This window comes from Mycobacterium kiyosense, assembly GCA_021654635.1.
Lineage (GTDB): Bacteria > Actinomycetota > Actinomycetes > Mycobacteriales > Mycobacteriaceae > Mycobacterium > Mycobacterium kiyosense.
In genome coordinates, this window is record AP025179.1 from 3,339,829 (window position 1) to 3,801,201 (window position 461,373).

Annotated in this window: 356 protein-coding genes, 1 tRNA gene, 58 pseudogenes and 1 riboswitch (2 of these 416 cut by a window edge); of the genes and pseudogenes, 151 read left to right on the forward strand and 264 right to left on the reverse strand. The window is 67.7% G+C overall.

Features of this window, described 5'->3' with window-relative positions:
* Positions 1-8: the beginning of an excinuclease ABC subunit UvrA gene (gene uvrA, locus L6444_RS15660; protein WP_236975211.1), read on the reverse strand. The gene continues 2,905 nt to the left of window position 1, outside the view; only the first 8 of its 2,913 coding nucleotides appear in the window; it begins with the start codon at positions 6-8; its stop codon lies off the left edge, out of view.
* Positions 9-150: 142 nt separating this feature from the next.
* Here uvrA and L6444_RS15665 point away from each other — a divergent pair, with 142 nt between their 5' ends.
* From L6444_RS15665 to L6444_RS15675, 3 genes are all read left to right on the forward strand, one after another.
* Positions 151-828, forward strand: a complete 678-nt coding sequence (locus tag L6444_RS15665) for an MBL fold metallo-hydrolase (protein ID WP_236975213.1) — start codon at positions 151-153, stop codon at positions 826-828.
* A gap of 148 nt (positions 829-976) precedes the next feature.
* Positions 977-1,294, forward strand: coding sequence for a hypothetical protein (locus tag L6444_RS15670; RefSeq protein WP_236975215.1), 318 nt, complete (start codon positions 977-979; stop codon positions 1,292-1,294).
* Positions 1,291-2,322, forward strand: a complete 1,032-nt coding sequence (locus L6444_RS15675) for a tyrosine-type recombinase/integrase (RefSeq protein WP_236975217.1) — start codon at positions 1,291-1,293, stop codon at positions 2,320-2,322. Before L6444_RS15670 ends, L6444_RS15675 begins: the two co-directional genes overlap by 4 nt.
* Here L6444_RS15675 and L6444_RS15680 read toward each other — a convergent pair.
* Positions 2,317-2,856 carry a hypothetical protein gene (locus L6444_RS15680; protein WP_236975218.1) on the reverse strand — a complete coding sequence of 180 codons (540 nt, stop codon included), beginning with the start codon at positions 2,854-2,856 and terminating at the stop codon, positions 2,317-2,319. The genes L6444_RS15675 and L6444_RS15680 overlap by 6 nt on opposite strands.
* A gap of 122 nt (positions 2,857-2,978) precedes the next feature.
* On the opposite strand from L6444_RS15680, the gene L6444_RS15685 reads away from it, so the two are divergent.
* Positions 2,979-3,251, forward strand: a complete 273-nt coding sequence (locus L6444_RS15685) for a hypothetical protein (RefSeq protein ID WP_236975221.1) — start codon at positions 2,979-2,981, stop codon at positions 3,249-3,251.
* Here L6444_RS15685 and L6444_RS15690 read toward each other — a convergent pair.
* The 13 genes from L6444_RS15690 to L6444_RS15745 all read right to left on the reverse strand — a co-directional run bounded on the left by L6444_RS15690 (position 3,248) and on the right by L6444_RS15745 (position 10,497).
* Positions 3,248-3,793: a hypothetical protein gene (locus L6444_RS15690; protein ID WP_236975223.1), complete on the reverse strand. Its 546-nt coding sequence runs from the start codon at positions 3,791-3,793 to the stop codon at positions 3,248-3,250. The genes L6444_RS15685 and L6444_RS15690 overlap by 4 nt on opposite strands.
* Positions 3,790-4,041: a hypothetical protein gene (locus tag L6444_RS15695; protein WP_236975227.1), complete on the reverse strand. Its 252-nt coding sequence runs from the start codon at positions 4,039-4,041 to the stop codon at positions 3,790-3,792. The genes L6444_RS15690 and L6444_RS15695 overlap by 4 nt, the downstream gene beginning before the upstream one ends.
* A gap of 14 nt (positions 4,042-4,055) precedes the next feature.
* Positions 4,056-5,186 (reverse strand): phage major capsid protein, encoded by a 1,131-nt coding sequence (locus L6444_RS15700; RefSeq protein ID WP_236975229.1) that lies wholly within the window; start codon positions 5,184-5,186, stop codon positions 4,056-4,058.
* 312 nt (positions 5,187-5,498) lie between these two features.
* Positions 5,499-5,777, reverse strand: coding sequence for a hypothetical protein (locus tag L6444_RS15705; protein WP_236975231.1), 279 nt, complete (start codon positions 5,775-5,777; stop codon positions 5,499-5,501).
* A 17-nt stretch (positions 5,778-5,794) separates the two neighbouring features.
* Positions 5,795-6,286 (reverse strand): phage terminase small subunit P27 family, encoded by a 492-nt coding sequence (locus tag L6444_RS15710; RefSeq protein ID WP_236975233.1) that lies wholly within the window; start codon positions 6,284-6,286, stop codon positions 5,795-5,797.
* 255 nt (positions 6,287-6,541) lie between these two features.
* A complete protein-coding gene (locus tag L6444_RS15715; protein WP_236975241.1) occupies positions 6,542-6,754 on the reverse strand; it encodes a hypothetical protein in 213 nt (70 codons plus the stop codon).
* Complete coding sequence (locus L6444_RS15720) at positions 6,751-6,927, reverse strand: zinc finger domain-containing protein (RefSeq protein ID WP_236975243.1); 177 nt, start codon at positions 6,925-6,927, stop codon at positions 6,751-6,753. Before L6444_RS15720 ends, L6444_RS15715 begins: the two co-directional genes overlap by 4 nt.
* Positions 6,924-7,046 carry a hypothetical protein gene (locus L6444_RS30160; RefSeq protein ID WP_255730577.1) on the reverse strand — a complete coding sequence of 41 codons (123 nt, stop codon included), beginning with the start codon at positions 7,044-7,046 and terminating at the stop codon, positions 6,924-6,926. The genes L6444_RS15720 and L6444_RS30160 overlap by 4 nt, the downstream gene beginning before the upstream one ends.
* Positions 7,043-8,011, reverse strand: coding sequence for a hypothetical protein (locus L6444_RS15725; protein ID WP_236975245.1), 969 nt, complete (start codon positions 8,009-8,011; stop codon positions 7,043-7,045). The genes L6444_RS30160 and L6444_RS15725 overlap by 4 nt, the downstream gene beginning before the upstream one ends.
* A gap of 20 nt (positions 8,012-8,031) precedes the next feature.
* Positions 8,032-8,370: a hypothetical protein gene (locus L6444_RS15730; RefSeq protein WP_236975247.1), complete on the reverse strand. Its 339-nt coding sequence runs from the start codon at positions 8,368-8,370 to the stop codon at positions 8,032-8,034.
* A complete protein-coding gene (locus L6444_RS15735; protein WP_236975249.1) occupies positions 8,367-8,582 on the reverse strand; it encodes a hypothetical protein in 216 nt (71 codons plus the stop codon). The genes L6444_RS15730 and L6444_RS15735 overlap by 4 nt, the downstream gene beginning before the upstream one ends.
* Positions 8,583-8,710: 128 nt before the next feature.
* Complete coding sequence (locus L6444_RS15740) at positions 8,711-9,064, reverse strand: hypothetical protein (RefSeq protein WP_236975251.1); 354 nt, start codon at positions 9,062-9,064, stop codon at positions 8,711-8,713.
* Positions 9,061-10,497, reverse strand: coding sequence for a recombinase family protein (locus L6444_RS15745; RefSeq protein ID WP_236975254.1), 1,437 nt, complete (start codon positions 10,495-10,497; stop codon positions 9,061-9,063). The genes L6444_RS15740 and L6444_RS15745 overlap by 4 nt, the downstream gene beginning before the upstream one ends.
* Positions 10,498-10,512: 15 nt before the next feature.
* Between L6444_RS15745 and L6444_RS15750 the strand changes: the two are divergent.
* Positions 10,513-10,698, forward strand: a pseudogene (locus L6444_RS15750) (MBL fold metallo-hydrolase); the annotation flags it as partial.
* Between the two features lie 5 nt (positions 10,699-10,703).
* On the opposite strand, the gene L6444_RS15755 reads toward L6444_RS15750, so the two are convergent.
* On the reverse strand, positions 10,704-11,144 hold the full coding sequence (locus L6444_RS15755) for a universal stress protein (RefSeq protein ID WP_236975256.1): 441 nt from the start codon (positions 11,142-11,144) through the stop codon (positions 10,704-10,706).
* A gap of 181 nt (positions 11,145-11,325) precedes the next feature.
* Here L6444_RS15755 and L6444_RS15760 point away from each other — a divergent pair, with 181 nt between their 5' ends.
* Positions 11,326-12,894: a mannosyltransferase gene (locus L6444_RS15760; RefSeq protein WP_236975258.1), complete on the forward strand. Its 1,569-nt coding sequence runs from the start codon at positions 11,326-11,328 to the stop codon at positions 12,892-12,894.
* Here the strand turns inward: L6444_RS15760 and L6444_RS15765 are convergent.
* The 3 genes and pseudogenes from L6444_RS15765 to uvrB form a co-directional block, all read right to left on the reverse strand.
* Positions 12,868-14,286, reverse strand: coding sequence for an MFS transporter (locus L6444_RS15765; protein ID WP_236975260.1), 1,419 nt, complete (start codon positions 14,284-14,286; stop codon positions 12,868-12,870). The two genes, L6444_RS15760 and L6444_RS15765, sit on opposite strands and share 27 nt — an antisense overlap.
* Positions 14,287-14,310: 24 nt before the next feature.
* Positions 14,311-15,721: pseudogene (locus L6444_RS15770) on the reverse strand (MFS transporter).
* Positions 15,718-17,876 (reverse strand): annotated as a pseudogene (gene uvrB / locus L6444_RS15775) (excinuclease ABC subunit UvrB). Before uvrB ends, L6444_RS15770 begins: the two co-directional pseudogenes overlap by 4 nt.
* A gap of 288 nt (positions 17,877-18,164) precedes the next feature.
* Here uvrB and L6444_RS15780 point away from each other — a divergent pair.
* From L6444_RS15780 to L6444_RS15790, 3 genes and pseudogenes are all read left to right on the forward strand, one after another.
* Positions 18,165-19,614: pseudogene (locus L6444_RS15780) on the forward strand (DUF3375 domain-containing protein).
* Positions 19,611-20,306, forward strand: coding sequence for a DUF4194 domain-containing protein (locus tag L6444_RS15785; RefSeq protein WP_236975262.1), 696 nt, complete (start codon positions 19,611-19,613; stop codon positions 20,304-20,306). The pseudogene L6444_RS15780 and the gene L6444_RS15785 overlap by 4 nt, the downstream one beginning before the upstream one ends.
* Positions 20,296-23,661: pseudogene (locus L6444_RS15790) on the forward strand (ATP-binding protein). Before L6444_RS15785 ends, L6444_RS15790 begins: the two are co-directional and overlap by 11 nt.
* 13 nt (positions 23,662-23,674) lie before the next feature.
* Here the strand turns inward: L6444_RS15790 and L6444_RS30655 are convergent.
* Positions 23,675-25,686: pseudogene (locus L6444_RS30655) on the reverse strand (serine/threonine-protein kinase).
* Between the two features lie 159 nt (positions 25,687-25,845).
* Between L6444_RS30655 and L6444_RS15805 the strand changes: the two are divergent.
* Both L6444_RS15805 and L6444_RS15810 read left to right on the forward strand, forming a co-directional pair.
* Positions 25,846-28,478: pseudogene (locus L6444_RS15805) on the forward strand (ATP-binding cassette domain-containing protein).
* A 75-nt stretch (positions 28,479-28,553) separates the two neighbouring features.
* On the forward strand, positions 28,554-29,009 hold the full coding sequence (locus tag L6444_RS15810) for a ribonuclease FAU-1 family protein (RefSeq protein WP_236975282.1): 456 nt from the start codon (positions 28,554-28,556) through the stop codon (positions 29,007-29,009).
* Positions 29,010-29,027: 18 nt separating this feature from the next.
* Here the strand turns inward: L6444_RS15810 and L6444_RS15815 are convergent, their stop codons facing one another.
* On the reverse strand, positions 29,028-29,507 hold the full coding sequence (locus tag L6444_RS15815; RefSeq protein WP_236975285.1) for a hypothetical protein: 480 nt from the start codon (positions 29,505-29,507) through the stop codon (positions 29,028-29,030).
* 53 nt (positions 29,508-29,560) lie between these two features.
* Here L6444_RS15815 and L6444_RS15820 point away from each other — a divergent pair, with 53 nt between their 5' ends.
* On the forward strand, positions 29,561-30,253 hold the full coding sequence (locus tag L6444_RS15820) for a TetR/AcrR family transcriptional regulator (protein WP_370653128.1): 693 nt from the start codon (positions 29,561-29,563) through the stop codon (positions 30,251-30,253).
* Here the strand turns inward: L6444_RS15820 and L6444_RS15825 are convergent.
* From L6444_RS15825 to L6444_RS15835, 3 genes are all read right to left on the reverse strand, one after another.
* The gene (locus L6444_RS15825) at positions 30,217-30,630 is read right to left on the reverse strand and encodes a hypothetical protein (RefSeq protein WP_236975290.1); all 414 of its coding nucleotides are present in this window, start codon (positions 30,628-30,630) and stop codon (positions 30,217-30,219) included. The two genes, L6444_RS15820 and L6444_RS15825, sit on opposite strands and share 37 nt — an antisense overlap.
* Complete coding sequence (locus L6444_RS15830) at positions 30,627-31,187, reverse strand: hypothetical protein (protein ID WP_236975292.1); 561 nt, start codon at positions 31,185-31,187, stop codon at positions 30,627-30,629. The genes L6444_RS15825 and L6444_RS15830 overlap by 4 nt, the downstream gene beginning before the upstream one ends.
* Positions 31,188-31,251: 64 nt before the next feature.
* Positions 31,252-31,407: a DUF6131 family protein gene (locus L6444_RS15835; protein WP_236975295.1), complete on the reverse strand. Its 156-nt coding sequence runs from the start codon at positions 31,405-31,407 to the stop codon at positions 31,252-31,254.
* A gap of 116 nt (positions 31,408-31,523) precedes the next feature.
* Here L6444_RS15835 and L6444_RS15840 point away from each other — a divergent pair, with 116 nt between their 5' ends.
* Positions 31,524-32,189: a response regulator transcription factor gene (locus L6444_RS15840; RefSeq protein ID WP_236975297.1), complete on the forward strand. Its 666-nt coding sequence runs from the start codon at positions 31,524-31,526 to the stop codon at positions 32,187-32,189.
* A gap of 9 nt (positions 32,190-32,198) precedes the next feature.
* Here the strand turns inward: L6444_RS15840 and L6444_RS15845 are convergent, their stop codons facing one another.
* The 4 genes from L6444_RS15845 to polA all read right to left on the reverse strand — a co-directional run bounded on the left by L6444_RS15845 (position 32,199) and on the right by polA (position 38,720).
* Positions 32,199-33,173 (reverse strand): DUF2889 domain-containing protein, encoded by a 975-nt coding sequence (locus L6444_RS15845; RefSeq protein WP_236975299.1) that lies wholly within the window; start codon positions 33,171-33,173, stop codon positions 32,199-32,201.
* Positions 33,174-33,195: 22 nt separating this feature from the next.
* Positions 33,196-34,410, reverse strand: a complete 1,215-nt coding sequence (gene coaE, locus L6444_RS15850) for a dephospho-CoA kinase (protein ID WP_236975309.1) — start codon at positions 34,408-34,410, stop codon at positions 33,196-33,198.
* Positions 34,411-34,419: 9 nt separating this feature from the next.
* Positions 34,420-35,865, reverse strand: a complete 1,446-nt coding sequence (gene rpsA / locus L6444_RS15855) for a 30S ribosomal protein S1 (protein ID WP_236975311.1) — start codon at positions 35,863-35,865, stop codon at positions 34,420-34,422.
* 131 nt (positions 35,866-35,996) lie between these two features.
* Positions 35,997-38,720, reverse strand: a complete 2,724-nt coding sequence (polA, locus tag L6444_RS15860; RefSeq protein ID WP_370653127.1) for a DNA polymerase I — start codon at positions 38,718-38,720, stop codon at positions 35,997-35,999.
* Positions 38,721-38,801: 81 nt separating this feature from the next.
* On the opposite strand from polA, the gene L6444_RS15865 reads away from it, so the two are divergent.
* On the forward strand, positions 38,802-39,245 hold the full coding sequence (locus L6444_RS15865) for a Zn-ribbon domain-containing OB-fold protein (RefSeq protein ID WP_236975314.1): 444 nt from the start codon (positions 38,802-38,804) through the stop codon (positions 39,243-39,245).
* Positions 39,242-40,444, forward strand: a complete 1,203-nt coding sequence (locus L6444_RS15870) for a lipid-transfer protein (protein ID WP_236975316.1) — start codon at positions 39,242-39,244, stop codon at positions 40,442-40,444. The genes L6444_RS15865 and L6444_RS15870 overlap by 4 nt, the downstream gene beginning before the upstream one ends.
* Before the next feature lie 107 nt (positions 40,445-40,551).
* Here the strand turns inward: L6444_RS15870 and L6444_RS15875 are convergent.
* Positions 40,552-41,170: pseudogene (locus L6444_RS15875) on the reverse strand (ANTAR domain-containing response regulator).
* Between the two features lie 82 nt (positions 41,171-41,252).
* Between L6444_RS15875 and L6444_RS15880 the strand changes: the two are divergent.
* Positions 41,253-41,329 (forward strand) — tRNA-Leu (locus L6444_RS15880).
* 103 nt (positions 41,330-41,432) lie between these two features.
* Here L6444_RS15880 and L6444_RS31150 read toward each other — a convergent pair.
* The 3 genes from L6444_RS31150 to L6444_RS15885 all read right to left on the reverse strand — a co-directional run bounded on the left by L6444_RS31150 (position 41,433) and on the right by L6444_RS15885 (position 43,937).
* Positions 41,433-41,552 carry a PE family protein gene (locus L6444_RS31150; protein WP_459561242.1) on the reverse strand — a complete coding sequence of 40 codons (120 nt, stop codon included), beginning with the start codon at positions 41,550-41,552 and terminating at the stop codon, positions 41,433-41,435.
* A complete protein-coding gene (locus tag L6444_RS31155; RefSeq protein WP_459561243.1) occupies positions 41,549-41,905 on the reverse strand; it encodes a hypothetical protein in 357 nt (118 codons plus the stop codon). The genes L6444_RS31150 and L6444_RS31155 overlap by 4 nt, the downstream gene beginning before the upstream one ends.
* 217 nt (positions 41,906-42,122) lie before the next feature.
* Positions 42,123-43,937 (reverse strand): PE family protein, encoded by a 1,815-nt coding sequence (locus L6444_RS15885; RefSeq protein ID WP_459561244.1) that lies wholly within the window; start codon positions 43,935-43,937, stop codon positions 42,123-42,125.
* Between the two features lie 209 nt (positions 43,938-44,146).
* Here L6444_RS15885 and L6444_RS15890 point away from each other — a divergent pair, with 209 nt between their 5' ends.
* The 6 genes from L6444_RS15890 to cydC all read left to right on the forward strand — a co-directional run bounded on the left by L6444_RS15890 (position 44,147) and on the right by cydC (position 52,021).
* On the forward strand, positions 44,147-45,478 hold the full coding sequence (locus L6444_RS15890) for an adenylate/guanylate cyclase domain-containing protein (protein WP_236975326.1): 1,332 nt from the start codon (positions 44,147-44,149) through the stop codon (positions 45,476-45,478).
* Positions 45,479-45,509: 31 nt separating this feature from the next.
* Entirely contained in the window at positions 45,510-46,100 is a 591-nt protein-coding gene (locus tag L6444_RS15895; protein WP_236975328.1) for an HdeD family acid-resistance protein, read from the forward strand.
* Between the two features lie 84 nt (positions 46,101-46,184).
* Positions 46,185-47,642, forward strand: a complete 1,458-nt coding sequence (locus tag L6444_RS15900; protein ID WP_236975330.1) for a cytochrome ubiquinol oxidase subunit I — start codon at positions 46,185-46,187, stop codon at positions 47,640-47,642.
* A gap of 20 nt (positions 47,643-47,662) precedes the next feature.
* The gene (cydB, locus tag L6444_RS15905; protein WP_236975332.1) at positions 47,663-48,703 is read left to right on the forward strand and encodes a cytochrome d ubiquinol oxidase subunit II; all 1,041 of its coding nucleotides are present in this window, start codon (positions 47,663-47,665) and stop codon (positions 48,701-48,703) included.
* A gap of 56 nt (positions 48,704-48,759) precedes the next feature.
* The gene (gene cydD, locus L6444_RS15910) at positions 48,760-50,379 is read left to right on the forward strand and encodes a thiol reductant ABC exporter subunit CydD (protein WP_255731306.1); all 1,620 of its coding nucleotides are present in this window, start codon (positions 48,760-48,762) and stop codon (positions 50,377-50,379) included.
* Positions 50,366-52,021 (forward strand): thiol reductant ABC exporter subunit CydC, encoded by a 1,656-nt coding sequence (cydC, locus tag L6444_RS15915; protein ID WP_236975341.1) that lies wholly within the window; start codon positions 50,366-50,368, stop codon positions 52,019-52,021. Before cydD ends, cydC begins: the two co-directional genes overlap by 14 nt.
* On the opposite strand, the gene L6444_RS15920 is transcribed toward cydC, so the two are convergent.
* Positions 51,996-53,384, reverse strand: coding sequence for a bifunctional lysylphosphatidylglycerol flippase/synthetase MprF (locus tag L6444_RS15920; protein ID WP_236975349.1), 1,389 nt, complete (start codon positions 53,382-53,384; stop codon positions 51,996-51,998). The genes cydC and L6444_RS15920 overlap by 26 nt on opposite strands.
* A 112-nt stretch (positions 53,385-53,496) precedes the next feature.
* Between L6444_RS15920 and L6444_RS15925 the strand changes: the two genes are divergently transcribed.
* A complete protein-coding gene (locus L6444_RS15925) occupies positions 53,497-53,982 on the forward strand; it encodes an MTB12 family secreted protein (RefSeq protein WP_236975351.1) in 486 nt (161 codons plus the stop codon).
* Here the strand turns inward: L6444_RS15925 and L6444_RS15930 are convergent.
* From L6444_RS15930 to L6444_RS15975, 10 genes and pseudogenes are all read right to left on the reverse strand, one after another.
* Complete coding sequence (locus L6444_RS15930; protein ID WP_236975353.1) at positions 53,979-56,756, reverse strand: TIR domain-containing protein; 2,778 nt, start codon at positions 56,754-56,756, stop codon at positions 53,979-53,981. The two genes, L6444_RS15925 and L6444_RS15930, sit on opposite strands and share 4 nt — an antisense overlap.
* 3 nt (positions 56,757-56,759) lie before the next feature.
* Entirely contained in the window at positions 56,760-57,635 is an 876-nt protein-coding gene (locus tag L6444_RS15935; RefSeq protein WP_236975356.1) for an acyl-CoA thioesterase II, read from the reverse strand.
* On the reverse strand, positions 57,636-59,054 hold the full coding sequence (gene pyk, locus L6444_RS15940; RefSeq protein WP_236975358.1) for a pyruvate kinase: 1,419 nt from the start codon (positions 59,052-59,054) through the stop codon (positions 57,636-57,638).
* A gap of 106 nt (positions 59,055-59,160) precedes the next feature.
* Positions 59,161-59,514, reverse strand: a complete 354-nt coding sequence (locus L6444_RS15945; protein ID WP_236984176.1) for a DUF2752 domain-containing protein — start codon at positions 59,512-59,514, stop codon at positions 59,161-59,163.
* 1,212 nt (positions 59,515-60,726) lie between these two features.
* Positions 60,727-61,745, reverse strand: a pseudogene (gene lgt, locus L6444_RS15950) (prolipoprotein diacylglyceryl transferase); the annotation flags it as partial.
* Positions 61,742-62,554, reverse strand: coding sequence for a tryptophan synthase subunit alpha (trpA, locus tag L6444_RS15955; protein ID WP_236975360.1), 813 nt, complete (start codon positions 62,552-62,554; stop codon positions 61,742-61,744). The pseudogene lgt and the gene trpA, both read right to left, overlap by 4 nt.
* On the reverse strand, positions 62,551-63,804 hold the full coding sequence (trpB, locus tag L6444_RS15960; RefSeq protein WP_236975362.1) for a tryptophan synthase subunit beta: 1,254 nt from the start codon (positions 63,802-63,804) through the stop codon (positions 62,551-62,553). The genes trpA and trpB overlap by 4 nt, the downstream gene beginning before the upstream one ends.
* 35 nt (positions 63,805-63,839) lie before the next feature.
* Positions 63,840-64,659 (reverse strand): annotated as a pseudogene (gene trpC, locus L6444_RS15965) (indole-3-glycerol phosphate synthase TrpC).
* An 89-nt stretch (positions 64,660-64,748) separates the two neighbouring features.
* Positions 64,749-65,399 (reverse strand): TIGR02234 family membrane protein, encoded by a 651-nt coding sequence (locus L6444_RS15970; protein WP_236975364.1) that lies wholly within the window; start codon positions 65,397-65,399, stop codon positions 64,749-64,751.
* On the reverse strand, positions 65,392-66,939 hold the full coding sequence (locus L6444_RS15975) for an anthranilate synthase component I (protein ID WP_236984179.1): 1,548 nt from the start codon (positions 66,937-66,939) through the stop codon (positions 65,392-65,394). Before L6444_RS15975 ends, L6444_RS15970 begins: the two co-directional genes overlap by 8 nt.
* Positions 66,940-67,068: 129 nt before the next feature.
* On the opposite strand from L6444_RS15975, the gene L6444_RS15980 reads away from it, so the two are divergent.
* A complete protein-coding gene (locus L6444_RS15980) occupies positions 67,069-67,524 on the forward strand; it encodes a peroxiredoxin (RefSeq protein WP_236975366.1) in 456 nt (151 codons plus the stop codon).
* Between the two features lie 13 nt (positions 67,525-67,537).
* On the opposite strand, the gene L6444_RS15985 is transcribed toward L6444_RS15980, so the two are convergent.
* On the reverse strand, positions 67,538-68,626 hold the full coding sequence (locus L6444_RS15985) for a calcium:cation antiporter (RefSeq protein ID WP_236975374.1): 1,089 nt from the start codon (positions 68,624-68,626) through the stop codon (positions 67,538-67,540).
* Positions 68,627-68,922: 296 nt separating this feature from the next.
* Between L6444_RS15985 and L6444_RS15990 the strand changes: the two genes are divergently transcribed.
* Positions 68,923-70,431 carry a serine/threonine-protein kinase gene (locus L6444_RS15990; RefSeq protein ID WP_236975382.1) on the forward strand — a complete coding sequence of 503 codons (1,509 nt, stop codon included), beginning with the start codon at positions 68,923-68,925 and terminating at the stop codon, positions 70,429-70,431.
* Here the strand turns inward: L6444_RS15990 and hisI are convergent.
* From hisI to hisD, 8 genes are read right to left on the reverse strand one after another with little or no spacing between them, the layout of a single operon-like run.
* Positions 70,428-70,787: a phosphoribosyl-AMP cyclohydrolase gene (gene hisI / locus L6444_RS15995; RefSeq protein ID WP_236975390.1), complete on the reverse strand. Its 360-nt coding sequence runs from the start codon at positions 70,785-70,787 to the stop codon at positions 70,428-70,430. The genes L6444_RS15990 and hisI overlap by 4 nt on opposite strands.
* Positions 70,784-71,572, reverse strand: coding sequence for an imidazole glycerol phosphate synthase subunit HisF (gene hisF / locus L6444_RS16000; RefSeq protein ID WP_236975398.1), 789 nt, complete (start codon positions 71,570-71,572; stop codon positions 70,784-70,786). Before hisF ends, hisI begins: the two co-directional genes overlap by 4 nt.
* Positions 71,572-72,384: an inositol monophosphatase family protein gene (locus L6444_RS16005; RefSeq protein WP_236975400.1), complete on the reverse strand. Its 813-nt coding sequence runs from the start codon at positions 72,382-72,384 to the stop codon at positions 71,572-71,574. The genes hisF and L6444_RS16005 overlap by 1 nt, the downstream gene beginning before the upstream one ends.
* Positions 72,385-72,398: 14 nt before the next feature.
* Entirely contained in the window at positions 72,399-73,133 is a 735-nt protein-coding gene (gene priA / locus L6444_RS16010; RefSeq protein WP_236975402.1) for a bifunctional 1-(5-phosphoribosyl)-5-((5-phosphoribosylamino)methylideneamino)imidazole-4-carboxamide isomerase/phosphoribosylanthranilate isomerase PriA, read from the reverse strand.
* A 2-nt stretch (positions 73,134-73,135) separates the two neighbouring features.
* Positions 73,136-73,756, reverse strand: coding sequence for an imidazole glycerol phosphate synthase subunit HisH (hisH, locus tag L6444_RS16015; protein ID WP_236975404.1), 621 nt, complete (start codon positions 73,754-73,756; stop codon positions 73,136-73,138).
* Positions 73,753-74,373, reverse strand: a complete 621-nt coding sequence (gene hisB / locus L6444_RS16020; RefSeq protein ID WP_236975406.1) for an imidazoleglycerol-phosphate dehydratase HisB — start codon at positions 74,371-74,373, stop codon at positions 73,753-73,755. Before hisB ends, hisH begins: the two co-directional genes overlap by 4 nt.
* Positions 74,374-74,380: 7 nt before the next feature.
* Positions 74,381-75,523 carry a histidinol-phosphate transaminase gene (locus L6444_RS16025; RefSeq protein ID WP_236975408.1) on the reverse strand — a complete coding sequence of 381 codons (1,143 nt, stop codon included), beginning with the start codon at positions 75,521-75,523 and terminating at the stop codon, positions 74,381-74,383.
* A complete protein-coding gene (gene hisD / locus L6444_RS16030) occupies positions 75,520-76,830 on the reverse strand; it encodes a histidinol dehydrogenase (protein ID WP_236984180.1) in 1,311 nt (436 codons plus the stop codon). Before hisD ends, L6444_RS16025 begins: the two co-directional genes overlap by 4 nt.
* Positions 76,831-76,919: 89 nt before the next feature.
* Here hisD and L6444_RS16035 point away from each other — a divergent pair, with 89 nt between their 5' ends.
* Positions 76,920-77,333, forward strand: coding sequence for a nitroreductase family deazaflavin-dependent oxidoreductase (locus L6444_RS16035; RefSeq protein WP_236975417.1), 414 nt, complete (start codon positions 76,920-76,922; stop codon positions 77,331-77,333).
* Positions 77,334-77,516: 183 nt separating this feature from the next.
* Here L6444_RS16035 and nadC read toward each other — a convergent pair whose 3' ends face one another.
* From nadC to nadA, 3 genes and pseudogenes are all read right to left on the reverse strand, one after another.
* A complete protein-coding gene (nadC, locus tag L6444_RS16040) occupies positions 77,517-78,374 on the reverse strand; it encodes a carboxylating nicotinate-nucleotide diphosphorylase (RefSeq protein ID WP_236975420.1) in 858 nt (285 codons plus the stop codon).
* Positions 78,374-79,961, reverse strand: a pseudogene (locus L6444_RS16045) (L-aspartate oxidase). The gene nadC and the pseudogene L6444_RS16045 overlap by 1 nt, the downstream one beginning before the upstream one ends.
* Positions 79,958-81,063: pseudogene (gene nadA / locus L6444_RS16050) on the reverse strand (quinolinate synthase NadA). Before nadA ends, L6444_RS16045 begins: the two co-directional pseudogenes overlap by 4 nt.
* Before the next feature lie 46 nt (positions 81,064-81,109).
* Between nadA and L6444_RS16055 the strand changes: the two are divergent.
* Complete coding sequence (locus tag L6444_RS16055) at positions 81,110-81,814, forward strand: NUDIX hydrolase (RefSeq protein WP_236975422.1); 705 nt, start codon at positions 81,110-81,112, stop codon at positions 81,812-81,814.
* 192 nt (positions 81,815-82,006) lie between these two features.
* Positions 82,007-83,356 carry a lipase family protein gene (locus L6444_RS16060; RefSeq protein WP_236984182.1) on the forward strand — a complete coding sequence of 450 codons (1,350 nt, stop codon included), beginning with the start codon at positions 82,007-82,009 and terminating at the stop codon, positions 83,354-83,356.
* Here L6444_RS16060 and L6444_RS16065 read toward each other — a convergent pair.
* The 3 genes and pseudogenes from L6444_RS16065 to bioB all read right to left on the reverse strand — a co-directional run bounded on the left by L6444_RS16065 (position 83,351) and on the right by bioB (position 85,366).
* A pseudogene (locus tag L6444_RS16065) lies at positions 83,351-84,018 on the reverse strand (DUF2567 domain-containing protein). The gene L6444_RS16060 and the pseudogene L6444_RS16065 overlap by 6 nt on opposite strands.
* A 71-nt stretch (positions 84,019-84,089) precedes the next feature.
* Positions 84,090-84,317: a biotin synthase auxiliary protein BsaP gene (gene bsaP, locus L6444_RS16070; RefSeq protein ID WP_236975424.1), complete on the reverse strand. Its 228-nt coding sequence runs from the start codon at positions 84,315-84,317 to the stop codon at positions 84,090-84,092.
* Positions 84,317-85,366 (reverse strand): biotin synthase BioB, encoded by a 1,050-nt coding sequence (bioB, locus tag L6444_RS16075; protein WP_236975426.1) that lies wholly within the window; start codon positions 85,364-85,366, stop codon positions 84,317-84,319. Before bioB ends, bsaP begins: the two co-directional genes overlap by 1 nt.
* Before the next feature lie 102 nt (positions 85,367-85,468).
* On the opposite strand from bioB, the gene L6444_RS16080 reads away from it, so the two are divergent.
* The 6 genes and pseudogenes from L6444_RS16080 to L6444_RS16105 all read left to right on the forward strand — a co-directional run bounded on the left by L6444_RS16080 (position 85,469) and on the right by L6444_RS16105 (position 92,880).
* Entirely contained in the window at positions 85,469-85,690 is a 222-nt protein-coding gene (locus tag L6444_RS16080; RefSeq protein ID WP_236984639.1) for a hypothetical protein, read from the forward strand.
* A gap of 143 nt (positions 85,691-85,833) precedes the next feature.
* A complete protein-coding gene (locus L6444_RS16085; RefSeq protein ID WP_370653171.1) occupies positions 85,834-87,615 on the forward strand; it encodes a hypothetical protein in 1,782 nt (593 codons plus the stop codon).
* 3 nt (positions 87,616-87,618) lie between these two features.
* On the forward strand, positions 87,619-87,981 hold the full coding sequence (locus L6444_RS16090; protein WP_236975428.1) for a hypothetical protein: 363 nt from the start codon (positions 87,619-87,621) through the stop codon (positions 87,979-87,981).
* Positions 87,982-88,037: 56 nt separating this feature from the next.
* Positions 88,038-89,288 (forward strand): hypothetical protein, encoded by a 1,251-nt coding sequence (locus tag L6444_RS16095; RefSeq protein ID WP_236984186.1) that lies wholly within the window; start codon positions 88,038-88,040, stop codon positions 89,286-89,288.
* A 30-nt stretch (positions 89,289-89,318) separates the two neighbouring features.
* Positions 89,319-91,490 carry an adenylate/guanylate cyclase domain-containing protein gene (locus L6444_RS16100; RefSeq protein WP_370653126.1) on the forward strand — a complete coding sequence of 724 codons (2,172 nt, stop codon included), beginning with the start codon at positions 89,319-89,321 and terminating at the stop codon, positions 91,488-91,490.
* A pseudogene (locus L6444_RS16105) lies at positions 91,487-92,880 on the forward strand (mechanosensitive ion channel domain-containing protein). The gene L6444_RS16100 and the pseudogene L6444_RS16105 overlap by 4 nt, the downstream one beginning before the upstream one ends.
* Positions 92,881-93,011: 131 nt before the next feature.
* Here the strand turns inward: L6444_RS16105 and L6444_RS16110 are convergent.
* From L6444_RS16110 to L6444_RS16125, 4 genes and pseudogenes are all read right to left on the reverse strand, one after another.
* Entirely contained in the window at positions 93,012-93,527 is a 516-nt protein-coding gene (locus tag L6444_RS16110; protein ID WP_236975432.1) for a 2'-5' RNA ligase family protein, read from the reverse strand.
* Positions 93,527-94,194: pseudogene (bioD, locus tag L6444_RS16115) on the reverse strand (dethiobiotin synthase). The gene L6444_RS16110 and the pseudogene bioD overlap by 1 nt, the downstream one beginning before the upstream one ends.
* Positions 94,191-95,333 (reverse strand): 8-amino-7-oxononanoate synthase, encoded by a 1,143-nt coding sequence (locus L6444_RS16120; RefSeq protein WP_236975434.1) that lies wholly within the window; start codon positions 95,331-95,333, stop codon positions 94,191-94,193. The pseudogene bioD and the gene L6444_RS16120 overlap by 4 nt, the downstream one beginning before the upstream one ends.
* A 6-nt stretch (positions 95,334-95,339) precedes the next feature.
* Positions 95,340-96,642 (reverse strand): annotated as a pseudogene (locus L6444_RS16125) (adenosylmethionine--8-amino-7-oxononanoate transaminase).
* Positions 96,643-96,838: 196 nt separating this feature from the next.
* On the opposite strand from L6444_RS16125, the gene L6444_RS16130 reads away from it, so the two are divergent.
* The 6 genes and pseudogenes from L6444_RS16130 to treZ all read left to right on the forward strand — a co-directional run bounded on the left by L6444_RS16130 (position 96,839) and on the right by treZ (position 107,145).
* Positions 96,839-97,297 (forward strand): hypothetical protein, encoded by a 459-nt coding sequence (locus tag L6444_RS16130; protein ID WP_236975436.1) that lies wholly within the window; start codon positions 96,839-96,841, stop codon positions 97,295-97,297.
* Between the two features lie 321 nt (positions 97,298-97,618).
* Positions 97,619-98,299, forward strand: a pseudogene (gene ripD / locus L6444_RS16135) (NlpC/P60 family peptidoglycan-binding protein RipD); the annotation flags it as partial.
* A gap of 348 nt (positions 98,300-98,647) precedes the next feature.
* Positions 98,648-100,804, forward strand: coding sequence for an acyltransferase family protein (locus L6444_RS16140; RefSeq protein WP_236984188.1), 2,157 nt, complete (start codon positions 98,648-98,650; stop codon positions 100,802-100,804).
* Positions 100,805-100,928: 124 nt separating this feature from the next.
* Positions 100,929-103,124: a glycogen debranching protein GlgX gene (gene glgX / locus L6444_RS16145; protein WP_236975444.1), complete on the forward strand. Its 2,196-nt coding sequence runs from the start codon at positions 100,929-100,931 to the stop codon at positions 103,122-103,124.
* Between the two features lie 3 nt (positions 103,125-103,127).
* Positions 103,128-105,428 (forward strand): malto-oligosyltrehalose synthase, encoded by a 2,301-nt coding sequence (treY, locus tag L6444_RS16150; RefSeq protein ID WP_236975451.1) that lies wholly within the window; start codon positions 103,128-103,130, stop codon positions 105,426-105,428.
* On the forward strand, positions 105,421-107,145 hold the full coding sequence (gene treZ, locus L6444_RS16155; protein WP_236975460.1) for a malto-oligosyltrehalose trehalohydrolase: 1,725 nt from the start codon (positions 105,421-105,423) through the stop codon (positions 107,143-107,145). Before treY ends, treZ begins: the two co-directional genes overlap by 8 nt.
* Before the next feature lie 107 nt (positions 107,146-107,252).
* Here the strand turns inward: treZ and L6444_RS16160 are convergent, their stop codons facing one another.
* From L6444_RS16160 to yaaA, 4 genes are all read right to left on the reverse strand, one after another.
* Positions 107,253-107,840 (reverse strand): hypothetical protein, encoded by a 588-nt coding sequence (locus L6444_RS16160; protein WP_236975462.1) that lies wholly within the window; start codon positions 107,838-107,840, stop codon positions 107,253-107,255.
* A gap of 148 nt (positions 107,841-107,988) precedes the next feature.
* Positions 107,989-108,393: a type II toxin-antitoxin system VapC family toxin gene (gene vapC / locus L6444_RS16165; RefSeq protein WP_236975464.1), complete on the reverse strand. Its 405-nt coding sequence runs from the start codon at positions 108,391-108,393 to the stop codon at positions 107,989-107,991.
* Complete coding sequence (locus tag L6444_RS16170) at positions 108,390-108,602, reverse strand: type II toxin-antitoxin system VapB family antitoxin (protein ID WP_236975466.1); 213 nt, start codon at positions 108,600-108,602, stop codon at positions 108,390-108,392. The genes vapC and L6444_RS16170 overlap by 4 nt, the downstream gene beginning before the upstream one ends.
* Before the next feature lie 29 nt (positions 108,603-108,631).
* The gene (gene yaaA, locus L6444_RS16175; RefSeq protein ID WP_236975468.1) at positions 108,632-109,381 is read right to left on the reverse strand and encodes a peroxide stress protein YaaA; all 750 of its coding nucleotides are present in this window, start codon (positions 109,379-109,381) and stop codon (positions 108,632-108,634) included.
* Between the two features lie 76 nt (positions 109,382-109,457).
* Here yaaA and L6444_RS16180 point away from each other — a divergent pair, with 76 nt between their 5' ends.
* On the forward strand, positions 109,458-109,733 hold the full coding sequence (locus L6444_RS16180; protein ID WP_236975470.1) for a DUF4190 domain-containing protein: 276 nt from the start codon (positions 109,458-109,460) through the stop codon (positions 109,731-109,733).
* Position 109,734: 1 nt separating this feature from the next.
* On the opposite strand, the gene L6444_RS16185 is transcribed toward L6444_RS16180, so the two are convergent.
* Positions 109,735-111,060, reverse strand: coding sequence for an aminotransferase class I/II-fold pyridoxal phosphate-dependent enzyme (locus L6444_RS16185; RefSeq protein ID WP_236975478.1), 1,326 nt, complete (start codon positions 111,058-111,060; stop codon positions 109,735-109,737).
* A gap of 40 nt (positions 111,061-111,100) precedes the next feature.
* On the opposite strand from L6444_RS16185, the gene L6444_RS16190 reads away from it, so the two are divergent.
* Positions 111,101-111,736, forward strand: a complete 636-nt coding sequence (locus L6444_RS16190) for a pyridoxamine 5'-phosphate oxidase family protein (protein ID WP_236975480.1) — start codon at positions 111,101-111,103, stop codon at positions 111,734-111,736.
* A gap of 16 nt (positions 111,737-111,752) precedes the next feature.
* On the opposite strand, the pseudogene ilvA reads toward L6444_RS16190, so the two are convergent.
* A pseudogene (gene ilvA, locus L6444_RS16195) lies at positions 111,753-112,983 on the reverse strand (threonine ammonia-lyase).
* On the opposite strand from ilvA, the gene L6444_RS16200 reads away from it, so the two are divergent.
* Positions 112,883-113,098 (forward strand): hypothetical protein, encoded by a 216-nt coding sequence (locus tag L6444_RS16200; RefSeq protein WP_236984641.1) that lies wholly within the window; start codon positions 112,883-112,885, stop codon positions 113,096-113,098. The pseudogene ilvA and the gene L6444_RS16200 overlap by 101 nt on opposite strands.
* Here L6444_RS16200 and L6444_RS16205 read toward each other — a convergent pair.
* The 3 genes from L6444_RS16205 to L6444_RS16215 form a co-directional block, all read right to left on the reverse strand.
* Positions 113,073-113,333 carry a hypothetical protein gene (locus tag L6444_RS16205; protein ID WP_236975483.1) on the reverse strand — a complete coding sequence of 87 codons (261 nt, stop codon included), beginning with the start codon at positions 113,331-113,333 and terminating at the stop codon, positions 113,073-113,075. The genes L6444_RS16200 and L6444_RS16205 overlap by 26 nt on opposite strands.
* Positions 113,334-113,410: 77 nt before the next feature.
* Positions 113,411-113,848 carry a nitroreductase family deazaflavin-dependent oxidoreductase gene (locus tag L6444_RS16210; RefSeq protein ID WP_236975485.1) on the reverse strand — a complete coding sequence of 146 codons (438 nt, stop codon included), beginning with the start codon at positions 113,846-113,848 and terminating at the stop codon, positions 113,411-113,413.
* Positions 113,849-113,875: 27 nt separating this feature from the next.
* Positions 113,876-115,750 (reverse strand): lysophospholipid acyltransferase, encoded by a 1,875-nt coding sequence (locus L6444_RS16215; protein WP_236975487.1) that lies wholly within the window; start codon positions 115,748-115,750, stop codon positions 113,876-113,878.
* A gap of 157 nt (positions 115,751-115,907) precedes the next feature.
* Between L6444_RS16215 and L6444_RS16220 the strand changes: the two genes are divergently transcribed.
* Positions 115,908-116,741: a class I SAM-dependent methyltransferase gene (locus L6444_RS16220; RefSeq protein WP_236975489.1), complete on the forward strand. Its 834-nt coding sequence runs from the start codon at positions 115,908-115,910 to the stop codon at positions 116,739-116,741.
* 316 nt (positions 116,742-117,057) lie between these two features.
* Here the strand turns inward: L6444_RS16220 and dnaE are convergent, their stop codons facing one another.
* Together dnaE and L6444_RS16230 are read right to left on the reverse strand one after the other, a co-directional pair.
* Positions 117,058-120,597, reverse strand: a complete 3,540-nt coding sequence (dnaE, locus tag L6444_RS16225; protein ID WP_236975491.1) for a DNA polymerase III subunit alpha — start codon at positions 120,595-120,597, stop codon at positions 117,058-117,060.
* Positions 120,598-120,820: 223 nt separating this feature from the next.
* Positions 120,821-121,252 (reverse strand): type II toxin-antitoxin system Rv0910 family toxin, encoded by a 432-nt coding sequence (locus L6444_RS16230; RefSeq protein WP_236975493.1) that lies wholly within the window; start codon positions 121,250-121,252, stop codon positions 120,821-120,823.
* Between the two features lie 58 nt (positions 121,253-121,310).
* Between L6444_RS16230 and L6444_RS31160 the strand changes: the two are divergent.
* The 6 genes and pseudogenes from L6444_RS31160 to L6444_RS16260 all read left to right on the forward strand — a co-directional run.
* A pseudogene (locus tag L6444_RS31160) lies at positions 121,311-122,138 on the forward strand (serine/threonine-protein kinase); the annotation flags it as partial.
* A 421-nt stretch (positions 122,139-122,559) separates the two neighbouring features.
* Positions 122,560-123,159 carry an NHL repeat-containing protein gene (locus L6444_RS31165; protein ID WP_236975495.1) on the forward strand — a complete coding sequence of 200 codons (600 nt, stop codon included), beginning with the start codon at positions 122,560-122,562 and terminating at the stop codon, positions 123,157-123,159.
* On the forward strand, positions 123,156-125,018 hold the full coding sequence (locus tag L6444_RS30665; RefSeq protein ID WP_289624887.1) for a serine/threonine-protein kinase: 1,863 nt from the start codon (positions 123,156-123,158) through the stop codon (positions 125,016-125,018). The genes L6444_RS31165 and L6444_RS30665 overlap by 4 nt, the downstream gene beginning before the upstream one ends.
* Positions 125,018-126,697 carry a hypothetical protein gene (locus L6444_RS16250; RefSeq protein ID WP_236975497.1) on the forward strand — a complete coding sequence of 560 codons (1,680 nt, stop codon included), beginning with the start codon at positions 125,018-125,020 and terminating at the stop codon, positions 126,695-126,697. Before L6444_RS30665 ends, L6444_RS16250 begins: the two co-directional genes overlap by 1 nt.
* 57 nt (positions 126,698-126,754) lie before the next feature.
* Positions 126,755-127,492 (forward strand): hypothetical protein, encoded by a 738-nt coding sequence (locus L6444_RS16255; RefSeq protein ID WP_236975499.1) that lies wholly within the window; start codon positions 126,755-126,757, stop codon positions 127,490-127,492.
* Complete coding sequence (locus L6444_RS16260) at positions 127,489-129,294, forward strand: coiled-coil domain-containing protein (RefSeq protein WP_236975507.1); 1,806 nt, start codon at positions 127,489-127,491, stop codon at positions 129,292-129,294. Before L6444_RS16255 ends, L6444_RS16260 begins: the two co-directional genes overlap by 4 nt.
* On the opposite strand, the gene L6444_RS16265 is transcribed toward L6444_RS16260, so the two are convergent.
* Together L6444_RS16265 and L6444_RS16270 are read right to left on the reverse strand one after the other, a co-directional pair.
* On the reverse strand, positions 129,291-130,094 hold the full coding sequence (locus L6444_RS16265) for an SDR family NAD(P)-dependent oxidoreductase (protein WP_236975509.1): 804 nt from the start codon (positions 130,092-130,094) through the stop codon (positions 129,291-129,293). The two genes, L6444_RS16260 and L6444_RS16265, sit on opposite strands and share 4 nt — an antisense overlap.
* A gap of 4 nt (positions 130,095-130,098) precedes the next feature.
* Positions 130,099-131,117, reverse strand: a pseudogene (locus tag L6444_RS16270) (SDR family NAD(P)-dependent oxidoreductase).
* A gap of 181 nt (positions 131,118-131,298) precedes the next feature.
* Here L6444_RS16270 and L6444_RS16275 point away from each other — a divergent pair.
* The 3 genes and pseudogenes from L6444_RS16275 to L6444_RS16285 all read left to right on the forward strand — a co-directional run bounded on the left by L6444_RS16275 (position 131,299) and on the right by L6444_RS16285 (position 133,667).
* Positions 131,299-131,934, forward strand: coding sequence for an MliC family protein (locus L6444_RS16275; protein ID WP_236975518.1), 636 nt, complete (start codon positions 131,299-131,301; stop codon positions 131,932-131,934).
* Between the two features lie 201 nt (positions 131,935-132,135).
* Positions 132,136-132,894, forward strand: a complete 759-nt coding sequence (locus L6444_RS16280) for a class I SAM-dependent methyltransferase (protein WP_236975520.1) — start codon at positions 132,136-132,138, stop codon at positions 132,892-132,894.
* Positions 132,891-133,667 (forward strand): annotated as a pseudogene (locus L6444_RS16285) (class I SAM-dependent methyltransferase). Before L6444_RS16280 ends, L6444_RS16285 begins: the two are co-directional and overlap by 4 nt.
* Here L6444_RS16285 and L6444_RS16290 read toward each other — a convergent pair.
* Positions 133,650-134,576 carry an RluA family pseudouridine synthase gene (locus L6444_RS16290; protein ID WP_236975522.1) on the reverse strand — a complete coding sequence of 309 codons (927 nt, stop codon included), beginning with the start codon at positions 134,574-134,576 and terminating at the stop codon, positions 133,650-133,652. The pseudogene L6444_RS16285 and the gene L6444_RS16290 sit on opposite strands and share 18 nt — an antisense overlap.
* A complete protein-coding gene (lspA, locus tag L6444_RS16295) occupies positions 134,576-135,235 on the reverse strand; it encodes a signal peptidase II (RefSeq protein WP_236975524.1) in 660 nt (219 codons plus the stop codon). Before lspA ends, L6444_RS16290 begins: the two co-directional genes overlap by 1 nt.
* Before the next feature lie 59 nt (positions 135,236-135,294).
* Here lspA and L6444_RS16300 point away from each other — a divergent pair, with 59 nt between their 5' ends.
* A complete protein-coding gene (locus tag L6444_RS16300) occupies positions 135,295-136,233 on the forward strand; it encodes an asparaginase (protein WP_236975526.1) in 939 nt (312 codons plus the stop codon).
* Here the strand turns inward: L6444_RS16300 and L6444_RS16305 are convergent.
* Positions 136,198-137,610, reverse strand: coding sequence for a DNA polymerase IV (locus tag L6444_RS16305; RefSeq protein ID WP_444980229.1), 1,413 nt, complete (start codon positions 137,608-137,610; stop codon positions 136,198-136,200). The two genes, L6444_RS16300 and L6444_RS16305, sit on opposite strands and share 36 nt — an antisense overlap.
* Before the next feature lie 39 nt (positions 137,611-137,649).
* A complete protein-coding gene (locus tag L6444_RS16310) occupies positions 137,650-138,603 on the reverse strand; it encodes a dTDP-glucose 4,6-dehydratase (RefSeq protein WP_236975528.1) in 954 nt (317 codons plus the stop codon).
* Positions 138,604-138,726: 123 nt separating this feature from the next.
* Here L6444_RS16310 and L6444_RS16315 point away from each other — a divergent pair, with 123 nt between their 5' ends.
* Positions 138,727-139,692, forward strand: coding sequence for a hypothetical protein (locus tag L6444_RS16315; RefSeq protein WP_236975530.1), 966 nt, complete (start codon positions 138,727-138,729; stop codon positions 139,690-139,692).
* Here L6444_RS16315 and L6444_RS16320 read toward each other — a convergent pair.
* The 5 genes and pseudogenes from L6444_RS16320 to L6444_RS16345 all read right to left on the reverse strand — a co-directional run bounded on the left by L6444_RS16320 (position 139,682) and on the right by L6444_RS16345 (position 147,218).
* Positions 139,682-140,895, reverse strand: a pseudogene (locus L6444_RS16320) (peptidoglycan DD-metalloendopeptidase family protein). The gene L6444_RS16315 and the pseudogene L6444_RS16320 overlap by 11 nt on opposite strands.
* A gap of 70 nt (positions 140,896-140,965) precedes the next feature.
* Positions 140,966-144,112 (reverse strand): isoleucine--tRNA ligase, encoded by a 3,147-nt coding sequence (ileS, locus tag L6444_RS16330; RefSeq protein WP_236975542.1) that lies wholly within the window; start codon positions 144,110-144,112, stop codon positions 140,966-140,968.
* A gap of 304 nt (positions 144,113-144,416) precedes the next feature.
* A complete protein-coding gene (locus L6444_RS16335; RefSeq protein WP_236975544.1) occupies positions 144,417-144,650 on the reverse strand; it encodes an Rv1535 family protein in 234 nt (77 codons plus the stop codon).
* 279 nt (positions 144,651-144,929) lie between these two features.
* A riboswitch (M-box (ykoK) riboswitch) is annotated at positions 144,930-145,100 on the reverse strand.
* A gap of 164 nt (positions 145,101-145,264) precedes the next feature.
* Positions 145,265-146,383, reverse strand: coding sequence for an NAD(P)H-dependent flavin oxidoreductase (locus L6444_RS16340; RefSeq protein ID WP_236975547.1), 1,119 nt, complete (start codon positions 146,381-146,383; stop codon positions 145,265-145,267).
* Between the two features lie 238 nt (positions 146,384-146,621).
* Positions 146,622-147,218 carry a carboxymuconolactone decarboxylase family protein gene (locus tag L6444_RS16345; protein ID WP_236975549.1) on the reverse strand — a complete coding sequence of 199 codons (597 nt, stop codon included), beginning with the start codon at positions 147,216-147,218 and terminating at the stop codon, positions 146,622-146,624.
* Between the two features lie 72 nt (positions 147,219-147,290).
* Between L6444_RS16345 and L6444_RS16350 the strand changes: the two genes are divergently transcribed.
* Complete coding sequence (locus L6444_RS16350) at positions 147,291-147,659, forward strand: SpoIIAA family protein (RefSeq protein WP_236975551.1); 369 nt, start codon at positions 147,291-147,293, stop codon at positions 147,657-147,659.
* Between the two features lie 4 nt (positions 147,660-147,663).
* On the opposite strand, the pseudogene L6444_RS16355 reads toward L6444_RS16350, so the two are convergent.
* Positions 147,664-149,419, reverse strand: a pseudogene (locus tag L6444_RS16355) (AMP-binding protein).
* A gap of 180 nt (positions 149,420-149,599) precedes the next feature.
* On the opposite strand from L6444_RS16355, the gene L6444_RS16360 reads away from it, so the two are divergent.
* The 5 genes and pseudogenes from L6444_RS16360 to L6444_RS16380 all read left to right on the forward strand — a co-directional run bounded on the left by L6444_RS16360 (position 149,600) and on the right by L6444_RS16380 (position 166,373).
* The gene (locus L6444_RS16360; RefSeq protein WP_236975553.1) at positions 149,600-149,830 is read left to right on the forward strand and encodes a hypothetical protein; all 231 of its coding nucleotides are present in this window, start codon (positions 149,600-149,602) and stop codon (positions 149,828-149,830) included.
* 610 nt (positions 149,831-150,440) lie between these two features.
* On the forward strand, positions 150,441-156,728 hold the full coding sequence (gene pks2, locus L6444_RS16365; protein ID WP_255730601.1) for a sulfolipid-1 biosynthesis phthioceranic/hydroxyphthioceranic acid synthase: 6,288 nt from the start codon (positions 150,441-150,443) through the stop codon (positions 156,726-156,728).
* 94 nt (positions 156,729-156,822) lie between these two features.
* The gene (locus L6444_RS16370; RefSeq protein WP_236975557.1) at positions 156,823-158,229 is read left to right on the forward strand and encodes a condensation domain-containing protein; all 1,407 of its coding nucleotides are present in this window, start codon (positions 156,823-156,825) and stop codon (positions 158,227-158,229) included.
* Between the two features lie 648 nt (positions 158,230-158,877).
* A pseudogene (gene pks2 / locus L6444_RS16375) lies at positions 158,878-165,120 on the forward strand (sulfolipid-1 biosynthesis phthioceranic/hydroxyphthioceranic acid synthase).
* Positions 165,121-165,126: 6 nt separating this feature from the next.
* Positions 165,127-166,373: pseudogene (locus L6444_RS16380) on the forward strand (glycosyltransferase).
* A gap of 27 nt (positions 166,374-166,400) precedes the next feature.
* Here L6444_RS16380 and L6444_RS16385 read toward each other — a convergent pair.
* Positions 166,401-167,186: a phthiotriol/phenolphthiotriol dimycocerosates methyltransferase gene (locus L6444_RS16385; protein ID WP_370653124.1), complete on the reverse strand. Its 786-nt coding sequence runs from the start codon at positions 167,184-167,186 to the stop codon at positions 166,401-166,403.
* A gap of 365 nt (positions 167,187-167,551) precedes the next feature.
* Between L6444_RS16385 and L6444_RS31170 the strand changes: the two genes are divergently transcribed.
* From L6444_RS31170 to L6444_RS16395, 3 genes are all read left to right on the forward strand, one after another.
* A complete protein-coding gene (locus L6444_RS31170) occupies positions 167,552-169,291 on the forward strand; it encodes an MMPL family transporter (RefSeq protein WP_459561288.1) in 1,740 nt (579 codons plus the stop codon).
* A 360-nt stretch (positions 169,292-169,651) separates the two neighbouring features.
* Complete coding sequence (locus L6444_RS31175) at positions 169,652-171,034, forward strand: MMPL family transporter (RefSeq protein WP_459561245.1); 1,383 nt, start codon at positions 169,652-169,654, stop codon at positions 171,032-171,034.
* Between the two features lie 88 nt (positions 171,035-171,122).
* Positions 171,123-173,408 (forward strand): acyltransferase family protein, encoded by a 2,286-nt coding sequence (locus tag L6444_RS16395; RefSeq protein ID WP_236975599.1) that lies wholly within the window; start codon positions 171,123-171,125, stop codon positions 173,406-173,408.
* A gap of 19 nt (positions 173,409-173,427) precedes the next feature.
* On the opposite strand, the gene L6444_RS16400 is transcribed toward L6444_RS16395, so the two are convergent.
* Positions 173,428-175,185, reverse strand: a complete 1,758-nt coding sequence (locus L6444_RS16400; RefSeq protein ID WP_236975601.1) for an AMP-binding protein — start codon at positions 175,183-175,185, stop codon at positions 173,428-173,430.
* Between the two features lie 251 nt (positions 175,186-175,436).
* Between L6444_RS16400 and L6444_RS16405 the strand changes: the two genes are divergently transcribed.
* From L6444_RS16405 to L6444_RS16440, 8 genes and pseudogenes are all read left to right on the forward strand, one after another.
* Positions 175,437-176,198 (forward strand): GAP family protein, encoded by a 762-nt coding sequence (locus tag L6444_RS16405; RefSeq protein ID WP_236975603.1) that lies wholly within the window; start codon positions 175,437-175,439, stop codon positions 176,196-176,198.
* A 127-nt stretch (positions 176,199-176,325) separates the two neighbouring features.
* Positions 176,326-177,291, forward strand: a complete 966-nt coding sequence (locus tag L6444_RS16410; RefSeq protein WP_255730605.1) for a glycosyltransferase family 2 protein — start codon at positions 176,326-176,328, stop codon at positions 177,289-177,291.
* Positions 177,292-178,103: 812 nt separating this feature from the next.
* On the forward strand, positions 178,104-178,658 hold the full coding sequence (locus L6444_RS16415) for a hypothetical protein (protein WP_236975605.1): 555 nt from the start codon (positions 178,104-178,106) through the stop codon (positions 178,656-178,658).
* Between the two features lie 196 nt (positions 178,659-178,854).
* The gene (gmd, locus tag L6444_RS16420; RefSeq protein ID WP_236975615.1) at positions 178,855-179,877 is read left to right on the forward strand and encodes a GDP-mannose 4,6-dehydratase; all 1,023 of its coding nucleotides are present in this window, start codon (positions 178,855-178,857) and stop codon (positions 179,875-179,877) included.
* Entirely contained in the window at positions 179,874-180,842 is a 969-nt protein-coding gene (locus L6444_RS16425; RefSeq protein ID WP_236975617.1) for a GDP-L-fucose synthase family protein, read from the forward strand. The genes gmd and L6444_RS16425 overlap by 4 nt, the downstream gene beginning before the upstream one ends.
* 53 nt (positions 180,843-180,895) lie before the next feature.
* Complete coding sequence (locus tag L6444_RS16430; RefSeq protein ID WP_236984193.1) at positions 180,896-181,597, forward strand: FkbM family methyltransferase; 702 nt, start codon at positions 180,896-180,898, stop codon at positions 181,595-181,597.
* A 56-nt stretch (positions 181,598-181,653) separates the two neighbouring features.
* Positions 181,654-182,332, forward strand: a pseudogene (locus L6444_RS16435) (glycosyltransferase family 2 protein).
* A gap of 21 nt (positions 182,333-182,353) precedes the next feature.
* Positions 182,354-183,277, forward strand: a complete 924-nt coding sequence (locus tag L6444_RS16440; protein ID WP_236975620.1) for an NAD-dependent epimerase/dehydratase family protein — start codon at positions 182,354-182,356, stop codon at positions 183,275-183,277.
* Positions 183,278-183,295: 18 nt separating this feature from the next.
* Here the strand turns inward: L6444_RS16440 and L6444_RS16445 are convergent, their stop codons facing one another.
* The 5 genes from L6444_RS16445 to rfbF all read right to left on the reverse strand — a co-directional run bounded on the left by L6444_RS16445 (position 183,296) and on the right by rfbF (position 189,038).
* Positions 183,296-183,961: a methyltransferase domain-containing protein gene (locus L6444_RS16445; RefSeq protein ID WP_236975622.1), complete on the reverse strand. Its 666-nt coding sequence runs from the start codon at positions 183,959-183,961 to the stop codon at positions 183,296-183,298.
* Positions 183,962-184,357: 396 nt separating this feature from the next.
* Positions 184,358-185,386: an N-acetylneuraminate synthase family protein gene (locus L6444_RS16450; protein WP_236975633.1), complete on the reverse strand. Its 1,029-nt coding sequence runs from the start codon at positions 185,384-185,386 to the stop codon at positions 184,358-184,360.
* 102 nt (positions 185,387-185,488) lie between these two features.
* Entirely contained in the window at positions 185,489-187,324 is a 1,836-nt protein-coding gene (locus L6444_RS16455; RefSeq protein WP_238305841.1) for a thiamine pyrophosphate-binding protein, read from the reverse strand.
* Positions 187,321-188,253 carry a glycosyltransferase family 2 protein gene (locus L6444_RS16460; RefSeq protein ID WP_236975637.1) on the reverse strand — a complete coding sequence of 311 codons (933 nt, stop codon included), beginning with the start codon at positions 188,251-188,253 and terminating at the stop codon, positions 187,321-187,323. Before L6444_RS16460 ends, L6444_RS16455 begins: the two co-directional genes overlap by 4 nt.
* Positions 188,254-188,261: 8 nt before the next feature.
* Entirely contained in the window at positions 188,262-189,038 is a 777-nt protein-coding gene (gene rfbF, locus L6444_RS16465) for a glucose-1-phosphate cytidylyltransferase (protein ID WP_236975640.1), read from the reverse strand.
* A 153-nt stretch (positions 189,039-189,191) separates the two neighbouring features.
* On the opposite strand from rfbF, the gene rfbH reads away from it, so the two are divergent.
* The 6 genes from rfbH (at position 189,192) to L6444_RS16490 (ending at position 193,467) form a co-directional block, all read left to right on the forward strand.
* Positions 189,192-190,559: a lipopolysaccharide biosynthesis protein RfbH gene (rfbH, locus tag L6444_RS16470; protein ID WP_255731307.1), complete on the forward strand. Its 1,368-nt coding sequence runs from the start codon at positions 189,192-189,194 to the stop codon at positions 190,557-190,559.
* A 2-nt stretch (positions 190,560-190,561) separates the two neighbouring features.
* Complete coding sequence (locus tag L6444_RS30165) at positions 190,562-190,996, forward strand: GDP-mannose 4,6-dehydratase (protein ID WP_255730609.1); 435 nt, start codon at positions 190,562-190,564, stop codon at positions 190,994-190,996.
* The gene (locus tag L6444_RS16475) at positions 190,917-191,579 is read left to right on the forward strand and encodes a GDP-mannose 4,6-dehydratase (protein WP_255730610.1); all 663 of its coding nucleotides are present in this window, start codon (positions 190,917-190,919) and stop codon (positions 191,577-191,579) included. Before L6444_RS30165 ends, L6444_RS16475 begins: the two co-directional genes overlap by 80 nt.
* Positions 191,580-191,659: 80 nt before the next feature.
* Complete coding sequence (locus L6444_RS16480; RefSeq protein WP_236975644.1) at positions 191,660-192,067, forward strand: GtrA family protein; 408 nt, start codon at positions 191,660-191,662, stop codon at positions 192,065-192,067.
* Between the two features lie 19 nt (positions 192,068-192,086).
* Positions 192,087-192,863, forward strand: coding sequence for a hypothetical protein (locus L6444_RS16485; protein ID WP_236975646.1), 777 nt, complete (start codon positions 192,087-192,089; stop codon positions 192,861-192,863).
* On the forward strand, positions 192,844-193,467 hold the full coding sequence (locus tag L6444_RS16490) for a hypothetical protein (RefSeq protein ID WP_236975656.1): 624 nt from the start codon (positions 192,844-192,846) through the stop codon (positions 193,465-193,467). Before L6444_RS16485 ends, L6444_RS16490 begins: the two co-directional genes overlap by 20 nt.
* Positions 193,468-193,570: 103 nt before the next feature.
* Here L6444_RS16490 and L6444_RS30170 read toward each other — a convergent pair whose 3' ends face one another.
* The 6 genes from L6444_RS30170 to L6444_RS16515 all read right to left on the reverse strand — a co-directional run bounded on the left by L6444_RS30170 (position 193,571) and on the right by L6444_RS16515 (position 198,370).
* Positions 193,571-194,023 (reverse strand): SDR family NAD(P)-dependent oxidoreductase, encoded by a 453-nt coding sequence (locus L6444_RS30170; protein WP_255730612.1) that lies wholly within the window; start codon positions 194,021-194,023, stop codon positions 193,571-193,573.
* Complete coding sequence (locus L6444_RS30175; protein WP_255730613.1) at positions 194,010-194,324, reverse strand: SDR family oxidoreductase; 315 nt, start codon at positions 194,322-194,324, stop codon at positions 194,010-194,012. The genes L6444_RS30170 and L6444_RS30175 overlap by 14 nt, the downstream gene beginning before the upstream one ends.
* A gap of 8 nt (positions 194,325-194,332) precedes the next feature.
* Positions 194,333-195,112 carry an SDR family oxidoreductase gene (locus tag L6444_RS16500; RefSeq protein WP_236975658.1) on the reverse strand — a complete coding sequence of 260 codons (780 nt, stop codon included), beginning with the start codon at positions 195,110-195,112 and terminating at the stop codon, positions 194,333-194,335.
* 183 nt (positions 195,113-195,295) lie between these two features.
* Positions 195,296-196,180, reverse strand: coding sequence for a hypothetical protein (locus L6444_RS16505; RefSeq protein ID WP_236975660.1), 885 nt, complete (start codon positions 196,178-196,180; stop codon positions 195,296-195,298).
* The gene (locus L6444_RS16510; protein WP_236975662.1) at positions 196,177-197,079 is read right to left on the reverse strand and encodes a hypothetical protein; all 903 of its coding nucleotides are present in this window, start codon (positions 197,077-197,079) and stop codon (positions 196,177-196,179) included. The genes L6444_RS16505 and L6444_RS16510 overlap by 4 nt, the downstream gene beginning before the upstream one ends.
* Positions 197,076-198,370, reverse strand: a protein-coding gene (locus L6444_RS16515) for an IS3 family transposase (protein WP_236975664.1) whose coding sequence is annotated in 2 segments (ribosomal slippage) — positions 197,076-198,097 and positions 198,097-198,370 — 1,296 coding nt in all. Because the reading frame shifts where the segments join, the coding sequence is not laid out codon by codon here. The genes L6444_RS16510 and L6444_RS16515 overlap by 4 nt, the downstream gene beginning before the upstream one ends.
* 172 nt (positions 198,371-198,542) lie before the next feature.
* Here L6444_RS16515 and L6444_RS16520 point away from each other — a divergent pair.
* A protein-coding gene (locus tag L6444_RS16520; protein WP_142283724.1) for an IS3 family transposase occupies positions 198,543-199,705 on the forward strand; the annotation gives its coding sequence in 2 pieces (ribosomal slippage) (positions 198,543-198,827 and positions 198,830-199,705; 1,161 coding nt in all).
* A gap of 356 nt (positions 199,706-200,061) precedes the next feature.
* Here the strand turns inward: L6444_RS16520 and L6444_RS16525 are convergent.
* The 6 genes and pseudogenes from L6444_RS16525 to mutA all read right to left on the reverse strand — a co-directional run bounded on the left by L6444_RS16525 (position 200,062) and on the right by mutA (position 210,116).
* On the reverse strand, positions 200,062-200,838 hold the full coding sequence (locus L6444_RS16525; protein WP_236975666.1) for a hypothetical protein: 777 nt from the start codon (positions 200,836-200,838) through the stop codon (positions 200,062-200,064).
* Between the two features lie 745 nt (positions 200,839-201,583).
* On the reverse strand, positions 201,584-203,254 hold the full coding sequence (locus L6444_RS16530; protein WP_236975668.1) for a hypothetical protein: 1,671 nt from the start codon (positions 203,252-203,254) through the stop codon (positions 201,584-201,586).
* A 317-nt stretch (positions 203,255-203,571) separates the two neighbouring features.
* Positions 203,572-204,858 carry an esterase/beta-lactamase LipL gene (gene lipL / locus L6444_RS16535; protein WP_236975671.1) on the reverse strand — a complete coding sequence of 429 codons (1,287 nt, stop codon included), beginning with the start codon at positions 204,856-204,858 and terminating at the stop codon, positions 203,572-203,574.
* A gap of 52 nt (positions 204,859-204,910) precedes the next feature.
* Positions 204,911-205,891 (reverse strand): annotated as a pseudogene (meaB, locus tag L6444_RS16540) (methylmalonyl Co-A mutase-associated GTPase MeaB).
* Between the two features lie 111 nt (positions 205,892-206,002).
* Entirely contained in the window at positions 206,003-208,255 is a 2,253-nt protein-coding gene (gene scpA, locus L6444_RS16545; protein ID WP_236975678.1) for a methylmalonyl-CoA mutase, read from the reverse strand.
* Position 208,256: 1 nt separating this feature from the next.
* Positions 208,257-210,116: a methylmalonyl-CoA mutase small subunit gene (gene mutA, locus L6444_RS16550; protein ID WP_236975680.1), complete on the reverse strand. Its 1,860-nt coding sequence runs from the start codon at positions 210,114-210,116 to the stop codon at positions 208,257-208,259.
* Positions 210,117-210,285: 169 nt separating this feature from the next.
* On the opposite strand from mutA, the gene L6444_RS16555 reads away from it, so the two are divergent.
* Positions 210,286-211,038, forward strand: a complete 753-nt coding sequence (locus L6444_RS16555; RefSeq protein WP_236975682.1) for a TVP38/TMEM64 family protein — start codon at positions 210,286-210,288, stop codon at positions 211,036-211,038.
* 32 nt (positions 211,039-211,070) lie between these two features.
* Positions 211,071-211,970: a S1 family peptidase gene (locus tag L6444_RS16560; RefSeq protein ID WP_236975684.1), complete on the forward strand. Its 900-nt coding sequence runs from the start codon at positions 211,071-211,073 to the stop codon at positions 211,968-211,970.
* 39 nt (positions 211,971-212,009) lie between these two features.
* Here the strand turns inward: L6444_RS16560 and L6444_RS16565 are convergent.
* From L6444_RS16565 to L6444_RS16575, 3 genes and pseudogenes are all read right to left on the reverse strand, one after another.
* Positions 212,010-213,496: pseudogene (locus tag L6444_RS16565) on the reverse strand (sensor histidine kinase).
* A complete protein-coding gene (locus L6444_RS16570; RefSeq protein WP_370653123.1) occupies positions 213,490-214,218 on the reverse strand; it encodes a response regulator transcription factor in 729 nt (242 codons plus the stop codon). The pseudogene L6444_RS16565 and the gene L6444_RS16570 overlap by 7 nt, the downstream one beginning before the upstream one ends.
* Before the next feature lie 117 nt (positions 214,219-214,335).
* Positions 214,336-214,674 carry a hypothetical protein gene (locus L6444_RS16575; RefSeq protein ID WP_236975701.1) on the reverse strand — a complete coding sequence of 113 codons (339 nt, stop codon included), beginning with the start codon at positions 214,672-214,674 and terminating at the stop codon, positions 214,336-214,338.
* Positions 214,675-214,753: 79 nt separating this feature from the next.
* Here L6444_RS16575 and L6444_RS16580 point away from each other — a divergent pair, with 79 nt between their 5' ends.
* The gene (locus tag L6444_RS16580; protein ID WP_236975703.1) at positions 214,754-214,894 is read left to right on the forward strand and encodes a hypothetical protein; all 141 of its coding nucleotides are present in this window, start codon (positions 214,754-214,756) and stop codon (positions 214,892-214,894) included.
* A 27-nt stretch (positions 214,895-214,921) separates the two neighbouring features.
* Here the strand turns inward: L6444_RS16580 and L6444_RS16585 are convergent, their stop codons facing one another.
* The 3 genes and pseudogenes from L6444_RS16585 to L6444_RS16595 all read right to left on the reverse strand — a co-directional run bounded on the left by L6444_RS16585 (position 214,922) and on the right by L6444_RS16595 (position 216,879).
* The gene (locus L6444_RS16585) at positions 214,922-215,287 is read right to left on the reverse strand and encodes a DoxX family protein (RefSeq protein WP_236975705.1); all 366 of its coding nucleotides are present in this window, start codon (positions 215,285-215,287) and stop codon (positions 214,922-214,924) included.
* 9 nt (positions 215,288-215,296) lie between these two features.
* Positions 215,297-216,430: pseudogene (locus L6444_RS16590) on the reverse strand (SPFH domain-containing protein).
* A 14-nt stretch (positions 216,431-216,444) separates the two neighbouring features.
* The gene (locus tag L6444_RS16595; protein WP_236975707.1) at positions 216,445-216,879 is read right to left on the reverse strand and encodes an NfeD family protein; all 435 of its coding nucleotides are present in this window, start codon (positions 216,877-216,879) and stop codon (positions 216,445-216,447) included.
* A gap of 67 nt (positions 216,880-216,946) precedes the next feature.
* On the opposite strand from L6444_RS16595, the gene L6444_RS16600 reads away from it, so the two are divergent.
* Complete coding sequence (locus L6444_RS16600) at positions 216,947-217,855, forward strand: hypothetical protein (RefSeq protein ID WP_236975709.1); 909 nt, start codon at positions 216,947-216,949, stop codon at positions 217,853-217,855.
* 57 nt (positions 217,856-217,912) lie between these two features.
* Here the strand turns inward: L6444_RS16600 and L6444_RS16605 are convergent, their stop codons facing one another.
* The 9 genes and pseudogenes from L6444_RS16605 to L6444_RS16645 form a co-directional block, all read right to left on the reverse strand.
* Entirely contained in the window at positions 217,913-218,917 is a 1,005-nt protein-coding gene (locus L6444_RS16605; RefSeq protein WP_236975711.1) for a ferrochelatase, read from the reverse strand.
* Positions 218,918-218,923: 6 nt separating this feature from the next.
* Complete coding sequence (gene inhA, locus L6444_RS16610; protein WP_236975720.1) at positions 218,924-219,733, reverse strand: NADH-dependent enoyl-ACP reductase InhA; 810 nt, start codon at positions 219,731-219,733, stop codon at positions 218,924-218,926.
* A gap of 23 nt (positions 219,734-219,756) precedes the next feature.
* Positions 219,757-220,501, reverse strand: a pseudogene (fabG1, locus tag L6444_RS16615) (3-oxoacyl-ACP reductase FabG1).
* A 78-nt stretch (positions 220,502-220,579) separates the two neighbouring features.
* Positions 220,580-221,587 (reverse strand): VWA domain-containing protein, encoded by a 1,008-nt coding sequence (locus L6444_RS16620; RefSeq protein ID WP_236975722.1) that lies wholly within the window; start codon positions 221,585-221,587, stop codon positions 220,580-220,582.
* Between the two features lie 28 nt (positions 221,588-221,615).
* Entirely contained in the window at positions 221,616-222,527 is a 912-nt protein-coding gene (locus L6444_RS16625; protein ID WP_236984194.1) for a DUF58 domain-containing protein, read from the reverse strand.
* A gap of 50 nt (positions 222,528-222,577) precedes the next feature.
* On the reverse strand, positions 222,578-223,696 hold the full coding sequence (gene moxR1 / locus L6444_RS16630) for a chaperone MoxR1 (protein WP_236975724.1): 1,119 nt from the start codon (positions 223,694-223,696) through the stop codon (positions 222,578-222,580).
* Positions 223,697-223,848: 152 nt separating this feature from the next.
* Positions 223,849-224,565 carry an NlpC/P60 family peptidoglycan endopeptidase RipB gene (gene ripB / locus L6444_RS16635; RefSeq protein ID WP_236975731.1) on the reverse strand — a complete coding sequence of 239 codons (717 nt, stop codon included), beginning with the start codon at positions 224,563-224,565 and terminating at the stop codon, positions 223,849-223,851.
* A 9-nt stretch (positions 224,566-224,574) separates the two neighbouring features.
* Complete coding sequence (gene ripA, locus L6444_RS16640; protein WP_236975739.1) at positions 224,575-226,002, reverse strand: NlpC/P60 family peptidoglycan endopeptidase RipA; 1,428 nt, start codon at positions 226,000-226,002, stop codon at positions 224,575-224,577.
* Between the two features lie 242 nt (positions 226,003-226,244).
* On the reverse strand, positions 226,245-226,814 hold the full coding sequence (locus L6444_RS16645; protein ID WP_236975741.1) for an Rv1476 family membrane protein: 570 nt from the start codon (positions 226,812-226,814) through the stop codon (positions 226,245-226,247).
* A 975-nt stretch (positions 226,815-227,789) separates the two neighbouring features.
* Between L6444_RS16645 and L6444_RS16650 the strand changes: the two genes are divergently transcribed.
* On the forward strand, positions 227,790-230,609 hold the full coding sequence (locus L6444_RS16650) for an aconitate hydratase (RefSeq protein WP_236975743.1): 2,820 nt from the start codon (positions 227,790-227,792) through the stop codon (positions 230,607-230,609).
* 27 nt (positions 230,610-230,636) lie between these two features.
* Positions 230,637-231,218, forward strand: a complete 582-nt coding sequence (locus L6444_RS16655; RefSeq protein ID WP_236975745.1) for a TetR/AcrR family transcriptional regulator — start codon at positions 230,637-230,639, stop codon at positions 231,216-231,218.
* A 56-nt stretch (positions 231,219-231,274) separates the two neighbouring features.
* Here the strand turns inward: L6444_RS16655 and L6444_RS16660 are convergent, their stop codons facing one another.
* From L6444_RS16660 to L6444_RS16685, 6 genes and pseudogenes are all read right to left on the reverse strand, one after another.
* On the reverse strand, positions 231,275-231,478 hold the full coding sequence (locus tag L6444_RS16660; protein WP_236975747.1) for a helix-turn-helix domain-containing protein: 204 nt from the start codon (positions 231,476-231,478) through the stop codon (positions 231,275-231,277).
* 62 nt (positions 231,479-231,540) lie between these two features.
* A complete protein-coding gene (locus L6444_RS16665; RefSeq protein ID WP_236975749.1) occupies positions 231,541-233,169 on the reverse strand; it encodes an ABC-F family ATP-binding cassette domain-containing protein in 1,629 nt (542 codons plus the stop codon).
* Positions 233,170-233,185: 16 nt separating this feature from the next.
* Complete coding sequence (locus L6444_RS16670) at positions 233,186-234,016, reverse strand: enoyl-CoA hydratase (protein WP_236984195.1); 831 nt, start codon at positions 234,014-234,016, stop codon at positions 233,186-233,188.
* A 126-nt stretch (positions 234,017-234,142) separates the two neighbouring features.
* Positions 234,143-234,487, reverse strand: a complete 345-nt coding sequence (trxA, locus tag L6444_RS16675; protein WP_236975752.1) for a thioredoxin — start codon at positions 234,485-234,487, stop codon at positions 234,143-234,145.
* Between the two features lie 41 nt (positions 234,488-234,528).
* On the reverse strand, positions 234,529-234,882 hold the full coding sequence (locus tag L6444_RS16680) for a thioredoxin family protein (RefSeq protein WP_236975772.1): 354 nt from the start codon (positions 234,880-234,882) through the stop codon (positions 234,529-234,531).
* A 17-nt stretch (positions 234,883-234,899) separates the two neighbouring features.
* Positions 234,900-236,886: pseudogene (locus tag L6444_RS16685) on the reverse strand (heavy metal translocating P-type ATPase).
* Positions 236,887-237,169: 283 nt separating this feature from the next.
* On the opposite strand from L6444_RS16685, the gene L6444_RS16690 reads away from it, so the two are divergent.
* The 3 genes from L6444_RS16690 to L6444_RS16700 all read left to right on the forward strand — a co-directional run bounded on the left by L6444_RS16690 (position 237,170) and on the right by L6444_RS16700 (position 240,898).
* Complete coding sequence (locus L6444_RS16690; protein WP_236975774.1) at positions 237,170-238,132, forward strand: PE family protein; 963 nt, start codon at positions 237,170-237,172, stop codon at positions 238,130-238,132.
* Positions 238,133-238,230: 98 nt separating this feature from the next.
* Entirely contained in the window at positions 238,231-240,060 is a 1,830-nt protein-coding gene (locus tag L6444_RS16695) for an acyl-CoA dehydrogenase (protein WP_236975776.1), read from the forward strand.
* Positions 240,061-240,298: 238 nt separating this feature from the next.
* Positions 240,299-240,898 (forward strand): DUF5666 domain-containing protein, encoded by a 600-nt coding sequence (locus tag L6444_RS16700; RefSeq protein WP_236975784.1) that lies wholly within the window; start codon positions 240,299-240,301, stop codon positions 240,896-240,898.
* 9 nt (positions 240,899-240,907) lie between these two features.
* Here the strand turns inward: L6444_RS16700 and L6444_RS16705 are convergent, their stop codons facing one another.
* The 7 genes and pseudogenes from L6444_RS16705 to L6444_RS16735 form a co-directional block, all read right to left on the reverse strand.
* On the reverse strand, positions 240,908-241,276 hold the full coding sequence (locus L6444_RS16705) for a metal-sulfur cluster assembly factor (protein ID WP_236975792.1): 369 nt from the start codon (positions 241,274-241,276) through the stop codon (positions 240,908-240,910).
* Positions 241,251-241,740 (reverse strand): annotated as a pseudogene (sufU, locus tag L6444_RS16710) (Fe-S cluster assembly sulfur transfer protein SufU). Before sufU ends, L6444_RS16705 begins: the two are co-directional and overlap by 26 nt.
* Positions 241,737-242,972 (reverse strand): cysteine desulfurase, encoded by a 1,236-nt coding sequence (locus L6444_RS16715; RefSeq protein ID WP_236975793.1) that lies wholly within the window; start codon positions 242,970-242,972, stop codon positions 241,737-241,739. Before L6444_RS16715 ends, sufU begins: the two are co-directional and overlap by 4 nt.
* A 2-nt stretch (positions 242,973-242,974) precedes the next feature.
* Positions 242,975-243,745, reverse strand: a complete 771-nt coding sequence (gene sufC / locus L6444_RS16720) for a Fe-S cluster assembly ATPase SufC (RefSeq protein WP_236975795.1) — start codon at positions 243,743-243,745, stop codon at positions 242,975-242,977.
* Positions 243,742-244,896: a Fe-S cluster assembly protein SufD gene (gene sufD, locus L6444_RS16725; protein ID WP_236975809.1), complete on the reverse strand. Its 1,155-nt coding sequence runs from the start codon at positions 244,894-244,896 to the stop codon at positions 243,742-243,744. Before sufD ends, sufC begins: the two co-directional genes overlap by 4 nt.
* Entirely contained in the window at positions 244,893-247,403 is a 2,511-nt protein-coding gene (sufB, locus tag L6444_RS16730) for an intein-containing Fe-S cluster assembly protein SufB (protein WP_236975817.1), read from the reverse strand. Before sufB ends, sufD begins: the two co-directional genes overlap by 4 nt.
* Positions 247,400-248,260 (reverse strand): helix-turn-helix transcriptional regulator, encoded by an 861-nt coding sequence (locus L6444_RS16735; protein ID WP_236984196.1) that lies wholly within the window; start codon positions 248,258-248,260, stop codon positions 247,400-247,402. Before L6444_RS16735 ends, sufB begins: the two co-directional genes overlap by 4 nt.
* On the opposite strand from L6444_RS16735, the gene mptB reads away from it, so the two are divergent.
* Genes mptB through L6444_RS16750 form a run of 3 tightly spaced genes read left to right on the forward strand, consistent with a single transcriptional unit; the run spans position 248,254 to position 251,662 of the window.
* A complete protein-coding gene (gene mptB / locus L6444_RS16740) occupies positions 248,254-249,954 on the forward strand; it encodes a polyprenol phosphomannose-dependent alpha 1,6 mannosyltransferase MptB (protein WP_236975819.1) in 1,701 nt (566 codons plus the stop codon). The genes L6444_RS16735 and mptB overlap by 7 nt on opposite strands.
* Positions 249,951-250,892: an ABC transporter ATP-binding protein gene (locus L6444_RS16745; RefSeq protein ID WP_236975828.1), complete on the forward strand. Its 942-nt coding sequence runs from the start codon at positions 249,951-249,953 to the stop codon at positions 250,890-250,892. Before mptB ends, L6444_RS16745 begins: the two co-directional genes overlap by 4 nt.
* Positions 250,889-251,662, forward strand: a complete 774-nt coding sequence (locus L6444_RS16750) for an ABC transporter permease (RefSeq protein ID WP_236975829.1) — start codon at positions 250,889-250,891, stop codon at positions 251,660-251,662. Before L6444_RS16745 ends, L6444_RS16750 begins: the two co-directional genes overlap by 4 nt.
* A gap of 129 nt (positions 251,663-251,791) precedes the next feature.
* Here the strand turns inward: L6444_RS16750 and L6444_RS16755 are convergent, their stop codons facing one another.
* Entirely contained in the window at positions 251,792-252,646 is an 855-nt protein-coding gene (locus L6444_RS16755; RefSeq protein ID WP_236975832.1) for an endonuclease domain-containing protein, read from the reverse strand.
* A 209-nt stretch (positions 252,647-252,855) separates the two neighbouring features.
* On the opposite strand from L6444_RS16755, the pseudogene L6444_RS16760 reads away from it, so the two are divergent.
* Positions 252,856-253,793 (forward strand): annotated as a pseudogene (locus L6444_RS16760) (COX15/CtaA family protein).
* Here the strand turns inward: L6444_RS16760 and L6444_RS16765 are convergent.
* Positions 253,743-254,561 carry a hypothetical protein gene (locus L6444_RS16765; RefSeq protein ID WP_236975834.1) on the reverse strand — a complete coding sequence of 273 codons (819 nt, stop codon included), beginning with the start codon at positions 254,559-254,561 and terminating at the stop codon, positions 253,743-253,745. The pseudogene L6444_RS16760 and the gene L6444_RS16765 sit on opposite strands and share 51 nt — an antisense overlap.
* A 19-nt stretch (positions 254,562-254,580) precedes the next feature.
* Between L6444_RS16765 and L6444_RS16770 the strand changes: the two genes are divergently transcribed.
* Complete coding sequence (locus L6444_RS16770) at positions 254,581-255,555, forward strand: quinone oxidoreductase family protein (RefSeq protein WP_236975836.1); 975 nt, start codon at positions 254,581-254,583, stop codon at positions 255,553-255,555.
* On the opposite strand, the pseudogene L6444_RS30680 reads toward L6444_RS16770, so the two are convergent.
* The 4 genes and pseudogenes from L6444_RS30680 to L6444_RS16795 all read right to left on the reverse strand — a co-directional run bounded on the left by L6444_RS30680 (position 255,552) and on the right by L6444_RS16795 (position 259,380).
* Positions 255,552-257,091: pseudogene (locus tag L6444_RS30680) on the reverse strand (PPE family protein). The gene L6444_RS16770 and the pseudogene L6444_RS30680 sit on opposite strands and share 4 nt — an antisense overlap.
* 258 nt (positions 257,092-257,349) lie before the next feature.
* Positions 257,350-257,985, reverse strand: coding sequence for a zeta toxin family protein (locus L6444_RS16785; RefSeq protein ID WP_236975853.1), 636 nt, complete (start codon positions 257,983-257,985; stop codon positions 257,350-257,352).
* Positions 257,982-258,338, reverse strand: a complete 357-nt coding sequence (locus L6444_RS16790) for a type II toxin-antitoxin system prevent-host-death family antitoxin (RefSeq protein ID WP_236975868.1) — start codon at positions 258,336-258,338, stop codon at positions 257,982-257,984. The genes L6444_RS16785 and L6444_RS16790 overlap by 4 nt, the downstream gene beginning before the upstream one ends.
* 82 nt (positions 258,339-258,420) lie before the next feature.
* Complete coding sequence (locus tag L6444_RS16795; RefSeq protein ID WP_255730616.1) at positions 258,421-259,380, reverse strand: heme o synthase; 960 nt, start codon at positions 259,378-259,380, stop codon at positions 258,421-258,423.
* Between the two features lie 298 nt (positions 259,381-259,678).
* On the opposite strand from L6444_RS16795, the gene tkt reads away from it, so the two are divergent.
* From tkt to L6444_RS16825, 6 genes are all read left to right on the forward strand, one after another.
* Positions 259,679-261,772: a transketolase gene (gene tkt, locus L6444_RS16800; RefSeq protein WP_236975870.1), complete on the forward strand. Its 2,094-nt coding sequence runs from the start codon at positions 259,679-259,681 to the stop codon at positions 261,770-261,772.
* A 15-nt stretch (positions 261,773-261,787) separates the two neighbouring features.
* Positions 261,788-262,906, forward strand: coding sequence for a transaldolase (gene tal, locus L6444_RS16805; RefSeq protein WP_236975872.1), 1,119 nt, complete (start codon positions 261,788-261,790; stop codon positions 262,904-262,906).
* Positions 262,903-264,459 carry a glucose-6-phosphate dehydrogenase gene (gene zwf / locus L6444_RS16810; RefSeq protein ID WP_236975874.1) on the forward strand — a complete coding sequence of 519 codons (1,557 nt, stop codon included), beginning with the start codon at positions 262,903-262,905 and terminating at the stop codon, positions 264,457-264,459. Before tal ends, zwf begins: the two co-directional genes overlap by 4 nt.
* Before the next feature lie 155 nt (positions 264,460-264,614).
* Positions 264,615-265,526: a glucose-6-phosphate dehydrogenase assembly protein OpcA gene (gene opcA, locus L6444_RS16815; RefSeq protein WP_236975875.1), complete on the forward strand. Its 912-nt coding sequence runs from the start codon at positions 264,615-264,617 to the stop codon at positions 265,524-265,526.
* Entirely contained in the window at positions 265,523-266,266 is a 744-nt protein-coding gene (gene pgl, locus L6444_RS16820; RefSeq protein WP_236975882.1) for a 6-phosphogluconolactonase, read from the forward strand. Before opcA ends, pgl begins: the two co-directional genes overlap by 4 nt.
* Positions 266,267-266,325: 59 nt before the next feature.
* Complete coding sequence (locus tag L6444_RS16825) at positions 266,326-266,718, forward strand: ATPase (protein WP_236975884.1); 393 nt, start codon at positions 266,326-266,328, stop codon at positions 266,716-266,718.
* Between the two features lie 24 nt (positions 266,719-266,742).
* On the opposite strand, the gene L6444_RS16830 is transcribed toward L6444_RS16825, so the two are convergent.
* Positions 266,743-268,704, reverse strand: coding sequence for a flavin-containing monooxygenase (locus L6444_RS16830; protein ID WP_236975891.1), 1,962 nt, complete (start codon positions 268,702-268,704; stop codon positions 266,743-266,745).
* A gap of 105 nt (positions 268,705-268,809) precedes the next feature.
* Here L6444_RS16830 and L6444_RS16835 point away from each other — a divergent pair, with 105 nt between their 5' ends.
* A complete protein-coding gene (locus tag L6444_RS16835) occupies positions 268,810-269,475 on the forward strand; it encodes a TetR/AcrR family transcriptional regulator (RefSeq protein WP_236975893.1) in 666 nt (221 codons plus the stop codon).
* A gap of 11 nt (positions 269,476-269,486) precedes the next feature.
* Positions 269,487-270,279, forward strand: a pseudogene (locus tag L6444_RS16840) (PIG-L deacetylase family protein).
* Here L6444_RS16840 and L6444_RS16845 read toward each other — a convergent pair.
* Together L6444_RS16845 and ppc are read right to left on the reverse strand one after the other, a co-directional pair.
* A complete protein-coding gene (locus L6444_RS16845) occupies positions 270,265-271,137 on the reverse strand; it encodes a DUF1206 domain-containing protein (RefSeq protein ID WP_236975897.1) in 873 nt (290 codons plus the stop codon). The pseudogene L6444_RS16840 and the gene L6444_RS16845 sit on opposite strands and share 15 nt — an antisense overlap.
* Positions 271,138-271,169: 32 nt before the next feature.
* Entirely contained in the window at positions 271,170-273,977 is a 2,808-nt protein-coding gene (gene ppc / locus L6444_RS16850; protein ID WP_236975899.1) for a phosphoenolpyruvate carboxylase, read from the reverse strand.
* A gap of 69 nt (positions 273,978-274,046) precedes the next feature.
* Between ppc and secG the strand changes: the two genes are divergently transcribed.
* On the forward strand, positions 274,047-274,280 hold the full coding sequence (gene secG / locus L6444_RS16855; RefSeq protein ID WP_180918294.1) for a preprotein translocase subunit SecG: 234 nt from the start codon (positions 274,047-274,049) through the stop codon (positions 274,278-274,280).
* A 7-nt stretch (positions 274,281-274,287) separates the two neighbouring features.
* Entirely contained in the window at positions 274,288-274,860 is a 573-nt protein-coding gene (locus L6444_RS16860; RefSeq protein ID WP_236975901.1) for a hypothetical protein, read from the forward strand.
* A 104-nt stretch (positions 274,861-274,964) separates the two neighbouring features.
* On the opposite strand, the gene L6444_RS30685 is transcribed toward L6444_RS16860, so the two are convergent.
* Entirely contained in the window at positions 274,965-275,171 is a 207-nt protein-coding gene (locus L6444_RS30685) for a hypothetical protein (protein ID WP_459551858.1), read from the reverse strand.
* Between the two features lie 94 nt (positions 275,172-275,265).
* On the opposite strand from L6444_RS30685, the gene L6444_RS30690 reads away from it, so the two are divergent.
* Positions 275,266-275,586: a hypothetical protein gene (locus tag L6444_RS30690; RefSeq protein ID WP_459551859.1), complete on the forward strand. Its 321-nt coding sequence runs from the start codon at positions 275,266-275,268 to the stop codon at positions 275,584-275,586.
* A 67-nt stretch (positions 275,587-275,653) separates the two neighbouring features.
* Here the strand turns inward: L6444_RS30690 and tpiA are convergent, their stop codons facing one another.
* The 3 genes from tpiA to gap are packed head-to-tail and all read right to left on the reverse strand — an operon-like array spanning position 275,654 to position 278,699.
* Positions 275,654-276,439, reverse strand: coding sequence for a triose-phosphate isomerase (gene tpiA / locus L6444_RS16870; RefSeq protein ID WP_236975903.1), 786 nt, complete (start codon positions 276,437-276,439; stop codon positions 275,654-275,656).
* Positions 276,436-277,674, reverse strand: coding sequence for a phosphoglycerate kinase (locus tag L6444_RS16875; RefSeq protein WP_236975911.1), 1,239 nt, complete (start codon positions 277,672-277,674; stop codon positions 276,436-276,438). Before L6444_RS16875 ends, tpiA begins: the two co-directional genes overlap by 4 nt.
* Before the next feature lie 2 nt (positions 277,675-277,676).
* On the reverse strand, positions 277,677-278,699 hold the full coding sequence (gene gap / locus L6444_RS16880; protein ID WP_236975925.1) for a type I glyceraldehyde-3-phosphate dehydrogenase: 1,023 nt from the start codon (positions 278,697-278,699) through the stop codon (positions 277,677-277,679).
* 375 nt (positions 278,700-279,074) lie between these two features.
* Between gap and L6444_RS31180 the strand changes: the two are divergent.
* Positions 279,075-279,344 (forward strand): annotated as a pseudogene (locus L6444_RS31180) (hypothetical protein); the annotation flags it as partial.
* Between the two features lie 114 nt (positions 279,345-279,458).
* A pseudogene (locus L6444_RS31185) lies at positions 279,459-279,998 on the forward strand (hypothetical protein); the annotation flags it as partial.
* 756 nt (positions 279,999-280,754) lie between these two features.
* On the opposite strand, the gene L6444_RS16890 reads toward L6444_RS31185, so the two are convergent.
* The 6 genes and pseudogenes from L6444_RS16890 to L6444_RS16915 all read right to left on the reverse strand — a co-directional run bounded on the left by L6444_RS16890 (position 280,755) and on the right by L6444_RS16915 (position 286,864).
* The gene (locus L6444_RS16890; protein ID WP_236975929.1) at positions 280,755-282,173 is read right to left on the reverse strand and encodes a phytoene desaturase family protein; all 1,419 of its coding nucleotides are present in this window, start codon (positions 282,171-282,173) and stop codon (positions 280,755-280,757) included.
* Positions 282,170-282,436 (reverse strand): annotated as a pseudogene (locus L6444_RS16895) (DUF3556 domain-containing protein); the annotation flags it as partial. The pseudogene L6444_RS16895 and the gene L6444_RS16890, both read right to left, overlap by 4 nt.
* Before the next feature lie 297 nt (positions 282,437-282,733).
* Entirely contained in the window at positions 282,734-283,147 is a 414-nt protein-coding gene (locus tag L6444_RS16900; RefSeq protein ID WP_236975932.1) for a hypothetical protein, read from the reverse strand.
* Positions 283,148-283,202: 55 nt separating this feature from the next.
* A complete protein-coding gene (locus L6444_RS16905; protein ID WP_236975934.1) occupies positions 283,203-284,465 on the reverse strand; it encodes a PucR family transcriptional regulator in 1,263 nt (420 codons plus the stop codon).
* Between the two features lie 97 nt (positions 284,466-284,562).
* The gene (locus L6444_RS16910; RefSeq protein ID WP_236975936.1) at positions 284,563-286,074 is read right to left on the reverse strand and encodes a WS/DGAT/MGAT family O-acyltransferase; all 1,512 of its coding nucleotides are present in this window, start codon (positions 286,072-286,074) and stop codon (positions 284,563-284,565) included.
* Positions 286,075-286,099: 25 nt separating this feature from the next.
* On the reverse strand, positions 286,100-286,864 hold the full coding sequence (locus tag L6444_RS16915; RefSeq protein WP_236975938.1) for an SDR family NAD(P)-dependent oxidoreductase: 765 nt from the start codon (positions 286,862-286,864) through the stop codon (positions 286,100-286,102).
* Between the two features lie 150 nt (positions 286,865-287,014).
* On the opposite strand from L6444_RS16915, the gene L6444_RS16920 reads away from it, so the two are divergent.
* From L6444_RS16920 to L6444_RS16935, 4 genes are all read left to right on the forward strand, one after another.
* Positions 287,015-287,599, forward strand: a complete 585-nt coding sequence (locus L6444_RS16920) for a QsdR family transcriptional regulator (protein WP_236975940.1) — start codon at positions 287,015-287,017, stop codon at positions 287,597-287,599.
* Between the two features lie 101 nt (positions 287,600-287,700).
* The gene (locus L6444_RS16925; RefSeq protein WP_236984198.1) at positions 287,701-288,456 is read left to right on the forward strand and encodes a 1-acyl-sn-glycerol-3-phosphate acyltransferase; all 756 of its coding nucleotides are present in this window, start codon (positions 287,701-287,703) and stop codon (positions 288,454-288,456) included.
* A 3-nt stretch (positions 288,457-288,459) separates the two neighbouring features.
* Complete coding sequence (gene fadD12, locus L6444_RS16930) at positions 288,460-290,085, forward strand: acyl-CoA ligase FadD12 (RefSeq protein WP_236975948.1); 1,626 nt, start codon at positions 288,460-288,462, stop codon at positions 290,083-290,085.
* Positions 290,082-291,362: an alpha/beta hydrolase gene (locus L6444_RS16935; protein WP_236975956.1), complete on the forward strand. Its 1,281-nt coding sequence runs from the start codon at positions 290,082-290,084 to the stop codon at positions 291,360-291,362. Before fadD12 ends, L6444_RS16935 begins: the two co-directional genes overlap by 4 nt.
* Before the next feature lie 4 nt (positions 291,363-291,366).
* On the opposite strand, the gene L6444_RS16940 is transcribed toward L6444_RS16935, so the two are convergent.
* The 9 genes and pseudogenes from L6444_RS16940 to L6444_RS16980 form a co-directional block, all read right to left on the reverse strand.
* Positions 291,367-292,749, reverse strand: coding sequence for a WS/DGAT/MGAT family O-acyltransferase (locus L6444_RS16940; RefSeq protein ID WP_236975958.1), 1,383 nt, complete (start codon positions 292,747-292,749; stop codon positions 291,367-291,369).
* A 94-nt stretch (positions 292,750-292,843) separates the two neighbouring features.
* Positions 292,844-293,821 carry a DNA-binding protein WhiA gene (gene whiA, locus L6444_RS16945; RefSeq protein WP_236975966.1) on the reverse strand — a complete coding sequence of 326 codons (978 nt, stop codon included), beginning with the start codon at positions 293,819-293,821 and terminating at the stop codon, positions 292,844-292,846.
* Positions 293,818-294,868: pseudogene (gene yvcK / locus L6444_RS16950) on the reverse strand (uridine diphosphate-N-acetylglucosamine-binding protein YvcK). Before yvcK ends, whiA begins: the two are co-directional and overlap by 4 nt.
* Positions 294,865-295,752, reverse strand: coding sequence for an RNase adapter RapZ (rapZ, locus tag L6444_RS16955; protein ID WP_236975974.1), 888 nt, complete (start codon positions 295,750-295,752; stop codon positions 294,865-294,867). The pseudogene yvcK and the gene rapZ overlap by 4 nt, the downstream one beginning before the upstream one ends.
* Positions 295,749-297,694: pseudogene (gene uvrC, locus L6444_RS16960) on the reverse strand (excinuclease ABC subunit UvrC). Before uvrC ends, rapZ begins: the two are co-directional and overlap by 4 nt.
* Before the next feature lie 376 nt (positions 297,695-298,070).
* Positions 298,071-298,541, reverse strand: a complete 471-nt coding sequence (locus tag L6444_RS16965; protein ID WP_236975976.1) for a PH domain-containing protein — start codon at positions 298,539-298,541, stop codon at positions 298,071-298,073.
* Positions 298,538-299,020, reverse strand: a complete 483-nt coding sequence (ribH, locus tag L6444_RS16970; RefSeq protein ID WP_236975978.1) for a 6,7-dimethyl-8-ribityllumazine synthase — start codon at positions 299,018-299,020, stop codon at positions 298,538-298,540. The genes L6444_RS16965 and ribH overlap by 4 nt, the downstream gene beginning before the upstream one ends.
* A gap of 13 nt (positions 299,021-299,033) precedes the next feature.
* Positions 299,034-300,311, reverse strand: coding sequence for a bifunctional 3,4-dihydroxy-2-butanone-4-phosphate synthase/GTP cyclohydrolase II (locus L6444_RS16975; RefSeq protein ID WP_236975980.1), 1,278 nt, complete (start codon positions 300,309-300,311; stop codon positions 299,034-299,036).
* 90 nt (positions 300,312-300,401) lie between these two features.
* A complete protein-coding gene (locus L6444_RS16980; protein WP_236975982.1) occupies positions 300,402-301,022 on the reverse strand; it encodes a riboflavin synthase in 621 nt (206 codons plus the stop codon).
* Positions 301,023-301,106: 84 nt separating this feature from the next.
* On the opposite strand from L6444_RS16980, the gene L6444_RS16985 reads away from it, so the two are divergent.
* On the forward strand, positions 301,107-301,814 hold the full coding sequence (locus tag L6444_RS16985; RefSeq protein ID WP_236975990.1) for an LppX_LprAFG lipoprotein: 708 nt from the start codon (positions 301,107-301,109) through the stop codon (positions 301,812-301,814).
* 5 nt (positions 301,815-301,819) lie between these two features.
* Positions 301,820-303,406: an MFS transporter gene (locus L6444_RS16990; protein WP_236984199.1), complete on the forward strand. Its 1,587-nt coding sequence runs from the start codon at positions 301,820-301,822 to the stop codon at positions 303,404-303,406.
* Here the strand turns inward: L6444_RS16990 and ribD are convergent.
* From ribD to fmt, 4 genes and pseudogenes are all read right to left on the reverse strand, one after another.
* Positions 303,387-304,418, reverse strand: a complete 1,032-nt coding sequence (gene ribD / locus L6444_RS16995; RefSeq protein ID WP_236975992.1) for a bifunctional diaminohydroxyphosphoribosylaminopyrimidine deaminase/5-amino-6-(5-phosphoribosylamino)uracil reductase RibD — start codon at positions 304,416-304,418, stop codon at positions 303,387-303,389. The two genes, L6444_RS16990 and ribD, sit on opposite strands and share 20 nt — an antisense overlap.
* Entirely contained in the window at positions 304,415-305,122 is a 708-nt protein-coding gene (rpe, locus tag L6444_RS17000; RefSeq protein ID WP_236976001.1) for a ribulose-phosphate 3-epimerase, read from the reverse strand. Before rpe ends, ribD begins: the two co-directional genes overlap by 4 nt.
* A gap of 1 nt (position 305,123) precedes the next feature.
* Positions 305,124-306,563 (reverse strand): RsmB/NOP family class I SAM-dependent RNA methyltransferase, encoded by a 1,440-nt coding sequence (locus L6444_RS17005; RefSeq protein WP_236976004.1) that lies wholly within the window; start codon positions 306,561-306,563, stop codon positions 305,124-305,126.
* A pseudogene (gene fmt, locus L6444_RS17010) lies at positions 306,560-307,494 on the reverse strand (methionyl-tRNA formyltransferase). The gene L6444_RS17005 and the pseudogene fmt overlap by 4 nt, the downstream one beginning before the upstream one ends.
* A gap of 165 nt (positions 307,495-307,659) precedes the next feature.
* On the opposite strand from fmt, the gene L6444_RS17015 reads away from it, so the two are divergent.
* A complete protein-coding gene (locus L6444_RS17015; protein WP_236976006.1) occupies positions 307,660-308,484 on the forward strand; it encodes a class I SAM-dependent methyltransferase in 825 nt (274 codons plus the stop codon).
* A 20-nt stretch (positions 308,485-308,504) separates the two neighbouring features.
* On the opposite strand, the gene L6444_RS17020 is transcribed toward L6444_RS17015, so the two are convergent.
* The 3 genes from L6444_RS17020 to L6444_RS17030 all read right to left on the reverse strand — a co-directional run bounded on the left by L6444_RS17020 (position 308,505) and on the right by L6444_RS17030 (position 311,908).
* Entirely contained in the window at positions 308,505-308,993 is a 489-nt protein-coding gene (locus L6444_RS17020; RefSeq protein WP_236984200.1) for a MarR family winged helix-turn-helix transcriptional regulator, read from the reverse strand.
* Positions 308,994-309,141: 148 nt separating this feature from the next.
* The gene (locus L6444_RS17025) at positions 309,142-311,085 is read right to left on the reverse strand and encodes a primosomal protein N' (protein ID WP_236984202.1); all 1,944 of its coding nucleotides are present in this window, start codon (positions 311,083-311,085) and stop codon (positions 309,142-309,144) included.
* 58 nt (positions 311,086-311,143) lie between these two features.
* A complete protein-coding gene (locus tag L6444_RS17030) occupies positions 311,144-311,908 on the reverse strand; it encodes a lysoplasmalogenase (protein WP_236976008.1) in 765 nt (254 codons plus the stop codon).
* On the opposite strand from L6444_RS17030, the gene L6444_RS17035 reads away from it, so the two are divergent.
* The 4 genes and pseudogenes from L6444_RS17035 to L6444_RS17050 all read left to right on the forward strand — a co-directional run bounded on the left by L6444_RS17035 (position 311,907) and on the right by L6444_RS17050 (position 316,718).
* Entirely contained in the window at positions 311,907-312,863 is a 957-nt protein-coding gene (locus L6444_RS17035) for an alpha/beta hydrolase (protein WP_236976010.1), read from the forward strand. The two genes, L6444_RS17030 and L6444_RS17035, sit on opposite strands and share 2 nt — an antisense overlap.
* Before the next feature lie 25 nt (positions 312,864-312,888).
* The gene (locus L6444_RS17040; RefSeq protein WP_236976019.1) at positions 312,889-313,851 is read left to right on the forward strand and encodes an alpha/beta hydrolase; all 963 of its coding nucleotides are present in this window, start codon (positions 312,889-312,891) and stop codon (positions 313,849-313,851) included.
* 123 nt (positions 313,852-313,974) lie between these two features.
* A pseudogene (locus L6444_RS17045) lies at positions 313,975-315,202 on the forward strand (PE family protein).
* Between the two features lie 19 nt (positions 315,203-315,221).
* Positions 315,222-316,718 (forward strand): flavin-containing monooxygenase, encoded by a 1,497-nt coding sequence (locus L6444_RS17050; RefSeq protein WP_236976028.1) that lies wholly within the window; start codon positions 315,222-315,224, stop codon positions 316,716-316,718.
* On the opposite strand, the gene L6444_RS17055 is transcribed toward L6444_RS17050, so the two are convergent.
* Positions 316,719-318,371 carry a GMC oxidoreductase gene (locus L6444_RS17055; RefSeq protein WP_236976030.1) on the reverse strand — a complete coding sequence of 551 codons (1,653 nt, stop codon included), beginning with the start codon at positions 318,369-318,371 and terminating at the stop codon, positions 316,719-316,721.
* 219 nt (positions 318,372-318,590) lie between these two features.
* On the opposite strand from L6444_RS17055, the gene L6444_RS17060 reads away from it, so the two are divergent.
* Together L6444_RS17060 and L6444_RS17065 are read left to right on the forward strand one after the other, a co-directional pair.
* Positions 318,591-319,637 (forward strand): alkane 1-monooxygenase, encoded by a 1,047-nt coding sequence (locus L6444_RS17060; RefSeq protein WP_370653122.1) that lies wholly within the window; start codon positions 318,591-318,593, stop codon positions 319,635-319,637.
* Between the two features lie 24 nt (positions 319,638-319,661).
* The gene (locus L6444_RS17065) at positions 319,662-320,225 is read left to right on the forward strand and encodes a pyridoxamine 5'-phosphate oxidase family protein (protein ID WP_236976032.1); all 564 of its coding nucleotides are present in this window, start codon (positions 319,662-319,664) and stop codon (positions 320,223-320,225) included.
* A gap of 10 nt (positions 320,226-320,235) precedes the next feature.
* Here the strand turns inward: L6444_RS17065 and metK are convergent, their stop codons facing one another.
* The 12 genes and pseudogenes from metK to pyrR form a co-directional block, all read right to left on the reverse strand.
* Positions 320,236-321,447, reverse strand: coding sequence for a methionine adenosyltransferase (metK, locus tag L6444_RS17070; RefSeq protein WP_236976034.1), 1,212 nt, complete (start codon positions 321,445-321,447; stop codon positions 320,236-320,238).
* 133 nt (positions 321,448-321,580) lie between these two features.
* Entirely contained in the window at positions 321,581-322,834 is a 1,254-nt protein-coding gene (coaBC, locus tag L6444_RS17075) for a bifunctional phosphopantothenoylcysteine decarboxylase/phosphopantothenate--cysteine ligase CoaBC (protein ID WP_236976036.1), read from the reverse strand.
* A gap of 14 nt (positions 322,835-322,848) precedes the next feature.
* Positions 322,849-323,181 carry a DNA-directed RNA polymerase subunit omega gene (gene rpoZ, locus L6444_RS17080; RefSeq protein ID WP_236976038.1) on the reverse strand — a complete coding sequence of 111 codons (333 nt, stop codon included), beginning with the start codon at positions 323,179-323,181 and terminating at the stop codon, positions 322,849-322,851.
* Positions 323,182-323,271: 90 nt separating this feature from the next.
* Positions 323,272-323,865 carry a guanylate kinase gene (gene gmk, locus L6444_RS17085; protein ID WP_236976040.1) on the reverse strand — a complete coding sequence of 198 codons (594 nt, stop codon included), beginning with the start codon at positions 323,863-323,865 and terminating at the stop codon, positions 323,272-323,274.
* 44 nt (positions 323,866-323,909) lie between these two features.
* Positions 323,910-324,224 (reverse strand): integration host factor, actinobacterial type, encoded by a 315-nt coding sequence (gene mihF / locus L6444_RS17090; RefSeq protein WP_007171927.1) that lies wholly within the window; start codon positions 324,222-324,224, stop codon positions 323,910-323,912.
* 428 nt (positions 324,225-324,652) lie between these two features.
* The gene (pyrF, locus tag L6444_RS17095) at positions 324,653-325,483 is read right to left on the reverse strand and encodes an orotidine-5'-phosphate decarboxylase (RefSeq protein WP_236976043.1); all 831 of its coding nucleotides are present in this window, start codon (positions 325,481-325,483) and stop codon (positions 324,653-324,655) included.
* Positions 325,480-328,834 (reverse strand): annotated as a pseudogene (carB, locus tag L6444_RS17100) (carbamoyl-phosphate synthase large subunit). Before carB ends, pyrF begins: the two are co-directional and overlap by 4 nt.
* Positions 328,835-328,919: 85 nt before the next feature.
* Positions 328,920-330,038 carry a glutamine-hydrolyzing carbamoyl-phosphate synthase small subunit gene (gene carA / locus L6444_RS17105; RefSeq protein WP_236976045.1) on the reverse strand — a complete coding sequence of 373 codons (1,119 nt, stop codon included), beginning with the start codon at positions 330,036-330,038 and terminating at the stop codon, positions 328,920-328,922.
* A gap of 94 nt (positions 330,039-330,132) precedes the next feature.
* Positions 330,133-330,630 (reverse strand): PH-like domain-containing protein, encoded by a 498-nt coding sequence (locus L6444_RS17110; RefSeq protein WP_236976047.1) that lies wholly within the window; start codon positions 330,628-330,630, stop codon positions 330,133-330,135.
* The gene (locus tag L6444_RS17115) at positions 330,627-331,931 is read right to left on the reverse strand and encodes a dihydroorotase (protein WP_236976049.1); all 1,305 of its coding nucleotides are present in this window, start codon (positions 331,929-331,931) and stop codon (positions 330,627-330,629) included. The genes L6444_RS17110 and L6444_RS17115 overlap by 4 nt, the downstream gene beginning before the upstream one ends.
* Positions 331,928-332,890 (reverse strand): aspartate carbamoyltransferase catalytic subunit, encoded by a 963-nt coding sequence (locus tag L6444_RS17120; protein ID WP_236976052.1) that lies wholly within the window; start codon positions 332,888-332,890, stop codon positions 331,928-331,930. Before L6444_RS17120 ends, L6444_RS17115 begins: the two co-directional genes overlap by 4 nt.
* A 106-nt stretch (positions 332,891-332,996) precedes the next feature.
* Complete coding sequence (pyrR, locus tag L6444_RS17125; RefSeq protein WP_236976053.1) at positions 332,997-333,551, reverse strand: bifunctional pyr operon transcriptional regulator/uracil phosphoribosyltransferase PyrR; 555 nt, start codon at positions 333,549-333,551, stop codon at positions 332,997-332,999.
* A 441-nt stretch (positions 333,552-333,992) separates the two neighbouring features.
* Here pyrR and L6444_RS17130 point away from each other — a divergent pair, with 441 nt between their 5' ends.
* A complete protein-coding gene (locus L6444_RS17130; RefSeq protein ID WP_236976055.1) occupies positions 333,993-336,971 on the forward strand; it encodes a hypothetical protein in 2,979 nt (992 codons plus the stop codon).
* A gap of 19 nt (positions 336,972-336,990) precedes the next feature.
* Here L6444_RS17130 and L6444_RS17135 read toward each other — a convergent pair whose 3' ends face one another.
* The 6 genes and pseudogenes from L6444_RS17135 to L6444_RS17160 form a co-directional block, all read right to left on the reverse strand.
* Complete coding sequence (locus tag L6444_RS17135) at positions 336,991-337,416, reverse strand: cellulose-binding domain-containing protein (RefSeq protein ID WP_236976057.1); 426 nt, start codon at positions 337,414-337,416, stop codon at positions 336,991-336,993.
* A gap of 222 nt (positions 337,417-337,638) precedes the next feature.
* Positions 337,639-339,009 (reverse strand): HNH endonuclease signature motif containing protein, encoded by a 1,371-nt coding sequence (locus tag L6444_RS17140; protein WP_236976059.1) that lies wholly within the window; start codon positions 339,007-339,009, stop codon positions 337,639-337,641.
* Between the two features lie 136 nt (positions 339,010-339,145).
* A pseudogene (locus L6444_RS17145) lies at positions 339,146-340,128 on the reverse strand (sulfotransferase domain-containing protein).
* Entirely contained in the window at positions 340,125-341,312 is a 1,188-nt protein-coding gene (locus L6444_RS17150; RefSeq protein ID WP_236976061.1) for a type III polyketide synthase, read from the reverse strand. Before L6444_RS17150 ends, L6444_RS17145 begins: the two are co-directional and overlap by 4 nt.
* A complete protein-coding gene (locus L6444_RS17155; RefSeq protein WP_236976062.1) occupies positions 341,309-342,784 on the reverse strand; it encodes a cytochrome b5 domain-containing protein in 1,476 nt (491 codons plus the stop codon). The genes L6444_RS17150 and L6444_RS17155 overlap by 4 nt, the downstream gene beginning before the upstream one ends.
* Positions 342,785-343,016: 232 nt before the next feature.
* On the reverse strand, positions 343,017-343,592 hold the full coding sequence (locus L6444_RS17160) for an LppX_LprAFG lipoprotein (RefSeq protein ID WP_289624952.1): 576 nt from the start codon (positions 343,590-343,592) through the stop codon (positions 343,017-343,019).
* 22 nt (positions 343,593-343,614) lie between these two features.
* On the opposite strand from L6444_RS17160, the gene L6444_RS30695 reads away from it, so the two are divergent.
* A complete protein-coding gene (locus L6444_RS30695; RefSeq protein ID WP_289624953.1) occupies positions 343,615-343,899 on the forward strand; it encodes a hypothetical protein in 285 nt (94 codons plus the stop codon).
* 344 nt (positions 343,900-344,243) lie between these two features.
* Positions 344,244-345,449 carry a serine hydrolase domain-containing protein gene (locus L6444_RS17165; RefSeq protein ID WP_236976070.1) on the forward strand — a complete coding sequence of 402 codons (1,206 nt, stop codon included), beginning with the start codon at positions 344,244-344,246 and terminating at the stop codon, positions 345,447-345,449.
* A 51-nt stretch (positions 345,450-345,500) separates the two neighbouring features.
* Here the strand turns inward: L6444_RS17165 and L6444_RS17170 are convergent.
* From L6444_RS17170 to L6444_RS17210, 9 genes and pseudogenes are all read right to left on the reverse strand, one after another.
* Positions 345,501-348,193, reverse strand: a pseudogene (locus L6444_RS17170) (fumarate reductase/succinate dehydrogenase flavoprotein subunit).
* Positions 348,190-348,942, reverse strand: a complete 753-nt coding sequence (locus L6444_RS17175) for an ABC transporter ATP-binding protein (protein ID WP_236976072.1) — start codon at positions 348,940-348,942, stop codon at positions 348,190-348,192. Before L6444_RS17175 ends, L6444_RS17170 begins: the two are co-directional and overlap by 4 nt.
* Positions 348,939-349,793: an ABC transporter permease gene (locus L6444_RS17180; protein WP_236976074.1), complete on the reverse strand. Its 855-nt coding sequence runs from the start codon at positions 349,791-349,793 to the stop codon at positions 348,939-348,941. The genes L6444_RS17175 and L6444_RS17180 overlap by 4 nt, the downstream gene beginning before the upstream one ends.
* Complete coding sequence (locus L6444_RS17185; RefSeq protein WP_236976080.1) at positions 349,790-351,175, reverse strand: ABC transporter substrate-binding protein; 1,386 nt, start codon at positions 351,173-351,175, stop codon at positions 349,790-349,792. Before L6444_RS17185 ends, L6444_RS17180 begins: the two co-directional genes overlap by 4 nt.
* A gap of 8 nt (positions 351,176-351,183) precedes the next feature.
* Positions 351,184-351,414 carry a 4Fe-4S dicluster domain-containing protein gene (locus L6444_RS17190; protein WP_236976082.1) on the reverse strand — a complete coding sequence of 77 codons (231 nt, stop codon included), beginning with the start codon at positions 351,412-351,414 and terminating at the stop codon, positions 351,184-351,186.
* Positions 351,411-352,148, reverse strand: coding sequence for a GntR family transcriptional regulator (locus tag L6444_RS17195; protein ID WP_236976084.1), 738 nt, complete (start codon positions 352,146-352,148; stop codon positions 351,411-351,413). The genes L6444_RS17190 and L6444_RS17195 overlap by 4 nt, the downstream gene beginning before the upstream one ends.
* A 307-nt stretch (positions 352,149-352,455) precedes the next feature.
* Positions 352,456-355,278, reverse strand: a complete 2,823-nt coding sequence (locus L6444_RS17200) for an aminotransferase class I/II-fold pyridoxal phosphate-dependent enzyme (RefSeq protein WP_370653121.1) — start codon at positions 355,276-355,278, stop codon at positions 352,456-352,458.
* A gap of 122 nt (positions 355,279-355,400) precedes the next feature.
* Complete coding sequence (locus L6444_RS17205; protein ID WP_236976086.1) at positions 355,401-355,832, reverse strand: GreA/GreB family elongation factor; 432 nt, start codon at positions 355,830-355,832, stop codon at positions 355,401-355,403.
* Between the two features lie 106 nt (positions 355,833-355,938).
* Positions 355,939-356,997 (reverse strand): NAD(P)/FAD-dependent oxidoreductase, encoded by a 1,059-nt coding sequence (locus L6444_RS17210; protein WP_236976088.1) that lies wholly within the window; start codon positions 356,995-356,997, stop codon positions 355,939-355,941.
* 1,958 nt (positions 356,998-358,955) lie between these two features.
* On the opposite strand from L6444_RS17210, the gene L6444_RS17215 reads away from it, so the two are divergent.
* Together L6444_RS17215 and L6444_RS17220 are read left to right on the forward strand one after the other, a co-directional pair.
* The gene (locus L6444_RS17215; RefSeq protein ID WP_236976090.1) at positions 358,956-359,213 is read left to right on the forward strand and encodes a hypothetical protein; all 258 of its coding nucleotides are present in this window, start codon (positions 358,956-358,958) and stop codon (positions 359,211-359,213) included.
* Positions 359,214-359,313: 100 nt separating this feature from the next.
* Positions 359,314-359,511, forward strand: coding sequence for a type 2 periplasmic-binding domain-containing protein (locus L6444_RS17220; protein WP_236976092.1), 198 nt, complete (start codon positions 359,314-359,316; stop codon positions 359,509-359,511).
* A gap of 2,353 nt (positions 359,512-361,864) precedes the next feature.
* Here L6444_RS17220 and L6444_RS17225 read toward each other — a convergent pair.
* From L6444_RS17225 to L6444_RS17270, 9 genes and pseudogenes are all read right to left on the reverse strand, one after another.
* A complete protein-coding gene (locus L6444_RS17225) occupies positions 361,865-362,032 on the reverse strand; it encodes a hypothetical protein (RefSeq protein ID WP_236976094.1) in 168 nt (55 codons plus the stop codon).
* A gap of 385 nt (positions 362,033-362,417) precedes the next feature.
* A pseudogene (locus tag L6444_RS17230) lies at positions 362,418-362,684 on the reverse strand (FAD-dependent oxidoreductase); the annotation flags it as partial.
* A 124-nt stretch (positions 362,685-362,808) separates the two neighbouring features.
* The gene (locus L6444_RS17235; protein WP_236976096.1) at positions 362,809-363,246 is read right to left on the reverse strand and encodes an Rv1733c family protein; all 438 of its coding nucleotides are present in this window, start codon (positions 363,244-363,246) and stop codon (positions 362,809-362,811) included.
* An 85-nt stretch (positions 363,247-363,331) separates the two neighbouring features.
* A complete protein-coding gene (locus tag L6444_RS17240; protein WP_236976098.1) occupies positions 363,332-364,846 on the reverse strand; it encodes a PucR family transcriptional regulator in 1,515 nt (504 codons plus the stop codon).
* Between the two features lie 19 nt (positions 364,847-364,865).
* Positions 364,866-365,267, reverse strand: a complete 402-nt coding sequence (locus L6444_RS17245; RefSeq protein WP_236976099.1) for an antitermination protein NusB — start codon at positions 365,265-365,267, stop codon at positions 364,866-364,868.
* Positions 365,264-365,773, reverse strand: a complete 510-nt coding sequence (nusB, locus tag L6444_RS17250; protein WP_236976100.1) for a transcription antitermination factor NusB — start codon at positions 365,771-365,773, stop codon at positions 365,264-365,266. The genes L6444_RS17245 and nusB overlap by 4 nt, the downstream gene beginning before the upstream one ends.
* 2 nt (positions 365,774-365,775) lie before the next feature.
* Positions 365,776-366,339 carry an elongation factor P gene (gene efp / locus L6444_RS17255; RefSeq protein ID WP_236976101.1) on the reverse strand — a complete coding sequence of 188 codons (564 nt, stop codon included), beginning with the start codon at positions 366,337-366,339 and terminating at the stop codon, positions 365,776-365,778.
* A gap of 251 nt (positions 366,340-366,590) precedes the next feature.
* Positions 366,591-367,887, reverse strand: a pseudogene (locus tag L6444_RS17265) (PE family protein).
* Positions 367,888-368,110: 223 nt separating this feature from the next.
* Positions 368,111-369,235 (reverse strand): M24 family metallopeptidase, encoded by a 1,125-nt coding sequence (locus tag L6444_RS17270; RefSeq protein ID WP_236976105.1) that lies wholly within the window; start codon positions 369,233-369,235, stop codon positions 368,111-368,113.
* Between the two features lie 33 nt (positions 369,236-369,268).
* Here L6444_RS17270 and L6444_RS17275 point away from each other — a divergent pair, with 33 nt between their 5' ends.
* On the forward strand, positions 369,269-370,072 hold the full coding sequence (locus L6444_RS17275; protein ID WP_236976107.1) for a B-4DMT family transporter: 804 nt from the start codon (positions 369,269-369,271) through the stop codon (positions 370,070-370,072).
* Between the two features lie 119 nt (positions 370,073-370,191).
* Here the strand turns inward: L6444_RS17275 and L6444_RS17280 are convergent, their stop codons facing one another.
* The 11 genes and pseudogenes from L6444_RS17280 to L6444_RS17330 form a co-directional block, all read right to left on the reverse strand.
* Complete coding sequence (locus L6444_RS17280) at positions 370,192-370,839, reverse strand: hypothetical protein (RefSeq protein ID WP_236976109.1); 648 nt, start codon at positions 370,837-370,839, stop codon at positions 370,192-370,194.
* A 150-nt stretch (positions 370,840-370,989) separates the two neighbouring features.
* Positions 370,990-371,421, reverse strand: a complete 432-nt coding sequence (gene aroQ, locus L6444_RS17285) for a type II 3-dehydroquinate dehydratase (protein ID WP_236976111.1) — start codon at positions 371,419-371,421, stop codon at positions 370,990-370,992.
* Complete coding sequence (gene aroB / locus L6444_RS17290; protein WP_236976113.1) at positions 371,418-372,506, reverse strand: 3-dehydroquinate synthase; 1,089 nt, start codon at positions 372,504-372,506, stop codon at positions 371,418-371,420. The genes aroQ and aroB overlap by 4 nt, the downstream gene beginning before the upstream one ends.
* Positions 372,503-373,027, reverse strand: a complete 525-nt coding sequence (locus L6444_RS17295) for a shikimate kinase (RefSeq protein WP_236976115.1) — start codon at positions 373,025-373,027, stop codon at positions 372,503-372,505. Before L6444_RS17295 ends, aroB begins: the two co-directional genes overlap by 4 nt.
* Positions 373,028-373,032: 5 nt before the next feature.
* Positions 373,033-374,241, reverse strand: coding sequence for a chorismate synthase (aroC, locus tag L6444_RS17300; protein ID WP_236976121.1), 1,209 nt, complete (start codon positions 374,239-374,241; stop codon positions 373,033-373,035).
* Positions 374,242-374,324: 83 nt separating this feature from the next.
* A pseudogene (locus L6444_RS17305) lies at positions 374,325-374,754 on the reverse strand (prepilin peptidase).
* Positions 374,755-374,765: 11 nt separating this feature from the next.
* Complete coding sequence (locus L6444_RS17310; RefSeq protein WP_236984206.1) at positions 374,766-375,563, reverse strand: shikimate dehydrogenase; 798 nt, start codon at positions 375,561-375,563, stop codon at positions 374,766-374,768.
* Between the two features lie 55 nt (positions 375,564-375,618).
* On the reverse strand, positions 375,619-376,872 hold the full coding sequence (gene mltG / locus L6444_RS17315; RefSeq protein WP_236976123.1) for an endolytic transglycosylase MltG: 1,254 nt from the start codon (positions 376,870-376,872) through the stop codon (positions 375,619-375,621).
* Positions 376,865-377,344, reverse strand: coding sequence for a Holliday junction resolvase RuvX (ruvX, locus tag L6444_RS17320; protein WP_236976125.1), 480 nt, complete (start codon positions 377,342-377,344; stop codon positions 376,865-376,867). Before ruvX ends, mltG begins: the two co-directional genes overlap by 8 nt.
* Positions 377,345-380,050, reverse strand: coding sequence for an alanine--tRNA ligase (alaS, locus tag L6444_RS17325; RefSeq protein ID WP_236976127.1), 2,706 nt, complete (start codon positions 380,048-380,050; stop codon positions 377,345-377,347).
* Between the two features lie 95 nt (positions 380,051-380,145).
* Entirely contained in the window at positions 380,146-380,535 is a 390-nt protein-coding gene (locus L6444_RS17330; protein WP_236984208.1) for a secondary thiamine-phosphate synthase enzyme YjbQ, read from the reverse strand.
* A 132-nt stretch (positions 380,536-380,667) separates the two neighbouring features.
* Between L6444_RS17330 and L6444_RS17335 the strand changes: the two genes are divergently transcribed.
* The gene (locus tag L6444_RS17335) at positions 380,668-381,288 is read left to right on the forward strand and encodes a hypothetical protein (protein ID WP_236976129.1); all 621 of its coding nucleotides are present in this window, start codon (positions 380,668-380,670) and stop codon (positions 381,286-381,288) included.
* A 128-nt stretch (positions 381,289-381,416) separates the two neighbouring features.
* Here the strand turns inward: L6444_RS17335 and L6444_RS17340 are convergent, their stop codons facing one another.
* Positions 381,417-382,793, reverse strand: a complete 1,377-nt coding sequence (locus L6444_RS17340) for a replication-associated recombination protein A (protein ID WP_370653120.1) — start codon at positions 382,791-382,793, stop codon at positions 381,417-381,419.
* Between the two features lie 141 nt (positions 382,794-382,934).
* On the opposite strand from L6444_RS17340, the pseudogene L6444_RS31190 reads away from it, so the two are divergent.
* From L6444_RS31190 to L6444_RS17360, 3 genes and pseudogenes are all read left to right on the forward strand, one after another.
* Positions 382,935-383,997 (forward strand): annotated as a pseudogene (locus L6444_RS31190) (DUF2189 domain-containing protein).
* Positions 383,998-384,127: 130 nt separating this feature from the next.
* Positions 384,128-387,463: a transglutaminase family protein gene (locus L6444_RS17355; RefSeq protein WP_236976133.1), complete on the forward strand. Its 3,336-nt coding sequence runs from the start codon at positions 384,128-384,130 to the stop codon at positions 387,461-387,463.
* A gap of 49 nt (positions 387,464-387,512) precedes the next feature.
* Positions 387,513-390,209 (forward strand): circularly permuted type 2 ATP-grasp protein, encoded by a 2,697-nt coding sequence (locus tag L6444_RS17360; protein ID WP_370653119.1) that lies wholly within the window; start codon positions 387,513-387,515, stop codon positions 390,207-390,209.
* On the opposite strand, the gene L6444_RS17365 is transcribed toward L6444_RS17360, so the two are convergent.
* A complete protein-coding gene (locus tag L6444_RS17365) occupies positions 390,210-391,241 on the reverse strand; it encodes a zinc-binding metallopeptidase family protein (protein WP_236976135.1) in 1,032 nt (343 codons plus the stop codon).
* Entirely contained in the window at positions 391,234-392,166 is a 933-nt protein-coding gene (locus L6444_RS17370; RefSeq protein ID WP_236984215.1) for a transglutaminase family protein, read from the reverse strand. The genes L6444_RS17365 and L6444_RS17370 overlap by 8 nt, the downstream gene beginning before the upstream one ends.
* Before the next feature lie 147 nt (positions 392,167-392,313).
* On the opposite strand from L6444_RS17370, the gene L6444_RS17375 reads away from it, so the two are divergent.
* Positions 392,314-393,525, forward strand: a complete 1,212-nt coding sequence (locus tag L6444_RS17375) for a lipase family alpha/beta hydrolase (RefSeq protein WP_236976137.1) — start codon at positions 392,314-392,316, stop codon at positions 393,523-393,525.
* A 20-nt stretch (positions 393,526-393,545) separates the two neighbouring features.
* Positions 393,546-393,935 (forward strand): MmcQ/YjbR family DNA-binding protein, encoded by a 390-nt coding sequence (locus L6444_RS17380; RefSeq protein ID WP_236976139.1) that lies wholly within the window; start codon positions 393,546-393,548, stop codon positions 393,933-393,935.
* Here L6444_RS17380 and L6444_RS17385 read toward each other — a convergent pair.
* From L6444_RS17385 to aspS, 3 genes are all read right to left on the reverse strand, one after another.
* Positions 393,907-394,965 carry an FUSC family protein gene (locus L6444_RS17385; protein ID WP_236976141.1) on the reverse strand — a complete coding sequence of 353 codons (1,059 nt, stop codon included), beginning with the start codon at positions 394,963-394,965 and terminating at the stop codon, positions 393,907-393,909. The two genes, L6444_RS17380 and L6444_RS17385, sit on opposite strands and share 29 nt — an antisense overlap.
* A gap of 79 nt (positions 394,966-395,044) precedes the next feature.
* Positions 395,045-395,491, reverse strand: a complete 447-nt coding sequence (locus L6444_RS17390; RefSeq protein ID WP_236976146.1) for a nitroreductase family deazaflavin-dependent oxidoreductase — start codon at positions 395,489-395,491, stop codon at positions 395,045-395,047.
* Positions 395,488-397,263: an aspartate--tRNA ligase gene (gene aspS, locus L6444_RS17395; RefSeq protein WP_236976147.1), complete on the reverse strand. Its 1,776-nt coding sequence runs from the start codon at positions 397,261-397,263 to the stop codon at positions 395,488-395,490. Before aspS ends, L6444_RS17390 begins: the two co-directional genes overlap by 4 nt.
* 73 nt (positions 397,264-397,336) lie before the next feature.
* Between aspS and L6444_RS17400 the strand changes: the two genes are divergently transcribed.
* Together L6444_RS17400 and L6444_RS17405 are read left to right on the forward strand one after the other, a co-directional pair.
* Positions 397,337-398,236, forward strand: coding sequence for an oxidoreductase (locus tag L6444_RS17400; RefSeq protein ID WP_236984217.1), 900 nt, complete (start codon positions 397,337-397,339; stop codon positions 398,234-398,236).
* 10 nt (positions 398,237-398,246) lie between these two features.
* Positions 398,247-398,750: an SRPBCC family protein gene (locus L6444_RS17405; RefSeq protein WP_236976148.1), complete on the forward strand. Its 504-nt coding sequence runs from the start codon at positions 398,247-398,249 to the stop codon at positions 398,748-398,750.
* A gap of 21 nt (positions 398,751-398,771) precedes the next feature.
* Here the strand turns inward: L6444_RS17405 and L6444_RS17410 are convergent, their stop codons facing one another.
* The 4 genes from L6444_RS17410 to L6444_RS17425 form a co-directional block, all read right to left on the reverse strand.
* Positions 398,772-399,881, reverse strand: coding sequence for a spirocyclase AveC family protein (locus L6444_RS17410; RefSeq protein WP_236976150.1), 1,110 nt, complete (start codon positions 399,879-399,881; stop codon positions 398,772-398,774).
* Between the two features lie 32 nt (positions 399,882-399,913).
* Positions 399,914-400,678, reverse strand: a complete 765-nt coding sequence (locus L6444_RS17415; RefSeq protein ID WP_236976152.1) for an SDR family NAD(P)-dependent oxidoreductase — start codon at positions 400,676-400,678, stop codon at positions 399,914-399,916.
* Positions 400,675-401,844, reverse strand: coding sequence for an LLM class flavin-dependent oxidoreductase (locus tag L6444_RS17420; protein ID WP_236976154.1), 1,170 nt, complete (start codon positions 401,842-401,844; stop codon positions 400,675-400,677). Before L6444_RS17420 ends, L6444_RS17415 begins: the two co-directional genes overlap by 4 nt.
* A 482-nt stretch (positions 401,845-402,326) precedes the next feature.
* The gene (locus tag L6444_RS17425; protein ID WP_236976156.1) at positions 402,327-402,902 is read right to left on the reverse strand and encodes a TetR/AcrR family transcriptional regulator; all 576 of its coding nucleotides are present in this window, start codon (positions 402,900-402,902) and stop codon (positions 402,327-402,329) included.
* Between the two features lie 109 nt (positions 402,903-403,011).
* Between L6444_RS17425 and L6444_RS17430 the strand changes: the two genes are divergently transcribed.
* Positions 403,012-403,476 carry an SRPBCC family protein gene (locus L6444_RS17430; protein ID WP_236976159.1) on the forward strand — a complete coding sequence of 155 codons (465 nt, stop codon included), beginning with the start codon at positions 403,012-403,014 and terminating at the stop codon, positions 403,474-403,476.
* A gap of 103 nt (positions 403,477-403,579) precedes the next feature.
* On the forward strand, positions 403,580-404,464 hold the full coding sequence (gene ypfJ, locus L6444_RS17435) for a KPN_02809 family neutral zinc metallopeptidase (protein ID WP_236976161.1): 885 nt from the start codon (positions 403,580-403,582) through the stop codon (positions 404,462-404,464).
* Between the two features lie 148 nt (positions 404,465-404,612).
* Here ypfJ and L6444_RS17440 read toward each other — a convergent pair whose 3' ends face one another.
* Positions 404,613-405,056, reverse strand: a complete 444-nt coding sequence (locus tag L6444_RS17440) for a hypothetical protein (protein WP_236976163.1) — start codon at positions 405,054-405,056, stop codon at positions 404,613-404,615.
* 63 nt (positions 405,057-405,119) lie between these two features.
* Between L6444_RS17440 and L6444_RS17445 the strand changes: the two are divergent.
* Positions 405,120-406,687, forward strand: a pseudogene (locus tag L6444_RS17445) (purple acid phosphatase family protein).
* On the opposite strand, the gene L6444_RS17450 reads toward L6444_RS17445, so the two are convergent.
* The 3 genes from L6444_RS17450 to L6444_RS17460 form a co-directional block, all read right to left on the reverse strand.
* Positions 406,684-407,724 carry an Rv2578c family radical SAM protein gene (locus L6444_RS17450; RefSeq protein WP_236976167.1) on the reverse strand — a complete coding sequence of 347 codons (1,041 nt, stop codon included), beginning with the start codon at positions 407,722-407,724 and terminating at the stop codon, positions 406,684-406,686. The pseudogene L6444_RS17445 and the gene L6444_RS17450 overlap by 4 nt on opposite strands.
* 258 nt (positions 407,725-407,982) lie before the next feature.
* A complete protein-coding gene (hisS, locus tag L6444_RS17455; protein WP_236976169.1) occupies positions 407,983-409,242 on the reverse strand; it encodes a histidine--tRNA ligase in 1,260 nt (419 codons plus the stop codon).
* Positions 409,239-409,901 carry an MBL fold metallo-hydrolase gene (locus L6444_RS17460; protein WP_236976171.1) on the reverse strand — a complete coding sequence of 221 codons (663 nt, stop codon included), beginning with the start codon at positions 409,899-409,901 and terminating at the stop codon, positions 409,239-409,241. The genes hisS and L6444_RS17460 overlap by 4 nt, the downstream gene beginning before the upstream one ends.
* Positions 409,902-409,945: 44 nt before the next feature.
* On the opposite strand from L6444_RS17460, the gene L6444_RS17465 reads away from it, so the two are divergent.
* Together L6444_RS17465 and L6444_RS17470 are read left to right on the forward strand one after the other, a co-directional pair.
* Positions 409,946-410,851, forward strand: a complete 906-nt coding sequence (locus L6444_RS17465) for a peptidylprolyl isomerase (protein ID WP_236976174.1) — start codon at positions 409,946-409,948, stop codon at positions 410,849-410,851.
* Positions 410,852-410,883: 32 nt separating this feature from the next.
* Complete coding sequence (locus tag L6444_RS17470; RefSeq protein WP_370653118.1) at positions 410,884-412,014, forward strand: serine/threonine-protein kinase; 1,131 nt, start codon at positions 410,884-410,886, stop codon at positions 412,012-412,014.
* Between the two features lie 15 nt (positions 412,015-412,029).
* Here the strand turns inward: L6444_RS17470 and L6444_RS17475 are convergent, their stop codons facing one another.
* The 6 genes and pseudogenes from L6444_RS17475 to yajC all read right to left on the reverse strand — a co-directional run bounded on the left by L6444_RS17475 (position 412,030) and on the right by yajC (position 420,286).
* The gene (locus L6444_RS17475) at positions 412,030-414,390 is read right to left on the reverse strand and encodes a RelA/SpoT family protein (RefSeq protein ID WP_236976175.1); all 2,361 of its coding nucleotides are present in this window, start codon (positions 414,388-414,390) and stop codon (positions 412,030-412,032) included.
* 109 nt (positions 414,391-414,499) lie between these two features.
* Complete coding sequence (locus L6444_RS17480) at positions 414,500-415,006, reverse strand: adenine phosphoribosyltransferase (RefSeq protein WP_370653169.1); 507 nt, start codon at positions 415,004-415,006, stop codon at positions 414,500-414,502.
* A gap of 29 nt (positions 415,007-415,035) precedes the next feature.
* Positions 415,036-416,687 (reverse strand): annotated as a pseudogene (locus L6444_RS17485) (ABC transporter substrate-binding protein).
* A 4-nt stretch (positions 416,688-416,691) separates the two neighbouring features.
* Positions 416,692-418,053 (reverse strand): protein translocase subunit SecF, encoded by a 1,362-nt coding sequence (gene secF, locus L6444_RS17490; RefSeq protein ID WP_236976178.1) that lies wholly within the window; start codon positions 418,051-418,053, stop codon positions 416,692-416,694.
* Positions 418,054-418,056: 3 nt separating this feature from the next.
* A pseudogene (secD, locus tag L6444_RS17495) lies at positions 418,057-419,842 on the reverse strand (protein translocase subunit SecD).
* A 105-nt stretch (positions 419,843-419,947) separates the two neighbouring features.
* The gene (yajC, locus tag L6444_RS17500) at positions 419,948-420,286 is read right to left on the reverse strand and encodes a preprotein translocase subunit YajC (RefSeq protein WP_236976179.1); all 339 of its coding nucleotides are present in this window, start codon (positions 420,284-420,286) and stop codon (positions 419,948-419,950) included.
* A 158-nt stretch (positions 420,287-420,444) separates the two neighbouring features.
* Here yajC and gabT point away from each other — a divergent pair.
* Positions 420,445-421,786: pseudogene (gene gabT, locus L6444_RS17505) on the forward strand (4-aminobutyrate--2-oxoglutarate transaminase).
* Positions 421,787-421,938: 152 nt separating this feature from the next.
* Complete coding sequence (gene car / locus L6444_RS17510) at positions 421,939-425,445, forward strand: carboxylic acid reductase (protein ID WP_236976180.1); 3,507 nt, start codon at positions 421,939-421,941, stop codon at positions 425,443-425,445.
* A gap of 57 nt (positions 425,446-425,502) precedes the next feature.
* On the opposite strand, the gene L6444_RS17515 is transcribed toward car, so the two are convergent.
* The 4 genes and pseudogenes from L6444_RS17515 to ruvC all read right to left on the reverse strand — a co-directional run bounded on the left by L6444_RS17515 (position 425,503) and on the right by ruvC (position 428,405).
* Positions 425,503-426,159, reverse strand: coding sequence for a hypothetical protein (locus L6444_RS17515; protein ID WP_236976181.1), 657 nt, complete (start codon positions 426,157-426,159; stop codon positions 425,503-425,505).
* 62 nt (positions 426,160-426,221) lie between these two features.
* A pseudogene (gene ruvB / locus L6444_RS17520) lies at positions 426,222-427,267 on the reverse strand (Holliday junction branch migration DNA helicase RuvB).
* Complete coding sequence (ruvA, locus tag L6444_RS17525) at positions 427,264-427,854, reverse strand: Holliday junction branch migration protein RuvA (protein ID WP_236976182.1); 591 nt, start codon at positions 427,852-427,854, stop codon at positions 427,264-427,266. Before ruvA ends, ruvB begins: the two are co-directional and overlap by 4 nt.
* A complete protein-coding gene (gene ruvC, locus L6444_RS17530; RefSeq protein WP_236976183.1) occupies positions 427,851-428,405 on the reverse strand; it encodes a crossover junction endodeoxyribonuclease RuvC in 555 nt (184 codons plus the stop codon). Before ruvC ends, ruvA begins: the two co-directional genes overlap by 4 nt.
* A 100-nt stretch (positions 428,406-428,505) precedes the next feature.
* Here ruvC and L6444_RS17535 point away from each other — a divergent pair, with 100 nt between their 5' ends.
* On the forward strand, positions 428,506-429,006 hold the full coding sequence (locus L6444_RS17535) for a DUF2617 family protein (RefSeq protein WP_236976184.1): 501 nt from the start codon (positions 428,506-428,508) through the stop codon (positions 429,004-429,006).
* A 2-nt stretch (positions 429,007-429,008) separates the two neighbouring features.
* On the opposite strand, the gene L6444_RS17540 is transcribed toward L6444_RS17535, so the two are convergent.
* Entirely contained in the window at positions 429,009-429,764 is a 756-nt protein-coding gene (locus L6444_RS17540; RefSeq protein ID WP_236976185.1) for a YebC/PmpR family DNA-binding transcriptional regulator, read from the reverse strand.
* Between the two features lie 44 nt (positions 429,765-429,808).
* Positions 429,809-430,417, reverse strand: a complete 609-nt coding sequence (locus L6444_RS17545) for a TetR/AcrR family transcriptional regulator (protein ID WP_236976186.1) — start codon at positions 430,415-430,417, stop codon at positions 429,809-429,811.
* A 214-nt stretch (positions 430,418-430,631) separates the two neighbouring features.
* Between L6444_RS17545 and L6444_RS17550 the strand changes: the two genes are divergently transcribed.
* Complete coding sequence (locus tag L6444_RS17550; RefSeq protein ID WP_236976188.1) at positions 430,632-431,591, forward strand: FAD-dependent monooxygenase; 960 nt, start codon at positions 430,632-430,634, stop codon at positions 431,589-431,591.
* A 45-nt stretch (positions 431,592-431,636) separates the two neighbouring features.
* Positions 431,637-431,843 carry a hypothetical protein gene (locus L6444_RS17555; RefSeq protein ID WP_236976190.1) on the forward strand — a complete coding sequence of 69 codons (207 nt, stop codon included), beginning with the start codon at positions 431,637-431,639 and terminating at the stop codon, positions 431,841-431,843.
* On the opposite strand, the gene pdxT is transcribed toward L6444_RS17555, so the two are convergent.
* From pdxT to pdxS, 3 genes are read right to left on the reverse strand one after another with little or no spacing between them, the layout of a single operon-like run.
* Positions 431,840-432,436 carry a pyridoxal 5'-phosphate synthase glutaminase subunit PdxT gene (gene pdxT, locus L6444_RS17560; protein WP_236976192.1) on the reverse strand — a complete coding sequence of 199 codons (597 nt, stop codon included), beginning with the start codon at positions 432,434-432,436 and terminating at the stop codon, positions 431,840-431,842. The two genes, L6444_RS17555 and pdxT, sit on opposite strands and share 4 nt — an antisense overlap.
* Positions 432,433-433,278: an acyl-CoA thioesterase II gene (gene tesB, locus L6444_RS17565; protein ID WP_236976194.1), complete on the reverse strand. Its 846-nt coding sequence runs from the start codon at positions 433,276-433,278 to the stop codon at positions 432,433-432,435. The genes pdxT and tesB overlap by 4 nt, the downstream gene beginning before the upstream one ends.
* A gap of 9 nt (positions 433,279-433,287) precedes the next feature.
* On the reverse strand, positions 433,288-434,190 hold the full coding sequence (pdxS, locus tag L6444_RS17570) for a pyridoxal 5'-phosphate synthase lyase subunit PdxS (RefSeq protein WP_255730644.1): 903 nt from the start codon (positions 434,188-434,190) through the stop codon (positions 433,288-433,290).
* A 131-nt stretch (positions 434,191-434,321) separates the two neighbouring features.
* Here pdxS and L6444_RS17575 point away from each other — a divergent pair, with 131 nt between their 5' ends.
* Both L6444_RS17575 and L6444_RS31195 read left to right on the forward strand, forming a co-directional pair.
* Entirely contained in the window at positions 434,322-435,992 is a 1,671-nt protein-coding gene (locus tag L6444_RS17575; protein WP_236984221.1) for a PE-PPE domain-containing protein, read from the forward strand.
* A 129-nt stretch (positions 435,993-436,121) separates the two neighbouring features.
* Positions 436,122-437,045, forward strand: a pseudogene (locus tag L6444_RS31195) (DUF222 domain-containing protein); the annotation flags it as partial.
* A 588-nt stretch (positions 437,046-437,633) separates the two neighbouring features.
* Here the strand turns inward: L6444_RS31195 and L6444_RS17585 are convergent.
* The 6 genes from L6444_RS17585 to thrS are packed head-to-tail and all read right to left on the reverse strand — an operon-like array spanning position 437,634 to position 443,967.
* Complete coding sequence (locus L6444_RS17585; protein WP_236976195.1) at positions 437,634-438,659, reverse strand: NUDIX hydrolase; 1,026 nt, start codon at positions 438,657-438,659, stop codon at positions 437,634-437,636.
* Positions 438,659-439,783, reverse strand: coding sequence for a glycosyltransferase family 4 protein (locus L6444_RS17590; RefSeq protein WP_236976197.1), 1,125 nt, complete (start codon positions 439,781-439,783; stop codon positions 438,659-438,661). The genes L6444_RS17585 and L6444_RS17590 overlap by 1 nt, the downstream gene beginning before the upstream one ends.
* Entirely contained in the window at positions 439,783-440,721 is a 939-nt protein-coding gene (locus L6444_RS17595; RefSeq protein WP_236976199.1) for a phosphatidylinositol mannoside acyltransferase, read from the reverse strand. Before L6444_RS17595 ends, L6444_RS17590 begins: the two co-directional genes overlap by 1 nt.
* 11 nt (positions 440,722-440,732) lie before the next feature.
* Entirely contained in the window at positions 440,733-441,386 is a 654-nt protein-coding gene (pgsA, locus tag L6444_RS17600) for a phosphatidylinositol phosphate synthase (protein WP_236976201.1), read from the reverse strand.
* Positions 441,383-441,934 carry an ATP adenylyltransferase gene (locus L6444_RS17605; protein ID WP_370653116.1) on the reverse strand — a complete coding sequence of 184 codons (552 nt, stop codon included), beginning with the start codon at positions 441,932-441,934 and terminating at the stop codon, positions 441,383-441,385. Before L6444_RS17605 ends, pgsA begins: the two co-directional genes overlap by 4 nt.
* 2 nt (positions 441,935-441,936) lie before the next feature.
* Positions 441,937-443,967: a threonine--tRNA ligase gene (gene thrS, locus L6444_RS17610; RefSeq protein WP_236976206.1), complete on the reverse strand. Its 2,031-nt coding sequence runs from the start codon at positions 443,965-443,967 to the stop codon at positions 441,937-441,939.
* Between the two features lie 228 nt (positions 443,968-444,195).
* On the opposite strand from thrS, the gene L6444_RS30700 reads away from it, so the two are divergent.
* Entirely contained in the window at positions 444,196-446,802 is a 2,607-nt protein-coding gene (locus L6444_RS30700; protein ID WP_289624928.1) for a helix-turn-helix transcriptional regulator, read from the forward strand.
* Here L6444_RS30700 and L6444_RS31200 read toward each other — a convergent pair.
* From L6444_RS31200 to L6444_RS17645, 4 genes and pseudogenes are all read right to left on the reverse strand, one after another.
* Positions 446,799-446,975 (reverse strand): hypothetical protein, encoded by a 177-nt coding sequence (locus L6444_RS31200; RefSeq protein WP_236984643.1) that lies wholly within the window; start codon positions 446,973-446,975, stop codon positions 446,799-446,801. The two genes, L6444_RS30700 and L6444_RS31200, sit on opposite strands and share 4 nt — an antisense overlap.
* Positions 446,976-447,328: 353 nt before the next feature.
* Positions 447,329-448,633, reverse strand: a pseudogene (locus L6444_RS30705) (PE family protein); the annotation flags it as partial.
* A gap of 215 nt (positions 448,634-448,848) precedes the next feature.
* Positions 448,849-449,471, reverse strand: a pseudogene (locus L6444_RS17640) (PaaI family thioesterase).
* Between the two features lie 41 nt (positions 449,472-449,512).
* Positions 449,513-450,370: an aldo/keto reductase gene (locus L6444_RS17645; RefSeq protein ID WP_236976208.1), complete on the reverse strand. Its 858-nt coding sequence runs from the start codon at positions 450,368-450,370 to the stop codon at positions 449,513-449,515.
* Between the two features lie 32 nt (positions 450,371-450,402).
* On the opposite strand from L6444_RS17645, the gene L6444_RS17650 reads away from it, so the two are divergent.
* Entirely contained in the window at positions 450,403-450,906 is a 504-nt protein-coding gene (locus L6444_RS17650; protein WP_236976209.1) for a DUF1990 family protein, read from the forward strand.
* Between the two features lie 3 nt (positions 450,907-450,909).
* On the opposite strand, the gene L6444_RS17655 is transcribed toward L6444_RS17650, so the two are convergent.
* The 6 genes and pseudogenes from L6444_RS17655 to fdxA form a co-directional block, all read right to left on the reverse strand.
* Positions 450,910-452,154 carry an alpha/beta hydrolase family protein gene (locus tag L6444_RS17655; protein WP_236976210.1) on the reverse strand — a complete coding sequence of 415 codons (1,245 nt, stop codon included), beginning with the start codon at positions 452,152-452,154 and terminating at the stop codon, positions 450,910-450,912.
* 101 nt (positions 452,155-452,255) lie between these two features.
* Positions 452,256-453,128 (reverse strand): NAD(P)H-dependent flavin oxidoreductase, encoded by an 873-nt coding sequence (locus L6444_RS17660; protein WP_236976212.1) that lies wholly within the window; start codon positions 453,126-453,128, stop codon positions 452,256-452,258.
* A 6-nt stretch (positions 453,129-453,134) separates the two neighbouring features.
* Positions 453,135-453,482: a cupin domain-containing protein gene (locus L6444_RS17665; RefSeq protein WP_236976214.1), complete on the reverse strand. Its 348-nt coding sequence runs from the start codon at positions 453,480-453,482 to the stop codon at positions 453,135-453,137.
* Between the two features lie 12 nt (positions 453,483-453,494).
* Positions 453,495-453,920 carry a hypothetical protein gene (locus L6444_RS17670; protein ID WP_236976216.1) on the reverse strand — a complete coding sequence of 142 codons (426 nt, stop codon included), beginning with the start codon at positions 453,918-453,920 and terminating at the stop codon, positions 453,495-453,497.
* On the reverse strand, positions 453,917-454,576 hold the full coding sequence (locus tag L6444_RS17675) for a helix-turn-helix transcriptional regulator (protein ID WP_236984225.1): 660 nt from the start codon (positions 454,574-454,576) through the stop codon (positions 453,917-453,919). The genes L6444_RS17670 and L6444_RS17675 overlap by 4 nt, the downstream gene beginning before the upstream one ends.
* 12 nt (positions 454,577-454,588) lie before the next feature.
* Positions 454,589-454,932 (reverse strand): annotated as a pseudogene (gene fdxA, locus L6444_RS17680) (ferredoxin); the annotation flags it as partial.
* A gap of 103 nt (positions 454,933-455,035) precedes the next feature.
* Here fdxA and L6444_RS17685 point away from each other — a divergent pair.
* Together L6444_RS17685 and L6444_RS17690 are read left to right on the forward strand one after the other, a co-directional pair.
* Positions 455,036-455,248: a hypothetical protein gene (locus L6444_RS17685; protein ID WP_236976218.1), complete on the forward strand. Its 213-nt coding sequence runs from the start codon at positions 455,036-455,038 to the stop codon at positions 455,246-455,248.
* The gene (locus L6444_RS17690; protein ID WP_236976220.1) at positions 455,248-456,048 is read left to right on the forward strand and encodes a class I SAM-dependent methyltransferase; all 801 of its coding nucleotides are present in this window, start codon (positions 455,248-455,250) and stop codon (positions 456,046-456,048) included. Before L6444_RS17685 ends, L6444_RS17690 begins: the two co-directional genes overlap by 1 nt.
* On the opposite strand, the gene L6444_RS17695 is transcribed toward L6444_RS17690, so the two are convergent.
* Together L6444_RS17695 and L6444_RS17700 are read right to left on the reverse strand one after the other, a co-directional pair.
* Positions 456,010-457,167 carry a site-2 protease family protein gene (locus tag L6444_RS17695; RefSeq protein ID WP_236976222.1) on the reverse strand — a complete coding sequence of 386 codons (1,158 nt, stop codon included), beginning with the start codon at positions 457,165-457,167 and terminating at the stop codon, positions 456,010-456,012. The two genes, L6444_RS17690 and L6444_RS17695, sit on opposite strands and share 39 nt — an antisense overlap.
* Before the next feature lie 2 nt (positions 457,168-457,169).
* Positions 457,170-457,718: an SRPBCC family protein gene (locus L6444_RS17700; protein ID WP_236984226.1), complete on the reverse strand. Its 549-nt coding sequence runs from the start codon at positions 457,716-457,718 to the stop codon at positions 457,170-457,172.
* A gap of 205 nt (positions 457,719-457,923) precedes the next feature.
* Here L6444_RS17700 and L6444_RS17705 point away from each other — a divergent pair, with 205 nt between their 5' ends.
* Together L6444_RS17705 and L6444_RS17710 are read left to right on the forward strand one after the other, a co-directional pair.
* A complete protein-coding gene (locus L6444_RS17705; RefSeq protein WP_236976225.1) occupies positions 457,924-459,039 on the forward strand; it encodes an Rv2629 family ribosome hibernation factor in 1,116 nt (371 codons plus the stop codon).
* Positions 459,040-459,236: 197 nt separating this feature from the next.
* Positions 459,237-459,818, forward strand: coding sequence for a phosphoribosyltransferase (locus L6444_RS17710; RefSeq protein WP_236976227.1), 582 nt, complete (start codon positions 459,237-459,239; stop codon positions 459,816-459,818).
* Here the strand turns inward: L6444_RS17710 and L6444_RS17715 are convergent.
* Entirely contained in the window at positions 459,805-460,287 is a 483-nt protein-coding gene (locus L6444_RS17715) for a hemerythrin domain-containing protein (RefSeq protein ID WP_236976231.1), read from the reverse strand. The genes L6444_RS17710 and L6444_RS17715 overlap by 14 nt on opposite strands.
* Before the next feature lie 129 nt (positions 460,288-460,416).
* Positions 460,417-461,373, reverse strand: partial view of a lyase family protein gene (locus L6444_RS17720; RefSeq protein ID WP_236976233.1) — the 3' portion only. The gene runs 255 nt beyond the window's last position; the window shows 957 of its 1,212 coding nt (coding positions 256-1,212); the start codon falls outside the window, past its right edge; it ends in the stop codon at positions 460,417-460,419.

The following is a 461,373-nucleotide window of genomic DNA, read 5'->3' on the forward strand; positions in this document are numbered from 1 at the left end:
TCGGCCACGCTGTCCCTTTCAGCTGAAACTCGTAGAGCCCTGCCGTGACGAACAGCTCACAGCGCAGGCCGCAATCCATGCTAGGTGCAGCCACCGACAAGCCTCGTCCGGCCGCTGCCGGCCCGCGCCTGACCAAGTAGCGTGACCAGCATGATCACTGTTTCCGACTCCTACACCGGACACGTCGACCCGGGCACCGCCGCCCAGCGCACGCTGCCCGGCGCGACGATCCTGAAGGCCTCGGTCGGCCCGATGGACAACAACGCCTACCTGGTGACCTGTTCCGCGACCGGAGACACACTGCTCATCGACGCCGCTAACGACGCCGACGCGCTGATCGACCTGATCCGCCGGCACGCCCCCAAGCTGGCGTTGATCGTGACCAGCCACCAGCACTTCGACCACTGGCAGGCCCTGGAGGCGGTCGCCGCCGCCACCGGAGCACCCACGGCGGCGCACAAGATCGACGCGGAGCCACTACCGGTCCGACCGGACCGTTTGCTGGCCAACGGCGACACGATCCAGATCGGTGAGCTCACCTTCGACGTCATCCACCTGCGCGGGCACACTCCGGGATCGGTGGCACTGGCCCTGGACGGGCCCGCTACCGGCGGCGTCACCCAGCTGTTCACCGGCGACTGCCTGTTCCCGGGCGGTCCTGGGCGTACAACACGCCCGGAAGAATTCGAGTCGCTCATCGGAGACCTGGAAACCAGAGTTTTCGACCGCTACGACGACGCCACGGTGATCTACCCCGGCCACGGCGACGACACCACACTCGGCGTCGAGCGACCGCACGTAGCGGAGTGGCGCGAACGCGGCTGGTGAAGCGCGGCACTCTCGATACTGCGCTCGCCCGAGCGCCACGTCCGTCTACGCGGCCGACTGTCCAACGCGCTACAGCCCTGTAGCGCAATGATTAAGCGTTCAAATTGCCTATTTACCAACGTAATTCGGTGCAATAGGCTCCTCGGCCATGAGCCGCGACAATGACCTGAGCAATGCTTCTTGCCCGCCGATCCCTGCCGGTGCGGTCGCCGGTGACTGGGATATCTGGCACGACATCACAGGCCGCAGCTGCCCGCAGGACTGCTACCGGCCGCTGACGTGGTCGCAGCACGACGTCGGCGAGGTCAGCGTGACTGTCGCCGGCGCGCAGTACGGCAACGGCGAACTGTTCCGGTACGTGTTGCTCCGCCCCGACACCGGCGACGCCGAACTCACGGCACCGCAGGCCCGTCGACTGGCGGCTGCGCTGCTCGATGCGGCCGACTCACTCGACGCTCTGACATGACGGCGACCGAGGCCAGTCGGGCGCGGATCGCGCGCCGCCAAGCCGCAGCGCTGCAGGTGCAGATGGCGCGGCGCGGCAATGTGTTCGAGCTGCGCGATGCCGGCGGCCCTGTGATCGCCGGCCGGTTGGAGACCATCGAGGCGTACCTGGTCGAGCGGTACCGCGGCGGCCGGCCGGGGCCGGCGCCGGCCCGCATCCCGGCGGCGTGGCGGCAACCCGTCGCCGACTACTGCCTGCACCTGGCGGCGGCAGGCCAGAGCGCGCGCACGGTCGACGCACGCCGACACGCCGTGTCGCGCATTGCCCGCGGCGTGGGCCGGCCACCCGCTGAGGTGACCGGGCAGCTGCTCGTCGAATGGTTCGGCGGGCAGCAGTGGAAACCGGAGACGCGGCGGTTCTACCGGGCTGCGGCGCGTGAGTTTTTCCGCTGGGCACACCGGGCCGGCCGCGTGCCGGCCAACATCGGTGACGAGCTGCCGGCGGTGCGGATACCGCCGGCGGTGCCGCGGCCGGTGCCTGATGATGCCTGGCAGCAAGCCATTTCGGCCGCGGATGCGCGTGTCACGTTGATGATGCGGCTCGCGGCCGAGGCCGGCCTGCGGCGCGCCGAGGTCGCCCAGGTCCACACCAGCGACCTGGTCGACGGCGTCGGCGGGCCGCAGCTCGTCGTACACGGCAAGGGCGGCAAGACCAGGGTCGTGCCGATCAGCGACTCGCTGGCCGCGGTGCTGCGGGCCGGTGCCGCCGGCCACACCCCGTATCTGCCGGCCGTCGGTTGGCTGTTCCCGGCGTGGCCGGCCGGCGGGCACCTCACGGCCGAGCACGTCGGCAAGCTGGTCGCCGACGCGTTGCCGGCCGGCTGGTCGATGCACAAGCTGCGGCACCGCTTCGCCACCCGCGCCTATCGCGGCAGCCGTAACCTGCGCGCCGTCCAGGTGCTCCTCGGCCACACCTCGATAGCCACCACCGAGCGGTACACCGCCGTCGACGACGACGAGATACGCGCTGCGGCGCTTGCCGCGCTATAGCTTCGGCGGCCTTGTGCCTCGCCACTGTTGCGGCGGCTGATCGGACAGGTCGTCGCGACGGTGCCACGTCACATCTATCCGGTCGGCTTCACCGCCGAACGGGGCAATCATGAACCGCGCGGAGCTGCGGCCGTCGACACGGTCGAACACGGGATCACCTGCAACGCCCCCACCTGAAATCTTTACGCCAAACTTGGCGGTGTCGGTGACATTCCAGAGGTCGTACTGGTCACCTTGTGCGTGCCTCAACTCCCAGGGAACGCCCTCGGCGCGCTCAGCATGTTCTTCAGCCATCCGGTTCTGCGCCTCGAGGGCCTCGGCCGACCGCTGGGCCGCCGCTGCGGCCTGGCGCTGCCAGGCCGCAGCTTCTTCGGCCGCCTTGGTTGCTCGTGCGGCGTTCTGTTCGGCTTTGGCCTCGTGAAGTTGCGCCGCGTCCTTTGCTTTTGTGGCGCGTCTGGCCTGAATCACTGCCACCGCGGCCGAGATGGCCGGTGCTACCAAAGCGGCCAGCGCGATCCAAGTCGGCACCTGCACGTTGCAGAGCGTAGTGCGCGGCACCGACACACGTAGCGCGTTAGCCGCACATTTGTGTGGACACGCTGAGTCCCGCTGTCGCGCTCTTGGTCCGCGTGGCGAGCGACGGGATACTGGTCAGCGTGAGTGAGTCGGGTGGAACCCAGGCAGCGGAACGCTGGCTTGATCAGATGGACGCTGACGACCCGACGATTCGGGTGTACGACGTCCAGGCCATCAGTGCGGCAGCCGGCCAGCTGCGCGACGCGGTCGCGGATGCGTTGGCCCGCGGCGTGCCGGCCCACGTGATCAGCCTGTCGATGGAGCTGCTCGAAGATGACCTCAGCGTGCTGTTGCGGACAGGCGAGACGATTCCCGCGCGGCAGCTGCGGGACGAGCTGGGCCTCGGCGACTAGGCCGGCGCAGTTCCTCCCAGCGCGAGAGCGCAGGCGATGACCTGGTCGGCCAGGACGGCCCGCTGGGCCGGTGTGGCGGTGTAGATGCGGGCGGCCAGACCGAGCAGCTCGGCCGCCGGCTCAGCGCCGCCGCCAACGGTCGGCGGCCCGGTGGGCAGCGTGAACACCCCGCCGAGCACCTCGCGCACCAGCTGGCCGGCGTCGTCGATGGTGTCGGTATATTCCAGCTTCGCCTCACGCAGAACACGTTGCGCGACAAGGGTTCTCACGTATTCTCCGAGCGGGGTCGTTGACCACATGCCGCGGATGCGGAGGTTGTTCTTGCGGTCGAGCAGCGGCGTTCCTTCGCCGACGACCTGGCTTTCGCCGTGCCGTACAACGGTGATTGGCACCCGCTCGGGGAACGGTTGCCGCCACTGGCTCGGCCCGAGGATCACCCCGCCGGGCTCGCGGTGGCCGCCGGCGATGATGATGTCGAACGCGGCCTCGCCGCGCAGCTGCCTGCAGACGCCGCGGCGCGTCGCGCTGGCCGGCGCGGTCACTCGTCGACAGGGGCGCCGTCGCCGGCCGGTGGGACCGGCCTGCCGTCCTCGTCGACCACCGGCGTGCCCGCCTCCGACACCGCCTGAGGTACCCAGCCGGCTTTGCGCTTGCGGCCGCCGACCTCGTCGACCCATCCCGAGGCCAGCCACAGCTCCCCGACGTGGTCGGGCACCTCGGCGGTCTTGCCGGGCCGGTGGATCGCGCCGTCGTGGCAGACCTGAAACGGTTGCAGCACCTTGACTTTCACCGCAGACGCTCCTGTCAGCTCGTCGGTAGGCCGGTAATGGACAGCAGCGCCGCCGGCCGCTCGACGGCCAGCGCCAGGCGCTCCTCGCCGACGAACCGCACCAGGTTGTGCGTGAAGTCGTCGTTGGCGCTGCCGGTGCGCAGCGACAGGCCCTCACGCAGCAGGACGCGGCCGAACTTGCTGCTGTCGATGAGCAGTCCGGTGCCGGCGGCCTGCACCGTGGTGACGAGCACCTCGACACCCCACAGCGAGCTCGCGGCGCCCTGGGTGGGATCGGGTGCGACCAGGTAGCGGTTCTGGCTGTCCTTCTCGCGGCGCATCGCCGACCAGGTGAGCGGGTTGAGCACCAGCAGGTCCGGCTCAGCCAGCGCCGCCCCGGTGCGCAGCGCCGCAATGCTCATCTCCACCGCGTCCAGCGTCGTGACGCCAGTCGCGTCCGCACTGTGGTCGTGCGTCAGGATTCCCGAGGTGTGCAGCAATCCGGTGAGGTGCCCGGTCGTGCCAGCGCCGCCCAACAGCTCGGCGTTCTCGACGTCGATGATCTGCCGGAACAGCTCGGCCTGCACATAGCCGGTCCACGAGTCCCAGTCCGAAATCGCCTCGTACGTGGTGGCGGTGTGCGCGGCGATTTTCTGCGCGGTCGCGGTCATCTGCTGCGTGTTGAGCACCAGCTCGGGCTTGAGCCCGCCCTCGGCGACCACGGCCGCGGCGCCGGTCGTGCTGTTGTGCCTGATGTACTCGACCGACGGCGCGCTGATCGCCTGCACCGGCAGCCGGTCCAAAATCCGGTTCTCGTGCACCGGCCCCAAGACATTGGGCACCAGCTGCGCCGGCAGCAGCGAGTCAGGAGACGAGAACGCCTTGACTTGCAGCGACTGCCGCGACACCACGGCCTCATACAGCGCGCGCGACGACTCCTCGTCCAGGCCGAGCGGCGCCACCTGGCGTCCGGTCACCTGCTTGCCGACCACGGCGCCCTCGGCGGCTGCATAGCCGGCGTTGCGCCACTGCCGGGCACGCTGGGCGGTCGCGTCTTGGGCCGCGCGGGCCTCGGCGTCGTCCATGAACGCCGAAAACTCGGCATCGGTGATCTGCCCGGCCCGGTATGCGGCCGCCTTGGTCTTGACTTCCTCTGCGAGATTCATCGCAAGATGCCTCCGAAATATTGTGCGCGGCAACGTATTCCGCGCAGCATGAATGAGGGGGTGCCCGAAACGGGCGATTTCGGCGGCGGCGACGTCGCTGAGCGGCGGTCGATCCGGTTCCGGCGGCGGTCGATTTCTCGGCGGCGGGCGAACCTTCACGGCGGCGGGTCAGCTCGGTGGCGGGCTCCTCACCGCGGGTACCCGACGGATCATCTCGGTCAGTCAGCGCCCACGGCTGCCCCCAGAATGACACGAATGAGATTTAGGGTGCAACCACCCTCGGCGGCGCGTGTTCGTCGCCGAGGGCCGCACTCAGCCCGATTCCGGCCCATCGGGATCGCCCGGCGGCGACGCATCTGCGATGGCCGCGTCCAGTTGCACCTCCACCAACTCCGCGCGCGCAATCAACCACGCAGGGCCGGTGTCGTCGACAGACCACAGTCCCACCGTCGCCACAGCCAGCCGGTACAGCGCCATCTCCTCGACCGTGTCGGCGTTCGCGCAAATAGCGGTGACCTGGTGCGCCATCGCCAACTCGTCGGAGCCAATGCCATCCTTCGCGCGCATCCGCGACACGAACTCCTCGCACAACCGGCGATCCTCGGCCCTCAATTCAGCAGCCTTTCGGGACCGAGCACGGGACGGCCCTGGCCGGCCCCGCCGGGCATGACGCCCTCGACCAGGCCGGCGCGGTCAGCCGGTGTCAACCCGAAACGAGCCGCCAGCGCCATGAGCTGCTTGAGCGCATCGTTACGCGCCGCCCAGTACACCGACTTGATCGGCTGCCCCTGGCTGCCTGCCCCGGTGTAGCCGTCCTGGCGAACCTTCGCCTCCAACGCCCGATAGTGCGCCACCGTCCGACAGAACGCCTCGAACAGCGTCAAGTCCCAGACTGCCAACACCTGCTTGTCGACCAAGTCGGGCGCCAGCTCACGCCACACCTTCGCCGCGGCGGCTCCCAGACCACGCGGCGGCTTCGTCAAGTCGACACCGTCAGCAGGTGGCGACGGAATCGGCTCGTCGCGGTTCAAGTCCCGCTCCCGACTGCCCGCCAGCAGCTTGAGCCGGTTCGGAGTGGCCTTGCGGCCAGTTCTCGCCATAATCAATACCTTTCGGTCGTTTCGGCCCGACAATCGGCCTGGAAAATCGGAATTTGTTGGGTCCACGCCCACGGGGCCTTGACAAAGCGGTCGCGTCACAGGCGTCACGGCGATTGGACCTTCCCGCCGGGCGGCGGGGGCCGGCGGCCGCCCGGCGCAGCGGGCGCGGGGGCGGTCGAACAGATCGTGTCGGCCGCGGCAGCGGGCGCCGGGCAGCGCGGGGATGGGCACGCCGAGGACCAGGGCGGCGGATGGTCATGGCAGGAACCTGGCGAGGTGGCGGCCGCGGGGGGCGGCGGACTCGAGTTCGACGGGGACGACGGTGTGCACACCGATGCAGTGTGGCCCGCAGGGCGGCAGCTCGGCCGCGGCCTGGTGGGCCAGCTCGAGGCTGTCCCAGTAGGTCCACTCTGCGGTCAGTGTGCCGGTGCTCGGGTGCTCGCGGTGGCAGACCAGGACGGCGGTCATGTTGTGAGCCTTGTGAAGTGGACGATGCGGCCGCCGGGCAGCGGGCCGGTGTTACCGGCGAGGTTGTGGCAGTGCTGGCCGGGTTGGGCGTGGCACAGTTCGCAGCGGCGGCGCAGCGCGGCGGCGACCAGGGCGCTGACCGGGTTGGTGAGGTGTTCGCGTAGGTGGCTCATGGTGTCCGAATCCCGTTGAGCGAGTGCAGGTCTGCGTAGGTTCGCGGGTCGTCGGTGGCGGCGTGGTCCCATTCGGTCAGCTCGGCGACGGCGGCCCGCCATTCGGTGTCGTCGATCATCGGGTTTGTCCTTGGAGTTGGCGTGCGTAGGCGAGTTGCTCATCGGTGAGTTCGCCCTCGATTGCTGGGTGGCTGCCACCGTCGCAGTGACAGACGCGGATGACGCGGCCTGGTTTGCCGTCGTTGTTGAGCACGATTCCGCGGTCTCGGCACCTGTTGCACAAATAGCGCGGCGCGGCGGCCGGCCCTGGCGGTTGCTCCGTGTCATCCGAGTCCATCCGTGCAATCAGGCGCTCGGCGACGAGCAGGTTGCCGAGGGCCTTGGCTTCGGTCTTGCCGATTGGTGGCGGGTGCAACACGTCCCAGATTGCGCCGTATCGCTTTTCCCAGCGCGTGTAGTTGTGCCGAGCATCGCGGCATGGACCGCAGCTGAGTTCTGTGCCGGCAGGCATGTGCCTCGAGCAGTAGCGGGGCGGCTCGGCCGGAATGCTCGACAGGTCGGCGGGTACGCCGCTGATGCGCTGCAGTTGTTTGCCGGTTTGCTCGATCGCCTTGGTGGGCTCGTCGACGAGCTCGGCGTCGACGGTGGGCGCTTCTCCCCCTTCTTCTGTTACTTCTCCAAGGTCTCTATAAGTAGTGCATCTGTCGGATTCGACAGGGGGGTGTGTCGATTTCGACAGACCATCGTACGAATTCGGCACATGGTCTGCCGGATTCGTATTGTGGCAGCTCGCAGGTTTGTCGGATTCGTATTCTGTCTGGTCAGAGGCGATTTTGTAAGATCGGCGTCGGTCCTCGCGCGGCGGGTGTTCTGCGACCTCGATTGAGTTTGCTAGACGCTCCAAGGCGCGCCGAATTGCGCTGCCGCTCAATCCGACTTCGCTGCCGAATTCGGAATAGGACACGCGCCACCAACGCACGCCGGCCACCGTCACGCGCCCAGGTCCGTTGGACTCACACCGATACCGAATGTGGGCCAGCACTAAGGCTGCCGCTGCGCCGTAACGCTCGACCTCGTCCGGCATGACCCTGACGAACGGCGGTCTCACGTTGCGGCCTTCGCGGTGTGCAGCCCGCACGCCAGGCCAGGTTCCTTGACGCGCTGACGGCAGGGTTGGCCAGCCGAAGTGGGTCGCCCGCAGCGCAGACTGTCACCCCAGATGCGCTCGCGCATGGTGGCCGGCAGCCGCCCAAGCCCCTCGTGTGGCTGCGATGGGTCTCCGTGTTGCGCGCGCCCCCCGGCGAGGGCGGTCTTGCTTACCAGCCACAGCACCTCGTCGCCGGCGTTGGTCACACAGACGGCGGCCAGATAGTCGGGTGCGCCGACGTCGCACAGGCAAGCTGAGCGTTCGTAGTCGATCAGGCTGCCGGGCCGGTCGCTCACGCTGCGCCGCCGCGCAGAATCGCGGCGATGCGCTCGCGCTGCTCGGCGGTCAGCGGCGGCGCCTGGGCGACGACCCTCGCGACGTGCTCGGCCAGTTGGTGGGCACGGAGCGCCCGGCGGGCCTCGACCAGCTCCGGGTCGTCGGGCTTACGGTCGCGGGACAGCGCACCGATGCGAGCGCGATAATGTGCGGTTTCCGATGACAAAGCCATCGCCAGGGCCTCCAAGAGCGCGAGAGATTAACCCTCGCGCTGGCAAGGCTGTCACCGAGCGACATCCGGCCCTTGTTGGCGCTCACCGACGCTGTTACGGGGCGCCCGACGTACCGGTCGTTGGCGCTTCACAGGCTAGCAGCGAGATTCTTAAGACTGATGGAGGTTTGGCCGTGCGCCGCCCACGTGTCGAGGAATGCCGCTAGCGACTCGTACCTCGCGGGCGTCGTCTGGCCGTGGCATTCAAACAGCATTCGGTACCGGACGTTGCTCGCGTCGCTCGGCGTGAGCAGATCGGAGCCTGGTTCGATTTCCACTGTGCGACCGTCGATTTCGCGCAGAGCTTGCAGAGAAATGCATCGCCGCCCGTTTTCGGGTGGCACTGGCCGCCATCCCCTGGTGTCGCAGATCAGCGCCCCGAGCTCGTAAGTGCCGCGGGAGTGCACGGCGTCGTCGCAGAAAACGCGGATGCGGTCGATCATCGGTCCCACTCGAATCTGACGCTGCTGGGGTCGAAACCTGGACCGGGCCGGGTGCGGTCGATAATCACGCGCAGTCGCAGCGCCTGCAATATGGCGCGGCGCTGGGATACGGCCATCTCGTCCCATCGTTCTCGAGCTCGCGGGCCGGCCAGCGGTTGCACCGCGCTGATGTCCAGCGAGACGACGGACTCGGCGCGGCGCCGTTCGGCCTCATCGAGCTCGGGCTGCAGGCGCGCGGTGATTCGGCGTAGCTGGTCGGCGCTGATGGCGCCCTCGGCGAACGCGTCGGCCGCTTCGCTCAGACGTTGATTCAGCTCGCGGGCACGGTCGGACCACCGCCGCGCCTCCGCATCATCGCCGAGTAGCCAGTCCAGTGCGTCAGGCTGAGCCAGGCGCGCGATGACGACCTCCCTGACGACCTCGTCGACCGACGGCTCGGAGCGGCCGACGCAGCCCTTATTGCTGTCGCAGATGTACAAATCGAGCGGCTTGCCGCGCTGCCCGCGGCGCGTGACGGCACGCAGCTTCTCTCCACACACCCCGCACTCGCCTATCCCCCAGCTGAGCAGATGCCGGCGGGCGCCGGGGCGGGCGGTGCCGTTGACTCGGCGCCCGGGCTCGGTGAGCAGCGCAACGACTTTCTCGTGCTTGGCGCGGTCAACAATCGGCGGCCAGCAGCCGTCGAAACGTTCCTCATCGGGAAGGCCGCGATGGTGAACACGTTGCGCAATATTCGATTCTCGGATGGCGAGCTTCTTGACCGACGTCTTACCCCACCGCGCCGAGTTGGGCGCCGGCTCGCCGCGCTGGTTGAGCGACTCGGTGATGCCGCGGAGGGTGTCACCAGCGAGCAGACGGTCGACGACCTCACGGACAACACCGGCCTGTTGCGGGTGTTCGACCCAGGTGGCGTCAGCCCCGCGGCCCCTCTTCTGCCACCCGTAGCCGAGGTCGCTGGATGGCCGGCCTGAGCGGGCACGTCGCGCGGCCGCGGCTGTGACGCGCTCGGACTTGATTTCAGATTCCCAGGTTGCCAACGCCCCTTGAATGTCGACCCAGGAGCGGCCGGCCGCCGTTGATAGGTCGTAGTCGCCGCCCTGGGCCTCGGACACGTTGACCCTGCACGCGTGGAATGAGTCGATGAACTCGGCGCGCTCACCTCGGTTCCGGGTCATGCGGGTGAGCTGGTAGACGATGACACGGTCGATCTGCCGGTCACGCGCCAGCCGCAAAACTTTCTGGTAGCCGGGCCGTTCGGCGCCACGAAACGCGCTGATGTCGTTGTCGGTGTGCTCGGCCACGATCCGATAACCCCGTGCTGAGGCGAAGGTGCGGGCATGGTCGAGCTGGGCTGTGACGCCAACCGCCTGGCCGCTGGTGTCTTGGCTGATGCGCGCGTAGAGCGCGACGCGCTCGCCGACCGAAGTATTCACAATTAAGAGCCTACGGTATTCCCCGGCGGCGTCGGCAAGACCTGGCAACCCGGTGACTTCGAGCAGCTGCTCGACGACGTGTCCAGCCGGGTGTTCGACGTGTACGACGACGCCACCGTGATCTACCCCGGCCACGGCGACGACACCGTGCTGGGCGCCGAACGCCCACACCTGGCCGAATGGCGTGAGCGCGGCTGGTAGGCCGGCTACGTGGTGTGCACGATCAGCACGTCGACCTTCGCCTTACGCGAGACGTTGGCCGGCACCGATCCCAGCAGCCGTCCCGCGATCGTGCTCAAGCCGACGTTGCCGACCACCAGCAGGTCCGCCTTCTCCGACTCGGCCAGCTGCACCAACGCATCCACCGGGGCGCCTTCGATCGCGCGCTCCTCGACGTTCTTCGCGCCGGCGATGTGCGCCCGTTCCTTGGCCGTGTGCAGGATGTCGTAGATCGGACCGGTGCCCGTCACCTTGTAGCTCTCGCCCTTGAGGGCGTCGACCGCGCGGGCGTCCTCCTGCTGGGGCAGGTACGCCGACGCGATGATCAACTTGGCGTCGCTTCCGGCGAGTTTGGCCGCCCTCTCGACCGCGCGCAGCGACGAATCCGAGCCGTCAGTACCTACGACAACGGTTTGATAGGCGCTCATTTACCCTCCCAGGTGTCGGTTTCTCAGCCAACCCAAGACAGTATCGCGTTGCTGGACCGTGGTGGGAGAGATTTGCGGCGTGGCAGCCCTCACGGTCGTGTCCGCCGCATTGCGCAGCTCACGTCGCCGGGCCGCTCAACTGCACTGTTCGGCAAAGCTCCACTTAAGGTGGTAGGCGATCATGTCTACCCCTGTCGTCGAAGATCCCGTGGCTGACGGCGCCGAATCGGCGTCGTCGGCAACTTCGCGCGGCAGGTTGCTGGACCCGTGGGCGATAGCCGCGCTGACCGCGGTCGTCAGCGGCGCCTGGGCCGCGCGACCGTCGCTGTGGTACGACGAAGGCGCGACGATCTCGGCGTCGGCCAGCCGCACGCTGCCCGAGTTGTGGAAGTTGCTGAGCCACATCGACGCCGTCCACGGCTTCTACTACCTGCTGATGCACGGCTGGTTCGCGATCTTCCCCCCGACCGAATTCTGGTCACGAGCACCCAGCGCGCTGGCGGTGGGGGCAGCCGCCGCAGGCGTGGTGGTGTTCGCGAAGCAGTTCGCGGGGCGGACGACGGCACTGTGCGCGGGCGTCGTCTTCGCGATCCTGCCCAGGGTGACATGGGCGGGCATCGAGGCCCGCTCCTACGCGCTGTCGGTCGCCGCCGCGGTCTGGCTGACCGTGCTGTTCGTCGCCGCGGTGCGACGTAATCGGGCCCGGATGTGGGTGTCCTACGCGCTGGCGTTGATGCTCACCATTCTGGTCAGCATCAACACGGTGCTGCTGGTGCCGGTGTACGCGGCGATCCTGCCCGCGGTGGCCCCGGGCAAGCCGCGTAAGCGGCCGGCCATCTGGTTTGCGGTGGCGTCGGCCGTCGCGCTCGGAGCGATGACGCCTTTCCTGCTGTTCGCCCACAACCAGGTCTTTCAGGTCGGCTGGATCGCGGGGCTGCACCGCAACCTGTTCCTCGACGTCGTGCACCGGCAGTTCTTCGACCACAGCATCGCCTTCGCCATCCTCGCCGGTGTCCTGGTGGTCGTCGCGGCTGGCCTCCGGCTGGCCGGGCGCGCCAGGGCCGAGGCCGGCACCGGCCGGTTGCTGCTGATCAGTGTGCTGTGGGTGGTCATCCCGACCGGCACCGTGCTGATCTACTCGGCGCTCAGCGAACCGATCTACTACCCGCGATACCTGATCTTCACCGCCCCCGCCGCGGCGGTGATCCTGGCAATCTGCATCGTCGCCATCGCCCGCACCCGGTGGCAGGTGGCCGCCCTGCTGGTAGCCATGGCCGTGGCCGCGTTTCCGGGCTACTACTTCATCCAGCGTGGGCCGTACGCCAAGGAGGGGTGGGACTACAGCCAAGTGGCGGACGTCATCAGCGCCCACGCCGCACCCGGCGACTGTCTGTTGCTGGACAACACGGTGCCCTGGCTGCCCGGGCCGATCCGCGCCCTGGTGGCCACCCGGCCGGCCGCCTTCCACTCCCTGATCGACATCGAACGGGGCGCCTACGGACCCAAGGCCGGCACGTTGTGGGACGGCCACGTCGCGGTCTGGCTGACGACCGCCAAGATCAACAAATGCTCCACCCTGTGGACCATCACCAACCACGACCCTTCGCAGCCCGATCACCAAGTGGGACAGTCACTTCCGCCGGGAGCGTTCGGGCGCTCACCGGCCTATCAGTTCCCGGGCCATCTGGGTTTTCACATCGTCGAGCGGTGGCAGTTCCACTATTCACAGGTCGTCAAGTCGACCCGGTGAGCGTCGGTCGCGGTGGGTTGCCTGATAGGAGCTGAGGAATCCGAGGGCGGCCAGTGCGGTGAACACCGCGAACAGCCAGCGCGCCGACGTCACCTCGCCGCCGGGTGCGGTGTTGACGACGACGCCCGCCAGTCCGGCGCCGAACGCCCCGGAACTCAGCTGGACGATGTTGATCGCCGCGGCCGCCGCGCTGCTTTCGGCCGGGTCGTCGACGGCGGTCATCGCCCGGACCGCCAGATGAGGCCACCCCATTCCGATGCCCGCACCGGTGATCAGCAGGGCCAGCGCCCACAGCAGCACGAACGACAGCGAGGCGTAAGGACGCTGCGTTACCGCACCCAGCGCCAGGCCGGACGCCATCACCAGCGGAGCCACCGCGACCACATGCCCGATCACCTGCCGGTTGGTCAGCGACGCGCTGACCACCTCGGCGAGGGTCCACCCGGTGGCGAGCGCGGCCCCCAGAAACCCGGATTCCACCGGACTCAGGTCGGCCAGCTTCTGCCCGAAGAACGGCACATAGGTGTTGGCCATCGCCGCCACCATCTGCACGGCCATGGTCAGGTAAATCCACTTCAGCGGCCCGGAACCAAACACGCTGCGCGGCAACACCGCGACGTGCATCCGCCAGTCCACGATCACGAAGACCACCACCAGCAGCGCGGCGGCGGCCAGCAGCCCGAAGGTCTGAATCCGGTATTGCGGCAGCTCCGCGACGCTGACGGCCAGCGCAGCCGCCCCGATCAGCAGCAGCGACCAGACCGGCACCGGGTGGGCGATCGGCTTCTCGCCGCCGATATGCCCAGCCGGCAGCACTTTCCGCACCAGCAGCGCCATCAGTGCGGCGGCGAACGCGATCGACACGAACGCCCACTGCCACAAGTCCAGCTGGGCGAAGATCCCTCCGGTTGTGGGTCCGACCAGCGTCGCGACCCCCCACATCGTGGAGACCAGCGCCGAGCCGCGGGTCCACAGCTGGCGCGGCAGCGCGGAGTTGATCAGCGCATACCCCAGACCGGCCAGCAGGCCGCCCGCGAGGCCTTGCAGCATGCGTCCGGCGACCAGGATCTGCATGTTCGGCGCCAGTGCCGAGACCAGGCTCGACAACGCGAAGACGGTGAGCCCCATCAGATATGACGATCGTGCTCCGACCCGCACCAGCATCGGGTTCACCGTGGTCGCCGCGACCACCGAGCCGACCAGATAGAGCGTGGTCGCCCAGGCGAACAGGCGTTCACCGCCGATGTCCGCGACGATGCTCGGGAGCATGCTGACGGTGAGGAACTCGTTGGTGGCGTAGAGTCCGACGCCGCCGGCCAGCACGGTGCAGGTGCCCAGATGCCGACCGAACAGCTCACGCCAACTGCCGGTCTCACTGACCGTCTCCGTCACGCTCCTACCGTAAGAGGTGCGGTGTTAACGCAGTGACCGCCGATCCCGGCGAGTCGCCCGATACGCCGCCAGCACACCGACCGCGGCCAGCACCGTGAACACCGCGTACAACCAGCGGGCTTGAATCACCGCGTCGCCCGGAGCGGTGTTCACGACCACGCCGGCGATCCCGGCGCCGAAGGCTCCGGAGATCAGCTGCACGGTGTTGATCGCGGCGGCGGCCGCGCTGCTCTCGGCCGGGTCGTCGACGGACTCCATGGCCCGCACCGACATGTGTGGCCAAGCCATGCCGATGCCGATGCCGGCGATCACCAGAGCCAGCGCCCACAGCCCGACCAGGCTCGGCGAAGCGTCCGCGCTCTGCGTCAGGGCGCCCACCGCCAGCCCGGTCCCCATCAACAGCGGCGCGACCAGCACGACGTATCCGATGACACGTCGGTTGTGCAGCGACGCGCTGACGACCTCGCTGACCGTCCATCCGACAGCCAGCGAGGCGCCCAGGAAGCCGGCGCCGACCGGTGACAGGTGTCCCAGCCGCTGCCCGAACAGCGGCACGTACGTGTCGACCATCACCGCCATCATGAGCATCGCCATGGTCAGGTAGATCCACTTCAACGGACCGGAGCCGAACACGCTGGGCGGCAGCACCTTTGCCTGCTTCCGGCGATCGACCGCTATGAATGCCGCGACCAGCAGCAGCCCGAGGAACACCAGGCCGGCGATGGCGGCGGCGTTGCGCGGTAGTTGTGCGACGCTGACCGCCAGCGCGGCGGCCCCGATCACCAGCAGCGACCACACCGGCACCTGGCGGGTGGAGTGCTCCCCCGCCGCGACGGCCCGCTCGGCGCCCAGCACCGCGGTCACCAGGGCCGCCATCAAAACGCTCAGCACCGTCATCGTCCCGAAAGCCCAGCGCCACAGGCCGTACTGCGCGAAGACCCCGCCGATCGCGGGGCCCACCACCGTGGCGACCCCCCCCACATCGCCGAGACCAGCGCGGACCCGCGGGTCCACAGCTCGCGCGGCAGTTCGGCGTTGATCAGCGCGTAGCCGAGTCCGGCCAGCAGGCCCCCGGCGACTCCCCCTGCAAGGTGCGGCCCGCGATCAGCACCTGCATGGTCGGGGCGACCGCGCATACCAGGCTGGCCACCCCGAACACGGACAGTCCCAGCAGAAATGACACGCGGGCTCCGAACTGCCGCAATGTCGCGTTGACGGTGGTGGCCGCGGCCACGGAGCCGACCAGATACAGCGTGACCACCCAGGCGTAGAGGCGGCTGCCGCCGATCTCGGCGATGGCGCTGGGGAGCAGGCTGACGGTGAGGAACTCGTTGGTGGCGTACATCGCGACGCCGCCGGCCAGCACGGTGCAGGTACCCAGATGGTGACCCAGCAGGTCACGCCAGCTGCCGGTCGCGCGCGCTGTCTGCGTCACTTGAGGCCGGCGGCGTCCATACCCCGCAACTCCTTCTTGAGGTCCGCGATCTCGTCGCGGAACCTGGCCGCCAGCTCGAACTGCAGGTCCCGCGCGGCGGCCATCATCTGCGCGGTGAGGTCCTTGATCAGATCGGCCAGCTCGGCGCGCGGCATCGAGGAGGTGTCGCGTCCCTCGATGACGCCCGCACTGACGGCACGACCCGGCTCGCCCTGGGCCCGCCGACCGCGCGAGGAGTTGCGCCCCGATCCGCCGACGCCGACTTCGGTGTCGTCGGCCTCGCGGTAGACCTGGTCGAGGATGTCGGCGATCTTCTTGCGCAGCGGCTGCGGGTCGATGCCGTGCGCCTCGTTGTAGGCAATCTGTTTGGCCCGCCGCCGCTCGGTCTCGTCGATCGCCTCGTTCATGGAGTCGGTGAGCTTATCGGCGTACATGTGGACTTCGCCGGAGACGTTGCGGGCGGCGCGGCCGATGGTCTGGATCAGGCTGCGGGTGGATCGCAGGAAGCCTTCCTTGTCGGCGTCCAGGATCGCCACCAGGGACACCTCGGGCAGGTCGAGGCCCTCACGCAGCAGGTTGATGCCCACCAGCACGTCGTAGTCGCCGAGCCGCAGCTGTCGGAGCAACTCGACCCGGCGCAAGGTGTCGACCTCGGAGTGCAGATAGCGCACCCGGATGCCCATCTCCAGCAGATAGTCGGTGAGGTCTTCGGCCATTTTCTTGGTCAGTGTGGTCACCAGGACGCGCTCGTCCGCCTCGGCGCGTTTGCGGATCTCGCCGATGAGGTCGTCGATCTGGCCCTTGGTCGGCTTGACCACCACCTTCGGGTCGACCAGCCCGGTCGGGCGGATGACCTGTTCGACGAACTCCCCCGCCGGTCTGGCTGAGTTCGTATGGTCCGGGAAGTGGCCGACAGATACACCGTCTGCCCGATCCGGTCGGCGAACTCCTCCCAGGTCAGCGGCCGGTTGTCGACCGCCGACGGCAGCCGGAACCCGTATTCGACCAGGTTGCGCTTGCGCGACATGTCGCCCTCGTACATGCCGCCGATCTGCGGCACGGTGACGTGCGACTCGTCGATGACGAGCAGAAAATCGTCCGGGAAGTAGTCCAGCAGGGTGGCCGGCGCCGAGCCCGCGGGCCGGCCGTCGATGTGCCGCGAGTAGTTCTCGATGCCCGAGCAGAATCCGACCTGGCGCATCATCTCGATGTCGTAATTGGTGCGCATCCGTAGCCGCTGCGCCTCCAGCAGCTTGCCCTGACCTTCCAGCTCGGCCAAGCGTTCGGCCAGTTCCTGCTCGATGGTGGAGATCGCCTGCGCCATCCGCTCCGGGCCGGCGACGTAGTGGGTGGCGGGAAAGATGCGCAGCGAGTCGACCTGGCGCACCACGTCCCCGGTCAGCGGGTGCAGGTAGTACAGCGCCTCGATCTCGTCGCCGAAGAACTCGATCCGGACGGCCAACTCTTCGTAGGAGGGGATGATCTCCACCGTGTCGCCGCGTACCCGGAAGGAGCCGCGGGTGAAGGAGAGGTCGTTACGGGTGTACTGCACGTCGACCAGCAGCCGCAGCAGCGCGTCCCGGGGCACTTCGTTTCCGACCTGCAGTTCCACCGAGCGGTCCAGGTAGGACTGCGGGGTGCCCAGGCCGTAGATGCAGGACACCGAGGCGACCACCACCACGTCGCGCCGGGACAGCAGCGACGAGGTCGCGGAATGTCTGAGGCGCTCCACATCGTCGTTGATGGAGCTGTCCTTTTCGATGTAGGTGTCCGTCTGCGCGATATAGGCTTCCGGCTGGTAGTAGTCGTAATACGACACGAAGTACTCGACTGCGTTGTGCGGCAACATCTCCCGCAGTTCATTGGCCAGCTGTGCGGCCAGCGTCTTGTTCGGCGCCATCACCAGGGTGGGCCGTTGCAGGCGTTCGATCAGCCAGGCCGTCGTCGCCGACTTGCCGGTGCCGGTGGCGCCGAGCAGCACGACGTCCCGCTCCCCGGCTTTGATGCGCCGCTCCAGTTCGTCGATGGCCGCCGGCTGGTCACCGGCGGGCTGGTGCGGGCTGACCACCTCGAATTTGGCGCCGGTGCGGACGACCTCGTCGACGGCGCGGTATTCGGAGTGCGCGACTACTGGGTGTTCGGTGGCGAAAGCCATGTCTGCCAGGGTAGTCAACGGGACCGACAAGTCCTCGGCGCGAGCGGCCCCGAAGGCCGGCGAACGGTGCGCCCCGACCATCCCTCTGAGGACGCTCGCGCAGGCAGGGACGAAATCCAACCGGCACATCAGCCACAGTGTGCACACCAGCAACATGCATCTCTCATTTCACGGAAAGGCCCTGGCAGAGCGCCATTTTCAGCCGACACGGCTCCGCGGCGCACCGGACTTGTCGGCCCGGTGGCCTATGTTGGGCGTCCGGACGAACGACAAGAGCAAGGGACGACGGTGGACGACTACGCGGGCCTGTCGGCGACAGACCTTCTCGCGCTCAACCGCGACCTGCAGGGCTCTCGGGCGGTCCGGCTGCTGGCCACGCTCAACCTGGGCCTCTACGCGACGCTGATGGAACGCCACCTCAGCGACACCGCCGTCCCGGAGACCGAGCTCGTGGTGCGGCTGGAACGCGATCTCGCCGAGCTGGGCGAGCCCCAGTCCGGGCTCGCGCTGATCAAATCCTGGGCCGGCCAGGGCTGGCTGCACCGCGTCGTGGACAGCCGGGCCGGCCACGAACAGAACCTCTGCTATCTCACCCAGGACACCCGCCGCGCGCTGGACTTCCTGCGCGGCATGCGTCGTCAGGACACCATCGCCACCGGGGGCTCGATCACCGGGCTTCGCCGCCCGGCTCAAGCAGGTCGCCCTGCGGGTGGACAGCGACCCGGCCCGCATCCGCAAGCAGATCGAGGCCGAGATCGACGCCCTGCACCAGCAACTCGACCAGCTCGACGCGGGCCAACGCCCGGCACCGGACGTGACCGACTGCTACGACGAAGCGCGCGCGATCGCCTTGCAGATGGAACGGTTGATCACCGACATCGGCCAGTACGGTGCCATGATCGAGCAGGCCACCGCCGCCCTGGACGAACCCATCGACAGCAACGTGGAATACCGCGACCGGCAGCGCCAGATGTATTCCGACTACCAGGCCGCCTGGGACTCCCGAGGCCGTGACTCGCACCGCGCCTTCCTGCGCATGGTCAACGACCCCGACCAGCGTGCCGAATTCGAGGCCGACGTGGCCGCCGTCGCCGACGCGCTGCCCGCCCTCGACCCGGATCTGCGCAAGATCATGACCGGCTTCTTCGAACTCGTCGGCCACCAGATCGACGAGGTGGAGCGCATTCAGCAGCGCTGCGCCCAGCGCGTCAAGCGGTTCACCGCATTCGGCACCATGGAGCAGCGCCGCGGCGTGGCCCGTCAGCTCAACCAGGCCATCGGCGCGGCCCGTGCGCTGCTCAAGACTTCGCTGACCGACTCCCGCCTCGACATCGACGTCCCGCTGGCCCGGCACGCCATCAGTTCGGTCGGCGCACTGAGCTTCAAGATCGGCGACCTGTCCAGGCCCAAACCCGCTGAGGCCGCCACCGGCGAGGTCGACCTGACCACCTTCGCTGCCCTCACCACGCAGGTCGACGCACCCGCCATGGCGGACGCCCTCAACGACAGCCTGCGCAAGGGACCCGTCAGCCTGCCGGACGCCGTCGCGATGCTGGACACCGCCTACCTCGGTCACGTCATCGTTTTGTGGTCCTGGGCGCTCAAGCAACCCCAAGACGGCACCGTCGGGTCGACCGCCGTCCGGTTTCGCTCCCTGGCCGGCCCCGACCGTGAAATCGAGCTTCCCCGTTTGACTTTCACCGAACCGATCACCACTCTCGCGGGAGCCGGCACGTGACCATTGAGACCGATATCGACTTCTCGTCGCTGCCGCAGGTCGATCAGGCGGCGACTCCGCCGGTGGGGCGCAGGCCGCGTTTCGAGGGCGACGTCTCCGAGCTGCCCGACCGCGCGTGCTGGGCGCTGCAGCACCTGCTCACCCGCCGCTACATCAGCGCCGAGGCCGACGCCGACATCTACAGCTGGGTCGTCGAGTACCGCGCCCAGCTGTCGGTCCGGCTCTCCGAACTCGACCTGCAACTGCGCATCACCGACGGAACGGAGATCGCGTTCATCGAACAGGCCCGCTACGAATCAGCCAGGGGCATCAAGCTTTTGCGCCGCGAACCGCTGGGCACCTACGACTCGATCCTGGCGCTGCACCTGGCCCAGATGATGCGCGCATCCGGCGGGCAGGCCGTGTTGATCAGCCGCGAAGAAATGCACGGCCTGTTCTCCGGGGTGCTCAACGACACCGATCGCGACGCGGTCACGTTCGCCGCCCGCATCGACGGCGCCATCGCCCGGTTGACCGGTTTGGAGATCCTGCGCCGAAGCCGTGACGACGACGACAGTTACACGATCAGCCCGGTGATCACCGCCATCATGACCGCCTCCGTCATCACGGAGTTGCAGCAGCAATTCGAGCAGTTGCTCAGTGGCGGCATTCCGCAGGAGACGGACGACGAAGCCGAGCCCGATGACGACTGAACAATTCCACCTGTCCCGGCTGCAGATCATCAACTGGGGCGTCTTCGACGGCTACCACAGCATCCCGTTCAGCAGCGGCGGTGCGCTCATCGCCGGAGCATCGGGAAGCGGTAAATCCTCACTGCTGGATGCGATTTCGCTTGGCTTCCTGCCGTTCAACCGGCGCAACTTCAACGCCTCCGGCGACCACACCGCCGCGGGGTCCAGCGCCGGACGCCGCACCGTCGACAAGTATGTGCGCGGAGCCTGGGGTCAGCGCAGTGACGGCGGCACCAGCCGGGTGATGTACCTGCGCGGCGACGGAACCGCGTGGTCGGCGGTCGCGGTCACTTACACCGGTGAGTCGGGCCGCACCGTCACCGGCCTGGTGCTCAAGTGGCTGACCGGCGACTCCCGCAGCGACTCGTCGAGTCGCTTCGTGTTGGGCGACGGCGACCTCGACATCTAGGAGATCTGCAATCGATGGGCGGCCAACCGCTTCGATGTCGGCGTGTTCAAGGAGGCTTGGCGGTTCTCCACCAAGGTCGAGTCGCAGTATCTGGCGCAGCTGTACGCCACCATCGGCATCCGGGCCTCCGATGCGGCCCAACAGTTGCTCGGCAAGGCGAAGTCACTGAAAAGCGTTGGCGGACTTGAGCAATTCGTCCGCGACTTCATGCTCGACGAACCCGACAGCCTGGCCCGGCTACCCGAAGCACTCAAGCAGATCGACCCGCTGGTGGAGGCTCGGGAGCTGCTCGCGGTCGCCCAGCGCAAGCGGCGCATCCTGGGCGACATCGAGCAGGTGCAGCAGCGCTACGCCGCCGAGTCGTCGGACCTGGGCATCATCGACCTGGTTGATGCGCCGATGGTGCGCGCGTTCAGCGACCACGTCCGGCTGGCGCAGTGCCCGGCTCAGATCGCCGCCCTGGACAGCACCATCGACCAGCTGGAGAACGAGTACGAGGATGTCACCCGGTCATTGAATCTGGCCAAGGCCGAAGCAGATTCGCTCAACGCCCAGATCAGCGGGTCCAGCGCGAACATCGCCCCGCTGCAGTCGCAGGTCACCGCCGCCGAGGCCGAAGCCGAGCAGGTCAGCCGTCGCCGCGCCGCATACGAAGACCTGCTGTCCGCCCAGGACATCGAGATCCCGGACACGGCCGACGAATTCTGGAACTTGCGCGAGCAACTGCTGACCGAGGCCACCGAGATGCTGGCCAAGGTGGAACGGAACCGGGAGACCTCCACCGACGCCGAGTACGCGCAGAAATCGGCCCGCATCGCCCGCGACGAGGCCGCCAAGGAACTGCGCCGCGTCGAACACGTCGTCTCCGCGCTGCCGGAGTTCGCGCTGGCGATGCGCGACCAGATCTGCGCCGCGGTGCGGGCCGACCCGGCCGATCTGCCCTACATCGCCGAACTGCTGGACCTGCACCCCGACCAGACCCGGTGGCGGCTGGCGGTGGAGAAGGTGCTGCGCGGCACCGGACTTCGGCTGCTGGTGCCCGACCAGCACTGGGCGGCGGTGTTGCGGTTCGTCAACGAGACCGACCTGCGCGGCCGCCTTCAGCTGCATCATGTCCGGACCAAGTTCCTGCGTGCCGCGCCTGCAGATTTGGACCCGAAAACGTTGGCGGGCAAGCTGTTCGCCGTCGACCCCGGCCACCCGTGCGCGGCCGAGGCCGTCGACGTCATCGCCGCCGCCGGCGACCACGTCTGCGTCGAGAGCCCAGACGTCTTCGCCCGTTTCCGCCGCGCGGTCACCGACACCGGCTTGTACAAGGACTCCGATCGGCTGGCGATCAAGGACGACCGGCGCCCGATCAAGCCGTCCGAATACCTCTACCAGGGCGACGTGTCGGCCAAGATCAATGCGCTGACGCTGGAACTTGCCGCCGCCGAAGAAACCTACCGGCAGGCCCGCCACACCGCCGATGCCATCGCCGCCCAGCGCCAGCGGTGGCGGGACCGCGCGGTGGCCTGCAAGGCGATCTGTGAGCAGTTCCCGCAGTGGAGTCACATCGACACCGATACCGCCGACGGGCACGCCGAGCGCCTGCGCCAGCAGTACGAGTTGCTGCTGTCCGATCACCCCGATCTGGACGCCCTCAATGCCCGTGCCGACGAATGCTGGTCGCAGATACAGAGATTGATGACGCGGCGCGGGGCGATCCAGATGCGCCGCGACAGCCTGGACGAGCGGCGCACCCGGCTGCTGGACCTGCAGGACCGGTTGGCGCCGGCGTTCGTCTCCGAACCACTGACCGAATTGCTGCACCGCTACGCCGCCGCGATCCCGGTAGCGCTGGAACTGCTGGATCCCGAGCCGCACCGGGAGGCGTTGTTCGCGGCCATCAAGAAAGACCGCGAACAGCTGCGCGAGAGCCGCCGCCGCTCCTACGACGAATTGGCCCGCATCCTCAACACCTTCGACACCTCGTTCCCCGACGCCATCCCGAATGACAGCGACAACTTCGACGAACGGGTACACGACTACGTCGCGCTGTGCCGGCACATCGACGAGCGCGAACTGCCCGACGCCTACGAGCGGATGCTGCGACTGGTCACCGAGCAGGCCCCGGATGCGATCCTGACGCTGCACCGGGTCGCTCAGCAGGAGACGCGGCGCATCAGCGAGCAGATCGACCGGGTGAACACCGGTTTGGGCGCGGTGGAGTTCAACCGCGGCACCCGGTTGACGCTGCGGGCGACCCCGCGGCAGCTGCCAGCCGTCGACGAACTCACCGAGATCGTGCGCGCCATCTCACGGCGCATCGCCGAGGTCGGGCTCGGCGACAAGCAGGCGATCCTCGACCAGTACGCCGACATCCTGCGTCTGCGCAACCGGTTGGCCTCCACCGCGCCCGAGGACAGGGCGTGGACCCGCGACGCCCTGGACGTGCGCAACCGGTTCACCTTCGACTGCGCGGAATGGGACGTCAGCAGCGACGAACTGATTCGCACGCACAGCAACGCCGGCGACAACTCCGGCGGCGAGCAGGAGAAGCTGATGGCGTTCTGCCTGGCCGGCGCGCTGAGCTTCAACCTGGCCAGCCCCGAAAGCACGGATAACAGGCCGGTTTTCGCCCAGTTGATGCTCGACGAGGCGTTCTCCAAGTCCGACCCGCAGTTCGCTCAGCAGGCTTTGCAGGCGTTCCGCAAGTTCGGGTTCCAGCTGGTGATCGTCGCGACCGTGCAGAACGCCACCACCATCCAGCCGTATATCGACAGCGTGGTGATGGTGTCCAAGACCGAGGCCACCGGCCGCAACAACCGTCCGGTCGCCTCGGTGGCCACCAGGACGATCTCGGAGTTCACCGCGTTGCGCCAAGAGATGCGCGCCGCGAACAAGCGAGTCCCCGCCGGAGTGTGACGCGAAAAAAGCGTCAGCGATGCCGGGTCCACATCCGGCTCACCGGATCACACTCGATCAGGTAGCCGTCGCTGGAAGCCGACATCGCGAACACCGGGATGTCCGGCCGGTCGCAGGTGCTGCCGGCGGAGTGCACTCCGGTGGTGATCGGCGCCTTGTCCCAGGTGCTGCCCTCGCAGACCACCTGTTCGTTGCTGGTCTGGTCGTAGGCCAGCTTGTCCGCGTCGGTGCAGGCACCGCCGAGCACGGGCGGGGTGGGCCGGGACGCCGGCGCGAGCGCCGCGCTGACCGCCTGCGCGGGGTCGCTCAGCGTCACCTCCGGCGGCACGTCGCCCACCCGGGTGGCCACCACCGGAACCCGCGCCACCGCCCCTGCGCACCGCACTCGTTGCTGCCGACGGTTTCGGTCTGCACGCCGCGCAGCGTCCCGTCTGCCTGCGGTGCCAGCGAGAACGCCACCGTCTCCTGCTGGGTGGCCGGTGCCGGAGCGTTCGGCTCGTGGCACGCGACCTGCTGCTGCGCCGGGGCGCCCTGCCAATAGCCGGCCACGAACCGCAGCGTGTCGCTCGAGCCGCCGTCGGTGGTGTCGGCGACCTGGTGGGAGCTCTGGTCGAGCTGGACACCGGTAGCCGCGCAGCCGTTGGTGGTGCAGACGGAATGGAAGGCCCACCACGTGGTGGTGGGGAGGCCGTTGTGACGCATCGGTGTGCCGTTGGTGGTGCGCTTGGAGCGGTCGAAATCCAGCCGGTAGGTGCCGTCCAGGACCTTGCCGGGGGGCGCCGAGACCGGGGCGGCGGGCGCGGGAGCGGCCGCCTGGGCGGCGGGTCGGGCCGCCAACGTGGGATCGATGAGGTCGGGTTGGAAGCTGTACAGCGCCGACCAAGTGGCCGCGATCGCAATCAGGACCGCGCACGTCAGCGCGGCCGCCATCCGGGTGCGCGGCGAGATGCGGCGGGCGCGCGCGGGAGTGGCGTCACCGGCGGCGGTGTCTTCGGGCAGCGGGTTGCCCACCGCGGCGGCGACGGCGGCGGCGAAGGATCGGCATCGATCGAACCGTTCCTCGGGCGCTTTGGCCAGTGCCCGGTCGAATATGTCGTCCAGACAAGCCAATTCGGGACGGTAGTCGCTGATCTGGGGCGGGTCCTCGTGCAAATGCTGGCTGATGACCGCGACCGGGTTGGGGTTGCGGAACGGCGGGGTGCCGGTGAGCAGGTGAAAAGCCGTGGCGGCCAACGCATATTGGTCTGCGCGCCGGTCGATGTTGGAGCCCGCCAACTGCTCGGGGGCGGCATAGGCGACGGTGCCGACCGCGACGTTGGTTTGGGTGATCCCGTTGACGTCGGCGAGGTGACGGGCAACACCGAAGTCGGCCAACAGGATTCGCCGCTCCCCGTCTTCGGGATGGGTGAGCAGGATGTTGGCGGGTTTGACGTCGCGGTGCAACAGCCCGCGGTCGTGGGCGTAGTCGAGCGCCCCCGCGACGGCGGTGAGGATGGCGCAGACGTCTTCGGCCGGCAGGCCGTCGGGGTGAGACTCTCGTACCAGCCGGGCAGCGTCGGTGCCTTCGACATAGTCCATCGAAATCCAGAGCTGGCCGTTGAACTCGCCGCGATCGTGCACACCGACGATGTGCGGGTGCCACAGCGTGGCGGCGAGATCGGCTTCCCGGTTGAACCTCTCGCGGAACTCGCTGTCCGCGGTGATCGCCTCGGCCAGCACCTTGATCACATCCCGGCGCGGCAACCGGGGGTGCAATGCCAGATAGACCTCGGCCATTCCGCCGGCACCCAGCTGCCGCAGGATGGTGTAGCCGGCGAACTGCGCGCCGCGGTCCATGGCGGTGCGCGATCCCGGCGCGGGGTGATCGGCGGGTCTCGGCGGTGGGACCGCCGGCGGGACGCGGCGCAGCAGCTTGACGGTGGTGGCGGGCAGCGACTGGACACCTGCGCGCAGAGCTTGACGCGAGTTGCCCAGCAGTCGCCGGCCGGCGTTGAGACGCCGGGTGCCGCCAGACCGATCTTCCATGCCGTTTCGTCCCTCCTCCCCCTCGAATGATGCCCGAGTTGACGTGTTGCATGTCCCGATCCGAGCTGTGCAGTTGCTATGAGAGGCAGCGTTGCAGACATAGGAACCGCACAGCAACTGACTCTCATCGAGCAACCCCGCTGGCGCGCCGATACTGGTGTGGTGAATCGACCCGTCCCGCCAGCCCTGACCATTCGATACGACGGCTCCCAACGCTCTTTCGCCCCGGGTTACGAGATTGTCGTCGGCCGCGACCTGCACGCCGACCTGCGCATTCCCGATCCGCGGATCTCCCGGGCGCATCTGATCCTGCGCTTCGAGCAGGGGCGTTGGCTGGCGATCGACAACGGCTCGCTGAACGGGACGTACGTCGCCGGGTACCGGATGCCGGTGGTGGACGTGCACGACGGCCAGAGCATCAACATCGGCAATCCCGCCGGGCCGCGGCTGACGTTCGAACTCGGCGGGCAGCGCGCCCAGCCGGTTCGCCCGCGCAACGGCTTCGCCAGCGCCGGGCCGGTGCACGACAGCGGGCCGCCCACGCTGACCTGGGCGGTCACGCCGCCACCGCCACCCCGCCGTCACCTCCGCCGATGCCGCCGGCGCGGCCACCGCAGCCCGCCCCACCGGCCCGGAGCAACGGGCGACCCGTGCGTCCCACCCCGCCGCAGCAACCGCGCCCCGCGCCCCGGCCGCCGTCACCGCCGTCACCGCCGCCGCCGCATGAACAGATCACCACCGTCAACCTCGACCGGCCCGCCGCCGAGGTCACCCATATCGATCACAAGTCGGCCGACGTGTCCGGCCTGGCCACCCGGATGGTCAAGATCCTGGCGCCACGCTCGCAGCGGGGCTCGGAGCCGGCGAAATCGACCGGCGTCATCTCCATCGGACGCGCCAACGACAACGACATCGTCGTCTCCGACGTGCTGGCCAGCCGCCAGCACGCCACCCTGCGGCTCACCCCGCTGGGCACCGAGATCCAGGACCGCAGTGTCAACGGCACGTTCGTCAACGGCACCCGGGTGGGGTCGGCGATCCTGGCCGAGGGTGACGTGGTCACCATCGGCAACGTCGACCTGGTATTCAGCGACGGCACCCTGCTACCCAGCAGCGAAACCGCCACCCGCACCGGCGGGCTGGAGGTGCGCAACGTCGACTACACCGTCGACAACGGCAAGCAACTGCTGGACGGCATCTCGCTGGTCGCGCGGCCGGGCACGCTGACCGCGGTGATCGGCGGATCGGGCGCCGGCAAGAGCACCCTGGCCAGGCTGATCGCCGGTTACGCCCGCCCGACGTCCGGGTCGGTGACCTTCGAAGGCCACGACATCCACGCCGAGTACGCGTCGCTGCGCAGCCGGATCGGGATGGTGCCGCAGGACGACGTGGTGCACCGGCAGCTCACCGTGAACCAGGCGCTGGGCTACGCGGCCGAACTTCGGTTGCCGCCGGACACCAGCAAATCCGACCGCGCCCGCGTGGTCAGTCAGGTGCTCAAAGAACTCGATCTGACCAAGCACGCCGACACCCGGGTGGACAAGCTCTCCGGCGGGCAGCGCAAACGGGCGTCGGTGGCCCTCGAGCTGCTCACCGGCCCGTCGCTGCTGATCCTGGACGAGCCGACCTCAGGCTTGGACCCCGCCCTCGACCACCAGGTCATGACCATGCTGCGCTCGCTCGCCGACGCCGGCCGGGTGGTGATCGTGGTGACGCACATGCTGTCCTACCTGGACATCTGCGACCAGTTGCTGCTGGTCGCGCCGGGCGGAAAGACGGCGTACTGCGGTCCGCCCGACCAGATCGGTTCGGCGATGGGCACCACCAACTGGGCCAAGATCTTCACCCAGGTGGGCGCCGACCCCGACGAGGCCAACCGCCGCTTCCTGGCGCAGAGCCAGGCGACCAAGCGTCCCGCCGAGGACGCCGAGCCCGCCGAGCTGGGCAAGCCGACGCACACCAGCCTGCGCCGCCAGATCTCGACGATCGCGCGACGCCAGGTGCGCCTGGTGGTCGCCGACCGGGCCTACTTCGTGTTCCTGGCCCTGCTGCCGTTCGTGCTCGGCACGTTGTCACTGACGGTGCCCGGGTCCAACGGATTCCGGGTGGTCGCCGAACACGCCGGGACGCCCGACGAGTCGGCGCAGATCCTCAACCTGCTGCTGTTGGCGGCCGCGTTCATGGGCACCGCGCTGACCATCCGCGACCTGGTCGGCGAGCGGGCGATCTTCCAGCGCGAGCAGGCGGTGGGTTTGTCGACGACGGCGTATCTGCTGGCCAAGACGGCGGTGTTCTGCGTGTTCGCGGTGCTGCAGGCGGCGGTCGCGACCACCATCGTGATCGTGGGCAAGAGCGGCCCGACCCGCGGCGGGCTGGTGCTGGGCCACGGGAACGTGGCGGCGACGATCGAGCTGTTCCTCACCGTGGCTGCGACGTGCGTGGCCTCGGCGATTCTGGGGCTGGCGATCTCGGCGCTGGTGCGCTCCAACGAGCAGATCATGCCGCTGTTCGTGGTGTCGATCATGGCGCAGCTGGTGCTGTGCGGCGGCATGGTCCCGGTGACCAACCGGATCGTGCTGGAGCAGTTGTCCACGGTGGTGCCGGCGCGCTGGGGCTACGCCGCGGCCGCCGCCACGGTCGACGTGCGCAATCTGGTCCCGGGCTCGCTGATCCCCAAGGACCGGTTCTGGCAGCACACGTCGAAGATCTGGCTGCTCGACATGGGTATGCTCGCCGCGTTGTCGGTGTTCTACGCCTGCTTCGTGCGATGGAAGATCCGGCTGCGCCGGTAGGCTGACCGCATCCATCCACCCAAGCACGAGACATTCGACCTGGCCGCCCGCACCAACACCGACCCCAAGGGCATCGTGCGGGCGGTCGACGAGTACGCGGTGCATCCGTGGGGGCTGTATCTGGCCCGACCCACTCCCGGCCGCGCCCAGTTCCACTATCTGGAATCCTGGCTACTGCCGTCGATGGGGTTGCGCGCCACCGTTTTTCACTTCAACCCGGGCCACGAACGCGACCACGACTACTACCTCGACGTCGGCGAGTACACGCCCGGCGACACGGTGTGGCGTTCGGAGGACCACTACCTCGACCTCGAGGTGCGCACCGGCCGCGGCGTGGAACTCGCCGACGTCGACGAGCTGCTCGAAGCCCTGCGGCAGGGCCTGTTGTCGCCCGACGTGGCCGAGGTGGCGGTACGGCGGGCAGTGGCGGCCGTCGAGGGGCTGGCCGGCCACGGCTATGACCTGACGGCATGGCTGGCGGCCGGCGGCATCCAGCTCACCTGGCGAGGCGCCGACCATAATTTGCGGTGACAACCCGGGGCGCGCAAGTTAGCGGTTGCCGGCGCATGCCGTTTCCGCCGGCAGCAGGTGTCGTCGCACAAGTTTGCGCCAGCGCCGTTGCCGGTAGCGGTAGATCCCGCCGGCCAGTGCGGCGACGATGCCGGTGAGCACACCGGCATCGATGTCGACGGTGTCGCTGTACCGGCACCGGTCGGCCTCGAGCGGTTCGACATGCAGGGTGTGGTTCCACGTCTTCAGCACGCCGCCGTGTTCGTGGGTCCGGATCGTTGCGGCCTTCTGGTCCACGTCGACGACCTCGATGGTGTGCCGGTAGGCGGGAACGACGTGGAACGCCATCAGCCAGCCGGTGCCGCTCTCGCCCAGCCGCAGCGCCTCGGTACGTCCGGCCAGCGCGGGGAAGCCGAACAACCCCTTGCAGACGTAGAGGAAGGTGGCCGGTGAGAGCATCGCCGCCCACACCCGCTCGGCGCTGGTGGGCAGGATAGTTTCAACGTGCACGGTACGCATTCCGACTCCTCGGGCAACAGTTAGGTCCCTGATTTTGCTGGTGTCGGGGTGGAATGACTACTCGCTTTTTGCCCTGCAACACCGGGAGGTCCAGGATCGCCCCGACTGACCGTTTTCGGCAGCGTAAGCAGCCTCGGCAGGTGCGAGCCGCCCAGACCCGGCAACGCATCCTGGACGCGGCGGCTCAGGTTTTCGCCGAATACGGGTATTCGGCCGGCACCACCAACCGCATCGCCGAACGGGCCGGGATGTCCATCGGCTCGCTGTACCAGTACTTCCCCAACAAGGACGCGGTGCTACGTGCCCTGATGGATGAACACCTGCAGGCCGGGACCGAGTTGCTCGGCAACCGGCTGTCAGAGGGGCTACCGGAAGGGCTCGAGGATACGCTGCGGCTGTTCGTGCGGGCCGTCATCGACAACCACCGGGACAACCCGCGCCTGCACCGCGTGCTGTTCGAGGAGGCGCCGCGGGCGCCCGAGTTCCTGGACCGCTTGCACGAACTGGAGCGGTTCAGCGTGGATATGGCTGCCCAGTTGCTGGCCCGACACCACGGGACCCGAGCTGACCGGCTCACTGCCCAGATCGTGGTGGTGACCATCGAATCCCTGGTGCACCGGCTGGTCACCTCCGGCGAGAACGTCGACTTTCAGCACGCCGAGGACGAGATCGTCCTGCTGCTGACCGGATATCTGAGGGCCCCGACTGATCAGACCGCAAGCAGGCGTTCGAAGAATTCGCGGTAGTGCATCAGCGCCAGCCGCAGGTCCTCGGTGGAAGCCTGCTGCCCGCGGGCCCATTGCTCCTCCAAACGCGTACGCGCAGTTGCGAATTGGGATGTCAACTGGTCCACCAGATCCGAGACCAGGACATCGGCCTTCTGCACGCAGTCCTTGGGATCGTCGACGAAAGCGGCCTGCACCGCGGCCCAGCGCCCGCGAAGCTCGGCGAGATCGTCCTCGGCGAACAGCATTTCGGTGGTTGCGGACTCGTGCGACTCCGCCGGCGCGGATTCGTGTTTGTGCCGCGCGGGCTCTGCCGACTCGGTCGCCGGCGGTTGTGTTGCGACGTCCGGGTTTTGGGGTTCGTCATAGGTGGTGGTCGGTTGTTCTTGGGTGGTCATGCGCTTGCCTCCTTGGAAGTGGTCTCGAGCAGTTTCTCGAACAGCGCGCGGTAGTGCACGAACGCTTCCCGTTGCCGTTCGGTGTCGACATCGCCGCGCTGCTGGGCCAGGTGAATGCTGTGTGCGGCCCGATAGTCCTCGACGATCTGGGGGTGATCCACCGAGATGTCAGCGGCTCGCTGCTCGAAATCGTCTACGGGATAACCCCGTTGCCGCATCACCTCGGTGACCAGCCGGTCGGCGACGCCGACCGCGGTCGCCGGGTTGTCGACGAACCCGGTCTGCACCTGTTGCCAGCGGGTGGTGAAGTCCGTCAGCGCCGAAGGGGTCAACGCGACGATGTCGAGCTTCTTGCGATTGCGCTCCCGGGCGGTGAGCTCCTGCTCGGCGGCGCGGTGGTCACCGGTTTGCGACACCAGTCGCTCGTACTCGCTGCCGTAATGCCGTTTCAGACGTTCGGTCCTTCTGCGGCTGCTCGCCATGAACGCCGCCGCTACCAGGACTGCGACCACGACGACGGCCAGTAATGCAATCAGAATCCATTGCCAGAGAGCCATTTTCTGCTCCTCTCGTACTCATGTCGAATAACCGGCATGAAACGGATGCAAACGTGCGTTGGCGTCAGAAGTAATGCCGACGTCCGCCGACCGCGCGTCCGGTGGAGCCGAGCACGGCCAGAATCGCACCGATGACCACCAGGATGATTCCCAGCGTCCACAGGATGTTGATCTTGAGCAGAAATCCGGCGATCAGCAGGATGATTCCGAGAACGATCATGACGAGCCCTCCCTTTCAGCGATGTTGCCGGTCGGGTCGGTTTGCCCCGACGCTGATTCCAGCGAACGCCCTTTGCGGGGCGAGAACTACACCCCTAGGGAGGTAATCTGCGCGATATGCCGCCTTCCGGTGAGCCGATCACGGTCGCCCTCGTCGACGACTACGACGTCGTCGTCAAAGGTGTTGCCAACATGCTGGACCCGTACCGCGACCGCGTGGTGATCGCGGAACTCGACTCCACGATGCCGGTCAAGGACGCCGTCGACATCGTGCTGTACGACTCCTTCGCCCAGCCCGAATCCGATCACGAGGAGATCGGCGTGTTGGTCGCCAACCCACGCGCGCGCCGAGTTGTGGTGTACACGTGGAACTTTCACCCCGATCTGGTCGACAGCGCTCAGCGCCAGGGTGCGCACGGCTACCTGTCGAAGACCCTGCCGGCCAGTGAACTGGTGGCCGCACTGGAAGCGGTGCACTGCGGCGATTTGATCATCAGCGACGTGGCGAAGCGGGCGCGCAGCGCGCCCGGGCTGGACTGGCCGGGCCGCGGCGAAGGCCTCAGCGACCGTGAGGCCGAGATCCTGGCGCTGATCACCCAGGGCAAGAGCAACGCCGACGTCGCGCGGCTGACCTACCTGAGCCCCAACACCGTGAAGTCCTACATCCGCACTATCTACCGCAAGATCGGGGTGGGTAGCCGCACCCAGGCGGTGTTGTGGGGCGTCGAGCACGGGTTCACACCCGACCATCACCGGATCGAGCATTGGCGCGGCGGTCCCTGACCACCGTCGTCAGCGGATCGGCAGATTCAGCAGGGCATCCAAATCGGCGATGGCCCGCAGTGTGTCGTTCAGATGCGTGCAGGTGCTGGTGCCGACGAATTCGACACGGACGCGGTCCCGCAACTCCGTCAGCGTCATGCCCGCGATGCGCGCCGCGCTTTCGACGGCACCGGGGCATTCCTGCCACGGCAGCACCCGCACGTCGGCCCGCGCCGAGAGGACCGTGCGGGTCGACTCCTGCAGCGTTCCGGTCACCGTGTACTCGTGCACGATGGTCTCGACGAGGTCGTCGTCGGTGTGCGAATCGCGAAAGTGTGCGTCGAACTCGACCACGCCGTCGCCCACCGGCCAGGTGTCCAGACGTCGGAGTCTGCGCATCCCGCGCGCTCGCAGCGGCTCGGCTTCGTGCAGTCCGGCCAGTGCCGGCGCCACCGGGCCGCGACCGGTCGGAATCACATCGTGTTGCCGGGCGTAGCCGACCACGGACGCCTCCGGCGCGAAACCCGCGCAGATCCCGGTCATCCGGTCTGCCACACCCGGCGGCATCTTCTGCTCGATGCCCAGGCTGATCGCGGTGTGCTGGATGCCATATCCGGACACCAGCGCCGCGCCCACCCAGTCGTCCAGCAGCAGATGCAGCAGGCTGGCTTTGCGCACCTCGTCGGGCAGCAGTTCACCGAGCTTCGCCCGGAAGCCCCGGCTGACGCGCTGCCCCCGCAGCGCATCGAGTCGGGCGTCCGGCGGCGTGGGCTCGATGTCGTCGACGACGAAATCGACCAGCCGTGCCCGGATCTGGACTTGACCGACTACCGCGATGCCGTCCTCGGTACCTACCGCGTCGCGCCCCCGGAGTTCGGCGAAGGATTCTCCCGGTCCGCCCGGGTGGGTGTCGATGGTGCTGGTGCGCCGCATCCGGCCCGGCGTCAGCGGGGGCGTCAGGTCGACGGGCCGCCGCGGCCCCAGGATGTCGGTGACGAACGGCATGAAAAAAAGGTACTCGGACCGCTCAGGGCTTCCAGCCGGTGGTGTCGGCCCACTCCCAGGCCCGGCGGTAGGCGTCGAGGAACCACGGTTCTTTGGCGGTGACGTACCGGATGATGTCACCGCCGCCGCCGGCGTCGGCCGCGCGCTTGACTTCCAGATAGTCCGCCCGCACCGCGGGGTTGGCTTTGAGCCAGTCCACGAACAGCAGCGCGAATTGCTGATTCGGCCGTCCGGCGACCCGGATGTGCACGTTGGTCGGACGTCCTGGATCGGCGGAGGCGTGAATACGCTTGTGCCACAACGTTGGATCGTCGCTATGATCGAAGTCCGCGACGGTGCTGCGGGCATCGGTCTTGGCGGCGTCCTGGGTGATGTGCTCGAGACGGGGGTAGCCCGCGGCCAGCAGCGGCTCGACGAGTTCGTCTGCGATGTCCAGTGATTCGACGGTGATCTGGATGTCGATGACGTCCTTCGCGTCGAGGTCCGGCACCGCGGTGGAGCCGATGTGGTCTACCCGCAATGCCCGATGGCCGCACGTAGTCTTGAGCCGGTTGAGGATTCGCGATGCCTGCTCGGGCCAACTCGGGTCGGCCGGGACCAGCCGGGCCTGCGCCCGCGCCGGCTGACGCTCGGCCAGATTGTGCGCGAACGGCAGAATCCGGTTGTGCCACACGTCTTTTGCCCGCTCGATCAACTCCCCCGGGCTGCCGGAGTTGTCCAGCCAGATGTCGGCGACGGCACGACGCTGCTCGTCGGTGGCCTGCGCGGCGATCCGGGCGCGGGCGTCGTCCTCGGTCATGCCGCGTTGCTCGATCAGCCGTCGCAGGCGCAGCTCGACGTCGGCGTGCACGATGACCACCAGCGGGAACAGCGGGGCCATCCCCGATTCCACCAGCAGCGGGATGTCTTCCACCACCACGGAGTCCTGGGCAACCGCGTCGATGATCTCGGACCGGCGCTTGGCGACCAGGGGATGCACGATGCCGTTGAGCTTCTTGCGCTCTTCCTCATCGGCAAAAGCCTTGGCCGCCAACGCCGGCCGGTCCAGCGCACCATCGGGCAGCAGGATGTCCTCGCCGAAGGCGTCGACCAGTGCGGCCAGTCCTTCGGTGCCCGGCTCGACGACCTCGCGGGCGATGACATCACCGTCGACGATGATGCCACCGCACTCCGAGAACGTCTTGGACAGCGCCGATTTGCCGGCGCCGATGCCGCCGGTCAGCCCGATGCGCAGCATCCGAGCGTATTACGCGCTGCCGGCGAGCTTCTCGCGCAGAGCAGCCAGCTGCGCGTCGCTGGCCAGCGACCCGCCCGCGGACTTCTCCGAGGAGCTGCTGCTCGACGAGCTGCTGCCGCCACTGCTGTGGTCGGCTGCCTCCGCGGCGGCGAACTTCTCCATCTGCGCGGTGTGCATCTTGTGCCGCCGCTCGGCCTCGGCGTAGCGGGCCTCCCACTCGTTGCGCTGGGCGTCGAAACCTTCGATCCACTCGTTGGTTTCGGCGTCGAAGCCCTCGGGGAAGATGTAGTTGCCCTGCTCGTCGTAGCTGTCGGCCATGCCGTACTTGGCGGGGTCGAACTCCTCGGTGTAGTCCTCGTTGGCCTGCTTGAGCGACAACGAGATTCGGCGCCGCTCCAGGTCGATGTCGATGACCTTGACCATCGCGTCGTCGCCGACGGCGACCACCTGGTCGGGCACCTCGACGTGGCGCTCGGCCAGCTCCGAGATGTGCACCAGGCCCTCGATGCCCTCCTCGACACGCACGAACGCGCCGAACGGCACCAGCTTGGTGACCTTGCCCGGCACGATCTGACCGATCGCGTGGGTGCGGGCGAAGTGGCGCCACGGGTCTTCCTGAGTCGCCTTCAGCGACAACGAAACCCGCTCGCGGTCCATGTCGACGTCGAGCACCTCGACGGTGACCTCGTCGCCGACGCTGACCACCTCGGACGGGTGGTCGATGTGCTTCCAGGACAGCTCCGAGACGTGCACCAGGCCGTCCACCCCGCCCAAGTCGACGAAGGCGCCGAAGTTGACGATGGAGGAGACCACACCCTTGCGGATGGTGCCCTTCTGCAGCTGGTTGAGGAATTCGCTGCGTACCTCGGACTGGGTCTGCTCCAGCCAGGCGCGCCGGGACAGCACCACGTTGTTGCGGTTCTTGTCCAGCTCGATGATCTTGGCTTCGATCTCCTTGCCGATGTACGGCTGCAGGTCGCGCACCCGGCGCATCTCGACCAGCGAGGCGGGCAGGAAGCCGCGCAACCCGATGTCGAGGATCAGGCCACCCTTGACCACCTCGATGACGGTGCCCTTGACGGCCTCGTCCTTCTCCTTGAGCTCCTCGATGGTGCCCCAGGCGCGCTCGTACTGCGCGCGCTTCTTGGACAGGATCAGCCGGCCCTCTTTGTCCTCTTTGGTGAGAACCAGGGCCTCGACCTCGTCACCGACGGAAACGACCTCGTTGGGGTCGACGTCGTGCTTGATGGAGAGCTCGCGGGCGGGGATGACCCCTTCGGTCTTGTAGCCGATGTCGAGGAGCACCTCGTCCCGGTCCACTTTGACGATGGTTCCCTCCACGATGTCGCCATCGTTGAAGTACTTGATCGTTTTGTCTATTGCGGCAAGAAAATCCTCGCTGGTGCCAATGTCGTTGATGGCTACTTGCGGCGAGGTGACGGTGGGACTCGGCATATTGTTGGGTTGCTCCGGACAGGATTGATCGCAGGGACAATTTGGGTTTACCTGTCGAGGCTACTCGACTGCGTACACGCAGGCCAAACTCGGTCCCGCTGTGGATGAGCGACTTGCTTCCGCGGGGTGACTCAGTGTGCCGCCGAATCCCAGCTGTGACCGTAGCCGACCGACACCTCCAGCGGCACGTCCAGCGGGTACGCGCCACCCATCCTCTCGCGCACCAGCTGCTCCACCTGCTCGCGCTCCCCCGGCGCGATTTCAAGCAGCAGCTCGTCATGGACCTGCAACAACATGCGCGACTTGAGCTGCGCTTCCTTGATCGCCTTGTCGACCTCGATCATCGCAACCTTGATGATGTCGGCGGCGCTGCCCTGGATCGGCGCGTTGAGCGCGGCCCGTTCGGCGGCCTCGCGCACCTGGCGGTTGCTGCTGTCCAGTTCGGGCAGGTAGCGCCGCCGGCCCAGGACGGTCGAGGTGTAGCCGTCCTTGCGGGCCTGCTCCACCACGGCCAGCAGGTAGTCGCGTACCCCGCCGAACCGGGCGAAGTACTGGTCCATCTGTTCTTTGGCCTCTTCGGTGGAGATCTTGAGCTGGGCCGACAAGCCGTAGGCGCTCAACCCGTAGGCCAGGCCGTACGACATCGCCTTGACCCGGCGCCGCAATTCGGCGTTGACCTCGTCGATCGGAACGCCGAAGGCGCGTGAGGCGACGAACGAGTGCAGGTCCTCGCCGGTGTTGAACGCTTCGATCAGCCCCTCGTCACGGGACAGGTGGGCCATGATCCGCATCTCGATCTGGCTGTAGTCGGCCGTCATCAACTCGGTGTAACCGCCGGAGCCGACGACGAACGCGTTGCGGATCTGGCGGCCGGCGTCGGTGCGGATCGGGATGTTCTGCAGGTTCGGTTCGGTGGAGGAAAGGCGGCCGGTGGCGGCGATCGTCTGATTGAACGTGGTGTGGATGCGGCCGTCGGCGGCCACCGAGTTGAGCAGCCCGTCGACGGTGACCTTGAGCCGGGTGACATCGCGGTGGGTCAGCAGATGCTGCAGAAACGGGTGCCCGGTCTTGTCGAAGAGCGACTGCAGGGCGTCCGCGTCGGTGGTGTAGCCGGTCTTGGTGCGCTTGGTCTTGGGCATGCCCAGCTCGTCGAACAGCACCACCTGCAGCTGCTTGGGCGAGCCCAGGTTGATCTGCTTGCCGATCACGGCGTAGGCGGCTTCGGCGGCGTCCCGGATCTCGTCGGCGAACTGGCTCTGCAGTTCGGTCAGCAGGCGCAGGTCGACGGCGATGCCGACGGCTTCCATGCCGGCCAGTACCTGCTGCACCGGAAGTTCCATCTCACCCAGCAGCGCGGTGGAATCGATGCGGTCCAGTTCGGCGTCCAGGGCGTCGGCCAGATCGATGACGGCGCGGGCCCGCAGGATGGCGGTCTGCACGGCCTGCTCGTCGGTGCCTTCCTCGTCATCGAGCAGCGAAAGTTGTTGTTGCTCAGCAGTTTCCGCGCGCAGCTCGCGGCGAAGGTAGCGCAGCGAGAGGTCGTCGAGGGTGAAGCTGCGCTGCCCGGGCCGCACCAGGTAGGCGGCCAGCGCGGTGTCGGAGGTGACACCGGCCAGCGTCCAGCCCCGGCCGGCCAGGTCGTGAATCGCCAGCTTCGCCTCGTGCAGCGCCTTGGGCCTGCCGGGGTCGGCAAGCCACTGCGCCAGGGCGGCGTCGTCCTGCGGCGTCAGCGTGGCGGTGTCCAGGTAGGCGCCTTCGCCGTCGGCCGCGGCGATGGCCAGGGCTGTCGCATCGCCGCCGTGCGGCAGGTGCGTGCCCACCACCGTCAGTCCGGCGCGCCGCCCGTCGCCGACGTGCTCGTCCAGCCACTGCTTCACCGAGCCGGGCTGCAGCGCCCCGCCGCGCACGTCGAATCCCTCGTCGACCTCGGGCTCGACCGCGGCGAGGGTGTCGAACAGGCGGTCCCGCAGGACGCGGAACTCGAGGTCGTCGAACAGCCGGTGGATGTGGTCACGGTCCCAGGGCTGCAGCCGCAGCGTGTCGGGCGTCTGCGCCAGCGGCACGTCCTTGACCAGCTCGGTGAGGTCCCTGTTCAGCACGACGTTGGCGACGTGCGCCCGCAGTGCATCGCCGACCTTGCCGCGCACCGTGTCGACGTTGTCGACCAGCGACTGCAGTGAGCCGTACTCGATGATCCACTTCGAGGCGGTTTTCTCCCCCACCCCGGGAATGCCGGGCAGGTTGTCGCTGGGGTCGCCGCGCAGCGCGGCGAAGTCGGGGTATTGCCGTGGGGTGAGCCCGTATTTCTCGACGACGGCTTCCGGGGTGAAGCGGGTGAGTTCGCTGACGCCTTTGCGTGGGTAGAGCACGGTGACGTCGTCGCTGACCAGCTGCAGGGAGTCGCGGTCGCCGGTGACCACCAGCACTCGGTAGCCCTCGTTCTCGGCCTGGGTGGCCAGGGTGGCGATGATGTCGTCGGCCTCGAATCCCGGTTCGGCCAGCACGGTGATGCCCAGCGCGTTGAGCACTTCCTTGGTGATGTCGATCTGGCCGTGGAACTCGTCGGGCGTCGAGGAGCGGTTGGCCTTGTATTCGGGGTAGCGCTCGGAGCGAAACGTCTGGCGCGAGACGTCGAAGGCCGCGGCGATGTGGGTCGGCGCCTCGTCGCGCAGCAGGTTGATCAGCATGGCGGTGAAGCCGTAGACGGCGTTGGTGGTCAGGCCGCCTCGGGTCTTGAAGTTCTCCGCGGGCAACGCGTAAAACGCCCGGAACGCCAGCGAATTGCCGTCCAGGAGCATCAGGGTCGGCTTGGCTTGATCCTGGGTGGTGGCAGTCACGAGACTCACTCTAGGCATCGGGTCCGACGCGCCCCGGTGTCCCCGGCGCCTCCTGGTGTCCCGTGGTGTCCCCAAACAAGCGCTTGGTAGTCTTGCCGGGTGCCCGAGCTCACCAGCCAGCAACCCGCGATCGAGGGATGGTTCGCCACCGACGACGACGGAACCACCCATCTGATCGGCAGTAAATGCCCGCAGTGCGGGACTTTCGTGTTCCCGCCGCGGGAGAACAACTGCCCCAATCCGGCCTGCGACAGCGACACTTTGGAGTCGGTCGCCCTGTCCAGGCGCGGAAAGCTGTGGAGCTACACCGAGAACCGCTACCCGCCGCCGGCGCCCTACCCGGCGCCCGCCGAGTTCGAACCGTTCGCGATCGCGGCGGTGGAACTGGCCGACGAGGGCATCATCGTGCTCGGCAAGGTGGTCGAGGGCACGCTGGCGGCCGACCTGAAGGTCGGCATGGAGATGGAGCTGACGACGATGCCGCTGTTCACCGGCGACGACGGCGTGGAGCGGATCGTCTACGCGTGGAAGGTCTCGGCATGAGCACTCCTGAGCCGCTCTACATCCTCGGCGCCGGCATGCACCCCTGGGGCAAATGGGGCCGCGACTTCACCGAATACGGAGTGGTGGCCGCCCGTGCCGCGCTGGCCGAGGCCGGGCTGGACTGGCGGCAGATTCAGCTGGTCGCCGGCGCCGACACCATCCGCAACGGCTATCCGGGCTTCATCGCGGGGTCGACGTTCGCGCAGAAGCTGGGCTGGAACGGGGTGCCGGTGTCGTCGTCGTATGCGGCGTGCGCGTCCGGTTCGCAGGCCCTGCAGAGCGCCCGCGCCCACATCCTGGCCGGATTCTGCGATGTCGCGCTGGTGATCGGCGCCGACACCACGCCGAAGGGGGCGTTCGCGCCGGTCGGCGGCGAGCGCAAGAACGATCCCGACTGGCAGCGTTTCCATCTCATCGGCGCGATGAACCCGGTCTACTTCGCCCTGCTGGCGCGGCGCCGGATGGACCTGTACGGCGCGACGTCGGAGGACTTCGCGCAGGTGAAGGTGAAAAACTCCCGGCACGGGTTGCAGAACCCGAATGCCCGCTACCGCAAGGAATCCTCGGTGGAGGACGTGCTGGCCAGCCCGGTGGTGTCCGACCCGTTGCGTCAGCTGGACATCTGCGCCACCTCCGACGGCGCGGCCGCCCTGATCGTGGCCAGCGCGGACTTCGCCCGCAAGCACCTCGGCTCGCTGGACGGTGTTCCGTCCGTGCGTGCGGTCAGCACGGTGACGCCGCGATACCCGCAGCATCTGCCCGAATTACCGGATATCGCAACGGATTCCACCGCGGTGGTGCCCGGACCCGAGCGGGTGTTCAAGGACCAGATCCTGGACGCCGCGTACGCCGAGGCCGGCATCGGGCCCGAGGACGTCAGCCTGGCCGAGGTGTACGACCTGTCGACTGCTTTGGAACTCGACTGGTATGAGCACCTGGGGTTGTGCGGTCGCGGCGAGGCCGAGGCGCTGTTGCGCTCCGGGGCAACGGCTTTGGGTGGCCGCGTTCCGGTGAACCCGTCTGGCGGTCTGGCCTGCTTCGGTGAGGCCATTCCCGCACAGGCGATTGCGCAGGTGTGCGAGCTGACCTGGCAGCTGCGGGGACAGGCGACGGGCCGGCAGGTGGAAGGCGCGAAGGTGGGCGTCACCGCGAACCAGGGGCTGTTCGGGCACGGGTCGTCGGTGATCGTCGCCCGCTAGGGGCTTTCGCGCCGTTTCTGTTGCCTCGAGCGGCCCCAAATGTACGGTCGCAGTGGGCTTTTGCCGTACATATCAGGACGCTCGACGCGCAAGGGGCGCGTCCAAGGTCAAGCGTCCTTGGGCGTATCGAGGGTTTCCAGTACCACCTCGGCGACACGCTTCATCGACGTCCGGCGGTCCATGGCGGCGCGCTGAATCCACTTGAACGCCTCGGGCTCGGTCATGCCCTGCTTCACCTGCAGCAGGCCCTTGGCGCGTTCGATCAGCTTGCGGGTCTCCAGCCGGTCCGACAACGTCGCCACTTCTTTTTTCCAGGGCGGTGATCTCACTGAACCGGCTCATCGCCAGTTCGATCGCCGGGATCAGGTCGCTGGCAGTGAACGGTTTGACCAGGTACGCCATTGCCCCGGCGTCCCGCGCCCGCTCGACGAGGTCGCGCTGGCTGAAGGCGGTCAGCACCACGATCGGCGCGATGCGCTTGCTCGCGATCTCCGAGGCCGCGTCGATACCGTCGCGGCGCGGCATCTTCACATCCATGATCACCAGATCGGGCTGGTGTTGTTCGGCCAACTCCACGGCTTCCTGGCCGTCGCCGGCCTCACCGACGATCTCGTAACCCTCCTCACGCAGCATCTCAGCCAAGTCCATGCGGATCAGCGCTTCGTCTTCGGCGATCAGGACCCGCCGCGTCGGAGCGGCGGCGGCATCGGAGGTGGGGTCCGTCATGACGGATATTCTGTCGTGACGCCTGTGACGGGGAACCCGGGGGGTTCCTCTATGGTGTACTCCGGACCGAAACCGGTTAGCAGCCCTCGTATCCCAACTGGCAGAGGAAACGGATTCAAAACCCGTACAGTGTGAGTTCGAATCTCACCGAGGGCACCAGAGATCCCGCTATCAAGACCGAGCCGTCAATGCTTGTATTCGGGGCATGTGGGAGATCTCGCCGACGTACCTGGCCGACGTACCTGGCGCCGGCGGATCGGCGCTAGATGGCCAACCCGTTGAGCCCATTGACCCCCAGCAGGCCGCCGCTACCACCGTCACCCGGAGTCCCCGGCGTGCCGCCGGTTCCAGCGTTGCCGCCGTTGCCGCCGATGCCGATCACCAAGGCGTTGCCTCCCGCTGCACCGTTGCCGGCGTTGGTCGCGCCCGCGCCGCCGGCGCCACCCGCTCCCCGTTGCCCACCAACGGACCTGCCGCGCCGCCGACCCCGCCCTGCCCGCCGACCTGAGTCACGCTAAATCCGCCCAGACCACCGGTCCCGCCATCGCCGAGCAGCGCAACGTTACCGCCCGCTCCGCCCGCGCCGCCGGCATTGTGCTCGCTCACTCCTCCATCGCCTCCGGCCCCGCCGACGCCGAACACTGCGCCCCCGCTACCACCGCTGCCGCCGGTGCCGCCGATTCCGTTGAAGCCGATTCCGCCGTCTCCACCGACGCCGCCGGCACCGAACAACAAGCCGCCGGTGCCACCATTGCCTCCCGCGACACCAGCGTTGTCGTAGCCGAGCCCGCCGGCCCCTCCGGCGCCACCGTTTCCGGCGAGCAGCCCGGCGTTGCCGCCGCCGCCCCGACACCGCCCGCGGCCTCGCCGAATCCGCCGGAACCTCCGTCGCCGCCGCCGCCACTCAGCAAGCCGGCCGCCCCGCCGGACCCGCCCGCGCCCCCGACACCGCTCAGACCGAAGCCGAGCCCCCGACACCGCCGGCCCCGCCGCCGCTCAGCAAGCCGCCGGCCCCGCCCGCGCCGCCGGCACCGCCGACCCCACTACCGGAGAACGCGAAGCCACCCGGGCCGCCGGATCCGCCATCGCCCAGCAGCGCCCCACCGGCGCCCCCAGCGCCACCGGCGCCGCCGTTGCCCGCGGTCGGAGCTCCCCCTCCGATACCGCCGGCACCGCCGGTGCCCAGCACCCCGGCAGCACCGCCGACGCCGCCCGGGTGGCCGGCCGTACCGGATCCACCGGCCCCACCGTCGCCGAGCAGCAGGCCTCCCGGCGAGCCGGTCAATCCCGATCCCGGCGCCGCGTTGGCGCCATTGCCGATGAGCGGGCGCCCCAGCACCGCTTCGGTCGGCACGTTGAGGGCGGTGAACAGCGGCTGTAGCGGACTGGCGATGCCGCTCGCCCCGGCGCCGCCGTTCGCTGAGACGCCGTAACCGGCCTCACCGCCGTTGCCGGCCACGCCGATCAAGAAAGCTCTTCCGCCGGTGCCGCCGGTGCCGCCGTGGCCGGGGCTCCACCCACCGGTCCCGCCGGAACCGCCGTCGCCCAGCAGCAGACCGCCCTGGCCCCCAGCGCCACCGGTCGCGCCCGCTATCTGGCCGGATCCGCCCGATCCACCGATCCCACCGAAACCGAGCAACAGGGCATTGCCGCCGGCACCCCCGCACCGCCGATATTGCTGCCGAAGCCCCCGCGCCGCCCGAACCGCCGTTGGACCACAGCAGGCCGGCGTTACCGCCGTACCCACCTGCGCCGCCGAGTCCGTCTTCGGCGGACCCGCCCGCCCACCACCGCCGCCGGCGCCGAACAGCAGTCCTGCGTTGCCGCCCGCGCCTCCCGCACCACCGTTATCCCCAGTTCCGGCCGCGTGTCCGCCCGTGCCGCCGGCCCCACCGGGACCGGCGAGCAGACCGGCGTTGCCGCCGGCACCGCCCGCACCGCCCGCACCCGCATCGCCGTATCCGCCGGCCCCGCCGTGGCCGCCGCCGGCACCGATCAGCCCGCCGAGCAGCCCGCCGGCCCCACCCGCACCGCCGGCACCGCCGTTGACACCGCCGAAGCCGCCGGCGCCGCCGAGGCCCCCCGCGCCGAACAGTCCACCGGCACCACCGATCCCACCGGCTCCTCCTGTTCCGGAAGCGGAAGCCCCTCCGGCACCGCCCACGCCGCCGGTGCCGGCCAGCAGACCACCCGCACCGCCCGCACCACCGGCGCCGGCGGTACCCGATGCCACCTTGCCGCCGGCACCGCCTGCCCCGCCGGTACCGAGCAGCCCGGCCGCGCCACCGGCGCCACCGTTATGACCCGGCGCTCCGGACCCGCCGGACCCACCATTGCCGATCAAGATGCCTCCGGCAGCGCCGTTCTGCCCGGTGCCCGGAGTGCCGTTGGCGCCGTTGCCGATCAGCGGACGACCCAACAGGAGCTCAGTGGGCGCATTGATCACCCCGAACACCGCCTGGCTCAAGAATTGCAGCGGATTCGAACCGGCAGCCTCGGCGGCGGCGTACGCACCTCCGCCGGCGCTGAGCAACTGCGCGAATTGCTCGTGATACGCGAAGGCCTGCCCACTGAGCGCTTGAAAGTCCTGGCCATGCCCCTCGAAAAGCGCCGCAATCAACGTCGATACCTCATCCTGGGCGGCCGACAGAATCGCCGTGGTCGGCCCGAGCGCGGCCGCGGTGGCCCCCTGCAAACCCGAAGCCAGTCCGACCAGATCGGTCCCGGCCGCGGAGACCACGTCCGGAGCCGCGAATACGAACGACATAGCGGCGCCCTCCCGTCAGCGCGCCCCACCAAGAGGCGCCTACTGGGCAGTTTGGACCCGCGCGGCAGACCGAATAAATCGGGAGAATTCTCTATTTATCGGTCTGCCGCGACCATCAGCCCGGAATACCGGCACAACCCCTGGTCGTTGCGGTCAAGGTACGCGGCAACACCGCTCGCTAATCTCGGCCAACGGTTAGGCTTTACCCCATGGGCGCAAAAAAGTGCGCTGCCCTCAAAGCTGGCAACGACGACCCGGTTCGCCGGCCCGACTGCGTCGCCGCGGTCCGAGCCCAAACCAAAGACCTGCGGCAGCACTACGCGGACGCCGCTGCCCGCCGGGCGCGCATTCTCGACATCGCTGCCTGGATGGCCGTCCTGGTGAGCGGGAGCTTCGTTGCCGTCCAGCTGCTCACCGGCTCGTGGTTGTGGCAGGTCATCTCGATCAATATCGCCGCGGCGCTGGTCTTTGCGTTCGTTCCGATGCTGCACCGCTTCGGCGAACTGGTGGCACCGCTGACCTTTATCTTCGCCGCCTACGCCACCGTGCTGGCCAGCTGCTGGGACGTGGGAACCGGTTCGGGCGCCCAGCTGTTCTTCATCGTCGGGTCATGTCTGGCCGTATTGCTGCTGGGTATCGAGCACATCGTGCTGGCCAGTTTCCTGGCGGCGCTCGGCGCCGGGCTGGTGATCATGTCCGAGTTCGTGATCCCGCGCAGCACCGGCCTGCAGCCGGATTGGGCGCAGTCCACGGGTTTTGTCGTCACCACCATTTCGGCGTGCGTGATGGTGGTCGCCACGGTTTACTTCGCGTTGCGCGACACCGCCCGGGCCGAGGCGGTCATGGAGGAACAGTACGAGCGCTCCGAGGCACTGCTGGCCAACATGTTGCCGGCCAGCATCGCCGAACGGCTCAAGGAACCCGAGCGGCGCGTCATCGCCGACAAGTACGACGAGGCCTCGGTGCTGTTCGCCGACATCGTCGGCTTCACCGAACGTGCCAGCAGCACCCCACCCGCCGACCTGGTCCGTTTCCTGGACCGCCTGTATAGCGCGTTCGACGCGCTGGTGGACAAGTACGAGCTGGAGAAGATCAAGGTCAGCGGCGACTCCTACATGGTCGTCAGCGGGGTTCCGCGCCCGCGGCCCGACCACGTGCACGCCTTAGCCGATTTCGCTCTCGACATGGCCGACGCCGCAGCCGCGCTCAAGGATCCGCACGGACGAGCGGTTCCACTACGGGTGGGACTGGCCACCGGTCCCGTCGTAGCCGGGGTGGTCGGCTCCCGCCGGTTCTTCTACGACGTCTGGGGCGACGCGGTCAACGTCGCATCCCGGATGGAGTCCACCGATTCGGTCGGGCAGATCCAGGTGCCCGACGAGGTCTACGAGCGGCTGAAGGACGATTTCGAACTGCGCGAACGCGGCTACATCGACGTCAAGGGCAAAGGCGTGATGCGCACCTGGTACCTGATGGGCCGCAAGCCGGTCGAGGAACCGGACAGTCTGCCGGCCGAAGACCTCCGTGTCGCACCCGTCTGAGGTCAAAAGACCCCTACCCCGGCTCCGCCACATGCGTCACACTGGCTGCATGGAAACTAGTCCCGCAACATTGTCGCCGCCTAGTCTGCTCCCCCACCTCTGGAAATCCACCCTGGTATCCGGGATCTTGTCGCTCGCGCTCGGCGCCGCCGTGGCGGCCTGGCCGGGTCAAACGGTCCTGGTGGCCGCCATCTTCTTCGGCGCCTACCTGCTGGTCACCGGCGCTGCCCAGGTCGTCTTCGCGTTCAGTCTGCACGTGTCGGCGGGCAGCCGGATTCTGCTGTTCATCAGCGGTGCCGCATCACTGATTCTGGCGGTGCTGGCGTTCCGTCACTTCGGCAACGCCGTGCTGTTGCTGGCGATCTGGATCGGGGTCGGGTTCATCTTCCGCGGTGTGGCCACCACGGTCTCGGCCATCAGCGATCCCGAACTTCCCGGTCGGGGCTGGGCGATCTTCATCGGCCTGATCAGCCTGTTGGCGGGGATCGTCGTGATGGCTTCCCCCTTCCAATCGATCATCACCCTGGCGTATGTGGTCGGCATCTGGCTCATCGTCATCGGTGTCTTCGAAATCGTGTCGTCGTTCGGCATCCGGAAGGCGTCCAAAAACCTCACCGGCTGATCAGCACGCCCATCGAGTTGGCGTCGGCCAGAACCGATTACTACACTCCGTCGTAGATTGTCCCGCAGCCCCGGGAGCTGACAGATGAACGTTGTTGATCTATCGCGCTGGCAGTTCGGTATCACCACCGTCTACCACTTCATTTTCGTGCCGCTCACCATCGGCCTGGCTCCACTGCTCGCCATCATGCAGACGGCCTGGGTGGTCACCGACAACGTCGCCTGGTACCGGCTGACGAAGTTCTTCGGGAAGCTGTTCCTGATCAATTTCGCCATCGGGGTGGCCACCGGCATCGTGCAGGAGTTCCAGTTCGGGATGAACTGGAGCGAGTATTCGAGGTTCGTCGGCGACGTGTTCGGCGCGCCGCTGGCGATGGAGGGCCTGCTGGCCTTCTTCTTCGAGTCGACCTTCATCGGATTGTGGATCTTCGGCTGGAGCCGACTGCCGAAACTGGTTCACCTGGCCTGCATTTGGATCGTCGCGATCTCGGTGAACGTTTCGGCGTATTTCATCATCACCGCGAACTCGTTCATGCAGCATCCGGTGGGCGTGCACTACAACCCGCAGACCCACCGGGCCGAACTGAACGACATCCTGGCGTTGCTCACCAACAACACCGGCCTGACGGCGTTCGGCCACACGGTCACCGGCGCGCTGCTGACCGCGGGCACGTTCGTGGCTGCCGTCAGCGCCTGGTGGCTGGTGCGGTCACAGACCGACACCGTCGACCCGGGCACTCGGGCGATGTATCGCCCGGCGACCGTACTGGGCTGCTGGGTGGTGCTCCTCGCCACGGTCGGGTTGTTCTTCAGCGGCGATCACCAGGGCAAGCTGATGTTCCGGCAGCAGCCGATGAAGATGGCGTCGGCGGAGTCGCTGTGCGACACCCAGGTCGATCCGGACTTCTCCATCCTGACGGTCGGGCGACAGAACAACTGTGATGCGCTCACCCGTGTCATCGAGGTGCCGTACGTGCTGCCGTTCCTGGCCGAGGGCAAGTTCGACGGCGTCACGTTGCAGGGTGTGCGCGACATCCAGCGGGACTACAACCAGCGCTTCGGCCCAAATGACTACCGCCCCAACCTGTTTGTCACCTACTGGTCCTTCCGCGCGATGATCGGACTGCTGGCCATTCCGGTGTTGTTCGCGTTGACCGCACTGTGGCTGACCCGCGGCGGACGGATCCCGAACCAGCGCTGGTTCGCCTGGTTTGCGCTGCTGGCGATCCCGGCACCGTTCCTGGCCAACAGTGCCGGCTGGGTGTTCACCGAGATGGGCCGCCAGCCGTGGATCGTCGCCCCGAACCCGACCGGCGACCCGAACGTCCACCTCACCGTCGCGGCCGGGGTGTCGCATCACGGGTCCGGGGTGGTGATCACCTCGCTGGTGACGTTCACGCTGGTCTACGCCGTGCTCGCGGTGGTGTGGTTCTGGCTGCTCAAGCGCTACATCGCGGAGGGGCCGCTGGAACACGACGCCGAACCGGCCGCGCCTCCTGCCGAGCAGGAAGACGACGTGGCACCCCTGTCGTTCGCCTACTAGACGCCGAAAGGAGCTGACCGGTGAAACTCCAAGAGTTGTGGTTCGGCCTCATCACGACACTGTTCCTCGGCTTTTTCATCCTCGAGGGCTTCGACTTCGGCGTGGGCATGCTGATGGAACCGTTCGCTCGGGTCAGCAAGGGCGATCGGGAAGCGCATCGGCGCGCGGCACTCAACACCATCGGGCCGGTGTGGGACGCCAACGAAGTCTGGCTGATCACCGCGGGCGCGGCCATGTTCGCGGCCTTCCCCGGCTGGTATGCCACCGTGTTCTCCACGCTCTATCTGCCGCTGCTGGCGATCCTGTTCGGCATGATCGTGCGCGTGGTGTCCATCGAGTGGCGCGGCAAGGTCGACGACACGAAATGGCGGGGCTGGGCCGACTTCGGCATTGCCGCCGGCTCCTGGCTTCCTGCAATCCTCTGGGGCACAGCGTTTTCCATTCTGGTGCGCGGGCTCCCGGTGGGCCCCGACGGACAGGTGGACCTCTCGATCGGTGACGTGCTCAACCCCTACACTCTGCTGGGTGGTCTGGCCACCGCCGGATTGTTCTTGTTCTACGGTTCGGTGTTCGTCTCGCTGAAGACGGCCGACTCCATCCGCGACGACGCCCACCGATTCGGCCGCATCTTGGCGCTGCCGGTAACGGTGTTGGTTGCCGCGTTCGGGATCTGGACGCAGCTGGCGCACGGCAAGGACTGGACCTGGGCGGTGCTGGGGGTGGCGGTGCTGGCCCAGGTGGCGGCGGTGCTGTTGGTGTGGCGACGCGCCTCCGATGGGTGGGCGTTCGTGTGCACGCTGCTGGTGGTTGCCAGCGTGGTGGTGCTGCTGTTCGGCTCGCTCTACCCCAACCTGGTTCCGTCCACGCTGAACAGTCAGTGGAACGTGACGATCTACAACGCGTCGTCCACCGATTACACCCTCAAGATCATGACCTGGGTGACCGCGATCATGACGCCGCTGACGGTGGTGTACCAGGCCTGGACGTATTGGGTATTCCGGCAACGCATCTCGGCTGACCGGATACCTGCGTCGATCGGTTTGACCAGGCGTCCGTCCTGACCGGTAGGAGTGCACGGGGTCCGGTGGACCCCCGGCTGTGGCGGGCGTCCACCGCATTGCGCCGCTACCTGGCCGCCAGTGTGCTCTGCGGCGTGGTGATCTCGGGCTGCGCCATCGCGGCGGCGATCGTCCTGGGCGGCCTGGTGGCGCGGGTCGCTACCGACCCCGCCGCGCGGGAGTTGCGCGAATGGTCGGCATCGCTGTCGATTCTGTCGGCACTGTGGGTTATCCGCACGCTGGCGCACTGGCTACAGGCCCGGCTGGGACAGCGGGGCGCCAGCGCGGTGATCGCCGACCTGAGCGGGCAAGTGTTGACGGCGGTGACGGCCCGACCACCCGATCAGCTTGCCGCAGAACGAGACTCGGCCGCCACGGTGGTCACCCGCGGCCTCGACGGCCTGCGCCCGTACTTCACCGGCTATCTGCCGACGTTGCTGCTGGCCGCGATCCTCACCCCGGCCACCGTCGCGGTGATCGCCTGCTACGACCTGAAGTCGATGGTCATTGTGGTGATCACGCTGCCACTGATACCGGTATTCATGGTGTTGATCGGATTGGCCACCGCCGACCGTGCCGCCGCCGCCCTGCAAGCCATGACCACCTTGCAGGCGAGGTTGCTGGATCTGATCGCCGGCATACCGACGCTGCGGGCGCTGGGGCGGGCGTCGGGACCTGAGCGCCGCATCGCCGAACTCAGTGCGGCGCATCGTCGTTCGACGATGTCCACCTTGCGGATCGCGTTCCTGTCGGCGCTCGTCCTCGAATTGCTGGCCACCCTGGGCGTGGCTCTGGTGGCGGTCAGCATCGGGCTTCGCCTGGTGTTCGGGGAGATGAGTCTGGCCGTCGGCTTGACCGTGTTGCTGCTGGCGCCGGACGTGTATTGGCCGCTGCGCCGCATCGGGGTGGAGTTTCACGCCGCGCAGGACGGACGAGCCGCGGCAGACAAGGCATTTGCGCTCATCGGCGCGCCCGCGGCGCCGCCGCGAGCGCCGGGTAGCCGGACTGTCAGCGCACGCGGGGCACAGATCCGCCTGGAGCACCTCAGCGTCACGTCCCGGGCGGGTCGCGCCCCCGACGATCTGACCGCCGTCGTCGAACCGGGCGCGGTGACGGTGTTCACCGGCCCTAACGGTGCGGGCAAAAGCACCGCGCTGCAGGTGATTGCGGGCCTGACGGCGCCCACGTCGGGCCGTGTCACCGTGGGGGGCGTCGACATCGCCGAACTGGCGTCCGAGCCGTGGTGGGAGCAGTTGTCCTGGCTGCCGCAACGCCCGGTGCTGGTGCCGGGGACGGTGCGCGACAACCTGACGCTGCTGGGTCCGCTGGACGATCTTGAGAGTGCTTGCACGGCTTCGGGATTCGACGCGGTGTTACCGGAGTTGCCACGCGGTCTGGACACCGTGCTGGGTCGCGACGGTGTGGGTTTGTCGCTCGGGCAGCGGCAACGGCTGGGTTTGGCGCGAACGCTCGGCGCTGCGGCGCCGGTGCTGTTGCTGGACGAACCCACCGCGCATCTGGACGCCGCCACCGAGGACCGAGTGCTGCGAGCCGTCGTCGCGCGGGCCCGCGCCGGCGCGACCGTGGTGGTCGTCGGGCATCGCGAGCGGGTCCTGGCGATCGGGGATCGGGTCGTCGAGGTGGTCGCCGGAAGCGAGGCGCGTCATGCGCCGGTCTGATCCGCTCGTGGCGGCGCTGGAGCTGTTGCGGCCCCGGCTGCCGAGGGTGTTGGCCGCTGTGACGTTCGGGGCGCTGTCGCTGGGCAGCGCGCTGGCCCTGGCTGGGGTGTCGGCGTGGCTGATCACCCGCGCCGCGCAGCTGCCCCCGGTGTTGGACCTGTCGATCGCGGTCGTGCTGGTGCGCACGTTCGCGATTTCGCGCGGCGTGCTGCGCTATTGCGAGCGACTGGCCAGCCACGACACCGCGCTGCGGGCGGCCGGCGCGGCCCGCTCCGAAATCTATCGCCGGCTGGCCACCGGGCCGGCCGCGCTGGCAGTCCGGTTGCACAGCGGCGAGTTGGTGGCCCGCGTCGGCGCCGATGTCGACGCGTTGGCCGACGTGCTGGTGCGCGCCCTGGTGCCGATGGGTGTCGCGGCGGTGCTGATGGTGGCGGCCGTCGGCGTCGTCGGGTGCATTTCGCCCTCGGCCGCGATCGTGCTGGCGGTCTGCCTGCTGGTGGCCGGCGTGGTCGCTCCCGCGCTGGCCGGCCGGGCCGCCGAACGGCAGGAAGCCGTTGCCCGCGAGCAGCATTCCGAACGGGACACCTCTGCCATGCTCGCGCTTGAACACGCGCCCGAACTCCGGGTCGCCGGTGCGCTGCCCGGCCTGATCGCCGAATCCCAACAACGGCAACGATCCTGGGGTGCAGCCCTGGACGCGGCCGCTCGGCCGGCGGCGATCGCCGAGGCGCTGCCCACCGCGGCCGTCGGGGTCAGTGTGCTCGGGGCGGTGGTGGCCGCGATCGGGATGGGGTCCTCGGTGGCCCCGACGACGCTGGCCGTGCTGATGTTGTTGCCGCTCTCGGCGTTCGAAGCGACCACCGCCCTGCCGGCGGCCGCGGTGCAGCTGACCCGGTCGCGGATCTCGGCGCGTCGGCTGCAGGAGCTGGCTCCCCGGCTGGACAACCCCGACGAAACCTCGGCGGTCGCACTGCCGCGACCGTCGGGCCGGCTGTCCGCGGATGTGCGTTGCGGTCACCCGGGAACGCCGGGAATCCGGTGCGCGGTCGACGTGGTGCCGGGGGCGCGGCTGGCGGTCACCGGCGCCAGCGGCTCCGGTAAGACCACGCTGCTGATGACGCTGGCCGGTCTGCTGCCGCCCCTGCAGGGACGGGTGACGTTGAACGGCGTCGACGTGCACAGCATCCGCGAAGCTGAATTACGCAGTGCGATAGTCTTTTTCGCCGAAGACGCGCACCTGTTCACCACCACGGTCCGGGATAACCTGCTGGTCGCTCGTGGTGACTGCACCGACGAGGAGCTGACGGCGGCATTGACAGCCGTCGGCCTGGGCGATTGGCTGGCCGGGCTGCCCGAGGGCCTGTCCACGGTGTTGGTCGGCGGCGCGCAAGCGGTTTCGGCGGGGCAGCGCCGACGGCTGCTGCTGGCGCGGGCGCTGCTGTCCCCCGCGCGGATCCTGCTGCTCGACGAACCCACCGAGCACCTGGACCGGAACGACGCCGAGGACCTACTGCGCGGGCTGTTGGCTGCCGACGGCGCCCTGCTGCCCGCCGCCCGGACCGTGGTGGTCGCCACCCATCATCTGCCCCGCGACATCGACTGCGAGAAATTGGACCTCACAAGCGGCGTCGACGCGGCATGAACTCCAGCGACAGCAACACGACCAGCAGCGGAACCAGCTGAGTCAGCGAAATCAGGACATAGCGGCGCGCATCCATGGCGTGGTACTTCTGCAGGTACCGGTACAACGACTCCAGGGAGATGAGCGGGTCCAGGATGTGGACGAGTCGGTAGCACACCCGCAGCAAGCCGCGCGGGTGCTCGCCGAACAGCTCCGGGAACGCCGCGAACGCCAGCGACAACCGTTGCGCCCCTGCCTTTCTCGCCGCTGCGATCATGTCGACGGTGAGCCGCTCGTCGATGCCGTTGGGCGCGTCGCGGCGGCGCCAGGGCACGTCGAGGGAGATGTCGCTGCCCGAGCCCGCGGTGGTGAAACGGTCGAAACCCTGCACGCGGCCCGCCGCATCCCGCGCAATGATCAACTGCACGCCGGGATAGCGGCCCTCGAGCACGCCGTCGAGGCTCATACAAAAGCCGCGGTCGGTGTGGGCGCCCTTGGGCGAGGCCCGTAGCATCTCGGCGAGTTCCGCGCGTTGGGCGTCGGTGAGCGACTGTTCGTCGACGACCTCGGTGGTGATGCCGCGGTTGTGCGTGTGCCGGACGGCTTGGCGCAGGTTGCGGAATCTGCGGCCGGACATCTCGAAATCTTCGACGTCGATGACCACGTCACGCCCGAACGGCACCGCCGTCAGGGACTGGCCGATCGTGTCGGCATCACGCCAGAGGCTCAGGCTGCGATCGCTGCAGGCCAGCACGGCGATGCGCCAGCCGCGGCTATGGCATAGTGCGGCGAAATCGGCGACCAGCGCCGGGAATCGCTCTTCGGCGCCGATCGGATCGCCGCTGACCACGGCGAAGCCCAGTCGCGTCCGGTACGCCAGTGCCGCGGTGCCAGTCTCGTCGAAGAGATAGCACTTGCCCGTCTGCATGGCGAACGGCGCCAACGGATCTTGCTTCGTGGCTTCGATAAGTGCCCACACCTTCGGCAGCTCGTCGGGCCGCGGGCGCGCGGCCGTCGGCCACATCAGGACCAGCCCGGAGCTCGCGATCAGCACCCCACCCGGGAGCGCGAATCCCAGCAGATGGGCGAACAAGCCGCCCAGCAGCACTGACGTCGCGGCAACCGCATGCATGACGGTGACCGGACGGCCGAGGAAGATGCCGCGCGCGATCAACGCGACCGCGGCCAGCACGGTCAGCGACCACGCCAGCCGTCCCCCGAACTGGCCGTCCCGGTGGTTTCCGGTGAGCACGACGACCAGCCAGACCGACGCACAGACCAGAGCCGCCGCGCCGATACAGCGCAGAGCTAGCGAATCGACTTGGACCACAACGCGTTCGCGCGCCCGAATGCGCTTGGTCAGTCCCACCGACGGCACCCTCACCCCGTCTCCTCCAAGCCGCGCCCTACCCGCAAACGTTACGCCTGATCCGGGCGAATTTGCGGCTGGCCGGGTCTAACATCAGCACCGAATGGTGTTGAGAGGACAGCGGACGATGACGAAACTCCTGGCCACCGCGGCGACGATGGCCGCTCTCGCCGGAGCGCTCTACCTCGTGCCCACCGACACGGTGGCCACCCGGACACAGTTCCTCGACTTCGCTTCGCCGCTGCCCCTCGATCCCAGCCCAGCCTTGCCCGCGGCCGCCGACCTGCTGGCGTTGCTCAACGCGCTACAGGACCCGAACGTATCGTTCGTCGACAAGAGCCACCTGGTCGAGGGCGGTATCAGTCCGGTCGAGGCGCACCTCGCCGATGCCCGGATGAAACAGGCCGTCGCACACGGCGAACTGCCGCTGACGGCCGCCGTGGCCAATATCCAGCCGGCCGGCCCCGACCAGGCTTCGGCGGATGTCACGATCTCGGGCCCGAAACTGACCCCGGTGACCCAGAAGCTGACGTTCATCAAGCAGGGCGACTGGAAGATCACCCGGGCCTCCGCGGTGTCCCTGCTCGAGGAATCGGGCGCCGCCAGAAGCTAACCGGGCGAGATCGGCAGCCCCGGGCACACCGTGCGGTAACCGATGTCGGGTGACACCCAGTCGCGCCATTGTTGCCGGCTCATGTTGGCGGTGATCTTGTCGCACAACAGCTCTGGCCACGCCGTCGGAGCAGGCCACAACCGCAGCGTCCGGTCCTGGCTGCTCGAGACCACGCGGTGACCATCGGGACTGAACGCTACGCCGGTGAGCACCTCGTCGTGCCCGGTGAGCGGGACACCGAGCGGCTCACCGGTGCCGGCAGCCCAGAACCGCAGCGTGTTGTCGGCGCTGCCGGACACGATGTACGCGCCGTCGTGGCTGTACGCGACGGAGCGCACCACCGCGGAGTGCCCGGTCAGCGGTTCGCCCACGGGCGCACCGGTGGTCGCGTCCCAGAGGCGCAGCGTGGTGTCCCAGCTGGCGCTGACGATGCGCTGCCCGTCGGGGCTGTAGGCGAGGTCGCGAACCGCCCGGGTGTGCCCGGTCAAGGGCGCGCCGACCGGCGCGCCGGTGGTCGCGTCCCACAGCCGCAGCGTGGTGTCCCAGCTTCCCGAGGCGATGCGGCGGCCGTCCGGACTGAACGCGACGCACTCGACGAAACCGGTGTGCCCGGTCAGTGGCGCGCTGATGGGCGCGCCGGTGGCGGCGTTCCACAGTCGCAGTGTCATGTCGGCGCTGCCGGAAACGATCCGCTGCCCGTCCGGACTGAACGCGACGCTGGTCACCCCGCTGGTGTGCCCCTGCAGCGGGCCGCCGATCGGGGCACCGGTCAGGGCGTCCCACAACCGCACCGTGTTGTCGCTGGCACCGGAGACGATGCGGCGCCCGTCGGGGCTGAACGCCACGCTGTTGACCTGGTTGGTGTGCCCGGTCAGCGGGGCGCCGATCGCGGCGCCGGTCACGGCGTCCCACAGCCGCACCGTGTTGTCGCCACCGCCGGAGACGATGCGGTGCCCGTCGGGGCTGAACGCCACACTTTGGACCGGCGCGGTGTGCCCGGTGAGCACCCTGCTCAGGGCCGCGTCGGGGTCCCATACCCGCAGCATGTCGTCGGCGCCGCCGGAGACGATGCGTCGCCCACCCGGCCCGAACGCGACACTGGCCACCTGGCCGGTGTGCCCAACCAGCGGTACACCGACCGGCGCGCCGGTGGTCGCGTCCCACAGCCGCAGCGTCTTGTCGGCGCTGCCGGAGACGATCCGCTGCCCGTCCGGGCTGTACGCCACGCTGGTCACCTGGTCGGTGTGGCCGGTCAGCGGCGCCCCGATCGGTGCACCGGTGCGGGCGTCCCACAGCCGCAAGGTGTTGTCCCAGCTACCGGAGACCACGCGTAGTCCGTCGGGACTGAACGCCACGCTGGACACGTCGTCGGTGTGCCCGGTCAACGGCCCGCCGACCGGCGTTCCGGTCCGCGCATCCCACAACCGCACCGTGTTGTCGGTGCTCGCCGAGACGACGCGTCCACCGTCGGAACTGAAATCCACATCGGTCACCTGACCGGTGTGTCCGGTCATCGGCGCCCCGATCGGGGAGGCGGTGGCGATATCCCAGATCCGCAGCGTCTTGTCCCAGCTGCCGGACACGATGCGCGCCCCGTCCGGGCTGAACACCACCGCCGACACCGCATCCGTGTGCCCGGTGAACGGGGCACCGATCGGGACCCCGGTTGCGGCATCCCATAGCCGCACCACGTCGTCGCGCCCGCCGGAGACGATGCGGGTTCCGTCCGGGCTGAACGCCACGCTGGACACCGGCTCGGTGTGGCCGACCAGCGGGCCACCGATCGGCGCGCCGGTTTCGGCGTCCCACAACCGCAACGCCTTGTCGCTGGCCGAGACGATGCGTCGCCCGTCCGGACTCAATGCCGTGACCCCCAACGATGCCTCGGCCAACGGGAACATCTTGACGGTGCTGCGCCGCACCGCCAGCGTGTTCAGCAAAGTCCCTACATCGGTGCCCGGCGCGATCGCCGGGGCCGCCAAGATCTGCTGGATGGCGCGCACGTCGCCACCCGGCTGAATGCCGGCGAGCATCGCCGCGCCCTGCGACGCCAACTTCACCGCGACTGCCTGATCGCGCTGGCGCAGCGCTTGCTGCCGTTGATGGACGGCCTCGCGTTGCTGCACTACCGCGAACAGCGCCGCTACCACCGCCACCACCGTCAGCACCACCAGCGCGGCGACGGCAGCCGCGCGCAGCCGGCGTGAGCGGCGGCGCTCCCGCAGATCGTCGCTGGCCAACTGGTCTTTGGGCAGACCATGGATCGGGGCGGCCAGCGCGGTGATCTTCTCCCGCAGCGCGGGTGCTTGCGCATCCCACGGCGCATCACCGCTGACGTCGACGAAGAACGGCTCCGCCGGCAGCGCTCCCGGCTCGGCAAGTACCGGCGGCGCCGCGTCCGACGACTCGGGATCGAATCGCTGGTGCACCGAGTCCCACTGCAGCCGTCCGCCGGCGAGCACCAGCAGCAACCGCTCGCGGCCGGCGCCGGTCGGTGAGTGGTCGAGCCAGTAGCTGATTTCGCGGTTGACCCAATACGATTCGGCCGCCCCCGGCGACAGCACCGCAACCAGGTAATGGGACCGGTCGAGCGCCTCGGTGATCTTGCCCCACAGATCGGGGCTGACGGTCAGGTCGGTGTCGTCGCGGAACACCCGCAGCGCACGCAGCTGGCCCACCCGCCGCCCGATCCGGTGCAGACCCTGCTGGATACCGGCGGCGGCTTGGCGATCGCGACGCGTATACGACAGAAAAGCATCGTAATCCCGTTGCACCGCTTACCTTTTCGCGGTGGGAAAGTATTTCAATACGCCCTCTTGGGCAACCGTGGCGACGACCTGACCGGAACGGTCGAAGAAATGCCCGGTGCCCAGTCCGCGGGAATCGGCGGCCACCGGCGACGACGTCGAGTACAGCACCCAGTCGTTGTAGTCGACCTGCCGGTGAAACCACACCGTGTGGTTGGCCGACGCCGCGAAGATCCGGTCGTAGCCCCAGGACAGTCCGAGGGTGGTGATCACCGAGTCCAGCACGGTGGTGTCCGATGAGTACAGCATGGTGGCCGTGTGCAGCGTCGGGTCGTCGGGCAGCCTGCCCTTGGCCTTGATCCAGACCCGGTTGTGACCCAGCCGGTCCCCCTTGTCGCGCATCACCCAGGCAGGGTCGTTGGTGTAGCGCCACTCGACCGGTTGCAGCGCGTTGACGAAATGCGGGACGGTCTCCTCATAGCCCCGCAGCAGCTCGCCGATCGTCGGCAACCCCTCCGGGTCGGGGACCTGTGGGGGTTCGACGCTGTGCTCGAGTCCGCGGCCACCGGACATGTAGGAGATCATCGCGGTGGACAGCAGCACGCCGTCCTGAACCGCATCGACGCGCCGGTTGGCGAAGCGCCGCTCGTCGCGCAACCGGACCACCTGGAATTCGATGTCCTTGGCGGTGTCGCCGCCGTTGACGAAATGCACGGACACCGCGCCGGGCGGCAGGTCGCGGGCCAGGGTGCGGGTGCTCGCCACGAAGGACTGCGCCACCAGCAGTCCACCGAAGGTCCGCATCGGGTTCTTGCTGGGGTGGGATCCGACGAACCGGTCGTCGGTGACGCGATCGAGGTCCAGAACCGCCAGCAGTTCGTCGAAGTCGGACAACCCGTCAGGCAACTAGACGTCGTCCTCGCCGATGCGGTGCACGTGGATCAAGTTGGTCGAGCCCACTGTTCCCGGCGGCGCGCCGGCGACGATGACGACCAGGTCACCGCGCTTGTAGCGGCCCAGTTCCAGCAGCGACTTGTCGACCTCGCGGATCATGCCGTCGGTCGACTTCATGTGCGGGACGATGAACGTCTCCGTTCCCCAGGTCATCGCCAGCTGGCTGCGCACCTCGGGCAAGTCAGTGAAGGCCAGTAGCGGCAGCGGGGTGTGCAGGCGGGCCAGTCGCCGCACGGTGTCACCGGATTGCGTGAACGCCACCAGCGCTTTGGCGTCCAGGCGCTCGCCGATGTCGCGGGCGGCGTAGGAGATGACGCCGCGCTTGGTGCGCGGTACGTGGGTCAGCGGCGGCGCGGCGGTCGAGTTCTGCTCGACCGCGCACACGATCCGCGACATCGTCTGGACCGCCTGCAACGGGTACTTACCCACCGAGGTCTCACCGGACAGCATCAGCGCGTCGGCGCCGTCGAGCACGGCGTTGGCGACGTCGGAGGCTTCGGCCCGGGTGGGGCGCGAATTCTCGATCATCGAGTCCAGCATCTGGGTCGCCACGATCACCGGCTTGGCGTTTTCCCGCGCCATCTGGATGGCCCGCTTCTGTACCAGGGGCACTTCTTCCAGCGGCAACTCGACGCCCAGGTCGCCGCGCGCCACCATGACGGCGTCGAAGGCCAGCACGATGGCCTCGAGGTTGTCGATGGCTTCGGGTTTCTCCAGCTTGGCGATCACCGGCACCCGGCGGCCGACCTTGTCCATCACCTCGTGGACCAGCTCGACGTCGGAGGGTGAGCGCACGAAGGACAGGGCCACCAGGTCGACGCCGAGCTTCAAGGCGAAGGTGAGATCGTCGATGTCTTTTTTCGACAGCGGGGGCGCCGACACGTTCATGCCGGGCAGCGAGATCCCCTTGTTGTTGCTGACCGGGCCGCCTTCGACGACTCTGCAGACCACATCGTCGTCCTCGACGCGCTCGACGATCAGGCCGACCTTGCCGTCGTCGACGAGCACCCGGTCGCCGGCTACGGCGTCCTTGGCCAGCCTCTTGTAGGTGGTGGAGACCCGGTCGTGGGTGCCTTCGCAGTCCGCGACGGTGATGCGGACCGTTTCGCCGTCGGCCCAATAGGTGGGACCGGAGGCGAAGCGACCCAACCGGATCTTCGGGCCTTGCAGGTCACAGAGAATGCCGACCGCCCTACCGGTGGCGTCCGAGGCTTTCCGGACCCGCTCGTAGGAGGCCTCGTGGTCGCTGTAGTCGCCGTGGCTGAAGTTCATGCGGGCGACGTCCATTCCCGCTTCGACCAACGCCTTGAGCAGATCAACCTGCTGCGTGGCGGGCCCGAGAGTGCAGACGATCTTTCCGCGTCTAGTCACGACGCCAAAGCATAGTCGCGCTCGATGTCCTAGGTGTGTCTCGTGGGTGCGACGCGCGTAACGCCGTCGCGTCGCGGGCCGGCTCTGGTCACCCGGTTCTCGCCGGTCAGTCGCTGAGAACCGTTGGGACCCAAGGGAAGCCGGGCATGTTGCGCACCACCGTCCACGCGGCGGACAAGACTAAGACGGTGACCAGAGTGGCAACCGGCAGCCACGACTTCGCGCGGTAGCGCCGTAGCAGGATCCACGCCGCCAGCAACGGGAGGGTGATCAACAGGAAAACGTTGTCGTGAACGCTTGCCGCGAAGTGCCCGTGCAGCAGGTCGTGGGTCATTCGCAGACCCCCGCAGGCCGGGCAGTTCCAGCCGGTGAGCCATTTGAAGGGGCATTGCGGGTAGAGCGAGTCCGGGTTGTGCGGGTCGGCGAACCCGATGTAGGCGAGGGCGCCGGTCAGCAGCATCGCCGATCCGGCGGCGGCGAGGCGATTCCGGGTCCGGCTGGGCTGGTCGCCGGTCTGTGCCGGCCGCGTCTCAGTCGGGGGCCACGGCTGGTCGATCACCGGTTCAGGATGCCAGATCGGAGACGACGCGCGGGACCGTCGATTGCGATTGCTCTCGGCGGGCGCATATTCAGCCGACGGACCGGGCCGCCATCGGGAGAACGCCGATCGATTTACAAATGCGATAGCGCCGGCGATATCACTTTCCGAAAAAGAGAAACGACTCCAGGCCCGGGTTCAGCCGCGCCGCCGACGGAACCTCCATCGCTTGCGGTCTTCTCCGTCGGAGTTACCGTGCGTTTCCGCTGGCGGTGGACTGGTCTGGGCGTCGTCGGCCGGCACCTCGAGGTTCTCCGGCGCGGCTTCCGCTGCTTCGGTGTTCGCCTCCGCGGGCTCGGCCTCGGGAAGTGCGGTCTGGGGAAGTGCGGTCTGGGTTTCCTCCGTCAGCGATTCGGCTTGCGGCTCTTGGGTTTCAGCGTCTTCGGCTGCTGCATCGACCGCTTCGTCAGCCGACTCGCTCTCGGACTGTTCGGTATCGGCTATTTCGGCCACCGCGTCGGCAGCCCCGGTGACCTCCGGCTCGGCGGCATCGGCTGCATCGGCTGCTTCTGCCTGTGTTGCCGACGCGGGCGGGAGGTCAGCCTCCGCCTCTGCGTGGGCCTCTGGCTCAGCCTCGGCCTCTGCGTCGGCCTCTGACTCTCGCTCAGCCTCAGCCTCAGCCTCGCCCTCTGGTTCTGGCTCTGGCGCGACCTCTGACTCGTCCTCTGACTCGGCCTCCGGCGCCGCCTCGGCTACTGCGGGCTCGACGGTCGTCTCCGGTTCGGCCTCGCCCTCCTCGACGTCGGCATCCGCCGTCGCGAACTCAGCCTCGCCCGCCTCGGTGTCGCCCTCGGCAGAACCGTCGGCAGTCTCAACCTCATTCGCGGATTCGGCCTCTGCCAACTCAGGCTCGGCTACCGCCGCCGCAGCCTCAGGCTCTGCCTCTGCCTCTACCTCTGGCTCCGCTTCTGCCTCTGCCTCTGCCTCCCCCTCGGCGACCTCTGGCTCCGCGACCGCCTCGGTTACCGGCTCGACCGCCTCGACGTCCGCCTGCTCCGACTCCGACGCGGCCGCTGCAGCCGCCGCCTTCTCCAGCACCACGGGCGTACCGGCCTCGGCCTCGTCGGTGGGCTCCTCGACGGCCTGCGCATCCGCGGCAACCGGTTCCGCGTCACCGCCACCCCCAGCACCGGCAGCAACCGCCGAACCCGCCGCGACGGCCGCAAGCTCCTCAGCCTCTTCCGACTCCTCTTCCGACTCCTCGTCGGCGAAGCGGCTGCGCAGCGTGTCCGGATCCGTGCGGTCCTTCGGCGCCAGAATCATGTACACCACGGCGCCGAGGAACACGAAAGTCGATGTGAACGTATTGATCCGGATGCCGGCGATGTGAGTGGCCGTGTCGTCGCGCAGCAACTCGACACCGAACCGTCCCACGCAGTACAGCGCCACGTAGGCCGCGAACAGCCGTCCGTGGTCGAACACGAACCGACGGTCCAGGTAAAGCAGAACAGCGAATACCAGCAGATTCCACAGCAATTCGTAAAGGGAACGTCGGCTGCACGATGGCGAACACCTGGCCCGTCGACACGCCGTCGAGGGAATGCTCGCTCAGAATGCCCGACGGGTCACGACGGTAGAAGATCTCCAGACCCCACGGCATGGTGGTCTCGCGCCCGTACAACTCCTGGTTGAAGTAGTTGCCGAGCCGGCCGATCGCCTGCGCCAGCACCACCCCGGGAGCCGCCGCGTCGAGGAACGCCGGCAGCGGAACACCGTTGCGCCGACAACCGATCCAGGCGCCGACCACGCCGAGGGCAACCGCACCCCAGATGCCCAGCCCGCCATCCCAAATACGCAGCGCCGCACTGGTTCCGGCGCCGCCGGGACCCCCAATACGTCCGCCAGTCCGTGGCCAGGTGATACAAGCGGCCACCGACCAGACCGAACGGCACCATCCACAGCGCGATGTCGTAGACCAAACCGCGCTCACCGCCGCGAGCCACCCACCGCCGGTCGCCGATCACCAACGCGATCAGGATCCCGGTGATGATGAAAAACGCGTACGCGCGAATCGGCAACGGCCCCAAGTGCCAGACCCCGCGCGGCGGACTCGGAAACGATGCGAGCCACACCTGCGAGGCAGCCAGAGTCATGCCGACACCCTCTGGCGCACACCGGCTGCGAGTTCCCCGGTCAGCGCGCGCAGCCGCGGCAACCCCTCACCCAACGCCGACACCAGCGCGGACCCCACGATCACACCGTCGGCATAGCTGCCGATCTGCGCAGCCTGCTGAGCAGAGCGCACCCCCAAGCCGACCCCAACGGGTATGTCCGACACCGCCTTCACCCTCCCCACCAGTTCGGGCGCGGCCTGTGACACCACATCACGCGCCCCGGTCACCCCCATCGTCGACGCCGCGTAGACGAATCCGCGCGACGCCTCGACGGTGGCCGCCAGTCGCTCGGCCGTCGACGACGGAGCCACCAGAAAGATGCGATCCAAGCCGTGCTGGTCGGAGGCCGCGAACCAGGCCTGCGCCTCGTCGGGAATCAGGTCGGGAGTGATCAGCCCCTGGCCCCCGGCCGCGGCAAGATCCCTTGCGAACGCGTCAACCCCGTAGCGCAGCACCGGATTCCAGTAGGTCATCACCACGGCGTGCCCACCGGCAGCACTGATCGCCTCGACGGCGGCCAGCGTGTCCCGAACCCGGACTCCCCCGCTGAGCGCCTGCTCGGTGGCCCGTTGGATTGTCGGGCCGTCCATCCCCGGATCCGAATAGGGCACGCCGACTTCGATGATGTCGCAACCGGATTCGACCAAAGCGATCATCGCCTGCACCGAGGACGACACGTCCGGATAGCCAGTCGGCAGATAACCGATCAGCGCCGCCCGCCCCTCGCCGTGGCACGTGTCGAACACCGGCTTCAGCCTGCTGGCCCCGCTCTGCTGCACCGTCATCACTTGTCCAGCAAGCCGAACCATTTCGCGGCCGTCTCCACGTCCTTATCGCCGCGGCCGGACAAATTCACCACAATGACGGCCCCCCTGCCCAATTCGGCACCCAGCTTCAGGGCGCCGGCCACCGCGTGCGCGGACTCGATGGCCGGGATGATGCCTTCGGAGCGGCTCAGCAGGCCGAACGCGTCCATCGCCTCGGTGTCGGTGATCGGTTCGTACTGGACGCGTCCGATGTCTTTGAGCCACGCGTGCTCGGGTCCCACCCCGGGGTAGTCCAAACCCGCTGAGATCGAGTGCGATTCGATGGTCTGGCCGTCTTCGTCCTGCAACAGATACGAGTAGGAACCCTGAAACGCCCCGGGTGAGCCGCCGGCGAACGTCGCGGCGTGCCGCCCGGTCTCGACGCCGTCGCCGGCGGCTTCGTAACCCACCAACTTCACGCCGGGGTCGTCCAGAAAAGCGTGGAAGATGCCGATCGCGTTGGACCCACCGCCGACGCAGGCCACCACCGCGTCGGGCAACCGGCCGATCTGCTGTTGGATCTGTGCCCGCGCCTCCAACCCGATGATGCGCTGGAAATCGCGCACCATGGTCGGGAACGGGTGCGGGCCGGCGGCGGTGCCGAAGCAGTAATAAGTGTTGTCGGCGTTGGTGACCCAATCCCGGAAGGCCTCGTTGATGGCGTCTTTGAGGGTCCTCGACCCGGTCTGGACGGATACCACCTCGGCGCCGAGCAAGCGCATCCGCGCCACGTTGAGCGCCTGGCGCGCGGTGTCGACCGCACCCATATAGATGACGCACTCCAGGCCAAACAGCGCGCACGCGGTGGCGGTGGCCACCCCGTGCTGGCCCGCACCGGTCTCGGCGATCACCCGGGTCTTACCCATCCGGCGGGCCAGCAGCGCCTGGCCCAGCACATTGTTGATCTTGTGAGAACCGGTGTGGTTCAAGTCTTCTCGCTTGAGGAAGATCCGCGCCGACCCGGCGTACCCGCCCAGTCGAGTCGTCTCGTACAGCGGCGACGGCCGACCTGCGTAGTTGGCTTGCAACCTGTCCAAGGTATCCAGGAAATCCTGGTCGACGCGCTCCTTTTCGTAGGCGACGGTGACCTCCTCGATCACCGCCATCAGCGCCTCGGGAACATAGCGGCCACCGTAGCTGCCGAAATGCCCACCCTGGTCAGGGTCGTGGTGGGTGCGCTCGACGACGGCGGCGCTGGTGCGCGGAAGGTCCGGGTTGGAAAGATCTGCCATCACAAGTACTCAGCGCGCGTGCGGCACATCAAGAGTTAGCGAGCCGGTTTCGGACAGGACGGATGGGTGCCGGCGGTGACCAGATCCGCGACCGCAGCGCGCGGGTCACCGCTTTTTGACCAGACCCTCGCCGACCAGAACGGCGTCGGCCCCCGCGCCGGCATAGGCCAGCAGGTCACCGGTGTGGCGCACACCGGATTCGGCGATCCGGATCACCTTGCTGGGCAGCCCCGGAGCGATGCGCGCGAAGCAGTCCCGATCGACCTCCAGCGTCGCCAGATCGCGGGCGTTGACCCCGATCACGTTGGCCCCGGCTTTGAGCGCGCGGTCGGCTTCTTCTTCGGTGTGGACTTCGACGAGCGCGGTCATGCCCAATGATTCGGTGCGATCGAGCATCGACACCAGCGCCGACTGGTCCAGCGCGGCGACGATCAGCAGCAGCATGTCCGCGCCGTGCGCACGAGCCTCGTGAATCTGGTAGGGCTGCACCACAAAGTCTTTGCGCAACACCGGGATCGACACCGCGGCGCGCACCGCGTCGAGGTCGTCCAGTGAGCCCTGGAACCGTCGTTCCTCGGTGAGCACACTGATGATCCGGGCGCCGCCGTCCTCGTAGGCGCGGGCCAGTTTGGCGGGGTCGGAGATGGGCGCCAGCGCACCCTTCGACGGGCTGGCGCGCTTGACCTCGGCGATCACGCCGATGCCGGGTTCGCGCAGCGCCGCCATGACATCCAGCGGTGGCGGCGCGGCGGCTGCGGCCGCCTTGATTTCGGACAGGCTCACGCGGGCTTCGCGCGCGGCAACGTCGGCGCGGACTCCCTCGAGGATGGAGTCAAGCACGGATGCCGGACTCATGCCTGCCGTGTTCCTTTCCCGTGACCCAACGCTCGCCAGCCAGTTTCGCCGACGTGCAAGAAGGGTAGCGACCGTCGGGACAGGGTCCGTCACCGCCCCTCGGTGTCTGGTTCGGCCGACCCTTCGGTAGGGTCGCGACCCGCGTCGAGGGCATCCCAGATTGTGCGCTGGGACAGCTTGGGTTCACCCGGCCGGGCCTCGTCGCGGGCAATCGACCGGCGCGCACCGGGCGCCAGATACTTGCTGCTGCTCGAGCGCGCCGGGCCGGCGGCCGAGGCGGCGCGCATCAACAACGTCGCGGCCACCAGCGTGCACACCGCTGCCACCACCGTGATGGACGCACCGGTGTACTGGCGCCCGCTGCCCACCAGCGTCGCCACCGGAACGTGCGCAAGGTCCGCGCCACGGGCGGCCACGTCCGGCACCGCCCACAGACTGACGCCCAGATAGCCGACGGCGAAGCTCGACACCGCCAATAGCACCGCCAGCGCACGCAGCTGCCAGCCACGCACGGCCAGGACGGCGACCGCGGCGGCCAGACTCACCATCGCCAGGGGCAGCAGCGCCGTCGACCAGGACGCGCCGGACAGCGCCACGTCCTTGGGCTGGCCCAGCCCGTCGAAGGAGCGGATGGTCACCCACGTCAGCCGGGACGCCGCCCACAACGCGCCGGCGCCGGCGACCAACAGCAGTTGGGCCAGCCGCACGGTCAGCCGGTCGCGGCGCGCGGAGTCAGCCACTGCCCACGTCGGGGGTCGTCAGCGTCTGGGCGGCCGCGATCGCGTTGAGCACCGCCCGCGCCTTGTTCCTGGCCTCGTTGTACTCGTAGGGGCCGTTCGAATCGGCGACCACGCCGCCGCCGGCCTGCACATAAGCGGTGCCGTCGCGCATCAGCGCGGTACGGATCGCGATCGCGAAGTCGGCGTTGCCGGCGAAGTCCAGGTAACCCACCACGCCGCCGTAGAGCCCGCGGCGCGTCTTCTCGACCTCCTCGATCAGCTCCATGGCGCGCACCTTGGGCGCTCCCGACAGCGTGCCGGCCGGGAAACAGGCGGTCACCGCGTCCAGCGCGGTCCGGCCCTCGGCCAGCAGACCCGTCACGGTGGACACCAGGTGCATGACGTGGCTGTAGCGCTCGATGTGGCTGTAGTCCTCGACGCGCACGGTGCCCGGGGTGCAGACCCGGCCCAGATCGTTGCGGCCCAGATCGACCAGCATCAGGTGCTCGGCCAGTTCCTTGTCGTCGGCCAGCAGTTCCTTTTCCAGCAGGACGTCCTCCTCGTCGGTCTGCCCGCGCCAGCGGGTTCCGGCGATCGGATGCGTCGTGGCCCGCCCGTCCTGCACGGTCACCAACGCCTCCGGGCTCGATCCGACGATCGAAAAGTCCACTGCCCCATCACTATCGGGGATCTGCAGCAGATACATGTAAGGGCTGGGGTTGGTCACCCGCAGCATCCGGTACACGTCGATCGGGTCGACGTCGGTGTCCATCTCGAAGCGCTGCGAGGGCACCACCTGAAACGCTTCGCCGGCCGCGATCTGCTCGACCAGGTAGTCGACGATCTTGCCGTATTCCTCGACCGTGCGCTGCGCGCGATACCGCGGCTCGGGCTTGCTGAAGGTGGACACCGTCGAGGGCAGCGGCTGCCCGAGCGCCGCGGTCATCACGTCCAGTCGCGCAACCGCGTCGTCGTAGGCCCAGTCGACCCGCTCGTCGGTGCCGTTCCAGTTGACCGCGTTGGCGATCAGCGTGATGGTGCCCTCGTGGTGGTCGACCGCGGCGAGGTCGGTGGCCAGCAGCAACAGCATGTCCGGTAGCCGCAGATCGTCGGCGGCCAGTTCGGGCAGGCGCTCCAGGCGGCGCACCATGTCGTAGGCGAAGAAGCCGACCATGCCTCCCGACAGCGGCGGCAGCCCCGGGCGGGACTCCTGGGGAGCAGCGGTCGCCAGCACCGACAGCGTGGCGCGCAGCGCGTCCAGGGGGTCGCCGCCGGTGGGCGCGTCCTTGGGGGCGGCACCCAGCCACACGGCGTGCCCGTCCCGCACCGTCAGCGCGGTCGGCGCTCCGGCGCCGATGAACGACCACCGTGACCACGAACGGCCGTTCTCGGCCGATTCGAGCAGGAAGGTACCGGGCCGGTTGGCGGCGAGCTTGCGATAGGCCGAAAGCGGAGTTTCGCTGTCGGCCAAGACTTTGCGGGTGACCGGGACCACCCGGTGCTCTGCCGCCAGCACGCGGAAATCCTCCCGCGTTGTCGTGGCTGCAAGGTTGGGGTGCACCGACACATCCTCGCAGACGGCCCGCCATGAGGTGCTCACGAGCGCAACCCGGGCGTGATTTCGGCGCCGATTCTCCGCGGCATGGTCACCCTCGCGGTGGCTCGGCGCGGCTGGCGTAGCGTGACGGCCATGAAAACTGGCGACACCGTGGCCGACTTCGAGCTTCCCGACCAGACGGGCACCCCGCGCAAACTCAGCGACCTGCTCGCCGACGGTCCCGTGGTGCTGTTCTTCTACCCGGCGGCCATGACCCCGGGCTGCACGAAGGAGGCCTGCCACTTCCGCGACCTGGCCGCCGAGTTCGCCGCCGTGGGCGCCAACCGGGTCGGTATCAGCACCGACGCGGTGCACAAGCAGGCGCAGTTCGCCGACGCCCAGAAGTTCGACTACCCGCTGCTGTCGGACGCCGACGGCGCGGTGGCCACCCAGTTCGGCGTCAAGCGCGGCCTGCTGGGCAAGCTGATGCCGGTCAAGCGCACCACGTTCGTCATCGACCAAGACCGCAAAGTGCTCGACGTGATCGCCAGCGAGTTCAGCATGGACACCCACGCCGACAAAGCGCTGCAGACACTGCGCAACCGCTGACCCGCAGGGGCCGCTACGGGCTCATCGCCAGGAAGAAGCACGCCGCCAGCAGCACCAGATGCACCTCGCCCTGCAGTCGGGTCGCCCTACCGGGCACCACGGTCAGGGTGCTGACCACGACCGTCAGCGCCAGCAACACCAGTTGGGTGGCGCCCAGCCCCAGGATCAGCGGCCCGCGAATCCAGATCGAGGCCAGCGCGATGGTGGGGATGGTGAGCCCGATGCTGGCCATCGCCGACCCGTAGGCCAGGTTGAGGCCGATCTGCATGCGGCCCCGCTGTGCCGCGCGCACCGCGGCGAGCGTCTCGGGCAGCAGCACCAGCGTCGCGATCACCACCCCGACGAAGGAATGCGGGAAGCCGGCGGCGGCCACCATGCGTTCGATGATCGGGGACTCCACTTTCGCCAGACCCACCACCGCCACCAGCGCCACCAGCAGCAAACCGAGGCTGATCAGCGTCTCGGAGTTGCTGGGCGGGTCGGCGTGACTGTCGTCGTCGGGATCGTCGGCGCCCTGCTGTTCGACCGGCAGGAAGAAGTCGCGGTGCCGCACCGTCTGGGTGAAGACGAACATCAGGTACAGGGCCAGGGAAGCGACGGCGGCGAACACCAGCTCGCCCGGGGAGAACTGCGGACCGGGGTGGCTGGTGGTGAACGTGGGCAGCACCAGACCCAGCGTCGCCAGCGTCGCGATGGTGGCCAGCGCCGAGCCGCTGCCCTCGGCGTTGAAGTGCGTCACCCCGTAACGACGGGACCCGACCAGCAATGCCAAACCGGCGATCCCGTTGGTGGTGATCATGACCGCGGAGAACACCGTGTCGCGGGCCAGGGTGGCGGCCTTGTCGCCGCCGGAGGTCATCAGGGTGACGATCAGCGCGACCTCGATGACGGTCACCGCGACGGCGAGCACCAGCGAGCCCAGCGGCTCCCCGACCCGGTGCGCGACCACCTCGGCGTGATGGACGGCGGCCAGCACGGCGCCGGCCAGCAACACCGCTTCGATCCCCCCGACCAGAGGCCCGATGTCCTCACCCCAGGTGAACACCAGCGAAACGACCGCTATCACCGGGGCCAGCAGATTCCAGGACACTCGTGTCAGCACCGTCGACCCTTTCCTCGCCGTCGTCATCAAACCGGTTGCCGCACAGCAGGATTGTGCCACGGCACGCAGCCGGCGGGTGGGCAACCACCTGGACGCCCAGCGTTCACGTGCGAGAAACCAATTTCCCAATCACATTCAGCCAGAACTGATTTCGCTCTACGGCTACATCCAGAATGGTGGATCGCAGCCGGCCAGGCGGACCCCGCCGGCGAAACTCTCAGCTTTGCAAGTGTAGCAGCGCGGTTAGCTGGCCCGCCCGAGCGCCGACCAGCGACCACCGCCAGTAGCATGCTCACATGCCGACAAGCGAGAGCCAGGACGACGGCTTGCGGGCTGGCGAACTGTTCGCCGGTTACACCATCATCCGGCGCTTGGGTGTCGGCGGCATGGGCGAGGTCTACCTGGCCCAGCACCCGCGGCTACCGCGGCGCGACGCGCTGAAGATTCTGCCCGCCGAACTCACCGTCAATCAGGAGTACCGCCAGCGCTTCAACCGCGAAGCCGAACTGGCCGGCGCCCTCTACCACGAGCACATCGTCGGCATCCACGACCGCGGCGAGTACCACGGGCAGCTGTGGCTGTCGATGGACTACGTGGAAGGAACCGACGCCGCCAGATTGATCCAGGACCATTACCCGTCCGGAATGCCGCTGCCCGACGTCGTGCAGATCGTCGCCGCGGTCGCCGACGCGCTGGACTACGCGCACTCCCGTGGCCTGCTGCACCGCGATGTCAAACCGGCCAACATCCTGTTGGGTGACGCCGGCCCGCGACGACGCATCGTGCTGGCCGATTTCGGCGTCGCCCGCGAGCTCGACCAGACCAGCGGACTGACCGCCACCAACATGACGATGGGCACCACCGCCTACTGCGCGCCCGAGCAGCTGCTGGGCTCGGCCCTCGACGGACGGGTCGACCAGTACGCGCTCGCGTGTACCACCTATCAGCTACTGACCGGGGTGGCGCCTTTCGACCACTCCAGCCCCGCGGCGATCGTCACCCAGCACCTGTCCGCACCGCCGCCGTTGCTCAGCGGACGGCGGCCCGACCTGGCCCACCTCGACACGGTCATGGCCCGGGCGCTGGCCAAGGACCCGTCTGCGCGGTTCGCCTCGTGTACGGAATTCGCGGCCGCCTTGGCCGCCCCGCCCGGACTGGTCGCGGGCCCGCCGTTGGTTCCCCCATTGGCCCTGGCCGGGCCGACTCAGGTCATCCCGGCGCCACCGCCGGCGCCCCGTGGCGGGCACGCGACATTGATCGCGACCCTGGCGGCCATCGCGCTGGTGGGCGTTGCGGTGATTCTCGGGGTCGTGGTGATGAGCACCAGGACCGAGAACCGGGCCGCCTCGAGTCAGCCGAGCAGCTCCACCTCGCGGTCTGCCGAACCGCCCAGCAGCAGTGCCACGCCCGCGTCACCACCCCAGCCACGGTTGACCGCCCACCTCACCGATGACGCGCGCGTACTCAAACCCGCCGAGCACGACGCGGTCGAAGCGGCCCTCGACAAACTCCTCCAGCGACGCGGCATCCGGCTCTGGGTGGTGTACATCAAGAACTTCGGCCGGCTCGACCCGGCCCGGTGGGCCGACCGCGAAATCGCCGACAACGGGCTCGGCGACAACGACGCCCTACTCGGAATCGCCACCGACAGCCGCACCTTCATCTTCCAGGTGGCCACCGCGATCACCGCGAACCGGCCCATCGACGTCGAAGAAATCGGCCACGAACACATCGCCCCGGCAGTCGCGAAACGCGAGTGGGTCAAGGCCGCCCTAGCCGCCACCAACGGCCTGGACGTGGATTAGTCACGCTGAGCTTCGGCGTCGTCGAGCAGCACCGCGGCGTCGAAGCAGCTGTGGTCGCCGGTGTGGCAGGCGCCGCCGACCTGGTCGACGCTCAACAGCACGGTGTCGCCGTCGCAATCCAGGCGCACCGAGTGCACGTGCTGGGTGTGCCCGGACGTCGCACCCTTGATCCACTGCTCGCCGCGGGACCGCGAAAAATACGTGGCTTCACGCGTTTCCAGCGTTCGGGCCAGCGCGTCGTCGTCCATCCAGGCCACCATCAACACGTCGCCGGTGCCGTGCTCCTGCACCACGGCGGCGATCAACCCGTCGGCGTTGCGCTTCAGCCGCGCCGCGATGCGCGGGTCCAGGCTCATCGCACCGTGATCCCCTCGGCCGCCATCGCGGCCTTCACCTGCCCGATGGTCAGCTCCCGGAAGTGAAAGACGCTGGCCGCCAACACCGCATCGGCACCGGAGTCGACCGCGGGCGCGAAGTGTTCGACGGCTCCCGCCCCGCCGCTGGCGATCACCGGCACCGTCACCGCCGCGCGCACCGCCCGCAGCATCGGCAGGTCGAAGCCGGCCTTGGTGCCGTCGGCGTCCATCGAATTGAGCAGGATCTCCCCCACCCCCAACCCCGCGCCGCGCGCCGCCCACTGGACCGCGTCGATGCCGGTGCCGCGCCGGCCGCCGTGGGTGGTGACCTCCCAGCCCGACGGCGTCGGTTCCGAACCGGCCGGGACCGTGCGCGCGTCGACCGACAGCACGATGCACTGCGAGCCGAATTGCCGTGCCATCTCGGCCAACAGGTCCGGGCGTGCGATCGCGGCGGTGTTCACCGAGACTTTGTCGGCGCCCGCGCGCAGCAGCACGTCGACGTCGGCCACCGTGCGCACCCCGCCGCCCACCGTCAGCGGGATGAAAACCTGCTCCGCGGTGCGGCGCACCACGTCGAGCATGGTGGCGCGACCCGAGGCGGAGGCGGTGACATCCAGGAAGGTCAGTTCGTCGGCGCCCTCGGCGTCGTAGGCAGCGGCGAGTTCGACGGGATCGCCTGCATCCCTGAGGTTTTCGAAGTTAACCCCCTTGACGACGCGACCGGCGTCCACGTCCAGGCACGGGATCACCCGCACCGCAAGATCATTGGCGTCGTGCAACATCAGAAGTCCTCCGGCTGGCCGGTGCTGCGCAGGATGTCGAGCATCTCCGCGTGTATGCCGGGCGCGGCGGCCAGCGCCGACCGCGACGCCGGGGTCCACGGCCGGCCGGCCAGGTCGGTGACGATGCCGCCCGCGGCCCGCACCAAGGCGACACCGGCGGCGTGATCCCACACGTGACTACCGAAACTGATTGCCCCACCGAGTATTCCGTCGGCGACATAGGCGAGGTCGAGGCCGGTGGAGCCGTGCATCCGCAACCGCGACGACATCCGGCTCAGGTTCTCCAGCACCGCCAGACGGTACTGGCCGGGAAAGCGGCCACGCGAGTCCGCGCTGAACGATCCCGCCGCCACCAGCGCATCGGACAACTCGGCGCGCACCAGATTGGGTTGCGGCACACCGTTTTTCAGCAGCGGACCGCCGGTGATCGCGGTGTAGCGCTGGTTGGTGAACGGTAGCCAGGTCAGCCCGGCCACCGGTTCGCCGTCGCGCAGCAGCCCCAGCAGGATCCCGGCCAGCGGCGAGCCGGCGGCATAGTTGAAGGTGCCGTCGATCGGGTCCAGTACCCACACCCACGGCGAGTCGACGTCGGCGCCACCGAACTCCTCGCCGTGCACCTCGATTCCGGTGGCCGCCACCAGGGCGTCGACGACCTGCCGCTCGATCGCCAGATCCACCTCGGTGGCGAAGTCGTTGCCTTTCTTGGCGACCGCCGAATCGGCCCGGTGGCCCGCCAGGAACGGCTCGACCGCGTCGTCGAGGACCGCCGCCGCCCGTTCGACCAGCGAGTCCAGCGAGAAATTTCGCTCCATCGCGCAGCTGTTCCCTATTCCCGCACCGCGGCCAGCGCCTGCGGCAAGGTGAAGCGCCCGGCGTAGAGCGCCTTGCCCACGATGGCGCCCTCGACGCCACGATCGGTCAGTGTCGCGATGGCGCGCAGGTCGTCCAGACTGGACACCCCGCCGGAGGCGATCACCGGCGCCTCGGTGCGCTCGGCGACCGCCGCCAGCAGCTCGAGGTTGGGACCGCCCAGCGTGCCGTCCTTGGTGACGTCGGTGACGACGTAACGCGAGCACCCTTCGCCGTTGAGCCGGTCCAGCACCTGCCACAGGTCCCCGCCGTCGGTCTCCCAGCCGCGTCCGCGCAGCCGGTGTCGGCCGTCGACGATCTGGACGTCCAGGCCCACTGCGACCTTCTCGCCGTGCTCGGCGATCGCGCGGGCACACCACTGCGGGTTCTCCAGCGCCGCGGTGCCCAGGTTGACCCGGGCGCAGCCGGTGGCCAGCGCGGCGGCCAGCGAATCGTCGTCGCGGATGCCGCCGGACAGCTCCACCTGTACGTCCAGCTTGCCCACCACGTCGGCGAGCAGTTCGCGGTTGGATCCGCGCCCGAACGCGGCGTCCAGGTCGACCAGGTGGATCCAGTCGGTGCCGTCGCGCTGCCAACCCAGGGCGGCATCCAGCGCCGAACCGTATTCGGTCTCACTACCGGCCTTGCCCTGCACCAGGCGCACGGCCCGTCCCTCGACCACATCGACCGCGGGCAACAGAATCAGCGACATGGCTACAGGCCCTCGACCCAGTTGTGCAGCACGGCCGCTCCGGCGTCCCCGCTCTTCTCCGGGTGGAACTGGGTCGCCGACAGCGGCCCGTCCTCGACGGCCGCCAGAAACGGCACCTGGTGTGTCGCCCACGTCAACATCGCCTCGGCTGAACCTTCCCACCGCTGCGCGGCGTAGGAGTGTACGAAATAGAACCGGGTGTCGGCGCTGAGCCCGTTGAACAGCACGCTGCCCGGCGCAGCCTGCACCACGTTCCAGCCCATGTGCGGGATCACCGGGGCGTCCAGCCGGGTCACCGCGCCGGGCCACTGACCGCAACCCGTTGTCTGGACCCCGAATTCGACGCCGCGGGCGAACAGGATCTGCATGCCCACGCACACGCCCAGCACCGGCGCGCCGGCGGCCACCCGCTGGGCGATGATACGTTCGCCGTCGATTTTGCGCAGGCCGGTCATGCACGCCTCGAAGGCGCCCACACCGGGCACCACCAGGCCGTCGGCGGCCAAAGCCTGCTCCGCGTCGGCGGTCACCTCGACCGCGGCACCGACCCGCTCCAGCGCTCGTTGAGCCGAGCGCAGATTTCCGGAGCCGTAGTCCAGCACTACGACAGATTTACTTGTCACAAAACACCTTTGGTGGACGGCACACCCGAAACCTTGGGGTCGAACTCGACGGCGTGGCGCAGTGCACGGGCCACCGCCTTGTATTCCGCCTCGGTGATGTGGTGCGGGTCGCGGCCGTAGAGCACCCGGACGTGCAGCGCGATGCGGGCGTTCATCGCCAGCGATTCGAACACATGCCGGTTGATCACGGTGTGGTAGGGCACCGAGTTACCGGCAATCGTGAAGTGCTGCAAGTGATCCGGCTCACCGGTGTGCACGCAGTAGGGGCGACCCGATACGTCGACGGCGGCGTGCGCCAGCGTCTCGTCCATCGGAATGAAGGCGTCGCCGAAGCGCCGGATCCCCTTCTTGTCGCCCAGCGCCTTGCCCAGCGCCTGGCCCAGCGCGATCGCGGTGTCCTCGACGGTGTGGTGCGCCTCGATCTCGACATCGCCCTTGGTGCGCACCGTCAGGTCGAAGCTGGCGTGACTGCCCAGCGCGGTCAGCATGTGGTCGAAGTACGGGACGCCGGTGTCGATGTGGACCTGACCGGCGCCGTCGAGGTCGAGTTCGATGATGATGTCGGATTCTTTGGTGCGACGCTCGATGCGCGCGCGCCTGGGCTCAGGGCTGGTCACGGAACTCCTACCGGGCTGCTGATATTTGGTCGCGACCCGCCTCTGACGGGCTGGCTAGTTCGGTTGCGGCGATCTGGGCGCTCGCCCGCAGGAAGGCGTCGTTCTCCTGCGCCAGTCCGGTGGTGGCGCGCAGGTAACCGGAGATGCCGACGTCGCGGATCAGCACCCCGGCATCCAGGTAATGCTGCCAGGCGGCCGGCGCGTCGGCGAATTCTCCGAACAGCACGAAGTTGGCGTCGCTGGGTATCACCCGAAAACCCATGCCGGCCAACGCCGCCGACACCCGCTCGCGCTCGGCGATCAGGGTGGCCACGCTGCCCAGGGTGTCGTCGGCGTGTCGCAGCGCGGCCTGGGCGGCGGCCTGGGTGAGCGACGACAGGTGATACGGCAGCCGTACCAGCAGCATCGCGTCGACCAGTGCGGGGGTGGCCACCAGGTAGCCCAGGCGTCCCCCGGCGAAGGCGAAGGCCTTGCTCATGGTTCGCGTGACGATCAGTTTGGTCGGATATTCCTCGACCAAACCGATCGCGCTGGGTTGCGACGAGAACTCGCCGTAGGCCTCGTCGACGATCAGGATGCCCGGCACCACGTCCAGCAACCGACGCAGATCCGGCAGCGAAACGCTCTGCCCGGACGGGTTATTGGGGCTCGCGATGAACACCACGTCGGGCTTGCGTTCGGCGACGGCGGTCACGGCGGCCGCGATGTCGAGGCTGAAGTCGTCGGCGCGGGCGGTTTCAATCCACTCGGTGCGGGTGGCGTCGGAGATGATCGGGTGCATCGAGTACGACGGCACGAAGCCGATCGCGCTGCGCCCCGGACCGCCGAACGCCTGCAGCAGCTGCTGCAGGATCTCGTTGGAACCGTTTGCCGCCCAAACGCTTTCGGCCCCGACCCGGACGCCGGTCTGGACGGTGAGGTAGGCGGCCAGGTCGGTCCGTAGCGCCACTGCGTCGCGGTCGGGATAGCGGTGCAGATCGGCGGCCGCCTCGCGCATTGAACCGACCACGTCGTCGACCAGTGCGGGGGTGGGCGGATGCGGGTTCTCGTTGGTGTTCAGCCGCACCGGCACGTCCAATTGCGGTGCGCCGTAGGGTGATTTACCGCGCAGGTCGTCGCGCAGCGGCAGGTCGTCCAGGGTCGGCTTCATCGTTCGAACCTCCGGCGTACCGCCTCGCCGTGCGAGGGCAGGTCTTCGGCCTTGGCCAGGGTGACCACGTGCCCGGACACGTCTTTGAGCGCCGCCTCGGTGTAGTCGACGACGTGGATGCCGCGCAGGAAGGTCTGCACCGACAGACCGCTGGAGTGGCGGGCCGAACCGGCGGTGGGTAACACGTGGTTGGAGCCGGCGCAGTAGTCGCCGAGGCTGACCGGCGCATAGGGGCCGACGAAAATCGCTCCGGCCGAACGGATCCGGCCGGCCACCTGCGCCGCGTCGGCGGTCTGGATCTCCAGATGTTCGGCGGCGTAGGCGTTGGCGACCCTGATCGCGGCGTCGAGGTCGTCGGTCAGGATGGTCTTCGACTGCGGACCCGACAGGGCCACGGTCACCCGCTCGCGGTGCACCGTGGTCCGCAACTGGACGGCCAGTTCTGCGTCGGTGGCGTCGGCCAACTCCGGGCTGGGCGTGATCAGGACGCTGGCGGCCATCTCGTCGTGCTCGGCCTGGCTGATCAGGTCGGCGGCCACATGGGCGGCGTCGGCGGTGTGGTCGGCCAGGATCGCGATCTCGGTGGGGCCCGCCTCGGCGTCGATGCCGACCTGGGAGCGGCACAGCCGCTTGGCCGCGGTGACGTAGATGTTGCCCGGACCGGTGATCATGTCGACCGGCGCCAGCTCTTCCCCGGCGCTGCTGCCGTAAGCCAGCAGCGCCACCGCCTGGGCTCCGCCGACCGCCCACACCTCGGCCACGCCCAGCAGCTTGGCCGCGGCCAGGATGGTCGGGTGCGGGAGTCCGCCGAACTGTGCCTGGGGTGGGCTGGCCACCACCAGGGACTCGACGCCGGCCGCCTGGGCGGGCACGACGTTCATCACCACGCTCGACGGGTAGACGGCGTTGCCGCCGGGCACGTACAGGCCGACCCGCTCCACGGGCACCCAGCGTTCGGTGACGGTGGCGCCCGGGCCGAGAGTGGTGGTCACGTCGGCGCGGCGCTGGTCGGCGTGCACCGCGCGGGTGCGCTCGATCATCACCTGCAGGGCGTCGCGAACCTCGGATTGCAGGCCGGCCAGCGCCTCGTCCAGCGCGGCGGCCGGAACCCGGACCGTGGCTGGCCGTACCCCGTCGAACGATTCGCCGTACTCCAGGGCGGCGTCGGCGCCGCGGTCGGCGACCGCCTCGACGATGGGACGTACCTTGGGCAGCACGGACTCCACGTCGACGCCGCCGCGCGGCAGTGCGGCCCGCAACCGCGCGGCCGTCAGCTCGACGCCCCGCAGATCGATGCGGGCCAGCAGCGGGGGCGATGTGGTCACCGGACCATTGTCCCAGAGCAACTCAAGTCGATATCCGCCCGGTACAGTCCCGCATAACAGAGGAGTCAGCCATGTCAGCACGGGATCGACACCCCAACAACGCCCCCGGGATCCCGATGGTCTTCCCGGTGTGGTTCGAGAACCTCCAAGTCAAGTACTTGAACCCGCTGTTCAAGCCGGTCGCCCGCTACCTGCCGGGCACTGCGACCATCGAGCACCGCGGCCGCAAGTCCGGCAAGCCCTATCAGACCATCGTCACCACCTACCGCAAGGGCAACGTGCTGGCGATCGCGCTGGGCCACGGCAAGACCGACTGGGTGAAGAACGTGCTGGCGGCCGGCGAGGCTGACCTGCACTATGCGCGGCGCAGCGTGCATCTCGTCAATCCGCGCATCCTGCCGGCCGGCACCCCCGGCGATGACCTGCCCTGGCCGGCCCGCGCCCAGTTGCGCCGGATGGCGGTCTTCGTGGCCGATATCGCCTGACCGGGGCAGCGGATCTCCCACCGCGCCCGGAGCTACCCCGCCTCGCGTGAACCGACCCCCGCCTCGCGTGAACTGGTGGCGGTCGGAAGGCGCTTTTGCCGCCCTGATTTCACGTCAGGCCCGGGCTGGCAGCGAAAGCGCAGGGGGGACGGAACGCAGAGGCGACGGGGCGAAAACAGGCGCTCACATATCCAGGCCGATGTCGAGCACCCGCACCGAATGCGTCAGCGCTCCTACGGCCAGAAAGTCAACACCCGTCTGCGCGTAGGTGGCGGCCGTTTCCAGGCTGAGCCCGCCCGATGATTCCAGCAGTACGCCCGGGGCCCGAGCGTCGCGGCGCTGCACCGCGGTCTGGGTCTGCCAGACCGGGAAATTGTCCAGCAGGACCAACTCAGGCTTCTCCGGCAACACCTCGTCGAGTTGCTCGAGGGAGTCGACCTCCACCTCGCAGGTCAGCTCGGGCGCGTGGGTCCGCACCGCGCGCAGCGCCTTGACCACCGATCCGGCCGCCGCCACGTGGTTGTCCTTGATCAGCGCCGCATCACCCAGGCCCAGCCGGTGGTTGACACCACCGCCGACGCGCACCGCGTATTTCTGCAAAGCGCGCAGACCGGGCAGCGTCTTGCGGGTGTCACGGATCTTGGCTTTGGTGCCGCTCACCGCCTCCACCCAGGCCGCGGTCGCGGTGGCGATGCCGGACAGGTGGCACACCAGGTTCAGCATGGTTCGCTCGGCCGTCAGCAGGCCCTGGGTCTCGGCCTGCACGGTCAGCAGCGGCTGGCCGGCCTGCAGCCGGGTACCGTCCTCGACGCGGTGCAGCACCTGGTAGCCGCGGCTGCCGATCACCTCGTCGAGCACCAGCAAGGCCACCTCGACCCCGGCGGCCACGCCCGCCTCTCGCGGCACCATCGATGCGGTGGCCACCGTACCGGCGGCCACCGTCGCCAAGGTGGTGGCGTCCGGCCCGTAGCGGAGGTCTTCGACGAGACCGCGCCGGATGGTTTCGCGTGCGTCGGCCCGCTCGGCGTCGTCGAGGATCATCAGCCCACCGCCGCCAGCGCCTCCGCCTGTACCGTGTCGCAGGACCCGGGAGCCAGCCGGACCAGCAGGCTGCGGCCTTGCGCGGCGCAGGTTTCCGGGTATTCGGCCCGGTGGTGGCAACCGCGGCTCTCGGTGCGGGCCAGGGCGGCGGCGGCCACGGTCCGGGCGGCCAGGGCCAGCGCAACGTCCTCGGCTGCGAAGCGATCCGAGACTTCGCGCACCGGCGCGGCGTCGAGCATTTCGGCCAGCCGGTGCAGTCCGGCGGCGTCGCGCACCACCGACGCGTCCCGGCTCATCGCCCGCTGCAGATCGCCGCGCTGCGGAGCGGTGTGGGTGATCGGTTCGGGCATCGCCGCCCGGGGACGCCCGGCGGCTGCGGCGTGCGCGGCGGCGAGTTTGCCGGACCGGCCGCCGACCACCAGACCTTCCAGCAGGCTGTTGGAGGCCAGCCGGTTGGCGCCGTGCATGCCGGTACGCGCTACTTCACCGGCCGCGTAGAGCCCGGCGAGTTCGGTCTGGCCGTACACGTCGGTGACCAGGCCACCGCAGCTGCTGTAGTGGGCGCCGGGAACGATCGGAATGGGTTGGCGCACAGGGTCGATGCCGGCCGCCCGGCAGGAGGCCGTGACGGTCGGGAACCGCGCACCGAAACCCGGGATGCCGCGGGCGTCCAGGTACGCGCACGGGTCGCCGGTGGCCTTCAGCCGCGCGTCGATGGCGGCTGCGACCACGTCGCGGGGAGCCAGATCGCCCATTGGATGCACCCCCGGCGGTGATCGAATTGCCTTGCCGGTCAATCAATATGGCGCCTTCGCCGCGGATCGCTTCGGTGATCAACGGACGCCGCCCACCGCCGCGCGACGCGTCGAAAAGCATGGTGGGGTGGAACTGGATGAATTCGAGATCGCTGACCGGCACACCCGCCCACAACCCCAGCGCGATACCGTCGCCGGTGGATCCGTCGGGATTGGTGGTCGCGCTGTAGAGGTGGCCGAGCCCGCCGGTGGCCAGGATCACCGCGGGGGCGTGAATGATGCCGCAGCCGTCCGGACGGCGCACCAGCACCCCGGTCACCGCGGAATCGTCGTGCAGCACCCGCAGCGCCACGTGCGAGCTGCGGATGTCCAGCGCGCGGGCCGCGTGATCCAGGGTGCGCTGCACCTCGGCGCCGGTGGCGTCGCCGCCGGCGTGTACGACGCGGCGCCGCGAGTGCCCGCCCTCGCGTGTCACGTCCCAGCCGCCGGACACCGATTCGTCGAATCGTGCTCCGGCACCGACTAATTCGGTGACCGCGCGGTAGCCGTCGGCGACGATCGAGTAGACCGCGTCGGGGTCGCACAGGCCCGCGCCGGCGGCCAGGGTGTCGGCGACATGCGCGTCGATCGAATCGTCGTTGTCGGGCAACACCACCGCGATGCCGCCTTGGGCGTAGTGCGTGGCGGTCACCCCGTGCAGTTGGGCCGACTTGTTCAGGACGACGACCCGCCGGCCGGCGCGGTGCGCGGCCAGCGCCGCGGCCAGCCCGGCCACTCCCATGCCGATCACCACGACATCGGCGCGGTCCTGCCAGAGCGGGGCGGTCGTCATTCGCCACCGCCGGGCTGGCCGATGGCGATCATCCGCTGCACGCTGCGCCGGCCTGCGGCCGCGGTGTCGGGGTCGACGTGCACCTCGTCGGCGCCGTCGAGCAGGCAGCGCAGCAGCGCGGCCGGGGTGATCATCTTCATGTACTTGCACGAGGCGCGGTCGTTGACCGCCTGGAAGTCGACGTCCGGTGCGGCCCTGCGCAATTGGTGCAGCATGCCGACCTCGGTGGCGACCAGGACCTTGCGGGCGCGGGTGGCGTGCGCGGCGTCGAGCATGCCGCCGGTGGACAGGATCTTGACCCGCTCGGCGGGGAACGCACCCTCCCCGGCCAGATACAAAGCCGAGGTGGCACAACCACATTCGGGGTGGACGAACAGTTCGGCATCCGGATTGGCCCGCGCCTGCTCGGTCAGTTCGTCGCCGTTGATCCCGGCGTGCACGTGGCATTCGCCGGCCCACACGTGCAGGTTGGTGCGGCCGGTCACCCGGCGCACGTGGGCGCCGAGGAACTGGTCGGGGCAGAACAGCACCTCTCGATCCGGGTCGATGGAGGCCACCACGTCCACCGCGTTGGAGGAGGTGCAGCAGATGTCGGTGAGCGCCTTCACATCCGCGGTGGTGTTGACGTAGGACACGACGACCGCGCCGGGGTGCTCGTCCTTCCAGGCGCGCAGTTCGGCGGGCGTGATCGAGTCGGCCAGTGAGCAGCCGGCCCGTTGGTCGGGGATCAGCACCGTCTTCTCCGGGCTGAGGATCTTGGCGGTCTCGGCCATGAAGTGCACCCCCGCAGAACACGATGGTGTCCTCGGGCGCCTCGGCCGCGATCCTCGACAGGGCCAGCGAGTCCCCCCACGTGATCGGCGACGTCCTGGATCGCGGGCAGTTGGTAGTTGTGCGCCAGCACGGTGGCGCCGCGCAGCCGCGCCAGGCGGCGGATTTCGGCGGCCCACCGGGCGTCACCCTCGACCCCGGTGTAACCGGTGGGCGTGCTGACGATCCGGTCGGCCAATTCCTCGCAGATGGCGCCGAGCTGCGGCGCCGTGCTGAGCCGCGCTTGCGATCGCCGCGTAGCAAGCGTGTCCATGCGATTCAAGACCGTCATGGGGGCTCCTTTCACACCAGGAGGTTTTCGACTTATAATCGAAAACATGCCACATGGTAGCACTCGCCACGAAGTGCTCGCGGTCGTGTTCCAGGTTCGGATGGTTACCGCGGCCACACCATCCGGAAAACCGCAGCTGAACGTGCTGTTATGGCAGCGTGCCCAGGATCCGCAGCGCGGCGCGTGGTCGCTGCCGGGCGGTCAGTTGCGCGCCGACGAGGACATGACCACCTCGGTGCGACGCCAGCTGGCCGAAAAGGTCGACCTGCGCGAGCTGGCCCACCTGGAACAACTCGCGGTGTTCTCCGATCCGCACCGAGTGCCGGGCGGCCGGGTGATCGCGTCCACCTTCCTGGGACTGGTGCCCTCCCCCGCCACGCCCGAACTCCCCGCCGACACCCGGTGGCATCCGGTGAACGCGCTACCCGAGATGGCATTCGACCACGGCCCGATGGTGACCCACGCGCACGCCCGGCTGGTCGCCAAGATGTCCTACACGAACATTGGATTCGCTTTGGCGCCAAAGGAATTCGCACTCTCCACGCTGCGCGACATCTACGGTGCCGCGCTCGGCTACCAGGTCGATGCCACCAACCTGCAGCGGGTACTGGCCCGCCGCAACGTCATCACCGCGACCGGCACCATCGCCCAGTCCGGCCGCAGCGGTGGCCGCCCCGCCGCCCTGTACCGGTTCACCGACTCCCAGTTGCGGGTGACCGACGAGTTCGCCGCGCTGCGCCCGCCCGGTTGAGAGACCGGCGCGGCGCGACACGCCGGTTTCGATTCGGCGTACGCCACCTGTACATTGTCTAAGAGATGATTAAGAGCCGGCGGGCGCATGCCACGCGCCCGCGGTGAACTCTTCCGGCTGACAGCACTGCACTTGATCCGGGATCGACGGCGCGCAACTCGCGCGAACCGAGTGGACGTGAAGGGAATGTTGATGGGGGAGCTGGGCAACCTGGCCGGCGCGACGGGAACCGACGGCCTGCGGTGGATCGGCGCGGCACCGCACGAGGAGCTGCAGCGCAAGGTCCGGCCGCTGCTGCCGACCGACGACCCCTTCTACCAGCCCCCGGCCGGCTTTCAGCATGCCGAACCCGGGACGGTGTTGCGCTCCCGCGACGTCGAGCTGGCGTTCATGGGGTTGATTCCGCAGACCCTGAACGCCACGCAGCTGCTGTTCCGGACCACCGACAAGCACGGCAACCCCGAGGCCTCGGTGACGACGGTGATCGTGCCCGCCGAGGTAGCGCCGGGCAAGACCATCCCGCTGCTGTCTTATCAGTGCGCCATCGACGCGGTGTCGTCACGCTGCTTCCCCTCCTATGCGATGCGGCGCCGCGCGAAGGCCGTCGGCTCTTTGGCGCAGCTGGAGCTGCTCCTGGTTGCCGCGGCGGTCGCCGAGGGCTGGGCGGTGTCGGTGCCCGATCACGAGGGCCTACAGGGGCTGTGGGGCACCCCGATCGAACCCGGATACCGCATCCTGGACGGGATCCGCGCCTCGCTCAGCTCCGAGCGGCTCGGCTTGTCGCCGTCGGCGAAGGTCGGGCTGTGGGGGTACTCGGGCGGCGGCCTGGCGAGTGCCTGGGCGGCCGAGATGTGCGGTGAGTACGCCCCCGAGCTCGATATCGTCGGAGCGGTCCTGGGCTCGCCCGTCGGCGACCTGGGCCACACCTTCCGCCGCCTCAACGGCGGGTTGTTCGCCGGGCTGCCGGCCCTGGTGGTAGCCGCGCTCACGCACAGCTACCCCGGTCTGGACCAGGTGATCAAGGAGCACACCAGCGAAGAGGGCCGTGCCCTGCTCGAGAGCCTCGAGACGATGACCACCGCCGAGGCCGTGATCAAGATGGCCCACAAGAACGTGGGCGACTATCTGGACGAACCGCTCGAGCAGACCCTGTCGCGCCCGGCCGTGGTGCACGTCTTCGACAGCATCAAGCTCGGTGCCGCGATCCCGACGCCGCCGGTGTTGATCGTGCAGGCCGTCCACGACTATCTGATCGCTGTCGACGACATCGACGAACTGGCCGAGACGTACATCGCCGGCGGCGCCAGCGTCACCTACCACCGGGACGCGTTCAACGAGCATATGATCCTGCATCCGCTGTCGGCCCCGATGGCGCTGCGCTGGCTGATCGACCGGTTCGCGGGTCGCCCGCTGAGCGACAACTTGGTACGCACCACCTGGCCCACCGCGTTCAACCCGATGACCTACGCGGGAATGGCCCGGCTGGGCGTGATCGCGGCCAAGGTCATTCTCGGTCGCAGGATCCGCCGGCGCCCGCTATGACACCGGGGGCGCGGGCAGCGGCGGAGGCGGCGGCACCACCGGCGGCATGACCGGGCGACGCTGCGGCGGGTAGCCGCCCAGGTCGTCGCGGACCGATCCGGTGGCGATCATGACGTAGACCAGCGACGCTATTGCGGCCGGCGATATCAGCGTGGCCGCTATCAACAGCGGCGAGTGGCCGACGAACACCGGCGGTGCCAGTTCCACGTACGTCAGCGAATGCTCACCCGAAGCCAGCGGCACGGTGTTGAAATCGATTGCGCCGTAACGCATCCGTACCAGCAGCGCACCCACCCCGCGGCCAGCGCGGCGGCGCCGACCAGCCCCGCCGTCAATGCCGCGACCATGTGCGGGCCACGGTGATAGCGCCACTGCCACACCGCCACCGCCGCCACCGCCGCGACCACCCCCAGCATGCCCGCCAGCAACACCGGCGCGACGAACAGGTTCTGCGATTCGCTGCCCAGGTACTCGTGCACCCGCTCGCCCTTGCGGCTGACCGCCACGACGGCGTGAATCGAGGGCGCGATCCACGCCCAGAGCGCACCGGCCAGCACCCCACAGGCCGGCAGGGCGCCGATCACGACGAGATATGCCCGCGCCCGCTGCGGCTTGACCTGGCCGGGCCCGGCGCCCAGCGGCTGCTCCGATGCCAGCGCCACGCCGTCAGTCACGCCGCACTCCTCCGCTTCGATGGTCCCGCGAGCATATAGTCGCCGACGCCCGCGCCGGTTCAGCGCTGCCCGTCCAAGTCGGCCGAGTCCACCTGCCCGTGCCGCGAACACTTGGCCCACCAGCCGTCGGGGCGCACCTGCACGATCATCCGGCGTCCACATTCGGCGCAGAACCGCGGCGGCTCCAGTCCCAGCTGGGCGGCGGTAGGCACCGCGGTGCCCGCGCGGTCTCCGGTGTAGACGTTGTAGGCGCCGGCGCCCACCGGGCCCGGCAGGTCACCGGTCATTACAGGCTGGCGTTCAGTGCCTTCAGCGGCATCTGCAGGTCGTTGAGCAACTCCAGGTCCGCCTCGGCGGGCCGTCCCAGCGTGGTCAGGTAGTTACCGACGATGACGGCGTTGATGCCGCCCAGGATGCCCTGCTTGGCGCCCAGATCACCGAGCGTGATCTCACGGCCGCCGGCGAAGCGCAGCATCGTGCGCGGCAACGCCAGCCGGAACGCACCCACCGCCTTGAGCGCCTCGCTGGCCGGCAACACTTCCAGGTCGCCGAACGGCGTGCCGGGGCGCGGGTTGAGGAAGTTCAGCGGCACCTCGTCCGGGTCCAGCTCGGCCAGATCGGCGGCGAATTCGGCGCGCTGCTCCAGCGTCTCGCCCATGCCCAGGATGCCGCCGCAGCACACCTCCATCCCGGCGTCGCGCACCATCGACAGCGTCTGCCAGCGTTCTTCCCAGGTGTGGGTGGTGACGACGTTGGTGAAGAACGAGCGCGCGGTCTCCAAGTTGTGGTTGTAGCGGTGCACCCCCATCGCCGCCAGCCGCTCCACCTGTTCGGCGGTCAGCATGCCCAGCGAGCAGGCGATCTGGATCTCCACCTCGTTGCGGATCGCCTCGATACCGGCGGCGACCTGGGCGAGCAGCCGCTCGTCGGGCCCGCGCACCGCGGCCACGATGCAGAATTCGGTCGCGCCGGACTTGGCGGTCTGCTTGGCCGCCTCGACCAGGCTGGGGATGTCCAGCCAGGCGCTGCGCACCGGCGACTTGAACAATCCAGACTGGGAACAGAAGTGGCAGTCCTCCGGGCAGCCGCCGGTCTTGAGGCTGATGATCCCCTCGACCTCAACCTCCGGGCCGCACCAGCGCATCCGCACCTCGTGGGCCAGCGCCAGCAGCTCCTCGAGCCGGTCGTCGGGCAGCTGCAGCACCCGCAGCACCTGGTCTTTGGTCAGCCCCTCGCCCCGCTGGAGCACCTGCTCACGGGCGACCGCGAGAATGTCCGAAGCCTCGTTGCCATCGTGGCCAGCAGCAGTGGTCGGTCGAACTGGCGCTTGAGTCACCGGGTTACTCCCCTGAATCCTTGGTCGGTATGGATGTTTCCGCGCTGCGCGCATCGGGCAGCCTGAGCGAAATGTCGTACAGGCTAGGGTAACGGTCGGCGGATGCACCGATTGCTTGCGGTAGCCGGTTTGGAGGGTCACCCGACCGTCATGAACCACCTCGTCGTCGAGTGCCAGACCCACGTCGTGGGCCACCACGCGCTGCTGCTGGCCATCCCCGCGTTCTTTCCCGCGGTGATCGTGGTCGGGGTGATTTCCTACATCGCCATCCGGGACAGGCGCCAAAAGGAGTCCGACGACACCCTCGCCGAAAAGCAGGATTAACGGTCACATCGAGTGGGCATTATTGGATCACAATTAAACGGCAGCGGCTCGGTGATGTGAATTTCCGGGATGTCTCAGCGTGGGAGGCGATAGCGGTGGTTCTGTCAGTTGTTGCAGCGGATGCGCCGGCTCGAGGCGCAGGCCTGGACCAGGTGATCGGGCTTTCCATTGCCGCGATGATGATCGCGCTGGCGATGCTGTGGATCGGTCATCGCCACCGCACCCATCGCATCGCATGGTTGGGCAACTTCGCCGATTGGCTGGGCGTGAAGTTCAAGCGCCCGTCCTGGGTGGCGCTGCCGGTGCTGGTGTTCACCACCTTCATCATCTGCGCGCTGTTCGGGTTCATCTGGGACGTGAGCTGGCACATCGGCGAAGGGCGCGACCCCGGACCGCTGGCCAACCCGGCGCACTACTTCATCATCATCGGCCTGTTCGGGATCTTCCTCGCGGGCATGATCGCGGTGGTTCTGCCATTCGACAAGCCCGGTCCGGCGCCGGTGCGCATCACCAAGGACTGGCACGCGCCGGTGGGCGGGGTGCTGATGGCCGGCTGCGGCTTGTACGCGCTGATCGGGTTTCCGCTCGACGACATCTGGCATCGCCTGTTCGGCCAGGACGTCACGCTGTGGGGCCCGACGCACTTGATGATGATCGGCGGCGCGTGCTTCTCGCTGTTCGCGGTGCTGATGCTGGAATACGAGGGCGGCGGCGCGCTACCCGACGCCCCGGCCGATCGGCCGTTCGTCCGGTTCCTGCGCTACCTGTCCTGCGGCGGGCTGCTGATCGGCCTGTCGGTCTACCAGATCGAGTACGACTTCGGTGTCGAGCAGTTCCGCCTGGTGCTGCAGCCGATGATGATCGCCGGGGTCGCCGCGCTGGGTCTGGTGGTCGCGCGTATGACGCTGGGCAAGGGCGCGGCGATCATTGCCGCGCTGTTCGCGATCCTGCTCCGCGGCGTGGTCGCGTTCCTGGTGGGGCCGGTGCTGGGCGCGCCGATCAACTGGTTCCCGCTCTATCTGGGGCCGGCGCTGGTGGTCGAGGCGGTGGCGTTGACACCGCTGTTCAAGCGCCCGGTGGTGTTCGGCGCGGTGGCCGGACTGGGCGTCGGCACCGTCGGACTCTGGCTGGAATCGCTGTGGATCGGCACGGTCTACCACTACCCGTGGCCGACGAGCATGTGGGGCGAGGCGCTGGCCATGGCGGTGCCGGTGGCGGTGTTGATGGGCGTGTGCGGCGGCCTGCTGGGCATGGTGCTCACCGGCCAGCGCCTGCCGCGCCGCGCCATCGGGATCTCGGTCGTGGTGATGACGGTGCTGGTGATCGGGGCGACGGTGGCCAACGGTCTGCACATCGTGGTGCCCAAGCAGGACACCGCGACGATCACCCTGACCGACCTTCCCGGCGAGCCGGGCAAACGCATGGTGTCGGCCGATGTGCAGCTCAACCCGGCCAACATGGTCAGCGACAATCCCGACTGGCTGACCATCCTGTCCTGGCAAGGCGGCATGGAGAACCGCCGCGGCCTGGTCATCGACCGCCTGGAGCGGGTCGGACCCGGTCACTACCGGTCCACCCAGCCGATCCCCGTCTGGGGCAAGTGGAAGACACTGCTGCGCGCGCAGGACGGCTACACGATGACCGCCGTGCCGATCTGGGAGCCGGCCGATGACGCGATTCCCGCCGCCGAGGTACCCGCGCTGGCCAACAGCACCCGGCCGTTCGTCCAGGAGATCACCATCCTGCAGCGCGAGCGCGACCAGAACGCCCCGGTGTGGCTGTTCAACGTCGGCTCGATCGTGGTGCTGATCTTCACGCTGATGGTGATCGCGGGCATCACCTGGGGCGCGGGGCGGATCAACGGCGGAACCAGCCGGCCCAGGCGTACGGAGGACGCGGAAACTCCGCTTCCCCGGGCGGCGTGACCGGTGGCCCGCATCCTCGGCTGCCTTCTCGGCGCACTCGCGTTGACGTGCGCGTTGGTAGGGTGCGGCGGTAAGTCGCCGAGCAAGCCCGCGCCGCAGTCCCTGGTTGTCGACATCACCATCGCCAACGGGCAGGTGACACCCACCAACGCCACCCTGCACGCGTCCGTCGGCCAGCAGATCAACCTGCGGGTCAACAGCGACGCCACCGACGAACTGCACGTGCATTCGGTGCCCGACCACAAGTTCGAGGTGGCCGCCGCACCGAACCAGGCCTTCCAGTTCACCGTCGACGTGCCGGGCAGCGTCGACGTCGAGCTGCACCATCTGCATCGGACGATCGCCACCATCCAAGTGCAATCGTGAGTTTGTCGCTGCAGGCCCACGGCCTCGGCGGGTCGGGTGATCTGCCGGTCCCGTACATGTATGCGATGGTGGGCGCGGCCTGGGCGTTGACGTTCACCTTCGCGCTGGTGGCGTTCGCGTGGAAACGGCCCCGGTTCGACCCGGACAAGCCCGGTCGCCCGTTGCCGACGGCGGTGACCAGGTTGGTCGATTCCCCGGTGGCCCGGGGGACGGCCGCCGGGCTGGCCCTGGTGGTGGCGGCGTGGGCGGTCGCGGTCGGCGTGTGGGGGCCGCAGAGTCCGGCCAACGGCCTGCTCGGGGCGTTCTACGTGCTGCTGTGGGTGGGGCTGGTTGCGCTGTCCCTGCTGTTCGGGCCGGTGTGGCGGGTGATCTCGCCGGTGCGCACCCTGTACCTGTTGGCGCGCCGTGCGGTGCCCGGCCGGTTGGGCGAGCCGCGCTACAGCTTTCCGGAGAGCTGGGGATACCGGCCGGCGGCGGTCGGCCTGTTCGCGTTCGTATGGATGGAGCTGGCCAGCCCGAACTCGGCGTCGCTGATCGGGGTGAAGGCGTGGCTGCTCGTCTACACCGTGGTGTTGCTGGCGGGGGCATGGCTGTGCGGGCAGCGCTGGCTGGCGCGCGCCGACCCGTTCGGCGTCTACAGCATGGCGGTGTCACGGCTCTCGCCGTTTCGGCGGCACGACGGACGTATCGTCATCGGCAACCCGTTCGACCACCTGCCGTCGCTGCCGGTGCGCCCGGGGGTGGTGCTGGTGCTGGCGGTGCTGCTCGGCTCCACCGCATTCGACAGCTTCTCGGCATCCCCGACCTGGCGCAACTTCTCCGACGGGCTGACCCGAGGCGAGCCGTTACCGTCGTCGGCTCTGCGCACGGTCGGCCTGTTGTTGTTCATTTCCGTTGTGGCAGTGACGTTTTCGTTCGCCGCGCGGGCGACGGGCGGCCTGGACACGCAGCGGCGCCGCGCGTTGCCCGGCGAGATGGCGCACTCGCTGATCCCGATCGTGGTGGGCTACATCTTCGCGCACTACCTCACCTATCTGGTGGAGCGCGGGCAGCAGGCCGTGATCGCCCTGGCCGATCCGCTGACCCGCGGGTGGCAGGTGGGCTACGTGCTGTCGACCCACCCGCCGGTGCTGGCCACCATCAAGGTGGCCTGCGTGGTGACCGGGCATATCGTGGCGGTGATCGCCGCTCACGACAAGGCGCTGCGGTTGCTGCCGGCGGGCCATCAGCTCACCGGGCAACTCACCATGATGCTGGTGATGGTCGGGTACACCTTCACCGGTTTGTACTTGCTGTTCGGGGGTTGAGAGGCTGGACGGCAACCGAAAGGACGTTAATTGACCTCGCCGAGTTCGACTGACGAGATTCCCGTGGGCGACACCCCCCGGCCGGGCCGGCGGTGGCGGCGTCCCCTGGTCAGGCCGTGGTTCAGCCTGCAGTCCAAGGTGATGGCGATGCTGCTGATCGCCAGCCTGACGTCGCTGGGCGTGATCGGAGTGGTCGGGTACGTAGCCGCGCGCAACGCGTTGCTGCCGTCGGCGTCCGAGCGGATGACCCAGTTGCGTGAGCTGCAGAAGCGGGGTATCGAGACGCTGTTCACCGACCTGGCGAACTCGCTGGTGGTCTACAGCCGCGGGTCGACCGCGCTCGAAGCGGTTCAGGCGTTCACCGCCGGATTCGATCAGCTCGCGACCGCGCCCGTCGACCCCGCGCAGCAACAGGCGCTCGTCGACTACTACAACAACAGGCTGATCCAGCCCGTCGAGAGCGCCACCGGCACCAAGCTGGATCTCGACGCGCTGCTGCCCACCAACAACTCGCAAAGGTATTTGCAGGCCCACTACTCGGTGCAGCCGAACGCATCGGAGCTCGACGATGCCGGCGACGGCAGCGCCTGGTCGGCGGCCAACGCCCGCTTCAACGAATACTTCCGCTTGATCGCCACCCGGTTCGAGTACCGCGACGCCCTGCTGCTCGACGCTCGCGGCAACGTCGTCTACAGCGTGCGCAAGAACGCCTCACTGGGCACCAATATCGTCACCGGCCCCTACCGGCAGTCCAACCTGCGCGGCGCCTACGAACGGGCGATGGGCGCCAACTCCGCGAATTTCGTGTGGATCACCGACTTTCAGCCCTACCAGGCTCAACTGGGCCAACCACTGGCCTGGCTGGTGGCACCGATCGGGCCGCCGGGAAAGGCCGCGGGGGTGCTGGCGCTGCCCCTACCGATCGCCAAGGTGAACCGCATCATGACCGCCGATCGAAACTGGCGAGCCGCCGGCATGGGCGAGACAGGCGAAACCTATCTTGCCGGTCCGGACAGCCTGATGCGTTCTGACTCGCGGTTGTTTCTGGAGGACCCGCAGCGGTATCGGACCGAGGCCATAGCGGCAGGCACCCGGGCGGACATCGTCGACGAGGCGATCCGTTGGCGCGGAACGACACTCGTGCAGCCGGTCGCGACCCAGGCGGTTCGCGCCGCGCAGCGGGGCGAAACCGGCACCATGATCGACACCGACTATCTGGGCCGTCGGGAACTGGTGGCCTACGCTCCGCTGTCGCTGCCGAACTCCGATCTGCACTGGTCGGTCTTGGCGTCCCGGGAGACCTCGGAAGCCAACGCCCGCTTCGTCTCACTCACGCAGACTCTGGTAATTGCCACCGCGGCAATGGTTTTCGTGATCTGCGTCGGCGCGTTGCTAGTGGCTCAGATATTCGTGCGGCCGATCCGGCGGTTACAGAACGGCACCCGCGAAATCAGCGCCGGCAACTACGAGGTTGCGATACCGGTGACCTCACGCGATGAAATCGGGGAACTCACCGACGCTTTCAACGACATGAGCCGCAATCTGCAGATCAAGGAAGACCTGCTGAGCGAACAGCGCAAAGAGAACGACCGACTATTGGGCTCGTTGATGCCCGAACCGGTCGCGCAACGTTACCGCGAGGGCGAACAGACGATCGCCCAGGAACACCAGGACGTCACCGTCATCTTCGCCGACTTCATCGGCCTTGACGAGATCTCCAGCAAGCTGCCCGGCGAAGAATTGGTGAGCATCGTCGACGACCTGATCCAGGAACTCGACGCCGCCGCGGAAGCCCTTGGCGTCGAACCGATTCGAACGCTGCACAACGGCTACCTGGCCAGCTGCGGGCTGAACTTCCCGCGCCTGGACAGCGTGCACCGCACCGTCGAATTCGCCGTGGAGATGCAGGACATCATCGAACGGTTCAACAGCAAGACGGGCTACCACCTGGCGTTGCGCGCCGGAATCAACACCGGCCATGTGATCAGCGGGCTGGTCGGACGGTCCAGCATCGTCTACGACATGTGGGGCGCGGCGGTCAACCTCGCCCACAGCGTGCGTGGCAGCACCTCGCAAGCGGGGATCTACGTGACCACTGCGGTCTACGAGGCGATGGGCGACATCCGGCAGTTCGCGCCGGCCGGCACCGTCACCGTCGCGGGCACTGAACAACAGATCTGGCGACTTGCGGAGGAACGGTGAGCATTTCATTCCTCTGGTGGGCCGCCGCGTTGGTGACCGGCCTGCCGCTGTTGCTGATCGCCATCACCGAGTGGCACCACTACCTGGTCCGCGCCGCCAGCCCGCTGGCCCGGCCGGTGCTGCTGCTGCGCAACTATCTGGTACCGCTGGGCGCGCTGTTGGTGCTGCTGGTGCAGGTCGCGAAGCTGCCCCGGGACGTCACCTCGGTGCGACTGCTCGCGACCGTATTCGGCTTCGCCCTGCTGGTGCTGCTGCTGTCCGGGCTCGGCGCGACGGTGTTCGAGGGTGCCCCGCAAGGCTCGTGGCGCAAGCGGGTGCCCGGCATCTTCCTGGACGTGACCCGGTTCCTGCTGATCGGCGTGGGCCTGGCGGTGATCTTGTCCTACGTGTGGGGGTGCGGGTCGGGGGCATCTTCACCGCGCTGGGTGTGACGTCGGTGGTCATCGGTCTGATGCTGCAGAATTCGGTCGGCCAGATCGTGTCCGGTCTGTTCGTGTTGTTCGAGCAGCCGTTCCGGATCGGCGACTGGCTGGACACTCCGGCCGCTCGCGGCCGGATCATCGAGGCCAACTGGCGGGCCGTCCACATCCAGACCGGCCACGGCGTCCAGATCACCCCCAACTCGGTACTGGCCACCACCTCGTTCACCAATCTCAGCCGACCGGGCGGGGAGCACAAGCTGGTGATCACGTCCACGTTCTCGGCAGCCGACCCACCCGAGCGGGTGTGCGCGCTGCTGATCCGGACCGCCGACGCATTGCCCCAGCGCCGGGGCGACTTCGACAGCACCGCCTTACCCGTCGGGAGCGGCGAGTACCGGGTCACCGTCGGGCTGCGGTCACCCGCCGACGACTCCGCCGCGCAGGCCACCTTCCTGCGCTGGCTGTGGTACGCGGCCCGCCGCGAGGGCTTGCACCTCGACGAACAGGACGACGACTATTCGACGCCGGAGCGGGTCGAGCAGGCGCTGCGGACGGTGGTGGCGCCCGCGCTGCGGCTGAGCCCGGACGACCGGCAGACCCTGGGATCGCACGCCAGGATCGTGCGGTACGCCGCGGACGAGATCGTTGAGCACGCCGATCAGGTGCCCGCGAAAATGACGTTCCTGATCGACGGCAGCGTGCGGTTGACCTCGGTGGCACACGACGGATCGCCGGTGGTGATCGGCATCATGGACGAGGGCTCGTTCATCGGTGCGACCGCGCTGACCCGTCAGCCCAATCTGACCGACGCACGCGCGATCGGGGAAGTGACTGCGCTGCAGATCGATCGTGAGCATCTCGCCCAGTTCGTGATGGGCAAGCCATTGCTGCAGCAGGAGTTGGGCCGCGCCATCGACGAACGGCGCGCCCGAGTCGAGCAGGCCACCACGCCCGAGCGCGTCCGCTAGCTACGGCAACGGGAAGCCGAGCGGGTACAGCCACCATGCGCCCGAGTTAGCGCCACCGGCCCCGCCCCCGCCCCCGGCGGCCGCAGCAGCGCCACCGCCGGCCCCACCACCACCGGCGCCAATTATTTGAGTCACCTTGGACCCAGGATTGACTCGACCCGCTGGTCACCGTCCCAACGGCGCATCGCGGTGAACGCGCCCGCGATCTGTGCCGGCCGGCCCGCGATGCCCAGCGCCCGCCCCAGGTCGGCGGCCTCGATCCGGCGGGCCAGCGTGGCATGCGCGGTCCACTGATCGGGCCGGCTGTTGGGCATCGGTCCGGGTCGCAGGTGCGGCTGGCAGATCCGGTGGACTTCGGCGTGCAGGTCCAGCAGCGCGCGTGACGGCACCACCAGTCGGGCGAACACCACATTGTTGCGGCCGAACAACACCGGCGCGCCGACCACACACCGCAGCGGCAACCGGGTCACCACCGGCGCCAAGAGTTCGTCGACGTCGGTGTCGATGCGTTGGGCAACGGCCAGCGTCACGTGGGGACGCCCGGGCGGAATCCGGGCCGCGATGTCGGCGTGGGCCAGTTCATCCCAGAGGCGCCGGATCGCGGCTTCGGTGTCGGGGTCGAAGAGTAATTCGATCGAGTGCACCATCAGCCGACCAGCGTCCTGACCCAGTCGAAGTCGAACGCCTGACGACTCATGGCCGTAAAGTCGGCCGCTGCGGCCGCCCCGTCGGGCAGCACCGCGCGCACCGGCGCCAGCCGTTCCAGTGCCGTCCGGTTGGTGGTCTCCACCAGCCCGGGCTGGGCCGGCCAGCTCCCGATAACCAGTCCGGCGCACGAAACACCTTGCGCAGCAAGCGCTTCCAGGGTCAAAGCGGTGTGGTTGAGGGTGCCCAGTCCCGCCCTGGCCACCACCAGCGCTCAGCTGGGCGGCCAGGTCACGTAGCGTGACTCCCCCCCTCGGCGAGCTCGACCAGCAGGCCGCCGGCGCCCTCGACCAGCGTCAGTCGTCCCGGGCGGTCCACGCCGCGGATCAACGCCAGTACCTGTTCCCGGGTCGGCAGCCGCAGACCCGCCTGCGCGGCCGCGGCCGTCGGCGACATCGGCAGTGGATAGCGCGCCAGGCCGGCCAGTTCGGTCACCCCGGACAGCCGGCCGATCTCGGCCAGATCGTCGTCGCCGTCGGCGGTGCCGGTCTGCGCGGGCTTGCACACCGCCACTCCGATGCCCAGTTGCCGTGCGTGCGACGCCAGCGCGGCGGTGGCGACGGTCTTGCCGACGCCGGTATCGGTCCCGGTGACGACCAGGACGGTCAAGTGCCGGAGAGTACGTCGGCGAGCACCCGGCCGGCCAGCTGGAGTTCCTCGGCGCTCAGCGAGGCACGGGCAGTCAGCCGCAGGCGCGACGTCCCGGCCGGAACCGTGGGCGGGCGGAAGCAGCCGACCTTGACCCCGGCGTGCAGGCACGCCGTCGCCGCGGCCAGCGCGACCTCCGGCTCGCCCAGGATCACCGACACCACCGCAGATTCCGGTGTTTCCGGAACATCGCAGACCCGGGCCAGCTCGGCGGCATGCGCAAGCACCGCGGCCGGGCGCCACGGCTCGTCCTGCAGCACGTGCAGCGCGGCGAGCGCCGCGCCGACCGCTGCAGGCGCCAGCCCGGTGTCGAAGATGAACGGCCGCGCCGCATCGATCAGGTGAGCCCGCACCTCGGCCGGGCCCAGCACCACACCACCCTGACTGCCCAGCGCCTTGGACAGCGTCGTCGTCACCACCACGTCAGGGGAACCGGCCAGCCCGACCTCGTGCAACAAGCCGCGGCCGCCGCCGCGCACCCCGAGGCCGTGGGCCTCGTCGACGATCAGCAGCGCGCGGTGCCGGCGGCACACGTCGTGTAGCTCGCGCAGCGGCGCCAACGACCCGTCGGCGCTGAACACCGAGTCGGTGACCACGACGGCGCGCTCCTCCTGACGTGATCCCAGCGCCGCCGCCACGGCACCGACGTCGCGATTGGGCGTCACCACGACCCTGGCCCGGGACAGCCGGCAGGCGTCCACCAGCGAGGCGTGCGAGTAGGCGTCGGACACCAGCAGCGAACCCGGCCCGGACAGGCTCACCACGGCACCCAGGTTCGCGGTGTAGCCGGAGGAGAACACCAGCCCGGCGGCCGCGCCGAGGTATTCGGCGAGCTCGGTCTCGAACTGGGCGTGTAGCTCGGTGTCCCCGGTGACCAGCCGCGATCCGGTGGACCCGGCGCCCCATACCCGCAATGCCTGCACGCCGCCGTCGATGACGTCGGGGTGCTGCGAGAGCCCCAGGTAGTCGTTGGAAGCGAGGTCGAGTTCGGTGCTCACCGGTGGCCGCGGCCGCAGCGAACGCCGCAGCCCGGCCTCGCGGCGCTGGGCCTCGACCACCTCCAGCCAGGCCAGCGGCGAGGTCTCGATCGGTGCTTTCATCGACGCTCAGCCTACGAGGCCGGCAACCTGCACCATCGCCGAGGTGATCTGTGCGATCTCGGCCGGCCCGCAGATATAAGGCGGCATGGCGTACACCAGGTTGCGGAACGGCCTCAGCCACACCCCGCAGTCCAGCGCCGCGGGAGTGGCGACGGCCAGGTCGACGGTGCGATCGCACTCGATGACGCCGATGCCGCCGCATACCCGCACGTCGATCACCTACCTGCGGCTGGCGGGCGGGTTCCAGCCCGGCGGTCAGCTGCGCACCGATTTCGGCGACGCGGGAGCGCCAGTCCTGGGACAGCAGCAGTTCCACGCTGGCCACCGACACCGCGCAGGCCAGCGGGTTGGCCATAAACGTCGGACCGTGCATCAGGGCGCCGTGGCCGGTGCTGATGGTGTGTGCGATGTCGCGGGTGCACAGCGTGGCGGCCAGGCTGAGGTAGCCGCCGGTGAGCGCCTTGCCGACACACATGATGTCGGGGCTGACGCCGGCAAGGTCGGCGGCGAACAGTTCGCCGGTGCGGCCGAAGCCGGTGGCGATCTCGTCGAAGATGAGCAGCACCTGGTGGCGGCTGCAGATGTCGCGCAGGTCGGCCAGGTAGCGGGGGTCGTGGAACCGCATCCCGCCGGCGCCCTGCACAACGGGTTCGACTATCACCGCCGCGAGTTCGGCGGCGTGAACGGCGAGCTGGGTTTCGAAGGCGGCGCTGTAGGCGGGGTCGTAGTCGCGCGGCACCTGCGGGGCGAACACCTGGGCGGCCAGGATGTCGGTCCACAGCGAATGCATGCCGCCGTCGGGGTCGCAGACGCTCATCGGGGTGAAAGTGTCGCCGTGGTAGCCGCCGCGCCAGGTCATCAGGCGGTGCTTGGCGGGCCGGTCCAGGCTGCGCCAGTACTGCAGCGCCATCTTGACCGCGACCTCCACCGATACGGACCCGGAGTCGCTGAAGAAGACCGTTTCCAGGCCCGGCGGGGTGATCTCCACCAGCAGTTGCGCCAACCGGGCCGCCGGTTCGTGGGTCAGACCGCCGAACATGACGTGGTTCATGGTCGCCAGCTGGGCGGTCATCGCCGCATCCAGGACCGGGTGGCCGTGGCCGTGGATCGCGGTCCACCACGAGCTCATCGCGTCGAGCACCTCGATCGGCCGACCGTCGCGGATCAGGGTCAGTCCAGCGCCGCGGGCGGCGACCGCGACCACCGGGGGGATCGCCTCGCCGCCGATGGTGCTGTAGGGATGCCACAGATGGGCGGCGTCGATCGCGCTGATCTGCTCGGGGGTCAACCCGGGCCGCCCTGCCGTCACGGGGTTCGACAGTATCCCAGTCGCTTGATTCCGCCCTTGGCCGCTGTCTTCCCAAACTCTCGCGCACCGTGGGCGCGTCTCGCGTGAACACTGGGCGGTCTCCGGGTCGCTCTTCGCCCTCATTTCACGCAAGGCGCGCGCCTGGCAAGTCAGCACAAGTCGCCAAACGAGCGGTCATCGGGAAGCATTGGCAGCTATGGCTGCACCCCACGAGCCGGACGCCCCCACCGCGACCGACGTCCCCGACACGGTCGACTTCCCCGCCGAACCCGGCGAACACCTCGACGAAGGCCCGCCGCCGGTGTTGCGGCTGCGGCTGTCCCCGCTGGACATAATCTGCACCGTGGTGCTGATCGGCGCGCTGGTAGTGCTCGCGACGGCAACCAGTTGGCCCGCCAAGCTCTACGGCTTCACCAGTGACATCTGTCCGCAGGACACGTGCGAGCCGGTGCCCTTCGGAGTGAACTACTACATCTATCCGGTGATGTGGGGCGGCATCGGTGCGGCGCTGGCCGCGTGCGGCGTCGGGCCGTTCGTGTCGCTGCTCAAGGGCTGGTTCATGTCCTTCTGGCCGGCGATCGCCGTGCTGATTCTGGTGGTCACGTCGTTCGTGGCGCATGCTCTGACGGCATTCAGCGCACAGTACTGGCACTGAGCCGGAAGGTCACGCGGCGGCAACGTTCGTAAGACCGAAATCGCAACTGCCATCACGGAATTGGCGTCGCCAATCACCGTCCGGTCACGTTCCTACAAATAATGTTTGGCGGCGCTGGCGCGCGCTACTCTATGTTGCCAAAGTGTCTGTAGTGACTGGTGTGAATAAGTTGGCCTAACCGACTGGTTCACCTACCACGAGTCATCCAGCGGCGCGAGGCCACGACGATGCGGCCCTCGCCCGCCTGGAACGGCGGCCGAAGCGCGCAGTCACCGCGCCCGGCACAGAAGGGCCGAACGGCCCCGGAAGGTGAGGAATCACATGAAGCGCGTCTACGCCCTCGCGATCGGTCTGGTCATGATGGTGGCGCCGATCGCCGCCACGGGCATAGCGGCCGCGGATCCGGCCACCAAGCCGATGGACTATGCCCAAGCCACCGATGTGGTCGTCGCCCGCGCTCTGTCGCAGCGCGGCGTGCCGTTCTCCTGGGCCGGCGGCGGCGTCACCGGACCCACCCGCGGCACCGGCAGCGGCATCAACACCGTCGGGTTCGACGCCTCGGGCCTCATGCAGTACGCCTACGCCGGCGCCGGGCTCAAGCTGCCCCGCTCGTCCGGTCAGATGTACAAGGTCGGCCAACGGGTGTTGCCGGCGCAGGCACGAAAGGGCGACCTGATCTTCTACGGCCCCGAGGGCACCCAGTCGGTGGCGATGTACCTCGGAAACGGCCAGATGATCGAGGTCGGCGACGTGGTCCAGGTCTCACCGGTGCGCAGCACCAACATGGCGCCTTACCTGGTCCGGATCCTGGGGACGCAGAACACTCCGGCCGCGCCGGCGCAGCAAACCCCGGCCCAGCAGGTCCCCGGCCAGCAAACCCCGGCCCAGCAGGTCCCCGGTCAGCAGACGCCGGCCCAACAGGTCCCGGGTCAGCAGGCCCCGGCCCAGCAGGTGCCCGGCCAGCAGGCGCCCGCGCAGCAGGCACCGGTTCAGCAGTTGCCGGGCCAGCAGGCGCCGGCCCAGCAGGTCCCGGGCCAGCAAGCCCCGCTGCAGCAGGCCCCGCTGCAGACGCTGCCCACCCCGCAGGCCCCGTTGCAGACCGTCACCACCCAGCAGGCGCCACTGCAGGCGGTGCCCGCACCGCAGGCGCCGGCCCAGGCGGTCCCCGCACCTCAGGCGCCGGCGCAGGCGGTGCCCGCACCGCAGGCGCCCCTGCAGTTGGTTCCGGTCCAGCCGGCCCCCGCGGCCGGTACGGGCAGGTAATCGCCGCCCGGTACCACCCCGACCGCCATTTGCTCCCGCGCCGACGGCGCAGAGCAGGTGGCGGTTTTCGGTAAGTTGGCGGTGACCATGACGACCGCGACACCGCCCCCACCAGCCGCCGAGACCGGGTCCGCGCCGCCGGATCCGGGTGGCATGGGCACCCGGACGTCGGGCTTCTACCGGCACGATCTCGACGGCCTGCGCGGCATCGCGATCCTGCTCGTGGCCGTCTTCCACATTTGGTTCGGCCGGGTTTCCGGCGGCGTCGACGTCTTTTTGGCCCTGTCCGGCTTCTTCTATGGCGGCAAGATCCTGCGCGCCGGGCTCGGGGGGACGCTGTCGGGTCCGACCGAATTCGTCCGGCTGGTCCGCCGGTTGCTGCCCGCCCTGGTCGTGGTGCTCGCCGGGTGCGCCCTGCTGACCGTGCTGGTGCAGCCCGAGACCCGGTGGGAGACGTTCGCCGACCAGAGCCTGGCCAGTCTGGGTTACTACCAGAACTGGGAACTGGCCAACTCGGCGTCGGACTACCTGCGCGCCGGCGAAGCTGTCAGCCCGCTGCAGCACATCTGGTCGATGTCGGTGCAGGGCCAGTTCTACGTCGCGTTCCTGATCGTGGTCGCCGGCTGCGTCTACCTGTTCCGGGACGTCCTGGGCAGACACCTGCGGACGCTGTTCGTGGTGCTGCTGAGCGTGCTGACGGTAGCGTCGTTCTGCTACGCGATCGTCGCTCACCAGAACTATCAACCGACCGCGTACTACAACACCTTCGCCCGGGGGTGGGAATTGCTGCTGGGCGCGCTGGTGGGGGCGCTGGTGCCCTACATCCGCTGGCCGATGTGGCTGCGGACGGTCGTCGCCACGGTGGCGCTGGCGGCGATTTTGTCCTGCGGCGCGCTGATCGACGGCGTCAAGGAGTTCCCCGGCCCGTGGGCGCTGGTGCCGGTGGGCGCCACCGTGCTGATGATCCTGGCCGGAGCCAACATGGCGGCCCGCGCCGACACCCGCGACCGGATGCCGCTGCCCAACCGGATGCTCGCGGTCGGGCCGCTGTTCACCCTGGGGGCGATGGCTTACTCGCTGTACCTGTGGCATTGGCCGCTGCTGATCTTCTGGCTGTCCTACACCGGCCACAAGCACGTCAATTTCGTCGAGGGCGCGGGTGTGCTGCTGGTGTCGGGATTGCTGGCGTACCTGACCCTGCGTCAGGTCGAGGACCCGCTGCGCTACCGCGCCTCCGCCCAGCCGGCGACGATGACCCCCTGGCGACAGCGGTTGCGCCGGCCGACGATCGCCTTGGGCTCGGTGGTGGCGTTGCTGGCCGTCACCTTGACCGCGACTTCGTTCACCTGGCGTGAGCACCTGATCGTCGAACGTGCCTCGGGCAAGGAACTCAGCGGGCTGAGCGCGGTCGACTACCCGGGTGCCCGCGCGCTCACCCAGCACGTGCGGGTGCCCAACCTGCGGATGCGGCCGACCGTGCTGGAAGTCAAGGAGGACCTGCCTGCCTCCACCCGGGACGGCTGCATCAGCGACTTCGTCAACCCGGCGGTGGTGAACTGCACCTACGGCGATACCGACGCACCGCGCACCATCGCGCTGGCCGGCGGTTCACACGCCGAGCACTGGCTGACCGCCCTGGATCTGCTGGGCCGTCTGCACCACTTCCGGGTGGTGACCTACCTGAAGATGGGTTGCGCGCTGTCCACCGAACAGGTCCCGCTGATCATGGGCAACAACGCGCCGTACCCACAGTGCCGGCAGTGGGTGGAGACGACGATGGCCAAACTGGTCGCCGATCGCCCGGACTATGTGTTCACCACTACCACCCGACCGTGGAACATCAAGCCCGGCGACGTGATGCCGGCCACCTACATCGGGATTTGGAAAACGTTGTCCGACAACAATATCCCGATCCTGGGCGTCCGGGACACGCCCTGGTTGGTCAAGGACGGCCAGCCGTTCAACGCCGCGGACTGCCTGGCCAAGGACGGCACCCCGGCGTCCTGTGGGATCAAGCGGTCCGAACTGCTCTCCGAGCACAACACCACCTTGGATTTCGTCGGGCAGTTCCCCCTGCTCAAGCCTCTGGACCTGTCCGACGCCATCTGCCGGCCCGACATCTGCCAGGCGGCCGAGGGCAACGTGTTGATCTACCGGGACCCACACCATCTGACCCCGACCTACATGCGCACGCTGGCGCCCGAACTGGGCCGGCAGATCTCGGTGGCCACCAGCTGGTGGTAGCGGCCTGGTGTGGCGCCGGCGTAAGTGGTGCCGCCGGTGTCACCGGACTGTGAGATCGGGCTCCATTTTCGCGGTGCCGTCGCGCGCAGCGACGGCGCAGCGGGCGCACCGTTAAGGTCGAGTGATGGCTGGGACCGTGCAAGGGACCGACAAGGCATTCGACGGCGCCGAGGACTCCCCCTCGGTGGCGGCGGTCTGGCCCGGCGCGCCGTTCCCGATGGGGGCCACGTATGACGGTGCCGGTACCAACTTTTCGCTGTTCTCCGAGGTTGCCGACAAGGTGGAGTTGTGCCTGATCGCCCGGGACGGCTCCGAGACCCGGATCAATCTCGAGGAGGTCGACGGCTTCCTCTGGCATTGCTATCTGCCCGCGGTTACCCCGGGGCAGCGGTACGGGTTTCGGGTGCACGGCCCCTTCGATCCCGCCTCCGGGCACCGCTGTGATCCGAGCAAGCTGCTGCTCGACCCGTACGGTAAGTCCTTCGTCGGCGACTTCAAGTTCACCCAGGCGCTGTTCTCCTACGACCTGGAGGTCGCGGCCGAGGATCCAACGCAGACCGGTGTCCCGCCGATGATCGACTCCCTGGGCCACACCACCATGACCAGCGTGGTGATCAACCCGTTCTTCGACTGGGCGTCCGACCGCGCGCCGTGCACGCCGTACCACGAGACCATCATCTACGAGGCCCACGTCAAGGGCATGACCCAGACGCACCCCGGCATCCCGCCCGAACTGCGCGGCACCTACGCGGGGCTGGCGCACCCGGTCATCATCGACCACCTCAAGTCGCTGAACGTCACCGCCATCGAACTGATGCCGGTGCATCAGTTCATGCACGACCATCGGCTGGTCGACCTGGGACTGCGAAACTACTGGGGCTACAACACTTTCGGCTTCCTGGCACCGCACTACCAGTACGCGGCGACCCGTAAACCCGGCGGTGCGGTGGCCGAGTTCAAGGCGATGGTGCGCTCCTTCCACGAGGCCGGCATCGAAGTGATCCTGGACGTGGTCTACAACCACACCGCCGAGGGAAACCACCTGGGCCCGACCATCAACTTCCGCGGCATCGACAACGCCGCCTATTACCGGTTGGTCGACGGAGACCTGCGGCACTACAAGGACTTCACCGGCACCGGCAACAGCCTCAACGTCCGCCACCCGCACACCCTGCAACTGATCATGGACTCGCTGCGCTACTGGGTGCTCGAGATGCACGTCGACGGGTTCCGCTTCGATTTGGCCGCCACTCTGGCCCGCGAGTTCTATGACGTCGACCGGTTGTCGGCGTTTTTCGACCTGGTGCAGCAAGACCCGGTGGTCAGCCAGGTCAAGCTGATCGCCGAGCCGTGGGACGTCGGCGAAGGCGGCTACCAGGTCGGCAACTTCCCAGGTTTGTGGACCGAGTGGAACGGGAAATACCGCGACACTGTGCGCGACTACTGGCGGGGCGAGCCCGCGACCCTTGGCGAGTTCGCTTCCCGGTTGACCGGGTCGTCGGACCTGTATGCGGCGACCGGCCGGCGGCCCAGTGCCAGCATCAATTTCGTCACCGCCCACGACGGCTTCACCATGCAGGACCTGGTGTCCTACAACGAGAAACACAACGCGGCCAACGGTGAGGACAACCGCGACGGCGAAAGTCACAACCGGTCCTGGAACTGCGGCGTGGAAGGCCCCACCGACGACCCCGACATCAACGAGCTGCGCTGCCGGCAGATGCGCAACTTCTGGGCGACGCTGATGGTCAGCCAGGGTACCCCGATGATCTCGCACGGCGACGAGATCGGGCGCACCCAGCTGGGCAACAACAATGTGTACTGCCAGGACTCCGAATTGTCCTGGATGGACTGGTCTTTGCTCGGCACCAACGCCGACCAGCTGACGTTCGCCCGCAAGGTGACAGCATTGCGGAAGAAACACCCGGTGTTTCGGCGCCGACGTTTCCTGAAGGGCAAACCGGGTCCGGGTGGCACCGGCCTGCACGACGTCGCCTGGCTGACCCCGACGGGCGCGGAGATGACCGCCCAGGACTGGGACAACTACTTCGGCAAATCGATCGCGGTCTTTTTGGACGGTCAGGCACTGGCCGAACCCAATCGCCGCGGCGAACGGGTGGTCGACGACTCGTTCCTGTTGTGCTTCAACGCCCATGACGAGGAGGTCACCTTCGTCATGCCCGGCGACGACTACGCGAAGGAGTGGATCGTAGAACTCGACACGAATCACCCGACCGGTGGCGCGGAACGCTTCGTCAAGCGCGGCGAAGAACTGGCCGTGCCCGGACGTTCCGTCTTCATCCTTCGTAAGACTTTGTGACGCATGGCTTTTCCGATAACGTCAACCTACCGGTTGCAGCTTCGTGGCGCGTCCAGTGGTTTTGCGTTCACTCTTGCCGACGCCGAGGGCCTGCTGGACTATCTCGACGACCTCGGGGTGTCGCACCTGTACCTGTCCCCCATCCTGACCGCGGTGGAGGGATCCTCGCACGGCTACGACGTCACCGACCCCACCACGGTGTCGAGCGAACTCGGCGGCCCCGAGGCGCTGGCCGGGTTGGCGGCCGCGGCGCGGGAGCGGGGCATGGGCCTGGTTGTCGACGTGGTGCCCAATCACGTGGGCATCGACAAGCCCGAGCAGAACGCCTGGTGGTGGGATGTGCTGCGGCACGGGCGGGACTCCCGGTACGCGGACTTCTTCGACATCGACTGGTCGCTGGACGATGCCGGGCGAATCGTGTTGCCGCTGTTGGGGTCCGACGACGATGTCGCCGATCTGAGCGCCGACGTCGACCTGCTGCGACTGGGTGATCTGGCGCTGCCGATCGCGCCCGGCACCGGAGCCGGCAGCGGACCCGAGGTGCACGACCGCCAGCATTACCGGTTGGTCGGCTGGCGCAACGGGGTGTGTGGTTACCGCCGCTTCTTCTCCATCACCTCGCTGGCGGGACTTCGCCAGGAGGACCGCGCGGTGTTCGACGCCAGCCACGCCGAGGTGGGCCGCTGGGTGCGCGACGGCCTGGTCGACGGTGTGCGGATCGATCACCCAGACGGATTGTCCGATCCGGCAGGCTATTTGGAGTGGCTGCGGGAGCTGGTGGGACCACAGGCGTGGATCGTGATCGAGAAGATCCTGGCCGTCGACGAGGCCCTGGAACCGACCCTGCCGGTCGCCGGGACCACCGGCTACGACGTGCTGCGGGAAGTGGGCGGCCTGTTCGTCGACCCCTCGGGCGCACCGGCGCTCACCGCTCTGGTCCAATCCGTCGGCCTCGACTATGCGGCGATGCCGAACATGTTGTCCGAGCTGAAAATCCGGGCCGCGACCGAAACGCTGGCCAGTGAGCTGGCTCGGCTGCACCGCAGCATCGTGGCCGCCGCGGGCGCCGACGACCCGTCGCTGCCGGAGGCGGTCGCGGCCCTGTTGACCCACATCGATGTCTACCGCAGCGACTACCGCGGCCTGGCCGCGATCCTGCCCACCGCTCTGGCCGAAACCGAAGCGGCGCAACCGGAATACGGACCCGCCCTGCAGGTGCTGGCGACCGCGCTGGCTCGCGGCGGCGAGCCGGCCACCCGGCTGCAGCAACTGTGTGGGGCGGTGACCGCCAAGGCGGTGGAGGACTGCCTGTTCTACCGCGACGCGCGGCTGGTGTCGCTCAACGAGGTCGGCGGCGAGCCGCACCGCTTCGGTGTCGGCGCCGCGGAGTTCCATCAGAGCGCGGCCACCCGCGCCCGGTTGTGGCCGGCCGCCATGACGACGCTGACCACCCACGACACCAAGCGCGGCGAGGACGTGCGGGCCCGCATCGGGGTGCTGTCACAGGTTCCGTCGTTGTGGGCCGAGTTCGTCTCGCGCTGGGAGACCCACGCACCCTCGCCCGACCCCGCTACCGGACAGTTCCTCTGGCAGAACATCTTCGGCGTCTGGCCGGTCAGCGGCCAGGTCGACGATTCGCTACGACAGCGGCTGCACGGCTACGCCGAGAAGGCCATCCGCGAGGCCGCGTGGCACACCACCTGGAACGACCCGGACACCGAGTTCGAGGACGCCGTGCACCGCTGGATCGACACCGTGCTGGACGGCCCGGTGGCCGGCGAGCTGACTCAGCTGGTCGGACAGCTCAACCCGCACGCCGCCAGCGATGCGCTGGGCCAGAAGCTGCTGGCGCTGACGGTGCCCGGCATCCCCGACGTCTATCAGGGCACCGAGGTATGGGACGACAGCCTGGTGGACCCGGACAACCGCCGCGAAGTCGACTACGCCGCCCGCCGGTCGGCTTTGAAAGAGTTGCAGCATCCCAAGATTCGGGTCGTCACCACCGCGCTGCGGCTGCGGCGGGCCCGGCCGGACGACTTCTTGCACGGCGACTACGTGCCGGTGCCGGCCGCCGGGCAGGCCGCCGATCATGTGCTGGCGTTTCGGCGCGGTCCCGACATCCTGGTTGCGGTCACCCGCTGGACGGTGCGCCTTGCCGAGACGGGCTGGGGTGACACGGTACTGCCGCTGCCCGAGGGGTCCTGGACCGATCGGCTGACCGGCGCCATGGCCAGCGGACCTACTTCGGCCGCACAACTGTTCTCCGATCTGCCGGTGGTACTGCTGGAGCGCGATCGTGGCTGAATTTCGGGTGTGGGCGCCCAAACCCGAGTTGGTGCGCCTGGATGTCGAGGGCGCGGTGCACGCCATGACCCGCTCCGACGACGGCTGGTGGCACACGACCGCCGACGCGCCCGCCGACGCCCGCTACGGCTTCCTGCTCGACGACGATCCCACCGTACTGCCCGACCCGCGCTCGGCGCGCCAGCCCGACGGCGTGCACGAACGGTCACAGTTGTGGGATCCCGCTGCGGCCGCCTGGACCGACGGGGACTGGGCTGGACGATCCGTCGAGGGCGCGGTCATCTACGAACTGCACATCGGCACCTTCACCGCCGCCGGCACCTTCGACTCCGCTACCGAAAAACTGGACTACCTGGTCGATCTCGGTGTCGACTTCGTCGAGCTGATGCCGGTGAACTCCTTCGCCGGCACCCACGGCTGGGGCTACGACGGGGTGCTGTGGTACAGCGTGCACGAGCCCTACGGCGGCCCGGACGGACTGGTACGGCTCGTCGACGCCTGCCACGCAAAGGGTTTGGGCGTGTTGATCGACGCGGTGTTCAACCACCTCGGGCCGTCGGGCAACTATCTGCCCCGGTTCGGCCCGTATCTGTCCTCGGGCAGCAACCCCTGGGGTGAGGGCATCAACATCGCCGACGCCGACTCCGACGAGGTGCGCCGCTACATCATCGGCTGCGCGTTGCGCTGGATGCGAGACTTCCACGCCGACGGCCTGCGACTGGACGCGGTGCATGCGCTGGTGGACACCACCGCCGTGCACATCCTCGAGGAGATGGCCACCGAGACCGACCGGCTGGCACAGCAATTGGGCCGTCCGCTGGCATTGGTCGCCGAAAGCGACCTGAACGATCAGCGGCTGATCCTGCCGCGCGACGCCGGCGGCTACGGCTTGACCGCCCAGTGGGACGACGACATTCACCATGCCGTCCACACCGCCGTGTCCGGCGAGCGGCAGGGCTATTACCGCGACTTCGGATCGCTCGCCGCACTGGATCAGACGTTGCGCCACGGCTTCTTCCACGCAGGCACGTATTCGTCGTTCCGGCGCCGCCGGCATGGCCGGCCGTTGGACACCACCCGGGTGCCGGCGACCAGGCTGCTGGCCTACACCTGCACCCACGACCAGGTCGGCAATCGCGCCCTGGGCGATCGCCCGTCGCAGAACCTGGACGCCGGACAACTCGCCGTCAAAGCGGCGCTGGTACTCGGCTCCCCTTACACCACAATGCTTTTCATGGGTGAGGAGTGGGGGGCCTCGACCCCGTTCCAGTTCTTCAGTTCCCATCCCGAGCCCGAGTTGGCCCAGGCCACCCGCGACGGCCGCCGGGCGGAGTTCGCCGAACACGGCTGGGATGCCGAGGACATTCCCGACCCGCAGGACCCGCAGACCTTCCAGCGTTCCAAACTGGACTGGTCCGAGCTCGAGGCCGGCGAGCACGCGCGGCTGTTGCAGTTCTACCGTGATCTGATCGCGTTGCGGCACAACGAACCAGACCTGGCCGACCCCTGGCTTGGGCACCTCGTCGTCGACTATGACGAAGCGCAGCGCTGGATTATGTTGCGGCGCAACACGCTGGCGATCGCCTGCAATCTCGGGGCCGACGCGGTGGCTGTACCGGTAACCGGCGAGCTGGTGCTGGCCTGGGATACACCCGACATCGGCGCCGCGGCCACCCGGTTACCCGGGCATTCGGTGGCGATCCTGCGCCGTGGATAGGCGACTGTCGCAGTGATCGGCGCCCGGACCCCAACGATCACCACGTCCTGACTCGGGTGTGGTGAGGAGCGGAAAGACTTGGTCTTTCGCTCCCCACCACATGCAGGTCAGCTTTCGCCGAGCGTCCTGTGCAACGTCCGCTTGGCTTCGGCGACTGCGGCGCTGAGGTTGGCCCGTACCTCCGCGAGGGTCGACTTCTGCTCCTCGGTGCCCGTCATCATGATGGTTCGTGCCATGCCGGCGATTTCTTTCATGCCGGCGCGGATTTTGATGACTTCGGCGAACTTGCCCATCCGCCTGAACATCGCATGCGCGGTCTCGCTGGTGACGCCACGCCAGGCCAAGATGTTCTTGCCGAGGTCGGTCAAAGTGGCGACACCGTTGTCGACGGTTACGAAGCCGCGGGCCGCCAGCAGTCCGATCGCAATCTCGGCCACTTCCTGGGGTGGGCTGAAGGCACCATCGGTGGCTTCGGTGACGCGCTGTACCACCTGGGCGGCGTCGGCCGGCCCGTCGAGAAGCAGGGTGGCAGTGCCGAACGCGGCCCGCTTGAGTCGGCCACCCCCGAAACCGTGCTCACCGAAGCCGGAACCGTGTCCGTGCCCGCCGCACCCGCCGTGTCCGCCGGGGCCGGATCCGAAGCCGAAACCTGCGCCACCCCAGTCGGGGCCGCCGGAAAATCCACCAAAGTTCATTTCGCACTCTCCTTCGTGCCAACCGGCCTGCGATCTGCACACCTAGGCATCAAGTACCTTGATATCAAGTGTCTTGATATGGGTCAACGGTGTTGCGCCACGGGCGAAAATCGGTGCACCCAGTCCCCGCAGATTGCGGAGCGCAGTCTCAGCGCAGCGATTGCGCGTCGAGGCGGGTGATGCGTGCGATGACGTCGAAGTCCGCGTCGCGGTGCATTACCGTAGCGCCATGGCGGATAGCCACCGCGGCGATCAGGCAGTCGGTGATGCTGCGAATCGTTGCGCCGACTCGCCGGGCGGAGCGATAGACCTCCGCCGCGGCTCGGAAATCGATGGCGTTGTCGACGGGCAGTGAGGGTAGGCCGTTGACCAACCGCTCGAGTTTTGCCTGTGCGTTGTCATCGGTTGCGCCGCAAAGGATTTCCATAGCCACCGGCTCGCACATCGCGAGCTGGTCGGCGTGGTCAGAGATCAGCCGGCGCACCTCGTGAGCAGCGGCTGATCCGCTGGCCCGAAAGTACTCGACCCACGCGGAGGTGTCGATGAGGATCACCGGAGCTGGTCTGGCCGATCGTCGCGGAGATCGTCGAGGTCGCCTTCCCAGCCGACACCTTCGAGCTCGAGCAGGAACTCGCGATTCAACGGCGAACCCACCAGTCGACGCAGCGCGAGATCGACGGCGGCCCTCTTGGTGCGCAGGCCGAACCGACGCATCACCTCGGCGGCGAGTTCGTCGTCGATGTCGATATTGGTGCGCGACATACACCTAACATACACCAGTCGCCCCTGGGTTATCCCGTCGCAACGACGACGGTTAACTCATTTCCCTTGCGCTCCACACACATTCCAGCCCGACGGGCGAGGGCGGCGACACCGGCCGCGCTGTCGGGCTCGGCCCGGGTGCCGGCCAGCACGCGGGCCAGCCGGCCCTTGTGCGCCTTGTTGAAGTGAGTGATCACACTCCGTCGGCCATCGGGTTGCTCGGCCACCACGTTCACCCGGACCGCGCTGGGTACGCCCCCCAACGCCGCATACGAGCCCGAGCGGAGATCGACGATCAAATCCTCGGCGGCCAACTCAGCGAGCAACGGTTCCAACAGCGGCCGCCACCGGGCGGCCAACGTGGGTTTCCCCGGCAGTTTCGACGTGGCGGAAAGCCGATACGCCGGCACCAGGTCGTCGGCGCGCAGCAACCCGAACAAAGCCGAACCGATCATCAGCCGGGCGCCGGCACGCGTTGCCTCGGCGCCGCGCAGCGAATCGATGTCCAGCGCGTCGTAGAGCACGCCGGTGTAGCGGCGGATGGCCGGCAGCGTCGGCGCGGTGCGGAGCGCGGCGTTGCGCTCGATCTCGGCGACCTGCGAGGCAGAGATGCCCAGCGCTGTCCGGCACGCCGCTGGATCGGACGCGAGAGCGACGAGTTCGCCGATCAGCGCAGACCGCAGCGAGCCCAACGAGGGATTGCCGAGCTGCTCCAGGCTCAGAGCCGGGCCGTCGCCCCCGCCCCGCTTGGTTTCCGACGGCGGTAGCAGCACGATCACGGATGCCGAGGCTAGCCCGTCGGAGCCGGGAGACTGCGCCAAGGATCTGCCAAGCGCGGTGCACGACGCTACCGGCATGACGATGATCGCACCGCAACTGGCAGCGCCCGGCTACTCGATCGAGCGCCCGAAGATCAACGGCCTCGCCGTCGTCAGTCTGGTCTGCGGCATCCTGCAGTATTTCGTCCTGTTCATTCCCTGCTGGCTGGTCACCGTCCCGGTGGCGATCAACGCCGTGCACCAGACGCGCAACGACGCGGGACGCCGGGTCGCGATCGCCGGCCTGACGCTCTCGCTCACCCACTTCGCCCTTTACGCGTTCGTATTCGTGTGGCTGCTCACCACCCGGTGAGTCACACGCTGGGGCGCCCGGTGCCGTGCACGGCGGCGGCGATGGCGTCGGCCAGCGGTTCGATCTCGTCGAGGCTCAGATCCGCGATGGTGACGCGAACCCCCGGCGGCGCGTCGATGCGGAACCGGGTTCCCGCCGCCGCGGCCCAGCCCGCCTGCAGCAGTCGGGTGATGGTGGCGGTTTCGTCGGCGACCGGTATCCACACGTTGAGGCCGGACCGGCCGTGCGCGGCCACGTCACGCTCGGCCAGCGCGTCGCGCAGGGCGTGGCGACGGTTGGCGTACCGATCTCCCGCCGCGACCACCAGTCGGGTCACCTCGGGGTCCAACCACAGCCGCACCGCAAGGTCCTGCAGCAGGTGACTCACCCACCCCGGCCCCAGCCGCAGCCGTCCGTGCACCCGGTCGATGGTGCGACGATCCCCGGCCACCACGGCCAGCCGCAGATCGGGTCCGTACGCCTTCGACGTCGAGCGCACGAACGCCCAGCGTCGTGTCGCACCGGCCAGCGGGTGCAGCGCAACGCCGGCGATCCCGGCGCAATGGTCGTCCTCGATCACCAGCACGTCGTCGTTCTTGCTGGCCAACAGGCTGCGCAATGCGCGGGCGCGGTCCTTGGACAGCGCGGCTCCGGTCGGGTTCTGGGCGCGGCTGGTGACGATGACCGCCCGCACCCCGCGGCGCAGGGCGCGTGCCATGCTCAGGACCACCGGCCCGTCGTCGTCGACCTGCACCGGTTCGGCGGAAAGGCCAAGGGCGGCAATGAGATCCAGCAGATTCGCCCAGCCGGGATCTTCGACGGCGACGCGGTCCCCCGGGCGCAGGTGGGCGGTGAGCACGCGTTCGATTCCGTCCAGTGCGCCGCTGGTCACCGCCAGGTGATCGGCGGGGACGCCGTCCGCGGTCAGCACGGCCCGGGCGTGGTCGACCAATTCGGTCGACATCGCCGGCTTCCCGTACAGCACCGGAGCTCCGGGGGGCGGGGCCACCTGCGCGGCGCCGATCGGCAGCAGCTTGGGGTCGGGGTTGCCGCTGGACAGGTCGCGCGCCCCCTCCGGCACCTCGATACCGAGCAGCGACCTGGATGTGGTTGCCGGCCGATGCCGGACCCGGGTGCCGCGGCGTCCCGCGGTTTCGATCGCGCCGCGATCGCGCAGCAGCCGGTAGGCGTTGGCCACGGTGTTGGCGTTCACCCCGAGTTCGGTGGCGACCTCGCGGATCGACGGCAGCGCGTCACCGGGCGCCAGGGCACCTTGCGAGATGCCCTCTTCGACGCTGGCGGCTATCGACTCCGCACCCGTCCCGGATATGCTGTATTGTACTGGCACATCGATCATTATGTACTAGTACAAATGAAAAGGCAAGTGCATGACCGGGTATCTACCCACCCCTGCTACGACGCCGACCCGCTACCGGGAGCGTGCGCGCTACGACCGCGACACCGTCCACCGCATCCTGGACGAGTCGCTGATCTGCCACCTCGGTTATGTCCGGGACGGCCGACCGGTGGTGTTGCCAACCACCCACGCCCGCCTCGACGAGACCCTCTACCTGCACGGCTCCTCGGGCAGCGGCCCGATGCTGGCTGCCCGCCTGTCCGGGTTGCGGATCTGTGTGACCGTCACGCTCGTCGACGCGTTGGTGCTGGCCCGCTCGGCGATGCACCACTCGCTGAACTACCGCTCGGTGGTGGCGCTGGGCACCGCCCGCATCGTCGCCGACCCGGCCGAGAAGGCCCGGGCGCTTGGTGCGCTGCTCGACCACATCCGGCCCGGCCGCGCCGCGGACTGCCGGCCACCGAACGCCCGCGAGCTGGCGGCCACTGCGGTGCTCGCCCTCGACCTGGTCGAGGTCTCGGCCAAGGTGCGCGACGGCGGCGTCGCCGACGACCCGGAGGACCTGGCCCTTCCGCATTGGGCCGGGGTGGTGCCGCTGGCGCTGACGGCCGGGACACCGGTCCCCGACGGCGACTGCGACCTCCCGCTGCCCGCTTATTTGCGTTGACCCGCGAGCCAATCGGCTACAGCAGCAGATACCGGTAGGCCGGCGAACCCGGCAGCAGCGTTTCGACGTGCATGTCGGTGGTCCGCATCCGGTTCAGCAGCCCGTCGAGGTCCGCCGCCGAACCAAGCTGAATGCCGACCAGCGCCTCGCCGGTCTCGCGGTTGTTGCGCTTGACGTACTCGAACAGCGTGATGTCGTCGTTGGGGCCGAGCACCTCGGCGAGGAACCGCCGCAGCGCACCGGGTTCCTGCGGGAAATCCACCAGGAAGTAATGCTTGAGGCCCAGGTGCACCAGTGACCGCTCCTGCACCTCGCCGTAGCGGGAGACATCGTTGTTGCCGCCCGAGATCAGGCACACCACCGTGGACCCGGGCTCGACCTGCGCTTCCAGCAGCCCGGCCACCGACAGCGCGCCGGCCGGCTCGGCGATGATGCCTTCGTTCTGATACAGGTCGAGCATCGCGGTGCACACCGCACCCTCGTCGACCGTCGTAATCGACACCATGTCGCCGGCGGCGGCCAGTGCGGCGTACGGCAGCGTGCCCGCGCGGGCCACCGCGGCGCCGTCGACGAACTGGTCGACGTGATCCAGCGTCACCGGCTCACCCGCCGCCAGCGCGGCCATCATCGCGGCGGCCCCGGCCGGCTCGATCCCCAGAACCGAAGTGCCGGTGGTCCGTTCGGCCAGATAGGTGGTGATGCCGGCGATGCAACCGCCCCCGCCGACCGGGACCACGACCAGATCGGGCTCGACGTCCAGCGCATCCAGGATCTCCAGGGCGATGGTGCCCTGACCGGCCATGGTGCGCAGGTCGTCGTAGGGCGGCACCAGCGTCGCGCCGGTGCGCGCCACGTCGTCGCGCGCAGCCTCGGCGGCCCGGTCGTAGGTGGACCCGCCGACGATCAGCTCGATGAATTCCCCCGCCGTGATAGCGGATCCGGTCCCGCTTCTGCTTCGGCGTCTTGGCCGGCACATACACGCGGCCGTGCACGCCGAGCGACCGGCAGGCGTAGGCGAAGCCCTGCGCGTGATTACCGGCCGAGGAACACACCACGCCGGCGGCCAGCTCCTCGTCGGACAGCTGTACCAGCAGGTTGTAGGCGCCGCGCAGCTTGTAGGACCGCACGATCTGCAGGTCTTCGCGTTTGAGGAAGACCTCGGCGCCGGTGATCTCCGACAACCGGTCGCTGTGCTGCAGCGGCGTGGGCGTCACCACCGGCGCTATCCGCTTCGCCGCCGCCTCGATGTCGGCCGCGGACAGCGGCGGCAGCGACGGGCTGGTGCTCAGTTCGGCGGACACCGGTCAATGGTGCCACGCGTGGTGGGCTCAGTCGCTCAGCAGGGATCGCCAGGAGGAGTGAAGTACGGAACACCTTCGACGGTGTAGCAGGGTTGCTCGCCCAGGACGTACGGGTGGTCCGACGCGGCGATCGCGGCGCCTGCGGCGACGTCGCCGGCGATGTTGGTACAGCCACCGACGGCGACGTGGCGGCCGTCGGCGCCGGCACAGATGTCGGCGCGAGCGGCCGGCGTGGCTGCCAGCGGCGCCAGAGCAAGGGCTCCGACGGTCAACAGTGCACCCAGCATTTTCTTCATCGGGACCTCCTTGGGGCTACCTTGCCGCAGACCCTACCCAGTCGCCGCCGGACTTGACCGCCGAATTTGCCCGAAAGTCAATTTACCGGTGTGAGTACGAACACCGGGATCTGGCGGTCCGTCTTCTCCTGGTAGTCGGCGTAGTCCGGAAACGCCTGCACGGCACGCTCCCACCAGGTGGCCTTTTCGTCGCCGAACACCTCGCGGGCGTCGTAGTCGCGGGTGACCGAGCCGTCCTGCAACTCGACCCGGGGATTCTTCTTGATGTTGTAGTACCAGACCGGGTTTTTCGGGGCACCGCCGAGCGAGGCGACCACCGCGTACTCGCCGTCGTGTTCGACCCGCATCAGCGGGGTCTTGCGGAGCTTGCCCGATTTCGCGCCGACGGTGGTCAACACGATGATCGGCATGCCCTTCATGTCGGCGGCCTGCGCGCCGCCGGACTCGATGTATTTCTCGGCTTGTTCTCTGGCGAATTCCCACGGGCTGGGCTCGTACTCCCCTTTTAATGGCATGCCGACCACTTTATGCGCGCGCCGGTGTTACACCCCGAAGGTCTGGCGCCTGGCGATCTCGGCGATCACGTTGACGCGTCGGGCCGCGGTGGCGATCTCGTCGGCGAACTCCTGCCGGCGCTTGGCCAGGTCGGCTTGATCGGCACCATCGATGAGTTCGCGGTGCCGGGCCAGCCGCAGCGCGGTCTTGAACAACTCCATCGACCGGGATTCGGCGTTGGCGATGCGCCGTTGCAGCTCCCACTGCTTGCCCACCTCGAGGCACTCGGTCAGGAACCTGTCCTCCTCCAGCGGCTCGTCCTCGAGCGCGGCCAGCCGGTCGGCGACGATGTGGTAGGCGTCCAGGAACGGCCGCAGCACCAGATGCGCCAGCAGCAGATCAGCAGACTCCAGCAACCGACCCACCTCGGCCGCGCTCACCTCCTTGCTGGTGTCCACCGGCCCGATCAACCGCACCTCGTCGGCGAGCTCCCGCTCGAATTGCGCACGCCCGGAGAACAGGAATTCGAACTTCAGCAACTCCCGCAACCGCAGTGCCTCGTCTCGTACCGCCGAAGGTGCCACCAGGCCGTCAGCCGCATCCTCTGAGGCCGCCAACAGCGCCAGCTCGGCGATGGCGCGGTCGACCAGGATGTGGATCGCGGTGTTGCGGTAGAACGCCGCCACCAGATGCTGGTCGGCGCCAATCCCCCACACCGCCTCGGTGCCGGCGTCGTACACGCTCACTACGCCGGAGGCCACCATCTGGTGCAGGGTCCAGCGGATCAGCGACTTGTTCGTCAGGTCCGCTGCCCCGGCCACCGCCCAGTCGCGGGCGGCGATGTAGCTGGCCAGCGGCCGCACCGTGGCCAGCACCTCGCTGATGGACAGCGACCGGTCGGCACCGAGCAGCGCCAGGCTCACCACGGCGGTGGGCGTGACGGGGGTGGCGCGGTTGATCCGGTGTTCGACGTCCAGCGCGATGCGTTCCACGACGGTCTCGGTGCCCGACGGGTCGGCCCGCAGTTCCTCGAGCCGCTTGCGCAGTGGCAATGGCTCGCCGAAGTCCAGATAGGCGCGGCCCAGCCGCTCGCCCTGCTGGCGGGACAGCCGGACCAGAAACCGCAGGTCCTCCGGGCGCTTGGTGGCGCCGTAGGCCTCGGTGGTCATCGCCTCCACCTCGTGCAGCTGGTCGTACACAATGGAGGTCGGCACCAAATACACTTCGGGACCGTCGATTTCGTCGACGGCGTCGGTGAGATAGCGCAGGATGCCGAACACCGGGGGACGCAGCTTGCCGGTGCGGGTGCGACCGCCCTCGATCGACCAGGTCAGGTTGGTGTGGTCCTGGACGAGTTGGGCGGTGTAGGCGCGCAGCACGAACCGGTAGATCGGGATGTCCTTGGTCTGGCGGCGGATGAAGATCGTCCCGGTGCGCTTGGCGAAGGGGCCCATCGGGAAGAAGTTCAGGTTCGCCCCGCCGAAGGTGAACGCCGCCGAGAGCCGGTTGGCGGCGATCTCCTCGGGCAGCAGCATGCCGTCCAGATACGAGCGGTGCGAGAACGCGAACGCCAGCGTGGCCTTGCGATCCAGTTTGCGCAGGCCGGCGATCTGGTCCTCGTCGACCAGCACGTCGTAGGCCCGCATCAGCCAGCGGCTGAACCGGCGCCAGGCGTGGACGGCGCGATCGTCCAGCGAGGCCGCCACCTCACGCAGGTAACCGGCCGCCTCCACCCGCACGCTCTCGGGATCGCGGCCCAGTTCGTCGGCCAGGGCATCGAGGCGCTGGGTGAACCATTGCGCTTTGAGCAGCCGGGTGACCGCCTCCGAATCGGTCGCCAGCGGCGTGGTGGATTCTTCGACAATCCCCGTGCGCTGCAACAGTTTTCGCACTCCGGCTCGACCGGCTTCGCCTGCAGTCATCGTTGTCTCCTGTTCAGGCCGGCGTGGCGTCGGGCCCCTGAAAGTGCGCCAGTGCGCTGGAAAGCCTCACCCATGGGAGCCGGACGCCGAGTCATTTCGTGAGCCTACGTCTGCGGCGACAGGCCGCGGAACAGTACACCGGCGTAGGTTGGCGACGATGGGGCAAAATGTTAGCGGCCTTTCGCCGCTGGAACAGACGGCACTGCTCACCGAATACGCCCGCGCACTGGACAGCCGGTGGGTTCGACCGATTCTCGGCGACAGCCTGGCCGATCGGGTGGTCGGCGAAATCGACTACGACTTCGCCGGACTGGGGGTCAGCACGAGTGTGGTATGCCAGTCGGCGCTGCGGGCCAAGATGCTGGACGACAGGGTGCGTGCGTTCACCGCCGAGCATCCGGACGCCGTCGTGGTGGACCTTGGCGCCGGGATCGATTCCGGCCCTTCGCGGGTACTGCCGCCCGCGACGGTGGACTGGTACAGCGTCGACCTGCCGAATGTGATCGCCTTGCGCGAAGCGGTGTTGCCGACGGGCGAACGGTGGCATTCGATCGCCGCATCGGTCGCCGATCCCGACTGGCCATTGAGCATTCCGAGTGGCCGGCCGACCATGGTGATCGCCGACGGCCTTTTCGCGTTCCTGTCCGAGTCGGTGCTGGTGAGCGTCTTCCGCCGCATCACCGAGCACTTCGCCTGCGGCGAGTTGGCGTTCAACGACTACGGCCGGATCGGCTGGGTCAGCCGGCTCGCCGTGAAAGTGTTGCCGCAGCAGATGTTCAAGAGCGTCGGTGCCCAATGGGGCTATGCGGGTTTCAAGGACGCCCGCGTGCCCGAATCGTGGAATCCGCGGTTGACGTTGGTGGAGGAGGCCAGCCTCACCCACGAGCCCGAGGTGGAGCTGTTCCCGCGCTGGATTCGGTTGGCCACCAAGGCATCCGGCAAGTTTCCGGCCAGCGCACGGAAGGCGCGGATACTGCGCTACCGGTTCTGACGGTTCGCGGCGGCGTGACGGCTCGGCGTCCCGCGCCCGCGCTCGGGGCCGAGCGTCACGCCAGCGCAGCGCTCGGGGCCGACCGTCACGCCAGCGCAACGGCTCGGGGCCGAGCGGCGAATTTCGTCGCAGGATGCACACTCGGCGGGAAGTGGCCGGCGCGCTGCGCGCGCTGCGGCCGGCCGGCCTGGAATGTCTGCAGAAAGTGGCTTGCGAACGGGGACGCGAGGGCGCGAAACCGCACGCTCGGCGCGAGGGCGCGGGCAGTGCCCGCGCGCGTAGCCCGCACGACGGGTGAAGGCGAGGCGCGCCGACCCTAGCTGCCCAGGCACCCCGGACCGAGCAGCTCCTTGAGGTCCCCCATCAGGGCCGGCGACGGCGTCACCCGCAAAGACTGATCCAGCTCCAGCGTGGTGATCTTCTCTCCGCTGATCAGCCGCAGATGCACCTGCGAGGTGCCGGGGTGCCGCGCCAGCACCTGCTTGAGGGCGCTGACCTTGTCCACGGTGCACTGCCGTGTCGGCAGGCTCACCGCCAGCGGCCGATTCGGCTGTGCGTTGGAAAAGTCCGGCACCACAAGCTCGTTGGCGATCAGGCTGATGCGGTCGTCGCGGATCGCCACCTTGGCGCTGACCAGCACCACCGCGTCGTCGGCGATGTCACCGCCGAAGGTGGAGTAGGTGTGCGGGAAGAACATCACCTCGATACCGCCGGTCAGGTCCTCCAATTGCGCTGACGCCCAAGGCATTCCATTCTTATTGACCCGGCGGTTCACCGACGCCAGAATGCCGCCGACGCGTACCTGCGCGTCGTTGGGCACGTCCCCGTCCAGGATCGCCGGGATGGCGGTGTCGACCTGGGTGGCCAGCAGGTGGGCCACCCCGTTGAGCGGGTGGCCGGATACGTACAGGCCCAGCATCTCTCGCTCCAGCGCGAGCTTGTGCTTATCCTCCCACTCGTCCTCGGGAACCTTGATGGTGAAGACGGAGTCGCCGCCGCCTTCCCCGTCCGAGCCGCCGAACAGGTCGAACTGCCCCATCGCCTCGGCCTTCTTGGTGCCCAGCACCGAATCCACGGCATCGGTGTGCACCAGAAACAGCCCCTTGCGGGCGTGCCCGAGCGAGTCGAACGCCCCGGCTTTGATCAGCGACTCGGTGACCTTCTTGTTGCAGGCCGAGATGTCGATCTTGTTCAGATAGTCCGAGAAGTCGGTGAACTTGCCCTTGTCGTTGCGGGTGCCGATCAGCGAGGAAACCACGTTGGCGCCGACGTTGCGCACCGCGCCGAGGCCGAACCGGATGTCGTTGCCCACCGAGGCGAAGTTCTGCACCGACTCGTTGACGTCGGGCGGCAACACCGTGATGCCCAGCCGACGGCAGTCCGCGAGGTAGACGGCGGCCTTGTCCTTGTCGTCGCCCACGGAAGTCAGCAGGCCCGCCATGTACTCGCCGGGATAGTTGGCCTTCAGGTAGGCCGTCCAGTAGGACACCAGCCCGTAGCCCGCGGCGTGCGACTTGTTGAACGCATACCCGGCGAACGGAAGGATGGTGTCCCACAACGCTTTCACCGCTTTCTCGGAGAAACCGTTGTTGGTCATGCCTTCGTAGAAACCCTTGTACTCCGCCTCGAGCACCTCGAGCTTCTTCTTACCCATCGCCTTGCGCAGCGCGTCGGCCTTACCCATGGTGTAGGAGGCGACTTTCTGCGCGATGAACATGATCTGCTCTTGGTAGACGATCAAACCGTAAGTCTCGGAGAGGATTTCGCGCAGCGGCTCCTCGAGTTCGGGATGGATGGGCTTGATCGCCTGACGGCCGTTCTTGCGGTCGGCGTAGTCGTTGTGCGCATTCATCCCCATCGGGCCCGGCCGGTAGAGTGCCAGCACGGCGACGATGTCGTTGAACTCGGTGGGTTGCATGCGGCGCAGCAGGTCGCGCATCGGTCCACCGTCGAGCTGGAACACGCCCAGGGTGTCGCCGCGGCCCAGCAGCTCGTAGGTGGGCTTGTCGTCCAGCGGCAGCGATTCCAGGTCGAGGTCGATCCCCCGATTGGCCCTGATGTTCTCGATGGCGTCGCCGATGATCGTCAGGTTCCGCAGACCGAGGAAGTCCATTTTCAGCAGGCCGATGGCCTCACACGACGGGTAGTCCCAGCCGGTGATGATGGCGCCGTCCTGCGGCCGTTTCCACAGCGGGATCGCCTCGGTCAGCGGCTCGCTGCTCATGATCACCGCACACGCGTGCACGCCGGCGTTGCGGATCAACCCCTCTAGGCCACGCGCGGTCTGGTAGATGGTGCGCACGTCGGGGTCGGTCTCGATCAGGCCGCGCACCTCGGCGGCTTCCTTGTAGCGTTCGTGGCTCGGGTCGGTGATGCCCGACAACGGGATGTCCTTGGCCATGATCGGCGGCGGCAGTGCCTTGGTGATCCGGTCGGCGATCGCAAAACCGGGCTGCCCGTAGTGAATTCGCGCCGAATCCTTCAGCGCCGCTTTGGTTTTGATGGTGCCGAAGGTGATGACCTGGGCCACCCGGTCCGATCCCCACTTGTCGGCGGCGTAGCGCACCATCTCGCCGCGCCGACGGTCGTCGAAGTCGATGTCGATATCGGGAGCCGACGGACGCTCCGGGTTGAGGAACCGCTCGAACAGCAGACCGTGCGGGATGGGGTCGATGTTGGTGATGCCCATCGCGTAGGCCACCAGCGAACCGGCCGCCGAACCGCGGCCCGGCCCGACCCGGATGTCGACGGACTTCGCGTAGTTGATCAGGTCGGCGACGATCAGGAAGTAGGCCGGAAAACCCTTGTCGCAGATGACTTTGATCTCGTAGTCGGCCCGGTCGAGGTACTCCTGGGCGACGCCGTCGGGGAAGCGGCGCGCCAGGCCGGCCATCACCTCGTGGCGCAGCCACGACGCCTGGTCGTGGCCCTCGGGCACCGGGAAGATCGGCATCCGGTCGCGTGGCGTCCACACGTCGGCGTAGGACTGCACCCGCTCGGCGATCAGCAGGGTCGAGTCGCAGGCGCCGGGCACCTCGTCGTCCCAGAGTTGGCGCATCTCGGCGGCGGACTTGAGGTAGTAGCCGTCGCCGTCGAACTTGAACCGGTTGGGGTCCGAGAGCGTCTTGCCGGTCTGCACACACAGCAGCGCTTCGTGGTTGTGCGAGGCGTCGCGGGTGACGTAGTGACAGTCGTTGGTGGCCAGCGGCGGGATGCCGAGCTTGCGCCCGATGTCGAGCAGGCCCTCCCGGACCCGCTGCTCGATGGACAGGCCGTGGTCCATCAGCTCGAGGAAGAAGTTCTGGGCGCCGAAGATCTCGCGCCACTTGGCGGCCGACTCGAGCGCTTCGCGCTCATGGCCCAGCCGCAGCCGGGTCTGCACTTCACCGGACGGGCATCCGGTGGTGGCGATGATGCCTTCGGCGTGTTCGGCGATCAGTTCGGCGTCCATGCGCGACCACTTGCCCAGCTGACCTTCGAAGGAGGCCAGCGACGACAACTTGAACAGGTTGCGCAGACCGGTGGCGTTCTCGGCCATCATCGTCATGTGCGTGTAGGAGCCGCTGCCGGACACGTCGTCGGATTTCTGGCTGGGGTCACCCCAGGTGATGCGGCGGGTGTCGAAGCGCGAACCGGGCGCGATGTAGGCCTCGACGCCGATGATCGGCTTGATCCCGACTTTGGTGGCCGAGTTGTAGAACTCGCTGGCGCCGAACATGTTTCCGTGGTCGGTCATGCCGATCGCGGGCATTTCCAGCCGCTGCGCCTCGGCCAGCATGGGGCTGATCTTCGCGGCACCGTCGAGCATGGAGTACTCGGTGTGGTTGTGCAGGTGCACGAAGGATGACTCGCTCATAGGGACGCAAGTCTAGGACGGTCCGCCGACACGCTCCGGGCGTGTCGCAGAGCGTGTCCCGACCCTTTGTTCACACCAGAAACAGTGGCCACAACAGCGTCGGATGGAGCACCTCGGTGGCCGATACGCATCGGCGGTTGACTCTGCGTCCACGGCGCAAAAGATCGAGTGGCACGCGCCCGGTGCGCAGAGTCAACACCGCCGCAGCGGCGGCAAGCCGCGTCTACGCGTACTTCTCGACGAAGTTGCGCAGCGACTTCTCCACGTCGCCTCTGACGGCGCGCGCCGCCGCGGAGCCGACCGGGCCGAACAGCGCACGCCCGCCCAGATCCAGACGCAGTCCCATGGTCGACCCCTCGTCGCGCGGGGTGACCGTGACGCGCACGCCGTACTTCGCTCCGCCCTTGCCGTCTCCGGACATCGCGACCTCGTGCGGCGGATCCCACTTGGTCACCGTCCAGGTCACCCTGTTGCGCAGACCCTTGGATTTCGCCACGCCGACGACCTGGGTGCCCTCCCCGATCTCCTCGGGCACGTCGCTGCGCCACCCCTCGTGCATGATGAGCCACTCGTTCAGCTTGGACAGGTCCGACACGTGCAACCACATGTCCTGGGGGCTCATCGGGACGTCGGAACTCAACTCAACGGAGGCCATCGGATCACCCTAACCGCGCCGATGTGAACCCCGATACGCTCTGCGGCAAAGTGGAGGGGTGGTAGTGGACCAGGATCGGGCGGGCACGCAATTCGGCCCCTACCGGCTGATCCGGCTGCTCGGCAGCGGCGGATACGGCGAGGTGTACGAAGCCGAGGACACCGCGATGCACCGCGTGGTGGCGCTGAAACTGTTGAGCAGCACCTATTCGCAGAACCCGGTGTTCCGCGAACGGCTGTTCCGCGAGGCCCGCACCGCCGGGCGGCTGCGCGAGCCGCACGTGCTGCCGATCCACAGTTGTGGGGAGATCGACGGCCAGGTCTACCTCGATATGCGACTGGTGCGCGGCGTGGATCTCGACACCCTCTTGCAACGAGAAGGCCCGCTGGACCCGGCGCGCGCGGTCGCCATCGTCGAACAGGTGGCCGGCGCGCTCGATGCGGCACACGCCGAATCGGTGATCCACCGCGACGTCAAACCGGCCAACATCCTGCTCTCCGGCAACGACTTCGCCAGCCTGGTCGACTTCGGTCTGGCCAACGCCGCCGGCGACGCCCGCCTGACCCGGCCCGGCAAGGCGGTCGGCACCTTCGATTACGTTGCCCCCGAACGGCTCAACGGCTCCGCGGTCGACCACCGCTGCGACGTCTACGCGCTGGCCTGCGTCCTGTATGAGTTGGTCACCGGCACGACGCCGTACGCCGACTACCAGGATCTGCCGGCGCTGATGAATGCGCAGCTGAGCGCTCCGATCCCCCGCGCCAGCGAGCGGCGGGCCGGCCTGCCGCCCGAGCTGGACGACGTCATCGCCCGCGGCATGGCCAAGGATCCCGCCGCGCGGTACCCCAGCGCCGGAGAGCTGGCCTCCGCCGCCCGGCTCGCGCTGGGGCAGACGCCGTCGACCCCCACCGGCTCCGACGACCCAGCCGTGGAGCACCCCGGCCGGGCAACTCCCGGGTCCCGCCCGGCCCGCCGGCCGAAAACCACGCCGCCGCACCGTGATCGCCCTGGCCGCGGCCGCTTTCGTCGCCGCCGCCGTCGCAGCCGCGGTGTTCGCAGTCGTGCACCGGTCCGCTCCCAGCAACTCCGCGGCCGCCACGCCCCGCCCCTCGTCGACGGTGCCGACCACCCTGCAGTTTCCCCGCGATGCCGCGGGCCCGGGGGGTCGCCGTCGACGGCGCCGGCAACGTATACGCCACCGAACTGGGCAAGCACGCCCCCGAGGGCCGCGTGCTCAAGCTGGCGCCCGGTCGAAGCGCGCCCGCCGAGCTGACGTTCGGGGAAATCTATGCCGAGGGGGGGTCGCGGTGGATGCGGCGGGCAACGTCTACATCGCGGACTTGAACGGACCCGCGGTGTGGAAACTGCAACCCGGCGCGCGCGGTCCGACGCGGGTGCCGTTCGGGCACCTCAGCGGCCCGGTCGGGGTGGCGGTAGCCAAGGACGGCAGCGTCTACGTCACCGACCCGGGTTCGCGGCAAGTGCTCAAGCTGCCCGCCGGGGCGAGCAGTCCCACGGCGCTGATGCCGACCACACCGCTCAACGCCCCGGTGGGAATCGCGGTGGACGGCGACGGCAACCTCTACTTCACCGACAGCGGCGACCGTCGGGTGCTGAAGCTGCCGCCGGGCTCGGACACCCCGGTGGAGCTGCCCTTCCCCGGGCTGCAGGCGCCGTACGGTGTCGCGGTCGACAGCAGGGGGAACGTGTACGTCACCGACATGGAGGGCCGCAAGGTGCTCAAGCTGGCCGCCGGGACCGCACTGGCCACGCCGGTCAACGTCGCCGCGCTGAACTACCCCTTCGGCGTCGCGGTCGACAAGAACGGTGACCTGTACGTCGTGGACTGCCACCGCAGCGACGACTGCGCCAACGGCAAGGTTCTGCAACTGGGGACCACCCCGTGACGGGTCCGGCCGGGGACGCCGGCACCCCGAGTCCGGCCTGGTCACGTGCGGGTTCGCGATTCGGACCGTACGTGTTGCACCGGCTGCTGGGCAGCGGCGGCTTCGGTGAGGTCTACGCCGCCGAAGACACGGTGATGCACCGCACGGTCGCCTTGAAGCTGCTCTCCCCCACCTACTCACGCAACCCGGCGTTCCGGGAACGGCTGTTCCGGGAGGCCCACACCGCAGGGCGGCTGCACGATCCGCACGTGGTGCCCATCCACGGCTGCGGTGAGATCGACGGTCAGCTCTACATCGACATGCGGCTCATCGACGGCACCGATCTGCAAACCGTGCTGGACCGCGGCGGCGCCATGCCCCCCGCGCGGGCGGTCCACATCATCCGGCAGATCGCCTCGGCGCTGGACGCTGCGCACGCCGAGACGGTGATCCACCGCGACGTCAAACCGGGCAATATTCTGCTGGGCCGCAACGACTTCGCCTGCCTGGTCGATTTCGGCCTGGCCAACGCCGCCACCGACAACAAGCTCACCAGCGAAGGCACCACCATCGGTTCCTTCGCCTACCTCGCCCCCGAACGGCTCGTCTCCGGCCAGGTCACGCCCGGCGCCGACATCTACGCACTGGCGTGCGTGCTCTACGAATGCCTGACCGGCTCGGCGCCCTACGCGGGCCGCACCGAGATCCCGGCCATCATCGCGGCACACCTGAACACCCCGCCGCCGCGGCCCAGCCAGATGCGGCCGGGCATTCCATCCGGGTTCGATGACGTCATCGCCCGCGGGATGGCCAAGGAGCCGTCGGCCCGCTACCACAGCGCGGGCGAACTGGGCGCCGCCGCCCAGCGTGCCCTGCAGACTGCCCCGCCCAACTCCGACTGGGCCGCCCAAACCGCTGCGGCGCCGACGGTGGAGCAACCGATCGAGCGGCCACAGCCGCGCCCCGCGAAGTCCCGTCGCCGCACCCTGCTCGTCCTTGCCGCGCTCACCGTCGTCGCCGCAGCCGTGGTCACCTCGGTGGTGCTGATGGGTGACCGGGCCTCCGAGCGCAGCACCGCACCGGCGGCGCAGACCAGCACCGCCCCCGCCCCGCCGAGCAGCACCGCGCCGGCGTTGAACGCTGTTCGGCTGCCGGTGATCGGCATGGGCGAACTGGTCGGCGTGGCCATCGGTGGAGACGGGGCGGTGTATTTTGCCGACAGCAGCGCCGCCCGCATCTACCAACTCGCCCCCAACGCCGCCGCACCGGTGGAGCTGCCCCTCCGCGGACTCACCAGGCCGCAATACGTAGGCGTGGATGCGGCCGGCGCAGTGTACGTTTCTGATCTGTTGAGCGCGGGCAACGGCAGAGTCGTGAAATTGGACCGGGGCGCCACCACCGCCACGGAGCTGCCGTTCGGGCGCATGATTCCGACGGGGGTGACCGTGGACAGCGCCGGAAACCTCTATGTGACCTCGGTAGACCAGGTCTACAAGCTCGCGGCCGGGGCGACGGCTCCCGTCGTGCTTCCGTTCGGCCCGGGGCCGTTCGAGGGCGTCGCGGTGGACAACTCCGGGAATGTCTACGCCCAGCAGCTGGGCAGGGTACTCAAACTCGCCCCCGATGCGACCAGCCCGGCCCAACTGCCGTTCGGGCAGATCGGCCGTGGACAGGGCATCGCGGTGGACAGCCAGGGGACCGTCTTTGTCATCGACAACGCCGCCAACATGGGACGCCTGCTCAAGCTTCCGGCCGGCGCCACGTCACCAAGCCTGGTGGCCGCTCCGGAGACCCAGTCGTTCGGCGGCATCGCGATCGACAAGGCGAACTTCGTCTATCTGACCGAATACAACCGGCTGCTCAGGCTCGGAGCCGGTTGATGACGGCGGGCGGGCAGACCAGCGACCTGAAAACCGTACTGGCGCAGCACGGCCGGCTGGATCCCAGGCGCGCCGTCGACGTGGTGCGCGCCGTGGCGGCGGCCGTCGACGACGCGCACGCCCGACACGGCGTGCACCGCAACGTCTCCACGGCCACCATCCTGCTTGCCGGCGACGGGTCGGTCTATCTGGCCGACGCCGGCGGCCCCACGCCCTCGACCGATCACACTCGCGCGCTCGTCGTCAACACCGCGGCCACCTACCGGGCCGACATCCGCGCGCTGGCCGCCGTGCTTTACGAATGCCTCACCGGGCATCCGCCGAGTCCGGTGCCGCCCGGCGCAACGGTGCCACGCCCCAGCGAACGGTGCGCCGACCTGCCCGCCGCGCTGGACGACGTGGTGGCCCGAGGGTTGGCCGCCGACCCCGCTGAATGCTTTCGCAGCGCCACCGAGTTGGCCGCCGCCGCTCAACGCGCGCTGCTCGAAACACCGAGCGGCAGATCCACCATCCAGGTGGCCGCGCCCAGCGCCCCGTCCGAGGCGGCGACCCGAACATTCCAGCTGCCCCCGCGGGCGGAAGCAGCCGGACCCCGTGCACCGGGCCCGCCGCCGGCGGGCGTGTCCGCGCCCGGGCCTTATCCGCCGCAGCCCTGGACGGCGCCGCCGGCGCGGGTACGACGTCGGCGGCGGCTCGCTCCCGTCCTGGCTGCCGTCGCGATCGTGGTCGTGGTCGTCGCGGGCGCCATCGCCATCCCGCGACTGGTCGGTCACTCCGGGTCCGGCCCTACCGCTACGACCACCGTTCCGGCCCCCCGCAGGTACACCACGAACCCGGTCCAGCTGCCGTTCCCACCCCTCCAAACGACCAAAGGCTTGGCGGTGGATCTGGCCGGCAACGTCTACGCACTGGCCGGCCCGATGCCGTTCGCCGACGCCGGTCCGTTCGACTCGGCACCGCTGAAGCTGTACAAGCTCGCTCCGGGCGCAACCGATGCCACGGTGCTCGACATTGCGGACATGGATCTGCAGATGGCGTCCGACCTGACCACCGACTCGTCCGGCGCTCTGTACTACAGCAGCGGCGCACACGTCTATCTGTTGGAGCCGGGCAAATCAAACCCGATCCGGTTGCCGTTCCGGGGCTTCACGTTGATCACGGCCGTCACAACTGACCAGGCAACCAACACCTATGCGGTCGGCGGCCTGGCGCGCAAATCGTCGGGCAGCGACTACGGGGTGAAGAAGCTGCCGTTGGGCGAGAACGGGCCGACCGATCTGCCGTTCAAGAATCTGTACGTACCGCACGGAATCGGTGTCGACTCCGCCGGCAGCGTCTATGTCTCCACCACTGTTAAAGACGCCGGCAGGGGCTACGTTCTCAAACTCGCGCCGGGTGCGACGGAAGCCGAACCGCTCAAAATCCCGGGGCTCATCGACCCGAACCGGATTGTGCGGGACAGTCGCGGGGATGTCTTCATCGGCGACGGATTCGCCAGAGGATTCTTTCAGTTGCCCGCCGGCGGCGGCGCCCCGGTCAAGGTGCCGCTGGGCGCCAACACCGACGGTTTGGCAGTCGGTGCCGGGGACACGCTCTACGTTCTCACCTCGGCCCTGACTGACCGGTCGGGCCGGTTCGTGACCCCGGGACGGGTGCTCAAGTTCGCACCTGACGGTTAGGGTTCACGCCCAGTTTGGCGAGGTTTTCCAGCTCGGCGGTTTGGTAGCGTCCGATCCATGAGCTTGCATGTGCTATCCGCTCTCGGGGCGGAAGGGCCCTCCCCGCAGAGCATGCCGACGTTGCCGACGGCGCGTGAATTCCTGACGTCCGCGGGCTTCGGCGGTGTGGCCGCCGTGATTGCCGCGGTCATCCTGGCGCTGGTCGCCTATGTCGTGGCGCGCCGGACGGCAAAGCGCGACGAGCTGCAGATCGAGCTGCAGGAACGCCACCGCCAGGAGCGCCGCGAAGACGAGCAACGCGCCGCGGCGATCGACCGGTGCTGGCAGCGGCTGGTCTGGGTGGTGGAGACGGCGGGGCTGGAGCCGGCGGCCAACGAGCACGCCACGCTGGGTCTGGGTCCGGAGCTGGCTTTGGAGCTGCTGCGCGGACTGCTGCGCGACGCCGAGCAACTGGGGGACGAAACGCTAGCCAAGTCGGTGTCGGTCTACCTCAACCAGTTCTCGTTGGTGCTGGCCCAGCAGGCGGGTCCGCTGTCGCAATTCGCGTCGGCGCAGCGCAAAGAAGCCCCCCGAGAGGCGCCGGCAGGCAGGCAATCTCCGCCGAATCGGGAATCTCAGCCGGGTCGGGACGCTCAGCCCACCCGGGAATCTCCGCCCGGTCGGGACGCTCCACAAACCCGGGAACCACGGCACGAGCAGCCCACTGCCGCCACCCAACCCGCGTCCGCTGACGAGCAGCCGACCGAGACCGTCGCCGCAGAGCCCGCCGCCGAAGGACGGCGTCGTCGCCGGTGAGCACCACACGGCAACACATCGACGACCAGGACCCCGCGACGTGGGCGGCGCTGGTCAAGAGCGCCGCGGCCGATTCGGTCGCGGCCGCCCAGCGGCTCGGGCAGCGTCCCCCGGCTGAGCTGGTGGCGCTGGCGGCGATGAGCGAACGCGATCTCGTCGAGCACCGCAACCGCTACGGGCCGGCCCGCAAGCGGCTGTCGCCGGCGATGCGCCTGGTCGAGGCGGACCATATGCGGGTCTTGGCCGAGCAGCAGACCCGTGAGGCGCAACAGCACCGCAAGGACGCCGAAGCTGCCGCCGCGATGGCTCGGGCCGAGGCGGAGCAGTCCGCGCGGGCGGCCTCGGCGGCGCGGGAGCGGGTGCGCGAGGTGCAGGCCGAGTCGGCTCAGAAGGAGGCCGACTGGGCGGCCGAGCGGGAGGCGGCGGCCAAGGCCGCCGAGCAGCGGGAAACCGAGCGCGCGGCCGAGCGCGCGGCCGCCCAGCGGGCGCTGGAGCAGCTGCGCGCCGAACTGGTGAAGGTCCGCGCCGACGCGAAGGCCGAACTCGCCGCGGCCAAAGAGCAACTCAACGCCGCCGAAGCCCGCGCCGAACAGCGCATGGGTGAGCGCGCGACCGAACGAGCAACCGCGCGTGAGGCTTTCGAACAGGTGCGCGCCGAACTGGAGAAGGTTCGCGCCGACACGCAAGCCGAGCTCGCCGCGGCCAAGGAAAGGGTCAGCGCCGCCGAAGCCCGTGCCGAACAACGCATCGCCGAGCGGGCGGCCGCCAAGGAGACCGCGCAGCGGGCGCTGGAGCAGGTGCGCGCCGAACTCGAACGCATCCGTGCCGACGCCGCCGCCGAGGTGGCCTCGGCACGCGGGCAGGCCACCGCCCAGATCACGTCCGCGCATCGTGCGGCCGAGGCCGAGGTGACCCGGGTCCGGGCCGAGATCGAGCAGCTGCGTGCCGCTTCGGCCGCCGAGCTCGCCGCGGCGCGCGAGCAGGCCGATAACCAGCTGACCGCCGTTCGCAAAGCCGCCGAAGCCGAGGTGAAGCACGCCCGCAGCCAAGCCGAGGAAGCGGCGGCTGCCGTCGTTTCAGCCCGCGGCGAGATCGAGCGGCTGCGCGCCGAGATCGAGCAGCTCCGTGCCGCTGCGGCCGCCGAGTTGGCCTCGGAAGTGGCCAACGCGCGCGAACAGGCTCGCGAACAGGCTGAAGCCCAGGTGGCTGCGGCGCACGAGGCGGCGCAGGCGGAGGTTGCGGCCGCGCGGGCCGAAGCGGCCGAAGCCGCTCAAGCGGCGCTGGAAGCCCAGTCGAGTCTGTCGGCGCTATCCGCCGACGCATCGCCGCACCTGCTGACGCTGCCCATCCCCCGCTGGGTTTGTCGGCGCACACCGGGCCCATCGAACTGGCGGTGTCCACCGTGCGCGAACTCGATCGCATCTTGGAGGCCGGCGCAAGTGACGGCGGTCCGGCCCGGCGGCCGGTCGACCTCGAGACGGTGCGCAACCTGGTGGACACGGCGGCCGAGGAAGCGCGCAATCTGGCCGAGTTGTTGCACAACCTGCCGTCCCACTACTCCGAGCAGTGGCAGGTCGACGCCGCCAACGACTACGCAGCCGCGGCGGCTGCCACGTATGGCGCTCTGCTGCAACGGGTTTCAGCGGTGCTCGAGCAGTTGCGGCGTTACGACTCGGAGACCAACGCCGAAGCCATCGCGGCGGTGGCCGCGATGCTCGACGACCATCCCTGGCGTCGCGCTTAACGCCCCGCCCCTTGTCACCGGCCGCCGGTGGCCGGTGGCCGGTGGCCGGGGAAATTAGTGGCTGGGCCCGCCGCGCAGCTTGTTGCCGATCCGGATTCCCGGCAGCAGTACGCTGCGCGGTAGCAGCCGACCGCCCTGGCTGACGATCTTGGGTACCAGGCCGGGCACCACCCCGCGCTTGCCGGACAGCATGCCCCCGATCGCCTGCTCGGCGACCTCGTGCGGCGAAACCTGCGCGATCGGAATGCTGAATCGTTCCGCGCTGGCGATCTCGGCCCACTCGGTGGGCACCGGCCCCGGGCACAGCGCGGTCACCGACACCCCGGTGCCGTGCAGTTCCTCTTGCACCGCCTCGGAGAAGGTCAGCACGAATGCTTTGCTCGCCGAGTACACCGCCATGAAGGGCAGCGGCTGGAAACCCGCGATGGAGGCGATGTTGAGCACCGCGCCCGCGCCCCGCTCGACCATGCCGGGCAGCACCGCGCGGGTCAGCTCCATCAGTGCCAGCGCGTTGAGGGTGACCTCCTCGCTTTCGCGCTCCTCCGGCAGCTCGTAGAACCGCCCGCTGGTGCCGAACCCGGCGCTGTTGCACAAGCCCGCGATCGGCTCGTTGCGTAATCGCTCGGCCAGCTTGGCGCGAGAATCTTTGTCCGCCAAGTCAAGTGGGAACACCTCGACGTCGACCTGATGTTCGGCGCGCAGCTTGGCGGCCAGCTCGTCGAGGCGCTCGCGGCGCCGGGCTACCAGCATCAGCGGGAAGCCACGCCGGGCCAGGCCGTTGGCCAACTCGGTTCCGATGCCCGACGAAGCGCCGGTGATGACGACGGTTGCGGTCTTGCTCGGTTTCGGAAGACTCATGTCGTCACCAATGTATCCCTCGGGTCGCCTGCAGGAAGGTCTCGCTTCTTCGGTCGAAATCTTTTTGCTTCCGTTGACTTTTCGTCGCCCTTGGCGGCGGAGGAGTCGTCGAACATGGTGAACGCCCGGTTCCGCACCCGGTCCATGACGGCCGGGTTGAGGGCGTCGGCGACCGCGGCGAACTGCCCGAACGGCGAACTGGCCCGGCGTGGCCGGTGGATCAACGCGTCGGTGAGGACACCGGCGGCCTGGTCCGGAGTCAGGGTCGGGAAGTTGTCGTACATGGTGGTCGGGCTGATCATCGGCGTGCGCACCAGCGCCATGTGCACGGTGGTGAACCGGACGTTGTCGCTCACCGTCTCGGCCTGCAGCGCGTCGCACAGGCTGTCCAACGCGGCCTTGCTGGCGATGTAGGCGCCGAACCGCGGCGCGCGGGTCTGCACCCCTACCGAGGAGACGTTGACGATGTGCCCGTACCCGCGCTCGCGCATGCCGGGGATGAACTTCAGGATCAAGCTGCACCGCGCCCAGATAGTTGAGCTGCATGGTCCGCTGGTAGTCGTGAATGCGGTCGTAGGACAGCGCCAGCGACCGCCGGATCGAGCGGCCCGCGTTGTTGATCAGGATGTCGACGCCGCCCAGGTCCTCGAGTACCTGGTCGGCCATGGCGGCGATGGCGTCCATGTCCGAGAGGTCGCACGAGTACACGTGCGCGATGCCGCCATTGGCGCGGATGTCGTCGGCGACCTTCTCCAGGTTTTCCAGCGTGCGGGCAACCAGCACCACGGTGCCGCCCGCCTCGGCGATCTTGTGCGCGACTGCCTCGCCGATGCCCGATGAACCGCCGGTGATCAGGACGGTCCGGCCGTCCACTGCGTCGCTGAGCTTGCGACCCTGTACCGCGTCGAGCAGGTTCCGAATGTAGAACGGCCGGTAGCGCCCGGCCGAGTTCGGCGTGTTGAGGATGTTAGACACGGCCGCCAACGGTTTTTCAACCAGGTTGGTGAGGTCACCGAGGTTCATTGACAGTGGCTCCTGAGGGCAGACGTTGTGACGTAGGTCATAAAGTTAACCTAGGACATCGCCACGGCGATTGGGTAACGATCGCCGGGCGAGCACGGTCACCACCGGTGTTTCGAGTTTTGTCCGGCCGCCATGGCGTGTCGCGCGGGCGGGTCCGGCCCGCAACCGGTAGTCAGCAGGTATGAGACTGATGGCGGCCCTGCTGGCCGTGCTGCTGATCGGCGCCTGCGACAAGTCCGCACCGCCGGCACCTGGCACCACCACCGCTTCCAGCCCCGCCCCCACCACCACGTCCAGCAAGCCGCTGGGCACGTTCGACTGCGCCAAACCGGCGAACAGGGCGCAGCAATTGGTTTGCGGCGACCCGCAATTGGCCGATCTGGACCGGCGCGTGCAGTCCGCGTATCAGCAGGCATTGACTCGCCCGAGCGCCGACCAGCCCGCGCTGACCACTGCGCAGAGCGCGTTCGCGACAACCCGAGACGGCTGCGCTGATGCCGCCGACCTTCGGACCTGCGTGACGGAGACCTACCAGACGCGGTTGGTCGAATTAGCCCTCGCGGACCCCGCCACGGCGGCCCCGCCGGTCGTCAACTACGACTGCCCCGCCGACGCCGGCACGTTGAGCGCACAGTTCTACAACGACTTCGACCCCAAGACGGCTGTCCTGGACTGGAAGGGCAATCGCGTGATCCTGTTCCTGCAGCAGTCCGGCAGCGGCGCCAGGTATGGCCGTCAGGGCTCGGAGTACTGGGAGCATCAGGGTGAGGTGACCCTCGATCTGGGCGGCACCAAGTTCGTCTGCCGCACAAGGTGATTCGCGCATGTCCGAACGCGGCGTGCGACCGGGCCCGCCTGACCGTCGCCCCCGCCGGCGTCGCCGGCGACCCTTTCGCCCCCCGCCAGCGTCCCCATATGTACGCTCGCAGGCCGATTTCTACGGCATTTTGGGGACGCTCGTCGCGTGGATCCCGCATCTGAGTGACGTCCTCGGCCGAGGACATACCAGAATGCCCACATGCGCCGCAGTTTCGCAGCACTGGTAGCCGAGGCCGAATCAGCACCGCTGGACGGCTGGGACTTCTCCTGGTTCGACGGCCGCGCCACCGAGCAGCGGGCGTCCTGGGGGTATCAGCGGTTGATCAGCGCGCGGTTGGCCGCGGCCACGGCCGCGGTCGACCTGCAGACCGGCGGCGGTGAGGTGCTGGCCGGTGCACCGAAGTTCCCGCCGACCATGGCCGCTGTCGAGTCCTGGCCGCCGAACGCGGCGCTGGCCACCCAGCGCTTACATCCGCGCGGAGTGGTCGTGGTGGTCACGCCGCCGGAGTCGCCGCTGCCATTCGCCGACGAGGCGTTCGACCTGGTGACCAGCCGGCACCCGAATACGGTGTGGTGGAACGAGATTGCCCGGGTATTGCGACCCGGCGGCACCTATCTGGCTCAGCACATCGGCCCGGGGACGGCGTCGGAGTTGGTCGAGCACTTCATCGGGCCGCAGCCCGAGGCGTGGGCACGGCGCCATCCGGACAACGAACGCGACCAGGCGCACAAAGCCGGCCTGCAGGTCGTGGAGCTGCGCCACGAGCGGCTGCGTCAGGAATTCTTCGACATCGGCGCGGTGGTCTACTTCCTGCGCAAGGTGATCTGGGCGGTGCCCGACTTCACCGTCGACCGTTACCGCCCGCAACTGCGCGAACTGCATGACCGCATCGAAACCGACGGGCCTTTCGTGGCGCACGCGGCGCGGGTCCTCATCGAGGCGCGCAAACCCGCATGACACTCCGATCCTTCGAAGATCTTGTTGCAGAAGCGGTTTCGGCTCAAATCGACGGCTGGGACTTTTCCTGGCTGGACGGCCGGGCTACCGAGCAGCGGCCGTCGTGGGGGTATCAGCGGCTGATCGGACAGCGGCTGGCGACGGTGTCGGCGGCCCTGGACATTCAGACCGGCGGCGGGGAGGTGCTGGCCGGAGTCGGTAAGTTCCCGCCGACCATGGCGGCCACCGAGTCCTGGCCGCCGAATGCGGCGCTGGCCACCGCCCGGCTGCACCCGCGGGGCGTCGTAGTGGTCACCACCGGCGCGGAGCCGTCGCTGCCGTTCGCCGGTGAGGCCTTCGACCTGGTGGTCAGTCGGCACCCGACTGCGGTGTGGTGGAACGAGATCGCCCGGGTGTGCTGCGCCCCGGCGGCGCCTACTTGGCGCAGCACCCCGGGCCGGCGACGGTGGCAGAACTGGTGACCCACGTCGTCGGGCCGCAGCCGCAGTTGTGGGCGCAGTGGGAGCCGCACCACCCAGCGGGCCCAGGCCGAAGCCGCCGGGCTGCAGGTCGTAGAGCTTCGTGCGGAGCAGCTGCGCGCGGAATTTTTCGACATCGGCGCGGTGGTGTACTTCCTGCGCAAGCTGATCTGGACGGTGCCCGACTTCACCGCCGAGCCCTATCTGAGCCGGCTGCGCGCGCTGCACGAACGGATCGAGGCCGACGGGCGGTTCGTCACCCACCCCACCCGGGTGCTGGTCGAGGCCCGCAAGCCGTCAGTGCTCGGCGCGTAGCACGTCCAGGGCGTGCTGCAGGTCTGCCGGATAGGGGCTGACGATCTCGATGCGGCGGCCGTCGGCCGGATGCGCGAACGCCAGCGACCGCGCGTGCAGCCATTGACGTTGCAGACCAAGCTTTTTCGCCAGCACAGGGTCGGCGCCGTAGACCAGGTCGCCGCAGCACGGATGATGCAGCGCGGAGAAGTGCACCCGGATCTGGTGGGTCCGGCCGGTTTCCAGGTGCACGTCGAGCAGGCTGGCCGCGACGAACGCCTCCACGGTGTCGTAGTGGGTGAGGCTGTGGCGGCCGTCGGAGGTGACGGCGAACTTCCATTCCGGGCCGTGGTGGCGGCCGATCGGGGCGTCGATGGTTCCGCTGGAGGGATCCGGATGTCCTTGCACCAGCGCGTGATAACGCTTGTCGACGGTGCGTTGCTTGAAGGCCCGCTTGAGCGCGGTATAGGCCCGTTCGGAGCGCGCCACCACCATCACCCCGGAGGTGCCGACGTCCAGGCGGTGCACGATCCCCTGCCGCTCGTGCACCCCGGAGGTGGTGATGCGGTAGCCGGCGGCGGCCAGTCCGCCGAGCACGGTCGGCCCGGTCCAGCCCACCGAGGCGTGCGCGGCCACCGCGGCGGGTTTGTCGACGGCGACGATGTCGTCGTCGGCGTACAGGATCGTCATGCCCTCGATGTCGACGGGTGTGTTCTCGGGCGGTCTCGGCGGTTCGGGCAGCCGCACCTGCAGCCAGGCGCCGGCGTGCAGCTTGTCCGATTTGCCGGCCGTCGCCCCGTCCAGTTCCACGCCGCCGTCCTCGGCGATGGCCGCCGCCGCGCTGCGGGACAGCCCCAGCAGCCGCGCCAGTCCGGCGTCGACGCGCATGCCCGCCAGTCCTTCCGGGACCGGCATCGATCGTTCGGTCATCAGGTCCGGTCGCCGTCGTCGCCTTGAGACCGAGCCCCGGAGTCCCCGTCGGCGGTACGCCGACCCACAGTGTCCCCGTCGGCGGTACGCCGACCCACAGTGTCGAAGTCGTAGCCGAAGATCGACAGCACGACCAGCAGGATGGCACCACCCACCACCGACGGGTCGGCGACGTTGAATACCGGCCACCAGCCCACCGACAGGAAGTCCACGACGTGCCCGCGCAGCGGTCCCGGGGACCGGAAGAACCGGTCGACCAGGTTTCCCATCGCGCCGCCCAGGATCATCCCCAGTCCCAGCGCCCACCAGGGTGAGACCAGCCGCCGGCCCATCCAGAAGATGCCGACCACCACGCCGGTCGCGATCAGCGTCAGCACCCAGGTGGAACCGGTCGCCATCGAGAACGCAGCGCCGGAGTTGCGGACCAGGGTCCAGGTCACCGTGTCCCCGATGATCGACACCGGCTGCCCGGGCGGCAGCAGCTTGACCGCCAGCACCTTGGTGATCACATCCAGCGCGAGCACCACCGCCGCGATCGACAGCAGCAGGCGCAGCCGCTTGGCCGGCGGCTTGGGAGCGGGACCTCCGTCTTCGGGGGACGCGTCCGCGTCACCGGCCGATGTCAGCGGCTCGGCGGATCCGGTGGGTTCGTCGGGCACCCCCCCATCATCCACTAAGCGGGCACCCCGACCGGCGGCGCGTGCGCGATGATTCCCCCATGGGCCGCGTCACCGTCATCACCACCGGGGGAACGATCTCGACTAGCGCCGGCCCCGACGGGGTACGCCGGCCCGCCCATAGTGGCGCGCAACTGACGGCCGGCCTGGACGTGGAAGTCGACGTCGACGTGGTGGACGTGCTGGCGGTGGACAGCTCCGAACTGGTGCCCGCCGACTGGGACAAGATCAGCGCGGCGGTGCGCGCGGCGCTGGATGACGGCGCCGACGGGATCGTGGTCGCGCACGGCACCGACACGATGGAAGAAAGCGCGCTGTGGCTGGACCTGACGTATGCGGGCAGTCCCCCGATCGTGCTGACCGGCGCGATGCGCAGCGCCGACGCCCCCGACGCCGACGGTCCGGCCAACCTGCGGGACGCGCTGCGGGTGGCGTCCAACCCGGCGGCCCGCGACCTGGGGGTGCTGGTGTGCTTCGCCGGCCGGGTGCTGCAACCGCTGGGCCTGCGCAAGGTGGCCACCCAGGACCTGAGCGGCTTCGCCGGCCAGCTGCTGGGGACGATGCACGGCGGCCTGACGCTGACGGGACCCAAGGTGCGCCCGTTCCTCGGCGAGCTCAGCGCGGCCGACGCGCCCCGGGTCGACATCGTGGCCGCGTATCTGGGCAGTGACGCGGTGGCGATGGACGCGTTCGCCGCGGCCGGTGCTCGTGGGCTGGTGCTGGAAGCGCTGGGGTCGGGCAACGCCGGTGTCGCGGTGGTCGACGGGGTCCGCCGCTGGTGCCGCGCCGGGGTGGTGGTCGCGGTGTCCACCCGGGTGCCCAGCGGCCGGGTCAGCGCGGGCTACGGCCCGGGCCACGATCTGGTGCAGGCCGGCGCGGTGCTGGTGCCGCGGCTGGCGCCGTCGCAGGCCCGGGTGCTGTTGATGGCGGCGCTGGCGGCGGGGTTACCGGTCGCCGACGTCCTCAACCGCTGGGGCTGAATTCTGCTGGTTCTCCTGCACCCGCAGGTCGCCGACGTAGTCCGGCCAGTCCAGGCTGTCCACCGGGTTGGCGGGGCGAAGCTCGGCCGTCTCGATCGGGAACGTCCTGGCCTGGCCCGGGCCGGAGCCGCGGGTCTCGAAGCGCACGGTGACTACCCCGTGCCCGGAGCCTTGCACCCAGCCGTGCCCGAGATCGTCGTGCGCGACGTCGTCGCCGATCCGCCACGAGGTGCCGTCCTGTCCGGTGACCAGCGCCGCTCGCAGCGTCTCGAAATCCTGATGCGCTTCCTCGGCCGTCTCCGGTCCCAGGTCCAGGTCGGGGAACAACGATTCCTGACGCACGTCGCTCAAGCCCGAAAACCCAACGCCCAGAAGGCGAATCGGCGCGATCTGCAGCGGGTCCAGCAGCAGTCTGCGGGCCACCGCCGCCAGTGCGCCCAGCTCGGCGGTCGCATAGGGCAGCGTCGCCGAGCGGGTCAGCGTGCTCATGTCGGATTTCTTCAGTTTGACTGTGACGGTGCGGGCGCCGCGACCGTCTTTGAGCAGCCGCCGGTGAGCATGTTCGGCGATCGGCTCGATCGCCTCGCGCAGCTGCTCCAGGGTGGTCAGGTCGGCGGCGAAGGTGGATTCGGCGCTGATCTGTTTGGCTTCGGCGCGTTCGGCGACGGGACGGTCGTCGATGCCGCGGGCCAGCCGGTGCAGCGCGGGTCCCACGGTGGCGCCCAGGATGTCGGCCACTTCGGCGTCGGTGAGCGCTGCCAGCTGGCCGATCGTGTCGATGCCGAGGCGGTGCAGTTTGTCTTCGGCGACCGGTCCGATCCCCCACAGGCGCCGCACCGGCAGACCGGCCAGCATCAGCTTTTCCTCGTCGCGCCGCACCACCCGGATTCCGTCGGGTTTGGCCAGGCCGGAGGCGATCTTGGCGATCTGCTTGCCCGAGCCGGCACCCACCGAGGCGGTCAGGCCGGTCTCGCCGCGCACCCGCCGGCGCAGCTGGCGGCAGAACATCTCGACGTCCTCGGCGGACGCTCCGGCCAGTTCGGCGGGTTCGCCGAACGCCTCGTCGAAGGACAGCTGCTCGAGCACCGGCACCAGGCTGCGCACGGTTTCGAAGACGCGCCGGCTGGCCACCCCGTACACCACGCCGCGCGGTGGCAGCACCACCGCCGCCACGCCCACGAGTCGGCGCGCCTGATGCATCGGCATCGCCGAACGGGCGCCGAAAACGCGCGCCTCGTAGCTGGCCCCCGCCACCACTCCGCGGCCGCCCAGGCCGCCGACCAGCACTGGGCGCCCCCGCAGCGTCGGGCGGGTGAGCTGCTCGACGGAGGCGAAGAACGCATCCATGTCCAGGTGCAGCACCCAACGGGAATCCACGGGTCTTGATGCTATGGCCCAGCACGCCGGGCCGGGGATTCAGGGCTGAATATCGTTGTCCGGCTGCCCTTTTGCCCAATCGATGTAGCGGTCTATTCCGGTCCAGATATCGACGTGTGGCGCGAATCCGATGTCGCGGGCCAAGGTGATGTCGGCCGGGTAGCGAGAGACTTCGCCCGGTCGCGCCGGGCCTTCGAATACCCGGACACCGAATCTGTCGGCGATGTAGTTGGCGATGTCGCGGACGCTGGTGTTGGTGCCGCTGGCGAAGTTGATCGCGCGGCCCTGCAGGGTGAGGGTGTCCAAGACCAATTGGTATGCCCGGACCACGTCGCTGACGTGCAGGTAGTCCCGGGTTGCGGTGCCTTTGCCGAAGATCGTGAGATTTCGTCCGGACAGCGCATGGCGGACCAGGATCGGGATCAGTGCCCCGAAAGCGCCGCTTTTCTGGCGTTCGCCGAAGATGTTGAACGGGCGCACGATGGTGACGTCCATGTCGTAGGACCGGTAGTAGGAGTAGCAGAGCCGGTCGGCGGCAGCCTTGGAGGCGCCGTAGGGACTGTTGGGCATCAATTCGGCGCTCTCGTGCAGCAATTCGTGCGCACCGAGGCTCTGCCCGTCGCCGTAGACCTCACACGTCGAGGCATAGATGACGCGCGCATGGCACCTCCGCGCCGCTTCGAGGATGTTGTAGGTGCCCATGACGTTGGTGTCCAGAAAGCTTTTCGGATCGCTCAGCGATTTGTCGACGTTGACGTTTGCCGCCAGGTGGAAGATGACGTCGTGTTCGGGCACCGTTTTGACGGCGAGTTCGGGATCGGTGACCGAGCCGAATACGACGTCGGCGCGCGGGTGCGTCTCGATGTTGCGGAGGTTCCGCTTGGCCGCGGTCGACAACGTATTCAGCACAGTCACTTGATGACCCGCGGCGAGCAGGGCCTCGACCAGATGGCTGCCCTGGAAGCCCGCCCCACCGGTCACCAGAATTCTCACCGCAAAATGCTCCCGCGCGTCGTGTCGTTGTCGGCTGGATACCCGGCCAACACCTTACTGTCAATCGGCGACGATTCCGGTTAGCCGACGGCGTTGCGCGTGTACCAAGAGGAGGATTGCGGTTTGCTTGCCACAGATGTTCGCCGCGAGGTGGAATCCTGGTGCACGCATCCGGCCCTGACCGAGTTGGTGACGATGTTCGGTGGCAGCGTTGCGGCGGACCTCGATCTGGACGCGCGACTGGCGTGGCTCGACGAGTTCAGCAGCGTGTGGGATTACCGTGGCCGGGCCCGCGCCTCCGCCCGGGTGGACAGCCAGGACGCTGCCGGCGCCGTCCGGTGGCTGATCCCCCGCCTGGATCGACCGCAGGCGGAGCTGCAGCACATCGAGGCGCTGACCGCAGAGCTGGGTCTGGTCTACGAATCCGCGCCCACCGGAACGGATTTCGACTTTCTGCTGGTGATCGGCGGTGGCCGCTACACCAATCGGCTGCGGGTCGGGTACGCGCGAGAGCTGGCGGCTACGCGGCGCATCGGGCAGGTGGTGCTGGCGGCGGCGTCGCGGGGCGTGATGGATTCCGAACGCGACGCCGTCGAGGTGTGCGCGCCCGGGGCCCGCACCGAGTTCGACCTGCTGGTTGCCGCGGCCGCCGAATCGTTCGGAGTCGACGTCGCGGGCGTGCGGGAGCACATGCACCGCCGCGGTTACCAGCCGCCGCGCGACGAGGCGGTGTGGCGGTTCTCGCCGGGCAGCAACAACCTCGGTGTGCCGATCACGCTGCTGGAAACGGCGTCCCCGGACCCCGAGCACCGGCGCGCCAACTCCGCGGACACCTACACCTTCGCCGCGCGCACGGTGGGCATGCAGCACTCGACGTGCCTGCTGGTGGCCGGCCAGCCGGTGCTGCCCTACCTGCACTTCGAAGCACTGCGAATGTTGGCGGTGCCGTTCGGGATTCGCTTGGAGTCGGCCGGGTTCGGTGTCGAGCGCTACAACCGGCTGGGCCCGTTCGACGAGCAGCATCCGGCCAAGGTTCTGCAGGAGGTGCGCTCGGCGATCCGGTCGGCCCGTGCTCTGGTCACACCGTGATGGTGCACGGCGTGGCCGCCGGGTAGGTCCCCGACACCGGTCGCGGACGCCCGCGCGGAGGCCATGGGTGCAGGCCCATGTTGGCCAGGTAGCGCACCGGGCTGGTGTGGGCGCCGTCCCGCTGGACTTCGAAATGCAGGTAGCCGTCCGCTGATTCGGCTTCGCGTCCGACCGTGCCGATCTGAGTGCCCGCGGCGATCTGCGCACCGGGGGCGTGGTCTTCGCCGGACCGCAGTACGTAGACGAGGTCGGCGTGCGCGTTGGAGATCGTCACCGAACGCAGCCCGTTGTGATCGAGAACCTCTGTGCGACTGATGGTTCCGGAGTTGACGGCGTAGACGGGGGTGCCCGGCAGGGCGGCGAAGTCGACACCGGGGTGAAAAGCGCCTGCCCGGGGTCCGTAGCCGGCGCCGACGGCGAGGTGCTCGCGGTCGATGGGCAGCCGGGCGCCGGGCTCGGCCGGGTCAAAGTCACCGCGCACCCGCCTGCGGTAGTCCGCTTCGAGCAGGTCGACCTCGTCGCGTGCGTAGCCGAACAGCAGCGCCCGGTCGTAGGGGACGCCGTAGTTCAGCCGGCAGTCCGGGTCGATCTTGCGGTAGTGGTCGACCTTACCGATGCGCTCGGCCAGCGTCGACCAACCGTGGTGCACCAACTGAATCTCGTTGACCAGACCGATGCGGCCGTGGTCGGTGATGTTGGCCGGCCAATGCGGGTTGTGGATCATCCTGGTCCCGGCGCGCAGACCCGGCCGCCAGCGCCAGAACGGCCCGCGCACCGACTCCGCGGGCCCCATCACCGGGATCATGTCCGGGTAATGGGGGTCGTCCCAGGTGGGCAGCATCGGGCACATCAGCGCCGCGACGTCGGGAGGAGTGTCGGCGAGCACCGTGCGGATGTCGACGTCGGATTGCACCACCTGGTCGGAGTCGATCATCGCGATCCAGTCGGGGCGGCAGAAATCGGCCATGCGGTAGAGCAATTCGAGCCCGGGGGCTCGGGGATCAGCCACGGGGTGGCGGGCAGGTCGTGGCGGGCGCGCACCAGATTGGTCACGGCCGGGTGGCCGGCCAGGATGTGCGGGGTGTTGTCGGTGCTGCGGTCGTCGATCACGTAGATGTCGTCGCACCAACCGGCCAGGGCGTCCAGGACGCGGGGCAGGTTGTCCGCGCCGTTGTGCACCCGGAACATGCCGAGGATTCGCACCGTGCCTCCGTTCCCTTGGACTGCGAGCGTAACCGGGCCGGCATTGCCGGCCCGCATTCGCACCGCCTGGTCACACTCGCGCGATGGACACCCGTACCCCGTCGCCGATCTCCGCGCCGTCGGCGGGTTCGCCGAATTCGAAACTGGTGGCCAGGATTTCGCCGGCGATCAGATCGCGGTGCGTCCGCGCCCATTCCGCCCGCTCGGCGGGCACCGCGATCACCACGCTGATCCGGTCGGACACCTCCAGCCCGCTGGACTTGCGCAGCTCCTGCAGTTCGCGAATGCGGTCCTTGGCCCAGCCCTCGGCCTCCAGTTCGGGTGTCACCGTGCCGTCGAGCACCACCAGCCCGGCCCCGCCGGGCAGCGCCGCGGTGAACTCGGGGTCGGCGGCGACCAGTCGCGAGCTGTACTCCTCGGGCAGCAACACCGCCGGGCCCGCGGTCAGGGTGCCGTCGGGGTTGACCACGCCTTCCCCGGCCTTGACGGCCTTGATCGCGGCCTGCACGTCCTTGCCCAGCCGCGGCCCGGCCACCCGGGCGTTGACCGTGAGCTCGAAGCGGCCGTAGGTGTCGATCGCGTCGGTCAGCTCGACCGCCTTGACGTTGAGCTCGTCGGCGATCAAACCGGTGAACTGCTCGAGCCGCTCCGGATGCTCCACTGCCACAGTCAGTTTCGGCAGCGGCAGCCGCACCCGCAACTTCTTGGCCTTGCGCAGCGACGACCCGGCCGAGCACACCTCGCGAACCTGGTCCATCGCGGCCACCAGGTCGGGGTCCGCGGGCAGCTCGCCGGCCTGCGGCCAGTCGGTCAGATGCACCGAGCGCCCGCCGGTCAGCCCCCGCCAGATCAGCTCCGTGATCAGTGGCAGCAGCGGGGCGGCCAGCCGCGCGGTGATCTCCAGCACCGTGTGCAGGGTGTCGATCGCTTCGGTGTCCTCGACCCAGAACCGGGAACGCGACCGCCGCACATACCAATTCGTCAACGCTTCGGTGAACTGGCGCAACTGCTCGCAGGCCCCGGAGATGTCGCACACGTCCAGCGAGGCGGTCAGCTCGTCGCGCAGCACCGCCAGCTTGGCCAGGATGTAGCGGTCCAGCACGTTGGCCGAATCCACCCGCCAGGTCCCGACTTTCGGGGCGTACAGCGCCAGGAAACTGTAGGCGTTCCAGAACGGCAGCAGCACCTGGCGCACCCCGTCGCGGATGCCCTGCTCGGTGACGATCAGGTTGCCGCCACGCAGGATCGGCGAGGCCATCAGGAACCACCGCATGGCATCGGACCCGTCGCGGTCGAACACCTCGGTGACGTCGGGGTAGTTGCGCAGCGACTTGCTCATCTTCTGGCCGTCGGAACCCAGCACGATGCCATGTGCCACACAGGTTTTGAACGACGGACGGTCGAACAGCGCGGTGGCCAGCACGTGCAGGGTGTAGAACCAGCCGCGCGTCTGCCCGATGTACTCGACGATGAAGTCGCCGGGGTAATGGCCGTCGACCTGCTTGTCGGGGTCGCCGGTGTGGACACCGTCGAACCAGTCCTTGTTTTCGAACGGGTAGTGCACCTGCGCGTACGGCATCGAACCGGAGTCGAACCACACGTCGAGCACATCGGGGATGCGGCGCATCGTCGACAGGCCGGTCGGGTCGTCGGGATTGGGCCGGGTGAGCTCGTCGATGAAGGGCCGGTGCAGGTTCGAAGGCCGCACCCCGAAATCGCGTTCGAGTTCGTCGAGGCTGCCGTACACGTCGACCCGCGGGTAGGCCGGGTCGTCGGACTTCCAGACCGGAATCGGAGTGCCCCAGTACCGGTTTCGCGAGATCGACCAGTCGCGGGCCCCTTGCAGCCACTTGCCGAACTGGCCGTCCTTGACGTGCTCGGGATACCAGGTGATCTGCTGGTTGAGCTCCACCATCCGGTCGCGGAACTGGGTCACCCGCACGAACCAGGACGACACCGCCCGGTAGATCAGCGGGTTTCGGCAGCGCCAGCAGTGCGGGTAGGGGTGCTCGTAGGTTTCGTGGCACAGCAGCACCGCGCCGTTCACCGCGACCGGGCCGCTGCCGTTCTTCAGGTCCCGGATGATGTGCGGGTTGGCGTCGAAGACGTGCTGCCCCTGGTAGTCGGGCACCGACGCGTCGAAGCGGCCCTTGGCGTCCACCGGGGTGACCGCGATGATTCCGGCCGCGTCGCCCGCCGCCATGTCGTCCTCGCCGTAGGCCGGCGCCAGATGCACCAGCCCGGTGCCGTCCTCGGTGGTGACGAAGTCGGCCGGCAGGACCCGAAAAGCGTTGGGCGCGTCCATGAAATACGGGAACGGCGGCAGGTACCGGGCGCCCACCAGTTCCGCGCCCCGGTAGGTGCCCAGCACCGAGGGATCTTCGCCGAGTTCGCGGGCGTAGGCGCCCAGGCGCGCCTCGGCCAGCACGAAGCGCCGATCCCCCACCGCGACATGCACATACGTCACGTCCGGGTGCACGGCTACAGCCAGGTTGGACGGCAGCGTCCACGGGGTGGTCGTCCAGATCAACAGGTAAGCGCCGTCCAGATCACCACCGCTCACCTTGAACCCGACCGTCAGGGCCGGGTCCTGGCGGCTCTGGTAGACGTCGTCGTCCATGCGCAGTTCGTGGTTGGACAACGGGGTTTCGTCGCGCCAGCAGTACGGCAACACCCGGTAGCCCTCGTAGGCCAGACCCTTGTCCCACAGCTGCTTGAACGCCCAGATCACCGACTCCATGTAGGGCAGGTCGAGTGTCTTGTAGTCGTTGTCGAAGTCGACCCAGCGCGCCTGCCGGGTGACGTACTGCTGCCACTCGTCGGTGTAACGCAGCACCGAGGCGCGGCAGGCGTCGTTGAACGCGGCGATTCCCATCGAGTCGATCTGAGACTTGTCGGTGATGCCGAGTTGGCGCTCCACCTCCAGTTCGGCGGGCAAACCGTGGGTGTCCCAACCGAATCGGCGTTCCACCTTGTTGCCGCGCATGGTGCGATACCGCGGCACGATGTCCTTGACGTAGCCGGTCAGCAGATGCCCGTAGTGCGGCAGGCCGTTGGCGAACGGGGGCCCGTCGTAGAAGACGTACTCGGGGGCGCCGTCGCGGTTGGCGATGCTGGCGCGGAAGGTGTCGTCGTGGAACCAGTAGTCGAGGACCTCGAGCTCGAGCGCCGGAAAGTCGGGCGATCCGGCGGCCAGCTTCGGGTAGTTCTCGGTCATCGTGCGTCGCTCCCGTGGTGCCCTGTTGCTTCAGGCACGGGGACGACGGATGCGCTGGTGCGCGAACGCCGCGGTACCACCCCGCTTGCCACGCAAACCGCGTGACCGCTCGTGACGGCTGTGACGGGCCTACCCGTTCGGTTCTACTGGGCCGGATCGGCTGTTCTTCCGAAGGCTCCCCGGTGATGGCCGGATCTGCGCCAATTGTCTAAGTCTAAAGGACTCCAAGGGGCTAACCCGCCGCAGGACCAGGCCTGCAGTCGGTTAACCCCTTGGAGTCCCGGGTAGCGCACTGTCCATGGCGTTACGCCTGGACCTCGAGCACGCCGATGCGCCACAGCGCGGCGTACATGTGCCGCAGCGGGATGCTGAGCAGCCGGGCGGCACCGTCGATCAGCGGGTCGCTGCCGGCGGCGGCAGCGACCGCCTCGGCGCGGCGCGCCGTCTTGGTGGCCGGGGCCGCGGGAACGTCGCGCACGACGCGCAGCTTGGGAGCACTGGGGAAGGTAACGACTTCGTCGTACAGCGCAGCGGTCATGATCGCCTCCTCGGGTGGGAAATCACACGTTGACAGGGGGAGCTTGAAACTTTCTTGGGAAGTCCCGTCCCGCAACGGTTCCGATTCGGCTGGCTTAACCGAGAGCTCTTAAGTCAGAGCGTTTTGCCGGAGACCGGTCAGGGACGAAACAGAGCCCGGATATCGGCCCGGACTACCACTGGAACTCATTCGTCCCTCACCTCCTCTCGGTCGCCGCGCACGCGGGTAACGCGTAATCTGCGCGCACACAGGAGGACAGAATCCGGCGACTGCCGGAAATCCGCACCCCTCTCGTCAGAGCTTTGGCACTACCCGACGTGTCCGGTAATCCGGAAGCCACCTGGGCTCAACCCTTAAGCCGGGAGGAGCTGTCCTGACCCGGGGCGTCTTTCGACGTTCGGGGTCAGTGGCCTGTGTTCGGTGTAGCCGCCTCACCTAACGAGGTGCTTGCCTGACCGATGATGCACCACGGAGCGGGCTGGGTCAACGCGCCGTACCCCTGTTTTGGGATCTTTATGGTTCCGCTACGCACACAGCCGGCGCTCGCCCCACTTCCGGGGCTGTGACCTGCGGAAATGCGGATGTGTTCGATGTCACAATTTGATGTGAGTTCGCTATGTCAGGCCGTCGAGTCGCCCGATGGTGTCGATGTACTCCTCGACCATGTCGAGCACGACTGCCCGCGTCGGCCGCACCCGGTCCAGCGACCCGACCACCTGCCCGACGAAATAGGTCGCCAGCTCCCGGGCTTTGGCGCCGGGCTGGTTGGCGGCCTGGTTGATCCGCTGTTGCGAGTCGGTGACCAGGGCGGTCTGCAGCGGCATGCCCAGCGGGTCGGGGGTGTCGGGCCGCGCCCATTCGTCGGTCCAGGCGGTGCGCAGCATGCGCGCCGGCTTGCCGGTCAGCGATCGCGACCGCACGGTGTCCGACGACGTGGCGGCCAGGAACTTGTCCCTGACCACCGGCACCGTCTCGGCTTCCTCGGTGGTCAGCCACACCGACCCGCACCACACGCCTTCGGCACCCAGCGCCAGCGCAGCCGCGATCTGCCGGCCCCGGGCGATCCCGCCGGCGGCCAGCACCGGCGTCGGCGCCACCGCGTCGACCACCTCCGGGACCAGCACCATGGTGGACACCTCGCCAGTGTGCCCGCCGGCCTCGGTGCCCTGGGCGACGATGAGGTCCACCCCGGCCGCGGCGTGCCGCTGCGCATGCTTGGTGGTCCCGGCCAGGGCGGCCACCAGCACGTCGTGGCTGTGCGCGCGCTCCACCAGATCGTGCGGCGGCGGGCCCAGCGCGCTGGCGATCAGCCGGATGTTGTGGCCGAAGGCCACTTCCAGCAACGGTTCGTAGCCTTTGGGCGAAATGTTGAGGCCGCCGCGGATGGCCTCTTCGTCCTCGGCGTGGGGCGCGACGCCGTAGCGGCTCATCAGCTCGTCGAGGAACGCGCGATGCTCTTCGGGCAGCAGTTCCTGGGCTTGCCGCGCGTTGATGCCGCCGGTGTCGGCGCCAACGTACTTGGGCGGCAACAGCAGATCGACGCCGTAGGGCTTGCCGCCGGTCTCCTGCTCGATCCAGGACAGTTCGCTCTCCAAGCGTTTGGGGCTGTGGGCGACAGCGCCGAGCACCCCGAACCCGCCGGCGTTGGTCACCGCGGCGACCACGTCGCGGCAGTGCGAGAAGGCGCAGATGGGAAACTCGACGCCGAGCATTTCGGCAACTCTGGTTCGCATATCGGCGACGCTACGCCCTCACACCCGGCCCCCTTGCGCCGAGCGTCACCCCTTCCCTTTGCGCCGAGCGTCACCCCTTCCCTTTGCGCCGAGCGTCACCCCTCCCCTTTGCGCCGAGCGTCACGTTGGAGTGACGCCCGACGCCCAACGCTGCGCCAGCGTGACGCTCGGCGAAAGAAAAACGCTCGGCGAAAGAAAACGCTCGGCGAAGAAAAAACGCTCGGCGGAAGAAACGCGATCAGACCACTGAGGGCCCCACCCCGTCGGGCGGCCAGCTGTCCACCCCGTCCTCCAGCGGCACCCGCAGGCTGCGCAGCATCGACGCCACCATCCGCCATGCCCCGATCGCGGTCACCAGTTCAATCAAAACCGTTCTGTCACTGCCTAATTCACCACTGCCTAATTCGCGCTCGCACGCCGCCCAGCTCGCATCGCTGAGCACACCGTCGCGCACTACGTCGTCGGTGGCGGCGAGCACCGCACGCTCGGCGGCACCGAACCCGTCGTGGGCCGGCCAGTCCCGCACCCCCACCAAGTCTTCGGCCGACACCCCCAGCCGCGATGCGACGCGCCAGTGCTGGGTCCACTCGTAGTCGCATTCGGTGAGCCAAGCGATCCGCATGATGATCAGCTCGCGCAGCCGGCGGTCCAGGTCGCCGTGCCACAGCATCATCGCCAGCAGGTCGTTGAGCACCCGCGCCAGCCGCGGATGATTCAGCAGCGTCTGGAAGATGCTGAGTTCGGCCATATAGTCGGGGACGCCGGCTTCGTCGGCGGCGGCCTTGGCCTCCTCCAACGGAAGCAGCGGTATCCGGGCCTTGCTGAACTCGGTCATGGTGGAAGACTCCCGATTGACGACGCCGTCGTTTTCACCGCAATGGTAGCCAGCGAAGGGAAGGTGACTTCGATGATCGAATTGCTCACGGACTTGCCGGAAGGCGTGACCGGTGTGCGCGTGTCGGGCCGGCTCAGTGGTGCCGAGCTGCGCGACGTCCGGCCCCTGATGGAGGAGCGGCTGAAAACCGGTGACATCCGGATCCTGGAGATCATCGACTCCGACTACGAGGGGTTCGGGCCCGGCGGGTTCGCCGAGGACGTCAAGCTGGGCCTGGGCCTGGTCTTCCCGCACCACTCTGCGTTCAAGCGCATCGCGATCGTTACCGACAAGGACTGGGTGACCCACACGCTGCACGCGCTGGCCTGGATGGTGCCGGGCGAGCTCAAGGTGTTCGGCCTCGACGAGCTGGACAGCGCCAAGACCTGGGTGAGCGGCTGAGCGCTCAGGCGTCCAGCCGGGCGAACGCCTTGTCCTGATACATCTGCACCGACTGCTGCCGGCGGATCTTGCCGCTGGTGGTGATCGGGATCGACCCGGGCGACACCAACACCAGATCCGTCACGCTGAGCCCGTGTGAGTCGTAGATCGCGGCGCTGATATCGCGTTTGAGCACGCCCAGCCGCTCGGCCAGGTCGTCGTCGGACTCGCCGTTCTTCTTCTTGATCTCGACGATGGCGGCGAGCTTCTCGACGCCGTCCTGGGGCACCGCGATCGCGGCGCAGCGGCCCGGGTTGATGTCCTGGATGGTGGCCTCGATGTCGTCGGGAGAATGGTTGCGGCCGTAGACGATCAGCAGGTCCTTGATCCGGCCCATGATGAAAAGCTCACCGCCGGAGAAGAATCCGGAGTCTCCGGTGCGCAACCAGGGCCCTTCGACGGTGCCCTCGGTGGGGTTGACGATCTTCGCGCCGAAGGTGCGGGCCGTCGTCTCGGGCTTCTCCCAGTAGCCCGCGGCCACATTGGGGCCGTGCACCCAGATCTCGCCGACGGTCCCTTCCGGGCACTCCATGCGCGTGTCGCCGTCGACGATGCGGACCTGTTCCTGCGACTCGCACCTGCCGTAGCTGACAAGTGCTGTGCCGGTTCCTTTTTCGACGCGCACCGCCTGGCCGTCGGGCAGCTTCTCGGAGTCGAATTCCACGATCTCCGGCGGATCACCAACCCGGCGGGTGGCGATGTAGACGACGGTTTCGGCCATGCCATACGCCGGTCGCAGCGCCTTGGGCTGAAAGCGGAACTGCGCGAATCGGTCTGCGAACCGCTTCAGGGTCGCGGGCTGAACCCGCTCGCTGCCGTTGAGGATGGTGTGCACCCGGCTCATGTCGAGCCCGGCCATGTCCTCGTCGGAGGTTTTGCGGGCCGCGATGTCGAACGCGAAGTTCGGTCCCGCCGAGATGGTGTTCCCGTAGCGCGCCAGCAGCTGAGGCCAGCGGGCCGGCCGCTGCAGGAACCCGGCGGGACTGAACAGCACGGTGGGCCGCCCGGCGAGGGTGGGCATGATCGTTCCCAGCAGTAGGCCCAGGTCGTGGTAGAGCGGCAGCCACGAGATCACCGTCAGGTCGGAGGGCACCGCCCCCTCGTTGACGAAGAAGTCCCCCATGGCCATACCGAAATTGGCGATGACGTTGTCGTTGGACACCGTGACACCGGCTGGCGTCCGGGTGGACCCGGACGTGTACTGCAGGTAGGCCGTCTTCGCCCCCCTGATCGCCGGTGTCGCGCGCCGGCCGCGACGACGGCGGCCGCGCGTCGAGGTCCAGCAGGTCGACTTCGATGATGGCCGGCGCCTTTTCACCGACGTGCGGCTCGGCGCATTGCCGGACGTTGTCGACCACCGCCGACGTCGTGAGCAGTACGGAGGGTGAGGTGTCGGCCAGCACCGAGATGGTGCGTTCGTCGTGGGCGCCGCCGTAGGGAACCGTCAGCGGCACCGCGATGAAACCCGCCTGCAGTGCGCCGAGGAAGCCGGCGATGTATTCGAGTCCTTGCGGCGCCAGGATCAGGGCACGGTCACCGGGCGAGCCGGCCTGCTTGAGCTGCTCGGCGATATTGAGGGTGCGGCGATACAACTTCGCCCAGCTCAGCGTGTCTTCGACGCCTTCCCAATCCTGGTCGTAGTCGATGTAGGTGAGTGCCGGACCGTTGGGGTTCAGACTTGCGCGCTCACGCAGTACCGCGGGTATCGAAGAGCCAACCACGGCTGGAAACACTACCTGTCGACGTGTGGTCGCTGAGGTCCGTTTGGTGCAAGTGTGGTGGCCCCGGCGTCGCGGCAGCCGTGAAACGTCGGCGCATTGATCCGCCGTCGAGGCAGGCTGAGCCGGGAAGATGGCCTCGAAGCGCGGCGCCCGCGCGGGGCGAGTACGAGGTGAACGCCCGTGGACCACAGCCCGGTCCGCGCTTTCAGCGACGGCCGGGTGGCTAACCGAGTCTGCATGTGGGTCAACAAGTTCCACGAGCAAACGACGGTCACCGCGTCGTACCCGAGGAATCCGATCGCCTACGAGTCGATCGCCTGGTATCGGGAGACGATGAGATCGGTATTTGTCCGGGTGGCCGATGGCCGCCCGGTCACCATCCCCCGGATGCCGGTCCCGCTTCGGCGGTAAACCCCCAGGTCAGGCGCTTTCGGTTGGGGTTCGTCACGAACGCGTAAAACCTCGTGCGATATTTCGCATTCCGCCGTTTCCGACGCCGTAAACGCATAGCCTTGATAACGGAGTTCGGTGCGCTTTCCCACACTTCGGCAAACCTTCTCCACCACCCTCGAGAACCAAAGATTTCCGTCCTGCGGAGGCCGCCCAGCTACTTTTTTCGGCGCGGCCCAGATCGCCGCTCACCATCACAACCCGATGGAGAGCGGGCGAGGAGGATTTAACACCGCGAGGAATTCAACACCTCCGGTACGACCCTCCACATCGCCGTACCAGCGTCATACGCTGGTGTTTTGCCGTTGACCCGCCCGCACGGCCGCAATGGAGAGCCGATGTGGTATCAGCGTGGCCGCGTGAAGATTTTTTTGTACGTACGCACGATTTTTCTACATGCGACGAACCGACCGGCTACGCTGCTGAATCACGTACAACTATGACGTTGGCGTCGAAGTGTGGGGGTCGGTGGGTGCTTCCGCTGCTGCGGGATGTCGCGGCGCGGGCCCGGGAGTTCGAAGAACCCGTCGAAGTGGGCTCTGAAGTGCGGCTGAGGAGATGAAGGACGAACGTGGATGGAACACGCGTGACGCCGGTTGCTGTTATTGGGATGGCATGCCGACTGCCGGGGGGCATCGAATCACCTGATCAGCTGTGGGAAGCGTTGTTGCGGGGTGACGATTTCGTCACCGAAGTTCCGCTGGACCGCTGGGACATCGACCAGTACTACGACCCCGAACCCGGGGTTCCCGGCCGCTCGCACTGCAAGTGGGGGTCCTTCCTGGACAACATCGGCGACTTCGACCCGGAGTTCTTCGGCGTCTCCGAAAAAGAAGCGACCGCCATGGACCCGCAGCACCGGATGCTGCTGGAGACTTCCTGGGAGGCGATGGAGCACGCCGGCCTGACCCCACGGCAGATGGTCGACTCGGCCACCGGGGTTTTCATCGGCCTCAACCACGGCGACTACCAGTTCGTGCAGGCCGAAACCGGCGTCCTGGAAGGCCCTTACGGCAACACCGGCACCAACTCCTGCATGGCCTCGGGTCGGGTCTCCTACGCCCTGGGCTTGCGTGGGCCGTCGGTCACCGTGGACACCGCGTGCTCCTCCGGTCTGTTTGCTGCGCACATGGCCTTCCGCAGCCTCAACGACGGCGAGAGTGATCTGGCGTTCGCCGGCGGCGTCTACGCGATGCTCGAACCCCGCCGCTTCGCCTCGGGCTCGGCCAACGGCATGCTGTCGCGCAGCGGGCGCTGCCACGCCTTCGACGTCGAGGCCGACGGCTTCGTCTCCGGCGAGGGCGCGGTCGTGCTGCTGCTCAAGCGTCTGCCCGACGCGCTGCGCGACGGCGACCGGGTGCTGGCGGTGATGCGGGGCACCGCCGCCAACCAGGACGGCCACACCGTCAACATCGTCACCCCGTCCGCCGACGCGCAGGAGATTGTGTACCGCGCCGCCCTGGCCGCCGCGGAGGTTGACCCCACCACCATCGGGATGGTCGAGGCGCACGGGACGGGCACTCCGGTCGGCGACCCGATCGAGTTCGCCAGCCTGGCCGCCGTGTACGGCACCGACGCCCCCTGCGCGTTGGGGTCGGTGAAGACGAACTTCGGGCACCTGCAGTCCGCGGCCGGTGCGCTGGGGCTGATGAAGGCCGTGCTGGCGGTCCAGCACGGCGTGGTTCCCAAGAACCTGCACTTCAACGAGATGCCCGCGAACATCGCCGAGATATCGTCGAATCTCTTTGTGCCACAGGATGTTACGCCGTGGCCGAGTGAAGGCGCTCCCCGTCGGGCAGCGGTGTCCTCGTACGGCATGTCGGGCACCAACGTGCACGCCATCTTGGAAGAGGCACCGGCGCCGGCACCGGTGGACACGCAAGCGCAGGCACCCGTCGCGGACGGCGCCCTGATCTTCCCGCTCTCGGCCAGTTCCGAAGAGGCGCTGCGCAAGACGGCCGGGCGACTCGCCGACTGGGTCGACGCCCAGGGAGACGACCTGTCGATCAAGGACCTCGCCTACACGCTGGCCCGGCGCCGCGGGCACCGGGCGGTCCGGACCGCCGTGCTGGCCGAGACGCGCGACGAGCTCGCGGCGGCGTTGCGTGAGGTCGCCACCGGCGAGGTGCCGTACCCGCCCGCCGTCGGCCTGGACGATAAGGGTCCGGTGTGGGTGTTCTCCGGGCAGGGCTCGCAGTGGGCCGAGATGGGCAAGGATCTGCTGGCCCACGAGCCGGTGTTCGCGGCCAAAATCGCCGAGATCGAGCCGCTGATCGCCGCCGAGTCCGGCTTCTCGATCACCGAGGCGATGACCGCACCGGAGAAGGTGACCGGCATCGACCGGGTGCAGCCGACGCTGTTCGCCATGCAGGTCGCCCTGGCGGCCACCATGAAGGCTTACGGGGTCAGCCCCGGCGCGGTGATCGGCCACTCGCTGGGTGAGTCGGCCGCCGCCGTCGTCGCCGGCGCGTTGTCGCTGGAGGACGGCGTCAAGGTGATCTGCCGCCGGTCCAAGCTGATGACCCGCATCTCCGGCGCCGGCGCCATGGCTTCGGTGGAACTGCCTGCGCAGCAAGTACTTTCGGAGCTGATGGCCAACGGCATCACCGACACCGTGGTGGCCGTGGTGGCCTCCCCGCAGTCCACCGTGATCGGCGGCGCCACCCAGACGGTGCGCGACCTGGTCGCGGCGTGGGAAGAGCGCGACGTGATGGCGCGTGAGGTGGCCGTCGACGTGGCCTCGCACTCCCCGCAGGTCGACCCCATCCTCGACGACCTGACCGAGGCATTGGCCGACATCACGCCGCTGGAACCCGAGGTGCCCTACTACTCGGCCACCTCGTTCGACCCGCGCGAGGAGCCGTACTGCGACGCCTACTACTGGGCGGACAACCTGCGGCACACGGTGCGTTTCGCCGCCGCGGTACACGCGGCCCTCGAGGACGGTTTCCGCGTCTTCACCGAGCTGGCGCCGCACCCGCTGCTCACCCACGCGGTCGATCAGACCGCCCGCAACATCGAGATGGCGGCCACCGCGCTGGCCGCCATGCGTCGCGAACAGCCGCTGCCGCACGGGCTGCGCGGGCTGGTGGGTGACCTGTACTCCGCCGGCGCCGCAGTGGATTTCGCGGTGCTCTACCCCGAGGGCAACCTGGTCGACGCCACACTGCCGGCCTGGAATCACCGCCGCCTGATGCTGCTGGAAAGCACCGACCGCCTCGCGCACACCCACGCCGTCGCCGTGCACCCGTTGCTGGGCTCGCACGTGCGGCTGCCCGAGGAGCCGGAGCGCCACGTCTGGCAGAGCGACATCGGCACCGGAGCACTGCCCTGGCTGGCCGATCACCAGGTGCGCGGAGCGGCGGCGCTGCCCGGTGCCGCGTACTGCGAGATGGCGCTGACCGCGGCCCGCACCGTGCTGGGTGAGGCTGCCGAGGTCCGCGACGTCAGGTTCGAGCAGTTGCTGCTGCTCGACGAGGAGACGCCGATCGGCGCCGCCGCGACCGTGGAATCCCCCGGGACGGCCGAGTTCACGGTGGAGACCTCGCAGGCCGGGGAACGCTCGCGGCGGGCGTCGGCGGTGTTGCACGCGCTGTCGGAGGCCGAACTCGAAGCCGACCAGCCGGCGGCCTACGACATCGAAGCCCTGCTGGCCCGGCTGCCGAACCCGATTGACGGCGACGACCTGCGGCTGGAAGCCGACCTGCGCGGCATCCAATTCGGGCCCGCGTTCTGCGGGCTGGCCACAGCGCACACCTCGGAGGCCGAACCCGTGCTGCTGGCCGAGGTCGGGCTGCCCAGTTCGATCCGATCCCAGCAGGGCGATTACGCGATCCACCCGGCGCTGCTGGACGCGTGCTTCCAGTCGGTGGCCGCGCACCCCGGCGCGCGCAACGTCGCCAATGGCGGTCTGTTGCTGCCGCTCGGTGTAGACCGGATCCGGTCCTTCGGCCCGGCGCGCAACGCCCACTACTGCCACACCACCGTCACCAGTTCCGGCTCCGGCGCCAACGAACTGGTCGCCGACATCGACGTCCTCGACGACAACGGCACCGTGCTGGTGGCGGTGCGCGGGTTGCTGATGGGCACCGGGTTCTCCCAGGGCGACGAGCGCGACCGCCTGCTCAGCGACCGGCTGCTGGCCATCGAATGGCAGGGTCGTGAGCTGCCCGACGAGACCGTCACCGATCCCGGCAACTGGCTGCTGATCAGCACTTCCGAGGCCGCCGACATGATGGCCACCCAGCTCACCGACGCGCTGAAGATGCACGACGCACTAAGCACGACAATGTCCTGGCCGCTGCACGGCGACCACGAGGCCGAGGCGCAACGGTTGCGTGAACAGTTCAATTCCGCCGCCTTCTCGGGTGTGGTCGTGCTCACCGAACGGCAAAGCGGCACGGATGAGGAGTCGATCGTCCGCGGCGCCGACTACGTCAAGCTCGCGGTTCGCATCGCTCGGGAACTGCCGGAGATCGTCGGCCAGTCGCCCCGGCTCTACGTGATGACCCGCAACGCCCAGACGGTGCTGGCCGGGGACCGCCCGAACCTCGAGCAAGGCGGGCTGCGCGGGCTGCTGCGGGTGATCGGCGCCGAGCACCCGCACCTGAAGGTCAGCTACATCGACGTCGACGACACGACCGGCGCCGAGCAGGTAGCGCGCCAACTGCTGCTGGCCACCGACGAAGACGAGACCGCGTGGCGCGACGACCAGTGGTACACCGCACGCCTGTACCCCAGCCCGCTGCGGCCGGAGGAGCGCCACACCACCGTGGTCGAGCACCGCGAGCAGGGCATGCGGTTGCACGTCCGCACGCCGGGCGATCTGCAGACCTTGGAGTTCACCGCCTTCGACCGGGTGCCGCCGGGACCCAATGAGATCGAGGTTGCGGTCAGTGCGTCGAGCATCAACTTCGCCGACGTGCTGGCGGCGTACGGCCGCTGCCCGACCTTCGACGGCAAGCAGCCACCGCTCGGCCTGGATTTCGCCGGCGTGGTGACCGCGGTCGGACCCGATGTCACCGACCACAAAGTCGGCGACCACGTGGGCGGTTTGTCCCCGGACGGGTGCTGGTCCACTTTCGTCACGTGTGACGCAGGTTTGGCGACGACGCTGCCGGCTGGACTGACCGACGCGCAGGCCGCCGCGGTCACCACCGCGTCGGCCACCGCCTGGTACGGCTTGGTGGAGCTGGCCCGGATCAGGGCCGGCGACAAGGTGCTGATTCACTCCGGGACGGGTGGGGTGGGCCAGGCGGCCATTGCGATCGCGCGGTCGGTGGACGCCGAGATCTACGCCACCGCCGGTAGCGAGAAGCGCCGGCAGATCCTGCGCGACATGGGCATCGAGCATGTCTACGACTCGCGCAGCACGGAGTTCGCCGACCAGATCCGCCGCGACACCGACGGCTACGGCGTGGACATCGTGCTCAACTCGGTGACCGGCGCCGCCCAGCTGGCCGGGATCAAGCTGCTCGCCATGGGCGGACGGTTCGTGGAGATCGGCAAGCTGGACATCTACCAGGACACCAAGGTGGGTCTGTTCCCATTCCGGCAGAACCTCGCGTTCTTCGGCGTGGACCTGGCGTTGATGTCGCGGACGCACCCGGCGCAGGTCCGTGGCCTGCTGAACACGGTGTACGAGCAGACCGCCAAGGGTGTGCTGCCGGTACCGGAAGCCACTCACTACCCGCTCGCCGAGGCAGCCACCGCGATCCGCGTGATGGGTGCGGCCGAGCACACCGGCAAGTTGATCCTCGACGTCCCGCAGTCGGGTCGCAGCAGCGTCATCCTGCCGCCGGAGCAGGCCCAGGCATTCCGCGGCGATGGCTCTTACATCATCACCGGTGGTCTGGGCGGTCTCGGTTTGTTCCTCGCCGAGAAGATGGCCAGCGCCGGTGCGGGCCGGATCGTATTGAGCTCGCGTTCGCAGCCCAACCGCAAAGCCCTGGAAACCATCGAGCTGATCCGCTCGATGGGAGCCGACGTGGTGGTGGAGTGCGGCGACATCGCCGCGGCCGGCACCGCGCAGCGGCTGGTCAGCGCCGCAACCGCCACCGGGCTGCCGTTGCGCGGGGTGCTGCACGGGGCCGCGGTGGTCGAGGACGCCACCTTGCCCAACATCACCGACGAGCTCATCGAGCGGGACTGGGCGCCCAAGGTGCACGGTCTCTGGCATCTGCACGAGGCGACCAAGGACACCGACCTGGATTGGTTCTGCTCGTTCTCCTCGGCGGCGGCCATGGCCGGCTCGCCCGGTCAGGGCGCGTATGCCGCGGCCAACAGCTGGATGGACGCCTTCACCTTGTGGCGGCGCGCCGAAGGACTGCCGGCCACGTCGATCGCCTGGGGCGCCTGGGCGGAGATCGGGCGGGGCACGGACTTCGCCGAAAATTCCGGCGATGCAATCGAACCCGAGGAAGGCGCCTACGCGTTCGAGGCACTGCTGCGGCACAACCGGGCCTACACCGGCTACGCGCCGGTGATCGGTTCGGCCTGGCTGACCGCGTTCGCCCAGCGCAGTCCGTTCGCCGAGGCATTCAAATCCGCCGGCAAGGGCCGCTCGGGAGGCAGCAAGTTCCTCGCCGAGCTCGCCGACCTGGAACAGGACGAATGGCCGACGCGGTTGCGCCGGATGATCTCCGAACAGGTCGGCCTGCTGTTGCGGCGCGCCGTCGACGTGGACCGTCCGCTTTCCGAGTTCGGTCTGGATTCGCTGGGGAACCTGGAACTGCGCACTCATATCGAATCGGAGCTCAAGATCCGCGTCACGACAACCGACATCACGACCATCCGAGGCTTGGCCGATCACCTTTACAACCAATTGACATCAAAAGGCGACGCAGCAACACACCTATGAGGTAAAAAGGACCAAGCGCCGCTGCTGGGCAGCCGGCATATATCGAGGAGGAAGCGTGATCATAGGTGGGGGATCAGCAGACGTCACTCTCGGCGTGGGAATCGTCTACGACTGGGACCCTGGTCGCGGTTCGATCGTAACCTGGCAGCCGACACCGGCATCGCGCGCGAAAGCCAAGCAAGCGCCGATTGTCGACGTTCCGCCCAGCTCTATGCAGACCGGCCATTTGCGCGGTTATGTGGAATTCGGCGAGCGTGGGCTCGACTATTCCCGGCTGGTAATGGGTTCCTGGGAAATTCCGGGCCGTTGCGACATCCGCACCATGACGCACGTCATTAATGCGCACGTACGCCGTCACGAAACCTACCGCAGCTGGTTTGAATACAATGGCCCGAAAGACATTATTCGGCACAAAATTCAAAATCCCCGCGACATTCAACTCGCTCCGGTTCAGCACGGCGAATTGACGCAGCCGGAATGGCGCGACCTGGTCGTGTCCACCCCCCCGCCGGTGGAATGGGACTGCTTCCGGTTCGGACTGATCCAGCACGAGAACCACTGCACGCTCTTCGCGATCGTCGACCACCTGCACTGCGACCCGGCCGTGGTGTCCTCGCTGTACGTGGAGATCCTGACGAACTACCGCCAGCTGCTCGAGGGCAAGCCGCCGCTGGTGATGCCGGAGCCCGGCAGCCACGAGAACTTCTGCATTCGGGAGGCGAAGACCGCCGCCGAGGTCACCCTGGATTCTCCCGAGGTCCGCAAATGGATCGACTTCGCCGAGAGCAACGGGGGCGGTCTGCCGGAGTTCCCATTGCCGCTGGGTGAGCAGACGCTGACCTGCGGCGGCGACATTCTGATCGAGAAGCTGCTGACGCCGGAGCAAACGGCGAAGTTTGAGGCTCGCTGCATGGCCGCACAAGCGCGGTTCAGCGGTGGCCTGTTCGGTTGCGTCGCACTGGCCCACCACGAACTGACCGGCCAGGAGACCTACCACGGCATGACCCCGGTCGACAAGCGGACCTCCCCCGAGGAATACCTGTCGATGGGCTGGTTCACCGGCGGCGTGCCCTACACCGTCTCCATCGACCCGAATTCGTTCGAGGAGACCGCCCGCTCCACGCAGGCGTCGTTCGACGACAACCTGGACATGGCCAATGTGCCTTACGACCGCGTTCTGGAATTGGCGCCCTGGCTGAAGCGAAATTCGTCGCAGTTCTTCATGACGAACTACATGGACGCCGGCCTGCCGCCGCTTTCCGCAGTTGTCGCGACGGCATTGAAAGGTGCGAATGCGACGGCTTACAACGACGGCCGTAACCCCGCTTACCTGTATTTCTCGGTGATCCGGCTATTCGACGAGGTTTCCATCATGGTGAACTTCCCGAATAACCCCGTGGCCAGGGAATCGGTGACTCGTTACCTCGAAGTCCTCAAGTCGGTGTTCGCACGGGCGGCCGAGGGCCAGTACGCAAATGCCGCGGTTCAGGTGGCCCAATAACCATTCGCGCGACACTTGTTGTGAGCCCCGTCACATAAACGGCGGGGCGCACGACAGGGAAATGGTTAGTTCATCGAATTCGATTCATACCAAAAGTTTGAAACAGGAATTGCGTCGCCGCAAAAACAGCGAGCCGACAGCAAATCTGGTCGGCGATATCCGACGAGGATCTGGCGCTGGGATCGTGTGCCTGCCTCGGAGAGATTGAAGTATAGGTCGGGGCGGTGGCCCGCATGGGCGGTTTGGAAAAATCGTGCGCCACCTAACAGCGCGACACGTTCGGCCCGCCCCGCCCCACGGCACCGGCCGCGCGGGTAGCCGCTGCTCACGGCGGATCTTGGGACTGGTTTTTTAGTACGTCCGCACCGATTTCGGCTACATCCGCAGTGCTGAACGACTACGCTGCTGAGCGAGTCACGAACTGCAATCGAGCTTCGACGCGGGGGGTGTCGCGGGCGCGCCGCGCCTCGTTGCTTCCGGCCGAATCGAGCCTGGCACTGGTGCTCAGCGGCGCGTGCAAGCCCCGAAGCCACGAACGAAAAACCCCAGGCGCGAACGGGAAATGGGTGGCGGGAACGGGCAGGAAACGGGAAGTAGAGGTGAACGACCGTGGACAGGACTGGTGTCGTCCCAGTAGCCGTCATCGGTATGGCGTGCCGACTGCCGGGAGGCATCGACTCCCCCGACGCCCTGTGGGAAGCACTGCTGCGCGGCGACGACCTCGTCACCGAGGTGCCCGCGCACCGCTGGGACGTCGAGGAGTTCTACGACCCCGAACCCGGCGTGCCCGGCCGGACGGTCTGCAAATGGGGTTCGTTCCTGGATGACGTCGCCGACTTCGATCCCGAGTTCTTCGGGATCAGCGAACGTGAAGCCACCGAGATGGACCCGCAGCACCGACTGCTACTGCAGACCTCGTGGGAGGCCATGGAACACGCCGGCTTGACCCGCGCAGCGCTCGCCGCGGTCCGGACCGGGGTGTTCGTCGGCTTGATGCACGACGACTACCTGTTCATGCACGCCGACGCCGACACCTTGAGCGGCCCCTACGGCTATATGGGTAACAGCTTCGCCATGGGATCCGGTCGGGTCTCCTACGCCATGGGGCTCAGCGGGCCGGCGATGACGGTCGACACCGCCTGCTCGTCAGGGCTGTCGGCGATCCACCTCGCCTGCCAGAGCCTGCAGGACGGTGAGAGCGACCTCGCGCTGGCCGGCGGTGCGTCGGTGACGCTGGAACCGCGCAAGGCGGCATCCGGTTCTGCGATCGGGATGTTGTCGGCCACCGGACACTGCCATGCGTTCGACGTCAACGCCGACGGCTTCGTCTCCGGCGAGGGCGCGGTGATGATCCTGCTCAAGCGGCTCGAGGATGCGCAGCGCGACGGCGACCGAATTCTGGCCGTGGTGCGCGGCACCGCCGCCAACCAGGACGGCCGCACCGTGAACATCGTGACACCGTCGCTGCCCGCGCAGGTGTCCGCGTACCGGGCCGCGCTGGCCGCCGCTGACGTCGACCCGACCACGGTCGGCATGGTGGAGGCGCACGGCACCGGCACCCCGACCGGTGACCCCATCGAATACGCCAGTCTCGCAGAGGTTTACGGCACCAGCGGCCCGTGCGCGCTCGCGTCGGTCAAGACCAACTTCGGGCACACCCAGTCGGCCGCCGGCGCGCTCGGGCTGATGAAAGCGGTGCTGGCCGTACAGCACGGCGTGATACCGCAGAATCTGCATTTCACCCAAATGCCGGAGAAGTTCGCCGAGATAAAGACCAATCTGTTTGTGCCGCAAGAGAACACGCCCTGGCCCAGCCAAGACCCGGGCACTCCGCGACGGGCGGCGGTGTCGTCGTACGGATTCTCCGGCACCAATGTGCACGCGGTGCTGGAACAGGCTCCCGCCCCGGCGGCCAAAATCGTTGAGGCACAAGACTCCGAAGGGTTGCAGGGCGCCCTGATCTTCGCGGTGTCGTCGTCCTCGGAGGACGGCCTGCGCAACACGGCGGCTCGGCTCGCCGACTGGATCGACACCCAAGACGACCTCGACATCCGCGACCTGGCCTACACCCTGGCCCGGCGGCGCAACCCGCGACCGGTCCGGGCCACCGTCATCGCCGCGGACCGCGCGCAACTGACCGCAGCCCTGCGGGAGATCACCACCGGTGAGGTGCCCTATCCGCCGGCGATCGGTCTGGACGACAAGGGTCCGGTGTGGGTGTTCTCCGGGCAGGGCTCGCAGTGGGCCGAGATGGGCAAGGATCTGCTGGCCTACGAGCCGGTGTTCGCGGCCAAAATCGCCGAGATCGAGCCGCTGATCGCCGCCGAGTCCGGCTTCTCGGTCACCGAGGCGATGACCGCGCCGGAGAAGGTGACCGGCATCGACCGGGTGCAGCCGACGCTGTTCGCCATGCAGGTCGCGCTGGCCGCGACCATGAAGGCCTACGGCGCCAACCCGGGCGCGGTCGTCGGGCACTCGCTGGGTGAGTCGGCCGCTGCCGTCGTCGCCGGCGCGTTGTCGCTCGAGGACGGCGTCAAGGTGATCTGCCGCCGGTCCAAGCTGATGACCCGCATCTCCGGCGCCGGCGCCATGGCTGCGGTGGAACTGCCCGCCGAGGAGGTGATCACCCAGTTGGTGTCGCGTGGCGTCACCGACGTCGTGGTGGCGGTGGTCGCCTCCCCGCAGTCCACGGTGATCGGCGGCGCCACCCAGTCGGTTCGCGACCTGGTCGCGGCGTGGGAAGAGCGCGATGTGATGGCCCGCGAGGTGGCCGTCGACGTGGCGTCGCATTCGCCGCAGGTCGACCCGATCCTCGACGAACTCTACGAGGTGCTGGCCGACATCGAGCCGCTGCAGCCGGAGGTGCCCTACTACTCGGCCACCTCGTTCGACCCGCGCGAGGAGCCGTACTGCGACGCCGGCTACTGGGCCGACAATCTGCGGCACACGGTGCGTTTCGCCGCCGCGGTGCAGGCTGCGCTGGAGGACGGGTTCAAGGTCTTCACCGAGTTGTCCCCGCACCCGCTGCTGACCAACGCCGTCGACCAGACCGCGCGCGCCCTGGACAAAACGGCGACCGCCCTGGCGGCCATGCGCCGCGAGCAACCGCTGCCGCACGGGCTGCGCGGCCTGGTGGGCGAGCTGTACGCGGCCGGGGCCGCGCTGGACTTCTCGGTGCTCTACCCGAGCGGCCGGCTGCTGGACGCGCCGTTGCCCTGCTGGAGTCAGCGTTCGCTGTTCCTGACCACCAGCGGCCTGGACTCGGTCGCCCGCCGCAGCGCTCTGGTGCCGGCCCACCCCTTGATGGGTGTGCACGTGCGACTGCCCGAGGAGCCCGAGCGGCACGTGTGGCAGGGCGAGGTCGGCACCGCAGCGGTGCCCTGGCTGGCTGACTACCAAATCCGAAGCGCCGCAACACTTCCGGGTGCTGTGTACTGCGAGATGGCGCTGGTCGCGGCCCGCACGGTGCTCGGCGATCAGGTCGAAGTGCGCGACTTGAGCTTCGAGTGCACGCTGCTGCTCGACGAGGCGACCCCGGTGGGCATCACCGCGACCTTCGAAGCTCCCGACGTCGTCGCGCTCACGGTGGAAACCAACCAGGAGGGCCGCTACGAGCGGCAGGCGACCGCCGTCCTGCACGCAGCCGACCCAGCAGACCAGCCGCCGGCGCACGACCTGGGCGGGCTGCTGGCCACGCACCCGCGCAAGGTGGACAGCGACGAGATCCGCAAATGGATGGACAAGCGCGGCCACCGGCTCGGCGCGGCGTTCGGCGGCCTGGGTGCGGCATACCTGGCCGAGGCCGCGGGCAACACCGTGCTGGCCGAGGTTTCGCTGCCGGGCCCGCTGCGGCCCCAGCAGGGCGCCTACGGTGTGGTGCACCCGGCGCTGCTGGACGCCTGCTTCCAGGCGGTCGCCGCCCATCCCAGCGTCGCCGCCGCCGTCGACGGTGGCCTGTTGTTGCCGTTGCGCATTCGCCGGCTGCGCGCGTACGGCTCGGCCCGCCATGCCCGGTACTGCTACGCGACGGTGACCAGGCTGTTCGCCGCCGGCGTGGACGCCGATCTGGACATCGTCGACGACAACGGCACCGTGCTGCTGGAGGTCCGCGGCCTGCGGTTGGGCACTGGCGCCTCCCCCGGACAGCGAGCGCGACCGGGTGCTGAGCGAGCGGTTGCTGACCATCGAGTGGCAGCCGGCCGAGTTGCCCGAGAAGGCGGTCACCGACCCCGGCAACTGGCTGCTGATCCGCACTTCCGAAGCCGCCGACATGCTGGCCACCCAGCTCACCGACGCGCTGAAAGTGCTTGACGCACAGTGCACCACGCTGTCCTGGTCGTTCACCGACGACCACGCGACGTGCGCGCAGCGGCTGCGCGGCCAGCTGGAGTCCGGCTCGTTCGCGGGCGTGGTGCTGCTGACCGCCACCCCCAGCAGGGCCCGGAGCGGGAGTCGGGGCAGCGCGGCGAGCAGTACGTCGAGCAGGTGGTGCGGATCACCCGGCAGCTGCCCGAGCTGCTGGGTTCGCCGCCACGGGTGTACGCGCTGACCCGCAATGCGCAGACGGTGTTGTCCGGCGACCACGCCAACCTGGAGCAGGGCGGTCTGCGCGGTCTGCTGCGGGTGATCGGCTCGGAGAATCCACAGTTGAAGGTCAGCTACGTCGACCTCGACGAACAGACCGGCGTCGAGCAGGTGGCGCGTCAGCTGTTGCTGGCCACCGACGAGGACGAGACGGCGTGGCGCGACGACCAGTGGTACACCGCCCGGATGCGGCCCACGCCGCTGCAACCCGAGGAACGGCTGACCACGATCGTCAACCACAACCCGCAGGGCAGTGGGGTCGGGATGCGGCTGCAGATCCGGACACCGGGAGACCTGGAGACCCTCGAGTTCGCCGCGTTCGACCGGACGGCTCCGGGCCCCGGTGAGATCGAGGTGGCGGTCAGCGCGTCCAGCGTCAACTTCGCCGACGTGCTGGCCACCTTCGGCCGCTACCAGACGTTCGACGGAAAGCTGCCCGAGCTCGGCATGGACTTCGCCGGCGTGGTGACCGCCGTGGGCCCCGACGTCACCGGCCGCAAGGTCGGCGACCGGGTGGCCGGGCTGTCCACCAACGGCTGCTGGGCCACTTTCTTGACCTGCGATGCCCGGCTGGCCACGGACGTGCCCGAGGGGTTGACCGATGCCCAGGCGGCAGCGGCCACCACCGCCTATGCGACCGCGTGGTACGGCCTGCACGAGCTGGCCCGGATCCGGTCCGGGGACAAGGTGCTGATTCATTCGGCGACCGGCGGGGTGGGCCAGGCGGCGATTGCCATCGCGCGGGCCGCCGGCGCCCAGGTGTTCTGCACGGCCGGCAGCCCGCAGCGTCGAGAGATGTTGCACGCCATGGGGATCGAGCATGTCTACGACTCCCGCAGCACCGAGTTCGCCGAGCAGATCCGCAGCGACACCGACGGCTACGGTGTGGACATCGTGCTCAACTCGCTGACCGGCGCGGCGCAGCAGGCCGGGATCCGGCTGTTGGCGCTGGGCGGTCGCTTCGTCGAGATCGGCAAGCGCGACATCTACTCCAACACTCGCCTGGAGTTGTTCCCGTTCCGGCAGAACCTCGCGTTCTACGGCGTGGACCTGGCGCTGATGGCCGACAGCCATCCCGCGCAGGTGCACGAGTTGCTGGACACGGTGTATCGGCAGATCGCCACCGGCGCACTGCCGCCGCCGCAGACCACGCATTATCCGATGGCCGACGCGGCCACCGCGATCCGGGTGATGGGCGCGGCCGAGCACACCGGCAAGCTGATCCTCGACGTGCCGCACGTCGGGCGCAGCAGCGTGGTGATGCCACCCGAGTATGCGCCGGCGTTCCGGGGCGACGGCTCCTACCTCATCACCGGCGGTCTGGGTGGTCTCGGTTTGTTCCTGGCCGAGAAGATGGCCGGTGCCGGCGCCGGCCGCATCGTGTTGTCCTCGCGCTCCCAGCCGAATCAAAAGGCTTTGGAGACAATCGAATTGGTCCGCTCTATGGGAGCTGACGTGGTGGTGGCGTGCGGTGACATCGCCGAGGCGGGCACCGCCGACCGGCTGGTGGCGGCCGCGACGGCCACCGGCCTGCCGCTGCGCGGGGTGCTGCACGCGGCCGCCGTGGTGGAAGACGCCACCTTGCCCAACATCACCGACGAGCTCATCGCGCGGGACTGGGCGCCCAAGGTGTACGGGGCGTGGAATCTGCACGAGGCGACCAAAGACCAAGAGCTGGACTGGTTCTGCTCGTTCTCCTCGGCGGCGGCCCTGGTAGGTTCGCCGGGACAAGGGGCGTATGCGGCGGCCAACAGCTGGCTGGACGCGTTCACCCACTGGCGCCGTGCGCAGGGCCTGCCGGCCACCTCGATCGCCTGGGGCCCGTGGGCGGAGATCGGGCGGGGCACCGATTTCGCCGAGACCGCCGGCGACGCCATCCATCCCGAGGAGGGCGCCTACGCGTTCGAGGCGTTGCTGCGGCACAACCGCGCCTACACCGGCTACGCCCCGATCATCGGTTCCCCGTGGCTCAACGCCTTCGCCCAGCAGAGCCCGTTCGCCGAGGCGTTCCGCAGCACCGCCAAGCACGCCGGCAACAGCAAGTTCCTCACTGAGCTGGACCGGCTGCCGCAGGACGAGTGGCCGGCTCGGTTGCGCCGCATGGTGTCCGAGCAGATCGGTCTGATCCTGCGCCGGACCATCGACGTCGACCGGATGCTGACCGAGTATGGGCTGGATTCGCTCAGCAGCCAGGAATTGCGCACCCGGCTGGAGGCCGAGACGGGGGTGCGCATCACCGCGACCAACATCAACACGACGGTGCGTAGCCTGGCCGATCTGCTGTACGACGAGCTGACCTCCGCCTGACGTCCGATGAAATTCGTCTTGGCGGTGCATGGCACCCGGGGTGACGTCGAACCGTGCGCAGCGGTCGGCATGGAGCTGCTGCGGCGCGGGCATGGCGTGCGGATGGCGTTGCCGCCCAACCTGATCGGCTTCGTCGAGTCGGCGGGCCTGACCGGCGTGGCATACGGACCGGACTCCGGGGTCCAGATCAACCAGGTTGCGGCGTTCGCCCACAATTTGACCAAGGCGCAGAATCCGTTCAATCTCGCCAAGGCGGGCAAGGAACTGTTCGTCGAGGGGTGGGCCGAGATGGGCAGGACGCTGGCCGAGCTGGCCGACGGCGCCGATCTGTTGACGACGGGCCAGACCTACCACGGGGTGGTCGCCAATGTCGCCGAGTATCACCGCGTTCCGGTCGCGGCGCTGCATCACTTCCCGATGCATGTCAACGGACAGGTCGCGGTTCCGGCGCCGATTCCGCGACCGCTGATCCGGACCGTGATGGGGGCGTCCTGGCGGTTGTACTCGTACGTGACCAGGGACGCCGACCGCGCCCAGCGTCAGGAGTTGGGGCTACCCCCGGTCTCGGCCGCGGCCCTGGACCGGATCGTGGCCGGCGGCGCGCCGGAGATCCAGGCCTACGACCCGGCGCTGTTTCCCGGGCTGGTCGAGGAGTGGGATGGCCGGCGGCCCTTCGTGGGTGCGCTGTCGATGCGGCTGCATACCGAGCCCAACGAGGAGCTCGAGTCGTGGATCGCGGCGGGAACTCCGCCGATTTACTTCGGTTTCGGCAGCACGCCCGTGCAGTCCACCAGCGAGACGGTCGCGATGATCGCCGAGGGTGTGTGCCGAACTCGGTGAACGCGCGTTGGTCTACTCCCCCCGGCGGTGACGACGTCTCCGCGCCGGCCGAGCACGTGAAACTGGTTGGGCTGATCGACTATTCGGTGATCCTGCCGCAGTGCCGCGCGGTCGTGCACCACGGCGGGGCGGGCACCACGGCGGCCGGCCTGCGGGCCGGGATGCCGACGTTGGTGCTCTGGGACGTGGCGGATCAGCCGATCTGGGGCGCCGCGGTGCAACGGTTGGGAGTCGGTGCGACCCGCCGTCTCAGCAGGATCAACCGCAAGTCGCTGGCCAAGGCGATCCGCGGCATCCTGGCGCCCGACTGTGCCGCGCGAGCGCGCGAGATTTCCACGCAGATGGCCGATCCGATGGACGCCGTCGCGAGGGCCGCGGATCTGTTGGAAGAGTCGGCGCTGGTGCGCGCTTAGCTACTGGTGCTGGCGAGCGGAACTAGTTCAGTCCTTTTCGAAAAGGTAGATGCGATAAGTGAATCCACCGCCGCGCTCGAGGTCGCGGTCAAGCATGCTGACCGCGTAACGGGTCAGACTCGACAGAAATGCCGGCGCACGGCTGGCTATCTTCTCTTGCGATCGCCGCGTATTGGCGTCGAGCCCACGCTTGGCCTCTCTGCCGATGTCTCGCTGAGCCAGTTTGCGCAGTTTGATGCCGGCCAGATCCGTTTCCCATTCCCCGACAACGGGATTGCGGCGAGAGTCGGTGTAGAGGAAATGCCCGCCAGGGCGCAGCACGCGCGTCACTTCGTCCAGGAAGCCGGCGAAATCCGGGTACTGGTGCGAGGCTTCCACGTTGACAACAGCGTCGAAAGATTCGTCCGGAAACGGCAGGTGCTGGGCGTCGCCCTGCACGAAGTCCAGGCCCCGCACTGTGTGCATCCTCTTGCAGAGGTCGATGCTGGCGGGGTTCAGGTCCAGACCCGTGTAAGACGCCGGACCGAGCTTGCGGGCAATGTACGACGCCCCACCGCCGGCGCCGCAGCTGACCTCCAGCACCTTCTTGCCGGTGAGGTCCACTTGGCTGGCGGTCTGGTGGTAGAGCTGGATGCAGTACCGGTTCGGTTCGTCAGCGGGATCCAGCTGCAAGCCCAGCGGCGGGTCTTCTTCGTAACCGAAGTTGAAGAACACCACGTCGTCGCCGACCTGGCGGGTACCCAGCGGTAGCAGGTATTTGGTGGTGATCTTGCCGACCAACGGGTTCGACTGCAGGCGGTATTTCAGAGCCACGCGGAAGAGTGTCGCATGCGTGACCCGTCGAAGATGCCAAAAGCGCCAACCCCGATGAGCGAGATATCAGCACGCGCGTGCAACTTTGCTGGCCACGAGTTACCCGCGCGCAGCGGTGGAGGCACTGCTCCAAAATGCTCGACGAGCAAACCGGTGACGGACTAAAAACTCCTTGATCTGCGCATTTGCCTTCCGATAGGGGGCGCCTCGATCGCTGGGACGCTCGCCTGCGCGGTTACTAAGGAAATTTCCATTCCCCCACCTGATCAGCACTCTCCTTGTACGTTTGTGAGGTGGCTGGGCAGGCGAGATCGCACGACGAGGCGAAAATTGGTGGCGTCTTCGACCGCGTCGGCGACTTCGTCATCAAGTGGCCATGGCTGGCCGTCGGCGGCTGGATCGCCGTGGTGGCTTTCCTGGCTCTGACGTTTCCCCCGCTTCAGGTGCAAGCCGCCAAGCACGAGCAGAAACCGCTACCTGACAACGCGCCGACGATGATCGCGCAGGCGGAGATGAACGCTGCCTTCGCGGCGCGGCCCGGCGGGTCGGAAGGATCCGGCGGGCCGGCCGGCTCCAGCGGGTCCGCAGGGCCTGGCGGGTCGGCAGGGCCTGGCGGGCCGGAAGGGTCCGGTGGCGGCGGGGGCAAACCCGCTGACGAGAAGCCGACCGGCGCCCTGCTGCTGGTCGTGTTGACCAATGAAAAGGGCCTGAGCCCCGCCGACGAGGACACCTACCGCAGGCTGCTCGACAACCTGCGGCAGGACACCCAGGACAAGATGTCGGTGCAGGACTTCATGGGCACGCCGGAATTGCGGCAGATGCTGGAGAGCAAGGACAAGAAAGCCTGGAACCTGCCAATTACCTTGCCCGGCGCTGAGGCGGCGCCCGAGACACAGGCGGCGCTGGCAAATATCAGGGCCATCATCGAAAAGACAGTCAAAGGCACGACCCTCTCAGCGAGTTTGAGCGGTGGGGTGGCCACCGCGTCCGATGTCCAGAAACTCGGCGAGTCCGACGTGCAGATCATCGAGGTCGGAACGATCGTCAGTGTGCTGGTCATTCTGATCATCGTCTATCGCAACCTCGTCACCATGCTGCTACCCCTTGCCACGATCGGCGTCTCGATCGGAGGTGCGCAGGGCGTCTTGTCGGCGCTGTCCGAACTCGGCCTGACGGTGAACATGCAGTGCATCGTGTTCATGAGTGCGGTCATGATCGGCGCCGGTACCGACTACGCCGTGTTCCTGATCAGCCGGTATCACGACTACGTTCGGCACGGAGAAACTTCCGATCGCGCGGTGAAGAAAGCACTGATGTCGATCGGCAAGGTCATCGCCGCATCGGCGGCGACCGTCGCCGTCACCTTCCTGGCCATGGTTTTCACCAAGCTCGAAGTGTTCTCCGCCGTCGGGCCGGCCATCACCGTCTCGATCATCGTCTCGCTGCTGACGGCCACCACGCTGCTGCCGGCGATCCTCGTGCTCACCGGGCGTCGCGGCTGGATCAAGCCGCGACGCGACTTGACCACCCGCTTCTGGCGGATCTCGGGAACCCGCATCGTGCGGCGTCCCAAGGTGCACCTGGCCGGCAGCCTGATGGTGCTGACCGTCCTGGCCACCAGTGCGGCCTTCATCCGGTTCAATTACGACGACCTCAAGACGATGCCGCAGGACATGGACAGCGTGCGGGGTCTCAATGCGCTGAACAAGCACTTCCCGATGAACTCGATGACCCCGATGTTTCTGTTCGTCAAGTCGCCGCGTGACCTACGCACCCCGGCCGCCCTGGGCGACCTGGAGATGATGTCGCGGCGGATCACCGACCTGCCCAACATCGTGATGGTGCGTGGCCTGACCCGGCCCAACGGCGAACCATTGAAAGAAACCAAGGTCTCGTTCCAGGCGGGTGAGGTCGGGGGCAAACTCAACGAAGCATCGACCGCGATCACCGAGCACGGCGGCGACCTTGATCATCTGGTCGGCGGCTCTCGCCAACTCGCCGACGCCCTGGCCGAGATTCGAGCACAGGTCAACGGAGCGGTGGCCAGCGGTGGCCAGCGGTGGCCAGCTCCGCCGGACTGGTCGCCGCGTTGCAGAACATGTTGAAGCTCATGGGTGGAAACAAAACCATCCAGGAACTCGACAACGCCTCCCACTACGTGTCGCGCATGAAGGCACTCGGAAACGATCTCAGCGGGACAGTCTCGGACGGCCAGACCATGGCCGTTTGGGCCGGCCGGCCCCATGGTGGCGGCGCTGAATTCCAGCCCGAGCTGCAACGCCGACCCCTCATGCGTGCGTTCACGCTCGCAATTGTCGGCAATGGTCGAGGCCAACAACAGCGGGCTGTTGAAGGTGATGGGCAGGATGGCCGCCACCCTGCAGCAGACCGAGGGATACCAGAATTTGGCCAAGACGGTCGGCGAGCTCGACGACCAACTCAAGCAGATCGTCGCCACCCTCAAGATGATCGACGGGCTGCCGAACACGTTGTCGCAGCTGCAGGCGGGTGCCGGCGCTCTCGCCGACGGCAGTAACGCGGTAGCGGACGGCGTGCAGGCACTGGTGACTCAGGTCAAGCAGATGGGCGGTGGCCTCAACGAGGCTTCCGACTTCCTGCTCGGAATGAAGCGTGACGCAGAACGACCGAACATGGCCGGCTTCAACATCCCGCCGCAGATCATGACGAGGGACGAGTTCAAAAAGGGTGCGCAGTTCTTCCTGTCGCCCGACGGGCACGCGGCCCGGTACTTTGTCCAGAGCGCGCTCAGCCCCACCTCTAAAGAGGGTATGGATCAGGTCAGCCAGATCCTCGAAGCGGCCCGATCGGCGCAACCCAATACCGAACTGGCCGACGCGAAGGTCCAACTGGTGGGAGTACCGACCGGACTTCGGGACACCCGCGAGTTCTACAACAGTGACATCAAATTCATCGTCATCGCGACCATCATCATCGTTTTCTTCATTCTGGTCATCCTGCTGCGCGCGATCGTAGCGCCGTTGTATCTCATTGCCTCCGTACTGATCTCATTCTGTTCGGCCCTGGGCCTCGCGGTCCTCGTCTTCCAAGTACTACTCGATGAGCCACTGCACTGGAGCTTGCCCGGGCTGTCGTTCATCCTGTTGGTTGCAGTCGGCGCCGACTACAACATGTTGTTGATTTCTCGGATTCGAGATGAGTCACCGCACGGCGTGCGCGTCGGTGTCATCCGAACCGTGGGATCAACGGGTGGTGTGATCACCTCGGCGGGGTTGATCTTTGCCGCGTCGATGTTCGGACTGATCGCAGCCAGCATCACCACCATGGCGCAGGCCGGATTCACCATCGGCATCGGGATCGTGATCGACACCTTCCTGGTGCGCACCATCACGGTGCCCGCGGTCGCTGCGATGCTTGGCCAAAAGAACTGGTGGCCCTCGAAGCTGGGTCAGAGCAACAGGGCAAAAGCCAAGCAAGCCAAGCGATCTGCCACGGCTCAGCTCTGGCTGGATCGGACAAAGTATTTCCTCACCGGTAAAGCTCCCGGGGCGGTGGCCCCGCAACCGGAGCCAAAGCCGGTGCGCCGCAAGGCGCCAGCCAGCTCCGCCAGCACCATCGACCTGCTCCCGGGACACGCACTGCCGCTGTTCGGTGTCACCACCCTGCCGGCATACGACTTGTCGAAGTGCGCGTCGAAGAGCAACCGCAAGACGCGCAGCAGACGCAGCGGTAAGGAACCCGTCGACCACCTGCTCACCCATTCGCTACCGCTGTTCGGTCTCGGATACGAACTGCTGGAACGTGAATCGAATGGCGACAACAACGGCGCGGCAATGAAGCCAACGCCGGGCACTCCGGCGATCACCTGACTTTCGCATGCATCCCCAGCGCGGTAATCGTGACGAAAATGCCGGTTACACGGCAGCATTCGCGTCCCCGTCTCTATAGTGAGTGATCGTGCGCCAGCCTGAGAGCGTCAGTCCCACCGACAGCGCCAGCCGTACCGACACCGACAGCGCCGGCCACACTGACAGCGACCGAGCGGTCGAAGCGCTGGTTGGCCCACCGCCGAAGAAGACGGACTTCCGCGACGATATCGAGGGTTTGCGCGGCTTCACCCTGTTGGCCATTGTCGGCTGGCACATTTCCATGCCCGGGGTCAGCGGCGGCTTCGTCGGGCCGGACATCTTCTTCGAAATCTCCGGCTTCGTCATCACCGGGCAGCTCTGGAAGCAGGTGAGCAACACCGGCACCGTCGGGCTGCGCAAGTTCTATGGGGCGCGGTCCCGCCGACTGCTGCCGGTATCTGCCACGGTGGGTGTCATCACCGCGATCGCCGCGGCGCTGCTGCTGCCGGCGGTGGCGGCCCAAGGGGCGTTGAAGGACGCCATCGCCTGCGCGCTGTACGTCCCCAACTTCTGGTTCATCGTCCAGCAGGTCGACTATTTCTCCGGCGGCACGCCCTCGCCGTTCCAGCACTACTGGACTTTGGGCGTGGAGGAACAGTTCTACCTGCTGTGGCCGCCCATGATCGTTGGCACGGCATGGCTGATCCGGCGTCTGCATCGACGCAGGAAAACTGATGCGCCGCCAGCAAACAAGCCGTCCAAGACGCCGTACCTGGTGCTGGTGACGCTGATCGCGCTCATCTCTTTCGCGCTGTCGCTGCTCGTCACCTACGTCATGCCGCTGGCGGCGTACTTCTCGCTGTTCACCAGGGCCTGGCAGTTGGCCTTGGGCGCGTTGGTGGCGCTGACCGCCGAGTACTGGAGCCGGCTCCCCGAACGGGCCGCGGTTCTCATCGGATGGCTCGGGCTGGCGATGGTGCTGTGGGCCTGCGTCACCTACACCCCGGACATCCCCTATCCGGGTACTGCCGCGCTGCTTCCCGTCTTGGGCACGGCCTTGCTGCTCGGCGCCGGTTGTTCGATATCGACGCGCGGCGCCGGCCGGATCCTGGGTTGGTCACCGATGCGGGTGGTCGGCCGGTTGTCCTACTCCTGGTACCTCTGGCACTGGCCGGTGCTGGTGTTCGCGCCGATCATCATCGGACACCCGCTGGGGCTGTTCGGCAAGTTCATGGCGGCCGTTGTCGTTTCCGGTGGGCTGGGTTGGCTCACGCTGCGTTTCATCGAGAACCCACTGCGTTATGCCGCGCCGCTGCGCAAGTCGCCGGGCAAGAGCCTGGCGGCCGGCGGGCTCGCCACCGCCCTTGCCGCCTGCGTGGGCGTGGCGCTGCTGATGTGGGTGTCCTCGATCCCAATGCCGGTGGCCGTCGCGCACGGTGCGCAGGCAAAGGCGTTGACCATCACCGCACCGCCGACACCGACGGGCGACGACGTCGCTGCCTACGACGCGGCAGTGCAGAACGTGTTCGCGCAGGTGCAAGCGGGGGTCGCGGCATCGGCAGACCTGCGAGACGTGCCGTCGAACCTCGACCCCTCACTCGCCGGTGCGTCTGGAGAACTCGGCGCGATGATGTTCGACGGCTGCCTGCGTCTGCCGGTCCAAGCCGGGACACCCGAATGCGCAACGGGCGATGTCGCCGCCAAGACCACGGTGGCCGTGATCGGCGACTCGCATGCCTCGATGTGGATTCCGGCGTTTCAGCAGATCGGCACACAGCGGCCGTGGCGGATCGAGACCATGGCCAAGGCGGCCTGTCCCATGATGGACTTGCCGATCGCCAACCGCTTCGCTGCCCCCCTGCTCGAGTACTTGCAGCACTGCGAGCAATGGCGTGGTCAGGTCATGGCCCGACTACGCGCCGAGCACCCGAAGTTGGTGGTGCTGAGCGTGTTCCGTGGGTATATGGCCAAGAACAGTAATGGTTTCCTGTCGGGTTTCACCTCGTACGACCCGGCGTGGATCGGAGGGTTGAAGGGCCTCGTGCAACAGTTGCGAGGCATCGGCGCCAAGGTGCTGGTGCTGGGACCGCTGCCACGATTGACTGCGGCGGTGCCCGCTTGCCTGTCCGAGCACCTTACTGACGCGACGGCCTGCTCGCCCCCCATGTCGTTCGCCTTCGACCGGGCCGGTATCGCCGCCGAGGCCGCGGCCGTGAAGGCCGGCGGTGGACAGTACGCCGAACTCGAGGAGCTCTTCTGCACCAAGAACCGCTGCCCCGTGATCATCGGCAACACGCTGGTCTACGTCGATGCGGGTCACCTGACCCTCGAATACTCCCGGCTCATCTCACCGGCGATCGCGGCCCTGGCCGACCGCGCGCTCGCCCAGAACTAGAACAGTCGGGGCGTTTTGGTCACGCATCCAGGCGGGCGAATTTTCCCTGACGATAGAGCTCGACGCACAGGGCCCGGCGCACTTTGCCGCTGGTGGTCACCGGGATCGAACCTTGTGGCGCCAGCACCAGATCGGCGACCGCCAGCCCGTGCGAGTTCGAAATAGCCGAAGTGACTTCGCGTTTGACGTAGTCGAGGCGTTCGGTCTTCTCTTCGGGATTGTCGAACTTCTTCCTGATCTCGAGGATCGCGACCAGCTTCTCGATGCCGTCCATCGGAACCGCGATGGCCGCGCATCGATCCGGGCTGATCGTCTGGATCGTCGCCTCGATGTCGTCGGGAGAATGGTTGCGCCCGTAGACAATCAGCAGGTCTTTGATGCGGCCGACGATGTAGAGCTCACCGTCGGAAAGGAATCCGGAATCGCCCGTTCGCAGCCAGGGACCCTCCGGTGTGCCCTCCGAGGGGTTGACGATGGTGGCGCCGAAGGTGCGGGCACTCACATCGGGCTTCTCCCAGTAGCCGCGCGAGACATTGTCGCCCAGTCCCCAGATTTCACCGACCACGCCATCGGGGCATTCCCGTCCGGTGTCCGGGTCGACGATGCGCACCAGCTGCGTGTCGACCACGCCGTAGCTGACAAGCGGTGCGGTGCTGTCACTTGCGGCGTCGACCGGCACCGCTTTGCCCTCGGGCAACTTCGTGGCGTCGAAATGAACGACTTTGGGCGGCTCGGCCACCCTGCGTGAGGCCATGAACACCGTGGCTTCGGCCATACCGTAGGACGGGCGAATCACCTTGGGATCCAGACCGAACGGGCTGAACCTGTCGATGAAGCGCTTGACAGTGACCGGCTGGACCCGTTCGGCGCCGCTGACGATGCCGTGGATGGTGGTCAGGTCCAAACCTTCCAGGTCCTCGTCCTTGGTCTTGCGGGCCGCCAAGTCGAAGGCAAAATTCGGTGCGGCGGTGAAGGCCTGGGTGTTGCTACCCAGCAGCTGTATCCACCGGGCGGGCCGCTGCAGAAACCCCATCGGGCTGGTCAGCTTGGCCGGAATACCACCCAGGATCGGCAGAATGATGCCCAGCACGAAGCCCAGGTCGTGGTAGAACGGCAGCCACGACACGATGGTGGAACCCGGCGGGGCCACCTTGCCGTGCATGCCGTAGAAGGCGCTCATGATCTGCTCGAAATTGGTGAATAAGTTGTCGTTCGACAACATCACCCCGGCCGGTGTCCGGGTGGACCCGGAGGTGTACTGCAGGTAGAGCGGGTCGAGGTGCTGCTCATAGGTGGCCCGTGCGGCCGGGCCCGGCCGTGCGTCGAGGTCCAGTTGATCGACTTCCAGGACGGCGGTGTCGTCCTGTCCGGGACGCGGCGTCACGTACGGCCGGACGTTGTCCACCACCGATGACGACGTGAGCACCACGGCCGGCGACGTGTCGGCCATCACCGACGTGGTGCGCTCGTCATGGGCGCCGCCCTGCGGCACCGAAAGCGGAACCGCGACGCGCCCGGCGTGCAACGAGGCCAGGAACCCGACGATGTAGTCCAGGCCTTGCGGCGCCAGCAGCAGCACCCGATCGCCGGTAGAGCCGTGTTGGGCGATCTGAGCGGCCAGGTTGAGCATCCGGCGGTACAGCTGCGACCAGGTCAGGGTGAGCTCGACGCCATCCCAGGATTGCTCGTAGTCGTAGAAGGTCAGCGCAATATCGTTGGGCTGCAAACTCGCACGCTCGCGCACCACCTTGGGAAGTGAGGATTCGACCACGGGCAACACACTACAGTCGCCGAGGACCCCTCTCTGCAAAACCCATAATCCGTAAGACCCGGTACGACGGGCGTAGGCTTCTAGCCCTTGCGCACCTGGCAGACCCACGATTCGCGGTGCCACACGGGCGCAGTACCGCCCGTCATATCTCGCGCTGGCTACAGGCGCTGCTCGTGATGCCCGAGTGGCGACAACTCGTGCAACTAATTCGTCAGTTACGCCACGAGATACGCGCCAACCTAGTAGCGTTCCTCCTGATGTGGACCTACGTGCTGTGCCTAGGATTCGGGGTGCTAATCGACCCCGCGCGAATCGGAATCGCGGCAATCCTGACATCTCGACGGCAGGCCTTGCGGACTCTGGTCGCGTACTGGTTCGGCGGCATCATCGCAGGCGTCGGAGTTGGAATTGCAGTACTCGTTCTGCTGCACGATATTGCGCTCGGCGCGATTCAATCCGCGATGTCCACAATTAACGAGATAAGGTCTGAAGTCATAATTTTGTCCGGCGGGCGCCTTCAGATCACGCTTGGTTTGATCGCGATGCTCTGTCTAGCCGCAATGGTGGCCCGGGAACGGGCGCGGAAAACTGCGCCGGCACTCGTAGGGCCGGACGGAGAGATCATGGCCAGCGAGATGGGGCCGCCGCGAATCCAAACCCCCATGTCGCGAATCGCGGCACGCACCCAGAGCATGCTGGAAGGTGGACTTGCCTGGCCTGCTTTCTTGGTGGGCCTCGGAGCGTCGGTGCCGCCCATCGAAGGACCGATGGCGTTGACGGTCATTATGGCCTCGGGTGCGGGTACCAGCACGCAATTCAGCGCCTTCCTCGTGTTCATCCTCTTGGTACTGGTGTTTGTCGAGATTCCACTTATTTGTTACCTGGTGGCACCACGGCAGACCCAGGCGGCGATGCTACGGGTGAACACTTTGCTGAGGACTTATCGTCGGCAGATCATCCAGGGCACGCTTGCGCTGGCGGCGATAATTTTCATGTCTCAGGGCATCGGCCATCTCTAAGCCAACTCTCGATGCTCTACTTGCTAGCTTCCCGCCTGCCGCATGCCCACATTCGGTTTGCGACTGCTAACCCGCCGGGTCAGCGGCGGAGAACTGGTAAGTCCGCGATGCAACTAGCGTGGCCTTCGTGAAGCCACATGAGGACGGCCAAGGATCACCGGCACCGCTGGTCTCGGTGTGCATTCCGATGTACAACAACAGCGCCACCATCGCACGGTGCCTACAAAGCATCCTGGATCAAGAGGGCGTGGAGTTTGAGATCGTGGTCGTCGACGACGACTCGCCGGACGGTTGTGCTGATATCGCCGCAGCGATGCTCCGGCCCGGAGACCGACTGATTCGCAACGAGGTACGACTCGGGCTCAACGGCAACCACAACAAGTGCATGGAAGTCGCGCGCGGTGACCTTATCCAATTCGTCCACGGAGACGACTGGTTATTGCCGGGTGCTCTACAAACGCTGGCGCGGTGTTTCGATGATTCGAGGATCGGTTTAGCTTTCGCACCCCGTCAGATGGTGTACGAAAATATCCCCTTCACGATGCGTATAGGTCCCCGGCACATCTATTTCTTGCGGCTACGTGAATTCAACGAAGGCCCGTCGCTGGTTGCGCAGATGCTCCTGTTCGGTGGGTCCGGTAACTTCATCGGCGAACCGACCTGCGTGATGTTTCGTCGCCAGCTGGCCCTCGATGTCGGGGGCTTTCGAACTGACATCTATCAACTTGTCGACTTGGACTTCTGGTATCGCCTGATGTTGCGGTCGGCGGTCTGCTTTGTACCGAAGAAGTTGTCGGTCCGCACTAACTCGGCCGGCACAGAATCAGTGCGCAATTTCCGATCGCAACGCAGTTGGCTCGACCGCCTGCGGATCCTCACGTGGCTGATTGTGGATCCGGCTGCACCCAGGGCGATTCGTCGCATGGCCAGGGCGTGGTGGGTACTCACTTGGCTGGGCGTGCACGTGCGGGTGTTGGTGTTTGGACCGCAACGCGAGTCTCGATTGAAGCTGATTGCGCAGGCGCCTGTCCGCGAGTTCGCTCACGCTGAGCAATTGAGGGATGGGGGCCTACTTGCCACCTCGGCCATTTGAACCGCGGCCGTCCCCTCGTAACCACCCGTACCGTGGATAACCGCCTCGCGCACATTGATCAGACGTCCTATCTTGGGCTGCGCACGCTTGGGTACGCAACGCTCGTGCAAGTCACGTGGATCTACGACCGACCCGCCAATCTCGACGGTCTACGTCGCTTTCATCGAAATCTCGGCCACAGTCTGTTAGGGCGCCGAATCGAGCGGTCTCCGTTGCCCTTTGCGAGGGATCGGTGGGTGCTCGCTCGGGGTCCAGAGGACATCGACGTCGCCGAAGCACCCCGGCCACGGACGGATCTGAATGCCTGGACGTACGAGCGGGCTTGCCTCCCCGTCGACCCCGAGTTCGGGCCCAGCTGGCATCTCGGAGTTCTGCCGCTTGAGGACGGAGGAACCGCTATCACCCTGGTGGCTTCCCACACCGTCGTGGACGGCCTTGCACTTGGCCAGGTGGTAGCTGACGCAGCCACGGGCATAACGCATGACTTCGGTTATCCGCTTCCAGGCTCGCGTACACGCCGCCAAGCCCTGCTGCAGGATGGCCGACAGACTCTTGCCTCGGCACCGGAGCTGGCACGGGCGTTGACCGCGATCGTGCGGCTCGCTCGGCGCGGCCGTCCCGAACTTGCCTCATCGATCGCGACGGCACCTCCTGCACCGCGGCAGACTAGCCGTGATCACGCAACAGTGGTCCCCACTCTGACCGCATATGTCGATCTCGAGCGTTGGGATGCACGCGCCAGGGAGCTTAACGGGACGAGTAACTCGCTGTTCGCGGGCGTTGCTTCCAGGCTGGGGGTCAAAATGGGGCGCGTGGGAAACGACGGTTCAGTCACTCTGGCCTTCCCGGTCGGTGCACGGTCCGAAAGCGACACGCGCGGAAACGCATTGACATTCACCACGGTGACGGTTGACCCAGCGCACGTGACGTCAGACCTTCGAGAAATCAGGCTCAAGCTCAAGCAGGCTCTCAGTGAGCTTGCGGAGAAACCCAACGAGATGTTGGCCGTCCTGCCGCTGGCATCGATGACACCGAGATGGATAGCACGACGACTGATCGGGGCCGGGCTGGGCACATCCGTTCTGCCCATCGGTTGCTCCAATCTCGGCTCGCTACATCCCGCGGCGGCACGGCCGGATGGAACAGATGCCGACTATGCGTCTGGGCGGTTGATCGAACCGGGCATTACGACGGGCACTCTCGAACGCATCGGCGGTCAGCTCTTTGTGGCCTCGGGTCGGATCCTCGGAAAGGTCTTCCTCACCGTCGTTGCCTACCGACCGGGGGGGCCAAACTCCCGAACGGAGTTGCGCGAGCTCGTATCTCGTACATTCGCCGAATTCGATCTGGCGCCGAAGATCGAGTGAGTCCGCGCCCGAGAACGCATCAGACGGAGAACGATCTTTCATGGCAGCCCAGAAGCGACTTCATCGCGAGTACGCAAATTCAGGCCGATTGCCGAGTCCTGTACCTTAAAATCCGGGCGGAGAGGCGGTCTAACGGACCTAAGCGCAACGTCGGGCTGATGACAGCGGCGGGGTCGACGACAGGAATGGAAACCGAGTGAAGCGAGCGCTGATAACCGGCATCACCGGGCAGGACGGCTCGTATCTCGCGGAACTCCTCCTCAGCAAAGGATATGAGGTTCACGGGCTGATCCGTCGAGCGTCGACGTTCAATACCTCGCGGATCGACCACCTCTATGTTGATCCTCACGACCCCGGTGCGCGCCTGTTCCTGCACTATGGTGACCTGATCGACGGTACTCGGTTGGTGACGTTGCTGAGCACCATCGAACCTGACGAGGTATATAACCTCGCGGCCCAGTCGCATGTGCGAGTGAGCTTCGACGAACCCGTGCACACCGGCGACACCACTGGTATGGGTTCGATTCGACTACTGGAAGCCGTCCGCCTGTCCCGGGTGCAATGTCGCTTCTACCAGGCATCGTCTTCGGAGATGTTCGGCGCATCCCCGCCGCCACAGAACGAGTCGACGCCGTTTTATCCTCGGTCGCCGTATGGCGCGGCCAAAGTGTACTCGTACTGGGCGACCCGTAACTATCGCGAAGCCTACGGACTGTTCGCAGTGAACGGCATCTTGTTCAATCACGAATCACCAAGGCGCGGTGAGACGTTCGTAACGCGCAAGATTACGCGTGCCGTGGCACGCATCAAGGCCGGCCTGCAGTCCGAGGTCTTTATGGGCAACCTCGATGCGGTTCGCGACTGGGGGTATGCGCCGGAGTACGTCGAAGGTATGTGGCGAATGCTGCAGGCACCTGAGCCCGACGACTTCGTTCTGGCGACGGGGCGCGGCTACACCGTCCAGGAATTCGCCCAGACTGCCTTCGATCACGCCGGCCTGGATTGGCGCAAGCACGTGAGATTCGACGAACGCTATCTACGGCCCACCGAGGTCGATTCGCTGATCGGCGATGCAACCAAGGCCGCTCAAACGCTCGGGTGGAAGGCGTCAATCCACACTGCCGAATTAGCCCGAATCATGGTGGATGCGGACATTGCCGCCCTAGAGTGCGAAGGCACACCCTGGGTCGACGAACCGATATTCGCCGGAGAGAAATGACCGCTGCCTATCCAATCGGAGCCCTTGACCGCGCGGCTCCGATCTACATCGCCGGGCATCGCGGACTAGTCGGCTCTGCCTTGGTGCGGAAGTTCCTCGGTGAAGGATTCACCAATCTCGTTCTGCGGTCGCGGGACCAACTCGATTTGACCGATCGCGCCGCGACGTTCGACTTCATGGCCACATCCAGGCCTCAGGTGGTCATCGACGCGGCGGCCCGGGTGGGTGGCATCATGGCAAACAGCACCTACCCGGCCGACTTTCTCTCGGAAAACCTGCAGATCCAGGTCAATCTGCTCGACGCAGCGGTGGCGATGCGGGTACCGCGGTTACTGTTTCTGGGCTCGTCGTGCATTTACCCGAAGTTCAGTCCGCAGCCGATCCGAGAGAACGCGCTGCTTACCGGGCCGCTCGAGCCGACCAACGACGCGTACGCTATCGCCAAGATTGCCGGGATTCTTCACGTGCAATCGGTGAGGCGTCAATACGAGTTGCCGTGGATTTCCGCGATGCCCACGAATTTGTATGGGCCGGGAGATAATTTCTCCCCGTCCGACTCGCATCTGCTGCCGGCACTCATTCGTCGGTATGACGAAGCGAGAGCTACGGGCGCACCGGCGGTTACGAACTGGGGCAGCGGGACACCTCGGCGTGAGCTGTTGCACGTCGATGATCTTGCAAGTGCGTGCTTGCACTTGCTTGAACACTTTGACGGGCCGAATCAGGTCAACGTCGGTACCGGCGTCGACCACACGATCCGCGAAATCGCCGAAATGGTAGCCAAAGCGGTCGGCTACCGAGGCGAAACTCGTTGGGATGCAACCAAACCGGATGGCACGCCCCGAAAGGTGCTGGACGTTTCGTTGCTACGGGAGGCAGGGTGGCAGCCCAGCATCGCGCTCGCTGACGGCATCGCGTCAACCGTCGCGTGGTATCGGGAGAACGCCGCCGGGGTGAGGCAATAGATGGACGACGTGAGTGTGACAAGGTGAGTTTCTTTCATCGTGCCCGCGCAATCATGCAGCGTGGCGGCATCGAAGTGTCCCGGTACCGTCCTGATCTGGACTTCAAGCGCAATTTCTTGCGTCAACTGGAATCGCACCAAGTCAACGTAGTTCTCGATGTCGGCGCCAACTCCGGGCAGTACGGCGCCGGTCTGCGTGCAGCGGGATTCAAAGGGCAAATAGTCTCGTTCGAACCGCTGTCGGGACCATTCAAGAAATTGCGGCGCGAGGCCTCCGGCGATTTGAGATGGGAGTGCCGACATTGTGCGCTGGGTGACTATGACGGCGTTACATCGATACATATAGCGGGCAACTCGGGCGAAAGCAGCTCAGTATTGCCTATGCTAGAAACTCATCGGGAAGCCTATCCCCCAGCTAATTATGTCGGGGTCGAAGAAGTACCGATACACCGACTCGACTCTATAGCCGCGGAAATCTTGCGACCAACCGACGTCGCATTTCTCAAAATTGATGTTCAAGGCTTCGAGAAGCAAGTGCTGGCAGGAAGCACGTCGACGGTAAGCGAGCATTGCGTCGGTATGCAACTCGAACTGTCGTTCGTGCCCCTCTACGAAGGCGGCATGCTCATACGCGAGGCACTCGATCTCGCGCATTCGCTGGGCTTCACGTTGACCGGGCTACAACCTTGTTTCACGGATTTACGCAACGGTCGAATGTTGCAAGCCGACGGCACGTTCTTCCGTGAGGATGATTAGTGGACGATCCCGGGAGAGCACCCGAGTTCTCGATCATCATTCCGACCTTTAATGTGATGTCGACCCTGCGGGCCTGCCTGAACAGCATTGCCGTTCAAACGTTCCGCAGCTTCGAGGTCGTCCTGGTCGACGGCGGGTCCACGGACGGAACTATGGACGTCGTCGAAAACTACCGCGCCAGCTTCGGCCAGCGTCTTATCCTCCATTCCGGCCCGGACAAAGGCCCTTACGATGCCATGAACCGCGGCGTAGGCATGGCCAGCGGTGCATGGCTGTTTTTCCTTGGAGCCGATGATGCACTCTACGAGTCGGATACCCTGGCTAAAATAGCCAATTTCGCCAGCGAGCAGGAGAACGCGGATCTTATATATGGCGACGTGATCATGCGCTCGAAGGGAACCCGGTACGCCGGAATATTCGACCTTGACCGTCTGGTATTCGAGCGGAACATATGCCATCAGGCGATTTTTTACCGCCGCGAACTTTTCAGCAATATCGGCCCCTACAACCTGCGTTATCGGTTATGGGCCGACTGGGACTTCAATATTCGCTGTTTTTTCCAACCCGGCACTCGTGACTCGGTACGTGGATATCGTTGTTGCTGACTACAACGATATTAGCGGTCTGAGCAAAAAAGAGGACAAAGAATTCAAGAAGCGATTGCCTGTGTTCATCGGCGCGGGGTGTCTGGAGGTGCTGCGCCGAAAGCTACGGAAACCGGAAAGGGGTTCGTGACTGATCAACGAAATTGACGAAATGGTGAGTGCCGGCGCGCGCGCACTTGCGACAAAGGCGATCGGCGACGACCGAATACTTGTCACCGGCGCATCAGGTTGGCTTGGAAGGACTGCTCTGGACCTGTTGGCCCCCTTGGATCTGCCCACCCTAGCGCTGGCCAGTCGAGCCCGGACTATCCAAGTTGATGGTCGCGATATCGAGTGCCGCGTGTGGGACGAGCGGGAGGTGGCCGATTTTGCCCCGACCGTCGTGCTGGACTGCGCGTTTCTCACCCGCGACCGAGTCGCCGAGTTGTCGCTCGATGAGTACATTTCGGCTAATCGGACACTGACGGATCGCCTGCTGCACGCCACACGACTGCCAGGCGTACGTCTTGTACTTACGGTTTCCAGCGGAGCGGCTGTTTACCCGAAAGACGCTCTCACAGCTCCGATTGAGGACAACCCGTACGGCTACCTCAAGCGTGAGGCAGAAATCCGCATGAACGAAGCCGCCGCCGAGACTGATGCGGTTCCCGTCGTGGTGCGGGCGTGGAGCATTTCCGGCGCCCATGTGCAAAAACCCGAGGGTTACGCGCTCGGCTCCATGATCCGCGATGCTGCGGCGGGGTCCATCCGAATCATGGCGCGCCGACCGGTATTTCGTCGCTTCGTGCTCGCTGAAGAGTTACTGGCAATAGGTCTGGCCGAGGGAGGCGTGGGACCCGCCACGGTTGACAGTGGCGGCGAGCTGGTCGAGATGGCTGAGCTAGCTGCACGGGTTGCGTCAGTGATCCGTCCCGACACAGTGATCAGCCGCGGCGAAGTCAAGCCCGGTAATCCAGATCGCTACCATTCCGACGGCCAGGATTGGGAAATGCGCTGCCGGAAATGGGATTTGGCGAGCCTGCCCCTTGATCGCCAGATTGAGATCACGGCCCGCGGAGTGCTGGGCCGCAACTAATTCGGCGTCACGCTGCGGTCAAACTGGAATGGCGAGCACTCCCAAGCGGCCCATCCGCAAACCCCCGACACTCGCGGTTGGGTCGGCCTGCGTGCAGACTACTCGGAAATTTCCCGCGGCAAGCAACGCCCGCAACGATTTCGTCGAGAAATAGTTGATGTGCTCGCTCTGCTTGACGGCCCCAAGTCGCGGTACGGTGCGACCCAGGTTCCGCGCAACGCCGGCAGCGAAATCTGCAGCAACCCAACTGCCATGGGTGGCTGACACCCAGTCGAGAAAGCGACGGTAGCGCTCTCCCCCATGCCAAGGGCGGACCTTCGGCCGGTCCAATGGAACCTCAACGTAGAACAGCCCATCCTCACCGATAGCGGCCCGAACTTCCTTGACCAGCGCCGCAGGGTCCACGAGGTGCTCGAGCAAATGAGCCGCGATGACCAGATGGGGTTGTTCTGGTAGCTCCACCAGCGATGCCGCCGCCCGTACACCGTCCACCAGTTTCTTGCCCGAAACCTCAATAACGTACTTCGGGCCCGCGTAGCCTACGGGAAAGAACTGACCTTCATCGCCGCCGTAGTCGACGATGTTGCGCAACTCATTGATGTTGGTATAGGACGCAACGATCCCGGTCAGGAACCCGACGCGTTCGGCAGCACCCTCCGATCCAGGCTCCGTCGCCGAATTCACGTTGCGTGAATACCAAGGCTCCCAACGTCGCCGTATTGATAGATACCGGCCGTTCCGGTACCCCGAATACATTGCATCGAGAGCCTTCTCGTCGAATCGATGCGAGAAGTAGACCAAATCGCAAGTGACGCAACAACACAACGCCGTGCGCCGCTCGGCGTCCGCTGGGTCACCTTGGGAGCTCCAAAATGAATGGCGCGATCCTGCCATGGGCTTGGACAGTCGCGGCAGCACCGCAGATCGGACACAGTGTGGGTGCACCGGCTTGCTTCCCGTCGGGGGCGGGCAGCTGAGCGGACTTCGCCATGACCTCGTCAGAACCCGCGGTCGAGGATGAACTGACGCAGGTAGTCCGACTCGGCATAGGGACCGTCGACGTGTTCGATCGTCAGTGGCTCATCCACTTTGATCGGCTCGGTGAGCTTTTTGACCGTTCAGGATCTCTCGACAGGAAAGCTGGCCTTTACGAAGAGGAATGGCTAGGTAAAAATCGTCGTTGAAGGTAGCGCTGTGGAATTCGTAGCCCGGCTCTAGGTCACGCTTGGCGTAAGCACCGCGGACCAATGCATCCAGGTACTGGATCTCCTCTTTCGGAAGCACCCGGCGGCGGTCTGATGAACCACCGCACATCTCTTCGGCTTTCCGGAAAGCCTTGAACCATGTGTCGATTTGCTCGGGAAGTGAGCAATAGGACGAGACGGGTACGTCGTCGTAGTCGATGTCGACGTGTCGCTCCCAGGTCCGCGCCCCCTTCGCGTAAGAAATCAGCATGCTTGAGTGCCAGTCGTGATACTCATGGGTCGACAGACCGATTACATGGTCGTCGTATCGCGAACGTAGATAGTCGATTTGGTTGAGTTCGAGCTGGTAGTCCTCGGAAGGGTAGAGACTCACACAGTGGTTGATCGCCAGTGGAATGGCGCGATGCTCAAAGAACGTCACGACATCGTCAAGCGACTTCTCATTCGCACCGCCGGACGAGATAATCGTCGGGCGCCGCGTGGAGGCGATCTTCTCTAGCAAAGGCCAGTCGTTGCAATCGGAACTCGCCACTTTGATGATCGGAAAGTCGAGTTCAACGCACAGATCGACGGACGTTTCGTCGAACGGAGTGGCCATCGGAATGCAGCCGACGCGCCTGGTCTCTTCGGCCAGCACTTTGAAGTTCGCCTTGGACAGTCGGGTCGCCTCAGTCTTGCTGATGTAGCGAATCTCCTTATTGCCCTTGAAGTCGTCATGGATAAAGTTCTCGACGTCGCGGAACTGGAATTTGATCGCGGCCTTGACCGAGTTGTAGCGGACCACCCGACCGTAGTCGCTCACAATCTTCTTGCCACGCTCCAAGTCGCCCCAGTGATTGTTGGCCGCCTCCAGTACAAAGAGGTTCTCAAAAATTTCACGGTCTCGCTGGCTTGGCTTGTTCATACGATCGTGCCTCCCTCGTCACGTCGACGCCTTAACGCGCTCCATTCTGCGACATGCGTACCAATTTCGTGGCGTAACGGCGTTATTAGCTGGATCATGTGCTCAGGCTTGGGGTACTGCCGACTTGAGGTGGACGAGAACGCGTTCCTCCACCGCGGTTGGCAGCGGCGGACTCATCCGGTGCAACGGGTTGGACTTCATCGAACCGTCTGGCTGCACCGCCGAGCTGATTTTCGGGTAGTAGGTCTGCTCGGGGTCTACTGGGACCTCGATCAGTGCAGGACCGTCTGCTTGAAGCAGCTCAGTCACACCGGAAGCATCGAACAACGAACGCAAGTCACCACCGTCCGTGCCGGCTTTGACTTCGATTCGTGCATACGGAATGCCGTACGCCTTGGCCAAATCCTGCCAGTTCGGCAGGCCCAGGCCAGTCGTGGCATCGCAGCCGATCCAGGCTCCGTTGAAGTAGTTGCGCTGCGTCATCCGGATCGACGCGTAGCCGTTATTCACCATCAAGAAAACCTTGAGCTTTACTCCAGTGACCGCGAGCGTGCCGAGTTCTTGCAGATTCTGCGCGAACCCGCCGTCTCCCTCGTTGAGCAGAACTTGCCGACCGGGGTTAGCCAGCGCAGCGCCGATGGCGCCGGAGAGCCCATAGCCCATGCTCGCCAACGACTTGTCGCCGACGACCTTCTGGTCAGCCCGCAGCTGGAGGGCCTGCATAGCTACGACCTCCGCGTTGCCGCTGCTACACGGCAGGACGACCGCGTCTGGTTCGGCGATGTCACACAGCTGCATCGCGAACTCATACGGTTTGACAAAGCCGGGAGAGGTAACGTTTTGCGGGTCGTTGAGGGGCAACTCGGCCCGTACAGAAGCGATGAACTCCCGCCACGTTTCCCACCGCGCCGGATCGCCGAGATCGGCGGCGTACAGAGCGGCCAGGAATCGGTTGGCTTCCCCACACAGTGGCAAATCGACGCGTGGGTGTCCTTTTTCCAACTCCGCGGCGTCGATATCGACCTGGACGACGCGCCCTACCGGCACGAACTCCTCCCAGGCAAAGCCGGTTTGCTGCAAACCCAACCGGGTGCCGATTGCGACCACCAGGTCTGACTGCTGAATAAGGATGTTGGCCGCCCGGGGTCCAGCGCCGTTGGGGCGCCCCGCGTAAAGCGGGTGCTCGGTCGGAACCCGGTCGATGCCGTTCCAGGTCGTCATGAGGGGGATGCCGGCTGCTGCGGTCCGCTCCCCCAGCGCTCGAACGGCGCGACGGCTCACCCCACCACCGATGAGGATGATTGGGCGCTCCGACTCGCGCATCCACGCGGCAACCCGTTCGACCTCGGCCGCGGGCACGTCATCCAGAGCGGCCGCCTCGGGGACCGCCGGGCTCTCCGGCGCCGGGATCGTGGGTGCCGCCTGGGCATCGAGGCAGACCTCGAGAAATACCGGTCCCTGCCGTGGCGTGCGACCATCGAGGACTGCGTCTAGGACGATGTCGCGTTCGACCGGTCGTTCAATGCGTAACGCCCGCTTGGTAATACTGCTCACCAGCTCGACGCCGTCGATCTCCTGGATGCCACGCTGACGTACCGAACCGCGGCTCAGATCGCTGCTCTTGACCTGTCCGCCGATGACCAACAATTCACGGCTTTCCTGCCAAGCTCCGGCAATGCCCGTTAGCGCATTCGTAATGCCGGGCCCGGCGGTGACCAGGGCCATCGCACGACCGGCACCGTCATCGCGTGAAGCATTGAAGTGTTCCACCGCGATCGCGGCACCTACCTCGTGAACAAAGGGCACACACACCATCCGGGTTCGGACTGAATCGAGAAGGTGCATGATGTTGCCGCCGGCGACGAAGAAGCAATGGGTGTAACCGGCGCCGACCAACCAGTCGATCAGCTGGTCACCGTATTTAGTTGGCGCTGTCATAACCCGACTTTCCTGGTCACAACGAAATTGGGGCGTTGTTTGACTTCCTCGTAAATGAGCGCCAAGTATTCGCCGACGACCCCGAGGAGCAATGTGACAACACCGAAACCGATCAGCATGATGCAGATCAAAGAGCCGTACCCGGGAAATGGCACCCCCATTAGGAAGAAGCGCACAGCGAGCAGAACCACGGAGACGGCTGCGAGACCACTCAAGGCAAAGCCGGTGAGCGTGATAAGCCGCAGCGGCATGTAGGAATGGGCAAGGATACCCTTGCCTGCCAGGTCGATTACGCCAAACGTGTAAGCCTTGGATTCCCCTGCGAAACGAGGTGCCCGCTTCATCGGCAGGCCGATCGATTTGAAACCGACCCAGGAGAACAGGCCCCGAACGAACCTATTGCGTTCATCCATCGCGCGCACCGCCTCGTAAACTTTGCGGTCCACCAAACGAAAGTCGCTAGCGTTCTTGGTGATCCGATCGTCGGTGAGGTAACCGGCGAGCCAGTAGAACAATTGTGAGTTCATCCTGCGGATGGGACCGACGCCACCCCGTTCGGTGACAACTCCGTAAACGTTTTCGTATCCCTGTTCCCACGCGCGAATCATGTCGTGGATGAACTCGGGCGGGTCCTGCAGGTCGGCGGTCATTAGTACGACGGCATCGGCATCCACCACGTTGAGACCGGCGGTCAGCCCGCCATCCATCCGGAAGTTGCGGGCCAGTTGCAAGATCTTGAAACGCGGGTCCGCCTCATGAATTGCAAGCAGTTTGTCCATCGTGTCATCGGTCGAACCGTTCTCGATGATGATCGCCTCGAAGTCGTATTCCGGCTCGGAGTCGAACACCTTTGCGAGCTGCCGGGCTAATTCTTCGACGCACTCACTTTCATTGAAAGCGGGCGAGATCACTGCGATTTTCTTCTTCACTGCCGCACCTAACTCCACACTTTCCAGGGTGGGTTACCACCGCTCCAGAGGTTGTTCAGTAATTGCGATTCCCGGAAAGTATCCATCGGCTGCCAGAATCCGTGGTGCGGGAATGCGGCGATTTGACGATCCTCGGCAAGCCGCAGCAAGGGCTTATCCTCGAGGACCGTTTCGTCGCCTTCTAGATAATCGAACACTCCCGGCTCAAAAATGAAGTAGCCGATGTTGATCCAGTCCTCGGTTTTGGGCTTCTCTCGAAATTTGGCAACGGCTCCGTCTTGTTCGAGGTCAATGACTCCGAACCGGCTCATCGGCTGGGTCGCTGTCACGGTCGCGATCTTGCCGTGCGCGCGGTGAAACTCGATCAGCGCGGGAATGTCCACGTCCGCGATCCCGTCGCCGTAGGTGCACAGAAAGGTCTCGTCGCCCACGTACTTCCGAATGCGCTTGATCCGACCTCCGGTCATCGTGTCCAGACCTGTATCGGCAACCGTCACCTGCCAATTGAATTCATCGTGAGACCCGTGGTACTTGATGCTGGACTGGTCGCCAAGTGTGATGGTGAAGTCCAGGTTGGACACCCCATAGTTGGAGAAGTAGCCCTTGATGTATTCGCTCTTGTAACCCGTGCACACCACGAACTCCGAAATGCCGTGGTGGCCAAGGATTTTCATGATGTGCCAAAGCACAGGGCGACCGCCCACCTCCACCATCGGCTTCGGGCGGAACTCGGTCTCCTCACGCATACGGGTGCCGAGGCCGCCCGCGAGGAGCACGGCTTTCATTACCATTGTTCCAATCTCAAGTAGTTTGTCCCCCAAGCGCGGTTTCGCTGACGTGGCGTCGCGCAGATGACACACTAGCAACGCAGCGACGCGGCCGGAGGGGTTTTGAGGCCGCCGCATAATGTTCCACATACACAGCTTTGAGGAGATGTCATTTCAAGACTCGATACCGATGAGTTTGGGGAGGGCGGGCTCGAGCAGGATCGCGAGGACATCCTCGCGGCGGTTCGCGGATACGCCAAGCGCAAGCTCGTGACATCGGAATTCGTCGCTGGCGAGACGCCCGTCCCAGTCTCAGGCAAGGTCCTGGATCCGGAGGATTTCGCCGCACTCGTCGACGCATCTCTGGACGGCTGGCTGACCGCCGGCCGGTTCCATCCGCTGTTCGAGCGCGCTCTGTACCGCTACGTGGGAGCCCGCGGCGCCGTTTTCGTCAACAGCGGGTCCAGCGCCAACCTGTGTGCTCTCAGCGCCCTGACCAGCCCCAAGCTCGCCGGCAACAAAAAGCGTTTCGGCAAGGGGCCACTTCAGCCCGGCGACGAAGTGCTCACCGTGGCCGCCGGCTTCCCCACGACCGTCAACCCGATCATCCAAAACGGCATGCGGCCGGTGGTGGTCGACATCGAGTTGGGCACCTACGACGCCATCCCGGAGCGGCTGCGTGAGGCCGTCGGGCCCAAGACACGGGCCATCATGATGGCACACACCCTGGGCAATCCGTTCGACCTCGACACCGTGCGGGAGCTGTGCGACAAGCACGGCCTGTGGCTGATCGAGGACTCCTGCGACGCACTCGGATCGACCTACGACGGCCAACGCACCGGCAGTTTCGGCGACACCGCGACCGTCAGCTTCTACCCCGCCCACCACATCACCACCGGTGAAGGTGGCGCCGTATTCGTCAAGTCGGCACTGGTACGCAAGCAGGTCGAGTCGTTCCGCGACTGGGGCCGGGACTGCTACTGCGCCCCCGGGAACGACAACACGTGTGAGAAGCGGTTCGAATGGCAACTCGGCGACCTGCCGAAGGGCTATGACCACAAGTACATCTACAGCCACATCGGTTACAACCTGAAAGCGACCGACATGCAGGCCGCTCTGGGGCTGTCGCAGCTGGCCAAGATCGACGGGTTCGTCCAGGCACGAAAAGAGAACTTCGACTACCTGACCTCGAAGTTGACCGGCACCGAGGGACTGATCCTGCCGGTCGCCACCCCCAAGTCGGAACCCTCCTGGTTCGGCTACCCGATCACTCTGGATCCCGAGCACCCCGTGGAGCGCACCAAGTTCATGCGCTTCCTCGACGAACGCAAGATCGGCTTCCGGCAGCTGTTCGCCGGCAACCTCGTCAAGCAGCCGGCCTATCGCAACGTCGACTTCCGGTTCGTCGGAGACCTGACCAACACCGACATCGTCATGAACCGCACGTTCTGGGTCGGCACCTATCCCGGTCTGACCACACCGATGCTGGACTTCGTCGCGGACTCGATCCGCGAGTACATGGCCGAAGCCGCGCGATAACCGTGCATTACCTCATCACCGGGCACACCGGGTTCAAGGGGCCGTGGCTGGTGCTACTGCTGCTGAGCCGCGGCCACCAGGTGTCCGGTCTGGCCCTGAATCCCGATGACGGCAGCCTGTTCCAACGGGCCGGGCTGACCGAACACCTGGTGAGCGACTTCCGGGTGGACATCCGCGACGCAGAAGCCACCGCCGCGGCGGTCAAGGCGGCCGCCCCCGACGTCGTGGTGCATATGGCCGCCCAGTCGCTGGTCCGCGAGTCGTATCGCAACCCGCGGTACACCTACGAGACCAACGCGATCGGGACCCTCAACGTGCTGGAAGCGGTCGGCGCCACCCCCCTCGGTGCGCGCACACGTGGTCATTACGACCGACAAGGTCTACCGCAACGTCGATCAGGAGGCCGGATACGTCGAAACCGACCCCCTCGGCGGTGATGATCCCTACAGCGCTTCCAAGGCGATGGCTGATCTGTTGGCCCAGTCCTGGATTCGCAGCTTTCCAGGTGTGCCCACCGCAATTGCGCGGGGCGGCAACGTCATTGGCGGTGGCGACGTCAGTCACGATCGGCTGCTACCAGATCTGGTGGCCGCCTATGCCGATGGCAGGGCGCCCCAATTGCGGTTTCCGCGCGCGGTGCGACCGTGGCAGCACGTACTGGATTGCCTTAACGGGTATCTCGTCCTTGCCGACGCGCTGCTAACTGGTTCCGGTTTGGGTCAGTGGAACTTCGGGCCGGGCCGCGACAGTTTCGTTCAGGTCGGCGAGGTCGCGACGCTGGCCGCCGAATTATGGGGCGGCGGTGCTCATTGGCAACCGCAGCCTGGCGACCACCCCCACGAGGCGAACCTGCTGGCCCTCGACGCCGGCAAGGCGGAACGTGAACTGGGCTGGCGCAATCGGCTCGGCTTTCGGGATGCCGTCACGTGGACAATCGACTGGGCTCGGCGCGTGCACGAAGGCGCCGACCCGCTGGCGGTGACTCAAGAACAGATCGCCGCGTTCGAGAGCCTCGGATGACCGAATTTGACCTGCCACCACAAGCTGCGCCCCCTGGGCCGCTGATCCGACTGGTTCACGATCAGCGGGTAGCGTTCCTGATGGTCGGGGTGATCAACACCGTCGTAGGGTTCGCGATATTCATTGCCTGCTCGGTGACCGTGGGCCACCTCGTTGACCATCGATTCGGCAAGGTCGCCGGATCACTGGTGACCGTCGGCGTCGCGCACGTACTTGCTGTGTTATCAGCTTTCGTGTTGCATCGACGGTTCGTGTTCCACGTTCGCGGACACGTTTTTCGCGACCTGGTGCGATTCTGGAGCGTCTACCTCACCGGGCTCGCAGTGAACATTGTAGTGTTACCTCTGCTGGTCCAGATGGGCCTGAACCGCATTGCGGGACAAGGGATCATCGTCGCATCCACCACATTTCTGAGCTACTTCGGCCACCGGCACTTCTCGTTCCGGCGCAGCGGGGACGACGCTGAAGATGAGACGCCGAGCCCCTAGTGCCACCGAGGGGATAAATGTGAGGCTATCGGCCGACACGCCTCGAAAGGTCGCTATCTCGATCCGTGAGCAGCTTTCAGGCGTCCTTCAACAGTCCGAGCGCACGCTACTAATCGGCACCATCCTTCTGATGTCAGCGGTGGCGGCGGCCACGAGCTTCGTACTCACCCAATACTTCTCCAAAGACGTAATCACATCTCTGTTCTATCTACGCGACGATTGCCGGGACGACATGGTCAAAGGCGTCGGGCGCCACTGCTTCACCGATTATGCGGATCTGGTGGCTTTGATGCAGCAGCCGGACCCCTGGCATCACTACTTCGTCTCTAGCACCGGTGTGTACTCGGCAGCAGCGCTCATGCCGTTTCGGCTTTTTGCGCTCTTAGGTAGCTGGTTGGGTGTGCCGCAACTGGTCTTGTTCGGATACCTGATCGCTCTGACCATGGCGGTCCTTACTCCTCCCGCCTTCTGGGCCGCTCGGGGCGCACGTGGTCTGGAAAGGCTCGTGATTTTCGTGGCTTGCGGCGCGGCCGCCATTCCGGCATTGGTCGATGTCGATCGAGGTAACTCGACCGGGTTTGTAGTGCCGATCATGCTGGTGTTTTTGATTGCATTGTGCAGACAACGGTGGGGGGGTGGTCGCAGTGATGGTGATCTTGGCTGCGCTGGTCAAACCACAGTTCGCCTTGTTGGGAGTTGCGTTACTCGCGGCTCGTCAATGGAGATTGGGCGGCATCGCGGCCGTCGGGGGCATACTATCCAACCTCGCGGCGTACTTGCTGCTGACGCCGCATGACTTTCCGCGAACCATCGTGCAGACAGTCGACAATATGCGCGGTCATAATTCGGGAAACCTTAATCAGAGTTTGCTGCTCGTCTCCTATAACGTGTCCTTCGGCAGGGGACTCCTATTGATCCCCGATGCCATCAAGAACGGGGCGGGCGACTTGCATGTTGGCTACCTCAGCGGTGCGCGCTCATTGATCGGATATGGCGTACTTGTCCTGATTGTCGGTTGCTTGTTCGCCCTCGGAAGACGCGTCCCCCCGGTGATGGTCGGAATCGCCCTGCTAGCTACCGCCTCGCTTTCCCCGCCGTTGGTTTACCACTACTACCTCGTTTTCGTGTTACCAGTCGCAGCGCTGCTGATACGCGACCCGGACGGCCCTCCGGGATCGGGAATCTTTGACCGACTCGCAACAATTGAGGACGGTCGTCGCGCAGTCGGGATCTGCGTCAGTCTCGCCGCCGCACTTAGCATCGCCCAGACACCACTGCCTTTCTCGCCAATCATCAGCGCATGGACTGGCCGCCTGGATCTCGTGGAAACCACTGCGGCGTTGGCTCCCCCTCTTGTGGCTGCTCGCATGCGCGGCAATCGTCGTCTCTTACGCCCGTAAACCGTGGTCAAAAAGCCGTGAAGACGTCTCTATACCAGTGTCAAGTCAACCTGTTACGGCGAACGCATCCTAAAGTTAAGCTTAACGGGTGCTAGTCGGATCACTATTGCGGCAACACGCCGCAATCGACATTTATGTTCTGGCCGGTAATGGCCGACGCTGCCGGTGATGCGAGATAGAGACAGAGATCGGCGACTTCGCCGCCCGTTGGCAAGCGGCGCAAGGCGGATTGCGTTGCAGCAAAATTGGCCAGCCAATCCTCAACGCTGTCGCCACCGGGCGGAGCTTCGGGCCGCCGCAAACCCTCCATCAATCCATCCGTGGCTACCAGCACCGGGCAGACACCGTTGACACGAATTCCCTTGGGCCCCAACTCCTTGGCAAGAGCCTGAGTGATGCCGTTCATGCCGAACTTCGACGCGCAGTAAACAGTGTTGTTCGGAGTTCCGCGCTTGCTGGCGATGCTGGAGACGTTAATAATGACCCCGCCAGAAGGCATGGCACCCGCAGCGGCTTGGCAACCAAATAGGCAACCCTTCAGGTTAGTGGCGATCATGTTGTCCCAAAAAAGCCTCATCAATGTTCTCGAGTGACCGCCATTCCGAGTAGCCGGCGTTGTTGACAAACACGTCGATGCTGCCGGATTTCGCCGCGGCATTTACCACAGCCTGCAGATCTTCGGGATCGCGTACGTCGCAGGCGATGAAGCGCATGCGCTCAGAAAATTCATCAGCGAAGCCGTTGTCGCTGCGTGAGGCGACGATGACGTCGTCGCCGTGGTGGTGGAAAGCGCGGGCGATATCCTGACCGATGCCTTTGTTACCGCCGGTAATGACTACTGTTCGTGGGTTAGTCACGAGTCCCCTCAAATTGACATGGCGCTAAAACCGCCGTCAACTGCGATCTCTGCGCCGGTGACGAAGCTGGCGGCATCCGACAGCATCCACAGAGACGCTCCGACCAATTCGCTCACTTCTCCGTAGCGGTTCATTGGAGTATGGCCCAAGATCGCTGCTTCCCGTTCGGGAGTAATGAAATTCTTGCGATTCCAGTCGGTGGGAAAGAATCCGGGGCGTAAGGCGTTTACCCGCACTCTCGCTGGAGCCCATTCCCGCGCCAAGTTTTTAGTCAGATTGACAATCCCAGCCTTCGCAACCGAATAGGCGTAGGCCTTCGATAGGGGTGGACCGGCAGACGCAGAAGATATGTTCATGATCGCGCCGTATCCGCGATTCACCATGTAACCACCCAGGACTTGGCAACCCAGGAGGGTACCGGTGAGTTGAGTAGCGAGCACTTCATCCCATTCCTCGACGCTAATATCGAGAAATGGCGTCGGCGAATTTATACCCGCACCGTTGACAGCGATATGAAGGTCACCCCACTTTTCCAGAATTTCATCCAGCGCGGCCTCGAAATCGCTTTTGCTCCGGACATCGACACGCAGCGGGAGGGCTTGCCCGCCGAAGTCGCGGATTTCCGCCGCGACCGCTTCGGATTTCTCGATTCGCGAATCCAAGATAGCCACCTTGACACCCGCTTTTGCGAGCCCTCTGCTGATCTCGCCAATCAGATGCCCGCCGGCTCCGGTCAGCGCAGCGACTTTATCCTCTAGGTTAAACAGGTTAGTCAGGTAGTTCTCCATGCAGCGCTTCCTGTAGTGGGTGGCAGGCCTGGATTTCAGCGCGGCGCCTGCATATTCTGGCAGAACACTACCCCGCCGCGGATTCGGGTCGACGCCCCGGTCAGACCAATCCGGCTCGTCCGGCGCGCCACCGGACGAGGCCAGCAAGCTCGGGGGCGGGAAAACGGTGGTGCTTCCGACGGACTACCGGGTTTGGATCAGCAACCATTTATTGTCCCACTTAACGCTGTTGCCAAAGTCGCTCGTATAAACGACTTTCCACGCACCATCGTTGATCTTCTGCTCGATCATGTCGTTTAGCAACCGATGCGGCAGTGGGTTGCCATGGTTGTATACCACCTCGTGCAAGCGAAGGATTTTGAGCTCCCGCTGGAGGAAGATCCACTTCGGCGGCGAATTTCGCAGCTCAGTAATCAAATTTTGAATGGTTTGCTCACAGGATATGTCGAAAAATGTCTGGACCGCATTATTCCACGGCGGTATGGCGCAGAAATAGTTTGCATAAGGCAACGGAATGGACAACAGATCATTGTCCGGGCCCTTTTCTTCGATCGTCTCACAGACTGGCTTAATCATATGCAATAGCTCGGTGCTGATTACCATTGGGCCATAGTCGGGGTGGTGATACACAGTTCGACCGCTGAACATGGGCTTTTCCGAATACGTATGCCAGTGGCAGGGATCATGAAATCGGTAGACAACTGTGGAACAAATCAGCAGAACAGCGGAAGCGTACAGAAATTCTCTTATCCATTGCTTCTTGACGTGGATGGGCGAGCAAATAGCCAACACTACAATCAACACCGCCACCGGCGAATAAAGGTCAAAATGTGATTCACCTGAGGACATCGATGCCGAAGCCAATTGTCCGAGCGGTATGAAAATGAGGATCTCGCGGGTATCCCAATCGCGGACGCGGGGCGAGCCCAGTAGCCACAGGATAAACTTCCAACCCACCCATAAGCACAGCCCGTATGCCAAAATTACGAGCGGGCTGTAGATAATTACCAATGCAACATTGTCTCTAATTAAAGTCACATACAGTGCGTAAGCCCAGTCGATCATCATTGCGAGGCCAACCGCGGCGAAAACGATCCGCTTCCAGCCATGTTTGCGGCCCAGCGGGCGCAGCGCAAAAAACCCAGATTAGCGCAAAAAAAGGCGCACCCCGCCGCTACTGAGCTCTGAAATCCATGACACAGCCATACAACCCTGCTCCAGGGAAGCCGCAGAGGGTGCAACAAAATGTCCAACGTGCCGCCTTTATTGCCGGCAGCATTCAGAAGCGTCGACGTGACGTAGTCATGCAAGGAATCCCCGGTAAGGGCCACGACGATCTGGACGGTCAAGCCCGTCGCGACGCCGTAGGCGAGTAAGGACAAGAGTTTCCTCGCGGGTGCCAGGCACATGATGCCAAGTACCACAGCAACGATCAGCGCAGCACCGTCGTTGGGCCGGGTGGTCAGCGCCAGGCCGGATAGCGCGCCAAGTAACGCCACCATACCCTGGGCACGGACGGCGCTCGACGCTTTTTGCAAGGCCAGCAGCGCTAGCAGGGAATACAGGACAAAGCAGTCGGCAAGGACGTGGTAGTCGTCGAAGCGGTATGCCTCGAAGGAAACGGTGACAAAGAAAGCGCAGGCGAGCACGATCCCCTTGCCGGCGTCTGAAAGGCTCGTTCGCCGCATCAGCAAGCGAAGCGCCAGGCAGTACGCCACCAAATGAAGTACCGCCGGGATCTTCGAGACCAGCCATCCCTTGCCGAGCACGGCCATGAAGGCGCTGGTTTCGAGTACGTAGACCGGCTGCAACACCAGATGCATATCGGAATAGAGGTGTTTGCCGGCGGCAAAAAAAACGCTGTACCAATACCAAACTCCGTCGCTAGCGGCGTGAGTGTTCGCGATCATGGCGAGCCCGAACAAGACGCAGAAGGCGAAGGAAATATGAACCGTCCCGAGTTTCATGCACCCTCGGGGTTCTGTGAGCCGGCCGGTTGGTCGGTCACGAGTTCGGAATAGTAGCGGGCTTCGGCTTCGGCCGGTGGGATGCGCCCGAGGCGGTGCATGAGGCGCTGCTGGTTGTACCAGGCGACGTAGTCGGCGGTGATGTACTCGACATCGCCCAGGGCGTTCAGCGGGCCGCGGCGAAACGGCGAATCCGCCCGGATGCACTCGTTCTTGTAGAGCCCGATGGTGGTCTCGGCCAACGCGTTATCGTAGGCATCGCCGACGCTGCCGACCGAGGGACGTAATCCCGAAAGAGTCAGTGTCTCACCGAATCTCACACTTGTATATTGACTGCCTGCGTCGCTGTGATGGATGCCGTCCTCGATGGGATGGCCCTGCCGTGCACGCAGTGCGGCGGCCTGGCGGATCGCCGATTCGACGAAGCGGGTGTGCTTGGAACCCGAGGCTTCCCAGCCCACGATGGCCCCGGCGTAGGCGTCGATGACGAACGCGACGTAGACGAACATCCCGGTGATGAGCCTGACGTAGGTGAAGTCGGCCACCAGCAGCAGGTTGGGGGCGCCCACGCCGAACTGGCGGTCGACCAGATCCGGCGGGCGCACCGCATTCGGGTCGGCGACGGTGGTGCGGACCGTCTTGCTCCGCCGAACGCCCTGCCAGCCGTTTTTGCGCATCAGCCGCTCCACGGTGGACTTGGCCACTGGGATGCCTTCGCGTTGCAGATGGGCCCACATCTTCAACGACCCGTACAGCGACTCCGGCTTGCGGCGGCCGTGTTCGTCGGGCTCGTAGTAGCCGGCCAGGATCTCGGTGATCGTGGCGTCCCACAGGGCCCGCTTCGACGGCGCCCGCGTGGCCCAGGCGTGGAATGTTCGCGGGGCGATCGGCACCCCATGCTCGGTGAGCACGCGGCAGATCGGAGCGACCCCAAAACGGTTCCTGTTCTCGGCGATGAACTGGCAGACCGTAGCGGTCAGCGGCGGTTGCGCGGGTCGCTCTCCCGCACGAAGAAAGTTGTTGCCGCCTTCAGGATTTCGATCGTCTGCTCCAGCTCAGCGTTACGTCGCTTGAGGGCGCGGATCTCTGCAGCCGCGGAGCTGGATACACCGTCGCGATCACCTTCGTCGATCTGGTGCTGACGGATCCAGTGACGCAACGTCTCAGCGGTCATCCCCAACCGCTTGGACACCGCGGTGATCGCTGCCCACTCGCTCGGATAGTCATCGCGATGGTCCAGCACAAGACGAACCGCCTTCGCCCGCGTGTCCCGGTCGTACTTGCTCGGCATGACATGCACCTTCCCAAGGAAGGAGGTGCGCATCAAACGCGGGATGGTTCAAATATTTTGATATAGGTTGCTCTGGTTAGCAATCCGATCAGGCTGTTGCTTGGGTCTGCTGCACGAATAGGTGACATCTGAGTTGGCTTGCCCAGCATGGGCGGGCTGGAAGGATGTCCCCATGGCAAGGCCCTACCCCCGCGAGTTCCGCGACGACGTCGTCCGGGTCGCTCGCAACCGCGATGACGGTGTAACGATCGAGCAGATCGCCACCGATTTCGGAGTGCACCCGATGACGCTGCAGAAATGGCTCCGTCAGGCCGACATCGACGAAGGCACCAAGCCCGGCAAGAGCGCCAGCGAGTCCGGTGAGCTGCGCGAAGCCCGACGGCGGATCAAACTGCTAGAGCAAGAGAACGAGGTGCTGCGCCGGGCCGCAGCGTATTTATCGCAGGCCAATCTGCCGGGAAAAGGGTCTACCCGCTCGTGAAAGAGCTCGCCGCCGACGGGATCCCCGTCGCGGTGACGTGCCGGGTACTCAAGCTCTCCCGCCAACCGTATTACCGCTGGCTGGCCGACCCCATCACCGAGGCCGAACTCATCGAGGCCTACCGCGCCAATGCGCTGTTCGACGCGCACGCAGACGATCCGGAGTTCGGCTACCGCTACCTCGTGGAGGAGGCGCGCGATGCCGGCGAGCCGATGGCCGAGCGCACCGCATGGCGGATCTGCTCGCAGAATCGACTGTGGAGCGTGTTTGGTAAGAAACGCGGCAAGAACGGCAAAGTCGGGCCGCCGGTGCACGACGATCTTGTCGAGCGTGACTTCACCGCTGAAGGGCCAAATCAGTTGTGGCTCAGTGACATCACTGAGCACCGCACCGGTGAGGGCAAGCTCTACCTCTGTGCGATTAAGGACGTGTTCTCCAACCGGATCGTCGGCTACAGCATCGACTCCCGAATGAAGTCACAACTGGCCATCCGGGCACTACACAGCGCGGTAGCCCGACGCGGAGATGTCGCGGGGTGCATTCTGCACTCGGATCGCGGATCTCAGTTCCGGTCAAGGAAATTCGTACACGCCTTGAATCAACACGAGATGGTCGGCTCTATGGGCCGTGTCGGAGCCGCCGGCGACAACGCCGCCATCGAGAGCTTCTTTAGCCTGCTGCAGAAGAACGTGCTCGACCGCCGCCGCTGGGACACCCGAGAACAACTCCGCATCGCGATCGTCACCTGGATCGAGCGCACCTACCACCGGCGCCGCCGCCAGTCCGGCCTCGGGCGGTTGACCCCGATCGAATTCGAAGCAATCATGACCACACCGGCCAGTCAGGCCGCGTGACCGAAACTGTCACCTGATCGTGCAGCAGACCCCTTGATTGCGGGGACGTCCTCTGTCGCGAGAACATCCTCTTCCACGCGGACTGCGTTCTCGAACGGATCTTCGACGGCCGAAATCGGCTCTTCTAATGCCTCTACCCGCTGTTTCAACGCCTTTCCCCCTTACCCGACAACGCCACTGCCGGGCCGGCGCAGCCCAGCTAGCCGCCTATCCGTCAGCCCAGTGCCGACTTTGCCCACGAGGCTCTGATCAGCTCCGACGACGACGGCAATTCGGCAACTTCAGGCCCGACGCGCACCATCCGCGAACGACGGGCCTGCGTGCTTGGTCTTCCTATCGCAGGAAAGCTTTCCAGATTAGTTGGCGGTTGGGAGGAAAACTGACTTATTAGCTTGGAACGCATCCCTGGCTTCGATCGCGTCACCTAGTCGTCGCGTGGCGACACCTGTCAACGAGGTCGGCCGTCGCGCGTAGGAGACAATCACCACTACACAGATGCCCAGCCACAGGAGCGGTCCAAGAGATACGGTCGTGGAAACAATGGACCTGCCTGTCGTTCCGGTCACCCCGAATTGTCCCGTTATGTCACCGGCCTGGACTGGCGGGCCGGGCAGTGGGATTTGCGCTATACACAGTGCGACGGCGAGGCTCACACAAGCACCGAGCGCCCGGCGCGGATCACCGGCGGCCGCGAACTGCTCAAAGATTCCGGTTGAGGGCAGTCCGTCGGGAGCCCGCAGCATCACCGCGGCGACCGGCAGTACGAAGACAAGGTAGTAGGGCTGGCTCAACGCTGGGGCGAGACTCGCCGCGGCCAATAGCAAAACACCTGCCATCACCGGGGGAATTCGCCGCCCCAGAAACAGAACCGAAACGACCACGGCTGCCAGCACGGCGTAGCCCAGAACTGATCGTGGGCCTGCCAGGTAGCCGTCCGGCGGCATCAAGCCCGTCTGAAGCGTCTTGAGACCGTCGGGCACAAGGAGCAGCGCCTTGCCAAATGACACGTTCGACGTCGCAAGAAGTGCCTTATAGGAGCCGTTACCGTAGGCGAAGCTGTTGTGGATCGATTGCGGGATTGTTTGTGGGAAGTTGCGCGACCACAGTAGGTAAGCGGCCAGGTTGGACAGCACGACACCACCCGCCCCGATGGTCCCCACCGCCATTGACGGGCCGCGAACAGCGCAACGCATAACATCGCGAACTGGGGCTTCACCAGCGCAGCCACGATGACCATCACCGCAACCAGACCCCATCGTCGCCGACACAGCGCCACTAAGTAGACCAACATGGCCGGCACTGCGAACCCCGCCGAATTGCCTCGGTCGATCACCATCCAAACCGGAATAGCGGCAACACTGCATGCGAGGAAAACCACGATCCGCTCAAGACCTCGTGCGCCCCGCGCCGCCCACACCGCCGGGCACAGAGTGGCGATCGTCAGGGCGAGCTGGTAACCGATCAACGAAAGCCGTTCTGCGCCCAGCCATTTACCCAGAATTCCGAAGATTAGCTGCGGCAGCATTCCAGCCGCGGGATAGTTGTTGTACGCGTACGTCAGGCCCGACCGGAGGTGCACGGGATAGCGGTCCCACGGATTGGCCTGCAGCCCTAGGTCCACCACCATCGTGTAGTCGCTGAAGCAATGCCGTCCAACTTTTGTGCTCCAGTCGAGGTAGCAATCGTCCGGCACGAAAACCAACGACGACATGACGTCGACCGAAAAGTACTGAGTTAGAACGAATCCGAACACAGCCGAAACCGCCGTCACGACGAGCACGGTGCCGAGCAGAAGAGTCCGCGCCGGTTGGCCGACGATCACCGCCGCATAATGTTTTGCTTTGGACTTCCAAATCCGAAGAAGCTCTAAGGGCCGAGTCACCCGCGTACTCCCCCGCTCTGGGCTGTCCCCACGCGCTCACACTGCCGGTTCGCCAGCTCAGCGGACGGTGTTGGCGAGGGGGCCGCAGATTTCGATCCCGTGAAAGTCCCACGTGCCCCAGCGGCGAAGAACAATCCGAGCCCCAATCCCAGCAACACAGGACCGATCAGGAGCATGACGCGTACCCCGGAGGTCGTCACGCCGGCGAACTTACCGCGAAGCCACATCCGCTTGTACTCAGCCGCATTGTCTGCGTCGGATGGGCGCAGTTCGGGTGGCAGAATCGCCCTGATATCAGGATCCCGAAGCTGATCGGCGACCAATCCTGGGTTGGGATGGATGAGATCGAATGAATGTCCTGGGCGCCGTTTCGTTAGGTCGGCCACGTTCCCTGTGGCGAAGAACGACTTAATATTTGTGACCTGTTGGGCGGCAGCCCGGCTCCAGTCGATAGCGCCGAGCTCGAATAGGTAGCCGCCCACTGCGAAGATGAATACAAGGCTGAACACCCACGCCGTAGCATATCTTACCGCATTTGCGCCGAACTTCCCTACACGGCCCCGCTCTGCGAAACAAAAGACCGCAATCAGTGCCGCCGGATAAATAAGTAGCAGAATGTCCATGTAACGTGGCGCGATATTTATCCCGCGGCCATAAGCGAGCAGCACAGCCTGAACCGTTACCCACACGGTTATTCCCAATACGAGCCATGCTCGGTCCGTCATTGCTAGGCGGCGTGCGGCCACGTACCGGCAGAACCATACCGCTGGGATCAATCCCATGATCAGTTCCGCTACGAGGAGCAATAATCCCAGAAAGAAAGTCTTTGGCGTGCTAAGCGCATGGGAATAGGTCGCTGTTGAGAGAGCCATCGCAGCGCACACCAGCAGGATAGCGGCGAGCCCTGCGTACTCGCGCCCACCGCGCTTTCGAGCACCTACGGACAACTGCACTCCCACTACGGCACCAGCAGCGACAATGCCGCTCACGCTTGCCGCGAAGGACAGGAACCCGAGAAGTGCGGCAGCCAGACCGCAATACCAACGCAGCGAGAAGGCTCTCGCACTAGCGAACGCCCATAAGGCCAGTATCCCAAATAGCACCACAAAATATATCTGGGACTGGAAGCCCCAAAGGACGTTTTCGTAGCCTCCCATGCTCGCAAACACAACGGCAACGAAGCCAACAAACAAAATTCTGCGCCGCACCGCGACGAGTGGTATTAGCAGTGCTGCGAGCAAGGTGATTGCGGCAGTATGAAGAACTGCATCTAGAATCATTTCGAGGCGCGGATTCCACTCTCCGGCTAATTCCAAATGCGCGAGCACAAGCAGCCGGGTTAAAAAGATTCGGTGCTCGTTGTGCGGAGCAATCAAGTCAGCAAACGAAAGCGTGCCCCTTAGATAGGGCGCGTAGATAATCGCTGCTTCGCCATCCCACTGGTCGACTATAGGCACGGGCGAACCGAGAGATGAGATAACGATTAATTTTGCGCCCAGGACGAAGCATGCAAGCGCGGCCAGTAATCCGAACCGGGTTGGACGCGGGTCCGCCGCATCCGCCGATTCCGCTCCGGCGTGGTGCTCATCGCCGAATGAAGTCGGCGCGACTTGCTGCACTTCCGAAAGCTCCTCTGCAGCATCCGGCGTCGAACTCTCACGCTCCACCGCGCTATGCCCCCTTAGCCACCACCTGCCTTACACCCGGTTGCTTCTTCTGTGCAGCACAGCGCTTCTCAATCAGTCGAGGCGAGATTAGTCGCCCACATCCATCCGGGTGCCGCGACCAAGCGTACGAGATTCGTCTCGCCGTTGGCGGCAAATCACTCGCCTGGTCGAAGGATCGCCCGCGCGACCAACACCATGCGCAACCGAGACTGGCCCGAGGCGCGCCCATTCGTGGAAGCTGGTAGCGGGCGTCGTCGCCCACTACCAGGTCACCATCAAAGTTGGCTTCCGCCGAGAAGATTGGTAGTCCGCGGGACTTATCCCGCAGCGGCCCCCGGCTCAAAATACGGCGCCCCAAGTCCGTGCACCGGCCGGTACCCACGCTTACGCGCCTTGGCCGCAGCCTGGCGCGCCAGCTTGTAGAGCCCGACGAAGGCGGCGTGATCGGTCAGCACCAGCGGCGTGAGCAGGCGGTTGTGCACCACCCCGATCGCCAACCCAGTCTCCGGGTCACTCCAGCCGACCGAACCGCCCAGGCCCACGTGGCCGAACCCGGGCATCACATTGCCGAACGGCAGCGCGTGATAGCCCAGGTGGAACGCCATCGGCATGAAGATGTTGTGGTCACGCGCCATGACGCGTTCACCGGTCAGGCCCGCGACCAATCGTCGGGACAGGAACCGGGTGCCGTCGACCTCTCCCCCGTTGGCGATCGCGCCGTACATCCGGGCCAGCGCGCGGGCCGTCACCACGCCGTTGGCCGCCGGGATCTCGGCGTCCAGCATGGCGTTGTCACCCTGCACCGCGGCAATGACTCCCGGGAAGTACATGGAGCGATACCCACCGGAGAAATTGTTGGCGACTTTCTGCACCGCATAGGTGAACAGCGGATTGGCCGCGATGTCCTGCGGCATGATGATCTCGGCCACCTTGGTGGGCGACTCGGCCGGCGGCCGGCCCAGGTGGAAGCCGTCGGAGTTCAGCGGTTCGGCGAGTTCCTCGCGGAACAGCACCCGCATGTCCTTGCCGGTGACCGCCCGGGCCAGTCCCGACATCAGCCAGCCGAACGTCAGCGCATGATAGGCGGGCTTGCCGAGTAGACGACCCGGGGAGGCTGCCGCCAGCCGCTCTTCCATCGCGACGTGGTTGAGCACGGTCACCTGGTCGGCGCCGCGCAGCCCGGACAGGCCCGCGGTGTGCTTCATCACCTCGCGGACGGTCATGTTCGCCTTGCCGTTGGCGCCGAAGGCGTGCCAGTACTCGGCGACCGGGGCGTCGTAGTCGATCAGACCGCGGTCGGCCAGCCGGTGGATCACCGTGGCGGCCATGCCTTTGGTCGCCGAGAACACCATCGGGGCGGTGTTCTCCGTCCACGGCACCTGCCCGTCCCGGTCCGCCCAGCCCTTCCAGACGTCCACGACCGGCTGTCCGTCCAGATAGACCGACAAAGCCCCGCCGCCGAAGCGGTGGTAGGGGAACATGCTGGAGAAAAAACGAACGACGCAACTGAATTGCGAGTCCGCGGCGCCGAACACACCATGCCCTGCGTCGGGGGCATCGTGAGGAGGAACAGCGCGGCGATCGACTCCGATGTCTACCGTCACAGATCGAATTTACTTCAACGGTCTAAGCGCTCACCGGCAAACCCCGACATATTTACCGATCTGTTAAGTCGTCGCGATCTCAAGTATTTGCTGGGCGGCTAGGGCCGGGGTCAGCTCGCCCTCACGCACCTGACGCTCGACGTCCCGGCGGGCCTTGCGGACCTGCGGGTTGGACATCAACCGGTCCAGCACCGCGTCACGCACCATCTGCCAGGTCCAGTCGACCTGCTGATCGTGGCGGCGCGCCTCGAACTGCCCGGCCTCGGTGAGCACCTTGCGGTGCTTCTCGATCGTCTCCCACAGTTCGGTCAAGCCGGTCCCCTCGACCGCGCTCATCGTCAAAACCGGTGGCCGCCAAAGTGTTTCGCGTGGATAGATCAGCCGCAACGCCCCGGACAGCTCGCGGGCGGCCAGCTTGGCGTCCTTGAGGTGCGCCCCGTCGGCCTTATTGACCACCACGATGTCGGCCAGCTCCAGCACGCCCTTCTTGATGCCCTGCAACTGATCCCCGGTGCGCGCCAGGGTCAGCAGCACGAACGTGTCGACCATGTTGGCCACCGACACCTCGGACTGCCCCACCCCCACCGTTTCGATCAGGATCACGTCGAAGCCCGCGGCCTCCAACAGCACAACGGTCTCCCGAGTGGCCTTTGCTACACCCCCCAAGGTCCCCGACGTGGGGGACGGCCGGATGTAGGCGTCGGGGTGCGTGGCCAGCTTCGCCATCCGGGTCTTGTCGCCCAGGATCGAGCCACCGGTACGCGTCGAGGACGGGTCGACCGCCAGCACGGCCAGCTTGTGCCCCTGCTCGATCACGTGTATACCCAGGGCTTCGATGGTGGTGGACTTGCCCACCCCGGCACCCCGGTGATGCCCACCCGGTGAGCGCCCCCGCATCGGGCAGCAGCTCCAACAGCAGCTGTTGCGCCTGCTCCCGGTGGTCGGCGCGGGTGGACTCGAGCAGGGTGATGGCCCGCGGCAGCGCGGCGCGGTCGCCGCTGCGGATGGCGTCGGCCAGGTCCTGGACCTTCATGCCGACTCACTGCCCAGGAATCGACTCTGCGCCGGCGGCGCAGTTGTTCGAGTAAGGCGCGCCCTCAGCGCAGAGTCAACGCTCAAGGGGCAACAAGTACGGCCCAGCACGCTAATCCAGGTCGTAGCCCAGCCGCTCGGCCAGCTTGTGCAGCAAGCCGATCGCCGAGTCCGCGATCACCGTCCCCGGCGGATAGATGGCCGCCGCGCCGGCCTGGTACAGCTCGTCGAAGTCGCCCGGCGGGATCACCCCGCCGACCACGATCATGATGTCGGGCCGGCCCACCTCGGCCAGCGCGTCGCGCAGCGCCGGCACCAGCGTCAGATGCCCGGCCGCCAGCGACGACACCCCGACCACGTGCACGTCGTTGTCAGCGGCTTGCCGGGCCACCTCTTCGGGCGTGGAGAACAGCGACCCGACGTCGACGTCGAACCCGATGTCGGCGAACGCGGTCGCGATCACCTTCTGGCCGCGGTCGTGACCGTCCTGGCCCATCTTGGCGATCAGGATCCTGGGCCGGCGGCCGTCGGCCTCGGCGAACTTCTCTACGAGTGCAGTGGCTTCAGCGATGTTGGGGGCCTTTCCAACTTCGTCGCGGTAGACGCCGGCGATGGTGCGGATCTCGGCCTGGTGGCGTCCGTAGACCTTCTCCAGCGCATCGGAGATCTCGCCGACGGTGGCCTTGTGCCGGGCGGCGTTGATGGCCAGCGCCATCAGGTTATTGCCCAGCCCGTCCTCACCGGCCGGACCCTGTGCGGCAGCGGCGCGGGTGAGCTCAGCCAGCGCGGCCTCGACCGCCTTGGTGTCCCGATTCGCCCGCAGCTCTTTGAGCTTGGCGAGCTGCTCGGCACGCACCCGGCTGTTCTCGACCTTGAGCACCTCGATCTCTTGGTCCTCTTCGACCTGGTACTTGTTCACCCCGATCACCGGCTGCTGCCCGGAGTCGATGCGCGCCTGGGTCCGGGCAGCGGCCTCCTCGATGCGCAGCTTGGGAATGCCCTCGCTGATCGCCTGGGCCATACCGCCGTACTCGGCGACCTCCTCGATGTGCGCGCGGGCTTTCTGGGCGAGCTGGTGGGTCAGCCACTCCACGTAGTACGAGCCCGCCCACGGGTCGATCGGGCGGGTGGTGCCCGACTCCTGCTGCAACACCAGCTGGGTGTTACGCGCGATGCGCGCGGAGAAGTCGGTGGGCAGCGCCAGCGCCTCGTCCAAGGCGTTGGTGTGCAGCGACTGGGTGTGGCCCTGGGTGGCGGCCATCGCCTCGATGCAGGTGCGGGCGACGTTGTTGAACACGTCCTGGGCGGTCAGCGACCAGCCGGAGGTCTGCGAATGGGTGCGCAGCGACAGCGATTTCGCGCTCTTGGGGTCGAACTTGGCGACCAACTCGCTCCACAGCAGCCGGCCCGCCCGCAGCTTGGCCACTTCCATGAAGAAGTTCATCCCGATGCCCCAGAAGAAGGACAGCCGCGGCGCGAACTTGTCGATGTCCAGCCCGGCGTCCAGGCCCGCCTTGATGTACTCCACGCCGTCGGCCAGGGTGTAGGCCAGCTCCAAATCGGCTGTGGCCCCGGCCTCCTGGATGTGGTAGCCGGAGATCGAGATCGAGTTGAACTTCGGCATCTTGGCGCTGGTGTAGGCGAAGATGTCGGAAATGATCCGCATGGACGGCTTGGGCGGATAGATGTAGGTGTTGCGTACCATGAACTCTTTGAGGATGTCGTTCTGGATGGTGCCGGCCAGCTTCTCCGGGGGCACCCCCTGCTCCTCGGCGGCCACCACGTACAGCGCCAGGATCGGCAGCACCGCGCCGTTCATCGTCATCGACACGCTCACCGTCGACAGGTCGATCCCGTCGAACAGCTGCCGCATGTCCAGGATGGAATCGATTGCCACACCGGCCATTCCGACGTCGCCCTGCACGCGCGGGTGGTCGGAGTCGTAGCCGCGGTGGGTGGCCAGGTCGAAGGCCACCGACAGGCCCTTCTGGCCGGCGGCCAGGTTGCGGCGGTAGAACGCATTCGATTCGGCGGCGGTGGAGAAGCCCGCGTACTGCCGGATGGTCCACGGCTGGTTGACGTACATGGTCGGATAGGGCCCACGCACGAACGGCGGCTCGCCGGGGAAGCTGTTGAGCGGGTAGCCCTGCTCGCCGGCGGCGTTGCGGTCTTCGGCGATGTAGACGGGTTTGACGTCGATGCCCTCGGGGGTTTCCCACACCAGTTGGTCAGGGGTGTACCAGTGGGCTTTCGCGGCGGCCTCGACGTGCGCTTTCACGTCGGCTTCGGTGGGCTTGTCGATAGTCTTGTCACCGCTCAGCGGGACGTCGGCGAAACTCCCTATCGAAGGAACCGTCGTCGTCATGCTAGGCCCCCAATCGAGTCAGTAGATCCGAAAGCACTTGCACTGCATTGATTTTCATGGTCAAGAAGTCGTCGGGCCGGTTTTCGGCGTCGGCCACGGCCTGCTCGGGCCCGGCCAGGTAGACCCGCTCGAGACCCGCGGCGCGGGCGGCGGCCACCACCTCGGAGGCTTCGTCGGCGTAGCGCTTGTCGGTGCCGCAGATCACCGCGACCTTCAGCGAATCAGCCGATCGGACCGCCTGGGCGACACCCGCGGCGTCGACGGTGCCCGGGTTGACCGCCTCGATGCCACCGGAGGCCAACAGGTTGGACGCGAACGTGGTGCGGATGTTGTGCTCGGCCAGCGGGCCCAGCGGCAACAACAGCACCTGCGGTCGCACCTGGTGCTCGGCGAAATAGACATCCGAGCGATCCCGCAGCGCCTCGAACTCGGCCGCGTACCGGATGACGTGCCCGGCGCGGCCCATCGAATCACCTTGCGGCAGCGGCGCTTCCCCCAGGTTGGGGAACTCGTTGACGCCGGTGATGGCGATGCGGCGATGTGCGATGTCGTCGGCGCGTCTGGCCGCCAGCTCGTCCAGCTGGGCTTTGAGGTAGTCGCGGGCCTCGGCGAATCCGCCGTGCGACTCGATGGACTGGAAGTGCTGCCAGGCCTGTTCGGCCAGCTGCTTGGTGAGGTCTTCGACGAACCACGATCCGCCGGCAGGATCGAGCACCCGGCCGACATGCGACTCCTCGAGCAGCAGCAGCTGGGTGTTGCGGGCGATGCGGCGCGCGAAGCTGGTGGCCGTGCCCGGCCAGCCGCCGGGGATCGCCACGTCGAACGCGTACACCAGCACGGTATCGGCGCCGCCCACCCCGGCGCCGAACGCCGCCAGCGTGGTGCGCAGCATGTTCACCCACGGGTCGCGCTGGGTCATCATCGGCAGCGACGTCTCGGCGTGCACGACGGCGGCGCCGCCGTCGGGGTCGCCGGCCACCTCGGCAACACGCGCCCACAGCTGCCGCACGGCGCGCATCTTGGCCAGCGTCATGAACTGGTCGTCGTCGGCGGAAAGCCGGAAACTGATCTGCCGCAACGCATCCGACACCGACAGCCCGGATTCGGTGAGCAGCCGCAGGTAGGCCACCCCCGCGGCGATGGTGGCCGCAAGCTCCCAGGCGGCGGTGGCGCCCAAGTTGTTGAAGGCAGGCCCGTCGACGGTGATCGCGCGCACCCCGTGTTTGCCGGCAGCGCGTCCAGCAACCGCGATCACCTCTTCGACGCTCGGGGCGTCGCGGTCGCTGAGCACCGCCGTCAGGGGGTCGGCACCCAGGTCCACCGACACCGTCGCGCGCTGGTCCTCCGCCACGGCGTCCACCAGGGTCAGCATCGCCTCGGCGGTGGCAACGTACTCGGCGCCGGCGTCCAGGATCACCGGCACCATGCTCAGGTACACGCCGTCCAGCAGCGTCCCGAGGTCGGCGGACGCCACCCCGGACTCCCCCACCCGGATCAGCAGCGCGCTGACCCCGTCGCCGAGGGCGGCCAGCAGCGCCGAGTTTGCCTCCCCGGCGGCCAGGCCCGGCAGCGGGAACGCCTCGGCGACCTTCCAGCCGGACTTGACGTCGCGCGTCGGGTCGCCGCCCCGCAGGAACGGCCAGTGGCCGGGCAGCGGCGGCTCGGGCAATCCGTCGAACACCGTGTAGAGCGGGTGGATGACGAACCCGTCATAGGTCGGCGTATCCAGCCGGTGCTCGGGTTCCTCGCCCAACTCGGCCGGGTCGGTTCGGGTGCTCTTGGCCAGCACTCCGGCGACCGCACTGCGCCAACGACCGCGGACCTCCTCGAGGTCCGCCAGCTCGGGTACGTCAATGGACACCGACGGCTCCTGTTTTCCCAGTTGTCGGGGGTAGGTGACTTGCAAATCAGGCTAAATGATCGGCGTCGCAAAACAGCAATCGCATCGGGTCCGGCCCGCCCGCGTTGTGATGCGAAACGCCAGCCGAAGGCAACTCGGTATTCACCCGCGCCCCGTACCCTTGGCAACCGTGACCTCCCCCGCGATCAGCAAAACCACCGATACCGTGCGCGGCATCGGGTCGGCGCTGCGCGGCGCGCTGCGGCAGGCGTCGCGGCCCCGACTGGTGTTCACCGTGGCGGGAATCACAATCCTGGTGGCCGTCGCGCTGCTGGTTCCGCTGCCGACGGCGCTCGAGATGCGCGACTGGGCACGCTCGGTAGGGCCGTGGTTCCCGCTGGCGTTCTGGCTGGTCCACGCCGTCGTCACGGTGCCGCCCTTCCCGCGCACCGCGTTCACCATCGCCGCCGGGCTGCTGTTCGGGCCGGTGATCGGAGTGGCGATCGCGGTGTCGGCCAGCACGGCCAGCGCGGTGTTGGCATTGCTGCTGGTGCGCGCCACCGGGTGGCGCCTGCATCGCCTGGATCGCCGGCGCGTGGTGGCGCGCCTGGACGAGCGGCTGCGTGAGCGCGGCTGGCTGGCCATCCTGTCGCTGCGGTTCATCCCCGCGGTGCCGTTCGCGGCGATCAACTACGCCGCCGGAGCTTCGGCGGTGCGGGTGGCGCCCTACCTGGCCGCCACCATCGTCGGCCTGCTGCCCGGCACCGCCGCGGTGGTGATTCTGGGCAACGCGTTCGCCGGCGACGGCAATCCGCTGCTGGTGCTGGTGTCGGTGTGTACCGGCGCGCTGGGGTTGTGCGGGCTGATCTATGAGGTCCGTAAGTACCGGCAGCATCATGCGGCTCAGCACGCCGTCGAACGCGAGCCCGTCCGCTCGGTTTGAACGGGCCTGCCGTTCCCTGAAGGATCGACCTCATGGTCGGTGCGTTCGCCCACATGACGCCGCAGGCGTCGCTGCGCGCCATCCTGCTCGGCGCCGGCGCACTGGTGTGTCTGGTGGTGGCGTCCTGGCCTCTAACCGCCAACCGGCACGACGCCGACCAGCGCACCTACAGCTGGCGGCTTTCGGTCGTCGCGCTGCTCAGTGCGGCAGCGTTTGTGGCCGCGATCCTCTTACCCGACCACCGCGCGCCGTCACCGCCGCGGGACGACCCGGCGATCGCCTTCCCCGTCCCGCTGCCCGCGGCGACCGGCATCGGCCCGGGCACCGCCATCGCCGTCCGCTTCGCCGACGGCACCGGCGGAATGACTTGCACCGCAGGGTTTTTGGTGCGCGAACAGAGCGGGCAGACCGGGGTGCTCACTGCCGGGCACTGCAACAAGCCCGGCGAAGCGAGCAGGGTGACCATCAACTCCGCCACCAAGTCCTACGTGACCGTGGGCACCTTCGACCAGACCGTCAGCGAAGGAACCCACGGCGAACAACACGACATCGGACTGATCACACTCGACGCCGACCAGATCCCGCAGACGCCGGCGATCATGGCATCGATGCCGGTGGCGCGCGTCGCGGAGAACCTGCAGATCGGCCAGCAGCTGCGCAAGTTCGGCATGAAGACCGGCCGGGTGGAATGCGGGCAGATCACCGACGTCACCGACAGCAAGGTGGTGTTCCTGGCGGCCAGCCAGTGCGGCGACTCCGGCGGCCCGGTCTACCTGATCCAGCGCGACGGCGCCGTCGCCGTCGGGATCCACATCCGCGGCGGACGTCAAAATGACCCCAACCCCAGCTGTTCGACGCCGGCCACGTTCTCGGTGGCCGAGCTGTTACGGCCGTGGCTGGATCAGTGGGGCCTGGACGTCGTCACGAGTTGACTCGGCTCCGCTGAGCGCTCCGATTTTCGAGGGGTGCGATCACCTTCGCGGCGGCAGCTCCAGGCTCAGCCGGAACCGCGCGCCGCCGTCGTGCGGCACGCACACCAAATCGCCGCCATGCGCGCGGGCCAGCGCCCGGGCGATCGACAGCCCCAGTCCGGCGCCGCCGTGGTCGCGGGCCCGGTCTGCGTCCAGACGCACCAATCGTTCGAAGATGCGGCGGCGCTCGTCGTCGGGGACGCCCGGACCGGTGTCGGTGACGGTGACGACGGCCGCGCTGTCCGCACTCAGGTCGACGGTGATCGATCCGCCCGGCGGGGTGTGCCGGCGGGCGTTCTCCAGCAGGTTGGACAGGATCTGCGCGATGCGGGTCGGATCGGCCTCGACGTTCAGCGTCGCCAAACCGGTGCGCACGATGGAGAGCTGCGGGGCCAGCATCGTCGCTCGCTGCACCTCGGCGTCGACGATGGCGCCCAGGTCGGTGTCCTGCCGGTCCAGCACCAGCCCGGCGTCGATGCGGCTCAGGTCGAGCATGTCGGCGACCAGCCGCCCGGCCCGCCGCGCATCGGACTGCAGCAGGCTGGCCCGCCGACGCTGCGCGTCCTCGACGTCGCTCTGGTGGGCCGCCAGTTGTTCGGCGGCGGCCTGGATGCCTGCGATCGGGGTACGCAACTCGTGCGCGGCGTCGGCGAGGAACTGGCGGGTCGCCGCTTCGGCGCGCTGCGCGGTGTCGGCGGCCTGTCGGGCCCGCAGCTCGGAGTCCTCCAGCGCGTCCAACATCCCATCGAAAGCGGTTGCCGCACGGCCTAATTCGGTATTGGCCCGGGAGGGTCGGAGGCGCCGGCCGCGGTCGCCGGTGGAGATGTCCCTGGCCAGTGCGGTGAGTCGCTCCAACGGGCGCAGCGCGGCCCGGCTGATCGCGACCAGCAGCACCGCGGCCAGCAGCAGTGTCGCCAGGCCGGCGCCGAACATGATCTGCCGGAGCTGACGGGTGACCTGCGTGGTCTGGGTGGTGTCGGCGACCAGGATCAGCCGGGCGCCGTCGGGCAGCGGGTGCACGACGACGGTCGCGGTGGCGTCGCGCGGGGTGGGCGGCGGGGCGGCAGCCCCGACGGCGGCGGCGGCAGGTTCGACGGGAGCGGCGGCAGGTTCGACGGCAGCGGCCCGTGCGGATGGCCCGGCGGTGGTGGCGGAAACGGCGGCGGGACCGTGGAGCCCGCTTTGGTGTCGGGGCTGATGCCGGGATCGCCGTAGGTGACGCCGTCGGCCATCACCACCAGCGCACGCACGCTGCCGCCGTTGAGCTGGGCGGCTAGCAGGTCGGGCGGCGTGCCGGCGGCCACCAGCGCATCGGCACGCGACGTCGCGGCCAGCAACCGGTCGTGCAGGTTGCGTTCGGCCTGAGTGCGGAGCATGAAGTCGACCGTGCCGCCCAGCACCCCCAACAGCACCGCCAGTAGCGCCACCACCAGCACAATCACCCGCCGCTGCAGCGACGGTGTCGCGGTGACCGGATCCGTCACGATCGCGGCGGCTGCAGCCGGTAACCGATACCGCGAACCGTGTGCAGGATCCGCGGCCCGTGCGCTTCCAGCTTGCGCCGCAACCCGCTGACATGCACCTGCACCAGGTTGGGGTCGTAGGCGTCGTATCCCCATACCGCGCTGAGGATCTGGGTGGCGCTGACGATCCGGCCGCGCTGTTCGACCAGGAATTCCAGCAGCCGCAATTCGGTGGCGGTCAGGTCCAGCGGATGCCCGGCGCGCGCCGCTACCCCGGCGTCGACGTCGAGCAACAGGTCGCCGAACTGCACCACCTTGGGCAGCCGCCCCCGTCGGCGCAGCACCGCACCGACCCGCGACACGAGTTCGGCGAGCTCGAACGGCTTGACCACGTAGTCGTCGGCGCCGCCGTCCAGGCCACGTAGCCGGTCGGGCAGGCCGTCACGGGCGGTGATCATCACGATGCCGACGTCGCCCCACTGGCGGACGACGTCGATCAGCTCGAAGCCGTCCCGGCCCGGCAGCATCACGTCGAGCACCACCAGGTCAGGCCGCAGCCCCTCCAGTGCTTCTTCCAATCCTGTTCCGTCACAACGGGAATCGGTGTGATAGCCGACGTCGGCCAGCGCCTCGGTGACCATTTCGCGGATCGTCTCGGAGTCCTCGACCACCAGCACCCGGGGTGTGCCGACGCTGAACTGATCGGTCGCCTTGCCGGTGCGGTCCGCTCGAGTCATAACCCCCATTGTTCATACTCGGCGCGCCGACTGGCCCCGCGCCGCGACTCAACGACCCATTCTTCAGCTTTGCTTCAAGTTCGGCTCCTACCGTCGCGATCACCACACATTCGGATGAAAGAGGAGTCACATGACCTCCGACGACCACGCGTCCGCTGCCGACCCGGCAGCCGTCGCACCCGCACCCGCCGCAGTTGCACCCGCAGCCCCGGCGGCTCCCCGGCGCCTGTCGCCCCAGCGGCCGAACAGCGCCGCTACTCGACCCGCATCGTGCTCGGCGCGGGCCTGCTGGGCGGCTTCATCGGGTCGCTGTTCACCGCAGGCGCCGCCGTGCTGTTCATGGCCTTCGGGGCGCCCCCGCCGCCGCCGGGACCGGGCTTCGGGCCGCCGGGAGCAGCGCAGTTCGGCCATCACGGCTTCGGCGGCCCGGGCGGGCCAGGCGGGCCGATGATGGCCGGACCGCACGGCCCGATGGGGCCCGGTGGCCCCGGCATGATGCCCCCGCCGCCGTTCCCGGGCGGGCCTCCCCCGATGGGCGGCCCCGGTGGCCCCGGCGGGCCTGGTGGACCCGGTGGACCTGGCCAATCCGGCCAGCAACCCCCGGACCGGCCTCACCGTCGACCGGGCCCAGCCCGTCGGCGACGCCCCCACGGTAAGCCGGCCGGCCGAGCGGTCCTGGCGGTGAAATCCCGCCGGACCGCTCGAACGTCGGCTAGCCAGCCGGGTCGGCGTCCGGGCCCTTGACCGTCATCGCCGCGAACAACGCCAGGAACGTCGCGGCCGGAAGCGTGTTGGCGATCGTGTCGCGCACCCGGACGTGCGCGCCGACGGCCAGGATGAAATACAGCGTCAGCATCGCCGTTGTCAGCCGCGCCAACCCCGGAAACCGGGTCACCGAGGCCAGACCCACCGCTGCGGCGGTCTTCACCACCGGAAATATCGGCCGGATGCTCTCCGGGCACTCGACGGTGTCCAGGGCCTTCTTGACCGGCGGGGCTTCGACGGCACACAGCACCGCGTCGACGGCGTGGAAGGCGGCCAGACCGGCATAGGTTTTCGGGGAAGTCAGAGCGCTCATTGCTCGATCCTATTGACCAAGCTCGGGCGGCATACCCACCGGATTGCGGGCCACGTTGCCGGGGAGGGCGTCGGTGCTGGTTCTCGCTTGGGAAATCGCCGGCCCGGTGTCAGTGGTGAACCAGTCGGCGACCTCGTCGTCGGCATCGTCGGCCGGCGCCGGGGTGTCGTCGGGGGGCGACGGTTCGAACCGGAACACCCCGTCCTCGCCCTGCTTGCCGAGCAAGCGGGTGAACCCTGCAGCGCGGCGTTGAAATCGCTGGGCACAACCCACACCTTGTTGGCGTCGCCGCGCGCCATCTCCGGCAGCGTCTGCAGATACTGGTAGGCCAGCATCTCCGGCGTCGGGCGGCCCGCCTTGATGGCGGCGAACGTCTTCTCGATCGCCTTGGCCTGCCCTTGGGCCCGCAGATACGCGGCGGCGCGCTCACCCTGGGCCCGCAGCACCCGGGACTGCCGGTCTGCCTCGGCGGCCAGAATGGCGGCCTGCTTAGCGCCCTCGGCGGCCAGGATCTGCGATTGCTTCTGTCCCTCGGCCTGCATGATCGCCGCCTGCCGGGTGCCCTCGGCCGTCAGGATCATCGCCCGCTTCTCCCGGTCGGCCTTCATCTGCTTTTCCATCGAGGCCTGGATGGACGGCGGCGGGTCGATGCTGCGCAACTCCACCCGGGCGACCCGCAGGCCCCAGCGTCCGGTCGCCTCGTCGAGCACGCCGCGCAGCTGGGCGTTGATCTGGTCGCGGGACGTCAGCGTCTGTTCCAGGGTCATGCCGCCGACGACGTTGCGCAGCGTGGTGGTGGTGAGCTGCTCCACGCCGACGATGTAGTTACTGATCTCGTACACCGCCGCCTGCGGGACGGTGACCTGAAAGTAGACGACGGTGTCGATGTTCAGCGTCAGGTTGTCCTCGGTGATGACGGGCTGCGGCGGGAAGGACACCACCCGCTCCCGCAGGTCCACCCGGGCCCGGATGCGGTCGATGAACGGCACCAACAGCGAGCTGCCCGCTGACCGTGCGGCTGTACCGCCCCAGCCGCTCGATCACGGCGGCTTCGGCCTGCGGTATCAGGGCCACCGATTTGGCCACGATCACGATGGTGAACGCGACCAATACGAGGAGGAACACCAGAACTGCCAGACCCATGGGACTTCCTTCCGCTACGCGTTCTTGAAGACCACTGCAGTGGCGCCGTCGATGTGCACGACGGTGACCGACTGACCCGGCTCGTAGACGTCGCCGTCGTTGAGTGGACGCGCCGTCCAGACCTGACCGTCGAGCTTGACCTGGCCGTTGTCGTGCGCGACCCGGTCGAGCACCACCGCGTTCTTGCCCTCCAACGCCTTGACCCCCATCACCGGGGTCTTGGCGGGCGTCAACCGCCGCCGCAGGGTCGGCCGGACCGTGGCCAACAGCAGCACCGAGACGACCAGGAACACCAGCCCGTCGGCCCACAGCGGCCAGTCCGTCAGCCAACTGGCCGTTGCCGCGGCCAACGCACCGCCGCCGAGCATCAGCAGAAACATGTCGCCGGTGAGGGCTTCGGCACCGACGAGAACCAACGCTCCGATTAGCCAGACCAGCGCGACGGGCATGGGCACAGAATACGCGCGGTCCCCGACAAACCACCTCAACGGCGGCGAGCCACTACACTGCGAGACCATGTGGTGCCCGAGTGTCTCGCTGTCGATGTGGGCCAATGCCTGGCTCGCCGGAAAGGCCGCGCCCGACGACGTCCTCGACGCGTTATCCCTTTGGGCGCCAAGGCAATCCGTTGCCGCCTACGATGCGGTTGCCGCGGGTCACACCGGATTACCGTGGCCGGACGTGAGCGACGCCGGGACGGTGTGTCTGCTGCAGACGCTGCGTGGGGCGGTCGGGCGCTCGCCGGCGCCGTCGTCGTCGTCGCTGCGCGGCACCATCAACGTGGTGCTACCGGTGCCCGGTGACGTGCGCGGCCTTTTTGCCGGGACACAGTTTGCCAGCGACGCACTGACCGCCGGCGAGGCGGTGATCATCAGCCATCCGGGCGACCCGAACACCGCGATCGGCCTGGTCCCTGACTTCACCTACAGCGACATCGACGACGACACCGACAGCGGCGAACCCGAACTGCTTGCGCTGACCTGGATGGTGTACTCGCTGCCCGGGCCGCCGGCGTACGACTGCCACGACCTCGGCGGCGCCGAATACGCGCTGCGGTCGGCGGTCCGGTCGGCCGCCGACGCGTTGAGCGCGATGGGTCTGGGATCTGCCAGCGGCGTGGAGAATCCACGCGGACTCGTCGAGCAGATGCTGGAATCGGCACGGCAACACCGGGTTCCGGATCACGCGCCCACCCGGGCCCTGCGGGTGCTGGAGAATGCCGCGCACGTCGATGCGATCATCGCGGTCAGCGCCGGATCGAGCCGGCCGTCGGACCGGGTGACCGCCGCACCGGAATTGGCTGGGATGCAATCGTCTTCGGCGGGACGGATCGCGACCGACGCGCTGCGGCCGCTGACCGCAGTGGTGCGCTCGGCGCGCATGGCCGCAGTCGACGCGATCCTGGCGTCCGCCTGGACCGACTAGCCCGATCTCGGCGCGCATGGCCGCAGTCGACGCGATCCTGGCGTCCGCCTGGACCGACTAGCCCGATCTCGACGCGCAGTGCGGCGGACGGCACGGTGCGCCGTTGCCGCTGCCCAGGCAACCCTGGACCGGATCGGAGCCGGTGACCCGGGAGGGTCGCCTACCCTCGCGCAGTTCGTCGATCAAATCGATTGCCAGCGCAGCGAATCGGGGGTCGGCGTTGGGGGTCGCGGCTCTGGCGAACTGCACGCCCAGCGCCTCGGCCTGTAGCCGCAGCTCATGGTCGAGGTCCCACACCACCTCGATGTGGTCGGCGACAAAGCCGATGGGACAGACGATTACGGACTCGACACCTTGCTGGTGCAGCGCTGTCAAGTGGTCACCGACGTCGGGTTCGAGCCACGGGACCTGCGGCGGTCCCGAGCGCGACTGCCACACCAGGTCGTAGTCCTCGTAACCCGCTCGGGTCGCGACAAGCCTTGCGGCATAAGCAACTTGACGGCTGTACAAGTTGGGTCCGCAGCATTGGTCGGCGGCAATCGGAATGGAGTGGGCGGTGAAGACCAGGCGCCCGCGGGGCAGTTTTTCTGCAGCATTCGTCACGGCTTCGGTGAACATCTCGACGAACAGCGGATGGTCGAAGTAAGTACGCAGCTTGACCAGTACTGGCGCTTGGTCACCGGCCGCCCCGCGCGCCCTGGCGATATCCTCGACGTACTGCGTGCAACTGGAATAGCCGCTCCAGGCTGAGGTGGTGAATACCGCGGCGCGACGAATACCGTTGTCGCGCATCTCTTTTACCGTATCTTCGACATAGGGCGCCCAGTTGCGGTTCCCGAAGTACACGGGTAGGTCCTGGACGGCCCGCAGCTGCTCGATCAGCGCGCGGTTGATGCCGTTGATCGGTGAGACACCACCGAAATGCAGATAGTGCTCGGCGACGTCGTCGAGCCGCTCGGGCGGCACGTTGCGGCCCCGGGTGACGTTCTCCAGGAACGGTCGAACCTGCTCCGGGCCCTCCGGCCCGCCGAACGAGAGCAGCAGGACAGCGTCGAAATCCATTGCGCCCTAGAGCAACTGCGTGTGGGCGCCGCCGTCGGCGTAGATGATGTCACCCGTCGTCGCCGGCAACCATTCCGACAACACCGCGCACACGGTCTTGGCGACCGGAGTGGGGTCCTTCATGTCCCAGCCGATCGGGGCACGCTGGTCCCAGCCCTCTTCGAGCAGCTTCATCTGCGCGCCGGCCTCCTCGCCGAGTGCACCGCCGACGATGGCGCTCATGGCCAACGTCCGGATTGGGCCTGCGGCAACAAGATTGGAGCGGACACCGACCTTGCCGGCCTCGCGCGCCACGAACCGATTCACCGACTCCAGGGCGCTCTTGGCCACCGTCATCCAGTTGTAGGCCGGCATCGCGCGGGTGGGGTCGAAGTCCATGCCGACAATGGCGCCACCGCGGTTCATGATCGGCAGCAATGCCTTGGCCAGCGAGGCGTACGAATACGCCGAGATGTGAATGCCTTTGGAGACGTCCTCGTACGGGGCGTCGAAGAACGGGTTGATGCCCATGCCGGTTTGCGGCATGAAGCCGATCGAGTGCACTACGCCGTCGAGGTTGTTGTCCTTGCCGATCTCGGCCTTGACCCGGTCGGCGAGGGTGGCCAGGTGCTCCTCGTTCTGCACGTCGAGCTCGATCAGCGGCGCCTTCTCCGGCAGCCGGTCGGCGATGCGCTGAATCAGCCGCATCCGGTCGAAGCCGGTCAACACCAACTGGGCGCCCTGCTCCTGGGCCACCCGGGCGATGTGGAACGCGATCGACGAGTCGGTGATGATCCCGGAGACCAGGATTCGTTTACCTTCGAGCAGTCCTGCCATAAGTCCGTCCCTCTCCTAGCTCTTCAGTGACCCATGCCCATGCCACCATCGACCGGGATGACCGCACCGGCGATGTAGCTGGCGTCCTCGGACGCCAGGAAGCTGACCACCCCGGCGACCTCGTCGGCGGTCCCGACCCGCTTGGCGGGGATGAACTCCAGCGCCCCCTTCTGGATGCGCTCGTCGAGCGCGCGGGTCATCTCGGTGTCGATGTAGCCGGGGGGCCACCACGTTGGCGGTGACATTGGCCTTGGACAATTCCCGCGAGATCGAGCGGGCCATGCCGATGAGCCCGGCCTTGGACGCTGCGTAGTTGGCCTGGTTGCCGATGCCCCAGGTGCCCGAGACCGAGCCGACGTAGATGATTCGGCCGAATCGCTTCTTCTGCATACTCCGCGATGCCCGCTGGGTCACCCGGAACGCCCCGGTGAGGTTCGCGTCGATGACCTTCTGGAACCGCTCCTCGGTCATACGGATGAGGAACGCATCGGCGGAGATGCCGGCGTTGGACACCAGCACCTCGACCGGGCCCTGGTGCTCCTCGACCTCTGTGAAGGCACGGTCGACGGCGTCGTTGTCGGTGACGTCGCACTCGACACCGAACAGCCCTTCGGGCGCCCCGGACCCGCGGTGCGTGACGGCCACCTTGTGGCCGTCGGCGGCCAGTCGCTGCGCGATCGCCAGCCCGATTCCCCGGTTTCCGCCGGTGACCAGGACTGATCGGGATACGAATGCGGGTTTGCCGCCGCCGGTGGCTGTTTCAGTCACTCCGACAACCTATCGCCTCACCGGGATTGCGCCGCAGCCTCCCCCGGTCACAGTCGCGGCAGAGTCAAAGAGCGGAGGCTAGGTGGGCAGCCGGCGGTTGATCAGCAGCGCCGCCAGCGCGGCAACGGCCAGCACCAGCGCCCCCAGCCGCAACCAGCCCACACTCGCATCGCCCTTGATGGTTTCGTAGCCGATCTGCTGCTGCAGCGACGCGTATACCGCCTTCAATTCAGCCAGCGTGGCCGCGTTGTAGGCGTTTCCGCCGGAAAGCTGCGCCACCTTCTTCAACGTCTCGTCGTCCACCGGCACCGGCTGGCGCTGGTCGTTGATTTCGACGAAGCCGTACGGGGTGCCGAAGGAGATCGTCGAGATGGGCACGCCCTGGTCCTTGGCGGTGCGCGCGGCCGTATAGGCGCCCTTGGGGTTGTCGGGATTGGTCGGCATCGTCTCCTTGCCGTCGGAGAACAGCACGATCCGCGCCGGCGGCGGCGTGTCCCCGCCGCCGATCACCGCACCGACGGTCGCGATCGCCTGCAGCGCGGTGAAGATCGCCTCGCCGGTGGCGGTGCGGTCGGCGAACTGCAGTTTGTCCAGCGCGGCCTTGGTCGCGTCGCGGTTGGTGGTCGGCGACACCAGCACGGTCGCCGTGCCCGCGTAGGCGATCAAACCGAGGTTGATGCCGGGGGTCAGCTCACCGGCGAACTGCTTGGCCGCCTCCTGCGCCGCGACCATCCGGTTCGGTTCGACGTCGGTGGCGCGCATCGACTGCGACACGTCGATCACCAGCATCACCACCGCGCGGTTCCGCGGAATCCGGACATCGTTGGTGGGCCCGGCCATGGCCACCGTCAGCAGCACCAGCGAGCACACCAGCAGGATGGCCGGTACGTGGCGCCACTTCGAAGGCCGTTTGGGCGCAACGCTTTCCAGCAACTCCATATTGGCGAACCGCAACATGCGCCGCTGCCGCGCCAGCTGCAGCACCACGTACAGCGCGACCAACGCGGCAATGACCAACAGGAACAGGAAGAACCACGAGTGTTCGAAGCCGGACAGCGTCATCGGCCCGAGCAAGGGCAACGTCATAACAGACCCGTCGTTGGTTGTAGGCCGGTCACCGGCGCCCCGCCATAGCCCCGCGCCGGCGGTTGGAAACGAAACGCACGATGTCGCCAATCCAGTCCCGGTCGGTGCGAAGCGTCATGACCGGGGCACCGCAACCGCGAATCGTGCGGGCTACGTCGGCGCGGTGCGCGGCCGCGGCCCGGGCGAAATCGGTCTGCAGCTGGCTGTCGATGGTGAATTCACGAACCGCCCCGGACTCGGCGTCCTGCAGGACCACATCGCCGATGTCGGGCAACTCCACGTCGCGGGGGTCGAGTACCTCGATGGCCAGCACCTCGTGGCGCGCCGCGATGGCCCGCAGCGGACGCATCCAGTTGATCGGCCCCAGGAAGTCGCTGATGATCACCGCCATCCCGCGGCGCCGCTCCGGCCGGCGCAACGCGTCGATGGTCGCGGCCAGGTCCCCGCGTACCCCGACCGGCGCCTTCGGCGTGGTCGCGATGGTGCGTAGCAGCGTGTGGACGTGCTCGCGCCCGGATCGGGCCGGCACCCGAATCGTGTTGGCGCCGTTGGAAATCAGCGCGCCAAGGCGGTTACCGCCGCCGACGTTCAAGTAACAGATGGCCGCCGCGGCCGCCACCGCAAGATCGCGCTTCTCACACGTCGAGGTGCCGAAGTCCAGGCTGGCCGACATGTCGACCACCAGCCAGGTCTCCAGCTCCCGGTCGGCGATCATCTGCCGCACGTGCGGGTGGGTGGTGCGCGCGGTGACCGCCCAGTCCATCCGGCGCACGTCGTCACCGGGCTGGTAGATCCGCGACTCCCCCGGTTCGCTGCCCGGACCGGGGATCAAGCCCAGGTGATCGCCGTGCAGAATGCCGTCCAGCTTGCGGCTCACCGTCAACTCGAGGGTGCGCAGCGCGGCCGACAACTTCGGGTCGTCGATGGTGCCGCGCATCATCGACGGCGGATGACGAACCGCGGACTTACCCGCGGCGGGATTCGGGTCGGTCACCGACCGCCAGCCGCCACGGTGGCACCCTGCATCACCGGACCAACCGAATGCCCTTGCTGCGGAACGGCATTGACCTGTGGCAGCGCAACAGTCTGCAGCACCCGGCTGATCACGGTCTCCGAGGTGATCTCGTCGGCCAGCGCGTCGTAGGTGAGCACCAACCGGTGCCGCAGCACGTCGGGAATCACGTCGATGATGTCCTGGGGGATCACGTAGTCACGCCCACGCACCAGAGCCAGCGCCCGCGACGCGGCGATGATGCCCAGCGAGGCACGCGGCGATGCGCCGAATGCGATCCAGGTCTTGACGTCGTTCATCCCCAACTGCTCGGGGTGACGCGTCGCCATCACCACGCGCACCACGTAATCGACCAGCGCGTGGTGCACGAAGCTGTTGGACGCCACCCCCTGCAGGCGCAGCAGGTCGCCGGTGCCCAGAATCTGCTTGGGCTGCGGCGGGGTGACACCCATCCGGTAGATGATCTCGCGTTCCTCTTCCGGCGACGGGTAGCCGACGTTGATCTTGAACAGGAAGCGGTCGCGCTGCGCCTCGGGCAGCGGGTAGACGCCTTCCTGTTCGATCGGGTTCTGCGTCGCCATCACCAGGAACGGATTGGGCAGCGGGAAAGTCTTGCCGCCGATGGACACGTGGCGTTCGGCCATCACCTCGAGCAGCGCCGACTGCACCTTGGCCGGTGCGCGGTTGATCTCGTCGGCGAGCAGGAAGTTGACCACCACCGGGCCGAGTTCGGTGTCGAACTCCTCCTTGCCCTGCCGGTAGATGCGGGTACCGACGATGTCGGTGGGCACCAGGTCAGGGGTGAACTGGATACGCGCGAACGAGCCGCCGACCACCTTGGCGAAGGTCTCCACCGCCAGCGTCTTGGCGACACCGGGGACACCTTCCAGCAGTACGTGCCCCTTGGCGAGCAGGCCGACCAGCATCCGTTCGACCAACTGGTCCTGGCCGACGATGATGCGTTTGACCTCGAAGATCGCTCGCTCCAGGGTGTGCACCTCGGCGGCCAACCCGTCGGCGCCGCCCGCGGGCGCCTCCTGGGTGGGAGGGGCCGAGTGCGCACCCTGCCCCGGGTAACCGCCACCTGCTGTTGTCATTAATAACCCTCCGCAGCTCATTCGGACACGACTTGCTGTCACGACCAATGTCGTCGGGCAGCTTCGTGCCCGCGTTCAACTATTCCAGGCGTCCCGGAATCCGTCGACGTCGCCGAATCGCTGGCGGGCGGCCTGCGCCCCCGGTATCCGGCTCAGTACTCGATGATCCTAGTCAGATAGGGCGTCATGCCGGGCTTGCGCACCGGGCTGATGGTGACTTTGCCGGCCAGGCTGGAGGCTTCCAGCATCTGCCCGTTGCCCAGATACATAGTGACGTGCTGCCTGCCGTTGGGGCCGTAGAAGATGAGGTCGCCGCGCCGGGCCTGGTCCTGCGGGATATGGCGGCCCGCGTTGTACTGGTCGCCGGAGAACCGCGGGATCAACACGCCGACGCCGGCGAATGCGTAGCGCATCAGTCCCGAGCAGTCGAAACCGGTGATGTTGGCACCGTCCTCGACGCCTTTGCTCGGCCCGTCCAGCGAGCCGCCACCCCAGGAGTAAGGAACACCCATCTGCGATCCGGCCCGCTTGATCACGTACTCGATGGCCTGTCGGCCATTTGCTCGCGGGATGCGACTGCCGGTGGTGTTGTTGGCCGCGGGGGTGGCCCCGCCCAGGTTGATGCCCAGCCCGCTGAGGAACTGCTGGCCCAGGTTCAGCGTGGTCTGGGTGGCCTGCGCGGTGGCCTGCAGCGAGGCGTTGGCCACCGCCAGCGGATCACCGGGGGCGCCGGCGCTGATGGCGGCGGGCAGGGTGGGATCCCACTCCCCCGGTTCGGCCGCGGCGGGAGCGGCCACAGCGATCAACAGCCCGGACACCAGTGTGGTGATCCAGGCCAGACCGATCAGTCGAAATCTGTTGTGCCGCATAGAACCTCGTTAATACTCGATGTAGCGGACCACGAAGGGCGTCATGCCGCTGGTGCGCACGGGCGCTGTGCGTACCTTCAAACCGATGTCGGGCGCCTCGAGCATCTGCCCGTCGCCGAGGTAGATCGTCACGTGCTGGCTGCCGCCCGGGCCGTAGAAGATGACGTCGCCGCGGCGCATCTGGGACGTCGGGATCTTGCGGCCGAGGTTGTACTGCGAGCCCGAGTAGTGCGGCAACTTGATGCCCACCCCGGCGAAGGAGTACAGCACCAAGCCCGAACAGTCGAACCCGGTGATGTTTGCTCCGGAGTCGATGCCGTGGCTGGGTCCGGCCGCGGTGCCGCCGCCCCAGGAGTAGGGCACGCCGATCTGCGACATGCCGCGGCGGATCACGTACTCGGAGGCTTGGCGGCCGTAGACCCGCGGGATGCGGCCCGACGTCGATGCGGTCGGGGCGTTGGTGATTCCGGTGTCGGTGGGCTTGAGGATGCCCAGTTGCTGCAGGAAGTTGCGCCCCATCTGGGCGGTGACCTGCGCCGAGGTCGCCGAGTAGCCGAGCACCTGGTTGACCACCGCGATCGGGTCGCCCTGGATGTTGGCGCTGGGGATCTGCGGCAGCGTGGGGTCCCAGCCGTCCCAACGACGGCCACCGTTGGGGCTGGTCGCGCTGTCCCACATTCCCGGCGGCGGCGTGCCCTGCCCGCCGGACTGGGTCCAGACCACGAACCTGGCTTGCTGCAGCCGGGCTTCGGCCTCGTCGCGCTCCGCAGCGAGACGATTGACCTCGTCACGCTGTTCGTCGAACTTGCGGGTGGTCTCGGCCAGCGCCGCCGCCGCCGCGTCCTGGCTGCCCTTGGCGTCGGCAGCGGCCTTGTCGGCCTTCTGCTTGGCCAGTCGGGCCGCCGACTCCTTGTTCACCTGCTCGGTACGCGCCCGCTGCAGCTTGGCCATCACCGTTTGCGCGCTGGTCGCGACGGCGCGGGCGTCGGTCGCCGCGGCGATCATGTCCTCCGGGCTGCGCGCCATCAGATAGCCACCGGAGGGGCCTCTCATGTACGTGGCCACCGCGAAGGTGTTGAACCGCTGTTGGGCCGTGGCGATGGCCGCGTTGGCGTCCTTGACCGCCTGCTGACTGGCCTCCAGTTCGTGCCCGGCCGCGTCGGCGTGTTCGCGTGCCTCCTCGACCGCTACCAGCGCCTTGTTGACGTTCTCCTGCTCCTGCTCGACAGCGGAACTCAGATCCTCGAGACGCTGGTTGGCCTTGGCGACGTTGGCGATCAGCACCGCAATGGAGTCCTTGGCAGGCTCGGCATTCGCCACTCCCCCGGCCAGCTCCGGGGTGCAGAGCAACAACGCCACACTCAGCACCGCCGGAACCGCTGGGCGCACCAGCCGGGCGGCGGCCTGAGAGGCAGAGCCGTGGCGTGTCCGTCTCATACGACTTGGATCTCCTATGGCTTAAATCGGACGGACGGCGCTTGTTTCCGCTGAAAGCGCCAATAGCATCAGAAGCATCATTCGCACCGTACGTCACACTCGTCGCTAAAGAAACGCAAGTCACAAATCGCACTCTGGAAGTGCGTTTACTGTGACCGAACAGTGATCTGAATGGTTTGCCAACAGCAGCGGTCGAAATGCCGCCGCGTGGCTGTTACAGGGTTGTGACCTGTGTGGATCGACTACGCGTCTTTGCTGGACGCCGTCTCAGCGTTAGCTTGCAAGGTTGCTGGCTGCCTGTTGCGCAGCTGCAGGAAGCGGGTACCGGCGGCGGCCGCAAACACCCCGATCAGCAAAGCAATGGTGAGCGCGGTCCAGGGGAACTCAGGGGTCTCGAGTTCGTGCAGAAAATTCTGTGCGGACTGCACCGGATTACCCGTCTTGGAATGGTCCTCGCCGGCCTCAAGGGTCACGCGCGGGAAACGCGCGCTGTAGCTGCCCACGTAGCTGGGACTGAGCACCAGCACGGTGGAGTCCGGGTAGTCGGCGCCGACGACGGTCGCGATGTCGCGCAGCGCGGTGTCGTGCGGCGGGTTGTGGTCGAGCAGGACGATCTTGAGCGTGATGCCGTCGCCGCGGGCGTGGTTGACCACGTCGAGCAGGCCCGGCTCCGGGCCCGGCGGGGCGGCCACGCCGTCGACCGCGACCTGAGCCTTGACTGCGGCGATGTCGACGTCGACCGGGATGTACTCGGGCAGGAACGGGATCGTCTGCGGCAACGGCAGTTCGCCGAAAACTTCGCGTCCGGTCATGGGCTCGCTCCTCCCGTGGTGCTAGGAGCACCGTACCCGGGCTGTGTTGGTCGCGGCCCGCGGTGGTTGGCGTCCGCCCGGGGGTGAAGTTTGTTCGCGTCGGGATCCAATGCCGCCGCGGCTGGGGCGCTCGGCATGGTTGGGGCGTCAAGCGTGAAGCTGGGGCGTCGAGTGTGAAGCTGTGGCGTCGAGCGTGAAGCTGTGGCGTCGAGCGTGAAGCCGTGGCGGGAATTTCGCGGAATCTCCGCCCTGGCTTCACTTCCAACGCCCGCCGCGGCTGGGGCGCTCGGCATGGTTGGAGCGTCAAGCACCGCCGGCCGCCGCGTGCGAAGGAACGGCCGTCGAGTGTGAAGCTGGGGCGTCGAGCGTGAAGTTATGGCGTCGAGTGTGAAGCTGGGGCGTCGAGCGTGAAGTTATGGCGTCGAGTGTGAAGCTGTGGCGTCGAGTGTGAAGCTGTGGCGGGAATTTCGCGGAATCTCCGCCCTGGCTTCACTTCCAACGCCCAGACTTCACTTCCAACGCCCAGACTTCACACCCAACGCCCGCCGCGGCTGGGGCGCTCGGCACGGTTGGAGCGTCAAGCACCGCCGGCCGCCGCGTGCGAAGGAACGGCCGTCGAGTGTGAAGCTGGGGCGTCGAGCGTGAAGTTATGGCGTCGAGTGTGAAGCTGAGGCGTCGAGCGTAAAGCCGTGGCGTCGAGTGTGAAGCTGTGGCGTCGAGGGTGGAGCTGTGGCGGGAATTTCGCGGAATCTCCGCCCTGGCTTCACTTCCAACGCCCAGACTTCACACCCAACGCCCAACCTCAAAGCAAGCGTTTCGCCAACCTCACGAGATAGGGGTTTCGCCGCGCCCGCGACCGGACAAGACTGGCAAGCGAAGGGTGCCGCACATTGCAGGACAAGCGTACTGTTAAACTGGCATCGCACCGTCGACACGGCCCGTCGGCGGCGAAGAACTCAATCCACGGGAGTTGATGTGACCAGCAAAGGTTCGGTGAATTCGTTCGAGGCCCGCGACACGCTGAAGGTGGGCGACAACAGCTACGAGATCTATCGCCTCGACGCGGTCCCGGAAACCAAGAAACTCCCCTACAGCCTCAAGGTCCTCGCCGAGAACCTGCTGCGCAACGAAGACGGCGCAAACGTCACCAAAGACCACATCAACGCCATCGCCAACTGGGATCCCGACGCCGAGCCCAGCATCGAAATCCAGTACACGCCAGCGCGCGTCGTGATGCAGGACTTCACCGGGGTGCCCTGCATCGTCGACCTGGCCACCATGCGCGAGGCCATTGCCGACCTCGGCGGCGACCCGGAGAAGGTCAACCCGCTGGCGCCCGCCGACCTGGTCATCGACCACTCGGTGATCGCCGACCTGTTCGGCCGGGCCGACGCATTCGAGCGCAACGTGGAGATCGAATACGAGCGCAACGGTGAGCGTTACCAGTTCCTGCGTTGGGGGCAGGGCGCATTCGACGACTTCAAGGTGGTGCCGCCGGGCACCGGCATCGTGCACCAGGTCAACATCGAATACCTGGCCAGCGTCGTGATGACCCGCGATGGCGTTGCCTATCCCGACACCTGCGTGGGCACCGACTCCCACACCACCATGGTCAACGGTCTCGGCGTACTGGGCTGGGGCGTCGGCGGCATCGAGGCCGAGGCCGCGATGCTCGGCCAGCCGGTTTCGATGCTGATCCCCCGGGTCGTCGGCTTCAAGTTGACCGGCGAGATCCGAGCGGGTGTGACCGCTACCGACGTCGTGCTCACCGTCACCGAGATGCTGCGCAAGCACGGCGTGGTCGGCAAGTTCGTGGAGTTCTACGGCGCCGGCGTGGCCGAGGTGCCGCTGGCCAACCGCGCCACGCTGGGCAACATGAGCCCCGAATTCGGTTCCACCGCAGCGATTTTCCCGATCGACGAAGAGACCATCGACTACCTGAAGTTCACCGGGCGCAGCGAGGAACAGCTGGCGCTGGTCGAAGCCTACGCCAAAGAGCAGGGCCTGTGGCACGACCCCGAGCACGAGCCGAAGTTCTCCGAGTACCTCGAGCTCGACCTGTCCACCGTGGTGCCCTCGATCGCCGGCCCCAAGCGTCCGCAAGACCGCATTCCGCTGTCCGACGCCAAATCCACTTTCCGCGAACAGATTCCGAACTACGTAGGTGACCAGGACGGCGGTCAGCAGTACTCCAAGCTCGACGAGACCGTCGAGGAGTCGTTCCCGGCCAGCGACCCGGGTTCACCCGACAACGGGCACGCCGACGACGCCCCGAAGGTGCAGTCCGCCGCGGCGCACTCCAAGGGCCGGGTGAGCAACCCGGTGACGGTGAAGTCCGACGAGTACGGCGAATTCGAGCTCGACCACGGCGCCGTCGTCATCGCCGCCGTCACGTCGTGCACCAACACCTCCAACCCCGAGGTGATGCTGGGCGCGGCGCTGCTGGCCCGCAACGCCGTCGAGAAAGGCCTGGCATCCAAGCCGTGGGTCAAGACCACCATGGCGCCGGGATCGCAGGTAGTCAACGACTACTACGACAAGGCCGGACTGTGGCCCTACCTGGAGAAGCTGGGCTTCTACCTGGTCGGCTACGGCTGCACGACGTGCATCGGCAACTCCGGCCCGCTGCCCGAGGAAATCTCGAAAGCGGTGAACGACAACGACCTTGCGGTGGCCGCCGTGCTCTCAGGCAACCGCAACTTCGAGGGCCGCATCAACCCCGACGTCAAGATGAACTACCTGGCCTCGCCGCCACTTGTCGTGGCCTACGCGCTGGCCGGGTCGATGGACTTCGACTTCGACAAGGACCCGCTGGGCACCGACAAAGAAGGCAACGACGTTTTCCTCAAGGACATCTGGCCGTCACAGAAAGACGTCTCGGACACCATCGCCTCGGCGATCAGCCAGGAGATGTTCGTCAAGAACTACGCCGACGTGTTCAAGGGTGACGAGCGCTGGCAGAACCTGCCCACCCCGAGCGGCAACACCTTCGAGTGGGACGAGGATTCGACGTACGTGCGCAAGCCGCCGTACTTCGACGGGATGCCCGCCGAGCCCGAGCCGGTCAGCGACATCAAGGGCGCCAGAGTGCTTGCCTTGCTGGGTGATTCGGTGACCACCGACCACATCTCGCCCGCGAGCAGCATCAAGCCGGGCACGCCGGCCGCCGAATACCTCGACGAGCACGGTGTGCAGCGCAAGGACTACAACTCCTTCGGCTCTCGCCGCGGCAACCACGAGGTGATGATCCGCGGCACCTTCGCCAACATCCGGTTGCGCAACCAGTTGCTCGACGACGTCTCCGGCGGCTACACCCGCGACTTCACCCAGGACGGCGCGCCGCAGGCATTCATCTACGATGCGGCGCAAAACTATGCGGCACAAAACATTCCGCTGGTGGTACTGGGCGGCAAGGAGTACGGATCCGGTTCCTCGCGCGACTGGGCGGCCAAGGGCACCCGGCTGTTGGGGGTGCGCGCGGTGATCGCCGAGTCCTTCGAGCGCATCCACCGGTCCAACCTGATCGGGATGGGCGTCATCCCGCTGCAGTTCCCCGACGGCGAGTCGGCTGAATCGCTGGGGCTGGACGGCACCGAGGTGTTCGACATCACCGGGATCGAGGAACTCAACAACGGCAAGACGCCGAAGACGGTAAAGGTCAAGGCCAGCAAGGATTCCGGAGACCCGATCGAATTCGACGCGAAGGTGCGCATCGACACCCCGGGAGAGGCGGACTACTACCGAAACGGTGGCATCCTGCAGTACGTGCTGCGCAACATGCTCAAGTCGGGCTAGCGGGCGCCCGACGAGCCGGCCACACCCGTGCCAAAGGTCAGCGAGGACCATCTGGAGGCCCGACGCCGTCAGATCCTCGACGGTGCACGTCGCTGCTTCGCCGAATACGGCTACGAACAGGCGACCGTGCGCCGACTGGAAAAAGAGATCGGGTTATCCCGCGGCGCGATCTTCCACCACTACCGGGACAAGGATGCGTTGTTCTTCGCGCTCGCGCAGGAGGACACCCAACGCATGGCGGAGGTCACGTCGCGCTCCGGCCTGATTCAGGTGATGCGCGAAATGCTGGCGTCGCCAGAGGAATTCGACTGGCTGGCCACCAGGCAGGAGATCGCCCGCAAGCTGCGCCACGATCCGGAGTTCAGCCGCGGCTGGGCCGAGCGGTCCGCGGAGCTGGCGGCGGCCACCACCGAGCGGTTGCGGCGCCAGAAGCAGGCCGGCCGGATACGCGACGACGTGCCGGCCGACGTGCTGCACTGTTATTTGGATCTGGTGCTCGACGGGCTGGTGAGCCGACTGGCATCGGGCGAGGATCCGCAGCGGCTGGCCGCGGTGCTGGACTTGGTGGAAAACTCGGTCCGAGCACCCGCCCCTTCCTCGCGGGTGTGACCTGAGCGGCCGAATTCGCGGTGCGGTGACGGCACAGCGGGGATAGCCGGAAGGCCTCAAGGTAACGCGCGTGAGGCGCGGGAACGGTGGTTGGGGCCACCGCGGCTTCGCATCGTGGTGCCCGACTCGAGCAGCATGCTGTGCACCGACCCGTAGGACCGCCCGGTGGAGGCCGCCAGATTGCGAATGCTGGCGCCTCTCTCGTAGGCGCTACGCAGCTCGCGCAACAACTGTTCGCGGGTCTCCGTTGACTTCCGCATGGCACATAGCGTAGGAACCCCGACTGCAAACGGAAAGGTTTTGCCGAAACGGACCCCTTGGATCAGGCGAGCTCGATCAGGTCGCGATACTCCTCGGACCAGAAGTCCTCGGTGCCGTCGGGCAACAGCAACACCCGTTGCGGATCGAGGGCCTCGGCCGCGCCGGGATCGTGGGTCACCAACACCACCGAACCCTGATAACTGCGCAACGCGTCGAGGACCTGCTCGCGCGACGCCGGGTCGAGGTTGTTGGTGGGCTCGTCGAGCAGCAACACGTTGGCCGTCGAGGCCACCAGGCCGGCCAACGCCAGCCGGGTCTTCTCGCCACCGGACAGCGTGCCGGCCGGCTGCTCGAGTTGCGGGCCGCTGAACATGAACGCGCCGAGCAGACCCCGCAGCTCCTGCTCGCCCGATTCCGGTGCGGCATGGCGGATGTTCTGCCAGACGGTCGCGTCGTTGTCCAGGGTGTCGTGCTCCTGGGCGAAATAGCCGATACGCAAACCGTGTCCCGGTTCCAGGCCACCGGTGTCGGGCGTCTCGATGCCGGCCAGCAACCGCAGCAGGGTGGTTTTGCCGGCACCGTTGAGACCGAGCACGACCACGCGTGAGCCGCGGTCGATGGCCAGATCCAGACCGGTGAAGACCTCGAGCGAGCCGTAAGTCTTGCTCAGCCCCTTGACCACCAGCGGGACGCGGCCGCACGGGGCCGGGGTGGGGAACTTGATGCGGGCCACCTTGTCGGCGACGCGCTCGTCGTCCAGGGCAGCCATCATCCGATCCGCACGACGCAACATGTTCTGCGCCGCAACGGCTTTGGTCGCCTTGGCACCCAGTTTGGCGGCCTGGTTGCGCAGCGCGGTGGCCTTGCGTTCGGCGTTGGCGCGTTCCCGGCGGCGACGCTGCTCGTCGGTTGCGCGGGCGTCAAGGTACTTCTGCCAACCCATGTTGTAGACGTCGACCTCGCCGCGCACCGCGTCGAGGAACCAGACCTTGTTGACGACGTCGGCGAGCAAGTCGACGTTGTGGCTGATGATGATCAGCCCGCCGTTGTGGGAGCGCAGGAAATCCCGAAGCCAGCCAACCGAATCCGCGTCCAGGTGATTGGTCGGCTCGTCGAGCAACAACGTCGTGGACGAGCCCGCGCCGCTGTCGGACGCGGCGAACAGGATGCGGGCGAGCTCCACCCGGCGCCGCTGGCCGCCGGACAACGTGCGCAACTTCTGCGTCAAAACGCGTTCGGGCAGGCCGAGACTCGCGCAGATGCGGCCCGCCTCGCTTTCGGCGCCGTACCCGCCGAGGGCGACGAAACGCTCCTCGAGCTGGCCGTAACGCCGAATGGCGCGGTCGCGCGCGGCGTCGTCGGCAACCTCGGCCATCAACGCCTGCTGCTTCTCCAAATCGGTGAGCAGCACATCCAGACCGCGGGCCGACAACACTCGGTCGCGTGCCAGCACGTCCAGGTCGCCCTCTTTGGGATCCTGCGGCAGGTAACCGATCTCACCCTTGCGGCTGACCGAACCCGCGTAGGGCTGGCCCTCCCCCGCCAGGATCCGCATGGTGGTCGTCTTGCCCGCGCCGTTGCGCCCTACCAGACCGATGCGGTCGCCGGGCTGCACCCGCAGATCGGGGCCGTCGGGCGAGAGCAGGATGCGCGCACCAGCGCGGACCTCGAGGTCCGTTGCCGTGATCACATCTGCTCCTTAGCTGTCATTTGTCGTCGGTGAACACCGCCGGCCGTCTCTCCGCGCGTGCGGCAACCGCTTCTTCGAAGTTGGAGGTGAGCAGGCGGACGAATAGCTGTCCCAGGCCCTCGGCCTGCATGTGCCCCTCAAGACTACCGGCGTCCAGTCCAGTCCACAGTGTGCGTTTGGTCAACTCGAGGCCGGGCCGGGAGAACGCGGCCATGCGCGCGGCGATCGCGTAGCAGGTGTCCAGCAGCTGCGAGTCGGGCACCTGGCAGGACACCAACCCGATCCGCTCGGCCTCCTCGGCGCTGACGTCGCGACCGGTCAGCATGATCTCGAACGCCCGCGACGCCCCGATCGCCCTGGGCAGCAGGTAGCTCAGGCCCAGTTCGCTGGCGGTCAGACCGTTATTGATGCCGGCGGCCCGGAAGTATGCGCTGGTAGCGGCCACCCGAATATCCGCGGCCAGGGCCAGACACAGTCCGCCGCCGATCGCGGCGCCATTGACCGCGGCGATCACCGGCTGGTGCAGCCGTCGCAGCTTGAGGATGACCTCGTCGAGGACCTCCATGGACCGCAGCGCGTACGTCGGCCGGGTCAGACCATCGACGTTGGGAACGCTGCCCGCGGACTTGTGGTCGGCGCCCGAGGAGAACCCGCGGCCGGCGCCGGTGAGCACCACTACCCGCACCGAGTTGTCGTAGCCGACCTCGTCGAGGACATCCCGCAACGGCACCATGACGTCGAACGCCATCGAGTTCATCCGCTCGGGACGGTTCAGGGTGATCAGGGCGATCTCGGGGCGCGGGTGTTCCAGCAGGACCAAATTCACCCGTGAACGGTATCGCAGCAGCGACGTGACCTCGCGAACCTCACCGCACCGCGAAATCCGGCGCTCGAAATCTCGGCCGGGTCACACTCGCGAGAGCGCGCCGGGGAGGGCGCGGAGGGAACGAGGCACGGCGTGCAGGGCCGGACCTCAGACCTCGGTCACCTCTGGCTCCTGGTAGTCCTTGAGCTGCTGAACCAGCTCGTCCAGCGCGGCCGGAGGCAACGCACCGGCCTGATTGAACAGCAGCTTGCCGTTCTTGAACGCCATCAGGGTGGGGATGGACCGAATCTGGGCGGCCGCGGCCAGCTCCTGCTCGGCCTCGGTGTCCACCTTGGCGAACACCACCTCGGGGTGCTTCTCCGAGGCCGCCTTGAACGTCGGCGCGAAGGCCCGGCACGGGCCGCACCAGGACGCCCAGAAGTCGACGAGGACGATGTCGTTGCCGTTGATGGTGTCGTTGAACTGCGCGGCGGTGAGGTCTTGGGTAGTCACGTCTGCGGTAACGCCTCGGGCGGAATGGTTGTTCCCGACGGTTACAGCAAACGGGGCGTCGAGGTCCGGTGGGCCCGGAGTTGGCTGACCAGATCGGCCATCACCGCGGGGTTGGCGATACCCGCCTGCTTGAACACCAGCCGGCCATTCTTGAACGCCATCAGTGTCGGCAACAGCTTGACACCGACGGCCTGAACCAGTTCCTTCTCGGTTTCGAAGTTCACTTTTCCGTGCACGATGTCCGGGCAGCTCGCCGCCGACGTCTCGTAGTTCGGCGCGAACACCTCGCACGGTGCACAGTTGGGCGCCCAGAAGTAGACCAGGACGTGGTCGTTGCCCTTGACCGCCTGCCCGAAGTCGACGGCGGTGAGGTCTCGCGTCGCTGTTGCTGCCATTTGGCGTCGAGCGTACGTCAGCGCGACGCCGCGGCGCGCCACGATCGGTTGGTCAGCAGCCGCAGCCCGTTGAGGGCGACCAGCAGCGTGGATCCTTCGTGGCCGGCCACCCCGAGCGGCAACGGCAACTGCCCGAACAAATCCCACACCACCAGCACCGCAAGGAAACTTCCGGCGATCGCGAGGTTGGCCATCACCACCCGGCGTGCCTGCCGAGCCAACCCGATGACGGTCGGGATGGTGTGCAACTCGTCGTGCACGGTGACCCCGTCGGCGGTCTGCAGGGTGAGGTCGGCGCCGGCGCCCATGGCCACCGAGGCGCAGGCGGCGGCCATCGCGGGTGCGTCGTTGACGCCGTCTCCGACGACGAGCACGCGGTGCCCGGCGGACTGCAGCGCCTGCACAGCTTCGACTTTCTGCTCGGGCAGCAGTGCCGCATGCACCTCGCGGATCCCGACGTCGCGAGCGACCCGACCGGCCGCCGGGGCGTTGTCACCGGTCAGCAACACCGGCGACGACGAGGTCAATGCGGTCAGCGCAGCCACGGACTCCGCGGCGTCGGCGCGGATCTGGTCGGTCAGTCCGAGGACGCCGACGGCGGCCCCGTTCACCGAGACGATCGCGGCGGTGGCACCGGACTGCACAATCGGCCCCAACTGGTCCGGCGGCGTGCCGCGAAAACTGTGCGGACTGCACACCTCCACGAAGTCACTGCCCACCTCGGCGCGCACGCCGCGCCCCGGCAGTGCCTGGAAATCCTCGGCCGGCGGGACGGCAAGACCGCGCCGCCGGGCTTCGTCGACAATGGCACGGCCCAGCGGATGCTCGCTGAATTGCTCTGCGGCAGCGGCTAATTGGAGCACCTTGGACTCGTCGAACGGCCGCAGCGGCTCGACGATGGCGAGTCGCGGCACGCCCGCGGTCAGCGTGCCGGTCTTGTCCAACGCGACCACGCTGACGTCGGCCAGATGTTCGACGACGACCGCGGACTTGAGCAGCACCCCGTGCCGGCCGGCGTTGGCGACCGCCGCCAACAACGGCGGCATGGTGGCCAGCACCACCGCACACGGCGACGCGACGATCATAAATGTCATGGCGCGCAACAGAACTGGGCGTAGCGGCGAGCCCCCGAGCAACGGAATCGAGATCAGCGCAAGCGTGGCCACCACCACCCCGACCGAGTAACGCTGCTCGATTTTCTCGATGAACAGTTGGGTTTTCGCCTTGGTCGCCGAGGCCGCCGAGACCATTTCGACGATGCGGGCGACCACGCTTTGCGACGGGTCACGGGTGACGACCACGCGCAGCACACCCGACCCGTTGACCGAGCCGGCGAACACGTCGTCGCCGGCGGCCCGCAACACCGGAACCGACTCGCCGGTGATGGAGCACTGATCGACCTCGGAGCGACCCGACAGCACCGCGCCGTCGGCCGGGATGCGCTCTCCCGGCCGCACCACAACACGGTCACCGACCACCAGTTCAGCTGCCGGCAGTACCCGCTCGTTGCCGGCGCCGTCGATTACGACGCCGGACACCCCCGTCGTAATCGACGGCGGTGTCCGGCGTCAGGTCGAGCAAGCCCTTGACCGAGTCGGCGGTGTGCCGGGTGGCGACGTCGTCGAGGGCACCGGAGGTCGCGAAGATCACGATCAGCAGTGCGCCGTCGAAGACCTGTCCGATCGCCACCGCACCGACCGCGGCGACGACCATCAGCAGATCCACGTCGAGCGCCTTGTTGCGCAACGCCTGCGCGCCGGCCCACGCCGAACCCCAGCCGCCGGCCAGATAACAAGCCAGGTACAGCGACCACCAGATGTCCTGTGGCGCACCGCTTAGCTGTGCCACCAGGCCCGCCGCGAACAGCGACAGCGCCGCCGCCGCCCAGCGCACGGAGGTGACCGACCACAGCGCCGCGTGACAACTCTGCGGACGGACGGAGGACGCCGGCCCGCCGGCCGGATCGGCCGCTGCGAGGGTCGCTTCGCAAGTGGTCACGGTCATTGCGGCGGCCTCGCAGAGGGAGAAGAGTTCGTCAGGATGTTCCGAGTCTATTGACGCAGGTCTGGCCGGAGGTCTCGGTTCGATTGCGGTATGTCGCCGAATTGACTTATGGGACAAGGCATACCGCGATGGCGCCGCTGTCCGTCGACACCCACCGCGCACCCTGCCGGCCGCCGCCGCGACGGCCCGTGTGGCCGCCGAAAAAAAAACCTGGTCGGGAATGGATTCAACGGCCTCGATTAGCGTTACGATTCGTTGATCGCCGAGGCTGCGGAGGTCCGACATGTCATACGTCGCCGTCAACATCGATCTGCTTTCCGGAGCCGCCGGCAACCTGGTCAACATCGGATCGGCCATCAACCAAGCCAACTCCGCGGCGGCGGCGCAGACCACCGGCGTGCTGGCGGCCGGCGCCGACGAGGTGTCGCGGGCCGTTGCAGCGGTGTTCGGCTCGCACGCCCAGGGCTATCAGGCGCTCAGCGCACAGGCGACCGCGTTTCACGACCAGTTCGTGGCGACCTTGGCCGGCGGCGCGAACGCATACGCCGCCGCTGAGGCCGCCGCGGCCAATCCATTGGAAGGGATCCTGGACCTGATCAACGCGCCCAGCCGGGCGCTGTTCAACCGCCCGTTGATCGGCGACGGCCGCGCCGGTGCGCCCGGCTTGCCCGGAGAGGACGGCGGAATCCTGTTCGGCAACGGCGGTCCCGGCGGCGCAGGCGCAGCAGCGGGTCAGGTGGGCGGCCGCGGCGGGGCCGGCGGATTTCTGTTCGGTAATGGTGGTCCCGGGGGTGCGGGAGGCGGCGGCCTCGGCGGCGGCGGCGGAGCGGGCGGCTCGGCAGTGCTGATCGGCAACGGCGGCAACGGCGGCATCAGTCCAACCGGTATGTCGTCTGGCGGTGCCGGCGGCAACGGCGGGCTCCTATTGGGCAACGGCGGCAGCGGCGGAACAGGCTTCTTCGGCGGCGGCGACGGCGGTCGAGCATTCCTACTTGGCAATGGCGGCGCGGGCGGGTCCACCTTCTCCGGCGATAGGGCCGGCAACGGTGGCATCGGCGGGTTCCTGTTCGGCGACGGAGGCAGCGGCGGTAACGGCGGCTCCAACGGCGACGGCGGCAACGGCGGTGACGCGGTGTTGTTCGGTAACGGCGGCCCCGGCGGTAACGGCGGTATAGGCGGCACCGACGGGCTCGGCGGCAGGGGCGGATTGCTGTTCGGCCAACGGGGCGCCAACGGCGCTGTCTGAGTTTCGCGGCACAGCAGGCCGGTCGCCACTTACGCTTGCGTACGTTTTCCGGCGTCATCCACACTTAGCCCCACCGGCCTGAGTGGAAGGGAACCACCGTGGGGCACTACATCGCCAACGTCCGCGACCTCGAGTTCAACCTCTTCGAAGTGCTCGATATCGGCGCGGTACTGGGCGCCGGCCGCTACGCCGACCTCGACATCGACACCGCGCACACCATCCTGGCCGAGGCCGCGCGACTGGCCGAGGGGCCGCTTGCCGAAACCTTCGCCTTCGCCGATCGGCACCCGCCGGTGTTCGACCCGGCCGCGCACCGCATCAGCATCCCACCGGAAGTGGTCAAGACACTGCAGGCGATCAAAGACGCCGAGTGGTGGCGCCTGGGGCTCGACGAGCAGATCGGCGGCATGGCCGCGCCGCCGCCGCTCACCTGGGCCGTCAACGAGATGATCTACTGCGCCAACCCGTCGGTGTCCTTCCTGAACTTCGGCCCGGTACTGTCCCAACCCCTGTTCGAAGAAGGCAATGAAGAGCAAAAGCGTTGGGCTGCAATGGGAATCGAGCGAGGCTGGCAGGCCACCATGGTGCTCACCGAGCCTGACGCCGGCTCCGACGTCGGTGCCGGACGCACCAAGGCGATCGAACAACCGGACGGCACCTGGCACATCGAGGGTGTCAAGCGATTCATTTCCGGCGGCGACGTCGGCGATACCGCCGAGAACATCTTCCATCTGGTACTGGCCCGGCCCGAAGGCGCCGGCCCCGGCACCAAAGGGCTGAGCCTGTTCTACGTGCCCGAGTTCCTTTTCGACCCCGACACCGGCGAACTCGGTGCCCGCAACGGCGTTTTCGTCACCAACCTGGAACACAAGATGGGGCTCAAGACCTCGCCCACCTGCGAGCTGACGTTCGGCGCCACCGACGTACCGGCCGTCGGATATCTGGTCGGTGGCGTGCACAACGGGATCGCCCAGATGTTCACCGTGATCGAGCACGCCCGCATGACCATCGGCGTCAAGTCTTCTGGCACCTTGTCCACCGGGTACCTCAACGCGCTGGCGTATGCCAAGGAGCGGGTGCAGGGCGCCGATCTGACCCAGATGACCGACAAGACCGCGCCGCGGGTGACGATCATGCACCACCCCGACGTGCGCCGCAGCCTGATGACCCAGAAGGCGTACGCCGAAGGCCTGCGCGCACTGTATCTCTATGCCGCTGCGCATCAGGATGATGCTGTCGCACAACATGTTTCGGGCGCAGATCCGGACATGGCGCACCGCATCGACGACCTGCTGCTGCCAATCGTCAAAGGTGTGGGTTCCGAGCGCGCCTACGAGGTGCTCACCGAATCCCTGCAGACACTTGGGGGTTCGGGATTCCTGCAGGACTACCCGATCGAGCAGTACATCCGCGACGCCAAGATCGACTCGCTCTACGAAGGCACCACCGCCATCCAGGCGATGGACTTCTTCTTCCGCAAGATCGTGCGCGACCACGGCCAGGCCCTGCAGCATGTGACGGCGCAGATCAACAAGACCTTGGAAAACGTCGACGAGTCACTCAAGGATCAGGCCGAACTGGTGCAGGCCGCACTCGAGGACGTCACCGCCATGACGACCGCGCTGATGGGCTATCTGATGTCGGCAGCCCAGAACCCGACCGACATCTACAAAGTCGGCCTGGGATCGGTGCGCTATCTGCTCGCCGTCGGCGACCTGATCATCGGCTGGCGGCTGCTGGTCCAGGCGGGCGTGGCCCAGACGGCGCTGCACGGCGATGTGTCGGACAGCGACCGCGCGTTCTACCGCGGCAAGATCGCGGTGTCGGGCTTCTTCGCCAAGAACATGCTGCCCAAGCTGGCCGGGCTGCGCAGCGTCATCGAGCACACCGACGACGACATCATGCGCCTCCCCGAAGACGCCTTCTGACCAGCACACAGATATCGCACAGCTTGACCAGGTAAACCCATTCGTCAGAACCACCGACGATTTGGGAGGACCGTTGTTAACCACTCGATTCGCGCTCGTTGCGATTGCCGGAGCCGCCGCGCTGTCCGCGGCCGCGTGTAGCTCGTCCAACACCTCGAGCCCGAGCACCACGCCGAGCACCGTAGTTGCCTCACCGACGACCGCGCCCTCGTCGGCAGCACCCAAAGGCGAGACACAGGTGCGCGGACTGATCGCCTCGGTCTCCGGAAACGCCGCCCAGGTCACTCAGCAAAGCGGAACCACCACAGTCGATTTCACCGATTCGACGAAAGTCACCGAGGTCACCCCTGGCGCGTTGACCGACGTCACCGCGGGCAGTTGCATCACCGCACGGTCCAAGGAGGACACGCAGCCCGGCAGCCCGATCACCGCGGCGTCGGTACGCGTCAGCCCCGCCGAAAACGGCAAATGCCCGGAGGGCAAGCAGGCCCCCACTCCGTCGTCGACGCCGTCGGGGACGCCGTCGGAGACACCATCCGGAACGCCGACGACGACGACCGGCCCCGGGAAGAAACCGGCAGTCCAGGGATCGGTGGCGTCCGTCGCGGGCAACACCATCACGGTGAATACCGCTTCGGGGTCTCAGACCGTGACGGTCACGGACAAGACGAAATACACCAAGGAGACCGCAGCCAACTCGCAGGCCATCAGTGCGGGCAAGTGCCTGACCGCGCGCGGCAGCGAGAACAACGGCGCGCTGCAGGCCACCTCGATCAGCCTGCAGCCTGCCGAAAAGGGCAAGTGCAATGAAGGTGGCGGCGAACCCCACCACCGCTGAGCCCGGACGTCAGACGGTGAAGCCCAGGGCCCGGAGTTGTTCGCGGCCGTCCTCGGTGATCTTGTCCGGACCCCAGGGCGGGTTCCACACCCAGTTGATCCTGATCTCGTCGACCAAGCCGCTGCCGACCAGCGCCGAGCGGGACTGATCCTCGATGACATCGGTCAGCGGGCAGGCCGCCGACGTCAAGGTCATGTCGACCAGGGCGACGGTGCCCTCCTCGCCCTCTTCCAGATTCAGGCCGTAGACCAAGCCGAGGTCGACGACGTTGATCCCCAGTTCGGGGTCGACGACGTCGCGCATCGCCTCCTCGATATCGGCGAGCAGTTCCTCGTCCGGGGCGCTGTTCTCGCTACCGGGCAGCGCGGTTTCGCTCATCTGTCGACCTCCTCGAAGGCTGCGTGGGCCTGCGCCAGTGCATCTTTGAACGCCATCCAGCCGAGCAGTGCACATTTGACCCGCGCCGGATACTTGGCCACTCCTGCAAACGCTACTCCGTCGCCCAGCACGTCCTCGTCACCCTGCACGTTGCCGCGCGACGACACCATCTCGGTGAAGGCGTCGACGGTCTGCAGCGCCTGCGGCACGCTCAGGCCGATCACCTGATCGGTCAGCACGGATGTCGCCGCCTGACTGATCGAACAACCCTGCCCGTCGTAGGAGATGTCGGCGACGGTCTCGCCGTCCTCGGACAGCGCCACCCGCAGCGTCACCTCGTCACCGCACACCGGGTTGACGTGAAACACCTGCGCGCCGAACGGTTCCCGCAGCCCACGGTGGTGCGGGTGCTTGTAATGGTCCAGAATCACGTCCTGGTACATCTGCTCGAGACGCAAAGTCAGTCTCTCCCAAAGAATTCCACGGACCGCCGGACCCCTGCTATGAGGCGGTCGACCTCGTCGGGGGTGTTGTACAGCGCGAACGACGCGCGCGCCGTGGCCGCCAGGCCAAAGCGGCGGTGCAGCGGCAGCGCGCAGTGATGCCCGACGCGCACCGCCACCCCTTCGTCGTCGAGCACCTGACCGACGTCATGGGCGTGCACGCCGTCGACGATGAACGACACCGGCGACCCGCGGTCCTGCAAAGAGGTGGGCCCGATGATCCGCACTTGGTCGATCGTTGACAGCCCATCCAGGGCCAAAGCGACCAGTTCGCGCTCGTGGGCCTCGACGTTCTCCATCCCGACGCCGTCGAGATAGCGGGCGGCGGCGGCCAATCCGACGACCTGCGAGGTCATCGGGGTGCCGGCCTCGAAACGCTGCGGGGCGGGCGCGTAGGTAGAGGTCTCCATGGTGACGGTCTCGATCATCGACCCGCCCGTGATGAACGGCGGCATCGCGTCCAGCAGCTCGCGGCGGGCGTACAACACCCCGATGCCGTTGGGCCCCAGCATCTTATGCCCGGAGAACGCGGCGAAGTCGACGCCGAGCGCGTGGAAGTCCACCGGTTGGTGCGGCACCGACTGGCAAGCGTCCAGGACCGTCAGTGCCCCGACCGCCTTCGCGCGGGAGACTAATTCGCTTACCGGCGCCAGCGCACCGGTCACATTCGAATGATGGCTGAACGCAACGACTTTGACGTTATCGTCCAGTTGCAGCGAGTCCAGGTCGATGCGGCCGTCCTCGGTCACGCCATACCACTTGAGTGTGGCTCCGGTGCGCCGGGCCAACTCCTGCCACGGGATCAGGTTGGCGTGGTGCTCGAGTTCGGTGGTTACGATCACATCACCCGGGCCGACCGCTAGCGGAAAGCGGCTGTCCCCCAGCACATACGACACCAGGTTCAGCGATTCGGTGGCATTCTTGGTGAACACCAGCTCGTCGGTGTCGGCGCCGACGAATGCGGCGATGTCGGCGCGGCCCTGCTCGTAGGCGTCGGTGGCCTCCTCCATCAACTGGTGCGCACCGCGGTGCACCCCGCCGTTGGAAGTCACCAGGAACTCGCGCTCAGCGTCGAGCACCTGCAGCGGCCGCTGCGAGGTGGCCCCGGAGTCGAGATAGGCCAACTGATTTCCGCTGCGCATGACGCGCTTGAGGATCGGGAAATCGGCCCGGATCGCCGCGAGGTCCAGCATGGTTACGCTCCGGCAGTCGCCGCTTGGGTGAAGCGCACGTAGCCGTTCTGCTCGAGTTCGTCGGCCAGCTCCGGGCCGCCGGATTCGGCGATGCGGCCGCCGACGAACACGTGCACGAACTCGGGGTGGATATACCGCAGGATGCGGGTGTAGTGCGTGATGAGCAGGACGCCACCGTCGTTGGCTTGCGCGTAGCGGTTCACGCCGTCGCTGACCACGCGCAGTGCGTCGACGTCCAGGCCGGAGTCGGTCTCGTCGAGGATCGCGATCTTGGGCTTGAGCAGCTCGAGTTGCAGAATCTCGTGGCGCTTCTTCTCACCGCCGGAGAACCCCTCGTTGACACTGCGCTCGGCGAACGCCGGGTCGATTTCCAGCGCGGCCATCGCCGCTTTGACTTCCTTGACCCACAGCCGCAGCTTGGGCGCCTCGCCGCGGATTGCGGTGGCGGCCGAACGCAGGAAGTTCGACACCGACACGCCGGGCACCTCCACGGGGTACTGCATTGCCAAAAACAGTCCGGCCCTTGCGCGTTCGTCGACGCTCATGGCCAGCACGTCTTCGCCGTCCAGGGTGATCGAGCCGGAGTTCACCAGGTATTTGGGGTGGCCGGCGATGGCGTAGGACAGCGTCGACTTGCCGGAGCCGTTGGGCCCCATCAGGGCGTGTGTCTCACCGGACTTCACGGTGAGGTCGACGCCCTTGAGGATGGGGATTTCGCCGTCGCCGTCGCCGGCGACGCTGACGTGCAGATCTTTGATTTCCAGAGTGGTCATGAAATTTCTGTCTTTTCCGTTATTTCCAGTTCGTGTTCGATGGCTGCGGTCAGGCGCTCGCGAATCTCGGGCACCGCGATCTTGGCGATGATCTCGCCGAAGAAGCCGCGGATCACCAGACGGCGGGCCTGCTCTTCCGGAATGCCGCGGGAGCGCAGGTAAAACAGCTGCTCGTCGTCGAAACGGCCGGTGGCGCTGGCATGTCCGGCGCCGGCGATCTCACCGGTCTCGATCTCCAGGTTGGGCACCGAGTCGGCGCGGGCGCCGTCGGTGAGGACCAGGTTGCGGTTCATCTCGAAGGTGTCGGTGCCGGTGGCCTCGGCGCGGATCAGCACGTCGCCGATCCAGACGGTGTGCGCGTCGGGCAGCTTGGACGACGGATCGCCCTGCAACGCACCCTTGTACAGCACGTTGGACCGGCAGTGCGGCTGGGCGTGGTCGACCAGCAGCCGCGACTCGAGGTGTTGGCCGTCGTCGGCGAAGTACAGGCCCAACAGATCGACATCCCCGCCGGGTCCGGCGAAGCGGGCGGTGGCCGACATCCGTACCACCTCGCCCCCCAGCGTGACGGTGGTGTGTTTGAGCACCGCGTCCTTGCCGAGCCGGCCGTGGTGCGCGCTGACGTGCACGGTGTCGTCGGCCCAGTCGGCAATCCAGATGACGGTGAGCCGGGCGGCGTCGCCGACGACGAACTCGACGTTGTCGGCGTAGGTTCCGCTGCCCCGATGATCGATGACGACGACGGCCTCGCCGAGTTCCTCGACCCGGATCTGCAGGTGCCCGTAGGCGGTGGCGCCGGCGCCGGGACCTTCGACGGTGACATTGATCGGTTCGGCGATCTGGGTGTCACGGCCGACGGTCACCAGTGTCGCGGAGTTGAACGACGAGAATGCCTGTGCCGCAACCCGATCAGCGGGCACCCCACCCTGACCGAGCCGCTCGTCGCCGCGGCGCACCTGCTCGGTGGTTACGCCGTCGTGCGTGGCGACGGTGATCTTGGCGCTACCGGTGGCGTGGGCCGAGCCGTCGTGCAGGCCGCGCAACCGCTTGAGCGGGGTGAACCGCCACAGTTCGTCGCGGCCGTGCGGCACCTCGAACGCGTCAACGTCGAAGGAGGAGAACAACTCCCCCTTGTTCAACGTCGCGGTCATCCGACCGAGCCCTCCATCTGCAACTCGATCAGCCGGTTGAGCTCCAGCGCGTACTCCATCGGCAGTTCCTTGGCGATCGGCTCGACGAATCCGCGCACCACCATCGCCATCGCCTCGTCCTCGGTCATGCCGCGGCTCATCAGGTAGAACAGCTGGTTCTCACTGACCTTGGAGACGGTGGCCTCATGGCCCATCGTGACGTCGTCCTCGCGGATGTCGACGTAGGGGTAGGTGTCGCTGCGGCTGATCGTATCGACCAGCAGCGCATCACATTTCACGCTCGACTTGGAGCCGTGCGCGCCCTTGTTGACCTGAACCAGGCCGCGGTAGGAGGTGCGGCCACCGCCGCGGGCCACCGACTTGGACACGATGTTGCTCGACGTGTTGGGCGCCAGGTGCAGCATCTTGGCGCCGGTGTCCTGGTGCTGGTCTTCGCCGGCGAACGCGATCGAGAGCACCTCACCCTTGGCGTGCTCGCCGGTCATCCAGACCGCCGGGTACTTCATGGTGACCTTGGAGCCGATGTTGCCGTCGACCCACTCCATGGTGGCGCCCGCCTCGGCCCGAGCACGCTTGGTGACCAGGTTGTAGACGTTGTTCGACCAGTTCTGGATGGTCGTGTAACGAACGCGCGCATGTGGTTTCACAATGATCTCGACGACAGCCGAGTGCAACGAATCCGATTTGTAGATCGGAGCGGTGCAGTTGTGCACGGCGAAGCCGTAAGCGAGGTAACTATCCGGAGCCTCGACATCGAGGTTATATACCGGCTCATGCGCCTCGCGCACCGAGCGCTTCTTGATCGGCACCGCAAAGTAGTCGCCGCAGTCGCGAGCCTGTTTCGGACCACGCCCACCCTCGGTCCACTGGACCTGATAAATGTCCTTGCGCATCACGTCACGACCCAAGATCGCGCCGGGTCCGGCAGGCCTACGCAGCTCGACGGTCGCGTAGTGGCCCAGCCGCGCCAGAATCGACTGCAGCTGGAACGCCCATACGCGCGAGGTCGTGTGGACCCGCTTCCAGAGCGCACCGCCGCGTTCGATGGTGTTGCCGTCGCCGTTGACGTAGGCGTCGACCAACTCACGCAGGAATGCCTCGTCTTGCCGCATCAGCGTGTCGGACAGCTTCTTGCTGGCAGAACCAGATCCGACGTGGTGCCGCATGGCGGCGTAGCCGGCCTTGGTGTACACGGTCACCCGCGCGGAATGCTTGTCCTCCTCGATGAGGACCGAACCGGGTGTCTCGTACAGCGACTTACACGCCTGCCGGACCTCTTCGACGTACTCGAATTCCTTGCTGTGGAACGAGAAAATCAGCGATTCGCAGTTGTTGGTGAGGCACGCATGACCCTCTGCGAGGTAATAGCCGGCCAACCGCGCGAACTCCAGCGGCAGCACCGTCGGGTGCGGAATCGGCTTCGGCTTCGGGTAGATCAGGAAATCACCTTCGGCCACATCCTTGGCCGCGATCCAACGAGGCTCGGCGGCACGCAGTTTGGCGCTATTGACCTCCGCCTTCCACCCGTTGCGCTCCTTGCGCATGACACGCACCTCGTCGCGCGGGACGACCAGCAGGGGATGCTCTGCGGTGACCGAGAACTTGTTGGCCGGCGACATCGGCGTGAAGCTGAACAGTTCGCCATTGAGGTCGCGCACCTGCACCGCGGTCACCCGATGCGGCCGTCCATCGTGGCCCATCACCTGGTCACCAACGCGGATTGCCTCGATAGGCCGCAAGTCTCCGTCAGCGGTCGTGATCAGCTCACCGGCCGGCAGGCAGCCCTCGATGTAGTGAACGTAGGAGTCTTCGTCGGCGATGATCAGTGTGCGCTCGAACTGACCCATGTTCTCGGTGTTGATCCGGAAGTAGGCCTGCAACGGGATGTCCACGTGGACGCCCGGTGGGACATATATAAACGAACCACCACTCCAAACAGCGGTATTCAGTGCAGAAAACTTATTATCGCCCGCTGGAATTACGGTCCCGAAATATTTCTGGAAAATATCGGGGTGCTCCCGCAAACCAGTATCAGTATCTAAGAAGATGACTCCCTGAGCCTCCAAGTCCTCTCTGATCTGGTGGTAAACCACTTCGGATTCATATTGTGCCGCTACTCCAGCAACTAATCTTTGCTTTTCTGCCTCAGGAATTCCCAAGCGGTCATACGTATTCTTAATATCCTCGGGCAACTCTTCCCAACTCGCCGCCTGCTTTTCGGTGGACCGCACGAAGTACTTGATGTTGTCGAAGTCGATGCCCTCGAGGTTGGACCCCCAGTTCGGCATCGGCTTCTTGTCGAAGATGCCCAGTGCCTTCAGCCGGATATTCAACATCCACTCGGGCTCGTTCTTCTTCGCCGAGATGTCGCGCACCACCGCTTCGGACAATCCGCGCTGCGCGCTGGCGCCCGCGACGTCAGAGTCGGCCCAGCCGTAGCCGTACCTACCCAGGGCGTCGATCGTCTGCTCCTGGGTCAACGGTTCCTTGGCGGCTTCGAGGGTCATGACGAGACTCCTTCGTTGCTAGTGGCGGGGCGCGGGCTGGGCGCCTTCGAATTGGGGACGGTGAGTGGTACGTGGGTGGTGCAGGCGCAATCGCCGTTGACGATCGTCGCCAACAACTGCACGTGGGTGCCGAGCACCTCGGACATCGCCTGCTGCTCGGCGTCGCAAAGTTCCGGGAATTCTTCGGCCACGTGCGACACCGGGCAGTGATGCTGGCAGATTTGCACACCGTGGATCGGCCCGCCCACCCGGGTGGTGGTGGCGACGTAGCCGGCCTTGGTCAGCGCCTGCGCAACGCGCTCGGCGGCCGCTTCGACAGCGGCGTCGTCGGGCCCCTCGGCGGGCGCGATGTCGGAGAGGATCGCGTCGATGCGGCGCCGCGCGAACGTTTTCACCGCGTCGTCCCCACCGATCTCGCGCAGTTGTCGTATTGCGGCAGAAGCCAAGTCGTCGTAGGAGTGATCCAACTTGGCCCGTCCGCCGGCGGTCAGCCGGTAACGCTTTGCCGGGCGGCCCCGCCCTACCTGTTGCCAGGACGCGGCGGCCACCGACTCGGCATCGCCCGCGTCGATCAGTGCGTCGAGGTGACGGCGCACCCCGGCCGCCGACAGACCCAGCCGCTCGCTGATTTCGGTGGCGGTAATGGATCCCGATTCCAGCAGCAGGCGCACGATCGCGCGACGGGTGTGACCCTCCGACCCGACAGCCCCGGCTGCGGGCACGGCAGCATCCAGCTCGGATTGGATTTTCACAACACCAGTGTGTCGCAATTCGGGCAACCCGTCCAGCAAGGGTGCCCTTACGTGACGAGGCCAACAACGCTGTCTGAGCGTGCCAGTACGCTGCTCTGATGGCAGCCCGCCACCACACCCTGAGCTCGTCGATCGCCGCATTGCACGGCGACGAGCAGACGGTGGGCAAACCCCTCAACGCCACCGAGCTTGCCGCACTCAAACACACCCGGTTATTCGGGGCGACCGGCACCGTCCTGATGGCCATCGGCGCCCTGGGTGCCGGCGCGCGGCCGGTCGTCCAGGACCCCACCTTCGGGGTGCGGCTGCTGAACCTGCCGTCCCGGATCCAGACGGTGGCCCTGACCATGACCACCACCGGCGCGGTGATGATGGCGCTGGCCTGGCTGATGCTGGGCCGGTTCGTGTCGGGCAAGCGGCGGATGTCCCGCGGCGAGCTGGACCGCACCCTGGTGCTGTGGATGCTGCCGCTGCTCATCGCCCCGCCGATGTACAGCAAGGACGTCTACTCCTACCTGGCGCAGAGCCAGATCTCGCTGGAAGGACTCGACCCCTACCGGGTCGGACCCGCCTCCGGCCTGGGCCTGGGCCACGTCTTCACCCTGTCGGTGCCCAGCCTGTGGCGCGAGACACCCGCGCCCTACGGCCCGCTGTTTCTGTGGATCGGACGCGGCATCTCGGCGCTGACCGGGGAGAACATCGTCGCCGCCGTGCTCTGCCACCGGCTGGTGGTGCTGTTCGGGGTGGCGCTGATCGTCTGGGCGACGCCGCGGCTGGCCCGGCGCTGCGGCGTGGCCGAGGTCAGCGCGCTGTGGTTGGGCGCAGCCAACCCGCTGCTGTTCATGCACTTGGTCGCCGGCATCCACAACGAGGCGCTGATGCTGGGACTGATGCTGACCGGCGCCGAATTCGCGCTCCGCGGCATCGATTCGAAGGAATCCCTCAAACCGCATTCGTGGCGGATCGGCCCGGACTGGGAACCACTGGGCATGCTGCTGGCCGGCTCCGTCTTGATCGTGCTGTCGTCACAGGTCAAGCTGCCGTCGTTGCTGGCTTTGGGGTTCGTCACGGGCGCGCTGGCCTACCGGCTCGGCGGCACCATCAAGGCCCTGATGCTGTCCGGCGCGGCCATGGCGGGCCTGGCGCTGGCCGTGATGGGCATCGTCGGCTGGGCCAGCGGCCTGGGATTCGGCTGGATCTACACACTGGGCACCGCCAACGTGGTGCGCAGCTGGATGTCGCCGCCCACCCTGCTGGCGCTGGGCACCGGGCAGGTGGGCATTCTGCTGGGCCTGGGCGATCACACCACCGCGATTCTGTCGCTGACCCGTGCCATCGGCGTGCTGATCATCATGGTGATGGTCTGCTGGCTGTTGCTGGCCGTCTTCCGCGGCCGGCTGCATCCGATCGGCGGCCTGGGCGTGGCACTGGGCCTGACCGTGCTGCTGTTCCCGGTCGTGCAGCCCTGGTATCTGCTCTGGGCCATCATCCCGCTGGCAGCCTGGGCCACCCGCACCGGATTCCGGGCCGCCGCCATCGTCATCACCCTGATCGTCGGCATCTTCGGACCCACCGCCAACGGTGACCGCTTCGCGCTCTTCCAGATCGTCGATGCCACACTGGCCAGCGCATTCATCGTGGTGGCGCTGATTTCGGTGACCTACCACCGGCTGCCGTGGCGCCCACTTCCCGAAGAAGAGGAGGGACCGCGGCCGGCTGAGACGCCCATCACAGCGGCCGCGCAGGAACCGACCCAGCGGACGACCACCACCCCGGACGCCTACGCTGATTCCACGTGAGCCCCGTCCCCCAGCACCGCGAAATCGTGGTTCGGCTTCGTGGGCTGCGCAAGCAGTACGGGTCCGTCACGGCAGTTTCCGATCTCGATCTCGAAGTGCACGCCGCCGAGGTGTTCGCCCTACTGGGCCCCAATGGCGCAGGTAAGACCACCACCATCGAGATGTGCGAGGGATTCGTCCGCCCCGACGCCGGCAGCGTCGAGGTGCTCGGCCTGGACCCGATCGCCGACAACGCGCGACTGCGGCCCCGCATCGGGGTGATGCTGCAGGGCGGCGGCGGCTACCCGGCCGCGCGCGCCGGCGAAATGCTGCACCTGGTGGCCTCCTACGCCGCCGACCCACTGGATCCCGCCTGGCTGCTCGACACGCTGGGCCTGACCGACGCCGCCCGTACCACCTATCGACGGCTCTCCGGCGGCCAGCAGCAGCGGCTGGCGCTGGCATGCGCCCTGGTCGGGCGCCCCGAGCTGGTGTTTCTCGACGAGCCCACCGCCGGGATGGACGCCCACGCCCGGGTGCTGGTGTGGGAGCTGATCGACGCGCTGCGCCGCGACGGCGTCACCGTGGTGCTCACCACGCATCACCTCAAGGAGGCCGAGGAACTCGCCGACCGCCTGGTCATCATCGACCACGGGACGACGGTCGCCGCGGGCAAACCCGCCGATCTGATGCGCAGCGGCGCCAAAGGCCAGTTGCGGTTCAGCGCACCCCCGCGCCTGGACCTGTCGCTGCTGAGCGCCGCGCTGCCGGAGGGCTACATTGCCACCGAACTGACGCCCGGCGAGTACCTGGTCGAAGGCGAAGTGGGACCCCAGGTGCTCGCCACGGTCACGGCGTGGTGCGCACAGATCGACGTACTCGCCACCGACATGCGCGTCGAGCAGCGCAGTCTCGAGGACGTCTTCCTCGAACTCACCGGCAGGAAGCTGCGGCAATGAGCGACCTGTTCCCGCCCGGCACTTTCGCTCCGGACCCGCGCCCCAGCGCGGTGCCGACGATGCTGGCCGCCCAGTTCAACCTCGAAGCAAAGCTGCTGCTGCGCAACGGCGAGCAGCTGCTGCTGACCATGTTCATCCCGATCACGCTGCTGGTCGGGCTCAGCCTGCTACCGTTCGGGTCGTTCCGTGAGCCCCGCGCCGCGGTGTTCACTCCCGCGATCATGGCGTTGGCCGTCATCTCCACCGCGTTCACTGGGCAGGCCATCGCGGTCGCTTTCGACCGCCGCTACGGCGCATTGAAGCGGCTTGGAGCCACCCCGCTACCGGTCTGGGGCATCATCGCCGGCAAGTCGCTGGCCGTGATCTTCACCGTCTTTCTGCAGTCAATCATCCTGGGCGGCATAGGTTTTGCGTTGGGATGGCGGCCGGGTTTGGCGGCCCTGGCCTTGGGTGCGCTGGTGATCGCGCTGGGTACCGCGGGGTTCGCCGCGCTGGGCCTGCTGCTCGGCGGCACCTTGAAAGCCGAGGTGGTGCTGGCCCTGGCCAACCTGTTGTGGTTCGTCTTCGCCGGGTTGGGCGCACTGACGCTGGAGAGCGGCATGATTCCGACGGCGGTCAAGTGGGCGGCCCGGTTGACGCCGTCCGGGGCGCTCACCGAGGCGCTGACCCAAGCTATGGCGCTGCGGGTGGATTGGTTCGGGATCGCTGTTCTTGCGGGCTGGGGGGCGCTGGCGGCCCTGGCGGCGCGACGCTGGTTCCGCTTCACCTGACTTGCGCGATTCACTCTGCGGCCAGGGCGCGGAAGTGCGAGTGGCATGCGCCGTGAACGCAGGGTCAACGGTCGTCAGCGCAGAGTCAACGGGTCGTCAGCGCAGAGTCAACGCGTCGTCCGCGCAGAGTCAACGGGGCGTCAGCGAGTCCCAGGCGCGCTGAACCCGTCGAACGATGTCGGCCGGGTGCTGGCGCGCCACCACCCTGACCACGGTCCAGCCCACTCGGTCGAGATATTCCTGGCGCTCGACATCCCACGCGTACTGGGCGGGGTCGGTCCAATGCTGGTCGCCGTCGTATTCAGCGGCCAACATGATGTCCTCCCAACCCATGTCGAGGAAATAGCGGGGAAAGCCGTCGGGGCCCGGTACGGGTATCTGAGTCCGCGGCCGCGGGAAACCCGCCTCGATCAACAACAGCCGCAGCCAGGTCTCCTTCGGCGACTGGGCGCCACCGTCAACCAGCGCCAGTACTTCCTGCAATCGACACAGCCCTCGGGCGCGCCGGTGGTTGCCGGCCAACGCCGCCACGTCACGGACCCTGAAACCGGTGGCAGCGGCAAGCGCATCGAGTTGGGCGACTGCGCGACCGAGCGTGCCGCGTCGGCCGAGGTCGAATGCGGTGCGCTCCGGTGTTGTGACGGGTAAACCATCCAGCCGTTCGTATTCGCCGTCGACCAGCAGGTCAGCTCTGGTCACCACACGTGGTGGGGTTCTCGCGTTGCGCCAGATCAACTCGATCGGCGCCGCCGGATCGACCCACTTGGCCCCATGCATCGCCGAAGCGGCAAGGCCGGCTATCACCGCTTCTCGACGTGACCACAGCCAGGCGGCTGCTGTGCGCTGCCGCAGCGACGGCTCAACCCACTTGTCCAGGTAGACGTTCGGCATTATGGCGCGGTAGTACCTGCGCAGCTGGTAGCGGTTGAGGTCGCCGCGGGCCAACGCCTCACTGCCGATGAACGGTTGCTGCCCAAAGCTCACCGCGCGCATGTTGGCAGCCGAGAGCGTCCCCGGCCAGTCAGCCCGCAACCCGTTCGTCGACTCTGCGGCTATGGCGCAGAAGTGCGAGTGGCGTGCGCCCTGCACGCAGAGTCAACGTGCAACCGCGCAGAATCAACGCGCAACCGCGCAGAGTCAATGGGCAAAACGGTTGTCGCTACGATCGGGCGGTGGCCGTCGGACGAGCGTTGATGCGTGCGGTGGACCTACTCCCCGACCCCAGCCTGCGCGTCCAGCGGGTCCTGGCCGCTGCCGTCATCCTCACCCAGGGCGGTATCGCCGTCACCGGGGCCATCGTGCGCGTCACCGCCTCCGGGTTGGGCTGCCCGACCTGGCCGCAGTGCTTTCCGGGCAGCTTCACCCCCGTCGCGGTCGCCGAGGTGCCGCGCATCCATCAGGCGGTCGAGTTCGGCAACCGGATGATCACCTTCGCCGTCGTGATCACCGCGGCACTGGCGGTGCTGGCCCTGACGCGGGGCCCGGCGGCGCCGCGAAGTGCTGGTCTATGCGTGGCTGATGCCGGCGTCCACGGTGGTACAAGCGGTCATCGGCGGCATCACGGTGCGGACCGGGTTGCTCTGGTGGACGGTGGCCATCCACCTGCTGACGTCGATGAGCATGGTGTGGCTGTCGGTGCTGCTCTACGTCAAGGTGGGCGAGCCCGACGACGGGGTGGCCGAACAGCGGGTCGCCACACCGCTGCGATTGCTCACCGCGCTCAGCGCGCTGAATCTGGCCGCGGTGCTGGTGACCGGCACCCTGGTCACCGCCGCCGGCCCGCACGCCGGCGACAAAAAGCCCCAGCCGCACCGTGCCGCGGCTGACGATCGAGATCACCACCCTGGTGCACGCGCACTCGTCGCTGCTGGTGTCCTACCTGTCGCTGCTGGTGGGCTTGGGATTCGGCCTGGTCGCGGTGCACGCCGCGCCCGCCGTCACGCGACGCCTCGCGGTGTTGGTGGCGCTGGTCTTCGCACAGGCTGCCGTGGGCACCGCGCAGTTCTATACCGGGGTGCCCGCCGCCCTGGTCGCGATCCACGTGGCCGGCGCAGCGGCCTGCACGGCGGCCACCGCGGCGCTATGGGCGTCGATGCGAGAACGGGCCCAGCCCGAGGCGCTCCAGGGCTGACTCCACGGCCAGCGCGAACTGACGCTGGGCCAGTCCGCGTGTCTCGACATCCAGCCGCAGCCAGCCCAGCGACGGGTCGATCAGACCCAGGCCCAGTACCCGGTTCCCGACCAGATGCACCCGCGCATACAACAATTCGCCTGGTGCAGTGGCCAGCGCAGCGGCACCGGCATCCCACAGCTCGAAGTCCGCTTCGCCTTGGTGCAGCGCGTCGCCCACGGTGACGAACGCGTGCGACGGTTTCCCGCCCAGAAACACCAGCACCGTCTCTGGCGCCGCCGGAGCCGACTGCACCCACACATCCGTGTCGCACTGGTCGACATAGGCCTGCACCGCGGACGGATCGCTGAACCGCCGCGTCCCGGTCCCCACCGCCGGGCCGACGAAGTAGTGGTCACCTTGAGCGAGCCGGACAGCCTCGCCGTGCGCGTAGCGCACGCCCGGCACGACCGGCACATCGCGTTCGGTCAGCCTGCCCAGATAGCGGCGGTTGCTGTTCCAGGCGACGACGGCCGGCGGGTTCAGCAGATTCGGCACGGCTCGCGTCCAGGCCAGGAACTCGTCGAGACGCCGGACGTAGTCCCGGGCCGCGCGCAGGATCACCAGGTCCGCCGCGGAGGTATCCGGGTGGTCCCAGGGCAGCCAGCGCGCGTGCAGACCGCGAATGCGCAAGGCGCCCACCAGCCCGGCGTCGTCACCTGCGGCGTCCTGCGATTCCCCCGTCAACACGATGCGCGGGTGGAAGGTATCCGGTCGGGCTAGCTTCATGCCCGGGCATGATAGCGACATGCATGCGATCGAAGTCAGCGCAACCGGCGGCCCCGAAGTCCTGAACTACACCGAGTTGCCGCAGCCCGACCCCGGGCCCGGCGAGGTGTTGATCAAAGCGGAGGCCATCGGCGTCAACTTCATCGACACCTATTTCCGCACCGGGCAGTACCCGCGGCCGCTGCCCTTCGTGCTCGGCTCGGAGGTGTGCGGCACGGTCGTTGCCGCCGGCTCCGAGGTCGAGGACCTCGCCGTGGGCGACCGGGTGGTCAGTGCCGCCGCCAACGGCGGTTACGCCGAATTCTGCACTGCCCCAGCATTTTTGACGACGAATGTGCCCGACGGCATCAGCTCCGAGGTGGCCGCGTCGGCGCTGTTGAAAGGGCTGACCGCGCAGTACTTGCTCACCTCGGTGTACCCGGTGCAGGCCGGGGACAGCGTGCTGGTGCACGCCGGCGCCGGCGGCGTGGGCCTGATCCTGACCCAGTGGGCCACCCACCTTGGGGCGCGGGTGATCACGACGGTCTCTACGCCGGACAAGGAACGACTGTCGCGCCAGGCGGGCGCCGTCGAGGTGCTCCCCTACCCGGACGACGCGGATCGATTCGGGCACCGGGTGCGCGAGCTCACCGACGGCGTCGGGGTGGCCGTGGTGTACGACGGCGTGGGCGCGACGACGTTCGACGCCAGCCTGGCCAGCCTGGCGGTGCGCGGCACGCTGGCCCTGTTCGGCGCCGCCAGCGGACCCGTCCCCCCGTTCGACCCGCAGCGCCTGAACTACGCCGGGTCGGTGTACCTCACCCGGCCGTCGTTGGCCCATTTCACCCGCACCGCACAGGAGTTCAGCTGGCGAGCCGACGAATTGTTCGGCGTGATCGCCAGCGACGCAGTGCAAGTCGCGGTCGGTGGCAGCTATCCGCTGGCTGAGGCCGCGCGCGCCCACACCGACTTGGAGGGCCGCAAAACCAGCGGTTCGATCGTGCTGCTCCCTTAGCTTCCGGTATCCCCGGCGGAGGGCAGCAACGGCAGACTCGGGCCGCCACCGTACGGGTCGCCGGCCAGTGTGGTCAGGCCGGCCGGCCGAACCGGCTGCCTGGTCGACGTCGCGGTGCAACCCAGCGGGCCGGCAGACCGGTCGGATGCTTGCGGCCCTTCGTCGAAATCGGTTGTCATGTAAACGTATTCATCGGCATAGCCGTGCTGCTGCTTGTACTGCCGGCGCCGGTTGCGCGCTTTGCGGCGGCCGGCGGTTGCGGCGGCCGCCGCCACACCGTCGGGTTCGGGCGTCTTGGCGCGTGACGACGCGCCGCCGGTGCCGCGATGCACGGGGCCGGAGCCGACGCCGGGACCGCCGCCGACCGCGTAGGGAACGAATGTATGACCGGCCGGGACGGACGGCGCGGCGGACGGCGGAGGCGAACTGACCGTGCTCACCGTCGTGACCGGGGCCGGAGCCGACGCGCTCGGCGGCACCGACCCGACCTGCGCGACGCCAATCGTCGAGGCGGGCACGGCAGTGGCCGCGCCCACCACCGGAGCCGGCACCGGCCCGACCGCCTCGGCAGAGGGCAGCGTGGCCATCCCGGCCACCGCCGCCACACTGGCTGCGGCGGCGGGCAGCGTCGGCAGGGTCGACCCCAGCGGAGAAGACGCGATCACCACCGCCAGCGCCGGATGGACTGTCAGGTAGGCGGTCAGCAGCTGCGCCGGCGTGATCCCGGCGAGGGACTGCAGGACAGATATCGGATTGGTCAGCAACAAGCTGGATCCAATCCTGCAAGCTCCCGGCGTCGTCGCCGAAGAGCAGTAGCCGGGAGATCCAAAACCCCTGCTGAAGTGGGCTGGTGTAGGAGGCGTACGGGATGCCGTTGAGGGTGCCGGCGGTGGGGTCCCAATCCATCCCGATCAGTCGCAGCACGGACTGGACGAGCTGCTGCGGGCCCTGCCGGCTCTCATACGGCGGGTCCGACGACGCTGCGGTCGATGCTGCAGAATTGAAAATCTGCGGCACCGCAGCGTCGTCCGGACTCGCCGTCAGCGCGCCGCGCGAAAGCGCCTCGTACGCCGACATGATGGTGGCGGCCTGAACCCACATGCGTACGTAGTCGGCTTCGTTGAGGGCAATCGGAATGGTGTTGATGCCAAAGAAATTCGTGGCTGTGAGGATCGCGTGCGCGGCGTGATTGGCCGCCAGTTCGGGCAGTGTCGGCATGCCCGCCAGCGCGGCGGTGTAGGCGCTGGCCACTGCTTCGTGCTGGGCGGCCCTGGCTGCGCTGGCGACGGCTGCCGAGGTCAACCACTCCAGGTAGGGTGCGTGCGCCGTCACATACGCCTCGGAGCTGGGCCCCTGCCAGGTTCCGGCGTGTACCGACGCCAACAGCGCACCGAGTTCTTCACCGGCTGAGGCGTATTCGGCGCTCAGCGAGGCCCACGCCGCCGCCGCTGCCAGCAAGGGACCGGGGCCCGGCCCGCTGCTCAGCAACGCCGAATGTACCTCTGGAGGCGAAGCCATCCAGAAGATGGTGGCCATCGGTCAGCCGCAGACCGGATGCCCTGCCTGGGTCGTGGCGGCGCAGTACGTGCCCGGATCCATCCAACCGGCATCGAACGTCATGCCAGACACCCCTTCCACGGCGGGTACCGGATGAGCCAATATCGCTACGAAGGGTAGCGCAAATCGGCACAGGCCGCCGCCTTAACGCCGATCTCTGTTTGTCGTGTTCGTATCGCCCGAATTGCCCGGTTCGGCAGGCGAATTGGCGTCCCCGGGGCATCACTCGGGCGGCGACTATGTTCGCCGGGCGAGTTCCAGCGCCGCCGCGACGACGGGCTTGGCCCACTTCGGTGTCGCAGCCAAATCAGCGGGCCCGGCGATGCGGCCATGCTCCATGTGCAGCACCAGGATCGGTTGCGGCACCTGCCCGGTCGCGGGGTCGGCGGTCACCGAGTTGTCGTAGACCCGTAGCTCGCTCAGCACGGGCAGCAATGTCACGAGGTTGATCAGGCTGTGCCGGTAACGGCGACGGATATCGGCTTCCGGGATGTCGTGCCCGCCGGCACGAACCCGCTGGCGCACCCGGTCGATGTGCGCCTCGGCACTGTTGAGCCCTACGTAGAAGACGTGGATCTCGGCGCCACGCCCGGCGGCGTCGGCCAACAGCCGCGGCATCGTGGTGCCGCCGAGTGTGGTCTCGAACGTGAAATCCAGACCTCGCTCGATGGCCAGTTCCAGCATCCGTCGGCCCTGTTGCCAGGCGGCGGCGTTAGCCGCGGTCTGACCCATCCCGGGATTGGCAGCCTTGATCTCCCGCGCCGCCTCGTCCGGGTTGTAGTACTGGCCGCCCTTGTCCCGGATCGTGGCGCCGACGATGCTGCTCTTGCCGGCGCCGTTGACGCCTGCCAGCACATTGATCCGCTGCGTCAACGTGCGCGCGCGGCGCGTGCCACCTTCACCGCAGCGGCACCCATCTCCGCCGGGGTGGCGTCGAACGCGGCGGCGACACCGGCTTTGGCTTCCGGAGTCTGCATGGCGGCCAGCAGCTCGTCGAAGCGATCGCTGAGGTCGTCGAGCGCGGGCGCCGCCGGCGCGGTCAGCGCTTCGAATTCGGCGTAGGACATCAACACCGCTTTGGGGGTGGCGTGCTTGGTGATCACCACCGCACCGTTGAGGGCGGCCTGGTCGATCACGGCGCCGAACTCGTTCTTGAGGCGCGTCGCGCTCACCACGGGTACGTCAACCAGCTGACCGGCACGGTTGCGGAACGAGACAGTGGTCATAACGCTGCCCTCCTAGCTCACCAGAACACCCGCCAGTTTAGTCATTTTGGCTATTTTGGGCGAATGGTGGACAGCGGTCCGCTCAGAACAGAGTCGGCAGCGCAATCACCGAATCGACGGCCAGCGCGCAGAACACCAGCGCGAGGTAGTTGTTGGACTGCAGGAACAGTCGCAGCGGCTTGATCTCCGCGCCGGCGCGCACCCCGGAATACAGCTGGTGGGCCATCGTCAGGAACCACACTCCGGCGACCACCGCCACCGCGGCGTACAACCAGCCCGCCGCCAGCGCCAGCGTCAGCGTCGCCAGCACGGTCAGCCACGTGTAGATCAGGATCTGCTTGGTGACCTGCCGCTCGGTCGCCACGGCGGGCAGCATCGGCACGCCGGCCACCTTGTAGTCCTCTTTGTACCGCATGGCCAGCGCCCAAGTGTGCGGCGGCGTCCAGAAGAAGATGACCGCGAACATGGCCAGCGCCGGCCAGCCGATGGTCCCGGTGACCGCCGACCAGCCGATCATCACCGGCATGCAGCCGGCCGCGCCGCCCCAAACCACGTTCTGGGAGGTCCGCCGCTTGAGCAGCAAGGTGTAGACGAACACGTAGAACGCGATGGTGGCCACCGCCAGCAGGCCGGATAGCAAATTGGTGGTCAGCCACAGCCAGAAGAACGAGCCAACGCTGAGCACCAGCCCGAAGATCAGCGCGTTGCGCTTGGGTACCGCAGCCCGCGCCAGCGGGCGTCGCGCGGTCCGCTTCATCACCTTGTCGATGTCGGCGTCCGCCACGCAGTTGAGGGTGTTGGCGCCGCCCGCGGCCATCATGCCGCCGACCAGCGTGTTGAGGATGAGCATCGGCTGGACGCTGCCGCGGTGCGCGAGCAGCATCGCCGGAATAGCGGTGACCAGCAGCAACTCGATCACCCGCGGCTTGGTCAGCGCCAGATAAGCCAGGACCGTGCCGGTGAGCCGGCCAGCGAACCGGGTCGGGCTCTCGCCGGTGGTCCGGCCCGGGGTCGCGACTTCTGGGCGCCCGCGAACGCTCACGCATTAACTCCTCGGGAAAAATCGCAGCCGCGCGCAGCTTCTACTACGCATGATGGTAGACGGCGGGAGCCGGGTCGCTGCCCCGCAGGGTCGATTCGCAGGATTTTCCCTTCCGTTTGGCAGCCGATAACGAAGTGTTGCGGCGCAGATCGCAGGCCAGAATTCCCCGACACGATATTTTCACACCGGCCGCATTGGGTACCCCGAATCTGGACCTGCGGTGGCCCGCAATCCCGCACTAGGGTGGGATTGATCAGTTGACGACCCTGGCCTGCGGACTGAACTGAGGACTGAATTAGTGACCACACTCGAAGAGATCTCTGCGCTCACCCAACCGCACCACCCCGACGACTGGACCGAGATCGATTCGGCTGCGGTCGACACTGTTCGGGTGCTGGCCGCCGACGCGGTCCAGAAAGTCGGCAACGGCCATCCGGGTACGGCGATGAGCCTGGCGCCGCTGGCGTACACGCTGTTTCAGCGTGCCATGCGCCACGACCCCAGTGATGTGCACTGGCTGGGCCGCGACCGGTTCGTGCTGTCCGCCGGGCACAGCAGCCTGACCTTGTACCTACAGCTGTATCTGGGCGGGTTCGGCCTGGAGCTGTCCGACATCGAAGCGCTGCGCACCTGGGGGTCCAAGACGCCGGGACACCCGGAGTTCCGGCACACCGACGGCGTGGAGATCACCACCGGCCCGCTGGGCCAGGGCCTGGCTTCCGCGGTGGGAATGGCGATGGCCGCCCGCTACGAGCGCGGGCTGTTCGACCCCGACGCCGAACCCGGCACCAGCCCGTTCGACCACCACGTTTACGTGATCGCCTCCGACGGCGACATCGAGGAGGGCGTCACGTCGGAAGCGTCGTCGCTGGCCGCGGTGCAGCAGCTGGGCAACCTGATCGTCTTCTACGACCACAACCAGATCTCGATCGAGGACGACACGAACATCGCGCTGTGCGAGGACACGGCGGCGCGGTACCGCGCCTACGGCTGGCACGTCCAGGAGGTCGAGGGCGGCGAGAACGTGGTGGGCATCGAGGAGGCGATCGCCAACGCGAAGGCCGAGACCGGCCGCCCGTCGTTCATCTCGCTGCGCACCATCATCGGCTTCCCCGCCCCCAACCTGATGAACACCGGTAAGGCGCACGGCGCCGCCCTGGGCGACGACGAGGTGGCGGCCACCAAGAAGATCCTCGGCTTCGACCCGGACAAGACGTTCGAGGTGCGCGACGAGGTGATCGAGCACACCCGAAAGCTGGTCCAGCGCGGCAAGGAAGCGCACGAGAAATGGCAGACGGCGTTCGACGCGTGGGCGCAACGCGAGCCCGAGCGCAAGGCACTGCTGGACCGGTTGACCGCCGAGGAGCTGCCGGACGGCTGGGACGCCGACCTGCCGCACTGGGAGCCGGGCTCCGACGCGATCGCCACCCGTAAGGCCTCCAACGAGGTGCTGGATGCGGTGGGCCCCAAGCTGCCCGAACTGTGGGGCGGTTCGGCCGACCTGGCGGGCAGCAATAACACCACCATCAAGGGTGCCAAATCCTTTGGCCCGCCGTCGATTTCGACGAAGGACTACACCGCCGACTGGTACGGCCGCACGCTGCACTTCGGTGTTCGCGAGCACGCCATGGGCGCCATCCTGTCCGGCATCGTGCTGCACGGACCCACCCGGGCCTACGGCGGCACGTTCCTGCAGTTCTCCGATTACATGCGGCCGGCGGTGCGGCTGGCGTCCCTGATGGACATCGACACCATCTACGTGTGGACGCACGACTCGATCGGTCTGGGCGAAGACGGTCCCACGCACCAGCCGATCGAGCACCTGGCGGCGCTGCGCGCGATCCCGAACCTGTCGGTGGTGCGTCCGGCCGATGCCAACGAGACGGCTTTCGCGTGGCATACGGTGCTGGCCCGCGGCAACGGCAGCGGTCCGGTCGGGCTGATCCTGACCCGGCAGAACGTCCCGGTTCTCGAGGGCACCGACCGCGACGGCGTGGCCCGCGGCGGTTACGTGCTGGGTGGCGGCGAGGACGACGAGGATCCGGATGTGGTGCTGATCGCCACCGGTTCCGAGGTGCAGCTGGCAGTCGAGGCGCAGAAGTTGTTGGCGGACAAGGACATTCTGGCGCGGGTGGTGTCGATGCCATGTGTGGAATGGTTCGAGTCGCAGCCGTCGGACTACCGCGACAGCGTGCTGCCTCCGACGGTGTCGGCGCGGGTCGCCGTGGAAGCCGGCGTCGCGCAGTCGTGGCACAAGTTGGTCGGTGACACCGGAAAGATTGTGTCGATCGAGCATTACGGGGAATCCGCCGACTACAAGACATTGTTCCGGGAGTACGGCTTCACCGCAGAGGCCGTTGCTGCCGCGGCGGAGGAAGCGCTCGACAACTAGGAAAAGGTGATTGAGATGACCCAGAACCCCAACCTCGCAGCGCTGAGCGCCGCGGGCGTCTCGGTGTGGCTGGACGACTTGTCGCGAGACCGGTTGAAGTCAGGCAACCTGCAGGAGCTCATCGACACCCGGAGCGTGGTCGGCGTCACCACCAATCCGTCGATCTTCCAGAAAGCGCTGTCCGAGGGCGACGCCTACGACAGCCAGATCGCCGAACTCGCCGAGCGCGGCGCCGACGTGGACGCCACCGTTCGCACCGTCACCACCGACGACGTGCGCAACGCGTGCGACGTGCTGGCGCCGCAGTGGGAGGCTTCCGACGGCGTCGACGGCCGGGTGTCGATCGAGGTCGACCCGCGCATGGCACGTGACGCCGACAAGACCATTCAGCAGGCCATCGAGTTGTGGAAGATCGTCGACCGGCCGAACCTGTTCATCAAGATCCCGGCCACCGAGCCCGGCCTGCCGGCCATCACCGCCGTTCTGGCGGAAGGCATTTCGGTCAATGTCACGCTGATCTTCTCGGTCGAACGGCACCGAGCGGTGATGGACGCCTATCTGGCCGGGCTGGAGAAGGCCCGCGAGGCGGGCCACGACCTGGCCAAGATCCATTCGGTGGCTTCGTTCTTCGTGTCGCGGGTGGACACCGAGATCGACAAGCGGCTCGAAGACATCGGATCCGAGGAGGCGCTCGCGCTGCGCGGGCAGGCCGGGGTCGCCAATGCCCGGCTGGCCTACGCCGCGTACCAGGAAGTGTTCGAGGGAGGCGAGCGCTTCCAGGCACTGGCCGCCGACGGCGCGCGGGTGCAGCGACCGCTGTGGGCCTCCACCGGGGTGAAGAACCCGGACTACTCCGACACCCTGTATGTCACCGAGCTGGTTGCCCCGAACACGGTGAACACCATGCCGGAGAAGACGATTGAGGCGGTTGCCGACCACGGGACTGTCACCGGCGACACCATCAGCGGTACCGCCGGGGAATCACAGGCGGTGTTCGACAAGCTCGAAGCGCTGGGAATCGACCTGAGGGACGTGTTCATCGTGCTCGAAGACGAGGGCGTGCAGAAGTTCGAGGATTCCTGGGGCGAGCTGCTGGAAGCGACGCAAGGGCAGCTCGACAGCGCCAACAAATGAGCCCTGCGGACTCGGCCGCCGCTGAAACCCATCCGTGGCGTAACCCGTTGCGCGACAAGCGCGACAAGCGGCTTCCCCGTATCGCCGGACCGTGCGGCATGGTCATCTTCGGGGTCACCGGCGACCTGGCCCGCAAGAAGGTGATGCCGGCGATCTATGACCTGGCCAATCGCGGCCTGCTGCCACCGACGTTCTCGCTGGTGGGTTTCGCGCGCCGCGACTGGGATAACGAGGACTTCGGTCAGGTGGTGCACGACGCCGTCAAACAGCACTGCCGCACCCCGTTCCGGCAGGAGAACTGGGACCGGCTGGCTGAGGGATTCCGTTTCGTGCCAGGCACTTTCGACGACGACGACGCCTTCAACCGGCTTGCCGAGACGCTGGAGAAGCTCGACGCTGAGCGCGGCACCGGCGGCAACCACGCCTTCTACCTGGCGATTCCACCCAAGTCGTTTCCGGTGGTGTGCGACCAGCTGCACAAGTCGGGGCTGGCCCGCCCGCAGAAGGACAGGTGGGCCCGCGTTGTCATCGAGAAGCCGTTCGGCCACGACCTGAAAAGTGCTCAGGAACTCAACACGTCGGTCAACAACGTCTTCCCGGAGGAATCGGTCTTTCGTATCGACCACTACCTGGGCAAGGAGACGGTGCAGAACATCCTGGCATTGCGGTTCGCCAACCAGTTGTTCGACCCGATCTGGAACTCGCACTACGTCGACCACGTGCAGATCACCATGGCCGAGGACATCGGATTGGGCGGCCGGGCCGGCTATTACGACGGTATCGGCGCGGCCCGCGACGTGATCCAGAACCACCTGATGCAGCTGCTCGCGCTGACCGCGATGGAGGAACCGGTCAGCTTCACGCCGAAGTCGTTGCAGACGGAGAAGATCAAGGTGCTCTCGGCCATCCAGCTGGCCGAACCGCTGGACGAGACGACCAGCCGTGGCCAGTACACCGCCGGCTGGCAGGGCGGCGAGCGGGTGGTCGGCCTGCTCGAGGAGGAGGGCTTCGCCGAGGACTCCACCACCGAGACCTTCGCCGCCATCACCCTCGAGGTGGACACGCGTCGCTGGGCCGGTGTGCCGTTCTATCTGCGTACCGGAAAACGGTTGGGGCGCAGGGTCACCGAGATAGCACTGGTGTTCAAGCGGGCCCCGCATCTGCCGTTCGACGCCACCATGACCGACGAGCTGAGCGCCAACGCCATGGTCATCCGGGTCCAGCCCGACGAGGGCATCACGCTGCGGTTCGGCTCCAAAGTGCCCGACACCGCGATGGAGGTGCGTGACGTCAACATGGACTTCTCGTACGGCTCGGCGTTCGCCGAGGAGTCCCCGGAGGCCTACGAGCGGCTGATCCTCGACGTGCTGCTCGGCGAGCCGTCCTTATTCCCGGTCAACGAAGAGGTCGAATTGGCTTGGGAGATATTGGATCCCGTGCTGGACAACTGGGCCGCTCACGGCAAGCCGGATCCGTACGAGGCGGGCACCTGGGGTCCGGAGTCGGCGTTCGAGATGCTGCGCCGCACGGGCCGCGAATGGCGGCGGCCGTGATGCGCGCCGGCGACGATGCAGCGCGAAGCGCTGAGAAGGAGCGGCGCCAATGAACCCCGCCGGCGACGATGCAGCGCGAAGCGCTGAGAAGGAGCGGCGCCAATGAACCCCGCCGGCGACGATGCAGCGCGAAGCGCTGAGAAGGAGCGGCGCCAGTGATTGTCGATGTGCCCGAGACCACCACCACCGCGGTCAACAAGAAGCTCGATGAGCTGCGGGAGAAGGCCGGCATCGTCACGATGGGCCGGGTTTTGACGCTGATCATCGCCCCGGACAGCGACGCGGTGCTGGAAGAGTCCATCCAAGCCGCTAACGACGCGAGCCACGAGCATCCGGCCCGGGTCATCGTCGCGACACGCGGCGATGCCTACGCCGACAAACCGCGCCTGGACGCCGAGATCCGGGTGGGCCGCGACGGCGGCGCCGGCGAGGTGCTGATCCTGCGACTCTCGGGTCCGCTGTGCGGACACGCCGACAGCGTCGTGGTCCCCTTCCTGCTGCCCGACATCCCGGTGGTGGCCTGGTGGCCCGACGTCGCACCGTCGGTGCCGGCTCAGGATCCGTTGGGCAAGTTGGCGATTCGCCGCATCACCGATGCCACCAACGGCGTGGATCCATTGTCGGCGATCAAGAGCCGGCTGGCCGGATACACCGCCGGTGACACCGACCTGGCCTGGAGCCGCATCACCTACTGGCGGGCGTTGCTCACTTCGGCGGTCGACCTGCCGCCGCACGAGCCGATCGAGTCGGCCGTCATCTCGGGGTTGCAGACCGAACCCGCGCTCGACGTGCTGGCCGGCTGGCTGGCCAGCCGCATCGACGGCCCGGTGCGCCGCGAGGTCGGTGACCTCAAGGTGGAACTGGTGCGGGCCAGCGAGACCATTGCGCTCAGCCGGCCGCAGGAGGGCACCACCGCGACACTGAGCCGCACGTCCAAGCCCGAAGCCCTGGTTCCGCTGCCGCGCCGGGACACCGGCGAATGCCTGGCCGAGGACCTGCGCAGGCTCGACGCCGACGAGATCTACTTGTCGGCCCTGGAAGGCATCAAGAAAGTGCAGTACGCGTGAGCACCGAGATCAAGATCTTCCCTGGGACTGACGAACTCGTCGAAGCCGCGGGCCAACGACTGATCGGCGTCATCGCCGACGCGATAGCGGCACGCGGAAGGGCCACGATCGTGTTGACCGGCGGCGGCAATGGCACCGGGCTGTTGCGTTATCTGGCCACCAAGGACGGCCAGATCGACTGGTCGAAAGTGCATGTGTTCTGGGGCGACGACCGCTACGTCGCCGAGGACGACGACGAGCGCAACGAGAAGCAGGCCCGCGAGGCGTTGCTCGATCACGTCGACATCCCGGCCAGCCAGGTGCATCCGATGGCAGCCGGCGACGGCGAGTACGGCGCCGACATCGACGCGGCCGCGTTGGCCTACGAGCAGATCTTGGCCGCCAACGCCGCCCCCGGCGACCCGGCGCCCAAATTCGACGTCCACCTGCTGGGCATGGGTCCCGAGGGCCACGTCAACTCGCTGTTCCCGGACACCCCGGCGGTGCGTGAGACCAGCCGCCTGGTGGTGGCGGTGGAGGACTCCCCCAAGCCCCCACCACAGCGAATCACGTTGACATTGCCCGCAATTCGGGGTTCCCGCCAGGTCTGGCTAATGGTGTCGGGGGCGGGCAAGGCCGACGCGGTGGCCGCCGCCATCGGCGGCGCCGATCCGGTGACGCTGCCCGCGGCCGGGGCGGTCGGCAGCGAGACCACGCTGTGGCTACTCGACCAGGACGCTGCAGGCAAACTTCCCACCTGACTTTGCGCGGTTGCCGCCGGGGCTAGGTCACCCGTAGTCAGCGGCGTAATAATGAGCCCATGGCAGACAGAAGCGGTGGGCGGTCCACTCCGGCTCGGCAACGAATGAAAACGCTTACCCAGGCGGCGTTGAACGCCGACAAGACGGTGGAGCAGGTCGAGGACGTGCTGGACGGCCTCAGCACCTCCATCGTCGAGCTGAACAGGTCACTGGCGGCGCTCAACGGCACCGTCGAACGCCTCGAAGGCGGCCTGGATCATCTGGACGGCACCCTGTCCAGTCTCGACGACCTCGCCAAGCGGCTGCTGGCGGTGCTGCAGCCGGTGGAGGCCATCCTCGAGCGGATGGACAACCTCGTCAGCTCGGGTGAAACGATGATGACGCCGCTCAATGTGACCGAGCACATGATGCGCGGGATGCTGGACCGGCTGCGTAACCGAACCGTGCACTAGCCACCGGCACGCCGAGTCCCGCCGCTACGGCCGCAGCTCGTAGTCGGCCGGGTTGGCGTGGCGGGTCCATTTCCAGTAGTCGACGATTCGGCCGCCGTACAGCGTCGGCAGGGCGCCCGTCGAATTCTTGTAATAGCTGGCCACTTTCGGGTGCGAATAGACCATGGTCTTGAGCTTGTCCTGATTGTTGCGGTGGTACTCGGCGCAGACGTCGGCGCGCGGCATCGCCGAGCGCACACCCTGGGCCAGCACCATGTCGATGCAAGCCATGATGTAGCGCATCTGGCATTCGGAGTTGTACATGATGCTGGCGCCGTTGACGGCGTTGGTGCCCGGCCCGTACATGCAGTAGAAGTTCGGGAATCCGGGCACGGTGACACCGAGGTACGCGTACGGGGCGTCGCCCCAGACGTCGTTGAGAGCGATCCCGTCGAGGCCGCGCACGTTGATCGGTCCGAGTTGGTGGTTGACGTCGAATCCCGTTGCCCAGACCAGAATGTCGGCCGGCCGGTGGACGCCGTCGACGGTGCTGACCCCGTCCGGGGTGATCTCGGCGATGCGGTCGTTGATCAGCTCGACGTCGGGCCGCTGCAGCGTGGTGATCCAGGTTCCGTTGTCCTGCAACGTTCTTTTACCTAGCGGCGGATAGTCGGGAACGACCTTGGCCAGCAGTTCCTCGTCGTCGGTGAAGGCCCGCATCCAGGCGATGAAGACCTCCCGGATCACATGGTTGCTCGCGCTGCACGACTTGCCGCCGGTGTCCCAGGCGGGGTCGATCAGACCCTGTTCACGGATGGCGTCGGTCAACGGCCACCAGGACACGAACCGCACCCAGCGGCCGTAGTAGGGCAGGTGGCGGATGGCCCACTGCGCTCCGGCGCCGACCGGTTCGTGGTAGTGGACGTTGGGCGCGATCCACTGCGGTGTGCGCTGATAGACGGCGACGTGCGCGGTGGTGTCGGCGATCGCCGGGACCAGTTGGAATCCGCTGGCGCCCGCGCCGATCACGGCCACCCGCCGTCCGGCGAGGTCGATGCCGTCCGGCCATTGCGCGGTGTGGAATGCGGGTCCACGAAAGTCCTTGGCGCCCTTGATGTCCGGGATCACCGCATTGCTGAACTGTCCTACGGCGCAGATCAGTCCGCGGGCGGTGAGTGTCTCGGAACGACCGTCGGCGCTGCGAATCGTCACCTGCCAGGTTGCCGTTGGGTCATCCCACGTCGCGGCCGTGACTTCGGTGCTGAACCGCACGTGTGGGGCGATGTCGTGCTTGGCCATCACGTCGGTCAGGTATTGCAGGATCTCGGGTTGTTCGGAGTACAGGTGGGTCCAGTGGTCGGTGGGCTCGAAGGAGTACGCGTAGTACTGGTTGGCGATGTCGACGCGGCAGCCCGGGTAGCGGTTGGCCCGCCACGTGCCGCCCACGCCGTCCTGCTTGTCGACGATGGTGAACGGCACGCCGGCCTGTTTCAGTTTGATCCCGGCCAGCAGCCCGGCTTCACCGCAACCGACGATGACGACGGGGAACTCGCTGCGCTGCCGGGCGCTGGAGGCCAGCGCGGGCCCGTATTGGTCGTCGTCGGTGAAGCGCAGGTCGGCGGCGACGTAGTCGATGTATTCGTCGGTGACCTGTCCGGCGGTCATGACGTCGAGCATCACCCGCATCTGGTCGCCGGTGGGGACGAACGGCGGCGGGCAGCCGCGATCACGGTAGTCGCGCACCACGTCGAAGGCGCGTGCGCGCACGATCTGCTTGTCCGGCTCGCTCATGCCGCCCTGCAGGTCCATCGCGATGAGCAGGAACGGCTTCGGCAGCTCGTCGAGCAAGCCGATGTCGCCGGTCATGTGCACCATCGACATGAGCAGCGCCGGCACGCTGGCCTGCTCGACCGCGGCGCGGATGACGTCGTCGGAGTCATTGAACGGCAGCCCGATCAGCGCCCGAATGTCCGATTCCCGGGTGTCAGGCAACGCCGACTCAGCCATGCCTCACCATACATTCCACCAGGCACGTATGGTCAAGCCTGGGCGAGCCTCAGGACGCACCGTTTATGATCCGGTTATGTCTGTGAACGCGGCGATCGGCTAGCAATGCGCAGCCATGGCTGGTCGGGTGATACGCCGGGCTCCGACGAAGAGGCGATCAGCCGCATCCTCGACGCCGCGGAACGACTTCTCGTCGAACGCGGCCCGGCACTGCGGATCGCCGACGTGGCACGAACTCTCGGCGTCACACGCCAGACCGTCTACCGCTATTTCCCGAACGCCGAACAGCTCATCCTGACCACGTCGATGCGCTCCGGCGACGGCTTTCTCGAGCAGCTCGCGGCTCGCGTGCGCGGCGTCACCGAACCGGTCGACGCGGTGGTGGAGGGCATGGCGTTCGCGGTGGAACAGCTCGCCGACGATCCGCGGATCAACTTCATTCTGACCAACCGGCCCGGCGGCAAGGTCACCACCGCGATCGCCTCGGATACCGCGTTGACCTTCAGCCGCTCGATGTTGCACCGCTTCGACGTCGACTGGGAGGCGCACGGATTCGATGAAGCCGCCCTCGACGAATTGTCCGAATTCACCATCCGGCTGCTCTATTCGTTCCTCACCGAACGCGACATCCGCAGCCCGGATGAGCTGCGCCGGTTCCTGGCCCGCTGGGTCGGGCCGGCGATCAGGTATCCCCGGCTGGCCGGCGCACTCGATCCGATCGCGAAAACGGCAGTGCCGACGGCTCGCTCGCGCCGCCGGACGGCATCCTGAAGCGACGGCCCATGCCCACCGTCGTCGCCTTCCACGCCCATCCCGACGACGAGGTCATCCTCACCGGCGGCACCATCGCCAAGGCCGTCGCGGACGGGCACCGGGTGGTGGTCGTCACCGCCACCGACGGGCGGATGGGCAACGAGGACAATCACCACCGCTTGGATGAATTACGTTTGAGCACAAAAGCTCTGGGCGCACACAGGACCGAATGCCTGGCCTACGCCGACAGTGGGTACGGGCCGGACTTCTACCCCGACCCGCCCGGCCGGGTCCGGTTCGCGCGGGCCGACGTCGAGGAGGCCGCACAACGGCTGGCCACGATCTTGGCCGCCGAAGGCGCCGACCTGCTGCTGAGCTATCAGGCGAACGGCGGGTACGGCCACCGCGACCACGTGCAGGTGCACCAGGTCGGCAAGCGGGCCGCCGAAATAGCCGGCACACCAAACGTTCTCGAAGCAACCATGCCACGCGAAGTACTGCATCGGATCGGCGAGCTGTGCCGGGCGCTGCGGTTGCCCCCGCCGTATGACCCGCAGGTGGTCGGCACCGCCTACGCCCCGGGCGCCGCCATCACCCACCGGGTGGACGTGCGCCGATTTGCCCGGCAGAAGCGGGACGCGATGGCCGCGCACCGCTCGCAGCTGGGCAGCGGCCTGGGTGCACGCGTCTACGCCGCGCTGCTGCGCCTGCCGCCCCCCGGTGTTGGGCGCGGTATTCAGATACGAATGGTTCGTCGACCCCGCGGCGCCGCCGGGAACGTTGCGCGACAACATCTTCGACGGTCACTCACATCTTGGTTGACCGGGCCAGCACGAAGCTGTACAGACCGTAGGTGATGATCCCGACGCCGGCGGCGATCAGCAGCGCCATCCCGAACGGTTGGGCGCCCAGCGTCTTCAGCGCGCCGTCCAGGCCGGTGGCCTTGGCCGGCTCCGAGCGCCACGCCGCCACCACCACCAGCAATCCCGCGGCGGCGAGCACCACGCCCTTGCCCACGTAGCCGGCCACCCCGAGGCGGCGAACCAGCTTCCCCGGCTTGCCGTTGAGGTCGTCGACGAACTTGCGGCCGGCGCCCTTGTAGACGTGGTAAGCGCCAACCGCGACGACACCGACGCCGCAACCGACGAGCGCGACGGTGCCGGCGGTGGTCTCCATCAGCCGAGCGCTCATGGCCGAGCTCTGCTGGCCGGTGGATTTGCCGGCGCCATGGGCGAACCCGAAAGCGGAGTAGGCGAATCCGAGATAGACAGCCGCGATCCCGAACGACTTTGCGCGATCGGTGAATCCGGGCGCCGGCCGCGACGCATCCCGGTCGACCGAACGGCCGAGGAACGTTTCGACAAGCCGCCACAGCCCCAGCATCAGCAGCGCCGCGGTGGCCAGCCACAGCGCGGCCGGACCGCCCGGGCGCGCCGCCAACGTCGCCAACGCCCCGGACTGGTCGGCGGTGCCCCCGGCGCCGAGGGCGATCCGGATGGCGAGATAGCCGATGATCAGATGCAGCAGACCGGAGACGACGAACCCGGCGCGGGCGAATTTCTCGAACACCCCGTTCTGCGCGACCTGCGCCGCGGTGACCGGCGTCGAGTCGTCCGGCGTCGCGCGGTGGGGCAACGCGTTTTCTGGCGTCGCGTATTCTGGCGTCGCGTTTTCTGGCATGGCGGGCTCCCTCCGTGTGCAGGGGTTGCCCGTTATCCGCTGTTGCGTAACGCGCTGGCCAAACCGTTCATGGTCAGCAGGATGCCGCGCTGCACCAGTTCGTCGTCCTCGCCGGAGCGGTAGCGCCGCAGCAACTCCACCTGCAGATGGTTGAGCGGCTCCAGATACGGGAAGCGGTTGAATACCGAACGCGCCAGGGCCGGGTTGTCGGCGAGCAGGTCGTCCTGACCGGTGATTCGCTTGTACATGGCGATGGTGCGCTTGTGCTCGTCGACGATTTTGCCGAACACCCGGTCCCGCAGCGATTCGTCGTCGACCAGCTCGGAGTAGCGCGCGGCCAGTCCCAGATCGCTCTTGGCCAGCACCTGGGCCATGTTGGACAGCACGCTGCGGAAGAACGGCCACCGCTGGTAGAGCTCGTGCAAGACCGCCAACCGCTCATCCTCGCTCTCCGGGCCCGCGGCGATCCACTGCTCGAACGCCGCACCGGTGCCGTACCAACCGGGCAGCATCACCCGCGACTGGCTCCACGCCAGTACCCAAGGAATCGCGCGCAGATCCGAGATCGACTCGGTGGGCTTGCGAGAGCTCGGCCGGCTGCCGATGTTCAGCGACCCGATCTCGCTCACCGGCGTGGAGGCTTTGAAGTATTCGACGAAACCCGGTGTGTCGTGCACTAAGTCGGCGTAGGCCTGCTTAGCCAGGGCGGCTACCTCTTCGAGCACCGCGTAGGCCCGCTCGGCGAAATCCCCGAGGCCTTCGACGTCGAGCAACGTCGACTCCAGGGTCGCGGCCAGCAGGCTCTCCAGGTTGCGCCGCGCCATCTGCGGCTCGGCGTACTTGGCCGCGATCACCTCGCCCTGCTCGGTCAGGCGCAGCGAGCCGTTCACCGCCCCCGGCGGCTGGGCCAGGATGGCCTGATAGCTGGGGCCGCCACCGCGCCCGACGGTGCCGCCGCGACCGTGGAACAGCCGCAACCGGATTCGGCCCTTGCGGGCCGCCTCGACCAGGGCCAGCTCGGCGCGGTACACCGCCCAGTTGGCGGCCAGATAGCCGCCGTCCTTGTTGGAGTCGGAGTAACCCAGCATCACTTCCTGCATGTCGCCGCGGGCGGCCACCATGCCCCGGTAGAGCGGCAGGTCCAGCATCGCCTGCAGGATCGACGCACCGTTGTGCAGGTCGTCGATGGTCTCGAACAGTGGCGAGATGCCGACCGGGCAGTACGGTTCGTCGCCCGAAGCATCCAGCAGGCCAACCTCTTTCATCAAGATGGCGGGCTCCAGGATGTCGGACACCGACTGGCACATCGAGATGACATAGTTGGGAACCGCTGCGGGACCGTAGGTTTGGACCGCGTGGCAGGCGGCCGCGACGATGCCGAGTTCCTTCTGGGCCAGCTCGGACAACTTGGCCCGGTCCCCGACCAGGGGACGACGGGTGCTCAGCTCGGCCACCAGCAACTCGACCCGCTCGTCTTCGGGCAGCGAGGCGTAGTCGTCGTGGACGCCGGCCCAGGCCAGCAGTTCGGCAACCACCTCCTCGTGTACGTCGGAGTTCTGCCGCAGGTCCAGGCCGCTCAGGTGAAAACCGAAGACGTGCACGCTTTCCCGCAGCAGCGCCAGCCGGTCGTCGGCCAGCAGCGCGCTGCCGTGCGTGCGCAGCGAGGAGTCGATGGTGTCGAGGTCGGCCCGCAGCTCCGCCGGCGTCGCATAGCCGGACAAGCCCAGGTCGAGCAGATGCAGCGGTTCCTCGTCGAGGATCTCGGCGGCGGTGACGCTCAGCCGGGCGCGGATCACCCGCAACGCCCGCCGGTAGGGTTCGTCGTCGCGGGCCTTGTCCTGGCAGCCGTCCGCGAGTTCGGCCAGCTCGGGCGTCACGGCCAGCAGCCGCGACGACATCGACAGCTCCTGTTCCAGTTGGTCGAGCTCGGCGAGGTAATGGGACAACGCGGTGTAGGCGGCTTTGCCGGTGGCCAGCCGAACCACCTCCGCGGTGACGTTGGGGTTGCCGTCGCGGTCGCCGCCGATCCAGGATCCTGGCTGCAGTATCGGGGTGGACAGCAGGTCGGCGTCGGGCCAGCGGGCCCGCAGCGCCTCCCTGACCTCGGCGTTCACTTTCGGCAGCACCTCGAAGAACGCCGACCGGTAGTACTGCAGCCCCACCGTGATCTCGTCGGTGATCTGCAGCCGGGACAGCCGGATGATCGCGGTCTGCCACAGCGTGAGGACCTGGCGGCGCAATTCGAGCTCGACGCTGCGCCCCGAATCGGTCTCGGTGTGGCCCTCGGCGTGCAGCCGCATCAGCTCGGTGATGCGGTGCTGGGTGACGAACACGGTGCGGCGCCGGGTCTCGGTCGGATGCGCGGTGATGACCGGCGCGACCAGCGCGCCGCGCAGGGCCTCTGCGACGGTGGCCGAATCCAGGTCGGCCGCGTCGAGTTTGACGTAGGTGGCGGCCAGGCTGCTGTCCTGCGGCGGTTCGCCGGCGGCGACGTGGATGCGCCGGCGGCGTTCCCGGTGGATGTCCTCGGCCACGTTGGCCAGCAGCGCGAACTGGGTGAACGCCCGGATGACCGGAATCGCCTGGTGGATGTCGATGCCGTCGAACATCCGCGACACCTCGGCGCGGTCGATCTCGGAGCGCCGCACCCGGAACGATTCCACCCGGGCCCGCTCGACCAGGTCGAAGACCTCCTCGCCGTTCTGTTCGCGAACGGTGTCACCCAGGATTGCCCCGAGCAACCTGATGTCGGCGCGCATGGGCTCGGTGGCCTCGCGTCCCAGCTTGGTCCGATGGACGTCGCCGATGGGCTCGAGTGCGGTGTCGGAAGCCTCAACCATGGGTCCCAGTATTAGCGACCGGGCCGGTCGGCGCCTGTCGTCGGGTGGTCGTTCGGTAGGCTGCCCGGTATGGAATTGGCCCTGCAGATCACGTTGGTGGTCACCAGCGTGCTGGTGGTGTTGCTGGTGCTGCTGCACCGCGCCAAGGGCGGCGGCCTGTCGACGCTGTTCGGCGGCGGTGTGCAGTCCAGCCTGTCCGGGTCGACCGTGGTGGAGAAGAACCTCGACCGGTTGACGCTGTTCATCGTCGGTATCTGGCTGGTTTCCATCATCGGCATGGCGCTGCTGATCAAGTACAAGTGACGTTGCGGTGAGCTATCCGCAGCAGCCGGGACAGCAGCCGTACCGACCGCCTCACCCGAACCACCAGCTGCCCCCGCGCCAGCCGCGGCCGTACGCCCCGCCTCAGCACAATCAGCCCTACCAGGCGCCACAGGTTCCGCGCCCCCCGGTCGCGGCGCCGCACGGCGCGCCCGGTCAGCCGCCCGCCGGCGCCGGCGGCATCGCCGTCACCACACGTTTTTTCCCCCTGGGATTCATGCTTGCCCTGGTCAAGCCGAAAGTCTTCATCGACAACTACGAGATGCCCCCGGCAAGTTGGGGTCGCACGATGCTGCCGGCACAACCCGGCCGCCACCATGTGCACGTCCACATACCGTATTTCCTGCCGCCCAAGATCGGGCCGGCCGACGCCGTCGTGGACGTCCACCCCGGACACATCGTCGAGCTGGAATACAGGGCGCCGGCATGGTCGTTCAGTGCCGGTTCGCTGGGACCGCCACCGCAGAGCTACAACGGCCTGGGCATCACCATCGCGGTGATGGTGGTGCCGTTCGCCCTGGTGTTGTTCTTCCTCATCGTGATGGTGCTGCTGCACGCCTGAAAGAGCGTCGGGCTGTTCGTTCTTCGGAAGGGCAAATCTTCGGGTGTAGAACGCGTCGAGCCAGTACGGTCAACAGATGGCCGTGCGGGACGCTCTCATGGCGGCTATCGCCAAGCAGCTCGGCCATCCACGCGGCGTGGGTGGGCCGGATCGTCGGGCTCGCGCTGAATCGGGGGAACCGAGGCTTCGTGCGCGCAGCTGTGCAGGCGTTGCACGCCGGCAACGACGACATGGTGGCCGACGTCGGATTCGGCGGCGGGGTGGGCCTGAAGTTGTTGCTCGACAGCGTTACCGGTTCGGGCTGTGTCCACGGGGTGGAAGTGTCGGACATGATGCTCGAACGGGCCGCAAGACGGTATCGCCGCGAGGTCGCGGCGGGGCGATTGGGAGCTGCACCACGGGTCGTTGACCCGACTGCCGTTCGCCGATGGGGCCCTGAACGGCGTCTTAACCGTCAACACCGTTTACTTCGTCGCCGAGCTGCACGAGGCGTGCACCGAATTGGCCCGGGTGACAGCAGATTGGGGGCGCATCGTCGTCGGCGTCGCCGACCCGGAGACGATGGCGAAATTACCGTTCACCGGCCACGGGTTCCGCCTTCGCCCCATAGCCGAGGTCATCGACGCCCTGCAGAGCGCGGGTCTGACCGTGCAACACCGTCGGATCAATGCCGCAGACGGGGCACCCCACCTGCTGATCGGCACGCCGGCACCGGCCCGGGGCTGAATTACGGGCGTCTCGTACCACCCGTGAAACTGGTGCGACTGCCCGACCATCAGCGTTTGCCGTCGCGCTACGGCAGCGGGCCGCCGGCGGCGATCGCCGCCAGCGTCGCAAACTGCTCGCCGTCCAGCGACGCGCCACCGACCAGGCCGCCGTCGATGTCCTGCTGCGCGACGAGGTCGCCGACGTTCTTGGCGTTCACCGATCCGCCGTAGAGCACCCGCACCGTCTCGGCGATCTGCGGGGATGCCAGCTTGCCGAGTTCCTCGCGGATGGCCGCGCACACCTCCTGTGCGTCGGCGGAGCTGGCCACCCGTCCGGTTCCGATCGCCCAGACCGGTTCGTAGGCGATGACGACCTTCTCGATCTGCTCCTTGGACAGTCCGGCCAACGAGCCGCGTAGCTGTTCGACGTTGTGCGACACGTGATTTCCGGCCTCGCGTACCTCGAGGTGCTCCCCGATGCAGACGATCGGGGTGAGTTCGTGCTTGAGCGCGGCAGCGGCCTTCGCGGCCACCAGCGCATCGTCCTCGTTGTGATAGGTGCGGCGCTCGGAGTGCCCGACGACGGCGTAGGTGCAGCCCAGCTTGGCCAGGAACGCGCCGCTGATCTCACCGGTGTAGGCACCGGAGTCGTGTTGCGAGATGTCCTGCGCCCCATAAGTGAGGCGCAGCTTGTCGCCGTCGACCAAGGTCTGCACGCTGCGCAGGTCGGTGAACGGCGGGATCACCGCGACGTCGACCTTGTCGAAGTACTTGTCCGGCAACGCGAATGCGATCTTCTGCACCAGTGCGATCGCCTCGAAATGGTTGAGGTTCATCTTCCAGTTGCCGGCGATCAGCGGCTTGCGGCTCACAAGTCTTCTCCTGTCGGCTGCTCGTGTGTCAGCACCTCGATACCGGGAAGCGATTTGCCCTCAAGGTATTCCAGCGATGCACCGCCGCCGGTGGAGATGTGCGAGAAGGCATCCTCGGGGATTCCCAGCGCACGGACCGCCGCGGCGGAATCGCCACCGCCCACGACGCTGAACGCACCCTTTCCGGTAGCGGCGACGATCGCTTCGGCGACGCCCCGGGTGCCCGACGCGTAGTCGGGAAATTCGAAGACACCCATCGGCCCGTTCCAGAAAACGGTCCTGGCGTTGGACAGCAACGTGGTGAATCGCTTGACCGAACCCGGGCCGATGTCCAGCCCCATCAGCTCGTCGGGAATCTTGTTGGCGTCCACCGTTTGTGGCGGGGAATCGGCGGCGAACTTCTCGGTCACCACGATGTCGACGGGCAGCCGCAGCACGTCGTGGTAAGTCTCCAGCAGATCGCGACAGGTCTGCACCATGTCCTCTTCGAGCAGCGATTTACCCACCGAATGACCTTGCGCGGCAAGGAATGTGAAGCACATTCCGCCGCCGATCACGATGCTGTCCGCCTTGGTCGCCAGCGACTCGATCACCCCGAGCTTGTCGGACACCTTCGAGCCACCCAGCACCACGGCGTAAGGCCGCTCGGTGGAACTGGTCAGCTGCTTGAGCACCTTGATCTCGTCGGCGACCAGCTTCCCGGCGTAGTGCGGCAGCAGCGTCGCGACGTCGTACACCGAGGCTTGCTTGCGGTGCACTACCCCGAACCCGTCGGACACGAAAGCCCCACCGGGCGAGACCAATTCGGCGAGTTGCTTGGCCAGGGCCAGGCGTTCGTCGTCGTCCTTGCTGGTTTCGCGCTTGTCGAAGCGGATGTTCTCCAGCAGCAGGATGTCGCCGTCGGTGAGGCCCTCGGCGCGGGCCAGCGCGTCCGTGCCGACCACGTCGCCGGCCAGTTGCACATGCCTGCCCAGTTGCTCACCGAGCGCCGCCGCAACCGGCGCCAGCGAGAACTTCGGCTCGGGCCCGTCTTTGGGGCGACCGAGATGCGCGGTGACGACCAGTTTGGCGCCGGCATCCAGCAGTGCTTTGAGCGTCGGCACCGAGGCGGTGATCCGCCCGGCGTCGGTGATGTTGCCGTCATCGTCGAGCGGCACGTTCAGGTCGGAGCGCACCAGCACGCCGCGACCCGAAACACCTTCGGCGAGAAGGTCTTCCAGAGTTGGGACGCTCACGGCTAGAGCGACTTGCCGACGAGGCCGACCAGGTCGATGAGGCGGTTGGAGTAACCCCATTCGTTGTCGTACCAGGCCACCACCTTCGCCGAGTGGTCGATCACCTTGGTCAGGCCGGAGTCGAAGATCGAGCTGTGCGGATCGGTGACGATGTCGCTGGAGACGATGGGGGCGTCGTAGTACTTCAGGATGCCCTTCATGGGTCCGTCGGCGGCGGCCTTCATCGCGGCGTTGATTTCTTGCGCAGTGGCCGCCTTCTCCAGCTCGACGGTCAGGTCGGTGGCCGAACCGGTCGGGATCGGCACCCGCAGCGCATACCCGTCGAGCTTGCCCTTGAGTTCGGGCAGCACCAGGCCGATGGCCTTGGCCGCGCCGGTGGAGGTGGGCACGATGTTCAGGGCGGCCGCGCGTGCCCGGCGCAGGTCCTTGTGCGGGCCGTCCTGCAGGTTCTGGTCCTGGGTGTAGGCGTGGACGGTGGTCATCAGGCCTCGGACGATGCCGAACTCGTCGTTGAGCACCTTGGCGATGGGCCCCAGGCAGTTGGTGGTGCACGACGCGTTGGAGATGATGTTCTGGCTGCCGTCGTACTTGTCGTCGTTGACACCCAGCACGATGGTGATGTCCTCGTCGGTAGCCGGCGCGGAGATGATGACCTTCTTGGCCCCGGCGTCCAGGTGGCCTTTGGCCTTGGCGGCGTTGGTGAAGATGCCGGTCGACTCGACGACGACGTCGACGCCCAGATCACCCCAGGGCAGCGCGGCCGGCCCTTCCTTGACTTCGAGCGCCTTGATCTTCTTGCCGCCGATGACGATGGTGTCGTCGCCTTCGAGGCCGACCTCCTGGGGCAACCGGCCGAGGATGGAGTCGAACTTCAGTAGATGCGCCAGGGCTGCGTTGTCGGTGAGGTCGTTGACGGCCACCACCTCGATGTCGGCGGCCTGGCCCTGCTCCTGCTGGGCCAAGAGGGCGCGGTAGAAGTTGCGTCCGATTCGACCAAAGCCGTTGATGCCAACTCGGACCGTCACGTGTCTCTCCTTAGTCTTTCGTCTCCGCTGATTCAGCGCTCGTGGTCAGCCTAGAACAGGGCGGTCACCTGTGCTGGGCCGGTTAGACCGCGGGCCCGGGTGCCGCGCTGCCGCGCTCTGGGCCGGGCGGTCGGCGGTGGCTCCGAATTCGATCGCGCGCCGTTTCGGTTTATCCGCCCTGGGGCGTCGGGCTTATCCATTTACCTCGCCGGGCCGGTGCCTTTTCCGGGCGGACAAACCCGCCCGAAAGTCACCTTTTGGATACGGCGCGGTGCGGCGCGGCATTGAGTTCTGGATGGCGACTGAGAATTGGGTCCGTCTGACAGCCAGGAATTGAGCACGCACGCGTGAGCACGAATAAAGGAGTTGACGTTGATGACGATCTTTGATCGATTCAACTTCAAGGTAATTGCCGCCGCCGCAGGGTTGTGTGGGGCTGCGCTGTCATTGAGCCCGGTCGCGGCCGCCCTGCCGTTCAAGACGGGCGGCGCCGCGTGCATTCAGGGCATGGCCGGGGAACTCGCACCGGCGGGAGTCGGGGGTGCGCCGGCCGCGGCGGCGGCAGCCGCGGCGTGCTGCGCTTACGGCGCCGGCGCGGGAGCCGCTGGGGCCCCGGCGCCCGCGGGCGGACCCGCGCCCGCGGGAGCTCCGGGAGCTCCGGGGGCTACGGGCGCGACGGGGACCGCGATGACCTGCTGCGCCTACCCCGGTGGCGCCGCGGGCGGCCCGGCCGGCGCGGGAGGAACGACGCCCGCCGGAGGCACCACACCCGCCGGCGAGTCGACGCCCGCCGGCCCGGCCGCTGCCGGTGCGTGCGCGCCGGCCAGTGCGCCGCTGACCGACATGGCCGGCGTTCCGGTGGTGGTGCCGGGTCCGGCGGCGGTGCCGGTGGTTGCGCCGGTACCCGTCGGCGCCCCCGTCCCCGTCGGCGCACCGGTCCCCGTCGGCGCACCGGTACCGGTCGGCGCACCGGTACCGGTCGGCGCGCCCGTCCCCGTCGGCGCGCCGGTGCCCGTCGGTGCGCCAGTTCCGATCGGCGCACCCGTCCCCGTCGGTGCGCCCGTCCCCGTCGGCGCGCCGGTGCCCGTCGGTGCGCCAGTTCCGATCGGCGCACCCGTCGCGGGCGGGGTTCCGGTTCCGCTGGCTCCGGTCATCGCGGCCGGCACTCCGCTGGTCGACCTCGGTCCAGTGGCAGCCCCGATCACCGACATGTCGGGGACTGGCAAAGGCGAACCGACCCGCCCGGTGCCGGGAGGGCCGGTGCCCGGGCAGCCCTATCGGCCCGGTCCTGCTAGCTGATTTCGGCGTCGAGGAACCCCCGGGGTGAGTTTCACCCGGGGGTTCCTTTTCGTCGCGGGTCGCACGCCCAATTACATCGGCGGGCCGGGTGTGTGTTATTCGACGCCTTGATTTACGGCACGCCGATATGACTATTGCCTCGCGCACACCGAATCAGATTCGGTCGGCGCAGGAATAGTGGACTCCGCTGCAGCGGAGAATGCGTAATTCGCAGTGAATGCGAACAGCTAGTCAGCAGAGCGCATTAATTGATTCGGCGGCGGACGCGTTCCGGCGTCCACACCGCCAGTGCGTCGCGCGTCCGGCGGCACACCGCTGCGCAAGGCTGTCGACCTTGGTAGCGGGTCGACCGTGGCGTGGCACGCTGGCACTGATCTCAACTCCCTCTAACTGACATGGTTGCAATAGCGATGCTAAAGGCGGGCTGAGCAGGGAAAGCGCAGCCGCGGTGGGCGATTCGGTCAAGGCTTCGTCACGGTTCGGCCACGCGGGCGGGTTGGTCTATTGGCCGTGGTCGGCGCGGGGCGGTTGGCCGCCCGCCACCCCTGCGCGTTGCACCAGCGTGACAGCCGGCGCCGAGCGTCACGCCAGCGTGACGCTCCCGAGGGCCCCGCCGAGCGTTGCACCAGCGCGACTGTCGGCGCCGGCCGTCACGCTGGCGTGACGTTCGGCGCACCTAAGGCCCCGCCGAGCGCCGCGGCACGCACGCGGCGCGCCCCGCGGGCCCAGCCGGCCTTGGCGCCCCAGCACCGGCGGTCAGCGGTTGTGCAGCCAGCGCAGCGCCGCCTCGGCGGCGTGATAGCCGCACAGGCCGTGTATCCCGGCGCCCGGCGGCCCGGACTGCGAGCACAGGTAGACACCCGGCACGCCGATCGCATACGGGTCGACCGCTATCCGCGGCCGGAAGAGGATCTGCAACCGGTCGTTGGCGCCGCCGATGATGTCGCCGCCGATGAAGCTGGGATTGCGGGCCTGCAGTTCGCCGGTGCTGGTGGACACCGTCGCGACGATACGGTCGCGAAACCCGGGCGCGAACCGCTCGATCTGGTCGACGATCGCGGCCGTCGCGTCGCCGGTGTAGCCGTACGGCACGTGCGCGTACGCGTAGATCGGGTTGATGTTGCCCGCCGACCGGGACGGGTCGGCCAGATACTGCTGCCCGAGCAGCACGAACGGACGTTGCACCATCTTGCCTTGTGCGCGTTGGCGTTCGGTCTCGGCGATCTCTTGGAAGCTACCGCCCAGATGCACCGTCCCGGCCCGCCCGCAATCGGGGTTGGCCCAGGGGATGTCGCCATCGATCGCGAAGTCGACCTTGAACGCCGAGGAACCTTCGCGGTAACGCCGATAGGACCGCCTGATGCGGGCCGGCATCGCATCGCCGTACAGATCGAGAACCTGGGCGGGGCTGAGGTCGAGCATGACGATGTCCGCGGTCGGGATGTCGCGGCGGCGGGTGACGGTGACACCGGTGCTCACCCGTCCGCCCGCGGCGGCCAGCGCCGCACCCAACGCGCGTGCGATGGCGCCGGATCCACCTTCGGCCACGGGCCAGCCGTACCGGTGCCCGCTGGCCAGGATCATCAGTCCGAGCGAGGCGGTCAGCGGCCGATCCAGCCGGGTGAAGGCGTGCGCGGCCGCCCCGCCGTACAGGGCCCGCGCCTGCTCGGTGTGGAACCAGCCGGCCACCGCGGTGGCCGGCAGCACCGCGCGCGGACCGAAGGCCGCCAGGCGGATCGGATGCCGCGGAATGTTGAGGACCGGGCGCAGCAGGTCTTGGGCCAGGGCGTCGAAGCCCTTGGCCAGTCCGCCGACCGCCGCCTTCCATCGACGGCGATCCGCACCAAGTCCCTTGGCGGTCTTGGTGATCGACTGATAGAGCAGACCGACGGTGCCGTCCTCGAGCGGATGTGCGCAGTCGATCTCCGGCCACTTCCACGTCAGCCCGTAACTCTCGAGTCCGATCTCCTTCCAGAACGGGGAGCCCACGCCGAGCGGATGAAACGCCGAGCAGTGGTCGTGGACGACGCCGGGCACCGTCAATTCACCCGAGCGCACGCCTCCCCCGATGGTGTCCTGCGCCTCGAGCACCTGCACGTCGACGCCCTGGCGGGCCAGGTGGATTGCGGCGGCCAGCCCGTTGGGCCCGGCGCCGACGACGACAGCGGTCGTCATGCCGGCACAGCGCGCAGCGACCTGACGGGAACCGGGAATTCGTCGCCGGGTTCCGGCCAGGGCTGGCGGGTCAGCATGTCCGCGACGTCGACGTACCCGGCCCTGCCACGATTTCTTCTTCGCGCACTTGGTAATCGGCTTCGTCGGCGCCCAGCGCCCGGGACCGCAGGCCGTTGAGCGCACGGCCGTGGGAGTGCATCGACCGGAAGGCCCCCCACCTTGTCGGCCATCACCTCGGCGGTCTCGGCGTCGTAGAGTTTGGCTGCGTCGGCCAGGCGTGGTGATCGACGTCCGGAAGGTCTGGTGACATGAATCCCATGACGGCCCCGTTCCCCAAGTGAAACCAGCGGGTCCAAATGTATCGGGTGCGGCAACACCGATCGGCCGTCGGCCAAGGTCGCCGAACGTGCGCAGTGCGGGAAGATCCAGCCCGACGGATCTTTCCCGACTGGCGCACGCTCGGCGACGGTTAGGCGGACAGACACTCCGTGCGACCCCTCAATCGCCTGGCATGCCGCCCTGGATGTGCGGGCGCCGAGACCACGGCGCCCGTCCGAGGATCAGCGGACCTGATCGCCTCCCGGCAGGGAGAATCGCCGCCGCAGCTTCGCGATCAGGGCTTCGACGGTCTGCCTTTCCCGCAGTTCGACCCGGAACAGGTCGCGGAAACCGAGGACGTTGTCGATGTCGCCGGCGGCTTGCGCGAACGTGATACCAGCCCGGCATTTCTCGATCCGATGGTCGATGCGCCGCAGGTTCGCGGTCAACAGCGCCAGGAAGTACTCGGCTTGGCGCCGATCCCCCGTCGGTGGCTCGGGAAGATAGCGAGGTTCAGCGGGCGGAGCCGGCTTTGGAGCGGTGAAATGCGGTGGAATATGCAGATTCTCATCGGAATGCCGACCCTCGTGGGCACGTACCGCTCGATGCGACGTCGCGCGCAACCGGGGATAGCTGGGCGGCGTGGCGGCGATCATGAGTGAACGATAACGTACCGTATCTTACGGAAACCACGTGTCGCGACGCCGAAGCTCACCACTGCTTTTGTGCGCGCAGCACAACCCGGCCCATCCACCGGCAGACCTCCAGCGCCAACTGCACCTTGAGCACCGCGTCGGGATCATCGAAGTCCTGTCCGCAACGTTCCATGGCCTGACCGACGCGATACTGAATAGTGTTGCGATGCAAGCTCATTGATTCCGCCGTCGCGACATAGCTGCGGTTGCGGAGCAGGAATTCGCGCAACGTTTCACGAAGCCACCGGTTGCGTTCGTCGTCCACGTCGAGGTCGCCCAACACGTCGGCCACGAATCGCCGCAACTCCTCGGGGTCACTGGCCAGCAACGCGATCGGCGCGATATCCCCGTAGCAGACGACCCGGTCACACGGGTGGTCCCCGCCGGCGAGAGCCACCGCCTTGGCACGCTCGGCCTGTCTCAGCGACGTCCGGAACCCGTCCAGGCCGTGCTCGACCCGCCCGAACGCCAGACGCACCTCAATGCCGGCCGACTCGAATGCCGCACGCGCCTGCGTCGGTTGCACCACCCGGCCCGGGGCCGGGGAGAACCACAACCGGGCCTCCCGCTCGTCGGTCGGCACCATCAGGGACCGCCCGACCGCCAGCAACTCCCCCGCCAGCAGCGACGCAGCCTTGTCGAACAGCGCCGCGACGTCGCGGTTGGTCAGCGCGGTATCGGCCCACATCACCGCCGCGATCTGCACGCCGTCCAACCGATAACCCAGCACCATCTCGGCGCGCTGGACATCGATGGGCGTGCCGGCCAGCAGATCGGTGACCCACTGCTGCTGCAGGCCGCTGCGGCGACTCACCCACCGGTCATGCTCCTGCTCGTAGGCGACGATCAGCTGATCCGCGACCACATCGACGACGCAAGCGCAGCGATTCACCAGTTCGACGATCGCCGGAACGCGCTGCGCGGCATCCAACAGCGCGACAAACTGCATCGCCTGTTCCAGGAACCGCGCATGTACCAGGCGGTGTGCCCGCACCAGCGCAGACAACGGCGTACCGCGCTGCGCGGCCGCCCGGGTGTAGGCCAGGGCCGCCGCCGGTGCTTCCAGGAAGGGTTCGGCCTGATCCCGTTCCAGATAGTGGATGCCCGCGACCACGCTCTCGGTGAGGCTGGCCCGCCACATCATCAGCATCCGGCCGTCGTAGTCCAGGCCCGAGATCTGCTTCTGCATCGACTCGAACAAGTCCGCGATGAAGTCCTCGCGGATCGCGTCCATCTGTCGAGCGATCACCGACAGCTGACCCTCACCAGCTTCAGGCACCTCGGGTTCCTTCCGCAGAGTCCCCCGCAACACTCTGCCCGTCTCGAGGCCGGGACGGAATGCTTTGGCCGTCCGGTGTTGCGCGAGACCGTCTACGTCAGTGCGCGCCGCCCCGCCCGCGGCGCGGCAGCGCGGGCCGCAGCGGCTGCGCCCACTGCGCACCGGTCGCGTCGAACAGCCGCCCGATCTCGGCGATATGCATGTCGGCGAGGTCCCACACATCGGGTACCAGCTCGCGGTCGGCGATGAAACCGAAGTCGAGTCGGTCCAGGTAGCTGACCACCGTGATGTTGAGGCCCTGCCCGTCGGTGACGATCGACACCGGAAATTGATGGCACAGCTTGGCGCCCGCGAAGTACAACGGGCGGCGCGGCCCGGGAACGTTGGAGATCACCACGTTGAAGGGCAGCCCGACCCGGTTGGCCAACTGCAGCCGGGACGCCAACCGGACCGCCGAGGTGGACAGCACCGGCGCCGAGTACCGGGTGAGGTCGGCCAGCTCCTCGGCCGGCACCAGCTCGAAGCGACGCTTGGCCTGCCGCATCGCGGCCCGGCACAGCTCGACCCGTTCGAGCGGGTCGGCGCAATCGGTCGGCAGGTCGGCGACGATGGCCGACACCCGGTTGGTCCATGGGTCGGCTTCGTCGCCGGTCCGGATCGACACCGGCACCATGGCCCGCAGCGGTCGATCGGGCAGCGCGTCGTGAGCCAACAGGTATTCGCGCAATCCGCCGGCACAGATCGCCATCACGATGTCGTTGACGGTACCGCCCGTCGCCTCCTTGAGGCGCTTGATGTTCTCCAAAGACGTTGTGCGCATTGCGAATCGACGATGGGCGGTGATGGTCTTGTTCCACGGTGCCGACGGCGCCGACACGCTGGGCAGCGAGACACGCGCAAGGTCGCCGATGCCGGTGCCGGCTACTCGTTTGACCACTGACCCCGCGACTGCAGCGGCGCTTCCCACGCCGCGGATTCCGGCGGCGTCGGCGAGTTGCCGCACGATCCGCGTCTGCACCCGTATCGCCCGGAACGGGTTGCCCGCCAAACGAATTGCTGTGCGGCGCAATAGTTCTCCGGCGCCCGGTAGTGATTCGGACTGCCACTGCGACCCGTCGCCCGGCGGCAGGGCATCGGGCGCGGTATCGGTCACGATCTGCAGCATCAACTGGCCCGACGCCCCGTCGATGGTGGCGTGGTGATACTTGGTCAACAGCGCCCACCGCCCGTCGGCCAACCCGTCGATGACGTAGACCTCCCACAGCGGGCGGGTCCGGTCCATCGGACGCCCGACGATCCGGCACACCTGATCGGCCAGCTGGTCGATCAAACCCGGCTTGGCCAAACGCAATTCACGGATGTGGAAATCGAGGTCCAGATTCGGGTCGGACACCCAGTACGGGTGATCCAGCCCGAACGGCACCTCGACCAGACGCCTGCGCAGCGGCTCGAGTTCGCCCACCAGCGACGCGAACTTGGCGTACACCGCGGCGTAGGCGTCGTAGTCCCGCCGGGGCCGCTCGAAGATCATCACGCTGGTGACATGCCCGAACGTCGTCGAGGTTTCCATATGCAGAAACGCGGCGTCCAGACCGCTGAGTTGCTTCACGAACGGCTCCTTGGGTTTTCGGCGCTCAGTTGGCCAGCATGCCGCCTTCGACGGGCAGCGTGATGCCGGTGATGTAGCTGCTGGCGTCACTGGCGAGGAAAATCAGGGCGGTACTCAACTCTTCGGTGCGGCCGATGCGGCCGACGAGGGTGCGCGGAACGACAGTGGCGTCAAGGTAGCCGGCTGGGAGTTCGTCGGTCATCTCCGACTCGAAGAAACCAGGTGCCAGCGCGTTGACCCGGATACCTTTACGTCCGGTCCATTGCTGGGCCAGATCGCGGGTCAGGCCGATCACGCCGGCCTTGGAGGACGCGTAGGCGGCCTGCGGCAGACCACCCGAGGTCAGGCCGAGCACACTGCTGATATTGACGATGGAACTGCCGGGCCGCATCACCTGCGCGCACGCCTGCGCCATCCAGTAGCTGCCGTTGAGGTTGAGATCGATCACGGACCGGAACTCTTCGGGTGTCTCACGCAGGGCCGGCACGGCAGTCCCCACGCCGGCGTTGTTGACCAGAATGTCGACCCGCCCGAATGTGTCCATCGCGGCCTGGACCAGGTTCTGGCAGTCGGCCGGCTGGGTGACGTCGGTGCGCACCGCCAGGGATCGGCGGCCGGCGTTCTCGACCAGCGCCGCGGTGCGGGCCATCCGATCCTCGCGCCGGGCACCCAGCACCACGTGCGCTCCCGCTTCGGCGAGCGCCGCGGCGAACCCGACTCCGAGGCCGCTGGAAGCGCCGGTGACGATAGCGATGCGGTCGTCAAGCCGGAAGCTGTCGAGGATGGTCATTCGCGGGGTCCTTTCACGCGGGGCAGCATGCATCGTATCCATAAATGTTGCATCTATGCATTGAATGGAGAGAAAGCTCACTGAAATGTATTCCTGCTAATATGTTGCATCACTACGACATTTCCTAAAACGCTGGCGGGTGGTGCGCGAATGAGTCAGACACCGTTGGCGCGTCTACTCGCCGAGGATCGGCGCCCGGACGCGCTGACCGCCTTCCGCATCGCCCGTCGCTGGTTCGTCGAAGGCCGCCGCATCGAAATGCGCGAGCTGGCCGCCGAACTCGGCGTGAACCGGGCCACCCTGTTCCGCTGGGTCGGCAGCCGCGACGAACTGCTCGCCGAGATCCTCTGGTCGCTGGCTAAACCCACTCTGGCGCTGGCGGTTCGCGACTCGTCGGGAACCGGCGGCCAGCGCATTGCGGCGATCTCGGGCCGGTTCGCCCGCATGATGGACCAAGCGGAGTACTTCCGGGAATTCCTGCGCCGCGAACCCGAACGCGCGCTGCGAATCCTGACCACGCGCGCCGGCACCATCCAGGCACGGGTGGTCGCTGCCGTCGAAACACTTCTGGACGAAGAGATTTCACTGGGACGGCTCAACCCGCCGCTGCCACCGCACGACCTTGCCTACCTGATCATGCGGATCATCGAGTCCTTCCTCTACGCCGACCTCATCACCGGCGAGCAACTCGATATCGACGGAGCCGAGCAGGCGATCGCAGCCTTGCTGCGCTGAGGTTTCCTGTCGAGGCCGCACGACCGGTCGCTACGATCGAGGAACTCGTCGGCAAAGGAGCCTCAGTGAGCGAAGACGACATCGGCAAGTTCGACCCTGGCATGACCCAGCGGATGATCTCCATGATGCGACCGGTGTTGAAAACGTACTTCCGCAGCGAGGTGCACGGCCTGGATTTGTTTCCGTCCGGCGGCGCGCTGGTGGTCGCCAACCACTCCGGCGGGCAGTTCCCGATGGACGTGCCGATCTTCAGCACCGACTTCTACGACAAGTTCGGCTACGAACGCCCGGTGCTGACGCTGAGCCACGACATCCTGTTCATGGGCCCGACCGGAGACATCTTCCGCAAAACCGGCTACATCCGCGCCAACCCGGAGAACGCCGCCGCCGCACTGCGCTCCGGCGGAGTGGTGGTCGTCTTTCCCGGCGGCGACTACGACGCGTACCGGCCGACCACCGCCGAGAACGTCATCGACTTCAACGGTCGTAAAGGCTACGTCCGCACCGCGATCGCGGCCGGAGTGCCCATCGTGCCGCTGGTGGGCATCGGGGGCCAGGAAACCCAGCTGTATCTGACCCGCGGCACCTGGCTGGCCAAACGACTGGGTTTGAAGCGGCTCATCCGCAGCGACATCCTGCCGCTGTCGTTCGGCTTTCCGTTCGGGTTCAGTGCCGCGATCCCACCCAATCTGCCGCTGCCCGCCAAGATCGTGATGCAGGTGCTGGAACCGATCGACATCGCCGCCGAATTCGGTGCCGATCCCGATGTCGACGCGGTGGACGAGCACGTGCGGTCGGTGATGCAGGCGGGTCTCAACGAGCTCGCCGCCAAGCGTCGCTTCCCGATTGTCGGCTGAGCCATGGCATCTCGCATCGAGAAAATCCTCGGAGTCATCCGCACCATGAGGCGCGCCGGGATGATCGCGCCGATGCGGCCCGACCGCTACCTGAAGATGATCGCCGCGATGCGCCGCGAAGGCATGGGCATGACGGCGGGATTCGCCGGCGCGCCGCAGCGCTGCCCGGACCGTCTTGCCCTGATCGACGAACTGGGCACGCTCACCTGGCGGCAACTCGACGAGCGGATCAACGCGCTGGCCGCGGCGCTGCAGCAGCTGCCCCTCCGGGCGACCGAAAGTGTGGTCGGCATCATGTGCCGCAACCACCGTGGATTCGTCGAAGCGGTGGTGGCCGCCAACCGGATTGGCGCCGACATCCTGTTGCTGAACACGTCTTTCGCCGGGCCGGCGCTGGCCGAGGTGGTGACCCGCGAGGGCGTCGACACGGTGATCTACGACGAGGAGTTCACCGCCACCGTCGACCGCGCGCTGGCCGATGTGCCGGACGCCGCGCGGATTCTGGCGTGGACCGACACACCGCAGGAACACACGGTGGAGAAGCTGATCGCCGCGCATGCCGGCCAGCAGCCGCGGCGCGACGGCGGCAAGGGCAAGATCATCCTGCTCACCTCCGGCACCACCGGAACACCCAAGGGCGCCAAGCAGTCTGGCGGCAACGCTGGAATCGGCACACTCAAGGCGATCCTGGACCGCACGCCGTGGCGGGCCGAGGAAACCATCGTCATCGTGGCACCGATGTTCCACGCGTGGGGCTTTTCGCAGCTGATCTTCGCCGCATCGATGGCGTGCACGATCGTCACCCGGCGCAAGTTCGACCCCGAAGCGACGCTGGCGTTGATCGACAAATACCAGGCGACGGGACTCGCGGTGGTGCCGGTGATGTTCGACCGGATCATGGACCTGCCCGACGAGGTGCGAAACCGCTACAGCGGCAAGTCGTTACGCTTCGCCGCTGCGTCGGGCTCGCGGATGCGGCCCGACGTGGTGATCTCGTTCATGGATCAATTCGGTGACGTGATCTACAACAACTACAACGCCACCGAGGCGGGCATGATCGCCACCGCCACACCGGCCGACCTGCGCGCCGCACCCGACACCGCGGGCACACCGGCCGGCGGAACCGAGATCCGGATCCTGGACCCCGAATTCAACGAACTGCCCACCGGCGAAGTCGGCACCATCTACGTCCGCAACGACACCCAGTTCGACGGGTACACATCCGGCAAGACCAAAGACTTTCACGCCGGCTTCATGTCGTCCGGAGACGTCGGATATCTGGACGAGAACGGGCGCCTGTTCGTGGTAGGCCGCGACGACGAGATGATCGTCTCCGGCGGTGAAAACGTCTACCCGATCGAGGTGGAGAAGACCCTGGCCACCCACCCGGAGGTGGCCGAGGCGTCGGTGCTCGGCGTGGACGACGAGCAGTACGGGCAGCGACTGGCGGCGTTCGTGGTGCTCGAACCCGGCGCCGCCGCCGACGTCGACACCCTCAAGCAGCACGTCCGCGACAACCTGGCGAACTATAAAGTGCCGCGCGAGATCACGGTGCTCGACGAGCTTCCCCGCGGTAGCACCGGCAAGATTCTGCGCAACGAACTGAAGGCACGGGTGAGTGGCTCATGAACCTCCGTCAAGTGATCGCGCAAGTGCGCCGGCCCCGGCCGCTGACCCGCGCGACAGTGGAATTGGTCAACGCCGCCAACGGATTACACCCCGTCACCCGCAATCCGTGGGCTGCCCCGACGGTGTTCTGGTTCGGCTGGCCGACCTCGGAGGTGCCGTTCGTCTACGCAGGCGTTTCGGCCGTGGACGCGCTGCGGCGCAGCCGGCGCGGCGATTTCGACGGGCCCAAGGGCAAGGTGGCGCTCGCCCTGACGGCCGCCTCCTGGGCGATCCTGGGCGTGATCGCCTACCGGGGCGTGAAAACCCCTGGGCCCGTGCTGGAGTCGGCGCTGACCGAGCAACTCGGTCCGGACTACACCGACGCGTTGCGCCAACTGCCCTCCGAGCTGGCCGGCGCACCCGGCCGGCGCAACCCGCCGCTGCGGTCCACCGTGGCGCGGCGCCGCTACGTCGACAAGCAGAACATCGTGCGCTACGGCCCGCACGGGCGCGCCAACCTGGCCGACATCTGGCGTCGCCGCGACCTGCCGCGCGACGGCAAGGCGCCGGTGCTGCTGCAGGTGCCCGGCGGGGCGTGGATGATCGGATGGCGCCGCCCGCAGGCGTATCCGCTGATGGAATACCTGGTTTCGCGGGGCTGGGTGTGTGTGTCGATGAACTACCGGGTGTCGCCGCTGCACACCTGGCCCGACCACATCGTCGACGTCAAGCGTGCGCTGACCTGGGTCAAGGAGAACATCGCCAAATACGGTGGGGACCCGAATTTCGTTGTGATCAGCGGAGGTTCGGCCGGGGGCCATCTGTCTTCGCTGGCCGCGCTGACCCCCAACGACCCGAAGTTCCAGCCGGGATTCGAAGAATCCGACACCTCGGTGGCCGCGGCGGTTCCGTTCTACGGCCGATACGACTGGTTTTCCATCGACGAACCCGGCCGCGGTGAATTCCTCGAGGTGCTCGCGCGGCTGGTGGTCAAGAAGAAGATCAGCACCCACCGCGACATCTACATCGACGCCTCCCCCATCACCTACGTGCGGCCGGACGCGCCACCGTTCTTCGTCCTGCACGGGGCCGACGACTCGCTGATTCCGGTGCAGGAGGCGCGGGATTTCGTCGACGAGCTGCGCGCGGTGTCCAAATCGCCGGTCGCCTACGCCGAATTACCCAACGCGCAGCACGCTTTCGACATCTTCGCCTCACCGCGGGCCCACAAATCCGCCGAGGCGGTTGCCAGGTTCCTGTCCTGGGTGTACGTGACCAAGTATCTGGGCGACCGCTAGCCGATCACAGGTCTGCGGCGCGTTCCAATTCGGCCAGGGCCGGTTCGATCGCGTCGGCCATCTCGTCGATGTCGTTGGCCACCTCGGGCGTCGTCACGAACCCGAAGTCCAGGAACTCCTGGTAGGAGAAGCAGGTGATGTTGAGCGCGACGTCCATCACCGGCGGACCCAGCGGAACCAGCGAGTCCAGCTTGGCGCCCGCCATGTACAGCGGAAACGACGGGCCGGGAACGTTGGAGACGACCAGGTTGATCGGCGCCAGATTCCGCGACAAGCCGGTGGCCGTATAGGCACGTGCGGCCAACTGCAGCAGGCCCGGCGGCGTGGTCTCGGTGAGGCCCATGATCTGGTGTGCCGAAAGGGCTTTGGCCATTTCCTTGGCGCTGCGGGTGCTCTCGTGGATGGCCCTGAGCCGCTCGGCCGGGTCCTCGATGTCGGTGGCCAGCGAGGCCGTCATCGAGCTGATCTGGTTGCCGACGTCGGACTTGTTCTCGTCGGTGCGGGTGGAAACCGGAATCTGGGCGATCAGCGGCTTGTAGGGCAACTCGTCCCGTTTGAGCAGATACTCCCGCACCGCGCCGGCCACGATCGCCAGCACGACGTCGTTGAGCTTGACGCCGAACGCGTCTTTGACGGCCTTGGCCCGCTCCAACTCGATGCGGCAGCCGGTGATGCGGCGGTGCGGGGACACCGCCGCGTTGAATCGGGTCTTGGGGGCCTCGAAATAGCGCGGCGGCCGGGTCGCCACCCCCAGCGCGGCGATCTGCTGACGCACCGTCTGCTCCACCAGCCGGGCGATGCGAAAGGGCGTCATGATGCCCAGGTTCACCAGAGCGCCGAGCGCGCGCCGCTCCAGACCCGGGATGGTGAAGCCGACGAATCCGATCGTCTCCTTCTGCGGCGGCCGCGGTTCCGGGGTGACGTCCAACAGGATCTCGCCCAACCCCGCCCCGGAGACACCGTCGACGATGGCGTGATGCATCTTGGTCAGCGTCGCGATGCGACCGCCTTCGACGCCCTCGATGACCCAGAGTTCCCACAGCGGCCGCGAGCGGTCCAGCTTGTAGGACATCAGCCGACCGACGAGCTCTTCGACCTCACGCCGCCCGCCCGGGGCGGGCACCCCGATGCGGCGGATGTGGAAGTCGACGTCGAGTTCCTCGTCCTCGACGAACCACGGCCGGTCCAGGCCCAGCGGCGCACCCTCCACCCGCCACCGCAGTTGCGGGATCTCCGGCAGCCGCTCGATCAGCAGTTCCCGTAGTCGATGGAAGCTGTAGTCGGGCGCATCGCTGGGATCGCAGATCGCCAGCGCGCCGACGTGCATGTGCCAGCCGGAGGTTTCGGCCGACCAGAACGCCGCATCAACACTAGAAAGCCGTTTCATTACATGACCGTAGCCCGAGCCCGGCCGCGAATGTAACCAGGTCGCGAAATCATGCGGCTGCGTTCGCAGCCCGGTCGCACTCGCGCGCAAGCGGTTAAGCGTCCTCTAACAGGTCGGGGGTCACCGCCGACTCGGTGTCGGGAATACCGTCCACCTTGGCCTTACGGTCGGCCATCGACAGCAGGCGCCGAATACGGCCTGCCACAGCATCTTTCGTCATCGGCGGGTCGGCGAGACGACCCAGCTCTTCCAGCGAGGCCTGCCGGTGCTCGACGCGCAGCTGACCCGCGGTGGCCAGGTGGTCGGGCACGGTGTCACCGAGGATCTCCAGCGCGCGTTCCACCCGCGCCGCCGCCGCCACCGCCGCGCGCGCCGAGCGGCGCAGGTTGGCGTCGTCGAAATTGGCCAGCCGGTTTGCGGTGGCCCGCACCTCCCGGCGCAGCCGACGCTCCTCCCAGACCAGCCGGGTGTCCTGGGCGCCCATCCGGGTGAGCAGCGCGCCGATGGCCTCGCCGTCGCGCACCACCACCCGGTCGGCACCGCGCACCTCGCGCGCCTTGGCGCTGACACCGAGCCGGCGTGCCGCACCGACCAGCGCCAGCGCCGCCTCGGGCCCGGGGCAACTGACCTCCAGCGCCGAGGAACGACCCGGCTCGGTCAGCGACCCGTGCGCCAAAAATGCGCCCCGCCAGGCGGCTTCGGCGTCGGCGACGCTGCCGCCCACAACCTGGGCGGGCAGGCCGCGCACCGGACGGCCACGCATGTCCAGCAGACCCGTCTGGCGGGCCAGCGCTTCACCGTCGCTGGCGACCCGCAGCACGTACCGGGTGTTCTTGCGAATCCCGCTGGCCGACAAGACATGCACGACCGCGTTGTAGCCGTACAGGTCGAAGATGTCCTTGCGCAGCCGGCGCGCGATGCTGCCCAGATCCACCTCGGCCTCGACCACCACCCGGCCCGCCACAATGTGCAACCCGCCGGCGAACCGCAGCAGCGAGGTGACCTCCGCACGCCGAGCACTGACCGACTTGACCACCAGACGGCTCAGCTCGTCCTTGACTTCAGTCGTCATCGCCACGCGTCGTCACCCCTTGGTTCGTTCCCGACGGCCGCCGTCGATCGGTATCTCCTCCGTGGCCGTCACCGACGGCCGCACCGAGCCGCTGTCACGTGCCCGTACCCCGTCCAGCGCTGCCGCAAGCTTGCCCGGGTCATGTAAAGGTGTACCAGGTCGGGCCACGTCGGCGAAGTGGACCTCGGCATGTAGCAGCGTCGCGGTGCGGCGCAACTGGTCGCGCTCGCGATCGCTGGGCACCCGGTCGGCGTCGATGATGATGTCGTCCACCCGGAACTCCGGCGCGTGCTGCACCAGCACGTGCAGGTGCCGTTCCACCGAGAACCCGGCCGTCTCGCCCGGCTCGGCGACCAGATTGAGCACCAACGCCTTGCGCGCGGTGGTGGCCCGCAGCGCTTGCAGCAGCCCCGGCACCAGCACGTGCGGAATCACGCTGGTGAACCACGATCCGGGCCCGAGCACCACCAGATCGGCGGCCATTATCGCGTCGACGGCCTGCCGGGTGGCCGGCGGGTCGGTGGGCAGCAACCGCACCCGGCGCACCTTGCCCGGGGTCGTCGCGATCGCGACCTGGCCACGGATCAGCCGGAACATCCGCGGGTCGCTCTCCAGGCCGGACACGTCGGCCTCGATCTGCAGCGCGATCGGGCACATCGGCAGCACCCGGCCCTTGACGCCCAGGATGCGCCCGATTTCGTCGAGCGCCGCAACGGGGTCGGCCAGCATTTCCGACAGGCCGGCCAGCAACAGGTTGCCGATCGGGTGCCCGGCCAGCGCACCGGTGCCACCGAAGCGGTGCTGCAGTATCGTCGCCCACAGCCGCCCGTAGGGACTATCGGATGCCAACGCCGCCAATGCCATTCGCAGATCGCCCGGCGGCACCACGTCCAGTTCGCTGCGCAGCCGGCCCGAGGAGCCGCCGTCGTCGGCGACCGTCACGATCGCGGTGACGTACGGCGTCAGCCGGCGGGCAGCCGACAGCGTGGCATACAAGCCGTGCCCGCCGCCGAGGGCGACGATGCTCTGATTCGCCGGGGAGCTCATTCGCGGCCCAGATCCCGGTGCAGTACCCGCACCGCCAGTTGCGGGTCCGCCCCCAGTAGTCCCATCAGGGCCTCCGCGATCGCCACGCTGCGGTGCTTGCCCCCCGTGCACCCGACCGCCACCGTCATATAGCGCTTGCCCTCCCGTCGGTAGCCGTCGACCACCAGCGCCAGCAACCGGTGATAGGTCTGCAGGAACTCAGCCGCGCCGGGCTGACTCAGCACGTAGTCGCGCACCGGGGCATGCTGGCCGGTCAGCGGCCGTAGCTCGTCCACCCAGTGCGGGTTGGGCAGGAAACGCACATCCATCACCATGTCGGCGTCCATCGGCAGGCCGTACTTGAACCCGAAGGATTCGACGGTGACGCTGGTGGTCGCGGTGGCGGTGCCGCCGAAAGCGCGCTCGATGCTCTCCCGCAGCCCGCGCACCGACAGCGTCGAGGTGTCGATGATCAGGTCGGCGGTCGCGCGTACCGGCGCCAGCATCCGGCGCTCGGCGGCGATGCCCTCGGCCAGGGTCTGCTCGCCTTGCAGCGGGTGGCTGCGGCGGTTGTTCTCGTAGCGGCGCACCAGCATGTCGTCGGACGCCTCCATGAACACCACGCGCGGGGTGATGTTGCGGGTGGCCAGCTCGGTGCGGACCTCGTCGAGGTCGCCGGTGAACCCGCGGGAGCGCACGTCCATGACGACGGCCAGCTGGGTGATCCGCGACCCGGCCGCCAACCCGAAATCGACCATGCGGGTGATCAACTGGGGTGGCAGGTTGTCCGCGACGTACCAGCCGAGGTCTTCGAGCACCTTCGCGGCGGTGCCGCGGCCCGCGCCCGACAAGCCGGTCACCAGGACTACGTCGATGCCCGCCGGGGCGTCCTCGCCGTTGGTCATCCGGCGGCTCCGGGTGGGTCCGGCCGTAGCGCTTCCAAGACGGCGGTGGCGGTGGCCACGCCGATACCGGGGACGGCGGTGATCTGGTCGACGGTGGCCTCCTTGAGGCGGGCTATCGATCCGAAGTGGGTGACCAGCGCCTTGCGCCGGTGCTCGCCGAGGCCGGGAACCGCGTCGAGCGCCGAGGCCGTCATCCGCTTGGATCGCTTGCTGCGATGGTAGGCGATGGCGAATCGGTGGGCCTCGTCGCGCACCCGCTGCAGCAGGTAAAGGCCCTCGCTGTTGCGCGGCATGATGATCGGGTCTGGTTCCGAGGGCACCCAGATCTCCTCGAGCCGCTTGGCCAGACCGATCACCGCGACGTCGGTGATGCCCAGCTCGTCGAGCACCGCACTGGCCGCGTTGACCTGCGGCGCGCCGCCGTCGACGACGTAGAGGTTGGGCGGGTAGGCGAATCGTCGTGACTTCCCTTCCGGGGAAAGCATATTCGGGTCGCTCTGATCACTGAGATGCCGCAGGAAGCGGCGCCGGGTCACTTCGGCGATGGAGGCGACGTCGTCCGAGCGGCCCTGACCCGCGGCCTCGCGGATGCCGAAATGGCGGTAGTCCGACTTGCGCGGCAGGCCATCCTCGAACACCACCAGCGAGCCCACCACGTCGGTGCCCTGCACATGGCTGATGTCGACGCACTCGATACGCAGCGGGGCGTCCGCCAGCCCGAGGGCCTCCTGAATATTCTGCAGCGCAGCGGATCTGGCGTTGAAATCGCCTGCTCGCTTCAGCTTGTGTTGTTGCAGAGCCTCTTTCGCGTTGCGTTCCACGGTTTCGGCCAGGGCGCGCTTGTCGCCGCGGCGCGGCACCCGCAATGCGACGCGGGACCCGCGCAACCCGGACAGCCAGTCGGCCAGTTCGTCGTGGTTGGACGGCAGGCAGGGCACCAGCACCTCGCGCGGCACCGGGTTGACGGATTCGTCTGCGGCGCCGTCTAATTCGGCCTGATCGCCGTAGAACTGGGTGAGGAACTGTTCCACCAGCTGTTCCTCGCCGGACTCGCTCGGGTCGCCGGGCTTCTCGACGATCCAGCCGCGCTGGCCGCGCACCCGGCCGCCTCGGACGTGGAACACCTGAACCGCGGCCTCGAGCTCGTCGTCGGCGAAGGCCACCACGTCGGCGTCGGTGCCGTCGCCGAGCACCACCGCCTGCTTCTCCATCGCCCGCTTGAGCGCGCCCAGGTCGTCGCGCAGCCGGGCGGCGCGCTCGAAATCGAGCTCGGCGGACGCCGCGTGCATCTGCTGTTCCAGCTCGCGGGCGTAACGGTCGGTCTTGCCGGACAGGAAGTCGCAGAAATCCAAAACGATCCGACGGTGCTGCTCGGCGCTGACCCGGCCGATGCAGGGCGCGGAGCATTTGTCGATGTAGCCCAGCAGACACGGCCGGTCGATCTGGTTGTGCCGCTTGAACACTCCGTTGGAGCAGGTGCGCGCCGGGAACACCCGGGTGAGCAGGTCCAGCGTTTCGCGGATGGCCCAGGCGTGCGAGTACGGCCCGAAATAGCGGACCCCCTTGCGCCGCGGCCCCCGGTACACCATCAGCCGCGGGAACTCCTCGTTGAGGGTGACGGCCAGCACCGGGTAGGACTTGTCGTCGCGGTAGCGGACGTTGAACCGGGGATCGAACTCCTTGATCCAGTTGTATTCCAGCTGCAGCGCCTCGACCTCGGTGTTGACCACCGTCCACTCGACCTTGGCCGCGGTGGTCACCATCTGCCGGGTGCGCGGGTGCAGGCTGGCGACGTCGGCGAAGTACGACGTCAGCCGGCTGCGCAGGCTCTTTGGCCTTGCCGACGTAGATGACCCGGCCGTGGGTGTCCCGGAATCGGTACACCCCCCGGCTCGACCGGGATGGACCCGGGAGCCGGACGGTAGGTGGCGGGATCTGGCACGTGATCAAGGTTAGTGGTCGCCGGGAGCCCGGCTACACGATCTCCACGACCAGCACCACATCCGCGGCAGAGATCCTGGTGGAGCCCGCCCGAACACGCTGTCTGGAACCACGACGATGTCGGGACCACGAACACTCGGTGGGAACGATTCTTTCGTGATCACCTCGACCTCAGGGACCGCCTCGACCCCAGCGGGCAGGTGATCCTCGAGGAGGGGCTCAGCAAGCCGCGCGGCACGTGCGCAAGGTCGGACACCGGCCGCCTCCTCTCGCCCTGGAACCCGAATACATGCAGACTACGCGCAACGACGATCACCACCGAGTCTGACGAAACCACCGACAACAGGTCCGCGACAGGCGGCGCCGTCACAACGGCCTCAGCGCGCGTGCAGATCGGGCCGGTATCGCGCCAGCAGCGAGCGAACGGCGTCCATAGCCTGCACGGCGCGCTCCTTGTCCACCGCCTGGATCGCCATCACCGGAATGTACTCGTCGTCCGGCAAGTCGACCCTGGCCCACCGGCTGCCGAGCGGAAACGACACCCCGACCACATCAGGCCATACAATCAGCTTGTCCCCCAGCACATTACGCACAGAGATACCGGCAGGCCCGATGCGCAGCCGCGGCCGGGTCAACAGCAGCACCGCGCCGGCCAGCACGACTCCCAGCAAGGCCATCGCCACCTGGTCAGCCGTCTGGAACACCACTCCGGTCGATCCGATCTTGAGCACCAGACCGCCCGCAATGTGCGCCACCAGAATCAAAACCGCTGCAACATAAGCGAATATCGGCGTCAAGTGCGGACGACAGACGAAATCCCAATCGCCCGTGTCGGATTCCGGTGTCACGATCGAGCGCGCAGGTCGCGCAAGGTCAGCGCGGTGGTCAGTGCGGCCGCCGCCGCCTGCGCACCCTTGTCTTCGGCCGACGTCGGCAGCCCGGCCCGATCGAGGGCCTGCGCCTCGGTGTTGGTGGTCAGCACACCGTTGGCGACCGGAGTGGAGGCGTCCAGCGAGACCCGGGTCAAACCCTGAGTCACCGCATCGCATACGTAATCGAAATGCGGTGTCTCACCGCGGATCACGACACCGAGCGCGACGACGGCGTCGTGGGTGCGCGCCAATTCCTGCGCCACCACCGGGATCTCGATCGCGCCGAGCACCCGGGCCACGGTCGGGTTGTCGATCCCGGCGTCGGTGGCCACCTTGCGGGCACCGTCGAGCAGGGCGTCGCAGATCTTGTCGTGCCAGGTGCTGGCGACGATGGCCAGCCGCACGTCCGAGGCGTCGAGGGACGGGATGTCCGGCACACCGGCGCCACCGCTCACAGCACACCACCGGTCATAGAGCGCCGCCGAATTCACCGGGGAGGTGCACGGATTCATGGAAGTCGTCGAGCCCGGCCAGGTCGTGACCCATCTTGTCGCGCTTGGTCATCAGGTAGCGGATGTTCTCGGCGTTGGCCCGCACCGGCAGCGGCACCCGCTCGATGATGTGCAGTCCGTACCCGTCCAGCCCGACCCGCTTGGCCGGGTTGTTGGTCAGCAGCCGCATCGAGCGCACACCCAGGTCGACCAGGATCTGCGCGCCGATACCGTAATCCCGCGCATCAGCCGGCAACCCGAGCTTGAGGTTGGCGTCGACGGTGTCCTCGCCGGCGTCCTGCAGCTGGTAGGCCTGCAGTTTGTGCATCAGCCCGATGCCGCGACCTTCGTGGCCGCGCATGTACAGCACCACCCCGCGGCCCTCGCGGGCGACCATCGCCATCGCGGCGTCCAGCTGCGGCCCGCAGTCGCAGCGACGCGACCCGAACACGTCGCCGGTCAGACACTCGGAGTGCACCCGGACCAGTACGTCGTCGCCGTCGGCGTTGGGTCCGGCGATCTCGCCGCGAACCAGCGCGACGTGTTCGACGTCCTCATAGATGCTGGCGTAGCCGATCGCGCGGAACTGCCCGTGCCGGGTGGGGATGCGGGCCTCGGCGATCCGCTCGATGTGCTTCTCGTGCTTGCGGCGCCACTCGATGATGTCGGCGATGGTGATCAGGGCCAGACCGTGCTCGTCGGCGAAGACCCGCAACTCGTCGGTCTGGGCCATCGAGCCCTCGTCCTTCTGACTGACGATCTCGCAGATCGCGCCCGCAGGTTGCAGGCCGGCCATCCGGGCCAGGTCGACCGCGGCCTCGGTGTGGCCCGGGCGCCGCAACACACCGCCGTCCTTGGCGCGCAACGGAACCACGTGCCCCGGCCGGGTGAAATCTTCGGCGATACTCGTCGGATTGGCCAGCAGCCGCATCGTGGTGGCCCGGTCGGAGGCCGAAATCCCGGTTCCCACACCGATTCTGGCGTCCACGGTGACGGTGTAGGCGGTGCCGTGCTTGTCCTGGTTGACCGCGTACATCGGCAACAGGCCGAGGCGGTCACAGATCGGGCCGTCCAGCGGTACACACAGATAGCCCGAGGTGTAGCGCACCATGAACGCAACCAGCTCCGGGGTGGCCTTCTCGGCCGCGAAGATCAGGTCGCCCTCGTTCTCGCGTTCCTCGTCGTCGATGACGACAACGGCCTTGCCCGCCGCAATGTCGGCAACCGCCCGTTCGACGGAGTCCAACCTCGTCATCGTTGCTACCTTGCTGTCGGCGCTGTCCTAGCTGAAGAGCCCACCGGAGCCCTCGTGCTGCATTCAGTATGAACCACTACTTCAGCTCAGTTATTGCCCCTGCTTGTTCAGTGGGACATGCAACAGCCGCTCCACATACTTGGCGATCACGTCGACCTCCAGGTTGACCTGGGTTCCCACCGGCGCCGACCCCAGCGTGGTCAGCTCCCGCGTGGTCGGAATCAGCGAGACCTCGAACCAGTCGCGGGGCTGGTCGCCGAGGCCCGAGACGGTCAACGAGATGCCGTCGACGGTGATCGACCCCTTCTCCACCACATAGCGGGCGACCGTCGCCGGCATTTCGACGCGCACCACTTCCCAGTGCTCAGAAGGTGTGCGAGCGACGATCTCACCGGTCCCGTCCACATGGCCCTGCACGATGTGTCCACCCAACCGGCTGTTGATCGCGGCCGCGCGCTCCAGATTCACCCGGCTGCCGGGTCGCAGCCCGCCCAGGTTGGAGCGGTTCAGCGTCTCGGCCATCACGTCGGCACTGAACTGTCCGTCGGCCAGCACATCGACCACGGTGAGGCACACCCCGTTGACGGCGATCGAGTCGCCGTGGCCGGCGTCGGCGGTGACAGTGGGGCCCCGGATGATCAGCCGCGCCGCGTCGACCAGGGCGTCGCGGCCCGTCACCTCGCCCAGTTCCTCGACAATTCCGGTGAACATCGCACCAGGTTAATAAGTACGGCGGCCCTTGGGCACCCGCCTGGGTCCCAGGTCCACACATGCGCACCCTCTACGATGCTGGGTATGCAAACCCCCCGCCGGCTTATGGCTGTCCTTGCTGCGTTGAGCATCGCGACCACGCTGGTCGCCGGGTGCTCGATCAGCAAGAAGGCCAAAGGTGGTCCGCTGCCTGACGGGAAGACGCTGGTCACCCAATCCGCCGAAGTCACCAAAGGCGTCAAGAGCGCACACCTGGTCCTGACGGTCAACGGCAAAATTACGGGGCTGCCCCTTAAAACGCTCACCGGCGATCTGACCACCACCCCGACCACCGCGGGCAAGGGGACCGCCAGAATCATCATCATCGGCAGCGAGATAGAAGCCGACTTCGTGATTCTGGACGGCGAGCTTTACACCACCGCTCTCACCCCGGGTAAATGGGACGACGTGGGCAAGATCGACGAACTTCTGCATTACGACCCGTCGGCAATCCTGAACCCCGACACGGGCGTCGCCAACATCCTGGCCAACCTCAACGATCCGAAGGCGCAGGGCCGCGACACGATCAACGGGCAGAGCGCGGTTCGCGTCAGCGGAAACGTCAACGCCGACGTCGTGAACAAGCTCGCACCACTGGGCGCGACGGGATCGACTCCGACCACAGTCTGGATCCAGGAGACCGGTGATCACCAGCTCGCGCAGGTCATGCTCGACAAGGGTTCCGGTAATTCGATCCAGATGACGCTGTCGAACTGGAACCAGCCCGTCCAGGTCACGAAGCCGGGGAACTGATGACGATGCGAGCAGGACGCCGAATAGCAATCAGCGCGGGCAGCCTTGCGGTGCTGCTAGGTGCGCTCGACACCTACGTCGTGGTCACGATCATGCGCGACATCATGGGCAGTGTCGGTATTCCGGTCAATCAGCTGCAGCGAATCACCTGGATAGTCACGCTGTACCTGCTGGGGTATATCGCCGCGATGCCGCTGCTGGGTCGGGCGTCGGACCGGTTCGGGCGCAAGTTCGTCCTGCAATCCAGCTTGGCGTTGTTCATCGTCGGTTCGGTGCTCACCGCGATGTCGGTGAAACTGGGCAACTGGAACCCGGAGTTCGGCGATTACATGGTCGATCCCGATCCCAACCGCGCATTCCACTACTTGATCGCCGGGCGAACCATCCAGGGCATCGCCAGCGGTGCCCTGCTGCCGGTCACACTGGCGCTGGGCGCCGACCTGTGGGCTGAACGGAATCGGGCCGGCGTGCTCGGCGGTATCGGCGCCGCCCAGGAACTCGGCAGCGTGCTGGGTCCGCTGTACGGCATCTTCATCGTGTGGCTGTTGCACGACTGGCGCGACGTGTTCTGGGTCAACGTGCCGCTCACCTTGATCGCGATGGTGATGATCCACTTCAGCCTGCCGTCGCACGAACGCAGTGCGAAGCGGGAGAAGATCGATATCACCGGCGGTTTGCTGTTGGCGCTCGCGCTGGGTCTGGCGGTGATCGGTCTGTACAACCCCAAACCGGACGGCAAAGAGGTGTTGCCCTCTTACGGCCCACCGCTGGTGATCGGCGCGGTGGTGGCGGGGGTGTTGTTCTTCGTCTGGGAACGCTTTGCTCGCACCCGGCTCATCGAACCGGCCGGCGTGCACTTCCGGCCGTTCCTGTCGGCGTTGGGCGCCTCGGTGTGCGCCGGCGCGGCGCTGATGGTCACCTTGGTCAACGTCGAGCTGTTCGGTCAGGGTGTGCTCGCAATGGATCAGAATCAGGCGGCGGGTCTGTTGCTGTGGTTCCTGATCGCGCTGCCGATCGGCGCGGTGATCGGGGGGTGGATCGCCACCCGAACCGGCGACCGCGTCGTGGTCTTCGTGGGGCTGCTGATCGCAGGCAGCGGATACTGGCTCATCTCGTACTGGCGCGCCAACCTGTTGAACCAGCGCCACGACATCTTCGGCCTGTTCACCCTCCCTGCGGTGCACACCGACCTGCTGGTGGCGGGACTGGGTCTCGGCCTGGTGATCGGCCCGCTGTCCTCGGCTGCGCTGCGGGTGGTTCCTGCCGCTCAGCACGGCATAGCGTCGGCGTCGGTGGTGGTCGCCAGGATGACCGGCATGTTGATCGGTGTGGCCGCGCTGACCGCGTGGGGGCTCTACCGGTTCAATCAGATTGTGGCTGAGTCGCCGGTCTCGCAGGGTTCCTACGTACATGCGTTCGCGTTGATGTACGGGGACATCTTCAAGGTCACGGTGGCGATCTGCGTCGTCGGAGCTTTGCTCGGTTTGTTGATCGGCGCACGCACTGAGCACGCGGGGCCGGACGACCAGCCGGTTACGCCCGGCCAGCCGTCGTTCGAACCGGCACCGGCGACTACCGAGCAACCAGGCTGAGCAGCAGATCCGGGCCGACCTGCTCGACGCTGTCGAACTGCCAGCGCAACGCGTGCACCATGCTGGACACCCCGACGTCGTCGACCGCGGTCACCGGTCCGCCCAGCAGGATCGGCGCGACGTAGGCCAGGATCCGGTTGATCGCCCCGGCCCGCAGGAACGCCCCGGCCAGGGTCGGCCCGCCTTCGAGCAGGATGTCGGTGCGGTCGGCCAGCGCCCGGAGCACCTCGACGGGCTCGTGCGTGCGGATCACCATGGTGCGCGAATCGTCGTTGAGCACTTTGGCTTCCGGCGGCACTTCGCGCTTGCCCACCACCACCCGTAACGGTTGCTGTGGGGCCAGCGACCCGTCCGGCAGCCGGGCGGTCAGCGCGGGGTCGTCGGCGAAAACCGTGCCGGTGCCGACGACGATCGCGTCGGCGATGGCCCGGCGGCGATGCAGGTCCGCGCGGGACGCCTCGCTGGAAATCCATTGACTGGACCCGTCGGCGGCGGCGCTGCGACCGTCGATGCTGGTGGCGTACTTCCACGTCACATGCGGCAGGCCGGTGCGCTGCTTGTACAGCCATTCCCGCAGCGGGCCCGCCGCGACCTGATCGGCCAACAGCCCGGAACGCACCTGCACACCGGCCGCGTTGAGCCGGCCGGCGCCGCCGCCCGCGATTCCGTTCGGGTCGTTGACGCCGAAGATCACCGTCCCCACCCGCGCCTCGATGAGTGCGTTGACACAGGGCGGCGTCTTGCCGAAGTGGTTGCAGGGCTCCATGGTGACCACCGCGATACCGCCGGCGGCCAGGCCGCCCGCCCGGCGCAGGGCGATCACTTCGGCGTGGTCGCCGCCGGACGGCTGGGTGGCGCCGACGCCCACTACCCTGCCCTCCTGGTCGACGATGACGGCGCCGACCGGCGGGTTGGGGTAAGTGGTGCCTTTGACCTGATAGGAGTGCTCGATGGCCAACCGCATGGCCTCTTCGAGGCTCTTGACCTGCTCCGGGGAATTCGGGACGGTCATGAGCCGCTCACCCGGCGCAGGTGCGGTGACTTCGCCGCGGCCTGGCTCCGTAGCGCTGCGACGGCGGCGGCCGGATCTGCGGCGCCGTACACCGCGGATCCGGCGACGAAGCAGTCGACGCCGGCTTCGGCGGCCTGCTCGATGGTGTCCTCGTTGATCCCGCCGTCGATCTCGATCACGATCGTCAACTCCCCTGCATCCACCAGCTTTCGGGCCGTGCGCACCTTGCTGAGCACCTCCGGGATGAAGCTCTGCCCGCCGAATCCGGGCTCGACGGACATGATGAGCAGGGTGTCGAAGTGCGACAGGATCTCCAGGTAAGGCTCCAACCGCGTTCCCGGCTTGACGCTGATGCCCGCTTTGGAACCTGCGGCCCGGATGTCGCGGGCCACCCCGATCGGGTTGTCGGTGGCTTCGGCGTGGAAGGTGACGTTGTAAGCACCGGCCTCGGCATATGGCGGCGCCCACTTGTCCGGGTTGTCGATCATCAGATGGCAGTCCATCGGGATGTCGCTGGCCGCCAGCAGGCTCTCCACCACCGGAAGGCCGATGGTGAGGTTCGGCACGAAATGGTTGTCCATCACGTCGACGTGCAACCAGTCGGCACCTGCTACCGCGTCAGCCTGGTCAGCGAGGCGGGCGAAGTCGGCGGCCAGAATCGACGGTGCGATCAGCGGTCCCCCCGTAGAAGGCATGAGCGACACCTTACTGGCGGCGCAGGGCCGCTGCGAACATGGCGTCGGTGCCGTGTCGGTGCGGCCACAGCTGCACGTATTGGCCGGACGGGCCTTGCGCCAACCCCTGCTCGACCGGCGCGAAGAACGGGCGGGTGTCCAGCGCCGTCACCGGGTGGCGGCGCAGGGCGTCGGCGACCACACCGACCGTCTCGGCCAGGTGCGGCGAGCAGGTCGAATAGAGCACCACCCCACCCGGACGGGTCAGCGAGATCGCCGCGGCCAGTAGTTCGCGCTGCAGCTTGGCCAGGGCGGGGACGTCGGCGGGCTGACGCCGCCAGCGCGCCTCGGGACGCCGGCGCAGGGCACCCAGCCCGGTGCACGGCACGTCGACCAGGACCCGGTCGAAGCCGGGTTGCAAGCCCATCGACTGCGGCTCGCGCCCGTCTGCCCGCACCACCTCCACCGGCAACCCGCGGGTGTTCTCCACCACCAGGTCGGCCCGGTGCGGGGCCGGTTCCACCGCGGTCACCGTGGCACCGGTCTGCGCTCCCAGCGCGGCCAGCAGTGCGGTCTTGCCGCCCGGTCCGGCGCACAGGTCGAGCCAGCGCCCGGCGTCGTCGTCGACCGGGATCAGCGTGAGCGCGCGGGCCACCAACTGGCTGCCCTCGTCCTGCACCAATGCCTGCCCGTCGCGCACCGGCGCCAGCTGCCCGGGGTCGCCGCCGGGCAGATACACCGCGAACGGCGAGTAGCGGCCGACCTCGCCGTGGACTGCCTGAGCCAGTTCGGCGGCGCTGAGCACTCCGGGGCGGGCCGCCAGATGCACCTGTGGGCGTTCGTCGTCGCTGGCCAGCACCGCGTCGAGTTCGCCGGCGTCCGCGCCCAGCGCGTCGGCGAAGGCCTGGGCGATCCAGCGCGGATGGGCGTGCCGGAACGCCGCACGACCCACCGGGTCGTTGTCGGGGGCGAGTTCGTCCAGCCAGGACTTCTCGTCGCGACCGGCGATGGTGCGCAGCACGCCGTTGACGAAACCTGCTCGCGCCGAATCGAATTCGATACCAGCCTGGTCGACGGTGGTGGACACCGCGGCGTGCGCCTCGACCCGGGTGCGCAACAGCTGGTAGGCCCCCAACCGCAGCAGGTCCAGCAGCACCGGGTCGATGGTGTCCGGCGCGCGTCCGGCGGCCGCGCCGATCACGGCGTCCAGCAGACCCCGGGTGCGGCAGGTGCCGTAGGTCAGTTCGGTGGCGAAAGCGGCGTCGCGGCCGGTGATTTCGCGTTCGCGCAGCAGCGCGGGCAGCACCAGGTTGGCGTAGGCGCTGCGCTCGGTGACCGCACGCAGTGCGTCGAAGGCGGCTTTGCGGGCGGGGTCCAGGGGTTTGCGGCGGGGGCCCTTGGGGCGTTGCGGGCCGGGAGGTTTTCGGTGCTGCCGGTCCGGCCGTTTCCGGTACGGCTCGTCCTGGCTCATGAGGCGGTGACCGTATCGTCCAGCCGGGCGCCGCGCGCCCAGTCCGCGGCGTTCATCGGTTTCTTGCCGGGCGGTTGGATCTGCCCCAGCCGCACAGGTTCCGACGCGGTGCCGACCCACACGTCCTTACGCCCCACCCGGACGGCGCCGGGTGCCAGATCATCCTCGGCGCCCGAATCGAGTTGCACCGGGCCGACTTTCACACGCAGATCACCGATCATGGTCCAGGCGCCCCGGATTCGGCGTGACCGCCCGGATCCTGCGTTCGACCACCTGCGCGGGCAGGTCCCAGCGGATCCGGGCCTGTTCCACGGTGATCTTGGGCGCCAGGCTGACCCCCTCGGTGGGCTGCGGTTTGGGCACCAACGTGCCCTTCGGCGATGCCGTCCAGGGTGGCCGACAACAGCTGGGCGCCCGAAACCGCAAGCCGCTCAAGCAGATCCCCGGCGGTGTCGGTGGGACGGATGGTCTCGGTGAGCACGCCGTAGACCGGCCCGGAGTCCAGGCTGGGCTCGATCTGGAAGGTGGTGGCTCCGGTGATCGTGTCGCCGGCGGCGATCGCGGCCTGCACCGGCGCGGCCCCGCGCCAGGCGGGCAGCAACGAGAAGTGCAGGTTCACCCAACCGTAAGGGGGGACCGCGAGCAGCCCGTCGCCGAGCAGCGCACCGTAGGCGACGACCGCGCAACATTGCGGCGCCCACTCGCGCAGTTCTTCGACGAACTCCGCGGAATTGGGCCGCGACGGTCTCAGCACCGGGATGCCACGATCGAGCGCCTCGCGGGCCACCGGCGACGGCTCCGGCCGCCCGCGCCGTCCCGACGCGGCATCGGGCCTGGTCAGCACGGCGACCACATCGTGGTTGGGCGAGTCGATCAGCTGACGCAGGGCGGGCAGCGCGGGTTCGGGGGTGCCGGCGAAGACGAGGCGCACCGCAACAGTCTAGAAAGGCCGGCTGACGTGCCGTGGACCACAAGCGCAGAAGATTCTCAGCTAGTCACAATATTTCGTAGGCATACTGTGTCCTACTGCATGTTTTATTGCGGTTCGGCGACGATGACGTCGTGCACATCCTCAACCCTTTTCGCAGGAGGTCAGATGACCATCGGCACACCCATCCGCGAGGACCAGACTCTGGCCAAGGCCCACCGCCAAATCTGGGCCCTGGGCGACTACGCACTGATGGCCGAGGAGGTGATGGCCCCACTGGGCCCGGTGCTGGTGACCGCGGCGGGCATCGGACCCGGCGTGCGGGTGCTCGATGTCGCCGCCGGATCGGGCAACATCTCGCTGCCCGCGGCCCGGACCGGCGCCACCGTCGTCTCCACCGACCTGACCCCGGAGTTGTTGCAGCGTTCCCAGCAACGCGCCGCAGCGCAGCGGCTGAACTTGCAGTACCTGGAAGCCAATGCCCAGTCACTTCCGTTCGGCGACAACAAGTTCGACGCCGTCGTATCGGCGATCGGGGTGATGTTCGCACCGGATCACCAGAGCGCCGCCGACGAGCTGGTCCGGGTCTGCCGTCCGGGCGGGACGATCGGGCTGATCAGCTCGACGCACGAAGGCTTCTTCGGACGGATGCTGGCGACCATCCGGCCCTACCGGCCGAGCCTTTCGGCGGCACTCCCGCCGTCGGCGCTGTGGGGACGCGAGGCCTACCTCCGCGGCATGCTCGGCGACCGCGTGTGCAACGTCAAGACGCAGCGTGGCTCGCTCGACGTGACCCGTTTCGACACGGCACAAGCAGTCCACGACTACTTCAAGAACCACTACGGCCCGACGATCGAGGCGTACGCCAACGTCGCCGGCAACGCGGTGCTGGCCGCCGAACTCGACACGCAGTTGATCGAACTCGCCGAGGAATACCTCAGCGACGGCGTCATGGGGTGGGAGTACCTACTGCTCACCGCCGAAAAGCGCTGAGCGCGTGGCCGGCCCGGCGCTCACATCTCCTCGATGTCGATGTGAGCGTCGGGTTCGCCGCCGGCTGCGGTGAACGCGGTCAGCGCTCGCACCAGGCCCTGCCGTTCCGTTGTGGGCATCTGCTCGACGATGCGCGCGATCTCCTTGCGCCGGTAGGCGGTGACCTGCCGGACCACCTCGCGGCCCCGCTTGGTCAACGCGGCCAGCAGTTCCCGGCGCGACGTCGGATGCGGCAGCCGATCGATCATCCCGGCGCTGACCAGCCGATCCACCATCCGCCCGGTGGCCGAGGGCTGCACGCCCAGCAGCGTGGCCAGCGTGGCCAGGTTCACCGGGCCCCGATTGGACAGGATCACCAGGGTGCGGAATTGCGGGATGGTGATGGTCTCGTCGACCTGAGCGATCGAGCGAGCCGAGATGGCGACCAGCAGTCGCGACGCGGTCAACAAGGAATCGGTGAGGATGTCGAGCGATTCATCGGCCGTTGTCGCGTTCTCCGTCGGCATCACGGCCCCTTTCTCCCGGGGTAGCCCGGACGCTCGCTCCATGCTCACGACAGCGCAGAAAGCGTAACAGTTTCATAGTCGTACGGAGTGATTGTTTCTAGCCTCAATAATTACTAGTGGTCATGTTCTGAACACCGGACGAGCGCGTCGATCAGCCGATGTGCAGCGGATCGATCTGGACCCGGACGGGATGGTGAGACTGCCGCGCGCTGAGCACCGCGACCGCTGCCCGCAGGGCGGCCGCCAGTCGCAGACCGTGTTCCCGGGGGACCCGCACCAGCATCCGGATGACCGGGACGTCGGCGGCGGTCCCCGGCGGGCGGCGGGCGCCTGCGGGCAGATCCACCGGCCCCAGCGACTCGGCGTCCTCGGGCAGCCGCGCCTCGCCCAGCAACGCGGCCACCCCGTCGGCGCTGCCGTCCAGGGCGGCGATGTGCACACTGGGCGGCAATCCGACCTCGGCGCGCGCCGCGAGCTCGGCGTCGGCATGCCCCACCGGATCCCACCGGATCAGCGATTGCACTGTGGGAAGGGAGGATTCGGCGACCACGGCGACCACGCCGCCGTCGGCGCGGGGCCGGACCAGAGCGGCCGCGCTCATCCAGCGCCACAGCGCATCCTCGGCGGCGCGCAGGTCCTGGCGGCCCAACAGGGCCCAGGTGTCCAGCAGCAGAGCCGCCCCGTAGCCGCCCGACGCGCTCGGTTCGGCACCCGGCGTGGCCACCACCAACGCGGGGTGCGCCGGCACCTCCGTCACCACCGCATCACCGGACGACGTGACCACCGGAGTGCCCGGAAAGGCCCGGCCCATCTCCTCGGCCGTGCGCCGCGCCCCGACGATCACCGCACGCACCGCGTCCGACCCGCAGCGGGCGCACCGCGGCACCGGGTCGACCCGGCCACACCACCGGCATGCCGCGCCCACACCGCGCTCCGGCAACGCCAAGGGACCCGTGCAGTGGCGGCAGCGGGCGATCGCACGGCAGCGCGCACAGGCCAGCGACGGCACATACCCGCGGCGCGGCACCTGGACCAGCACCGGCGCGCCAGCCTCCAGCGCTGAGCGGGCGGCGCGCAACGCGATGGACGGTATCCGCGCGGTCCGCGCCGCCGGGTCGCGCTCGTCGGCGTACCCGCTGTCGTCGAGGGCGACGACCCGCGGCGCCCGGGTCCGCACTACCGGCCGGGGGGCCACGATGTCGTGCGCCCAGCCGCTGCGCACCAGCGCCTGCGCCTCCGCGGTTCGGGCATAACCGCCGATCACAGCGGCGCAGCGGGCCTGATGCGCCCGCAACATCGCCACCTCACGGGCATGCGGATAGGGGGCGCGGGGCTCGGCGAGGCTGTCGTCGGCATCCGACCACACCATGACCAGACCGAGGTCGGCGATGGGGGCGAACACCGCACTACGCGTGCCGATTACCACGCGGGCGTTGCCCCGCAGTGCGGCCAGCCAGCGCCGGTAGCGCGCGGCCGGCCCGAGCCCGGCCGACAAGGCGACGACGCTGTCGGGGTCGACGTGCTGGATCGTCGCCTGCCACAACGTGTCCAGATCGCGCTGGTCCGGCACGATCGCCAGCGCCGCCCGTCCCGCTGCCACGGTCTGCGCGGCCGCGTCGGCGAAGCGGTCGGCCCACCGCTCACCCGGCAGCGCCTGCCACACGGCGCGGGCGGCCCGAGAGGCGGCCAGCGCATCCAGAAACTGAGCGCCGCGACTGTAGGCCTGCCAGCCGGACGGGTCGACGGGCGCCACCACCGGCAGCACGGCCAGGGCCGTCACTTCTTTTTCCACCCTGGCATGCCGGGCCGGGACCGCCAGTCGCAGCACATCCGCCCGCGTTCCGGCGTACCGCGCGGCGACCGCCTCCACCAGCCGGCGGATCTCCGGCGTGAGCACCGGCTCGGCGGACACCACCCGATCCAGCCAGCCCAGCTTGCCCTGGTGATCGGTGTCGTTGCGTCGCTCCAGCACGAACCCGTCGACCAGGCGGCCGTGGAAGCGCACCCGGACCCGCACGCCCGGCTGCGCGTCGTCGGATTGCTCGGGTGAGACCAGGTAGTCGAACTCGCGATCCAGATGCGGCACCGACAGCATCGGCAACACCCGCGCGACCGGCTCCACCTCGGCGGCAGCCGAATCGCGAGAAATGTTGCTAATCAACGTCTTTCTGGTCTGACTCGCTGGCCACGGCGGCAGTTTCCGCCGGCCTCTGCAGATCCTCGCGGCCGAAGAAGAACCCCGCGGTGATCAGGATCTCGGCCGCGGCGTACGACCACCAGATCGGCACCGCCAACGCTTCGTTGCCCAGGATGAACTTGCCGATCGCGATCATCGAGTCCGACGCGGCGAAGCACACCGCGCCCACCGCGGTCCAGATGGTGGGCAGCCGCGCCAGCAGCGCCGTGCACACCATCGCCGACAGCACGGTGAGGTAGACCGTCACCGGGACGGTCAGATTCTCGGCACCTTCGTGCAGGTGCGGCCAGAACCAGACCAGCATCGAGGCCGACGTCAGCACCATCACCACCGCGGCCGCGACGCGCCCCCGCGACGGGACCGCATGCGGCAGCAGCGCGAGCAGAAAGCATATGTGCGCCAACAGAAATGCGCCCAACCCCAACACGAACGACAACTTCCACCACGGCATCGCCAGCAACCAGTCACCCGCGGCGGAGCACAACAGTGCCGGCACCAGCCAGCGCCGCTCGCGGGCCACCGGGTGTGCGACGGCGGCGACGGCCAGCAGCACCGCCATCGACGCCTTGAAAAGCGGCTGCAGGCTCCACTGCCCGGTGAGTTCGCTACCGGGCGGCAACCGCAGGGCGATCACGGTCAAAAAGACGCCGTAGGCGATGCCCGCCCATCCGGCGGCCACCCAGCCGCCGACCATCAACCGGGGTGCGTACGGTACCCCCATGCCCACTTTGGACAACGCCGCCGATGAGAAACCCGGTGTCGACCCCATCCTGCTGAAGGTACTGGATGCCGTTCCGTTTCGGCTATCGACCGAGGACGGGCTCGACGCCGTCCGTCAGCGGCTGCGTGACCTGCCGCGCCGGCCGCTGCATCCCGAACTTCGCGTCGAAGACCGGACACTGGACGGCCCCGGTGGTCCGGTAGGCATCCGGATCTATTGGCCGCCAACACAATCCGAGCTTTCGCCGGTTGTGATGTTTTTTCACGGCGGCGGTTTCGTGATGGGCGACCTGGACACCCACGACGGCACGGCCCGCCAGCATGCCGTCGGCGCGGAGGCGATCGTGGTGTCGGTCGACTACCGGCTGGCCCCCGAGCATCCCTATCCGGCCGCCATCGAGGACGCTTGGGCCGCAACGCGATGGGTCGCCGAGCACGGGGCCGAGCTGGGCGCCAACACCAGTCGGATTGCGCTGGCCGGAGATTCGGCGGGCGGCACCATCGCTGCGGCGATCGCGCAGCAGGCGCGCGACGAGGGCGCGCCGCCGATCACATTCCAACTGCTGTGGTACCCGTCCACGATGTGGGACGCGTCGTTGCCGTCGTTCACCGAGAACGCCGACGCGCCGATCCTGGGCGCCAAGGCGATCTCGGACTTCTCCCGTTGGTATGCCGGCGAAGTCGACATGTCCAATCCACCCGCGGCGATGGCGCCGGGCCGCGCCTCTGATTTGTCCGGCCTGCCGGCCGCCTACATCGCCGTGGCCGCCTACGACCCGCTGCGCGACGACGGCATCCGGTACGGCGAACTGCTGGCCGAGGCCGGCGTCCCGGTCGAGGTGCACAACGCCGAGACCATGGTGCACGGCTACCTCGGATACGCCGGGGTGGTGCCCGCGGCCACCGCCGCGATGGACCGCGGGTTAACGCAATTGCGCGTTGCGCTGCACGGATAGTTGCGGTTTTGCGTACCGTAAGGCCATGACGGATCCGACCATCGTCCCCAGCGGCATCGATCCGATCCTGAAGATGCTGCTCGATGCCATTCCGATGACCTTCAGCGCCGCCGACGGCGTCGAGGTCGCCCGGGCGCAGATGGCGGCGCTCAAGTTGCCGTCGGAGCTGCTCCCGCCGCTGCGCATCGAGGAGCGCCGGGTCGGCTACGGCGAACACGGCGACATCCCGGTGCGGATCTACTGGCCGCCGACCGCCGCGCAGGACGACCTGCCGGTGGTCGTCTTCTACCACGGCGGCGGCTGGGCGCTGGGCGACCTGGACACCCACGACCACGTCGCGCGCGCCCACGCCGTCGGGACCGACGCCATCGTGGTGTCAGTGGACTACCGGCTGGCCCCCGAGCACCCGTTCCCGGCCGCCATCGAGGACAGTTGGGCGGCGCTGCGCTGGGTCGGCGAAAACGCCGCCGAGCTGGGCGGCGACCCCACGCGCATCGCCGTCGCCGGCGACTCCGCGGGCGGCAACATCTCGGCGGTCATGGCCCAACTGGCCCGCGACCACAACGGACCGGACCTGATCTTTCAGCTGTTGTGGTACCCGTCGTGCATCGGCGACCGGACGCTGCCGTCGTTCCTGGAGAACAGCCGGGACCCGATCCTGGACGAGCAGGTCATCGACGCGTTTCTGGCCTGGTACGTCCCGCACCTCGACCTCAGCGACCACACTGCGCTGCCCGCCCACCTGGCTCCCGGCAACGGCGAGCTGGCGGGTCTGCCGCCGGCATTCATCGGTACCGCGCAATACGATCCGCTGCGCGACGACGGGGCCCGGTATGCCGAGCTGCTTGCCGCCGCGGGGGTCGCGGTGGAGTTGTGCAACGAGCCGACCATGGTGCACGGTTACGCGAGCTTCGCGGTGGTGGTGCCCGCCGCCGCGGAGGCGACGAGCCGCGGGCTGGCGGCGCTGAAGAAGGCGCTCTACCCTTAAAAACGTTCCAGGGCAACATCTTTCGTTCGGCGGTAGGGCGATGCGCCCGAAAGGCAAGCAGGATTGTGATCCGCGCTCTAGGATGAGCAGACTGGATTGCCGTTGCCTGTCGGGAGGTACGGAATGTCGTATGTGATCGCCGCGCCGGAGTGGGTGGCCGCTGCAGCCTCGGATCTGGCCGGGATCGGCTCGACACTCGGCGCCGCCAATGCGGCCGCGGCGATCCCCACCACCGCATTGCTGGCCGCGGGCGCCGACGAAGTCTCGGCTGCCGTCGCTACGCTGTTCGCCGGCCACGCCCAGGCCTACCAGGCGCTCAGCACCTACGCGGCGACCTTTCACGACCAGTTCGTCGAGCTGATGAACTCCGGCGGCAGCGCATACGCCGCCGCGGAGGTGTCCAACGTGCAGCAGCAGGTGCTCGACGCGATCAACGCTCCCACCCAGCTGCTGCTCGGACGCCCGCTGATCGGTGACGGCGCTACCGGCGCGGCCGGTCAGCCCGGCGGTGCCGGTGGGCTGTTGATCGGTAACGGCGGGGCCGGGGGCGCCGGCGGAGGGGTTGCCCGCGGGCCGGGGCGGAGACGCCGGGCTGATCGGCAACGGCGGCCCGGGTGGCCTGGGCGGCGCGGGTGCCGTCGGCGGTGCCGGCGGCAACGGCGGCTGGCTGTCCGGCACCGGCGGTGCCGGCGGGGCCGGTGGTAACGCGCTGATCAGCAACAACGCCCCGACGACAGGTGGCGCCGGAGGCGCCGGTGGCCGCGGCGGCCTGCTGTTCGGCGACGGCGGGGCAGGTGGGCACGGCGGGCTGGGCGGGACGGCCGTCATCTCCGGCAATAAGGGCGGCGCCGGCGGGGTCGGCGGGGTCAGCGGCCTGTTCGGCAATGGCGGCGCCGGAGGCGGCGGCGGCAACGCCGCCACCACCTTCTACCAGGGATTCACCATTCAGGCCGGGACCGGCGGGGTGGGTGGCGACGGGGGCGCCGCCATGCTCTACGGAAACGGTGGAGTGGGTGGTGTCGGCGGGTCCAGCGGCCTGGAAGGGCAGGTCAATAACCCCTACGCCGCAACCGGCGCGCGGGGCGGCAACGGCGGCGTCGGCGGCTGGATCGGTTCGGGTGGTGCAGGTGGCACCGGCGGTGCCGGCGGCAACAACACGACGCCGAATGTGTTTGCCGGTGGTACCGGTGGGCCGGGCGGCAACGGCGGCGCCGCCCAACTCATCGGCGACGGTGGTGCCGGAGGGAAGGGCGGCGCGGGCGGCGTCGGTCCACCCAACGGCGCCAGCGGTTCCGGCGGCATCGGTGGCGCCCGGGGCAGCCTGCAGGGCAACCAAGGCGCACACGGCTGAGCCGACTACCGTCGGATTCATGCAGTCGCGACGGAATACCTCACCCGACTACCACGTCGTCATCGTCGGAGCCGGGTTCTCCGGCATCGGCGCCGCCATCAAACTCGACCAGGCCGGGTTGTCCGACTATCTGGTGATCGAAGCCGGCGACGGGGTCGGCGGCACCTGGTACTGGAACACCTACCCCGGTATCGCGGTGGACATTCCGTCGTTCTCCTACCAGTTCTCGTTCGAGCAGAGCCCGAACTGGTCGCGCAGCTACGCGCCCGGGCACGAGTTGCGGGCCTACGCCGAGCACTGCGTCGACAAGTACGGCATCGGGTCCCGAATCCGGTTCAACACCAAGGTGATCTCCGCCGCATTCGACGACACGCACGACCTGTGGCGGCTACAGACAGATCCGGGCGGCGAAATCACCGCACGCTTCGTGATCGGCGCCAGCGGCGTGCTGACCGTGCCCAAGCTGCCCGACATCGACGGCGTGGACTCCTTCGACGGCATCACCATGCATACCGCGCGCTGGGACCACAGCCAGGACCTGACCGGCAAACGGGTCGCGATCATCGGCACCGGCGCCTCGGCCGTCCAGATCATTCCCGAGATCGCGCCGATTGTCAGTCAGCTCACCGTGTTTCAGCGCACCCCGATCTGGTGTTTTCCCAAGCTGGACTTCCCGCTGCCGGCCCCGGCCCGCTGGGCGATGCGGATACCGGGCGGCAGCGCCGTGCAACGTTGGCTCAGCCAGGCCTACGTCGAGGCCACCTTCCCCATTTCGGCGCACTACTTCAAGGTGTTCCCGCTGGCCCGGTGGACCGCGGTGGCCGGCCGGCGCTATCTGGCCCAGCAGGTCAAGGATCCGGTGGTGCGCGACAAGCTCACCCCCCGCTACGCCGTGGGCTGTAAGCGGCCGGGTTTTCACAACACGTACCTGGCCACCTTCAACCGCGACAACGTAGAGCTGGTCACCGATCCGATCGCCAAAATCACCCCCACGTCGGTGGTGACGGCCGACGGCAGCAGCCACGAGGTCGACGTGCTGATCCTGGCTACTGGCTTCAAGGTGCTCGACACCGATGACGTGCTGACGTTCGCCGTCACCGGATCCGGCGGCCAGTCACTGAGCCAGTTCTGGGACGAGCATCGCACGCAGGCCTACGAGGGAGTAGCCGTCCCGGGTTTTCCGAATTTCTTCGTGGTGTTCGGCCCATACGGCTATGTCGGCTCGTCGTACTTCGCGTTGATCGAGACCCAGACCCACCACATCCTGCGTTGCCTCAAGCGTGCCCGCGACGACGGCGCGACCCGCGTCGAGGTGAAAGCCGAAGCCAACGACCGGTATTTCGCCGAGATGATGCGCCGGCGCTACCGGCAGGTGTTCTGGCAGGACAGTTGCCGGCAGGCCAACAGCTACTATTTCGACAAGAACGGCGACGTGCCGCTGCGACCCACCACCACCGTCGAAGCCTATTGGCGCAGTAGGCATTTCGACCTCGACGACTACCGGTTCAGCGCCTGATCAGCGACCCTGCAGGACGGCCTCGACATTGCGCTCGGCCAGCGCGGTGATGGTCATGAACGGGTTGCAGCCCAGGTATCCGGGCAGCAGCGAGGCGTCGTTGACGTACAGCTTCCGGTAGCCGTTGACCCGGCCGAACGGGTCGGTGGCCCTACCGCGTACCACACCACCCATGGGGTGAACGGTGTTGGGCGTGAACACCTTTCCGCCGAAGAGGTCGTCACGATAGTCCACCTGGTTGGCGCCGGTAACCCGGTCGAAGACCAGTTTGGCGCGTTCGCGCAGGTGTTCGGTGTGCCCCTGCGGCCAGTTGATGCGGATCGTGTTCGCGGCCCGGTCGAAGCCGATATCGGCACGGTCGCCGGTGCGCACCATGACGTAGTAGCCCAGCGCATAGGTCTCGACGGGGAGCGGCAGCGAGAACATGCTGGCATAGACCGGATTGTCCGGGTCGTCACGGCCGTCCAGATTGATCATGCCCATCAAGGACTGCCGGGTGCCGGCGGGATCGCCGGGCGCCAGCATGTGCGCGACCATGATGTCGCCGTTGTTGCCGTAGCCGCGGCCGATCTCGTCGTTCAGGTCGGGCAGCGTCCCGGTTTCCCGGGCCCGTAACAACAGTTCCGTGGTGCCGAGTACACCGGCGGCGAGATACAGTTCCTCACAACCGATTTCGTCGCGCCGCAGCTCCTTGCCGAACCGGTCGATCTCGCGGGTTGCCACCACGTACTCGCCGGAGGAGTCGCGGCGTATCTCGGTGACCTCGGTGAGCGGTCGCAGCGTCACCCGGCCGGTTCGCAGCGCGGCCGCGATGTAGGTCTGATCGACGCTGCCGAACCTGCCGTAGTTGTTGCCGTACTGCTGCTCGAAATCCAGCGCTGAGCGCGGAACCTGGCCCGCTTCTTCCTTTCTCAGGTAGTCGAACGAGTAGGCGCTGCCGTTGTAGTCGACCCCGTAACCCGCGGCTGCCGCGTACTGCCGCCCGACCCGGGCGTACTGGAAGTACGGCGTCCGCTCGAACCAGTCGAGATCGCGATAACTGATGCGCAGCATGGCTTTTGCGCGTTGGATGTAGGTGCCCAGGAATACGTTGGGGTCGATGTCGGGAAAGGCCGCGCGAAGCTGGGCGGGGGTCGGTATCGCGGCGATGGCGGCATTGACCATCGACCCGCCTCCCACCGCGACGCCGCGGAACACGGTGTGTGCGCCGTGCTCCACTTTGTCGCAGATCCCGGCCTGCACCGGTTGCTTGGACGGGGCGTGGCGGGAAACCTGTTCCATCGACACGCCACGGAAGGACGGCACCAGGCTGGGTGGCACCGACGTGAACCAGCCGGCCCGGTTGTCCGCGGGCAGCATCCGCGAGAATCGTCTGCCGTCGCCGTCGGCGACATCCCAGAGCCTGCCCTTCTCGATGATCAGGGTTTCGACTCCGGCTTCGCCGAGGCGCAGCGCCGTCACCCCACCCCCGTAACCGCTGCCGATCACGATGGCGCGGTAATGGCTCTTGGGACGCGATGCGGGTTCGGTCCGGTGAGTGCCCCGTTCGTAAGCGCCGAGACCAGCGGCCCCGACGGCCACACCCGCGGCAGCGCCCAGGAAGCGCCGCCGGGTTAGGCGTCGTCCGTGTTGCGTATCTCCTGCCGGATTCATGACTCGACCACTCCCCACTCAGCAGACTGTTGTTACTCGAATCACAGGTTTATACGTACTTATAGTATGGTAATACCCTTTTGTATGGTAGTTCAGACACGAGAACTTCATAAGTTACAACTAAGTGAATCAGAAACCTCGGCAAGTAGATCGCTGCCGGCTTGGCGCGACCCGAAGCGCTACCTGTGGCTGGTTGCCGCAGCGGTACCGGGACTGGTGGTGGCCTCATGGCTGCTGGTCGCGCTGACCGGTCTCGGCGTGTTCTGGTGGATTGGTCCGGTGCTCGCGTTCGGGGTCATCCCGGTGCTCGACCAGATGATCCGACCCGATTCCAGCAACCCGCCCGAGGACGTTCTGGAATGGCTGGAAGGCGACCGGTTCTATCGCTGCATCACGTATCTCTACCTGCCGAATCAGTATGGATCGGTGCTGCTCGCGTGCTGGTTCTGGGCCGGCGGGGGTTGGGTCACAATGACTTTCGCCGACAAGGCCGGCTTGATGACGACCGTGGGACTGATCGGCGGGCTGGCCATCAACGCCGCCCACGATCTGGGACACACCCGCGAAGTCCAGGAACGACGTCTCGCCAAGCTCGCGCTGGCCCAGACCTGCTACGGGCACTTCTTCGTCGAGCACAATCGCGGCCATCACGTGCGGGTGGCCACCGCCGAGGATCCGGCGAGTGCGCGACTGGGCGAGACCCTGTACGCCTTCGTGCCGCGGTCGGTGATCGGCGGCGTGCGCTCTGCGTGGAACCTGGAAGCCGCCCGACTGGCCCGGGACGGCAAAACTCGCTGGACTCTGCGCAACGACGTGCTCAACGCCTGGCTGATCAGCATCGTCCTGTTCGCCGTGCTGGCTCTCTGGTTCCGGCCGGTCGTGCTGCCCTGGCTGATCGGCCAGGCCGTGATCGGCATCGGGCTGCTGGAAACGGTCAACTACGTCGAGCACTACGGACTACGGCGGCAGCAGCTGGCCAGCGGACGCTACGAGCGGGTGCGGCCGTCGCACAGCTGGAACAGCAACACGGTGATAGCCAACGTGTGCCTGTTCCACCTGCAGCGTCACTCCGACCACCACGCCAACCCGCTGCGCCGATATCAGGCGCTGCGGCACGACGAGGAGTCACCGCAGCTACCCGGCGGCTACAGCACCATGGTGCCGCTGGCGATGATTCCCCCGCTGTGGCGACGCGTGATGGACCGGCGGGTGCTGGCCTTCTACGGCGGAGACATCCGTCTGGCCGCCTTGAAGCCCGGGCGCTAGGCACCGCTGCTCTACTCTCGGAGGGTGGCCAAGGAGTTCTCTCATATCGACGGGTCGCTGCGGGAGTTCATCGCCGAGCAGGCCATGTTCTTCGTCGCGACCGCGCCCTCGCAGGGCGGCCGGATCAACCTGTCCCCCAAGGGTTACGCCGACACCTTCGCCGTGCTCGACGACCACACCGTCGCCTACCTGGACCTGTTCGGCAGCGGCGTGGAAACCATCGCCCACCTGCGCGACAACGGCCGCATCACCATCATGTTCTGCTCGTTCAACCGCAATTCCCGGATCCTGCGGCTGTTCGGGACCGGGCGGGTGCTGCGGCCCGACGACGACGAATTCGCCCGTGTCAGAGACCATTTCGGGCAGCGACCGGGCGTGCGTGCCGCGATAGTCGTCGACGTGGAGCGGATCGCCGACGCGTGCGGTTTCGCGGTGCCCTACTACGAGCTGGTCGACGAGCGGCCGGTGCTCGACTCGTTTCACAGCAAGCAACCCCAGGAGACGTACTCGCGAGCCATCGGCCGCAACCTGCGCAGCATCGACGGTTTGGCCGGCCTGGAGCCGGACCACCCGCTGCCGCCCAGCTGAGACGGGAACGCTAGATGGCGTGCTTGAGGTCGTCGACCTTGTTGGTCTGCTCCCAGGGCAACTCGACGTCGGTGCGCCCGAAGTGCCCGTAGGCGGCCGTCTGCGCATAGATGGGCCGCAGCAGGTTCAGGTCACGGATGATCGCACCGGGACGCAAGTCGAACACCTCGGGGATGATCTTCTCGATCTTGACCGGGTCGACCGCCTCGGTGCCGAACGTCTCGATGAACAGCCCGACCGGCGCAGCCTTGCCGATGGCGTACGCCACCTGCACCTCGACCCGCTCCGCCAATCCGGCCGCCACGACGTTCTTGGCCACCCAGCGCATCGCGTACGCCGCCGAGCGGTCCACCTTGGACGGGTCCTTGCCCGAGAAGGCGCCGCCGCCATGCCGAGCCCAGCCGCCGTAGGTGTCCACGATGATCTTGCGGCCGGTCAGGCCCGCATCGCCCATCGGGCCGCCCAGCACGAACTTGCCGGTCGGGTTAACCAGCACCCGTGTGGACGAGGCGTCCAGGGTGTCGTGGGCCAGCTCGTCGAGCACGGTCTGCAGCACGTGCTGCCGGATGTCGGGGTCCAGCGTGTTCTCCAGGTCGACCCCGTCCGCGTGCTGGGTGGAGACGACCACGGTGTCCAGCCGGACCGGGACGTTGTCCTCGTAGGCGATGGTGACCTGGGTCTTGCCGTCCGGCCGCAGATAGCCCAGCGTGCCGTTCTTGCGGACCTCGGTGAGCCGCCGCGACAGCCGGTGGGCCAGCGCGATGGGCAGCGGCATCAGTTCCGGGGTGTCGTTGATGGCGTAGCCGAACATCAGGCCCTGGTCGCCGGCGCCTTGAGAGTCCAGCGGGTCGGCCGCGCCCTCGACGCGGGCTTCGTGCGCGGTGTCCACACCCTGGGCGATGTCGGGCGACTGGGCGCCGATGCCGATGTTCACCCCGCACGTCTCGCCGTCGAAACCCTTGTCCGAGGAGTCGTAGCCGATGTCGAGGATGCGCTTGCGCACGATGTTGGTGATGTCGGCGAACGCCTCTTTGGCGGTGGTGGTCACCTCGCCGACGACGTGGACCTGCCCCGTGGTCACCAGCGTCTCGACCGCGACACGGGAGCGAGGATCGTCGGCGAGCAGCGCGTCGAGGACCGAGTCACTGATCGCGTCACAGATCTTGTCTGGATGCCCCTCGGTCACCGATTCGCTGGTGAACAGCCGACCCTTCTCGCTCACTCTTGTCATCCTTCCGGTCACTCCGCCCGAATATTAGTTAGACGAATTATTCTTGTTGCCGCTAAGCAAACCGGAGCAACCCGACGCCATGCAAATCTCGGGGTTCCGGACGGGCCACGCTGCCCGGCACGCGTTATCCGCTGTCTGCTCCGTGGTCTGCGCGCAGGAACGCGACAACTGCGTCCACGATACGGCTCGCCATCGCCGTCTTGGACCCGTGCTGCAGCGCCGACTCGGTGCCGTCGGCGGCCAGCAGCCAGCCGTCGTTGCTGTCTACCTCGAACGCCTTCCCTTCGCCGACGGCGTTGACCACCAGCAGGTCGCAGCCCTTGCGCTGCAGTTTGGCGCGGGCGTGGAACAGCACGTCGCCGTTGGCGTCACCGGTTTCGGCGGCGAACCCGACGATGGCGCGCATATTGGGTAGTTGCCCGTGTGCACGAGCCTGTACCGCGTTGGCCAGCACGTCGTCGTTGCGCAGCAACTCGATGGTGGGTGGCCCGCCGGCAGTCTTCTTGATCTTTGCGGGGGCGACCTGCGCGGGCCGGAAATCGGCTACCGCAGCGGCCATCACCAGCACGTTCGCTTCCGGGGCATGTTTGGACACCGCGGCGCCGAGTTGCTCAGCCGAGCTCACGTGCACCACGTTGACGCCGGCCGGGTCGGCGAGCCCGGCGGTGTGCCCGGCGATCAGCGTCACCTCGGCGCCGCGCTGGGCGGCGACCCGCGCGACCGCGTAACCTTGTTTGCCCGAACTGCGGTTGCCGACGAACCGCACCGGGTCGATCGCTTCGCGGGTGCCGCCCGCGGTCACCAGTACCCGGCAGCCCGCCAGGTCGTACGGCAACGCCTCGGGGCGCTCCAGCAGCAGTTGGGCGAGCGTGGTGATCTCCTCGGCCTCCGGCAGCCGGCCGGCGCCGCTGTCGGCGCCGGTGAGCCGACCGGAGGCGGGCTCGAGCACCACCGCACCGCGTCGGCGCAGGGTGGCGACGTTGTCGACGGTGGCCGGGTGCAGCCACATCTCGGTGTGCATGGCGGGCGCGAACAGCACCGGGCAGCGTGCGGTGAGCAGCGTCGCCGTCAGCAGATCGTCGGCGCGCCCGGCCACGGCGCGGGCCAGCAGGTCAGCGGTGGCCGGCGCGACCACCACCAGGTCGGCCTGCTGACCGAGGCGGACGTGCGGGACGGCCGGAACGTCCTGGAACACGCCGGTCTCGACGGGTTCACCGGAGAGGGCCTCGAAGGTGGCGGCGCCGACGAAACGCAGCGCGGCCTCGGTGGGAATGACCCGGACGCGGTGGCCGGATTCGGTGAGCTGACGGACAACGGTGCAGGCCTTGTAGGCCGCGATACCGCCGGCAACGCCGACGATGATCCGCTTGCTCTCCACCGCGCGCCGGCCTGTTACTCGCCCTCGGTGTGTTCGAGCAGGTCGGCGTGGATTTCGCGCAACGCGATCGACAACGGCTTCTCCTGCAACCCGGGCTCGACCAGCGGCCCGACGTACTCCAGGATGCCTTCGCCGAGCTGGTTGTAGTAGTCGTTGATCTGCCGGGCCCGCTTGGCCGCGTAGATCACCAGCGCGTACTTGCTCGAGACGCGGTCCAGCAACTCGTCGATGGGCGGGTTGGTGATGCCCAGCGGGGTGTCGTAGGCGCTGGCTCCGCCGGCCGCGGGATCGAACTGATCCACCGCGGAGACGGTTGCCAACGACGCGTCGGACTGCGGAATAGTCACGTAGAAAATCTCCTGGCGGCGTAGAGCGACATGGTTGGAAGGTCGTTTTTCCGGTAGGTCTCCGCTGGCGTGCGCTGTGTCTGTGCTGCTTTACGCAGGGCCAGGGGCAGAATCCACCAGCAAGGATACCAATTCGGCGCACGCAGACTCTAATCGACTGTTCACCACCACGACGTCGAAGTCATCCTGAGCGGCCAATTCGATGCGCGCGGTGGCCAGCCGGCGGGCGATGACGTCGGCGGTTTCGGTGCCCCGGCCTACCAGCCTGGCCTCCAAATCCGCCCAGCTGGGCGGCGCCAGGAACACCGTGAGCGCCTCGGGCATCGCCTTCTTGACGGCCCGGGCACCGGCCAGGTCGACCTCGATCAACACCGGATAGCCGGCCGCGGTCGCCGCCCGGACCGGCTGGGCGAGGGTGCCGGACCGGTGCAAACCACCGTGGATCTCTGCCCATTCCAGCAGTTCGCCCTCGTCGATGAGGCGCTGGAATTCAGCGGGGCTGACGAAGTGGTAGTCGACGCCGTCGACCTCGCCCGGCCGCGGTGCCCGCGTCGTGGCCGAGACGCTGAAATGCAGGTCCGGGATCCGCTCGCGCAGACACCGAACCACTGTCGACTTGCCGACCGCGGAGGGACCGGACAGCACGACCACGCGTCCTGCGTCCGGTCCCCCGCCAGCGCTCACCGGCGCTCCCCGGTCGGTGAACCGACGTCGTTCGTTCGACTCGACTACGAGCCGAACTTCTCCAACAGGGCCTTGCGCTGACGGTCGCCGAGGCCGCGCAGGCGGCGGGTCGGGGCGATCTCCAGCTCGGTCATGATTTCCTGCGCCTTGACCTTGCCCACCTTCGGCAAGGCCTCCAGCAGCGCAGACACCTTCATCTTGCCCAGGACTTCGTCCGTCTCGGCGTCCTTGAGTACCTGGGTGAGGTTGGTGCCGCCGCGCTTGAGCCGATCCTTGAGCTCTGCTCGCGCTCGACGTGCGGCAGCAGCCTTCTCCAACGCTGCCGCGCGCTGCTCGTCGGTCAACTGGGGAAGGGCCACGATTCCTCCGTCTCTCATCGATATCTTGGGGATATCTGTCGATCTACTTTGTCTCGGCCGGGTACTTCAGCCAGCGCAGACGACCGTACTCACGCTGTCTGACGAAATCTAACCCGACCCCCCGGTTTGGCGGTCATTTGTCCAGCTCGGGTCCCTCGCCGACACGCCCGAGCGCCCCGCCCGTCGGCGTCCAGACCGCGGGCCGGGTGCGACGGGCGGCCCGTCGCGATGACCTCGCCGAACCCGGTATCGGTCGCCGAATTTCGGTCTTGACCTGCAGTTTCAGCCGGTGCGGTGGACTTCGCCGGCCAGCGTGGCCCGCCGGCACCTCGGCCGGCGGCGAAGCGACGCGGCAGCCCGGTGCCACGAATCACGCATTTTGGTGCGACGCCGCGCGTGTCGCGCGACCATGGTCGTCCGGGCGAAGCTCAGCGCTGCGCGAGGTAGGCGACCGCATCGCGCATGCGTTCGGCGGCCGCCCGCACGTCCGCCACGGCCGGCCCGGCCCGCAGCACCTCCCGGGAGACCGCGGGCAACAGTTGGTGCGACTCGGCGCCGCCCAGCCCCGCCAGGGCCTCGGCACGGCCGCCCTGGGCGCCGACGCCGGGCACCAGTACCGGCCCGCCCAGTGCGCTCAGGTCCGGCGGTTCGAGCGCCGTCGCACCGACCACCACGCCGAACGATCCGGGCTGTGTCCCGCCGGTCGCCGACTGATTGGCCGCCGCGACGTGGTCGACGATCATCTGCGCCACCGTGCGGCCGCCGACGTCGGCGCGCTGGACGGTCGCACCCTCCGGGTTGGAGGTGGTGGCGAGCACGAACACCCCGCGGTCGTTGGCCGTGGCGACCTCGATCAACGGGCGCAGCGAGCCGAACCCCAGATAGGGCGAGGCCGTCACCGCGTCGGCGGACAGCGGCGAATCACCGGCCCAGGCCGCGGCGTAGGCGGCCATCGTGGTCCCGATGTCACCCCGCTTGGCGTCGGCCAGCACCAGCACGCCGGCGGCCCGCAGGGCGGCGATGGTGCGTTCGAGCACCGCGAAGCCCGCTGAGCCGTAGGCCTCGAAGAACGCCACCTGCGGCTTGACCACCGCGAAGCCTTCGTAAGCCTGCACGCACACGTCGCAGAACGCTGCCAGCCCGTCGGCGGTGGCCGGCAGCTCCCAGGCCCGCAGCAACTCCGGATGCGGATCGATACCCAGACACAACGGCCCGGACTGCGCTTTGGCCGCAGCCAGCCGGACCCCGAAGCTGCTCACTGGCCGCCGTTCCGGGCGCCGAGGTTGCGGTGCAGCTCCTGCAGGGACAGCACCCCGATGTCGCCGCGAATTCCCGCCTCGATGCCCTGCACGGCCGCCGAGGCGCCCTGGACCGTCGTAATGCACGGGATGTTGACGGCCACCGCCGCCGAGCGGATCTCATAGCCGTCGATGCGCGGGCCGGAGTTGCCGAACGGCGTATTGATCACCATGTCGACGTCACCGGCGCGGATCGCGTCGATGGCCGACATCGCCGGGCGGCCCTGCTGCGGAGACTCGAAATGCTTTCGCACTTCGTCGCACGGAATTCCGTTGCGGCGCAACATTTCCGCGGTGCCTTCGGTGGCCAGAACACGGAAACCCAAGTCCGCCAGTCGTTTCACCGGGAACACCAGGGAGCGCTTGTCCCGGTTGGCGACCGAGACGAACACCGTGCCCTGCGCCGGCAGCGAGCCGTACGCGGCGGTTTGACTCTTGGCGAACGCGGTCCCGAAGTCGCGGTCGATGCCCATCACCTCGCCCGTCGACTTCATCTCCGGACCCAGCAGCGAGTCGATGGCCGCGCCGTCGGCGCGACGGAAGCGGTTGAACGGCAACACCGCTTCCTTGACCGCGATTGGGGCGTAGGGCGCCGCGCTGGCGCCGTCCCCGGACTCGGCCAGCATTCCCTCCCGGCGCAGCTGGGCAATGCTGGCGCCCAGCATGACCCGGGCGCAGGCCTTGGCCAGCGGCACGGCGGTGGCCTTGGATACGAAGGGCACCGTCCGGCTCGCCCTGGGGTTGGCCTCCAACACGTAGAGCACGTCGTCCTTGAGCGCATACTGCACGTTGAGCAGGCCGACCACGCCGATGCCGTGCGCGATCGCCTCGGTCGCCTGGCGGACCTTCTCGACGTCGCTGCGGCCCAGGGTGACCGGCGGCAACGCGCAGGCCGAGTCTCCGGAGTGGATGCCGGCCTCTTCGATGTGCTCCATGATCCCGCCGATGTAGACCTCGGTGCCGTCGCAGAGCGCGTCGACGTCGATCTCGACCGCGTCCTCCAGGAAGCGGTCGACGAGCACCGGGTGCTCGGGTGAGAGCTCGGTGGCGCGGGTGATGTAGCCGCGCAGGGTCTCCTCGTCGTAGACGATCTCCATGCCGCGGCCGCCCAGCACGTAGGACGGCCGCACCAGCACCGGATAGCCGATGTCGGCGGCGATCCGGCGGGCCTGGTCGAAGGTGGTCGCAGTGCCGTACTTGGGCGCGGGCAGACCGGCGGCGGTGAGCACGTCGCCAAACGCGCCGCGGTCCTCGGCCAGGTCGATGGCCGCCGGTTGGGTGCCGACGATCGGAACGCCGGCGTCGGCGAGCCGCTGCGCCAGCCCCAGCGGGGTCTGGCCGCCGAGTTGCACGATGACACCCGCGACGCCGGGGCCCCCCGCGCCGGACTGCTCCTCGGCGTGGAACACCTCCAGGACGTCCTCGAACGTCAGCGGCTCGAAGTACAGCCGGTCCGCGGTGTCGTAGTCGGTGGACACCGTCTCCGGGTTGCAGTTGACCATCACGGTCTCGAAACCGGCCTGGCTCAACGTGGTTGCCGCATGCACGCAGCTGTAGTCGAACTCGATGCCCTGCCCGATCCGGTTCGGGCCCGAGCCCAGGATCAGGACCTTGGGCTTGTCGGTCTGCGGGGCGACCTCGGTCTCGGCTGACGGGTCGAGTTCGTAGCTGCTGTAGTGATAGGGCGTCTTGGCCTCGAACTCGGCGGCGCAGGTGTCGACGGTCTTGTACACCGGGTGGATGTTCAGCCGCGCGCGCAGCGAGCGCACCCCGTCCTCGCCGGCCAATTCCGGTCGCAGCGAGGCGATCTGACGATCCGACAGCCCGCTGTGCTTGGCGTGGCGCAGCAGGTCGGCGTCCAGCACCGGCGCGTCGACGAGCTCGGCGCGCAACGCCACCAGCTCGTCGATCTGGGCCACGAACCACGGGTCGACACCGCTGGCCTTAGCCACCTGCTCCACCGAACCGCCCAGGCGCAGCGCCAATTCGATGTCGTAGAGGCGCCCCTCGGTGGGGGTCTGCAGCCGGGTCAGCGCGTCTTCCAGCGAGCCTTCGGTGTCCGGCTTGGTCCAGAACCCGGCGCGGGTGGCCTCCAGCGACCGCATCACCTTGCCGAGGGCCTCGACGAAGTTGCGGCCCAACGACATCGCCTCACCGACGGATTTCATCGTGGTGGTCAGGGTGGGGTCGGCGCCGGGGAACTTCTCGAACGCGAAGCGGGGGGCCTTGACGACCACGTAGTCCAGCGTCGGTTCGAAGCAGGCCGGGGTTTCCTTGGTGATGTCGTTGACGATCTCGTCCAGGGTGTAGCCGATGGCCAGCTTGGCGGCGATCTTGGCGATCGGGAAACCGGTGGCCTTGGACGCCAGCGCACTGGACCGCGACACCCGCGGGTTCATCTCGATGACGATGAGCCGTCCGTCGTCGGGGTTGACGGCGAACTGGATGTTGCAGCCGCCGGTGTCCACCCCGACCTCGCGCAGGATGGCGATGCCCAGGTCGCGCATTTTCTGGTACTCGCGGTCGGTCAGCGTCATCGCCGGCGCGACGGTGACCGAGTCGCCGGTGTGCACGCCCATCGGGTCGACGTTCTCGATCGAGCACACCACCACGACGTTGTCGTTGCCGTCGCGCATCAGCTCGAGCTCGAATTCCTTCCAGCCGTAGATCGACTCCTCGATCAGCACGTTGGCGCTGGGGCTGGCGGCCAGCCCGGCCCCGGCCATCCGCTCCACCTCGTCGACGGATCGGGCCATGCCCGAACCCAGCCCGCCCATCGTGAAACTGGGCCGTACCACCACCGGCAGGCCCAGCTCGTCAACCGTCTCGCGGACTTCGTCCATGGTGAAACACACTCGGCTGCGCGCGGATTCGCCACCGACCTTGGTGACGATGTCCTTGAACCGCTGCCGGTCCTCGCCGCGCTGGATGGCCTCGAAGTCGGCGCCGATCAGCTCGACACCGTACTTCTCCAGGGCGCCGTTCTCGTAGAGCGCGACCGCGGTGTTCAGCGCGGTCTGCCCACCCAGGGTGGCCAGCAGGGCGTCGATCTTGTTCCCCGCGCTCGGCCTGCTGGGCGATGACCTTCTCGACGAACGCCGGGGTGATGGGCTCGACGTAGGTGTGGTCGGCGAACTCGGGGTCGGTCATGATGGTGGCCGGGTTGGAGTTGACCAGGCTGACCTGCAGCCCTTCGGCCCGCAGCACCCGGCAGGCCTGGGTGCCGGAGTAGTCGAACTCGCAGGCCTGGCCGATGACGATCGGGCCGGAGCCGATCACCAGCACATGGTTGAGGTCAGTGCGCCTCGGCACTAGCTGTTTCCTTCCCGGACGCCGCGAGCGGCCCCATATGCACACCGATTACGGCGTGCCGGCGTACATTCGGGCGCGCTCGAGCTCATTGGCGTCCCTCCATCAAGTCGACGAACTGGTCGAACAGATATTCCGCATCGTGCGGCCCGGCGGCGGACTCGGGGTGGTACTGCACCGAAAAAGCCCGTCCATCAATGAGTTTGACGCCTTCGACCACGCCGTCGTTGGCGCAGGTGTGGCTCACCACGGCCGGGCCGAACGGGGTGTCGAAGGTTTGACCCGCCTCCCCCTCCAGCGCGAAGCCGTGGTTCTGCGCGGTCACCGCGACCCGGCCGGTGGCGTGGTCGATCACCGGGATGTTGATCCCGCGGTGGCCGAACACCATCTTGTAGGTGCCCAGCCCCAGCGCCCGGCCCAAGATCTGGTTACCGAAACAGATTCCGAACAACGGGATTCCGGCTTCGAGCACTTCGCGGGTGAGCGCCACGGTGTGGTCGGCGGTGGCCGGGTCGCCGGGTCCGTTGGACAGGAAGACACCGTCGGGCTTGAGGTCGGCGATCTGGGCGAAGGTCGCCGACGCGGGCAGCACGTGGCTACGTATTCCGCGGCGGGCGAAATTGCGCGGCGTGTTCGTCTTGATGCCGAGATCCAGGGCGACGACGTTAAACCGCTGCGCACCTTCGGGTTCGACTGTGTAGATTTCGGGTGTGCTGACCTCGTTGGCCAGGTCGGCACCCAGCATCGGCCGCTGCGCGCGCACCCGCTGGAGAAGTTCCTCGGGGTCGGCCAGCGCCGCGCCGGAGAACACACCGGCTTTCATCGAGCCGCGGCTGCGCAGGTGACGCACCACCGCCCGAGTGTCGATGGCGGCGATCCCGACGACGCGCTGACGCACCAGTTCGGCCTCGAGGGTGCCCGTGGCCCGCCAGTTGGACGCCCGCGGCGACGGGTCGCGCACCGCGTAGCCGGCGACCCAGATCTTGTCGCCGCGACTCTCGCCGTCCTCGTCGTTCCAGCCGGTGTTGCCGATCTGCGGGGCGGTGGCCACGACGATCTGGCGGTGGTAGCTGGGGTCGGTCAGCGTTTCCTGATAGCCGGACATGCCGGTGCTGAACACCGCCTCCCCCAGCGTCTGTCCGATTGCTCCGAACGCGGTGCCGGTGAAGATCCGGCCGTCCTCGAGCACCAGTTGCGCCTTCGTCATCCGCCACTCCTTTCTTGCCCGCGAGTGGGACCTGGCTGCGATTTCTGGGCGAGAATTTCACCGTGTGGCTGCATTCGCGCGCGTGGCCCGCGGGTCATGCGCCCTCCTGCAGCCATTTGGCGTACTCGTCGCGGTTGTTCGCCCGGAACCCGGTGTCGATCACGGTGCCCGACGGCAGCCGCCACCGGATTGCCAGCAGCCCGCTGCGGGCCGCCACCTTGCCGGCGACCCCGCGCTCGGTCCGGATGTCCACTATCGATTCCTTCGGGATCCAAATCGGTTGCCCGCCAATGCGTTCCACCAAAATCCCGCCGGGGTAACGGGTCAACACCGCCTTGCTGCGGTACCCGAGGTCGCCGACCGCCACCCGGTCGTTCCAGGCCGGCGACAACGTGCACCCCACATACAGACCCGGGGTGGTGATCGAGGCGGCGCCCACTTCGTCGGGCAGGGGGGGCAGGTCGCCGATCAGCTCCACCTGCCGTTCGGCGCGGCGCCGCCAGCCGCGCATCATCAGCTGGATCACTACGGCCAGCACCACCACCAGCACCGCCGCGAAGATCAGCGTGCCCACCAGAGTGCCGGAGTTCATGCCGGACACTTCCCATCCCGCGCAGTCACCTTCCCGCGCAGCAGCGTCGCCGTCACGGCGGCCGGCAATGTCATCGACTCGTAGGGAGTGTTGGCCGAGCGGCTGGCCAGTTCGTCGCCGGCGACCGTCCAACTGGCCTCGGGATCGACCACGGTGAGGTTGGCCGGTTCCCCCACCTGCAGCGGGCGGCCCTGGTCGGGCAGGCCGACGATGCGCGCCGGGTTCTCGCTCATCACTCGCGCCACATCGCGCCAGTTCAACAGGCCGGGCTGCACCATGGTGGCCACCACTACCGACAACGCGGTCTGCAGGCCGAGCATGCCGGGGCGCGCTGCGGAGAATTCGACGCACTTCTCGTGCTCGGCGTGTGGGGCATGGTCGGTTGCCACGCAGTCGATGATCCCGTCCGCCAGCGCCTGGCGCAGCGCGACCGCGTCGGAGGCTTCGCGCAGCGGCGGGTTGACCCGGTTGCGCCCGTCGTAACCGGCCAGGCGGCTGTCGTCAAGCAGCAGATGGTGCGGGGTGACCTCGGCGGTGATCGAAATACCTTGCCCCTTAGCCCATTTCAGTATCTCGACGGTGCCCGCGGTGGAAGCGTGGCAGATGTGCACGCGGGCACCGGCGTCGCGCGCCAGGATGGCGTCCCGGGCGACGATGGAGTCCTCGGCCGCCCGCGGCCAGCCGGCCAGTCCCAGCCGGGCGGCCGCCGGCCCTTCGTGGGCGACGGCGCCGACGGTCAGCCGGGGTTCTTCGGCGTGCTGGGCGATCAGCACACCGAGGCCGGTGGCGTATTCCAGCGCGCGGCGCATCACCAGCGGGTCGTGCACGCAGATGCCGTCGTCGGAGAACATCCGCACCTGCGCCGCGCCCGCGGCCATCATCCCCATCTCGGTGAGTTCCTTGCCGGCCAGTCCGACGGTGACCGCGCCGACCGGGTGCACGTCGACCAGGCCGACCTGCTGGCCGCGATGCCAGACGTGATCGGTGACCACCGGGCTGTCGGCCACCGGGTCGGTATTGGCCATCGCGAACACCGCCGTGTAGCCACCCAGAGCGGCTGCCGCCGAACCGGTTTCGATGTCCTCGGCGTATTCGCGGCCCGGTTCGCGCAAGTGGGTGTGCAGGTCCACGAAGCCCGGCAGCAGGATCTGGCCGGTAGCGTCGATGACGACTGAGGCCCTGTCGAGTCCTCCGGACTCTGCGAGTCCCGTACCGATTTCGGCGATCTGCGCATCGTCGACCAGGACGTCGACCGGATCACCCTCTCCGTAGAGCCGGACGCCTCGGATCAGCACACTCATGCCGCGACCTCTTCCGCACCCACCAGCACATGGAACAGCACCGCCATCCGCACATGCACCCCATTGGAAACCTGTTGCAGCACAGCCGATTGCGACGAATCGGCCACGGACGAAGAAATCTCCATGCCGCGCAGCATCGGACCCGGGTGCAGCACCACGGCGTGGCCGGGCAGCAGCGCCTGGCGGCGGGCCGACAACCCGTACAGGGTCGAGTACTCCCGGGTGGAGGGGAAGAAGCCGCCGTTCATCCGCTCGGCCTGCACCCGCAACATCAACACGCCGTCGGCGGCGGGCAGTTCGGCGTCGAAGTCGTGGGACACCGTGACCGGCCAGCTTTCGAGGCCGCGCGGCAACAGGGTCGGCGGCGCCACCAAGACCACCTCCGCGCCCAGCGTGTGCAACAGCATCACGTTGGAGCGCGCCACCCGGCTGTGCAGGATGTCGCCCACGATCACGATGCGGCGGCCTTCGATGCCGCCGAGACGCTGCCGGATGGTCAGAGCGTCCAGCAGCGCCTGGGTGGGGTGCTCGTGGGTGCCGTCGCCGGCGTTGATCACCGAGGGGCCCCCCGAACTGGCCGGGTCGCGGGCACCGGCCGTCCAATCCGCCAGCAGCTGCGCGGCACCGGAGGCCGGGTGACGGATGATCAGCGCGTCGGCGCCGGCCGCCCGCAGCGTCAGCGCGGTGTCGCGCAACGACTCACCCTTGCCCACCGAGGAACCGGACGCGCTGACGTTCACCACGTCGGCACTCATCCATTTGCCGGCGACCTCGAAGGACACCCTGGTACGGGTGGAGTTTTCGTAGAACATGGTGATCACGGTGCGTCCGCGCAGCGTCGGCAGCTTCTTGACGTCGCGGCCGACCAGCGCTTGGGCGAACCGGTCGGCGTCGTCGAGGATGGCGGTCGCCTCGTCGCGGCTCAAGTCGCCGGCGGCCAACAGATGCCTAGGACTCATCGGCGCCGCTCCTCCTCATCGCTTCGCTCTGCATCGTCACCGGCGCGGCCGTCATTGGCGCCGCTCCTCCTCATCGCTTCGCTCTGCATCGTCACCGGCGCGGGCGTCATCGGGTTATCACCACCCCGTCTTTGCCGTCGTGCTCGCTGAATTGCACGTGCACGCTCTCGCTGCGTGAAGTAGGCACGTTCTTGCCGACGTAGTCGGCCCGAACCGGAAGTTCGCGGTGGCCGCGGTCGACCAGGACCGCAAGCTGCACGGCGCGGGGGCGGCCCACGTCGCGCAGCGCGTCCAGGGCCGAGCGGGTGGAGCGCCCGGAATACAGCACGTCGTCGACCAGGATCACCAGCGCATCGTCGATGCCGCCGGCCGGGATCGAAGTCGCTTCCAGCGGTCGCGGCGGCTTGATCATCAGGTCGTCGCGGTAGAGCGTGATGTCCAGGGAGCCGTGGCCGACGTCGACGCCGCTGTATTCGGCGATGTTGGCGGCCAGCCGATTGGCCAAAGTGACACCACGGGTCGGGATGCCGAGCAACACCACCCGCGTCGAATCAGGATTGTCCAGGGCGGTCTTCTCGATGATCTGATGCGCCATGCGAGAGATGGTGCGACCGACGTCGGCCGCTGACATCAACTCTCGCGATTCCCGGGCAGCACACATGCGAGCGCTTGACCTCCTTCTCCGCCTCTCTGGACGGTCCGTTAAAGGATGTCGACTGCGGGGCAGCCTAGCATGGGCACGCCCGGAGCACGGGCACGGCACGTGCGGGCTCCGATGCATATGCACGTCCATCGGTGTTCCACGGCAACCGCTTTCGTCGCAGCAGTCACATGCGCCACAGCAGATCAGCGGGCGAGGCGCGGGCTTCGCGACCGCGGCGCCCGCCGTGGACTCCGCTCGCATCCGGCGTGGAAGGCACTGCCTTCCAACAAATCTCGAGCCTGTTGCGCACCGTTTTCGCCATCAGATTTCGAGTATCGACGTCCGAACTCGCGGGGCATACGATTTCCTGACACAACTAGCAAAGCCGCGGGGGTGGGCGATGTCGAGTGCTCCATCGGAGGAAAGCCAGCCATCCGCCACTACCGGCGAAGTTGCCGGATGACGCCGTCGACGCAGCGGCTATTGCTGCGCAGCACCCCGCTGGTGACGATCGTGGGCGCTGCATTACTGGTTATATGCCGAAAGGAAGCCTCGCCTGCGGGGCTGGAACGCTATACCTTCGGCGACAGAAATCCGGTGCCCGCCGGTCTCGACGACGCCTTGTTCGCAGATATCGGGTTCATCGCCGGCTACGGTCTGGTGCTCGGCGCATTTGTGGTGCTGCTCCGTGCGTTCGCCATCTCGAGCACCGGCCGCGCCTTTGCGAACTATGCGCGCGCGGCAGTGTTGGTGACACTTGTCGCCGACGCGACCGAGGACGTGCTGCTGTACCTCTCGACCTACACCTGGCCCGAGCGAACGGCCCTGGCCACGGCCGCTGCGGCTGCGGCAACGATCAAATGGTGCGCCGCCCTGCTCGCTGTGCTCAGTGTGCCCGGCGCCTGCGGCGCGCTGCTGCGCTGGGGTTGGGCGTGGCTTCGGACACGGCTGGGCAAAGAGACGCACTGGTGGCACAAGGTACTGGCGGACGAGGGTAAGTCCGCCGTCCCGGCGTCCCTCACCACGGCGGAGACGACCTGGGCGAAGGCGTATCACGTGCCCGGCGCCACAGCTCAGCCCGACAACGGCGATCGGGATGACAAGGATCTTCCGATAGCGATTTGCCTGTCCGGCGGCGGCGTTCGGTCCGCGTGCGTCGCGATGGGCGCAACTCAGGTCTTCGCGCGCGCCGACTATCCCGTCGAACTGGACGCCGACGCCGCCGATACGCAAACGCAGCGACCGCCCAGAAATACCGAGGGGCAGCCAAAGCTGCTGGACTCTGTCGACTACATCATCTCGGTGTCGGGCGGCGGATACACCGCGGGGGCGCGGCTACTTGCGGTGCAGCCGGACTCGGAACGGCCGGCCGAATCCGGTAAGTCACTGTTGTCCCAGCGATTCGGCGAAGGATCCGCCGAATTCGACCACATGCGGCGACACTCCAGCTATATCGCCGATTCTCCCAGTGCACTGTTGAGTGCGTTTGCTCAGGTGCTGAAGAATCTATTGGCGTCGTTGGTCACCTTGCTGGCGGTCCCGGTCATCGTCGGATCCTTACTGGGGTACCTGCTGGCGAACCCCCGCTTCCCGATCGCCGCCTTCGTCCCAGTGGGCGACCCGCTGAAACCGCAGGAGTTGAGCAGTTATCCCGACGATTATTTCCTGGCACTGACGAACCATGTCTACCCGTGGTGGGCAATCGGATTCTTCGCATCGTGCGCAGTCGTTTTCACGATGCTCGCACTGGTGATCGAGTGCGTCAGTGAAAAACGTGAGGCCTGGCGCATCAAAATGACGAGGTGGGCACTCGGATGCGCGATGTTCGGTCTGCTCATTTTCGCCATCACCGTGGCCATGCCGGAATTGATGCACCTGTGTGCCTCGGCGATCGATATCGATAAAGACGGACACGCTCAATCCGCCCAGAAGGCGACCGGGTTTCTCACCGGGGTGGTTGGCCTGCAATACCTCGCCGCGATCGTCGCAATCGCGTGGAAGAAAAGAGGAAATCTGCCTGCTACCGCGCCCAGCACTGGGCGATGGAAGTCGTTGTTTCCACCCGGCGTCTTCGCGATCCTGATCGTGCTGGCGACGCTGGCCGCCCTGGCCGCCGTGTGGCTGATGGTGCTGGGCAGCTTCGCGGCCGGAATCTTTTACCAGGTCACTCTGCCCCGGCACGGCGCCATCGGCGGCATCCGCTACCAGGAGCTGTGGCTGCTCGGCCTGGTGCTCACAGTAGGTTTTCTCGGCTTTGCCGATGTGACGTCGCTCAGCCTGCACCCCTTCTACCGGCGACGGTTGGCCAGCGCGTTTGCCGTCCGGCGCGAGGTACCCCGGGGTTCCGCCACGGCGTTGGCCGCGCCGTATCCGGCCAGGGAACCGACGTGGCTGCACGACTACGGCGAAGTGACCGTTGGCAAGCGACCGGAGTTCGTGTTCGCCGCGGCTGCCGCGATCAGCGGGGAAGGCAAACCGGCGCCGGGACTCAACGCGGTGTCATTCGTCCTCGGCGCCAAGCACATTGGCGGGCCGCAGCTGGGTTGGCTGAAAACAGAAGAACTCTGGCACGCGGCAACCCCACGACTGCGACGCGACATGACCGTGCAGGCAGCGGTGGCGATCAGTGGGGCCGCGTTCGCATCGGCAATGGGCCGGCAGAACAAGGGTTTTCAGAAACTCTTGGCCGTCTCAGGTGCCCGGCTGGGAACCTGGCTGCCCAATCCCCGCTTCGTCGCCAACCTCCGCGATTCCCTCGATCACGCCGCGGCAGGCAAGTCTGATCACCACGCGGACACGAGATGGTGGCCGCAGTCGTTGCCGACGATTCGCGGCGCCGGTTACTTCTACCGCGAGTTGTTCGGGATCAACAACCGAGACGCACGGCTCGTGCAGGTGACCGACGGTGGTCACTACGAAAACCTGGGACTGGTGGAGGCGCTGCGGCGGCGATGCCGGTTGATCTATTGCATCGATGGCGGCGGCGACGCCCCGCCACTGCTCAGCGGCCTCAGTGACGCGATCCGCCTGGCGAAATACGAACTCGGCGTAGACATAATCCTCGACGAGGACGGCCAGTTCGGGGTGGGCAACCTTGCCCCCGGTTCCGGCCGGGACTTCACCGACAACCCGTCACTGGCGGCCCTGAACTCCCGGGTGACCCGTGGCCTCGTCGCGAAAGGAACGATCACTTACCCGAAGGTGGCGGGCGTGAAGGGCGATAAAGGAACCTTGATATTCGCCAAGGCTGTTCTGTGGCGCGACTGTCCGGACTGGTTGCTCACCTATGCCGCGGCCAAGGAGAACGCCGTGTTTCCACACGACCCGACGTCCGATCAGTGGTTCACCGAGGGCCAGTTCGCCGCCTACTGCGAACTCGGGCGGTTGGCCGGCACCGCCGCCACGCAATGCGCGGCGACACTGCACGGTGTCGACTGACACTTGATGCGCGTCGCGGCTAACCGCAGGGCTGCCCGTTGATCCGGCAGTTCACCGGTGGCGAGTAAGTACCGGTCAGCACGCCTCGCATACCACCGGTCGCTGTGCCGCCGGGCGCAATGATGCGGTTCCAGTTCGCCGGGCTGATCACGAAGTGGGTACCAGATTGGGCGATGGTGCTGTTCCAGGTGTGCGAAACCGACTGTCCCACCGGCATATCGAACTCGAGCCGCCAGTCGGACAGCGGCGCCATGCTCGCGTTGGTAACGGTGAAGTGCCCGATGAAACCGGTCTGCCACGTCGATGACACCGACAACGTCGCCGTGACCGCGGCCGCGTGAGCTGCCGGGGCGGCGCCGATCCCGAGCAGGGCAACGACACAGGCCGACAAAACCACGTGAAGCGCTGTGCGCCAGCGCTTCTCGTAGCGGCGAAGTCCGGTCATAGGGTCCAACACTATAGCGGGACCGGCGAAATCGGCCCTCACATCGCGGGTGAGCCACAGTAGCTTTGCTCAACTGAAACCGTTATGCGACTAGCGCGTGTCTGACCGGAGGTGTCCGGGTCTGGCTGGATCTCACGTGGGCACCTCCGTTGGCTGCGGCTGGCATGGTCGGTCACCCAGCCTAGAGCTGTGCTCCGGGGCCGGGGTGTTGTTGTGGGGTGTTCACGGTCCGGCGCGTTCGTCGTCGTTGTCGCGCAGCATCCGTTCCGGATGGTGATAGGAGTTGGTGCGAGGCTGGTTGCGGTCGAGGTGGGAGGGCGGTGTCCAGGCGGTGCGGTTATCGTGCCGTTTGCTGGTTGTCCAGCCGCGGTTGAGCAGTTTGTGGTTGGGTCCGCAGGTCAGGGTCATCCTGTCGACGTCGGTGCGGCCGCCGGCGGCCCATTCGTCGATGTGGTGGACCTCGCATTTGTCGGCGGGGACGTCGCAGCCGGGGAAGGTGCATCCGCGCTCGGCGGCGAACAGGGTCAGCCGTTGGTCGGCGGTGGCGATGCGCCGGCTGCGGCCCAGGTAGAGCGGGCGGTTGGAGTGGTCGTCGAAAACGGCGAGGTAGTGCAACGCTTTGCGGCTCATCCGGATGAGATCGCGGATGGGCAGTTGGACCCCGGAGGCGGTGATGCCGTGCCCGGCGGCGTCGGTGAGTTCGCGCAGCGTGGTGGAGACCACGACGGTCACGGGCAGTCCGTGGTGCTGGCCCAGGGCGGGATCGCCCGGTTGGCTCTGCACCAGGTAATTCAGGGCGTCGTGTTGGCGTTGGCGGGGGGTGCGGGTGTCGGCGGCGGCCTGCTCGGTGGGCTCGGCGTCGACACATGGGTTTGTATCGGCGGGATTGGCCATCCCGGGTGCGGCGAATTTGGCCAGCCACGCATCGAGGTTGGCCCTCAGTTCCGGGGTGGCGATCAGGGTGCCTTCGCTCATCCCGTCGGCGCCTTGCGGTTTCCAGGTGAAGCCGCGCTTGCGGGCACGATCGTGCTCGGAGAACTCGCCGTCGGGATTGAGGTGGCAGGCCATCCGCTTGGCCAGCTTGTCGAGTTGGTCGGGACGCAGCTGCCTGGCCTGGGACGCCAAGGTTTCCTCGGCTTCTTCGACGACGTCGGAGGGAAGATCTTGAGGCAGCTCATCGACGAACTTCTGAATCACCTTCAAGTGTTCAGCATCGAGCATGCCGTCGCGCCACTGCTGGGCGGTGGCGGGAAGTACGGGCGGCAACTGCTCGCCGGTCATCGTGACCCGAGGGGCCAGCTGGGCGGCGTCGCGGATGCGGCGGCGGGCTTCGGCGTAACTGAGGCGACACCAGTCGGCGATGACCTGGTGGGGCGCGCCGCCGAGCCTGGAGATTTCCTCCTGGGCGAGCGTGTGAACGATGTCGTGGCTGGTCACCGCCTGACGCCGGCGCGAGGTTTCCAACTGGTCCAAAGCGCGCAGCCGGAGCACCGGGTCCAACGCGGCGAAGTCGAGCTCGCGCAGGGCGGCGACGGCGGCGTCGAGGGCCTCCAAGCGGGCCGCGACGTCGGCCGGAGCAGCAACCGAACACATGTTCGAATGCTATCGCTGTTCGGCGGGTCGAACCGGTCCCAGCGCGGCCCGGAAGCCAAAACCGTGGATAACACTCCAACTGTGCTCAAGTCGAACGCTCGGCACGAAGACACCTGACCAGCTGGAAAACGGCCCGCTAGCCGGTGGGGTCACACCCCCGGCGTCCCTCGTGCGCCCAAGCCAGCAGATCCGGCGGCGCCAACTGGTTGATGCGGTGGTTGTAGCGGCGCGTTTCGTGGAAACCGAAGTACTGCTGCCACTCCCCGCTCCCGCCGCGCCGGAAGAAGCGTTCGTCGCTGCGCCAGATGCCGTCGGTGGTATTCGGCGCGATCTCGCTGGCCCGCGAACGCATCGCATCCAGCGAGGCATACGCGGCCAACTCCTGCGCGCGCTCACGGGTGAGGTCGATGCCCAGCGTCGACGCCAGCAGAAGCAGCTCGCCCACCAGGTCGGCCTGCAAGTCCGCATAGTGGAACAGCGCGACGTTGGGCGCGTGGCGGCGTTCCCAGGACTTTCCGAACTGGTCGAGGATGTTGGCCAGCGTGCCGATGCCCCGGGGCGGCGCCAAGCCGACCCCCCGGCGGCGGGTGCGCCGGGCCTTCCATCCAGTCGCGGAATTCCGCCACCGGCCCACGCGGCCCGTGCCCGGGCTCGGGCACCCGATCCGGGCCGGCCCGGGCGGCCGGTCGCCGGGGCCGCGGCGTCATACAGCTCACGCACCCGGTCCCGGTCCATGTTGGTGGTCTGGTGCAGCATCGACACCGCGGCATCGCGCGGATCGCGGCCGACGCAGATATACGTCACCCGGTCGTCAAGGACGAGGCCGTCCAGCGGGGTGTGCGTCTTGATGAAGCGCCGGTGCCGCTGCGCCTCCAGCACCGCGGCAACCTCCTGGACCGGCCGGATCGTCTGATCGAACCACGGCGACACCGTCGACAACGGCCCCGGCAGATCCGGACCGTCGAACACCAGCAGGGAGACCAACCGCTGCATCCAGGTCATGCCGCATTTCGACGGCGTGGTGATGATGATGTCGCCGGGCCGCAGTTCCAGAGCGTCCCATCGCGTGTTGTCGCTCATCAACGACCGGTACGGCACGCGGTTCACAGCGGTGCTCATATCGAGGACTCCCGGATGATGTCGAACAGGATGCCTTCCACGGTGACGCCCGGCGCGAACGCGAACGCCACGCCCGTGGAGATAGGTTTGGCCGATTCCGCTTGCCGCACCATCGATTCCAGCACGAAGATCAGCGACACGCTGAGCATGTTGCCGAACCTGGCCAGCACCTCCCAGCTCTGCGCCGCGCGTTCGGCGGCGATGCCCAAGGAACGCACCGACTGCTCGATGATCTTGGGGCCGCCGGGATGGATCGCCCACAGATCGATGTCGGACTTAGCCAACCCGTTGTCCCGCAACACTTCTGCCACCACGGGTTCGACACCGCGATAGATGTAGTCGGGCAGGTTCTCCGACAACTCGCAGGTGATGCCGTTGTGGTTGACGCCGAGCACGATGCCGTCCTCGGCGCCGTCGAGCAGTTGGGTGAAGCTGCTGCGGATCACCACGCTGCCCTGCGGAAGCAGCTGTCGCACCTGGCTGGCGCCGATCACCAGCGCGCCACAACCGTCACCGAACAGGCTGTGGATCACCACGTCGTTGATATCGTCGGCGAAAACTGCATTCACCGAACATAATTCGATGCACACCACCAGCGCCTTCATGCTCGGATGGGCCCGCACGTAGGTGGCAGCGATGCGCACGGCGTTCATCGCGGCGGCACAACCCATGAAGTTGACCACCACCCGCGAAATGGACCGCGACAAGCCGAGTTCCTTGACAACCGCGACGTCGACACCCGGCGCGATGAACCCGGTGCTGGTGACGAACACCAGCAACCCGATCTCGTCGGCCCCGTAGGGTAAGTCGGCCAACGCTCGTCTGCTCACGTCCACCGCCAGCGGAACCGCGTGGTCGAAAAACATGTTCATCCGGTCCCGGATCGTCGCAGGGTCACGCCGGAATGCGCCGAATTCGGGGTTCAGCGGGTCCACCGCCATCTGGCGGGTGTCGATCCGCGTCTTCTGGTATATCCGCGGAATCCGTTGCCGCTGTTCGGGATCGTCGAAAAGCTCGGCGACCCGCGCGGCGGCGTCGGCCTGCCCGACCGTGCGCTGCGGCCCGCCCGTCGCGATGCCTTCGATGACCGCGACCGTGGTAGGCGGCGCCGGCGGCAGCTGCGCCAGGCCGATCTCGTCGACTTCTTCGGCGGGCAACACCACACCGCCCTCCCGGGTGCTCATACCGACCCGATTCCGACGAAGCCGGCGACCACGTAGTTGACGCTGTCCTTGAACGCCGTGGGCGAGAGGTGCTCACGCAGCAGACCCCAGTTGCGTTCCCGGGCCGGACGCGACGGCGACAACAGGTAAGTGCAGCAGAGCGTGGGCAGCCGATCGGTGAGGAAACTCTTCGGCGGCAACCATTCCACTCCGGACCTCGCCGACTCTTCGCGCAACACGTCCTCAGTCACGATGTTGGCGAAACCGCTTCGCTGGAACGGCAATACGTGGTGCACGCGGTGCGAGCTCAGGCCGGCCGACAGGAAGCAGTCGACGTAGCGGTTGCCGATCACCTTCAGATCGTGGGCGTGCTCGAGCTGGTCGACCCCCCAATCCTCCCCTGCTGCTTCGGTTGCCGAGTCCTGGTCCTCGAACTCGTGACTGGCCACCACCATGAAGGTGCTGACCCACAGCGTCGCGACGAATTGCAATGCCCAGGCCCAGAAGTCGCCGACGGCCAGGAACACCACCATCTCGGTCACCAGCAGCAACCGCACCCCGGACGACCCGAGGAAGTGCGGTAACGCGTTGCGCCAGCTGCCGTAGCCCTCTTCGACTCCCACCTTGCGGGTCATGTTCCAGACGTCGGCGATCCGCACCGCCATGCCCGTCACCGTGTGGCCGAGCTTGTGGACCGTGTGCACGGGCACCCGATACAGCCTGGGCAACCCCATCATCATGGTGAACACGTTCTTCTTGATGTCCACCGCGCTCTGGGTGTACGGGTGGTGCAGCAGCGTGTGACCGTCGGCGACCACCAGCGCCAGCGCGATGTAATTGAGGTCGAAGGAGTTGACGAACACCCGGTTCAGGCCGCGCTGCGCACGGTGCAGAGCGTAGTGGCCGTAGCCGACTAGCGAACTGCGCAACACGACCATCGCAAACACAAAGGCCCACAACGGCATCCACCGCGGCTCGACCAGGCGCAGCCCCTGCACACCGAAGTAGCCGATCGCCAACAGCACGGCGACAACGTTGAAAAGCCGGTCCATCAACTTGATTCGCGCCGCCAGCGCCGGCTCGGTCAGCCGCGCCTTGACCCGGTGCATCAGGTCTTCTTGGTTGTCGAACCGGTAGTGCGGGGTGTCGCGCCGGCTGTCGAAGTCTGGTTTGAACAAAAACGGCGGGGCGTTGTGCTTGGGATGGATGTCGCGCGGAGTGGCTTCCCGGCCCAGCGAGTAGCGGCGCTCCAGAATGCGTTCGACCACCGTCGGATCGCGGTGATAGGACGCGATGATCGCTGTGATGTCACGGTTCTTGGTGCGCCCGATGAAGAAGGCACCCCCGGGATGCTTGTCGATCCAGTCGCTCAGGTCGTAGGCCCGCCCGTTGTACACCCAGACATCGGGCAACACCGGGGGTTCCCCGCCCGGCGGAGGACCGGGGCGCGGGTCGGTCCCGCGCTCCTGAACCTCCGGGACGTCGTTGGTCATTGCTGGTCCTCCAGGTCTGGTCGAGTGAAATCGGCTGCGCGCCGGGCTTTCCGGCGAGTTGGCCCAAATAGTGCAAGCTCGGCCTTGATGGAGCCTTGGAGAATTCTCAATGGCTGCACGCTGGGATCCTGCGCATCACTGGAGACGAACTGCGGACGAGAACCGACCCGGAGTCCGGCGGCCGCAATGCAGTGCCGCACATCCGGGTCGGTTCCCTACCCGAACGAGCCCGTTATCCCTGCGGGTTGGGGATGGTCACCGGCGCTCCCCAATTGGACAGCGTGATGGTGACGTGACCCTTGTCCTTGTCGAGCACCATCCGCACCAGGTAGGCACTCGGCGGATTGCCCGGAGCGCCCGGCGCCTTCGCGTCGACGATGTAGAGGGTGATCGGCAGCGGACCCTTGGCGTCCTTGCCGATCTGCGGCACCAGCGGGTCGACGACAGCCGGGTCGATCGTCCCGGTCACCTTGATGGTGGCCACCCCGTCGATGTTCTCGTTACCGGCGATCTGCGGACTCTGGACCTTGGCGATCACGGAGCCGATTCCCCTGTCCTTGTCCAGCACCACACCGGGGTCGTAGATCTTGTCCGCCGGCCCGGCCGAGGTGTACTTTCCGGTGTCGTCCTTGGTGTACATCGTCTTCTTGGTGACCACGAACTGCTTGGGCACCGCGGGTGCCTGTGGTTGCAGCCGGATCATGGCGTCACCGACGGCTTGCCCCCCGAGTTCCTGCGGCTGGTTGGTGACGTCGGCGTTGACCGACTCCATCGGCAAGGTGTTGATGTCGGCGGTCTGCAGGTTCACGTGCAGAGAGTGCAACCCGGTGGTGGCCTTGGAGCTGTCCTGCAGCAACTGCTGCGCCTCCGGCGAGGGAGCCGCCGACGAACCGGAGCTGGCCCCGGAGGTCGCCGATGAGGCCGCGGATCCGGAAGTCGCCGATGTCGAGGACGTGGCGGTCGAATTCTTGTTTCCACATCCGGTGATGACCGTCGCGACAACGGCCGCGGCGAACACAATCGCGACTGACGGCCGGGTCCAGGATCGGCAGGAAACACGTCGTTGGGAAATTTGCGCTTGTGAGATCAAGCCATTCATGGCCAGCCTTTGCTGAGTTAACCAACCAGTGGTAGCGAGCGGCGGGCCGCCGCCCTCGTCGTACGGTATGCCGGAGCCTGGAAACCCAGGCACCGGCCATGGTCGCGGGTCTCGGTGACTGCACACCCCGCACCCTGGTTCACCGGCGACGACACCGTCAACAGCACGTCGCCGCCCTCACAGCGTGTTCCCCAGATCACAATTGCCGGAGAGCGCGACAGTAACATGCGGCTGCGATGGTGCAAACGGTTTCGCAGAAGTAACTGACCGGCCCGAGGGCCGCCCGGCGCGCTCTTTGCGGAGCCGCCAATTTGTCGGCGCGCGCGTCGCCTCGACGGACCGGGCGGCTAACCTACCCGGGTGAATCTCGACGGCAATCAGGCAACCATCCGCGAGGTCTGTGACGCCGGTCTGCTCTCCGGAGCGGTGACGGTGGTCTGGCAGCGTGGAGAAGTGTTGCAAGTCAACGAAATCGGCTACCGCGATGTCGAGGCGGGGCTACCGATGCAGCGCGACACGCTGTTTCGTATCGCCTCGATGACCAAACCCGTCACCGTGGCGGCCGTGATGAGCCTGGTCGACGAGGGCAAACTGACTCTGCGCGATCCGGTCGCGCGGTGGGCACCGGAACTCGCCGATCCCAGGGTGCTCGACGACCCACACGGCCCGCTGGACCGAACGCATCCCGCCCGGCGGCCGATCCTGATCGAGGATCTGCTCACCCACACCAGCGGGCTGGCCTACGGGTTCTCGGTGGGCGGCCCGATCGGCCGGTCCTACCTACGACTGCCGTTCAACCAGGGTTCCGACGTCTGGCTCGCCGAACTCGCCGCGCTGCCGCTGGTCCACCAACCCGGTGAAAAGGTGACCTACAGCCACGCCATCGACGTGCTGGGCGTCATTCTGTCCCGCATCGAGGGCAAGCCGCTCTACGAGGTTTTCGACGAGCGCGTGCTCGGTCCGGTGGGCATGCCCGACACTGGGTTCTTCGTAGCGCCCGGGGCGCGCTCCCGCGCGGCCACCATGTACCGGCACGACGAAAACGACCAGTTGCGTCACGACGTGATGGGACCACCGCAGGTCAAGCCGCCGTCGTTCTGCAACGCCGGCGGCGGGCTGTGGTCCACCGCCGACGACTACCTGCGGTTCATCCGGATGCTGCTCGGCGACGGGTCAATCGACGGCGTGCGGGTGCTGTCCCCGGAATCGGTGCGGTTGATGCGCACCGACCGGCTGACCGAGGAGCAGAAGCGGCACCACTTCCTCGGCTCGCCGTATTGGGTGGGCCGCGGGTTCGGGCTGAACCTGTCGGTGGTGACCGATCCGGCCAAGGCCACCCCGCTGTTCGGGCCCGGCGGCGTGGGCACGTTCAGCTGGCCGGGCGCCTACGGGACGTGGTGGCAGGCCGACCCCAGCGCGGACCTGATCCTGATGTACCTGATCCAGTACTGCCCCGACCTGACCGTCAACGCCGCCGCCGCGGTAGCGGGCAACCCGACCCTGGCCCGGCTGCGCACCGCCCAACCGCGGTTCGTCCGGCACACCTACCGCGCGCTGGGGCTGTAGGGAAAGCTTTGAGGCTGGAGCCATGGCCGAGTCACCGGCGATGCTGTCCGACTATCCGGCCATGTCCAGCGCCAACCGGGCGTAGGCGCGCACGTCGGCGTCGTTGTCCTTCAGCGCGATACCCAGCGCATGCCGGGCGGCGCTCTGGTCGGACCAGCGAGTCAGGCTGAGCACGGCCGCTTTTCGGACGTCCAGATGCGCGTCGCCCAATGCATCTGCCAGCCGCGGCACCGCGAACTCGGCGCCGGCCCCCGCCAGGGCCCGCGCCGTGCCTTCGCGGACCTGCCAGGCCGGTGCCCGCAGGGCCTGCTCGACCTGCCCCAAATCTTCTGTGCTACAACCGATTTTGCCGATGGCGGTCAAGGCCGCGGCGCGCACCAGCGGGTCGGGGTCGGCGATCAGCCGGCCTGCGGCCCGGCCGGTGTCGGGGCAGTCGCGCAGCGTCGCCAGGCCGGCGGCCGCGGCGATGCGGACCTCGCGGTTCTCGTCGCCGGTGGCGGCGATCACCCCGGCGGCGTCGTCCACCGACACCAGTGCGTGCACCGCCTCGATGCGCACCCGGTGATCGTCGTCGGCGAGGGCCCGGCGGTACAAGTCCGGCTCACCGGCGCGCCGCGCGGCCAACAGATAGACTGCGGCCGCCCGCACCACCCGGTCGGGCGAATCCAGGTGACCACGGGCCTGCGCCGGGTCGGGCAGCACCTCGACCAGCTCCCGGACTCCCTCGGCGGCGGTGCGGCGCACCGAAGCGTCGGCGTCGTCCAGCGCGGCCAGCAGCGCTGGTCCGTAGCCGTCGGGCGTGTGCTCGGTCAGCGTGGCCACCGCGGTGCGCCGCACCCGGGATCGGGGTCGGTGAGGTAGTCGGCAAGCGTTTCGGTGGTGGGCTCGTCGAGCGCCAGCACCGCGGCGATGCGCGGCGAGGGCGGCTCCACCGCGGGCGCCGCGGTGATCCGCGACCGGGTGGTCGCCGGCGCCTGCCCGCCGACCAGCGCGGGCTCCTGCACGTCGAGCTCCCGCTGGTCGGCCGGCGGCAGGCCGTCGAGTTCGGGCACCGACACGAAATACGGCGCCACCGGCCGCTTGCGGAACAGCATGTCCCCGCCGGGACCCTTGCACAGGTTGAGGTGATAGCCCCACTGGCTGTCGTCGCGGCCGGGCAGGTCGGCGCGGTCATGGTAGAGGCCCCAGCGTGATTCGGTCCGGGTCAGCGAGGACCGGGCGGCCATCTCGGCGCAGTCGCGGATGAATGACACCTCGACGGCGCGCATCAGCTCGTGCGGGGTGCGCGCACCCATGGCGGCGATCTCGTCGCGCATCCGCTCGAAGGTGCGCACCGCGATGGACAGCTTGGCCGCCGACTTCGGCGGCGCCACATAGTCGTTGACGAAGCGCCGCAGCTTGTACTCCACCTGCGGTTGCGGCGGCCCGTCCGGATGGCGCAACGGGCGGTAGATCAACTCGTGCGCCTCTCGCAATTGTTCGGACGGGAGTTGTTGTGGTGCAGCAACTTCCAAAACGGACGAGGCAGCATCGGCACCGGCCAGATCGCCGAAGACGAACGCCCCGATCATGTAGTTGTGCGGCACGCACGCCAGGTCACCGGCGGCGTACAGGCCCGGCACCGTGGTGCGGGCATGCTCGTCGACCCACACCCCGGATGCGGAATGCCCACTGCACAAACCGATTTCTGAGATATGCATCTCGATGTCGTGGGTGCGGTAGTCGTGGCCGCGGTTCGCGTGGAACGTGCCGCGGGTGGGCCGTTCGGTGGTGTGCAGGATGTTCTCCAGCGCGGTCAGCGTCTCGTCGGGCAGGTGTGACACCTTCAGGTAGATGGGTCCGCGGGCGGAGTCGATCTCGGATTTCACCTCGGCCATCATCTGCCCCGACCAGTAGTCGGAGTCGACGAACCGTTCTCCGTCGGCGTTGACCTGGTACCCGCCGAACGGGTTGGCCACGTACGCGCAGGCCGGGCCGTTGTAGTCCTTGATCAGCGGGTTGACCTGGAAGCACTCGATGCCGGACAGCTCGGCGCCGGCGTGATAGGCCATCGAGTAGCCGTCCCCGGCGTTGGTCGGGTTCTCGTAGGTGCCGTACAAATACCCCGAGGCGGGCAGACCCAGCCGGCCGCACGCACCCGTCGCCAGGATCACCGCCTTGGCGCCGACGGCGACGAATTCGCCGGTGCGGGTGTGCAACGCGGCGGCGCCGACGGCCCGGCCGTCGGCGACCAGGACCCGGACCGGCATCAGGCGGTTCTCGATGCGGATCTTCTCCCGCATGGAGCGCTGCCGCAGCACCCGGTACAAGGCCTTCTTGACGTCCTTGCCCTCGGGCATCGGCAGCACATAGGAGCCCGAGCGGTGCACCCGGCGCACCGCATACTCGCCATGGGAGTCCTTTTCGAACTTGACCCCGTAACGTTCCAGCCGCTGCACCATGGCGAAGCCGCGGGTGGCGGTCTGATATACGGTGCGCTGGTTGACGATTCCGTCGTTGGCCCGGGTGATCTCGGCGACGTAGTCCTCCGGTTCGGCCTTGCCGGGGATGACGGCGTTGTTCACCCCGTCCATGCCCATCGCCAACGCGCCCGAGTGCCGCACATGCGCCTTCTCCAACAGCAGCACCTGGGCGCCGTGCTCGGCCGCGGTCAGCGCCGCCATGGTGCCCGCGGTGCCGCCACCGATCACCAGCACGTCACAATCCAGCCGCACCTGCGGTTGCACGTCCGGGATCTGCATCATGCCGCCACCACCGAATGATCGAGCGCGGCGATGATCTCGGCACGCAGCGCCGGACGGGGCGTGTCGACGCGCGGCTCGGGCACATCGATGACCGCGCGCAGCGGTTGTCCGGCCTTGCCCAGCACCGCGATTCGATCACCCAGCAACAGCGCCTCGTCCACGTCGTGGGTGACGAACACCACGGTGGTGGGATGGGAACTCCAGGTGTCGATCAGCAATCTCTGCATGGCGGAACGGGTTTGGGTGTCCAGCGCGCCGAACGGCTCGTCCATCATCACCGCCCGCGGCGCGCCGGCCAGACCTCGGGCCAGCTGGACGCGCTGCCGCATGCCGCCGGACAGGCTCTTGGGCAGGTAGTCGCCGAAGCCGCCGAGCCCGAGTTCGGCGATCCACCTTTCGGCCTGCGCACGCCGCCCGGCCCGCGGCACACCACGCAGCCGCAGCGCGAGTTCGATGTTGGATCGCACACTGCGCCAGGGCAACAGCGCGTTGTCCTGAAACACCATGCCGCGGTCACCCGAGGTGGTGGTGACCTCGACGCCGTCGGCCAGCACCCGGCCGGCGTCGGGCCGCAGCAACCCCGCCACCGCCCGCAGCACGGTGGACTTGCCGCAACCCGACGGTCCGGTGAGCACCAGGATCTCACCCGGACGCACCACCAGGCTCAGCCCGTCGATGACCGGTTCTCCGGTGTAGGACAATCGAACTCGATCGAGTTCCAGGCTCATCGCGTGGCTCGTCGGGGTCATCTTTGCTCCTCCTGCGCGCGCGGTAGCCAGCGCGTCACCCGCCGGCCGAGAAGTTCCACTGCCGCGGCCGTGACGAAGCCGAGGACGCCGATCGTGATGATCCCGACGAACACCTGCGGATAGGCCAGCACCGTGTAGTCCTGCCAGGTGCGGTATCCGACCCCCAGCCGGCCGGAGATCATCTCCGCGGAGATCACACAGATCCACGCCACCCCCATGCCCACCGACAGGCCGCCGAACACGCCGGGCAGGATGCCGGGCAGCACCACCTGGGTCAGCACCTCCCAGCGCCGGCCGCCCAAGGTGCGCACCGAGTCCTCCCACAGCGTGGGCAGCGCCCGCACGGCGTGACGGGTGCTGACCATGATCGGGAAAAAGGCGGCCAGGAACGTGATGAACACGATCCCGGCTTCGTCGGTGGGAAAGAGCAGGATCGCCACCGGCACCATCGCGATAGCGGGGATGGGCCGGGCCAGCTCGGTCAACGGGCCGATGGTGTCGGCGAACAACTTCGAACGCCCGAGCAGCACCCCGGTCGCGACACCGATCACCGCGGCGATGCCGAACCCGGTCAGGATGCGCAGCAGGGACTGCGCCAAATCCAGCCAGTACTCGTAGGTTTGCAGCCGGCGGTTCGCCGCATGGGTGATCTCGGTGACGGTCGGCAGCGTGTCGAACCGCAGCCAGAACCGCACCTTGCCGGCGGTGAGCAGCTGCCACAACCCGACCGCCGCGAGCACCGACGCCAGCCGCAGCAGCCGCGACCGCCACGGCGAGCGCGTCCGTCGTAGCGTCACGAAGACCGGGGCGGGGACCGCCCCGACCACCCTGTCGGTCAACTCGGCCGTCATAGCGAACCTCCCAGTGCCTGTTGATAATTCACCGTCACCGCGCCCGGGTGCGCGGCCAGGTAACGCCGCGCCCCGGCCACCGTGCCGAACGGGCGGTAGACGGCACCGTCGCGCACCCAGACCGCCTTGTCGGCGAACCAGCGGGTGCCCAGCTCGGCGTCGGGCACGTAGGCGGCGCGCACTTTCGCGCCGCGGGCGGTCGCATCCCGGACCGCCTGCAACAGGGCGGTCGGACTGGCCACCGGCTGCGTCGCGGCGGCGCCGTCCAGCCACAGTTCACTGGCCAGCGCGGGATCCCCGCCAAGAGCCGACGGGTTGGTGGTGCGCCGGCGCACCGCCGCGTAATCCAGTCCGCGCGCGCCGAACACCGCACGCAGCGGCTCCTCCTGCACGAAACCGTCGATGTCGACGTCGGCGAAATCGCCGATCGACTTCAGGTACGGGACATCGCCTTTGAGCGCCTCCACCAACGACGGCTTCAGCGTGGCGTCGAAGGAGGTACCGCCGGGCCCGTTGTAGAGGTACACCACTTCCTGTGGCAGCCCGCTGGCCTCGGCGACGATGCGGGCGGCCTCCAGCGGCCTGGTGTTGAGGAAGTCGGTGGCGTCCAGTTGCGCCTGCAGGAACGCCGCCAGCACTTCGGGGTGGGCGCCGGCGTAGGCCCGCCGCGCCACCACACCGTGCAGGGTCGGCACATCCAGTTCGGCCCCGTCGTAGAGCAATTTGCCCTTGTTCTGGTAGACCAGCAGCCCCGGCCACGCGACGAACTGTGAAAGCGCTTGCACCTGACCGGATTCCAGGGCCGAGGCACCCACCTGCGGCTGCTGGTTGAGCACGTCGACTCCGGATACGTTGTCCTTGGCCAGGGCTCGCACCAAGGTGCCGTGGCCGGCCGAACCCACCGAGGCCGACACCTTCGTGCCGGACAAATCGGCAAGCGTGGTGGCAGCCGAATCAGGCTTCACCACAACCATGTTCAGTGCGCCCTTGGGGTTGTACCCGGTGACCGAGACCAGCTCGGTACGCGCGCGGGGGTTGGCCTGCGTCTTGGAACCGTTGATCAGCAGGGGGTAGTCCCCCATCGAGCCGATGTCGATCTTCTCGGCCAGCATCTGCGCGGTGATCGGGGCGCCGGTGTCGTAGTCCTGCCAGCGCACCGCGTATCGGGTTCCGGTGCGGGCGGTGATGTCGGCCAGCCGGTGCTCCAGGTAGCCCTGGGCGCGCAGCAAGGTGCCGGCGGTGACGGTGTTGATGGTCTTGGACTGGTAGCCGACGACGACGTTGACCACCCCGGCGGAATCGGCCATCGACTCCAATGAGCAGCCCGAACTCAGGGTCGCCGCCACGATCACCACCGACATAAGGGCGGCGCGGAGTTTCATGGTCGGTCCTAGCGGAGTAGATAGGGCATGTTGACGGTGACGGCGCCGGTCGGACAGCGGGCCGCGCACGGCCCGCAGTACCAGCATTCGTCGACGTGCATGAACGCTTTGCCGGTGTCGGGGTTGATCGCCAGCGCGTCCAGCGGGCAGACCTCGACGCACAGCGTGCAACCGTCGATGCACAGCGACTCGTCGATGGTGACCGGCACGTCGGCGCGGTTGTTGCTGACCAGTGTCAAGGCTTGCTCCTAATCAGATTGCCGCGCATGGTGATTCGGTCACCGCGCATCCGGATGTACTCCAGGTCGACCGGCCGGCCGTCGTCGAGGCTGGTGAGCCGCTCGAGCATGAGCAGCGGCGCCCCGTCGGGCACCTGCAGGGTGGCCGCCGAATGGGCGTCGGCGGGAATGGCTTCCAGCGCCAGCGTCGCCGAACCCAGAACCTGGCCGCTGACCTGCTCGATGAGCGCGAAGATGTCGTCGGTCTCCAGCCGATGCTTGAGTACCTCGGCGCCGATATCGGGCGCCAGGTAGGTCAGGTCGAGGCTGAGCGGCAGATTGCCCAGGAAACGCAACCGTTCGACGAACACCGCCTGCGCGCCGGGTTCCAGCCGCAGTCGGTGGGCCACCGACGGCGGGGCCACCACCGACATCGCGACGCGGACTTCGTTGCGCACTTCGCCGTCGTTCCTGAAGGTTTCCTTGAGCCCCAGCAGCGCATCCAGGCCGTGCGCGTACTTCCGTTGCGCGACATGGGTTCCCACTTTGGGTCCGCGTTCGATCAGCCCTTCGTTCTTCAGTACGCCGAGCGCCTCGCGAATGGTGTTGCGCGACACCAGGAATTCGGCGGCCAGTTCGCTCTCCGCCGGCAAGCCGTCGGCGTAGGCGCCGGCGTGGATCTGCTGACGCAACACGTCGGCGGTGCGCCGGGCCCGGTCGGCCCGGGCTCCCTGGATCGGTACTGCTTCGGCCACGCCGTCACGCTAATGCAGGTCAGCGGCCCATTCTGGACACTCGGAGCGGGTCGGTGGCGGCACCGACCAATGCGCCAGGCCACGGTTCGGGCCGGTCGGCTGCGACCAGCGAAAACCGCGGATCAGTGGGCTATTGCGCCACCCGAGGCGTCCGCGGCAACTTCCGATCCCGGTGAGCGTAACGGCCGCGCGCCCGCGCGCAGGCGCGCCGACTGGGAATCACACGACGCGACACGCCGCTGTGCCGTCGCCGGATTCCCGCTCGGCAGCCGCCGACGGCGAGGCGGACGGCCGAAGCAGCCCCGACTCAGTTCACCGGAACGGTGTGCTCGTTGGCCACCAGCGTCTGTTCGGCTCCGGTGGCCGGACCGGACCCGTTGCCGTTGCTACTGGCGCTGGTCACCGCGCTGCGCTTGGCCTCCAGCCGGGCCAGCGCCTCCTGGGTGAACACCGACAATCCCAGATCGTGGTTGTAGCCGTGGATTTCCTTCACGTCGAGCTGAGCCAGGAAGTAGATGATCTCCTTGGAGACCACCTGCCCCGGCACCAGCACCGGGAAACCCGGCGGGTAGGGCACCACAAACGTGGTGGACACCAACGTCTTTCCCTCGGCGAGCCGACGCCCGGCGGTACCGATCTGCACGTATTCACGGTCGGATTCCTCGTAGCCGGCGTAGAACGCCGAGCGGGTGTCGCCATAGCTGGTCGCCCCCTCCGGCCGGAACGCGACGTCGAACTCGCTGAAGTCGGGCAGATGCGGCAGATCCTCGGTGATCTCCTCGACCCGGCGCTCGTGCAGCGCCCAGTCGGCGGTGCTGGCGGCCTTCTTCTCCCGGTCGAAGTCGATGGCCACCCGGCGCAACACGTCGAGCAGGTGATGCACGCTCGACCAGGTAACGCCGATGGTGAAGATCAGCAGCACGCTGTTGATCGACGTCTTGTTGATCTGGATACCGAACCGGTCCATCAGGATCTTCTCGCGGAAGTCGTAACCGTTCATTCCGGTGTTGCCCAGGAACAGCGTGACCCGGGTGGGATCCAGCACGAACTGGTCGGACCGCCAGGCCTCGTTCCACTCGTCCAGGGCGCCCTGCCGGACCTCCCGGTACGAGCTGACCGACGCCCGGTACTCCTGCGGAACCAGGTCGGATTCGTCGAGGATGCGGAACCACTTGCTGATCAACCGGTCTTTACGGACCCGGTGCCGGAACACCAGGGCCATGTCGTAGACCTGGCGGACCAGCTGGAACCCCTCGATGTCGACCTGGCGACGAGCCAGGTCAAGTGAGGCCAGCAGCTGCTGGTTCGGCGAGGTGGAGGTGTGCGTGAGGAACGCCTCGCCGAACGCGTCGCGGGCGCGAGCGTTGAAGTCCTGGTCGCGGACGTGGATCATCGACGCCTGCCGGAACGCCGACAGCGACTTGTGCGTGGAGTGCGTCGCATACACCCGCACCCGGGCCCGATCGGGATCCGGCAACAGCTTGCGATCGACCCACTCCGAGCGGGGCACTCCTTGCATCGAGGCCTGCCACTTGCGGTACTCCGCACGGTATTCCGGGGAGGCCAGGCGCTGCTCGAGGTGTTCGGCCGACACCATCGCCGTCCGCTGCCGGGCCCACGGCACGGCGGTGGCGAACGCGTACCACGCCTCGTCCCACAGAAAGCAGATGTCCGGCTTGATCGCCAGCACCTCCTCCATCACCTGCCGCGGGTTGTAGACGACCCCGTCGAAGATGCAGTTGGTGAGCAGCAGCATCCGCACCTTGTCCAGCTGCCCGGCCTCCTCGAGGTCCAGCAGCGCCTTCTTGATGGTGCTCAGCGGCACCGCTCCGTAGATGGCGAACTGCGGCAGCGGATAGGCGTCCAGATACAGCGGGTAGGCACCGGCCAGCACCAGGCCGTAGTGGTGTGACTTGTGGCAGTTGCGGTCGATCAGCACGATGTCGCCCGGGCGGGTCAGCGACTGCACCACGATCTTGTTGGCGGTGGAGGTCCCGTTGGTGACGAAGTAGGTGTGGTTGGCGTTCCAGGTGATCGCCGCCTTGTCCATCGCTTTCTTGATGTTGCCGTGCGGGTCGAGCAGTGAATCGAGCCCACCGGAGGTGGTGGACGTCTCGGCCATGAAGATGTTGCGGCCGTAGAACTCGCCCATGTCCTGCAGTGACTTGGAGTTGAAGATAGACGCGCCGCGCGCGACGGGCAGTGCGTGGAACTGACCGACCGGCGCGGCCGCGTAGGCCCGCAACGCATCGAAAAACGGTGTGGAGAACCGGTTTCGCAGACCGGCGATGACCGTGCTGTGCAAATCGGTGACGTCGTTGAGGCGGTAGAAGGTGCGGTCGTAGACGTCGGGTTCGTCCTCGTTGCCCGCCGCGATCGACTCGTCGGTCAGCAGGTACAGGTCGATGTGCGGACGCAGCTCGCGGATCCACTCGCCGCATTCGACCCAGTCGTGCGCGCGGTCGGACACCGGGACGTCGTCGTTGGCGCCCAGCAGCGTGTTCATCAGCGGCACCCGGTCACGCGAGCGCAGCGGCAGGTCGTGGCGGATGATCGCGGCCTGAATCTCGCCGTTGAGCGCCACCGCGGTGATCGCGTCTTCGACACTGGGAGCCACCAGAATCTCGAACTGGATGTCGTCGGCCGGGTTGCGCAACGCTCGCAGGCTCTCGGCCAGCGAGTCCGGCGAGTTGTGCGGCGAGTCGTCGGCCAGCAGCACCGTGTAGAACTGCTGCTGCTTGGCCTGCGCCACCAGCTCCTGGTCGGCCAGTGGTGCGGTGATGTCGAAAAGCGCAGTGCGGTCACCGTATTCGGACAGCAGCCGCACGGCCTGCGACACCTCCTCGGTGAGCCGCACCGTGGACAACATCTCCAGATGAGCGCGGAAGGTCGCCAGGTTCGCCGCCCCCGGATACAGCCAGTACCGCTCGTAGGCGGCGATGCGGTCCATCAGCCGCTTCACCTTGGCCAGGTCGTGGGTCTTGTCCAAGCCCGCCAGGTCGACCTCGGCGAGATGACGGCAGGCGTCGTCGAGCAGGTTCCACGTGTCGATGCGCGTGTACGACGGGTTGGCCACCGCGGCCAGCGCGGAGACTCGAAGTCGTCGCTTGGGGGCGCTGTCTGGGTTCATTTCGTCACCTGTCTTCCGCCAGCGGTTGCAGCTGATCCCATGCCACAGTAGAGGTCGGCGGGGCGGGATCGGAACCGTTCGGCACCGGTTGGCAAGCGACATCTGCCGCCGGGGCGGCGATTTCAGGCCGGGAGTTCGGCCTCATGCACGCCATACGGAACGGCGGCGAGCAGGGTGACAGTCAACTGTTCACCGCTGGGCAAGCGGTAAGTCCGCTGCTCGTCAGGTGCTGCGCCCACGATCGCGGCACCCAACGGAGACCGGGTCGAGTAGACCTCGATGTCGCCGTGCTCGGCGCCGCGCACCCCCAGCAGGAACGTCTCGACGTCACCGCTGTCCTCGAAGCGGACGGTCACCACCATGCCCGGTTCGGCAATGCCGTCGTCGGGTGGGTCGTCACCGGCGACGGTGGTGAGCATGAGGTCGTGGATCCGCTGGATCTGCAGTTGCGCGTCGTCGGGATCGGGGCCCGACGCCGACTGTTTGCGCAACGAGGACAGTCGCTGCTGCAGCCGTTCGTACGCCTGCCTGGAAATCCATGCCCGCCCGGTCATTGGCTGCTCCTCACTTCAGATTCGTTGGTTGCCAGGGGTTGTCGTCAGGGACGGGCCCGACGGGCAACCGTCCCTGACGACTCGACGGCCGGTGCCGGCCAAGTTTCTAGCGGCCCACCTTGCGCAGCGGGTCGAATTCGCGAAGTTCCTGCGGTTGTTTGCCGGTGGTGATCTGCTCGGCCAGCAGCCGGCCGGTGACCGGTCCGTGCGCGAATCCCCACATGCCGTGCCCGCCGGCCACATAGACGCCCGGCCCGACCTCGCCGATCACCGGCCGGCCGTCCGGGGTGACCGGGCGGGCCCCCACCCAGAGGTCGCTGCGTTCCTCCCAGCGCACGCCGTCCAGCAACGGGCGCACCGAGGCGACGATCGCGTCCACGCGTTCGGGCCGGCCGGCTTCGTGCGGGCCGCGGAATTCCATGGTCCCTGCCACGCGCAGCTGCCCGCGGTACGGCGTGCAGGCCACCCGCGCGTCGGGCAGGTAGATAGGACCGGGGATCGGCCGGTCGACCGGCACGGTGAACGAGTAGCCGCGCCCGGCCCGCACCGGCACCCGCATCCGGCGGCCGGCCAGCCGCGACAGCAGCGCGCCGGTGGCCAGCACGACGACGTCCGCCTCGAGTGCGAGGCCTCTGCTCGGCAGCACCGCGACACCGGTGCGCGACGTGCCGATGCCGTCGATGTGCAGCCTGCGGGTGGTCGCACCCCGCTCGATCACCGAACGGCACAGCGCCTCGACGAACCGGCCCGGGTCGACGAAGCGCTGCCCGTTGACGTTGAGCCCGGCAGTGACCGCGTCCGCCGCCAGCGGCACCTGCTCGCGCAGTTCGGCTCCCGCCAGGGAAGTGACATCGATTGTCTGCCCGGCGTTTTCGAGTTCGCGTAGCTCGGTCAGCAGGTGCTGCGCCCGCGCGGCGGTGCGGAAGACCGCGGTCACCGGCGCGTCGGTGACCGGCACGTCGACGCCGTTGCCGACGAGCACCTCGAACGCCTCGATGCATTCTTCGTTCAGCGGCACGTTGGCCCGCAGGGCGCGCATCCGCGGCGCACGCCGGCAGTCGGCCGCGAACTGCAGCAAGAACTTCGCCAGCCTGGGATCCGGTCGGGTCGGAAGATGCAGCGGCGCAAGGGTGATGTCCCAGGAGCGGTGTAAAAGGGGCGTCACGTAGGCTCCCTGTTTTGCGTTGGTGATTTTATGCGATCGCTGACGAATTGGATGCCGCCACGGCGAGCATGTCTTGGTCTTACTTAGATCGCCTCAGTAACCACTGACGCTTCGGTTTCCGGATGCCGGTCCGAATCCGTTTGCAGCAGTTAAGTCCCGTCGGTGGCAAGTCGACCGTTGTGTGTCAAACAGACCGTGCATCGATCACCCCGGCGCGATGGAAGGAATCACCGGAATCATCGGGGTTTTGGCCTATATTGCTGCTGATGGCTCGTGAATAGATACTCGATCGGACCGCCCACTCCTCGAACGGGAGGACATCTTTGACCACGACCGTGCCCCAAGGCCGTCAACTGCACCTCGCTGGGTTTTTCTCGGCTGGCAACGTGACCCACGCCCAGGGTGCGTGGCGTCACGTGGGCGCTACGAATGGCTTTCTCAGCGGTGAGTATTACAAGCGGATCGCTCAGACGTTGGAACATAGGAAGTTCGTTTTGACTGTTTTTTGCCGGACGGTTTGGCGATCGAACAGTTACGGTGGGATCTTCAGATGACCGGCGTCGGCCTGGGCAATCAGAGCGTCATATGGGCAAACCAGTGTTGTTGCAACAATGGCCGCGGCGACCGACAGATTGGGTTTGGGCGCGACGGTTTCCACGACGTACTACCCGCCCTACCACGTCGCGCGGATCTTCCGCGACGCTGGACCATCTGTCCGGATGGCCGGGTGTCCTGGAATAATGGTGACGTCGCTTAACGGCTCAGGCGCGCAATTTCAGGGTCGACAAGCACCTAGAACTACACGATATCAGCGACCGTGCCGACGGTTCTTGGGAGTGGTGAAGCTGGCGGAACTCCTGGGGCGGCGTGCTCTGCTGTTGGACAAGGCGGGCGGGCGGTTTGCCGACCCGAAAAGGTCCAATACGTTGCACCAGAGGCAAATGGTTTGTCAGTTCGCGGCCCCGTTGCAAGGTCCACAGGTCACCGCAGGGCGAGCCGGTTATCTCCTGCAGGCGGGATTGTCACCGCGCGGTCGGCGCTTCGCCGGGCGGTGGGCCGAAGCGGTGTTTAGTATCTCGCCGAATCTGGACATCATGCGTGCGACCTATATGGGACCTCAGATGTGGCGCCGCTGGCCTGATCCGGACCAGACCCGAGGTTTTCGTGATCATGCCGGTCCTCGGAGAGACTGCGGCCATCGCCCGAGACCGGCTGGAATACATCAACTCGCTGGTGCATCCTGAGGTCGGTCTGTCGACCCTGTCGAGTCATAGCGGGATTGATCTCTCGGCGTATCCGTTGGACACCAAGTACGCCGATATCGTGGCCGACCTTGGTGACCGGCAACGTGCCGTCCATGTTGCCAGATGTTTTTCCGCGACCGCTGGCAGCGGCGACTTGTCGCTCAGCGCGGGGGCTACAGGACGGCGTTGCAGGATAACGTCGGGTTCGTACCGCGGTGGGCGAACAGCCAGGCATCACCGAGCAACTCGTCCAGCCATTTCGAGGCTGGTGCCGCCAGACAGTTCATCATCTCTGCGGCCTACCTATCTGTAAACGTCTGACGGGTTCGTTGATCAAGGTGGTGCCGTTGCTGCAGGGAGCGCGGGTGTTTCCGCACCGAGTACAGAGAACTGCGCGAGCATCTCAGGGTTGAGCCGCCCCACCGGTGGGAGCGTGCAATGACCACGACTCGGTCAGCGTGATGTCCTGGCCTACAGTAACTGCGGTTCCCAATGCGCTGCTGACGCCTTGGAAGCGGGTTTGTTGTTGGCGCAGGAGGGTATCGCCCTGGAGGGTGAGCGGCGCCCAGGGCGCTTTACACTGCCTGCAGCCATCCCGCCTACACCAGGTTCGGTGGGAGATCCGCCGTTAGTCAGCGAGGGCTGCGGGCACCGGGGGCGTACCACGCCACTGCTGGGCGTCACCCAGCTGCTGGGGCCTCAGGGCTTTTACGTGTGCGGACAGTCGGGTGCGGTACGCCCGCCGAAGTTGGCGGGCCGCAGATCGGGGTCTCGGCGGCGGCGATTCGCATCTTGCGCCGCGAGCTGGGTGACTATCGCCAGCTCGACCCGTGGCGGCAGACATTGATCGCCCTGGGCACCTGGGAGGCTCGGGGCCTGCTGTCCACGCTGGAGCGCGGCGGTGTGAAACTGGGCGATGTCGACCTGGTCGCCATCGAGACTCCAACGTGGATCTGCCCGCGGACCGGTTGAAGCGCCGCCACCAGCGTCAAGACCGATCTGTTCCCGCGGTGGCCCACCACCAAAAGCGGCGTCTAGACGCTGGCACAGTCGACGCTGTTGACTGGTTGCCGTGGGCTGCCGGGCACTGGAAGATCTCTACGGCGCTCGTGTACTGGCCGACCTCAGCGGCGACCAACGCAACCTATACGCCAGCGTCTGGACGGTCAGCGCGCAACTGGTCGAGACCCACCCCGATCTGGTGCAGCGGCTCGTCGACGCCGCGGTGCGCGCTGGCCAGTGGTCCCGTCACCACCACGACGGGTGGTGACAATCATGCCACTCCAACCTCGGCGTGGCGCCCGCGGCGATCGACCGGATTCGGCTGACGCTGTAAAGGCACCACAGCGCCGCACGCCTGGACGAATCCGCCATCAGCCTGCTGGACCAGACACAGCGGTTCCTCCCTCGACAACGACCTGATCGAGTCGCCCGGTCGATCTTGAGCAATAAGGCCGCACCGGGTTTCTTAGCCGCAAGCTGGGCTAGCCGATCGACGCAGGAAACCGGATTCGCGGCCACTGACGACCAACACTGCGAAGCGGCCAGCCGACCTCGCCGACCCCAGCCCGTTGCCCGTAGCGTGATCCTGGCCCGGACATGGCCAGGACAGCCTCATCGAGCGCGACCGTGTAACGGATCCGGGCACGCGAGAACGCGAGGACCTGCGCGCCAGCGGCCTTCTGTCGCTGGCAGTTCCTGGCCGTTCGGGGATGGGGGTGCTGACTGGCCCACCATCTTCCCGAGTGATCCACCGAGATCGCCAAAGTAGACGGCTCCTTGGGTCATCTGTTCAGGTACCACACCATTATTACTTCGTTCATCGACTCTTGGGGTCAGAGCGAACAGACGGAGCACGTCTACCGCCGGGTAACAGCACAACTGGTGGGCCGGCAGCATCCAGCGAACAACAGCCACGTGCTGGACTGGAAGGTCGTGCCACCCCACGAAGACGAAGCTGCACCGGTTTAGGGGCATAAACGCTTCACCAGCGGCGCCACGGATTCCAGACCTGCTGCTCGTCTTTGGGTAGTTCAAGACGCGTCGGCGACGCAGCGGGGATCGTCATCACGCGGTGATCCCGACCGACCGAGCCAGCGTCACAGTCAACGACGACTGGGGCGCCCTGGGCATGCGTCGCACCGACAACAGTGGCACCGTGGGTTTTCACGACGTTGAGAGGTGCTTGCGCTGGCGAGTTCTCAGGGGCCCCAACGCCATCATCAATGACTTCTTCCAGTTCCCAGCCTTAACCTATTCCCGGGCCACTGGTTGACTGAACTTCGCCAACGTCTACCTTGGGATCGCGCAGGGGCGCTCGACGCCGCGCATTCACCGCCGAACCCAAGCCGCCCGTGGACGCCAGCCGGTGTCACCCGGGCCAGTCGAGGATCCCGTCGTGCGCGCCTGCAGCGAAATGCCGTTGTGCCTACTAAGGCGCGGACATGCGCCGCTGAGATGTCGCGCGACTATTTTAAACCGTCTAGGACCGAGATAACAACTGACCGCCGAGGATCGCGGTGACTCATAGTCCGCGTGTCCGGCGTTAAGGCGTTGACCTCACGGGTCGCCCTCGACATCACCAGCCCAACATCTTCCAGGTCATCGGAATTACGGCTTTTACACCCAGTACGGATTCGACCGATTCTGGAGAAGCATCGCACCATACCTGCGTGAGATCCTCCACAGATCGCCGAGAGTCGGCAGCCATACTCAACAGCCGCTACGGTGACTGCATCTAGCCACGTTCGTGAGGAGAAGGCTCGCTCCACCTGAAACGAATAGTCCCAGCCTGTGACAATCGATTCTATGCAGTGGCATTGAATCGGTTGGCGTGCATGATTTCGGCGTGACCCGAATTCCGTTGCGGGAGTTCGGAAAGTGGTCATGCGGCGACCTGCGCAGGTTGGCCAGCGGCGCAGCCCGGCCGGTGTCATGGTGAACCCTCGCCACCCGAAGCCAGGAGCGCGATCAGCGCCGCCGACGGCTTCAGACGGGAAACCTCATGGGCAGCCCGACCGGTAAGCCTTGACGGCGGCGGGTCTCACCGAAAGACGTCCGCTCAGTGAAATTGGTGCACGCTGGGTCAGATGCTCGCGAGACCGCAGGTAGGCGTCAGCGGTGCCGGTGCTGAGGAGGGCAGACACCACACCGCTGCCGGATGGGAGTCGCGCCAACGTAACAGAACGTCGGTAGCTGCGCATACCCCGACCGCGTCGGGGCCGAGGTGATCGTGTCGGGCAGATCGACCAGTAGTCGGCCTTGACCTCGCTTGGGCGTTCTTGGGTACCTTGGCCCAACGTTTCTGGCGCGATGCAGACACCGCTGCCGCAGCGCTGCGCGCCCCATGGTGCGCTCTGACCACGCGCCGATCAACCCGGCCGCACCGTCGCTGACCACCAGCGGCGGACGCGCCAGCTGCGCTCACCGAGCCCGGTCAAAACCCCTCCACGTCACCGGACTCGCTTGAAGCGGCCTCCAGCGACGAACACCGGGTTTGCCGTCGGTGTCGATACCTGCACGCCCGGCCCAGCACCGGGTCGGCCGACGCGTTGGCGTGGTATTTGAAGTGGCTGCGTCGAGGAACAGGTAATCCCAACTCGATGTCGTCAGGCGGCGAGCGCTCAGGCCTCGAACTGGTCGCGGATGTCTTCCTGGTGCGATACCGTCGATTTCCGACGCGCGGCGGTCTCGCCAGCGCCTCGAGTCAGGTGGCCTGCACATCGCGTGTCGACAGTCCGCGCACGGGCCCAGGCGATCACCAGCGACTCCAGCGCGTTGGTCTTGGTCACCCCTTACCGGCGAAAGACAACTGCGGCGGCGCTCGGCGGTGCCGCGCACCTTTAGCGCTCCATGCCGGGCCGGCGGTGGTTTCACCGTGGTCGGGCAGTACCGTTGCGCGCATCCGGCGCGGGCGCCGCACTGCCGCCATTGCTCATGGCGGTCCCCGGCCCAAGAAACGCGGTCACCTCGGCCTCGATCGGCCACCAGCAACAACCGGGCGCCGAGCACCGCGACCTGCTCGATCGCACCGCCAGGTCCTCGCCGCCGGCAGAACACCTCATCAATTTCTGCCTGCAACCGCTGCGCAGGCGTGATCCTCTTCGTGGTTGTGGGTTCCTTCAACTGACTTGCTGGTCTTGAGGGAACCTGCACGTCCGGAGCCGCCTACACTGCTGGAGGACTCACCGGCGCAAGCGGATCGAGCAGCGATCGCAACCCGAGACGCAACACCGCAGGCGAGTTCAGCGGCACGATCAGGCCGGGCGCGATCCAGCCGGCGTTGCCACCCGAGGCACCGGCGCCGACGTAGCCTCCGTCGACCACCGTGACGTCGACCCCGCGCTCCTGCAGGAACCACGCCGTCGACAACCCGACGATGCCCGCACCGACGACGATCGCCGACCGCGGCCCGCCGTCGACCCGCTCGCTGTCGACCACCATGACACACCTCCGAATGTTCTGACCTGACAATTCCCATGGTGGTGGCGGTGGCGGCCGGCGGCTTGCCCGATCCGGACAACTGCGCTCCCGGCAGTTGTCGCGTCCCGACAACACACCGGCACAGTCAGTCCCGGTGCTGCAGGCCGGCGAGTGCGAACCGCGCGATTCCCAGCACCGACACCCCGGCGATAAATACCGCCACGCCGACCCCGAGCGCGGCCATCACCGCCTCGTCGACCGCGGTGGTGTTGGACGGGTGCACCGCCTGGCCGGCGTCGTCGACCCAAATATGTACGACGTCACCGGTTTTCGCGGTTCGGTTGGCGACGACGGCGCCACTGCGTTCGGCACCGCCGGCAGACCAGCGGGCCGGCACGGTGGCCAGCGGGCTGTCCAGGTCCCGGTGCCGCGGCGCCTCACCCACGACAGTCGCGATGACCTGGCGACGGTTCTGCGCCTGCTCGGCATAGAAGTCGGCGCGGACGTCGTAGACGCCGACGCCGGTGATCATCGCGGCCGACGCGGCCACCAGCACCAGCAGCAGGGCGAAAGGTGATCTCACAATTCCATGGTGGCGTCGGCCGGCCCGGCAAGCATTGCCGTGACGGGACAAATCGGGCTACCGGATTTGTCGGGCTGGGACAGCCTCAATCGGGGTCGGTCGCCGCCAGCTCGATCGTCATCGCCAACCGCTTGCGGGCGTCGTCCAGCTGCAGCGCGGTGATCTCGGCCATCTTCCGCAGCCGGTAACGCACCGTGTTCTCGTGGACGCCGAGTCGCTCACCCGCCCCGGCCGGGTCGCCCTGGGCCTCCAGCCACGCCCGCAGCGTGGCTACGTATTCGGTGCCGTGAGCGCGGTCGTGCGCCCGCAGCTCCACCACCGGGCCCCGCTCCGGCGACCGGCCCGCCCGCGCGGCGGTCCGCAGCCGTTGCAGCAGCACCTCGTCCCAGGACTCGTCGTACACCGGCGGCGCCGATCCCGGCGCTGCGGCCTCCTGCAGCGCCAGGCACTCGTCAGCCTCCTGACGGGCGGCGACCAGGTCGGCCGGCTCGGCCGGCGCGCTGATGCCGGCCGACACCACCGCGTCCGCGGGCAGCGCGGCCCGCAGCCCGCTGATCCAGCGCCGCGCGCCGTCGGCCTGTTCGCCGGGCAGCAGTGTGTAGATGGTGTTGCGGATCAACGCGCTTCGTCCCGGTCGCGACCAGCCGAACCCGGTGGTGGCACGGTCGAACGCCAGCAGCAGCGCGGCATCGCGGGACGCCCCGATCGTGGCGTGCAGCGCGATCACCCGGAGCGGGCCGGGCGGCAGTCCCAGCCTGCTCACCACCGTCGCGGCGTCGATGGTGCCCTCCAGCAACCGGATCACCAGATCGGATTCGACCTGGCGTTCCAGGTCCGCGCTGGCCCGGGAGCGCAACAGGTGCAGCGCCACGGTGTGGGCGCCCTCGGCCAGCGCGGTGCGCTGGGCACCGCTCAACGGAGCCGGGCAGGCCACCCACACCGAGCCCAGGATCTCCCGGCCGGAGCGGGCTGCCACGACCATCCGACCCACCAGTCCGTGTTCGGGTGCCGGGTCGATGAACAGCGGCTCGTCGCGGGCCGCGAGGTGCGCGAGCACACCCCGCGCCTCGAACAGTGCGCGCAGCTCGGCCGGCGCCTGCCGCTCCAGAATGGTGGCCACCCGGGCCGAATCGGCGTTGTGCCGCCGCGAATACGCCAGCACCCGCAGCAACGGATCTTCGATCGTCACCGCCGCGCCGGTCGCATCGGCCAGGCTGTCGGCCAACGCGAACAGGTCGGTGGGACCGCGCCCGGACTCGGTTTCGCGGCCCTCGAGCACCAGCCCATAGACCACGGCGGCGACCTCACTCCACGACACGGCTTGGTCGAGCACCAGCACCGCACCGGCCCAGCCGTCGTCAATGGGCTCGTCGAGGTCCCGGGTAAGCACGACGACGGCGTGCGCCGCGGCCGCCCATTGCATCGCTTCGGCCGACGAGGCCGCATCGATTGCCAGCAGCAGGTCGCCGAACCCGGGACTGGCCGGGCCCGCTTCGTGGATCACCACGCTGCGCAGCTCGGTGGAGCGCGGCACCGACGACCAGCGCAGCCGGACGCCGTAGCCACCCAGGACGTTGACCAGCCGGTCCAAGGTGATCATCGGACGCGCTCCCGCAGGTTCAGCCGTCTAGCTCGTCGTCCACGATCTCACGGTTGGCGCGGTTGCCGAGCGGGTTCTCCATCCGTTTCAGCAACGGCAACTGCGGCAGTTCCCAGCGCTTTGCCGGCAGATCGGTGACGTCGGTGAGCGAGCGCACCACCGCCTGGGTCAGGCCCATGATGGCGGCCATCACCGGCAGCAACGGCTGCAGGGGCTTGGCCGCGCTACGGACCGTGCTGATCCGGCGCGCCAGGATCAGGCGCTCGACCGCGTGATACACCCAGGCGCCCACGCCCAGGGCGAAGATCGCCAGCACCGAGGCCACGATGGTCCAGCCGAACGCAGCGCTCACCACCGCGCCCACCACCACCGTCGCCGCTGCCAGCACCGACAGCACGACTCGCAGCTCCAGCCGGGTCACGAGGACTGCCCCCGCACCGCCTGGGCGGCCGCCCTGATCTGCGGCGTCACCAGCATGACCTGGCCCAGCACGCCGTTGACGAAGCCCGGCGATTCGTCGGTGGACAGCTCCTTGGCCAGCTCGACGGCCTCGTCGACGGCGACCGGCTCGGGCACGTCCTCGGCGTACAGCAACTCCCACACCGCGACGCGCAGCACCGCACGATCCACGGCCGGCAACCGGTCCAGCGTCCAGGCCTGCAGGTGCGCGCTGATCAGCTCGTCGATGTGGGCGGCGTGCTCGGCGACACCGCGGGCCACCGCAATCGTGTACGGGTGCAGCTGGGCGACATCGGGGTTGGCCGCGGCCAGCTCGGTGCGAACGTCGACCATCTCGGCGGGGCTCAGGCCCCGCGCCTCGGCCTCGAACAGCAGGTCGACGGCGCGTTTACGCGCCTGGTGGCGCCCTTTGACCGGACGCGTCGATTTCGGCGCCGGTTTGTCCGGCTTGCGTTCCCCGTCCGGCATGCTCAGGCGTTGACCCGGCCCAGGTAACTGCCGTCGCGGGTGTCCACCTTCAGCTTGTCGCCGGCGTTGATGAACAGCGGCACCTGGATCTCCGCGCCCGTCTCGACGGTGGCGGGCTTGGTGCCCGCGCTGGACCGGTCGCCCTGCAGACCGGGCTCGGTGTGCGACACCACCATCTCGACCGAGACCGGCAGCTCGATGTACAGCGGGGCGCCGTTGTGGAACGCCACTTGCACCGGCAGGCCCTCCAGCAGGAACCGCGCGGCGTCGCCGACCAGCGACTCGGGCAGCGCGTGCTGTTCGTAGTCCTGGCTGTCCATGAACACGAAGTCCGAGCCGTCGCGGTACAGGTAGGTGGTGTCGCGGCGGTCGACGGTGGCGGTGTCAACCTTCACCCCGGCGTTGTAGGTCTTGTCGACGACCTTGCCGGACAGCACGTTCTTGAGCTTGGTGCGCACGAACGCGGGCCCCTTGCCGGGCTTGACGTGCTGGAACTCGGTGATGGTCCACAGCTGCCCGTCGATGACCAGGACAAGTCCGTTCTTGAAGTCAGCAGTGCTCGCCACGATGTTCTAGATCTCCGATCTGCTACGGGATGGTGACGGGTCTACGTGCCTTCTAGGCAGGGATCCCCAGGGCATGCCCATACCCACAGCAGCACCATCACGTTCTGCCGGTGGAGCGTAAACCTCTACCCGTGAGGGTGCGAGGAGGGTGGGCATCGGCCTGAGCTTACCCGCGTAAAAGGGCAACGCTAACCCGCCGAACTCACCCCCGACCTTCGATGAGAGACCTCGGGACCGGGTGATGACGCCGGCTACGCCAGCCCGGTCGCCCCGTTCAAGCCGAGCAACAACCCGCCGGCACCGCCGATTCCGCCAACACCGGGGCTGACGCCGAATATGTTGATACCTGCGTTGCCGCCGGCCCCGCCGTTGCCGATCAAATCGGCGTCGCCACCGTGGCCCCCGTCGCCGCCCACCGCTCCGCCGCCACCACCCCCGCCGGTCCCGCCATCACCGATCAACCCGGCCTTGCCGCCGGCACCGCCATTACCTCCGGCCTGGCCGCCGAATCCGCCGCCGCCGCCACTACCACCCCAGCCGGCCAGCATGCCCCCGGCCCCGCCGTTGCCGCCCGCACCGCCGGTAGCTGCGTCGGGGCGAAGCCGCCGACCCCGCCGTCCCCTCCGTTACCGAACAGCAGGCCACCGGTGCCGCCGACACCCCTGCTCCGCCGGCGACCCCGAACTGTCCGGTGAACCCTCCTGCGCCGCCGGCCCCGCCGGTGCCAGCGAAAATGCCGCCGCTACCGCCGGCGCCCCCGGCGCCGCCAGGACCTGAGGTCGCGCTCCCGCCGATGCCGCCAACGCCACCCGTGCCGAACAGCCCGGCCGAACCGCCGGCGCCGCCCGCCCCGGCAATGGCTATCGCGCTACCGCCGGCGCCCCCGGCGCCACCGATGCCGAACAGCCCGCCTGCCCCGCCTGCCCCTCCGTTGTGGCCCGGGGCACCCTGGCCGCCGGTCCCGCCGTTGCCGAACAGACCGGCAGACCCGCCCGCCCCACCGTTGCCGAGCAATCCGCCACCTGCTCCCCGGCCCCGCCGTTGCCGAACAGGCCCCGGCGCCACCGTTACCGCCGTTGAGATGGGTGCCGCCGCCGAGCCACCGGCACCTCCGTTGCCGATCAATAATCCGCCTGGTGCGCCGTCCGCCCCGGTTCCCGGGGCGCCGCTGGCGCCGTCGCCGATCAGGGGGCGTCCAAGCAACAGATTGGTGGGCAAGTTGATGAACCCCAACAGATCTTGCTGCAGAGTCTGCAGAGAGGCCGCCCCCGCGGCTTCGGAGGTCGCATATTCACCCGCTCCGGAGTTCATCAACCAGGCAAACTGCTTGTTAAAGGCCGTTACCTGCGCGCTCATCGCCTGATACGCCTGCCCGTGCGCCCCGAATAGGGCGGCGACGGCTGCCGATACCTCATCGCAACCCGCGGGCAGCACTTGCGTCGTCGCGGTCGCCGCCGCCGCACCGGCACAATTGACTGTCGAACCGATACTCGCCACATCCGAGGCAGCAGCCGTGACGAATTCCGGGGCCGCAAACACAAACGACATCTCACACCTCCGACGACGCGGGTACTGAAACAATCTGTGATGGAGCGGTCGATAATCTGTCGTGAACAGACTCGGTTGTGATGAAGCGCAGGCATTGAGCGTATCGGGCAGCGGACAAGCCCTCCGAAGTTGCCAGGAACTTCCCAGGTTTCAGTCGCCGCTAAGCGTGCTCGGCGGTGTGTGCCCAGCTATCACGGCTTTACCTAGTGGGGCGGCCCAGATCTCAGAGCTGCAATGTAATCAGTTCCTTTGGGAACCGGGTGAGCAACTCCGGACCGGACGCGCCGTGACCTGCGTCGCGTGGCGCGTCCGCGGGAACCACCAGGGTGTCCTCGATGCGGACACCGCCGCGGCCGGGGAGGTAGACGCCGGGCTCCACCGTCACGACCGAACCCGCCAGCAGGGTTCCGGCGGACGTGGCCCCGATGCCCGGCGCTTCGTGGATCTGCAGGCCAACTCCATGCCCCAGTCCGTGGCCGAAGTTTTCCCCGTAGCCGGCGTCGGCGATCAGCTGGCGCGCCGCACCGTCCACGTCACGCAACTCGGCGCCCGGATGCAGCGCTTCGCGACCGGCGCGTTGCGCGTCGGCGACCAGCTGGTAGATCTCTAGCTGCCAGTCGGCCGCCTTTTCCAGGATGAAGGTACGGGTCATGTCGGAGTGGTAGCCGGCAACCAGGGCGCCGAAGTCGATCTTGACGAAATCACCCGCGGCCAGCACCGCGTCGGTGGGGCGGTGGTGCGGGATCGCCGAATTGGGCCCGGCGGCAACGATGGTCTCGAACGAGATCGCGTCGGCGCCGTGGTCGAGCATCAGGTTCTCCAGCTCGCGGCTCACCTCGCGCTCGGTGCGGCCCGGCCGCAGCCCGCCCCGCTCCACCAGATCGGCCAGCGCGGCGTCGGCCGCCTCGCACGCCAGGCGCAGCAACGCCAGCTCACCATCGTCCTTGACCTCCCGCAGCGCTTCGACCGTGCCCGATGCCCGGACCAATTCGGTCGCCCGCCCGTCAAGTTCGCCCGCCAGCGCGTCGAAGCCGTCGACGGTCACGACGTGACTCTCGAAGCCCAGTTTGGTCACGCCGTCCTGCCCGGCCCGGCCGGCCAGATAACGACCGACCGCGCGCTCGATGGCCACCTCCAGATCGGGTGCCTGCTGCGCTGCCTGGGTACGGTACCGGCCGTCGGTGGCCAGCACCGCCTCTCGGTCGTCGGCAAACACCAGCAACGCGCCGTTGGAGCCGCTGAAACCGGACAGATACCGCACATTGATCAGGTCGGTGACCAGCATCGCGTCTAGTCCGGCGGCACCGATCTTGGATTTGAGGTTGTGTCGACGCTGAGAATGTGTCACGACCCTTGACCGTACTCGCTACGCTGTTTGCCCATGAACAAGTGGATGGTGCGTGGATTGATTTTCGCAGTCGGAATGGTCGTGCTCCGACTGGTGCAGGGGGCGCTGATTAACGCCTGGCAGACGCAGTCCGCGCTGATCAGCATCGTGTTGCTGACCATCTTCATCATCTGTGCTGCGGTCTGGGGCACGTTCGACGGTCGCGCCGATGCCAAAGCCCACCCGGACCCGGACCGTCGCGACGACCTGGCCATGGTGTGGCTGCTGGGCGGACTGGTGGCCGGCGTGGTCAGTGGCCTGGTCGCGTGGATCATCGCGCTGTTCTATAAGGCGATCTACACCGGTGGGTTGCTCAACGAGCTGACGACGTTCGCGGCGTTCACCGCCCTGCTGGTCTTCCTGTTCGCGATCGTCGGTGTGTCGATCGGCCGGTGGCGGGTGGACCGCAACGCGCCCGCGCCCGAGAAGCGCGACGCCTCGCGCGGTGGCACCGACCGCGCCGATACCGACGTGTTCTCCGCGGTGCGCGCCGACGACAGCCCGACCGGGGAGATCCCGACGGCCGCAGCCACCGAGGAGCGCACCTCGCCGGTCGCCACGATGGAACGCGAGCAGGACTCGCGCACCGAGGTGATCCGCACCCACGACGATGACGCCAAGACCGAGGTCATCCGCACCCACGAGGACGACCCCAAGACCGAGGTCATCCGCACCGGCGACAGCGAAGCCAAAACCGAATTCATCCCCACCCACGACAGCGACGCGAAGACCGAGGTCATTCGCACCGACGCCGACCACACCAAGCCCACCGCCAAGCCGGATCTGCGCAAAGACTAGTTGCCATACCGGGATACTGCGCGGCCCATGGTCCGAGGACCTGTTGGGTCTTTATTTGGCGACCTACATCCGAGCCGCCAACTTCTACAGGGGCATGCGCTGTCCGATCAATGCTCAGGTCAATCTCTTGCCAGTTTCGCCAGCGTCCGCTTCGCTTGAAGGCGAACTTCGCTGTCTGGATCATCCAGGTACGGTTCGATCACTGACCGCAAGGAGGCTGGCAGGTGTTTGATCGCACGTAGCGACCGGAGTATGTAGGGGCGAACTGACGGATCATCCAGCTCGCTGACCGCCAAAGGAAGCGCGTCATCCGGGTCTGCCCGCAACAGCCACTCGATCAGCGGCGCTCGTCCGAAACTTAACGAACGATCCGTCGCGACTTGGCGCATGCGTACATAATCGGCGGGGGCAGCAATATACCTGAGCGCCGTACCAATGGTTGCCAAGATGATCGGTGGCGCCGGTGGCTGCAGATAGAAACTGTCGAATAACAGCGATACCGCCTCCGTGCCCATCGCATCGACCGTGGTCAACGCCCTATACAGTCCATCACGGAGATCATGTAACTCAGTGGGTTGAGTCAGCCCACTCTTGTTCTCTAGATTCTTCAACCAATCGATCAGTACAGGAATAAGGCTGGGGTAGCGTTCATTGGTGTTAATTAGGTCAGTGATGCTGCGGAATGGCAAATTCTTGCGCTTAGCCGCCTTAGTAATATCAGCATTGAGACGTTCGTGAGCGCGTTTCCATTGATGGGTCGGAGGCATTAGTTAAGCGCCATCCTCGCCATTCGCAACTTTTCGCTTACCGCCGATAACTGCATTAAGCCGACAACCTCGTGATATCAACCGTCATTCGATGAATTTCTTGCTCGGCCGCTTAGTCGCGAGTCCATGGGCGGGACAGCGCTGGGGCGCCTACGCGCCGGCCAGGTAGCGCAGCGCCAGCAGGTAGCCCTGAACACCCAGGCCCACGATCACTCCGGTGGCCACCGGGCTGAGGTACGAATGCCGCCGAAACTCTTCGCGCGCATGCACATTGGAGATGTGCACCTCGATCAGCGGGGCGCGCAGCTCGGCGCACGCGTCGCGCAGCGCCACCGAGGTGTGGGTGAGTCCGCCGGCGTTGAGTATCACCGGCTCCGCAGCGTCCGCGGCGCGGTGGATCCAATCCAGCAGCTCGGCTTCGCTGTCGCTTTGCCGTACAACGACTTTGACGCCCAGCTCGGCGGCCTCGCGCTCGATCAGGGCGACCAGTTCGTCGTGAGTGGTGCTGCCGTAGACGGCGGGCTCGCGCCGGCCGAGCCGGCCCAGGTTGGGCCCGTTGAGCACGTTGACGGTCACGGTCATGGCGCGCACAACCCGGCGTACGCGGTCACCAGCAGGCCCGGGTCGGGCCCCACCAGCCGGCCCGGTTTGGCCAGCCCGTCGAGAACCACAAAACGCAGCACCCCGGCGCGGGTCTTCTTGTCCCCGGCCATGAATTCGATCAGCTGCGGCAGCGCGTCGGCGTCGTAGCTGACCGGCAGACCCAGCGAAGTCAGGATGTCGCGGTGCCGGGCTGCGGTCTCGTCGTCGAGGCGGCCGGTCAGCCGGGCCAGTTCGGCGGCGAACACCAGGCCCACCGACACCGCCGCCCCGTGCCGCCACCGGTAGCGCTCCCGGCGTTCGATCGCGTGGGCCAAAGTGTGGCCGTAGTTCAGGATTTCGCGAAGTTCGGATTCCTTTTCGTCGGCGGCCACCACCTCGGCCTTGACCGCGATGGCACGGCGGACCAGCTCGGGCAGCACCTTGCCCTCGGGGTCCAGCGCTGCCTGCGGGTCGGCTTCGATGAGATCCAGGATCACCGGGTCGGCGATGAATCCAGCCTTCACCACCTCGGCCATGCCCGCGACGATCTCGTTGTGCGGCAACGTCTTCAGGGTGGATAAGTCGACCAGCACGGCCAGCGGCTGGTGAAAAGCGCCGACCAGGTTCTTGCCCGCCTCGGTGTTGATACCGGTCTTGCCCCCGACGGCGGCGTCGACCATGCCGAGCAGGGTGGTGGGCACGTGCACGATCGACACACCGCGCAGCCAGGTGGCCGCCGCAAACCCGGCGACGTCGGTGGCCGCCCCGCCACCCAGGCTGACCAGGGCGTCCTTGCGGCCGATTCCGATGCGGCCCAACACTTCCCAGATGAACCCGACCACCGGCAGTTCTTTGCCGGCTTCGGCGTCCGGGATTTCGATGCGGTGCGCGTCGATTCCGTTGTCGGCCAAGCGGATTCGCATCCGCTCGGCGGTGTCGGTCAGCACCGGCTGGTGCAGGATGGCGACCTTGTGGCGCCCGGCGAGCAGTTGCTGCAGCTCGTCGAGCAGCCCCGAGCCGATCACCACGGGGTATGGCGGGTCGACGGCCACCTCGATGGTGACCGGCGAACTGTTCTCTGTCATTTGGCGGCCTCTACTTGAGTCTGCAACCGGGACACGATGTAACGCACGACCGCGCCGGGGTTGCGCCGGTTGGTGTCGACCCGGATGGTCGCGACCCGGCGGTACAACGGGATGCGGGTGGCCATCAGCTCACGGAACTTCTCGGCACGGTCGGGCCCGGCCAGCAGCGGCCGCACCGTGCTGCCACCGGTGCGCCGCACGCCCTCGGCGGCGCTGATCTCCAGATAGACCACGGTGTGACCGGCCAGTGCGGCGCGCACCCCGGGGCTGGTGATCGCGCCGCCGCCCAGCGACAACACCCCGTCGTGGTCGGCCAGGGCCGCGCGGATCACCTCCTCCTCGATGCGACGGAACTCCTGCTCGCCGTCGGTGGCGAAGATGTCGGCGATGCTGCGCCCGGTCTTCTCCTCGATGGCGGCGTCGGTGTCCAGCATGCTCACCCCGAGCGCCTTGGCCAGCCGGCGCCCGATGGTCGACTTGCCGGAACCCGGCAAGCCCACGAGTACCGCTTTGGGAGCCATCCCGGCTAGCTCCCGGACGCCCGCGCGGCCGGCGCCTCCCGGTCGGCGACCGAACGCTGGTAGGCCTCGATGTTGCGGCGGGTCTCGGCCAGCGAGTCGCCGCCGAACTTCTCCAGCGCCGCCCGGGCCAGCACCAGAGCCACCATGGTCTCGACCACGACGCCGGCGGCCGGCACCGCGCACACGTCGGAGCGCTGGTGGATGGCCACCGCCTCGTCGCCGGTGGCCATGTCGACGGTGGCCAGCGCCCGCGGCACGGTGGAGATCGGCTTCATCGCCGCCCGGACTCGCAGCGGCTGGCCGTTGGTCATCCCGCCTTCCAGGCCACCGGCCCGGTTGGTGGAGCGCACCACACCGTCGGGCCCGGGATACATCTCGTCGTGGGCGCGGCTGCCGCGGCGGCGCGCGGTCTCGAACCCGTCGCCGATCTCGACACCCTTGATCGCCTGGATGCCCATCACCGCGGCGGCCAGTTGGCTGTCCAGCCGGTTGTCGCCGCTGGTGAAGGAACCCAGCCCGATCGGCAGGCCCAACGCGACGACCTCGACCACGCCGCCCAGGGTGTCGCCGTCCTTCTTGGCCGCCTCGATCTCGGCGATCATCGACTGTTCGGCCTGCTCGTCGAAGGCGCGGACCGGGCTGGCGTCGATCTTGGCGAGGTCCTCGGCCCGCGGCGGCGGACCGTCGTAAGGGGTGGAAGCCCCGATCGAGATGACGTGCGAGAGCACCTCGACGCCGAGTGCCTGCCGCAGGAACGCCCGCGCCACGGTTCCGGCCGCCACCCGGGCGGCGGTCTCGCGGGCGCTGGCCCGCTCCAGGACCGGGCGGGCGTCGTCGAAGCCGTACTTGAGCATGCCCGCGTAGTCGGCGTGTCCGGGCCGCGGCCGGGTCAGCGGTTCGTTGCGGGCGCTGTTCGCCAACTCGGCCGGGTCGACGGGGTCCGGCGCCATCACCGTTTCCCACTTGGGCCACTCGGTGTTGCCGATCTCGATGGCGATCGGACCGCCGAGCGTCACACCGTGCCGCACCCCGGACAGCATGGTGACCGCGTCGCGCTCGAACTTCATCCGGGCGCCGCGGCCGTAGCCCAGCCGGCGTCGGGCCAGCTCGTCGGCGATTTCGGTGGAGGTGACCTCGACGCCGGCGACCATGCCCTCGACCATGGCCACCAACGCCCGGCCATGGGATTCCCCGGCAGTTATCCAGCGCAACACCCGAACATCTTCCCATGAAGATTCTCCGCCCTTGACTCTGCGGCTGTGGCGAAGAAGTTCGAGTGGGCGCCGTAGGCGCAGAGTCAACGCAGCAGAGTCAGCTGAGTGAGCGCGAGTGCCAGGCCGCTGGCCAGGCACATCGACGGGCCGTGCGGCACGCTGCGCGCGCGGGCGACCGCCGCGATCACCACCGTGCACAGCGGCGCGGCCAGCGCCGCCAGGAACCACACGTCGACGCCGAAGCAGCCGGTCAGCGCGCCCAGCCCGGTGGCCAGCTTGACGTCGCCGGCACCCATTCGCCGCCGGCGCCACCAGATGCACCGCGAGATACAGCGTGGTCAGCGCCGCCGCACCGAGCAGCGCCGCCACCCCGCGCCCGGCCAGCCCGGCGCCTGCCAGGATCACCAACGCGCCGGGCAGCGTCAACAGGTTGGGCAGCCGGCGGTGGCGGATGTCACAGCCGCTCAACACCGCCAGCCAGGCCAGCACCACGACCACGCACGCGATCCGCATGCAGCGGCACGCTAGAGCAATTCGGCCAGCGCGCAAGTCATCGCCTCGCGCGGGGCGGGCAGCCCGGTGAACTGCTCCACCTGCGAGAACGCCTGATGCAGCAACATCTGCAGGCCGCTGATCACGCGCCCGCCGACGGCCTGCACCGCGGCAGCCAGCGGCGTCGGCCACGGGTCGTAGATGGCGTCCAGCAGCACCGGCACGGTGGCGAAGGTATCGGCGTAGCGCGCCGCCACGTCGGCCGGGATGGTGCTGACCAGCACCGCCGCCGAAGCCACCCGCTCGGCCAGGGCGGGGTCGTCCAGGCCGCAGCAGCGGGTCGCGACGCCCACTTGCGCCCCCAGTTCCACCAACCGGGCGGCCTTCTCGGGATCGCGCGCCACCACGGTGATGCCTTCGACGCCCAGCTGAGCCAACCCCACCACGGCTGCCGGCGCAGTGCCGCCCGACCCCACCACCACCGCGTGTCCGGTAACCGACCCCAGTGCGCCCGCGACGCCGTCGACGTCGGTGTTGTCGGCCCGCCAGCCGCGCGCGGTGCGGACCAAGGTGTTGGCGGACCCGACCTGCTCGGCGCGCGGGGTGCGCTCGTCGGCGAAGCGCAGCGCGGCGAACTTGCCCGGCATGGTCACCGACACCCCGACCCATTCCGGCCCGAACCCGCCGACCACTCCCGGCAGCGCGGCGGCGTCGCACTCGATGCGGTCGTAGGTCCAGCCGGTCAGGCCCAGGGCGCGGTAGGCGGCCAAATGCAGTTGCGGCGAGCGGGAATGCGCGATCGGCGAGCCCAGCACGCCCGCCTTGCGGATCTCAGCGCGCGGAATCGAATTGCCCTCTTCGCCGCCGCGCTCCGCGCGGCTACGCTCATCGCGCGGAATCGAGGACACCGTTGCGCTTGGCCAGTTCGATGTTCGCCAGATGCTGCTGGTAGTCCCGGGTGAACAAGGTGGTCCCCTGGGCGTCGATGGTGACGAAGTACAGCCAGTCCCCCGGTGCGGGATGCTCGGCGGCCCGCAGTGCCTCCACGCCGGGCGAGCAGATCGCCGTGCGCGGCAGCCCTTCGACCATGTAGGTATTCCACGGGGTGTGCTGCGCGCGGTCGGCGTCGGTGGTGGCCACCTCGCGGCGATCCAGCGGATAGTTCACCGTGGAGTCCAACTCGAGCCGGCGGTGCTCGTGCAGCCGGTTGTAGATGACCTGCGCCACCTTCGCGAAGTCCTGCGCGTTGGCTTCCTGCTGCACCAGCGAGGCCACCGCCAGGATGTCGTACGGCGATAGGCCCAGCGACTTGGCGGTGTCCAGCAACCCCGAGGTCAGATACTCCACCGCGCCGGCGCTGACCAGGTTGGCCAGCGTCGTCTCGGCGGAGGCGGCCGGGTCGATGTTGAAGGTCCCCGGCGCGATCAAGCCCTCCAGCCGGCGGTGGTCGTCGCCGAGTTCGCGCACCCGCTCCATCGCCCAATCCGGCACCGACAGCGCCGCTGGTGTGCTTTTGCTCGCCGCGGTGCGCAGGTCGGCCACCGCGATGCATCGCTGGTTGCCGTCGAGGTCGACGCAGGTGGCCCGCGAGATCAGGGTGAGGATGCCCGGCGTGGTCTTGTTGGTCTTCATGTCGGTGGTGTCGTCGAGCTGACGACCCTCCGGGATGACCAACCTGCCCACCCGGCTACCGGGGTCCGCCAGCCGGGCCACCGCGTTGGCCGCCGGGATCTCGGTGCGCATCCGGTAGTAGCCCGGCTGGATCGAGGAGATCGCGGCGTTGCCGTGGGCGGCGTCGACGAACGCCCGCACGGTGCGCACCACGCCGCGCTGCAGCAGCGTCTCTCCCACCGCGGTGGTCGAGTCGCCGGCCTGGACCTGGATCACGATGTCGCGCTTGCCGTTACCGGCGTAGTCGTTGTCCGAGCTTGAGAACAGATGCCACAACTTGCCGCCCAGCAACACCGCGGCCACCACGACCGCGACCAGCAGACCGGCCGCGATACCGCCGGCAACACGGCGGCGGCGACGGATGCGCTGGGCGTGCTTGCGCTGCGCCCGGGTCCGGCGCGGGCCGCCGCCACCGACGGCGACCGGTTCGGCCCGGCGCTCGGCCCGGCCTTCGTCCAAGTCAGACATCGGATGCCTGCTCGGCGGGGTCGGCTGCCCGAGCACGCTGCTGGTCGAGCCAGCCCTGCAGAATCCCCACCGCGGCCGCCTGGTCGATCACCGAGCGCTGCTGCCTGGCCCGCACCCCTGCCTCGCGCAGCGACCGCTGCGCGGCGACCGTGGTCAACCGCTCGTCGGCCAGCCGGACCGGCACCGGCGCGATGCGCTGCGCCAGCAGGTCCGCCAGCTCGATCGCATCCTGCGCCGACGATCCGATGCGGTCACCCAACGTCCGCGGCAGCCCCACGATCACCTCGACGGCCTCGTACTCGGAAACCAGCGCGCCCAGCCGACGCAGGTGCCGGCCGGACCGCTCGCGGCGGACCGTCTCCACCGGGGTCGCCAGAATGCCGTCGGGATCGCTGACGGCCACCCCGATGCGCACGGTGCCGACGTCCACGCCGATGCGGCGTCCTCGTCGGGGGTCAGCTGCACCCGTCACTCAACCGACCCGCGCTATCACTGCGATCTGCGCGCGCAGCGCGGCCAGGGCGGCGTCGATGCCGGCCGGGTTCTTTCCCGAACCCTGCGCCAGGTCGGGCTTGCCGCCGCCGCGACCATCTACCGCCTGAGCCAACTGCTTGACCAGATCATTGGCGCTCAGGCCCAGGTCCTGGGCGGCGGTATTGACAGCGACCGCATACGGCACCGTCGCGCCGTCACCCTCGGCGATCAGCGCCACCACGGCCGGGTCGGCACCCAGCTTGCCGCGCACGTCGCCGACCAGGGTGCGCAGGTCCGCTCCGGTCATCCCGGCCGCCATCCGCTGCGCCACCACCCGGACGTTACCGATCCGCTCGGCCCCCGCGGCGGCGTTTGTCGCAGCCGCCCGCGCGCTGGCCAGTCTGGCCTTCTCGAGTTCCTTCTCGGCGGCCTTGAGCCGCTCCACCAGGCCGGCCACCCGGGCCGGCACCTCCTCGGAGGGCACTTTCAGCGACGACGCCAGCCCGGCCATCAGCGCACGTTCCTTGGCCAGGTGCCGGAACGACTCCAGCCCCACGTAGGCCTCCACCCGGCGCACTCCCGAACCGATCGACGACTCCCCCAGGATGGTCACCGGACCGATCTGCGCGGTGTTGTGCACGTGGGTGCCGCCGCACAGCTCCAGGGAGAACGGGCCGCCCATCTCGACCACCCGCACCCGCTCCGGGTAGGCCTCGCCGAACAGCGCCATCGCACCCATCGCCTTGGCCTTCTCGAGCTGCTCGACGAAGGTGTGCACCTCGAAGTCGGCCTGCACGGCCTCGTTGGTGACCTGTTCGATCTCGGTGCGCTGCGCTTCGGACAGCGGGCCCTGCCAGTTGAAGTCGAACCGCAGATACCCCGGGCGGTTCAGCGACCCGGCCTGAACGGCGTTGGGGCCCAGAACTTGTCGCAGCGCCGCGTGCACCATGTGGGTGCCGGAGTGGCCCTGGGTGGCGCCCTTGCGCCAGCCGGGGTCCACCGCGGCGACCACGGTGTCGCCCTCGACGAACTCGCCGGATTCGACGTTGACCCGGTGCACGTGAACGGTTTTGGCGATCTTCTGCACGTCGGTGACGGCGGCCTTGGCGCTGCCGCCCGCCCCGGTGCCGGTGATCGTGCCGGCGTCGGCGATCTGCCCGCCCGACTCCGCGTACAGCGGCGTGCGATCCAGGATCAGCTCGACGCGGTCCGCCTCGGCGCTTTCGGCGTGCGAGACCACCGGGACCCGCCGGCCGTCGATGAAGATCCCCAGAATCCTTGCCTCAGAGGTCAATTCGTCGAAACCGGTGAACTCGGTGGGGCCGGCGTCGACCAGTTCGCGGTAGGCGGACAGGTCGGCGTGGGCGTGTTTGCGGGCAGCGGCGTCGGCCTTGGCACGCTGCCGCTGCTCGGCCATCAGCTCCCGGAACCCGGCCTCGTCGACGGTCAGGCCCGACTCGGCGGCCATCTCCAGGGTGAGCTCGATCGGGAAGCCGTAGGTGTCGTGCAGGGTGAAGGCGTCCGAGCCGGAAACCACGGTGGCGCCGGCCGATTTGGTGGCGCCGGCCACGTCGTCGAAAAGCTTGGACCCGGACGCCAGGGTGCGGTTGAACGCGGTCTCCTCGGCGACGGCGATCCGGTTGATCCGGTCGAAGTCGCTGACCAGTTCGGGGTAGGAGGGACCCATCGCGTCGCGCACCGTGGCCATCAGGTCCCCGACGATCGGGGTGTCGATGCCCAGCAGCTTGGCCGAGCGGATGACCCTTCGCAACAGCCTCCGCAGCACATACCCGCGACCGTCGTTGCCGGGGCTGACACCGTCGCCGATCAGGATGGCGGCGGTGCGGCTGTGGTCGGCGATGATGCGGTAGCGGACGTCGTCGGCGTGATTGCCGACGTCGTATCCGCGCGGTGCGCGGCTGGCCACCAGATCGATCACCGGGCGCAGCAGGTCGGTCTCGTAGACGTTGTGCACGTTCTGCAGCACCAGCGCGATGCGCTCTACACCCATGCCGGTGTCGATGTTCTTGCGCGGCAACGGCCCGAGGATCTCGTAGTCCTCCTTCGTGGTGCCCTCGCCGCGCTCGTTCTGCATGAACACCAGGTTCCAGACCTCGAGGTAGCGGTCCTCGTTGGCGATCGGGCCGCCGTCGACGCCGAACTCCGGGCCGCGGTCGTAGTAGATCTCCGACGACGGCCCGCACGGACCCGGGATGCCCATCGACCAGTAGTTGTCGGCCATGCCGCGGCGCTGGATCCGCTCGGCCGGCAGGCCGGCGACCTCCTGCCACAGCCCCGCCGCCTCATCGTCGTCGAGATAGACTGTGGCCCAAAGTTTTTCGGGATCCAGCCCGTACCCGCCGTCGGTAACCGGGTTGGTCAGCAGCGCCCAGGCCAGTTCGATGGCACCACGCTTGAAGTAGTCGCCGAAACTGAAATTGCCGGCCATCTGGAAGAACGTGTTGTGCCGGGTGGTGATGCCGACCTCGTCGATGTCCGGCGTGCGGATGCATTTCTGGATGCTGGTCGCGGTGGCGTAGGGCGGGGTGCGCTGACCCAGGAAGAACGGCACGAACTGCACCATGCCGGCGTTGACGAACAACAGGTTGGGGTCGTCGAGTATCACCGAGGCACTGGGCACTTCGGTGTGGCCTGCCTTCACGAAATGATCAAGGAAACGCTTCCTGATCTCGTGTGTCTGCACTCTTCTTCTTCCTTGCTTCTTTACGGGGTCGACCATCAGCCTATTCGCCGCGCTCTGCGACCGAATACGCAATTCGGCCCCGCTTAGCCTTCCATTCAGCCTTCGACGAAGCTCAACCGGACCGACCGCCGCGGGTTGTCCCGGTTCAGGTCGACCAGCACCACGCTCTGCCAGGTGCCCAGCAGCGGCTCGCCGCCATGGACCGGCACCGTCACCGACGGCGAGACGATGGCCGGCAACACGTGGTCGGCGCCGTGGCCCGGGGAGCCGTGCGCATGCCGGTAACGGCCGTCGCGCGGCAACAGCCGCTCCAGCGTGTCGACCAGGTCGTCGTCGGAGCCGGCACCGGTCTCGATGATCGCCACCCCGGCGGTGGCATGCGGGACGAAGACGTTGCACAAACCGTCCTCGTGGCTACCGCAGAAGCTGCGCACCGCCTCGGTCAGATCGACGATGCGGCGACGCGCGGTGTCCACATCAAGCACGTCGGTATGCACCCGGTCAAGCCTACGGCTCGGCATCCGCGCACTGCCAATCGACAGTGTGACGGTTGCCACACCCGCGGGGTCGGAGGAAGGTGGTTGGTGCACCACCGCAGCCGGCAGAAAGGCACGACCGTGTACGCACGCTCTACCACCATCCAGGCCCAACCTTCGCTGCTCAACATGGGTGTGGCCCATATGCGCGAGGTGGTGTTGCCCGCTCTGCAGCAGATCGACGGATGCCTGGGCATGTCGCTGCTGGTGGACCGGGAGTCGGCGCGGTGTGTGGCGACCAGCGCCTGGGAGAACCAGGACGCGATGCGCGCCAGCGCCGAGCGAGTCTGGCCGATCCGCAGCCGGGCCGTCAAGATCTTCGGCGGCAGCGCGGTGGTGGACCAGTGGGACATCGCGATGCTGCACCGCGACCACCGGTCCGGCCTGGGCGCCTGCGTGCGGGCCACCTGGCTCAAGGCCCGCCCGGAGCGGTTCGACCAGGCGCTCGACTTCTACAAGCTGGCGGTGCTGCCGGCCGTCGAAGAGTTCGACGGGTTCTGCAGCGCCAGCCTGATGATCGACCGCGCCTCGGCGCGGGCGGTGGTGTCGGTGACCTACGACAGCCGCGAAGCGATGGAACGCAGCAGCGAGGCGGCGCGCTCGTTGCGCACCGCGATCCTGCGGGACCTCGGGATCGACCAGGACGACGTCGGCGAATTCGAGCTGGCGATCGCCCGGCTGCGGGTGCCCGAGCTGGTCTGACGGCTGCGTTTGGCGCCGAGCGTGCCCGAGTTGTCTGACGGCTGCGTTTGGCGCCGAGCGTCACGCTGGCGCAACGGTCGGTGCCCACCGTCACGCTGGCGTGACGCTCGGCGGATGGGGTTGATCCGCTAGCGCTTCTTCCCGCGGATGATCGCGCGCAACCGGTCCAACCGGCCGGCCATCTCCCGTTCGGCACCCCGACCGGTAGGCCGATAGTAGTCCACGCCCACCAACTCGTCCGGCGGATACTGTTGCGCCACAACACCATCCGGGGCGTCGTGGGAGTACTTGTAGCCCTGCGCGTTGCCCAGCGCCGCCGCACCGGAGTAGTGCCCGTCGCGCAGATGCGCCGGCACCAGCCCGGCCTTGCCGGCTTTGACGTCGCCGATGGCCGCGCCCAGCGCCGTCGTCACGGCATTGGACTTCGGCGCGGTCGCCAGGTGAACGGTGGCATGCGCCAACGTCAGCTGCGCCTCGGGCATACCGATCAGCGCCACCGTCTGCGCCGCGGCCACGGCCACCAGCAGCGCGGTCGGGTCCGCCATGCCGATGTCCTCGCTGGCCAGGATCATCAGCCGGCGCGCGATGAACCGCGGATCTTCGCCGGCGACGAGCATCCTGGCCAGATAGTGCAGTGCCGCGTCCACATCCGAGCCGCGCACCGACTTGATGAACGCGCTGACGACGTCGTAGTGCTGGTCGCCGTCGCGGTCGTAGCGCACCGCGGCCCGGTCCAGGGACTGTTCGATGGTCTCGACGGTGACGGTGGCCGTTCCCGCCGTTCCCGCCGTTTCCGACGCCACCTCCAGCGCGGTCAGCGCGCGGCGGGCATCGCCGGCCGCCAACTGCACCAGCAGCTCGACGGCGGCGGCATCGACCGCCATCTTGCCGCCCAGCCCGCGCGGGTCGTCGATGGCACGCTGCACGACGGTGCGGATGTCGTCGGGGGTCAGCGGCCGCAACTGCAGGATCAGCGACCGCGACAGCAGCGGCGCCACCACCGAGAAAGACGGGTTCTCGGTAGTCGCCGCCACCAGCAGCACCACCCGGTTCTCCACCGCGGCCAGCAGCGCGTCCTGCTGCGTCTTGGAGAAACGGTGCACCTCGTCGATGAACAACACCGTCTGCTCACCGGAGAGCAGGCTGCGGCGCGCCTGGTCGATCACCGCCCGCACCTCTTTGACGCCGGCCGACAGCGCCGAGAGCGCTTCGAACCGGCGGCCGGTGGCGTGTGAGATCAGCGCCGCCAGCGTGGTCTTGCCGCTTCCCGGCGGCCCGTACAGGATGGCCGAGGCCACCCCGGATCCCTCGGCCAAGCGCCGCAGCGGCGACCCGGGCGCCAGCAGATGGTCCTGCCCGACGACTTCGTCCAGCGTCGCCGGACGCATCCGCACCGCCAGCGGCGCCGAGGCTCCCGCCGGGGCGCCCACCGCACCCGGAGCGGCCATTCCGCCCCGGCCGGACGTCACCGGTTCCGCGGGAAGGTCGAACAGACCGTCGGACACGGATTCAGGCTTACCACGCAGTGCGGATAGCCAACCAATGCGCGCGATTCGGGCCCAGGTTTGCTAAGTTCCCGTTTGCGCCGATGGAACAAAGTTAAGCCCCGATCGACCAGAGCGAACTACGAGGCAACTAGGACTGCAATGAGCCAGCCGCCAGAATATCCAGGCAATCCGTCCGATCCGCAGGGCTACCCGCCCCCGCCGCGCCACGGCGCACCGCCGCCCGGAGGGGTTACGGCGCACCGCCACCTCCACCGCCGAGCTACACGCCTGCCCCACCGCCGAGCTACACGCCTCCCCCACCGCCGCAGGGGCCGCCGGGCGGCTACCAGGCTCCCGGCGGCTACGGCGGCCCGCCGCCCCGCCACCCGGCTACGGCGCACCGAGCGCGCCGCCGGCCGGCTACCCGCCGCCGGGTTACGGGGCCCCGGCCGGCGGCCCCGGCGCGTCGTTCAGCGTCGGCGAGGCCTTCAGCTGGGCGTGGGGCAAGTTCACCAAGAACGCCGCGGCGCTGGCCGTTGCGGGCGTCATCTTCGTCGTCGGTCTCGGCATCCTCTTCGCCATCCTCTACACGTCATTGATCGCGGGGATGATGAATGCCAGCACCACCACCTATGACCCCAACACCGGCGCCTACCAAACCGACGCCAGCCTCGGCGCGGGTTCGCTGATCCTGGGGCTGCTGCTGGGCCTGTTGCTCGCCGTCGTCAGCTTCTATATGCAGGCGAGCTTCATCTCGGGCAGCCTCGACGTCGCCGACGGTAAGCCGGTGACCGTCGCGTCGTTCCTCAAACCCCGCAACTTCGGACCAGTCCTCCTCACCGCGTTGCTGGTGATGGTGGGCACGTCGATCGGCAGCATCCTGTGCTACATCCCGGGGTTGATCTTCAGCTTCCTCACGATGTTCGCCCTGCAGTTCGCGGTGGACCGGTCTTTGTCGCCGGTTGATTCGATCAAAGCCAGCATTGCGTTGACCCGGGCCAACGTCGGCCCCAGTCTGCTGACCTGGCTCGTTCAGATCGCGGTCATGCTGGTCGGCGAATTCGCTTGCGGTGTCGGATTGATCGTGGCCATCCCGGTCGCCTTCCTGATCCAGACCTATGCCTACCGCAAACTGACGGGCGGTTACGTCGCCCCGTTGGAGCAGGCTGGACTGCCACCGGGGCCGCCACCGGGCCAGTATCCGGGTCCGCAGTATTCGTAAGTACTGGTAAAACCTGCGAAACAGGTCGTTCACACGCAACGGCCTGATTAACGAAAGACTGCCGCCCGCAGCACAAGCCGGAAACGGCGCGCGCTGCGGGCGGCAGTCACTTGTGATGGGATCAGCGGTTATGAGCATCAAAGTTGCACTGGAGCACCGCACCAGTTACACCTTTGACAAGCTGGTCCAGGTGTATCCGCACATCGTGCGGTTGCGTCCGGCGCCGCATTCGCGCACCCCGATCGAGGCGTATTCGCTGCGGGTCGAACCGGCCGAGCACTTCATCAACTGGCAGCAGGACGCGCTGGGCAACTTCCTGGCGCGGCTGGTCTTCCCGAAACCCACCCGCGAGCTCACCATCACCGTCGGGCTGATCGCCGATCTCAAGGTGATCAACCCGTTCGACTTCTTCATCGAGGACTGGGCCGAAACGTGGCCGGCGGAGGGGCTCGTCTACCCCAAAGCCCTGGCCGCCGACCTGGAACCGTTCATGCGGCCCGTCGACGAGGAGCACGACGGGTCCGGGCCAGGCGAACTCGTGCAGGCCTGGGTGCGCAACTTCGCCGTCCCCCCGGGCACCCGCACCATCGACTTCCTCGTCGCGCTCAACCACGCGATCAACGCCGACGTCACCTACAGCCTGCGGATGGAGCCCGGCGTGCAGACCCCGGACTACACGCTGCGCAGTGGGGTGGGTTCGTGCCGCGACTCGGCGTGGCTGATGGTGTCGATCCTGCGCCAGCTCGGCCTGGCCGCCCGGTTCGTGTCGGGCTACCTGGTGCAGCTGGCCTCCGACGTGGAGGCCCTGGACGGCCCGTCGGGACCGGCCGCGGACTTCACCGACCTGCACGCCTGGACCGAGGTGTACATCCCCGGCGCGGGCTGGATCGGGCTGGACCCGACGTCGGGGCTGTTCGCCGGCGAGGGCCACATTCCGCTGGCGGCGACCCCGCACCCGTCGTCGGCGGCACCCATCACCGGCAGCACCGAGCCGTGCTCGTCGGTGATGGAGTTCTCCAACACCGTCACCCGCGTCCACGAGGATCCGCGGGTCACGCTGCCCTACACCGACGACGCGTGGCAGACCATCTGCACCGTCGGTCACCAGGTCGACGAGCGACTGGCCGCCGGCGACGTCCGGCTGACCATCGGCGGCGAGCCCACGTTCGTGTCGGTGGACAACCAGGTCGACCCGGAATGGCGCACCGCCGCCGACGGGCCGCACAAACGGCGGCTGGCCTCCGCGCTGGCCGCCAGACTCAAGGCGCAGTGGGCGCCGCAGGGACTGGTGCAGCGCAGTCAGGGCAAGTGGTACCCGGGTGAGCCGTTGCCGCGCTGGCAGATCGGGCTGTACTGGCGTGCCGACGGGCGCCCGCTGTGGGCCAACGAAGCGTTGCTGGCCGACCCCTGGGCCCCGGAATTGCCGGACCCTGTCGAAACGTCGGTGGCCAACGACGTGCTTGCCACCGTCGCCGAAGGTCTGGGGCTGCCGCTGTCTCAGGTGCGCCCGGCCTACGAGGACCCGCTGGCGCGGCTGGCCTCCGCGGTGCGGTTGCCGGTCGGCGACCCGGTCGATCCCGCCGACGACCTGGCCCCGGAAAGCGGCCACGACGCCGCCGCCCTGCTCGCCAGCCTGGACGAAACCATCACGACCCCGGTGGCATTCGTGCTTCCGATCCATCGTCGCGAGGACGGCTCCGGCTGGGCCAGCGCGAACTGGCGGCTGCGCCGCGGCCGGCTGGTGCTCACCGAGGGCGACTCGCCGGCCGGCCTGCGGCTGCCGCTGGATTCGATCAGCTGGCGCCCGCCGCCGACACCGTTCGACGCCGACCCGGTCAGCCCGGGGCAGCTGCCGGTACCCGAGCCCGCCGCGGCCGGCGAGACGGCGGTGCTGGTGGACCCGCAGGGCGCGCCGACGACCGCGCTGGTCGCCGAGGTCCGCGACGGGTTGCTCTACATCTTCCTGCCGCCCACCGCGGCGCTGGAAGACTTCATCGACCTGGTCAGCCGGGTGGAGATGGCGGTGGCCAAGGCCGACACCCCGGTAGTGATCGAGGGGTACGGGCCACCGACGGACCCGCGGCTGATATCGACGACGGTCACCCCCGACCCCGGCGTCATCGAAGTCAACGTCGCCCCGACCGCCAGTTTCGACGAACAGCGCCAACAACTCGAGACGCTCTACGAGCAAGCCCGCCTGGCCCGGTTGTCCACCGAATCGTTCGACGTGGACGGCACGCACGGCGGTACCGGCGGCGGCAACCACATCACACTGGGCGGCGTCACCCCGGCCGACTCGCCGCTGCTGCGCCGCCCCGACCTGCTGGTGTCGCTGTTGACGTATTGGCAGCGGCACCCGTCGCTGTCCTACCTGTTCGCCGGCCGATTCGTCGGCACCACCTCGCAGGCGCCGCGCGTCGACGAGGGCCGCGCCGAGGCTCTCTACGAGCTGGAGATCGCCTTCGCCGAGATCGCCCGGCTCGGCGGCGGGGGGCCGAAGAGCAACGCCAAGCCGTGGGTGACCGACCGCGCGCTGCGCCACCTGCTCACCGACATCACCGGCAACACCCACCGCGCCGAGTTCTGCATCGACAAGCTCTACAGCCCCGAGGGCCCCCGCGGCCGGCTGGGCCTGCTGGAGCTGCGCGGGTTCGAGATGCCCCCGCATCTGCGGATGGCGATGGTGCAGTCGCTGTTGGTGCGCTCGCTGGTGGCCTGGTTCTGGGATGAGCCGCTGCGCGCCCCGCTGATCCGGCACGGCGAAAACCTGCACGGACGATATCTGTTGCCGCACTTCCTGATTCACGACATCGCCGACGTCGCGGCCGACCTGCGCGCGCACGGCATCGCGTTCGAGACGAGCTGGCTGGACCCGTTCACCGAGTTCCGCTTCCCGCGCATCGGCACCGCGGTGTTCGACGGCGTGGAAATCGAGCTGCGCGGGGCGATCGAGCCGTGGAACACCCTGGGCGAGGAGTCCACGGCCACCGGGACCGCCCGCTACGTCGACTCCTCGGTGGAGCGGGTCCAGGTCCGCGTCATCGGCGCCGACCGGCACCGCTACACGGTGACCTGCAACGGCTACCCGGTCCCGTTGCTGGCCACCGACAACCCCGACATTCACGTCGGTGGGGTGCGGTTCAAGGCGTGGCAACCGCCCAGCGCCCTGCACCCGACCATCTCCATCGACACGCCGCTGCAATTCGAGCTGATCGACCTGACCACCGGGACGTCCCGCGGTGGCTGCACCTACCACGTCGTCCACCCTGGCGGCCGCGCCTACGATGAGCCGCCGGTCAACGCGGTGGAGGCCGAGTCGCGCCGGTCGCGGCGGTTCGAGGCGACCGGGTTCACCCCGGGCAAGCTCGACCTGGCCGGTATCCGGGAGAAGCAGGCGCGGTTGTACACCGACATCGGCGCGCCGGGCATCCTCGACCTGCGACGCGTGCGTACCGTGCAGCAGTAGTGGCGTTCGGGACACGGCACGGGAATTTGACACACCTATGGCAGTCGGCATGAGCATGAGCGGGTCTTCGGCGTTCGCCGGGCACCAGGAGAGCTTGGCCGGGTTCGAGAGCAGGCACTACGACGGCGACCGGCTGCTGGCCGGATATCGCACCGCCCGCGCCCAGGAAGCACTGTTCGATCTGCGCGAGGGTCCCGGCGTCGGCTACGACGAGTTCGTCGACTCCGACGGCAACGTGCGGCCGGGATGGCACGAACTCGCCGACGCGATCGCCGAACGCGGCCGGGCCGGGCTGGACCGGCTGCGCTCAGTGGTGCACAGCCTGATCGACCACGACGGCATCACCTACACCGGGGTCGCGGACACCCAGGACGCGCGCGACGTGTCCCCGGGGCACGGCCCGGAGCCGGGACTGTGGCACCTGGACACGCTGCCGCTGGTGGTCTCGGCCGCCGACTGGGAGTTGCTGGAAGCGGGGCTGGTGCAGCGCGCCCGGCTGCTCGACGCGGCGCTCGCGGACCTGTACGGGCCGCGCCATCTGCTCACCGAGGGACTGCTGCCGCCGCAGCTGGTGTTCGCCCATCCCGGATACGTGCGGCCCGCCACCGGGATCAAGGTGCCCGGCCACCACCAGCTGTTCATGCACGGCTGCGATGTGAGCCGGCGGGCCGACGGCACCTTCCAGATCAACGCCGACTGGACCCAGGCCCCCTCCGGCGCCGGATACGCGCTGGCCGACCGGCGGGTACTGGCGCACGCGATTCCCGATCTGTACGAACGGATCGCGCCGCGGGCCAACACCCCGTTCGCTCAGGCGCTGCGGCTGGCGCTGATCGACGCCGCACCCGATGTGGTGCAGGACCCGGTAGTGGTGGTGCTCAGCCCGGGCATCTACTCCGAGACCGCGTTCGACCAGGCCTATCTGGCCACGCTGCTGGGTTTCCCGCTGGTGGAGAGCGCCGATCTGGTGGTGCGCGACGGGAAACTGTGGATGCGTTCCCTGGGCACACTCAAGCGGGTCGACGTGGTACTGCGCCGCGTCGACGCGCTGTACGCCGACCCGCTGGATCTGCGTGCCGACTCCCGGCTCGGGGTGGTCGGGCTGGTGGAGACGCTGCACCGCGGCACTGTCACGGTGGTCAACACACTGGGCAGCGGAATTCTGGAAAGCCCTGGGCTGCTTCGTTTTCTGCCGGATCTGGCCGAGCGGCTGCTCGGCGAGGAGCCGCTGCTGGCTTCGGCGCAGGTGTTCTGGGGCGGCATCCCCGCTGAACTCTCGCACCTGCTGGCCAACCTGTCGCGGCTGTTGATCCGACCGGTGGACGGCGGGGAAACCCTTGTCGGACCGACACTTTCGTCCGCTCAGCTCAGCGAGCTGACCGCCCGTATCGAGGCGGCGCCGTGGCGGTGGACCGGGCAGGAGCCGCCGACGTTCTCCTCGGCGCCCACCGACCACGCCGGCGTGCTGTCCTCCGCGGGTGTCGGGATGCGGTTGTTCACCGTGGCCCAGCGCAGCGGCTACGCACCCATGATCGGCGGCCTGGGCTACGTGGTGGCGCCCGGCCCGGCCGCATACACCTTGAAAACGGTTGCCGCCAAGGATATCTGGGTGCGACCGACGGAGCGTGCCATCGCCGAGACGGTGACCCTGCCGTCGGCGCCGCGGCCCGTCAAGACGGGTGCGGGCACCTGGGCCGTCAGCTCGCCGCGGGTGCTCTCGGACATGTTCTGGATAGGACGCTACGGCGAGCGGGCCGAGGACATGGCGCGACTGCTGATCGTTGCGCGGGAGCGCTACCACGTCTACCGGCACCACCAGCACACCGAGGAGAGCGAGTGCGTGCCGGCGCTGATGGCCGCGCTCGGACGCATCACCGGAACCGACACCGGGGCGGGCGGCGCCGACGAGTACGACCCCGCCGAGATGATCGCCGTGGCTCCCTCGATGCTGTGGGCGATGACGGTGGAGTCGGGCCGGCCGGGATCGTTGATCCAGTCGGTGGAGGGTCTGGCGCTGGCCGCCCGCGCGGTGCGCGACCAGTTGTCCAACGACACCTGGATGGTGCTGGCCAATGTCGAACGCGCGGTTGGCCTTCGGTCGGATCCGCCGCAGTCGCTGGCCGAAGCCGACGCGCTGCTGGCCGCCGCCCAGTCCCAGGCGCTCGCCGGGATGCTGACGCTGGCCGGGGTGGCCGGCGAGTCGATGGTGCGCGACGTCGGCTGGACGATGATGGACATCGGCAAGCGGATCGAGCGGGGGCTGTGGCTGACCGCGCTGCTGACCGACACACTCACCAAGGTCCGGGGCACCGTCGCCGAGCAATCGATCGTCGAGGCCACTCTGGAGGCCTGCGAGTCGTCGGTCATCTACCGCCGGCGCAACCTGGGCAAGATCAGCGTGGCCGCGGTGACCGAGCTGATGCTGTTCGACCCGCAGAACCCGCGCTCGCTGTTGTACCAACTCGAGCAGTTGCGGGCGCACCTCAAGAACCTGCCCGGCTCGTCCGGCTCGTCGCGTCCCGAGCGGATCGTGGACGAGATCGGCACCCGGCTGCGCCGCGCGGATCCCGTTGAGCTGGAAGAGATCACCGACGGGCAGCGGGCAGAGCTGGCCGAGCTGCTGGAGTGGGTGCACGCCGCGCTGCGCGAGCTGGCCGACACCATCACCGCCACGCAGCTCGCCCTGCCCGGCGGCATGCAGCCGCTGTGGGGTGGCCCCGACGAACGGCGCACGCTGCCCGCGTAGCTAGTTCTGCGATGTCACCTCGTCGATCACGGTGTGGACGAACTGCATCTTGTCCAGCACCGCCGGCGGCAGCACGAACGGGTAGAGGTCGTCGTGCCCCATGGACCGGTTCACCATGTTCAGCGACCATGACAACGGCAGCCACATCTCGATAATGGTGGGAAATGCGCTGGGGCCCAACGGCGGCCGGTCGAACGTGGCGGCCGCCGGGGCCAGACCGCACGACGCCGAGGTGTCCAGGGTGTCGCGGATGTGCAGGTAGTGGGCGAACGTCTCGGCCCAGTCCTCCGCGGGGTGCATGGTCGCATAGGACGAGACGTAGGTTTCCTCCCAACCATCCGGGGCACCTTCGCTGTAGTGACGGTCCAGCGCGGCCTGATAGTCGGCGTCGGGATCGCCGAACAGCTCGTTGAACCGCTGCAGATACTCAGGTGTCCTGATCAGGCGGTAGAAGTAGTAGTGCCCGACCTCGTGGCGGAAGTGCCCGAGCAGGGTGCGGTACGGCTCCTCCATCTCCACCCGCAACTGTTCGCGGTGCACGTCGTCGCCCTCGGCCAAATCCAGTGTGATAACCCCGTTTTCGTGGCCGGTGATGACGTTCTCGTGCGCACTGGACAGCAGCCGGAAAGCCAGCCCGTAGTCCGGGTCCTGGTCACGCCCGATGATCGGTAGCTTCATCTCGTGCAACTCGGCGACCAGTCGCCGCTTGGCCGCTTCGGCGCGGGCGAACTCCGCCAGACCGACCGTGTCGCCGTCGTGCGGGCGCTCGATTGTCAACGCGCACGACTCGCACAGGGTGCCTGGCGGATCCACCGGAACCAGCCAGTTGCATTCGGCCACATACAGATTGGCGCACAACTGGTATTCGGCGGCCGCGACCGCACCGGCGTGGTCGCTGTCCTCCTCTTGCTTGGCGATCACCAGCAACGCCATCTGATCCAGCGAAAAGCCCAGCGCGCTGCCGCAGTTCAGGCAGGCCGAGTTCTCGAATGTCAGGCGCTGGCCACAGTTGGGGCAGCTGAAATCACGCATGTAGTTCATCACCTTCGAATGGGACGACGTCGACACCGACGTCGATTACGCTGCGCTCGGAATTCGTGTAGATGATGCCGCGCAGCGGGGGCACATCCGCGTAGTCGCGTCCGCGGCCGACGATGATGTAGCGCTCGTCGACCAAGGCGTCGTTGGTGGGATCCAGCCCCAGCCACTCGAATTGGCCGGGCTGTTGCGGCGTCCACACCGACGCCCAAGCGTGGGTCGCGTCAATGCCTATCATTCGATCCTTCCCCGGTGGTGGGTCGGTGGCCAGATACCCGGACACGTAGCAGGCCGCCAGACCGTTGGCTCGCAGGCAGGCGATCGCCAGCCTCGCGAAGTCTTGACATACCCCCTCGCGGGCAATCAGAACCTCGTTGACGCGGGTGGAAACGGTGGTCGATCCGGACCGGTAGGTGAAGTCGCCGAAGATGCGCGACGAGAGGTCCCGCAGCACCTCGACCAGCGGGCGTCCGGGTTCAAAGCTGGGGGCGGCGTACGCGCGGACCTCGTCGGTGATCTCCGGCGGGGTGAGGTCCAGGGTGAAGTCGACAGCCAACGCGCCGGCTGTCCCGGCCGGCCGCGCGGCCTCCCACGGTTGCAGTGCCGGGCCGCTGCTGTAGAGGCCCGGATGCGGTGGGGCCACGTCGACGATCGAATCGCTGGTGACGGTCAGCGCGCGGTGCGGCTCGGTGACGTGGAAGTAGGAGCTGATGTTGCCGTAGGTGTCGCGGCTGGTGGAGCTGTCCGACGGGGTGGGGTTGATGTCCAGTCGGTGCGCCACGCAACGCTGGCGCAACGAGTCGCGCGGGGTGAGGAACCCGCGCCCGTACGAGCTGGTCACGACGTCGGAGTACCGGTATTCGGTGCGGTGCGTGACCCGATAGCGTTTGGCGTCCGCGGGGCTGGTCAGGCCGGACAGCTCGGCATACGGCAACTGGCGTCTCCCCTGTGCGTGATCACCCTGGGCCCTCAGATCACATCACATGCCCGACTATTCCGGCGGCTACGGGGAACCCTGATTGCCAACACGTCGTCACTGAGTAGTCACACGGGAAGGAGTCGACTCGTGCAGGGACACGAAATCCGGTCGCTGGCCGATCTGGCCGGGGAAGGCACCCGGGTGCTGACCACATTCGTCCGCGACATGCACCACGGCATCGCCAGCCGCGTCTTCGACTCGATCGGCCCGGCGGCCAAACCGGTGCAGGCCATTCACGACGGCGCCGCATCGACGGTGTACACGCTGGTCGACGCCGCGGTCCGGGGTTCCCTCTACGGCGCCGGCGCGCTGGCCGCCGAAACCATCAGCAACGACGACGACCCGACGGTGCAGGCCCGCCCGCGGGTCGCCGGGGCCCTCGCCGCGCTCAACGGCATCTACGGCGACGAGATGACCAACCGCAACAACGGCTTCGCACTGAACATGCAGATCCGGCGCAAGGGGCAGCCGGTGGCACTGACCCCCGATTCCCTTCGGCAGGCGTTCCCGACGGCGACCGGCCGGGTCGTCGTCTTCACCCACGGCTGGTGCATGACCGAACGGTCCTGGTGGCGCGAGCCGCGCACCGGCGAACCGCTGCGCCCGTACGGCAAGCGGCTGCGCAAGGACCTCGGCTACACCCCCGTGTACCTGCGCTACAACAGCGGCCTGCACATCTCGGCGAACGGCCAGGCGCTGGCCGGCCTGCTGAACGAAATGCACGCGCTGTGGCCGGTGCCGGTGCGGGAACTGGTCCTGGTCGGCCATTCGATGGGCGGCCTGGTGGCACGCAGCGCCTGCCATTACGGCACTGAGCGCGAACACGACTGGACCGCGGCCGTGCGCAACGTGGTGTGCCTCGGTTCGCCCCACCTGGGCGCGGAGCTGGAAAAGGGTGTCAACGCCGCAGCCTGGGCGCTGGCCAAGCTGCCCGAAACCCGGGCCGTGGCACGGTTTCTCAACACCCGCAGTGACGGTGTGAAAGATCTGCGGTATGGCGCGCTGCTCGACGAGGACTGGCGGGATGCCGACCCGGACGAGTTTCTGCGGGACCGCTGCCAGGAGGTGCCGTTCCTGCCGCATGCGGTCTACCACTTCGTCTCCACCACCGCGGCGCCGCGCGCGGTCGGCCTGCTGGTCGGCGACCATTTGGTGCGACCCAGCAGTGCGGCCGGGCGCGGGCGGGACCGCAGGATTCCGTTCGAGCCCGAGCACGGGCTGACCCTGAGCGGGCTGAATCATTTCGATTTGCTCAACCATCCGGCGGTGTACGACAAATTGCTGGCCTGGCTGGGCTGATCGGGCGCACAATCGTAGGCGTGGCCACCTGGGACGACGTCGCGCGCATCGCCGCCGAGCTGCCGCTGGTCACCGAGCAGTCGCAGCACGACTGGCGGGTCGGCAAGAAGTTGCTGGCCTGGGAGCGCCCGTTGCGCAGGTCCGACATCGAGGCCCTGACGAGCACCGGTGCGCAGCCACCGGAAGGCGACATCCTTGCAATACGGGTCCCCGACGAGGGGGTGAAGTTCGCGCTGATCGCCGACGAGCCGAGGATTTTCTTCACCACCCCGCATTTCGACGGCTACCCGGCCGTGCTGGTCAAGCTGGCCGAAATCGGGTTCTTCGAGCTCGAGGAGTTGCTCACCGAGGCTTGGTTGACGCAGGCGCCGCGACGGCTGGTCAAGGAGTTTCTGGCCAAGTCGTCGTAACGGCCTGCAGGTCGTCGGCGCAGCCCGCGACGACGTCGGCGAGCACCACTTCGGTGCTGTCCCGCGCCGTTGTGTGCAGCTCGCCGGCGTGGCGGCGGGCGGCGGCGATGTGCGTGGCCGCCGCCGCGGGATCGGCGTCGGCCAGCGCGGTCGCGGCAATCAACTCCGCAATCGCGGCGCGCATGGCCGGGGAGACGTCCCGGCCGACCGGACGGGTCACCGAGCGAACCAGATGCAGGACGCAGCCGGCGAACAGGCCCAGCTGCGCAGCCTGCGCGTCGATGCGCCGAATGGTGGCGCGGGACGCCCAGCGCCGCGGCGCGCGGCGCACCGTCAAGTCGGCCGTAGCGCGCGCTTCGATCAACACACCGACCTGCGCGTGCAGCTGATCCGAGACGTCTCGCGGCCAGTCGGGATCACGACTACCCGGGTCGCTCAGCATGCCCGCAGCTTGCTCGAGGGCCTGGTGCGCGGCCGCCAACACCCCGGTGCGCGCGTCGGCGATCAGGCGGTGCGGGTCGGCCGGAAAGAACACGATCGCGAACAGCAGGGCCAGGCTGCCGCCGATCAGGGAGTCGAAGAGCCGTTCGGTCACCACCACGCCGCTGTGGGCGAACACCAGCACCAGGATCGCCGAGACCGCCGTTTGGTTGACGAACATCAAGCCCTGCCCCATGGCGCCGCGCCCGATCAGCACCGCGACCGACAGCGCCACGAACACCGCCACGCCGATCGCGATGCGACCGGCCCCGAGAAAGCCTTCCACCGCACCGCCCACCGCGATACCCAGCGCGACGCCGACCATCATCTGGGTGGCACGCCGCGCTCGCAGCACGTTGCTGGCCGACATGCACACCACCGCCGAGATCGGCGCGAAGAACGGTTGCTGGTGACGCAGCAGGTCGTGGGTCAGGTACCACGCCAGTGCGGCGACCACGGAGGTTTGGGTGATCGGCCACAGCGCGGCGCGCAGCCGGTGCGCGGCGGCCACGCCCTCGCCGGCGGCGCCGGTCAGCAGCGAAGTGCTCATGACGTCTGCTTACCGCACCGGGTGTGAAATATGCGACGCGGGCGCTGCTACCCGTTCGCGCCGCAGAATCGAGGAGCGCTCAGCCGCGCTGCAGTTCGAACAATGGAATCACCCGGCTGGTCTTGGCCTGATATTCACCAAAGCCTGGCGCTTCGGCCACCAGCCGCGAGAAGAGTTCGTCACGCTCGGCGGGCGGCAGTTCCCGCGCGGTCACGTCGAAGGCGTCGGTGCCGACTTCGACCCGCGCGGCGGGGTTGGCCCGCAGGTTGTGCACCCAGGCCGGGTTGACGGGGGCACCCGCGAAGGACCCGATGATGATCAGCTTGCCGTCGATGTCGAAGTAGGCCAGCGGTGAGGTCCGCTGTTCGCCGGACTTGGCGCCCGTGGTGTGCAGCAACAACAGGTCGGCGCCCGCGAACTGGCCACCCACCTTTCCCTGGTTGGCACGGAACTCGGCGATGATGTCTTTGTTCATCGCCTTGGCCATCTCGGCCATCGCCTTCGGGTCGTCCGGCAGTTGCGTCATACCCCGTCCAGCGGCTTGGGCTTGAAATCTATTCCGGACTCCTTGCGCTGCTGGGCGGTGATGGGCGCCGGCGCGTCGGTCAGCGGGTCGACGCCGCCGCCGGTCTTGGGGAACGCGATCACCTCGCGGATCGAGTCGACGCCGGACAGCAGCGCGTTGATCCGGTCCCAGCCGAATGCGATGCCGCCGTGCGGCGGTGCGCCAAAAGTGAAGGCCTCCAACAGGAAACCGAATTTTTCCTGCGCCTCGTCCGGGCCGATGCCCATCACCTCGAACACCCGCTCCTGGACGTCGCGGCGGTGGATACGGATCGAGCCGCCGCCGATCTCGTTGCCGTTGCAGACGATGTCGTAGGCGTCGGCCAGCACCGCGCCGGGATCGGATTCGATGCGGTCCTGCTGTTCGGCCTTCGGTGCGGTGAACGCGTGGTGGACCGCGGTCCACGCTCCCGAGCCGACGGCCACGTCACCGGCCTCCACGGCGTCGTCGGCCGGCTCGAACAAGGGCGGGTCGACGATCCAGACGAACGCCCAGCTGCCGGGCTCGATCAAGTCCAACCGGTGCGCGATCTCCGAGCGCGCCGCGCCCAACAGCGCCCGGGATCCCTTGACCGGGCCGGCGGAGAAGAAGATGCAGTCGCCGGGGTTGGCTCCGACGTGGCCGGCCAGGCCGTCGCGTTCGGCGTCGGTCAGGTTCTTGGCAACCGGACCGCTCAGCGTGCCGTCGTCGCCGACCAGCACGTAGGCCAGCCCGCGGTGCCCACGCTGCTTGGCCCACTCCTGCCAGCCGTCCAGGGTGCGGCGCGGCTGGGACGCGCCGCCGGGCATTACCACCGCGCCGACGTAGGGCGCCTGGAACACCCGGAAGGTGGTGTCTTTGAAGAACTTCGTGCACTCGACGAGCTCCAGCCCGAAGCGCAGGTCCGGCTTGTCGGAGCCGAACCGGCGCATGGCGTCGGCGTAGGTCATCCGCGGGATCGGGGTGGGGATCTGGTAGCCGATCAACGCCCACAACGCGGACAGGATCTCCTCGGAGATCGCGATGACGTCGTCGACGTCGACGAAGCTGAGCTCCATATCGAGCTGGGTGAACTCGGGCTGGCGGTCGGCGCGGAAGTCTTCGTCGCGGTAGCAGCGGGCGATCTGGTAGTAGCGTTCCATGCCGGCCACCATCAACAGCTGCTTGAACAGCTGCGGGCTCTGCGGCAGCGCGTAGAACGTGCCCGGCCGCAACCGGGCCGGCACCAGGAAGTCGCGCGCACCTTCCGGCGTGGAGCGGGTGATGGTCGGCGTCTCGATCTCGACGAAGTCGTGCCGGGCCAGCACCTCGCGGGCCGCGGCATTCACCTTGGAGCGCAACCGAATTGCCGCGGCCGGGCCATCGCGGCGCAGATCCAGGTAGCGGTACTTCAGCCGCAGCTCCTCCCCCGCCGGCTCGTCCAGCTGGAACGGCAGCGGCGCGGACTCGCCCAGCACGGTCAGCGCGGTGGCGTTGACTTCGATGTCACCGGTGGCGATCTCGGGGTTGGCATTACCTTCCGGGCGGATCTCGACCACCCCGGTGACCGCGACGCAGAACTCCGAGCGCAACCGGTGCGCCTGGGCCAGCACATCGGCTTCGCGGAACACCACCTGGGCGACGCCGGACGCGTCACGCAGATCGATGAAGATGACACCACCGTGGTCGCGGCGGCGGGCCACCCAGCCGGCCAACGTCACCTGTTGCCCGGCGTCGCTGTCCCGTAGCGAACCGGCGGCGTGGCTGCGCAGCACAAAGACTCCTTAAGACCTGAATTGGATGACTGCCCAGTCTAAAGGGCGGGTTTGACACGGTACTTTTGCCTGTATTCCAACCTCCATCGCACTCGTGGGTCCCGGCGCTGTCGGTACGACGGTCGCCGCCCTGCTGCACCGCGCCGGGCACCCGGTGCTGCTGTGCGGCCACACTCCGCGCGCGATCATCGAACTGCGGCCCGACCCCGAAGTCTTGGCCGGTGACCCCATCGTGGTGCCCGGACCGGTGCACACCGACCCCGCTGACGTCGGCGGACCGGTCGACGTGCTGATCCTGGCGGTCAAAGCCACCCAGAACGCAGCCGCGGCAGGCTGGCTGGCCCGGTTGTGCGACGAGCGCACGGTGGTGGCCGTGCTGCAGAACGGCGTCGAACAGCTCGAGCAGGTGCAGCCGCTGTGCCCGTCGTCGACCGTGGTTCCCGGCAGCGTGTGGTACTCGGCGGAGACCCAGCCCGACGGGTGGGTGCGGTTGCGTGGCGAGGCCGCGCTGGTGCTGCCCACCGGGCCGGCGGCGGAGGCGCTGGCCGACCTGCTGCGCGGGGCCGGCTGCCGGGTGGACTGCGACCCCGACTTCACCACCGTGATCTGGCGCAAACTGCTGCTCAACGCGCTGGCCGGACTGATGGTGCTGACCGGGCGCCGGTCGGGGATGTTCCGCCGCGACGACGTGGCCGACCTGTCGCGGCGGTATGTGGCCGAGTGTGTGGCGGTGGCGCGCGCCGAGGGCGCCCGGCTGGGCGACGACGTCGTCGCACGGATCGTCGATTCGTTCCGGGTGGTTCCCGAGGACATGACGACCTCGATACTGACCGATCGGGAACACCACCGGCCGCTGGAATGGGACCTGCGCAACGGCGTGATCATCCGCAAGGCCCGCGCCCACGGCCTGCCCACCCCGATCAGCGACGTGATCGTGCCGCTGCTGGCCGCGGCCAGCGAAGGCCCCGGCTAAGGTGCACGGCATGCATCCCTGCGAACGCGTCGACCTGAGCTTCGTCGACAACGCCAAATACCGCTTCCGCAACAGCGTGGACCTGGCCATCACGCCCGAGCAGTTGTTCGAGGTGCTGGGCGACGCCGAAGCGTGGCCGCGTTGGGCGAAGGCGATCACCAAGGTCACCTGGACCAGCCCGGAGCCGCGCGGCGTGGGCACCACCCGCGTCGTGGAGATGCGCGGCGGCATCGTCGGCGACGAGGAGTTCATCGCCTGGGAACCGTTCACCCACATGGCTTTTCGGTTCAACTCGTGCTCGACGAAGGCAGTCGCCGCGTTCGCCGAGGACTACCGGGTGCAGGTCATTCCCGGCGGCTGCCGACTGACCTGGACCATGGCCCAGCAGCCGGCCCGCGGCGCCGGCCTGGGCATGGTGCTGTTCGGGCCGCTGCTGAACCTGGGGTTGCGCTGGTTCCTGCGCAATCTGCGCGCTTACACCGACACCCGGTTCGCCGCCGCCCCGCAGCGATAGGCCGGTGGTGTGCTGGGGCGGTCAATTCCCCTGCGCGTCGCGGACACTTTGCGGTAACCGTGGATCTGCGGGACCGATGCGGATGGAGGTTCTGCTGGGGATCGGAACGGATCGGTCGGGACACGCCATATCCGTACCGCCACCGCAGATTCCGGATCGCAGGTACGACGGCGAATTCACCGCGGTGGAGTCGTTTTGCACCTGCAGCCAGGTCCAGGGTCCGAAGTAGGACACGCCGGTCCACAGGCACACCACGCCGGTTACCGCCAGCGTGGACACCTTGTTGCGCCACCGCGGGTTGATGGACTGCAGACCCGTTTCGACAAACGTCTCGCCGCGATCGTTGCGCGTGACGCGCAAAAACGTGACCCCGCAACCGAACAGCGCCATGATGAATCCCTCGTAAAGCGGGAACTGGTAGACGGTTCCCGCGAACAAACTCAGGCTCCCCACCACGCCCTGATAGATCCACACCTGCGGAATGATGAACAGGGCGAACTCGAATGGCATCCAGATGCCGGCCAGCAGGAAGAACAGTGCGACCCATCGCGAGATCTGGCCCAGCTGTGGGAATTTGCGCTCCGAGAAACGCAACCACCAGGCTCCGATCAGGGACAGCAGCACCCCGGAGTAGACGTATTGCGGCAGGGCGTAGAGCAGTCCGTCGGGAAAATGAGCCTGCCCGGGATAGCGGAATCCGGGAATGTAATTCGCCCAGGTGCCCCAGCTGATGCTGTGGGCGTTCATGGCGAAGGTGTAGTTGTAGAAGTTCACCATCGGCTCCCAGAAGTAGCCGATCATCATGCCGATGACGAGCTTGCCGTCGAAGGAGACCTTGCCGTCCCTGATCCAGGGTTTGATCAGGAACCGCCAGCACAGGTAGACCGTTGAGGCGGCACTGGCGATCTCCAGTGCCCGCAGGTACCACAGGTACGGGTAGTGGTCCGGCCCCGACGGTATGGGCCGGCCGAAGTCGTCGGAGGCGAACCAGCGCAGCCATCCCTGCGCGGCTATCACCAGCAGCAGTGCCCCCAACGCGGCGAACCACCAGATCGGCTTCGATTCGGCGTTGGGCTGAGCCGGCAGAGATGACGGGGACGTCTTCGAAGATGTCGACTTGGCCTGCGTCATCAGGACCTCCGATCTTGGGGAACCGCCAACCTTCAGAACAGACTTACCGACATGGCGTTATCGACGGGCAAGGCGACACCCGATACGAACTCGGCCTCCCCGCTTGCGAGGTACACCAACGCGCGGGCGATGTCGTCGGGAACGCCGACACGCCCCTGCTTGGCGGCCACCACGTCGGCAATCGGCATCGGCGCAACGGACTCGTAGATGGCTTTGATGCCGTCGAGCATCGGCGTCTCGATGATGCCGGGCAGCACACAGTTCACCCTGATGCCCAGGGGCCGTAGCTCGAGCGCTGCGGACTGGGTGAGGTTGATCAGCGCGGCTTTGGACGCCGCATAGCCGGCCATCGCGGGCATGCCGCGCAACCCCGCGGTGGACGCGGTGATCAGGATGGCACCGCCGCCGCGTTCGGCGATGCGCGGGGCCGCGTACTTGATCCCGTAGTACGGACCGGCGATGTTGACGGCCAATGTCCGCTGCAGATCCTCGGCAGACGCATCGACGATCAAACCGCCGGCGGAACTGACCCCCGCGTTGTTGATCAACACGTCAAGGCCGCCGAACGCCTCGACGGTCGCCTCGACCGCGGCCTGAACGTCAGCCGGTTCGCTGACATCGCAATGCAATGCTGTTGCCGCGCAGGTAGTTTCGGCTAGCGATTGGGCGGCGGGCAGATCGATGTCCGCGATCAGGACCTTGGCACCCGCCTCCAGCAGACGCAGCACGGTGGCTCGGCCGATCCCGGACGCACCCCCCGTGACCAGCGCGACCTTGCCGTCAACCGCGGTGCTCATGAAAGCCCTTCGCCGCCAAGAAGTTTGATCACCTGCGAGATCTGATGGCTCCAGTGGGCCCCGTATTCGGGATCAGCGCTGGCGGCCATATTGAAGAAGCTGACCTCGTTGATCCCCGCGTCGATCATCTCCTGAACACGACCGGCAACGCGTTCCGGCCCTCCCCACACCAGCGCGAAATCGGTGACCTGATCCGGAATCTTCGCCGTCATCTCGGCGACCCGCTGGGGACTGGCCAGCATCGGGTTGATGTCCTGAGCCCAGTTGAAGTCGCCGAGCGGATTCTCGAAGCCCCACTTTTCCCAGGTCTTGCTCGAATCGATGCTGGCGCACGTGATCGCAATCCAGCCCGGGTTGGGCTGACGTGCCAGCTCCCACGCTGTTTTGTCGTCTTCGGCGAGGACTGTGATCACCTGGGCGTTGAACCGCAACGCCTCAGGATCGCGGCCCTCTTTCTCGGCGAAAGCTTTGATCCCGCCGATGTAGTCGGCGAGCCAGGCGTAGTCGTTGCCGGCGCCACCGGGCAGAAATGTCAGCCAGCCGTTGCCGACCGTGCCGGCCAAGCGCTGGATCCGCGGCCCGCCGCCGACGAACAGCAGCTGCGGTGGGCCACCTTCCCACATCGGGATCGGGAAGATGGCATCGCGCAGCGGCCAGAACTCCGAGTCCCGCGACACCGGTGCAGCGCCGGATTCCCACAATGTCTTCCAGATCGCCGCGGCCTCTTCCAGCCGCGAGAACGGCTTGCTGCGCACCTCGCCGAACGGCTTGAACTGCTTCTCCTCGCCGGCGCCGATCGCAAACGTCATGCGGCCCTTGGACATATGCTGCAGCGTCATCATTTCCTGGGCCATCACCGCTGGGCTGCGCCGCAGCGGATCGATCACCGCCAACAGGATCTCGATGTCCTGGGTCAGAACCGCCGCGGCGGCGCACATCTCCATCGAGCCGAACCACGCGTCGGCGTAGAAACTCGTCGGCGCCGAAGGATCGGCGGCCGGCACCGGCGGGGTGAGCATCCCTTGCGGGTGCGTCGACATGATCTGGTCGGGCAGATCGAGGAACTCCCAACCCTGCGCCTCAGCTCGTTTGAACGATTCCAGAGCCGCCTCCATCGGCGGGAATTCGTTGCCGAACAGACCGAACTTCACCGTCTTTGAACTCAACCTCACGCCTTTCGCTCTTGTGATCTGGACCACTGAGAGCATGGTGTTCTATGAGAGTGACTCCTGTCAAGAGCGTTACTAGCACGAGCTGCGGAGGGCTTGCATACTCGATGAAACCGGCGCGAGGAATCGGCTCGACCTGTCGGTCCAGCGCATGCTTACCTGGACCGGGCCCGCCTTGATGGCGGTGTTCTTCCTCGGTTTCTGGGTCCTGGGCCACTTCATTCCGCCGCCGTCGCCCAGTCGCACCCCCGAGGAGGTGGTGGCGTTCTTCCGCGACCACGCCGCCCAGAAGCGCGCCGGTCTGATTCTGGTGAGCCTTGCCGGCGCGCTGGTCTGCACGTGCAGCATGGCGATCAGTGGGCAACTCAAGCGAATCAGCACTCCGCTGGCCTACGTCCAGATGCTGTTCGGCGCGTTGCTGGCGCTCGAGTTCATCTCCCCCATCTTCGTCTGGCAGGCCATCCGGCTGCAGCGTGAACCTAACCGCTACCAGTCGACGGGATCCCAGCTTGCAGTGCGTCGAGGCCGGCCTGGAGATGGTCGACCACCCGACCACCCTCGCCCAGCCAAACCCGCAGAGCGGTGCGGAAGGCCGCCACGGCGGCGCCCGCCAGCACTCCGGCTTCGATATCGTCGTCGGGATCGGTGCCACGGTCAGCAGCCAGAACGCGACGCACAATCGTCTCGACCTGATCGCAGTAGTGCAGATAGCGCGTATACAGCGCCGGTTCCTTATGACACAAACGCGTTCGCGCCAACGCAAATTCGGGATCGGACTCAGCCCAGTACACGGCGTTGTCCAGCAAGACTTCACGCACTCGCGCCCAACCCGAACCACCGGGCGACGTGGACTGCGCCATCAGCGCGCGATAGGAGTTCATCCGCTCGTCGATATCGAAGAAGACCGCGTTTTCCTTGGTGCCGAAGTGCCGGAAAAACGTGCTGGGAGCATAATCCGCGGCCTCGGCAATCTCCTCCACCGTGGTCTGCGCGAAACCCTTCTCCTCGTACTGCCGAAGCGCGACCAACGCCAACTCACGTCGGCCCCGCTGCATCCGGCGCGTCCTCGTCGTCGGCGGTTTCGCAGCAGCCACCTCACCGGCATTCATATACGCCCCCCAAGCTGACGACGACACCACGACAACGGAAATGGGACTCACTCCAATGACGAGAGAATACCCACCCCTGCATCACGCCACGGCGTCAGCACACAGCGCTGCGCCGGCGGCAACGGTCTACAACCTGCTCACCGACGGCGCGAACTGGCCCAGATGGATCAATCTCGACTCCATGACACTGGAGCGCGAGGGCCAAGAGGGCGGCGAAAGCGTGGGCGCCATTCGTCGATTCCGGTTCCGCCGCGCCGGCATCAGATTCGTCACTCACGAACAAGTCGCCGAGCTCATCCCGCAACGCCGCTTCGGCTACGCCCTGGTTTCTGGTCTGCCATTGCGCAACTACCGCGCGAACGTCGACCTCACCCCAACACCCAACGGCGGAACCCACATTCAATGGTCGGGAACGTGGAACACGGCGCTGACAGGAACGGGATTGCCGACCCGATTGCTCATCAAACGGCTCTACCGGCAGTTCAGCCACGGGCTTGCCCGTGCAGCCGAACGGGTATGAGGACTGACCCCGCACCGGAATCGCTGGCACGCACCGGGGGTAGGTATGCAAAGCTGGTTTGCACGGGTCGAAGACCCGGCTGACTGATCTAACGGAGGGCGCGATGACCTTCAACGAGGGTATGCAGATCGATACCAGCTCCGCGTCCTCCTCCGGCGGCGGTGGCGGGATGGGGCCGATCGCCATCGGTGGCGGCATCGGCGGCCTGCTGATCGTGGTGGTCGCCATGCTGCTCGGCGTCGACCCCGGCGGGATCATCAGCCAGCAGCCGATGGACACCGGCGGCGACGTGGCGCCCGGATTCGACCTAAACAAGTGCAAGACCGGTGCCGACGCCAACAAGTACGTGCAGTGCCGGGTGGTGGCCACCGGCAATTCACTGGACGCGGTGTGGAAGCAGCTGATGCCCAGCTACACCAAACCGAAAATGCGGCTGTTCAGCGGCACGGTCAGCACCGGATGCGGGCCGGCCAGCACCGAAGTCGGACCGTTCTACTGCCCGGTGGACAAGACGGCGTACTTCGACACCGACTTCTTCTCGGTGCTGGTCGACCGATTCGGTTCCAGCGGTGGGCCTTTCGCCCAGGAATACGTGGTGGCCCATGAGTACGGCCACCACGTGCAGAACCTGCAGCACACCCTCGGCCGCGCCCAGCAGGGGGCACAGGGCTCGCAGGGAAACGGTGTGCGCACCGAACTGCAGGCCGACTGCTACGCCGGGGTGTGGGCCCACTACGCCTCGACGGTCAAGCAGGACAGCACCGGACGGCCGTTCCTGGAGCCGTTGAGCGACAAGGACATTTCTGACGCGTTGTCGGCGGCGGCGTCGGTGGGTGACGACCGCATCCAGGCGGAGGTGAACGGCCGCGTCAACCCCGAGTCCTGGACGCACGGATCCTCGGCGCAACGCCAGAAGTGGTTCACCATCGGCTACCAGAGCGGCGACCCCAACAAGTGCGACACCTTCGCCACCAACGACTTGGGTTAGCCGGGTTTAACCGAGCATCTTCGCAACTCCCTGCGGCGCCCGGCCGTCAGCGCGTCAAGCGCCCAACGGGTGGCTGCCGTTGAGCAGGGGACCCGGCCGGCCGAGGTCGTCGTGGTCATCCACGCCGAAACACCGTCGCTGAAAACGGCTACCAGGGCCGCGTCGAGCAGGTCACGCCGGTGGTCGCGGTTTGATTCACCACTACCTGGCCGTCGACGGCGATTTCGCAGTGCAGTTCGGGAGTGCCCGACCCGCAGTTGGGCCAGTGGCAGCCGCCGCTGGCGTTGACGAACGCCCACTGGTTGGGGTTGGTCAGGGTCGCGGTGTACACCAGCGGCGTGCCGGGGCTGAACGACACCGGCACGGTGGTCAGAAACTGCGACGAGTTCGCGTCGAAAGCCGCCTGGCTGGGCGGATCGGTGGTGATGTAGCGCACGTTGCCGGTCAGTTCGCCGGTGGCGGTAACGGTGTAGGTGACCTGGTGACCGTCCGCGTGCGCGGTCGCCGGCATCTGCAGCACTGCGAAGGCCACGGCGATCGTCGCCGCAGACGCTGCCGCAACCGCGCTCACGCTTTTTCGCACGTTCGTCATATCGGAAACGCTACCGGATTCGTTACCCGCACCTAGTTACGTCGGTGTTCACCCGGTTGCGGTATGAAGCAGCCATGACCGACGACCCGGAACAAGCTGGCGTCAGCCGGCGCGCGCTGCTGGGTACCGGGGCAGCGGCGGCGGTGCTCGGGGCCGGCGCCGGGGTGGGCGGCGCCGCGCTGCTCTGGTCGAAATCACCGGGGGTCTGGGTTCGGCCCGACCGCACCGGCGCCCCGCCGGTGGGTGGTCTGCATCTGCAGTTCGGCCGCGACGCCGCCACCGAAGTAGTGGTCTCCTGGCACAGCACGGATGCGGTACACAACCCGCGCGTGCTGTTGGGCACGCCCACCGGCGGCCTGGGTACCGGCGTGGCCGCCGAAACCCGCACGTATCGGGATGCCAAGTCGGGCAACGAAGTTCGCGTCAACCATGCTCGGCTCACCGGCCTGACCCCCGATACCGACTACATCTATGCCGCCGTGCACGACGGCGCCACGCCCGAACTCGGCTCCATCAGGACCGCACCGTCCGGCCGAAAACCGTTCCGCTTCACCAGTTTCGGTGACCAGTCGACGCCTGCCCTGGGCCGGTTGTCCGACGGGACCTACATCAGCGACAACATCGGCTCCCCCGCGGCCGGCGACACCACCGCGGCCATCGAACGGATGGCGCCGCTGTTCAACCTGGTCAACGGCGACCTGTGTTACGCCAACTTGGCCCACGACCGGATCCGCACCTGGTCGGACTGGTTCGTCAACAACTCCCGCTCGGCCCGGCACCGGCCGTGGATGCCCGCGGCGGGCAACCACGAGAACGAATTAGGCAACGGCCCAGTCGGTTACGGCGCCTACCAGACGTACTTCACGGTGCCCGATTCCGGCGCCGACGCCGAACTACGCGGACTGTGGTATTCGTTCACCGCCGGCTCGGTGCGCGTGATCAGCCTGAACAATGACGACATCGCCTATCAGGACGGCGGCAACTCCTACATTCACGGCTATTCCGGTGGCGCGCAAAAGCGTTGGCTTGCAGCCGAACTGGACGCGGCTCGGCGAGATCCCGGGATCGACTGGGTGGTGATCTGCATGCACCAGACGGCGATCTCGACCGCCAAGGGCAACGGCGCCGACCTGGGGATCCGCCAGGAATGGCTGCCGCTGTTCGACCAGTACCACGTCGATCTGGTGCTGTGCGGACACGAGCACCACTACGAGCGGTCCCATCCGTTGCGCGGCACGATGGGCACCGACACCCGCACGCCGATCCCCGTCGACACCCGCAGCGACGTCATCGACGTCACCCGGGGAACGGTGCACGTCGTCATCGGCGGGGGCGGCACGTCGCGACCGACCAATGGGCTGTTCTTCCCCGACCTGCGGTGCCAGGTGATCACGGGGGTGGGGGAATTCGATCCTGCCGTCGGGCGAAAGCCGCCGATCTACGTGATGGAGGATGCGCCGTGGTCGGCGTTTCGGGACCGCGACAATCCGTACGGTTTCGTGGCTTTCGACGTCGACCCGGGCGTTTCCGGCGGGTCGACGTCGATCAAGGCGACGTACCACGTGGTGACGGGACCCTACGGCGCGACGCGGGCGGTGGATCAGTTCACTTTGACCAAGCCCCGCGGTTAAAACAGGGTCTGTTGGACGGGCCCGGGCATTGTCGTTGCTACTACGGCCGGCGTCGTCAGCCGGTGGTCGCCGCTTAGCCGGTACTTCGCCGCCAACGGCCGGGCGCGGTCGCGCAGCATGTCGCGGTAGGTCTGCGGCAGATATGCGCTGCGGCGGTACAACTCGCGATAGCGGCTTACCAGTTCGGGATGCGCGCGGGCCAGCCAGGACATGAACCATTGGCGGGTCGAGCCGCGCAGATGCAGACCGAAAACCGTCACGCCGGTCGCGCCGGCGGCCGCGATCCGGCCCAGCAGGTCATCGAGGTGCTCGACCGAATCGGTGAGGTGCGGCAGCACCGGCGCCACCATCACGTGGCAGGCCAGATTGGCCTCGCGAATCGCGGAGATCAGCGCCAGCCGTGCCTGCGGCGTGGGCGTACCCGGCTCGACGTCGCGGTGCAGTTCGGCATCACCTACCGCCAGCGATACCGACACCGACACCGGAACCTGTTGGGCCGCTTCGGTGATCAGCTTGAGGTCGCGGCGCAGCAGCGTTCCCTTGGTCAGGATCGACAGTGGTGTCCCGGAGGCTGCGAGAGCGGTGATGATGCCGGGCATCAGCGCGTACCGCCCCTCGGCGCGCTGGTAGGGGTCGGTGTTGGTGCCCAGTGCGACGGTTTCGCGCTGCCACGACGGTCTTGCGAGTTCGCGGCGCAGTACCTCGGCGACGTTGGTCTTGACCACGACCTGGGTGTCGAAGTCGGCACCGGAGTCGAAGTCCAGGTATTCGTGGGTGGGGCGGGCAAAGCAGTAGCGGCAGGCGTGCGAGCAGCCACGGTAGCCGTTGACGGTGTACCGGAAGGGCAGGGCGGCCGCATTGGGCACCTTGTTCAGCGCGGACTTGCACAGCACCTCGTGGAACGTCATGCCCTCGAACTGCGGCACTCGCACGCTGCGGACGAAGCCGATCCGCTGCAGGCCGGGCAGCGCGCCGTCGTCCTGCGGAGAATCGACGGGGGAACCGTTGACAGCTATCGTTTGGCCGGCCCAGCGCATACCCCTATTCGAACAATTGTTCGATAGTCGCGTCAAGAGGGCGGCCCCGGACCGCCGGCGCCCCTGCCTTCGCGTCCTTCGCCGTTCGCCCTTCGCCCTTCGCCGCGACGGGCCCCAAAATGCCGTTCGCGAGGCCGACTTACCGTACATATGAGGACGCTCGAGGCAGGACGGCCCGCGGGAGACGGGACAGGACGGCTGGCTTGAGTAGGGGGCAGGACGCTCGCGGGAGAAGCGCTGCGGCGCAAGCAGCGCGCGTCAGGTCAGGCGCGACAGCACCTCGGCGACCACCGCGTCCACCGGCACCGACACCTGCTCCCCCGACGCGAGGTCCTTCACCCCGACCGTGCCGGCGTCCAGATCCCGATCCCCCGCCACCAGCGCAAACCGCGCGCCGGAGCGATCGGCCGCGCGCATCGCGCCCTTGAGCCCCCGGTCGCCATAGGCCAGGTCGACGCGCACGCCGGCGGCCCGCAGTTCGCCGGCCAGCACCGCCAGCCGCAGCTTGGCCGCCTCGCTCAGCGGCACTCCGAACACCTCGCAGCGCGCCGTCGACCCCACGCTCTTGCCCTCGGCCCGCAGCGCCAGCAGCGTGCGGTCCACGCCGAGCCCGAACCCGATGCCGGACAGGTCCTGTCCACCCAACTGGCGCATCAGCCCGTCGTAGCGGCCGCCGCCGCCGATGCCGGACTGCGCCCCCAGCCCGTCGTGCACGAACTCGAAAGTGGTCTTGGTGTAGTAGTCCAGGCCGCGCACCATGCGCGGGTTCACCACGTAGGGCACCCCGAGGGCATCCAGGTGCGACAGCACGGTGTCGAAGTGCGCCTTGGCCGCATCGGAGAGGTGATCGAGCAACACCGGCGCGTCCGCCGTCATCGCCTTGACCGCGGGACGCTTGTCATCCAACACCCGCAGCGGGTTGATCTCCGCGCGGCGCCGGGTCTCCTCATCCAGGTCCAGCCCGAACAGGAAGTCCTGCAACAGTTCCCGATACTGGGGCCGGCAACTGTCGTCGCCCAGCGAGGTGATCTCCAGCCGGAACCCGTCCAGCCCCAGCGACCGGAAGCCGGCGTCGGCCACGGCGATCACCTCAGCGTCCAGTGCCGGGTCGTCGACGCCGATCGCCTCGACACCCACCTGCTGCAGCTGCCGGTAGCGCCCGGCCTGTGGGCGCTCGTAGCGGAAGAACGGCCCCGCGTAGGCCAATTTCACCGGCAGCCCGCCGCGGTCCAGACCGTGCTCGATGACCGCGCGCACCACCCCGGCGGTGCCCTCGGGCCGCAACGTCACCGAGCGGTCGCCGCGGTCGGCGAAGGTGTACATCTCCTTGGACACCACATCGGTGGATTCGCCCACGCCGCGGGCGAACAGCGCGGTGTCCTCGAAGATCGGCAGCTCGATGTGGCCGTATCCGGCACGCCGGGCCGACCCGAGCAGCCCGTCGCGCACCGCCACAAAATCAGCGGAGTCCGGCGGGAAGTAGTCCGGCACCCCCTTGGGTGCCACGAATTCGGTCACGGGCTCAAACCTTCGAGGAACGGGTTGAAGCGGCGCTCGGCGCCGATGGTGGTCGGGTTGCCGTGGCCCGGCAGGACCACGGTCTTGTCGTCGAGCACCAGCAGTTTGTCGACGATCGAACGCAGCAGGTCCCGCCCGCTGCCGCCGAACAGGTCGGTGCGACCGATGGACCGCTCGAACAACGTGTCGCCGGTGAACACCCGGTCCGTGTCGGCAACCACCCGGAAGCACACCGACCCGCGGGTGTGCCCCGGGGTGTGATCGACGTTGACCGAAATCCCACCGAGGTCGATCTTGTCGCCGTCGCGGTCCAGCTCAACCACCTGCTTGGGCTCGCGGAAGAATGCGCCGGCGACCAGTTGCGCCGCCCGCGGACCGAACCCGTAGATCGGGTCGGCGAGCATGAACCGGTCTTCCGGATGGATGTAGGTGGGGCAGCCGAACGTGTCGGACACCTTCTGCGCGGACCAGATGTGGTCGATGTGGCCGTGGGTGATCAGCACCGCGGCCGGGGTCAGCCGATTCTTGTCCAGGATGCGGCGCAGCTGGCCGAAAGCACGCTGGCCGGGGTCGACGATGATGGCGTCGGCGCCCGGCCGCTCGGCCAGTACGTAGCAATTGCACTGCAGCAGTCCGGCAGGAAATCCGGTGATCAACACGGTGCTCAGTTTCCCATCCCCGCAGCCGTGCAAAGATAGCGGCCGTGCCAACGAACAAGCAGCGACGCGAAGCCGCCAAGCGCAAACTCGAGCGACAGCAGGAACGCCGCGCCCAGCAGGCCAAGCGGCGACGCATCCTGACGATCGCCGGCGCCGCGGTCGCCGCGGTGGCCGTCGTTGCGGCGGTGGTGGTCGCCATCGTCGTCAGCAAGGACGATCACAAAGGCAAGCCGTCGGCGTCGACCACGCCCAGCAGCGCGACGTCCGGGTCGGCCGCCACCAACCTGCCGCCCGTCGACCTCAGCGGCGCCGTGCCGATGCCGCCGTTCAAGGCCCCGGCCAACCTGGGCGCCAACTGCCAGTACCCCGCGGACAAGGCCGCGCCGGCCGCCAAGCCGGCGAAGCCGCCGCGCACCGGCAAGGTCCCGACCGAGCCCGCTCAGATCAGCGCCAGCATGATGACGAGCCAGGGCAAGGTCGGCCTGATGCTGGCCAACAACGAATCCCCGTGCACGGTCAATAGTTTCGCCAGCCTGGCCAACCAGAACTTCTTCAAGGACACCAAGTGCCACCGGTTGACGACGTCGCCGTCGCTGTCGGTGCTGCAGTGCGGCGACCCCAAGGGCGACGGCACCGGCGGCCCGGGTTACCAATTCGCCAACGAGTACCCCACCAACCAGTTCCCGGCCAACGATCCCAAGCTCAAGCAGCCGGTGATCTATCCGCGCGGCACGCTGGCCATGGCCAACGCCGGACCCGACACCAACAGCAGCCAATTCTTCCTGGTCTACCGCGACTCGGCGCTGCCGCCGGAATACACGGTCTTCGGCAAGATCCAGGACGACGGGCTGGCTACCCTGGACAAAATCGCCGCAGGGGGTGTGGCCGGCGGCGGCCCAGACGGACCGCCTGCCCAGGACGTGACGATCACGTCGCTGTTGCTCGACTAGCCCTACACCCGCGGCTGACTGGGAGGAGGCTCGTGACCGAGAGCTCATTCGGTCGCTACCAGTTGCAGGGGTTGCTGGGGCGCGGCGGCATGGGTCAGGTCTACCGCGCGTACGACACCCAGACCGACCGCGTCGTGGCCATCAAGTTGCTGCCCCCGCACCTGATCGAAGACAAGGAGTTTCAGCACCGGTTCCGCCGCGAGGCCCGCACCGCGGCCAGCCTGAGCGATCCGCACGTGGTGCCCATCCACAGCTTCGGCGAAATCGACGGGCGCCTGTATGTGGACATGCGTCTGGTCGACGGCCGCGACCTGGTGAAGTTCATCGCCGAGAAGGGCGGCCGGCTGACACCGGCGCAGACGGTGGCGATCATCGATCAGACGGCGGCGGCCCTGGAGAGCGCGCACCACGCCGGACTGGTGCACCGCGACGTCAAGCCGTCCAACATTTTGGTCGCCCATGCCCGGGATTTCGTCTACCTGATCGACTTCGGGCTGGCCCGGGCCAGCACCGACACGGCGCTGACCAACACCGGGCAGACGATGGGCACCCTGGCCTACCTGGCACCCGAAAGATTCAGGGGCATAACGGATTCCCGCGCCGACGTGTACGGCCTGGGCTGTGTGCTCTACGAGTGCCTGACCGGCGTCCGGCCGTTTCCCGGAGACTCGTACGAAGAGCTGATCTCCGCGCACCTCTACACCCCTCCGCCGCGCCCGACGGCCGTGTGCCCCGACGTGCCGCCGGCCTTCGACGCGGTGGTCGCGCGGGCGCTGGCCAAGGATCCGGACGCGCGGTATCAGACGGTGACCGAACTCGCCGACGCTGCCCGGGCGGCGCTGGGCGGGGCCGCGTTGACGTTGCCTGCGCTACCCCCGCCGCCGCCGGACACACCGCCGGGCGGCTCACCCGCGCCGGTCAAGGCGGGCAGTCGCGCCGCGCTGATCGCGACCGTCGCCGGCTCGGGCTTGACGCTGGTCCTGGTGGCTGCGGCGGTGGCGTTCTTCGCCGGCGGCGACGACACGCCCCCGGACAAGCCGACACCGGTCACTACGACCAGCCCGACCAGCGTGACCAGCAGCGAGTCCCCCGAAACGTCCGACACCCCGGAGCCGACGACGGTGACGACCACCGTCACAACGGAGCCGACCGAAACGCCGTAAGCGCGTGAGGAAGCCTCAGGACGCGGACGTCACCCGGTACACGTCGTAGACGCCCTCGACGTTGCGCACCACGTTCAGCAGATGCCCCAGGTGCTTGGGGTCGCCCATCTCGAAGGTGAACCGGCTGATCGCCACCCGGTCACCGGAGGTGGTGACCGACGCCGACAGGATGTTCACCTTCTCGTCGGCCAGCACCCTTGTCACGTCCGACAGCAGCCGGTGCCGGTCGAGGGCCTCCACCTGGATCGCCACCAGGAACACCGACGACGGCGACGGCGCCCACAACACCTCGATGATGCGCTCGGCCTGCTGCTGCAGGGATGCGGCGTTGGTGCAGTCGGTGCGGTGCACGCTGACCCCGCCGCCGCGGGTGACGAAGCCCATGATCTGATCGCCCGGCACCGGTGTGCAGCACTTGGCCAGCTTGGTCAGCACGCCCGGGGCGCCGGGGACCGACACGCCGACGTCCTCGGTGCTGCGCGGGCGCCGCGGCATGGTCGCCGGCGTGGACCGTTCGGCCAGTTCCTCCTCGGCCTGGTCGATGCCGCCGAGTTCGGCCAGCAGTCGCTGCACCACGTGCCGCGCCGAGACATGCCCCTCCCCGATCGCGGTGTACATGGCCGACACGTCGGTGTAGTGCAGCTCGTTGGCCACCGCGGCCATCGACCCGCCATTGACCAAGCGCTGCAACGGAAGTCCGCCGCGGCGGACCTCGCGGGAGATGGCCTCTTTGCCGGCCTCGAGCGCCTCTTCCCGGCGTTCCTTGGCGAACCACTGCCGGATCTTGGTCTTGGCCCGCGGCGACACCACGAACTGTTGCCAGTCCCGCGACGGCCCGGCGTTGAGCGCCTTGGAGGTGAAAACCTCGACGACTTCTCCGTTTTCGAGTTTGCGTTCCAACGCCACCAGGCGGCCGTTGACCCGGGCGCCGATGCAGCGGTGGCCGACCTCGGTGTGCACGGCGTAGGCGAAGTCCACCGGCGTGGAACCGGCCGGCAGCGTGAACACGTCGCCCTTCGGGGAGAACACGAAGATCTCTTGTACCGCAAGGTCGTAACGCAACGACTCCAGGAATTCGCCGGGGTCGGCGGCTTCCCGCTGCCAGTCGAGGAGCTGACGCATCCAGGCCATGTCGTCGATCTCGGCGGCGGTGTTGGGATGCGGAACTCCGTTGCGCCCCTTGGTTTCTTTGTAGCGCCAGTGCGCGGCGATACCGAATTCTGCGGTGTGGTGCATGTCGCGGGTGCGGATCTGCACCTCCAGCGGCTTGCCCTCGGGCCCGACGACCGTGGTGTGCAGCGACTGGTACACGCCGTAGCGGGGCTGGGCGATGTAGTCCTTGAAACGTCCGGCCATCGGCTGCCACAGCGAATGCACTACGCCCACAGCGGCATAGCAGTCCCGGATCTCGTCGCACAGGATGCGGATTCCGACCAGGTCGTGGATGTCGTCGAAGTCGCGGCCCTTGACGATCATCTTCTGGTAGATCGACCAGTAGTGCTTTGGCCGGCTCTCCACCGTCGCCTTGATCTTCGAGGCGCTCAGCGTCGAGGTGATCTCGGCGCGCACCTTGGCCAGGTAGGTGTCGCGGGACGGGGCGCGGCCGGCGACCAGCCGCACGATCTCCTCGTACTTCTTGGGATGCAGGATGGCGAAGGCCAAGTCCTCCAGCTCCCATTTGACACTGGCCATACCGAGCCGGTGGGCAAGGGGCGCAATGACTTCCAGCGTCTCGCGGGCTTTGCGGGCCTGCTTCTCCGGGGGCAGGAATCGCATGGTGCGCATGTTGTGCAGCCGGTCGGCCACCTTGATCACCAACACCCGCGGGTCCCGGGCCATCGCGGTGATCATCTTGCGGATGGTCTCGCCCTCGGCGGCGCTGCCCAGCACCACGCGGTCCAGCTTGGTCACCCCGTCGACAAGGTGGCCGACCTCCTCGCCGAACTCCTCGGACAGCGCCTCGATGGTGTAGCCGGTGTCTTCGACGGTGTCGTGCAGCAGCGCGGCCACCAGCGTGGTGGTGTCCATGCCCAGCTCGGCCAGGATGTTGGCGACGGCCAGGGGGTGGGTGATGTAGGGGTCCCCGGAGTGCCGCATCTGGCTGGCGTGCCGCTGATCGGCGACTTCGTAGGCACGCTGCAGTATCGACAGGTCGGCCTTCGGGTAGACCTCGCGGTGCACCGCCACCAGCGGCTCGAGCACGGGGTTGATGGCGCTGCTGCGCGCTGTCATCCGCCGGGCCAGCCGAGCCCGGACCCGACGGGACGCGCTGCTGGTGGTCTTGAGTGGTTCGGCCGGCGGCTCGGGTACCTCGGTGACCGGCAGCGGTTCGGTGGGGGGCGCGGCAGCTTGCAGCGTGCTCTGTTCGTCCGCCACGTTGGTCACCTCCGTCTTAGAGGATATCTGTCGTTCGCGAGCGTAACGACACTGAGAAACTGCGGGCCGCAAATCGCCACCAGGTTAGGTTCGCGGCGAAAAGCGGAAGTCAAGCGCGGCTGAGGCTGTGCACCGGCAGCGGCGCCACCGCCTGGCGGCCGCCCAGCGCGGGAAGCTCGATGACCACCGCCGCACCGGGAACTTCAGCGCCGCTGCGTTCCAGCAGCCGCCGCGCAGCGCCGACACTGCCCCCGGTGGCCAGCACGTCGTCGATGATCACAACGCTTCGACCGGCCAACTCGATTCCGTCGGCGGGGATTTCGATGGTGGCCGCGCCGTATTCGCGCTGATAGTCCTCGCTGAGCACCGGGGGCGGCAGCTTGCCCCCCTTGCGGATGGCCAGCACCCCGGTGCGCAGCCGGGTGGCGACGGCGGCGGCAAGCAGGAAGCCGCGCGAGTCGATGCCGGCCACCAGGTCCGCTCCGGCGGCCACCTCGGCCAGCGCCTCGGTGATGGCGGCCATCGCCACCCGGTCGGCGAACACCGGGGTGAGGTCCTTGAACTGCACGCCCGGCTCGGGGAAGTCGGCGACCTTGCGGGTCATCGCGTCGATCATGGCCGCGACGTCGGCCGTTTCGCCGCGACTCACTGGACCAGCGCCCATCGGTCCATGTTCCAGCCCGCACCCCACCGGGTGGGGTTGCGGCCCACGGCGAACATCTTCTTCGACATCAACAAGGTGCGCTGCTGCCGGTACAGCGGCAACGTCGGCATGTCGCCCCACAGGATGGGTGCGCCTTCGGCGAGCAGCCGGGCCCGCTCGGCCGGGTCGGCCGAGACCGCCAGCGCACCGATGATCCCGTCGATCTGCGGGTTGGCGTAACCGGACAGGTTGTTTCCGTTGCCGCCGTGCAGCGCGTAGGCGTCCATCGCCGACGACCCGGTGGAACCGCTGCCGGGGCTCCGCCGGTGCTGGCCAGCAGCACGTCGATCTTCGAGTCCCGCAGCGCCTGCGGTCCCGAGGTGTCCAGCGTCACGTTCGTCACGGTGATGCCGGCGGGTGCGCACGACGCGGCGATGGACCCGACGGTGGCCGCCAGCCGGGCGTTGGGGCCGCGGTAGCCGATCCGCACCGTCAGGGGGGCACCGCGCAGTGCATCGCGGGCGGCTTTCGGGTCGGCCTTGCCGAACGGGGCGGCCTCGTTGGTGCCGTCGGCCGCGGCCAGGGCGTCCTCGGTCGCCGGGGACAGTCGCGAGTTGGCTATCGGCACACCGGCGTCGCGGGCGATCGCATCGCGGGGCGTGCAGAAGGCGAACGCGCGACGGGCGGGCACCGCAGCCAGCGCGCCCTGCGGGGCGAAGATCAGCTGCTCGATGCCCCCCGACGGGGAGTCGGCGCTCTGATAGCCGTCCGGGGTGGCCAGCGCTCCCGACGATCCGGCCGCCACGTCGACCACGTCGACCCGGCGGTTGTTGACCCGGTCCTGGATGTCGCCGCCCTGCGGCCATACCGTGATCCGCTTGGTGATCGGCTTGGCGCCCCACCATTTGTCGTTGGCCACCAGCACCACCGCGCCGCCGTCCAGGACCCGCTCGATCTTGTACGGACCGGACGAGGGGAAGTGCTTGGCGTCGACACCGGGTCGCAGGTCCCAGGTCGAATTCCACAGTCGCGCAACCTGTTCCACCACCGACACCTTGTTGTTCTGCAGCGCGGTGGTGATGTCGGTGCCCAGCGTGTCGGAGATGACGTGCGACGGCATCATCGAGGTGGCGGTGAACAGTTGGGTGTAGTCGACGACACCGCGGTCCGGGATGAACGACACACGGGCCTTCTTCTGGCCGGGCGTGCACTCGACGTTGGCGATATCGACGTAGCCGGCCTGCGTCGCCGCGTCGAACCCGGCGAAGCGTCCGGATTGGGCCGCCCAGGCCAGCACCAGATCGTCGCAGGTCACTGGCTTGCCGTCGGAGTAGACGGCGTTGTCGGCGATCTGGTAGTCGAGCACCAGCGGCGACCCGCCCACCACCGAGATGGTGCCGAAGTCGTGGTCGGCGACCACCTGCCCCTCGGGTCCGTGGTAGCCGAATCCGGTCAGCGTGCGGGCGAACGCCTGCGCGCCGGCGGAGGCGAAACCGATGGAGGTGTTGGTGTTGTAGGTGGACAGCGCGCCGTCGACCACGTAGTCGATCTGGTTGGCGGCGCTGCCCGAACACGCGGTCAGGCCCGATGCCGCCAGCAAAGCAGCAACACCGGTGGCCACCAAGGCTTTTCGCAAGCGACACCGGGTGGCCATGCGGCTACCGCTTACCGACGTTTCGCTTGCCGGTGGGACGCCGGGTGCCGGTGGGACGTATCGGCCGCGCACCGGGGGCCGGCTTGCTGCTCGTCGCCGTCGGCTTGGTGAGCTCGACGGCCTTGGCCGCGGTGACCTCTTCGGTGGCGTCGTCGTCGGACGGTTGCGCCGACGGGTTCTCGGCGGTCGCCTTCTCCGGGGTCGTCTTCTGCGGGGTCGTCTTTTCCGGAGTCGTCACCGGGCCGCGCCGCCGCAGCACCCGCTTGGTGTGGGTGCGCACCAGTTCGGTGCGTTCCCGCAGGGTGACCAGCAGCGGTGTGGCGAAGAAGATCGACGAATAGGTGCCGACGATGATGCCGATCAACTGGACCAGCGCCAGGTCCTTGAGTGTGCCGACACCGAGCAGCCACACCGCCACCACCATCAACGCCAACACCGGAAGCACCGAGATCAGGCTGGTGTTGATCGAGCGCATGAAGGTCTGGTTGACGGCCAGGTTCGCCTGCTCGGCGAAGGTGCGGCGGGTGGTGTGCTGGAAGCCCTGGGTGTTCTCCTCGACCTTGTCGAACACGATGACCGTGTCATAGATCGAAAAGCCCAGAATGGTCAGCAACCCGATCACCGTCGCCGGGGTGACTTCGAAACCAACCAGCGCATACACACCGGCGGTGACGGTGATGTCGAAGACCATGGCCGCCAGCGCGGCGATCGTCATGTAGCGCTCGTAGCGCACGGTGATGTAGACGGCGACCAGCGCCAGGAACACCGCCAGGGCGATGATCGCCTTCTTGGTGATCTGGCCGCCCCAGGTGGAGGACACCGCCGCGTCGCTGATCGCGTTCTTGTTGGGCTTGTGGTCGGAGCCTTTGGGACCGAACGCGTCGAACAGGGCGTTACGCAGCTTCTCGGTCTGCTCGTTGGTCAGGTGTTCCGAGCGGATCTGCACCGTGGCCGACGAACCCTTGCCGACGGTGACCACCGATTCCGGGTCCTTGCCGATCGCGTTCTTGAACACGTCCTGCACCTGGGTGACCTGGACGGTGCCGTGGACGCCGTCGGAGGGCATCGACACCGTGGTGCCGCCCTTGAAGTCGATGCCGAATGTGAAGCCCCGGATCAGGATGGCCAGCACCGCGATCGCCATGATCGCACCGCTGACGCCGTACCAGAGTTTGCGGCGGCCGACCACCTCGAACGCACCCGTCCCGGTGTAGAGCCGGGACAGGAAGCTGTGTTTGGGCCCGGCGGCGGGGTCCGCGCCGCTGTCGGTCAGTTCGACGGCGACGGTGGTTGCCTCAGCGTCGGCTGCCGCCTTTGTGGACGTGGCCTTCTTGGTCCCGACACTGGCTTTGGGTTTGGATACCATGGGTTATCCCCGTCCCGTCTTGGCGGCGCCCGAACGTGCTCCCGCGGAGGCGGCCCGTCGTTCCCGCGCCACCTGCTGGACTGCCCCGAGCCCGTTGTAGGCCGGTTTGGCCAGCGTCGACGATCGGGTGGAGAGGTAGACCAGCGGCCAGGTCACCAGGAACACCACCACGAGGTCGAGGATGGTGGTCAGGCCCAGCGTGAAGGCGAATCCCTTGACCTGCCCGATCGCCAGGATGTAGAGCACCGCCGCGGCCAGGAAGGTGACCGCGTTGCCGGACACGATCGTCTTGCGGGCGCGACCCCAACCACGCGGTACCGCCGAGCGGTACGAACGGCCTTCGCGGATCTCGTCTTTGATGCGCTCGAAGAACACCACGAAGGAGTCGGCGGTGGTGCCGATACCGATGATCAGACCCGCGATGCCGGCCAGGTCCAGGGTGTAGTTGATGTAGCGCCCCAGCAATACCAGGATCGCGAAAACCATTGCGCCGGAAGCAATTAGCGACAGGGCCGTGAGCAGTCCCAGCACCCGGTAGTAGAGCAGCGAGTACAGCAGGACCAGCGCCAGCCCGATCGCACCGGCGATCAGCCCGGCGCGCAGCGAGGTCAATCCCAGTGTCGCCGAGACGGTCTGCGCCTCCGACGACTCGAAGGACAGTGGCAGTGAGCCGTACTTGAGGACGTTGGCGAGCTGTTTGGCGGTCGCCGCGCTGAACGGCGGCTCACCGCCGCTGATCTGGGTCCGCCCCCCGGGGATGGCCTCCCGGATCGACGGCGCACTGACGACCTGGGAGTCCAGGGTGAAGGCGGTCGCGGTGCCGACGTGGGCGGCGGTGTAGTCCGCCCACACGTTTGCTGCCGCGCTCTTGAACTGCAGGTCCACCACGTAGCCCAGGCTGCGCTGGTCCATTCCCGAGCTGGCGTCCTGAATCTGGTCACCGCTGATGATCGACGGCGCCAACAGGTAGGCGGTTTTGTGGTCGGTCGAGCAGGTGACCAGGGGCAGATTCGGGTCGTCGTTTCCGGCCAGGATGTCGTCTTTGTCGCAGCGGGTGGCCTGGAATTGCAGCGCGATCATCTGGATGTACTGGCTGGTGCTCTGCCGCCACTTCTTCTCCTGCGCGATGCGCTCGGCCAGATCCTTGCGCGGATCGGGCGGTGCGGGCGCTTCGGCGGGCGGTTGCGGTGCCGGGCTGGACGCCGGGGCGGGCGCGGGAGCCGGCGCCGGCGACGGGCTCGGGGCGGGATCCTGCGGGTACGGTCGCGGCTGCCCCCGCGGCGCCCCGGCTGAGGCGCCGGCGGACCCGATTGCGGCGCCCCGGCTGAGGCGCCGGAGCACCGGGCGCGGGAGCAGCGGGAGCAGGCTGCTGTTCGGCGGGCTGGGCTTCCTCGGGCGGCGCCTTCTGGGCGGGCTGCGAGCTCAGCACCGGGCGAATGTAGAGCCGAGCGGTCTGCCCCAGGTTGCGGGCCTCGTTGCCGTCGTTGCCGGGCACCGTGATGACCAGGTTGTCGCCGTCGACGACCACCTCCGAGCCGGAGACACCGAGCCCGTTGACCCGCGAGCTGATGATCTGCTGTGCCTGCGCCAGCGATTCCGCGCTGGGGCGCTTGCCGTCGGGGGTGCGCGCGGTCAGCGTCACCCGGGTGCCGCCCTGCAGGTCGATGCCCAGCTTCGGGTGCGGCTTCTTGTCCCCGGTGAGGAACACCAGCAGGTAGACGCCGATGAGCATGACCAGGAACACCGACAGGTAGCGGGCAGGATGCACCGGCGCCGAAGACGATGCCACGTTCCTTCTATCTCCTTGCGAATCGGTTCTTGCCCTGTGGGAGCCTCCGGAAAGACTACGTGCCGCATTCGGGCCCGCGTCACGGACGCGGCGTGCGGACTGCGATCAGGAGTCCTTGATCACCGGCGCTTCGTCGTCGGTGTCCTCGTCGAGCGCCTCGGCAGCGATCTCGTCGGAGTCGTCATCCGGCAGAATCTTGTCCCGGATCGCCAGCTTCATCCAGGTGGTCACCACCCCGGGAGCGATCTCGAGTTCGACGTCGTCCTCGGTGAGGCCGACGATGGTGCCCTCCAGCCCGGACGTGGTGTGCACCCGATCTCCCGGCTGCAGCGACTCGTGCAGGTCGATGGTCGCTTGCATCGCCTTGCGCTGACGCCGAGACGCGAAATACATGAAGCCGCCCATGATGAGCAGGAACGGCAGGAACAGGACAAAACTCTCCATCAAAACGCTTTCTACTTGTTCGGGAACGGGTCCGGTGGCCCCAGTCTGCCATTCCCGCAGGTCGCAAACCGACCGGCATCGTCCCGCCGCCGTGCTGACCTACCAACGGTTAGGCTTTGAATCGCGACGTGACCGGCGCGCCGCGGAAGGAGGGGTCCGTGGCCAGCCTCGAGCAGAGCCGTCATCTGGTCACCGAAATCCCGGGTCCCGCATCGCTGGAATTGAACAAGCGCCGGACGGTCGCGGTGTCCCAGAGCGTGGCCGTCACCCTGCCGGTATTCGTGGCGCGCGCCGGCGGCGGCATCCTCGAAGACGTCGACGGCAACCGCCTAATCGACCTGGGTTCGGGCATCGCGGTCACCACGATCGGCAACTCCGCGCCGGCCGTCGTCGAGGCGGTGCGCGCGCAGGTCGCCGAATTCACGCACACCTGCTTCATGGTGACGCCGTACGAGGGTTACGTCGCGGTCGCTGAAGAACTCAACCGGATCACCCCGGGGGCCGGAGAGAAGCGCTCGGTGCTGTTCAATTCCGGCGCCGAGGCCGTCGAGAACGCCGTCAAGGTGGCGCGTGCCCACACCGGCAAACCCGCCGTCGTCGCGTTCAACCACGCCTACCACGGCCGCACCAACATGGCGATGGCGCTGACCGCCAAATCCATGCCGTACAAGAGCGGGTTCGGACCGTTCGCGCCCGAGATCTACCGGGCGCCGATGTCCTACCCGTACCGCGACGGCCTGGTGAACAAGGACCTCGCCACCGACGGCGACAAGGCGGCCGAACGCGCCATCGCGGTGATGGACAAGCAGGTCGGTGCCAAGAACCTGGCCGCGGTCATCATCGAGCCGATCCAGGGCGAGGGCGGGTTCATCGTGCCGGCCGAGGGATTCCTGCCCGCCCTACTGCGGTGGTGCCGAGAGAACGACGTGGTGTTCATCGCCGACGAGGTGCAGACCGGGTTCGCGCGCACCGGCGCGATGTTCGCCTGTGAACACGAGGAGATCGAGCCGGATGTAATCGTCACCGCCAAAGGCATCGCCGACGGCTTGCCGTTGTCGGCGATCACCGGCCGCGCCGAGATCCTGGACGCCTCCCACGCCGGGGGCCTCGGCGGCACCTTCGGCGGCAACCCGGTCGCGTGCGCAGCCGCGCTGGCCACCATCGCGACCATCGAGTCCGACGGGCTGATCGAGCGCGCGCAGGAAATCGAACGCCTGATCACCGAACCACTGTTGCGGGCGCAGGCCGGCGACGAGCGGATCGGCGATGTGCGGGGGCCGCGGCGCCATGATCGCCGTCGAACTGGTGAAGCCCGGCAGTTCCGATCCCGATCCCGAGCTGACTTCGAAGCTGGCCACCGCGGCACACGCCGCCGGCGTGGTCGTGCTGACCTGCGGCATGTTCGGCAACATCATCCGACTGCTGCCACCGCTGACCATCAGCGACGAGTTGCTGACCGAAGGCGTCGAGGTGCTGACGGGCTTACTCGCCGAACTGTGACGGGTCGACGGATGTCCGCACCCGGTGCCCCAACTCACAATCGGTTCGCGGCGGGCGTCATTGAGAAATAATGTTAGTTTTGCTAACGTTCTTGTAGTCAGCGCAACGTCGCGCAAATAGCCTTCAAATTTTTTCTGTCAAAGAGGATTGCCATGTCGAACATCACCAACGAAGAACGGATAGCCCGCCGCGCCGAAGAACTCATAGCCAACGACCCGCAATTCGCCGCAGCCCAGCCTGACCCCGCCGTCGCCGCAGCGCTCGAACAGCCCGGCAAGCGGCTGCCGCAGGTGCTGCAGACCGTCCTGACCGGCTACGCGGACCGGCCCGCGCTGGGCCAGCGTGCCGTCGAATTCGTCACCAGCCAAGCCACCGGGCGCACCGAACTCGCACTGCTCCCCCACTTCGACACCATCACCTACCGCGAACTCGGCGAACGAATCGACGCGGTCGGCCGCGCCCTGACCGCCGATTCCGTGCAGATCGGCGACCGGGTCTGCGTCCTGGGCTTCACCAGCGTCGACTACACCACCATCGACATGGCGCTGGGCAGCATCGGCGCCGTCTCGGTGCCGCTGCAGACCAGCGCGTCGATCGCCGGGTTGCAGCCGATCGTCGCCGAGACCGAGCCCATCCTGATGGCGGCCAGCGTCAACCAACTCTCCGACGCCGTCGCGTTGATCTCCGCCGGCTTCGCGCCGGCCAAGCTCGTCGTCTTCGACTACCACCCCGAGGTCGACGACCAGCGCGAGGCCGTGGCGAACGCCGCCGATGCGCTCGCCGCCACCAACGTCGTGGTCGAATCCCTGGCCGAACTCATCGAACGGGGCCGGACGCTGCCGGCCAACCCGCTCGCGGAAGTGGCCGAGGACGCGCTGGCGCTGCTCATCTACACCTCGGGCAGCACCGGCGCCCCGAAGGGGGCCATGTACCCGCAGTACAACGTCGCCAAGATGTTCCGCCGGTCGGCCAAGAACTGGTTCGGCCCGACGGCCGCGTCGATCACGCTGAACTTCATGCCGATGAGCCACGTGATGGGCCGCGGCATCCTCTACGGCACCCTCGGCAACGGCGGTACCGCGTACTTCGCCGCCAAGAGCGACCTGTCCACGCTGCTGGAAGACCTGGCCCTGGTGCGGCCCACCGAGATGAACTTCGTGCCGCGCATCTGGGAGACGTTGTACGCCGAATACCTCAGTGAGGTCGACCGCCGCCTGGCCGACGGCTCGGCGGACCGCGCGACCGTCGAAGCCGAGGTGCTGGTCGAACAGCGCGAGCACCTGCTGGGTGGCCGGTTCATCTTCGCGATGACCGGTTCGGCCCCCACCTTCCCCGAACTCAAGACCTGGGTCGAGTCCCTGCTGGAGATGCACCTGCTGGACGGCTACGGCTCCACCGAAGCCGGCATGGTGCTGTTCGACGGCGAGGTGCAGCGTCCCCCGGTCATCGACTACAAGCTGGTCGACGTGCCGGACCTGGGCTACTTCAACACCGACCGGCCCTACCCGCGGGGTGAGCTGCTGCTCAAGACCGAGAACATGTTCCCGGGCTACTACAAGCGCCCGGAGATCACCGCGAACGTGTTCGACGAGGACGGCTACTACCGCACCGGCGACGTCGTCGCCGAGGTCGCGCCGAACCACGTCGTCTACGTCGACCGCCGCAACAACGTGCTCAAGCTGGCGCAGGGCGAGTTCGTCACCGTCGCCAAGTTGGAGGCGGCATTCGGCAACAGCCCGCTGGTCCGGCAGATCTACGTCTACGGCAACAGTGCCCACCCGTATCTGCTGGCGGTGGTGGTGCCGACCGAAGATGCCCTGTCCCGGTACTCGGTCGATGAGTTGAAGCCGCTGATCGCCGACTCGCTGCAGAACGTGGCCCGCGAGGCCAACCTGCAGTCCTACGAGGTGCCGCGCGACTTCATCATCGAAACCACGCCTTTCACCCTGGAGAACGGCCTGCTGACCGGCATCCGCAAACTGGCCTGGCCCAAGCTCAAGGCGCACTACGGCGAGCGGCTGGAACAGCTCTACGCCGACCTGGCCGCCGGCCAGGCCAACGAGCTGAGCGAACTTCGCCGCACCGGCAAGGACGCGCCGGTACTGACCACCGTCACCCGGGCTGCGGTCGCCCTGCTGGGCGCCGCCAGCGCCGAGGTGTCCCCCGACGCGCACTTCACCGACCTCGGCGGGGACTCGTTGTCGGCGTTGACGTTCGGCAACCTGCTGAACGAGATCTTCGACGTCGAGGTGCCGGTCGGCGTGATCGTCAGCCCGGCCAACGACCTGGCCGCCATCGCCGCCTACATCGAGGCCGAGCAGGGCGGATCCAAGCGGCCCACCTTCGCTTCCGTACACGGCAAGGGCGCCACCGAGGTGCATGCCAGCGACCTGACCCTGGACAAGTTCATCGACGCGGCGACCCTGGCCGCGGCACCGAACCTGCCCGGGCCGGCCGCCGAAGTCCGCACCGTGTTGCTGACCGGTGCCACCGGATTCTTGGGCCGCTACCTGGCGCTGGACTGGCTGGAGCGGATGGATCTGGTGGACGGCAAGGTCATCTGCCTGGTGCGGGCCAAGTCCGATGCGGACGCTCGCGCGCGTCTGGACAAGACGTTCGACAGTGGTGACCCCAAGCTGCTCGCCCACTACCAGGAGCTGGCGGCCGATCACCTCGAGGTGATCGCCGGCGACAAGGGCGAGGCCAACCTGGGCCTGGACGCCGCGACCTGGCAGCGGCTGGCCGACACCGTCGACCTGATCGTCGACCCGGCCGCGCTGGTCAACCACGTGCTGCCGTACAGCGAACTGTTCGGGCCGAACGCTCTGGGCACCGCCGAGCTGATCCGGGTCGCGCTGACCGGCAAGCAGAAGCCCTACACCTACGTGTCGACGATCGGGGTCGGGGACCAGATCGCCCCGGGCAAGTTCGTCGAGGACGCCGACGTCCGGGTGATGAGCGCAACCCGCAAGATCGACGACAGCTACGCCAACGGCTATGGCAACAGCAAGTGGGCCGGCGAGGTGCTGCTGCGCGAGGCGCACGACTTGTGCGGGCTACCTGTCGCGGTGTTCCGCTGCGACATGATCCTGGCCGACACCAGCTACGCGGGTCAGCTGAACCTGCCGGACATGTTCACCCGGACCATGCTCAGCGTGGTCGCCTCCGGCATCGCGCCGAAGTCGTTCTACGAGCTGGACGCTGACGGCAACCGGCAGCGTGCCCACTACGACGGGCTGCCGGTAGAGTTCATCGCCGACTCGATCTCGACGCTGGGTGCGCAGGTGCCCGACATCGGGTTCCAGACGTACCACGTGATGAACCCCTACGACGACGGCATCGGCCTGGACGAGTACATCGACTGGCTGGTGGACGCGGGGTATGCGATCGACCGGATCGACGACTACCAGGAGTGGTTGCAGCGGTTCGAGACGTCGCTGCGGGCCCTGCCTGAGCGTCAGCGCCAGTACTCGTTGCTGCCGCTGCTGCACAACTACCAGCGGCCCGACAAGCCGATCAACGGCTCGATGGCCCCGACCGACCGGTTCCGGGCGGCAGTGCAGGAAGCCAAGATCGGCCCCGACAAGGACATTCCGCATGTCACGCCGGCGGTGATCGTCAAGTACATCACCGATCTGCAGCTGCTCGGGTTGCTGTAAGTAGACGCGAAGAAAGCCGGTCGCCTGCGGGCGACCGGCTTTCTTGTGCCGTGCGTGCTACTGATGCGCGACCGGGGTGCGGTGCCGCCGGAACAGCCCGCGCTTCGGCTCGGCCTCGCCGGCCGGCGCGTACTGCTCGCGGGGGGTGGTCAACACGTCGGTCTGCTGCGCGTCGCGGTCGGGCTCGACCAAGCCGCTGTACTGCTGCGACGGCACCGCCTCGACCGGCTGCGCCACCGGCCGGACATCACGCGCCAGCCGGACGGCCAGGCGAGCTACCGCGGCACCGGCCAGGAAGGCGATCAGCACACCCAGACCGGAGAAGTACGCGATCTGCAGCACCGCCCGCTTGCGCTCGGTCGCGGCAACCGGGTCGCCGACCGAGCCGATGCCCAGCAGCGGCGCGAACGCACCGCCCACCACGAACCAGGCGCCGCCCAGAGCGGCCAGCCAGCCGCCGAGCATCCCGCCGGCGCGACTGCGGGAGGCGATCAGCAGCAGTCCACCAACTGCGGTGGCCACGCCAGGCAGCACTTCCAGCCAGCCGCGGGCGGCAGTCCAGGACTGGCCCGGGGTGTAGGCGAAGTCGAAGTTGGGCCCGACGAACGGGATCAGTGCACCCCACAGGCCCAGCAGCACTAAAAGCAATCCGGTCACCGCGCCACGCGAGCGTGGGATACGTCCGCGGACGGGGCGGTCCTCGATGTGTTTCATGGCATCTCCTCGATAGGTACCGAGGTGGGTACCCGCGCCCCGAAGCCTTGAAGCATGCCCACCTATTCGAACAGTCCCGGCTGGCTCACGCCGACCGGTGGCGTCATGCCGAGGTGCGTCCAGGCCAGCGCGGTGGCCACCCGGCCGCGCGGTGTGCGCGCAACCATGCCGGCGCGCACCAGGAATGGTTCGCATACCTCTTCCACGGTGGCGGCCTCCTCCCCCACCGCCACCGCCAGCGTCGACACCCCCACCGGCCCGCCCCGAAGCTGCGGGTGAGTGCCGTCAGCACCGCGCGGTCCAGCCGGTCCAGACCGAGCTCGTCGACGTCGTAGACCGCCAGCGCGAACTTGGCGACGTCGCGGGTGATGACGCCGTCGGCGCGGACCTCGGCGTAGTCGCGGACCCGGCGCAGCAGCCGGTTGGCGATGCGCGGGGTGCCGCGGGAGCGCCGCGCAATCTCGGCGCCGGCTTCGGCACCGAGTTCGATGCCCAGGATTCCGGCCGAACGGGCCAGCACGCGCTCCAATTCGGCGGGCTCGTAGAAGTCCATGTGCGCGGTGAAGCCGAACCGGTCGCGCAGCGGCCCGGTCAGCGCACCGGACCGGGTGGTGGCGCCGACCAGAGTGAACGGCGCGACTTCCAGCGGTATCGAGGTGGCCCCGGGCCCCTTGCCGACCACGACGTCGACGCGGAAGTCCTCCATCGCCAGGTACAGCATCTCCTCGGCGGGCCGGGCGATGCGATGAATCTCGTCGATGAACAGCACGTCGTGTTCGACCAGGTTGGACAGCATCGCGGCCAGGTCGCCGGCGCGTTCCAGGGCGGGCCCGGACGTCACCCGCAGCGACGAGCCGAGCTCGGCGGCGATGATCATCGCCAGCGAGGTCTTGCCCAGCCCCGGCGGACCCGACAGCAGGATGTGGTCGGGGGTGCCGCCGCGGTTCTTGGCGCCCTCGATGACGAGTTGCAGCTGTTCGCGGACCCGGGCCTGACCGATGAACTCGCGCAGCGAACGCGGCCGCAGGCTGCCGTCGATGTCGCCCTCGCCGACCGCCAGGAACGGCGAGACATCGCGCTCGCCGAATTCGTCGAAGCCGTCGCTCATTTCTTCCCCAGCAACGACAGCGCGGCCCGCAGCGCCGTCGAGGTCGTGGCGTCGTGATCGGCGGCCAGCACCTTATCGGTGGCCTCCTCGGCCTGCTTGGCGGCAAAACCGAGACCGACCAGCGCCTCGACCACCGGACCCCGCACCGCGTGGCCGTTGACCGCGGGTGCGGCGCCCGCACCGGCCACCGCACCGATCTTGTCGCGCAGTTCCAGGATCATCCGCTCCGCACCGCGCTTGCCGATGCCGGGCACCCGGGTCAGCGCGGTGACGTCGCCGTCCGCCAGCGCCTGCCGCAGGGCCGGCGCATCGTGCACGGCCAGGGTCGCCATCGCCAGCCGCGGGCCCACCCCGGACACCGACAGCAGCGTGTGGAACAGATCACGGGTCTCGACGTCACCGAACCCGTACAGCGTCATCGAGTCCTCGCGCACGATCATCGCGGTGATCAGCCGAGCCTCGGTGCCGGTACGCAGCGTGGCCAGCGTCGACGGAGTCGCGTTCACCCGATACCCGACGCCGGCCGCCTCGATGACGGCATGATCGAGCGCCACATCGAGAACCTCGCCGCGCACCGAGGCGATCATCGGGCGGCCTTCAGTTTCGCCAGGTACTTGTCGCGCTGCTGGGCGGCCTGCGCTTCGGCGGCGGCCATCCGGGCCAGCATCGGCGCCCGCCAGCAGTGACAGATGGCCAGCGCCAGCGCGTCGGCGGCGTCAGCCGGGGTCGGTTTGGCTTGCAGCGCAAGGATTCTGGTGACCATCGCGGTGACCTGCGCCTTGTCGGCGGCGCCGTTGCCGGTGACCGCGGCTTTGACCTCGCTGGGGGTGTGGAAGTGCACGTCGATGTCACGCTTGGCGGCCGCCAGGGCGATCACCCCGCCGGCCTGCGCGGTACCCATCGCCGTGGAGACGTTCAACTGGGAGAACACCCGCTCGATCGCCAGCACGTCCGGGTGGTGGGTGTCCAGCCATTGGTCCACCGCGTCGCTGATGGCCAGCAGCCGGCGGTGCAGCGGCACATCCGACGGAGTGCGCACCACGTCGACGTCGAGGGCGGTGATCTGCCGGCCACGCCCGCTCTCCACCAGCGACAACCCGCACCGCGTCAACCCGGGATCGACGCCCATCACCCGCACCGCAGCTCCCCATGTCGTTTCCGAACAGCTGTTCGATAGCTTAGCGGCCAGGTCCGACAACTCTGCGCAGGGACACGCACCGATGAGTAGGTTAAGGCCGGTGCCGCTCCATCAGCTTGCCGTCACCCCTGCCGACGTCTCCGGGGCCCGGCTGGCACTGGCGCTCAACGGTCCACCACCACAGCCGCTCGCCACTTCTCGGCTGGCACATCCCGGGGGCAGCACGCTGCTACTGGGGGTGTTGGGCGCCTCGCACGTCGTGACCGTCGAGCACGGCTCGCGACGCTTCTCCGAACAGGTGTCGTGCGCGGTCGACGGCGACCTGCCCGGGCAGTCCGAGGCGCCCGGCTACATCCTCGAATCACTGACCGAGGCGCACTCCGAGGGCACCTTCCGCGCCCTGGCGAAGGAACTGCGCGACCGGTGCGCCCACGAAACCGGTTGGCTCGGTGGGGTATTCCCCGGCGACGATGCCGCGCTGACCGCGCTTACCGCCGAACCCGACGGCCCCGGCTGGCGATGGCAGACCTGGCACCTGTACCCCCGCCGATCCGCCGGCGGCGGGACGGTGGTCCACACCGTCAGCCGGTGGCAACCCTAAGGTCAGCCCTCGTCGAGTGCGGCGAGCACCTCGTCGGACAGATCGACGTTGGTCCACACGTTCTGCACGTCGTCGCTGTCTTCGAGCGCGTCGACGAGTTTGAACACCTTGCGGGCCCCCTCCACGTCGACCGGGACGCTGACCGAGGGCTGGAAGCTGGCCTCGGCGGATTCGTAGTCGATCCCGGCATCCTGCAACGCGGTCCGGACGGCGACCAGATCCGTTGGTTCCGAGATGATTTCAAAGCTGTCACCGAGATCGTTGACGTCCTCGGCGCCGGCGTCCAGGACCGCGGTCAGCACGTCGTCCTCGCTCAGGCCGTTCTTCTCCAGGGTCACCACACCCTTGCGGGTGAACAGGTAGGACACCGAGCCCGGATCTGCCATGTTGCCGCCGTTGCGGGTCACCGCCACCCGGACCTCGCCGGCCGCGCGGTTGCGGTTGTCGGTCAGGCACTCGATCAGCACCGCCACCCCGTTCGGGCCGTAGCCCTCGTACATGATGGTTTGGTAGTCGGCGCCGCCGGCTTCCTCGCCGGCGCCGCGCTTGCGCGCCCGCTCGATGTTGTCGTTGGGTACCGAGGTCTTCTTGGCCTTCTGGATGGCGTCGTAGAGCGTGGGGTTACCGGCTGGGTCACCGCCGCCGGTCCGGGCGGCGACCTCGATATTCTTGATCAGCCGCGCGAATTCCTTGCCGCGGCGCGCGTCTTTGACGGCCTTCTGGTGCTTGGTGGTGGCCCACTTGGAATGGCCGCTCATCGGTCTGACTACCTCTTTCCCTGTGAAAAGTTCGCGTAGCGAGTCTACGTGGCGGTTGCGCCGAGCCTCACCAACGGCATGAACACCTCGTCGACGATCGATTCGAGCTCACGATCGGGAACCGGTTGCAGCGTGGCCATCAACTGATAGCGGAACAGTTCGACGGGCACCCGTGCGACTCGTGCGCTGACCTGGCCCGGCCGGATCTCGCCGCGCGCGACGGCTTGCGCCAGGACTTCCTCGAGGACGGTCTCGCGGCCGCCCTGCACGTAAGCGGAGAGTTCGGCGAGGTTGGTGCCGGCCTCCCGGTAGTAGCCGCCCAGCCGGGTGAACACCAGGGTGGCCAGCCGAGACCGCACCTCGTTGGCCCGGCGCAGCAACGCCAGCATGTCCCCACGCAGGCTGCCGGTGTCGGGTGCGGCCACCACGTCGGATTTCACCTGATGGATCAGGGCGGCCAACAGCAGGTCCTGCTTACCCGGCCAGCGCCGGTAGAGCACCGCCCGGCTGGTGCCGGCGCGGTTGGCCACGGCGTCGATGGTCAGGTCGTCGTAGCCACGTTCGGTCAGCTCGGCCCACGCCGCGTCGAGCAGCGCCTTCTCCAGCACCTCGCCGCGCCGGCGCTGCGGAACTTCGCCCCCCTTAAGAGACATTGCGTTTCCTAATCGATCGAGCTAGCGTGGGTTAGATACGATTTGTATCTTATACGAAGGGGGTCTGCGATGCGGATTCTGATCTCCGGCGCGGGAATGGCCGGCTTGAGCTGTGGCATCACCCTGGCCGAACACGACGTCACCATCGTCGAACGCGCCTACCACCTGCGGGTCAACGGCTCCCCCGATCGACATCCGCGGCGAGGCCATCGCCGTGGCCTCCGAGATGGGCGTGCTCGACGGCATCCGGGCCCGACGGGTGGACATGAGCGAGCGCGTGCAGTTCGTGGACCGCAACGGCGACCTGCTCGCCGAACTGCCCGACACCGAGTTCAACGACTGCCCGGACGACACCGAGATCCCGCGCGAGGACCTCGCCCACGTGCTGCTGCGCACCGCCTTGAGCCCGACCACCGAGTTGCGCTTCGGCGAGTCGATCACCGCGCTGCACGACGACGGGGACGGCGTCGACGTGCAGTTCGCCTCCGGTGAGCGGCAGCGCTACGACGTGGTGGTCGGCGCCGACGGAATGCACTCGGCCACCCGCCGGCTCACCTTCGGACCCAAAGAGCGATTCCTGCGACACCTCGGGCTCTACGTGGCACTGGCCGACCTGCCCGGACATATCCGGCAAGAGCGCCATTCAGCGATGTACAACTACCCCGGCCGGATGGCAGGAATAGCCACCTACCGCGATAAAGCGCTGGCGGTCTTCATGTTTCGGGCACCATGGATCGACTACGACTATCACGACCCGGCCGCGCAGCAGCAGATTCTGCGCGACGCCTTCGCCGGCCACGCCGAGTGGAAGATTCCCGAGCTACTCGATGCGGCGTGCCGCGACCCCGAGCTCTATTTCGATTCGGTGAGCCAGATTCACATGCCGTCGTGGCACCGCGGCCGGGTGGTGCTGGTCGGCGACTCCGCGTATTGCGCGTCTCCCCTGTCCGGTCGCGGCACCAGCCTGGCCATGACCGGGGCCTGGCTGCTGGCCGAAGCGCTGCGCGAGCACCGCGACGACGTGGCGGCGGCGTTCCGGCAATACGAGCGCGACCAGCTTCCGCACGTCACCTATGCGCAGGGCACCGCGGGCCCGGGCGGCGACGTCCTGGTCCCGGCCACTCAGGAGGAGATCGACGCGCGCAACCAACGGCTCGTTGCGCTCACTGCATAAGGCACCGACGACGTCCCCGCGGCGCTGTCCAGATACGAAAACTTCATGCGCCCGCATGTCAGCGCCGCGCAAAACGTGCGGCCGGCGGTGCTGCGCCGGGCCAACCCCCGCACCCGGGCGGGTATCCGGATGCTGCATGCCGGTGCGCGTGCCGTCGCGCAGCCCGCCGTGCGGGCCAGCGTCGAGCACCTCGGCCGAAGGTTCGGTGGCGTGGCCGCGGAGAACATCCGGCTACCCGATTACGGGCCCTAGACCCGCCCGCGGACGATGTCGACGAACAGCCGGTGCACCCGACGGTCACCGGTCATCTCGGGGTGAAACGCAGTGGCCAATACCTTGTCCTGCCGCACGGCGACGATGTGGCCGGCCGCTCGGGCCAGCACCCGCACCTCGGGGCCGACCCGTTCCACCCACGGCGCCCGGATGAACACCGCACGCACCGGCGAATCCAGCCCCTCGAACGGGATGTCACCTTCGAAAGAATCGACCTGTCGTCCAAAAGCGTTGCGCCGCACTGTCATATCGATGCCGTTCAGCGGCAGCGCTTCGCGGCCCTTGCTGCCGGCGTCCAGAATCTCGCTGGCCAGCAGGATCATCCCGGCACACGCGCCGTAGGCCGGCAGTCCGTCGGCCAACCGGTTGCGCAACGGCTCGAGCAGGTCGAAGTCGCGCAGCAGGTGACTCATCGCCGTCGATTCGCCACCCGGGATCACCAGACCGTCCACCGCATCGAGTTCGGTGCGCCGGCGCACCGTCGTGGCCTCGGCACCGGCCTCGCGTAGCGCGGCTAGGTGTTCGCGGGAATCGCCCTGCAGCGCGAGTACCCCGATCCTGGGTGCCGTCACCGGGGATTCAACTGGTAGTCACGCGGGAAGCGGGTCAAGCCTTCCTGCATGACGGCCGCGACCATTTCGCCGGACTGGTTGAAGATCTTGCCCTGGCACAGCGCGCGGCCACCGCAGGCCGACGGCGAGGACTGGTCGTAGAGCAACCACTCGTCGGCGCGGAACATGCGCATGAACCACATCGCGTGATCCAGGGACGCCACCTGCAGATGCTCGCGCTCGTCGAGGTGGGTGACCTGGGCCGATCCCAGCAGCGTGAGGTCGCTCATGTAGGCCAGCGCGCAGATGTGCAGCACCGGGTCGTCGGGCAGCGGGTCGCGGTGCCGGAACCACACCTGCTGGGTCGAGGCCTTGCCCGGGCCCGGCTGCAGTTGCTCCCGCGGCACGATGCAGATGTCCCACTCCTCGAACTGCTTGAATCCGGCGTCGTCGAACACCTTCATCGAACTCAGTTCCGGCAGGCCGTCCGGCGGTGGCGCGGACGGCATGGCGTCCTGGTGGTTGATGCCCTCCTGATCGGTCTGGAACGACGCCGACATGGAGAAGATGGTTTGCCCGTGCTGGATGGCGTTGACCCGCCGGGTGCAGAACGAGCCGCCGTCGCGGATGCGTTCGACGATGAACACGGTGGGCGCCTTGGCGTCGCCGGGCCGGATGAAGTAGCCGTGCAGCGAGTGCACCAGGAAGCCGGGCTCGACCGTGCGCACCGCCGACACCAGCGACTGACCGGCCACATGGCCGCCGAACGTGCGCTGGAAATGGCCCGAGTCCGGGCTGAACACACGTCCGCGATAGATGTTGACCTCGAGTTGCTCGAGATCGAGGATCTGTTCGATCGCCACGGAATGTTCTTACCAGCCGCGCTGTGCGAGGCGGTGCGGCTCCGCGATCTCCTCGACGTTGATACCGACCATCGCCTCGCCCAGCCCGCGCGACACCTTGGCCAGCACGTCGGGGTCGTCGTAGAACGTGGTGGCCTTGACGATCGCGGCGGCGCGTTGCGCCGGATCGCCGGACTTGAAGATGCCCGATCCGACGAACACCCCCTCGGCACCGAGCTGCATCATCATCGCCGCATCGGCGGGCGTGGCGATGCCGCCGGCGGTGAACAGTGTCACCGGCAACTTTCCGGCCCGAGCCACCTCGACAACCAGGTCGTAGGGGGCCTGCAATTCCTTTGCCGCAACAAACAATTCGTCCTCCGACAGCGACGTCAGCCGGCGGATCTCGCCGCCGATGGCGCGCATGTGCGTGGTGGCGTTGGACACATCGCCGGTGCCGGCTTCGCCCTTGGAGCGGATCATCGCCGCGCCTTCGGCGATGCGCCGCAACGCCTCGCCCAGGTTGGTGGCCCCGCACACGAACGGCACGGTGAACTTCCACTTGTCGATGTGGTGGGTGTAGTCGGCCGGAGTCAGCACCTCAGACTCGTCGATGTAGTCCACGCCGAGGCTCTGCAGGATCTGCGCCTCGACGAAGTGCCCGATGCGGGCCTTAGCCATCACCGGGATGGTGACCGCCTCGATGATGCCCTCGATCATGTCGGGGTCACTCATCCGCGAGACGCCGCCCTGGGCGCGGATGTCGGCGGGCACCCGCTCCAGCGCCATGACGGCCACCGCGCCCGCTCCTTCGGCGATGCGGGCCTGCTCAGGGGTGACGACGTCCATGATGACGCCGCCCTTGAGCATCTCGGCCATGCCGCGTTTGACGCGGGCGGTTCCGGTCTGGGCCCCGTTCTGCTGGGTGTTCACTACGCTCCTCGGCTCTGGATTCCGGGGTTCAGTCTAGTGGTCACCGGCAAATCGAACTTCCCGCTGTTCTGCTGCACACCTGCCGGACCTGGCATAAGGTCGCTTTGCTGCTCGACGCCTGGACGGTTGCGATGAACTTCACCGTGTTGCCGCCGGAACTCAATTCGACGCGCATCTTCGCCGGCGCGGGCCCGGGTCCGTTGCTGGGCGCGGCCGCTTCCTGGGACGGCCTGGCCGTGGAGTTGGATGCCGCGGCCCGCTCGTTCGCCTCGGTCACCGCGGGATTGGCCGATGGGTCCTGGCAGGGCCCGGCTATGCAGGCGATGACCCGCGCCGCCGCCCCCTATCTGGCCTGGTTGACGACGGCAGCGACGCAGGCCGAGCGAGCGGCTGCGCAGGCACGAACGGCAGCGGATGCGTTCGAGGCGGCGCAAACGAACATCGTGCATCCGGCAGCGGTGGCCACCAACCGCTCTGCCCTGGTGTCGCTGGTGGCGACCAACCTGCTCGGCCAGAACGCACCCGCGATCGCGGCCGCCGAGGCCGCCTACGAGCAGATGTGGGCCGCCGACGTGGCGGTCATGGCCGGCTACCACGCCGCCGCGTCGGAGGTGGTCACCCAGCTCGCCCGGGCCTACGCCGCGACGGGACTGCCCGCACTCACCATCGACTGGCAGCACGGCACGTTCAACCTCGGTAGCGGCAACACCGGCGTCGACAACATCGGCTTCGGCAACACCGGTAACGGCAACATCGGCGTTTCCAACCGCGGCGACTTCAACATCGGGATCGGCAACATCGGTAACGGACTTGTCGGCATCGGGCTGCCCGGCGACGGCAACGTCGGCGTCCGGATCATCGACGAAGGCCAGATGGGTACCGGCACCCCGACGACCACCGCGCTGATCATGGGCGGAACCGGCCTCAGCCCGCTGCCCTGGAAGGGCCTGATCCCGATGGCCGAGAGTTTCATCGGCCCGAACCATCCGACGTATGCGGCCCAGTTCCTGGTGACGCCGTCCAAGCTGTTTCCGCTCACCGGGCCCACCAGCCTGACCCTGGACGCATCGGTGGCCGCGGGCGTGCAATACCTGAATAGCGCGATCATGGACCTGCACGCCGCGGGACAGCACACCATCGTCTACGGGCTGTCGCAGAGTTCCGTGGTGGCCTCGATGGAGATGCGTTACCTGCAGTCGCTGCCCGCCGGCGTGCGTCCGGGCACCGACGAGCTGTCCTTCGTCCTGACCGCCAACCCCGACCGCCCCAACGGTGGCCTGCTGGCGCGACTGCCAGGCTTTTCGATTCCGTTCATCGGCTTCACGTTCAACGGCGCGACGCCGGCCAACGCCTACCCCACCGTCGATTACGCGATCCAGTACGACGGCGCCGCCGACTTCCCGAAGTACCCGCTGAACGTGTTCGCGACGGCCAACGCGCTGCTGGGTTTCGCGCTCATCCACCCTTCGTACAGTCTGACGGCCGCCCAGCTGGCGTCGGGAATAGTGCAGCCGGTGTCGCCGGGCAGCCTGACCACCTACATCCTGATCCCCACCCACGATCTGCCGCTGTTGGCGCCGCTACGCGCCCTGCCGGTGCTGGGGAACCCGCTGGCCGACCTGATCCAGCCCGATCTGCGGGTGCTGGTCGAGCTGGGCTACGACCGCACCGGCTTCCAGGACGTGGCGACGCCGTTCGCGCTGTTCCCGCAGGTCGATCCGGCGGTGGTGCTCTCGCAGCTCGGGCAGGGCGCGGTGCAGGGGTTCAGCGACGCGCTGGGTGATCTCGGGCTGCTGCGTTGAGCGAGAACGGAGACGGGCCGTTCCAGAGGCGGTGGACGTGGTAGTATCGAACACATGTTCGAACGGATCTCGGGGAGTGCCGAGTCGGAGGCGCAGTTGGCGCGGTTTCGCGCCTATATGGACGGTGTGATGGATCACCGTGAGGCGTTGGTCGGCCACACCGAGCAGACGCGGGGCTGGTTGGCGGGGATTTGTGCGGCTACGCGGGTGGAGAATCAGGCGGTGGCCGCGCAGTTGGTGGCCATCGGCGGGTTGTTCGCAGACCGGTTGGCGCGCTCGGCGGAGACCGAGCAGTGGGCCATCGACACCATGGAGGCGGTGGCCGCCGAGGTGGCGGCGGGGTTGCGGATCAGTCAGCGCCGCGCGCAGACCAAGCTGCGCTGGGCGCGCGCGATGCGCGAGCGGGTGCCGAAAGTGGCGGCGTTGTTCTGCGCCGGGGACATCGATTTCTGCGCGTTCGCCACGGTGGTCTCGCGCACGGATCTGATCACCGATGCCGAGGTGCTGGCGCGGGTGGATGGGTTGGTCGCGGCCAACTTGACCCGTTGGCCCTCGCTGACCGCGGGCCGGTTGGCGGGCAAGGTCGATGCGATCGTGGCCGGGCTCGACGCGGATGCGGTGCGCCGCCGCCAGGACCGCGCCGTGCAGCGCGAGGTCTGCTTCAGCGAGGACCACGAGGGCATCACCTACCTCGAGGGTGGGTTGTTCACCCCGGATGCCCGCGCGTTGGACGCGCGGCTGACCGCGTTGGCGGCCACGGTGTGCCCGCACGACCCGCGCACCACCGCCCAGCGCCGCGCCGATGCCCTGGGCGCGCTAGGGGCCGGGGCGGATCGGCTGGGCTGTCGCTGCGGGCGCACCGAGTGCACCGCCGGGCAGCGCACCCCCACCGCGGCGGTGGTCATTCATGTGATCGCCGAGCAGGCCACCCTGGCCGGCGCCGGCACCACCCCGGCCTCGCTGCTCGAAGCCGGCGGGTTGATCACCCCCGAAGTGCTGGCCGAACTCGCTGCGGGTGCCCGGCAGGTGCCGTTGATCCATCCCGGCTACCGGCCCCCCGAGCCCGGTTACCGGCCGTCGGCTGCGCTGGCGGATTTCGTGCGGTGCCGGGACTTGACGTGTCGCTGGCCGGGCTGCGAGGTGCCGGCCAGCCGCTGCGATGTCGATCACACCATCCCGTATGCCCAGGGTGGTCCCACCCACGCCGGCAACCTCAAATGCTATTGCCGCACACATCATTTGGTGAAATCGTTCTGGGGCTGGCGGGAAAAACAACTCGCTGACGGCACCCTGATCCTGACCTCCCCGGCCGGTGAGGTCCACGTCAGCACCCCGGGCAGCGCCCTGCTGTTCCCCAGCCTGTGCGCGGCCGTGGGCGGGATGCCCAGCCCCGAAACCGAAACCCCAGCGGACTACTGCGCCGAACGCAACACCATGATGCCCCGCCGGCGCCGCACCCGCGCCCAACACCACGCCGCACGCGTAGCCGCCGAACGCCGCCACAACCGCCAAACCCGCCACGCAGCCGGCCTCCCGACCCCACCCCGCCTACAACCCCGACACCGACTACTGGCACTACGCCGCATGCACCCCACCCAGTCCCGACGACGAACCACCACCCTTCTAGCGGGGCACGAACCACTATCGAATCGACTGCAGCACAACGGTATCGCTGCCGGTCGAGCTGTCCGCCACGTCATTGGCGGCGGCCAGCAATTCGCCGAGTTGGCGGGGGTAAACCCGCTCGCCAGCCGCGTTCAGTGCGGCAATGTCCTGGGCCGTACACCACCGGGCACCGTGGATATAGCTGCGCTCCAGCTCGGTGCGTCCGTCCAACGTGGGCTCGAACCGCCGGGTGCGATGCACCAGGTAGAACTCTTCGCTGTCGATCATCGAGCCGTTGAACTCGAATACCTCGTCGCGCCGCCAGATCGGCCCGTACAGCTCCGCCGGCGACACGTGCAGCCCGGTTTCCTCGGCCAGCTCCCGAGCGGCCGTCTCGGCCAGCCGCTCCCCCGGCCGCACTTCACCGCCGACGGTGAACCACCACCGGGGAGCATTGGCGATCGCGGGATCCGAGCCGCACAGCAACAGCACGGCACCGGATTCGTCGAGCAGCACCACCCGCGCCGAGGTGCGGTGGTTGAGCTCGTGATGGGCGTGCGCCTGTGCGTGCGGCCGTTCGGCGATCTCGAAATACGTTGGCAGCGGCGCCCTTCCACCCAGATGGAACAACCGCACCATCCGCCGCTCGGCCAGCACCAGGGTGTCTCGCACCGCGTCGTTGTGGAACCTGCGGGCCAGCAGTACCCGGGCCTCGGCGTCGGCCAGCTCGGCCAGCAGCCCGGCCGGCACCGACGCCGGATCCACCATCGCCAGCGCCGCGGAGAGTTCGTTCTCCGCGGTCTCGCGTGCACTGCGGGGCGCCCGCTCGGCGGCGTCGGCCAGCGCCGCCAACCGTCTGCCCTCGGGCGCGTTGCCGTACGCGTCGATCGCGATCGCGCGGGCCACCACCGCGCGCCGGGCCAACGCCCCGTCCAGTACCTGCCAGGACAGGTCGTAGCGCACATGCAGCCGGTTCAATCGGTTCGCCCGCTGATACCCCCAGGCCGCGAAGGCGACCAGCACCACGAACAGCAGGACAAACGCGGCGATCAGCCACGCCATCAGCTGGCCACCTGCACCTTGACGCCGGCCCCGGCCACCGTTTCGTAGACCCGCATGATCTGGCTGGCCACCACCGACCAGTCGTAGCGCCGGACCGCCTCCCGCGCGGCGACCACGTAGCGCTTCCGCAGTGCGTCGTCGTCCAGCACCGTGATCAGCGCTTCGGCCAGCGCGGTCGCGTCGTCGACCGGCACCAGCCGCCCGACCTCGCCGTCCTCCAGCACCCGCCGGAACGCGTCCAGGTCGCTGGCCACCACCGCGGTGCCCGCGGCCATCGCCTCCACCAGCACGATCCCGAAGCTCTCACCCCCGGTGTTGGGCGCACAGTAGACGTCGGCGCTGCACATCGCCGAGGCCTTGCCGTCGTCGTCCACCTGTCCCAAGATCCGGATGTGTTCGACGAACTCGCTTGCCTGCGAACGTAGTTCGTCATCATCGCCGCGGCCGACGATCAACAACTGCACGTCGGGGAATCGTTCGATCACCGTCGGCATCGCCTCCAGCAGTGTCGACATGCCCTTGCGTGGCTCGTCGAAACGCCCCAGGAACAGCACCGTCTTACCGGGCCGCGGATAGCCGTCCATCATCGGCGCCGAGGCGTAGAAGTCGACGTCGACGCCGTTGGGGATCTCGACCGCGTCGGATCCCAGCGATTCCATCTGCCAGCGCCGCGCCAGATCGGACACCGCGATGCGGCCGACGATCTTCTCAAACCGGGGCCGCAACATCCCGCCCAGCACCGACAGCGCCACCGATTTGGTGGCTGAGGTGTGGAAGGTCGCCACGATCGGGCCTTCGGCGATGTTCAACGCCAGCAGCGACAAGCTGGGGGCGCTCGGCTCGTGCAGGTGCAGCACGTCGAAATCGCCGTCGGAGAGCCACTTCTTGACCTTGCGGTAGGTGGCCGGGCCGAACCGCAGCCGCGCCACCGATCCGTTGTAGGGAATGGGGACGGCCCGGCCGGCCGAGACGACGTAGTCGGGCAGCTCGCTTTCCGACGACGACGGCGCCAGCACGCTGACGTCGTGCCCGCGGGAGCGCATCACCTCGGCCAGTTGCAGCACATGCGACTGGACCCCGCCCGGCACGTCGAACGAGTAGGGGCAGACCATCCCGATCCGCATCAGCCGTCCTTCAACCACGCCCGACGGTCGTCGGACAGATCGGCCAACCACTGCGGTTGCAGCATGTGCCAGTCTGCGGGATGGGCGGCGATATTGCGCGCGAACTCGTCGGCCAGGGCCTGGGTGATGGCTCTGACGTCGCCGCTGCTGGTATCCAGCGGCGTCTGCATGTTGCAGGCCCAGCTGTCACCCTCGAACCAGCAGTGCGACGGTAGCAGCGCGGCCCCAGTCGCGATCGCGAGCTTGGCCGGCCCGGCCGGCATCCGGGTGGGTTCGCCGAAGAAGTCGACCTCGACGCCGGTGCGGGTGAGGTCGCGCTCGGCCATCAGCGCCACGATCTGGTTGTCCCGCAGCCGCTCGGCCAGCACTTCGAAAGCGGGCCGCTCGCCACCGGAGTGGGGTATCACCTCGAAGCCCAGGCCTTCGCGGTAGTCGATGAAGCGCCGGTACAGCGACTCCGGTTTGAGGCGCTCGGCGACCGTGGCGAAGGTGCCGTAGGTTTGCGCCAGCCACACCCCGTTCATGTCCCAGTTGCCGCTGTGCGGCAGCGCCAGCACCACGCCGCGCCCCTGGGCCAGCGCACCGTTGAGGTTGTCCTGTCCTCCGGTGCAGCTGTCCAGCCGCTCGGTCAACGCGCGCAGATCCATCGTCGGCAGCCGGAAGGCCTCCCGCCAATACCGGGCGTATGAAGCCAGAGATTCGCGCATCAACGAATCCGGTACCGCGGCGGGTTTGACACCCAGGACCCGCGCCAGGTTCTTGCGCAGCTGCAACGGTCCGCCGCGGCGTGCCGCGTAGCGGGCGCCGGCGTCGAAGGCGTTGCGCGCGGCGAATTCCGGTAGCGCGCGCACCGCCATCCAGCCGCTGGCGTAGGCCCAGTCGGTGGCGGTGCCGGTGAGAACTTCGCGGGGCCGCCGGCCGGGCACTCTGAGTTTCATCGACGGCGGGATCACGGCTCGCTCTTTCCGGGCAGGGCCAGATGGTCGACGGCGCCGGGTGAGGTTCGCACCGCGTGCAACCGCTGCGCGCAGGTGACCAGGCTCAGCACCGCCAGCAGCCACATCGCCACCGGCAGCGCCGGCGGCCACGGCACGAACGGAAAGTCGGACACCCCGGCCCCGACCAGCACGATGATCAGCCGTTCGGGGCGTTCGATGAACCCGCCGTCGCCACGCAGTCCACTGGCTTCGGCGCGGGCCTTGATGTAGGAGATCACCTGCGAGGTGACCAGGCAGATCAGTGTCGCCACGGCCAACGGTTCGTCGTGCTTGTGGAACGCGATCCACCACAGCAGCCCGCAGAACACCGCGCCGTCACCGAGACGGTCGCACGTGGCGTCCAGGACCGCACCGAACCGGGTGCCGAAGCCGCGCTCGCGGGCCATCGCCCCGTCGGCCATGTCGAACAGGGTGAAGAACCACACCACGCAGCCGCCGGCGAACAACTTGCCCATCGGGAACAGGATCAGCGCCCCAGCCGCCGAGCCGATGGTGCCGATGACGGTGACGACGTCCGGTGTCAGGCCGACCCGCAGGGCCGTCCGCGCGACCGGGTCGGTGAGTCGGGCGAAGAACGCGCGGGACAGGAACGGCAACTTGCTCATGACTGTCGGGCCCACTCCTCGGACAGCAGACGGCGGGTTTCGCGCAGCAACTGCGGTATCACCTTGGAGCCGCCGATGATGGTGATGAAGTTCGCGTCCCCGCCCCAGCGCGGCACCACATGCACGTGCAGGTGCTCGGCCAGCGACCCGCCCGCCGAGGTGCCCAGATTGATGCCGACGTTGAAACCGTGTGGACGCGAGACGTTCTTGATGACCCGAATCGCCTTCTGGGTGAACGCCATCACTTCGGCGCTCTCGGCTTCGGTGAGGTCTTCGAGCTCGGCGACCCGCCGGTAGGGCACCACCATCAGGTGACCCGGGTTGTACGGATAGAGGTTGAGCACGGCGTAGACGAGTTCGCCGCGCGCCACCACCAGACCGTCTTCGTCGGACATCTGCGGGATGTCGGTGAACGGCTGCGACGGGTTGGCATCGTCGCGCTTGAGCGGACCCTCGGCGAGGTAGTTCATCCGGTAGGGGGTCCACAACCGCTGTAGATGGTCGCGCTCGCCGACGCCGCGGTCGAGGATCGTGTCGTCGTCAGCCACAGTCACCCACCAGCGCCAACTTTCACCAATTCCGCTGTGGGAAAAGAGTTTTCACGACGAGCGATCCAGTCCGCGATGGCCGCCACCGCGGCGTCGCGCGGCACCCCGTTGATCTGGGTGCGGTCGGCGAAGCGGAAGCTGACGGCGCCGGCCTGCACGTCGCGGTCGCCGGCCAGCAGCATGAACGGCACCTTCTGGTTGGTGTGGTTGACGATCTTCTTGGCCATCCGATCGTCACTGCCGTCCACCTCTACCCGCACACCATGCGACTTCAATTGTGCGGCAACATCTTTCAAATAGTCCAGGTGCTCGTCGGCAACCGGGATGCCCACCACCTGGATCGGCGCCAGCCACGCCGGGAACGCACCCGCGTAGTGCTCGGTGAGGATGCCGAAGAACCGCTCGATCGACCCGAACAGCGCGCGGTGGATCAGCACCGGACGCTGTCGGCTGCCGTCCGCGGCGGTGTATTCCAGCTCGAAGCGCTCCGGCATGTTGAAGTCGACCTGCAACGTCGACATCTGCCAGCTGCGGCCCAGCGCATCTTTGACCTGCACCGAGATCTTCGGCCCGTAGAACGCCGCGCCACCCGGGTCGGGAACCAGCTGCAGCCCGGACGCCTCACCGACCTCGCGCAGCACCTCGGTGGCCTCATCCCACACCTCGTCGGAGCCCACATACTTCTCCGGGTCCTTGGTGGACAGCTCCAGGTAGTAGTCGTCCAGGCCGTAGTCGGCCAGCAGGTCGAGCACGAAGCGCAGCACCGAGGTCAGCTCGTCGCGCATCTGCTCGCGGGTGCAGTAGATGTGGGCGTCGTCCTGGGTCATGCCGCGCACCCGGGTCAGGCCGTGGATCACCCCCGACTTCTCCAACCGGTAGACGCTGCCGAACTCGAAGAGCCGCAACGGAAGTTCGCGGTAGGAACGCCCACGCGACCGGTAGATCAGATGGTGCATCGGGCAGTTCATCGGCTTGGGGTAATAATTCTGGCCGGGCTTGCGCACCGAGCCGTCCTCGTTGTACTCGGCGTCGATCTGCATCGGCGGGTACATGCCCTCGGCGTACCACTCCAGGTGCCCCGAGGTGACGTAGAGTGCCTCTTTGGTGATGTGCGGGGTGTTGACGAACTCGTAGCCCGCCTGCTCGTGCTTCTGCCGCGAGTACTCCTCCAGCTCGCGGCGCACGATGCCGCCCTTGGGGTGGAAAACGGCCAGTCCGGAACCGATTTCGTCGGGGAAGCTGAACAGGTCCAGCTCCACCCCCAGCTTGCGGTGGTCGCGGCGCTGCGCCTCGGCCAGCAACTCCAGGTGCCGGTCCAGGGCCTCCTGCGACTCCCACGCGGTGCCGTAGATACGTTGCAGGCTGGCGTTGCGCTGGTCGCCGCGCCAGTAGGCGGCCGAGCTGCGGGTGAGCTTGAACGCCGGGATGTGCTTGGTGGTGGGGATGTGCGGCCCGCGGCACAGGTCGCCCCAAACCCGTTCGCGGGTACGAGGATTGAGGTTGTCGTAGGCGGTCAGCTCGTCGCCCCCGACTTCCATTACATCCGGGTCCCCGGATTTGTCGTCGACGAGTTCGAGCTTGAACGGCTCGTCGGCCAGCTCCTGGCGGGCCTGGTCTTTGGAGGCATACACCCGCCGGTCGAAGAGCTGGCCCTCCTTGACGATCTGGCGCATCCGCTTTTCCAGCTTCTCCAGATCCTCGGGCGTGAACGGCTCACTGACGGCGAAGTCGTAGTAGAAGCCGTCGGTGATGGGCGGGCCGATGCCCAGCTTGGCGTGCGGGAACAAGTCCTGGACGGCTTGGGCCAACACGTGGGCGGCGGAGTGCCGGATCACGCTGCGACCTTCCTCGGTGTCGGCCGCGACGGGGGTCACCTCCACGTCGACCTCGGGCACCCAACTCAGGTCGCGCAACTTGCCCTCGGCGTCGCGCACCACCACCACGGCATCCGGTGTCCCGCGCCGCGGCAGTCCCGCCTCGCCGACCGCGGCAGCCGCGGTGGTGCCGGCAGGGACCCGGATTGGGGCGCTCATCGGGCTGGTCTCCAATGCTGTGCGACGGGACGTGTCGAAACGGTCGCGACCATGCTATCGGGGGGCGGTCGGCCCGGACTCCCGCAGCCCGCGGCGCGAGTCACCGACCGCAGCCCGCACCCCGGCTGATTCACAGGACTTCGACAGCCCGGACCTCTGGGACGGACCGGCCCTCGAAGCGCACACTGCCGCCTTCGCCGTCGGGCCGGCGGGGTTGGGGACGTGAATATGGTGTGTCTGCTCGAGCGCTGCGCCGCACTCAACGAGCTCGGCGCGTCGGCGCGATCCGCCCAGAGCGGTTCGGGTCGGGTGGTGCTGTTGCGCGGGGAAGCCGGCGTGGGCAAGACGGCGCTGCTCAACCGGTTCACCGGCGGGCTGGACGACTCGATTCAGGTGTTGACGGGCTGGTGCGACCCGCTGGCAGCACCGCCCCCGTTGGGCCCGCTGTTCGACGCGCTGCCCGGGTTCGGGGCAGCGGCGGCCGCAACCCTGTCTGCCGCGATCGAATCCCGCGACTCCGGCGCCCTCTACCGGCGGCTACTGACCGTCCTGCGGGACGGTCGGCGCCGGGTGTGGGTGATCGAGGATGCGCACTGGGCCGACGGGGCGACGTTGGATCTAATGCGATTCCTCACCCGGCGCGTCGAGTCGTTGCCGCTGCTGCTGGTGGTCTCCTACCGCGACGACGAGCTCGATCACCGGCACCCGCTGGCGCTGGCGCTGGGTGATCTGGCCGGCTGCCCCACGGTCAGCCGGATCGGGCTGAAGCCGCTGAGCCGCGAGGCGGTGGCCGCGCTGGCCGCCCACACCGGCGCCGACGTCGAGCACCTCTACGACCTCACCGGGGGAAACCCGTTTTACCTCACCGAGGTGCTGGCGGGCGGTGCCGCAGCGCTGGAGTGTGATCTGTTGCCGCGCAGCATATTCGAGGCGGTGTGGGGCCGGCTGGCCCGGCTGTCGAAGCAGGCGCGACTGACCGCGCAAGCGGTGGCGGTCTGCGGGCCGCTCGCCGAGGTGGATTTGGTGCGCGAGGTGTGTCCGCAAGCCACGCTCGCATTGAGTGAATGCCTGGACGCGGGAGTGCTCGTCGCGAAATACGATGCGGTTCGTTTTCGTCACGAGTTGGCCCGGCATGCCACGTTGCAGCGCCTGCCCGATTACCTGCGCAAGGATTTGCACGCCCGTGCGCTGCGAGCACTCAGCGAGCCGCCGATCGAGCAGAACACTTTGGCAGCGTTGGTTTTTCATGCCGACCACGCCGACGATCACGACGCCGTCATCCGGTATGGTCCCGCCGCGGCCGAGCATGCCGCCATGCTGGGGGCGCATCGCGAGGCCGCCGAACTGTATGAATTGACGCTGCGGCACGGCCAGACCACCGACGACGAGAAGGTGCACTGGCTGGAACAGCACGCTTTCGCCAGCCATCTGTGCGGGCTGGGTGAGCCGGCCGTGTCGTCGTGGCGCGAGGCCATCAGGCTGTGCCGCTCGGCCGGGGACACGCTGGGTGAAGCGCAAAACCTGCGCTGGCTGTCGCACGAGCTGTACGGCATCGGCCGCGTCACCGAAGCCACCGATGCCGGACGGGAATCACTGCGGCTGTTGCAGGAATCCGGTCCCTGCCCGCAGCTGGCCTGGTCATTGGTGAATCTCGCCGAGATAGGAGTGCTCCGATTCGAGCAGTCGGCCACCGCGTACGCCGACCAGGCCATCACTCTGGGCACCCAACTCGGCGACCACGCCGTCGTCGTCCGCGCCCGCGGCTACGCCGCGCTGGCCAGGGTGCTGCAATCGGAAACCGGTTGGGAGGAATTGGAATCGGCTTGGCGCGAGGCCATGCTTTCCGACGCTCGTGGCGAGCACGCCGGACTGCTCGGATCGGATATCTGCTGGGCGGCGGCGCGGCAGTACGACCTGGAGCGCGCCGAGCGTTACATCGCCGAATCGCTTTCCTACTGCCGTGAACGCAACCTGGTCACGTTCGAGGCTTTCAATCTGGGCGTCAGTGCGCTCGTCGACCTGCATCGCGGCGAGTGGGCCCGGGCGAGTGCGTGCGCCGAGTCCCTGCTCGCCCGCCGGGGACTGCCGGCGTTGCACCGTATCCTGCCGCGCCTGGTGCTGGCGCTGATTCGCGCCCGCCGCGGGCATCCGGCTGTCGGCGCGCTGCTCGACGAAATCGCGGCCAGCTCCGAGCCCGAGCAGCTCCGGTTGTTCCCGATTGCCGCTGCCCGCGCGGAATCCGCGTGGCTGGCCGGTGACGACGACACCGCACAACGCGAGGCGCGCGAGGCCCTGATTGATGCCGGCATGGACCGCGATCCGTCGCTGACCTGGCAATTGCGCCGGTGGATGCTAATGCCCGGCCCCCAGTCGATCTCCGTGGCCGTCGAGCCCCCACTCACACCGGTCCAGTTGGAGATCGCCGGTGATTGGCGTGCCGCCGCGCAGCAGTGGACGCAGCGCGGCTGCCCCTATGAGGCGGCGATCGCTCAACTGGGCGGGGACCTCGCCGCGGTCGAATCGGCCTTGACCACGTTCCGGCGTCTCGGCGCGCGGGCCGCGACGCGTCGCGCACAGCAGCGGCTGGCTGAGGTACGAGGTCTTTCCCGGCGCGGTCGCCACACCGAGACGTTGGCCGACCCGGACGGGTTGTCTCGCCGGGAACGCGAGGTACTGGATCTGATTGCGTTGGGGCAAAGCAACATTCAGATCGCCGCCGCACTGCATATCAGCCCGAAGACAACCGGATGTCACGTCAGCTCGATCCTGGCGAAACTCGGTGTGCGCAACCGGACCCAGGCCGCCGCGCACGTGCGTGGCCGGGTCAACAGCTAGCCGTCCTGGCCGTGGTTGCCCGTGTAGCCGTTGTAGCCGTTGAGGCCGTTGCTACCGTTCGTCGTGGAACCGGTGCCGTAGCTGCCGCCGCTCCCGTAGCCGCCGCCGCCCCCGCCGCTACCGCCGGACCCACCCTGGCTCCAGCCGCTGCTGCTGCCCTGCTGGCCGAACAACGTCCCACCGGCGCCACCCGCAGCCCCGAGTCCGCTGCCGCCGCCGGTTCCTCCGGTCCCGCCGTTACCGCCGTCACCGCCGTTACCGCCGTTGCCGCCGACGTTGATGTTGCTGGCCTGCTCGCCCGACCCGCCCTGACCGCCGCCACCACCGAATCCGCCGACGCCACCGGCGCCCCCGCGCCTCCGGAACCGGCGGCACCACCCGCACCGCCGTTGCCGATCAGACCCGCGGCGCCGCCGGCACCGCCATTGCCACCGACGCCGCCCTGACCGCCGTCGCCGCCGGTACCGCCCAGGCCTCCGTCACCGCCATTGCCACCGGAAGACCGGAAGGAGCCCTGGTCACCGAGTCCCCCGCCACCGCCGGCACCGCCCTGACCGCCGCCGGCACCGGTACCACCCAAGCCGCCGGTGCCACCGGCACCACCGGCACCTCCGTCGCCGACCAGCAGACCACCGTGGCCGCCGGCTCCCCCTGCACCTCCGATACCGCCGGCGCTTCCGGCCGCCCCCGTGCCGCCGGTACCGCCGCCGCCACCGGCTCCCCGTACGCGAACTGACCGAAGTAGGCCGTACCACCAGGTCCGCCCCAGCCACCCGCCCCGCCGGGCGCTGATCCGAGGGCACCAGTGCCGCCGGCGCCTGCATACGCGGCGCCCGAAGCGATGCCGACGAATTGAGCGGTGCCGCCTAAACCGCCGGTGCCCCCGTTTCCACCGGCACCGCCGGGACCGCCATTACCGCCCAGAGCCGTCCCGTCACCACCCCCGGCCGCCAGCGCGAACCCGCCGGTTCCGCCCGTGCCGCCGGTGGCGGCAAGTCCCGCGTCGGCGCCGGGTCCGCCGGTTCCCCGGTTGCGGTGGCACCGGCGAGGCTCGTGGTTCCGTACACACCATTTGCTCCGAGTGTGGCGGCGACAGCGCTGACCTCGGAGTTGACGCCGTTGGCGCCGATCATGCCGGTGCCGCCCGGCCCGCCCGCGCCGCCGGTGCCGAACAGGATGGCGTTGCCGCCGCTGCCGCCGTGCCCGGCGATACCCCGTTGATCCCCGACACCCCGGCGCCGCCCTGGCCGCCGACCCCGCCGTTGCCGAACAGCCAGCCGCCGCTGCCGCCGGTGCCGCCGGCCGCACCGGCGCCGCCCAGCCCGCCCGGCCCGCCGTTACCGAACAGCCCCGCCGCGCCGCCGTTACCGCCGGCCTGTCCCAGCGCGCCCGATCCGCCGGCGCCGCCGTTGCCGACCAGGATCCCGCCGGCACCGCCGTTGGCGCCGGTTCCCGCGGTGCCGTTGGCGCCGTCGCCGATCAGCGGTCGCCCCAGCAGCGCCTGGGTGGGCGCGTTGATCACGTTCTCCACCAGCTGCAACGGATCAGCACCGGCGGCCTCCGCCTGCGCATATGCCCCGCCGGCCGCACCCAGCAACTGCGCGAACCGGTCGTGAAAGGCGGCCACCTGGGAACTGAGCCCCTGGTAGGCCTGTCCATATCCGGAAAACAGCGACGCGACCGCGGCCGACACCTCGTCGGTACCCGCAGCCAACAACCCCGTCGTCTGGGTCACCGCCGCGGCGTTGGCCTCACCCAGCCGCGTCCCGATACCCGCCAGGTCCGTTTCAGCCGTCGCCACCAACTGCGGCGTCACCGATAGAAAAGACATTTGCCCGACCTCGCCCGAATCGCGGCGGCCCCCACGGCTGCCCTTCGCTCCTATCGTCGAACGACGGCCGGGCCGGGGAAATCGGGCAAATTACCGATTTCTTAGCTGAACCGGCAGACCCGGGCACCCCCGCACGGCACGCAAGCCGCCAGCGTCCCCATATGCACGCTCGCGGCCCGCTTTCGACGGCATTCTGCGGCCGCTCGTCGGAATGCTCAGGGCTGTCCGGGCTTGAGCCGCACGAACAGCGCGTCGGCTTCGGTCAGCAGCGTGTCACCGTCGCGCAGCCGGCCGGACACGAAGATCTTGCGGCCCTCGTCGCGGTCGATGCCCGCCTCGAATTGCAGCTCTTTTTCGATCGGCACGATATTGCGGTAGTCGATCTTGAGGTAGGCGGTGCGCTGCCGGCGGCTGCCGGACAGCCACGCGCCGGTCAGGCCGAGCACACTGTCGAACAACATGCCCAGCGAACCGCCGTGCACGGCGCCGTTGCGGCCCAGATGAAACCGCGAAAACCGGGCCCAGCCCTCGATCCGGCCGTCCGCGGTCTTGCGGGCCTCCATCGGCACCGTCAGCAGGTTGCCACGCATCGGCAGGTCCATCCGCCGCCCTGACGGCGAGTGCCACTCGTCGGCGTCGTAGGGAGCCAGCAGCGCCGAGAGTTCCTCGAGCCGGTCGGCTGCCTGGCTGATGACCTCGTCGGGCGCGTCCACGGCGCGGGCGTGGTCCTGCAGTCTGCGCACCGCGTCGATGAATCGGCCGTAGTCGGGGCCGCCCTTGTGGGTGGGCTCGGGCGGGTTGAAGCCCCGCCGGGGTGTCGCTGATCTGCGGCTGCCATCAGGACACCGTATGCGGTGTGCCCCAGGGTGAGCCGCCGGGCTACTGGGCCGCGCCGGCCACCGACAGCGTCTCGAACTCCTCGTCGGACAGCTCGATGTCGGCGGCGGCGACGTTCTCCTCCAGGTGCGCCACCTTCGAGGTTCCCGGGATGGGCAGCATCACCGGTGACCGCTTGAGCAGCCATGCCAGCGCCACCTGCGACGGCGTCGCGTCGTGCGCGGCGGCGACCTGCTGCAGCGGGCCGCCCGGCGCCGCCAGCGGTCCGCCGGCCAGCGGGAACCACGGGATGAACCCGATGTTCTGGGTGGTCGCGGCGTCCACCAGCGGCTCGGCCTTGCGGCTGGTCACGTTGTACATGTTCTGCACGGACACGATCGGGGCGATCTGGCGGGCGGCCTCGAGTTGGTCGACGTCGATCTCGGAGAGACCGATGTGGCGGATCTTGCCCTCGTTCTGCAGGGCGACGAGCTCCCCCAGCTGGTCGGCCAACGGGACATTCGCGTCGATGCGGTGCAGCTGGAACAGGTCGATGGTGTCGACGGCCAACCGGCGCAGGCTCATCTCGCATTCCTGGCGCAGGTAGCTCGGATTGCCCAGTGGCACCCAGACATTCGGCCCGGTGCGCAGCAGGCCGGCCTTGGTGGCGATCACCAGGTCGGGGTAGGGATGCAGCGCCTCGCGGATGATCTCCTCGGACACGTAGGGGCCGTAGGAGTCCGCGGTGTCGATGAAGTTCACCCCGAGTTCGACCGCGCGCCGCAGCACGCGCACGCATTCGTCGCGGTCGGCGGGCGGGCCCCACACCCCGTCGCCGGTCAGGCGCATCGCGCCGAAGCCGAGCCGGTTGACGGTCAGGTCGTTGCCGAGGGTGAATGTCCCGGAAGCTTGGGCGGTCACGTTCCCGACCGTACGCGTGGCAAGCTGACTTGGTGGACCTGCACACGCTCGCCGAGCAGCAACTGACCTATCCGGAGGTGGGTGCGACGGCTGCCGGCCAACTGCCCGCGGGGTACGGCCACCTCGACGTGTCGGCCCAGATCGGGACGGGACGGGATCGTTTCGAACAGGCTGCCAAGTCCCTCATGCACTGGGGCATGCAGCGCGGCGCCGGGTTGCGGGTGCAGGCCAGCACCGAGACGGTCTGCGTCTCCTCGGTGGTGGTGGTGACGGTGCTGGGCGTGCTGCGGGCGCCGTGCCGGGTGGTCTACGTGGTCGAGGAACCCGACATTCGCGGGTTCGCCTACGGCACCCTGCCCGGTCACCCGGAATCGGGCGAGGAACGCTTCGTGGTTTGCTACGACCCGGACACCACCGCGGTGTACGCGCAGGTGTCAGCCTTCTCCCGCCCGGCGACCTGGTGGAGCAGGCTCGGCAAGCCGTTCGTCGCGGTGGCCCAGCGGGTGATCGCCAAGCGGTATCTGCGCGGCGTGTGACAGTTAGGACGCCGGGCGCTGAGTGAGCGGGGGGTACCCGTCGAGCAGGCCCGACTGCTGCAGCGCGTCCTGGATGAACACCTGCACCGGGCGTGACCGGATGAAGCCGGCGTGTCCGCCGCGATACCAGTAGATCTCGGGTTTGCCCCAGTGCTCCCACAGCCGGATCACCTGCTCGCGCGGGTTGACCACCTGATCGGCGACTCCGGCGTAGACGAAGCGCCCCCGCATCGGCACCAGCGGGGTGAGCGAGAGCGGTGACATCATCTCGCCGATGGGCTCGGCCAGCTTCATCGTGTCGCGGCGCGGATCGCCGGCGCGCAAACCCGAATGGCGGCTCAGCAACTCGACGAGGTTGGCCACCGGCACCCCGAGAATTGCACTGGTCAACCCGCTGTCCAGGCTGGCCACCAACGCGGCGATGTAGCCACCCAGCGACATGCTGTTCAGCCCGATCGGCGACTCGGGCTCCTGGGCACGCACCCAAGTCAGCAAACGCCGGATGTCCCAGACGGCTTGTGCGGTGGCATGCACGTCGTCCATCACGTCTTCACCCGGGAACACCGCGCCCTTGGGCAACCCGCGGGCCCGCCGGCCGTGCATGGGCAGCACCGGCAGCACCACGTTCAAGCCGAGCTCTTCGTGCAGCTTGCGGGCCCGGAAAATCCTGAGATCGATTCCCGGGCGGCCCATTTCGGTGCCGTGCACGCAGATCAGCCAGGGCCGCGGCTCGGGATGGCGTAGCAGCACTGCGTATTCGCGCCGCAACGCGGTGTAGCCCAGCCACCGTTCGGCGCCGGGTTCGCCGGGATGCGGCGCGTAGCCGCTGTCGAACGACAGCCGCTGGCAGTCCCGTCCATCCTTGACCTGCACGTCCGTAAGCGCTGGCGGCTCAACGAAATAACCCTTGGGCTCCTCCAGCCACCCTCTGGTTCGGTAGAACTCGAGCGCCTCGACCACCTCGTCGTTGATGCGCCGGAAGGCGGCGGGTCGGCTGACCGGGCGGCGCACCTTCAGACCCGCCAACACCACCTCGTCGCGAAATGCTTGCGCCGCCAACGCAATCGTAGGCCGTGCGATCGGCAGGTCGGGGACATCGAGGGCGTCGGAGTCGGCGCCGGAGTTGCGGTAGTCGCGCCACGAACTGGACAGGTAGCGACCGGTGTGGGCAAACGGCCGTGCCACCTCGCCGATGGCCCGACGCACCTTGCGGCCGCGGGTACGACGTTGTTCACCGGCTACTGTCATAGCTCCGACGCTAACACCGCGCAGGCTCGCGCCGGTGGGACGAGGACCCGGATTTTGGTCACTTCAAGCCCGTGAATGGGGCGTGGATCACGTCCCCCGTGTTAGGGGCACCAACCGGCCAGCAAACTCTCTGCAGCCGCGCACATCTCCTCGATGACTTTGCCCGCCGGTGCCGCTTCGCGAATCATCCCCACGCCTTGTCCCGCGTCCACCGGCGCGGTCCGCGAGTCGTTCGCCGCCACCGAGTCGGCCAGCACCCGGGCCGGAAACCGCTCCGGCCAGGGCAGTCCGGCAGCGATGTCGAAGTCCCGGGTGACGCGAGTATCGGTGCCGGCCGCCCCGATCAGTGCCGCGCGGCCCGAATCGGCGGTCAGCGCCTCCGGGCAGGCCGCCAGCCGAGTGCCCACCCAGGCCCCGGCGGCGCCGGCCGCCAGCACAGCGGCCAGACTGCGGGGCGAGGCGATCGCGCCCCCGGCCAGTACCGGCACGCTCACCTGGTCGAGCACCGCGTCCAGCAACGGCAGTGTGCCCAGTCGCATCTCGCCGTGGCCCCCGCCCTCGGCGCCCCGGGCCACCAGGATGTCGACCCCGGCGTCGGTCGCCCTTCGGGCCCCGGTCACGTCGTAAACCTGTGTCGCAGTAGCGATTCCGGCCGCATGGGCCGGCCCGACCCAGGACCAGTCGGTGCCGAAGCTGACCGATAACAGGGCCGGTCCTGCGGCCACCGCGTCGTCGAGCAGCCCGGGCTGGTCGCGCATCACCCAGTCGACCAGCCCGATCCCGAATCGCCCACTGACAAAACGCATCTCGCGGGCAAGCGCCGCCCTGGTGGCGGTGCTGCCCATCCCGATCATGCCCAGTCCACCGGCTGCGGTGACCGCGGCGGCCAGCCGCCCGCCGGCTACGCCGCCCATCGGGGCGTTGACGATCGGTACCCGCAGGCCGAAGTCGCGCGACCAGGCTGTGGCGAGCATCCTCGACTAGTGCGACGCGCCCGGCTGGGACTTCAGCACCGTCAACATCACCACCGAATCCTGCACGGCCAGCAGCGCGTGCCGAACCGGCGGGATCGCTACGTAATCGCCCGACCTTCCGTCCCAGGCGTCGTCGCCGGCGGTGAGGCGCACGTGGCCCTGCAACACCTGCAGTGTCGCCTCGCCCGGGCTGTCGTGCTCGGCGAGTTCGTGCCCGGCGAGCAGGGCCAGCACCGTCTGGCGCAGTTCGTGGGTGTGTCCGCCGTGAATGGTGTGGGCGGCCCGGCCGCTGTGCGACTTGCCCGCCTCAGCCAATTTCTCGGATGCCAGGCTGTTCAACGAAATGGATTCCATCGGTGCGTCCTTTCAAAGGCTCAGCAGCAGTATGCCCGCCACCAGCAATGCAACCACTTTGACCAACTCGAATGCGACGTAGACGTAGTGAGCGCGCGACCGGGGTCCCGCCGCGCCGGCCAGCACCTGATCCGAGCGGCGCGTCAACCGGGGCCGCACCGCGACCAGCTGAATGGCCAGCGCGACACCGGCCGTCGCGTATGCCACCAGGATTCGCCCCGGCGTCGGCCCGGCGACCAGATAGGCCAACAGCACCAGGGCGAAGCCGACCTCGATGGTGTTGAGGGCACGAAAGACCAGGCGTCCGATGCCCAACCCGATCTGCAGCGTCACGTTGGGCGCCCGGAACTTCAGCGGGGCTTCCACGAAAGAGATGGCCAGCACCATGCCCAGCCACACGAAGGTGACCGCGGTTTCGACGGCTTGCGCGGCGCTCACGCCGGCACCCCCTGCAGATGGGCCAGGCACAGATCCGGTTCGACGAACGCCTCGAGCCGCTCGACGGTCACCGGCGCCGCCCAGGTCTCGAGTGCCCCGCGCATGAGCCCCAGGTGAACCGGACACACCACGGTGGACCGGGTTTCGGCGAGCTCCAGGAACGGGCAGTGCCGCAAGCCCACCTGCGTCTTGCCTTCGGCTTCCCTGCGCTCGGGCGCGAAGCCCAGCCCGTCCAGCAGATCGACCAGATGATCGATCGAGTCCGCCACGCTGGTGACGGGGGGCGCTTCGAGCCGCTTGCCCCACTCACGTCCTGCGGCCAGCGCCCGCCCACTCGAATCCTCTTCTGCGGCAATCCCGTTGGTGAGGATCTCAGCGAGCAGCCGGTAGTGCCGCGTCCCGCCGCGGTCCATCTGCCGCACCGCGGCGAACATCAGCGGCGGGCGGCCCGGGCCGCGTCGCGCAGGCTGGACCTGCTGCACCTGGCCGTCGCGCACCAGGCTTTCGAGGTGAAAGCGCACGGTGTTGGGATGCACACCCAACTCCTCGGCGATGTTCAGGATGCTCAACGGGTTTGGCGACGCGCGCAGTACCCGCAATACCGCACGGCGGCGGCCGGCGTCCTCGCCCGGTCCGGCTTTCTCACTCACTGGCACTGCGCCCCTTCGCGACTTGTCAGCCTTGGGTCGGCTGGCGACCAACGGCGCGTCCACACCGAGCGGACCGACCTTGGCGGCGCCACGCGGCGAACCCAGCGGCGCGTCGCGACCGGGCAGGGTTTCGTTGCAGAACGCTTCATTGTCCGCCAGATGAGGGTGCAGGTCATCAGGCAGGTGGTCTTCGTGGTGGATCGCCTCCACCGGACACACCGGTTCGCAGGCGTCGCAGTCCATCATCATTCGGGATGGATGTAGGGCGCCCGGCCCTCTTCGTAGATGCAATCGACCGGACACTCTTCGACGCAGCCTCGGTCCAGCACGTCGATGCAGGGTTTCCCGATCATGTAGGCCATCCGCTAGAGTTTACACAATATGTGTTGTAAATACGCAGGGTCCGCGCCAACGGCCTGGATGCCGATGTCATCGCGTCGCCACCGGAAGGCAGAATCGACACGCATGCGGGATCTCGACGTATTGATCCAGGTGCTGTCCGGCAACGGGCGGCCTTCAACCGAGGAGGGCATCATCGACATGCACCCTGGCGCATTGCTCTGGCTGCCACGTCGTTCCCGTCGACAATGCAACGCCGGCCCCAAGGGACTGCGTCGCCTCACCGTGCACCGCCGCCAGGCGCTCGTGCTTCGGCCACCGGCCCGGCGGGCAGCCTGATGACCGAGAAGGAAAACCGGCTTCCCTCTTCGCAACGCGACGACGAACACGTGCAAGGGCACTGGCTGCTGGCCCGGCTCGGCAAGCGGGTACTGCGGCCCGGCGGGGTCGAGCTCACCCGCACGCTGCTGGCCCGCGCCGATATCGCCGGCGCCGACGTGCTCGAACTAGCGCCCGGCCTGGGCCGCACCGCAGCCGAGATCGTCGCCCGCAACCCGAAGTCCTACGTCGGCGCCGAAGGCGACCCCGATGCCGCCAGCCACGTTCGCGGCGTCCTCGGGGGGAAAGGGGAAGTCCGGGTCACCGACGCCGCCGAAACCGGATTGCCCGACGCCAGTGCCGACGTGGTCGTCGGCGAGGCAATGCTGACCATGCAAGGCGATTCGGCCAAGCACGCCATCGTGGCCGAGGCCGCGCGGGTGCTGCGGCCCGGCGGACGCTACGCGATCCACGAACTCGCGTTGACACCTGACGACGTGCCCGAGGAGATCAGCACCGAGGTGCGCCAGTCACTGGCCCGCGCCATCAAGGTCAACGCGCGGCCGCTGACCATCGCCGAGTGGTCGCAACTGCTGGCCGGGCACGGGCTGGTGGTCGACAACGTCGCCACCGCGCCGATGGCACTACTGCAGCCGCGGCGCATCGTTTCCGACGAGGGCCTGCTCGGTGCCCTGCGCTTCGCCAAAAACGTACTGACCCAGCCCGAGGCGCGTAAGCGAGTCCTGATGATGCGCAACACGTTTCGCAAGCACCGCGAACGCCTAACCGCGGTCGCGATCGTCGCTCACAAGCCGCGCTGAAGCCAGCCGGTAGACGTCGTGCAATCGCACGATGTCGCTGGGCGTGAGGATCCCCACCACGGCGCCGTTGTCGAGCACCAGTGCCCGGCTGCGCCGGCCGACCGGCGCCATCCGCGCCAGCAAGTCGGTCAACGGTTCCCCGGGCGCCGCGGTGGGCACCTCGGCCAGGGCGAGCGCGATGTCGCCGACCATGGTGCCGGCACGCCGGTCGGGCGCGACCTCGCGCAGCTGCGCCAAGGTGACCAGCCCGACGATCGCTCCGTCCCGATTGATCACCGGATAAGCCGAGTGGCGATCGCCCAGCACATAGTGCTCGATGAAGTCCTCGACGGATATCCAGGCGGGCGCGGTGTGTGGCTGCGCCGTCATCGCGTCGCCGACGCGCACCCCGGCGAAGAGTTGCCGGGTCGAGATCCGGTTCTCCTCGTCGCGCGCGGCCGAGAAGATGAACCAGCCGATGAACGCGAGCCAGACGCCCCCGATCATGCCCCCTACCAAAAACTCGGCCAGTCCCAAGGTGATCAAGACGAAGGCGAGCATCCGTCCGGCCCGCGCCGCCCCGATCCCCGCCCGCGCCAGATCACCGTGGCGGCGCCACAACAGGGCCCGAACCAGGCGGCCGCCGTCCAGCGGCGCGCCGGGCAGCAGGTTGAACAGGCCCAGCAACAGGTTGACCACGGCGAGCCACCACAGCACCGCGACCACCACGGAGGCAACCCTTATGCCGGCCGCGCCGACGGCCAGCATTCCGAAGGTGGCCGACAGCAGCAGGCTGGTGGCCGGGCCCGCGAAGGCGATCCGGAAGTCGTCCTTGGGGGTTTTCGCTTCGCCGCTCAGCGTGGTCACTCCCCCGAACAACCAGAGCGTCACGCCCCCGACAGCCACCCCGCACCGGCGCGCGACGACAGCGTGCGCCAGCTCGTGACCCAGCAGCGAGGCCAGCAACACCACCGCGCCACATCCGCCGGCGATCCAATAGACCAGGTGCGCATAACCTTTGACGGTGCCCGGCAGTGTCGTGGCGAGACTCCAGGTGAACAGCCACAAGACAACCAACACGCTCCAGTGGACCTTCACCTGGAACCCGGCTACCCGTCCCAGCGGAATCTCATCGTGCACGGTCAGCCGTCCTCGTGCGTCATCGCGGCCCGTTCGGCCCGTTCTTTGATGCCGCGCAGCAGCCGGCGGGTGCCCAGCGCGATCGCCGGGCGGGCCAACTCCAGCGCGGCCACCTCGCCGGGGTGACGCAGCGCGAGCCGCACCCGCACCAGCAACCGGACGCTGTCCTCCCAGTGCGGCTGCAGGTGCATCGACCACACCCCGGTGCGGTCGGTCCGGCCGGCCGTGAGTACCAGGCATTCCTCCGGCACAATCTTCGCGACGGTCAGTTTCACCCCGCCGTCGATCCCCAGCCAGCCCTCGGGCGTCACCTGGATGACGTCCCCGACCTCCAGGTGCGGCCAGTCGGGATTCACCTGCTCCGGAATGAGCCAGGGCCATACTTGCGCTGCCGGTACGTCGATACTGATCGCCTCGGTCGTCTGTACGGCAGGATCTGCCACCAGCTCGTCGCCGGGCATCCTGGCCTGCGCCTCGGCCTTGGTAGTGCCCCAGTTGAGGTAGTACCGGCGCGCCGCATACAGCAACGCCAATGCCGCCCCGACCCGCATCGGTCCTCTCTTTATCGCCACGACCTCAGTATGGGCGGGCCCGGGTGCACCGCGACAGGGTCGATGGTCCTTGGCTGCAACCGATCTCGCCAGGGTGCCGGCCGGCCGCTGACCAATGCCGACGCGGGTGGGACTTTGGTCCCTACCCGCGCCCGCGCGCCCGATATCTGATGAGTTTGAGACCACGGGAGCAGGAGGAACAGCAATGCGAGTAGAGCGATTGCGCTGGTTGGTTAAGGCGGACGGTCCTTACGCCTCAATATATTTCGACGATTCACGGGACGCGTCGGATTCCGCCGAGCAACTCGAGGTGAAGTGGCACGACATTCGCGCGGAACTGGAAAGACTGGGCGCCGCAGCCGAACTCATCGGCAAAGTCGGTGATGCGGTGCGCAACGCGCGGCCGCCGGTCGGCCGGCGCGGGCGGGCGATCGTGGCAACGGCCGACCGGGTGTTGGTCAACGAGCAACTGCTCAGTCCGCCCCCGTCGATCGAGGTGCGGTTTTCGGAATACCCGTATCTGCTGCCGCTGATCGAACTGGAGATGCGCCGCCCGACCTACGTGTTCGCCGCGGTCGACCGCAACGGCGCCGACGTCGCGCTCTGCAAGGGCGAGACGGTCACGTCGGCGAGCATCGACGGTGGCGGATATCCGGTCCACCGGCCCTCCAGCGCGGGCTGGAAAGGCTACGGGGACCTGCAGCACACCACCGAGGAGGCGGTGCGGATGAACTGCCGCGCCGTCGCCGACCACCTCACCCACCTGTTTGACGAAGCCGACCCCGAGGTGGTGTTCGTCTCCGGGGAGGTGCGCTCGCGCAGCGACGTCGTTTCGGCGCTTCCGCAACGCGTCGCCAGGCGTGTGTCGCAGTTGCATGCCGGCGCGCGACGGGATCACTTCGACACCCAGGAGATCCGTGAGTTGACCGCCGGCGAGTTCGCCCGGTTGAGAGATGCCGAGCTAAGCGCTGTCGCCGAGCGATTCCAAGCCGGCATCGGGCCCGCCGGCTTGGCCACCGACGGGCTGGCTGCGGTGTGCGCGGCACTGCGGGACCAAGACGTGCAGACCCTGATCGTCGGGGCGCTGGGTGACGCCACGGTGGTCCGCGGTCGGGAGCGCACCACGCTCGCACCGGATGCCGACACCTTGTCGGAGCTGGGCGAAGCCGTCGAGGGCGTGGTACGGGCGGACGAGGCACTCCCGTTCGCCGCAATCGCAGTGGGGGCCGACGTAGTGCGCACGGACGAGCGGATGCAACCCGCGGACGGCGTCGCCGCGCTGCTGCGCTATCCCGCGGTCGACACGCTGGCCCGCCGGTGACGGCTACCGGATACGGGATGTTCGTCACCGCAAGAAGTGGCTTCCGCCCCTAGCCGCGACTCCGCGCAGAACCCACACTGAAGTCATGCAGCGATACGCCGATCGCGCCGAGGCCGGGCGTCGGCTCGCGCCCCTACTGAGCCACTTGCGCGACGAAGACGCGGTGGTGCTGGGGCTACCCGCGGGGCGGGGTCGCGGTGGCCTTCGAAGTGGCACGCGAGTTGCGGTTGCCGTTCGACGTGCTCCTGGCGCGACGGCTCGCGGTCCCCGGCCACCCCGACCTTGCCTTCGGCGCGGTCGGGGAACGGGGGGTGCGGATCAACAACGACGCCGTCATCCAGCGGGCCGGTCTGACGTATCGCGAGATGGACGACGTGGAAAACCGGGAATGGGAGGACCTGATCCGGCAGGGGCAGCGGTTCCGTGGGAGCCACGGGCGGATTTCGCTGAAGGGACGCGTCGCGCTGATCGTCGACGACGGCGTCGCGACCGGAGCAACCGCGCAGGCGGCCTGCCAGGTGGCACGGGCCCAAGGGGCTCGCACGGTGGTCCTGGCGGTTCCGATCGTGGCCGCCGAGGTCGCCGACCAGCTGGCCGAGTACGCCGACGAGGTGGTCTGGGCTCAGCCGCCGGTTCCGCACTTCGCGGTCGCCCAGGGTTACCGCGACTTCGCCCCTGTCACCGACGACGACGTGGCCGCGCTGCTGGATCGCGCCGGCAACGGATTCGCTTCTGACGCAGACGAACCGGGCTGTGAGCGCGCGGCTACATCGCCCTGAGCAGTTCGATCTTTCCCCTGGTGCGAAGTTCGTAGAGAGCCGAGCCGCGTAACGCCGTCATGTGCGCGGCCATCTTGTCGCCCAGTGCCTCGAGGTCGGCGTCGCTGATCCGCACCGGCGGCGGGGCCGGAATCATGTCGCGTTCCTCACCGTCGGCGTGGGCTTCCAGGACCGTGACGAAGGCTGCCCACGCTTCCAGATGACCCGGGGCGGACTGCGGGGTGCGCATCAGCCGGCCCAGCTGGTCGACCACCTGGCGGTGCTTGTGGGCTATCGCGATCCATTCGCCCGCCGCGGACAGCGCCGGGTAGTAGAGCTCGTCCTCGATGCGGAAGTGGATGTCGAGTTCGAGCAGTATCTCGTCGAACAGTTCGTGCCGCTCGGGGCTGGTCAACGGCGCAGCGCTGACCTTGCGGCCCAGTGCTTTGAGCATGGCGTGGTGCTCTCTGAGCACGTCGTAGGCATTCATCGGCCGCTCCTTACCTGCCTGTGAAGGCAAGCCCCTCCGCAGTTCGACCCCCGTGTCAGGGTTCCGGTTCCGAGCGTGGCTGGGAAGGTTTGCTAGCTGTGAATATCCGAAAAGACTCCTGTGCGTGGTTCACCCGTCCAGCGTCCGCCGGGCCCGCTGCAGGCTCGCTTCGGTCAGTCTGCCGGCCGCGCCGAGATAACTGGACGACGGCGGCTCGCCGGTCAACTCGGCGATGGCCCGTTGCTCGCCGAGAACGTCGGCCCCGGCCAGGTTCTCGGCCATCGCATCGGTGTGCACAACCAGGCCGGCCACCAGTTCACTGCATTGCGAACCGGCGACCACCGTGCGGCGTGCCAGGGTGCGCAGTGTGTCCCATTCCGCATGCCAGGCGCCGTCGGGGCGTTCGTCGTTGGCCAGCGCGGCGGCGGTGTGCAGGGTGGCGGCCAGCGGCGGCGCCGCGATCGCGGCACGCCGAATCAGGATGGCGAGCACCGGGTTGTGTTTGTGCGGCATCGACGACGATCCGCCGCGCCCCGCGGGTTCGCTCAGCTCCCCGATCTCCGGGCGGGCCAGCGTGACCACGTCGGAGGCGACGCGTCCCCAGCTGTCGGTGCACGCGACCAGCGCATCGCCGAACGCGGTGATGGGCGCGCGGTTGGTGTGCCACGGTGCACGGAAGTCCAAGCCCAAAGCGGTTGCTGCGCTGCGCGCTACGTGTTCGGCGCTCACCGCGGGATCTGCGGTCCCGGTGCGCAGTGTCACCAGTTCGACGGTGGCGGCGTAGGTTCCGACGGCGCCGCCGAACTGGGCCGGGGTGGCGAGCGTCCGCAGCCTGGTGTAGGCGTCGACGATCCCGTCCAGCCAGCCCGCGACCTTGACGCCGAACGTGGTGGGCGCCGCCTGCTGGGTCAGGGTGCGCGCCACCATCGGCGTGGCCCGGTGCGCGCCGGCCAGTGCCGAGAGCGCTGAGATCTGTTCGGCGAGTTGCGCTTTGACTTGTTGTGCGACGGCACTGAGCGCCAGCATGATCGCGGTGTCCAGCACGTCCTGACTGGTGAGGCCGCGGTGTAGGTACGGGGCCAGCGC

Bases quoted from the DNA above. Each gene is read 5' to 3' on its own strand.
- L6444_RS15665 (WP_236975213.1), top strand. From the start codon at position 151: ATGATCACTGTTTCCGACTCCTACACCGGACACGTCGACCCGGGCACC.
- L6444_RS15670 (WP_236975215.1), top strand. From the start codon at position 977: ATGAGCCGCGACAATGACCTGAGCAATGCTTCTTGCCCGCCGATCCCT.
- L6444_RS15675 (WP_236975217.1), top strand. From the start codon at position 1,291: ATGACGGCGACCGAGGCCAGTCGGGCGCGGATCGCGCGCCGCCAAGCC.
- L6444_RS15700 (WP_236975229.1), bottom strand. From the start codon at position 5,186: ATGAATCTCGCAGAGGAAGTCAAGACCAAGGCGGCCGCATACCGGGCC.
- L6444_RS15710 (WP_236975233.1), bottom strand. From the start codon at position 6,286: ATGGCGAGAACTGGCCGCAAGGCCACTCCGAACCGGCTCAAGCTGCTG.
- L6444_RS15715 (WP_236975241.1), bottom strand. From the start codon at position 6,754: ATGACCGCCGTCCTGGTCTGCCACCGCGAGCACCCGAGCACCGGCACA.
- L6444_RS15720 (WP_236975243.1), bottom strand. From the start codon at position 6,927: ATGAGCCACCTACGCGAACACCTCACCAACCCGGTCAGCGCCCTGGTC.
- L6444_RS30160 (WP_255730577.1), bottom strand. From the start codon at position 7,046: ATGATCGACGACACCGAATGGCGGGCCGCCGTCGCCGAGCTGACCGAA.
- L6444_RS15725 (WP_236975245.1), bottom strand. From the start codon at position 8,011: ATGCCGGACGAGGTCGAGCGTTACGGCGCAGCGGCAGCCTTAGTGCTG.
- L6444_RS15735 (WP_236975249.1), bottom strand. From the start codon at position 8,582: ATGGCTTTGTCATCGGAAACCGCACATTATCGCGCTCGCATCGGTGCG.
- L6444_RS15740 (WP_236975251.1), bottom strand. From the start codon at position 9,064: ATGATCGACCGCATCCGCGTTTTCTGCGACGACGCCGTGCACTCCCGC.
- L6444_RS15755 (WP_236975256.1), bottom strand. From the start codon at position 11,144: ATGAGCGCCTATCAAACCGTTGTCGTAGGTACTGACGGCTCGGATTCG.
- L6444_RS15760 (WP_236975258.1), top strand. From the start codon at position 11,326: ATGTCTACCCCTGTCGTCGAAGATCCCGTGGCTGACGGCGCCGAATCG.
- L6444_RS15815 (WP_236975285.1), bottom strand. From the start codon at position 29,507: ATGCGTACCGTGCACGTTGAAACTATCCTGCCCACCAGCGCCGAGCGG.
- L6444_RS15820 (WP_370653128.1), top strand. From the start codon at position 29,561: ATGACTACTCGCTTTTTGCCCTGCAACACCGGGAGGTCCAGGATCGCC.
- L6444_RS15825 (WP_236975290.1), bottom strand. From the start codon at position 30,630: ATGACCACCCAAGAACAACCGACCACCACCTATGACGAACCCCAAAAC.
- L6444_RS15830 (WP_236975292.1), bottom strand. From the start codon at position 31,187: ATGGCTCTCTGGCAATGGATTCTGATTGCATTACTGGCCGTCGTCGTG.
- L6444_RS15835 (WP_236975295.1), bottom strand. From the start codon at position 31,407: ATGATCGTTCTCGGAATCATCCTGCTGATCGCCGGATTTCTGCTCAAG.
- L6444_RS15840 (WP_236975297.1), top strand. From the start codon at position 31,524: ATGCCGCCTTCCGGTGAGCCGATCACGGTCGCCCTCGTCGACGACTAC.
- L6444_RS15845 (WP_236975299.1), bottom strand. From the start codon at position 33,173: ATGCCGTTCGTCACCGACATCCTGGGGCCGCGGCGGCCCGTCGACCTG.
- coaE (WP_236975309.1), bottom strand. From the start codon at position 34,410: ATGCTGCGCATCGGGCTGACCGGCGGCATCGGCGCCGGCAAATCGGCG.
- rpsA (WP_236975311.1), bottom strand. From the start codon at position 35,865: ATGCCGAGTCCCACCGTCACCTCGCCGCAAGTAGCCATCAACGACATT.
- polA (WP_370653127.1), bottom strand. From the start codon at position 38,720: ATGCCTAGAGTGAGTCTCGTGACTGCCACCACCCAGGATCAAGCCAAG.
- L6444_RS15870 (WP_236975316.1), top strand. From the start codon at position 39,242: ATGAGCACTCCTGAGCCGCTCTACATCCTCGGCGCCGGCATGCACCCC.
- L6444_RS15885 (WP_459561244.1), bottom strand. From the start codon at position 43,937: ATGTCGTTCGTATTCGCGGCTCCGGACGTGGTCTCCGCGGCCGGGACC.
- L6444_RS15890 (WP_236975326.1), top strand. From the start codon at position 44,147: ATGGGCGCAAAAAAGTGCGCTGCCCTCAAAGCTGGCAACGACGACCCG.
- L6444_RS15895 (WP_236975328.1), top strand. From the start codon at position 45,510: ATGCGTCACACTGGCTGCATGGAAACTAGTCCCGCAACATTGTCGCCG.
- L6444_RS15900 (WP_236975330.1), top strand. From the start codon at position 46,185: ATGAACGTTGTTGATCTATCGCGCTGGCAGTTCGGTATCACCACCGTC.
- cydC (WP_236975341.1), top strand. From the start codon at position 50,366: ATGCGCCGGTCTGATCCGCTCGTGGCGGCGCTGGAGCTGTTGCGGCCC.
- L6444_RS15925 (WP_236975351.1), top strand. From the start codon at position 53,497: ATGACGAAACTCCTGGCCACCGCGGCGACGATGGCCGCTCTCGCCGGA.
- L6444_RS15945 (WP_236984176.1), bottom strand. From the start codon at position 59,514: ATGCTGCTGACCGGCGCCCTCGCCTACATCGGGTTCGCCGACCCGCAC.
- trpB (WP_236975362.1), bottom strand. From the start codon at position 63,804: ATGGCAGATCTTTCCAACCCGGACCTTCCGCGCACCAGCGCCGCCGTC.
- L6444_RS15980 (WP_236975366.1), top strand. From the start codon at position 67,069: ATGAAAACTGGCGACACCGTGGCCGACTTCGAGCTTCCCGACCAGACG.
- L6444_RS15990 (WP_236975382.1), top strand. From the start codon at position 68,923: ATGCCGACAAGCGAGAGCCAGGACGACGGCTTGCGGGCTGGCGAACTG.
- hisI (WP_236975390.1), bottom strand. From the start codon at position 70,787: ATGAGCCTGGACCCGCGCATCGCGGCGCGGCTGAAGCGCAACGCCGAC.
- hisF (WP_236975398.1), bottom strand. From the start codon at position 71,572: ATGTTGCACGACGCCAATGATCTTGCGGTGCGGGTGATCCCGTGCCTG.
- L6444_RS16005 (WP_236975400.1), bottom strand. From the start codon at position 72,384: ATGGAGCGAAATTTCTCGCTGGACTCGCTGGTCGAACGGGCGGCGGCG.
- priA (WP_236975402.1), bottom strand. From the start codon at position 73,133: ATGTCGCTGATTCTGTTGCCCGCGGTCGATGTGGTCGAGGGACGGGCC.
- L6444_RS16025 (WP_236975408.1), bottom strand. From the start codon at position 75,523: ATGAAGCCGACCCTGGACGACCTGCCGCTGCGCGACGACCTGCGCGGT.
- L6444_RS16035 (WP_236975417.1), top strand. From the start codon at position 76,920: ATGTCAGCACGGGATCGACACCCCAACAACGCCCCCGGGATCCCGATG.
- nadC (WP_236975420.1), bottom strand. From the start codon at position 78,374: ATGATCCTCGACGACGCCGAGCGGGCCGACGCACGCGAAACCATCCGG.
- L6444_RS16055 (WP_236975422.1), top strand. From the start codon at position 81,110: ATGCCACATGGTAGCACTCGCCACGAAGTGCTCGCGGTCGTGTTCCAG.
- L6444_RS16060 (WP_236984182.1), top strand. From the start codon at position 82,007: ATGGGGGAGCTGGGCAACCTGGCCGGCGCGACGGGAACCGACGGCCTG.
- bsaP (WP_236975424.1), bottom strand. From the start codon at position 84,317: ATGACCGGTGACCTGCCGGGCCCGGTGGGCGCCGGCGCCTACAACGTC.
- L6444_RS16080 (WP_236984639.1), top strand. From the start codon at position 85,469: ATGCACCGATTGCTTGCGGTAGCCGGTTTGGAGGGTCACCCGACCGTC.
- L6444_RS16095 (WP_236984186.1), top strand. From the start codon at position 88,038: ATGTATGCGATGGTGGGCGCGGCCTGGGCGTTGACGTTCACCTTCGCG.
- L6444_RS16110 (WP_236975432.1), bottom strand. From the start codon at position 93,527: ATGGTGCACTCGATCGAATTACTCTTCGACCCCGACACCGAAGCCGCG.
- L6444_RS16120 (WP_236975434.1), bottom strand. From the start codon at position 95,333: ATGAAAGCACCGATCGAGACCTCGCCGCTGGCCTGGCTGGAGGTGGTC.
- L6444_RS16130 (WP_236975436.1), top strand. From the start codon at position 96,839: ATGGCTGCACCCCACGAGCCGGACGCCCCCACCGCGACCGACGTCCCC.
- L6444_RS16140 (WP_236984188.1), top strand. From the start codon at position 98,648: ATGACGACCGCGACACCGCCCCCACCAGCCGCCGAGACCGGGTCCGCG.
- glgX (WP_236975444.1), top strand. From the start codon at position 100,929: ATGGCTGGGACCGTGCAAGGGACCGACAAGGCATTCGACGGCGCCGAG.
- treY (WP_236975451.1), top strand. From the start codon at position 103,128: ATGGCTTTTCCGATAACGTCAACCTACCGGTTGCAGCTTCGTGGCGCG.
- L6444_RS16160 (WP_236975462.1), bottom strand. From the start codon at position 107,840: ATGAACTTTGGTGGATTTTCCGGCGGCCCCGACTGGGGTGGCGCAGGT.
- L6444_RS16170 (WP_236975466.1), bottom strand. From the start codon at position 108,602: ATGTCGCGCACCAATATCGACATCGACGACGAACTCGCCGCCGAGGTG.
- L6444_RS16180 (WP_236975470.1), top strand. From the start codon at position 109,458: ATGACGATGATCGCACCGCAACTGGCAGCGCCCGGCTACTCGATCGAG.
- L6444_RS16190 (WP_236975480.1), top strand. From the start codon at position 111,101: ATGACCGGGTATCTACCCACCCCTGCTACGACGCCGACCCGCTACCGG.
- L6444_RS16205 (WP_236975483.1), bottom strand. From the start codon at position 113,333: ATGAAGAAAATGCTGGGTGCACTGTTGACCGTCGGAGCCCTTGCTCTG.
- L6444_RS16210 (WP_236975485.1), bottom strand. From the start codon at position 113,848: ATGCCATTAAAAGGGGAGTACGAGCCCAGCCCGTGGGAATTCGCCAGA.
- L6444_RS16215 (WP_236975487.1), bottom strand. From the start codon at position 115,750: ATGACTGCAGGCGAAGCCGGTCGAGCCGGAGTGCGAAAACTGTTGCAG.
- L6444_RS16220 (WP_236975489.1), top strand. From the start codon at position 115,908: ATGGGGCAAAATGTTAGCGGCCTTTCGCCGCTGGAACAGACGGCACTG.
- dnaE (WP_236975491.1), bottom strand. From the start codon at position 120,597: ATGAGCGAGTCATCCTTCGTGCACCTGCACAACCACACCGAGTACTCC.
- L6444_RS16230 (WP_236975493.1), bottom strand. From the start codon at position 121,252: ATGGCCTCCGTTGAGTTGAGTTCCGACGTCCCGATGAGCCCCCAGGAC.
- L6444_RS16250 (WP_236975497.1), top strand. From the start codon at position 125,018: ATGACGGCGGGCGGGCAGACCAGCGACCTGAAAACCGTACTGGCGCAG.
- L6444_RS16255 (WP_236975499.1), top strand. From the start codon at position 126,755: ATGAGCTTGCATGTGCTATCCGCTCTCGGGGCGGAAGGGCCCTCCCCG.
- L6444_RS16265 (WP_236975509.1), bottom strand. From the start codon at position 130,094: ATGAGTCTTCCGAAACCGAGCAAGACCGCAACCGTCGTCATCACCGGC.
- L6444_RS16275 (WP_236975518.1), top strand. From the start codon at position 131,299: ATGAGACTGATGGCGGCCCTGCTGGCCGTGCTGCTGATCGGCGCCTGC.
- L6444_RS16280 (WP_236975520.1), top strand. From the start codon at position 132,136: ATGCGCCGCAGTTTCGCAGCACTGGTAGCCGAGGCCGAATCAGCACCG.
- L6444_RS16290 (WP_236975522.1), bottom strand. From the start codon at position 134,576: ATGACCGAACGATCGATGCCGGTCCCGGAAGGACTGGCGGGCATGCGC.
- L6444_RS16300 (WP_236975526.1), top strand. From the start codon at position 135,295: ATGGGCCGCGTCACCGTCATCACCACCGGGGGAACGATCTCGACTAGC.
- ileS (WP_236975542.1), bottom strand. From the start codon at position 144,112: ATGACCGAGAACTACCCGAAGCTGGCCGCCGGATCGCCCGACTTTCCG.
- L6444_RS16335 (WP_236975544.1), bottom strand. From the start codon at position 144,650: ATGACCGCTGCGCTGTACGACGAAGTCGTTACCTTCCCCAGTGCTCCC.
- L6444_RS16340 (WP_236975547.1), bottom strand. From the start codon at position 146,383: ATGCGAACCAGAGTTGCCGAAATGCTCGGCGTCGAGTTTCCCATCTGC.
- L6444_RS16345 (WP_236975549.1), bottom strand. From the start codon at position 147,218: ATGACCGAGTTCAGCAAGGCCCGGATACCGCTGCTTCCGTTGGAGGAG.
- L6444_RS16350 (WP_236975551.1), top strand. From the start codon at position 147,291: ATGATCGAATTGCTCACGGACTTGCCGGAAGGCGTGACCGGTGTGCGC.
- L6444_RS31175 (WP_459561245.1), top strand. From the start codon at position 169,652: ATGATCGACGGGCTGCCGAACACGTTGTCGCAGCTGCAGGCGGGTGCC.
- L6444_RS16405 (WP_236975603.1), top strand. From the start codon at position 175,437: ATGTGGACCTACGTGCTGTGCCTAGGATTCGGGGTGCTAATCGACCCC.
- L6444_RS16425 (WP_236975617.1), top strand. From the start codon at position 179,874: ATGACCGCTGCCTATCCAATCGGAGCCCTTGACCGCGCGGCTCCGATC.
- L6444_RS16430 (WP_236984193.1), top strand. From the start codon at position 180,896: ATGCAGCGTGGCGGCATCGAAGTGTCCCGGTACCGTCCTGATCTGGAC.
- L6444_RS16440 (WP_236975620.1), top strand. From the start codon at position 182,354: ATGGTGAGTGCCGGCGCGCGCGCACTTGCGACAAAGGCGATCGGCGAC.
- L6444_RS16450 (WP_236975633.1), bottom strand. From the start codon at position 185,386: ATGAACAAGCCAAGCCAGCGAGACCGTGAAATTTTTGAGAACCTCTTT.
- L6444_RS16455 (WP_238305841.1), bottom strand. From the start codon at position 187,324: ATGACAGCGCCAACTAAATACGGTGACCAGCTGATCGACTGGTTGGTC.
- rfbF (WP_236975640.1), bottom strand. From the start codon at position 189,038: ATGAAAGCCGTGCTCCTCGCGGGCGGCCTCGGCACCCGTATGCGTGAG.
- L6444_RS16480 (WP_236975644.1), top strand. From the start codon at position 191,660: ATGGTCGGGGTGATCAACACCGTCGTAGGGTTCGCGATATTCATTGCC.
- L6444_RS30170 (WP_255730612.1), bottom strand. From the start codon at position 194,023: ATGATCGCCACTAACCTGAAGGGTTGCCTATTTGGTTGCCAAGCCGCT.
- L6444_RS16500 (WP_236975658.1), bottom strand. From the start codon at position 195,112: ATGGAGAACTACCTGACTAACCTGTTTAACCTAGAGGATAAAGTCGCT.
- L6444_RS16505 (WP_236975660.1), bottom strand. From the start codon at position 196,180: ATGATGATCGACTGGGCTTACGCACTGTATGTGACTTTAATTAGAGAC.
- L6444_RS16510 (WP_236975662.1), bottom strand. From the start codon at position 197,079: ATGAAACTCGGGACGGTTCATATTTCCTTCGCCTTCTGCGTCTTGTTC.
- scpA (WP_236975678.1), bottom strand. From the start codon at position 208,255: ATGACGACGACGGTTCCTTCGATAGGGAGTTTCGCCGACGTCCCGCTG.
- L6444_RS16560 (WP_236975684.1), top strand. From the start codon at position 211,071: ATGGTCGGTGCGTTCGCCCACATGACGCCGCAGGCGTCGCTGCGCGCC.
- L6444_RS16570 (WP_370653123.1), bottom strand. From the start codon at position 214,218: ATGGGGGTTATGACTCGAGCGGACCGCACCGGCAAGGCGACCGATCAG.
- L6444_RS16585 (WP_236975705.1), bottom strand. From the start codon at position 215,287: ATGAGCGCTCTGACTTCCCCGAAAACCTATGCCGGTCTGGCCGCCTTC.
- L6444_RS16595 (WP_236975707.1), bottom strand. From the start codon at position 216,879: ATGCCCGTCGCGCTGGTCTGGCTAATCGGAGCGTTGGTTCTCGTCGGT.
- L6444_RS16600 (WP_236975709.1), top strand. From the start codon at position 216,947: ATGTGGTGCCCGAGTGTCTCGCTGTCGATGTGGGCCAATGCCTGGCTC.
- L6444_RS16605 (WP_236975711.1), bottom strand. From the start codon at position 218,917: ATGGATTTCGACGCTGTCCTGCTGCTCTCGTTCGGCGGGCCGGAGGGC.
- inhA (WP_236975720.1), bottom strand. From the start codon at position 219,733: ATGGCAGGACTGCTCGAAGGTAAACGAATCCTGGTCTCCGGGATCATC.
- L6444_RS16620 (WP_236975722.1), bottom strand. From the start codon at position 221,587: ATGACGTTGCCCTTGCTCGGGCCGATGACGCTGTCCGGCTTCGAACAC.
- L6444_RS16625 (WP_236984194.1), bottom strand. From the start codon at position 222,527: ATGATGCGCGGCACCATCGACGACCCGAAGTTGTCGGCCGCGCTGCGC.
- moxR1 (WP_236975724.1), bottom strand. From the start codon at position 223,696: ATGACAACAGCAGGTGGCGGTTACCCGGGGCAGGGTGCGCACTCGGCC.
- ripB (WP_236975731.1), bottom strand. From the start codon at position 224,565: ATGCGGCACAACAGATTTCGACTGATCGGTCTGGCCTGGATCACCACA.
- ripA (WP_236975739.1), bottom strand. From the start codon at position 226,002: ATGAGACGGACACGCCACGGCTCTGCCTCTCAGGCCGCCGCCCGGCTG.
- L6444_RS16645 (WP_236975741.1), bottom strand. From the start codon at position 226,814: ATGACCGGACGCGAAGTTTTCGGCGAACTGCCGTTGCCGCAGACGATC.
- L6444_RS16660 (WP_236975747.1), bottom strand. From the start codon at position 231,478: ATGCGGAAGTCAACGGAGACCCGCGAACAGTTGTTGCGCGAGCTGCGT.
- L6444_RS16680 (WP_236975772.1), bottom strand. From the start codon at position 234,882: ATGGCAGCAACAGCGACGCGAGACCTCACCGCCGTCGACTTCGGGCAG.
- L6444_RS16690 (WP_236975774.1), top strand. From the start codon at position 237,170: ATGTCATACGTCGCCGTCAACATCGATCTGCTTTCCGGAGCCGCCGGC.
- L6444_RS16705 (WP_236975792.1), bottom strand. From the start codon at position 241,276: ATGAGCGAAACCGCGCTGCCCGGTAGCGAGAACAGCGCCCCGGACGAG.
- L6444_RS16715 (WP_236975793.1), bottom strand. From the start codon at position 242,972: ATGCTGGACCTCGCGGCGATCCGGGCCGATTTCCCGATCCTCAAGCGC.
- sufC (WP_236975795.1), bottom strand. From the start codon at position 243,745: ATGACCACTCTGGAAATCAAAGATCTGCACGTCAGCGTCGCCGGCGAC.
- sufD (WP_236975809.1), bottom strand. From the start codon at position 244,896: ATGACCGCGACGTTGAACAAGGGGGAGTTGTTCTCCTCCTTCGACGTT.
- sufB (WP_236975817.1), bottom strand. From the start codon at position 247,403: ATGACCCTCGAAGCCGCCAAGGAACCGTTGACCCAGGAGCAGACGATC.
- mptB (WP_236975819.1), top strand. From the start codon at position 248,254: ATGGCAGCCCGCCACCACACCCTGAGCTCGTCGATCGCCGCATTGCAC.
- L6444_RS16750 (WP_236975829.1), top strand. From the start codon at position 250,889: ATGAGCGACCTGTTCCCGCCCGGCACTTTCGCTCCGGACCCGCGCCCC.
- L6444_RS16765 (WP_236975834.1), bottom strand. From the start codon at position 254,561: ATGAAGCTAGCCCGACCGGATACCTTCCACCCGCGCATCGTGTTGACG.
- L6444_RS16770 (WP_236975836.1), top strand. From the start codon at position 254,581: ATGCATGCGATCGAAGTCAGCGCAACCGGCGGCCCCGAAGTCCTGAAC.
- L6444_RS16790 (WP_236975868.1), bottom strand. From the start codon at position 258,338: ATGACCACTGTCTCGTTCCGCAACCGTGCCGGTCAGCTGGTTGACGTA.
- tal (WP_236975872.1), top strand. From the start codon at position 261,788: ATGACCCAGAACCCCAACCTCGCAGCGCTGAGCGCCGCGGGCGTCTCG.
- zwf (WP_236975874.1), top strand. From the start codon at position 262,903: ATGAGCCCTGCGGACTCGGCCGCCGCTGAAACCCATCCGTGGCGTAAC.
- L6444_RS16825 (WP_236975884.1), top strand. From the start codon at position 266,326: ATGGCAGACAGAAGCGGTGGGCGGTCCACTCCGGCTCGGCAACGAATG.
- L6444_RS16830 (WP_236975891.1), bottom strand. From the start codon at position 268,704: ATGGCTGAGTCGGCGTTGCCTGACACCCGGGAATCGGACATTCGGGCG.
- L6444_RS16835 (WP_236975893.1), top strand. From the start codon at position 268,810: ATGCGCAGCCATGGCTGGTCGGGTGATACGCCGGGCTCCGACGAAGAG.
- L6444_RS16845 (WP_236975897.1), bottom strand. From the start codon at position 271,137: ATGCCAGAAAACGCGACGCCAGAATACGCGACGCCAGAAAACGCGTTG.
- ppc (WP_236975899.1), bottom strand. From the start codon at position 273,977: ATGGTTGAGGCTTCCGACACCGCACTCGAGCCCATCGGCGACGTCCAT.
- secG (WP_180918294.1), top strand. From the start codon at position 274,047: ATGGAATTGGCCCTGCAGATCACGTTGGTGGTCACCAGCGTGCTGGTG.
- L6444_RS16890 (WP_236975929.1), bottom strand. From the start codon at position 282,173: ATGACGACCGCTGTCGTCGTCGGCGCCGGGCCCAACGGGCTGGCCGCC.
- L6444_RS16900 (WP_236975932.1), bottom strand. From the start codon at position 283,147: ATGATCGCCGCCACGCCGCCCAGCTATCCCCGGTTGCGCGCGACGTCG.
- L6444_RS16915 (WP_236975938.1), bottom strand. From the start codon at position 286,864: ATGACCATCCTCGACAGCTTCCGGCTTGACGACCGCATCGCTATCGTC.
- L6444_RS16920 (WP_236975940.1), top strand. From the start codon at position 287,015: ATGAGTCAGACACCGTTGGCGCGTCTACTCGCCGAGGATCGGCGCCCG.
- L6444_RS16925 (WP_236984198.1), top strand. From the start codon at position 287,701: ATGACCCAGCGGATGATCTCCATGATGCGACCGGTGTTGAAAACGTAC.
- fadD12 (WP_236975948.1), top strand. From the start codon at position 288,460: ATGGCATCTCGCATCGAGAAAATCCTCGGAGTCATCCGCACCATGAGG.
- L6444_RS16935 (WP_236975956.1), top strand. From the start codon at position 290,082: ATGAACCTCCGTCAAGTGATCGCGCAAGTGCGCCGGCCCCGGCCGCTG.
- L6444_RS16940 (WP_236975958.1), bottom strand. From the start codon at position 292,749: ATGAAACGGCTTTCTAGTGTTGATGCGGCGTTCTGGTCGGCCGAAACC.
- whiA (WP_236975966.1), bottom strand. From the start codon at position 293,821: ATGACGACTGAAGTCAAGGACGAGCTGAGCCGTCTGGTGGTCAAGTCG.
- rapZ (WP_236975974.1), bottom strand. From the start codon at position 295,752: ATGACCAACGGCGAGGACGCCCCGGCGGGCATCGACGTAGTCCTGGTG.
- L6444_RS16975 (WP_236975980.1), bottom strand. From the start codon at position 300,311: ATGACGAGGTTGGACTCCGTCGAACGGGCGGTTGCCGACATTGCGGCG.
- L6444_RS16980 (WP_236975982.1), bottom strand. From the start codon at position 301,022: ATGTTCACCGGAATTGTCGAGGAACTGGGCGAGGTGACGGGCCGCGAC.
- L6444_RS16985 (WP_236975990.1), top strand. From the start codon at position 301,107: ATGCAAACCCCCCGCCGGCTTATGGCTGTCCTTGCTGCGTTGAGCATC.
- L6444_RS16990 (WP_236984199.1), top strand. From the start codon at position 301,820: ATGCGAGCAGGACGCCGAATAGCAATCAGCGCGGGCAGCCTTGCGGTG.
- ribD (WP_236975992.1), bottom strand. From the start codon at position 304,418: ATGACCGTCCCGAATTCCCCGGAGCAGGTCAAGAGCCTCGAAGAGGCC.
- L6444_RS17005 (WP_236976004.1), bottom strand. From the start codon at position 306,563: ATGAGCCAGGACGAGCCGTACCGGAAACGGCCGGACCGGCAGCACCGA.
- L6444_RS17015 (WP_236976006.1), top strand. From the start codon at position 307,660: ATGACCATCGGCACACCCATCCGCGAGGACCAGACTCTGGCCAAGGCC.
- L6444_RS17025 (WP_236984202.1), bottom strand. From the start codon at position 311,085: ATGCTGTCGGTGCCGCATCTGGATCGCGAGTTCGACTACCTGGTCTCA.
- L6444_RS17035 (WP_236976010.1), top strand. From the start codon at position 311,907: ATGCCCACTTTGGACAACGCCGCCGATGAGAAACCCGGTGTCGACCCC.
- L6444_RS17030 (WP_236976008.1), bottom strand. From the start codon at position 311,908: ATGGGGGTACCGTACGCACCCCGGTTGATGGTCGGCGGCTGGGTGGCC.
- L6444_RS17040 (WP_236976019.1), top strand. From the start codon at position 312,889: ATGACGGATCCGACCATCGTCCCCAGCGGCATCGATCCGATCCTGAAG.
- L6444_RS17050 (WP_236976028.1), top strand. From the start codon at position 315,222: ATGCAGTCGCGACGGAATACCTCACCCGACTACCACGTCGTCATCGTC.
- L6444_RS17055 (WP_236976030.1), bottom strand. From the start codon at position 318,371: ATGAATCCGGCAGGAGATACGCAACACGGACGACGCCTAACCCGGCGG.
- carA (WP_236976045.1), bottom strand. From the start codon at position 330,038: ATGACGAAGGCGCAACTGGTGCTCGAGGACGGCCGGATCTTCACCGGC.
- L6444_RS17110 (WP_236976047.1), bottom strand. From the start codon at position 330,630: ATGAACTCCGGCACTCTGGTGGGCACGCTGATCTTCGCGGCGGTGCTG.
- L6444_RS17115 (WP_236976049.1), bottom strand. From the start codon at position 331,931: ATGAGTGTGCTGATCCGAGGCGTCCGGCTCTACGGAGAGGGTGATCCG.
- L6444_RS17120 (WP_236976052.1), bottom strand. From the start codon at position 332,890: ATGAGTCCTAGGCATCTGTTGGCCGCCGGCGACTTGAGCCGCGACGAG.
- pyrR (WP_236976053.1), bottom strand. From the start codon at position 333,551: ATGTGTGCTGCCCGGGAATCGCGAGAGTTGATGTCAGCGGCCGACGTC.
- L6444_RS17130 (WP_236976055.1), top strand. From the start codon at position 333,993: ATGACGCCGTCGACGCAGCGGCTATTGCTGCGCAGCACCCCGCTGGTG.
- L6444_RS17135 (WP_236976057.1), bottom strand. From the start codon at position 337,416: ATGACCGGACTTCGCCGCTACGAGAAGCGCTGGCGCACAGCGCTTCAC.
- L6444_RS17140 (WP_236976059.1), bottom strand. From the start codon at position 339,009: ATGTGTTCGGTTGCTGCTCCGGCCGACGTCGCGGCCCGCTTGGAGGCC.
- L6444_RS17150 (WP_236976061.1), bottom strand. From the start codon at position 341,312: ATGAGCACCCGGGAGGGCGGTGTGGTGTTGCCCGCCGAAGAAGTCGAC.
- L6444_RS17155 (WP_236976062.1), bottom strand. From the start codon at position 342,784: ATGACCAACGACGTCCCGGAGGTTCAGGAGCGCGGGACCGACCCGCGC.
- L6444_RS17175 (WP_236976072.1), bottom strand. From the start codon at position 348,942: ATGACCCCGACGAGCCACGCGATGAGCCTGGAACTCGATCGAGTTCGA.
- L6444_RS17180 (WP_236976074.1), bottom strand. From the start codon at position 349,793: ATGACGGCCGAGTTGACCGACAGGGTGGTCGGGGCGGTCCCCGCCCCG.
- L6444_RS17185 (WP_236976080.1), bottom strand. From the start codon at position 351,175: ATGAAACTCCGCGCCGCCCTTATGTCGGTGGTGATCGTGGCGGCGACC.
- L6444_RS17200 (WP_370653121.1), bottom strand. From the start codon at position 355,278: ATGAACCCAGACAGCGCCCCCAAGCGACGACTTCGAGTCTCCGCGCTG.
- L6444_RS17205 (WP_236976086.1), bottom strand. From the start codon at position 355,832: ATGACCGGGCGGGCATGGATTTCCAGGCAGGCGTACGAACGGCTGCAG.
- L6444_RS17240 (WP_236976098.1), bottom strand. From the start codon at position 364,846: ATGATCACCTTGGACCGGCTGGTCAACGTCCTGGGTGGCTACGGCGTC.
- nusB (WP_236976100.1), bottom strand. From the start codon at position 365,773: ATGCCGGACGGGGAACGCAAGCCGGACAAACCGGCGCCGAAATCGACG.
- L6444_RS17275 (WP_236976107.1), top strand. From the start codon at position 369,269: ATGAACAAGTGGATGGTGCGTGGATTGATTTTCGCAGTCGGAATGGTC.
- L6444_RS17280 (WP_236976109.1), bottom strand. From the start codon at position 370,839: ATGCCTCCGACCCATCAATGGAAACGCGCTCACGAACGTCTCAATGCT.
- aroQ (WP_236976111.1), bottom strand. From the start codon at position 371,421: ATGACCGTGACCGTCAACGTGCTCAACGGGCCCAACCTGGGCCGGCTC.
- aroB (WP_236976113.1), bottom strand. From the start codon at position 372,506: ATGACAGAGAACAGTTCGCCGGTCACCATCGAGGTGGCCGTCGACCCG.
- L6444_RS17295 (WP_236976115.1), bottom strand. From the start codon at position 373,027: ATGGCTCCCAAAGCGGTACTCGTGGGCTTGCCGGGTTCCGGCAAGTCG.
- mltG (WP_236976123.1), bottom strand. From the start codon at position 376,872: ATGTCTGACTTGGACGAAGGCCGGGCCGAGCGCCGGGCCGAACCGGTC.
- L6444_RS17355 (WP_236976133.1), top strand. From the start codon at position 384,128: ATGAGCATCAAAGTTGCACTGGAGCACCGCACCAGTTACACCTTTGAC.
- L6444_RS17360 (WP_370653119.1), top strand. From the start codon at position 387,513: ATGAGCATGAGCGGGTCTTCGGCGTTCGCCGGGCACCAGGAGAGCTTG.
- L6444_RS17365 (WP_236976135.1), bottom strand. From the start codon at position 391,241: ATGCGTGATTTCAGCTGCCCCAACTGTGGCCAGCGCCTGACATTCGAG.
- L6444_RS17385 (WP_236976141.1), bottom strand. From the start codon at position 394,965: ATGAGCACTTCGCTGCTGACCGGCGCCGCCGGCGAGGGCGTGGCCGCC.
- L6444_RS17390 (WP_236976146.1), bottom strand. From the start codon at position 395,491: ATGACGCAACTGCCGGACGACCCGAAGGCGATGGCCGAGATGGCCAAG.
- L6444_RS17405 (WP_236976148.1), top strand. From the start codon at position 398,247: ATGCATCCCTGCGAACGCGTCGACCTGAGCTTCGTCGACAACGCCAAA.
- L6444_RS17410 (WP_236976150.1), bottom strand. From the start codon at position 399,881: ATGACGCAGGCCAAGTCGACATCTTCGAAGACGTCCCCGTCATCTCTG.
- L6444_RS17415 (WP_236976152.1), bottom strand. From the start codon at position 400,678: ATGAGCACCGCGGTTGACGGCAAGGTCGCGCTGGTCACGGGGGGTGCG.
- L6444_RS17425 (WP_236976156.1), bottom strand. From the start codon at position 402,902: ATGCAGCGGGGCCGACGTGAGTTGGCGTTGGTCGCGCTTCGGCAGTAC.
- L6444_RS17430 (WP_236976159.1), top strand. From the start codon at position 403,012: ATGACGAGAGAATACCCACCCCTGCATCACGCCACGGCGTCAGCACAC.
- ypfJ (WP_236976161.1), top strand. From the start codon at position 403,580: ATGACCTTCAACGAGGGTATGCAGATCGATACCAGCTCCGCGTCCTCC.
- L6444_RS17440 (WP_236976163.1), bottom strand. From the start codon at position 405,056: ATGACGAACGTGCGAAAAAGCGTGAGCGCGGTTGCGGCAGCGTCTGCG.
- L6444_RS17450 (WP_236976167.1), bottom strand. From the start codon at position 407,724: ATGCGCTGGGCCGGCCAAACGATAGCTGTCAACGGTTCCCCCGTCGAT.
- L6444_RS17480 (WP_370653169.1), bottom strand. From the start codon at position 415,006: ATGATCGACGCGATGACCCGCAAGGTCGCCGACTTCCCCGAGCCGGGC.
- secF (WP_236976178.1), bottom strand. From the start codon at position 418,053: ATGGTATCCAAACCCAAAGCCAGTGTCGGGACCAAGAAGGCCACGTCC.
- yajC (WP_236976179.1), bottom strand. From the start codon at position 420,286: ATGGAGAGTTTTGTCCTGTTCCTGCCGTTCCTGCTCATCATGGGCGGC.
- car (WP_236976180.1), top strand. From the start codon at position 421,939: ATGTCGAACATCACCAACGAAGAACGGATAGCCCGCCGCGCCGAAGAA.
- L6444_RS17515 (WP_236976181.1), bottom strand. From the start codon at position 426,159: ATGAAACACATCGAGGACCGCCCCGTCCGCGGACGTATCCCACGCTCG.
- ruvA (WP_236976182.1), bottom strand. From the start codon at position 427,854: ATGATCGCCTCGGTGCGCGGCGAGGTTCTCGATGTGGCGCTCGATCAT.
- L6444_RS17540 (WP_236976185.1), bottom strand. From the start codon at position 429,764: ATGAGCGGCCATTCCAAGTGGGCCACCACCAAGCACCAGAAGGCCGTC.
- L6444_RS17545 (WP_236976186.1), bottom strand. From the start codon at position 430,417: ATGTCTCTTAAGGGGGGCGAAGTTCCGCAGCGCCGGCGCGGCGAGGTG.
- L6444_RS17555 (WP_236976190.1), top strand. From the start codon at position 431,637: ATGCGCCCGCATGTCAGCGCCGCGCAAAACGTGCGGCCGGCGGTGCTG.
- L6444_RS17575 (WP_236984221.1), top strand. From the start codon at position 434,322: ATGAACTTCACCGTGTTGCCGCCGGAACTCAATTCGACGCGCATCTTC.
- L6444_RS17585 (WP_236976195.1), bottom strand. From the start codon at position 438,659: ATGGCGTGGCTGATCGCCGCGTTTGTCCTGCTGTTCGTGGTGCTGGTC.
- L6444_RS17590 (WP_236976197.1), bottom strand. From the start codon at position 439,783: ATGCGGATCGGGATGGTCTGCCCCTACTCGTTCGACGTGCCGGGCGGG.
- L6444_RS17595 (WP_236976199.1), bottom strand. From the start codon at position 440,721: ATGAAACTCAGAGTGCCCGGCCGGCGGCCCCGCGAAGTTCTCACCGGC.
- pgsA (WP_236976201.1), bottom strand. From the start codon at position 441,386: ATGAGCAAGTTGCCGTTCCTGTCCCGCGCGTTCTTCGCCCGACTCACC.
- thrS (WP_236976206.1), bottom strand. From the start codon at position 443,967: ATGAGCGCCCCAATCCGGGTCCCTGCCGGCACCACCGCGGCTGCCGCG.
- L6444_RS30700 (WP_289624928.1), top strand. From the start codon at position 444,196: ATGGTGTGTCTGCTCGAGCGCTGCGCCGCACTCAACGAGCTCGGCGCG.
- L6444_RS17655 (WP_236976210.1), bottom strand. From the start codon at position 452,154: ATGACAGTAGCCGGTGAACAACGTCGTACCCGCGGCCGCAAGGTGCGT.
- L6444_RS17660 (WP_236976212.1), bottom strand. From the start codon at position 453,128: ATGCTCGCCACAGCCTGGTCGCGCGACTTCGGCCTGCGGGTACCGATC.
- L6444_RS17665 (WP_236976214.1), bottom strand. From the start codon at position 453,482: ATGGAATCCATTTCGTTGAACAGCCTGGCATCCGAGAAATTGGCTGAG.
- L6444_RS17685 (WP_236976218.1), top strand. From the start codon at position 455,036: ATGCGGGATCTCGACGTATTGATCCAGGTGCTGTCCGGCAACGGGCGG.
- L6444_RS17690 (WP_236976220.1), top strand. From the start codon at position 455,248: ATGACCGAGAAGGAAAACCGGCTTCCCTCTTCGCAACGCGACGACGAA.
- L6444_RS17700 (WP_236984226.1), bottom strand. From the start codon at position 457,718: ATGCGGGTCGGGGCGGCATTGGCGTTGCTGTATGCGGCGCGCCGGTAC.
- L6444_RS17705 (WP_236976225.1), top strand. From the start codon at position 457,924: ATGCGAGTAGAGCGATTGCGCTGGTTGGTTAAGGCGGACGGTCCTTAC.
- L6444_RS17715 (WP_236976231.1), bottom strand. From the start codon at position 460,287: ATGAATGCCTACGACGTGCTCAGAGAGCACCACGCCATGCTCAAAGCA.